Annotated in this window: 383 protein-coding genes, 1 tRNA gene, 9 pseudogenes and 1 riboswitch (2 of these 394 running past the window's edge); of the genes and pseudogenes, 179 read left to right on the plus strand and 214 right to left on the minus strand. The window is 73.1% G+C overall.

Features of this window, described 5'->3' with window-relative positions:
• From HDA43_RS36240 to HDA43_RS01610, 3 genes are all read right to left on the minus strand, one after another.
• Positions 1 to 152, minus strand: the start of a protein-coding gene (locus HDA43_RS36240; RefSeq protein WP_179817955.1) for a helix-turn-helix transcriptional regulator. It extends 835 nt beyond the left edge of the window; only the first 152 of its 987 coding nucleotides appear in the window; it begins with the start codon at positions 150 to 152; its stop codon lies off the left edge, out of view.
• A 113-nt stretch (positions 153 to 265) separates the two neighbouring features.
• A complete protein-coding gene (locus HDA43_RS01605; RefSeq protein ID WP_179817956.1) occupies positions 266 to 727 on the minus strand; it encodes a MarR family winged helix-turn-helix transcriptional regulator in 462 nt (153 codons plus the stop codon).
• Positions 728 to 868: 141 nt separating this feature from the next.
• Positions 869 to 1,897 (minus strand): hypothetical protein, encoded by a 1,029-nt coding sequence (locus HDA43_RS01610; RefSeq protein ID WP_179817957.1) that lies wholly within the window; start codon positions 1,895 to 1,897, stop codon positions 869 to 871.
• Between the two features lie 582 nt (positions 1,898 to 2,479).
• Between HDA43_RS01610 and HDA43_RS01615 the strand changes: the two genes are divergently transcribed.
• Genes HDA43_RS01615 through HDA43_RS01625 form a run of 3 tightly spaced genes read left to right on the plus strand, consistent with a single transcriptional unit; the run spans position 2,480 to position 6,272 of the window.
• Positions 2,480 to 4,168 (plus strand): benzoate-CoA ligase family protein, encoded by a 1,689-nt coding sequence (locus HDA43_RS01615; RefSeq protein WP_179817958.1) that lies wholly within the window; start codon positions 2,480 to 2,482, stop codon positions 4,166 to 4,168.
• 17 nt (positions 4,169 to 4,185) lie between these two features.
• Positions 4,186 to 4,977 carry a tryptophan 2,3-dioxygenase gene (locus HDA43_RS01620; protein ID WP_179817959.1) on the plus strand — a complete coding sequence of 264 codons (792 nt, stop codon included), beginning with the start codon at positions 4,186 to 4,188 and terminating at the stop codon, positions 4,975 to 4,977.
• Entirely contained in the window at positions 4,974 to 6,272 is a 1,299-nt protein-coding gene (locus HDA43_RS01625) for an aminotransferase class V-fold PLP-dependent enzyme (RefSeq protein ID WP_246423883.1), read from the plus strand. Before HDA43_RS01620 ends, HDA43_RS01625 begins: the two co-directional genes overlap by 4 nt.
• Before the next feature lie 143 nt (positions 6,273 to 6,415).
• On the opposite strand, the gene soxR is transcribed toward HDA43_RS01625, so the two are convergent.
• The 3 genes from soxR to HDA43_RS01640 form a co-directional block, all read right to left on the minus strand.
• Positions 6,416 to 6,913, minus strand: a complete 498-nt coding sequence (gene soxR, locus HDA43_RS01630) for a redox-sensitive transcriptional activator SoxR (RefSeq protein WP_179817960.1) — start codon at positions 6,911 to 6,913, stop codon at positions 6,416 to 6,418.
• Between the two features lie 35 nt (positions 6,914 to 6,948).
• Positions 6,949 to 8,379 carry an MFS transporter gene (locus HDA43_RS01635; protein WP_179817961.1) on the minus strand — a complete coding sequence of 477 codons (1,431 nt, stop codon included), beginning with the start codon at positions 8,377 to 8,379 and terminating at the stop codon, positions 6,949 to 6,951.
• 582 nt (positions 8,380 to 8,961) lie between these two features.
• Positions 8,962 to 10,152 carry an amidohydrolase gene (locus tag HDA43_RS01640; RefSeq protein WP_179817962.1) on the minus strand — a complete coding sequence of 397 codons (1,191 nt, stop codon included), beginning with the start codon at positions 10,150 to 10,152 and terminating at the stop codon, positions 8,962 to 8,964.
• A 103-nt stretch (positions 10,153 to 10,255) separates the two neighbouring features.
• Here HDA43_RS01640 and HDA43_RS01645 point away from each other — a divergent pair, with 103 nt between their 5' ends.
• The 3 genes from HDA43_RS01645 (at position 10,256) to HDA43_RS01655 (ending at position 12,879) form a co-directional block, all read left to right on the plus strand.
• Positions 10,256 to 10,996, plus strand: coding sequence for a GntR family transcriptional regulator (locus tag HDA43_RS01645; protein WP_179817963.1), 741 nt, complete (start codon positions 10,256 to 10,258; stop codon positions 10,994 to 10,996).
• Positions 10,997 to 11,038: 42 nt separating this feature from the next.
• On the plus strand, positions 11,039 to 12,148 hold the full coding sequence (locus HDA43_RS01650) for a DUF5925 domain-containing protein (protein WP_179817964.1): 1,110 nt from the start codon (positions 11,039 to 11,041) through the stop codon (positions 12,146 to 12,148).
• 272 nt (positions 12,149 to 12,420) lie between these two features.
• Complete coding sequence (locus HDA43_RS01655) at positions 12,421 to 12,879, plus strand: MarR family winged helix-turn-helix transcriptional regulator (protein ID WP_179817965.1); 459 nt, start codon at positions 12,421 to 12,423, stop codon at positions 12,877 to 12,879.
• A 176-nt stretch (positions 12,880 to 13,055) separates the two neighbouring features.
• Here the strand turns inward: HDA43_RS01655 and HDA43_RS01660 are convergent, their stop codons facing one another.
• The 5 genes from HDA43_RS01660 to HDA43_RS01680 all read right to left on the minus strand — a co-directional run bounded on the left by HDA43_RS01660 (position 13,056) and on the right by HDA43_RS01680 (position 18,060).
• Positions 13,056 to 13,859 (minus strand): TIGR03084 family metal-binding protein, encoded by an 804-nt coding sequence (locus HDA43_RS01660; protein ID WP_179817966.1) that lies wholly within the window; start codon positions 13,857 to 13,859, stop codon positions 13,056 to 13,058.
• Between the two features lie 67 nt (positions 13,860 to 13,926).
• Positions 13,927 to 15,156 carry a carboxymuconolactone decarboxylase family protein gene (locus HDA43_RS35700; RefSeq protein WP_179817967.1) on the minus strand — a complete coding sequence of 410 codons (1,230 nt, stop codon included), beginning with the start codon at positions 15,154 to 15,156 and terminating at the stop codon, positions 13,927 to 13,929.
• Positions 15,157 to 15,259: 103 nt separating this feature from the next.
• Positions 15,260 to 16,912, minus strand: a complete 1,653-nt coding sequence (locus HDA43_RS01670; RefSeq protein ID WP_179817968.1) for an FAD-dependent oxidoreductase — start codon at positions 16,910 to 16,912, stop codon at positions 15,260 to 15,262.
• Positions 16,909 to 17,481, minus strand: a complete 573-nt coding sequence (locus HDA43_RS01675) for a DUF5987 family protein (protein WP_179817969.1) — start codon at positions 17,479 to 17,481, stop codon at positions 16,909 to 16,911. Before HDA43_RS01675 ends, HDA43_RS01670 begins: the two co-directional genes overlap by 4 nt.
• Before the next feature lie 15 nt (positions 17,482 to 17,496).
• Positions 17,497 to 18,060 carry a SigE family RNA polymerase sigma factor gene (locus HDA43_RS01680; protein WP_179817970.1) on the minus strand — a complete coding sequence of 188 codons (564 nt, stop codon included), beginning with the start codon at positions 18,058 to 18,060 and terminating at the stop codon, positions 17,497 to 17,499.
• Positions 18,061 to 18,854: 794 nt separating this feature from the next.
• On the opposite strand from HDA43_RS01680, the gene HDA43_RS01685 reads away from it, so the two are divergent.
• Positions 18,855 to 19,709 (plus strand): helix-turn-helix domain-containing protein, encoded by an 855-nt coding sequence (locus HDA43_RS01685; RefSeq protein WP_179817971.1) that lies wholly within the window; start codon positions 18,855 to 18,857, stop codon positions 19,707 to 19,709.
• 289 nt (positions 19,710 to 19,998) lie between these two features.
• On the opposite strand, the gene HDA43_RS01690 is transcribed toward HDA43_RS01685, so the two are convergent.
• The 13 genes from HDA43_RS01690 to HDA43_RS01750 form a co-directional block, all read right to left on the minus strand.
• Complete coding sequence (locus HDA43_RS01690; protein ID WP_312872892.1) at positions 19,999 to 21,423, minus strand: cytochrome P450; 1,425 nt, start codon at positions 21,421 to 21,423, stop codon at positions 19,999 to 20,001.
• Positions 21,420 to 21,959 (minus strand): flavin reductase family protein, encoded by a 540-nt coding sequence (locus tag HDA43_RS01695; protein ID WP_179817972.1) that lies wholly within the window; start codon positions 21,957 to 21,959, stop codon positions 21,420 to 21,422. Before HDA43_RS01695 ends, HDA43_RS01690 begins: the two co-directional genes overlap by 4 nt.
• A gap of 21 nt (positions 21,960 to 21,980) precedes the next feature.
• Positions 21,981 to 22,415: an acyl-CoA thioesterase gene (locus tag HDA43_RS01700; protein ID WP_179817973.1), complete on the minus strand. Its 435-nt coding sequence runs from the start codon at positions 22,413 to 22,415 to the stop codon at positions 21,981 to 21,983.
• A gap of 3 nt (positions 22,416 to 22,418) precedes the next feature.
• Entirely contained in the window at positions 22,419 to 28,304 is a 5,886-nt protein-coding gene (locus HDA43_RS01705) for a type I polyketide synthase (protein WP_179817974.1), read from the minus strand.
• Positions 28,301 to 29,272: an enediyne biosynthesis protein gene (locus tag HDA43_RS01710; protein ID WP_179817975.1), complete on the minus strand. Its 972-nt coding sequence runs from the start codon at positions 29,270 to 29,272 to the stop codon at positions 28,301 to 28,303. Before HDA43_RS01710 ends, HDA43_RS01705 begins: the two co-directional genes overlap by 4 nt.
• A 4-nt stretch (positions 29,273 to 29,276) precedes the next feature.
• On the minus strand, positions 29,277 to 31,235 hold the full coding sequence (locus HDA43_RS01715) for a CRTAC1 family protein (protein WP_179817976.1): 1,959 nt from the start codon (positions 31,233 to 31,235) through the stop codon (positions 29,277 to 29,279).
• Entirely contained in the window at positions 31,232 to 32,203 is a 972-nt protein-coding gene (locus tag HDA43_RS01720; protein WP_179817977.1) for a DUF1702 family protein, read from the minus strand. Before HDA43_RS01720 ends, HDA43_RS01715 begins: the two co-directional genes overlap by 4 nt.
• Before the next feature lie 311 nt (positions 32,204 to 32,514).
• Positions 32,515 to 33,504, minus strand: a complete 990-nt coding sequence (locus HDA43_RS01725; RefSeq protein WP_179817978.1) for a DUF1702 family protein — start codon at positions 33,502 to 33,504, stop codon at positions 32,515 to 32,517.
• A 266-nt stretch (positions 33,505 to 33,770) separates the two neighbouring features.
• On the minus strand, positions 33,771 to 34,631 hold the full coding sequence (locus HDA43_RS01730; protein ID WP_179817979.1) for a hypothetical protein: 861 nt from the start codon (positions 34,629 to 34,631) through the stop codon (positions 33,771 to 33,773).
• Positions 34,632 to 34,749: 118 nt separating this feature from the next.
• Entirely contained in the window at positions 34,750 to 35,019 is a 270-nt protein-coding gene (locus tag HDA43_RS01735; protein ID WP_179817980.1) for an acyl-CoA carboxylase epsilon subunit, read from the minus strand.
• Between the two features lie 205 nt (positions 35,020 to 35,224).
• The gene (locus HDA43_RS01740; RefSeq protein WP_179817981.1) at positions 35,225 to 38,008 is read right to left on the minus strand and encodes a helix-turn-helix transcriptional regulator; all 2,784 of its coding nucleotides are present in this window, start codon (positions 38,006 to 38,008) and stop codon (positions 35,225 to 35,227) included.
• 84 nt (positions 38,009 to 38,092) lie between these two features.
• On the minus strand, positions 38,093 to 40,090 hold the full coding sequence (locus HDA43_RS01745; RefSeq protein ID WP_179817982.1) for a 2-isopropylmalate synthase: 1,998 nt from the start codon (positions 40,088 to 40,090) through the stop codon (positions 38,093 to 38,095).
• A gap of 53 nt (positions 40,091 to 40,143) precedes the next feature.
• The gene (locus tag HDA43_RS01750) at positions 40,144 to 40,482 is read right to left on the minus strand and encodes a hydroxyisourate hydrolase (RefSeq protein WP_179817983.1); all 339 of its coding nucleotides are present in this window, start codon (positions 40,480 to 40,482) and stop codon (positions 40,144 to 40,146) included.
• A gap of 415 nt (positions 40,483 to 40,897) precedes the next feature.
• On the opposite strand from HDA43_RS01750, the gene HDA43_RS01755 reads away from it, so the two are divergent.
• From HDA43_RS01755 to HDA43_RS01770, 4 genes are all read left to right on the plus strand, one after another.
• Positions 40,898 to 41,056 (plus strand): hypothetical protein, encoded by a 159-nt coding sequence (locus HDA43_RS01755; RefSeq protein WP_179817984.1) that lies wholly within the window; start codon positions 40,898 to 40,900, stop codon positions 41,054 to 41,056.
• Positions 41,057 to 41,422: 366 nt separating this feature from the next.
• Positions 41,423 to 44,506, plus strand: a complete 3,084-nt coding sequence (locus HDA43_RS01760; RefSeq protein ID WP_179817985.1) for an AfsR/SARP family transcriptional regulator — start codon at positions 41,423 to 41,425, stop codon at positions 44,504 to 44,506.
• 133 nt (positions 44,507 to 44,639) lie between these two features.
• Positions 44,640 to 44,795 (plus strand): hypothetical protein, encoded by a 156-nt coding sequence (locus tag HDA43_RS01765; protein ID WP_179817986.1) that lies wholly within the window; start codon positions 44,640 to 44,642, stop codon positions 44,793 to 44,795.
• Positions 44,796 to 44,823: 28 nt separating this feature from the next.
• The gene (locus HDA43_RS01770) at positions 44,824 to 45,096 is read left to right on the plus strand and encodes an acyl carrier protein (protein WP_179817987.1); all 273 of its coding nucleotides are present in this window, start codon (positions 44,824 to 44,826) and stop codon (positions 45,094 to 45,096) included.
• A 291-nt stretch (positions 45,097 to 45,387) separates the two neighbouring features.
• Here the strand turns inward: HDA43_RS01770 and HDA43_RS01775 are convergent, their stop codons facing one another.
• From HDA43_RS01775 to HDA43_RS01790, 4 genes are all read right to left on the minus strand, one after another.
• Positions 45,388 to 45,882, minus strand: coding sequence for a sigma factor (locus HDA43_RS01775; protein WP_179817988.1), 495 nt, complete (start codon positions 45,880 to 45,882; stop codon positions 45,388 to 45,390).
• Entirely contained in the window at positions 45,879 to 46,055 is a 177-nt protein-coding gene (locus HDA43_RS01780; protein WP_218911557.1) for a transposase, read from the minus strand. Before HDA43_RS01780 ends, HDA43_RS01775 begins: the two co-directional genes overlap by 4 nt.
• Before the next feature lie 62 nt (positions 46,056 to 46,117).
• Entirely contained in the window at positions 46,118 to 47,299 is a 1,182-nt protein-coding gene (locus HDA43_RS01785) for an acyl-CoA dehydrogenase family protein (protein WP_312872897.1), read from the minus strand.
• Between the two features lie 312 nt (positions 47,300 to 47,611).
• Complete coding sequence (locus HDA43_RS01790) at positions 47,612 to 48,559, minus strand: prephenate dehydrogenase (protein ID WP_179817990.1); 948 nt, start codon at positions 48,557 to 48,559, stop codon at positions 47,612 to 47,614.
• Between the two features lie 522 nt (positions 48,560 to 49,081).
• On the opposite strand from HDA43_RS01790, the gene HDA43_RS01795 reads away from it, so the two are divergent.
• A complete protein-coding gene (locus HDA43_RS01795) occupies positions 49,082 to 49,492 on the plus strand; it encodes an SgcJ/EcaC family oxidoreductase (RefSeq protein ID WP_179817991.1) in 411 nt (136 codons plus the stop codon).
• 164 nt (positions 49,493 to 49,656) lie between these two features.
• Here HDA43_RS01795 and HDA43_RS01800 read toward each other — a convergent pair whose 3' ends face one another.
• Positions 49,657 to 50,682, minus strand: coding sequence for a glucose-1-phosphate thymidylyltransferase (locus HDA43_RS01800; RefSeq protein ID WP_179817992.1), 1,026 nt, complete (start codon positions 50,680 to 50,682; stop codon positions 49,657 to 49,659).
• A gap of 194 nt (positions 50,683 to 50,876) precedes the next feature.
• Between HDA43_RS01800 and HDA43_RS01805 the strand changes: the two genes are divergently transcribed.
• From HDA43_RS01805 to HDA43_RS01820, 4 genes are all read left to right on the plus strand, one after another.
• On the plus strand, positions 50,877 to 52,127 hold the full coding sequence (locus tag HDA43_RS01805) for a GNAT family N-acetyltransferase (RefSeq protein WP_179817993.1): 1,251 nt from the start codon (positions 50,877 to 50,879) through the stop codon (positions 52,125 to 52,127).
• 480 nt (positions 52,128 to 52,607) lie between these two features.
• Positions 52,608 to 53,396 carry an alpha/beta fold hydrolase gene (locus HDA43_RS01810; protein ID WP_179817994.1) on the plus strand — a complete coding sequence of 263 codons (789 nt, stop codon included), beginning with the start codon at positions 52,608 to 52,610 and terminating at the stop codon, positions 53,394 to 53,396.
• Between the two features lie 192 nt (positions 53,397 to 53,588).
• On the plus strand, positions 53,589 to 54,188 hold the full coding sequence (locus tag HDA43_RS01815) for a TetR/AcrR family transcriptional regulator (RefSeq protein ID WP_312872898.1): 600 nt from the start codon (positions 53,589 to 53,591) through the stop codon (positions 54,186 to 54,188).
• The gene (locus HDA43_RS01820; RefSeq protein WP_179817996.1) at positions 54,188 to 55,126 is read left to right on the plus strand and encodes a glycoside hydrolase family 113 protein; all 939 of its coding nucleotides are present in this window, start codon (positions 54,188 to 54,190) and stop codon (positions 55,124 to 55,126) included. Before HDA43_RS01815 ends, HDA43_RS01820 begins: the two co-directional genes overlap by 1 nt.
• A gap of 36 nt (positions 55,127 to 55,162) precedes the next feature.
• Here HDA43_RS01820 and HDA43_RS01825 read toward each other — a convergent pair whose 3' ends face one another.
• Together HDA43_RS01825 and HDA43_RS01830 are read right to left on the minus strand one after the other, a co-directional pair.
• On the minus strand, positions 55,163 to 55,999 hold the full coding sequence (locus HDA43_RS01825) for an MBL fold metallo-hydrolase (protein ID WP_179817997.1): 837 nt from the start codon (positions 55,997 to 55,999) through the stop codon (positions 55,163 to 55,165).
• On the minus strand, positions 55,993 to 56,589 hold the full coding sequence (locus HDA43_RS01830) for a dihydrofolate reductase family protein (RefSeq protein WP_179817998.1): 597 nt from the start codon (positions 56,587 to 56,589) through the stop codon (positions 55,993 to 55,995). The genes HDA43_RS01825 and HDA43_RS01830 overlap by 7 nt, the downstream gene beginning before the upstream one ends.
• Positions 56,590 to 56,663: 74 nt before the next feature.
• On the opposite strand from HDA43_RS01830, the gene HDA43_RS01835 reads away from it, so the two are divergent.
• On the plus strand, positions 56,664 to 57,158 hold the full coding sequence (locus tag HDA43_RS01835; protein WP_179817999.1) for a winged helix-turn-helix transcriptional regulator: 495 nt from the start codon (positions 56,664 to 56,666) through the stop codon (positions 57,156 to 57,158).
• 112 nt (positions 57,159 to 57,270) lie between these two features.
• Here HDA43_RS01835 and HDA43_RS01840 read toward each other — a convergent pair whose 3' ends face one another.
• Together HDA43_RS01840 and HDA43_RS01845 are read right to left on the minus strand one after the other, a co-directional pair.
• Complete coding sequence (locus HDA43_RS01840; RefSeq protein ID WP_312872900.1) at positions 57,271 to 57,483, minus strand: DUF397 domain-containing protein; 213 nt, start codon at positions 57,481 to 57,483, stop codon at positions 57,271 to 57,273.
• Positions 57,474 to 58,325 carry a helix-turn-helix domain-containing protein gene (locus HDA43_RS01845; protein WP_312873375.1) on the minus strand — a complete coding sequence of 284 codons (852 nt, stop codon included), beginning with the start codon at positions 58,323 to 58,325 and terminating at the stop codon, positions 57,474 to 57,476. The genes HDA43_RS01840 and HDA43_RS01845 overlap by 10 nt, the downstream gene beginning before the upstream one ends.
• A gap of 798 nt (positions 58,326 to 59,123) precedes the next feature.
• Here HDA43_RS01845 and HDA43_RS01850 point away from each other — a divergent pair.
• Positions 59,124 to 59,549 (plus strand): ATP-binding protein, encoded by a 426-nt coding sequence (locus HDA43_RS01850; RefSeq protein ID WP_179818001.1) that lies wholly within the window; start codon positions 59,124 to 59,126, stop codon positions 59,547 to 59,549.
• 120 nt (positions 59,550 to 59,669) lie between these two features.
• Positions 59,670 to 60,482, plus strand: coding sequence for a class I SAM-dependent methyltransferase (locus tag HDA43_RS01855; protein WP_179818002.1), 813 nt, complete (start codon positions 59,670 to 59,672; stop codon positions 60,480 to 60,482).
• On the opposite strand, the gene HDA43_RS34245 is transcribed toward HDA43_RS01855, so the two are convergent.
• The gene (locus HDA43_RS34245; RefSeq protein ID WP_218911558.1) at positions 60,461 to 60,955 is read right to left on the minus strand and encodes an MFS transporter; all 495 of its coding nucleotides are present in this window, start codon (positions 60,953 to 60,955) and stop codon (positions 60,461 to 60,463) included. The genes HDA43_RS01855 and HDA43_RS34245 overlap by 22 nt on opposite strands.
• Entirely contained in the window at positions 60,952 to 61,404 is a 453-nt protein-coding gene (locus HDA43_RS34250; protein WP_218911559.1) for an MFS transporter, read from the minus strand. Before HDA43_RS34250 ends, HDA43_RS34245 begins: the two co-directional genes overlap by 4 nt.
• Before the next feature lie 77 nt (positions 61,405 to 61,481).
• Between HDA43_RS34250 and HDA43_RS01865 the strand changes: the two are divergent.
• Positions 61,482 to 61,676, plus strand: a pseudogene (locus HDA43_RS01865) (hypothetical protein); the annotation flags it as partial.
• Here HDA43_RS01865 and HDA43_RS36610 read toward each other — a convergent pair.
• Positions 61,622 to 61,891 (minus strand): annotated as a pseudogene (locus HDA43_RS36610) (Tn3 family transposase); the annotation flags it as partial. The pseudogenes HDA43_RS01865 and HDA43_RS36610 sit on opposite strands and share 55 nt — an antisense overlap.
• A 345-nt stretch (positions 61,892 to 62,236) precedes the next feature.
• Between HDA43_RS36610 and HDA43_RS01875 the strand changes: the two are divergent.
• Positions 62,237 to 62,926, plus strand: coding sequence for a DUF4097 family beta strand repeat-containing protein (locus HDA43_RS01875; protein WP_179818003.1), 690 nt, complete (start codon positions 62,237 to 62,239; stop codon positions 62,924 to 62,926).
• Here HDA43_RS01875 and HDA43_RS01880 read toward each other — a convergent pair.
• Complete coding sequence (locus HDA43_RS01880) at positions 62,867 to 63,694, minus strand: MFS transporter (protein WP_179818004.1); 828 nt, start codon at positions 63,692 to 63,694, stop codon at positions 62,867 to 62,869. The two genes, HDA43_RS01875 and HDA43_RS01880, sit on opposite strands and share 60 nt — an antisense overlap.
• 314 nt (positions 63,695 to 64,008) lie before the next feature.
• Here HDA43_RS01880 and HDA43_RS01885 point away from each other — a divergent pair, with 314 nt between their 5' ends.
• From HDA43_RS01885 to HDA43_RS01910, 6 genes are all read left to right on the plus strand, one after another.
• The gene (locus HDA43_RS01885; RefSeq protein ID WP_179818005.1) at positions 64,009 to 65,028 is read left to right on the plus strand and encodes a hemopexin repeat-containing protein; all 1,020 of its coding nucleotides are present in this window, start codon (positions 64,009 to 64,011) and stop codon (positions 65,026 to 65,028) included.
• A gap of 183 nt (positions 65,029 to 65,211) precedes the next feature.
• Entirely contained in the window at positions 65,212 to 66,351 is a 1,140-nt protein-coding gene (locus HDA43_RS01890) for a phage tail tip lysozyme (protein ID WP_179818006.1), read from the plus strand.
• Positions 66,352 to 66,518: 167 nt separating this feature from the next.
• Positions 66,519 to 71,639: a hypothetical protein gene (locus tag HDA43_RS01895; RefSeq protein WP_179818007.1), complete on the plus strand. Its 5,121-nt coding sequence runs from the start codon at positions 66,519 to 66,521 to the stop codon at positions 71,637 to 71,639.
• Positions 71,636 to 74,761, plus strand: a complete 3,126-nt coding sequence (locus tag HDA43_RS01900; RefSeq protein ID WP_179818008.1) for a hypothetical protein — start codon at positions 71,636 to 71,638, stop codon at positions 74,759 to 74,761. Before HDA43_RS01895 ends, HDA43_RS01900 begins: the two co-directional genes overlap by 4 nt.
• A 136-nt stretch (positions 74,762 to 74,897) precedes the next feature.
• Positions 74,898 to 75,299 (plus strand): YncE family protein, encoded by a 402-nt coding sequence (locus HDA43_RS01905; protein ID WP_179818009.1) that lies wholly within the window; start codon positions 74,898 to 74,900, stop codon positions 75,297 to 75,299.
• A gap of 2 nt (positions 75,300 to 75,301) precedes the next feature.
• A complete protein-coding gene (locus HDA43_RS01910) occupies positions 75,302 to 75,535 on the plus strand; it encodes a hypothetical protein (RefSeq protein WP_179818010.1) in 234 nt (77 codons plus the stop codon).
• Positions 75,536 to 75,574: 39 nt separating this feature from the next.
• Here the strand turns inward: HDA43_RS01910 and HDA43_RS01915 are convergent, their stop codons facing one another.
• Positions 75,575 to 76,489 (minus strand): YbhB/YbcL family Raf kinase inhibitor-like protein, encoded by a 915-nt coding sequence (locus HDA43_RS01915; RefSeq protein WP_218911561.1) that lies wholly within the window; start codon positions 76,487 to 76,489, stop codon positions 75,575 to 75,577.
• Between the two features lie 83 nt (positions 76,490 to 76,572).
• Positions 76,573 to 77,154, minus strand: a complete 582-nt coding sequence (locus HDA43_RS01920; protein ID WP_179818011.1) for a DUF6817 domain-containing protein — start codon at positions 77,152 to 77,154, stop codon at positions 76,573 to 76,575.
• 21 nt (positions 77,155 to 77,175) lie between these two features.
• Between HDA43_RS01920 and HDA43_RS01925 the strand changes: the two genes are divergently transcribed.
• Positions 77,176 to 77,799 (plus strand): CGNR zinc finger domain-containing protein, encoded by a 624-nt coding sequence (locus tag HDA43_RS01925; RefSeq protein ID WP_218911562.1) that lies wholly within the window; start codon positions 77,176 to 77,178, stop codon positions 77,797 to 77,799.
• A 3-nt stretch (positions 77,800 to 77,802) separates the two neighbouring features.
• On the opposite strand, the gene HDA43_RS01930 is transcribed toward HDA43_RS01925, so the two are convergent.
• Positions 77,803 to 78,762 (minus strand): LysR family transcriptional regulator, encoded by a 960-nt coding sequence (locus HDA43_RS01930; protein WP_179822614.1) that lies wholly within the window; start codon positions 78,760 to 78,762, stop codon positions 77,803 to 77,805.
• Between the two features lie 207 nt (positions 78,763 to 78,969).
• Here HDA43_RS01930 and HDA43_RS01935 point away from each other — a divergent pair, with 207 nt between their 5' ends.
• From HDA43_RS01935 to tsaA, 4 genes are all read left to right on the plus strand, one after another.
• Positions 78,970 to 79,890 (plus strand): ketopantoate reductase family protein, encoded by a 921-nt coding sequence (locus HDA43_RS01935; protein ID WP_179818013.1) that lies wholly within the window; start codon positions 78,970 to 78,972, stop codon positions 79,888 to 79,890.
• Between the two features lie 58 nt (positions 79,891 to 79,948).
• Positions 79,949 to 80,443 carry an ASCH domain-containing protein gene (locus HDA43_RS01940; protein ID WP_179818014.1) on the plus strand — a complete coding sequence of 165 codons (495 nt, stop codon included), beginning with the start codon at positions 79,949 to 79,951 and terminating at the stop codon, positions 80,441 to 80,443.
• A 184-nt stretch (positions 80,444 to 80,627) separates the two neighbouring features.
• Complete coding sequence (locus HDA43_RS01945; protein WP_179818015.1) at positions 80,628 to 81,167, plus strand: SRPBCC family protein; 540 nt, start codon at positions 80,628 to 80,630, stop codon at positions 81,165 to 81,167.
• 64 nt (positions 81,168 to 81,231) lie between these two features.
• Positions 81,232 to 81,636 (plus strand): tRNA (N6-threonylcarbamoyladenosine(37)-N6)-methyltransferase TrmO, encoded by a 405-nt coding sequence (gene tsaA / locus HDA43_RS01950; RefSeq protein WP_179818016.1) that lies wholly within the window; start codon positions 81,232 to 81,234, stop codon positions 81,634 to 81,636.
• On the opposite strand, the gene HDA43_RS01955 is transcribed toward tsaA, so the two are convergent.
• From HDA43_RS01955 to HDA43_RS01975, 5 genes are all read right to left on the minus strand, one after another.
• Positions 81,620 to 81,841: a VOC family protein gene (locus HDA43_RS01955; protein ID WP_218911563.1), complete on the minus strand. Its 222-nt coding sequence runs from the start codon at positions 81,839 to 81,841 to the stop codon at positions 81,620 to 81,622. The two genes, tsaA and HDA43_RS01955, sit on opposite strands and share 17 nt — an antisense overlap.
• Positions 81,842 to 81,877: 36 nt before the next feature.
• Positions 81,878 to 83,614, minus strand: coding sequence for a hypothetical protein (locus HDA43_RS01960; protein WP_179818017.1), 1,737 nt, complete (start codon positions 83,612 to 83,614; stop codon positions 81,878 to 81,880).
• Between the two features lie 299 nt (positions 83,615 to 83,913).
• Positions 83,914 to 85,290, minus strand: a complete 1,377-nt coding sequence (locus HDA43_RS01965) for a condensation domain-containing protein (RefSeq protein ID WP_179818018.1) — start codon at positions 85,288 to 85,290, stop codon at positions 83,914 to 83,916.
• On the minus strand, positions 85,287 to 86,984 hold the full coding sequence (locus tag HDA43_RS01970) for an amino acid adenylation domain-containing protein (RefSeq protein WP_218911564.1): 1,698 nt from the start codon (positions 86,982 to 86,984) through the stop codon (positions 85,287 to 85,289). The genes HDA43_RS01965 and HDA43_RS01970 overlap by 4 nt, the downstream gene beginning before the upstream one ends.
• On the minus strand, positions 86,981 to 88,387 hold the full coding sequence (locus HDA43_RS01975; RefSeq protein WP_179818020.1) for an FAD-dependent oxidoreductase: 1,407 nt from the start codon (positions 88,385 to 88,387) through the stop codon (positions 86,981 to 86,983). Before HDA43_RS01975 ends, HDA43_RS01970 begins: the two co-directional genes overlap by 4 nt.
• A 304-nt stretch (positions 88,388 to 88,691) precedes the next feature.
• On the opposite strand from HDA43_RS01975, the gene HDA43_RS01980 reads away from it, so the two are divergent.
• Positions 88,692 to 89,444 carry an SDR family NAD(P)-dependent oxidoreductase gene (locus HDA43_RS01980; RefSeq protein WP_179818021.1) on the plus strand — a complete coding sequence of 251 codons (753 nt, stop codon included), beginning with the start codon at positions 88,692 to 88,694 and terminating at the stop codon, positions 89,442 to 89,444.
• A gap of 284 nt (positions 89,445 to 89,728) precedes the next feature.
• Here HDA43_RS01980 and HDA43_RS01985 read toward each other — a convergent pair whose 3' ends face one another.
• From HDA43_RS01985 to asnB, 9 genes are read right to left on the minus strand one after another with little or no spacing between them, the layout of a single operon-like run.
• Positions 89,729 to 90,955, minus strand: a complete 1,227-nt coding sequence (locus tag HDA43_RS01985) for an FAD-dependent monooxygenase (RefSeq protein ID WP_179818022.1) — start codon at positions 90,953 to 90,955, stop codon at positions 89,729 to 89,731.
• Positions 90,952 to 92,253 (minus strand): ATP-grasp domain-containing protein, encoded by a 1,302-nt coding sequence (locus tag HDA43_RS35705; RefSeq protein WP_179818023.1) that lies wholly within the window; start codon positions 92,251 to 92,253, stop codon positions 90,952 to 90,954. Before HDA43_RS35705 ends, HDA43_RS01985 begins: the two co-directional genes overlap by 4 nt.
• 49 nt (positions 92,254 to 92,302) lie before the next feature.
• Positions 92,303 to 93,136 carry an ATP-grasp domain-containing protein gene (locus HDA43_RS01995; protein WP_179818024.1) on the minus strand — a complete coding sequence of 278 codons (834 nt, stop codon included), beginning with the start codon at positions 93,134 to 93,136 and terminating at the stop codon, positions 92,303 to 92,305.
• The gene (locus HDA43_RS02000; protein WP_179818025.1) at positions 93,133 to 94,374 is read right to left on the minus strand and encodes an ATP-grasp domain-containing protein; all 1,242 of its coding nucleotides are present in this window, start codon (positions 94,372 to 94,374) and stop codon (positions 93,133 to 93,135) included. Before HDA43_RS02000 ends, HDA43_RS01995 begins: the two co-directional genes overlap by 4 nt.
• Entirely contained in the window at positions 94,371 to 95,858 is a 1,488-nt protein-coding gene (locus HDA43_RS02005; RefSeq protein WP_218911565.1) for an MFS transporter, read from the minus strand. The genes HDA43_RS02000 and HDA43_RS02005 overlap by 4 nt, the downstream gene beginning before the upstream one ends.
• Positions 95,858 to 97,372: a dihydroorotase gene (locus HDA43_RS02010; RefSeq protein WP_179818027.1), complete on the minus strand. Its 1,515-nt coding sequence runs from the start codon at positions 97,370 to 97,372 to the stop codon at positions 95,858 to 95,860. Before HDA43_RS02010 ends, HDA43_RS02005 begins: the two co-directional genes overlap by 1 nt.
• On the minus strand, positions 97,360 to 98,526 hold the full coding sequence (locus HDA43_RS02015; protein WP_179818028.1) for an acyl-CoA dehydrogenase family protein: 1,167 nt from the start codon (positions 98,524 to 98,526) through the stop codon (positions 97,360 to 97,362). Before HDA43_RS02015 ends, HDA43_RS02010 begins: the two co-directional genes overlap by 13 nt.
• Positions 98,505 to 99,551: a PrpF domain-containing protein gene (locus HDA43_RS02020; RefSeq protein ID WP_179818029.1), complete on the minus strand. Its 1,047-nt coding sequence runs from the start codon at positions 99,549 to 99,551 to the stop codon at positions 98,505 to 98,507. The genes HDA43_RS02015 and HDA43_RS02020 overlap by 22 nt, the downstream gene beginning before the upstream one ends.
• Positions 99,548 to 101,374, minus strand: a complete 1,827-nt coding sequence (gene asnB / locus HDA43_RS02025; protein WP_179818030.1) for an asparagine synthase (glutamine-hydrolyzing) — start codon at positions 101,372 to 101,374, stop codon at positions 99,548 to 99,550. The genes HDA43_RS02020 and asnB overlap by 4 nt, the downstream gene beginning before the upstream one ends.
• A 763-nt stretch (positions 101,375 to 102,137) precedes the next feature.
• On the opposite strand from asnB, the gene HDA43_RS02030 reads away from it, so the two are divergent.
• Both HDA43_RS02030 and HDA43_RS02035 read left to right on the plus strand, forming a co-directional pair.
• On the plus strand, positions 102,138 to 103,166 hold the full coding sequence (locus tag HDA43_RS02030; protein ID WP_179818031.1) for a PLP-dependent cysteine synthase family protein: 1,029 nt from the start codon (positions 102,138 to 102,140) through the stop codon (positions 103,164 to 103,166).
• On the plus strand, positions 103,166 to 103,903 hold the full coding sequence (locus tag HDA43_RS02035) for a class I SAM-dependent methyltransferase (RefSeq protein WP_179818032.1): 738 nt from the start codon (positions 103,166 to 103,168) through the stop codon (positions 103,901 to 103,903). The genes HDA43_RS02030 and HDA43_RS02035 overlap by 1 nt, the downstream gene beginning before the upstream one ends.
• 158 nt (positions 103,904 to 104,061) lie before the next feature.
• Here HDA43_RS02035 and HDA43_RS02040 read toward each other — a convergent pair whose 3' ends face one another.
• From HDA43_RS02040 to HDA43_RS02055, 4 genes are all read right to left on the minus strand, one after another.
• The gene (locus HDA43_RS02040; RefSeq protein WP_312872905.1) at positions 104,062 to 105,510 is read right to left on the minus strand and encodes an FAD-binding protein; all 1,449 of its coding nucleotides are present in this window, start codon (positions 105,508 to 105,510) and stop codon (positions 104,062 to 104,064) included.
• Positions 105,511 to 105,530: 20 nt separating this feature from the next.
• The gene (locus HDA43_RS02045) at positions 105,531 to 107,108 is read right to left on the minus strand and encodes a class I SAM-dependent methyltransferase (RefSeq protein WP_179818033.1); all 1,578 of its coding nucleotides are present in this window, start codon (positions 107,106 to 107,108) and stop codon (positions 105,531 to 105,533) included.
• 246 nt (positions 107,109 to 107,354) lie between these two features.
• The gene (locus tag HDA43_RS02050; RefSeq protein ID WP_179818034.1) at positions 107,355 to 108,500 is read right to left on the minus strand and encodes an RNA polymerase sigma factor; all 1,146 of its coding nucleotides are present in this window, start codon (positions 108,498 to 108,500) and stop codon (positions 107,355 to 107,357) included.
• On the minus strand, positions 108,497 to 108,904 hold the full coding sequence (locus tag HDA43_RS02055; RefSeq protein ID WP_179822619.1) for a YciI family protein: 408 nt from the start codon (positions 108,902 to 108,904) through the stop codon (positions 108,497 to 108,499). Before HDA43_RS02055 ends, HDA43_RS02050 begins: the two co-directional genes overlap by 4 nt.
• A 481-nt stretch (positions 108,905 to 109,385) precedes the next feature.
• Here HDA43_RS02055 and HDA43_RS02060 point away from each other — a divergent pair, with 481 nt between their 5' ends.
• Positions 109,386 to 110,837: an extracellular solute-binding protein gene (locus HDA43_RS02060; RefSeq protein WP_179818035.1), complete on the plus strand. Its 1,452-nt coding sequence runs from the start codon at positions 109,386 to 109,388 to the stop codon at positions 110,835 to 110,837.
• 299 nt (positions 110,838 to 111,136) lie between these two features.
• Here the strand turns inward: HDA43_RS02060 and HDA43_RS02065 are convergent, their stop codons facing one another.
• Entirely contained in the window at positions 111,137 to 112,453 is a 1,317-nt protein-coding gene (locus tag HDA43_RS02065) for a nucleotide disphospho-sugar-binding domain-containing protein (RefSeq protein ID WP_179818036.1), read from the minus strand.
• 127 nt (positions 112,454 to 112,580) lie between these two features.
• Positions 112,581 to 113,885, minus strand: a complete 1,305-nt coding sequence (rfbH, locus tag HDA43_RS02070; protein WP_179818037.1) for a lipopolysaccharide biosynthesis protein RfbH — start codon at positions 113,883 to 113,885, stop codon at positions 112,581 to 112,583.
• Positions 113,886 to 114,265: 380 nt separating this feature from the next.
• Between rfbH and HDA43_RS02075 the strand changes: the two genes are divergently transcribed.
• Together HDA43_RS02075 and HDA43_RS02080 are read left to right on the plus strand one after the other, a co-directional pair.
• A complete protein-coding gene (locus HDA43_RS02075) occupies positions 114,266 to 115,612 on the plus strand; it encodes a nucleotide sugar dehydrogenase (protein WP_179818038.1) in 1,347 nt (448 codons plus the stop codon).
• The gene (locus HDA43_RS02080; protein ID WP_179818039.1) at positions 115,609 to 116,616 is read left to right on the plus strand and encodes an NAD-dependent epimerase/dehydratase family protein; all 1,008 of its coding nucleotides are present in this window, start codon (positions 115,609 to 115,611) and stop codon (positions 116,614 to 116,616) included. The genes HDA43_RS02075 and HDA43_RS02080 overlap by 4 nt, the downstream gene beginning before the upstream one ends.
• Positions 116,617 to 116,867: 251 nt before the next feature.
• On the opposite strand, the gene HDA43_RS02085 is transcribed toward HDA43_RS02080, so the two are convergent.
• From HDA43_RS02085 to HDA43_RS02115, 7 genes are all read right to left on the minus strand, one after another.
• Positions 116,868 to 118,115: a cytochrome P450 family protein gene (locus HDA43_RS02085; RefSeq protein ID WP_179818040.1), complete on the minus strand. Its 1,248-nt coding sequence runs from the start codon at positions 118,113 to 118,115 to the stop codon at positions 116,868 to 116,870.
• Positions 118,116 to 118,575: 460 nt separating this feature from the next.
• The gene (locus HDA43_RS02090; protein WP_179818041.1) at positions 118,576 to 120,231 is read right to left on the minus strand and encodes an MFS transporter; all 1,656 of its coding nucleotides are present in this window, start codon (positions 120,229 to 120,231) and stop codon (positions 118,576 to 118,578) included.
• 219 nt (positions 120,232 to 120,450) lie between these two features.
• A complete protein-coding gene (locus HDA43_RS02095; RefSeq protein WP_179818042.1) occupies positions 120,451 to 121,689 on the minus strand; it encodes an acyltransferase family protein in 1,239 nt (412 codons plus the stop codon).
• Between the two features lie 224 nt (positions 121,690 to 121,913).
• Positions 121,914 to 123,134, minus strand: a complete 1,221-nt coding sequence (locus HDA43_RS02100) for a class I SAM-dependent methyltransferase (RefSeq protein WP_179818043.1) — start codon at positions 123,132 to 123,134, stop codon at positions 121,914 to 121,916.
• Positions 123,135 to 123,295: 161 nt separating this feature from the next.
• Positions 123,296 to 124,426 (minus strand): DegT/DnrJ/EryC1/StrS family aminotransferase, encoded by a 1,131-nt coding sequence (locus HDA43_RS02105; protein ID WP_179818044.1) that lies wholly within the window; start codon positions 124,424 to 124,426, stop codon positions 123,296 to 123,298.
• Positions 124,423 to 125,205 carry a class I SAM-dependent DNA methyltransferase gene (locus HDA43_RS02110; RefSeq protein ID WP_312872907.1) on the minus strand — a complete coding sequence of 261 codons (783 nt, stop codon included), beginning with the start codon at positions 125,203 to 125,205 and terminating at the stop codon, positions 124,423 to 124,425. Before HDA43_RS02110 ends, HDA43_RS02105 begins: the two co-directional genes overlap by 4 nt.
• Positions 125,206 to 125,317: 112 nt before the next feature.
• Positions 125,318 to 125,776, minus strand: coding sequence for an SRPBCC family protein (locus tag HDA43_RS02115; protein WP_179818045.1), 459 nt, complete (start codon positions 125,774 to 125,776; stop codon positions 125,318 to 125,320).
• 404 nt (positions 125,777 to 126,180) lie between these two features.
• On the opposite strand from HDA43_RS02115, the gene HDA43_RS02120 reads away from it, so the two are divergent.
• Both HDA43_RS02120 and HDA43_RS02125 read left to right on the plus strand, forming a co-directional pair.
• Positions 126,181 to 127,425 (plus strand): acyl-CoA dehydrogenase family protein, encoded by a 1,245-nt coding sequence (locus HDA43_RS02120; protein ID WP_179818046.1) that lies wholly within the window; start codon positions 126,181 to 126,183, stop codon positions 127,423 to 127,425.
• A 117-nt stretch (positions 127,426 to 127,542) separates the two neighbouring features.
• Positions 127,543 to 129,144, plus strand: coding sequence for a 4-hydroxyphenylacetate 3-hydroxylase family protein (locus tag HDA43_RS02125; protein WP_246423884.1), 1,602 nt, complete (start codon positions 127,543 to 127,545; stop codon positions 129,142 to 129,144).
• A gap of 158 nt (positions 129,145 to 129,302) precedes the next feature.
• Here the strand turns inward: HDA43_RS02125 and HDA43_RS02130 are convergent, their stop codons facing one another.
• Entirely contained in the window at positions 129,303 to 130,676 is a 1,374-nt protein-coding gene (locus HDA43_RS02130; protein WP_179818047.1) for an MFS transporter, read from the minus strand.
• A 98-nt stretch (positions 130,677 to 130,774) separates the two neighbouring features.
• Between HDA43_RS02130 and HDA43_RS02135 the strand changes: the two genes are divergently transcribed.
• On the plus strand, positions 130,775 to 131,653 hold the full coding sequence (locus HDA43_RS02135) for a LysR family transcriptional regulator (protein ID WP_179818048.1): 879 nt from the start codon (positions 130,775 to 130,777) through the stop codon (positions 131,651 to 131,653).
• 74 nt (positions 131,654 to 131,727) lie between these two features.
• On the opposite strand, the gene HDA43_RS02140 is transcribed toward HDA43_RS02135, so the two are convergent.
• The 5 genes and pseudogenes from HDA43_RS02140 to HDA43_RS02160 form a co-directional block, all read right to left on the minus strand.
• Complete coding sequence (locus HDA43_RS02140) at positions 131,728 to 132,624, minus strand: phytanoyl-CoA dioxygenase family protein (RefSeq protein ID WP_179818049.1); 897 nt, start codon at positions 132,622 to 132,624, stop codon at positions 131,728 to 131,730.
• Positions 132,625 to 132,767: 143 nt separating this feature from the next.
• Positions 132,768 to 134,429 (minus strand): tyrosine 2,3-aminomutase, encoded by a 1,662-nt coding sequence (cmdF, locus tag HDA43_RS02145; RefSeq protein ID WP_179818050.1) that lies wholly within the window; start codon positions 134,427 to 134,429, stop codon positions 132,768 to 132,770.
• A gap of 722 nt (positions 134,430 to 135,151) precedes the next feature.
• A complete protein-coding gene (locus HDA43_RS02150; protein WP_179818051.1) occupies positions 135,152 to 135,733 on the minus strand; it encodes a sigma factor-like helix-turn-helix DNA-binding protein in 582 nt (193 codons plus the stop codon).
• A gap of 65 nt (positions 135,734 to 135,798) precedes the next feature.
• A pseudogene (locus tag HDA43_RS02155) lies at positions 135,799 to 136,688 on the minus strand (IS5 family transposase).
• A gap of 38 nt (positions 136,689 to 136,726) precedes the next feature.
• Positions 136,727 to 137,059 carry a sigma factor gene (locus HDA43_RS02160; RefSeq protein ID WP_246423885.1) on the minus strand — a complete coding sequence of 111 codons (333 nt, stop codon included), beginning with the start codon at positions 137,057 to 137,059 and terminating at the stop codon, positions 136,727 to 136,729.
• 174 nt (positions 137,060 to 137,233) lie between these two features.
• Between HDA43_RS02160 and HDA43_RS02165 the strand changes: the two genes are divergently transcribed.
• Positions 137,234 to 138,427 (plus strand): NAD(P)/FAD-dependent oxidoreductase, encoded by a 1,194-nt coding sequence (locus HDA43_RS02165; protein WP_179818052.1) that lies wholly within the window; start codon positions 137,234 to 137,236, stop codon positions 138,425 to 138,427.
• Between the two features lie 129 nt (positions 138,428 to 138,556).
• Here HDA43_RS02165 and HDA43_RS02170 read toward each other — a convergent pair whose 3' ends face one another.
• Together HDA43_RS02170 and HDA43_RS02175 are read right to left on the minus strand one after the other, a co-directional pair.
• Positions 138,557 to 139,381 (minus strand): alpha/beta fold hydrolase, encoded by an 825-nt coding sequence (locus HDA43_RS02170; RefSeq protein WP_179818053.1) that lies wholly within the window; start codon positions 139,379 to 139,381, stop codon positions 138,557 to 138,559.
• 136 nt (positions 139,382 to 139,517) lie between these two features.
• Entirely contained in the window at positions 139,518 to 140,891 is a 1,374-nt protein-coding gene (locus HDA43_RS02175; RefSeq protein ID WP_179818054.1) for an FAD-binding oxidoreductase, read from the minus strand.
• 187 nt (positions 140,892 to 141,078) lie between these two features.
• Between HDA43_RS02175 and HDA43_RS02180 the strand changes: the two genes are divergently transcribed.
• A complete protein-coding gene (locus tag HDA43_RS02180; RefSeq protein ID WP_179818055.1) occupies positions 141,079 to 143,835 on the plus strand; it encodes an ATP-binding protein in 2,757 nt (918 codons plus the stop codon).
• A gap of 136 nt (positions 143,836 to 143,971) precedes the next feature.
• Here HDA43_RS02180 and HDA43_RS02185 read toward each other — a convergent pair whose 3' ends face one another.
• The 6 genes from HDA43_RS02185 to HDA43_RS02210 all read right to left on the minus strand — a co-directional run bounded on the left by HDA43_RS02185 (position 143,972) and on the right by HDA43_RS02210 (position 152,440).
• Complete coding sequence (locus HDA43_RS02185) at positions 143,972 to 144,967, minus strand: alpha/beta fold hydrolase (protein WP_246423887.1); 996 nt, start codon at positions 144,965 to 144,967, stop codon at positions 143,972 to 143,974.
• Between the two features lie 181 nt (positions 144,968 to 145,148).
• On the minus strand, positions 145,149 to 146,414 hold the full coding sequence (locus tag HDA43_RS02190; protein ID WP_179818056.1) for an acyltransferase family protein: 1,266 nt from the start codon (positions 146,412 to 146,414) through the stop codon (positions 145,149 to 145,151).
• Positions 146,415 to 146,518: 104 nt separating this feature from the next.
• Positions 146,519 to 147,388, minus strand: a complete 870-nt coding sequence (locus HDA43_RS02195) for a thioesterase II family protein (protein ID WP_179818057.1) — start codon at positions 147,386 to 147,388, stop codon at positions 146,519 to 146,521.
• A 123-nt stretch (positions 147,389 to 147,511) separates the two neighbouring features.
• Positions 147,512 to 148,651 carry an acyl-CoA dehydrogenase family protein gene (locus HDA43_RS02200; RefSeq protein WP_179818058.1) on the minus strand — a complete coding sequence of 380 codons (1,140 nt, stop codon included), beginning with the start codon at positions 148,649 to 148,651 and terminating at the stop codon, positions 147,512 to 147,514.
• Positions 148,641 to 150,650 carry a B12-binding domain-containing radical SAM protein gene (locus tag HDA43_RS02205; RefSeq protein ID WP_179818059.1) on the minus strand — a complete coding sequence of 670 codons (2,010 nt, stop codon included), beginning with the start codon at positions 150,648 to 150,650 and terminating at the stop codon, positions 148,641 to 148,643. Before HDA43_RS02205 ends, HDA43_RS02200 begins: the two co-directional genes overlap by 11 nt.
• Complete coding sequence (locus tag HDA43_RS02210) at positions 150,647 to 152,440, minus strand: non-ribosomal peptide synthetase (RefSeq protein ID WP_179818060.1); 1,794 nt, start codon at positions 152,438 to 152,440, stop codon at positions 150,647 to 150,649. Before HDA43_RS02210 ends, HDA43_RS02205 begins: the two co-directional genes overlap by 4 nt.
• 437 nt (positions 152,441 to 152,877) lie before the next feature.
• On the opposite strand from HDA43_RS02210, the gene HDA43_RS02215 reads away from it, so the two are divergent.
• Positions 152,878 to 153,705, plus strand: a complete 828-nt coding sequence (locus tag HDA43_RS02215) for an arylamine N-acetyltransferase family protein (RefSeq protein WP_312872909.1) — start codon at positions 152,878 to 152,880, stop codon at positions 153,703 to 153,705.
• Positions 153,702 to 154,277, plus strand: coding sequence for an HIT family protein (locus HDA43_RS02220; RefSeq protein WP_312872911.1), 576 nt, complete (start codon positions 153,702 to 153,704; stop codon positions 154,275 to 154,277). Before HDA43_RS02215 ends, HDA43_RS02220 begins: the two co-directional genes overlap by 4 nt.
• Here the strand turns inward: HDA43_RS02220 and HDA43_RS02225 are convergent.
• Entirely contained in the window at positions 154,274 to 155,866 is a 1,593-nt protein-coding gene (locus tag HDA43_RS02225) for a benzoate-CoA ligase family protein (protein WP_179818061.1), read from the minus strand. The genes HDA43_RS02220 and HDA43_RS02225 overlap by 4 nt on opposite strands.
• Positions 155,867 to 156,241: 375 nt before the next feature.
• Between HDA43_RS02225 and HDA43_RS02230 the strand changes: the two genes are divergently transcribed.
• The 7 genes and pseudogenes from HDA43_RS02230 to HDA43_RS02255 all read left to right on the plus strand — a co-directional run bounded on the left by HDA43_RS02230 (position 156,242) and on the right by HDA43_RS02255 (position 163,949).
• On the plus strand, positions 156,242 to 157,042 hold the full coding sequence (locus tag HDA43_RS02230) for a tryptophan 2,3-dioxygenase (protein WP_312872912.1): 801 nt from the start codon (positions 156,242 to 156,244) through the stop codon (positions 157,040 to 157,042).
• Positions 157,043 to 157,560: 518 nt separating this feature from the next.
• Positions 157,561 to 158,460 (plus strand): annotated as a pseudogene (gene paaA / locus HDA43_RS02235) (1,2-phenylacetyl-CoA epoxidase subunit PaaA); the annotation flags it as partial.
• Positions 158,461 to 158,574: 114 nt separating this feature from the next.
• Positions 158,575 to 158,883, plus strand: coding sequence for a 1,2-phenylacetyl-CoA epoxidase subunit PaaB (gene paaB / locus HDA43_RS34255; RefSeq protein ID WP_218911822.1), 309 nt, complete (start codon positions 158,575 to 158,577; stop codon positions 158,881 to 158,883).
• Positions 158,880 to 159,746: a 1,2-phenylacetyl-CoA epoxidase subunit PaaC gene (gene paaC, locus HDA43_RS02240; RefSeq protein ID WP_179818063.1), complete on the plus strand. Its 867-nt coding sequence runs from the start codon at positions 158,880 to 158,882 to the stop codon at positions 159,744 to 159,746. Before paaB ends, paaC begins: the two co-directional genes overlap by 4 nt.
• A complete protein-coding gene (gene paaD, locus HDA43_RS02245; protein ID WP_312872914.1) occupies positions 159,743 to 160,375 on the plus strand; it encodes a 1,2-phenylacetyl-CoA epoxidase subunit PaaD in 633 nt (210 codons plus the stop codon). Before paaC ends, paaD begins: the two co-directional genes overlap by 4 nt.
• Positions 160,375 to 161,589 (plus strand): 2Fe-2S iron-sulfur cluster-binding protein, encoded by a 1,215-nt coding sequence (locus tag HDA43_RS02250; protein ID WP_179818064.1) that lies wholly within the window; start codon positions 160,375 to 160,377, stop codon positions 161,587 to 161,589. The genes paaD and HDA43_RS02250 overlap by 1 nt, the downstream gene beginning before the upstream one ends.
• A 74-nt stretch (positions 161,590 to 161,663) precedes the next feature.
• Positions 161,664 to 163,949, plus strand: coding sequence for a molybdopterin oxidoreductase family protein (locus HDA43_RS02255; RefSeq protein WP_179818065.1), 2,286 nt, complete (start codon positions 161,664 to 161,666; stop codon positions 163,947 to 163,949).
• A gap of 122 nt (positions 163,950 to 164,071) precedes the next feature.
• Here HDA43_RS02255 and HDA43_RS02260 read toward each other — a convergent pair whose 3' ends face one another.
• Genes HDA43_RS02260 through HDA43_RS02270 form a run of 3 tightly spaced genes read right to left on the minus strand, consistent with a single transcriptional unit; the run spans position 164,072 to position 167,293 of the window.
• Entirely contained in the window at positions 164,072 to 165,121 is a 1,050-nt protein-coding gene (locus tag HDA43_RS02260) for an ABC transporter permease (RefSeq protein WP_246423888.1), read from the minus strand.
• Positions 165,108 to 166,118: an ABC transporter ATP-binding protein gene (locus HDA43_RS02265; protein WP_179822640.1), complete on the minus strand. Its 1,011-nt coding sequence runs from the start codon at positions 166,116 to 166,118 to the stop codon at positions 165,108 to 165,110. The genes HDA43_RS02260 and HDA43_RS02265 overlap by 14 nt, the downstream gene beginning before the upstream one ends.
• A 5-nt stretch (positions 166,119 to 166,123) precedes the next feature.
• Positions 166,124 to 167,293 carry a LolA family protein gene (locus HDA43_RS02270; RefSeq protein ID WP_179818066.1) on the minus strand — a complete coding sequence of 390 codons (1,170 nt, stop codon included), beginning with the start codon at positions 167,291 to 167,293 and terminating at the stop codon, positions 166,124 to 166,126.
• 158 nt (positions 167,294 to 167,451) lie between these two features.
• On the opposite strand from HDA43_RS02270, the gene HDA43_RS02275 reads away from it, so the two are divergent.
• From HDA43_RS02275 to HDA43_RS02285, 3 genes are all read left to right on the plus strand, one after another.
• Positions 167,452 to 168,126: a response regulator transcription factor gene (locus tag HDA43_RS02275; RefSeq protein WP_179818067.1), complete on the plus strand. Its 675-nt coding sequence runs from the start codon at positions 167,452 to 167,454 to the stop codon at positions 168,124 to 168,126.
• Complete coding sequence (locus HDA43_RS02280; RefSeq protein WP_179818068.1) at positions 168,116 to 169,606, plus strand: sensor histidine kinase; 1,491 nt, start codon at positions 168,116 to 168,118, stop codon at positions 169,604 to 169,606. The genes HDA43_RS02275 and HDA43_RS02280 overlap by 11 nt, the downstream gene beginning before the upstream one ends.
• 258 nt (positions 169,607 to 169,864) lie before the next feature.
• On the plus strand, positions 169,865 to 171,319 hold the full coding sequence (locus tag HDA43_RS02285) for a pyridoxal phosphate-dependent decarboxylase family protein (protein WP_179818069.1): 1,455 nt from the start codon (positions 169,865 to 169,867) through the stop codon (positions 171,317 to 171,319).
• Positions 171,320 to 171,361: 42 nt separating this feature from the next.
• Here the strand turns inward: HDA43_RS02285 and HDA43_RS02290 are convergent, their stop codons facing one another.
• Positions 171,362 to 172,126: an RNA-guided endonuclease InsQ/TnpB family protein gene (locus HDA43_RS02290; RefSeq protein WP_179818070.1), complete on the minus strand. Its 765-nt coding sequence runs from the start codon at positions 172,124 to 172,126 to the stop codon at positions 171,362 to 171,364.
• Between the two features lie 121 nt (positions 172,127 to 172,247).
• Between HDA43_RS02290 and HDA43_RS36825 the strand changes: the two are divergent.
• A pseudogene (locus HDA43_RS36825) lies at positions 172,248 to 172,373 on the plus strand (IS30 family transposase); the annotation flags it as partial.
• Positions 172,374 to 172,415: 42 nt separating this feature from the next.
• Here HDA43_RS36825 and HDA43_RS02300 read toward each other — a convergent pair.
• The 3 genes from HDA43_RS02300 to HDA43_RS02310 all read right to left on the minus strand — a co-directional run bounded on the left by HDA43_RS02300 (position 172,416) and on the right by HDA43_RS02310 (position 174,947).
• Positions 172,416 to 172,895: an ATP-binding protein gene (locus HDA43_RS02300; RefSeq protein WP_179818072.1), complete on the minus strand. Its 480-nt coding sequence runs from the start codon at positions 172,893 to 172,895 to the stop codon at positions 172,416 to 172,418.
• 212 nt (positions 172,896 to 173,107) lie between these two features.
• Positions 173,108 to 173,953: a dihydropteroate synthase gene (gene folP / locus HDA43_RS02305; protein ID WP_179818073.1), complete on the minus strand. Its 846-nt coding sequence runs from the start codon at positions 173,951 to 173,953 to the stop codon at positions 173,108 to 173,110.
• A gap of 124 nt (positions 173,954 to 174,077) precedes the next feature.
• Positions 174,078 to 174,947: a LysR family transcriptional regulator gene (locus HDA43_RS02310; RefSeq protein ID WP_179818074.1), complete on the minus strand. Its 870-nt coding sequence runs from the start codon at positions 174,945 to 174,947 to the stop codon at positions 174,078 to 174,080.
• 686 nt (positions 174,948 to 175,633) lie between these two features.
• Between HDA43_RS02310 and HDA43_RS35710 the strand changes: the two genes are divergently transcribed.
• The gene (locus HDA43_RS35710) at positions 175,634 to 176,743 is read left to right on the plus strand and encodes a neutral zinc metallopeptidase (protein WP_179818075.1); all 1,110 of its coding nucleotides are present in this window, start codon (positions 175,634 to 175,636) and stop codon (positions 176,741 to 176,743) included.
• A gap of 762 nt (positions 176,744 to 177,505) precedes the next feature.
• Positions 177,506 to 179,020 carry an LCP family protein gene (locus tag HDA43_RS02320; RefSeq protein ID WP_179818076.1) on the plus strand — a complete coding sequence of 505 codons (1,515 nt, stop codon included), beginning with the start codon at positions 177,506 to 177,508 and terminating at the stop codon, positions 179,018 to 179,020.
• Positions 179,021 to 179,134: 114 nt separating this feature from the next.
• Here HDA43_RS02320 and HDA43_RS02325 read toward each other — a convergent pair whose 3' ends face one another.
• Positions 179,135 to 181,180, minus strand: coding sequence for a spermine/spermidine synthase domain-containing protein (locus HDA43_RS02325; protein WP_179818077.1), 2,046 nt, complete (start codon positions 181,178 to 181,180; stop codon positions 179,135 to 179,137).
• Positions 181,181 to 181,352: 172 nt separating this feature from the next.
• Between HDA43_RS02325 and HDA43_RS02330 the strand changes: the two genes are divergently transcribed.
• Both HDA43_RS02330 and HDA43_RS02335 read left to right on the plus strand, forming a co-directional pair.
• Positions 181,353 to 182,711 (plus strand): S8 family serine peptidase, encoded by a 1,359-nt coding sequence (locus HDA43_RS02330; protein ID WP_179818078.1) that lies wholly within the window; start codon positions 181,353 to 181,355, stop codon positions 182,709 to 182,711.
• 5 nt (positions 182,712 to 182,716) lie between these two features.
• Complete coding sequence (locus tag HDA43_RS02335) at positions 182,717 to 182,950, plus strand: hypothetical protein (RefSeq protein ID WP_179818079.1); 234 nt, start codon at positions 182,717 to 182,719, stop codon at positions 182,948 to 182,950.
• Here the strand turns inward: HDA43_RS02335 and HDA43_RS02340 are convergent.
• The 3 genes from HDA43_RS02340 to HDA43_RS02350 all read right to left on the minus strand — a co-directional run bounded on the left by HDA43_RS02340 (position 182,947) and on the right by HDA43_RS02350 (position 185,747).
• Positions 182,947 to 183,909 carry a phosphotransferase family protein gene (locus HDA43_RS02340; protein ID WP_179818080.1) on the minus strand — a complete coding sequence of 321 codons (963 nt, stop codon included), beginning with the start codon at positions 183,907 to 183,909 and terminating at the stop codon, positions 182,947 to 182,949. The genes HDA43_RS02335 and HDA43_RS02340 overlap by 4 nt on opposite strands.
• Before the next feature lie 195 nt (positions 183,910 to 184,104).
• Complete coding sequence (locus tag HDA43_RS02345; protein WP_179818081.1) at positions 184,105 to 184,836, minus strand: ABC transporter permease; 732 nt, start codon at positions 184,834 to 184,836, stop codon at positions 184,105 to 184,107.
• Positions 184,837 to 184,844: 8 nt separating this feature from the next.
• Positions 184,845 to 185,747: an ABC transporter ATP-binding protein gene (locus HDA43_RS02350; RefSeq protein ID WP_179818082.1), complete on the minus strand. Its 903-nt coding sequence runs from the start codon at positions 185,745 to 185,747 to the stop codon at positions 184,845 to 184,847.
• Between the two features lie 75 nt (positions 185,748 to 185,822).
• On the opposite strand from HDA43_RS02350, the gene HDA43_RS35715 reads away from it, so the two are divergent.
• Both HDA43_RS35715 and HDA43_RS02360 read left to right on the plus strand, forming a co-directional pair.
• Complete coding sequence (locus HDA43_RS35715) at positions 185,823 to 186,458, plus strand: TetR/AcrR family transcriptional regulator (protein WP_179818083.1); 636 nt, start codon at positions 185,823 to 185,825, stop codon at positions 186,456 to 186,458.
• A 243-nt stretch (positions 186,459 to 186,701) separates the two neighbouring features.
• A complete protein-coding gene (locus tag HDA43_RS02360; protein WP_312872916.1) occupies positions 186,702 to 187,697 on the plus strand; it encodes an ion transporter in 996 nt (331 codons plus the stop codon).
• A 4-nt stretch (positions 187,698 to 187,701) separates the two neighbouring features.
• Here HDA43_RS02360 and rpsD read toward each other — a convergent pair whose 3' ends face one another.
• Entirely contained in the window at positions 187,702 to 188,316 is a 615-nt protein-coding gene (gene rpsD / locus HDA43_RS02365; RefSeq protein WP_179818084.1) for a 30S ribosomal protein S4, read from the minus strand.
• Positions 188,317 to 188,417: 101 nt separating this feature from the next.
• Between rpsD and HDA43_RS02370 the strand changes: the two genes are divergently transcribed.
• Positions 188,418 to 189,182, plus strand: coding sequence for a DUF2470 domain-containing protein (locus HDA43_RS02370; RefSeq protein WP_179818085.1), 765 nt, complete (start codon positions 188,418 to 188,420; stop codon positions 189,180 to 189,182).
• A gap of 85 nt (positions 189,183 to 189,267) precedes the next feature.
• On the opposite strand, the gene HDA43_RS02375 is transcribed toward HDA43_RS02370, so the two are convergent.
• Positions 189,268 to 189,846: a ClpP family protease gene (locus HDA43_RS02375; protein WP_179818086.1), complete on the minus strand. Its 579-nt coding sequence runs from the start codon at positions 189,844 to 189,846 to the stop codon at positions 189,268 to 189,270.
• A 224-nt stretch (positions 189,847 to 190,070) separates the two neighbouring features.
• Here HDA43_RS02375 and HDA43_RS02380 point away from each other — a divergent pair, with 224 nt between their 5' ends.
• The 3 genes from HDA43_RS02380 to HDA43_RS02390 all read left to right on the plus strand — a co-directional run bounded on the left by HDA43_RS02380 (position 190,071) and on the right by HDA43_RS02390 (position 192,717).
• Positions 190,071 to 190,652 (plus strand): MFS transporter, encoded by a 582-nt coding sequence (locus HDA43_RS02380; RefSeq protein ID WP_179818087.1) that lies wholly within the window; start codon positions 190,071 to 190,073, stop codon positions 190,650 to 190,652.
• Positions 190,653 to 190,921: 269 nt separating this feature from the next.
• Positions 190,922 to 191,494, plus strand: a complete 573-nt coding sequence (locus tag HDA43_RS02385) for a copper chaperone PCu(A)C (RefSeq protein ID WP_179818088.1) — start codon at positions 190,922 to 190,924, stop codon at positions 191,492 to 191,494.
• Positions 191,494 to 192,717 (plus strand): Dyp-type peroxidase, encoded by a 1,224-nt coding sequence (locus HDA43_RS02390; RefSeq protein WP_218911570.1) that lies wholly within the window; start codon positions 191,494 to 191,496, stop codon positions 192,715 to 192,717. The genes HDA43_RS02385 and HDA43_RS02390 overlap by 1 nt, the downstream gene beginning before the upstream one ends.
• Before the next feature lie 116 nt (positions 192,718 to 192,833).
• Here HDA43_RS02390 and HDA43_RS02395 read toward each other — a convergent pair whose 3' ends face one another.
• Together HDA43_RS02395 and HDA43_RS02400 are read right to left on the minus strand one after the other, a co-directional pair.
• On the minus strand, positions 192,834 to 193,574 hold the full coding sequence (locus HDA43_RS02395) for an SH3 domain-containing protein (protein ID WP_179818089.1): 741 nt from the start codon (positions 193,572 to 193,574) through the stop codon (positions 192,834 to 192,836).
• A gap of 233 nt (positions 193,575 to 193,807) precedes the next feature.
• Entirely contained in the window at positions 193,808 to 194,269 is a 462-nt protein-coding gene (locus tag HDA43_RS02400; protein WP_179822645.1) for a VOC family protein, read from the minus strand.
• 56 nt (positions 194,270 to 194,325) lie between these two features.
• Here HDA43_RS02400 and HDA43_RS02405 point away from each other — a divergent pair, with 56 nt between their 5' ends.
• On the plus strand, positions 194,326 to 194,757 hold the full coding sequence (locus tag HDA43_RS02405; RefSeq protein WP_179818090.1) for a MarR family winged helix-turn-helix transcriptional regulator: 432 nt from the start codon (positions 194,326 to 194,328) through the stop codon (positions 194,755 to 194,757).
• Positions 194,758 to 194,796: 39 nt separating this feature from the next.
• On the opposite strand, the gene HDA43_RS02410 is transcribed toward HDA43_RS02405, so the two are convergent.
• A complete protein-coding gene (locus tag HDA43_RS02410; RefSeq protein ID WP_179818091.1) occupies positions 194,797 to 195,726 on the minus strand; it encodes a phosphotransferase family protein in 930 nt (309 codons plus the stop codon).
• 280 nt (positions 195,727 to 196,006) lie between these two features.
• On the opposite strand from HDA43_RS02410, the gene HDA43_RS02415 reads away from it, so the two are divergent.
• Together HDA43_RS02415 and HDA43_RS02420 are read left to right on the plus strand one after the other, a co-directional pair.
• Positions 196,007 to 196,591: a cysteine hydrolase family protein gene (locus tag HDA43_RS02415; protein ID WP_179818092.1), complete on the plus strand. Its 585-nt coding sequence runs from the start codon at positions 196,007 to 196,009 to the stop codon at positions 196,589 to 196,591.
• Positions 196,592 to 196,602: 11 nt separating this feature from the next.
• The gene (locus HDA43_RS02420) at positions 196,603 to 197,496 is read left to right on the plus strand and encodes a GlxA family transcriptional regulator (RefSeq protein ID WP_179818093.1); all 894 of its coding nucleotides are present in this window, start codon (positions 196,603 to 196,605) and stop codon (positions 197,494 to 197,496) included.
• A gap of 23 nt (positions 197,497 to 197,519) precedes the next feature.
• Here the strand turns inward: HDA43_RS02420 and HDA43_RS02425 are convergent, their stop codons facing one another.
• Positions 197,520 to 198,218 (minus strand): isopentenyl transferase family protein, encoded by a 699-nt coding sequence (locus HDA43_RS02425; RefSeq protein ID WP_218911571.1) that lies wholly within the window; start codon positions 198,216 to 198,218, stop codon positions 197,520 to 197,522.
• Between the two features lie 73 nt (positions 198,219 to 198,291).
• On the opposite strand from HDA43_RS02425, the gene HDA43_RS02430 reads away from it, so the two are divergent.
• Complete coding sequence (locus tag HDA43_RS02430) at positions 198,292 to 198,486, plus strand: CsbD family protein (protein WP_179818094.1); 195 nt, start codon at positions 198,292 to 198,294, stop codon at positions 198,484 to 198,486.
• Positions 198,487 to 198,835: 349 nt separating this feature from the next.
• On the opposite strand, the gene HDA43_RS02435 is transcribed toward HDA43_RS02430, so the two are convergent.
• The gene (locus HDA43_RS02435; RefSeq protein WP_179818095.1) at positions 198,836 to 199,159 is read right to left on the minus strand and encodes a hypothetical protein; all 324 of its coding nucleotides are present in this window, start codon (positions 199,157 to 199,159) and stop codon (positions 198,836 to 198,838) included.
• Positions 199,160 to 199,253: 94 nt separating this feature from the next.
• On the opposite strand from HDA43_RS02435, the gene HDA43_RS02440 reads away from it, so the two are divergent.
• The 3 genes from HDA43_RS02440 to HDA43_RS02450 are packed head-to-tail and all read left to right on the plus strand — an operon-like array spanning position 199,254 to position 200,323.
• Complete coding sequence (locus tag HDA43_RS02440) at positions 199,254 to 199,619, plus strand: hypothetical protein (RefSeq protein ID WP_179818096.1); 366 nt, start codon at positions 199,254 to 199,256, stop codon at positions 199,617 to 199,619.
• 3 nt (positions 199,620 to 199,622) lie between these two features.
• The gene (locus HDA43_RS02445; RefSeq protein WP_179818097.1) at positions 199,623 to 200,012 is read left to right on the plus strand and encodes a hypothetical protein; all 390 of its coding nucleotides are present in this window, start codon (positions 199,623 to 199,625) and stop codon (positions 200,010 to 200,012) included.
• Positions 200,009 to 200,323, plus strand: coding sequence for a hypothetical protein (locus tag HDA43_RS02450; protein ID WP_179818098.1), 315 nt, complete (start codon positions 200,009 to 200,011; stop codon positions 200,321 to 200,323). Before HDA43_RS02445 ends, HDA43_RS02450 begins: the two co-directional genes overlap by 4 nt.
• Positions 200,324 to 200,404: 81 nt before the next feature.
• Here the strand turns inward: HDA43_RS02450 and HDA43_RS02455 are convergent, their stop codons facing one another.
• On the minus strand, positions 200,405 to 201,574 hold the full coding sequence (locus HDA43_RS02455) for an ROK family transcriptional regulator (RefSeq protein ID WP_179818099.1): 1,170 nt from the start codon (positions 201,572 to 201,574) through the stop codon (positions 200,405 to 200,407).
• 146 nt (positions 201,575 to 201,720) lie between these two features.
• On the opposite strand from HDA43_RS02455, the gene zwf reads away from it, so the two are divergent.
• From zwf to eda, 4 genes are all read left to right on the plus strand, one after another.
• Entirely contained in the window at positions 201,721 to 203,196 is a 1,476-nt protein-coding gene (zwf, locus tag HDA43_RS02460; protein ID WP_179818100.1) for a glucose-6-phosphate dehydrogenase, read from the plus strand.
• Between the two features lie 106 nt (positions 203,197 to 203,302).
• Complete coding sequence (gene edd, locus HDA43_RS02465; protein ID WP_179822650.1) at positions 203,303 to 205,204, plus strand: phosphogluconate dehydratase; 1,902 nt, start codon at positions 203,303 to 203,305, stop codon at positions 205,202 to 205,204.
• Complete coding sequence (locus HDA43_RS02470) at positions 205,201 to 206,184, plus strand: glucokinase (protein WP_179818101.1); 984 nt, start codon at positions 205,201 to 205,203, stop codon at positions 206,182 to 206,184. Before edd ends, HDA43_RS02470 begins: the two co-directional genes overlap by 4 nt.
• The gene (gene eda, locus HDA43_RS02475) at positions 206,181 to 206,792 is read left to right on the plus strand and encodes a bifunctional 4-hydroxy-2-oxoglutarate aldolase/2-dehydro-3-deoxy-phosphogluconate aldolase (RefSeq protein WP_179818102.1); all 612 of its coding nucleotides are present in this window, start codon (positions 206,181 to 206,183) and stop codon (positions 206,790 to 206,792) included. Before HDA43_RS02470 ends, eda begins: the two co-directional genes overlap by 4 nt.
• Positions 206,793 to 206,874: 82 nt before the next feature.
• On the opposite strand, the gene HDA43_RS02480 is transcribed toward eda, so the two are convergent.
• The 3 genes from HDA43_RS02480 to HDA43_RS02490 form a co-directional block, all read right to left on the minus strand.
• Complete coding sequence (locus HDA43_RS02480) at positions 206,875 to 207,207, minus strand: hypothetical protein (protein ID WP_179818103.1); 333 nt, start codon at positions 207,205 to 207,207, stop codon at positions 206,875 to 206,877.
• Positions 207,208 to 207,334: 127 nt separating this feature from the next.
• On the minus strand, positions 207,335 to 207,919 hold the full coding sequence (locus HDA43_RS02485) for a hemerythrin domain-containing protein (RefSeq protein ID WP_246423890.1): 585 nt from the start codon (positions 207,917 to 207,919) through the stop codon (positions 207,335 to 207,337).
• 73 nt (positions 207,920 to 207,992) lie between these two features.
• The gene (locus tag HDA43_RS02490; protein ID WP_179818104.1) at positions 207,993 to 208,949 is read right to left on the minus strand and encodes an endonuclease/exonuclease/phosphatase family protein; all 957 of its coding nucleotides are present in this window, start codon (positions 208,947 to 208,949) and stop codon (positions 207,993 to 207,995) included.
• A gap of 257 nt (positions 208,950 to 209,206) precedes the next feature.
• On the opposite strand from HDA43_RS02490, the gene HDA43_RS02495 reads away from it, so the two are divergent.
• A complete protein-coding gene (locus HDA43_RS02495; RefSeq protein ID WP_179818105.1) occupies positions 209,207 to 211,279 on the plus strand; it encodes a SpoIIE family protein phosphatase in 2,073 nt (690 codons plus the stop codon).
• On the opposite strand, the gene HDA43_RS02500 is transcribed toward HDA43_RS02495, so the two are convergent.
• Positions 211,251 to 211,703: an Lrp/AsnC family transcriptional regulator gene (locus HDA43_RS02500; protein ID WP_179818106.1), complete on the minus strand. Its 453-nt coding sequence runs from the start codon at positions 211,701 to 211,703 to the stop codon at positions 211,251 to 211,253. The genes HDA43_RS02495 and HDA43_RS02500 overlap by 29 nt on opposite strands.
• A 109-nt stretch (positions 211,704 to 211,812) precedes the next feature.
• Between HDA43_RS02500 and HDA43_RS02505 the strand changes: the two genes are divergently transcribed.
• The gene (locus tag HDA43_RS02505) at positions 211,813 to 215,355 is read left to right on the plus strand and encodes an indolepyruvate ferredoxin oxidoreductase family protein (protein ID WP_179818107.1); all 3,543 of its coding nucleotides are present in this window, start codon (positions 211,813 to 211,815) and stop codon (positions 215,353 to 215,355) included.
• A gap of 148 nt (positions 215,356 to 215,503) precedes the next feature.
• Here HDA43_RS02505 and HDA43_RS36250 read toward each other — a convergent pair whose 3' ends face one another.
• Both HDA43_RS36250 and HDA43_RS02515 read right to left on the minus strand, forming a co-directional pair.
• Positions 215,504 to 216,385 carry a PfkB family carbohydrate kinase gene (locus HDA43_RS36250; RefSeq protein ID WP_179818108.1) on the minus strand — a complete coding sequence of 294 codons (882 nt, stop codon included), beginning with the start codon at positions 216,383 to 216,385 and terminating at the stop codon, positions 215,504 to 215,506.
• A 145-nt stretch (positions 216,386 to 216,530) separates the two neighbouring features.
• On the minus strand, positions 216,531 to 217,595 hold the full coding sequence (locus HDA43_RS02515) for a LacI family DNA-binding transcriptional regulator (RefSeq protein WP_179818109.1): 1,065 nt from the start codon (positions 217,593 to 217,595) through the stop codon (positions 216,531 to 216,533).
• A 275-nt stretch (positions 217,596 to 217,870) separates the two neighbouring features.
• Here HDA43_RS02515 and HDA43_RS02520 point away from each other — a divergent pair, with 275 nt between their 5' ends.
• Entirely contained in the window at positions 217,871 to 219,157 is a 1,287-nt protein-coding gene (locus tag HDA43_RS02520) for an ABC transporter ATP-binding protein (protein WP_179818110.1), read from the plus strand.
• 110 nt (positions 219,158 to 219,267) lie between these two features.
• On the opposite strand, the gene HDA43_RS02525 is transcribed toward HDA43_RS02520, so the two are convergent.
• The 6 genes from HDA43_RS02525 to HDA43_RS02550 form a co-directional block, all read right to left on the minus strand.
• Entirely contained in the window at positions 219,268 to 219,906 is a 639-nt protein-coding gene (locus HDA43_RS02525; protein ID WP_179818111.1) for an ACT domain-containing protein, read from the minus strand.
• 193 nt (positions 219,907 to 220,099) lie between these two features.
• Positions 220,100 to 221,152, minus strand: coding sequence for a LacI family DNA-binding transcriptional regulator (locus HDA43_RS02530; protein ID WP_179818112.1), 1,053 nt, complete (start codon positions 221,150 to 221,152; stop codon positions 220,100 to 220,102).
• Complete coding sequence (locus HDA43_RS02535) at positions 221,142 to 222,761, minus strand: glycoside hydrolase family 13 protein (RefSeq protein WP_179818113.1); 1,620 nt, start codon at positions 222,759 to 222,761, stop codon at positions 221,142 to 221,144. The genes HDA43_RS02530 and HDA43_RS02535 overlap by 11 nt, the downstream gene beginning before the upstream one ends.
• A gap of 107 nt (positions 222,762 to 222,868) precedes the next feature.
• On the minus strand, positions 222,869 to 223,747 hold the full coding sequence (locus tag HDA43_RS02540; protein WP_179818114.1) for a sugar ABC transporter permease: 879 nt from the start codon (positions 223,745 to 223,747) through the stop codon (positions 222,869 to 222,871).
• Positions 223,744 to 224,760, minus strand: coding sequence for a carbohydrate ABC transporter permease (locus tag HDA43_RS02545; RefSeq protein ID WP_179818115.1), 1,017 nt, complete (start codon positions 224,758 to 224,760; stop codon positions 223,744 to 223,746). Before HDA43_RS02545 ends, HDA43_RS02540 begins: the two co-directional genes overlap by 4 nt.
• Positions 224,761 to 224,764: 4 nt before the next feature.
• A complete protein-coding gene (locus tag HDA43_RS02550) occupies positions 224,765 to 226,060 on the minus strand; it encodes an extracellular solute-binding protein (protein ID WP_179818116.1) in 1,296 nt (431 codons plus the stop codon).
• Between the two features lie 372 nt (positions 226,061 to 226,432).
• On the opposite strand from HDA43_RS02550, the gene pulA reads away from it, so the two are divergent.
• The 10 genes from pulA to HDA43_RS02600 all read left to right on the plus strand — a co-directional run bounded on the left by pulA (position 226,433) and on the right by HDA43_RS02600 (position 244,023).
• Positions 226,433 to 232,351 carry a pullulanase-type alpha-1,6-glucosidase gene (pulA, locus tag HDA43_RS02555; protein WP_179818117.1) on the plus strand — a complete coding sequence of 1,973 codons (5,919 nt, stop codon included), beginning with the start codon at positions 226,433 to 226,435 and terminating at the stop codon, positions 232,349 to 232,351.
• A gap of 101 nt (positions 232,352 to 232,452) precedes the next feature.
• Positions 232,453 to 234,174 (plus strand): carbohydrate-binding module family 20 domain-containing protein, encoded by a 1,722-nt coding sequence (locus HDA43_RS02560; RefSeq protein WP_179818118.1) that lies wholly within the window; start codon positions 232,453 to 232,455, stop codon positions 234,172 to 234,174.
• 308 nt (positions 234,175 to 234,482) lie between these two features.
• Entirely contained in the window at positions 234,483 to 235,427 is a 945-nt protein-coding gene (locus tag HDA43_RS02565) for a DUF2382 domain-containing protein (protein WP_179818119.1), read from the plus strand.
• 325 nt (positions 235,428 to 235,752) lie between these two features.
• Positions 235,753 to 236,442, plus strand: coding sequence for a phosphoribosyltransferase (locus HDA43_RS02570; protein WP_312872923.1), 690 nt, complete (start codon positions 235,753 to 235,755; stop codon positions 236,440 to 236,442).
• Between the two features lie 57 nt (positions 236,443 to 236,499).
• Positions 236,500 to 237,189 carry a dienelactone hydrolase family protein gene (locus tag HDA43_RS02575; RefSeq protein WP_312872924.1) on the plus strand — a complete coding sequence of 230 codons (690 nt, stop codon included), beginning with the start codon at positions 236,500 to 236,502 and terminating at the stop codon, positions 237,187 to 237,189.
• 277 nt (positions 237,190 to 237,466) lie between these two features.
• A complete protein-coding gene (locus tag HDA43_RS02580) occupies positions 237,467 to 237,652 on the plus strand; it encodes a CsbD family protein (RefSeq protein WP_179818120.1) in 186 nt (61 codons plus the stop codon).
• A 293-nt stretch (positions 237,653 to 237,945) separates the two neighbouring features.
• Positions 237,946 to 240,015 (plus strand): N-acetylneuraminate synthase family protein, encoded by a 2,070-nt coding sequence (locus HDA43_RS02585; protein WP_179818121.1) that lies wholly within the window; start codon positions 237,946 to 237,948, stop codon positions 240,013 to 240,015.
• Positions 240,016 to 240,320: 305 nt separating this feature from the next.
• Entirely contained in the window at positions 240,321 to 241,265 is a 945-nt protein-coding gene (locus HDA43_RS02590; protein WP_179818122.1) for a glycosyltransferase family 2 protein, read from the plus strand.
• Complete coding sequence (locus tag HDA43_RS02595) at positions 241,262 to 242,569, plus strand: polysialyltransferase family glycosyltransferase (RefSeq protein WP_179818123.1); 1,308 nt, start codon at positions 241,262 to 241,264, stop codon at positions 242,567 to 242,569. Before HDA43_RS02590 ends, HDA43_RS02595 begins: the two co-directional genes overlap by 4 nt.
• Positions 242,570 to 242,676: 107 nt before the next feature.
• The gene (locus tag HDA43_RS02600) at positions 242,677 to 244,023 is read left to right on the plus strand and encodes a sensor histidine kinase (RefSeq protein ID WP_179818124.1); all 1,347 of its coding nucleotides are present in this window, start codon (positions 242,677 to 242,679) and stop codon (positions 244,021 to 244,023) included.
• 372 nt (positions 244,024 to 244,395) lie between these two features.
• On the opposite strand, the gene HDA43_RS02605 is transcribed toward HDA43_RS02600, so the two are convergent.
• Entirely contained in the window at positions 244,396 to 245,595 is a 1,200-nt protein-coding gene (locus tag HDA43_RS02605) for a DUF6716 putative glycosyltransferase (RefSeq protein WP_312872925.1), read from the minus strand.
• 11 nt (positions 245,596 to 245,606) lie between these two features.
• Positions 245,607 to 246,644, minus strand: coding sequence for a hypothetical protein (locus tag HDA43_RS02610; protein ID WP_179818126.1), 1,038 nt, complete (start codon positions 246,642 to 246,644; stop codon positions 245,607 to 245,609).
• Positions 246,645 to 247,147: 503 nt separating this feature from the next.
• A riboswitch (cyclic di-AMP (ydaO/yuaA leader) is annotated at positions 247,148 to 247,285 on the plus strand.
• A gap of 18 nt (positions 247,286 to 247,303) precedes the next feature.
• Here HDA43_RS02610 and HDA43_RS02615 point away from each other — a divergent pair.
• From HDA43_RS02615 to HDA43_RS02645, 7 genes are all read left to right on the plus strand, one after another.
• Positions 247,304 to 247,996: a CHAP domain-containing protein gene (locus HDA43_RS02615; RefSeq protein ID WP_179818127.1), complete on the plus strand. Its 693-nt coding sequence runs from the start codon at positions 247,304 to 247,306 to the stop codon at positions 247,994 to 247,996.
• Between the two features lie 678 nt (positions 247,997 to 248,674).
• Positions 248,675 to 250,021 (plus strand): ABC transporter substrate-binding protein, encoded by a 1,347-nt coding sequence (locus HDA43_RS02620; RefSeq protein ID WP_179818128.1) that lies wholly within the window; start codon positions 248,675 to 248,677, stop codon positions 250,019 to 250,021.
• A gap of 80 nt (positions 250,022 to 250,101) precedes the next feature.
• Complete coding sequence (locus tag HDA43_RS02625; RefSeq protein WP_179818129.1) at positions 250,102 to 251,079, plus strand: carbohydrate ABC transporter permease; 978 nt, start codon at positions 250,102 to 250,104, stop codon at positions 251,077 to 251,079.
• Positions 251,076 to 251,957 (plus strand): carbohydrate ABC transporter permease, encoded by an 882-nt coding sequence (locus HDA43_RS02630; protein ID WP_179818130.1) that lies wholly within the window; start codon positions 251,076 to 251,078, stop codon positions 251,955 to 251,957. Before HDA43_RS02625 ends, HDA43_RS02630 begins: the two co-directional genes overlap by 4 nt.
• A complete protein-coding gene (locus HDA43_RS02635; protein ID WP_179818131.1) occupies positions 251,954 to 253,378 on the plus strand; it encodes a GH1 family beta-glucosidase in 1,425 nt (474 codons plus the stop codon). Before HDA43_RS02630 ends, HDA43_RS02635 begins: the two co-directional genes overlap by 4 nt.
• A 32-nt stretch (positions 253,379 to 253,410) precedes the next feature.
• Positions 253,411 to 254,418, plus strand: coding sequence for a LacI family DNA-binding transcriptional regulator (locus HDA43_RS02640; RefSeq protein ID WP_179818132.1), 1,008 nt, complete (start codon positions 253,411 to 253,413; stop codon positions 254,416 to 254,418).
• 122 nt (positions 254,419 to 254,540) lie between these two features.
• The gene (locus HDA43_RS02645; protein ID WP_179818133.1) at positions 254,541 to 256,505 is read left to right on the plus strand and encodes an AfsR/SARP family transcriptional regulator; all 1,965 of its coding nucleotides are present in this window, start codon (positions 254,541 to 254,543) and stop codon (positions 256,503 to 256,505) included.
• 69 nt (positions 256,506 to 256,574) lie between these two features.
• Here HDA43_RS02645 and HDA43_RS02650 read toward each other — a convergent pair whose 3' ends face one another.
• From HDA43_RS02650 to HDA43_RS02660, 3 genes are all read right to left on the minus strand, one after another.
• The gene (locus HDA43_RS02650; RefSeq protein WP_179818134.1) at positions 256,575 to 257,135 is read right to left on the minus strand and encodes a TlpA disulfide reductase family protein; all 561 of its coding nucleotides are present in this window, start codon (positions 257,133 to 257,135) and stop codon (positions 256,575 to 256,577) included.
• A 250-nt stretch (positions 257,136 to 257,385) separates the two neighbouring features.
• Positions 257,386 to 259,530 (minus strand): ABC transporter ATP-binding protein, encoded by a 2,145-nt coding sequence (locus HDA43_RS02655; RefSeq protein WP_179818135.1) that lies wholly within the window; start codon positions 259,528 to 259,530, stop codon positions 257,386 to 257,388.
• Between the two features lie 19 nt (positions 259,531 to 259,549).
• A complete protein-coding gene (locus HDA43_RS02660) occupies positions 259,550 to 260,092 on the minus strand; it encodes a MauE/DoxX family redox-associated membrane protein (RefSeq protein WP_179818136.1) in 543 nt (180 codons plus the stop codon).
• 270 nt (positions 260,093 to 260,362) lie between these two features.
• Between HDA43_RS02660 and HDA43_RS02665 the strand changes: the two genes are divergently transcribed.
• The 3 genes from HDA43_RS02665 to HDA43_RS02675 all read left to right on the plus strand — a co-directional run bounded on the left by HDA43_RS02665 (position 260,363) and on the right by HDA43_RS02675 (position 264,059).
• Entirely contained in the window at positions 260,363 to 261,259 is an 897-nt protein-coding gene (locus HDA43_RS02665; RefSeq protein ID WP_179818137.1) for an aldose 1-epimerase family protein, read from the plus strand.
• 104 nt (positions 261,260 to 261,363) lie between these two features.
• Positions 261,364 to 263,037: an FUSC family protein gene (locus tag HDA43_RS36255; RefSeq protein ID WP_218911573.1), complete on the plus strand. Its 1,674-nt coding sequence runs from the start codon at positions 261,364 to 261,366 to the stop codon at positions 263,035 to 263,037.
• Between the two features lie 473 nt (positions 263,038 to 263,510).
• Positions 263,511 to 264,059: a MarR family winged helix-turn-helix transcriptional regulator gene (locus HDA43_RS02675; RefSeq protein ID WP_179818138.1), complete on the plus strand. Its 549-nt coding sequence runs from the start codon at positions 263,511 to 263,513 to the stop codon at positions 264,057 to 264,059.
• Positions 264,060 to 264,198: 139 nt separating this feature from the next.
• On the opposite strand, the gene HDA43_RS02680 is transcribed toward HDA43_RS02675, so the two are convergent.
• A complete protein-coding gene (locus HDA43_RS02680; protein ID WP_179818139.1) occupies positions 264,199 to 264,705 on the minus strand; it encodes a GNAT family N-acetyltransferase in 507 nt (168 codons plus the stop codon).
• A gap of 205 nt (positions 264,706 to 264,910) precedes the next feature.
• Here HDA43_RS02680 and HDA43_RS02685 point away from each other — a divergent pair, with 205 nt between their 5' ends.
• Positions 264,911 to 266,134 (plus strand): FAD-dependent oxidoreductase, encoded by a 1,224-nt coding sequence (locus tag HDA43_RS02685; protein ID WP_179818140.1) that lies wholly within the window; start codon positions 264,911 to 264,913, stop codon positions 266,132 to 266,134.
• A 121-nt stretch (positions 266,135 to 266,255) separates the two neighbouring features.
• Positions 266,256 to 267,587 (plus strand): class II 3-deoxy-7-phosphoheptulonate synthase, encoded by a 1,332-nt coding sequence (locus HDA43_RS02690; RefSeq protein WP_179818141.1) that lies wholly within the window; start codon positions 266,256 to 266,258, stop codon positions 267,585 to 267,587.
• 74 nt (positions 267,588 to 267,661) lie between these two features.
• Here HDA43_RS02690 and trxA read toward each other — a convergent pair whose 3' ends face one another.
• From trxA to HDA43_RS02710, 4 genes are all read right to left on the minus strand, one after another.
• Complete coding sequence (gene trxA / locus HDA43_RS02695) at positions 267,662 to 268,033, minus strand: thioredoxin (RefSeq protein WP_179818142.1); 372 nt, start codon at positions 268,031 to 268,033, stop codon at positions 267,662 to 267,664.
• Between the two features lie 107 nt (positions 268,034 to 268,140).
• Positions 268,141 to 270,006, minus strand: a complete 1,866-nt coding sequence (locus HDA43_RS02700; protein ID WP_179818143.1) for an outer membrane protein assembly factor BamB family protein — start codon at positions 270,004 to 270,006, stop codon at positions 268,141 to 268,143.
• A 13-nt stretch (positions 270,007 to 270,019) separates the two neighbouring features.
• The gene (locus HDA43_RS02705) at positions 270,020 to 271,288 is read right to left on the minus strand and encodes a hypothetical protein (RefSeq protein WP_179818144.1); all 1,269 of its coding nucleotides are present in this window, start codon (positions 271,286 to 271,288) and stop codon (positions 270,020 to 270,022) included.
• Between the two features lie 611 nt (positions 271,289 to 271,899).
• Complete coding sequence (locus HDA43_RS02710) at positions 271,900 to 274,284, minus strand: ExeM/NucH family extracellular endonuclease (RefSeq protein WP_179818145.1); 2,385 nt, start codon at positions 274,282 to 274,284, stop codon at positions 271,900 to 271,902.
• Positions 274,285 to 274,446: 162 nt separating this feature from the next.
• Here HDA43_RS02710 and HDA43_RS02715 point away from each other — a divergent pair, with 162 nt between their 5' ends.
• A complete protein-coding gene (locus HDA43_RS02715; RefSeq protein ID WP_179818146.1) occupies positions 274,447 to 275,907 on the plus strand; it encodes a pentapeptide repeat-containing protein in 1,461 nt (486 codons plus the stop codon).
• A 72-nt stretch (positions 275,908 to 275,979) separates the two neighbouring features.
• Positions 275,980 to 276,657, plus strand: coding sequence for a permease prefix domain 1-containing protein (locus tag HDA43_RS02720; RefSeq protein ID WP_179818147.1), 678 nt, complete (start codon positions 275,980 to 275,982; stop codon positions 276,655 to 276,657).
• Between the two features lie 96 nt (positions 276,658 to 276,753).
• Here HDA43_RS02720 and HDA43_RS02725 read toward each other — a convergent pair whose 3' ends face one another.
• Positions 276,754 to 278,280 carry an FAD-dependent monooxygenase gene (locus tag HDA43_RS02725; RefSeq protein ID WP_179818148.1) on the minus strand — a complete coding sequence of 509 codons (1,527 nt, stop codon included), beginning with the start codon at positions 278,278 to 278,280 and terminating at the stop codon, positions 276,754 to 276,756.
• 459 nt (positions 278,281 to 278,739) lie between these two features.
• Between HDA43_RS02725 and HDA43_RS02730 the strand changes: the two genes are divergently transcribed.
• From HDA43_RS02730 to HDA43_RS02740, 3 genes are all read left to right on the plus strand, one after another.
• Entirely contained in the window at positions 278,740 to 280,005 is a 1,266-nt protein-coding gene (locus HDA43_RS02730; protein WP_179818149.1) for an extracellular solute-binding protein, read from the plus strand.
• Positions 280,006 to 280,322: 317 nt separating this feature from the next.
• Complete coding sequence (locus tag HDA43_RS02735) at positions 280,323 to 281,228, plus strand: carbohydrate ABC transporter permease (protein WP_179818150.1); 906 nt, start codon at positions 280,323 to 280,325, stop codon at positions 281,226 to 281,228.
• 60 nt (positions 281,229 to 281,288) lie between these two features.
• On the plus strand, positions 281,289 to 282,179 hold the full coding sequence (locus tag HDA43_RS02740) for a carbohydrate ABC transporter permease (protein WP_179818151.1): 891 nt from the start codon (positions 281,289 to 281,291) through the stop codon (positions 282,177 to 282,179).
• A gap of 153 nt (positions 282,180 to 282,332) precedes the next feature.
• Here the strand turns inward: HDA43_RS02740 and HDA43_RS02745 are convergent, their stop codons facing one another.
• Positions 282,333 to 282,662, minus strand: a complete 330-nt coding sequence (locus HDA43_RS02745; RefSeq protein WP_179818152.1) for a PadR family transcriptional regulator — start codon at positions 282,660 to 282,662, stop codon at positions 282,333 to 282,335.
• Between the two features lie 215 nt (positions 282,663 to 282,877).
• Here HDA43_RS02745 and HDA43_RS02750 point away from each other — a divergent pair, with 215 nt between their 5' ends.
• The 8 genes from HDA43_RS02750 (at position 282,878) to HDA43_RS02785 (ending at position 291,405) form a co-directional block, all read left to right on the plus strand.
• Entirely contained in the window at positions 282,878 to 284,062 is a 1,185-nt protein-coding gene (locus HDA43_RS02750) for a cytochrome ubiquinol oxidase subunit I (protein WP_179818153.1), read from the plus strand.
• 15 nt (positions 284,063 to 284,077) lie between these two features.
• Complete coding sequence (locus tag HDA43_RS02755; protein WP_179818154.1) at positions 284,078 to 284,845, plus strand: cytochrome d ubiquinol oxidase subunit II; 768 nt, start codon at positions 284,078 to 284,080, stop codon at positions 284,843 to 284,845.
• 21 nt (positions 284,846 to 284,866) lie between these two features.
• Positions 284,867 to 286,705, plus strand: a complete 1,839-nt coding sequence (locus HDA43_RS02760) for an ABC transporter ATP-binding protein/permease (protein WP_179818155.1) — start codon at positions 284,867 to 284,869, stop codon at positions 286,703 to 286,705.
• On the plus strand, positions 286,702 to 288,585 hold the full coding sequence (gene cydC, locus HDA43_RS02765) for a thiol reductant ABC exporter subunit CydC (RefSeq protein ID WP_246423891.1): 1,884 nt from the start codon (positions 286,702 to 286,704) through the stop codon (positions 288,583 to 288,585). The genes HDA43_RS02760 and cydC overlap by 4 nt, the downstream gene beginning before the upstream one ends.
• A gap of 122 nt (positions 288,586 to 288,707) precedes the next feature.
• Entirely contained in the window at positions 288,708 to 289,334 is a 627-nt protein-coding gene (locus HDA43_RS36260) for a transporter (RefSeq protein WP_179818156.1), read from the plus strand.
• Positions 289,331 to 289,645, plus strand: coding sequence for a winged helix-turn-helix domain-containing protein (locus HDA43_RS36265; protein WP_179818157.1), 315 nt, complete (start codon positions 289,331 to 289,333; stop codon positions 289,643 to 289,645). The genes HDA43_RS36260 and HDA43_RS36265 overlap by 4 nt, the downstream gene beginning before the upstream one ends.
• A gap of 39 nt (positions 289,646 to 289,684) precedes the next feature.
• The gene (locus HDA43_RS02780) at positions 289,685 to 290,569 is read left to right on the plus strand and encodes an ABC transporter ATP-binding protein (protein ID WP_246423892.1); all 885 of its coding nucleotides are present in this window, start codon (positions 289,685 to 289,687) and stop codon (positions 290,567 to 290,569) included.
• Between the two features lie 98 nt (positions 290,570 to 290,667).
• Positions 290,668 to 291,405, plus strand: a complete 738-nt coding sequence (locus HDA43_RS02785) for an ABC transporter permease (protein ID WP_179818158.1) — start codon at positions 290,668 to 290,670, stop codon at positions 291,403 to 291,405.
• 219 nt (positions 291,406 to 291,624) lie between these two features.
• Here the strand turns inward: HDA43_RS02785 and HDA43_RS02790 are convergent, their stop codons facing one another.
• The 7 genes from HDA43_RS02790 to lon all read right to left on the minus strand — a co-directional run bounded on the left by HDA43_RS02790 (position 291,625) and on the right by lon (position 301,752).
• Positions 291,625 to 292,950: a S1C family serine protease gene (locus tag HDA43_RS02790; RefSeq protein ID WP_179818159.1), complete on the minus strand. Its 1,326-nt coding sequence runs from the start codon at positions 292,948 to 292,950 to the stop codon at positions 291,625 to 291,627.
• A gap of 288 nt (positions 292,951 to 293,238) precedes the next feature.
• Positions 293,239 to 294,783: an AMP-binding protein gene (locus HDA43_RS02795; protein ID WP_179818160.1), complete on the minus strand. Its 1,545-nt coding sequence runs from the start codon at positions 294,781 to 294,783 to the stop codon at positions 293,239 to 293,241.
• Positions 294,784 to 294,961: 178 nt separating this feature from the next.
• Positions 294,962 to 295,801 (minus strand): MetQ/NlpA family ABC transporter substrate-binding protein, encoded by an 840-nt coding sequence (locus HDA43_RS02800; RefSeq protein ID WP_179818161.1) that lies wholly within the window; start codon positions 295,799 to 295,801, stop codon positions 294,962 to 294,964.
• Between the two features lie 147 nt (positions 295,802 to 295,948).
• Positions 295,949 to 296,605 (minus strand): methionine ABC transporter permease, encoded by a 657-nt coding sequence (locus HDA43_RS02805; protein WP_179818162.1) that lies wholly within the window; start codon positions 296,603 to 296,605, stop codon positions 295,949 to 295,951.
• Positions 296,602 to 297,564 (minus strand): ATP-binding cassette domain-containing protein, encoded by a 963-nt coding sequence (locus HDA43_RS02810; RefSeq protein ID WP_179818163.1) that lies wholly within the window; start codon positions 297,562 to 297,564, stop codon positions 296,602 to 296,604. The genes HDA43_RS02805 and HDA43_RS02810 overlap by 4 nt, the downstream gene beginning before the upstream one ends.
• Positions 297,565 to 298,020: 456 nt before the next feature.
• Positions 298,021 to 299,154 (minus strand): Fic family protein, encoded by a 1,134-nt coding sequence (locus HDA43_RS02815; RefSeq protein WP_179818164.1) that lies wholly within the window; start codon positions 299,152 to 299,154, stop codon positions 298,021 to 298,023.
• Between the two features lie 228 nt (positions 299,155 to 299,382).
• On the minus strand, positions 299,383 to 301,752 hold the full coding sequence (lon, locus tag HDA43_RS02820) for an endopeptidase La (RefSeq protein ID WP_179818165.1): 2,370 nt from the start codon (positions 301,750 to 301,752) through the stop codon (positions 299,383 to 299,385).
• Between the two features lie 358 nt (positions 301,753 to 302,110).
• Between lon and HDA43_RS02825 the strand changes: the two genes are divergently transcribed.
• The 5 genes from HDA43_RS02825 (at position 302,111) to HDA43_RS02845 (ending at position 306,960) form a co-directional block, all read left to right on the plus strand.
• Positions 302,111 to 303,418, plus strand: a complete 1,308-nt coding sequence (locus HDA43_RS02825) for a sensor histidine kinase (protein ID WP_179818166.1) — start codon at positions 302,111 to 302,113, stop codon at positions 303,416 to 303,418.
• Positions 303,415 to 304,071 (plus strand): response regulator, encoded by a 657-nt coding sequence (locus tag HDA43_RS02830; protein WP_179818167.1) that lies wholly within the window; start codon positions 303,415 to 303,417, stop codon positions 304,069 to 304,071. The genes HDA43_RS02825 and HDA43_RS02830 overlap by 4 nt, the downstream gene beginning before the upstream one ends.
• A gap of 221 nt (positions 304,072 to 304,292) precedes the next feature.
• Positions 304,293 to 305,030 (plus strand): alpha/beta hydrolase, encoded by a 738-nt coding sequence (locus HDA43_RS02835; RefSeq protein ID WP_179818168.1) that lies wholly within the window; start codon positions 304,293 to 304,295, stop codon positions 305,028 to 305,030.
• A complete protein-coding gene (locus tag HDA43_RS02840) occupies positions 305,023 to 306,207 on the plus strand; it encodes an acyltransferase family protein (protein WP_312872930.1) in 1,185 nt (394 codons plus the stop codon). The genes HDA43_RS02835 and HDA43_RS02840 overlap by 8 nt, the downstream gene beginning before the upstream one ends.
• Before the next feature lie 99 nt (positions 306,208 to 306,306).
• Positions 306,307 to 306,960, plus strand: coding sequence for a biliverdin-producing heme oxygenase (locus HDA43_RS02845; RefSeq protein WP_179818169.1), 654 nt, complete (start codon positions 306,307 to 306,309; stop codon positions 306,958 to 306,960).
• On the opposite strand, the gene HDA43_RS02850 is transcribed toward HDA43_RS02845, so the two are convergent.
• Positions 306,902 to 308,119, minus strand: a complete 1,218-nt coding sequence (locus HDA43_RS02850) for a hypothetical protein (protein WP_179818170.1) — start codon at positions 308,117 to 308,119, stop codon at positions 306,902 to 306,904. The two genes, HDA43_RS02845 and HDA43_RS02850, sit on opposite strands and share 59 nt — an antisense overlap.
• Positions 308,120 to 308,172: 53 nt before the next feature.
• On the opposite strand from HDA43_RS02850, the gene HDA43_RS02855 reads away from it, so the two are divergent.
• A complete protein-coding gene (locus tag HDA43_RS02855; protein WP_179818171.1) occupies positions 308,173 to 308,346 on the plus strand; it encodes a hypothetical protein in 174 nt (57 codons plus the stop codon).
• Between the two features lie 343 nt (positions 308,347 to 308,689).
• On the opposite strand, the gene HDA43_RS36270 is transcribed toward HDA43_RS02855, so the two are convergent.
• Positions 308,690 to 308,953, minus strand: a complete 264-nt coding sequence (locus tag HDA43_RS36270) for an RNA polymerase sigma factor (RefSeq protein WP_312872931.1) — start codon at positions 308,951 to 308,953, stop codon at positions 308,690 to 308,692.
• Positions 308,954 to 309,085: 132 nt separating this feature from the next.
• Between HDA43_RS36270 and HDA43_RS02865 the strand changes: the two genes are divergently transcribed.
• Entirely contained in the window at positions 309,086 to 309,412 is a 327-nt protein-coding gene (locus tag HDA43_RS02865; RefSeq protein ID WP_179818172.1) for a DUF8820 family protein, read from the plus strand.
• Positions 309,413 to 309,425: 13 nt separating this feature from the next.
• Positions 309,426 to 310,457, plus strand: a complete 1,032-nt coding sequence (locus HDA43_RS02870; RefSeq protein WP_218911575.1) for a DUF6745 domain-containing protein — start codon at positions 309,426 to 309,428, stop codon at positions 310,455 to 310,457.
• 104 nt (positions 310,458 to 310,561) lie between these two features.
• Here the strand turns inward: HDA43_RS02870 and HDA43_RS02875 are convergent, their stop codons facing one another.
• The 5 genes from HDA43_RS02875 to HDA43_RS02895 all read right to left on the minus strand — a co-directional run bounded on the left by HDA43_RS02875 (position 310,562) and on the right by HDA43_RS02895 (position 316,223).
• Entirely contained in the window at positions 310,562 to 311,404 is an 843-nt protein-coding gene (locus tag HDA43_RS02875; RefSeq protein WP_179822671.1) for an STM4011 family radical SAM protein, read from the minus strand.
• A 152-nt stretch (positions 311,405 to 311,556) separates the two neighbouring features.
• Positions 311,557 to 312,933: an STM4012 family radical SAM protein gene (locus HDA43_RS02880; protein ID WP_179818173.1), complete on the minus strand. Its 1,377-nt coding sequence runs from the start codon at positions 312,931 to 312,933 to the stop codon at positions 311,557 to 311,559.
• On the minus strand, positions 312,927 to 313,730 hold the full coding sequence (locus tag HDA43_RS02885; protein ID WP_179822673.1) for an STM4013/SEN3800 family hydrolase: 804 nt from the start codon (positions 313,728 to 313,730) through the stop codon (positions 312,927 to 312,929). Before HDA43_RS02885 ends, HDA43_RS02880 begins: the two co-directional genes overlap by 7 nt.
• 80 nt (positions 313,731 to 313,810) lie before the next feature.
• A complete protein-coding gene (locus HDA43_RS02890) occupies positions 313,811 to 315,187 on the minus strand; it encodes an STM4014 family protein (RefSeq protein ID WP_179818174.1) in 1,377 nt (458 codons plus the stop codon).
• A gap of 82 nt (positions 315,188 to 315,269) precedes the next feature.
• The gene (locus HDA43_RS02895) at positions 315,270 to 316,223 is read right to left on the minus strand and encodes an STM4015 family protein (RefSeq protein ID WP_179818175.1); all 954 of its coding nucleotides are present in this window, start codon (positions 316,221 to 316,223) and stop codon (positions 315,270 to 315,272) included.
• Between the two features lie 290 nt (positions 316,224 to 316,513).
• On the opposite strand from HDA43_RS02895, the gene HDA43_RS02900 reads away from it, so the two are divergent.
• Positions 316,514 to 317,947, plus strand: coding sequence for an MFS transporter (locus tag HDA43_RS02900; protein ID WP_179818176.1), 1,434 nt, complete (start codon positions 316,514 to 316,516; stop codon positions 317,945 to 317,947).
• Here HDA43_RS02900 and HDA43_RS02905 read toward each other — a convergent pair.
• The 4 genes from HDA43_RS02905 to HDA43_RS02920 all read right to left on the minus strand — a co-directional run bounded on the left by HDA43_RS02905 (position 317,907) and on the right by HDA43_RS02920 (position 321,679).
• On the minus strand, positions 317,907 to 318,479 hold the full coding sequence (locus HDA43_RS02905) for a putative glycolipid-binding domain-containing protein (RefSeq protein WP_179818177.1): 573 nt from the start codon (positions 318,477 to 318,479) through the stop codon (positions 317,907 to 317,909). The two genes, HDA43_RS02900 and HDA43_RS02905, sit on opposite strands and share 41 nt — an antisense overlap.
• A 193-nt stretch (positions 318,480 to 318,672) precedes the next feature.
• Positions 318,673 to 319,902: a cytochrome P450 gene (locus HDA43_RS02910; protein WP_179818178.1), complete on the minus strand. Its 1,230-nt coding sequence runs from the start codon at positions 319,900 to 319,902 to the stop codon at positions 318,673 to 318,675.
• Between the two features lie 265 nt (positions 319,903 to 320,167).
• On the minus strand, positions 320,168 to 320,719 hold the full coding sequence (locus tag HDA43_RS02915; protein ID WP_179818179.1) for a hypothetical protein: 552 nt from the start codon (positions 320,717 to 320,719) through the stop codon (positions 320,168 to 320,170).
• A gap of 111 nt (positions 320,720 to 320,830) precedes the next feature.
• Positions 320,831 to 321,679, minus strand: coding sequence for a hypothetical protein (locus HDA43_RS02920; RefSeq protein WP_179818180.1), 849 nt, complete (start codon positions 321,677 to 321,679; stop codon positions 320,831 to 320,833).
• Positions 321,680 to 321,972: 293 nt separating this feature from the next.
• Here HDA43_RS02920 and arfB point away from each other — a divergent pair, with 293 nt between their 5' ends.
• The gene (gene arfB / locus HDA43_RS02925; RefSeq protein ID WP_179818181.1) at positions 321,973 to 322,395 is read left to right on the plus strand and encodes an alternative ribosome rescue aminoacyl-tRNA hydrolase ArfB; all 423 of its coding nucleotides are present in this window, start codon (positions 321,973 to 321,975) and stop codon (positions 322,393 to 322,395) included.
• Between the two features lie 98 nt (positions 322,396 to 322,493).
• Here arfB and HDA43_RS02930 read toward each other — a convergent pair whose 3' ends face one another.
• Together HDA43_RS02930 and HDA43_RS02935 are read right to left on the minus strand one after the other, a co-directional pair.
• Entirely contained in the window at positions 322,494 to 323,132 is a 639-nt protein-coding gene (locus HDA43_RS02930; RefSeq protein WP_179818182.1) for a hypothetical protein, read from the minus strand.
• A gap of 55 nt (positions 323,133 to 323,187) precedes the next feature.
• Positions 323,188 to 323,997: an HAD-IIA family hydrolase gene (locus HDA43_RS02935; protein ID WP_246423893.1), complete on the minus strand. Its 810-nt coding sequence runs from the start codon at positions 323,995 to 323,997 to the stop codon at positions 323,188 to 323,190.
• Positions 323,998 to 324,290: 293 nt separating this feature from the next.
• Here HDA43_RS02935 and HDA43_RS02940 point away from each other — a divergent pair, with 293 nt between their 5' ends.
• Both HDA43_RS02940 and HDA43_RS02945 read left to right on the plus strand, forming a co-directional pair.
• On the plus strand, positions 324,291 to 325,313 hold the full coding sequence (locus HDA43_RS02940; RefSeq protein ID WP_179818183.1) for a phosphotransferase: 1,023 nt from the start codon (positions 324,291 to 324,293) through the stop codon (positions 325,311 to 325,313).
• 46 nt (positions 325,314 to 325,359) lie between these two features.
• Entirely contained in the window at positions 325,360 to 325,632 is a 273-nt protein-coding gene (locus tag HDA43_RS02945) for a TFIIB-type zinc ribbon-containing protein (RefSeq protein ID WP_179818184.1), read from the plus strand.
• Positions 325,633 to 325,695: 63 nt separating this feature from the next.
• On the opposite strand, the gene HDA43_RS02950 is transcribed toward HDA43_RS02945, so the two are convergent.
• From HDA43_RS02950 to mtnA, 16 genes are all read right to left on the minus strand, one after another.
• Positions 325,696 to 326,649, minus strand: coding sequence for a hypothetical protein (locus tag HDA43_RS02950; RefSeq protein WP_179818185.1), 954 nt, complete (start codon positions 326,647 to 326,649; stop codon positions 325,696 to 325,698).
• Between the two features lie 126 nt (positions 326,650 to 326,775).
• The gene (locus HDA43_RS02955; RefSeq protein ID WP_179818186.1) at positions 326,776 to 327,318 is read right to left on the minus strand and encodes a phosphatase PAP2 family protein; all 543 of its coding nucleotides are present in this window, start codon (positions 327,316 to 327,318) and stop codon (positions 326,776 to 326,778) included.
• A gap of 104 nt (positions 327,319 to 327,422) precedes the next feature.
• Complete coding sequence (locus HDA43_RS02960) at positions 327,423 to 327,842, minus strand: hypothetical protein (RefSeq protein WP_246424089.1); 420 nt, start codon at positions 327,840 to 327,842, stop codon at positions 327,423 to 327,425.
• 184 nt (positions 327,843 to 328,026) lie between these two features.
• Positions 328,027 to 330,054 (minus strand): CehA/McbA family metallohydrolase, encoded by a 2,028-nt coding sequence (locus HDA43_RS02965; RefSeq protein ID WP_179818187.1) that lies wholly within the window; start codon positions 330,052 to 330,054, stop codon positions 328,027 to 328,029.
• Positions 330,055 to 330,249: 195 nt separating this feature from the next.
• A complete protein-coding gene (locus HDA43_RS02970) occupies positions 330,250 to 330,855 on the minus strand; it encodes a GTP-binding protein (protein WP_179818188.1) in 606 nt (201 codons plus the stop codon).
• Positions 330,836 to 331,222 carry a DUF742 domain-containing protein gene (locus HDA43_RS02975; protein WP_179818189.1) on the minus strand — a complete coding sequence of 129 codons (387 nt, stop codon included), beginning with the start codon at positions 331,220 to 331,222 and terminating at the stop codon, positions 330,836 to 330,838. Before HDA43_RS02975 ends, HDA43_RS02970 begins: the two co-directional genes overlap by 20 nt.
• The gene (locus HDA43_RS02980) at positions 331,222 to 331,644 is read right to left on the minus strand and encodes a roadblock/LC7 domain-containing protein (protein ID WP_179818190.1); all 423 of its coding nucleotides are present in this window, start codon (positions 331,642 to 331,644) and stop codon (positions 331,222 to 331,224) included. Before HDA43_RS02980 ends, HDA43_RS02975 begins: the two co-directional genes overlap by 1 nt.
• Positions 331,645 to 331,742: 98 nt before the next feature.
• The gene (locus tag HDA43_RS02985; RefSeq protein ID WP_179818191.1) at positions 331,743 to 334,214 is read right to left on the minus strand and encodes a sensor histidine kinase; all 2,472 of its coding nucleotides are present in this window, start codon (positions 334,212 to 334,214) and stop codon (positions 331,743 to 331,745) included.
• Positions 334,215 to 334,426: 212 nt separating this feature from the next.
• The gene (locus HDA43_RS02990) at positions 334,427 to 336,106 is read right to left on the minus strand and encodes a prenyltransferase/squalene oxidase repeat-containing protein (protein ID WP_312872933.1); all 1,680 of its coding nucleotides are present in this window, start codon (positions 336,104 to 336,106) and stop codon (positions 334,427 to 334,429) included.
• The gene (locus HDA43_RS02995) at positions 336,103 to 336,987 is read right to left on the minus strand and encodes a terpene synthase family protein (RefSeq protein ID WP_179818192.1); all 885 of its coding nucleotides are present in this window, start codon (positions 336,985 to 336,987) and stop codon (positions 336,103 to 336,105) included. Before HDA43_RS02995 ends, HDA43_RS02990 begins: the two co-directional genes overlap by 4 nt.
• A complete protein-coding gene (locus tag HDA43_RS03000; RefSeq protein WP_179818193.1) occupies positions 336,984 to 338,318 on the minus strand; it encodes a cytochrome P450 in 1,335 nt (444 codons plus the stop codon). The genes HDA43_RS02995 and HDA43_RS03000 overlap by 4 nt, the downstream gene beginning before the upstream one ends.
• Positions 338,319 to 338,865: 547 nt before the next feature.
• Complete coding sequence (meaB, locus tag HDA43_RS03005) at positions 338,866 to 339,834, minus strand: methylmalonyl Co-A mutase-associated GTPase MeaB (protein WP_179818194.1); 969 nt, start codon at positions 339,832 to 339,834, stop codon at positions 338,866 to 338,868.
• On the minus strand, positions 339,818 to 341,980 hold the full coding sequence (gene scpA / locus HDA43_RS03010) for a methylmalonyl-CoA mutase (RefSeq protein ID WP_179818195.1): 2,163 nt from the start codon (positions 341,978 to 341,980) through the stop codon (positions 339,818 to 339,820). Before scpA ends, meaB begins: the two co-directional genes overlap by 17 nt.
• The gene (locus HDA43_RS03015; protein ID WP_179818196.1) at positions 341,977 to 343,785 is read right to left on the minus strand and encodes a methylmalonyl-CoA mutase family protein; all 1,809 of its coding nucleotides are present in this window, start codon (positions 343,783 to 343,785) and stop codon (positions 341,977 to 341,979) included. The genes scpA and HDA43_RS03015 overlap by 4 nt, the downstream gene beginning before the upstream one ends.
• 130 nt (positions 343,786 to 343,915) lie before the next feature.
• Positions 343,916 to 344,680, minus strand: coding sequence for a peptidoglycan recognition protein family protein (locus tag HDA43_RS36275; RefSeq protein WP_312872935.1), 765 nt, complete (start codon positions 344,678 to 344,680; stop codon positions 343,916 to 343,918).
• A gap of 308 nt (positions 344,681 to 344,988) precedes the next feature.
• Positions 344,989 to 345,969 (minus strand): S-methyl-5-thioribose-1-phosphate isomerase, encoded by a 981-nt coding sequence (mtnA, locus tag HDA43_RS03025; RefSeq protein WP_179818198.1) that lies wholly within the window; start codon positions 345,967 to 345,969, stop codon positions 344,989 to 344,991.
• 287 nt (positions 345,970 to 346,256) lie between these two features.
• On the opposite strand from mtnA, the gene HDA43_RS03030 reads away from it, so the two are divergent.
• Positions 346,257 to 346,868, plus strand: coding sequence for a DUF4232 domain-containing protein (locus tag HDA43_RS03030; RefSeq protein ID WP_179818199.1), 612 nt, complete (start codon positions 346,257 to 346,259; stop codon positions 346,866 to 346,868).
• Here HDA43_RS03030 and HDA43_RS36620 read toward each other — a convergent pair.
• Positions 346,784 to 347,365, minus strand: a complete 582-nt coding sequence (locus HDA43_RS36620) for a nuclear transport factor 2 family protein (protein WP_376770450.1) — start codon at positions 347,363 to 347,365, stop codon at positions 346,784 to 346,786. The two genes, HDA43_RS03030 and HDA43_RS36620, sit on opposite strands and share 85 nt — an antisense overlap.
• A 116-nt stretch (positions 347,366 to 347,481) precedes the next feature.
• On the opposite strand from HDA43_RS36620, the gene HDA43_RS03040 reads away from it, so the two are divergent.
• The 3 genes from HDA43_RS03040 to HDA43_RS03050 all read left to right on the plus strand — a co-directional run bounded on the left by HDA43_RS03040 (position 347,482) and on the right by HDA43_RS03050 (position 349,720).
• Positions 347,482 to 348,384, plus strand: coding sequence for a hypothetical protein (locus tag HDA43_RS03040; RefSeq protein ID WP_312872936.1), 903 nt, complete (start codon positions 347,482 to 347,484; stop codon positions 348,382 to 348,384).
• A 215-nt stretch (positions 348,385 to 348,599) separates the two neighbouring features.
• Positions 348,600 to 349,160 (plus strand): P-loop nucleotide/nucleoside kinase family protein, encoded by a 561-nt coding sequence (locus tag HDA43_RS03045; RefSeq protein WP_179818201.1) that lies wholly within the window; start codon positions 348,600 to 348,602, stop codon positions 349,158 to 349,160.
• Between the two features lie 149 nt (positions 349,161 to 349,309).
• Positions 349,310 to 349,720 (plus strand): RidA family protein, encoded by a 411-nt coding sequence (locus HDA43_RS03050; protein WP_179818202.1) that lies wholly within the window; start codon positions 349,310 to 349,312, stop codon positions 349,718 to 349,720.
• A 113-nt stretch (positions 349,721 to 349,833) separates the two neighbouring features.
• Here the strand turns inward: HDA43_RS03050 and HDA43_RS03055 are convergent, their stop codons facing one another.
• A complete protein-coding gene (locus HDA43_RS03055) occupies positions 349,834 to 350,448 on the minus strand; it encodes a class I SAM-dependent methyltransferase (protein WP_179817685.1) in 615 nt (204 codons plus the stop codon).
• A gap of 238 nt (positions 350,449 to 350,686) precedes the next feature.
• On the opposite strand from HDA43_RS03055, the gene HDA43_RS03060 reads away from it, so the two are divergent.
• Entirely contained in the window at positions 350,687 to 351,886 is a 1,200-nt protein-coding gene (locus tag HDA43_RS03060; protein WP_312872937.1) for a M20 metallopeptidase family protein, read from the plus strand.
• Between the two features lie 228 nt (positions 351,887 to 352,114).
• Here the strand turns inward: HDA43_RS03060 and HDA43_RS03065 are convergent, their stop codons facing one another.
• Positions 352,115 to 353,077 (minus strand): sugar kinase, encoded by a 963-nt coding sequence (locus HDA43_RS03065; protein WP_312872938.1) that lies wholly within the window; start codon positions 353,075 to 353,077, stop codon positions 352,115 to 352,117.
• A gap of 195 nt (positions 353,078 to 353,272) precedes the next feature.
• On the opposite strand from HDA43_RS03065, the gene HDA43_RS03070 reads away from it, so the two are divergent.
• The 4 genes from HDA43_RS03070 (at position 353,273) to HDA43_RS03085 (ending at position 358,977) form a co-directional block, all read left to right on the plus strand.
• A complete protein-coding gene (locus HDA43_RS03070; RefSeq protein ID WP_312872940.1) occupies positions 353,273 to 354,466 on the plus strand; it encodes a C39 family peptidase in 1,194 nt (397 codons plus the stop codon).
• A gap of 2 nt (positions 354,467 to 354,468) precedes the next feature.
• Positions 354,469 to 356,541 carry a S9 family peptidase gene (locus tag HDA43_RS03075; RefSeq protein ID WP_179818205.1) on the plus strand — a complete coding sequence of 691 codons (2,073 nt, stop codon included), beginning with the start codon at positions 354,469 to 354,471 and terminating at the stop codon, positions 356,539 to 356,541.
• 23 nt (positions 356,542 to 356,564) lie between these two features.
• Positions 356,565 to 357,833: a M20/M25/M40 family metallo-hydrolase gene (locus HDA43_RS03080; RefSeq protein WP_179818206.1), complete on the plus strand. Its 1,269-nt coding sequence runs from the start codon at positions 356,565 to 356,567 to the stop codon at positions 357,831 to 357,833.
• A gap of 154 nt (positions 357,834 to 357,987) precedes the next feature.
• Entirely contained in the window at positions 357,988 to 358,977 is a 990-nt protein-coding gene (locus HDA43_RS03085; protein WP_179818207.1) for a helix-turn-helix transcriptional regulator, read from the plus strand.
• A 48-nt stretch (positions 358,978 to 359,025) separates the two neighbouring features.
• On the opposite strand, the gene HDA43_RS03090 is transcribed toward HDA43_RS03085, so the two are convergent.
• The 3 genes from HDA43_RS03090 to HDA43_RS03100 all read right to left on the minus strand — a co-directional run bounded on the left by HDA43_RS03090 (position 359,026) and on the right by HDA43_RS03100 (position 361,485).
• On the minus strand, positions 359,026 to 359,469 hold the full coding sequence (locus HDA43_RS03090) for an ATP-binding protein (protein WP_179818208.1): 444 nt from the start codon (positions 359,467 to 359,469) through the stop codon (positions 359,026 to 359,028).
• A gap of 221 nt (positions 359,470 to 359,690) precedes the next feature.
• Positions 359,691 to 360,449 carry a DUF1206 domain-containing protein gene (locus HDA43_RS03095; RefSeq protein WP_246423894.1) on the minus strand — a complete coding sequence of 253 codons (759 nt, stop codon included), beginning with the start codon at positions 360,447 to 360,449 and terminating at the stop codon, positions 359,691 to 359,693.
• A gap of 103 nt (positions 360,450 to 360,552) precedes the next feature.
• Positions 360,553 to 361,485, minus strand: a complete 933-nt coding sequence (locus HDA43_RS03100; protein WP_179818210.1) for a Ppx/GppA phosphatase family protein — start codon at positions 361,483 to 361,485, stop codon at positions 360,553 to 360,555.
• A 287-nt stretch (positions 361,486 to 361,772) separates the two neighbouring features.
• Between HDA43_RS03100 and HDA43_RS03105 the strand changes: the two genes are divergently transcribed.
• Together HDA43_RS03105 and HDA43_RS03110 are read left to right on the plus strand one after the other, a co-directional pair.
• Positions 361,773 to 362,918, plus strand: coding sequence for a polysaccharide pyruvyl transferase family protein (locus HDA43_RS03105; protein ID WP_179818211.1), 1,146 nt, complete (start codon positions 361,773 to 361,775; stop codon positions 362,916 to 362,918).
• Between the two features lie 15 nt (positions 362,919 to 362,933).
• On the plus strand, positions 362,934 to 364,634 hold the full coding sequence (locus HDA43_RS03110; protein ID WP_246423895.1) for an MFS transporter: 1,701 nt from the start codon (positions 362,934 to 362,936) through the stop codon (positions 364,632 to 364,634).
• Between the two features lie 10 nt (positions 364,635 to 364,644).
• Here HDA43_RS03110 and HDA43_RS03115 read toward each other — a convergent pair whose 3' ends face one another.
• Both HDA43_RS03115 and HDA43_RS03120 read right to left on the minus strand, forming a co-directional pair.
• Positions 364,645 to 365,808, minus strand: a complete 1,164-nt coding sequence (locus tag HDA43_RS03115; RefSeq protein ID WP_179818212.1) for an acyl-CoA dehydrogenase family protein — start codon at positions 365,806 to 365,808, stop codon at positions 364,645 to 364,647.
• A gap of 20 nt (positions 365,809 to 365,828) precedes the next feature.
• A complete protein-coding gene (locus HDA43_RS03120) occupies positions 365,829 to 366,344 on the minus strand; it encodes a MaoC family dehydratase (protein ID WP_179818213.1) in 516 nt (171 codons plus the stop codon).
• A gap of 250 nt (positions 366,345 to 366,594) precedes the next feature.
• Between HDA43_RS03120 and HDA43_RS03125 the strand changes: the two genes are divergently transcribed.
• On the plus strand, positions 366,595 to 367,671 hold the full coding sequence (locus HDA43_RS03125) for a ferritin family protein (RefSeq protein ID WP_218911576.1): 1,077 nt from the start codon (positions 366,595 to 366,597) through the stop codon (positions 367,669 to 367,671).
• 8 nt (positions 367,672 to 367,679) lie between these two features.
• Here the strand turns inward: HDA43_RS03125 and HDA43_RS03130 are convergent, their stop codons facing one another.
• The 3 genes from HDA43_RS03130 to HDA43_RS03140 all read right to left on the minus strand — a co-directional run bounded on the left by HDA43_RS03130 (position 367,680) and on the right by HDA43_RS03140 (position 370,571).
• The gene (locus HDA43_RS03130; protein ID WP_179818214.1) at positions 367,680 to 367,982 is read right to left on the minus strand and encodes a hypothetical protein; all 303 of its coding nucleotides are present in this window, start codon (positions 367,980 to 367,982) and stop codon (positions 367,680 to 367,682) included.
• Between the two features lie 7 nt (positions 367,983 to 367,989).
• Positions 367,990 to 368,463, minus strand: coding sequence for a hypothetical protein (locus HDA43_RS03135; protein ID WP_179818215.1), 474 nt, complete (start codon positions 368,461 to 368,463; stop codon positions 367,990 to 367,992).
• Positions 368,464 to 368,621: 158 nt separating this feature from the next.
• The gene (locus HDA43_RS03140) at positions 368,622 to 370,571 is read right to left on the minus strand and encodes a hypothetical protein (RefSeq protein WP_179818216.1); all 1,950 of its coding nucleotides are present in this window, start codon (positions 370,569 to 370,571) and stop codon (positions 368,622 to 368,624) included.
• Between the two features lie 16 nt (positions 370,572 to 370,587).
• Between HDA43_RS03140 and HDA43_RS03145 the strand changes: the two genes are divergently transcribed.
• Positions 370,588 to 370,770: a hypothetical protein gene (locus HDA43_RS03145; protein WP_179818217.1), complete on the plus strand. Its 183-nt coding sequence runs from the start codon at positions 370,588 to 370,590 to the stop codon at positions 370,768 to 370,770.
• 415 nt (positions 370,771 to 371,185) lie between these two features.
• Here HDA43_RS03145 and HDA43_RS03150 read toward each other — a convergent pair whose 3' ends face one another.
• From HDA43_RS03150 to HDA43_RS03160, 3 genes are all read right to left on the minus strand, one after another.
• Positions 371,186 to 372,103 (minus strand): NADP-dependent oxidoreductase, encoded by a 918-nt coding sequence (locus HDA43_RS03150; protein ID WP_179822689.1) that lies wholly within the window; start codon positions 372,101 to 372,103, stop codon positions 371,186 to 371,188.
• A gap of 299 nt (positions 372,104 to 372,402) precedes the next feature.
• Positions 372,403 to 373,467, minus strand: coding sequence for a zinc-binding dehydrogenase (locus HDA43_RS03155; RefSeq protein WP_218911577.1), 1,065 nt, complete (start codon positions 373,465 to 373,467; stop codon positions 372,403 to 372,405).
• Positions 373,464 to 374,249 (minus strand): NAD(P)/FAD-dependent oxidoreductase, encoded by a 786-nt coding sequence (locus HDA43_RS03160; RefSeq protein ID WP_179818218.1) that lies wholly within the window; start codon positions 374,247 to 374,249, stop codon positions 373,464 to 373,466. Before HDA43_RS03160 ends, HDA43_RS03155 begins: the two co-directional genes overlap by 4 nt.
• Before the next feature lie 231 nt (positions 374,250 to 374,480).
• On the opposite strand from HDA43_RS03160, the pseudogene HDA43_RS03165 reads away from it, so the two are divergent.
• A pseudogene (locus tag HDA43_RS03165) lies at positions 374,481 to 374,830 on the plus strand (transposase family protein); the annotation flags it as partial.
• A gap of 70 nt (positions 374,831 to 374,900) precedes the next feature.
• On the opposite strand, the gene HDA43_RS03170 reads toward HDA43_RS03165, so the two are convergent.
• The gene (locus tag HDA43_RS03170; protein WP_179818219.1) at positions 374,901 to 375,764 is read right to left on the minus strand and encodes a DUF1963 domain-containing protein; all 864 of its coding nucleotides are present in this window, start codon (positions 375,762 to 375,764) and stop codon (positions 374,901 to 374,903) included.
• A gap of 312 nt (positions 375,765 to 376,076) precedes the next feature.
• Between HDA43_RS03170 and HDA43_RS34675 the strand changes: the two are divergent.
• Positions 376,077 to 376,658 (plus strand): annotated as a pseudogene (locus tag HDA43_RS34675) (transposase family protein); the annotation flags it as partial.
• Positions 376,632 to 377,270 (plus strand): TetR/AcrR family transcriptional regulator, encoded by a 639-nt coding sequence (locus HDA43_RS34680; RefSeq protein ID WP_514133234.1) that lies wholly within the window; start codon positions 376,632 to 376,634, stop codon positions 377,268 to 377,270. The pseudogene HDA43_RS34675 and the gene HDA43_RS34680, both read left to right, overlap by 27 nt.
• A gap of 60 nt (positions 377,271 to 377,330) precedes the next feature.
• On the opposite strand, the gene HDA43_RS03185 is transcribed toward HDA43_RS34680, so the two are convergent.
• Positions 377,331 to 378,548 carry an MFS transporter gene (locus HDA43_RS03185; protein WP_179818220.1) on the minus strand — a complete coding sequence of 406 codons (1,218 nt, stop codon included), beginning with the start codon at positions 378,546 to 378,548 and terminating at the stop codon, positions 377,331 to 377,333.
• A gap of 180 nt (positions 378,549 to 378,728) precedes the next feature.
• On the opposite strand from HDA43_RS03185, the gene HDA43_RS03190 reads away from it, so the two are divergent.
• The 3 genes from HDA43_RS03190 (at position 378,729) to HDA43_RS03200 (ending at position 382,834) form a co-directional block, all read left to right on the plus strand.
• Positions 378,729 to 379,052, plus strand: a complete 324-nt coding sequence (locus HDA43_RS03190) for a hypothetical protein (protein ID WP_179818221.1) — start codon at positions 378,729 to 378,731, stop codon at positions 379,050 to 379,052.
• A 796-nt stretch (positions 379,053 to 379,848) separates the two neighbouring features.
• Positions 379,849 to 381,135, plus strand: coding sequence for a CE1 family esterase (locus HDA43_RS03195; RefSeq protein ID WP_179818222.1), 1,287 nt, complete (start codon positions 379,849 to 379,851; stop codon positions 381,133 to 381,135).
• A gap of 124 nt (positions 381,136 to 381,259) precedes the next feature.
• Positions 381,260 to 382,834: a cellulose binding domain-containing protein gene (locus HDA43_RS03200; protein ID WP_312873376.1), complete on the plus strand. Its 1,575-nt coding sequence runs from the start codon at positions 381,260 to 381,262 to the stop codon at positions 382,832 to 382,834.
• Between the two features lie 80 nt (positions 382,835 to 382,914).
• Here HDA43_RS03200 and HDA43_RS03205 read toward each other — a convergent pair whose 3' ends face one another.
• Positions 382,915 to 385,659 (minus strand): beta-L-arabinofuranosidase domain-containing protein, encoded by a 2,745-nt coding sequence (locus tag HDA43_RS03205; protein ID WP_179818223.1) that lies wholly within the window; start codon positions 385,657 to 385,659, stop codon positions 382,915 to 382,917.
• Between the two features lie 954 nt (positions 385,660 to 386,613).
• On the opposite strand from HDA43_RS03205, the gene HDA43_RS03210 reads away from it, so the two are divergent.
• The 4 genes from HDA43_RS03210 to HDA43_RS03225 all read left to right on the plus strand — a co-directional run bounded on the left by HDA43_RS03210 (position 386,614) and on the right by HDA43_RS03225 (position 392,619).
• On the plus strand, positions 386,614 to 388,374 hold the full coding sequence (locus HDA43_RS03210) for a family 43 glycosylhydrolase (protein ID WP_179818224.1): 1,761 nt from the start codon (positions 386,614 to 386,616) through the stop codon (positions 388,372 to 388,374).
• Positions 388,375 to 388,710: 336 nt separating this feature from the next.
• Positions 388,711 to 389,781 (plus strand): cellulose binding domain-containing protein, encoded by a 1,071-nt coding sequence (locus tag HDA43_RS03215; RefSeq protein ID WP_312872947.1) that lies wholly within the window; start codon positions 388,711 to 388,713, stop codon positions 389,779 to 389,781.
• A gap of 38 nt (positions 389,782 to 389,819) precedes the next feature.
• On the plus strand, positions 389,820 to 391,823 hold the full coding sequence (locus HDA43_RS03220; RefSeq protein ID WP_179818225.1) for a family 43 glycosylhydrolase: 2,004 nt from the start codon (positions 389,820 to 389,822) through the stop codon (positions 391,821 to 391,823).
• A 229-nt stretch (positions 391,824 to 392,052) separates the two neighbouring features.
• Positions 392,053 to 392,619, plus strand: coding sequence for a hypothetical protein (locus tag HDA43_RS03225; protein ID WP_179818226.1), 567 nt, complete (start codon positions 392,053 to 392,055; stop codon positions 392,617 to 392,619).
• A 310-nt stretch (positions 392,620 to 392,929) separates the two neighbouring features.
• Here HDA43_RS03225 and HDA43_RS03230 read toward each other — a convergent pair whose 3' ends face one another.
• Entirely contained in the window at positions 392,930 to 393,433 is a 504-nt protein-coding gene (locus tag HDA43_RS03230) for a DinB family protein (RefSeq protein WP_179818227.1), read from the minus strand.
• 41 nt (positions 393,434 to 393,474) lie between these two features.
• The gene (locus HDA43_RS03235; protein ID WP_179818228.1) at positions 393,475 to 394,101 is read right to left on the minus strand and encodes a class I SAM-dependent methyltransferase; all 627 of its coding nucleotides are present in this window, start codon (positions 394,099 to 394,101) and stop codon (positions 393,475 to 393,477) included.
• Between the two features lie 87 nt (positions 394,102 to 394,188).
• Here HDA43_RS03235 and HDA43_RS03240 point away from each other — a divergent pair, with 87 nt between their 5' ends.
• The gene (locus HDA43_RS03240; protein ID WP_179818229.1) at positions 394,189 to 394,797 is read left to right on the plus strand and encodes a helix-turn-helix domain-containing protein; all 609 of its coding nucleotides are present in this window, start codon (positions 394,189 to 394,191) and stop codon (positions 394,795 to 394,797) included.
• 107 nt (positions 394,798 to 394,904) lie between these two features.
• On the opposite strand, the gene HDA43_RS03245 is transcribed toward HDA43_RS03240, so the two are convergent.
• Positions 394,905 to 394,978: transfer RNA gene (locus tag HDA43_RS03245), tRNA-Pro, on the minus strand.
• A gap of 114 nt (positions 394,979 to 395,092) precedes the next feature.
• On the opposite strand from HDA43_RS03245, the gene HDA43_RS03250 reads away from it, so the two are divergent.
• From HDA43_RS03250 to HDA43_RS03265, 4 genes are all read left to right on the plus strand, one after another.
• Positions 395,093 to 395,518 carry a helix-turn-helix domain-containing protein gene (locus tag HDA43_RS03250; RefSeq protein ID WP_179818230.1) on the plus strand — a complete coding sequence of 142 codons (426 nt, stop codon included), beginning with the start codon at positions 395,093 to 395,095 and terminating at the stop codon, positions 395,516 to 395,518.
• A 260-nt stretch (positions 395,519 to 395,778) separates the two neighbouring features.
• Positions 395,779 to 396,447, plus strand: coding sequence for a hypothetical protein (locus HDA43_RS03255; RefSeq protein ID WP_246423897.1), 669 nt, complete (start codon positions 395,779 to 395,781; stop codon positions 396,445 to 396,447).
• Positions 396,448 to 396,452: 5 nt separating this feature from the next.
• A complete protein-coding gene (locus HDA43_RS03260; RefSeq protein WP_179818231.1) occupies positions 396,453 to 397,382 on the plus strand; it encodes a hypothetical protein in 930 nt (309 codons plus the stop codon).
• Between the two features lie 2 nt (positions 397,383 to 397,384).
• Positions 397,385 to 397,567, plus strand: coding sequence for a hypothetical protein (locus tag HDA43_RS03265; RefSeq protein WP_179822700.1), 183 nt, complete (start codon positions 397,385 to 397,387; stop codon positions 397,565 to 397,567).
• A gap of 258 nt (positions 397,568 to 397,825) precedes the next feature.
• On the opposite strand, the gene HDA43_RS03270 is transcribed toward HDA43_RS03265, so the two are convergent.
• The 3 genes from HDA43_RS03270 to HDA43_RS03280 form a co-directional block, all read right to left on the minus strand.
• Positions 397,826 to 399,136 (minus strand): NAD(P)/FAD-dependent oxidoreductase, encoded by a 1,311-nt coding sequence (locus HDA43_RS03270; RefSeq protein WP_179818232.1) that lies wholly within the window; start codon positions 399,134 to 399,136, stop codon positions 397,826 to 397,828.
• A gap of 27 nt (positions 399,137 to 399,163) precedes the next feature.
• The gene (locus tag HDA43_RS03275) at positions 399,164 to 399,541 is read right to left on the minus strand and encodes an ATP-binding protein (RefSeq protein ID WP_312872949.1); all 378 of its coding nucleotides are present in this window, start codon (positions 399,539 to 399,541) and stop codon (positions 399,164 to 399,166) included.
• A gap of 198 nt (positions 399,542 to 399,739) precedes the next feature.
• Positions 399,740 to 400,516 (minus strand): SigB/SigF/SigG family RNA polymerase sigma factor, encoded by a 777-nt coding sequence (locus HDA43_RS03280; RefSeq protein ID WP_179818234.1) that lies wholly within the window; start codon positions 400,514 to 400,516, stop codon positions 399,740 to 399,742.
• Positions 400,517 to 400,709: 193 nt separating this feature from the next.
• Here HDA43_RS03280 and HDA43_RS03285 point away from each other — a divergent pair, with 193 nt between their 5' ends.
• A complete protein-coding gene (locus tag HDA43_RS03285; RefSeq protein ID WP_179818235.1) occupies positions 400,710 to 401,081 on the plus strand; it encodes an STAS domain-containing protein in 372 nt (123 codons plus the stop codon).
• 131 nt (positions 401,082 to 401,212) lie between these two features.
• On the opposite strand, the gene HDA43_RS03290 is transcribed toward HDA43_RS03285, so the two are convergent.
• Positions 401,213 to 401,938, minus strand: a complete 726-nt coding sequence (locus tag HDA43_RS03290) for an ANTAR domain-containing response regulator (protein WP_179818236.1) — start codon at positions 401,936 to 401,938, stop codon at positions 401,213 to 401,215.
• A 123-nt stretch (positions 401,939 to 402,061) separates the two neighbouring features.
• On the opposite strand from HDA43_RS03290, the gene HDA43_RS03295 reads away from it, so the two are divergent.
• Both HDA43_RS03295 and HDA43_RS03300 read left to right on the plus strand, forming a co-directional pair.
• Positions 402,062 to 403,921 (plus strand): SpoIIE family protein phosphatase, encoded by a 1,860-nt coding sequence (locus tag HDA43_RS03295; protein ID WP_179818237.1) that lies wholly within the window; start codon positions 402,062 to 402,064, stop codon positions 403,919 to 403,921.
• Between the two features lie 188 nt (positions 403,922 to 404,109).
• On the plus strand, positions 404,110 to 405,273 hold the full coding sequence (locus HDA43_RS03300) for a glycosyltransferase (RefSeq protein WP_179818238.1): 1,164 nt from the start codon (positions 404,110 to 404,112) through the stop codon (positions 405,271 to 405,273).
• Between the two features lie 185 nt (positions 405,274 to 405,458).
• On the opposite strand, the gene HDA43_RS03305 is transcribed toward HDA43_RS03300, so the two are convergent.
• Positions 405,459 to 406,526, minus strand: coding sequence for a PucR family transcriptional regulator (locus HDA43_RS03305; protein WP_312872951.1), 1,068 nt, complete (start codon positions 406,524 to 406,526; stop codon positions 405,459 to 405,461).
• A 103-nt stretch (positions 406,527 to 406,629) separates the two neighbouring features.
• Here HDA43_RS03305 and HDA43_RS03310 point away from each other — a divergent pair, with 103 nt between their 5' ends.
• From HDA43_RS03310 to HDA43_RS03345, 8 genes are all read left to right on the plus strand, one after another.
• Positions 406,630 to 407,556, plus strand: a complete 927-nt coding sequence (locus tag HDA43_RS03310) for a proline dehydrogenase family protein (protein WP_179818240.1) — start codon at positions 406,630 to 406,632, stop codon at positions 407,554 to 407,556.
• Positions 407,556 to 409,181, plus strand: a complete 1,626-nt coding sequence (gene pruA / locus HDA43_RS03315; protein WP_179818241.1) for an L-glutamate gamma-semialdehyde dehydrogenase — start codon at positions 407,556 to 407,558, stop codon at positions 409,179 to 409,181. Before HDA43_RS03310 ends, pruA begins: the two co-directional genes overlap by 1 nt.
• A 170-nt stretch (positions 409,182 to 409,351) precedes the next feature.
• On the plus strand, positions 409,352 to 409,921 hold the full coding sequence (locus tag HDA43_RS03320) for an NAD(P)H-dependent oxidoreductase (RefSeq protein ID WP_179818242.1): 570 nt from the start codon (positions 409,352 to 409,354) through the stop codon (positions 409,919 to 409,921).
• Positions 409,918 to 410,358, plus strand: coding sequence for a MarR family winged helix-turn-helix transcriptional regulator (locus HDA43_RS03325; protein ID WP_179818243.1), 441 nt, complete (start codon positions 409,918 to 409,920; stop codon positions 410,356 to 410,358). Before HDA43_RS03320 ends, HDA43_RS03325 begins: the two co-directional genes overlap by 4 nt.
• A 17-nt stretch (positions 410,359 to 410,375) precedes the next feature.
• Positions 410,376 to 410,804: an SDR family NAD(P)-dependent oxidoreductase gene (locus HDA43_RS03330; RefSeq protein ID WP_179818244.1), complete on the plus strand. Its 429-nt coding sequence runs from the start codon at positions 410,376 to 410,378 to the stop codon at positions 410,802 to 410,804.
• On the plus strand, positions 410,782 to 410,976 hold the full coding sequence (locus HDA43_RS03335; protein ID WP_179817686.1) for an SDR family oxidoreductase: 195 nt from the start codon (positions 410,782 to 410,784) through the stop codon (positions 410,974 to 410,976). The genes HDA43_RS03330 and HDA43_RS03335 overlap by 23 nt, the downstream gene beginning before the upstream one ends.
• 303 nt (positions 410,977 to 411,279) lie before the next feature.
• On the plus strand, positions 411,280 to 411,501 hold the full coding sequence (locus HDA43_RS03340; protein WP_179818245.1) for a hypothetical protein: 222 nt from the start codon (positions 411,280 to 411,282) through the stop codon (positions 411,499 to 411,501).
• A complete protein-coding gene (locus HDA43_RS03345; RefSeq protein ID WP_179818246.1) occupies positions 411,498 to 412,079 on the plus strand; it encodes an HPP family protein in 582 nt (193 codons plus the stop codon). Before HDA43_RS03340 ends, HDA43_RS03345 begins: the two co-directional genes overlap by 4 nt.
• 31 nt (positions 412,080 to 412,110) lie before the next feature.
• On the opposite strand, the gene HDA43_RS03350 is transcribed toward HDA43_RS03345, so the two are convergent.
• Together HDA43_RS03350 and HDA43_RS03355 are read right to left on the minus strand one after the other, a co-directional pair.
• Positions 412,111 to 413,046 (minus strand): glycosyltransferase, encoded by a 936-nt coding sequence (locus HDA43_RS03350; protein ID WP_179818247.1) that lies wholly within the window; start codon positions 413,044 to 413,046, stop codon positions 412,111 to 412,113.
• On the minus strand, positions 413,043 to 413,726 hold the full coding sequence (locus HDA43_RS03355) for a D-glycero-alpha-D-manno-heptose-1,7-bisphosphate 7-phosphatase (RefSeq protein ID WP_179818248.1): 684 nt from the start codon (positions 413,724 to 413,726) through the stop codon (positions 413,043 to 413,045). The genes HDA43_RS03350 and HDA43_RS03355 overlap by 4 nt, the downstream gene beginning before the upstream one ends.
• Positions 413,727 to 414,389: 663 nt before the next feature.
• Here HDA43_RS03355 and HDA43_RS03360 point away from each other — a divergent pair.
• Complete coding sequence (locus HDA43_RS03360; RefSeq protein ID WP_179818249.1) at positions 414,390 to 415,457, plus strand: glycosyltransferase family 2 protein; 1,068 nt, start codon at positions 414,390 to 414,392, stop codon at positions 415,455 to 415,457.
• Positions 415,458 to 415,648: 191 nt separating this feature from the next.
• On the plus strand, positions 415,649 to 416,665 hold the full coding sequence (locus HDA43_RS03365; protein WP_179818250.1) for an SPASM domain-containing protein: 1,017 nt from the start codon (positions 415,649 to 415,651) through the stop codon (positions 416,663 to 416,665).
• A 248-nt stretch (positions 416,666 to 416,913) separates the two neighbouring features.
• Here HDA43_RS03365 and HDA43_RS03370 read toward each other — a convergent pair whose 3' ends face one another.
• A complete protein-coding gene (locus HDA43_RS03370; RefSeq protein WP_179818251.1) occupies positions 416,914 to 417,237 on the minus strand; it encodes an STAS domain-containing protein in 324 nt (107 codons plus the stop codon).
• Entirely contained in the window at positions 417,234 to 421,412 is a 4,179-nt protein-coding gene (locus HDA43_RS03375) for a SpoIIE family protein phosphatase (RefSeq protein ID WP_179818252.1), read from the minus strand. The genes HDA43_RS03370 and HDA43_RS03375 overlap by 4 nt, the downstream gene beginning before the upstream one ends.
• 139 nt (positions 421,413 to 421,551) lie before the next feature.
• Between HDA43_RS03375 and HDA43_RS03380 the strand changes: the two genes are divergently transcribed.
• Positions 421,552 to 421,908 (plus strand): STAS domain-containing protein, encoded by a 357-nt coding sequence (locus HDA43_RS03380; RefSeq protein WP_179818253.1) that lies wholly within the window; start codon positions 421,552 to 421,554, stop codon positions 421,906 to 421,908.
• Here HDA43_RS03380 and HDA43_RS03385 read toward each other — a convergent pair.
• Together HDA43_RS03385 and HDA43_RS03390 are read right to left on the minus strand one after the other, a co-directional pair.
• Complete coding sequence (locus HDA43_RS03385; protein ID WP_179818254.1) at positions 421,866 to 424,058, minus strand: SpoIIE family protein phosphatase; 2,193 nt, start codon at positions 424,056 to 424,058, stop codon at positions 421,866 to 421,868. The genes HDA43_RS03380 and HDA43_RS03385 overlap by 43 nt on opposite strands.
• A 179-nt stretch (positions 424,059 to 424,237) precedes the next feature.
• Positions 424,238 to 425,398, minus strand: a complete 1,161-nt coding sequence (locus tag HDA43_RS03390) for an acyl-CoA dehydrogenase family protein (protein WP_179818255.1) — start codon at positions 425,396 to 425,398, stop codon at positions 424,238 to 424,240.
• A gap of 169 nt (positions 425,399 to 425,567) precedes the next feature.
• Here HDA43_RS03390 and HDA43_RS03395 point away from each other — a divergent pair, with 169 nt between their 5' ends.
• A complete protein-coding gene (locus HDA43_RS03395; RefSeq protein WP_218911584.1) occupies positions 425,568 to 425,900 on the plus strand; it encodes a hypothetical protein in 333 nt (110 codons plus the stop codon).
• Between the two features lie 97 nt (positions 425,901 to 425,997).
• On the opposite strand, the gene HDA43_RS03400 is transcribed toward HDA43_RS03395, so the two are convergent.
• The 3 genes from HDA43_RS03400 to HDA43_RS03410 form a co-directional block, all read right to left on the minus strand.
• Entirely contained in the window at positions 425,998 to 426,834 is an 837-nt protein-coding gene (locus HDA43_RS03400; protein WP_179818256.1) for a hypothetical protein, read from the minus strand.
• A 277-nt stretch (positions 426,835 to 427,111) separates the two neighbouring features.
• Positions 427,112 to 427,855, minus strand: a complete 744-nt coding sequence (locus tag HDA43_RS03405) for a DUF899 domain-containing protein (protein WP_179818257.1) — start codon at positions 427,853 to 427,855, stop codon at positions 427,112 to 427,114.
• Positions 427,856 to 428,086: 231 nt separating this feature from the next.
• A complete protein-coding gene (locus HDA43_RS03410) occupies positions 428,087 to 428,419 on the minus strand; it encodes a putative quinol monooxygenase (protein WP_179818258.1) in 333 nt (110 codons plus the stop codon).
• Between the two features lie 278 nt (positions 428,420 to 428,697).
• Here HDA43_RS03410 and HDA43_RS03415 point away from each other — a divergent pair, with 278 nt between their 5' ends.
• Positions 428,698 to 429,552: an alpha/beta fold hydrolase gene (locus tag HDA43_RS03415; RefSeq protein WP_179818259.1), complete on the plus strand. Its 855-nt coding sequence runs from the start codon at positions 428,698 to 428,700 to the stop codon at positions 429,550 to 429,552.
• Between the two features lie 451 nt (positions 429,553 to 430,003).
• Here the strand turns inward: HDA43_RS03415 and HDA43_RS03420 are convergent, their stop codons facing one another.
• Positions 430,004 to 430,390, minus strand: a complete 387-nt coding sequence (locus tag HDA43_RS03420; RefSeq protein WP_218911585.1) for an SPW repeat protein — start codon at positions 430,388 to 430,390, stop codon at positions 430,004 to 430,006.
• A 351-nt stretch (positions 430,391 to 430,741) separates the two neighbouring features.
• On the opposite strand from HDA43_RS03420, the gene HDA43_RS03425 reads away from it, so the two are divergent.
• Positions 430,742 to 431,764 (plus strand): SDR family oxidoreductase, encoded by a 1,023-nt coding sequence (locus tag HDA43_RS03425; protein ID WP_179818261.1) that lies wholly within the window; start codon positions 430,742 to 430,744, stop codon positions 431,762 to 431,764.
• A gap of 77 nt (positions 431,765 to 431,841) precedes the next feature.
• Positions 431,842 to 432,204: a hypothetical protein gene (locus tag HDA43_RS03430; protein ID WP_179818262.1), complete on the plus strand. Its 363-nt coding sequence runs from the start codon at positions 431,842 to 431,844 to the stop codon at positions 432,202 to 432,204.
• Between the two features lie 15 nt (positions 432,205 to 432,219).
• Here the strand turns inward: HDA43_RS03430 and HDA43_RS03435 are convergent, their stop codons facing one another.
• The 5 genes and pseudogenes from HDA43_RS03435 to HDA43_RS03450 form a co-directional block, all read right to left on the minus strand.
• Complete coding sequence (locus HDA43_RS03435; RefSeq protein ID WP_179818263.1) at positions 432,220 to 433,209, minus strand: serine hydrolase domain-containing protein; 990 nt, start codon at positions 433,207 to 433,209, stop codon at positions 432,220 to 432,222.
• 330 nt (positions 433,210 to 433,539) lie between these two features.
• The gene (locus tag HDA43_RS03440; RefSeq protein WP_179818264.1) at positions 433,540 to 434,100 is read right to left on the minus strand and encodes a DUF1349 domain-containing protein; all 561 of its coding nucleotides are present in this window, start codon (positions 434,098 to 434,100) and stop codon (positions 433,540 to 433,542) included.
• A gap of 224 nt (positions 434,101 to 434,324) precedes the next feature.
• Positions 434,325 to 434,585: pseudogene (locus HDA43_RS36280) on the minus strand (Gfo/Idh/MocA family protein); the annotation flags it as partial.
• 254 nt (positions 434,586 to 434,839) lie between these two features.
• Positions 434,840 to 435,127, minus strand: a pseudogene (locus tag HDA43_RS34690) (Gfo/Idh/MocA family oxidoreductase); the annotation flags it as partial.
• Positions 435,109 to 435,909, minus strand: coding sequence for a zinc-binding dehydrogenase (locus tag HDA43_RS03450; protein ID WP_179818265.1), 801 nt, complete (start codon positions 435,907 to 435,909; stop codon positions 435,109 to 435,111). The gene HDA43_RS03450 and the pseudogene HDA43_RS34690, both read right to left, overlap by 19 nt.
• Before the next feature lie 443 nt (positions 435,910 to 436,352).
• Here HDA43_RS03450 and HDA43_RS03455 point away from each other — a divergent pair, with 443 nt between their 5' ends.
• A complete protein-coding gene (locus HDA43_RS03455) occupies positions 436,353 to 437,573 on the plus strand; it encodes a class I adenylate-forming enzyme family protein (RefSeq protein WP_179818266.1) in 1,221 nt (406 codons plus the stop codon).
• A gap of 117 nt (positions 437,574 to 437,690) precedes the next feature.
• On the opposite strand, the gene HDA43_RS03460 is transcribed toward HDA43_RS03455, so the two are convergent.
• Complete coding sequence (locus tag HDA43_RS03460) at positions 437,691 to 438,473, minus strand: dienelactone hydrolase family protein (protein ID WP_179818267.1); 783 nt, start codon at positions 438,471 to 438,473, stop codon at positions 437,691 to 437,693.
• A 67-nt stretch (positions 438,474 to 438,540) separates the two neighbouring features.
• On the opposite strand from HDA43_RS03460, the gene HDA43_RS03465 reads away from it, so the two are divergent.
• Positions 438,541 to 439,005, plus strand: coding sequence for a MarR family winged helix-turn-helix transcriptional regulator (locus HDA43_RS03465; RefSeq protein ID WP_179818268.1), 465 nt, complete (start codon positions 438,541 to 438,543; stop codon positions 439,003 to 439,005).
• 58 nt (positions 439,006 to 439,063) lie between these two features.
• Here HDA43_RS03465 and HDA43_RS03470 read toward each other — a convergent pair whose 3' ends face one another.
• The 5 genes from HDA43_RS03470 to HDA43_RS03490 form a co-directional block, all read right to left on the minus strand.
• On the minus strand, positions 439,064 to 439,615 hold the full coding sequence (locus HDA43_RS03470; protein ID WP_179818269.1) for a hypothetical protein: 552 nt from the start codon (positions 439,613 to 439,615) through the stop codon (positions 439,064 to 439,066).
• Between the two features lie 69 nt (positions 439,616 to 439,684).
• Entirely contained in the window at positions 439,685 to 440,437 is a 753-nt protein-coding gene (locus HDA43_RS03475) for a lysophospholipid acyltransferase family protein (protein ID WP_179818270.1), read from the minus strand.
• Between the two features lie 128 nt (positions 440,438 to 440,565).
• Complete coding sequence (locus tag HDA43_RS03480) at positions 440,566 to 442,371, minus strand: thiamine pyrophosphate-binding protein (RefSeq protein WP_179818271.1); 1,806 nt, start codon at positions 442,369 to 442,371, stop codon at positions 440,566 to 440,568.
• A complete protein-coding gene (locus HDA43_RS03485) occupies positions 442,368 to 443,141 on the minus strand; it encodes a cyclase family protein (RefSeq protein WP_179818272.1) in 774 nt (257 codons plus the stop codon). The genes HDA43_RS03480 and HDA43_RS03485 overlap by 4 nt, the downstream gene beginning before the upstream one ends.
• 139 nt (positions 443,142 to 443,280) lie before the next feature.
• Positions 443,281 to 444,438: a hypothetical protein gene (locus HDA43_RS03490; RefSeq protein ID WP_179818273.1), complete on the minus strand. Its 1,158-nt coding sequence runs from the start codon at positions 444,436 to 444,438 to the stop codon at positions 443,281 to 443,283.
• Between the two features lie 194 nt (positions 444,439 to 444,632).
• Here HDA43_RS03490 and dhaK point away from each other — a divergent pair, with 194 nt between their 5' ends.
• From dhaK to dhaM, 3 genes are read left to right on the plus strand one after another with little or no spacing between them, the layout of a single operon-like run.
• A complete protein-coding gene (gene dhaK / locus HDA43_RS03495; RefSeq protein ID WP_179818274.1) occupies positions 444,633 to 445,625 on the plus strand; it encodes a dihydroxyacetone kinase subunit DhaK in 993 nt (330 codons plus the stop codon).
• A 58-nt stretch (positions 445,626 to 445,683) separates the two neighbouring features.
• Positions 445,684 to 446,478, plus strand: coding sequence for a dihydroxyacetone kinase subunit DhaL (gene dhaL, locus HDA43_RS03500; RefSeq protein ID WP_179818275.1), 795 nt, complete (start codon positions 445,684 to 445,686; stop codon positions 446,476 to 446,478).
• Positions 446,478 to 446,849 (plus strand): dihydroxyacetone kinase phosphoryl donor subunit DhaM, encoded by a 372-nt coding sequence (gene dhaM, locus HDA43_RS03505; RefSeq protein WP_179818276.1) that lies wholly within the window; start codon positions 446,478 to 446,480, stop codon positions 446,847 to 446,849. Before dhaL ends, dhaM begins: the two co-directional genes overlap by 1 nt.
• Positions 446,850 to 446,879: 30 nt before the next feature.
• Here the strand turns inward: dhaM and HDA43_RS03510 are convergent, their stop codons facing one another.
• Positions 446,880 to 448,730 (minus strand): glycoside hydrolase family 15 protein, encoded by a 1,851-nt coding sequence (locus HDA43_RS03510; protein ID WP_179818277.1) that lies wholly within the window; start codon positions 448,728 to 448,730, stop codon positions 446,880 to 446,882.
• Positions 448,731 to 449,091: 361 nt separating this feature from the next.
• Here HDA43_RS03510 and HDA43_RS03515 point away from each other — a divergent pair, with 361 nt between their 5' ends.
• On the plus strand, positions 449,092 to 450,465 hold the full coding sequence (locus HDA43_RS03515) for a condensation domain-containing protein (RefSeq protein ID WP_179818278.1): 1,374 nt from the start codon (positions 449,092 to 449,094) through the stop codon (positions 450,463 to 450,465).
• A 107-nt stretch (positions 450,466 to 450,572) separates the two neighbouring features.
• On the opposite strand, the gene HDA43_RS03520 is transcribed toward HDA43_RS03515, so the two are convergent.
• The 6 genes in view from HDA43_RS03520 to HDA43_RS03545 are tightly spaced (at most 35 nt apart) and all read right to left on the minus strand, a layout consistent with a single transcriptional unit that may run on beyond the window.
• The gene (locus HDA43_RS03520; protein ID WP_179818279.1) at positions 450,573 to 452,165 is read right to left on the minus strand and encodes an amylo-alpha-1,6-glucosidase; all 1,593 of its coding nucleotides are present in this window, start codon (positions 452,163 to 452,165) and stop codon (positions 450,573 to 450,575) included.
• Positions 452,166 to 452,167: 2 nt separating this feature from the next.
• On the minus strand, positions 452,168 to 453,043 hold the full coding sequence (locus HDA43_RS03525; RefSeq protein WP_179818280.1) for a carbohydrate ABC transporter permease: 876 nt from the start codon (positions 453,041 to 453,043) through the stop codon (positions 452,168 to 452,170).
• An 11-nt stretch (positions 453,044 to 453,054) separates the two neighbouring features.
• Positions 453,055 to 453,993 carry a carbohydrate ABC transporter permease gene (locus HDA43_RS03530; protein ID WP_179818281.1) on the minus strand — a complete coding sequence of 313 codons (939 nt, stop codon included), beginning with the start codon at positions 453,991 to 453,993 and terminating at the stop codon, positions 453,055 to 453,057.
• Between the two features lie 5 nt (positions 453,994 to 453,998).
• Complete coding sequence (locus HDA43_RS03535) at positions 453,999 to 455,303, minus strand: ABC transporter substrate-binding protein (protein WP_179818282.1); 1,305 nt, start codon at positions 455,301 to 455,303, stop codon at positions 453,999 to 454,001.
• Positions 455,304 to 455,338: 35 nt separating this feature from the next.
• Positions 455,339 to 456,094, minus strand: a complete 756-nt coding sequence (locus HDA43_RS03540; protein ID WP_179818283.1) for an SDR family NAD(P)-dependent oxidoreductase — start codon at positions 456,092 to 456,094, stop codon at positions 455,339 to 455,341.
• A protein-coding gene (locus HDA43_RS03545) for an ATP-NAD kinase family protein (protein ID WP_179818284.1) crosses the window boundary here: on the minus strand, positions 456,091 to 456,424 show its final stretch. The gene runs 959 nt beyond the window's last position; only the last 334 of its 1,293 coding nucleotides appear in the window; its start codon lies beyond the right edge, outside the window; the stop codon is at positions 456,091 to 456,093. The genes HDA43_RS03540 and HDA43_RS03545 overlap by 4 nt, the downstream gene beginning before the upstream one ends.

A 456,424-nucleotide genomic window follows, 5' to 3' on the forward strand; every position in this document is an offset into this window, starting at 1 on the left:
AGCCGGCCGAGTGTCTCGGCGGTGGACTCCACGAGATCCGGATCGAGGCCCAACGCCTCGGGAACGGAGTCGACGCCCTCCCCCCGGTGCCGGAGGAAGTATCGATAGATCTCCACCGCCTCCGGCGAGATGCCGATGACGGACACGTCCACGGCTCACCTCCCGGCCATGCGCACCCGTCCCCAAAGGCGGGCGAACCGCCCCGCCATACAGGTGCGCCTGCCTACAATCTAACAACAAAGAGATAATCAGTAAATCGGCATATCTAGCCGATGACCCCCTGCACGGCCAGGTGAGCAAGAACGCGGTCGAGGTGCGCCCGGTCCTCGGCCGTCAGGCCGCCGAGCAGCCGGTCGTGGACCGTCTCGGTCACCGGGCGCAGCACGTCGGCGAGCAGGGCATGACCCGCGCCGGTCAGCCGTACGGCGTAGGCGCGGCGGTCGGCGGGATCACGCGCGCGATCGACCAGCCCTCTCTCCTCCAGGGCGTCGATGAGGTGGACCATGGTCGAGCGGTCCACCCCCAGGCGGCGGCCGATCTCCTGCTGGGACAGCGGGCCCGCGGCCTGCAGCAGGCCGAGCACGCCGTAGTCGCGCCAGCGCAGGCCCTCGCCCCGCAGCGCCTCCTCCGTCTCGGCGACGACCCGCCGGGCCGCCTCGTGCAGCAGCCAGCCGGTCGTCCCGGCGAGCATCTCCGTGGCGGGGGCCGAGCCTCTCACGCCGTCCATGGTCACCGCGTCCCCTCCCGGCTCACCGCGTCCGCTCCCGGCGGCGGTCGCGGACCGTCAGGTTCACCGACCGCCGGCCGCCCCGTCAATCGGCGGCGTCCTCCGCACGTCGAGGGCCACCGTACGCCCGGGGAGGAGGGGTCAGTTGACCGGGCACGGCAGTACGGTGCCCGGCGGGACCGGCCGGTGGCAGGCGGCGCCCGGGCAGACCACCTTGACGACCTGGCGGGACGGCCCGGCCATGACGGCGACCGGCTCGTGCCCGAACCGCCGGGACGCGACGTCCGCCCAGTTGGACGGCCGCAGCCCGCCGGGTTCGCCGAGGAGCCGCGAGCCGGCGTCGACGGCCGACCGCTCCAGGTAGGCGAGGTAGTCGGCCTCGCGGTGCCAGACCACGAGGCGGCGCAGCGAGTCGCCGGCCGGCAACTCGTCCCACGGCTGGGCGCGGGACGCCATCGCCCGCAGGAACGCCTCGCCGACCGCCTCCTTGACCGTCCGCGCCGCGGCGGCGGCCATGGTCGCCCCCTCGCCGCCCACGCCGACCAGGGCGATCCGGGCGCCGGGGGCGGGCAGCACGAACGCCGACACCCACAGGCCCAGGCCGGACGCGGCCTCGACGACCCCGGGGGGAAGCAGCCGGTCGAGATACCGGGACACCCGGAGGATCCGCTGCCGGGGGTCGGCCCACCAGCGCGTGACCACGTCGTGGGCGAGCAGCTCGGCGACCGCCGCGGAGACCCCGTTGTCGACCACGCCGACCTCGGTGGGCTCGACCGCGCCGTCGCTCTCCCCCAGCCGGCAGACCTCGGCCGGCAGGAGGTAGCGCTCCCCGGTCAGCAGGCCGGTGCCCACGACGACCGGCCCGTCCTCCGGCGGGCCGGACACGAAGTCGGTCAGCCTCAGCCGCCGCCCGCCGGGACCGGCCACGGGCACGGGCTCGGGTCCGGGCGGCAGGCGGTGCAGGAGGTCGAGGGCGGTGGCGCGGGCCCGCGCCCTGGTCCGGGCCGCGTAGGCGGAGAAGCCCGCGGCGATCACGGCGGGCGCGGCGGGCGACGCCTGCGCGTGCGCCAGGTGGACCGTGCCGCCCAGGCAGCCGGCCACCTCCCCCGCCGTTCCGGATGCCGCCTCCGGTGCCGTGGCCGGCCGGGATTCCGCAGATGTGGACGCCATCGGTCCCTCCTCCTCACAGATCCCGGCCCGTGGGGGCCCGGAGTGAAGGCCGTCGGCCCCGCGGCCGCCGCTCACCTCGCGGAAAGGGGCTGCGTCGGTCGGCCGCGGGCCGGGGTTTCTCCGCCGACCGGCTTCCCTTCCCGGTGTCGGAAACGGTACGGGGGCCGGTACGGGACCCAGTACAGCACGCCGGTCCCGTGGGAGGTCAACGCGGCGGAGCCCATGCAGCAATCCGCGAGAAGATATGGCGGGACGTCCCCCTTTGGGCAGGGGTGTCCGGAGCCGCGCAGGGGGTGCGCGGCGGGGCGCGGGGATGACGCTTCGGCTCCTTCGCCTCGGACGGGCTGCACCCCGCCCGCGGGTGCGCGGGGACGCCCGGAATGCCGGCACCTTCCCGGACCCCGCTGCGCCCGCGCGGGCGCGCGGGGGACGTCGAGCGGGCGCCCCGGGGCGGTCCGGCGACTGGCAGGAACCTGTCAGCCGCGGCCATTTTGCTGCCTCCGTTTCGCCTGTCCGGCGTTCCGCCCGGAATGCATCGTGGGTGGCACGAGGACGAATCACCAGCCACGAGGCAGGTTTCCCATGGACGTTTCCGTCACCGCGCCGCCCGGCTTCGATGTCCACGGTCGCCATGACGACGCTCCCCGCTTCAACGTCGCCGAGCGTTTCCTGGACCGCAACCCCGGCGAGCGGACCGCGCTCCTCACCGACGCCGGTCCCGTCACCTACGGCGAGCTGCGGGCGCTGGCCGGCCGGGTGGGCAACGCGCTGCGCGCGCTGGGCGTGCGGCGCGGCGACCGGGTGCTGCTCGCGCTCGGCGACGGGGTGGAGTTCGTCGCCGCCTGGTACGGCGCGCAGCGGATCGGCGCCGTCACCGCCGAGGTGTACACCTACCTGCAGCCCAAGGACTACCGCTACTTCGCCGACTACGCCGAGCCCGCCGTCGTGGTGGCCGACGCGGTGACCCTGGACCGGCTGCGGGAGGCGGGGGTGACGAACCTGCTGGTGGTCGGGGTGCCCGAGGAGGACCTGCGTCCCGGCGAGCGTCATTTCGCCACCCTCGTCGCCGCGCAGCCGGCCGAGCCGGTCCAGGCGGAGACGACGCGCGACGACGTGGCCATCTGGAAGTTCACCACCGGCAGCACCGGCGCGCCCAAGGCGTGCGTGCTGCCGGCGCGCAGCCCGCTGCTGAGCTTCGAGTGGTACGCCCGCGGCGTGCTGGACATCCGGCCCGACGACGTCGTGCTGCCGGTGCCCAAGCTGTTCTTCGGTTACGCCCGCGATCTGACCGCGCTGTTCCCGTTCGGGGTGGGCGCGGCCGGGATCGTCTTCCCCGAGCGCAGCACCGCCGACCGGATCTTCGAGCTGATCGCGAAGTACCGGCCGACCATCCTGGTCAACGTGCCGACCATGATGAGCGCGATGATCGCCCACCCCGAGGCCGCCCGGCAGGACCTCAGCTCGATCCGGCTGTGCACGTCGGCCGGCGAGTCGCTGCCGGAGGAGCTGCACCGCCGGTGGCTGGACACCTTCGGCGTCGAGATCGTCGACGGCATCGGCTCCTCCGAGGCGTACCACATCTACCTGTCCAACCGGCCGGGCCAGGCACGCCCCGGCAGCCTGGGCCGGGTGGTGCCCGGCTACCGCGCCCGGGTGGTGGACCGGCACGGCCGGACCCTGCCGGACGGCGAGACCGGGCTGCTGGAGGTGACCGGCGAGACGGTGGCCCTGGCCTACTGGCAGGAGCCGGAGAAGTCGGCCGAGACGTTCGTCGGCGAGCACACGGTGCGCTCGGGCGACCTGTTCACCCGCGACGCCGAGGGCTACTTCTACTACCGCGGCAGGGCCGACGACATGCTGAAGATCGGCGGTATCTGGGTGGCGCCCGCCGAGGTGGAGAACTGCCTGCTGGGCCACCCCGCCGTGACGGAGTGCGCGGTCGTCGGCCACCGGGTGGACGGCCTGACCCGGCTGCGGGCCTACGTCGTGGCCGACGGGGAGGTGTCCGCCGAGGGGCTGCGGGCGTTCGCGAAATCCAGGATCGCGCCGCAGAAGTGCCCGCGCGACATCCGGTTCGTCGCGGAGCTGCCGCACACCGGCTCCGGCAAGCTCGACCGCCGCGCCCTGAGCGACGGCGACGGCGGAGACCGCGGGGACCACGAGGACCGTGGCAACCCCGGTGACCGCGAGAACCGCAAGGACCGCGAGGACCGCGGGGCCGCTGTCCGGAGCGGCGCGGACCGCCCGGAACGCCTGGCCGAGGTGGCCTGAAAAGGGGGCACGGGAGGATGAACATGATCGTTGACCAGTCGCAGGAGACGGCGTACCCCTCCTACCTGGCGCTGGACGAGATCCTGACGCCGCCGCTCGGGGGGCGCCCCGGCGGGTCCGGCGAGACGCTGCTCACCGTCGCCCTCCGGGCGCAGGGCCTGTGGTTCGGGCAGCTCCTGCGGGAGCTCGACGCGCTGCAGCGCGGGCTCGACCGCGGCGACGGCCCCGGGGCGCTGCGCGCCGTGGACCGGTCGCTGCGGATCCTGCGGGCGCTGGTCGCCCAGCTGGAGGTCGTCGAGCCGCTGGCCGCGTGGGAGCTGGACGGCGGTGAGACGGCCGGGCCGGGGTCCTTCGACCCGGCGGGGTTCCGCGAGGCCGAGGCGGTGCTGGGACGGCGCGACCGCCGCCCGCCGTCCGCGGGGCCGTATCCGGCGGACGGCCCCGCGGACGGCGGCGGGCGGGTGGAGGCGGAGGCGGCGACGTACCGGCCGTCGGTCTTCGACTCCCTCCTGGGCTACCTGGCGGCACATGGCTATCCTGTCCCGTGCGACCTGCTGTACCGGGACGTGTCGGCGCCGGTCGCGCCGTCGCCCGGCCTCCAGGACGTCCTGGTACGGGTCCACCGCGACGACGGCGCGGCGGCCCAGATCTGCGAGCGGCTGGTGGACCTCGACGAGGGCTTCCAGGAGTGGCGTTACCGGCATGCCATGATCGTGGAACGGGCGGCCGGCGACGACGCCCCCGATCCCCGCGGAGACGTGTTCGCCCCGGTCTTCCCGGACCTGTGGGCGGTCAGGAGCCTGCTTTGAACCATCGTGAGAACCCGCAGGGCCGACCCGGACGCCCGGACGGCGCAGACCTTCCCGCCCCGGACGCCCCGGACGGCCCGTCCGTGCCGGACGGTGACCGGTCGGCGCTGCTCGCGCCGCACTACTCGATGTTCCGGGTGGCGGAGCGGATGCTGCTGACCGGCCACTCGCACCAGGCGTGGCCCGACGTGGCGATGGCCGGCCAGGTGGAGGCGTTCGAGGACGCCGCCCGCGACGTGGACGCCAAGTGGGGCCGGGCGATGGCCAAGGCCGACGAGGTGCGGGCGGGGTTCCGGCGGTTCCTCGGCGGCCCCTCGGCCGAGCTGGCCCTCGGCGGCAACACCCACGAGCTGGTGCTGCGCTTCCTGTCGGCGCTGGATCTGCGGGCCCGGCCCCGGCTGGTCACCTCCGACGGGGAGTTCCACACGCTGCGACGCCAGCTCGGCCGCCTGGCCGAGGAAGGGGTGGAGGTCGTCCGGGTCCCGGCCGAGCCCGCCGGCACGCTGGCGACCCGGATGGCCGAGGCCGTCGACGACCGCACGGCCGCCGTGCTGGTGTCGGCGGTGCTGTTCGAGACCGCCCGGATCGTCCCCGGCCTCGGCGAGCTGGCCGCCGCCTGCGAGCGGCGCGGCGCCGAGCTGCTGGTGGACGCCTACCACGCCCTGGGCGTCGTGCCGTTCTGCATGGACGGGATCGACACGGCGTGGGTCGTCGGCGGCGGCTACAAGTATCTCCAGCTCGGCGAGGGCAACTGCTTCCTGCGCATCCCGCCGCACGCCGCCGGGCTGCGACCGGTGATCACCGGCTGGTACGCCGAGTTCGCCGAGCTGGCGGCCGACCACCGGGAGGGCACCGTCGGCTACCCCGCCGGGGCCGCCCGGTTCGCGGGGTCCACCTACGACCCGACGAGCCACTACCGCGCCGCCCGCGTGTTCGGCTTCTTCGCCGACCAGGGGCTGACCCCGTCCGTGCTGCGCCGGATCTCGCTGCGACAGCGGGGCCTGCTGACCGCCCGGTTCGACGCTCTGGACGCCCCGGAGGACCTCGTCACCCGCGACCGCGACGGCTCCCCCGGCGACTTCGGCGGGTTCCTGTCGCTGCGGTCGCCGTACGCCGGGCGGCTGCAGGCCGGGCTGGCGGAGCGGGGCGTCCTGACCGACAGCCGCGGGGAGTACCTGCGGCTCGGGCCGGCGCCGTACCTGTCGGACGCCCAGCTCACCGCGGCCGTCGACGCCCTCGGCGAGGAGGTCGCCGCCCTGCGGCGGGAGGCGGGGTCGCCGGTCCCCGGGTCCTGACCGGGCCGGGTGAGACGCGATGACGGCACCTGCGAGATGACGGCACCTGCGAGATGGCGGCCGGCGATCTGGTCCCGGCGTCGGGAGGGGGTGAGCCGCGCCGGGTTCCGTGCAGGCTCCGGTATGCCCCGAGTCCCGTGGAGTCACGTTTCTGGATCGTCATGCCACGATGGTCGTGTTCTCGAACTCTGGCTGGGCCGCTGGAGGCGTACCGGGCCGGGGCCGCGGCCGCCGAGGGTGTCGTCGGGGTTGAGGAGCAGGCATGCCTTCATCGACAGGCAGCCGCAGCCGATGCAGCCGGTGAGCTCCTGTTCGAGGCTTTCGATGACGCGGCGGCGTTCCTCCAGCTGCTTCTTCCAGCGTCGGGAGACTCGCTGCCAGTCCTTGTGGGTGGGGGCGCGGTCGGTGGGGAGGCCCGCGAAGACCTCGGCGACGTCCGACAGCGGGATGTGGAGCCGCTTGGCCACGATGATCAAGGAGATCCGGCGGAGCATGTGCCGGGGGAAGATGCGCTGGTGGGCGCCATCACGTTCGCTGAAGATCAGGCCCTTGCGTTCGTAGAAGTGCAGGGCGGAGGCGGGCACGCCCGTCCGGCGGACGACCTCACCGATCGTGAGATGGTCGTCTGGACTGACGTGCATTACCTCGCTCCTTGCCATGTCCGGGGCGCCGGCGGTCAGGTGGTCCGGCGGGACGCCGCGGCGCGGCCGTAGATCAAGACGGTCATGATGATCGACAGGACGAGACAGAGCAAGCCGACACCAAGCTGGGTCAGCTGCCAGGACCAGGTGAAGGCGTCCAGTTCCACGGCCTCCGCTCCGTCGGTGAGGCGCCCGGCGCCGATCTCGGCGGCGCGGGTCGCATCGTCGAGCTTGGCCGACAGGAGACCGACGAGAGAGGCGCTGTACGCGGCGATCACGAGGGCCTCGGCCGCTCCCCGCAGGGCGTTGAGGAAACCGGCCGCCATACCGACGGCGTCGGGGTCGACCAGCGCCATGGCCTGGCCGTCGGTGATGCCGAAGGACGCTCCCATGCCGATGCCGATCAGCACGAGCGGCGCCGCCACGACCATGACCGCGTCCTCGGCGTTCAGGGTCACCAGCCACAGGTTCCCGGCCGTGACCAGCAGCAGCGCGATCGTGATCAGCGGACGGGCCGGAACGCCCTTGTTCACCAGCGCCACCGCGGCCATGGGCATGACCAGCACGGGAGCGGTCAGCAGCAGCATCGTGACCCCGGCGGCCGCGGGAGACATGCCTGCCGCCGCCTGCAGATAAGTGGGCAGGAAGACCAGGACGCCCAGGAACCCGATGGAGGTGGTCAGGGTCGCCAGGCTCCATCCCAGGAAACCGCGGTTGGCGATCAGGGCGGGTGCCAGCACCGGAGCGGCGCTGCGCCGCTGGACGACGCCGAACACGACCAGGACGGCCAGACCTGCGATGCCGGTCACCGGGATGACCGGATGCGCCCAGCCGAGCGCGGGCGCCTCCAGCAGCGCGAACATCAACAGCGTCAGCGCGGCGACGAACAGGACACTGCCCGCCCAGTCGGTCCGCTCAGAGCCGGTCGCGCGGGATTCGCAGGCACGGGTCCCACCCAGGGCGACCAGCAGGCCGATCACGGTGAAGATCGCGAAGCCTCCCCGCCATCCAGTGGCGCCGATCAGCAACCCCGACAAGGTGGGGCCGATCGCGATGCCGACCCCGGCCATGGTTCCCATCAGGGCGAAGGCGCGATTGCGGGCGGCGCCCTCATAAGTGGAGGCCAGGATGGCACCGCCCGCCGCCATGATCCCGGCACCTCCGACGCCGGAGACGATGCGAAAGATGTCAGTGGCCACGATCACCGGGCTCAGCGCCGTCCCGAGAAATCCAGCCGAGAAGACGGACGCCGAGACGACGAAGACCCGTCGCCGCCCGATCCGGTCGGCGGTCGAGCCCGCGATGAGCGTCATGGCCGCGAAGGCCAGGTTGTAACCGGCGACGACCCAGTTCAACGGCGACCCGGAGGTATCGAGATCACGGCCGATGCTGGGGAGCGCCACCGCCGTCCCCGAGATGGACATCGCCACCAGGACGACGGCGACCAGGACCACCGGAAGCGTCAATCGAGAATGCCGATCCGCCAGGCCGGAGTGCGGGGCGGCCTCTGTGGCCGTTCCGTCTGTGCCGTTCGCCATGTTCGTTCGCTTTCTCTGAGCCCGCAGCAGACAGCGAAGACCTCACCAGCTCAACCGCTGTTGAGGTCAAATCCCCTGGTGAGAACCCACTTGTGCGAAGCGGCCATCGCAGCCTCAGCACAAGGGCTACCGGGGTGACGAAGGGGACAGATCCCTCTGTCCGAGGCGCCCTGCGGCTTCCGGACCGCTGGCGCTGCCGGGCATCGGCCGATCCCATTCCCGGCCGCGCGCCTCCGACGACGACCCGTGTTCCGAAGCGCTGCCGGCGGGGGGTGCCGGCGCTGGGCGAGCGCGGCGGTCCGCCGTGGCGGCCGGCCGCCGGCCCGCTATCCGGCGTCGAGCGCCCTGCTCGTGAACAGCGCGATCTCACCCTCGCTCGCCGTGCTCCGGTAGAAGGCGGCGTCGAGGCCGCAAAGGGCGAACCCCGTCCGCCGGTACGCGCGAACGGCGGTGACGTTGACGTTCGAGGTCTCCAGCCAGGCCGTCCGCGCCCCGCGGCGCCGGGGGCCGTCAGGTGAGGCGGCCGTCGCGGGCGACGATCCGGCCGGCCTTGACGACGAGGGACCGGCGCGGGCGCACGCACACCGCCTCGGCCGCGTTGCGGGCGTCCACCACCACCAGGTCGGCGTGGTCGCCCACGGCCGGGCCGTGGGCTTCGAGGCCCAGGGCGCGGGCGGCGCCGCGGGTGGCGGCGTCCAGGGCCAGCTCGATGTCCTCGTCGCGCGCGCCGGTGCCCCTGGCCTGGAAGAAGGCGCGCTCCAGCATGTCCCCGTCACCGAACGGGCTCCACAGGTCGCGGACGCCGTCGTTGCCCAGCGCCACCGGGACGCCGGCCTCGGTCAGGGCCCGCAGCGGCAGCACCCCCCTGGCCGGGGCGATGGTGGCCAGGGCGATCCCGGCCTCGGACAGGCCCTCGATCAGCCGGTCGCGGGTGGCCGGGTCGGCGTCGCCGAGCGCGAAGCCGTGGCTGATGGTGACCTTGCCGCCCAGTCCCAGGGCGCGGGTCCGCTCGATGATGAGCTCGAACTGCCAGGTGCCGAGCGTGCCGCCGTCGTGCAGGTGGATGTCCACGCCCGCGCCGTACCGCCCGGCCAGGCCGAAGATCGCATCCAGGTGCCTGACGGGGTCGCGGTCCACTCCGGCGGGGTCGAGCCCGCCGATCATCTCGACCCCCGCCTTCAGCGCCTCCTCCAGCAGCGTCTCCGTGCCGGGACTGATCAGCATGCCCGCCTGCGGGAAGGCGACGAGCTCGGCGGAGATCCGGCCGTCGAGGCGCCCGACGGCCTCGCGGACCGCCTCGACGGAGTCCAGGCCCACCAGCGGGTCGACGTCGACGTGCGACCGGACGTGCGTGGTACCGCAGACGATCATGTTCTCGAGCAGGGCGGTGATGTGGTCGGCGTTGGGGATGCCGAGCTCGGGCCGCCGCTCCTGGCCGTTGCGGATCTTGCCCATCAGGCCGGGGCCCGAGTTGTGCGGCACCCAGGGGCCGCCCCACAGCGTCTTGTCCAGGTGCGCGTGACCGTCGACGAGGCCGGGCAGCACGAGCCGGCCGTTCAGGTCCTCGACCTCGCCCGCGAAGCCGTCCGGCCCGCCTGCGCCGGGCGTGAGCAGCGCGGCGATCCGGCCGTCGCGGATCAGCAGGTCGGCGGGGCCCTCATGGCCCTGGATCCGGGCGTCGCGCAGCAGCAGCTCGCTCATGCTCTTCTCTGTCCTTCTCTCCCACGGTGACATCGCGAGATTAACGGTATACCAATAGCGGGGGCAATAGGCTGGCTCCGACGCAGGCAGGAAGGAGCGGAAGTTGAGCGCGTTGCGCGACCGGGCCTACGAGACGCTCAAGCGGCGCATCGTCGAGGTGGAGCTGCGGCCGGGCGAGCGGCTGGTGGAGCGCGACCTCGCCGCCGAGCTCGACGTCTCCCGCATCCCGCTCCGCGAGGCGCTGCACCTGCTGGCCGCCGAGGGCCTGGTGGTCATCGTCCCCAACCGGGGCGCCCTGGTCAGCCCGCTCACCCCCGCCGACGTGCGCGACCTGTTCGACGTGCGCGAGAGCCTGGAGGTACTGGCCGCGCGCCTGGCAGCCGGGCGGGCCGGGGCGGACGACCTCGCGCGGCTGCGCGGCTGCCTCGACCGGGCCCGCGACGCCGTACGGCGGGGCGACCGCCGGGGCATCGTGACGGCCAACGCCGAGTTCCACGCGGAGATCGTCGAGGCCGCCGGGAACGCCCTGCTCGGCACATTGATGCGCCCCCTCGACGCCCAGTTGCGCCGGTTGTTCCTGCTGACCTCCGAGCGCGACCCCGCCAGGCAGTGCACCGAGCACGAGGAGCTCTACACCGCGATCGCCGGCGGCGACGCCGACCGGGCGGCCGCCTGCGCGCTGCGCCACGTCGCCGACGGCCGCGAGCCGACGCTGGCGCTCGCCGGGCGGTGGGCCGCCGACATCGATCCGGTCGAGGTGACCCGCACCCGCCGCCGCCGTACCGAGCCGAGCGCCGCCGGCCGGCGCCCCGAGGACCCGGCGGCGTCGCCGGGGCTCCGGTAAAACCCGTCGAACTCCGCGGCGGCAGAAGGGATCATTGCCGTCATGTCCGTACTCAAGGAGGTCCCCTTCCGGCCGGAGCCGCGCCCGGCCGAACTGCCGATGAACGTATGGCTGGACGACGGCGACTCGGCGATCGACGTGATCGACGCGCTCGCGCTGTCGCCCTTCGCCACCGGCGCCCAGCCCTGGTCGCGCACCGCCTCCCTGGAGCGTGTCCGTCCCGGGGCGCCGCTGATGCCGGCCACCGGGACCTTGGTCAGGGTGGCGTCGGAGGAGGACGGCCGCGACTCGCGACTGGTGTGCGGGGAGGGCTGGACGCTGCGCGTGGTCCGGTACCGCAACCGGGCCGCCACGATCAGCGTGACCGCGGTCGACGAGGAGCTGGCCCGCTCGGTGCTGGAGGAGGTCACAAAGGACGCGGCGGAGCCCGTCCCCGGGAGCGACCACGTCGAGATGGGCTTCTGGTGGCAGGGCTCCCACGGCGGCCGCCGCTCCAGCAAGCCGATCACCGCCTCCCCCTGGGAGCGGATCAGCGGCAACTACGCCCGGTCCCTGAGCGGCCCGCTGACGCGCCTGATGTCCGTCACCCCCGCCGACGTGCGCGGCCGCCTGGTCCTGCTGCACGGCCCGCCCGGCACCGGCAAGACCACCCTGCTGCGGACGCTCGCCCACGAGTGGCGGTCGTGGTGCCAGGTGGACTGCGTGCTCGACCCCGAGCGCCTGTTCAACTCCCCCGGATACCTGATGGAGGTGGCGGTCGGCTCGGACGAGGACGGTGAGAACGAGAAGTGGCGGCTGCTGGTGCTGGAGGACTGCGACGAGCTGATCAGGTCCGGCGCCAAGGAGGCGACCGGGCAGGGGCTGTCGCGGCTGCTCAACCTGACCGACGGCCTCCTCGGCCAGGGACGTGACGTGCTGGTGGCCATCACCACCAACGAGGATCTGGCCCGCCTCCACCCCGCCGTGGTCCGCCCCGGCCGCTGCCTCGCCCAGATCGAGGTGGGGGCCCTGCCCCACGACGAGGCGGCCGCCTGGCTCGGCACCGCCGAAGGCGTCCACGCCTCGGGCGCCACACTGGCCGAGCTGTTCGCCCTGCGCGACGGCGTGGCCGGCCCGCCGGAGGCGCCGGAGGCCGTCGGCCTCTACCTCTAGTACGGTCCGGCGCCTCGGCGGGGCGGCCCCGGCGTCAGATCGCGAGGGTCTTGCGCAGGGCGTCGAGGCCGCCGCGGTAGATCCCGGTGAACAGGCCGACGGCCTCGTCCTCGTCCGGTGCCGGTGTGAGGTTTTCGGTGGTGGTGGGTCAGGCCCCGCCCGGCCCCGGACCGGCCGGTTCTGCTTGCAGAAGCCTCATGAGGGCGTCGGCCGGTATTTTCAGGAAGGGCTTATCCTCGACTCCAGTCGCATCCGGAAGGAGACCCGGGCCCATGACCGCCACGGATCCCGCGCTGACCGCCCTCGCCAACGGATGGGCGGCCCTCTACCTCCTGTACGGCAGGATCGAGGCGCGCATCGAGCGCGCCCTGCAGTCCCAGCACGCCCTGAGCGTGCGGGAGTACTCGCTGCTCAGCGTGCTCAGCCGCCAGCACGACGGCGAGGGCGGGCACCTGCAGATGAAGCAGGTCGCCGACGCGGTGGCGCTCAGCCAGAGCGCCACCACCCGCCTGGTCACCCGTCTGGAGGACCGCGGCCTGCTCTCGCGCTACCTGTGCCCGACCGACCGCCGCGGCATCTACACCGACGTCAGCGACGCGGGCCTGAAGCTCCTGCGGGAGGCCCGGCCGACCAACGACACCGCGCTCAGAGAGGCGCTCGACGAAGCCGCCAAGAACCCCGAACTGGCTCCCCTGGTCACGGCGGTCGAGGCGATGAGCCCGACGCGGTGACGCCCCGATCCCCTTCCGGCGCGGTGAGAAGAGGCGTCTCCCTGGGGCGTCGACACCAGGGGGCGGGAAGTTCCGGGGCAGGAGCCCGGAGGACACGGTCCGCGCGCGGGCCGCGCGCGGACCGCAAGACCCATGCGCGGGCCGCGTTCAGCGTTCAATGATCCACAGAACGGAACCTAACGCAGGGCGGGGGCGAACTGGCCCGGGGTACGGCCGGCGCCGGCCGGGCCCCGGTAGCACTGGGCGATGTCCAGCCAGCGGTCGGCCTCGTCGCCGACGGCGGTGACCGCGAGGTCGTCGCGGTGCCGGCGCCGGGTGGCCAGCAGGCAGAAGTCGGTCGCCGGGCCGCTGACCCGCTGCTCGGCGTCCTCGGGGCCGTAGGCCCACAGCTCGCCGGAGGGGCCGGTGATCTCGAAGCGGAACTCGGCGGCCGGCGGCGTCAGGCCCCGGGCGAGGTAGCCGAAGTCGCGGGTGAGGACGGCGAACACCACCAGGTGGCGCAGGCTGTCGGTCCGCTCCAGCTCCACGCCGAGGGCGTCGGCGATGTCCTGGCCGTGGGCGAACTGCTCCATGATGCCGGCGCAGGCCAGCACGATGGGCGGCAGCGGGTTGACCAGCCAGGGCACGACCTGCCCGGCGGGGACGGCGGCCAGGGCGGGCACCACGGCCTCGCGCTCGGCCCGCCAGCGGGCCAGCAGCACCTCGGGGGTGTCGTTCTCGTAGTCCTTCAGCGCGGCGTTCACCGCGCCGTCGAAGTTCTCCTGGGCCTTGGCGGTCATGGCCTTGAACGCCTCCGCGTCGGAGGCGGCGGTGCCGGCCAGCCGGAAGATGAAGGCCAGGTGGGCGATCTGGTCGGCCACCGTCCAGCCGGGGGCGGGGGTGGGCAGCTTCCACTGGTCGGCGTCCAGACCCGCCACCAGGCGGTCGAGCTGCTCGCCGTCGGCTGTCAGGTCCGCGAGTACGATCTCCAGGTCGGTCACGCGTCCGTCCTCCTCGTTGTCGTTTCCGTCGGGTGGCGCATCGGATGTCGTGGGGTGGTGCGGCCGGTCACGCCGGAGCCTGCCGGACGGGGTCCTCGCCGGGGGCGGGGACCGGATGACCGGCGGGAGCGGGGGCCGCGGCGGAGGCGGGTGGCACGGGTATCCAGGAGGCCACCCGGCGCGCCGCGGCCAGGGCGGCCCACGAGGTCAGCTCGACCAGCTCCCGGTCGCCCGCCCCGGTGGCCCGGAACTCCTCGACGGCCGCCCGGTCCACCTGGTGGGAGGCGAGCGCGGTGAGCAGGGCCAGGCGGCCCGCGGGACGCTCGGCGGCCGGCAGCCGATCCGCCGCGACCGTCGCCCACGCCCGGCTGAGGCCCATCGGCCCGCCGTCCCAGGCGGCCAGCTCGGCGGCGACCAGTTCCCGCACCCGGTGGGGCACCGAACGCCGGCCGTAGGCGCCGGCGGCGGCGGACGCGCGGGCGAAGGCGTCGGCGAAGTGCGGCACGCCGGCCGCCCACGCCGCCGCCACGCCGTCCGGTCCGTCCTCCGCGGTCGCGCCGTCCCCCGGCCCGCCGTACGGCCGGCCGCCCGCCGGGTCCGTGCCGCCCGCCAGGTCCGTGCCGTACGGCGGGTCCGGGAGCGGCGCGGCGGGGAGCAGGCCGGGTGAGGCGCCGGGCGCGGCGGTCCGGCGCGCCGCCGGGAGCATGAGCAGGCCGAGCAGCCGGGAGAGGGGGCGGCGCGCGGCCCCGGGCACCTGCGGCGGCAGCGGGGAGTCGTCGAGGAACACGTTCACCATGCGGTTCAGGTAGTGGAAGGTGACCGCCACCGCGGCCAGCTCCGCCGTCCGCTCCGCCGGGAGCGGGGCCGCGTGCCGCCGGGCCGTCTCGCGGGTCGCGGTCGCCCGCGCCCACCCGGTGATCTCCGGCGGGACCGGGCCGCCGGCGGTCCCGGCCGCGCGGGCCGGCGGGACCAGGCCGCGCAGCGTCTCGGTGTGGACGCCCGTGCAGTACGGGCAGGCGTTGGCCGCCGACACCGCGGCGGCGACCGCCTCCCGCTCCGCCCGGCGGGTCCGCCCGGCGGCCAGGAGCGCCTCGCGCAGCATCGTCCAGCAGCCGGCCAGCGCCTCCGGTGAGGGCGAGTGCAGGATCACCGGCGGGGCGAGCAGGCCGAAGTCGCCTTCGAGCTGCCGGTAGACCCGGGCGACGAGGCCGCGGGCGGCGCGTGGCCGCACCGGGGAGACGTGCCGGACCTGGATCAGTGTTCCCGGCCGCATCAGCCGCGCGAGCGTCCCGCCCATCGTCGTCTCCTCTCCCCCGCCGCCGGCGTCCCCGCCGGTCCTGTCGTCGATCTCGTCACGGACGCCCCCACCGGCTTCGCCGCCTGTGCGGTCGCCGGCGCGGTCACCGCCGCATGAGTTCCGGGACCAGCGTGGTGACGCCGCGACGGCCGGAGGCGGACCCGTCCGGGGCGGGCGCGCCGTAGGTGACCTCGACGCCGCGCTCCCGCGCCGCCTGGACGATGCCGGGCACGGCGCGCTCGGCCAGGGCGGCGATGGTCATCGCGGGGTTGACGGTCAGCGCGCCGGGCACGGCCGAGCCGTCGGTGACGAAGATGCCGGGGTGGCCGCGCAGCTCGTGCCGGTCGTCCAGGGCCGAGGTGTGCGGGTCGTCGCCGATGCGGCAGGAGGCCAGCGGGTGGACGGTGTAGGCGCCGACGAGGTCGTTGGTCCACGGCGTCACCGTGGCGAGCCCGTCGCGCTCCAGGATGTCCTTGACGTCGGCGTCGGCCATCTCCCAGGCGCGCAGCGTGTTGGCGGTCGGCTTGTAGCTGAGCCGGCCGATGCCGAGCATCTGCTGCGACAGGCGGTCGGCGTTGCCGCGGGCCGGCGGCGGGCCGAACACGCCCTCGTTGTCGTCCTCGATCATCTGGAAGATGATCAGCCACGACTGCCAGCGCTTCAGCATCTCCTTCTTCCCGACGCCGAACCATCCGGGGTTCGCGCCGGGCGCCTGGGCGAGGATGGTGCCGAGGCCGGGCGGGAAGTAGAGCTGTTCGAGGGAGTAGCGGGTGTACTCGGGCAGCGAACCGTCCAGCCGGTCCCAGTTGGCCACGGTCGGCCCCTTGCCGATCTGGTTGGCGGCGTAGGCCAGGCCGTCGCCGCGGTCCAGGCCGAGCACCTCGCGCACCCGGTCCTCGTTGAGGACGGCCGTGTTGAGCCTCTCGCCGTTGCCGGAGAAGTAGCGGCCCACGGCGTGCGGCATCGGGCCGAGGCCGGCCTCGCTGCGCTGCAGGATGACCGGGGTGGCGCCGGCCCCGGCGGCCAGGATGACGATCTTGGCGTCGATCGCGCCGTCGCCGGCGGTGACCCGGTAGTCCTCGTCGTCGACGACGCTGTAGTGGACGCGGTAGCCGCCGTCGTCGGTCCGCTCGATCCGCTGCACCTCGTGCAGCGGGCGGATCTCGGCCCCGTGGGCGAGGGCCGCGGGCAGGTAGTTGAGCAGCAGCGACTGCTTGGCGTCGAAGCGGCAGCCGGCCATCATCCAGTTGCAGTTGACGCACTTCTCCCGGTCCACGGCGGCCGGGACGGGGTTGGCCGTACGGCCGGCGTGACGGCAGGCGGCGGCCCACAGCCCCCCGGCGTACGTGGCGTCCTCCCAGCCCTGGTGGGTGATCGGGATGGACTCGGCGACCCGGTCGTACCAGGGGTCGAGGGTGTCGCGGCTGACGGCGGCGGGCCACATGCGGCGGTTGATGCTGCCGCGGCGCTCGAAGACGAAGCGCGGCGCGCGGGGCATGGCGGCGAAGTAGACGACGCTGCCGCCGCCCACGCAGTTGCCGCCGAGCACGCTCATGCCGTCGCCCACGACGAAGTCGAAGGCGCGGGTGTAGGACGAGCCGAGCTTGAAGTCGTGTTCGAAGTCGTCGCTCTTCAGCCAGGGGCCGCGTTCGAGGATGACGACCTTCGCGCCGCCGGCCGCGAGGTGGTAGGCGGTGATCGAGCCGCCGAAGCCGCTTCCCACCACCAGGACGTCGGTGCGTTCCGGGCTGCTCATGCGGGGCTCCCTGAGGGGGTCGTGTCCGGGTGCAGGTCGGCCAGGGGGCGGCCGTAGGAGTAGGCGGGGAACCGCCACAGGCCGTCGGCGTCGGGCCGGGTGACGCCCATCGCGGTCAGCCCGGGGTGACCGGCGGCGAGGGCGTCGGCGGTGTTCAGGTGGGCGGCGGAGTCGTAGGCCATGTTGCTGAACAGGGCGAGGCTGACCCACAGGTCCTTCTCGGGGTGGCCGGGGGCGGTGAGCAGCGCCACCAGCGCGGTACGGCCGGCGTGGTCCAGGGCCACGAACGGCGGCACGTCCTCCTCCAGCACGATCCCGTGCTGGGCGGCGTAGGCCAGGGCGTGCTCGTTCAGCGCCCGGGCGAAGTCACCGAGGCCGCCGGATATGCCGGTCGCGTCCCATTCCAGCAGCTCGATGGCGCCGGCGGCCACCGCGCCGCCGCCCGGCGCCGCGCCCGCGACGGCCCGATCCCCGGGCCAGCGCTTCTCACCGGGGATGATCGTGTCCGCGAACGCCTCAAGCGTCATGGTCCTGTCGTCCTGGGGTTCGTTCTGAGCTGGCGGGCGCATACGCGTTCCTCGCATCTAGTTGAGCTCGGGTTCTCCACATGGTCCGGACAACGCCTCGTCCGGCGCATCTTCCACGTTGCCGTCGCCCTCCGCCTGGAGGACCGAGCGGAGCGCGGCCAGGCCGCGGACGGTCTGGCTGCGCACGGTCGAGCAGCCGCTGCCCATCGCGCGGGCGGTCTCCTCGACGCTGCGGTCCTCCCAGTAGCGCAGGACGATGGCGGCCCGCTGCCGCGGGCCGAGGGCGGCGAGGGCGTCCATGAGCATCAGGCGGTCGCCCAGGGTGGCGTAGGGGTCGGTGGCGGGGGCGGACTCGGGGAGCGAGTCGTCGAGCACCTCCCGGGACCACCGGTGCGACCTGCGGTCGCTGATGAGCAGCCGTGTCATGACCGTCCGCGCGTACGCGTTGATCTTCTCGTGGTGGTCCAGCCGTTCCCAGTGCCGGTGGAGGGCCATCAGGGTGCGCTGGACGAGATCGTCTGCCTCGTACCAGTCGTCGGAGAGCTGGAACGCGGCGCGCCGCAGGGCGGGCCTGGTCGCCTCGACGAAGTGCGCGAACTCGTCGTCGCGTGTCCCGGCCATTGTTCACACTCCAAGAACGTCCAGTGAATATAAGACGTTAAAAGGGTTTAAATCTGACAAAAGGTTGTTTCGGCGCTTCTTGTCCGACCTCCTCACAATTGGCGCACATTTCCTGGTCAACAACCCCTAGAGCCCTCTGACCTGCCCTTACCCAGGGCACCCCGACCCCAGAAAACCGGCGAACCCGTTCTTCGCCCCGCGAAGCAGGCATACGCTCGCCAGGTGACCAGCTCGCAGACCGGCGACGAAGGGTCGCCGGCGGGCCGCCCCCGGGCCGCCCGCACCACCGGGCGGCCACCGGACCGCACGGCCCGCCGCCCCTTCCCAGATCCGCCCGGCCCGCGGGGCCGGTCGCGATAGAAGCGCGATAGAAGCGCGAAGGAACGCGGGGGGACGCTAGGGGAAAGGCGCCCGGACGGGGCGCAGCCGCGGAAGAAGAAAGCCGCTCCGGCGGTCTTTTTCCGCCGCCCGCAGACGGCGGTGGAGATATCGGCAAGGCACCCGTGACCTGCCCGGGGGAACCCCGGACACGCTCCGCTCACACGTCGTCACGGATATATCGCCCGCGTATCGGGGCGAATTAATCGGCGTCGCGATGCAGCGCCGGACGACCCCCACCGCGTGTACAGGTCGACGAAGAAAAAGGACGCAGGAAATAGATCCCAGGCCACTCCGGAGAAAGCGCTCGACAGCGCCGTCCGGACGCCGCCGAGCCTGGATGGATTCCGGCCTATTTCGAAGGCCCGTTCGTCCGGGCCTGTCCACCAGAAAGCCTCCGGACCCCAGGAGGAGCAATGGATGACGTAATCGAGCGAGCCGTTCTACGGGTGATCGAGAGTATGCACGAGAACCTCGGCGATCAGATCACCGTCGACGACATGGCACGGACCGCGATGTTCAGCAAGTTCCACTTCTCCCGCGTCTTCCAGCGGGTGACCGGACTGTCCCCGGGACGCTTCCTGTCCGCCGTACGGCTGGGCGAGGCCAAGCGGCTGCTCGCCTCGACCTCCCTGAGCATCACCAACATCAGCCACCAGGTGGGCTACTCCAGCGTCGGCACCTTCAGCTCCCGGTTCACCAGCAGCGTGGGCCTGTCCCCGAGCCGGTACCGGCTGCTGAAGAGCGTGACCGCGCAGTCCCTCGACGACGGCCGCGCCCGGGTCGCGCCGGGCCCGGCCGTGACGGTCCGCGGGACGGTCACCTCCCCGCTGAAGGACCGGCCGATCTTCGCGGGCCTGTTCCCCGACCGGATCCTGGAGGGCCGCCCCGTCTGCTACACGCTGCTCGACGGCCCGGGACCGTACGTGCTGGAGAACGTTCCCGAGGGCCGCTGGCACCTGATCGCGCAGTCCGTCGCCCCCGGATACGAGGACGCCGTCCGGCACCGGCCCGGTGACGGCGACGCGCTCTGCCTGGCGCGCCGGCCGGTCACCGTGGGACCGGACGCCGGGCCCCAGCTCGCCGACGTCGAACTGCGGCCGATGCGGCCGCTCGACCCGCCGGTGCTGCTGGCGCTGCGCGACCTGCTGTCGGCGTCGGACCCGGCGAGGACGGGCCGCCCGGCCGAGGAGGAGGAGCCGGACCGGCCGGCGCTCGCGGTGTGCCCGGCACGCCCGGCGGACGCGCTGACCGGCGGCGGCAGGTACTGACCGGAGCGGAGCACGGCGGCCCCCGGGTGGTGGAGACACCGCCCGGGGACCGTCGCGTTCCGCGTCCGCCGCGTTCCGCGCCCGCACGGAACGGCACGGAGCACGCAAAAGCACACGGGACAGCGGGACACGCGGGAGCTCGCGAGGACGCAGGGGATCGCGCGTGAGCACGCGGGCGCGCGAAGGCACCCCGAGCACGCGGGTGCGCGAAGGCGCGGCGGAGCACGTGTGAGCACGCGGAAACGCCCGTGTGGCGGGCCCCCTCGCGGGGGCCCGCCGTACGGGCTCGTCACACCGCGCGGACGGTCATCGGCAGTCCGCCGCGGACCCGCAGGGAGAGCATGGCCTCCGGAAACGCCTCGCGGCCGGGCAGGCCGGCCAGGCGCAACTCGCGGGCGACCATGGCGATGACGAACGTCGCCTCCATCATCCCGAGGTGGTTGCCGACGCAGAAGCGCGGCCCCGCGCCGAACGGGATGTAGGCGTACCTGGGCCGGGCGGCCGGCCTCTCCGGGTCGAACCGCTCCGGGTCGAACCGGTCGGGGTCGTCCCAGAAGGCGGGGTTCCGGTGCAGGGTGTAGGTGCTGACCACGACGTCGGCGCCGGCTGGCACGTGGTAGCCGCCGACCTCGTCGGCCGCCAGGGCCTTGCGGGTCAGGGCCCACACCGGCGGGTAGAGGCGCATGACCTCCTCGACGACCATCGCCGTGTACCGCAGCCGGTGCAGGTCCTCGTAGCGGGGCAGCCGGTCGCCCAGCACGGCGACGGCCTCCTCGCGCAGCCGCTCCCCTACCTCCGGGTGCCGGTCGATGAGATGGAAGGCCCACGACAGCGTGCTCGCCGTCGTCTCGTGCCCGGCCAGCAGCAGCGTGACCAGCTCCTCACGGAGCCGCTGATGGGCGGCGCACAGGTCGCCCGACGGCGGCACTCCGGAGCGCAGCAGCCGCGCCACCAGGCCGTCGCCGTCGCCTCCGTCGCCGTCCCCGGCGCGCCGGAGGTGGGAGGCGAGGAGGTGGTCGGCCACCCGGTACAGCTCCCGGCGGGCCCGGCGGAACCGCAGGTGACCGGGGAGCGGCAGCCACAGCGGCACCATGCTCAGCGACACCATCTCGAACATGGCCTGGTCCTGGACCGCCTCGAAGGAGTGCCCGATCGAGCCGAAGGCGCCGAGGTCGGCGTCGAGCAGGGTACGGCCCAGCACGCCGAGGGTCAGTCCGGTCATCTCCTCGGCGATGTCCACCGGCGGTCCGCCCGCGTGGGCCCGCAGCCGCGCGACCAGGCGGGCCGCCTCCTGGGCGACGGCCTCGTCCTGGCGGGCGATCCGCTTGTTCTGGAACATCGGCTGGATGGTGCGGCGCTGCGCACGCCACAGCTCGCCCTCGCTGGTCAGCAGCCCGTCGCCGATGACCCGGCGGGCCTCGGCCAGGCCGATGCCCTTGTGGTAGTTGCCGCTGTTGTCGGCCAGGACGTGCTTGGCGTGGTCGGGATGGTTGAACAGGTAGATCGACTTCGGGCCGATGGACAGCCGTACCGCGTCGCCGTACCGGGCGGTGGCGTCGGTGAACAGCCCGATGCGGTCGGTCACGAGCTTGGCGAACAGGCCCGGTGTGGCGCTGAGCGGGGGGCCGGGCGGCACCGCGCCGGTGCCGCCCGTGCGCGTACCCCGCCGTGCCGCGGGGGCGGCGGGCCGGGTGCGCTCCCCGATCAGGCTCACGCCGGGACCTCCCGCCAGTAGGAGGCGACCTCCCGGAACTGGCCCCGGTAGACCAGCAGGCCGTCACCGTCGGCCTGCTGCTCCATGCCCAGGACCTTCCCGATGAAGATCGTGTGATCGCCGCCGTCGTAGGAGCGCCACAGCTCGCACTCGAAGCGGGCGACCGTGCCGGCGATGAGCGGCACGCCGGTCAGCTCGCCGGGCAGCCACTCGACGGGCTCGAACTGCGCCATGCCCATCGGCCGGTAACGGTTGGCGAAGTGCCGCGCCTCCTTCTCCTGGCGGGCCCCCAGCACCGAGACCCCGAAGAACCCCGTCATGCTGAGGCACTGGTGCATGACCGCCCCCCGGTCGATGCAGACCAGCACCAGCGGCGGGTCGAGCGAGACCGAGGTGAAGGAGTTGGCGGTCATGGCGTGCGGAACGGGCCCTCCCGTCGTCACCACGGTGACACCGGTGGCGAAGGCACCGAACGCCCGCCGCAGCGCCTTGGCGTCATCCACCGTGGAAGACGTCGTAGATTGGTCGACTTTCACGCTGACCTCCTGGATCCGCGCCTAGTTGGCATACGGTTCGAGCGCCCGGACGAGCGGCTCGGGGACCCTGGCTGGTGCCGTGCGGGTGTTGGGTCCGCGCATGCAGGCCACCCGCTGTCTGCCGCGGGCGATGAGGATCTCGCCCTCCCCGTCGCCCTTGCCGAGCCGTACGTAGTCGAAGCCGAACTCCACCTGGGTCTGTCCCAGCTCCAGCAGGCGCATCCTGATGGACAGCTCGTCGAACGCGGTGATCTCGGCGAAGAACTCGCAGTCGACCTTGAGGGTGAACAGCTTCAGGTCGTCCTGCAGGTCGGCCAGGACCTCCGGGGCGCGTTCCTTGAGGAACATCTCCCGGCAGCGTCCCTGCCAGCGCAGGTAGTTGACGTAGTAGACGTTGCCCACGAGGTTGGTCTCCTCGAAGCCGACCGTGTGCAGGTATTCGTAGTACTTGCTCATGGCCTATGACCGCCCTTCGGGGTGCTCGTTCGCGGCCGGCGTCCGTTCCCCGGCGCAGATCGCGAAGACGACGGGGTCGGGGGTGTCCCGCAGGGTCGTGACGAGCGTCGCGACGCGTACGCCCTCCGCGGCGAAGACGGCCCAGGCGCCGTTCCCCTCCCCCGTCAGGGTCAGGGACGACTCCAGGGGCAGGCCGGCCCGCGTCAGGGACGCGGCGGCCGCGGCGACGCGCGCGGCGGCGGTGTCGGGGCCGTCGCCGGTGGCGGCGGCGACCCGTTCGGCGAGCGGGGCGTGCGGGCCCAGCAGGGCCGTCCACTCCGCGGGCGTCCGCCCGGCGGCCGGCGTGACGTCGCAGCCGAGCGTGCCGGGGGCGGCGACGCAGAGCGTCACGCCGGGGCCGTGGGCGACGGAGACCGTCGCGCCGCCGGCCTCGCCGCCGATCTCACCGCCGGTCCCCGGTTCGCCGGGCGTGACCGGGCGGCCGAGCGCCCTGCCCAGCCCCACGGCCGCCCGCTCCCGGGCCGCCTCGTCGTCCGCCGCACCGGCACCGCCGGCTGTGTCGGCCGTGGCGGCCGCGAAGGGCTCGACGGCGACCGCCACCCGGGCGCCGACGAGGTCCTCGACGGTCCGCTCCAGGTAGGAGCCGAGCAGCGGCGCCACCCAGGGGCCGCGTCCGTCCTTCTTCCGTACGGCCTGCAGCCGCAGGCCGTCCCAGCGCTCCACGACGTCGCCGGCCGGGGTTCGCACCGCGATGTCGTAGACGTACGTGTCGCCCTCGCGGCTGCGCTCGGTGGCGCAGTAGCGCAGCTCCCCGGCCGCGGCGAGCGCCGCGCCGCCCGCGTGCACCCGCTCGATCGCGGTGGGCAGCAGCGTGGCGTCCGGCACGCAGACCTGGTTGCCGTGCATGAGCGCGTCACGCATGCCCGGGTCCCCGAGGAGCAGGTCTCCGGGGAGGTAGCGGGCGAACCAGTCGCCGGGCTCCAGCGCCGCGACGTCGGCGTCGACGTGGCGGGCCGCGGCCCGGTGGTAGCGGCGCAGCCGGTGGAAGCGCCGCCCCTGGAACAGCACGTCGCCGTACATCTCCGCCTCCGGGTCCAGCGGCACCGCGGGCAGGCCGTCGGCGACCTGTCCGGGCGGGCCCTGCGGCGCGGGTTCGGCGGTGTAGGCGAGCCGGGCACGGAAGTGGTCCACGTCGAAGCCGGTCTCGGCGCTGCGGATCGTCACCGCGACGGTGTCGTCGTCTGTGACGGTCGCGGCGATCCGGAGCGTGGTGCTGCCGTCCGGCGGCACGATGATCGGCCGCAGGAACTCGGCGTGCTCGATGACCGGCGCGCCCTGCCGCCCGGTGGCGGCGTGGGCGACCTGGGCCATGGCCTCCATGCCGATCACCGCCGGGAACAGCAGGTTGCCGTCGAGGAGGTGGTCGGCGAGGTAGAGGTCGGTGCCGGGGTTGACCTCGACGTCGGTGACGAGCTCGACGTCGTGGTAGTGGATCAGCGGCTTGCCGACGAAGCGCAGCAGCGGCAGCGGCGGCAGGTCGTAGCGGACGGTGTCGATGCCCTCGGTGCGGCCGCTGATCACCACGACGGGCGGGACGTCGGGGTCGGCGACCAGGCGGCGCATGATCTGCACGCCCTGCTGCGGGGTGATCGGGCTGATGCCCTGGCGGGCCAGCCCCTCCACCACCGACAGCCGCTCGCCCATGCCGACGTCGGACCAGACCGACCACTCCATGCAGACGGCGCGGCAGCGGGGGTGCTTGTCGGCCACCTCCCTGGTGAGCTCGGCCAGCCACTCGTTGGCGGTGGCGTAGTGGGCCTCGCCGTGCAGCCCGGCGCGGCCGATGATGCTGCCGAAGGTGACGAGCAGGCGCAGCCCGGCGGCGTCGACGGCGTCGAGCACGTTGCGCAGGCCGTCCACCTTGGGGGCGAAGGTGCGGGCGAAGGCCGCCATGTCGAGGCTGGTCAGCGCGGCGGGCTCGTTGCGGCCGGCGCCGTGCAGCACGGCGGTGACCGGCCCGAGCGCCGCCTGGACCTCGGCGACGGCGCGGCGGACCTGCTCGGCGTCGGTGACGTCGGCCCGGGCGTAGTGGACGGTCACCCCGGCCTCGGCCATCCGGCGGAGGTTGGCGGTCAGTTCGGCGTCCCCGGCCGGGTCGGACCGGCCGAGCACGGCCAGCCTGGCGCCGCTGTCGGCGGCGACCGCCAGGGCGCACTCGGCGGTGATGCCCTTGCCGCCGCCGGTGACCAGCAGGACGTCCCCGGAGCCGAGCGGCTGCTCGGTGCGGGCCGGCCGTACCGGAAGGGCGCGCATGGTGGGCACCCGCCGCACGCCCGCGGCGTCGTAGTACGCCTCGGCGTAGCCGGTGGTGGCCGCGACCTCGTCTACCACCCAGCCGACGGCCTCGGCGGCCGCCGGTACGTGCACGATGGTGACGCGGAGCTGGGGGGTCTCCAGCTGGAGCGTCTTGGCCAGGCCGGCCGCGCCCCGGCCGTGCTGCACCAGCACGAACCGGGTGCCCGCGGGGCCGGCGACGGCCGCCTTGGCGCCGAGCAGCGCCTGCTCCAGGTCTTCCCGCCGGCACTCCGGCGGTAGGCACACCAGGACACCGGATCCGACTCTCCCGTTCTCGAGGGCCTGGCGCAGCGGTTCGGCGATCGGGGAGCCGGCGCCGGCGAACAGCCGCCACCTGCCGCTCTCGCGCACCGCGGGCCGCTCCGGCAGCGGCATCTCGTCCAGGTCGAGTGCGAACGGCCGGGCCCACGCCGCGGCGCCGGCCACGATCTTCGCGGGCTGCGCCTGGGGGGCCTTGGCCAGGCCGTCGAGCGCCTCGCCCAACTCCCGGAGGCTGGCGGTGGCGAGGTTCGTCGGGGCCTGCGCGGCGGGCACGCCCATCCGCTGGGTGGCCTGGTCGATGATGTGCATCACCGTGACCGAGCTGAGGTGCAGCTCGTCCAGCGGACGACTGTCCTCGGTGACCATCTCCAGCGGCAGCTCGGCGCGCTCGGCGGCCAGGCGGCGCAGCAGGTCGATGGTCGACTCGCCGTTCTGCCCGGCCCCGTTCTGACCGTTCTGCCCGTGCTGCCCGTGCTGCCCGGATCCGGCGGTCCGCTCCGCGGATGCCGGCGCCGTCGCCGGGTCCGCGACGCGGTGGGCCGCGCCGATCCCGATCTGCGGCGCCTGCTCGGTGGGGCTGGCGAAGAAGGAGAACTCCGCGCCCACCTCCAGGGGCCGGACGAGGCGGCCGTGGAACAGCTCCTCGTGGGCGAGGGGCACACCGGTGACGTAGGCGGCGCCGGCCACGCGCAGCAGCGAGGTCAGCGACTCGTCGTCGGTGTCCAGCGCGACCACCGGCACGTCGGTGATGTTCGCGGCCAGGCCGCTGAGCACCCGTCCCGGGCCGACCTCGACGAACAGGTCGACGTCGGGGGCGGCCTGCCGTACGGCCTGGGTGAACCGCACGGGCTCGGTGATCTGCCGCCGCAGCAGCGCCGGGACGTCGGTGTCCGGCGCCAGGTCCTCCCCGGTGACGGTGGAGACGACGCGGCGGTCCATCGGGCCGAAGTCCTCGTCGGCCAGGCGGGCGCCGAGGACCTCGGCCGCCGGGGCGACCAGTGGCGAGTGGAAGGCGTGCGACACCCGCAGCCGGGTCCAGGTCAGACCGGCCTCGGCGGCCCGGCGCCCGACCGTCTCGACCGCGTCGACGGGCCCGGCGACGACGGTCTGGCCGGGCCCGTTGTAGCCGGCGATGACGACGGGCAGGTCACCGATCAGGCCGGTCACCGTTCCGGGGGTGGCGCGGACGCCGGCCATGGTGCCCGAGGCGCTGTGCTCGGTCATGGCCTGCCCCCGCACGGTCGCCACGCGCAGCAGGGTGTCCTCGTCCATCGCGCCGGCCCAGTGCAGGGCCGACAGCTCGCCCAGGCTGTGGCCGAGCGCGACGTCGGCCTCCACGCCCAGCAGGGCGAGGGTACGCAGGCCGGCCATCGAGCCGGTGACGATGCGCGGCTGGGCGACGGCGGTTGCCACCGTGTCGCCGCCCGTGGGCAGCGCGGCCCGCAGGTAGATCTCCTCGACCTCGGCGAAGCGACGGCGCAGCGCGCCGCCGCTGGTGCCGCGGCCCGACCCCTGGCCGGGGAAGAGGTAGCCGACCCGGGCCGGGCCGCCGGCCCGGCCGAGGAAGGCGCGGCCGTCCGGGGCGAGCATGGTGGTCTCGCCCGCCTCCAGCGCGTTGATCAGGCGCTGGAGCTGCCGCTCGGCGTCCTCCGGCGAGGTGACGACCACCGCGGCCCGGTACGGCAGGTCGCGCAGCTCCCGCTGGAGCGTCGCGGCCAGGTCGGCGAGCTGGGCGTAGGACACCTTCGGCGCGAAGTCCGCCAGCTCGGTGAGCCGCTCGCGCAGCGCCTGCGGCGAGGCCGCGTCGGCCAGCAGCAGCTCGGCGTCCTGCAGCGAGGCGGCCAGGGCGCGGGTGCGGCCCGGCAGCGGGGAGCGCCGCCGGGGGGCGGCGTTCTCCAGCACCACGTGGGTGTTGATGCCGCCGAAACCCATGGCGGTGACGCCGGCCCGCAGCGGGGCGCCGTCCGGCCAGGGCTCGGCCTTGCGCAGTACGCGCAGGGCCGCGCCCTCCTCGGCCAGCACCGGGTGCGGGTCGACGCAGCCGACGGTGGGGGGCAGCACCTGCCCGTGCACCGCCATCACGGCCTTGATCAGGCCGGCCACGCCGGCCGCGGCCTTGGCGTGGCCGATCATGCCCTTGATCGAGCCGACCGCGGCGGGCGGCGCCGAGGGGTCGGCGGCGGCCCGGGCGCCGGACAGCGCCTTCAGCTCCGTCGCGTCGCCGAGGGCGGTGCCGGTGCCGTGACCCTCGAACAGCGCGACGGTCTCGATGCCGAACCCGGCCCGCTCGTAGGCGCGGCGCAGGGCGAGCTGGTAGCCGCTGACCTCCGGCCGGGTCATGCCGCCCCGGCCGTCGGAGGAGATGCCCCAGCCGGCGACGGTGGCGTAGATCCGGTGCCCGGCGGCCAGAGCGTCGCTCTCGCGCATCAGGACGACCATGCCGCAGCCCTCGCCCGGCCAGAAGCCGTTGGAGTGGCGGTCGTAGAGGCGGAAGTCGTTCTTGGCCAGCGCCCCGGTCTTGGCGAACCCGACGATCTCGAACGGGTCGATGGACAGGTCCACCCCGCCGGCGACGGCGACGTCGATGTCGCCGTCGGCCAGCGCCTTGCCGGCGGTCACCACCGACAGCAGCGACGACGAGCAGGCGCCGTCCACGGTGTAGCCGCCGCCGTTGAGGTCGAAGTGGTTGCAGATCCGCCCGGCGATGGTGTTGGACAGGCCACCGGCGAGGGTGTCCTCGTCGATGGGCGGGAACGGGCTCTTGTAGGCGGCCTCGTAGTCGGCGAGGAACGCCTCCAGCCGCTCGTCGTCCCAGCCCTGCTCCTTCAGCGCCGCGGCGAGGGTCCGGCGCACGTACGGCCAGCGCAGCCGCAGCACGTTGGCCCGGGTGAACTCGCCGGTGAGGGTGTTGCCCACCACCACGCCGGTGCGTTCGCGGGGCAGGCCCTCGGCGTCGGGGAAGCCGGCGTCGGCCAGCGCCCGGCCGGCCGTGTCGAGGGCGAGCCAGTGGGTCAGGTCGGTGGAGCGGTAGGTGCTGCCGGCGACGCGGTAGGCGAGCCGGTCGAACTCGTAGCCCTCGATGACCGCGGCGGTGCGGGCGTAGAAGCGGTCGGGGGCCGAGGGGTCGGGATCCCAGTAGTCGTCGAGCCGCATCCGCACGTCGGGCAGCCGGCGGAAGGCCCGCCGGCCGGCGACGGCGTTCTCCCACAGCTCCCGCGGCGAGGTGGCATCCGGGTAGCGGCATGCCATGCCGACGATGGCGAGCCTGGTCATACCTTCGCGACCTCTTTCCGGGCCGGGGCGAGGGCCTGCTCGGCCGCCGCGCTGACCTGGGCGGCGTCCCGCTCGCGGGCCTTGGCGACGATGTGCAGGGACCACAGGAAGGCGCCGCGGATCAGGCAGACCGTGGCGGTGGCGAAGAAGATGCCGTAGGGGATGCTCATACCGGTCAGCAGGCCGTACACCAGGGCGACGCCGCCGCCGAAGGCGACCTGCGACAGCGGCTTGGACGGCGTGGTGCCCGGGTCGGTGATCATGTAGTTGGTGAACAGGACGAACGCCACGCCGGTCATCATGGCCAGGCCGCCGAGGAGGGCGACGTCGTCGAGGATGACGCTGCGCACGACGGCCTGCAGGGCGAAGCCGATCACCCAGGCGCCGATCAGCCACATGCGGTTGGTCAGCTTGGCGTTCAGCATGGTGCCGAAGAAGATGATCACGCAGGGGATGATCCAGTCGATCGGGTTGGTGACGTTCTCACTGAAGTGGTACGGCGGCGCGATGCTGGCCCAGGGGAACAGCAGCAGGATGACGGCGATGCCGAAGTTGGAGGGGTTCATCACGTGGCGCAGCCGGCCGCGGACGGGGGCCCGGATGACCCACTTGGTGCCGACGGCGACGACGACGCCGAACATCATCACCAGGATCTGGTCGTTGACGTAGATCAGCATGTTCATCGCGATGCCGCTGATGTGCGCCGGGTAGAGGAACTCCACCAGGCCGCGCGGGCCGTTGCCGCTGAAGCGCGGGGCGCGGCCCTCGACCTTGGCGCCGATCAGCTCCAGGACGATCTCTGTGGTGTAGGCGGTCGCCAGGGCGACGAGGGGCCAGGTCCAGGGCTGCTCGAAGCCGAGGACGGTGTAGCCGAGGATGTTGAAGACCGTGATCGAGAGGGCGAACCGGCGCAGGGCCGTGATGACCTTCGGGTCGTGCCGCGGGGGCGTCTTGGCTTTCTCGGCCATTTCGTCACTGCTCCTTCGCTTGCGAGCCGAGCTGCACGGTGTGCCGGCCCGGGGTCAGCTGAAGATCCTGCTCGTGGACCTGCCCGGTCCGGTCGCGCCAGGTCAGGCGCACCGGCAGCGGACCGGTGACGTCCCGGCCGAGGCCGATGTGCACCTCGTGGCTGCGCCGGCCGGAGTGGCCGCTGCCGCCGTCGACCTTGCCGATGGCGACGCGCCCGCCGGGGAGGGTCACCTTCACCTCGGCGCCGATCACGGGCGACGCGGCGGACGAGGCGGCGCCGGCGGCGTTCTCGTGGTTCAGCCGCAGCTCCAGGAACGCGCCGGGGGTCGGGCTCTGGTTGTGGTAGAAGACCGGGGCGTCCCACTGCCGGGCGACCGCGATGTCGAGCCGGCCGTCACCGTCGGCGTCGCCGGTGGCGATGCCGCGGGTGGGCACCGGCACGGCCATGCCGAGCTGCGGGGACAGGTCGGCGTAGCGGCCGGTCTTGGCGTCCTTGACGAAGAAGGCGAGCGTCTGGCTGCCGCCGATGTCGGCGCCCTCATGGACGGTCGGCCAGGAGTGCGGGTTGCGCAGCACGCCGTCGTTGGCGGTGGCGAGCTCCTGCAGCTGCGGCCAGCGGTTGACGTCGCCCTTGACGAAGCCGGTGGCCTGGACGATCGCCGGGACGCCGCCGTTGTCGAAGTCGTCGATCTTGACGTCCCAGCCCCAGCCGGACCACGCGGTGCGGCTCGGGGCGCTGTGGTCGGCGAACGGCGCGACGCCGCGCTTCAGCTCGGAGGCGACCTCGGCCCGGTCCTTGGCGGTGGACATGAACTGGAAGTTGCTCTCCTGGATACCGAAGGAGGTGGTGATGTTGCTGACGAAGACGTCGTAGAGGCCGTCGCCGTCCAGGTCACCGAAGTCGGAGCCCATGCCCTTGAACGAGTCGTGGCCCAGGGTCTTGGACTTGGGCACGATCGGCGAGGACTCGCCCTCGGCGAGGGAGAAGGCGATGTGGCCGGGGGTGGAGCGGTTGTACAGCAGCCGGTCGCGGCCGAAGTCGTTGTTCAGGAACAGCTCGGGCAGCTGGTCGCCGTCCAGGTCGGCGGTGCTGGCGCCGAGCTCCCAGCCCTTGGAGACGTTCGTCGGCAGGACGTCGTCGAGCTTGGCGAAGGTGACCGTCGGCCGCTCGCCGGCGGTGGCGCCGGTCCAGCGGAAGAAGTAGTCCTCGCCGCCGTTGACGGCCGCCGACATGGAGTCGTTCATCTCCACGCCGCCGTTGACCTTCGGGTCCAGGACGGGGCCGTGCGGGAAGTAGTTGCCGATGAAGACGTCCACGTGGCCGTCGCCGTCGAAGTCGGCGGCGGTGGCGGTGTTGCTGTTCCACTGCGGGCCGGTGTACTTGGTCGTGCCGACGCCCTGCACCAGCTCGGTGGGCACGTAGGCGTCCGCGGCGAGCTGCGTGGCGCCGCTCTTCGCGAGGTAGACGATCGGCGTGCGGCCCCAGAAGTAGACCAGCAGGTCGGTGCGGCCGTCCTCGTTGTAGTCACCGGGCAGGCAGCCCATGGGGGCCATCGTGTCGCTCATCGGCAGCGAACCGGGGTTCAGCGCGAACGGCCGGTAGCGGTCGGAGCGCGCGCCGGGGGTGGGGGTCACCACGACCTGGTCGATCCGGGTGTCGGTGACGCACAGGTCGTTGGACAGGCCGTCCATGTCGAGGTCGTTCATGGCGATGCCGGCCCCGACCGAGGAGATCCAGGCGTCGATGTTGCTGTAGCGCTGGTTCACCTGGCGGATCGTCTTCTGCGGGTACCCGGCGGGCAGCGCGATGCTCATCGGCTCGAACGCGTAGGTACTCGCCAGGCCGTCCTTCTCCTCGTCCGAGGCGAAGGACGGGCGGCCCGCCGCGAAAAGGGCCGCCATCATGACGAGGGCGACGATTCCCGGCAGTTGCCTGCGCAGCCAGCCAGCTGTCGTGGTCACGGAGTAACACCTCCAGCAAATGCGAACTCATTGGCGATGCGGCGCCGCCACACCTCGTAGGCGGGCAGGTCGCCCGTAACGGGCCCGTCGGGGCGGGTCCGGCGGCTGGTCAGGGCGGCGTCCTCGGGCGTGGTGCCGCACAGCACCCGGGTCGCGACCTCGTTGTGCGGCACCAGCAGGCCGGCGCGGACGCGGGCCTCGGCCGCGAACGAGCTGCCCTGGGCGAGCTGCGGCCGGTACGTCCCGGCCCGCTCGCGCAGCTCCAGCAGCTCGTCCTCGGGCGCGCCGCCCGCGTAGGTCGCGGCCAGGCCGACGCCGGCGTACAGGTCGGCCCGGCGTGAGCGGGGGAACCGCTCGACCAGCGAGACGACCTGCTCGACGTCGGTGCCGCCGACGAACCACAGCGCGCGGCCGATGCCCTGGTCGATGGCGCGGGCGGCGTACGCCTCGGGCCCGCCGGCCGGCCAGGGGAAGCGCGTCTCGCGGTACTGCTCGTGCACGTACCGCTGCGTGTGGAAGTAGGCCTGGTGGAAGCCGTAGCCGTCGTGGACGAGCCACAGCAGCAGCGGGTCCAGGCCGCGGCTGTCCGGCCACAGGAAGCGCGGCAGCCGCGCCATGGCCCAGCCGATGCCGACGTAGATCATGTAGTTGTGGGCGTCACCCCGTCCGGCGAGGGAGTCGGCGGTCCGGTGCCCGCCGCCCGGCGTCAGCCGGTCGAGGATGGCGAAGGCCATGCCGGCGCCCTCGTAGGCGAAGCCGCGGAAGCGCCGGGGGATCTCCTCCAGGCGTTCCTCGGCCTCGGCCGCGGAACGGGTCTCGGCCGCGAAGGCGTAACCGGTGAGAAAAGTCTCGCCGATCGTCTCCAACAATTCCCGGGACGCGTCGTCCTTCACGTGGAAACCCCGGGTGGCAAGTTTCGTCTCTGATATGCCCGGCGTCAGGACGCGACGCCTCAATGACCGGAACATGCTGGTCAACCCAACCCCTCCACCCCTCGTCAATAGGTGTCCTTCATAAATTCACGCATATGCCGAGCTGCGCTCTCCACTTCGGAAGTGCTGATCCGGCGCGCTTTTCCCGGGAGCACGTCTTTCTCCGAAAACCGGAAAACGGCCCGGGAAAACCATTCATGAATCACGCGTGAGTTCACCGGGCGTCACCGCCGGACGCCACGGCGGGCGGCAGCGCCCGGCGGTCCGGTGACCGGGGTCCGGCGGTCCGGTGCCGCGGGCCCGGTGACCGGGGCCCGGTGCGGTCGCCCGGGCGCGGCGGCCCGGCGTCAGCGCCCGACGCGGTCCGCCGCGAAGCGGGCGTGGATCCGCCGCCGCCACACCTCGTACTGCGGGACCGGGCCGGAGCCGTAGGGATCGACGGCCGTGTCGTCGGCGAGCGCGACCGCGTCGGCGACCGACAGACCGGTCAGCGCGGCGGTGGCGGCCGCGGTGTGCTCGGGGACGAACCCGGCGTGGTCGCGGGCCTTGACCGCGAAGACCGCGCCCAGTGCCAGTTCGGCCCGGTGCTCGCCGGCCTCCTCCCCCATCGCGGCCAGATCATCGGTCCCGCAGCCGCCGGCGAACGTCGCCGCCAGGCCGACGCCGCTCCACAGGTCGGCCTGGCGGCCGTCGGCGAAGCGGCGCACCGCGGCGGCGACGTCCGCCGTCCGCGCGCCGTGGATGAACCACAGGGCGCGGCCGATGCCCTGGTCGACGGCCCGGGGGAAGTAGCCGGGCGACCCCTCCCAGGCGTAGGGGGCGGGCACCCGCTGCTCGTCCACCCAGCGCCGGGTGTCGAAGTAGGCCCGGTCGAAGCCGTAGCCGTCCACCGCGAGCCAGCTCATCGTCGGGTGGTACGGCGTCTCGCCCAGGTCGGGGACGACCTTCTTCCACAGCGGCCGGGGCAGCCGCGCCATGGCGAAGCCGATGCCGATGTAGGTGAGGAAGATGTGCGGGCGGCCGGGGCCGAGCAGCAGGTCGCGGGTACGGTGGCCGCGGCCCCCGCCCATCGCGTCGAGGACGGTCAGCGCCATCGTGGCGCCCTCGTAGGCGAAGCCGCGCAGTTCCACGTCGATCATGCCCAGCCGCCGCTCGACCTCCCACTGGTTCCGCGCGTCGATGCCCCACTCGAAGCCGCACACGACGGACTGCGGGATCGCCTCCAGCCGTTCGGCCGCCGGTGACGACGCGCCGGGGAAGCCGCGCACCGCGAACGTCACGTCCGCCAGGGACGGTGCCAGCAGCAACCGGCGGAACGAGCCGAAGAATGTCGACATGGCGCTCTCCTCAACCGCCTGGGAGGCCCGAGGACCACCGCCGCGGGCGTCCCCGGCGTGCGGGGGACGCCCGCGCACACCACTCAGGATGCGACCGGCGGCCCGCTCGGGCTTTTCACAGAATGCGGGGCCGGCGGACGCGGTGGCGGTCCGCACGAACGGAGAAGGGCACGGGACGGGGGCGCCGCCCCGGCGGGGACGGAGAACGCGGGGCCCGGGACGGCGGGGGTGGCCGTAGGGCGAGCGGCCGGGGAGGCTCCCGGCGGTCAGGAGGCGAGCATGTCGAGGATGCTCCCGACGAAGAAGAGCGCGAAGGCCGCCTTCCGGAACCCGTGGAACGGCCGGGCGCTCCGCAGCGTGGCGGCGAGCCGCCGCAGCGCCCGCCCGAGGAGCCACCGCCAGGCGGCGGCCACCCTCAGGCGCGACGCGGTGGAGAGGGTGACCAGGAGCAGGACGATCTCGGCGATCATGACCATGAACGCCCACGGCACGGCCGCCGGGCTCGTCTTGAGGGCGACGACGACGAACACCAACGCGATGACCGCGCCGGCCAGGGCGACCAGGACACAGCCATCGTTCCTGCCGGCCCGCTCCGCCTCGGTGAACAGCGCGCGGTCGGGGCCGCTGAGGTGGCTCGACAGGAACTCGGCGGCGCGGCGCTTCGCGTGCGTGTACTCGTTCTCGTCTCCGGCGTAGGCGCGCAGCTCGTCGATGACCGCGCGGTGGAAGCTCCGGTAGACGTCGAGTGCGACGTCGAGTCCCTCGGGCACCCGGCCGGGAGGCGTGGTGTGGACGGAGAGTCCGCTGATCGGGCCGTTGATGTCGCCGGGCACCGACCACACGGTGACCATGTCCTCGGTGACGGTGTCGTGGAGTGCGGACAGCCGGGCCACGTCGCGTTTGTGGCGGCTGCGGGTGAGGGTGCGCTCGGCGCGTTCCTGGTTCGCCTCGCCGCGCCGCTTGACCCCGTCGGGGTCAAGCAGGTCCAGGCCGACGGAGAGGCCCGCGAGGAACAGGAGTCCCTTCCCGAACCGGCCGACCGCCAGCATCCTGATCCCGTACAGGTCCATGCCGGTGGTCGACTGCCCGTCCAGCCAGGTCGAAAGGACGGTCGCCAGATCGCTCATGGGGCGTATTCAACCGGAATGATCACCGATCGGACCGCGGATCGGGATTTTCCCGCCGAAACGACCGGGTCGCCGGCCGGGCGCGGCGGACGGGTGCGGCGAACGGCACCCGGGCGGGTCAGCGGACGGCCGCGGCGGGCCGGGCCGTCCCGGTGTTCCAGGCGCCCCAGACGCTCCAGGCGGAGCCGGCGTCCCAGATCGTCCCGGCGCTCCAGGCCGGTTGGGCGTGCCAGGCGGTCCGCGGGCGGCCGGCCTCGGCGATCTCGGCGGCCTCGGCGACCACAGCCGCGGCGGCCGCGGCCCGCGCGGTGAGGACCGCGACGACCGCCGCCAGCTCCTCGGCTGTCGGGTTGCCCCGCACGACGGTCAGGATCGGGTTCTCCTCCACGGCGCACCTCCGGCTACGAAGGTCCCACCCGGCGGCGGCGGCGCGCACCTCCGGGAATGCCCTCCCGGGCCCGGCGGGTTTCGGGGTCCGGACGGGCCCGGGAGGGGTTCGGGGGGCCGCACGGACCGGGGCGGGACGCGCGGGTCTCCGGCGGGCGCCGTACGGCGGTGCGTACGGCGGACGCCGTACGCACCGGAGCGGGGTCTCAGACGACGAGCTGGTCGCCGAACTCCAGGACGAGCGGCAGGTCGGCGCGGCGGCTGATGTTGAGCTTGCGGTAGGTGCGGGTGAGGTGCTGCTCGACCGTGCTGATCGTGATGTAGAGCTTGGCGGCGATCTCCCGGTTGGTGTAGCCGGCCGCGGCCAGGGCGGCGACCCGCCTCTCGGCGTCGCTCAGCATGTCGATCATGTCCCCGGCGGGCACGGCCGGCGGCGCGCCGGGGTCGTCGGCCCGCGACAGCGTCCCGGCCAGCGGCTGGGCGTGGCACTCCACGGCCACGGCCCGCGCCCGCCCGGCGATCGTCTTGGCGCGGCGGTGCTCGCCGAGCGCCTCATAGACCTCGACCAGGTCGAACAGCGCGCGGGCCAGCTCGTACCTGTCCCCCGCGGCCTGGAGGTACTCGGTCGCCTGGCGCAGCAGCGGGGGGCGGCGGCGCAGCTCGGAGACGGCGGCCAGCAGCCGGAGCGCGGCGCCCCGGCCCCGGGTGGCGCCGGGGCCGCACAGGTCGAGCTGGGCCTGGACGAGCTGCCGGGCCTCCTCGGCCTGGCCCATCCGCAGGCACGCCTCGGCGGCGTCGGCCCGCCAGGGGATCAGGCCGGGCGTGTCGAGGTTCCAGGCGGCCATCAGGTCGCCGCACTGCTGGAAGTCGCGCAGCGCCAGCGCGAAGTAGTCGGTGGCCAGGCTGTGGCGGCCCCGGGCGTGCAGGTAGTGCAGGCCGTAGCGGGTCTGGAACATCGCCTCGGGCACCGGCCGGTCCAGGTACTCGCGCACCGCGTCGTACTTGCCCATCGCGGTGAGCGCGAGGATCAGGCTGCTCAGCGGCCCGCCGATGGCGACGCCCCAGCTGCTCACCGGGATGATGTCCAGGGCCAGGCGCGCGTGGTGCTCGGCGGCGGGCATGTCGCCCTGGCGGACGGCGATCTCGGCGCGGATCGCGGCGAGCCGGGCCTGGCGGCTCGGCGCCTGCCGGGACGACGCCTCGACGCTGAACAGGTCGCACCAGGGGGCCACCCGCTCGCAGCGGCCCGCGTAGGTGAGGGCCAGCAGCGAGTTCTCGACGGTGTCGAGCGTCATCTCGTCCAGGCGGGAGTCCTCCAGGATCCGCTCGACGGCGTCCATGTCCTCCTCCCGCGGGCCCCGGGTGAGGACCTCGGCGAGCGCGAGCGCCGACTCCAGCCGCCGGCTGACCGACACCGAGACCATGGTCGCCAGGCCCTGGTCGCCGGCGAGGTGCCGCAGCCGGTCGAGGAAGGGCGGGTGGGTGGCGCGCAGCCACAGACGGCTCACCACGAGCTCGGCGGCCGTCTCGGGGTCCGCCGCGGCGCCCGGCCGGTTGAGCTGTTCGAGCACGTCGCGCGCGTCGTCGAAACGGCCGTACCACAGCAGCGCCCGGGCCAGCACGACGGCGTCGACGCCGCGCAGGCTGCCCCGGTTCATCGCCTCGGCCAGCTCGGCGAGGTGCCCGGTCGGCGCGGCCGGGTTGATCCGCCACTCGGCGCGCACCAGCATCGTCATGATCTTCGCGCGCTGGGTCTCGTCGGCGCACTCGCGCCAGGCCATGCGCAGGTAGTCGACCGCCGCCTCCACCCGCCCGGTGCGCAGGGCGCTCCTGGCGGCCTCCTCCAGGATCGGCACGACCCAGGGGGCCTCGACCCGGCCGGCCCGCAGCAGGTGCCCGGCGATCACCGCCGGGGAGGAGCCCAGGTCGTAGCCCAGCTCCGCGGCCCGGCGGTGCAGGTCCGCCCGCTCCTGGGCGTCCGTTCCGGCGAGGACGGCCTCGCGGACGGCGTCGTGCCGGAACCTGCCGAGGGTGAGCAGCCCGGCGGCGCTGAGGGAGTGCAGCTCCCTGCCGACGTCGGGACCGGGCAGGCCGAGCAGCCGGTCGAGCGACTCCGGCTCGCCGAGGATCGCCAGACCCCGGGCGACCCGCATGGTCTGCTCGTGGCCGCGCTGCAGGCACGACAGCACGGCCTGGCCGTAGTGGTCGCCGGCGGTGACCCCGTCCGGAGGCTCGTCCGCGGCGGACCGGGTGAGCTGCCGGTAGTCGTCGGCCAGGGCGTTGGCCAGCAGGGGGTTGCCGCCGCTGAGGGCGTACCACTCGTCGGCGAGCCGGTCGGCGGTCTCCCGGCCCGCCTCCTCCTCGACGAGGGCGGCCACCCCGGCCCGTGACAGCCGGGTGAGCTGGATGCGGCGGCAGTGCGGCTGGCGGACCAGCTCGGTCTGGAAGAACCCGTCGGGCCAGCGGCCGTGGTCGGCGTGGCCGAACACCATCACGATCCGGGCGAGCCGTACCCGCCGCGCCAGGTACGCCAGGCAGAGCAGGGAGGCGCGGTCGGCGTGGTGCACGTCGTCGACGATGATCATGAGCGGGTACCGCTCCGACAGCTCCAGCAGGACGGTGCACAGGACGTGAACGGTCTGGGCGTCGATCTGCCGGCCGCCGGTGTCCTCCGGCTCGGCCGCGAGCACGGCGCGCGCGCCCTCGTTCAGCAGCGCCAGCGCCCGGTCGCGCTCCTCGGGGACCAGCGGCGCGTCCTGGATGAGCTGGCCGAGCACACCCAGGGGCAGGTCCCGTTCCATGCGCGAGCCCGTCGCGGTGACGGCCAGCGCGCCCCGCTCGATGGCCTGCTCGGCGAACACGTGCAGCAGCGCGCTCTTGCCCGTCGCGACGGCGCCACCGACCAGCGCCACCTTGCCCCTGCCCAGCACCGCACTGTCGAGGAGGGCCTGCAGGCAGGCCAGCTCCTCCTCCCGCTCGACCAGTTTCATCGTCGTATCCCTCCTCGGCCCCGCCCTCGCCGGGGTTCTCCGTCTCGTCGCGCCGTCATCCGGCCGGTCATCACCCGCCGGTCGTCACCGTCCCGCCGTCGTCCGCGTGCTCCTCGCCCGCGTGCTTCTCGTCCGCGTGTTCCTCGTCCAGGTGAGCGCCCCCGGCTCCGCCGCGGCGCCCGTCGAGACACCCGCCGTGGGCACCGTTGTGGGGGCCGTCGTGGGAACCGTCTCCGCGGGGGCCGCCGGGGCCGCCGTGCGGCGCATCCGTTCCCGCCGCGATCTGGCGACGGCGGAGGCGGCGGCCGACAGCGCGGCGGCCCGCAGGTCCGGTCCGGTCCCGGCCCCCCAGAAGACCGTCCCGCCCACCTGGAGCTCGGCGTAGACCGCGACCTCGCGGAGCCCGTGAGGTCCGGGGAGCCCGTGGAGCCCGCTGCCGTCGGTGTCCTCGCGGGGTTCACCGGCCCGGCCGGCCCCGGGGAGCGGGTGCGCCTCCCGCCGGGCCGTACGGCCGTCGCCCGCCGGGCCCGTGTGCTGGACGGCGCGCACCCGCAGCCCCCGCCGGGCGAGCTCGGCGCGTACGGCCCGCACCGCGTCGGTCCGGTCCCGCCCGGCGTCGAAGCCGCCGCCGTCGACGTGCAGGACGACGGTCGCCGGGACACCTCCGGAAGCCGTGGCGGAGACGGCGGCGGTGGCGGCCTGGGTCGGGGCCATGGCGGTGACCTCGGTGAAGGGATCGGGCGCCGCGCCGATGACGTACTCGCGCTCGAAGCACTCCCGCAGCCGGTCGGGGCCGATCTCCCCGCCCTCGGCGTCGGCCAGCGCCTGCACCGTCCGGGCGAACTCCACCCGCAGCGCGCGGGGCAGGTTCAGCCCGTGCCGGGCGCTCATGACGTAGGCCAGGCCGCCCTTGCCGGACTGGCTGTTGATGCGCACGATGGCCTCGTAGGTCCGTCCCACGTCCTGCGGGTCCAGCGGCAGGTACGGCAGGCGCCACGGCAGCCCGGCCGGCTCGGCGCCCACCTCGGCGGCCTCCCGTTCCAGGGCGTCGAAGCCCTTGTTGATGGCGTCCTGGTGGGAACCGGAGAACGCGGTGTAGACGAGGTCGCCACCGTAGGGGTGGCGCGGGTGGACCGGGATCCCGGTGCACCCCTCGACCGTGCGCCGGACCCGGTCGAGGTCCCGGAAGTCGACACCGGGGTCGACGCCCTGGGTGAGCAGGTTCAGCCCGAGGGTGACCAGGCACACGTTGCCGGCCCGTTCCCCGTTGCCGAACAGGCAGCCCTCGATCCGCTGGGCCCCGGCCAGCACGGCCAGCTCGGCGGTGGCGACGCCGGTGCCGCGGTCGTTGTGCGGGTGGACCGACAGGCACAGGTGCTCGCGCCGCGACAGGTTGCGGTGCATCCACTCGATCTGGTCGGCGAAGACGTTGGGGGTGGACCGCTCGACCGTGGTGGGGAAGTTCAGGATGATCTCCCGTCCCGGGCCGGGCTGCCACACGTCCATGACGGCCTCGCAGACCTCCAGCGAGAAGTCCGGCTCGGTGTCGGCGAAGTGCTCGGGAGAGTACTGGAAGCCCAGGTCGCAGTCGTCCAGGAACCGCTCGGCGTACTTCGTCACCAGCCGGGTGCCCCGTACGGCGAGGTCCTTGCACTCGTCGCGGTCCATGCCGAACACCCGGCGGCGGAACCACGGCGACGTCGCGTGGTAGAGGTGTACGGTGGCCCGCCGCGCCCCCGCCAGGCTCTCCATGGTGCGTTCGATCAGCTCCTCGCGCGCCTGGACGAGCACCGAGACGCGGACGTCGTCGGGGATGAGGTCCTCCTCGACGAGCATCCGGACGAAGTCGTGGTCGTCGCGGCTGGCGGCGGGGAAGCCGACCTCGATCTCCTTGTAGCCCATGCGCACCAGCAGGTCGAACATCACCAGCTTGCGCGCCGGGGTCATGGGGGCGGCCAGCGCCTGGTTGCCGTCCCGGAGGTCGGTGGAGAGCCAGCGGGGCGCGGCGGTGACGGTGGCGTCCGGCCACGTGCGATCGTTCAGGGGGACCTTGGGGAATGCGGTGTACCGTCCGGTATTCACTGTCGGAGCCCTTACCTACGTGAACCTGGTGTGCCTGGGGATGCTGACACCCGTCAGCCGAATGAGCCGAAATACGTCGAGTACGAGTACGGCGAGAGCTGAACCTGGATCTGGTAGGAGTCGGTCTCGTCGTGCATGCGGAAGAGAACGACTATCTCCGAATAGGCGGCGGTGAGCCCGAGGCCGACGAAGTACCGGTCGCTTTCGAGGATGAGGCGGTAAACGCCGCGTTCGAAACGGCGGCCCTTCCAGTCCTGGACGCGGCCCTCGTGGTCGGTTTCGGCTTTGGCGTCCGGATTCCAGTGGCCGCCGTCGGCGCACTCCAGCCGGATCCTGACACTGGCGGCCGGTCGGCCGTAGACACCGTCCAGTGTCTGAATAGCAATACCCATCTCACCGTCACCTGTCCAACGGGCCCGTCCACGGCGGCCCGGTTCGGCGCTTTCGCCTTGGCCGCCCAGGCGGCGCCGCTGCGAGCGTCGGCTTCGCCTGGGCTTCGTCCAAGCTTCGCGGACCGCGCTATCGGTTCGCCTTCGCCCGCTTATCGGCTCGTCATGCTCTCGTCACGTGTCAGCCGGCCGCCCGCCCCGGCTTCCGCCGGCGGACGGCCGGGCCGCGGCCGGCCGGCCGCCCCGCGGCACCGGTTCGCGCTCCGTCCCGGACGGTTCAGGAACCCCCGAAATCTGCTTTCACCTGCGGAGATGTCCGGAGCGAAGGGAAGCGATAGAGACCCGATGGCGGGCCGTGTGAGCGTCATCGGTGTCAGGAACGGCGTCCGGCGACGCCGCCACGACCGCGGAGGTAAAGATGAGCGGCAAGATCAACAAGACCGTCGTGCGACTGGGTGTCTCGATCGTCATCGCCCTCGCGGGCGTCACCGTCAGCGGCGCGACCGCGAACGCATCCTCCCCGGTTCCGCCGCCGCCCACCACCCACCGCCCCATGTGCTGCAACCCCTGGGGATGACGGGAACACCACCGAACGCCGAAACGGCCGGGGACGCGAGTCCCCGGCCGTTTCGTGTTTTTCACCAGGTTGACAAGGGGAATCGCCCGCGAGCAAGCGGTGCGCCTGGCAACACCTCATTTCGCGTTGTACCATCCATTCACGAAACGGACAGAGCGTACGATCGCGAACAAGGTGGCGTTAGAGTGCCGATCTTGGAACACACCGCACAGAACCCCTGGTGTTCCCGGGCCCTGCTTTACGTAAACTTCCTGTGACCAGGAAAGCCGGCTTCGGGGAGGTCCGTCACTTCCCGTACCCCGCACGGCTGCAAAGCGTAGAGGTCTCGCTGCGCCGGGGGGCGGAAGTTTCTTCAAGGAGATGCGCGTGGAGTTTCGCGTTCTAGGAACGCTCGAAGTCACCGCGGACGGGCAACGCGTGGATCTCGGTGGCATCCGGCAGCAGACCGTTCTGGCGGTCCTCCTCCTGGATGCCAACCGGACGGTGGCCACAGGCCGGCTCATGGAGGCCATCTACGGGGACGACCCGCCCGCCACGTCGCGGGCCCAGGTGCAGATCTGCATCTCGGCGCTGAGACGGCTCTTCGCCGCTCACGGCGGCGAAGAGGTGATCGTGACGAGGTCGCAGGGGTACGCGCTGCGGGCCGACGACGAGCAGATAGACGCGCGCCGCTTCGAGAACCTCGTGCTGCGGGCCCGCCGCGCCCGTGACGGCGGCGATCCCGAGGAGGCCGTCCGGCACTACCGCGAGGCGCTCGCGCTGTGGCGGGGAACGGCCCTGGAGGGCATCGACAGCCGGCTGGCGCAGTCGGTCGCGGCCCGCCTCGCCGAGCAGCGGATCACCTCCAACGAGGACTGCCTCCAGCTGGAGCTCGACCTCGGCCGCCACCACGAGCTGGTCGGCGAGCTCACCCGGCTCGTGGAGGAGTACCCGCTGCGCGAGCGGCTCCTCGGCCAGCTCATGACGGCGCTGTACCGCTCGGGCCGGCAGGCCGAGGCGCTCCAGGTCTACCGCGACGCCCGGCGCACCATGATCGACGAGCTGGGCATCGAGCCCAACGAGCGGCTGCAGCAGCTCGAACACGCGATCCTCACCTCCGACGAGAGCCTCGACGCCCCCCAGGCGCCCGCGCCGGCCGGGGCCGCGCCGCAGGCCCCCGTCCCGGCGGTGCCGGGCATGCTCCCGGCCGGCATCGCCGACTTCATCGGCCGCGCCGAGCAGGTGGACGTCATCCGCAGGCGGCTGACCGTCGCCTCCGACGGCCCGGCGCGCTTCGCCGTACCGATCGTCGTGGTCACCGGCCGGGCGGGGATCGGCAAGACCAGCGTCGCGGTCCACGCCGCGCACAGCGTGATGGAGCACTTCCCCGACGGCCAGCTCTTCGCCAGCCTGCACAGCGGCGTGTCCCGCCCGGTCAGCCCGTTGCAGGTGCTCGAACGGTTCCTGCGCACCCTCGGCATACCCGGCACCGCCCTGCCCGACGGGCTGGACGAGCGGGCCGAGACGTACCGGACGCTGCTGGCCGACCGCAGGATGCTGATCGTGCTGGACGACGTGGGCAGCGAGAGCCAGGTCCTGCCGCTGCTGCCGGGCAACCCCGCCTCGGCCGTCATCATCACCAGCCGCAGCCGGCTCGCCGGGCTGGCCGGCGTCACCCACGTCGATGTGGACCTCTTCAATCCGGCCCACTCGGTGGACCTGCTCTCCCACGTGGCCGGGACCGACCGCGTGCGGTCCGAGTCGGGCTCCGCCGCGGCGCTCGCCGAGCTGTGCGGGCACCTGCCGCTGGCGCTGCGCATCGCCGGCGCCCGCCTCGCCGCGCGCCCGCACTGGAGCGTCGAGCAGCTGGTGGGCCGGCTGCGCGACGAGACCCGCAGGCTCGACGAGCTGATGCACGGAGAGATGGGCATCCGCGCCAGCCTCTCCCTGACCTACGACGGCATCAGCGAGGAGGCCCGCCGGCTGTTCCGGCGGCTGGCGATCCTCGACTCCCACGTCTTCTCCGGGTGGACCGGCGCGGCCCTGCTGAAGCAACCGCTCCTTGAGGCCCAGGACCTGCTGGACGACCTGGCCGACGCCCAGCTCGTCGAGGTCGTCGGCACCGGGCGGGGCGTGCACACCCAGTACCGCTTCCACGACCTCGTCCGGGTGTTCGCCCGGGAACGCCTCGCCGCCGAGGAGCCCGCCGCCGAGCGCGCCGCCGCGCTCAGCCGGGTGCTGAGCGGGCTGCTCATCCTCGTCGACGCGGCCCGATGCCGCGAGTTCGGGACCTGCCCGCAGGCCTTCGGGGAGACGGAGATCCCCCGGGTCCTGCCCGACGAACTGGTCCGTCAGCTCGTCACCGAGCCGATCGCGTGGTTCGAGCGCGAGCGCCCCCTCCTGGTGTACGGCATCCGCCAGGCGGCGCAGGCCGGTCTCGGGGAGCTGTGCTGGCGGCTCGCGACGACCGCCGCCACGTTCTTCGAGTCGAGGGTCTACCTCGACGACTGGCGCGAGACCCACGAGATCGCCCTGGAGGCCGCCCGCGGCACCGGGGACAAGCGCGGCCAGGCGGAGATCCTGTACACCGCCGGCTCGCTGTCGTTCAACGAGCAGCGCTTCGGCGACGCGCGGCGCGAGTTCGAGGCGGCCGTCGAGCTCTTCCAGGCCGTCGGCGACGAGCGGCGGACCGCCCTGGCCGTCCGCAGCATCGCGACCATGGAACGTATGAACGGCCACTTCGAGGCGGCCGCGGAGGACTACGAGAAGGCACTGGGCATCTTCCGTTCCGTCGGCGACGACGTCGCCGCGGCGCAGACGCTGCACAGCCTCGCCCAGCTCCGCCTCGACTGCGACGACCCCGAGGGCGCGAAGGTGATGCTCGCCGAGGCCCTGACGCTCAGCAGGTCCGGGGGCGACCGCAGGGTGACCGCCCAGGTGCTGCACCGCATGGGCCTGGCCCACCTCCAGGCGCGCGAGTTCGGCCTGGCGGCGGGCGCCTTCGAGGAGGCGCTGACGGTGGTGCGGGAGATCGGCGACTCCACGGGCGAGGCGTTCAGCCTGCACGGCCTGGGCATCGCCCGGCTGCGTCAGGGACGCATCGCCGAGGCCGACGCCATGCTGCACCAGGCGCTGGAACCGGCCGGCAGCTCCCGCCACCGGCTCGCCGAGGCGCAGGTGCTCGCCGGGCTGGGTGAGCTGGCCCTGGTGTCCGGCGACCCGGACCAGGCCACCGTCCACCTGCGCAGGTCCGTCTCGCTGTTCCGCGGGATGCAGATCCCGCTCCAGGAGGCCGAGACCCTCGCCCTGCTGAGCGAGGCGCTGCGCGCCTCCGAGGCCGACGCAGAGGCCGACGAGGCGCGGACCAGGGCCCTCGAACTGACCGAGCGGCTCGACGTGCCGGCCGGGCGGAAGATCCGCGAGCGCCTGGGGGTGAAACGGCCGGGGGGCACGACGCGGATCCTCGCCTGACGCTTCCGGGAACCGCCGGGACGGCGCGTGCGGGCGTGCCCGGCGTACGGCGCGCGACCGGCTCCCCCGCCCGGACGGATGCACGGCGCGCGACCGGGCGCCTTTTCCGTGCCGGTGCCTTTTCCGTGTTCTCGTGACGGCCGCCCGGATCGTTTTCGTGACGGCCGTCCGGGCCGCCGCGCTCGCATTCTCGGAGATGCATCCGGATCTCCGCGCCGTGATGATGGGGAAACAGGAATCGGCCTACGGACCTGCGCGGATCGCGGATCTGCTCACACGCCGCCATTGACGTTTGTCTGGCGATGGGAGGAACCCGGATGAATGGCAATCGTCCCGGCGAGCTCAGCCTCTCGGTCATCGAGGGCAAGGTCGCGGAGATCTGGAAGCACGTGCTCGACGTACCGGACGGGATGGAGGACGCCACGTTCTTCGACCTCGAAGGAGAGTCGATCTCAGCGGTCCGCCTGGTGTCCCGGATCGAGGATGAGCTCGGCGTCTCCATCGACGTGGGCGACATCTTCGAGGAGGACCCGAACCTGGAGGCGCTGGTCCGGAAGGTCGCCGGCCAGGCCGAGGTCTCCGCGGCCTAGCGGCCCCGGACACGGGAGAAGGCCATTCCTTTCCGAGAACCCTTCGGAAAGGAATGGCCTTCGTCGTTCACGCCCTCCCTCGGTCGCCGCTTTTTCGGTTTCCGGGTCCACGGGAAAGGGCCCGGACCCGGCACGGTGCCCCGGCACGGAGGCCGCCTCGATCCATCGATTCTTCGGCACCCGGCACGGGCATCGAACCCACCGGCATCGGAACGGCGGATGGCGGCGGCTCCGCCCGCGTCGGCCGGCTGACACCACCGACCGTCCTGGTGCGGGCCCGGGTGGGGCGTCTTACAAAGCCCGGGGAGGCACGCCTCGGCCCGTCGTCCAGTGACGGAGTTCGCCGGGGTTGCGTACCACCCGGATGTGCTCGATCCGGTCACCCGCGACCTCGAACGCGAACACCGTCACGATGACGCCGTCCCGCTGGGCCACCAGACCGGGCTGACCGTTGACCGTACGTTCCAGGAATGTCATGTCGTCGGGTAGTGGCTCGGGGGTCCATTCGCCCACGTAGGTCTCTCGCCGGGCTCGTGCCGAGCCGAGCAGATTGAGGCAGATGCGGCTGGCGACCGTCGTCAGCCAGGCGCCGGGGGGCTCGATGGCGTCCTGCTGTCGCCGGGACATGGCGTACCAGCGGGTGCAGGTCTCCTGCACGGCGTCCTCGGCCTCGGCCGGCGAGCCCGGCAACCGGTACGCGAGAATGATCAGGTGACGCCGCTCGCTCATGATCGCGTCCAGGCCCGGGTCGGGCCGGCCCTGTTCTGGCTCGGATCGGGTGGTCATGACGCCGTCGGCTCCCTCGGCACGAACAGGATGACCTGCAACGCCAGGCGGTCATCCAGCCGCTTTCGCCCTGGCCAGCGAGCTCGTCGCTGGTGTTCGGGCAGCAGCGGCTCGATGACCGCCCACAGCTCGTCGCCGACCTCCCACGGCTTCGGCCGCGCCAACCGGCTCACCCCTCCCACCGTCGTTACGGCGGGAGATCAAAGCACAGCAGAGACCATTCCGTCAGGCGCTCTCAGATGTAGAAGGTGTCGGGCTCCAGGCCGCAGAGGATGCGGCCGTACAGCTCGGCGTTGGTGTTCGGGTGCATCAGGGCGTGCAGGTTCATGGCGCTGATGTCGCGGGCGATCCGCTGGATCGGCACGTGGGTGTAGATCGACGACCCGCCGCTGGCCGTGGCGTAGATGTCCACGGCCTCCTTGGCGAGGCGGCACGCCGCCCCCATGTCCGCGCGCGCCTTGACCCGCTCCTCCAGCGTCCACTGCTCGCCGCTGACGCCCTTGCCGTCCACCAGGCCGGCCAGCCGTCCCGCGTGGAACTCGGCCTCGTCGACCTTCATGGCCGCCTCGGCGACCTGCAGGTGCGTCAGGGGCGCCTCGCGCTGGCTGGAGTACCCGGTGTAGGTGATCTTCCGCTCGGGGAGCCGCTGGAAGAACGCCTCCTGGGCGGCCTTCGCCAGGCCGACCGCGGTGCCGACCGAGGAGGCCGAGGCGACCGGCAGCAGCGGGACGCGGTAGATCGGCGAGGCCGCGTTCAGCTTCGAGGCGTACTGCCCGGCGAGCACCGCGGGCAGGGGCAGGACGCGCTCGGCGGGGATGAAGACGTCCTTGGCGACGGTGGTGACGCTGCCGGTGCCCTTCAGGCCCGAGGTGTTCCAGTCGTCCACGATCTCCAGGTCCGACATCGGGACCAGCGCCATGATCGGCATCGGCTCGACGCCCGGACCGGCCTGGATGGCGATGATCTCCTGCCAGTGGCTGTGCCAGGCGCCGCTGACGAAGCCCCAGCGGCCGTTGACGACCACGCCGCCGTCCACGGGGGTGGCCATGGCGCTCGGGCTCAGCGTCCCGCACACCCGGACGTCGGGCGTGGAGAACACCTCGTCCTGGACCTCGTCGGGGAACATGCAGGTCATCCAGGTGGGGATCCAGTAGACGGACGCCGTCCACGCGGTGGAGCCGTCGGCCTTGGCCAGCTCGGCGGCGACCTCGACGAGGGTGCGGGTGTCGGCCTCGTAGCCGCCGTAGCGGGCGGGCACCCTCAGCTTGAAGACGCCGGCGTCGGCCAGGGCCTGGATCGACTCGTCGTGAAGCCGACGGTTCTCCTCCGACCAGGCCGCGTTCTTCCGCAGCACCGGCAGCAGTTCGGACGCGCGGCGAACGAGCTCTTCCCGCGCCGGGACATCGGTCGTCAGCACCATTTCCTCCTAGTCGTCGTCGACGAGCCCCCGAAAACCGCTCCCCGGCCTCCGGCTCGCGACGCGTACAAGGCCGGCACGCTCGTCCTGACGTCCGGGAAACACGGACCGGGAGGCGCCCGCCGGTGATCTCCTCACGAATGTCGCATCCGTGTACGGCCGCGGCACCTTCGTGAGTGCGGTCGTCACCCCCGGCGAGGCGGGGAGGACCGGGTGGGGCGAGAAGTCCTCCGGGGGAACGGCGGGAGCAGGGGTCTTTCGGCGGAGGCGGGGGGAACGCCGGAAACGGCGGGGAGGGAACGGGGAAGCGGGTCAGGCCGCCGCCTTCGGCGCCGCGGAGCGTCCGCCCGCCACGCCGGCCGGGCGCGCGCCGGCGAGGAGGGCACGACCGTGGTTGCCCCGGACGAGCAGGCCGGCGAGCGCGCCCGGCGTCCCGGCGGTGCCGGCCATCCCTGGCACACCGGACGTCCCGGACGCGCCGGGCTCCGCCCCCCGCAGCGCGGACGCGACCTCGGTGAGGTCCCGCACCACCGCGTCGAGCACCTCGGCGATCGGGCCGGCGTTCTGCCGCAGGATGTCGCACCACAGGTCGGGGGAGCCGCCCGCGATCCGGGTGACGTCCCGCAGGCCCTGGCCCGCCAGCGCGAGCGTGGTCTCGTCGGCCCCCGCGAACCTCGCCGCCAGCGCCGCCGCCACCAGGTGCGGCACGTGGGAGACCGCGGCGGTGACCCGGTCGTGGGCGTCCGGGCGGACCAGCCGGTGCTCGGCCCCGCACAGCGCCACCAGCTCCGTCACCAGGCGCACCGCGTCCGGCCGCGTCGCCGGGTGCGGGCACAGCGCCCACCGGCGGCCGGCGAACAGGTCGGCGCGTGCCGCCCCCGGCCCCGACGACTCCCCACCCGCCATCGGATGCCCCGGCACGTAGACCGAGACGTCGCAGCCGGCCGCCTCGGCCTCGGCGAGGATCCCCGCCTTCGTGCTCGCGACGTCGGTGTACACCCGGCCCAGCCCGCGGGCCTGGGCCTCGCGCAGCACGCCGGGGACCGTGGACGGCGGGGTGGCGATGACCACCACGTCGGCCGGGCGGTCGCCGCGGGCCGACGCCGTTCCCGCGCCCATCCGCTCGGCCTTGCGCACCGCGTACGGGTCGCGGTCGGACAGGGTGACGTGGACCCCCGTACGGCGCAGCGCGAGCGCCACCGACGCTCCGATCAGACCGCAGCCGAGAACCGCGGCACGGCGGATCTCCGTCGAAATCATCAGTCCTCCATGGGGTGCGCTCCGGCGCGGGACGGCCGGTCATCGCCTCGGGGACGTCCGGGGACCGCCGCGGAGGCGTCCGGAAGCGGAGCGGAGACATCCGGAGGCGGCACGATCATCGGCCGCATCGTCAGTCTTCCGGCGCCGCGTCCGGCGTTCCAGGTGGAGGGCCATCAGCAAGGTGCCGGTCACCGGCAACTTCCTGCCAGCGCCCCGCGCGGGCCCCCTGCCGGCCGTCACCGGTCCGTCCGGGTCTCTCTCCCCCCGCGGCCCCGTCCCCACTCCCCCGGCCCGCGCGGGGAGGCCGTCTGCCCGGAAGGGCCGGGCGAACCGTACGGAGCCACTCCCCGGCCTGCGCGGGAACGCCCGCAAAACGGACACCGCACGCCGAGAGGTGCGGTGTCCCGCGCCGGGCGACCACGATGCGAATGTGCGGGCCCGCGAGGTCGCGGGGCGATCCCCTTCCCTCCGCCGGCCTGCCGGGCCTGCCCTGTCCCAGCCATCGAGTGAGGGAACGCCAGCATGAGCGCATCACCGACCATCACCGACGACATCACGGCCGTCAGCGAGGTGCCCCGGCGCATCATCGCCGCGTGGGCCGGCAACGACGCCGACGCCTTCGCCGAGGTCTTCACCGAGGACGCCACCATGGTCCTGCCCGGGGTCTTCGTCTCCGGCCGTGACGGGATCCGCGGCTTCATGGCCGGGGCCTACGCCGGCCCCTACCGGGGCACCCGGGTGGCCGGCGAGCCGATCTCGGTGCGGTTCACCGGCCCGGACAACGCCGTCCTGGTGACGCGGGGCGGCGTCCTGGTGGGCGACGAGACCCAGCCCGCGCCGGAGCGCGCGGTCCACGCCACGTGGGTGCTGGCCAAGCAGGACGGCCGGTGGCTGCTCACCGCCTACCAGAACTCCCCGGCGAACGCCGTCTGACGCCTCCCGGCCGCCGACGCCTGAGCGCGGACGGCGTGCGAAAGGGACGACGGACGCGAAGGGGGACCTCCCGCCGGAGGTCCCCCTTCTTCGTGTCCGTTCCCCGACCGCGCGCCCGCCGTACGACCGCCGCCTTCCGTACGGCCGGCCGGCGCCCCGGCCCGTCAGGCGACCAGCTCGACCCGCGTGTGGTCGCCGACCAGCAGCCGGTGCTGGACCTTCTCCCGGTCGGCCGGCATCACGACGGCCGACCGCCCGATCATCGACCCGTACAGGCCCGGGACCTCGGAGATCGTCGCGCCGTCCAGCACGATCGAGTCGGCCAGCCGCGTACGGCGCAGCACGCAGTCCTGGCCGATGGAGACGTCGGGCCCGAGGTGGCAGTCCTCGATCAGGGTGTTCGCCCCGATGATGGCCGGCCCCTCGATGACGGACCGCACCACCCGGGCCCCGGGGCCCAGCACGACCCGGTCGCCCAGCTCGGCGAGCAGCCGCCGGTTGCACTCCAGCACGTCCTCGGCCCGGCCGGTGTCCTTCCAGTAGCCCCGGTATTCGCTGGCCCTGACCGCCGAGCCCTGGTCGACCAGCCACTGGATGGCGTCGGTGATCTCCAGTTCGCCGCGGGCCCCGGGCCGGATCGCGGCGACCGCGTCGTGGATCCGGGCGGTGAAGAAGTAGACGCCGACCATGGCCAGGTCGCTGCGGGGCCGGGCGGGTTTCTCGACCAGCCGCCGGACCGCGCCGTCCCGGCCCAGCTCCACGACCCCGAAGGCGCGCGGGTCGGCGACCCGGTGCACCACGACCTGCGCCGCGGGCCGGCCGGTCCGGAACTCCTCCGCGATGGCCTCCACGCCGTCGGGCAGCATGTTGTCGCCGAGGTACATCACGAAGTCTTCGTCGCCGAGGAACGGGCGGGCCAGCTCCACGCAGTGCGCCAGGCCCAGCGGCCGGTCCTGCGGGATGTAGGTGACGCGCACCCCCAGCCGCGACCCGTCGCCGATCACTCCGGCGATCTCGGCCGCCCAGCCGCCGACGATGACGCCGACCTCGGTGACCCCGAGGTCGCGGATGTTCTCCAGCACGTGCTCAAGGACCGGTTTGTTCGCGATCGGGATGAGCTGCTTCGGCATGGAGTAGCTGAAAGGACGCAGGCGGGTGCCAGACCCGCCGGACAGCACCAGGGCCTTCATGCGGACAATTCTTACAGTCCCCCGGGAAACGCCCTTCTCTGCTTTTGCCGACTTCCCCCGCGGGCGCGGCCGGGCCGGTAGTCCCGCATTTCAGGAGATGTTCCGCCCATGAGGCGGTGTGAGGATACGAGGGCGAACGCCGTTCACCGTAATCCGGTCGAAAAACCCGAGTGTGGCAATCCGGAGGCTACCGAATGAAGAGCAACGACCTTGGGGAAGCCGTGGCCGACGACATCACGATCGAGGTCCCGACCCACGAGGACTGGGACGACATCTACTCGACGTTCTCCGCGGCCATCAACATCGACGGCGACCCGCAGAGCCGCGAGGCCGAGCGCGAGCTCTTCGAGCCCGCCCGCTCGCTGGTCGCGCGGAGCGGCGGCCGGGTCGTCGGCACGCTGGGGTGCAACACCCGGCAGATCGCCGTCCCCGGGGCGGTCATCCCCGCCGCCCACGGCTGCCGCGGCGCCGTCTCCCCCGCCGCCCGCCGCCAGGGCCTGCTGACCAAGCTGATGCGCCGGCACTTCGAGGACGCCCGCGCCCTCGGCGAGGCCATCACCCTGTGCTGGGCCAGCGAGGCGCGCATCTACCACCGCTTCGGCTACGGCCTGTCGATCCGCCGGATCGGGCTCAACGTGAACTCCCGCGAGGTCACCCTGCCGCCCGGCAAGGGCGCAGGGAAGATCATCGAGGGCAGCCCGGCCGACCTGCGCGACGCCCTCGTCAAGGTCTACGACCAGGTCTACGCCGAGCAGCCCGGCTGGTCGGAGCGGACCGAGGCCCACTGGGACTACCGCCTGGCCGACCTCATGTCGATGCGGGCCGGCGCCTCGGCGCTGCGGGTCGTCCTGCACGAGGGCGACGGCGGCGTCGACGGCTACGCCCTGTGGCGGGTGCGCGGCAACTGGACCGGCAACGGCCCGATCGGGCAGGTCGAGCTGGTGGAGCAGGTCTCCACGACCCCCGAGGCCTACGACGCGCTGTGGCGGTTCCTGCTCACGGTGGACCTCACCCGCTCGGTCACGACGTGGTCGTGCTCGATCGACGAGCCGCTGTTCTACTGGGTCGGCGAGCCGCGGCAGCTCGCGGCGCACCTGTGCGACGCGCTGTGGATCCGCGTCGTGGACGTCGCCAAGGCCCTGGAGTCGCGCCGGTACGCCGCGCCCGTGGACGTCGTGATCGACGTGACCGACGAGTTCATGCCGGTCAACACCGGCCGGTGGCGGCTGACCGGCTCCCCGGAGTCGGCCACCTGCGTCCCCACCTCCGACCCCGCCGACCTGGCGTGCGACATCCGGGCCCTGGGCGCCCTGTACATGGGCGGTACGTCGATCCGGACGCTGGCGGGCACCGGGCTGGTCCGGGAGCTGACCCCGGGCGCGCTGGCCGCCGCGGCCCCGGCCTTCGGCTGGCACCGCTCCCCCTCCGCCTTCGAGCTCTTCTGACCGCGCCTCAGCGGCTCGGCGGGTCCGCGTGGCGGACGTACGGCGGGCGGGCGCACGGCGCCGGCCCGCCGTACGGGCATGAGGGATCCGTGCCGGCCCGCCGTACGGACGCGGGAGGGCCCGGGTCACCTCGCTGTACGGACGCGGGAGGGGTCTCCCCGCGGAACCACACAAAAAGGCACGACGGGCATGAAAAACCATATAAAGCGATAAATGCCCTGAAAGATCGATCGGCGGTAGAAATACCTTGAGTCCGGGAATCGCGGTGGAGCGCCCGGAGCGGCCGTTCTCCGGACGGGCCGTGGAATTGTCGGTCCGCCGGAATAGCATCCTCGGAGATGCCAGCCGGACCACGGATGGTGCAGGTTGGTTCCCCCGGGTCTGCCTTTTCCCGCGGAGCCGGCGTTTGCCGCCGTCGCGCGAGGCCCGGTGGGGCACGACCGAGCAATTGTCCATATCCACCACACAGAGAGATTCACCATGGACGTAACGTCAGCAGACGGCACCACCATCGCTTTCGACCGGTCCGGTGAGGGGCCCGCGGTCATCCTGGTGCAGGGTGGGTTCAGCGACCGCTCCCACCCGATCTGGACGGGTATGGCCGCCGCTCTCTCTCCTCACTTCACCGTGTACAACTACGACCGCCGGGGACGCGGCGACAGCGGTGACACGCAGCCGTACGCGGTCGAGCGGGAGATCGAGGACCTCGAAGCGATCATCAAGCACGCCGGCGGCGAGGCGATGGTGTTCGGCGGCTCCTCCGGCGGGGCGCTCGCCCTGGAGGCCGCGGCCCACGGGCTTCCGATCACCAAGCTCGCCGTGTACGAGCCGCCCTACATCGTCGACGACAGCCGCGCGCCGGTCCCCCACGACTTCGAGGCCCAGCTCGCCGACCTCATCTCGGAGGGCCGCCGCGGCGACGTGGTCGCGCGCTTCATGACCGAGGCCGCCGAGGTCCCCGCCGAGATGGTGGACCAGATGCGCCAGTCCCCCTACTGGGAGGGCATGGAGGCCGTCGCGCACACCCTCGTCTACGAGGCCGCGGTCGTCGGCCCCGGCAACAAGCTGCCCGCCGAGCGGCTGACCCGCGTCAACACCCCCACGGTCGTCATGACCGGCGAGAACAGCGCCCCCTGGATGGGCAAGGGCGGCGCCGCGGTCGCGGAGAAGCTGCCCAACGGCGAGCACCGCATCCTGGAGGGCCAGGCGCACGACGCCTCCCCCGAGGTCCTCGGCCCCGCGGTCGCGGAGTTCTTCAAGGCCGGCTGAACACCCGCCCTCAGGCCCGGCCGCCCGCCGTACGACCCACTCGCGGGTACGGCCCGGCCGCGGCGATCCGGGAGCTCACCATGACGGCCGCCGGGAAGGCACCCCTTCCCGGCGGCCGTCGTCATGCCCGGCCCCCCGGATTTTTATTGGACCGGGTTCATTTCTGAACCCGGTCCATGTACGCTGTCCATCGTGATCGCAGAAGAGAAACGAGCCCAGCGCAGGGCCCACATCGCGGACGCGGCGATGCGGCTGTTCACCGAGCGGGGGTTCGACGCGGTAACCGTCAACGAGGTCGCCGAGGCGGCCGGGGTCGTCAAGGCGACCCTGTTCAACTACTTCCCGACCAAGGAGTCCCTGGTCCTGCACGTGCTCGACGACGACCTCGCGCGGGTCGTCGCCGAGCGCGCGCCGGGTCGCACGCCGCTGCGCGCGTTGCGCGAGCACTACCGCGGCGCCGTCGCCGAGCCCGCGGGCTCCTACGTCCCCGAGCTGCGCACCATGGTGCGGGTCATCCAGCAGAGCCCCGCACTGATCGCCGGCGTCAGCCGCTTCCGCGGCGAGCAGGCCGCAGCCCTGGTCAAGGCCCTCGTCGAGGCGGGCGAACCGGACGGCATGCGCGTCCGGCTGATGGCCGCGCACATCGTCACCGCGGTCAGCACCGTCCAGGAGACGTTCTTCCAGCGCCTGACGGACGGCATGTCCCCGCCGGCCGCGGGCAGGCTCGTCGGCGGCGATCTCGATCTCGCGTTCGACCTGCTGGAACGGGTCTTCGGCGGAGAGGAGAAGTGATGCGCGTACGAGGGGTCACCTACGAAACCGGCTTCCTGCCCGGCAACGCCAGCCGCCCGGAGTGGCATCCGGAGGCGGTCGAGCGCGACATCCGGGTCATCGCCGACGAGCTGCACTGCACCGCCGTGCGCATCACCGGCGGCACGCCCGGGCGGCTCTCGCTCGCCGCCGAGCTCGCCGCCGCGGCGGGTCTCGAGGTGTGGTTCTCGCCCTTCCCCGTCGACCTGGGTGCTTCTGAGATGCTCGCCCTGTACGCCGACTGCGCCCGGCGAGCCGAGGCCATGCGGCGGGCGGGTGCCGAAGTCGTCTTCGTTCCCGGCTGCGAGAGCAGTGCCTTCGGCCACGGGTTCCTGCCCGGGGCCACCTACGAGGACCGGCTCACCGCCATGGCCGGCGCGGATCCGGCCTGGTGGCAGGCGCTCGGCCCGGTGATGGAGCGCTTCAACGCCTTCCTGGGCGAGGTGGCCGCGGTGTCCAGGAAGCACTTCGGCGGCCGGGTGACATATGCCGCGGGTCCTTGGGAGTTCGTAGACTGGGCCCCGTTCGATCTGGTCGGCATCGACGCCTACCGGGCCGCGTACAACACCGCCCACTTCTCCGACGAGCTGCGCGACCTTTTCAGCCACGGCAAGCCGGTGGCCGTAACGGAGTTCGGCACCTGCCCCTACGCGGGAGCCGGAGACCGCGGCGGCATGGCCTGGGAGGTCCCCGCGGACGCCGTCCGCGACGAGACCGAGCAGGTCCGCTATTTCACCGAGCTGACGGACGCCTTCGAGGAGGCGGGCGTCGACGCCTCCTTCTGGTTCACCTTCGCCACCTACAACCGCACAGGGCATGCCGACCTGGGCTCCTACGGCGTCGTCGAAACGCTGGATCCGACCACCTGGAAGCCCCGAGAGGTCTTCCACACCATGGCCGCCCGCTACGCGAACCCCTAGCCGGGGGCCCGGCACCCCGCACGGCTCCGGGGCTCGTCAGCGGGGCGTCCCGTCGAGCTCGCTTCTTCGGGCGAGACGCTGGAGTTGATGTTCGTGCACGGCGGCCACCCACTCCCAGCCGGGCTTGGCCGACGGGCCGATCCGCGGGTCGGCGGGGACTCGGCCGTTCCGCAACGTGAGCACGTACGCCCGATCCTGTTCGATCCGTGCCTTCACCTGGTCGGACCCGCCGACGGAGCCGTGGCCCGGGACGACGACATCGACGCCGCCCGCCACACCCTCGATCAGGCCCAGCGCGGCGAGGTGGCCCTCGATCGGGTCAGCGGCGCCGTCCAGGTCGAGCATCGGAATCAGGACATCGGAAAGCATGTCACCGGCGACGAGAACCCCGCGTTCCTCGATCAACAGCGCCGCATGGCCCGGGGCATGCGCTTGATGCTCGACGATGCGGACCTGCGGGCCGTCCCAAGGAATCTGCGCCGTCCCGGCGGGCAGACCGGTGATGAGGCCGAGCAGGTCCAGCGGCACCTGCCCGGCGATCTCCGTCTCGAGCAGGTGGGCGGCGATGCGGTCCTTCGCTCCCGCGTCCGACAGCTGATCTCGGACGGTGGCCGCGCAGCGCGCCGTGCCGTAACGGGGCGCCTCGCCGAGGCTGGCGTGCCAGAGCAGGTGATCCCAGTCCGGATGCGTGGAAAACCCCGCCACAACGGGCTGACCCAACTCGCGAAGGTCGTTCGCGAGGCAGTCGATCTCGGAGCCGGTCACCCCGGGGTCGATGAGCAACACACCGGCCCGGCCCTGCACCGCAATGGCGTTGCTCTGCACGAACTCGCTCTCGTGGACCCACACGCCCTCCGCGACCTGCCTCAGCACGAGCTCGCCTCCTTCGCATCCAGGATGGCGTAGCGATGCATCGTGACGCCCTGCTCGAACGATCGCCGCTCCAGCGGGTCGAGATCGATCGGCAGGTCGTAGTCGTCGAACAGCGGCCTGCCGAAGCCGAGGATCGCGGGATGGGTGAAGAGCAGCAGCTCGTCGAGAAGCCCCGCTCGGAGCAGCTGCGTCGCAAGCGCCGCGCCGCCCACACTGATGCCGCCGTCGGTCTCGGCCCGCAGGGCGGCGAGCTGCTCGATCGCGTCGTCTCCCCCGATGATCCGGGTGTTGTGATCGGCGCTGCGGCGCGTGCGGGAGACGAGCACCTTGGGCTTGGCGGTCCAGATCTCGCCGTACTCACGCATGACATCCGGCAGCGACGCGTCCTCGCGCGCCCTTGGCCAGTACTCCTCCATGACCTCGTAGTAGACCCGGCCGTGGACCATGAGCGCGAGCGCCTGTGTCTGCGCGTTGGCCTCGCGGTGCAGTTCCTCGTCGATGCGCAGCCACTCGCCGGCGCCGTCGTCCCCCGGAACCTGCTCGATCCGCAGGTCGAGGGACACCTGCATCGAGTAGACGAAACGGCCCATCAGCTCCTCTTCCCAAAAGTGATTGCACTCTGCAACCACTATATTGGGAGCGAAATATCCGTCAAGGAGGAATCGTGGAACCACGGTCCGGGTGTCCGATCAACGCCGCCGTCGAGGTGCTCGGAGATCGCTGGTCGTTGCTCGTGCTGCGCGACGTCATCTTCGGTGACCGCCGTTACTTCCGCGCGCTGCTCACCGGGTCGATCGAGGGCATCGCCTCGAACATCCTCGCCGACCGCCTCAAGCGGCTCATCGATGCGGGGCTCCTCACCCGCGGCGCCGCGGCCCGCGGGCAGCGCGCGCGCTTCAGCCTCACCGAAGCCGGCATCCAGACTCTGCCGATCATCTACGCTCTCGGCAACTGGGGCCTCGACTGGCGCTCGGGCGACGCCGTGCTCCGAAGCCGGCAGCGGCTCATGCGCGACGAGGGCCCGGCGTTCATCGAGGAGCTCATGGACGAGCTCCGTGTCCGCCACCTCGACGCCCCGCCGAAGCCGCACGACGGCCCGGGCGCGTTCAAGCGGCTCAGCGCCGCCTACGCCGCCGCCGAGCAGGAACGAGGCGGTTGAGCGCGGGGCCACAGGCCCAGGCCGCCTTCCTCTCGGGGCCGACCCATCACGTCAGGTGCGCCCGTGCCCAGGGAGCCTCCCGGCGCCGGGGGCTCCCCTCACGCCTGAGGGATCAGAAGTCGAACTCGCCCTTCTTGGCACCGTCGACGAAGGCGTCCCACACGCTCGCACTCACCACGAACGGTGCCTTCTCCGGAGCCTCGGAGTCACGCAACCCGACCCGCCCACCGGACAACGGAGCCACCTCAAGACAGTTGCCCTGGTTGGACGCGCTCTTGGTGGCCTTGCGCCAAGCCGCCGTCTTCAGCTCGTCACTCAGCTCCACGACTTCTCCGCCTTCCTGATCAGCTCGATTGAGGCATGCCGCGGGTTCGCCTCAGCTCGAATGGTGTCATATCGCGCGCGGATCGCCTCGACATTTTCCGGCCGATCCGTCACGTTCCCGTTGATCGCGGACTCGATATATACCGTGTCCGGCCGCCCCTGGATCTGTGCAATGGCGAACGCTCCCGATGCCCCTTTGGTGGATCCGAGCTCAAGAGGAACGATCTGAATTCCGATTCGCGGAGATTCCGCAGAATCCAGAAGACGCTCAAGCTGACGGCGCATGACGTCCCTACCACCGACGGGGCGTTGAAGAACGACCTCATCGAGAACGACCCAGAGCATCGGCCGCTGGGGCCGGGAGAGAATTCCCTGCCGCTCCAACCGGGCTTCCACCGCCTTCTCCACCTGCTCATCCGTTATGCCCGGCTCACCGCGCAGAACCGCTCGGGCGTATTCCTCGGTTTGCAGAAGGCCCGGCACGACGAGCGGCTCCCAGGTGTGCAGGGTGTGGGCTTCCCGCTCGACGTCCAGCCAGCCGCGGAACCACGGCGGGCTTGCGGCCCGGGTGACGTGCTCCCACAGTCGTACCAGCTCACCGCCTGCCCGTAGGGCGTCGTCACAGAGTCGCGCGAAGTTGCGGCTGGGGGTGCGCTCTCCTCGCTCGATGAAGCCGATCAGGCTCTGGCTGAACATGGTGATCTCCGCCAGCCGATCCTGCGTCAGGCCGGCCCGCTTCCGATACCTGCGGACTTCGGCACCAAAGACATCCAGCGGCTTTGCATCGGGGCTGATCTCGGAGAACGCAGATATTTCAGCTCCGTCCGGCGAGGGGAACGACACGCCCAAGCACAGAAAAACACAGTTTCAGCACAAGCTGTCATGTGGATGTGCTCCAGCTTCCATACCCAACGTAGCCATTCAGGGGCACGCTGTGAAGGGAATCACCTCGCAGACAATCTCGCGTGGGAGCCCTTCCACCTATCTAGAAGATTCACCTTCTGTCTCCTCGTGAGAATAGCCGGAAATATCCGGACAAAGGAGGGATTAATGACCGTCGAAAGAGCGGACCCGGGTGGGTCGGCCGATTGGCCCGGCCTTTCCGCGAGCACGGGTTTGTCACCTTCCGGCAACCCCCACGAGGGCGGTCCGGACCACTCCGAGCCGCCCTCCGTACCCTTGCCGCGGGATGGCCGGCTCGGGCCGGATCACCACGAGCCGCCCTCCGCACCCTTTCCCCGGGGTGGATGGCTCGGATCGGAGCGCCCCGAGCCATCCGCCCCGTCCCCGACCCGGCGCGGACGGCACCGGCGCGGCGTAACCGTCACGGCGACCCGGCCCGGCCACTGGGACAGCGCCCACCGCGACTCGGCCCGGCGGCTGGACCAGGCCGAGCCCGCCTGGACCATCTGGTACGGCGTCGGCACCCGGCGCTTCCACGCCGTCGCAGCCTGGCCCGCCCCCGAACCACTGATCGTGCACGCCGCAGACACCGACGGGCTGCGCCGCCTGATGCGCGGCGCCGAGCGCGCCGCCGGGCCGTACCCCGCCCCCGCCGCTCCGGCCGGTCCGGGCTGCGGCCGGACCGGCCCTTTATCGGCGCCCGTCCCACCACGGTCCCGAGCATCCCGAGGAGACGCCATGCCCGCGACGCCGGACGGCCCGCGCACCGCTCGGTGGACCCTGCCGCACGACCCGTCGGTCGTCGGCAAGACGCGCGGGCTGGTGGAGGAGACGCTCACCGGGTGGGGCCTCGGCCTTCTCGCCGACGACGTGGTCCTGGCCGCCGGTGAACCGCTGGCCAACGCGATCTCCTGCGGCGAGCCGCTGGTCCGGCTCTCCCTGCGGACGGAGGACGGGGCGCTGTGGGTCGAGGTGACCGACCGCGGCCCCGAGCTGCCGCACCGCCTGAACCTCGGACTCGACGCCGTCCACGGCCGCGGCCTGACCATCGTCGAAGCCCTCTCCGACGCCTTCGGCGTCACCCTCCTCCCGGACGCCCCCGGCAAGACCGTCTGGGCCCGCTGGAACCTTTCCGGGAGTGAGAACCGCAGCGACGACCGTTAGATGAAACCCCCTGACGGTCATCGTCATGCCCGGTTCCGCCGACCTCGATTTCGACCGGCCGAGAGAGGACCGGAGGACAAACCGTTTGCCCGGGGCGAACGGTGCGCAGCATGATCGAGTATGGCTGTGACAAGGGAACTGCTGCTCGCCTACTACGGGCAGGACAGGGAGGACGGCCGGCTTCGCGCGGGGCACGGCCGGTTGGAGTTCTGGCGGACGCAGGACGTGCTGCGCCGTACGCTGCCCCCGGCTCCGGCCCGGGTGCTGGACGTGGGCGGCGGCACCGGGGTGCACGCCGAGTGGCTGGCCGCCGACGGCTACGACGTCGAGCTGCTGGACCCGGTCCCCCTGCACGTGGAGCGGGCCTCGAAGCTGGCCGGGGTGGCGGCGAGGCTGGGCGACGCGCGGGAGCTGCCGGTGCCGGACGCGAGCGTGGACGCGGTGCTGCTGCTGGGCCCGCTCTACCACCTGGCCGAGCGCGCCGACCGGGTGCGGGCGCTGGCCGAGGCCCGGCGCGCGGTACGGCCCGGCGGCGTGGTGGCCGCCGCGACCATCAACCGCCACGCGGCCGTGCACGACACGGTCCGCACCGGCTCCTACGTCGAGGAACGGCAGCGGGAGACGGCGCACGCGGCGATGCGGGACGGGCACATGCTCTCCCCCGGAGGCGGCTTCCCGGCCTACTTCCACGACCCCGACGAGGTCCCGGGCGAGTTCGCCGACGCGGGCCTTCCCAATGCCGAGCGGTACGGGCTGGAGGGCGCCTTCTGGCTGTACGGCGACGTCGAGGACTGGCTCGACGACCCGGAACGCCGTCGGCTCCTGCTCGACGCTCAGCGGTCGATGGAGTCGGCGCCCTCACTCCTGGGGGTCAGCGGCCACCTGCTCACCGTCGCCCGGCGACAGGTTCGTCACGAATACGGGCAGGGGTGAACAACGCCTGATAGCAGACGGCCGCCGAGCAGGACGGCGCGGGACCCGACGGTCAGCAGCCCGCCGGCGAGGAAGGTGCCCCGTACACCGGCGAGCGGCAGGATGAGTCCCCCGAGCGCGGCACCCGCCGCGATGCCGGCGTTGTAGGCGCCGGAGTTCGCCGCGAGGGCGATGTCCGTACGGCCCGGCGCGCAGTGCAGCATCGCGTTCTGCGTGGTCATGAACACCGGCCCGAGCGCACCGCCCACCAGCGTCAGGAACACCACCGCCGCCACCTGATGAGCGCCGAACGCGTACAGGCCGAGCATGCCCACCGCCTGCGTGGCCACGGCGGCGGTCAACGCGGACCGCGGAAAGCGGTCCAGGAACGCTCCGGTGACGCTCACCCCGGCCAGGCACGCGACACCGAAGACCACGAACAGGACGCTGACCGCGCTCGGAGAAAACCCGCTCACGTCGCCCAGGAACGTCACTCGGACGTGAACAGGCCCACCGCGACCGGCCCCATCACGGCCCAGAACAGCGCCTGGGCGAGCGCGGTCAGCAGCCGCGCCACGAGGAGCAGCCAGTAGGAGGCGGCCGATGCCGCGACGAGACCGGACACCACGAGCGCGGCCAGCAGCCCCGTGAGCACATAACGTCGGGGCACGGCCCGCACGACGTGGGCAAGCGGCACGGACGCGATGGCCACCGTCACGCCGTAACCGGTGACCAGCAGACCGACCGCTGACAGGGACACCCGGAGGTCTTCGGAGATGAGATCCAGGAGGCCGACCGGCAGGTTCTCCGCGGTGTTGAAGGTGAGGGCGGCCAGCATCAGGGCCCCGAGCACCGCCGGCCTGTGCCAGGGAGCCGGTCGCCGCGTGATCGCACCGTCTTCTCCGATCCTCGCGCGTTGCGCCTGCTCAGTAGCACTGTCCATGCGGATACCTCACCTGGCGCATCAGTCCCGTGGCAACCGGATTCACGGGGCTGCACCGACCAGCGGACCAGCCGCATCGCGCCTACAAGGGGCGCAACGTGGTGGAACGGTGTTTCGTCAAGCTCAAGCAGTGGCGAGCCGTCGCCACCCGCTACGACAAGCTCGCCGGCCGCTACCTCGCGGGTGTCACCATCGCTTCCCTGCTGCTCTGGCTCCGCCACACCGACTCCCACACCCCGCACGGGATGAACCGGGAGAAGAGCGCGACGTAGGTGTCGGAGATGTAGTGGTAGGCGATGCCGCCGACCCAGCCGTAGCGGATGCTGGTTTCGGCCAGCAGGTTGTCGATGTAGGTGTCGACCTGGGTACCGTCGGAGACGACCGCGCTGCCGTCTCCCCAGGCCTTGACCACGTCGAGTTCGGCGGAGGCCATCGAGACGGCGCACGCCGACTTCGCCGCCCTCCGGCAGCGCGACCGCAACACCGAGCAGTTACTCGGCGCTGCACGCCACCTGACGGTAGTCATACGAGAACAGGGCCGAGTAGAGCGTTGCCGCAGGCCACAGAGGGTGCCTGCCGCGATGCGCGCCTCTGGGTCCCGGTCCGGGCGTTCAAGGATGAGTCCGGCACCCGGCACCACTGATACGACGCACCTTCCGGAGTACCGGTGTCTCGCCCATTCCCTGAAGTGGCTCCCTTGATCGCGAATGGACAGGGTCGCCGGCGCCGAGGGCATGCCCCGCTGCCGGATCGCGGGATGGGGGTTCTCCCCGGGAACCGTCGGGGGCATCCCTGATGCGGGTCGGGGGGAATGTCGGACAGGATCGACGGCATGAAGATCACCGCGATCGCGGGCGGCCTGCTGGCCTCCGTGATGCTCCTGACCGGGTGCGGCCTGGACGCCATCGGCAAACCGAAGAACGAGGAAACCAACACGTACCAGGTCAAGGAGAAGGTACAGCAGCTTCACCTCAGAAGCGGCAGCGGGAACGTGACCGTCACCGAGTCGGACACGACGTACGTCAGCGTGGCCGAGAGGCTCTACTGGAGCAACGACAAGCCGCAGACCAGGCACAAGGTGGAGGGCGACATGCTGTCCGTCTACTACGACTGCCAGAAGTCGTGGGGCACCTGCGGGGTCGAGTACAAGGTGGAGATCCCCAAGGGGGTCCAGGTCGACCTGGATGCCGGCTCAGGTGATCTGACACTCAGGTCACTCACCGGCCCTCTGGACCTCAAGGTCGGCTCCGGCGACATCGAGGGCGACGGCCTGGGCGGAAAGAAGCTCCTCGCCGAAGCGGGGTCCGGCGACGTCACCCTGAAGTACACGGCCGCACCGGACGGCGTCGAGCTGTCGGTCGGCTCGGGCAACGTCGTGCTCACCGTCCCCGATGAGGCCTATGACGTGAACACCAGGACGACATCCGGTGACGCGAACATCTCGGTCAGGAAAGACAGTTCCTCACCGCACAAGATGTCGCTGACCGCGGGTTCCGGAGACGTCACCGTCTCGGCTGGATAACCGGCTCTGTGGCCTGCGGCAACGCTCTACTTCGGGGCTCATCGCACGGACCCGGGCGGAGGGCCTGCCCCGGCGTACCCTCGAAATTCGTGCGACCACCACGCTCATCACCACGTTCAGCGAGGGCGTCGACAAGGTGATGAACATCAACGGGATCATCGGCCACCACGCCCCCCAGGGCAGTGCCGTGGCCGCCAGCGCGGCACCGAAGACCGTCACGACGGCCAGCAGTAGTCTGCCGGGAGGCAGGAGCCTGCTGATGCGGCCCGACAGCAGCGCACCGGTCAGTCCGCCGATTCCGAGGCCGGCCAGGACCGTGCCGGTGACGCGCGCGTCACCGCCGCGTTCGCCGACGAGCACGATCAGCGGGATCAGGAACGCTCCGCCCAGCAGGTTGAGGACCATCACCGCCGCGGTGACCTCCCGCAGGCCGTACTGGTGCCACAGCCATGCGATGGCCTCGGCCGCTTCCCGGCGCATGCCACGCCGGATCGGCCGCTGCTCCTCGCCATCCTCTCGTCCAGAGATTTGCGGCTCATCCGCCGGGCGGCGCGGCACCTTCGCGAAAGCGTAGAAAAGCGTGGCGGCAAGGAAGGTGATGGTGCGGGCTCCGGCGACGATGCCCGCCGACCCGGGCGAGCCGGTGAGCGCCAGCACCAGCAGCGGCATGGCGAGCCGGGTGAGCTCCGACCCCGACTCGGAGACCGCACTGCCGATCCACAGCAGCTGAAAACGCACGTTCTTGCGCAGCGGGACGATGTCGGTCACGAAGCGTCTTCCTTGGATGCGGGGACGCGGTCACCTGGCCTGAGGCGCCACCGCGGGTGCCGTAAGCAGGTCGAGCAGGGTGGTCGCGTTGTCGACGAGGCCGCCGCGGTCACTTGATCATTAACTCTCGGACATTGCGATCCGCGGTTGCCGCGAAAGATCAGTTGAAAATCAGCGAGAAGACGTCACTGGACAGCCCTCTCATGATCGAGTATAAGAAGATAACAGATGCGGCAGCAGACGTCACAATCAGCCATGAGATCTCAATTGAGGCTGAATCCCTTTAGCTCCCAAAGCAGGCGGCGGAGTGATCTATGGGCACAGGAGTGCACTTCTTCCGGGCCGGCCAGTGCCTGCGTTACGACCGAGGCGAGGACGCCGCGGGTGTTTCATTAGCGGTCAGGGGGAACTGGCCGGGGATCGCGGAGGCCGGATTCGACCAGCCCGATGCGGCGGTCAACCTTGAGACGGGCAAGGTCTTTTTCTTCCGGGGCCCGGACTATGTGCGCTATGACATCGCCACCGACCGCGCCGATTCCGGCTACCCGCTCCCCATCGCCGGCAACTGGCCCGGATTACGGGAAGCCGGTTTCGACGCGGACATCGACGCCGCAGCCAATTGGGGAAACGGGAAGGTCTACCTCTTCAAAGGACCGAACTACCTCCGCTACGACATCGCCACCGACCGCGCCGACCCCGGCTACCCGCTCCCCATCGCCGGCAACTGGCCGGGCCTCGCCGATGCCGGCTTCGGGGCGTCGGTTCGAGCCGCTGTCGACCTGTTCGACGGACGTGACCTGTGGCTGCCGAACGCCGAGCGCATGCCGGCCGCGAAGAGCGGTCCGAAGTATCGGCCTCTTCCGTGGCGCGGCGTGTTGCACACGACGGAGGGCCCCACGATCGCGGGCGCCCTGCAGACCTTCCGCGACACCGACTTCTGGCCCACGCTCACCATCGAGCCGAACACGTTCCGAGTGGTCCAGCATTACTCACTCAATGCGGGGGCCCGGGCCCTGTCCGACCGCGCGACCCCGGCGAACGCCGCTCGTTGTGTGCAGATCGAGATCGTGGGATTCGCCGCCCAGACCCCGTCGTGGGCGCCCGAACAGCTGGCTTTCGTCAGAGACGTCATCCGCGACATCGAATCCCTCGTGCCGATTCCCCGGCAGTCGGGCCGGACGTTCCTGGACGCGGCCGGTGTGAATTCGCGGCCCGGCAACCGCATGTCAGTCGAGGAGTGGAACAGATTTTCCGGCTGGTGCGGCCACCAGCACGTACCCGGTGAATCGCACTGGGACCCCGGGGCCCTCGACATCGACATCCTGCTGAGCTGACGAACCCGTCCGGCCACCGGTGGAGAGAGGGGCCGACCCCACGTGATGCGGACATGCGCATCGCCGAACCGTGCTCAGGCGGGGCGAACCGTACCCGCGTGGGATCTCGACGTCTCAGAGCGACCAGACCCCTCCCATCCCGATCGCAATTTCGTCGGCGTTTTCTGATCCGTTTGAAGTGGGGTGGCAGGTCTGACAAGCCCGGCTCAGTTCGATGCCAAGGCAAGGGCGATGCTGGCCGCGGGTTTCGACCCGGGTCCGGCGATCGGCCCGGTCGAATCCGCTGGAATCGGCGAATTCCGAAGATACCAGCACGCCGTCATCATGTCGCATCCCGTCGCGGGCCTCCACGAGGTGCACGGCCTCATCATGGAGCGCTATTTCAATCGGATGGGCGGCCCGTCCTGCTTCCTCGGCTATCCGGCGACCGACGAGACCGTCGCCGGTGTCGGCAGATTCAATCGCTTCGAGTTTCAGGGTTCGGGTATCTTCTGGCACCCGGTTTTCGGTGTCCGCGAAGTGCACGGCCTCATCGGAGAGTATTACTGGTCGGTCCTCGGGGGTCCGACGGGGGCGTGGGGATTCCCCGTCAGCGACGAGTATCCCGATGGATCGGCCGACCGGGCCAGTGACTTCGAAGCCGGCACGCTCCATTGGTCTCCGGCGAGCGGGGTGATCGAAATTCTCGCGCCGTCGCCGGGCGCGGTCGTCCCCGCGGCCGGGGACTGGCCGCGAACAGGCGCCAACGATCGATTGCGGTATGCGGTCGGGCAGTTAGTCGAAAGATACGGATTTCCGCCGAACGGGGCGGCAGGCGTCGTGGGGAATCTCTGGGCGGAGTCCGCGGTGATTCCCAGCCGCATCGAGGGAAGCTCGGCGGCATCGCCGATGAGGGCGGCGAACTTCACCGGCACCGTGACGGATTTCACGGCCGACCAGATCATGTTGCGGACGAACCCCGGCGGTCCGCGTCTACCCGGCGTGGGTCTGGCTCAATGGACCTCCTCGGCTCGGCGAGCCGGCATGTTCGCGCACGTTTACAACGGCGTCGCATTCGGTTCGAACGCTCTGTTCAGCATGGACTCTCAGATCGACTATCTCGTGACAGAGCTTCGAATGCGCTTTCCCGGCGTGTTCTCCGTCGTGAACGACCCGAATGTGGCCGTCGACAGGGCCAGCGACGAGGTCGTGTACAACTTCGAAGTCCCCGGCGCGATCCTGGAAGCCGGGCAGAAGCTTCCCCGTGCGGATGCGCGTGTGCAGGCGGTCTTCAACCAACGGCGCACGCCTTCCCGCAACGCCAGGGCCGCGTACGCGCCATAGCGTCGGTCCACCGACCTGCTCAGCGACAGTGATCACCATCTTGCACGGATTCGCAGCGGCGATCAGCGACTCGAACCCGGGCGGCCCGGCCTGGGCGGGCCGCCCGGGATCCGGGGTCGCTCGGCGCGTCGATCCGCCGGAGATTCACAGACACCCCGGGAGCCCGAATGGCCACGCTCCTCGACCTGCTACAGCAGAGTCCCGCCGCGAGCGGCGTCGTCATACCCTCGCCTGTCGCCGGTCTCCTCCGGTCCGTCACGCTCCACGACCCCGTGCCTGCCGGTCTCCTCCCCCTGCAAGGATCGGCGATCGCGAGTACCACGCCCGTTCCCCGCGCGTTCGGCGCGGCGCTGAGCGGAGAGGTGTCGTGGAACCTCGCGCAGGAATCCCAGCCTGGCGGCGGATTCATACTGAGCCTGTCCGGCGGGGTGGGCGGTGCCGGGGTGCCGGTACCCGGGGTCGAGGCGGCCACCCGTTCCGATCTGGGGACCAGTCCCGCTCGGGCCGCGTTGACCTCCACCGGCGCCCCGGCGAGGGTCGCGTTCGTCGGCGGCATGGTGGTCAGGGGGTCGGTCACGGGCGGAGTGTCGGTCGCCCCCGGCGCGGACGCCCACGCCGTCGTCTCCGCGCGGCATCTCCTGCTCCCCGGTGGCACCGGGTTGAGCCTGGGCGGTACCCGGCTGCCGATCACGGATGGGGGACCCGGCCTCGGCGTGCTCGAACTCGTCCTGCCATCGACGTTGCCCGTCGTCGGCGGACTGGTGTTGCCCGCCACGCTCTCGCCGTCGGCGGCCGGTACCGATGTGACGGTGACGGTGCCACGCACCCCGCCGAACGGATCGGGAGCCAACGCGTCCGGAGCCCTGACCTTCCGCCTCGGCCCGGAGGCCACCCTCGCCGATCTCGTTCCGCTCGTTCTGTCGGTGGTGCTCGAGTTGCCGGGCGGCGGACGGCCGTTCGGCGCCACCGGTCCCCAGGTCGGGGAGACGGTGCGTGTTCGGGCGACGGCATCGCGGCCGCCGGATGACCCCGCGGCGCTGAGTGTCGCCGTATCCGCCCAGTCCGACGGCGTCGAAGGTCTCGTGCACGTCGAGGAAGGAGCCGATAGGGCCGATGTGGCCGCCGGTGTCACCACGGTTCTCGGCCCGGCCATGGCGGCGCGGGCAGGGACCGCCGGTTTGGCCGCGCTCGGCGCGATCTTCACCGCGGCCGGCGCCTTCGGCACCGCGTTCGCCTCGGTCGGCGGCATGGTGCTGCACGGGGTCACGCTCCAGGCCTCCGCCACCGACACGCAGGTGCCGGTTCTTCTCGATGTAGAAGGGTCGGTGCAGGCCAAGACCTGGGAGGCGGGGCCTTTGCGCATCGGGATGGATCGGCCGATGCGTGTGCGATGGCGGAACGTGCGGGCCGTCGTGGACGTGACGGCCGCGGCGCCGCAGGACGCGATCCGCCTCGATCTGCGGGGGGCGCGGCCCGACGTCGTCGACCCGGGCGGCTGGACGGTCCGCGGCCCGGGGAATCTCTTCGAGGTGGCCGGTACGCGCGGTGGCAGCGGATCCACCTGGTTCGAGGTGGACCTGCGGTTCACCGCCGACCTCGGCCCCGTGCACGTCAGCGGCGCGACGATCCGCGCCACCTGGGCCGACGACAGTCTGACGCCGGAGATCGGGTTGCGGGGCCTGGACGCGTCGGTCGAGTTGCCCGGCGTCCTGCGTGGGGGCGGCAAGGTTTCCATCGCGGACGAGCTCGATGTGGCGTTGTGGGCGCAGCTGGTGCCGCTGCGGGTCAACGGCTTCGTCTCGGTCACCATCGGCGCTGACCGCGTGGTCCTCACCGCCGGAGTGGACCTGCCGGCGCCGGTCCTGCTGGGGCCCACCGGGCTCGGCTTGTACTCGGTCGCCGCCACGATCGGCACGAATTCCGGGGTTCCGTTCCTCGATCCCTCCGATCCGTTGAGATCTCTGCGGCGATGGCGACCGTGGGACGGGCTCGATCCCCGTCCCGGAAACCTGACGCTCGGCGCTGCCGTGGTCGTCGCCACCGCCGCCGACAACGGATTCAGTGCGAACACGCTCGGCGTCGTCGGAGTGACCGTGCCGGACTTCGCCCTGCGTATCGGGCTCGACGCGGCGTTCCTGAAAGAGAGAAGGCCGCTCGCCGACAAGGAGATCGTCCAGGCGAACACCGAATCGCCGCCGCCCGGCGGGCTCGTCGTGGTGGGTGGGCTGTCCGCGGGCGGTGGTGGACTCGACGTCGCTCTGGAAGGCCGCCTGAGCATTCCGCGTCTCCTCGATGTCCGTGTGCCGGTCGCGGGGCGGTTCGGCCCCGGCGAATGGTGGTTGCACGTGGGGTCCGACGACGGTGTCGGCGGCAAGAGGACCGGTCGCCCGCCGGGCCCGATGAAGGCGGTCGTGTTCCCCGGTCTCGGCCCGCTCGAGGTGGAGGACGGCTGGGCGTTTCTCATGATCCGCGGCAGCGGGGTGGACGACCTGGCGGGAACCGATGTGGACCTTCAGGGGTTCGCGGTCGCGGCCGGGATCGGTTTCTCTCACGTGTTCGGTGTGAAACCGGTGCTGTGGGCGGAGGTGTCCGCGAGCCTGGTCGCCGCGATCGGCACGAGGCCGCTGACGCTGTGGGTGCAGGGCCGGCTGGAGGGGACCGTGGGGCTCGGCCCGTTCCGCGTCGGTGTCGCGGCCATGGCGACCATCGACGTCACCGAGGAGCGGGTCGACCTGCACTTCAAGGTCTGCGCCGTGGTCGACCTGCTCTTCACCGATCTCGAGGGGTGCGTCGAGATCGGCACCGTGACCAAGGCGTCGGACACCCCGCCTGCCCCGGATCCGTGGCCGTCGCCGCTGGTGACGATGGCCGACGGCATCGGGCGGCTGCTCACCGACCCTGGAGATCCGGCCGCCGGGCACCTCGTCGCCGAGGACGGCGACACCCCGTCGGGCGGGTGGTCGTCCACGCCGACCGTCTGGCCGGACACCATCCCGCTGCTCACATTCCCGGTCGCTCCCGTCGTCGGCCCCTCCGCGGGTGTGCGGCACGAGGTGCACGCGGGGCTGTCCGGGGCGGGCAGGTTCCAGCACGAGTGGCACCTGACGCAGGTGCTTTTGGAGAAGATCACCGATGCGGACCCTGAGGCGGTGCCCCTCGATACCGCTTCCGCCTGGCAGGTGCCCGCGGAGGTCTCGGGGGACGCGCCGGCGGCCACCACGTCGGACCTGCGGCAGTTGGCCCTCTTGACGGTGCAGCGTGGGCTGACCTTGGTGCATCAGGCGCCCCCACGGGACGACAGAATCCCGCCGGCCGTACGGCAGGCCGCGGACCTGTGCCACTGGCGCCCCGAGCCTGCCGCGGCGTGGAGCTTCGGTGAGGACGCGCGTCGCCTCCCCGAGCCGCGCTCCTGGCGCGTCCGCGAGCGTGACACGCTGCTCGGCTTCCCCACCGGCTTGGCGACGTTCACCCGCGGTGTCGGATTCGACGTCGTGAGCCCCGGCGGCCGCGCCTCCCGGCTCGCGAACGAGACGTCGACGGGATGGGTGGACGAGGGCGGCGTGGTCCGGTTCGCCGCGCCCCTCACCGTTGACGGGGCCAGGTTCGCCGGAGCACTGCGGCTGTGGGGACGGCTGTCAGCGGGCCTCAGGGAAAGGCCGTCCACCACCCATCACACCCTCGCGTTCCACGAGCCCGTCGCGGACGGCTACCTGCTCATCGACGCCCGCGCCGACCGCGGCGCAGACGCGCCGTTCGAGGCCGTCGTCGCGACCGTGGACGGCACCTCACGTTCCGCCCCGCTCGAGCAGGCGGACGGGCCACCGGGCATGTGGCGCCTACGCGTCGCGCGGATGGGTGAGCCGCGGGCGGCCGCGGTGGCGCTGGTCTCAGGGATGCCGCGGCCGCTCGCGATCCTCGGCCTGTATGCCGTCGCCGGGTCCATGGTCGACGGCGCGACCGATTCGGCAGCGGACGCGGCCGCCCTGGGCGACCTGTCCACAGGCACGCTCGTGGACGGGTCGGGGCGCCTGGTTCTCGACGCGGGGTCCCGGTACCGGGTCACCGTGACCCTCGGCTACAAGAACCGTGTCGACGGCAAGAGCAGCGCGGATTTCGCGGAACCGCAGCGGACGATCCGGTGGTTCTTCCGTACCGCCGGCAAGGACCCCAAGGCGAAGGCGGCGGAGACCGGCGGAACGGCGGCCGCCGACGCGACACCTTGGGGCAAGGACGTCGTCTACGCGCCCTGGAAAGGTGGCGCTCTCCCCGCCGCGAAGGCGCGCGTCGTCACGGTCGACCGGTTCGACCCCGGCTTCCTCTCCCGCTACCTCACCGGCTACGCCCCGGCCGACCACGAGCTTTTCCACTTCACCGGTGATCCGGTGTCCGCGACGTTCCGTGCCCCGTACATCGCGCAGCTCGCGGAACGGATGGGCCGCGGAATCGGGCTCGCCATCCGCCGCACCGACCTCAGGACCAGTCCGCACGCGTTCCAGCTCGTGGCCCCGTCGGGGATTCTGCTCGCGGACGGCGTGCACGGTCCGGGCATGTCGGCATCAGACTTGATCGGCCCGGCAGCCCTGCAACTGGGCTGCCCGACGCCCTCGGACGGCGCGCGGATCACAGCGGCGTTCCCGCTGCAGCCCCGCACTCCCTACGAGCTGTCGGTCGGGCTGCCGCTCGCCGGGGCGGTGTTCAGGTCGGGCGACCCCGAACTCGACGGGGTCACCTTCACCACCTCCGCCTACCGGGGACCGGAGGAGCTGATGGAGGCGTTCAATCTGCGCCCGGACGCAGGCGACCTGGCGACGGCTCTCACCTCTCATGGCGACCTCGCGCTCGGCCCCGGCGGCGACGGCGGCGCGGCTCTCTCCGGACTCGTCGACGGTTCGGTTTCCGACGACGCGGAGCTCGAACAGGTACTCGCCCGGCTCGGCCTGCCCCCGCTGCGCCCGGTGACCGAGCCGCGGAGCACGGTGCTGTGGGCGCTGACCGCGGCAGGGCGGTGGGGCGTGGCGGGCCTGCTGCTCGAGTCGCCGGAACCGCTGATCCGGCCCGGACGCATGAGGCTCTCCAACGCCGACCTGGGCGGTACGGCGTTCCCGGTGCTGCGGACGTCGCGCACCGGCACTCGCACCCTGTGGCTGCTCCGCGCCCCGGCGGTTCCCGCCGCGCCGACCGGACTGGTCGTCCGCGCGGTCAACGACACCATGAAGTTCGCGCGGCGCCTGCGGATCGACCCCCGGCCGCGTTTCACCAACGGAGCGATCAAGGCGGTAGGAGCGTGATCGAGCTCACACGGGCGGTGGTGGCGCTGGGTGAGGCGGCGTACATCGACGCCGAAGAGGAAGACAGCGTCCCCAAGGGCCTCTACTGGCGGGTCACACCCGGCGGCGCCGCCGACCTGCCCGCCGGCCCGGTGCTGCTGCGCGGCGCATGGTCCCAGGGTGTGCCGGTGGCCGCGGCCGACGCGGCCACCGGCCGGGACATGCGACCCCGCCGGCGGGTGACGCGTGACGCTCCCGTCCTGCTCCTGCCTCAGGCCGGCCCGGGCGAGATCGTCTGCTGGGCGCACGTGCAGGCAGACGGAGACGTCCGCGTCGCCGCGATCTCGTCCCGAGTCGCCGTCAGCGGTGCGTACGTCGAGTTGTCCGCTCGCACCCGGGCCCCCTACGACCTCGCCGGTCACGACATGGCGGGCCTCGTCGTCACCGGCGAGGGTGAGGTCACCGAAGCGGTCTTCTACGCGCTGCCGCAGTCGTTCGGGGGCGACATCGGTGGCATCGACGGCACGCAGGTGCACACCATGCCCGACGATCTGATTCCGGGGCACGGCTATGCGATCCCGGGCGCCGTCGCGTCGTGGGAAAAACGTGTCGCGTTCGCGGCGCCATACGCGAGTGTGCCGTATGGAGTGGACCGCCCGGGAGGGTCCTGGAGCCCCGATGACGAACTGCGGCGGGTCGATACGATCGCCCGCGCGGGCGACTCGGTGGCCGACTGGATCGGCGCCGCCTACGGCGCGCTCGGCTCAGGCACCCGCGGGACGGTGGGGGCCGCCGGCGCGGCCGACGACCCGCACCGGGTCCTCGTCCGCCAGGCGGCTTCCTCCGCCCTCATGGTCGCCTCCCTCGATCCGGGCATCGCCCGCTGGCTCGGCCGCTCCGGCATGCTCCGGCACGGCACGCTCCACAACGAGCGGCACGGCCTGCTGATCGCGACCGTACCCCTGCACGTGCACAGGGGCCGCCTGCCCGTTGGTGCCACGGTGATCCGCGATCACGGCGACGCCCTGTACGACGAGCTCATCGTTGCCGGTGGCGGCTTCCTCAGGCTCCTGGCCGAGGTGGGGGCGTGGCGGCCTCATCCCGGGTTCGGGCCTCACGACGTGCTGCTCGCCCACATCCCGCTCCCATATGTCACCGCCACCACCCCGGCACGCCCGGTCCGGCCCGTGGTGGGCCTCGCACCCGCGCCCGCCGGGGCGCCCGGCGGTGCCGGACCTCGCTGGGCCGCAGGATCGCCGCGACGGTGGGAGCAGGCCATCGCGATCGGAGAACGCCCGGCGTCCACGTACTCCCTGCACGGACCCATCCCGCGCGGACCGGTGGCGTTCGTCCGCACCGACCCCGCACCGCCCGCCACTTTGCACCCGAAGATCGACGGCACCGTGTTCGCGGCCCCCGTCGTGCCCGGGTGGGACGGCGAGACAGGCTCCGCCGTGGTTCTCGGCAGCCAGCTCGTGCCCGAGGGCGAGGCGGCGGGCGCGGTGACGTGGTCGCTGGCACTCAGCGACTGGATCGGCCGGTGGGGCGAACCCGCCGAGATCACGCTCGATCCGCCCGCCCCGCTGGTCCCGGCCCGGCCGACCATCGATGCCGGGCTCCGGCGTCCGGCCCTGCCGCCCGCCGGGGCGGAGGCCGCCCCGCCCGGTCAGGTGCACGTGCGATTCCGCGTCCCGCCCGCGGCGCTCCCCGGCGCGTTACCGCTGCGGCGACTCACCTGGACGGTCGACGGCTCCGCGCAGCGGCCTCTCGACCTCACCCGGACCGCCCCCGGCCCCGGCGCCCCCGCTCTCGTCGTGAGCGCCGATTTCCCCGCTCCGGCGACGGTGCCCGGCGAACGCCGGCGCGTCACGGTGACGGCGAAGGTCGAGGACATCGCAGGAACGACATCGGACCCCGCGACCGCGGAGGTGGACACGAGTGACGCGCGACCCGTACGGCCGCCCACCGTGGCACCTCGGCTGCTGGCCGCCTCCCGCCGGTCGGGTGACGCGAGCGTGTCGGTGACGCTCACCGTCCGCGCCGCCGGCAACGGCGCGTACCGGTTCTACCTCGCCTCCGAAACGGCCCTGAGCAGGGCGGCCCACCTGACCCCGCGCCCGGCGGCCACACGCGCCGAACGGGCGAAAGAGCTGAACGACAACACCGCGGCGAGCGCACGGCAGGCGTCCATGCTCGCGCTGCCGGATCCCGTACCCGTTGTCGGCGGGGTGGCGACCGCCCGCCTCGACATACCCGCGGGCGGTGTGGACGTCCTCGCCGTCCGAGCCGTACCGGTGACCGCCGAGCTGGATCCGAGCGGCCGCATCGTCCGCGACGGCGTCGAGGCGCCCTTCGCGTCGGTGAAGCCCGTGTTCATCGTGGTGCCCTTCGACGAGGTGCCGCCCACCCCGGAGCTGCGGCTGACACCGATGGAGGCACCCGGACCGACCTCGACCCCGGTCAAGGCCACCGTCACCGTGCGCGGCGTGCCCGCCGCGGTCCTCGGCCGTTACTCCGACGAACCCATGCAGGCCCGGTTCGTGGAGGCGTCCACCGACGGCGACCCGTGGTTCTGGCCCGAGATCGCAACGACGTCCCTCATCGGGTCCCCTGCGGACCCCGGCACGTTCATCGGCGAACTCACCGTGGACGTTCCGGCATGGTCGCGAGCCGGTATCGCCGTCGCGGTACGGTACCCGCCCGAGGACACGATCATCCCCGGTGCCGACGTGATCGACGAGCCGGAGTTCGACGCCTCAGGGCCGCAGGGACCTCGCATCGAGTCGCCGTGGGGCCCGGTGTCCGTACCGGCGTGGGTGCAGGTCGCGGGGGCGGAACCTCAGGTCTCGGTGCGGCCCGACGGCGGAGGCGGGTTCAGGGTCCAGGTGGCGGGTCTTCCCGCCCTCGCCCCGGACGCCCCGGCCTTCCGCGTGGACGTCTACGGGTCGGCCACCGGCGGCGGGCTCGTGCTGCTGTCCGAGAGCCCGGTGACGGACACGTCATCCGAGGTCCCGATCCCGTCCGATGTCGTCACGGCCCATTCTCAGCTGGCCGCGGCGCTCGTCACCCCGTTGGGCGCATCGCTGCCACCGGTGCGGGTCGGAACGGATGGTCCTCAGCACTCGGACGGGATCAGCGGCTAGAAGCCGCCTGTCACTCCAGCCGAAGATCGCGATCTCCCCGGCGGGGCTGTTCTTGATCGCGGTTCGGTGTCATGCGATCAGGCGATCTTGACGTGGGAACACCCGTAAGACGTTATTAGAACGTATGTTCCCATCCGTGCAGGGGGTCTTCGTGCGTCACCCGCTGGTTCGCCGATTAGCCGCTCACTGCGGCGCCGCCGGTCTGATCACCGGCATGCTCACCGGCATGCTCACCGTCGCGGCCCCCGCCGCCTCGGCGGCCGACACCACGACCGACCTCGGGGTGACCTTCGACTCCTACACCGCCGACCTGGCCGTCGGCGGCGGCCGGGTGTTCGTCTCCGCCGACGACCGGATCATCGTGGCCGACACCGGCGGAAACCTCACCGGCCTGTCCGGCGTCCGCGAGCTGGCCATGAACACGGACGACACCCGCCTGTACGCGGCGCTCACCGGCTCGAACGAGGTGGCCGAGATCGACACCGCGAGCCTCCCCGTCACCCGGCGGATCGACCTGTCGGCCCACCCGTGGTGCTGACGGTGGGTGGCAACCCGCCCCCGCCGAGGGTCACGCTCACCGTGCAGCGCAGCGTGTACAACGACGACGGCAGCGGTGGAAGCGTCACGCTGCCGCCGGTGGGCGTGAACGACGACGGCACGTACACGTTCACCGACACGCCCACCGTCGCCGGCAGGTACGGCTACCTCGCGATGTGGTCGGGGGATGCCGCGGCCGGGCCGGCCAAGGCCGTCCACCAGATCATGGTCGAGTGACCTGAAAGCCGTGCCCGGCCAGCGGGCCGGGCACGGCCGTCAGCCGCGCCGGAACGTGGGTCGCAGGACGCCGCGGGCGACGGTGTGCGCGGTGAGGACGAGGCCCGCGTGTCCGGCGGGGGTGTCCGGGGCCAGCCCGAGGTCGTCGGTGTCGAGGGCGTGTACGGCGAACAGGTAGCGGTGGTCCGGATCGGCGGGCGGCGGGCAGGCGCCCGTGTATGCGGCCTCCCCGAAGTCGTTGCGCAGATGAAACGCTCCCACCGGCAGCTGTGGGCCGTCGCCGTGTCCGGCGCCGGCGGCCAGGCCGGCGCAGCCGGCGGGAAGACCGAGCAGTAGCCAGTGCCACAGGCCGCTGCCGGTCGGGGCGTCCGGGTCGTGGCATGTGACGGCGAACCCGCGGGTCGACGCCGGGGCACCGGTCCAGGACAGCGCCGGGCTCTGGTTGCCCCCGCCGAGGCCGTCGTGAACGTGACGCGGGTCCAGCGGTGCGTCGTCGGCGATGTCGCCGCCGGCCAGGTCGAGTGCCGGAACCGGCGGCAGCAGGTCGTAGGGGTCGGGGGCCTGCGGGCGGCCGGCGTCGTAGGTGCTGATCTCGACGAGGTTCCGGTCCGGGTCGCGCAGGTAGACGCTGGTGATCGGGCCGGTGGCCCCGGTGCGTGTGACCGGGCCGGTCTCGATCGGCACGGCCAGCGCGCGCAGATGTGCCCGGACCTCGTCGAGGGGGACGGCGCTGATCAGGCACAGGTCGGCGGAACCCGGTGTCGGGGCGGCGGCCTTGGGCTCCAGCTCCTTTCCGGCCTGGTGCAGGTTGAGTTTCTGGCCGCCGAAGGCGAGGGCGACTCGGCCGCCGCCGAAAACGACGGGCCGCATCCCCAGGACGGTGCGGTACCAGTCGACGCTGGCCGGGATGGAGCGGACGGTCAGGACGAGGTGATCGGCGCGGACGATGCGCATACGGCTGCCTCCTGTCGTGGCCTCGGGTGCGAGGGGGAACGGGTGCGGTCCGGCCGTCCGGGCCGCAGGGGTCTGCCCCACGGCTACGCGGCCGGGCCGCGACCGCCGGGCCACCGCCGTACCGCCTCCCACGCACCTGCGGACAGCAGGTGGCGGACGGGCTCCAGCACCAGGCGCAGTCCGGCACCGTGGCGGTTCGCCAGTTCCCTGTCGTGCTCGAACACGTCGAGTTCGTTGGCCGCGGTGATCTCCAGGAAGGCCCGCAGGTCCTCGGTGGCGGGATCGTGGTCGGCGCCGGTGAACCGGTCCCTGAAGACGGGCCGCCGGTCGCCGCCGAGGCGCGGATAGGTGGCCGTCCGGTCGCAGCTCGCGTACAGGTACACCAACGCCTCGGCCCGCTCGCCGATCAGCGCGGCCAGGACCGGGCGGTCCCCCAGGCCCATGAGGGACCTGGCGAAGCCGTCGGTCCCGTAGGCCGCGTGGCAGAGGCCGGCGACCTGGATCTCGTGTGAGGCGCCCCAGTCCGCGAGCCGCCGCCTGACCCGGGTCAGATGTTCCAGCAGCGTCCCGCCGGGGTGCGGCAGGTCTGCGGCGTCCCGGGAGCGCAGGAAGTCCTCGATGCCGCACCGGTCGGCGGGCGCGGGGACGCTCTGGTTCTCAGTCACGTCACGAGTTATAGTCGTGACGTGAAGCCGGACGCAACACCGACCGATGACCCGCCCGCCGGGGAGCTGGCGTTCAACTTCCGCTCCGGGCGGCTCAGCCTGGCGTTCGTCGCCACGGTCGGCGAGCGCTGGCGCCGGAACGTCGAGCGGCTGCGCGATCCCGCCGATCTGGCCCGCTGGTACCGCGAGGTGGGCCTGCTCGACGAGGCTGTCACCGTCACACCGGCCGGGCTCGGCACGGCCCGTACCGTGCGCGAGGCGGTCTACCGCTGTGCCAAGGCCCTGATCGCCGGACGTCCCGCGGCCGAGGCCGACGAAGCCCTGATCAACGCCGCCGCCGCGGCCGCGCCGCTGGTCCCGGTGCTCCGAGGCGGAGCAGGGTTTCTCATCGCCCCCGCCGTCGACGCCGAGTCGGCCGTTCTGAGCACGGTCGCTCGCGACGCCATCGACCTGTTCACCGGCGTCCTCGCCGATCGCGTCCGGGAGTGCGACAGCCCCGAATGCGCGCTGCTGTTCGTGGACACCAGCCGCCCCGGCCGCCGCCGCTGGTGCTCGAGCGACGCCTGCGGCAGCAAGGACCGCTCCGCGGCCTACCGCCGACGCCGCCAGGCCCGGACCACCCGCGTGGCCGGCCCCGACCGATGACGGTCAGCTCCGCCCCTGCGGCGCCGGGTCGGCCGTCGGCTCTCGACCAGGCTCGTCCGCCGCCTGGCGGGTGGCCTGGCAGTGCCGCCGGACCATGTCGGCGAAGGTGCGGGCGAGCGGGGTCAGCGCGTCCCAGCGGCGGACCGCCCAGCCGACCGGGAGCGGCGGCAGGTCCGGCAGCGGCAGGAACCGCAATGGGCCGTCCGGCGCGCCCGCGGAGAGCTGTCCGGGCAGAGCGGGGACGACGGCGTGCCCGACACCGAGCGAGGCCAGCAGGATGGCCGTATCCCAGTCGGTGACGCCGGTGTCGGACGTCGGATGGATGCCCAGGCGGGCCAGGGCGGTGTCCAGGTGGGCCCGCGAGGAGGAGTTCGCCGGGAGCCGGATGTGCCTGATGCCGACGAGATCGGCGGCTGTCACCGGTGCCCGCAGGGCGAGCGGATCGTCCGCCCGAACCGCCAGGACCCACGGCAGTTCCACGACCGTGCTCTGCTCGATGCCCGGTGCCGGACGGCCGATGGTCACCCAGGCCAGATCGACGGTGCCCGCCGCGAGCGCGTCGAAGCAGCTGCGTGTGGCGGTCTCCGTCCGGAACTCCAGGCTCGCCCCGGGGTGCCGCGCCCGGAAGTCGACGACCGCCTCGGACATGAAGTGCCGCACCGTCGTCGCGCCCGTCGTCACGCGGACCGATCCGGCTTCACCGCGCGCGAGTTCGCCGAGCCGGCGCAGGGCCAGGTCCAGCCCGACGATCCCCTCTCTCGCCGCGGCCTGGAGCACCAGGCCCTCCGGAGTGGGCACCACACCGCGCGCCCTGCGTTCCAGCAGCCGCACCCCGGTCGTCCGTTCCAGCCGCTTGACATGCTGGCTCACCGCGGACTGGGTGCAGGCCAGGTCGCGGGCGACGGCACTCAGGCTTCCCGCCTGGCAGACCGCCACGAACACACGCAGGTCGTCGAAGGTCATCGGCACGCAGGACACGGTAGCCCCCTCCCCTACCCAAGCTCCGACTGGGGGATTCATAAGTAACCCCGAGGATTGACTTGCCTGTCGTTCTCACCCAGGATCACTGCGGGCCCAGGGCGGCAACCCTGTCCCGCCTTCCCCGCCGCGTCCGGACGCGGCGGGGAAGGCGGGACGGGTGCCGACCCACCGAGCTGAGAGGAACCCACCGTGCCCCATCCCGCATCCGTCGGCAGCGCCGGCGTCTCCCCACCGTCCCCCGCGACGGTGGCCGTGCTCGGCCCCGGAGGAGTCGGCGGCCTGCTCGCAGCGCTGCTCTCCCGTGCCGGCCACCGCGTGATCTGCATCGCGGGCGAGGAGACCGCGAGTTTCCTGCGCCGCAACGGGATCAGCGTGCGCAGCGGCCAGTTCGGGGACTTCACCGCCCGGGTGGAGGCGGACACCGCCCTGCGCGAGCCGGTCGGCCTGTGTCTGGTGACGGTCAAGCACACCGCGCTTGATGCGGCACTTCACCGCATCCCCGCCCACCACCTGGACGGCGGTCTGCTGCTGCCGCTCCTCAACGGCGTCGAGCACGTGGCCGCCCTCCGGGACCGCTATGGCGCACAGCGCGTGGTCCCGGCCGTGATCCGCGTCGAGTCCACCCGCTCCGCCCCCGGAGTGATCGAGCACGGCAGCCCTTTCACCGAGATCGACCTGGCCGGCCCGCAGGACCGTCTCGCCGAACTCGCCGCACTGCTCACCTCCGCCGGCGCCGAGACACGCGTCCTGGCCGACGAGAGCACCGTACTGTGGGCCAAGCTGGCCTTCCTGGCCCCCTTCGCACTGCTCACCACCCGCTACCAGCTCCCCATCGGCGTCATCCGCACCGAACGACGAGAGGAACTGGCCGCCCTGGTCGAGGAGACCGCCGCGGTCGGCCGTGCCTGCGGAGCGCAGACGGACGCCACCCGGATCCTCGCACGATACGACGCCTTCCCGGCCGGGAGCAGGTCGTCCATGCAGCGGGACGCGAAGGCGGGGCGCCCGCTCGAACTCGACGCGATCGGCGGCGCCCTGCTCCGGGCGGCCGAGCGGCACGGCATCCGAGTGCCGCATGCCGAACTCCTCGTGCGGGAGCTGACATGCTGACCTGTCGTCACGGTTCCCGGCTCGCCGAGGGTTCCGCGAGCAGGGAGGGCGGTGACTCTTGAGCGACGCGAGCCCGGCTTCCCACCCTCGTCCGACGGGACATGACGACCTTCCGGCTCTCGAACTCGCCTTCCCGGGCCCGGAACGCGACCGTGGTGTGGCGGCGATCCTGAGCGGTCAGAAGACCGCGCTCACCGGCCTCCTGGAGATCTACGAACACGCCGGAGAGGCGGTGCCGATGACCGGTCAGCGATTCTCGGTGCTTGATTCCGAAGGTCTTCCAGCCGTCACGATCGAGCTCGTCGACGTGCGCGTCGTTCCCATGAAGGAGATCGACGACGACTTCGCACGTGCCGAAGGACGCGGCTACTCAGACGTGGCACAGTGGCGGACAGCCCACGAGGAATTCTTCCGGAGCGATGGCGTGAGCGAGTTCCTGGGTCGCACCCCGGTCATCGATGGCGACACTCTCGTCGTCGCCGAACGCTTCCGAGTGGTCGAGCCCGATGACCCCTTCCGAGTGGTCGAGCCCGATGACCCGGACGGTGCGTGACCCGCGTCCGGTCCGATGAGAGCCGGGGAGGATCAACCGGACGGGGCCGTGTGGGTGCTGGGAGGACCGCCGGTCACAGCCGGTCGTTGATGACCGCGACCGGCACGCTCGCCTCGCGGCTGACGCTGCCGTATGAGCAGTGGGACGCGCGGGCGGGCCCGAACCGAATGATCGAGGAGACGAGATGCGATACGCGGACATGCCCGGCACCCAATGTGAGATCTTCGTCACCGCGGCGACATCGCTGGTATGGGAGATCGTGATCGACATCGGAGCCCCGGCCCGCTGGAGCCCTGAACTACGTCGTGCCGAATGGCTCGATGGCGTGGCGGCCCCCGCGGTGGGGGCGCGCTTCGCCGGTTACAACGAGCATCCGGTGATCGGTGCCTGGCGCACCGTTTCGCAGATCACCGAACTCGACCCGGAGCGGGCGTTCGCGTGGTGCGTCCTCGATGCGGACGGCCGCTTCGGGAAGGCGATGCTGAACCCGGCGGAACCCATGGCGACATGGCGCTTCACGCTCACCCCCCAGGCAGGAGGCACCCTGCTCCGGCAAACCGTGCGCATCGGCCCCGGCCGCTCAGGGCTGAGCGCCGCCATCGACCGGATGCCGGACAAAGAAGGCCGTCTCGTGGCCCACCGCCTCGATGAGCTACGCGGGGGCATGCACGCCACGCTGAACGGAATCAAGGCGGCCACGGAGCAGCGGCAACAGGCCGGCTGAGCCGATTCCATCTCCGGCGAGACCAGCGGTCTCTCAACCGGCACTCAGGAAAGGATCCAAGCCCTTGACCGAATACCCGCTACGCGTGATCGGGCATGTCGAGTCGTTACTGACCGATCGGGCGGCGGCACCACGGCAGGCCGACGAGGGAGCTCCCGACGCCTGGCTGGTCTTCGACGACCGGTACGCGTCCGCCCTGCAGGGGCTGTCCCCGGGCACCGACGTACTCCTGCTCACCTGGCTCGACCGCGCCGACCGCGACACGCTCGCCGTCCATCCACGCGGCGACACCACCCGGCCGCTCGCCGGCGTCTTCGCCACCCGCAGCCCCGACCGGCCCAACCCGATCGGCCTGCACGAGGTGCACATCCTCACCATCGACGGAACGCGCGTCCACGTCCGCCACCTCGAAGCCCTCGACGCGACCCCGATCCTGGACGTCAAACCTCTCCTCACACGGGACCGATGACGCCCTCTGCCCACCCCCCGGGTTCGGCGCGGCGCCGCGCCGAACCCTGCCCCTCAGGCGGCAGCGCGCGGTTGAAATCGTCCCAGGTGGCGAACCCCTTCGGGGGCGGCGGTACGACGTACCCCAGCACCTCGCACCAGAAACGAGCGAGGCGCTCGGGTTCCGCGCAGTCGAAGGTGACTTGGAACTGCTTAACCGATGGCATCGGTCCACCGTAGAGGAGAGCGCGCCCCGCCGGCGCTCACGGCTTCAGCTTGAGCCTCTTCCTCGACGCACCCGGGAACACGGCGACCAGGTGCTCCTCCCCCGCGTCGCCGATCCGCACGTAGACACGGAGCCGGTAGCGGCCCTTCCCCGCGATCGCCAGGTTCGGCATCGGGGCGCCCGCGCCCACCTCCCCGTCCTCGCCCATCTCCGGCACGGTGAGCCGGCCGCTGCGGCTGGTGATCGGCACCTCGTTGACCTGATCCCACCCGGCCGTCCGCCGCGGCGGCGCGGTGCGGAATGCCTTCACCGTGAGGCACAGATCAGCGACGTCCTCGACGTGCCCGATGAGCGCCGCGCTGTCGGCCACCCCGATGAGAGCGCTGTCGTCGTAGACCCTGTCCATCGCCTGCTCCGCCGCCTCGGCGACCGCTTCGTCGCCGGGGTCGTGGACCAGATAGCCGTGATCGCCGTCGGCGAACAGGAAGTATTTGGCCGTGGCCTGGACGACACCCTTCGTCCGAGGCCATGGGTCGTGGCACTTCGCGTTCTCCTCGGCGATGTAGTCGGTGTTCGCCGCCTCCGCCTCGGTGGTGGACCGCAGCAGCTCGGGATGGGTCGCGCCGACGATCTCCGGGCAGACGTAGACGAGGTCCCACGGGTCCGCGCCCCAGGCGGGCCGCGCGCTCCCGGCCCGCGTCAGGATCGCCTTCTGCTCGTCGCGGTCCTTCGCGCGGCACAGCGCCCGCCCGGACGCGAGGATCCCCTGGTCCGACAGGCTGTCCGGGAACATGGGCGGGACTCCGCCGTCTGTGCTCCGCGCCAGGCACAGGAACACGGCGTCGCGTTCCGCGGGTTTCAGGTCTCCGAAGCCGGGCCGGTCATGGCAGTCCGCCGACCAGCCGGTGTAGGTGAGGCGCGGGGTCTGCTCCGGGTGGATCAGCGCGATGATCGGCAGTACGGCCACGGCCGCCACCGAGACGCGGATCACGCGCCGCCGCGCGGGCGGAAGGTCCGCCGGACGGCCCTCAGCGGGCAGTTCACGGGCGGTCGCCGCGATCCACACGGTGTTGACGAGTCCCACCGCGTCCATGATGACCAGCATCGGCAGACTGCCGATGGAGATCCCTCCGGGAAGAAAGTTGAGCGGGATCACCAGCGCGTAGACGCCCACCGACAACCATCCGGCGGCCTGCGTGCCGCGGCTCCACCGGCCGTCGCGCCGCTGCCCGACGACCGTGATGACGGTCGCCGCCACTCCGCCCAGTATCAGGACCGGTTCGACAACGCCGCCCGGTCCGAGCTCTGGGAGATCGAGCTCGTCGAGCAGCTCGTCGGCCATCCCGGCCAGCTCGACCGCGAACATCACTCCGGCCGCCGCACGCAGCATGCGGGACCGCCAGCGGATGACGAGCAGGTAGAGGACGTCGATCGCGGTCCACAGCGCGAGCTGGAACGCCGTGTCGACCGCGTCGGGGAGCAGCGCGATCGGACCCCACAGCACGAGGGTGTACGCCACCGCCAGGTACAGCAGCCGGCGCAGCGCCTTCGCCCGGCGGTCCAGCGGTCCCGGCGCGGGGGCACGCAGGATCAGCCACAGGAGCGCGGCCTTCACCGGGGCGGCCACCAGCAGCGCCACGACCGTCGGGGGGTCGAACCCGCCGCGCGCGTAGAACTTCGCATAGGCCGGCGAAGACCATTCGACGGCCGCCCAGAGCCAGGCGTCGCCGAGCACCAGGCCCACGACCGCCGCCGCAAGAACCAGACCTACCAATCCGATCCTGGTGATCCGCCATAAGCCACCGGAAAGCACGGGACGCGATCTCAGTGCGGCACCATCGTGCGGACGGCAAAGTTGATCATTTCCGTTGCCGAATCAGGATCCGGTGGGGCGGGCCCGGGATTCCGGCGGCCGTGGGCGCACGGAGAGGCCGTACGCACGACCGCGCCGGGGCCGTCGGATGGACGGTCCCGGCGCGGTGGTGCCGGGGTGCGGAGGGCGGGATCAGCCCTCTTCGGCGGGGCGCGGAGGGCGGGGTCGGTCCTCCTCACCGAAGGCGGGGCGGGCGGGGATCAGCCCTCGTCGCCGGAGGGGAGGACCAGGCGGCGCAGCGCCGCGCCGAACTCCGTCACCATGTCGTCGATGGTGGCGGCGTCGAAGAGGTTGCTGTTGTAGGCCATGGAGCCGATGATCTCGCCGCCGGGGTCGAGCTCCAGGTGCCACATCGCGCCGTCCGGGATGTCGCCGCCCACCGGCTGCGACAGCAGCCGCCTGCGGATCACCGAGTACTCCAGCTCCCCGGCGGTGCCGCGCTCGGAGGGGAACGGCGACCGGAAGACCTGGAAGGCGACCAGGGCCATGTCGTCCTGCATCACGGGCAGCATGAGCTCCGGCGCCTGCTGGAGGACCTGGCCGAACGGGATGTCGTGGGAGTACGCCTGGACGCAGCTCGTCCGGACCCGGGTGACGACGTCGCGGAAGTCGTCGCAGCCGGTCAGGTCCGCCCGCAGCGGCATAAAGTTGAAGAACGACCCCACGGTCTCGTGGAACCGCGCCGGGCCGCGACCGGAGGAGAAGGTCGGGATGACGACGTCGTCGGTCCCGGTCTTCTCCTGCAGGAACCGCACGTAGGCGGCGAGCAGCACCATGAACGGCGAGCAGCGGGTCTCCTTGCCGATCCGCTGGACCGCCGAGGTGACGTCGGCGGGGAAGGTGAAGCGCCGCCAGCCGGTCAGCTTGGGCAGGCCGGCCGAGTGCGGATGGTCGGTCCTGGAGCCCAGCATGCGGGCGCCGTCCAGCTTCTCCCGCCAGTACGCCTGCGCCCTGCCCAGCCACTGCGGGTCCACGCCGGAACGCTCCCAGGCGACGTACTCCCGGTACTGCGGCACCTCCGGCAGCTCGGCGTCGTGCCCGCTCCGGACCGCGTACCGGGCGGCCAGGTCGCGCATGACGACCCGCATCGACCACTCGTCGACGGCGGTGTGGTGGGCCATCAGCGCGAGCACCGCGTCGCGGTCGTCGAACCGGCCCACCACGGCGCGCAGCAGCGGCAGGTCGCTCATCGGGTACGGCCCGGCCTCGACCTCGTTGAGCAGCTCCTCGGCGGCCAGGTCGCGGTCACCGGGGGCGGTGCCGGACAGGTCGCGGACGTCGAGCCGCGCCGGACCGGGCCGGGCGATCCGCTGGTGGGCGTCCTCGCCGCGCCGGATCTCGGTGCGCAGGGCCTCGTGCCGGGCGACCACGTCGTCCAGGGCCTGCTGCAGGGCGGCCGGGTCGAGGGGCCCGGTGAGCCGCCAGCCGCAGACGATGGTGTAGCGGGGGCCGAACGGCCCCTCCGCGTCCCCCTTGTCGAACGCGCGGAGGAATTCCTGGTTGAACGACAGCGGGACGCGGTCCGGCCCGTCGCTCGGGATGTCGTCGATCAGGCTTGGCGCCTCGGAAACGCTCATGACTCCTGGCTCCTCATGCCGGCGTACTGCTTGCTTCGTGGGGTGGGGGTCGTTCTGTCGGGGGTGTCGGGGGCCGCCGCCAGGCGGCGCAGCGTGTCGCGGTCCACCTTGCCGCCGGCGGTGCGCGGCAGGCGGGCGACGACGGTGAAGGTCACGGGCGGTGTGGCCCTGCCGAACCACCGGCGCAGGGCGGCCCGCCAGGTGGCCGGTACGGCGTCGCCGGCCGCGGGGTCGCGCGGCACGACGTAGGCGGCCAGGCCGGCGACCTGCCGGTGCCGGCCGGGAACGGCCACCACCGCGCACTCGGCCACCGAGCCGTGCGCGGCCAGCGCCGACTCGACGTCGCCGAGTTCGAGGCGGACGCCGTTGACCTTCACCTGGTGGTCACGGCGGCCGTGGAACTCCAGCAGCCCGTCCTCGGCGCGGCGGCCCCGGTCGCCGGTGCGGTAGAAGCGGTCCGGACCGTGCGCGCCCGGCGGCGGCCGGAAGGCCGAGAGGTCCCCGGCCGCCGCGCCGACGTATCCCGGCGTGACGTACGGGCTGCGGACGACCAGGTCGCCGACGGCTCCCTCGGGGCAGGGCCGGTCCTGCCCGTCCAGCACCAGGATGTCCCGCCCGGGGATGGGCCGACCGATCGGGACGCGGCCCCCCTCCGTCCCGGTCACCTCGTGCCAGGCCGCCAGGATCGACTCGGTCGGGCCGTACAGGTTGACCAGCCGTACGGCGGGCAGCGCCGCGCGGACGCCGTCCGCCAGCTCGCCGGTCAGCGCCTCCCCGGCCAGCAGGAGGCAGCCGAGTTCGGCGGGCGGTCGCGCGCCGGGGGCGGTGACGGCCTCCAGCAGGCGGCGGGCGAAGCTCGGGACGGTCTGCAGGTGCGTGACCCGTTCGGCGGCGAGCCAGGCGGCGAGCCTCTCCGGATTGGCCCGGAGCTTCGCCGGGACCGGGCACAGGGTCGCGCCCGACACGAGCGGGGCGAACATCTCCACCAGGCTCGCGTCGTAGCCGGGCGCCGCCCACTGGGCCACCCGGGCCCCCGGGCCGATCCGGAACTCCGCGGTGAACCAGTCCATGAACTGCGCGAACCCGCGGTGGGTCTGGGGGATGCCCTTGGGGCGGCCGGTGGAGCCGGAGGTGTAGGCGACGTACATCCACTCGTCCAGGAGGTCGCCCGCCGTCTCCGGGGTCTCCCCCACCGCGAGGTCCGCGTCCGCGGCGGTCCGGGCGTCCCGGTCCGGTTCCGGTGGCGTCGCGGCACCGGAAGCCGGGCCGGCGTCCAGGACCGTTCCGCCCAGGGCGTCGCGGTACCAGGCCAGGAGGTCGTCCCCGGCCGGGGCGGCCCCGTCGAGCAGCAGGAACGCCGGCCGCAGGTCCGCAAGCACCGCCCTGCTGCGCCCGCCCGCCTCTGAGGTGTCGAGGCAGAGCAGGTGGCCGCCGGCGGCGAGGACGCCGAGCGCCGCCGCAGCCAGGCAGGGTCCAGGGTCCATCCGCACCGCCACCGGCAGGCCGCGCACCCCGCCGGCGGCCCGCAGGACGCCGGCGACCGCGTCGGCCCGCCGCAGCAGGTCACGGTAGGAGACGCTTCGTCCCTCCCCGGTGACGGCGACCGCGTCCGGGGTCGCCCGGGCGTGCCGCCGTACCAGCTCGTGGACCGGCCGCCCGGTGAAGACGGCGGCCGTCACCGGGGAGGCGGTCACGACACCGTCGCCTTGGGCTTCTCCACCGGCGCGGGCGGGCGGCGGCGCGGCTGCGCGGCCGGCTTGCCCCAGGGCAGGGCGTTCCACAGGATGCGGGCGAGCATCTTCGGCCGCATCAGCGCCTCGGGGCCGTCGATCAGGCCGGCGCCGCGCATGTAGGCGGCGGCGACCACGCCGTCGCGGGTGGCGGCGGTCTGCACCAGGTTCAGGAACGCCTGGGCCACGCGGAGCTGCGGAGTGCGCTGACCCTCGACGCCGGGGAAGCTGAGGTCCACGGTGTGGGTCATCTCCCACGGCTGGTCGATGACGTTGCGGGACAGGTCGGAGAAGTACTGGAAGGGGTCGGGGGCCGCACCGGTGTGCAGGTGCTGGCGGATGACCAGCGCGCTGAGCGCGGCGACGGTCATGCCCTGGGCGTACACCGGGTTGAAGCAGCACACCGCGTCACCGGTGACCAGCAGGCCGTCGGGGAAGCGGGTCATCTTCTCGTAGTGGCGGCGCAGGGTCGTCGGGAAGCGGAACGCCACCGGCTCGTCCAGCGGCTCGGCGTGCTGCAGGGCGTCGTAGATGTCGGGCACCGCGAGCGACTTGATCCACTCGTACAGGCCCTCCTGGGTGGTCGGCGGGTGGTCGCCCAGGATGCCGTAGGTGGTCAGCTCGACCCGGTCGCCGTCGGTCTTGGTGAAGATGGCGCCGCGGGGCAGCTCGGGCGAGGCGACCGGGTTGATGGACAGGTCGCCGTGGTAGGGGTCGGCGGTCAGGCGGTAGTGCTGGGTGACGTAGCCCAGGCCGATCTTCGTCCGCTCCTCCTCGACCCGGGCGTAGCCCAGGGCCTCCAGCCAGATGGGGGTGCGCGAGCCGCGGCCGGTCGCGTCGACCACGAGGTCGGCGTCGATGACCTTCTCGCCGGCGCCCTCCTCCTCCAGCGGCTGCACCCGCACGCCGGTGACCCGGCTGCGGTCGGCCGTGGTCTCCAGTCCGAGGATGTCGTGCCGCTCGGCGAAGGCGATGTTGGGCAGCGCCCGGGTCCGCTCGCGGATGTGGTGCTCCAGCTTGGGACGGCTGGCGGCCACGCACACCAGGCCGGCGTGCTGCTGCTTGATGGGCTTGCCGTGGAAGTACCAGCGGACGTTCCCGGCGAGGTCGCCGGTGGGCACGCCGTCGGCGAAGAGCTGCTCGGTGATGCCCGGGTACAGCTCCTCCATGACCTGCTGGCCGCGGGCCAGCAGACCGTTGATGTGGCGGCTCTGCGGGCAACCCCGGCGCGGCCCCTCCACTCCGATCAGGACGTCGCGGTCGACGATGAGCACCTCGTCATAGGCGTCGGCGAGCACCCGGGCCGCGAACAGCCCAGCGAGGCTTCCACCGAGCACCACCGCACGGGTCTTTGCCACATCACCCATTGGAGCGCCTCCTCGGCTCAAGTTTTCTTCAGCGATCCGTCGTCGCCCGCCGGTCCCGTACGGCCGGCCGGGGCGCCCGCCCGCCCTTCTCCGCAAGGCGTGCGGTCCGCTGCTCTATCCGCTACAGCGTCACATCCGGAATTACCCGGGGCATCTTCTGGAATGCTGCCTGGCGGACCGGAAAGGGCGGGGATCCGGCGGACCGGAAAGGAGGCGCGGCGCGCCGCCGTAAAGGCGAGCCGAAAAGGCGGAGAAGCGCAATTCCGAGGATGTGGCGGAAAGACCCGCGTGTGATTCTGACCGCATGACGGAGTTTGCGAACAGAACAGTTCTCATCACCGGCGGCGGCAGCGGCATGGGCCTCGCCACGGCGCAGAAGCTCCTGGCGGCGGGCGCGCAGGTCGTGATCGCCGGTCGCAGCCAGGAGCGCCTGGACAAGGCGGTCGAGGAGCTCGGCGCGGGCGACCGCGTCCTGGCCGTGGCGGCCGACGTCTCCCGCGCCGAGGACCTCGACCGGCTTTTCTCCCGCATCGAGGAGCGTTTCGGCCGGCTGGACGGCGTCTTCGCCAACGCGGGGATCGCCGACTTCGCCCCCAGCGCCGGTGTCACCGAGGAGAGCTTCGACGCCCTGGTGGGCGTCAACTTCAAGGGCGTGTACTTCACCATCGCCAAGGCGGCGGCGCTGATGGGCGACGGCGGCGCGATCGTGATCAACGGCTCCTGGCTGGCCCACCGCGGCCTGGCCTTCACCTCGGTGTACGCGGCGACCAAGGCCGCGATCATCAACCTGGTCCGCACCCTCGCCCCCGACCTGGCCACCAAGGGGATCCGGGTCAACGCGGTCAGCCCCGGCTACATCGTGACCGAGATGTTCGAGGGGATCTCCAGCACCCCCGAGGCGCAGGAGGCGTGCCGCGCCCAGGTGGCGCTGGGCCGGCTGGGCTCGGCCGAGGACGTCGCGGACGCCGCGCTGTTCCTGCTGTCGCCCCGCTCCTCCTACATCACGGGCCAGGAGATCGCGGTGGACGGCGGCCTCACCACCTCCGTCCCGATGTGATCCGTCTTCGGCGATAATCGCGCCGATCCATTCCATGAGGGCCGTCGGGCATTTCCGGTGAGGCGGCTGCTTCCGCCGCCTCACCGTGCTCTCCGCGAAATCCGTGAAGCGGCCGGACATGATGTCCGGCCGCTTTTCCTGTTCTCATGTCCGCCGTTTCCGGCACCACGCGTGCGCCATGCGCGCCATATGTGCCACGCACGCCGGATGCGCCGCGCACGCCGGATGCGCCGCGCACGCCGTGTGCGCCACGCGCGTCACGCGTGGCGCACACGTCACGCGCGTCACGCCGGAACGGGCTCCACGCGGCCGGGCTCCACGCGGCCGGGCTCCGCATGGCCCGGGGGCCGCCACCCGAACAGCGTCATGGGTCCCTCGTCCTGGGTGCTGAAGTCCCGGGGCGCGCCCGACGCCTCACCGGCGCCCGACTCCTTGTCCACGCGTCCCGTGCGCCGCGACCGCAGCACCACGTCCGCCGCGCGGGCCGCGCGCGCCGCCGAGTACGCCTCCAGCGCGGCCGGCGCGTCGGAACACGACCGCAGGTGGTGGGCGAGGACCGCCGCGTCCTCCAGCGCCATGCCGGCCCCCTGCCCGACCCCGGGGGTCATCGGGTGGGCGGCGTCGCCGAGCAGGGTCACCCGGCCCGAGGTCCAGCGCGGGATGGGGTCGCGGTCCACGATGTCGGTCACCACGATCCCGTCGGCGTCGACGTCGCGGATGATCTCCACGATGGAGTCGTGCCACCCGGTGATCAGGTCGAGGAGGGCCGGCATCGCCGCAGCCGGGCCCATCGTGGGCCACACCCCGGGCGGTGCGACGATCTTGGCCGCCCAGTACAGGTGCCCGCCGCCGATCGGACCGGCGAACAGGTCGACGCCGTCGCCGCTGGCGATGAACCCGTTGGGGTGGGCGCCCGACCTTCTCGTCCTGCCCCGCACCGAGGTGTAGCCGCGGTAGAGGAGCGGGCTGTCGCCGAACAGGCGCCGGCGGACGCCGGAGCGGACGCCGTCCGCGCCGACGAGGACGTCCGCGGTCAGGACGGAGCCGTCGGACAGGACCACGTCGACGCGCTCGCCGCGGTCGGCGTGGTCGTCGACGCGGACGCCCGTACGGAGGTCGACGCCGGCGGCCAGGGCCTCGCCGAGCAGCGCGTGCTGCAGCGCCGAGCGCAGCAGGGTCACCTGCGGGGCGCCGAAGCGGCGGGTGAGCTCCCCGATCGCGTCGACCGCCAGCGTCGTGCCGTCGGAGGCCAGCGTCGGCCTGGTGTCGCCGGGAACGGCCTCGTGCCCGGCCGCGCGCACGGCCCGGCCCAGGCGGGGGCTGATGGCGTCCAGGGCGGTGATCGCGTTGGGGTAGAGGACCATGCCGGAGCCGGCCTCGGCGATGCGCGCCGTACGCTCGACGACCGTCACCCCGATCCCGGCGCCGCGCAGGGCGACGGCCAGGGCGAGCCCGCCGATGCCGCCGCCGGCCACCACCACGCTCGGGCCCGTCACGCTCGGGCCCGTCACGACCGGCTCCGGCTCGCCTCGGGGACGGCGGGGGCCTCGTCCTCGGGCAGTTCCTCCAGGACGAGCCCGTCCAGGAACCAGTCCTCCAGCTCCTGGAGCCGGCTCTGGCAGGTCGCCCGGTCCGGCCCGGAGACGAGGAAGCAGCACATGACGTCGGCGGAGTAGCGGGAGACCCGCATGACCTCCCCGCGCTCGACGGAGATCTTGTACTCCTCGACCCAGGGGAACGGCGGTTCTCCCGGGAGTTCGACGACCTTGCCCGGCCGGCGCGACAGGAGCAGCTGCCCGGTCATCTTGACCGGCTCGGGTCGTTCGGGACCGATGTCGATCGGCAGCGGCAGACCGGCCTCCGCGCGCACCCAGCACTCGTTCAGCTCGGCGCCGAAGATGGTCTTGATGACGCCGCGCGTCTGGGCTCCCCCGGTCCGGCAGGCGATCTCGCACAGGACGAGCCGGTCGTCGGGGGTGTGGAACACCTCCGCGTGGAAGGTGAAGTTGGGCGGGCAGGGCAGGGCGTCCAGCACCCGGTCGGTGAAGTCGAGCAGCCGCCGCGCCAGCGGGTCGTCGCGGTCCAGCGTGACGTCGTGCCTGCCGCCGCGCAGCTCCTTGAAGGACGCCAGGGTGAACAGGTACTGCGACGGCCAGGCGAGGGCGACCTTGCCGTCCACGACGAGCCCGTCGACGTGGCACATCGCGCCGGGCACGAACGCCTCCACCATCAGGTTCGACTGGAGCGGCCCGTAGACGTCGAGCCTCTCGGCGACGAACGCGTCGAGCTCCTCGCGCGACCGGAGCACCGTGACGCCGATGGAGCCCGCCCCGTCGCGGGGTTTGACGACCACGGGGAAGCCGTGTTCCCGCGCGAAGGAGACGAGGTCGCCGGCGCACTCGACGCCGCGGTGCGCCGCGACCTCGATGCCCGCGGCCTCGACGGTCTCCTTCATCAGGAGCTTGTTGCGGAACGGCAGCGCGCTGGAGAACGTCTGGCCGGGCAGGCCGAGGATCTCGCGGAGCTGGGCGGCCCGCTCCAGGTCGTGCTCCTGGCAGGTGAAGAGGCGGCTCACGCCGTACCGCCGGGCGAGGTCGAGGACGCGGGCCTCCAGCACGCCGCCGACCTCGTAGTCGTCCAGCGCCTCCATGTGGCTGTAGCCGGTCTCCCCGGTGGGCAGCTCCTCGCCGACCCAGCCGAGGTGCTCCTTGGACGCCAGGAGCAGGACGTCCCCCTCGTAGTCGGCGAGCCACCTGTCGTAGGCGTGGGCGGCGAGGGTGCCGCGGTGGTGCAGGATCAGGACGCTCATCGAAACTCCTTAAGCGTGGAGACCCCGGGCTTCAGCCGTGGGGAGGATGTCAACGGATCATCTCCAGGTTGTCGGGGACGAGCCCTGCCTGGACCCGGACCGCCGCGCGGCGGTCGTCGCCGTCGACGTCCGGGGTGACGGTGTCGACCAGCCACCGCCCGTCGTCGGCGCGGACCGCCTCGACGAGGTACGGGCAGCCGTCCGTCACCGGCAGCGCCGCCAGCGCGGCGTCCACGGCGGACGACAGGCCGGGGGGTTCGGGGCGGTTCGCCGCCGTTCCGCCGACGACGACGCGACGGCGTTCGCCTGCCGTCCACGGCTCGGCCATCAGGGCGGGCACGGACACCAGGTCGGGGGCCAGGCCGCCGCGGGTGTAGGCACGCACGTCCGCCTCGTCGCGCAGGACCGCGGTCGTGGGCCATCCGGCCTTCTTGCGCTCCCGGACCCGCACCGGGTATCCCCAGCGGTGGGCGTGCCAGTAGAGGTCGGAGATCCGCTGTACGGCTCCGCGCTCGACGGCGGGGACGCCCGCTCCGGCCAGGAGCCGCCGGGTCGTCACGGGGTCGGCGAACGCCAGTGCGGCGTCTCTGCCCTGCCCGGCGACGCCCAGGCACTCCCTCAGGGCGCCGGCCCTGACCAGGTCCTCGGTGGCGGTCGCCACGAGCGCCGACACGGCGGTGCGTTCGGCGAGGTCGAGCACGTACCTGTCCACCTCGGTGGACGTCGCGTAGCCGGGGAGGCATTCCACCCGGTCGTAGTCGCCGCCGGGGACCTCCTCCGGGGGGCGCCCGGTCAGCAGGACGAGTTGACGGCCGCTGTCGCGCAGCCAGTCCGCGTACGGCGGGAGCGGGCCGACGGCCCGGTCCAGGATGACAATGGTCACGGGTTCACCACCTGCACGTTCAGGGTGTTCTCCAGCAGTTCCTCGCACAGCTTGACCGCGGCGTCGCCGTCGGGGCCGGTCGCGGCGACCAGGCCGAGGCGGTCGTTGTTGTCGAGCACCGGCCCGACGACGTCCCCGACCTTCGCGAACACGTCGGCGGCGATGACGTCGGGGCGGGAGCGCAGCTCCGCCAGGCCGTCGATGGCCGCCACCCGGCCCGGCCCGGCGTCCAGGAACCGCACCGCCGCGCCGCCTCGGGGCCGGGGCCGCTCGGTCAGCTCCTCCACCAGCCCGAACGGCCGGCCGATCGCGTAGGCGACCAGGTCGATCCCGTACACCGCCTCCACCAGGTCGGTGATCCGGTCGCCGCCGATCCGGTTGTGCGACTCGATGACGACCGGGCCGCGCGGCCCGATCCGGATCTCGGTGTGGCTGGGCCCGTCGGCGAGCCCCATGGCGTCGAGGAAGCCGGTCGCGGCCGTCGCGACCAGCTCCTCCTGGGCGGAGGTGACCCGGGCCGGGACCGTGTGCCCCAGTTCCGCGAAGTGGGTGTCGGAGGTGAGCTTCTCGGTGACGGCGACCACGACGTGGCGGCCGGAGAAGCTGAACGCCTCGACGCTGAACTCGGGGCCGTCGACGTACTCCTCCATGAGGAAGCCGGTGAGCGGGAACAGGTACCCGCAGCCGCGGTTCACCCCGGTCTCCCGCAGGCCGAGCACCCGCCGCCACGCCGCGTCGGCGTCGGCCGGGCCGTCGACGCGGAAGACGCCGATGCCGGCCGCCGCGTCGGTGGGCTTGACGATGAACGGGTAGCCGTACCGGTCGCCGAAGGAGGTCAGGTCGTCCCGGCTCTCCAGCGGCTCGGCGCCGATCACCGGCGCGCCGCGGGCCGCCAGGTGCCGGCGCATCTCGTACTTGTCCCGGAACCGCCGGCAGACCTCGTGGCCGGTGCCGCCGAGGCCGAACAGGTCGTTGACCCGGCCCAGGGCGTCCAGCGCCGGGTCGGTCAGGGCCAGCGCGGCCGTGATCCCCCAGCGTTCGCGCGCGGCCTGCGCCAGGGGCCGCACCGCGGACCAGTCGGTGTAGTCGGCGACGAACGTCACGTCGGCGAGCGCGGCCTGCTCGGCCTCGAACTTGCTCCGGTGCTGGAGGAGGACGACGTCCAGGCCGAACTCCTTGGCCGTCCGGAGTGCGCGTGTGGTGGCGCCGATGAACAGCAGCGTCCTGTCCTGGGTCATCGCCTGCTCCCTGATGTCGCGTGTCGGGTGTGCGGTCCCCCCGCGTCACCGGCCGCGTGCGGCGCGGCCGCCGTCCGGTCGCCGTCCGCCCGCGGTACGGCCTCGGCCCGGTCGCCGGTCCCGTCCGGCGCCGTCTCCACCGGGTCGCCCTCTGGCCGCGGTGCGGCCTCCGCCCGCGCGCCCGCGGCCCGTGCCCGCAGCACCGACAGGATCAGCAGGCACGACGCGGCGCCGAAGACCCCGTACAGGACGCTCATCGCGGCCGGGGGGACGAAGGTGCCGAGCGTCACGCACAGCGAGCCGGCCACCGCGGCGAGCCGGAACTGCAGCTGGTAGACGGCCATGTACATGCTCCGCGCGTCGGGGTGGACCACGTCGGCCAGCAGCGCCTGACGCGTCGGGGAGGTCATGATCTCCCCCAGCGCGAACACCACCGTCGCGGTGATCAGCACCCCGGGGTCGTTGCTCACCGCCAGCACCATGTATCCGGCGGTGACGACGATGGTGCCCCCGCCGATCCGCTGCCCGTCGGTGAGCCGCCTGAAGATCGTCGTCGCGGACAGCGCGAGGCAGACGACGACGAAGGTGCTGATGGCCCGCAGGATGCCGAACATGTTGACCCCGTCGACGTCCAGCGCCCACGGGCCGACGTCGAAGAGCCGCTGCGGCGGGAACTCCTGGCTGAGCCGTACCCCGATGTAGTTGGCGAGCTGCACCTGGATGCAGGTGAACAGGAGGATCGAGAGGAAGAACCGGGCGAAGACGCGGTCGCGCAGGACGGCGGCGTAGCCCCGCAGCAGCGGCAGCAGCCACCCGGTCCGCCCGGTCCCCGGCCCGTCCGCGGTCCCGGCGGCGCTCCCGCCCGCGGTCCCGGCGGCCGTCTCGGCGGTGGTCCCGGCAGTGGTCCCGGTGGCCGGCCTGGTCTCGGAGATCCACCGCCAGGTGACCACGGCGACCCCGCCGGAGAGCACGGCCGCCGCGGCCAGGATGAGGAAGAAGTGCCCGCCGTAGAGGAAGCCGGCGAGCAGGGAGCCCACGACGAACGCCACGTTCGTCGCCCAGTAGTTGACCGCGTAGATCCTGGGCCGCGTCTCCGGGGTGGACACGTCGATGATCATGGCGTCGCTGGCCGGCCGGACCACGCTGATCAGGGCCGTGTTGACCAGGTAGAAGATGTAGGTGGCGATGCCGGACTCCCACCACGGGGAGTTGGCGAGCGCCAGGCACACGGCCGCGACGAAGCAGCCCACCTCGCTGACGAGCATCGTACGGCGGCGCCCGCGCACGTCGGACAGGTAGCCGCCGAGGAAGGTGCACGCGATCGCGACGCCGGCGGCCACCACGGTCATCAGGCCGGCCGTGGCCGCGCCGTACAGGCCGGAGAAGTGGATGATCATCAGTGGGATGAGCATCATGTCCAGCAGGCGCTGGACGAACCCGATGCCGATGCGGAGCTTGATGTTCGGGTGTATCCCCTTCAGCATCACGCGGAGGTCACCTCCCGCTCCCCCGCCCCTCGGGACGGGCCCTGCGCCTCGGTCTCCGCGTGTCGCGGGTCCCGCGCGGTGATCTCCGTACGCGGCCGGTCCTGCGCGGCGGCGCCGGACAGCCAGCGTCCCTCGGGGCGGCCGAAGACGCCCCGTTCGGCGTCCCAGGCCACCTGCCCGCCCCTGATCGTGGTGAGCACCCGGCCGGTCATCGTCCACCCCTCGTACGCCGACCAGCCGCACTTCGACCGCACGTCGTGCGCGGAGAGCATCCAGGGCGCGGCGGGGTCGAAGACCACCAGGTCCGCGTCGGCGCCCGGCTCCAGCCGGCCCTTGCCCGGCAGCCTGAACATCTCGGCCGGCCTGGCGGAGAGGTGCTCGGCCAGGCGCGTGGCGGCCAGGTCGGGGTCCTCCTCCGGCCAGCGCCGCCGCATGCCGGTCCACACGGCCACGGCGAGCTCCTGCACGCCGGGCAGCCCGGGTGGGGCGTCCGGGACCGGCCGGGTCTTCTCCTCGACGGTGTGCGGGGCGTGGTCGCTGCCGAGGCAGGCGACCTCGCCGGCCCGCAGCGCCTCCCACAGCCTGTCCTGGTCCGCCTGGGTGCGGATGGCCGGCGACAGCCGGATCCTGGCGCCCAGCCGGCGCGTGTCGGCGTCGGTGAACGACAGGTGGTGGCCGGTCACCTCGAACGTGACCGGCAGCCCGGCGGCCCGCGCCGCGGTGACCAGGTCGGCCTCCTCGGCGCTGGACAGGTGCAGGATGTGGGCCTCGGTGCCGTACCGGCGGACCAGCTCCAGGACGCGCGCCACCGCGGAGATGCCGCCGCTGCGCGGCCGCCGCCGCTCGTAGTCGAGGTAGGAGCGCGGTTCCCCCTGCCACTGGTCGAGCAGGGTGAAGATGGACTCGTCCTCGGCGTGCAGGAGCAGCCGCACGCCGCCGATCGCGGCGGCCGCGAAGATCTTCTCCAGCGCGATCGGGTCCCTGACCACGGTCGGCGCGGTGTGGTGGCCCGCCATGAAGACCTTGGCGGTCGTGGCGATCCCGGGGTCGAGGCGGGCGAGCAGCGCGGGCCGCCGGGGGTCGGCCCCCAGGTGGAACCGGTAGTCGACCAGCGACGTCCCGGCGACCAGCTCGGCCTTGGAGACGAGCGCCTCCGGGTCGAGGGTCGGCGGCACCGTGTTCGGCATGTCGATGACGGTGGTCACGCCGCCCGCGACGGCGGCGCGGCTCCCGTGGGCCCAGTCCTCCTTGTGTTCGAGTCCGGGCGTGCGGAAGTGCACGTGCGAGTCGATCAGTCCCGGCAGGACGTAGCAGCCGTCCGCCCGCACCCGGGGGACGTCCGGCGGCAGGCCGCCGTCGCCGCCTCCCGCACCGTCACCGCCTCCGTCGTCGTCGAGCACGGCGGTGATCCGGCCGCCGGTCACGGTGACGGTCGCCGGGCGCACCCCGGCGGGGGTGACGACGCGGCCGCCGGTCACCACCAGGTCGGGGCGGGTCCTCAGTTCGTCCATGACGCCGCCATCAGCTCCCGGCACAGGTCGTTGGTCGGCCCCATCAGCGCCACCGCGCGGGCGTCCGCGATCAGGCGGTTGAGCTGGTGGCCCGCCACGTACGCGGTGGACCCGAGCATGCGGGCGACCTCCAGGCAGACCTGCTCGGCCGTGGCCGAGGCGAAGATCTTGCTCTGCAGCGTGACCGTGCCGGGCGTGGCCGACAGCCTCCGCCCGGCGCTGTCGACGATCGCGCGCGCGGCCTCCACCTGGGCGCTGAGCTCGGCGAGCCGCTGCCTGGCCGCCTGCGTGCCGAGCGGGCCGGGCCGGCGGGCGTGGTCGATCGCGACGTCCAGCGCCGCCTGCGCGATCCCCACCGACACCGCGCCGAGGGTCGCGCCGGTCTCGCGGACGGCGGCGATGATGGCCGGGGCCTGCCCCAGCGGGCCCAGCCGGTCCTCGTCGGGGACCTCGCAGTCGTGCAGGGTGACGAACCCGGTCGCCGACCCCCGCATGCCGGCCAGGTCGAGCGACCGGTCGACGCCCAGGCCGGGGTTGTCGCCCCGCACCAGGAAGAAGGACTGGCCCGCGGAGCCGTACAGGCTGTCGCCGTTCCCGCCGTTCTGGCTGTTTCCGCCGTTCTGGCCGTTCCGGGTCTCGCGGTCGTCGTGCGCGGCGGAGGTCGTCGCGAGCACGAGGTAGATGTCCGCCACCCCGGCGCCGGTGGTGAACGACTTGGCGCCGTTGAGCCGCCAGCGGCCGTCGGAGGTCCGGGAGCCCGTCGTGGCGATGTTCTTCTTGGCGGCGCCGGCGCCCCGCTCGCTCCACGCCGAGGCGGCCAGGCACTCGCCGGACGCGAACGCGGGCAGCAGCGCGGCCTTCTGCTCGGCGGTGCCCCACTCGACGATGCGCATGGTGACGGCGAAGTGCTGGAACAGGATGATCGCCACCGACGGGTTCACCCGGGCGACCCGCTCGACCACCGAGTTGACCGTGGCGGCGTCGCCGCCGGCGCCCCCGTACTCCGCCGGCACCGCGGTGGCGAGCAGCCCGGAGCGGCGGAGTTCGGCCAGCGCCTGCTCGTCCGGCCATCCGCTGACGGCGGTCCGGGCCGCGGAGTGGAGAAGCGTCTCCAGCACCGGGCCCGGTTCGATCACGCTGACACCGACAGACATTCGACAGTCTCCTTGAACTGGAAATGGGCAAGCGACTCGATGAGGAACGAGCCGTGGAGGACGACCCGCCGGTTGCCGACGGTGATCCAGGCGATCTCGCGTTCCCGGTCGCGCACGTGCACGGCCGCCAGGACCTTGACGCTCCCGCCGGGCGTGTCGACGTGGATCGCGCCGCCGTCGTACCGGGCCTCCCTCGCGGCCAGCCACGGGACGGTGCCGGGGATCCCGATCGCCGCCCCCAGACAGGCCGCGCCGGTCAGCGCCAGCGTGGGATGCCAGGTCGGCACCGACACCGCGCGGGCCGCGATCCGCCCGCCCCCGGCCGGGACGGTGACCGCCACCTTCGGGAACACGCTCTCGGCCGGCCAGCCCAGGTGGGCCGCGGCCGCGCCGCGGATCCGCACCAGGCGGTCGAACAGGTCCGGGTCGTCGCCGAACAGCTCCTCGGCGCCGGAGATCCGCGCGCCCGAGGCGGACACGAAGACGTACGGGTTGCCCGCGGACACCAGGGAGACCTCGACCCGCTCACCGTCCACGTCCAGGGCCGTCGTGGGCCGGCCGGTCAGCAGCAACCGGGAGACGGGTTTGGGCGGCGCGTGCAGGAAGTGCATGGTGAACCCGGTCGTCCCCCGGCTCACCTCCTCGACCTCGCAGGCCAGGCAGTCGCCGTTGTTGAGGACGTTCACCCGCACCCGCATGCCCGGCCCGAGCCTGGGCAGCACGCCGGTCTCCGCCGCCGCGGTGATCGCGCACAGCACCGAGTGCCCGCACGAGCCCCGCAGGTCGAACCCGGCCGGGTCGCCCGGCAGCGCCTGGACGAACCGGTAGTCGAGGTCGAACAGCGGATGCGCGGAGGGCTCGATCAGCGCGATCTTGAGCACGTGCTCCCCGCCCGCGGCGGCCAGCCAGCGGCGGGCCTCGGTGAGCGCGGCGAGCAGCGGCTCCCGCTGCCTGGGCAGGTGCCTCGCGTCGAGCACCAGCGTGGGACACGGGCTTCCCACCGCGTAGGCGAGGTGGCCGATCATGCCGCCATCTCCGTCTCCTCCACCGGCCGGCGCGTTCCCAGCCGGAACTGGTCGAGCCACACCTCGTAGACGAGCAGCGCCCAGATCGTCAGCGCCGTGGTGTCGTCGGGCCGCGTCGCCTGCCGGGTGAACAGGTCCCGCACCGCGGCGGGGTCGAGCCGCCCGGCGGGGCGCAGCCGGTCGTCGGCCAGCATGTCCCTGGCGTACTCCCACAGCGGCCACCCCGGTGCGAGCATCGCGGTGACCGGCAGGGTGAAGGGCTGCTTCGCGCGGTTCGTCACGCTCTCCGGCAGCAGGCCGCGGGCGGCGGCGTACAGCGCGCGCTTGACCTGCCCGCCGCCGATCCGCAGTCCGTCCGGCAGCGCCCGGCCCAGCTCGACGACGCCGCGCTGGCAGTACGGCAGGCGTACCTCGACCGACCGCGCCATGCTCATGTGGTCCACCCGGCGCAGGTGGTAGGCGGGCAGGCGGTGACGCAGCTCGAACTCGGTGATCCGCCGCAGCACGGTGCCGCCGCGGTCCAGCAGTTCCGTCGCCTCCGCGGGAACGGCGGGCGGCCCCTCGCGGAGCAGCGCCGCGTAGTCGCGGGTGTACAGGCCGGCGCGCCGGTCGGCGGGCAGGACCCCGAGGCTGTCGAGGTAGGCCCGGCGCCAGGGCGCGCCCGCCTCGGCGGCGGCCGCGGCGGCCCGCATCCGCTCGTAGCCGCCGAACACCTCGTCGGCGGCGTCCCCGCTGAGCGCGACCTTGAACCCGGCGTCCCGCACCGCGCCGAACAGGGCGTAGGTGCTGAGCGTGATCGGGTCGGCGTTCGGCTGGCCCAGGTGCCACACGACGTCGGCCAGCATGTCGGGGAACGTCGCGGGGTCGATCTCCACCTGGTGGTAGTGGGCTCCGGCCCGCTCGGCCACCTGGCGCGCGTAGTGCCGCTCGTCGGCGGGCCAGCGTCCCCGGTAGGCGATGTTGAAGGTGTGCAGGGTCCCCGGCCGCCGCGCGGCGAAGGCGGTGACCAGGCTGGAGTCGAGCCCGCCGGAGGTGATGGTGGCGACCGGCACGTCGGCGGTCAGCAGCCGGTCCACCTCCCGGCGGAGCCTCTCCCGCAGCTCGGCGCCCACCACCGCGAGGTCGGCGGAACCGGTCTCCGGCCGCGTCGCCGCCGCCCGCTCCCGGGTGCGCAGGCGCAGCCCCGCGGTCCCGTCGCAGATCGCGGTGACGCCCGGGGGGAAGACCCTGATGTCGGCGAACATGGTCTGCTCGCCGAACGGGGTCTTGGTCGCGAGATAGGCGTCGAGGCCCGGCTCCCAGGCCGCGGTGGAGACCCCCTCGAACGCGAGGAGGGACGGGATCTCCGACGAGAAGTGCAGCGTTCGCCCGGCCGGGTCCCACCGGTAGTACAGCGGCTTCATGCCCGCGTCGTCGGTGGCGAGCACCAGGCGGGGGGCGCCGCGCAGGTCGAGGACCGCGATCGCGTACATCCCGTCGAGGCGCTCGGCGAAGGCGTCGCCGTACACTCGGTAGAGGGCCGGGAGGATGGACCCGTCGCAGTGGTCGGGGAAGGTGAAGCCCCGCCCGCGCAGGTCCTCGCGCAGCGCGTCGTGGTTGTAGATCTCGCCGTTGAAGACGACCTTGACCGCGCCGTCGGGCGAGACGTACGGCTGCCGCCCGGCGCCGGGGTCCATGATGGCGAGCCGGGTGCTTCCCAGCGCGTAACCGGGACCCCGTGCGAGTCCGGCGCCGTCGGGTCCGCCGTGGCGTTGCAGCGCTTCGGCGGTCCTCAGCTCATGCGGCGAGGCCGTTGTGTTGAAATATCCGTATATGCGGCACATCCGCGTTATCACTCCTCCCCGTCCACTCCGTCGTGGCGCCGGCCGCCCGATTCCGCGGCACGGGGCTCTCACCCGGCGCCGCGACGTCGGTGGCGGCGACGTCCGTCGACACCGGCGGCCTTCTCGCCCGAGCAGCCGGATCCGTGTTACGGGTGGTCGAGGAGTCCGGTAGGGGTCCCGCCCGCGGCCGCCGGAACCGAGGTTCCGCGCCGCCGACGCGACGGTCATGTCGGCGGATCCGGCTCTGCGTCAAGCCTGGCAGCAGCCCGGACGGCGGGGCACCTTTGGGATTGCGGTGATCGCCCTTCACCCCGGACGGCCGGGGCCGGCGCCCGGACGACGAGCCGGCGTCCCGCCCCGCCCGCGCGGCCGACCCCTATCGCGCCGCCCGGGAGGCGACGGCCCCCGCCACGCCGGCCGGGGAGGCGCCGGCTGGGAAGGCGACGGCTGGGAAGGCGACGGCCCCGTCCGTGCGCGGCCGGACCGGTACGGCGCCCGCCCACGGAAAGCACCGCAACCCGGAAGATGTGCCGCGGCCGGGCGGGCGACAAGCTGATCGTGCAGGTCCCCCGCGAGGCAGGAGGGGTCCGCTGTGCCGAGGACCGGCCCCGGCCGTCCCCCTTCGCCACCTCCGCCCGCGGCGGGCCAGCCATGGACGCGTCATGGACCTGTCACGGACGCGGGCCGGGCCGCCGGGTTCCGCCCCGCCCGTCGCCCGCGCCCATGACCGGCCGGCCATCCTTCCGACGCGCAAGGAGAAACCATGACCGTCAGCTTGCAGCCACCCGTGGCGACGGGTCAGGCAGTGGTGTCGTCCCTGGAGGAACTGGTGGGCGACACCCCGCTGCTGCGGCTCGCCCTTCCCGACTGCCCACCGGACGTCCGGCTGCTGGCGAAGCTGGAGATGCTCAACCCCCTGTCGAGCGTCAAGGACCGGGCCGCGCTGCGGATGATCCTGGAGGCCGAGCGCTCCGGCGCCCTTCCCCCCAGCGGGGGGACGGTGATCGAGGCGTCGTCCGGCAACACCGGGATCTCGCTCGCCGCGCTCTGCGCCTCGCGCGGCCACCGGTGCGTCATCGTCCTGCCGGACAACGCCACCGAGGAGCGGCGCGCCATCCTGCGGGCGTTCGGCGCGGAGATCGTGCTGTCCCCGTACCAGGAGGGCCTGCTCGCCGCGATCGAGCGGGGCGTGCAGCTCCACCGGTCCATCCCCGGTTCGTTCCTGGTCGGTCAGGAGAGGAACCCGGCGAACGTGGCGGCCCACTACGAGACGACCGGGCCGGAGATCTGGAACGCCTGCGGCGGCTCGGTGGACGTGTTCGTCTGCGCGGTGGGGACCGGCGGCACGCTGACCGGCGTCGCCCGCTACCTCAAGGAGCGGGGCGACGTCCACGTCGTCGCCGTCGAGCCGGCGGGCTCGCCGGTCCTGTCCGGCGGCGAGCGGGGCCCGCACCGCATCCCCGGCATCGGCGGCGGGTTCATCAACCCGGTCACCGACGTCACCTGCATCGACGAGGTGGTCACCGTGACCGACGGGGACGCGATCGGCACGGCCCGCGACCTCGCCCGCCACTCCGGCCTGTTCGCGGGGATCTCCTCGGGCGCCGCCGTCCACGCCGCCCGGGTCCTGGCGGGCCGGGAGCGGTGGGCCGGCGCCACGATCGTCACGATCCTGCCCGACAGCGGCGAGCGGTACCTGTCCATCTGGGACGCCCCCGTGGACCCCGCGCCGCAGGCCACCGCGTCTCCGCAGACCACTCCCGTCCCCCTCAAAGGAAAGTGTGGAGCCTGATGACCATCACGTCCGAGACCTCGAAGACGCACTGGAACGACGTCGCGATCGACTACGACAAGGTGCTGAACACCGACGCCTCCAACGTGGCGCTGCTGGCCACCGCGGTCGAGCTGCTGCCCCCCGGCGCCACGGACCTGCTGGACGTGGGGTCGGGCACGGGCCGGCTGACCTCGCTGTGCCGTGAGGCGCTGCCCGGGGCCCGGATCGTCGGCCTCGACCCCGCCCCGACGATGGTGGCGGCCGCGCTGGAGAAGTTCGCCGCCGACCCGGACGTGACGTTCACCGACGGCGTGGTGCAGGACCTCTCCCAGTTCCCCGACAACAGCTTCGACGTCGTGATCAGCAGCTTCGCACTGCACCACCTGGAGCTGGACACCTACGCGGCCTCCGCCGCCGAGATCTTCCGCGTCCTGCGTCCCGGCGGGCGCTTCATCAACGCCGACCAGTTCTGCCGGGTCATGGGAGAGCCCGGCGACCGGGAGCGCGCGCTCGACATCCTGGACCTGCTGACCGCCAAGGCGCGGCACTACCTCCTCAACGCCTGCTTCGAGCGGATGCTGCTGCAGGTGGACCTGCTCCCCCGCTTCATGCGCGAGGACGGGGAGATCCTCACCACGCCGGAGTTCTGGCGGGACCACCTGGTCGAGGCCGGCTTCGAGCAGGTCACGATCGTTCCCACCCCGCCGGTGGAGCTGTACAACCGGGTCATCTGGGCGGTCAAGCCCGCCGCCTGACCCCCTTCACCGCTGCCCAGGGCGGACCGGGACACCCCGGTCCGCCCTTCGCCTGTTCCGGCCCGGAACGGCCGGACCGGGAAACCGGAAGGCCGCCCCGCCCGGATCGGATGACCCGGGTGGGGCGGCCTGTGCTTTCTCCTCCGGCGCGGCGGCGCTCAGCCCGGCTTCGTGGCTCCGGGCATGATGTCGTCGCGGAAGCGGCCCGCCGGGTCCACCCGGTGGCGGATGAGGTCGGCGGCGGCGATCCGGCCGTCGGTGAGGTGCCGCTGCGGCTGCGCGTGCGACTCCACGAACGTCGGCGTCGTCCACCCGGTGTCCCAGGGGGCGAGCGCCTCCCGGACGGTCGCGATGTGCCGGGTGATGGCCTCGGCGGTGCCGGTGAGGCCCGGCACCCCGCCTCCCGAGTAGGCGTAGGGGGCGTCGAGGTGGTCGAGCGCGCCGCCCTGGGGGTGCGGCTTCGCGTACGCGCCGCCGAGCTGGCGCAGGCCGGCGGAGATCAGCGGTGAGCCGGAGCCCTCGCCGACCACCCGCAGCAGCGCGTCGATCCCCTCGTCGCCCAGGTCGCCCAGCAGCATGTGGTCGCCGATGACGGCGACCGGGTCGGAGGGGTCCATGTGCGTGTCGAGCAGGTCCACCGGCTCGGTGAGCTGCCAGGTGTCGAGCACCGGCTCGGCGACGGCGCGCAGCGGGCCGAGCAGCTCCTCGGCGTACCGCCGCGCGGCGGCCACGTCGTCGCCGGTCTCGGCGAGCACCGCGCCGTCCACGCACAGGATGGGACCCGCCGACAGCATGGGCGGCACGTCGGGGATCTTCGGCAGGTTCAGCACCCGTACGGAGGTCGTCGCCTCGGGGGGCGCGTCCAGGGTCCAGCGGCGCCAGGTCCGCAGCAGCTCGGGGGCGTGGGCCGCGGGCCAGCAGGTCGTTCCCGTGACCACCTGGACGGCGGGGAACAGCTTCACCTCGATCGCGGTGACGACGCCGAAGCCGCCGCCCCCGCCGCGCAGGGCCCAGAACAGGTCCGGGTCGGACCCCAGGCTCACCCGGCGCAGCTCGCCGTCGGCGGTGACCAGCTCGACGGCGCGGACGCTGTTGGCGGCCAGGCCGACCTTGCGGCCGTAGAAGCTCAGACCGCCGCCCAGCAGGTAGCCGACGACGCCGACGGTCGGGGACGAGCCGTGCGCGACGGCCAGGCCGTACGGCGCCGCGGCCTTGGCGACGACGCCCCAGCGCGTCCCGGCGGGGATGCGGGCGACCCGGCGGATCGGGTCCACCTCCACCCCGCCGTCCATCTCGGTGCGGATCAGCAGGGCGTCGCGCATGGGCCGGGCGGCGGGGGCGGAGTGGCCGGTGGTGTGCACCCGCAGCGACAGCCCCTCGGCGTCGGCGAGGCGGATGGCCGCGCGGACGTCCTCGACGGTCCGCGCGACGACCGCCGCCGCCGGGCGGGGCGGGGCGGCCAGGTTGAACACGGCGGTCGCGGCGTCGTAGCCGGGCTCGCCGGGGCGGGCGACGGCGGCGACGGCGTCTCCGGTGGCCTCGGCGGTGGCGGTGAGGTCGGCGGCGGTGGTGACGTCGGCGGGGCCGGTGGTGACGTCGGCGCTCACGTGCGGCTCTCCTTCCCGGCTCAGGCGGCGCGCTCGGCCGTGATGAAGACGAACGTCCCGCTGCCCGACTCCTCGCGGATCACCATCCCCGCCTCGGCCAGCCAGGTCCGCAGCTGCTCGGCCTCGAACAGCAGCATGCCCGCGGGGCGGCCGGGGAAGGAGTGGGCGGCCTGGAAGTGCCGGTAGACGGGGTCGGTGTCCCACACGAACGTCATCAGCGTGAAGGTGCCGCCGGGGCGCAGGCAGCGGCCCACCTCGGCGATGGCCGTACCGGCGTCGTCGGGGAACGCCTGCAGGGCGTTCCAGCAGACCACCGCGCCCAGGCTCGCGTCCCCGAACGGCAGCTCCAGCGCGCTGGCCCGTACGGCCGGCACCTCGGGCAGCTTGCCGCGCAGCGTGTTCAGCATCGGCAGGCCCATGTCGAGGGCGACCAGCCGCTCGGCGCCGACCGCCTGGGCGATGACGCCGGTCCAGCGGCCCGCGCCGGCGGCCAGGTCCAGCACCGGGCCGTCGACCGGCCGCACGTGCGCGGCGATGTAGGCGTCCTCGGCGGCGGGCGTCACGGCCGCGTCCCAGTTGGACCCGGCGACCCGCAGGAACTCCGGCCGCATGAGGGCCTCGTAGTAGAGGCCCATGGTGGGCATCTCGGCGAGCTTGCGCAGCAGGTTGGCCGACGCCTCGTCGCCGGTGCCGGCGGCGGCGTCGCTGATGCCCTCGGTCAGGTCGAGGATGCCGCGGGTGACGGGGTAGGTCACCGCGCAGCGTTCGCAGCGGACGCTGCCGGCGCCGAAGTCCAGGCCGTCGTGGCAGGCGGGGCAGCGGAACGCGGCGGCGTGCGGGCGGAGCAGCTCCGGCCCGGCCTCGGCGGCGGGCGGCACGGTGGCGCCGGTGTCGGCGGGGTGCGGCACGCGGGGGATCGCCGCGGGCACGCCGTCGCGCACCGTCCAGTACGCCTTGGCGCCCATGTAGGCCCAGACGTTGCGGGTGTCGTTGCGCCAGTTCACCGTGATCTGCTCGGGGCTCAGGGAGGCGATCCACGCCCTGTCGAAGGCCCGCTCCTCGTCGGTGAGCCGCCACACCGACGGCGCCGGCCACACCCGGCCCAGGTCGGGGTCGGCCGGGTCCAGCTCGCGCAGGCACCGGTCCAGCCGCGACAGGTCGTCCACCGGCAGCTCCAGCCGGGAGACCTGGGCGAGGATCCGGTCGCGGTCCTCGGGGAAGTGCGCGAGGAGGTAGATCAGCCCCTGGGCCAGCGGCTCGTCGGGCTCGCAGCGGTCCAGCAGGTCCAGGTAGCGGTCCATGCCCTGCCGTACGGCGGCGCGCACCGGGCTGTCCGGGACGTACGCCTCGGCCTCGGCGAGCAGCCCGAGCAGGACGGCCAGCAGGCCGGCCCGGTCCTCGCCGGCCCGGTCCAGGCCGTCCACGATCTCGGAGGCGGCGGGCAGCGCGAGGCCGGTCAGCGTGCCGCCGTCCCACACCGCCTCGACCAGCCGCCGGTACGCCTCCCGCACCCCGGCGTCCGGCGCGGCGGCGAACTCCTCCACCAGGGCACCGGCGGTCGCACGGGTGCCGGTCGCGTACGTGCTGTCAACGCTCATTGCGGTCCTTTCGCGAGGTCCATCCCGCGGGTCCGGCGCGGGACGCCGCCGCGGGCGCGGAGGTCCGCACCGCGGGTCCGGCGTGGAACGCCGCCGCGGGCGCGGTGGCGGACGACGCCCTTCAGCATCACACCGGGTCCGCGGACCGGGCATCTCCCGGCGTGCGGCGCCGCGTTCCGGCCGCGTGAGCCGAGCGACCGTGCCGCGCCGCCGCGTAGCCGCTCAGTCGCTCAGCCGCGCAGTCGCTCAGTCGCGCAGCCGCGCGTTGAGCCGGGCGGCCTGTCGCGTGAGGTGGTCGCGTTCGGGGAGGCTGGGCGCCGTTCGGGCGGCTTCGGCGTAGAGCCGTGCCGCGGTCGCCAGGTCGCCGTCCCGCTCGTGCAGGTACGCCGTGACGGCGGTGTGGCGGGGCAGGGCGGGGTCGAGCCCCGCCAGGGCGGCCAGTCCGGCCCGCGGGCCGTCGGCCTCGCCGACCGCGACGGCCCGGTTGAGGCGGGCCACCGGGCTGCCGGTGAGGCGCACCAGCTCGTCGTACCACTCGACGATCTGCACCCAGTCGGTCTCCTCCGCCGTCGGGGCGTCGGCGTGGAGCGCGGCGACGGCGGCCTGGGCCTGGAACTCGCCCAGGCGGTCGCGGCCGAGGGCCGCCTGGAGCACCTCGACGCCCTCGGCGATCAGCCGGGTGTCCCACAGGCCGCGGTCCTGCTCGGCGAGAGGCACGAGCCTGCCGTCGGGGCCGGTCCGCGCCGGACGCCGCGCGTGGTGGAGCAGCATGAGCGCGAGCAGGCCCGCGACCTCCTCATGGTCGATCCTGGCCGCCAGCCGGCGGGTGAGCCGGATCGCCTCGGCGGCGAGGTCGACGTCGCCGGAGTAGCCCTCGTTGAAGACGAGGTAGAGCACGCGCAGCACCGTGGCGACGTCACCGGGCCGGTCGAGCCGGACGCCGGATACGGTCCGCTTGGCCCTGCTGATCCGCTGGGCCATGGTCGCCTCCGGCACGAGGTACGCCTGCGCGATCTGGCGCGTGGTCAGGCCGCCGACCGCGCGCAGCGTGAGCGCGACGGCCGAGGCCGGTGTCAGGGACGGGTGCGCGCACAGGAAGTACAGCTGGAGCGTGTCGTCCACCGCCCCGGCCGGGCCGGGCGCGGGCTCGTCCTCGACGCGCGCCTCGCGGTGCCGCCGGGAGACGTCGGCGCGGGCGGCGTCGAGGAACTTGCGCCAGGCCACGGTGACCAGCCAGCCCTTGGGGTCCCGCGGCGGGTCCTCCGGCCACACGCGCACGGCCTCGACCAGGGCGTCCTGCACGGCGTCCTCGGCCGCCGCGAAGTCCGCTCCGCGGCGGACGAGGACACCGATCACCGCGGGCACCAGCTCCCGCAGCAGCGACTCGTTCACTCGGTCACCGTGGGCGGCTCGACCATGAAGGGGCGCACCTCGAGCCACTCGTGGATCGGCTTCCCGCCCGCGCCCGGAGCCGCGGACAGCTCGCCGGCCAGCTCCAGCGCCCGCTCGTAGGTCTCGACGTCGATCACCATCCAGCCGGCGATCAGGTCCTTGGTCTCCGCGAACGGGCCGTCGGTGACCGGCGGCCGCCCCTCGCCGTCGTAACGGACGAACGTGCCCTCCGGGGAGAGCGCCTTGCCGTCGACGAACTCGCCGGTGCCCTCGAGCCGCGTGGCGAAGTCCTGCATGTACTGCAGGTGGGCCGAGACCTCCTCCGGCGTCCACTGGTCCATCGGCACGTCGTTGACCGCCGCCGGAGCGCCCCGGTAGTGCTTGAGAAGCAGGTACTTGGCCATCGTGTTCTCCTCGGTACGGTACGGCCCCATTGTGGCCGTGCTCACCCCGGGGACGGAGCCGCGCGCGGGTTCTCGACATCCCGCCGGCACTTTTCTCCGATGGATTTCAGCGCGTCGGATTCCGGGACCCGCCTCCGGCCGTCACCACCCCGGGGCGTCCACCCCGCCGGACGGGAGCCCGCCCGCCCGCGGACGGCTCGACGCGGAGCTCCCTTCCTGTGGTTCTCCGGCCTCATCCCGGGCCGGCGCGTGCCTCGCGGCCGTCCCGGAGACGGCGGCGCCTTCTCCGCAACCACGGAGATGCGGGCGTTCCCGGGGCGACAAATCATGGACGCTGGGCGGGCCCTTTCCCCGGTCCGTTTCCGCGACCTTCCTGTGCGCATCCCCGTTCGCCGGTGCGCGGACCGGCCACCGGCCGGTCGCGAGCCGACCGCGCCCACGGCCACGCGCCGTGAAAGCCCCGAAAGCAGAAAGAGGTCACATGAAACGCAGGATTCCCATCGAGGTGTGGGTGCCGGACCTGACCTTTCCCGGCTGGATGGACCGCTGGTACAAGCAGGGCGAGGACTTCGAGCGGGCCCACCCCGAGTACGAGGTGCGGGTGCACGGCAAGGACTTCTGGCGCTTCCCCCGCCAGGTCGCGGAGGCGGCGGCCGAGGGCCGCACCCCGGCGATCTCGGAGTACTACTTCTACATGACCCAGGTGGCCCGCGACTCCCTGGCGCAGGACGGCAGCCCGCTGTTCACCTCGGTGCAGAAGGCCATCGGCGGCCGTACGGAGATCCTCGGCGAGCCCGTCGTGATCGACGACATCATCCCGCCGATCCGCGACTACTACACCTACCAGGGCGACCTCGACTCCATGCCGACGGTGGCCACCACGAGCCTGCTGTACGCCAACAAGGGTCTGCTGCGCCGGGCCGGGGTGACGAAGCTGCCGGAGACCTGGGAGGAGGTCGAGGAGGTCTGCCGGGCGGTCGCCGCGACGGCGGGCGGCCCCTCGCACGCCATCACCTGGTCCAACCACGGCACGTTCATCCAGCAGGCGGTGGCGTCGCAGGGCGGCCTGCTCGTCGACAACCACAACGGCCGCGCCGGCCGGGCCACGACCTCCACCATGGCCTCGCCGGAGATGGTGGCCTGGGCGACGTGGTGGAAGAAGCTGCACCGCGACGGCCACTACCTCTACACCGGCAAGATCCCCGACTGGGCCGGGACGCTGCGGGCCTTCGCCGAGCAGGACGTGGCGATCCGGATCTCCTCCTCCAACGACGTGAACTACATGCACCGGGCCGCGGAGGACAACGACTTCGAGATGGAGGTCGGGATCTTCCCCTACAACGACCGGGTGCCCTACGTCGGCAACGCGATCGCCGGCACGTCCCTGTGGCTGGCCAACGGCCTGGACGAGGCGACCCAGGAGGGGGCGCTGGCGTTCCTGCAGTACCTGCACAACCCGGAGTACGCCGCCGAGCGGCACCGGGCCAACAGCTTCCTGCCGCTGACCTACTCCTCGGCCGCGCTGCTGGAGGAGGAGGGCTGGTTCGACAGGCACCCCCGCCACCGGGTGGCCTACGACCACGTCATGCGGTTCCCGGCCGGCGCCGTACGGCAGCGGCCGGAGCTGGCCGGGCGGGTGCCCGCGTCGGAGGGCGCCATCTTCGGCGACTTCGCCGGCAACCAGGACGTCATGACCCGCGCCATGGGCGACATCCTGGCCCGCGACGCCGACCCGCAGGAGCGCTTCGCCTTCGCCGACGTCGAGGCGCAGCGCCTGCTGGACGTCTACAACGAGTACGCGCTGACCTCCGGGTTCCGCGACCCGGAGAACAGCCCCACCCACAGCCTCAGCGTGGAGGCGTTCAGCGAGGCCGCGGCCGGCCGCGACTACTCGGCGGCCGACATGGAGGCGGTCGTGCGGCTCAACGGCTGACGTTCCGCCGGCCGGCGTCCCGTCGGCCGGGGGACATGGAGGACCTGAGGGGTCCCGGGCGCGGAAGGCGCCCGGGACCCCTCGCGTGTGCCCGGCTTCCCGCGCGGCCTCGCGTACGGCGACCCCCGCGTACGGCCGGGCACCCGCGCGCCCGCACCACCGTGGCCGCACGACTCACGGCGTCCGGAGGCGCGCGGGACCCCGCGCACGACTCACGGCGTCCGGGGGCGGCGCGCGGGACCCCGCGCACGGCGAAGGGCCGGGGCGGACCGTGCCCGCCCCGGCCCTCACGCGGGTCGTCAGCGCCGCCGGTGCTCGGCGGTGAGCTTCTCCAGGTCAGCGACGATCTCGCCCGGTCCGGGCTTGGCCAGCCACTCGGCGTGGACGGCGTCGGCGCCGGCGCGGTAGGCCGGGTCCTCCAGCACCGCGACGACCTGCTCCCTGACCTCCTCGACGGTCTGCGTCTGGTGGTTCAGCCGCAGGCCCGCCCGGCGGGCCTCGACGTAGCGGGCCGCCACCTTGGAGAGGATGTGCCGCTCGGCCATCTTGCTGTTCTCACCGTCGGCGACGACGACCCGCTGCGGCTCGTCGGTGTCGGTGATGATCTGCGGCAGGCCGGCGGCCACCGAGGCCCAGAACGTGCCGCTGGAGCCGTGGTTGATGCTCGCCGAGCAGGTGGGCAGGAGCTGGACGAGCGGGACGTAGTCGACGGTGCGCACGTTGGCGGGGATGGCGCCGACGCCTTCGAGCTGGTCGGCGTTGAGGGTGGCGACCACCTCGACGTCCAGGTCCGCGACCGCCTCCAGGATCTTCGGGGTGCGCCACTCCCCCTTGTGGTACGCGCGGGTCGACAGGCCGACCGACAGCGCCAGGCGGGGCCGCTCGGGCCTGCCGTACAGCCACGCCGGCTTGACGCCGCCGCCGTTGTAGGGGCTCCAGCGGACCGGCAGCGAGGCGATGCCGGTGGACAGCCGCATCTCCGCGGGCATGGGGTCGACGGTCCACTGGCCGACCAGCAGTTCCTCGTCCACCTCGATGCCGTAGTGCGCGGCGAGCGGGCGCACCGCCTCGGCCAGCGGGTTCGCCGCCTGCCCGGCGCCGGTACGGCCGGCGTGCGCGGCGAACCTCTCGACGGCCCAGCCGCTGTAGTCGGGGCCCATCAGCACCCGCGCGTGCGCGGCGCCGCTGGCGCGGGCCGCCACGGCCCCGGCGGGGAACCAGGGGTCCCACAGGACGAGGTCGGGCTTCCAGGAGCGGGCGAACTCGACCAGCGCCTCGTTCTGCTTGCTGGGCCGCGAGGGCAGGTGGAAGCGGACGGCCATCATGTAGTACTGGAAGAAGACGTCCCAGTTGTCGCGCTCAGCGTCGGGGATCTCCAGGAGCGTGGCCAGGCGCTCCATCTCGTCGGCCCTGGGGTGGATGTCGTCCCGGAGCCAGCCGTCGGTCTCGGGCTCGCCGCAGACGACCGCGGTCAGGCCGGCGGCGACGATGTCGTCGGCGGCGCCCGGGGGGCAGGCGACGCAGACCTCGTGCCCGGCGAGCTGCAGCGCCTGGGCGTAGGGGATGGCGGGGTAGAGGTGGCACGTCTGCGGCCAGACGCTGAGCATTACGCGCATTGGCTGTCTCCCTTGGAACATCGCTTACCTGGTGGCCTGGGGCGTCCGGACCCCGTGGGGGCGGTGGAGGCCGCCGGGCCCGGCGCGGCCGGTCATCGGCGCGGGCCGCCGGGCCCGGTCCGGCCGGTCATCCGCGCGCCCGCACGAACTCCTTGATGGAGGAGACGACGTAGTCGATCATCTCGTCGGTGAGGCCGGGGTAGACGCCGATGTGGAACGTCTGGGTGGTGATGACGTCGGTGTTGGTGAGCTCCCCGACGATCCGGTACTCCCGGTCGGTGTAGGCCGGGTGCCGGATGATGTTGCCCGCGAACAGCCGGCGGGTGCCGATCCGGCGGTCCTCCAGGAAGTCCACCAGCTCCTTGGCGCCGAACGGCGCCTGCGGGTCCACGGTGAGGACGAAGCCGTACCAGCTCGGGTCGCTGCGCGGGGTCGCCTCGGGGAGCACCAGGTGCGGGACGCCGTCGAGTCCCTCGCGCAGCCGGCGCCAGTTGCGTCGCCGCGCGGCGCAGAACTCGTCGATCTTGTCGAGTTGGCTCAGGCCGAGCGCGGCCTGCAGCTCGGTGATCTTTAGGTTGTAGCCGACGTGCGAGTAGATGTACTTGTGGTCGTAGCCCTCCGGCAGCGTGCCCATCTGGTAGCTGAAGCGCTTGAGGCAGGTGTTGCTCTCGCCGGGCTCGCACCAGCAGTCGCGCCCCCAGTCGCGCAGCGACTCCACGATGCGGGCGAAGGCCAGGTTGGAGGTGACGACGCAGCCGCCCTCCCCCATCGTCATGTGGTGCGCCGGGTAAAAGCTGATGGAGGCCATGTCGCCGAAGGTGCCGGTCGGCTCGCCGTCGTACTTCGACCCCAGGGCGTCGCAGTTGTCCTCGATCAGGAAGAGGTCGTGTTCCGCGGCGAGCTGCGCCATCTCCGCCACCGGGAAGGGGTTGCCGACGGTGTGCGCGATCATGATCGCCCGCGTCTTCGGCCCGATCGCCCGCTCCACGGCCTCCACCGTGGGGTTGTACGTGCCGAGCTCCACGTCCACGAAGACCGGGACCAGGCCGTTCTGCAGGATCGGGTTCACCGTGGTGGGGAAGGCCGCCGCGACCGTGATCACCTCGTCGCCCGGCCGCAGGCGCATGTCCCCCAGCTTCTGGGAGGTCAGGGCGGAGACGATGAGGAGGTTGGCCGAGGAGCCGGAGTTGGTCAGCAGGGCCTTGCGCCGCTTGATCTTCCGGGCGAAGACCGACTCGAACTTCCGTGCCCGGCTCCCGGCCGCCACGCGCAGGTCCAGGGCCGCCTCGACCAGCGCCACCCGGTCCTCGACGTCGTGCACCGCGCCGGTCGGCCAGATCTCGGTGACCCCGGGCACGAACTCCCCGCTGGTCTGGACGTCCTGGTGATACTTGCGGACCTCGTCCAGGATCAGAGCCTTGTGATCGTTCATGTACGGTCCTTGTCTCGATCGGCGGGTGCCGGGGCCTTCCGGCGTGGCGGCCGCGGCGCGGGAGAACGGCGCCGCCGGCGCCCCGGCCGCCGTGACCGGCGCCTCGCGGAGCCGCGGGTGCCGGGCGCGGAGGGGCGCCTTTCCGGCCGCACCGCCCCAGCATTCGCCACGGCGGCCGGGCCGCGCATCTTGTGGATTGCCGGGTTTCCGGGCGGCCCGCACCCCCTCCCATCTCGCAATCCAGGAGATGCGGTGCGGGACGGCCAAGAATGACGATGCGCTAGAAGACGCATGCCAGGGCGATCGACGGACGGAAACGAAAATGGACGCGCCCTGACCACGGAAATCAATTCTCATTATTTCTTCCGATAGGAGCGTCGATGCGTTTCCTACCCGACCGGCAAGACCCGAAAGTCGCGATCGTGGGGCTCGGCTATGTCGGCTCGTGCATCGCGGCGCTCCTGGCCGACCGCGGCTGGGACGTCACGGGCGTGGACATCAACGCCGACCTGGTCGACGAGCTGGCCGGCGGCCACTGCCGCTACCAGGAGAAGGGCCTGGCCGAGCTGATCGCGGGCGCCGTGGCCGGCGGGCGGCTGACGGCCACCACCGACTACTCCGCCGTCCGCGCGGCGGACGTCGTGCTCATCGCGGTCAGCACCCCGGTCCATCCCGACGGCTCGCTGTTCGACGACCACCTGCGCGCGGCCTGCGCCCGGCTGGGCTCCCACCTGCGGGAGGGGCAGCTGGTGGTGGTCAAGAGCACCGTCCCGCCGGGCACCACCAGGGAACTGGTGCGGCCGCTGCTGGAGCGGAGCGGGCTGCGCGCCGGCGAGCACTTCGGGCTCGCCTTCTCCCCCGAGCGCTTCGCCGAGGGCACCGCGCTGCGCGAGCTGCGCGCGCTCCCCATCACCGTGGGCGGGGTGAACGAGGACAGCACGCTGGCCGCGTCGGCGTTCTGGCGGGGCGGCCTGGGCGTGGACGTCATCCCGGTCGCCTCCCCGGAGACCGCCGAGATCGTGAAGCTCGCGGACAACTGGTGGATCGACCTGAACATCGCGCTCGCCAACGAGCTCGCCAAGTTCTGCGCGCCGTTCGACGTGGACGTGCTGGACGTGATCGCGGCGGCCAACACGGTCCCCAAGGGCACGGGCAACGTCAACATCCTGCTGCCCAGCATCGGGGTCGGCGGCTCCTGCCTGGTGAAGGACCCGTGGATGGTCTGGCACACCGCCCGCACGCGCGGGGTGGAGATCCGTACCGCGCCGCTCGGCCGCGAGGTCAACGCCGCGATGCCGGAGTACACGACGCAGCTCGTCGTGGACGAGCTGCTGCGGCTCGGCAAGGACCCCGCGGACTGCACGGTCGCCATCCTGGGGCTGGCGTTCAAGAACGACACCGGCGACCTGCGGGCGACGCCGGTGGAGGGCGTCGTCACGGCCCTGCGCAAGGCCGGCGTCCAGGTCCGCGCCTTCGACCCGCTGGTCGACCCGGTCCAGGCCGAGGAGCAGCTGGAGCTGCGGCCGGCCGGGACCCTGGAGGAGGCGGTGCGCGGCGCCGACTGCGTCGCGGTCCTGGCCATGCACCGGGCGTTCCGCGACATCGACTTCGCCGCGCTGCCCGTGGCGCCCTCGTGCCTGCTCCTGGACGGCCGCGCCTACTACCCCAAGGAGAAGATCGCCGAGCTGCGGCGGCTGGGATACGTCTACCGCGGGATCGGGCGGTGAGCCCGGTACGCGCCGTCGTCACCGGCGGCTCGGGGTTCGTGGGAAGCCACCTGGTGGAGCGCCTCATCGGCCGGGGCGACGAGGTGACGGTCTTCGACAGCGGGCCGCTCCCGGACGACCAGCGGCTCGCCCGCGAGCACGCCCGGCAGGTCCGGGGAGACGTCCGCGACCCCGATGGCCTCGCCGAGGCGATCACCAGGGGCGTGGACGTGGTCTACCACCTCGCGGCCGTGGTCGGGGTGGACCAGTACCTCGCCCGCCCGCTCGACGTCATCGACATCAACTTCCAGGGCACCAGGAACGTCCTGGAGCGGGCCGCCGCCGTCGGGGCCCGGGTCGTGGTGGCGAGCACCAGCGAGGTGTTCGGCAAGAACCCCGACGTGCCGTGGTCGGAGGAGGCCGACCGGGTGCTCGGCCCGACCTCCGCCGACCGCTGGACCTACTCCTCGGCCAAGGCGCTGGCCGAGCACCTGACCCTTGCGTTCGGCCGCCAGCACGGGCTGGAGGCGACGATCGTGCGGTACTTCAACGCCTACGGACCCCGGCAGCGGCCGGCGTTCGTGGTGAGCCGGAACATCCACCGCGCGCTCAACGGGCGCCCGGTCGTGGTCTACGACCGGGGCAAGCAGACCCGCTGCTTCACGTTCGTCGGGGACGCCGTCGAAGGGACCCTGCTGGCCGCCTCCCACCCGGCCGCGGCCGGGGAGACGTTCAACCTGGGGAGCATGGAGGAGACCACCGTCGGCGACGCGGCCGGGCTGGTCGCCGCGCTCACCGGCGCCGGCACGACGAGCGTCGCGGTGGACACCCGGGCGGAGCTGGGGTCCGGCTACGAGGACGTGCCCCGGCGCATCCCTGACAGCGGCAAGGCGCGCCGGGTCCTGGGCTGGGAGGCCGGGACGCCCCTGCGCGAGGGCCTGGCCAGGACCATCGCCTGGGCCCGCGCCAACCCCTGGTGGCTGGCCCTGCCCGACAGCGGGGCCACCGGCGGGGACGGCCGGTAGGGGCGGACGGGACCACCCGTCCGCGTCCTCCGGCGGACGGGACCGCCGTCCGCGTCCTCCGGCGGACGGCACATGGGAGATCCGGCCGGCGCGGCACGCGCCGGCCGGATCTTTCGCGTGCCCGGAGTCCCGGCGGGAGTACGGAGTCCCCCGGGGACCTCCGCGGCCCGGAAGAGGCCGGCACGGGTCCGGCCGGGCCCCCGGACAGGGGACCCGGCCGGTGGCCGCGCGGGGTCTTCGTCAGAAGGCGCTCAGCGGGCGCCCGCCTCGGCGGGCACCTGGGCGGTCAGCCGCACCGGCAGGGCGCGGTGGCCGTTCATGATGAACGTCGGCAGCGGCTGCAGGTCCCGGCGGTCCGCGGCCAGGCTCAGCCCGGGGAACCGCTCGAACAGCGAGGACAGGCCGATGGTCGCGACGGCGCGGGCGATGCCGGCGCCGAGGCAGAAGTGCGGGCCGTGGCCGAACGACAGGTGCTCCTTGTCCTGCCGGGTGATGTCGAAGCGGCCGGCCTCGTCGCCGTGCAGGGCGGGGTCGCGCCCCACCGCGCTGTAGTTGACGAGGATCGGCTGGCCCTTGGGGATGGTGACGCCGTCGAGCTCGATGTCGGTGACCGCGTAGCGCAGCGGCAGGTGCGCCAGCGGCGACTCCACCCGCAGGGTCTCGTCGATCACGTCGTCCCAGCTCGCCCGGCCCGACCTGACCAGCTCCAGCTGGTCGGGGTGGGTGAGCAGGGCGGTGATGGCGTTGTCGAAGAAGTTGATCGTGGTCTCGGAGCCCGCGCCGAGGATCGCGAAGATCGTGTCGGTCAGCTCGACCTCCGACAGGCGAGAACCGTCCTCGTCGCGGGCGGCGACCAGGTCGCTGGTGATGTCCTCACCCGGGTTGCGGCGCTTCTCGGCGATGAGCTCCTCCATCGCGCCGCGCCAGCCCATCAGGATGGCCTGGGCCTGCTCGGGGGTGACGGTGGTGTCCACCATCATGTCGATGACCTTCGCGGTCTCGACCCGGGCCTCCTCGGACATGCCGATCAGGTCGGCCACCAGGCGGGCCGGCAGCGGGTAGGCGAAGCGCTGGCGCAGGTCCACGACCTCACCGGGCGGGACGGCGGCCAGGGCGTCGATGAGCTCGCCGGTCAGCTCGGCGATGCGCGGCTTGATCGCCTCGGTACGGCGCGGCGTGAACGCCTTGCCGACCAGCCTGCGCAGCCGGACGTGGTCCTTGCCGTAGGCCGTCACCATGTTGTCCATGGCGATCCAGCTGATCATCTCCCAGTCGGGCGGGATCTCACCGTTGATGAACGCGGGCCAGTGGTTGCGGGCGCTCTTGGTGACGTTGGGGTCGGTCAGCAGCTTCCTGATGACGTCGTGGCGGTTGACCGACCACGCGATGACGCCTCCGGGGAGCTCAACGGGTACGGCGGGGCCGAGCGCGCGCAGGCGGTCCGTCTCCCCGTGGAGGTCTCGGCCGGTGGTGTCGAGGACAGGGCAGCGTCTTTCCACGGATGTCTCCCGGGTTTCGTGGTGGAGCTGGTCGTGGTGTCGGAACACCATGAGAAGATATGCGGGAAATACGACGCCGCCGGCGGATGGGAATTCCGCCCCGGCATGGCGCCACATTCCAAGGCTATTTCCATCCGGGCCGCCCGGAAAGTGTCCGGGAATGCGATGCGGTAAGTCAGCAATTCCGAATACGAAATGACCGGGAGCCCCGTGGGCCGGGTCCCGCGGAGCCCCCGTGGACCCCGTAACCCGGTGCGGCCGCTCCGGGGGACCGCACGAAAAAGCCGCCACGCCGGGGGTGCGGCGTGGCGGCTTCCGGCCGCGGTGGCTCCACGGCCCTCACGCGCCGGTGGCGGCCACGGGACGCGTGGCCGCCGGGCGGTTCCGGCCTTCGGCCGGAGGCGTTCCCCCCGACGCGGCCGGAGGTGTTCCTCAGGCTCGGCCGGGGACGGTTCCGGCGTCAGCCGGAGGCGTTCGCGGTCTCGGCGGCGGCGCCCGCGGGCGCGGAGTGCTCGCCGGCCCGCCCGTCCTGGGCGGTCGCGGCGGCCTCCCCCGCCTGCTCCGGCCCGCCCTCGGCGCCCGCGGCGGCCTCGGCCTGGCCGGTGGGCGGAACGTGCCCGAGCGCGATCGCCGCCACGACGGCCAGCGCCAGGGCCAGCGCGGCGCTGGCACCGGTGGCGGAGTTCATCGCGGTGGTGAACGCCTCTCGGGCGGCGGTGAGCAGCTCGGCCCCGAGGGTGCCGCCCACCTGCTCGGCCGCGCCGACGGCGCCGGCGATGCCCTCCCGGGCTGCGGCGGCCGCCGCGGCCGGGACCTGGTCGGGAACGGTGATCTGGCTGCCGTACACGGCGGCGCCGACGCTGCCCAGCACGGCGACGCCGAACGCGATCCCGAACTCGCCGCCGGTCTCGGAGATCGCCGAGGCCGCGCCGGTCTTCTCCGGCGGGACGGACGTGAAGATCAGCCCGGTGCCGAGCGCCCCCATGGGGCCGGCGCCGACGGCGCCGACGATGAGGCCGGTCAAGACGAAGGCCATCCCGGTGGAGCCGTCCACCTGGCTCAGCATCAGGTAGCCCACCGCGGTGACGGTCAGGCCGGCGGCGATGACGTGGCCGGGGCGGAACCGCCGCGCGATGACCGGGGCCAGCATGACGCTGGCGATGGTCGCGCCCGTCGACGGCACCAGCCAGAGCCCCGCCTCCAGCGGCGACATGCCCTTCACGGTCTGGAGGAACATGCTGACGAGGAAGAAGCTGCCGCTGGCGGCCCCGCCCAGCACCATGACCACCAGGGCGGCCCGGAACGTGCGGTGCGCGAACAGGCGCAGGTCCAGGAGCGGCGTCTCCAGGGTCCGCTGCCTGCGCACGAAGAAGACGCCGACGATGATCCCCACCGCGATGGACAGGAGGTACTGCGGCTCCCAGCCGTGCTTGGCGAGCTCCTTGAGGCCGTAGACGAACGGCAGGATGGTGGCCAGGGACAGCGCCACGCTGGCCAGGTCGATACGCCCGCCCGCGGGGTCGCGGTACTCGGGGAGCAGCAGCGGCCCGGCGATGAGCAGCAGCGCCATGACGGGGATGGCCAGCAGGAACACCGAGCCCCACCAGAACCGCTGCAGCATCAGCCCGCCGACCAGCGGCCCGAGCGCCATGCCGCCCATGAAGCAGCTCATCCAGACGGCGATGGCGGTGCCCATCTGCCGGGGGTCGGGGAACATGTTGCCGAGCAGCGCCATGGTGGAGGGCATCAGCGTGGCCCCGGCGACGCCGAGCAGCGCGCGGGAGACGATCAGCATCTCGGCGCTGGAGGAGTAGGCGGCCGCCACCGAGGCGACGGTGAAGCAGGCCGCGCCGATCAGCAGCAGCTTCCGCCTGCCGACCAGGTCGCCCAGGCCGCCCATGGTGACCAGGAACCCGGCGATGAGGAAGCCGTAGATGTCGGTGATCCACAGCTGCTGGGTGGCGGTGGCGTCCAGCTCTGCGCTCAGATGCGGCAGGGCCAGGTACAGGACGCTCATGTCGAGCGACAGCAGCAGGGTGGGCAGGGCCAGCACGGCCAGTCCGGCCCACTGGCGCGGGCCGGCGCGCACGGCTCCGGCCTCGGGGGTGGTGTCCATCGGAGATCCCTCCTTCGGCATTGCCCCCGGCCGGCGGATCCGACGGCGCGGCCGGAGGGTCGTTGTCAGGTCGGCGTTCCGGTGCGCACGCCCCCGCGGTGCTCCCGCGGTGACATGCGCACCGGCCAGTCTCCCGGCGGCGCCCCCCTCCGCGCTTCCGCCAGACTGCGCTCTTTTCCGATCTCCGCCGTGGCAGCCCCCGCCGTACGGCGAACCCGGCTAGTCGATCGAGCCCGCGGAGCTCGCGGTGCCGGCCGGCACCGGCGCCGGCGCGGGCGGGGCCTCCTGGACCTCACCGCGGGGGGCGCGGGTCCTGCGGGAGCCGCTCCACCAGCGCATCGCGGGCCTCTCCACCAGCGTGTGCAGCGCCCACCCGGCGACGATGTTGGCGACGATCATCCCGAGGATGAGCGCGGTGCCGCCCACGACGCCGTAGCCGGCCTGCCCGAAGAGCTTGGGGAGCAGGTAGAACAGGATGAAGGACTGGGTCAGGTAGAAGGCGAAGGAGATGTTGCCCAGCCAGACCATCGGCCTGCTGCCGAACACGGTGCGGGTGCCGCCGATGTTGGTCACGGCCAGGGAGCCGATCGCCACGGCGAACGGAACCGCCGAGACGAGCGTCTGGTTGAACGGGGCGGGGGCCACCAGCGCGGCGGCGTAGCCGACCATCATGAACAGCACGACGGGCACGACGCCGATCCGCGGCCACCGGCCGCTGATGACGAGGCGGGCGACGATCATGCCGAGCACGAACTCGACCAGGCGGGCCGGCGGGAACATGTAGCTGAACCAGAACTGCGGCAGCGACTGCGGCTCACCGGGGTAGGTCGGGGAGTCCGGGATGAGGTAGACGGTGATGAGGCAGAGCGCGGCCATCGCGGCGACCGCGGCGACCGCCCACAGCCACAGCCGGTTCTCGGCGATCTTCCTGATCGGGATGATCAGCAGGGGGAACAGCAGGTAGAAGAACATCTCCGGGCCCAGCGACCAGGCCGGCATGTTGGCCCCGCCCCACAGCGCCGGGTCGGGCGAGAAGGAGTTGACCAGGAAGAGGTTCGGCAGACCCCAGTACGGCGTGTAGGCCCCCGCGAACAGGATCATGGCCAGCGCCCAGGTGACCGCGTGGTTGGGGAAGATCTTCACGACGCGGCGGCGCCAGTACGCCAGGACCCGGTCACCCGGGCGGGTGGACCAGGTGATGATGAACCCGCTCAGGAGGAAGAAGAACGACAGGGAGATCTGCCCGCCCGCGGAGAAGAACCACAGCAGGTTCATCGTGAGCCCCTGGTCGCCGTACGGCATCGGGGGGTTGTGGTTTCCGGAGGTCACCGGAAGCACGGCGTGGCAGAGGAAGACCAGCAGTGCGGCGATGATGCGCATCCCCGTCAGCGCTGGCAGATCGGGGCGGCGCTCGGTTGGAGCGCCGGCCTGGCCGGATGACGTTGCCACGGACACCATGGCTCTTCCTTTCTTCTGGGCCGCCCTGGCCGGCGAGTCTGCGGGGCTGCCCTGGCCGGCGAGGTGGGGAACCGGGGGCGGTCGCGGAACGGGGCGACCGGACGGTCACCATGATTCGCGCTCCCCTTCCGGGGACGCATCTCCGCACGTGCTGACAAACGGGCGCCCCCGCTTCACCGGGCGTCGCCGGACGCCCTCGGCCGTCCCGGCGTCGCCGGGCGGCCTCACACGATGTGGACGTCGGGCACGTAGAGGATCCACCGGCCGCCGCGCTCGGCGAACTCCCGCTCCTTGGCCATGATCTCCTCGGCGTGGTTCCAGGCGAACAGCAGCGCGTAGTCGGGGTGGTCCGCCGAGAACGCCTCCGGCGCCCTGACCGGGATGTGCGTCCCGGCGACCAGGCGACCCTGCTTCGACGGCGTGGAGTCGCACACGAAGGGGATGAGGTCCGGGCCGATGCCGCAGTAGTTCGTCACCGTGGTGATCTTCGCGGGCGCGCCGTAGCCGACGATCCGCTTGCCCTGGGCGTGCAGGTCCCGCACCAGCGCGGTGAGGTCGTCGCGGACGGTCCGCGCCCGGCGGGCGAACTCCTCCAGGGTCGCGTGCTCGCCGAGCCCCTGGGCGGCCTCCTTCTCCAGCAGCTCGCCCACCCGGGGTGAGACCGGCCGCGCCCCCGCCGGAGCCAGGGTGTAGCGCATCGAGCCGCCGTGGATCTCCATGGGCCGGGCGTCGACGAGTTCGAGGCCGAAGCGCTCGGCCGCCGCCTGGATCGCCCGGACGGAGAAGACGAACGAGTGCTCGTCGTAGAGGATGTCGAAGGCGGTCTTCTCGACGACGCTGCCGAGGTAGGGCTCCTCGAAGACGAACACCCCGGTGCGGGCCAGCAGCAGGGCGGCGCCGCGGAGCACCGAGGCCAGGTGCGAGATGTGCGCGATCACGTTGGCCCCGAACATGACGTCCGCGGGGCCGTGCTCGGCGCGGATCCGCTCCGCGGTCCCCTCGTCGAAGAACTCCGGGAGCACCCGGACGCCCTTGGCCCTCGACATCTCGGCCACCTGCCGGGACGGCTCGACGCCCAGGTGGCGCACGCCGGCCCGCGCGATCCTGGCGAGCATGACCCCGTCGTTGCTGCCGATCTCGACGGCGAACGGGTCGGGGCCGGTCAGCTCGGTGTCGAGGAACCCCTGGGCGATCTCCTCGAAGTGCCGCCGGTGAATGGCCGACCCGGAGGCGTGGTAGGGGTATTCATCGTGATACCGGACTTCCTGCGGGATGTCCTCCAGCAGCTGGACCATCGTGCACACGTCGCACATTCCGACGACCAGCCGGTAGAAGAACTCGTCCGCCGTCTCCCCCGGCCGAGGGAAGGCGTTTCCACGGGGGTGGCGCCCGAGGTCGATCGACCCCTTGACGGTTCCGCCACAGATTCGACAGGGATTATGCATGACCCGACGTTAACACCGGGCGACACGGGCCCTTTATCGGTGATTGCGCTGGCCAACCCCTCTTTTCCGGGGAATTCCGGTGATTCTTCCGGGGTTTTCCAGAGGGGTCTCCGGGGATTTTCAGGGGTTTTCAGCGGCGCCCGGGAAACGCCACCCGGGTCTCACCAGCCGGACTTGATCGTCTCGGCGATGTGCGACCGCTCCTCCGGCGTCAGCCACCAGCCGACCGGGATGTTGACCACCCGGTCGTGGACCGCGTCCACGCCCGGCAGCGGCGTCCTGGCGTCCGCCACGCAGCCGTGCTCGTCGTTGCGGCGGCAGACCACGCTCACGGTGACGCCCGCGCCGGCCATCTTGCGCATGAAGGACGCGCGGTCGTCGACCTTCACCGGGTACAGCCAGAACGACGACTCAAGCCCCTCGGGCCGCGCGGTGAGCTCCAGGCCCGCCACGCCGGCCAGCTCCGCGTCGTAGAACGCCGCGTTCAGCCGGTGCAGCCGGACCCGCTCGTCCACCGTCTCCAGGTTCGCCAGCCCGATCGCCGCGTTGATCTCGTTCATGTAGAAGTTGTAGCCCCACTCGGCCACGTCGTAGTCGGCGTTCACCCGGTCGGCGTCCCGGTCGATGCCGAAGAAGCGCAGCCGGCGGGCGCGCAGCAGGGACTCCTCGTCGGGCAGGGTCAGCAGGCCGCCGCCTCCGCAGCTCAGGTGCTTGGTGGCGTGGAAGCTGAAGACGCAGAGGTTGCCGTGGCCGCCCAGCGGCCGTCCGGCGCAGGTGGCCCCCCACGCCTGGGCGCAGTCCTCCACGACCACCGGCCGGAAGCCGTGCTCGGCCTCGGCGTCGTCGAGGATGCGGGCGAGCCGGACAAGGTCCACCGGGAAGCCGGCCCAGTGGACCACCATGATCGCGCGGGTCGCCGGCGTGATCTTCTTCGCCAGGTCGTCCAGGTCGATGTTCAGCGTCGCCGGATCGACGTCCACCCAGGTGAGGCGCATGCCGTTGGCGAGGATGCTCCAGTTGGTGGCCTCGAAGGTGAACGGCGTGCTCAGCACCTCCCCCGGCCCGCCGGGGACGCCCGGGGCGCCGGCGTAGGCGCCCGCCAGCCGCAGGGCGAGGTGCAGGCCGGAGGTGCCGTTGTTCACCGCGGCGACCCTGGGGTTGCCCACCCGGTCGCCCACGGCGCGTTCGAACTCCTCGACGGCCGGTCCGTGGCCGAACCGGCCGCTGTCGACCACCGCGGTGACGCGCTCGGCCGTGCCGGGCGCGACCGCGGTGCGGAACAGAGGGATCATCGCCGTACGCCGACGAACAGCGACCGTCCCGCCAGCAGGTCGCCCGGCTCCACGCGGACGGGCTCGAAGCCGGCGTGCACGAAGGCCGCCGCGTACTCGTCGCGGCCGAACAGGTTCATCACCTGGGCGTGCTCGAAGTGCCGCACCCCGGCGGCGTCGGCCACGAGGTAGTGGGCCTCCACGCGGACGACGTTCCCGGTGCGCACCGAGGTCGCCAGCCGGGTCACCGTACGGCCCGGCTCGCGGACGATGTCGTCGCCGATGTGGCCGTCGGCGAACCCCTCTCGGAAGTACCACGGCTCGGCGATCAGCACGCCGCCGGGCGCCACGTGCCGGCCCATGGCGGCGATCGCGGCGTCCAGCTCAGCCTGGGAGGACATGTAGCCGATCGTGCCGTAGAGGCTGCAGACCGCGTCGAAGGTGCGGCCCAGGTCGAAGTCGCGGATGTCCCCCGAGTGGACGGCCACGCCGGGGAGCTTCCCCTGGGCCCGCTCCCGCATCGAGTCGGAGAGCTCGACCCCTTCGACGTGGTCGAACATGGTCCGCAGCGTGACGAGGTGCTCCCCCGTGCCGCAGGCCACGTCGAGCAGCGACGCGGCGTGCGGCGCGCGCTCGCGGATCAGGCCGGCGATGACGGCGGCCTCGGCGGCGTAGTCCTTGCCGCGCCTCTTGTAGAGGAGGTCGTAGATCTCGCTGACCTCCTCACCGTAGACGTTGGCGCCCCGGTGCCCCGGCGCGCTGTCGCCGGAGGTGTTCCTCGCGATGGTGTCAGTGGTCACTGCTCCTCCAACCGGCCCGGACGGTGAACGCCCTGTGTCGTACGGCGCGGCGGCCGGGGCGGGCGGGTCGCTCCGCCCGCCCCGGCCGCGTCACACGGGAACGCGCCCCGCGTTACTTGACGCTCTTGAGGTACTCGTCGAGAGCGGTGAAGAAGTAGCCCCAGCCCTCGGTGGCCCGCGGCACCTCGTCCTCGGGCAGGTTGCCCTCCTGCACGAAGGTCAGCTCGGTGCCGCCGGGAGCGTCGGCGAAGGTGACGGTCACCAGCTCCTCGGTGTCGCCGTCCCGCTGCTGGCGGGCCGCCTCCTTCTCGGCGTCGTCGCTCAGGTCGAGAAGGCTGTAGGTCAGCTTCTCGTTCGGCACGACCTCGCGGTAGACGCCGGCGAAGGGAACCTGGGTCTGCTCGTCGACGACGATCGTGGCGCGCCACTCACCGCCGGGGCGGACGTCCATGGAGATCGTGTCCAGCGGGGCGCCCCACCAGTGGGTGAAGTGCTTGGGCTCGGTCCAGGCGGCGTACACCAGTTCCCGCGGCGCATCGAAGGTTCGAGTGATCTCGATCCTGCTCGTCATGTGTCGTCCTTTCTCGGACCTGAGGGAAGAAATGGCTTCTGCACGGATCGAAGCCGGCCCGCCCGGCTCCGCCGTCCGCCGGCGTGTCGAAAGACCCGGATGGGCCGGCTCGCCGTCGTCCCGCGGCCCGTGACAACGGTCACGGCCGGGGATCATGAAGAGCCTATAGGCCCAGCAAGGTACCGGTGGTGCGATTCTCGCCCCGGACCGGCGCTTTTTCTTATTCAGGAATGCTCTCTTGCGTCTCCCATCCGGAGAATCCGCTTCCGCCGCCCGGAAACGCCCCCCGGTGGGCGGGCGCGCCCGCCCACCGGACCGCAACCCGAAAGATGCGCCGCCCCGAAGACGGGTGTGACGCTGGCGCATGTCGCATCCGCCCACGAGACCGTGAGGACACGCGAAGAATGGGAGTCGTCACCAGCATTCCCGAGCGCCGCCTTTCCCCTCCCTCCCCGCCCGAGCCCGGCCTGACGCCGGAGGAGATGGTGGCGAGGGCCGAGGCCATCGCGCCGTCCCTGGTCGAGCGCCAGGCCGAGACCGAGCGGCGCACCTTCTACGGCGAGGACGTCCACGAGGAGTTCACCCGGGCCGGGTTCTACCGGATCCTGGTCCCCCGCCGGTACGGCGGCTACGAGTTCGGGATCGACACCTTCATGCGGGTGACGATGGCGCTCACCCGGGGCTGCCCCTCGACCGGGTGGATGTACTGCCTCGGCGCGGCGCACGCGCTCGCGGTGGCCACGCTGTTCGAGGAGCGGGTGCAGGAGGAGGTCTTCGGCGACGGGCACTTCATCTGCCCCGCGACCGTCATGCCCGGCGGCACGGCCGAGCCCGCGGACGACGGCGGCTGGGTGCTCAACGGCACCTGGGGCTACTGCTCCGGCTCGCCGTACGCCACGCACTTCATCGGTCACGCGATGGTCGCCCCCGACGGCGGCGGCGAGCCCGAGCCGGCGATGTTCATCGCCCCCCGCAGCGAGTGGACCCGCCTGGACGACTGGGGCAGGGCACTCGGGCTGAAGGGCAGCGGTTCGCACAGCATCCGGATCGAGAACGGGCGCATCCCCGCCCACTTCCTCATGCGGACCCACATGAGCCAGGTCAGCGTCACCGAGGGCACGCCCGGCCGCGCGCTGCACGGCAACCCCGAGTACGGCGGCGGCCAGCTCAGCTTCATGGTCATGGAGGACGCCGCCCTGGCCGTCGGCATCGCCCGGGGCGCGCTCGACGCCTACGAGGACCTGATGCGCAGCCGGACCACCCCCTTCCCGCCGATCGTGCCGCGCTCCGAGGACCCCGACTACCAGCTCCGGTACGGCAAGGCCGCCGGCATGATCGCCACGGCCGAGGCCGCGACGCTGGACGCGGTCCGGCAGTGGCGCGAGACCTGCGCCCGGGGCCCGGCCGCCGTCACCCGGGAGCAGGAGCTGCGGATCGCCGGGATCTGCAGCGAGGTGGTGGACCTGTGCTGGCGCGCGGTCGAGCGGCACCTGTACCCGACCGCGGGCTCCAGCGCGGTGCGGAACGGCGAGCGCATGGAGCGCATCTGGCGTGACATGTCGATGTTCGTCACCCATGCCGGAGTTTCGACCTTCCTCGCCACCATCGCCCCGCGCGATCTGGCGCGGGTCCGGTTCGGCGTCGAGTGACCCGGCGGAGGCCCGGCCTCCGGCGTTGAGACCGTCCCCGCCGGCCGCATCCGGCGACGCGGGTTGAGACCGCTCCGCGGGCCGCATCCGGCGACGCGGAATGAAGGGAGAAGTCCGTTGACTGAGCTTCAGGACCGCGCGTCCGGCACCGGGAACGCGGAGCCCGCCGGTCCGGCGCGCCGGCAGACGCGCCCGATGACCGGCGCCGAGTACATCGAGAGCCTGCGCGACGACCGCGAGATCTACCTGTACGGCGACCGCGTCAGGGACGTCACCTCGCACCCCGCGTTCCACAACCCGGTCCGGATGACGGCGCGGCTGTACGACGCGCTGCACGACCCGGAGCGGCGCGGCTCCCTCGTGGTGCCGACCGACACCGGCAGCGACGGCTACACGCACAGCTTCTTCACCACGCCGCGCAGCGCCGAGGACCTGGTCGCCAACCAGCGGGCCATCGCCGAGTGGGCGCGGATGAGCTACGGGTGGATGGGGCGCAGCCCCGACTACAAGGCCGCCTTCCTCGGCACGCTCGGCGCCAACGCCGAGTTCTACGAGCCGTTCTCCGACAACGCCCGGCGCTGGTACCGGGAGTCGCAGGAGAAGGTGCTGTTCTGGAACCACGCGATCGTGCACCCGCCGGTCGACCGCAACCGGCCGCCGGACGAGGTCGCCGACGTGTTCGTCCACGTGGAGAAGGAGACCGACGCCGGCCTGGTGGTGAGCGGCGCCAAGGTCGTCGCGACCGGCTCGGCGCTGACCCACTACAACTTCATCGCCCACTACGGCCTGCCGATCAAGGACCGGAAGTTCGCGCTGGTCGCGACGGTGCCGATGGGCGCGCCCGGCCTGAAGCTGATCTGCCGCCCCTCCTACACCGCCACGGCCACCGCCATGGGCAGCCCGTTCGACTACCCGCTGTCGTCGCGGCTGGACGAGAACGACACGATCCTCGTCCTGGACAAGGTGCTCATCCCCTGGGAGAACGTCTTCATCTACGGGCACCTGGGGAAGGTCCAGCTCTTCACCGGCCGCTCCGGCTTCCCCGAGCGCTTCACCTTCCACGGGTGCACCCGCCTGGCGGTCAAGCTGGAGTTCATCGCGGGCCTGCTGATCAAGGCGGTGGAGGCGACCGGCACCAAGGACTTCCGCGGCGTGCAGAGCCGGATCGGCGAGGTGCTGGCCTGGCGCAACCTGTTCTGGGCGTTCTCCGACGCCGCCGCGCGCAACCCGGTCGCGTGGGCGAACGGCGCGGTGCTGCCCAACCCGCAGTACGGCCTGGCCTACCGGTGGTTCATGCAGATCGGCTACCCCCGGGTCAAGGAGATCGTGCAGCAGGACATCGCCAGCGGCCTGATCTACATCAACTCCAGCGCCGACGACTTCAAGAACCCCGACGTCCGCCCCTACCTCGACAAGTACCTGCGCGGCTCGGGCGGCATGGAGGCGGTCGAGCGGATCAAGGTCATGAAGCTGCTGTGGGACGCGGTCGGCACCGAGTTCGGCGGCCGGCACGAGCTGTACGAGCGCAACTACGCCGGCAACCACGAGAACACCCGGGTCGAGCTGCTGGCCGCGCAGACGGCGAACGGGCAGGTGGACGGCTACAAGGCGTTCGTCGAGGAGTGCATGTCCGAGTACGACCTGGACGGCTGGACCGTCCCGGACCTGTCGTCCTTCGACGACCTGCGCCAGGTCCGCGGCGCCATGTTCGACCTCTGACGGCGGCGACGCGGACCGGCGCCTCCCGGTGAGGCCCGGCCGCCGGCTCCGTCCCCCCTTCCGGCCCGGCCCCCCTCCGGGGCCGGGCCGGACGCGCTCCGGGGCCGGGCCGGACGCGCTCGGAGAGGGCTCGTGGACGAGCCGCACGCCGGCCGCGCTCAGCGGGAGGACACGCGGGCGAACCACCCGCCGGCCGCGGCGCACAGCACGGCCGGCAGCAGGAGCGCGGCCGCCGGGCCCGCCGGGGCGCCGAGGCCGGTGAGGGCTCCCATGGCTGCGACGCCGAGGGTCGCCCCGGTCTGGCGGGCGGCGTTGAGCACGCCTCCCGCGGACCCGGCCGTGCCCTCCGGGGCCGCGCCGATGACCGCGGCGGCCAGGGCCGGCAGGACGAACGACACCCCGAACCCGGTGAGCAGCAGCCCGAGGGCGAGCACGCCGTACCCGGCGCCGGCCCAGGCGGCCCAGCCGAGCACCACGCCGCCGGCGGTCAGCAGCGCCGCACCGGCCGTGATGGGCGCCCGCGGACCGCGGCGGGCCACGATCCGGCCGGTCAGCGGGGGGTTGAGTGCGAACGGCAGGGTCAGCGGCAGGAACGCCAGGCCGCTGGCGATCGGGCCGAGATGGTGGTCGTGCCGCAGCAGCAGCGGCAGCACGAACAGGTCGCCGGTGAGTGCGAAGTTCACCGCCGCCCCCACCGCGAGGCCGGTCCTCACCCCCCGGCCGCGCAGCAGCGCCGGGTCGAGGACCGGCGCGGCACTGCGCCGCTCCCGCAGCGCGAACGCGGCCCCGGCGAGCACGGCGGCCACCGCGGAGACGGCGACGTGGACCCAGGACTCCGAGCCCGCGGCGATCAGCGCGTCGGTCAGCAGCGCCAGGGCGGCGCAGACCGCGAGCTGCGCCGTCCAGTCGACGCGCCGTTCGCCGCGCGGGCAGGCCACCGCCCGCCCGGCGGTCGTGGCCAGCACCAGCAGCGCGAGCGGCACGTTGACCAGGAAGATCGCCCGCCAGCCGGCCAGCTCGACCAGCGCGCCGCCGGCGATCGGGCCCGCGGCGACCGCGGCCCCGCTGACGGCCGCCCAGGTCGCCACGGCGCGGGTGCGGCGGGCCGGGTCCGGGTACAGCCGCGCGATCATCGCCATCGAGGCGGGCACGCAGGCCGCCGCCGCGGCGCCGAGCACCGCGCGCACCCCGACCAGCGCCCACAGCGCCGGCGCGAGGGCGCACAGCAGCGAGCCGAGGCCGAAGACCGCGACCCCGGCGCGGAAGACGCGGTGCGCGCCGTGGCGGTCGGCGACCGCGCCGGCCGTCAGCAGCAGGGCGCCGAAGACGACGGTGTAGCCGGTGGTCGCCCACTGCAGGCCGGCGACCGAGGTGTGCAGCGAGGCGGCCAGGTCCGGCTCGGCGACCGACAGCACGGTCATGTCGAGCAGCACCATGAAGTATCCGAGCGAGATTCCCAGGAGCGCGACCGGGTGCCCGGATCGTCCGGACCGGGCGGTTTGCCCGCCGGAAGGGGATTCGACAGTGGTCATGGGGACCAACTGTCCGGTTCCCGGCTTCCCGGTTCCACCGGGCCGTCCGTACACTCCGTTCGGGAATTCCGAACGGAGCGGGCGATCGGGGGGACGGCGTGGAGCTACGCCAGTTGCGGACCTTCGAGGCGGTGGTACGCGGCGGCACGGTGACCGACGCGGCCAACGAGCTGGGGCTGGCGCCCTCCACCGTCTCCGAGCAGATCCGCGCGCTGGAGAGGTCGCTGGGCGTGCCGCTGTTCGAGCGGACCGCGCGGGGGATGCGGCCGACCGGCGCGGGCGAGCGGATGCTGCTCTGGGCCCGGCGGCTGCTGGACGCCGCCGAGCAGGCGCGCTGCGAGGTGACCGGGCGGCCGAGGGTGCTGCGGCTGGGCGCGCTGGAGACCATCGCCGCCACGCTCGTCCCCCGGGTGCTGGCCCGGCTCGCCGAGCGCCGTCCCGGCCTGGCCGTGGAGGTAGCCCCCGCGGTGAGCCGGGACGAGTTGCTCTCCGGGGTCGCCGGCGGGCGGCTGGAGGCGGCGCTGCTGCTGGACACCGGGGAGGCGCTGGGCGACCTCGGCTTCCCGCCGCCGGCCGAACCCCTGACGTTCCTCGACCTCGACCCCGTCCCGCTCGCCCTGGTCGCCGCGCCCGGCCACCGGCTGGCCGGCCGCTCCCCCGTGCCGCCCGGCGACCTGGCCGGTGAGCGGCTGCTGGTCAACGTGCCGGCCTGCTCCTTCTGGATGGCCGCCGACCGGATCCTCGGGCCGGGCCCGGAGCGGGTCCGGGCCGGCGGGGTCGCGGTGATGCGGGCCTGGGCCGAGCGGGGCCTGGGGATCGCGCTGCTGCCGGAGTTCGCCGTGGCGGAGGCGCTGCGGTCCGGTGCGCTGACCCGGCTCGGCCTGGCCGTCCCGGATCTGCGGCTGCGGCTGGTCTGGCGCGGCGACCGGGAGGACCTGCCCGGCCTGCGCGACGTGCTGTACGCCGCCGCGGCCTGACCGCCGCGCCGTACCGTGCGCCGTCTCCCTGACGGCCGGGCGCCGCGGCGCCCGGAGGTACGGCGGGCGGCGGGTCAGCCGGTGACGGTGGCGGGGGCGGTGCCGGAGGCGACGTCCACGCCGGCCGCGCGGCGGGTCTCCTCGTCCTCCAGCATGATGTACGGGTCGTTCATCTCCACCCAGCCCAGGCCGGGCGGGCAGCGGTCGTAGCCGAGGAGCCGCCTGACCTCCTCGGGGTAGGCCAGCACCTTCTCCCTGGGCACCGCGAGATACTGGTTCTCCTCCTGGCGGAGGTTGCCCAGGTCCAGCGAGATGGTCATGCCGGTGCGCGGCACGGTGGTGACGTTGCGGCCGCCGCCGTGGTAGACGCCGCCCAGCCAGATGAGGCACGACCCGGCCGGCATCTCGGTGGGGATGGCCTCCTCGGCCTTCGGCGCGCGCTCGTCGTCCCAGTGGTGGCTGCCCGGGATGACCAGGGTGCCGCCGTTGTCGGCGGTGAACTCGCTCATCGCGAGCATCATCTGCACCCGGCTGGTCGAGCCCGGGTGCGAGCGCAGGTGCAGCGCGTCGTCGCGGTGCAGGGGCTGCTTGCCCTGGCCCTGGTGGATCTGGATCAGCTGCGTGGCGCTGATCTGGATGGTGGGGATCATCTCCTGCCGGGACCGGCCGATCCACATGGGGATCGGCCGCTGCATGATGGCGCGGGCCGCCCCCAGGTAGAGGCGCTGGGTGACCACCGGCGTCAGGCGCGTGGTACGGGCGAACAGCGAGGACACCCGCCTGGTCCGCAGCCCGTCGTACCAGTTGTCGCTGTAGGAGTGGGACTCCAGGCACGGCCCGAGGTCGTCCCACAGCCCGGCGAGGGTCTCCTGGTCGACGAAGTCCTCGACGACGACGGCCCCGTCCCGTTCCAGGATCTCGACGACATCGTCGAGATCGGCGTCCGGCCTCACCCTGATCAGGCCAGCCATGGTGAACCGCCTTTCTCCGCGATCCGTTTCCGTGCTCGTTTCCGTGCTCGGTACGGCCGGCGGGCGGGCGGCCCGCCGGCCCGTGCCCGCCGTACGGCCGTCCCCCGGCCTCGCGGCGGGCGGTCGTACGGCGGGCCGGCCCCTCAGCGCAGCTCGACGTCGCTTCGGGTGACGGCGCCGACGAACTCGCCGCGGGACAGCGCCGCGGCCACCAGTTCGATGTCGTCGGCCATGTAGCGGTCGTGGCTCAGCGTCGGCACCAGCGACCGCACCGCGTCGTAGGTCGCCCGGCCCGCCGGGCTGAGCCGGTCGTAGCGGCCGGACACGTCCACCGCCTGCGCCGCGGCGAGGAACTCCACCGCGAGGATCCTGGTGTTGTTCTGCATGACCCGCCGCGCGTTGCGGGTGGCGATCAGGCCCATGCTGACGACGTCCTGGTTGTCGCCGTTGGACGGCACGCTCTGGGTGCTGGCCGGGCCGATGGTGCGGTTCTCGGCGACCAGCGCGGTCGCCGGGTACTGGGCTCCGGCGAACCCGCTGTTGAGGCCCGGGTCGCCCGCGACGAGGAACTCCGGCAGGCCGTTGCTGAGGTGCCGGTTGAGCAGCCGGTTGGTGCGGCGCTCGGAGAAGACGCCGAGCTGGGTGAGGGCGATGGTGAGGAAGTCCATCGCGAAGGCGACCGGCTGGCCGTGGAAGTTGGCCCCGTGGAAGACCTCCTGGCCCTCGAAGACCAGCGGGTTGTCGTTGGAGGAGTTCAGCTCGGTCTCCAGCACGCCCGTCACGTGGTACAGCGTGTCGCGGACGGCGCCGACGACCTGCGGGATGGCGCGCAGCGTGTAGGCCTTCTGCAGGTAGACCTCGGTACGGTGCACACCGCCGTCCGCGTCCTCGTGCGAGCCGCGCCGGGAGGCCTCGCGCGACTTCAGGGCGCGCAGGCGGTCGGGGTCGGCGCTGAGCGCGCGGCGCAGGTCGCTGTGCTCGACGGCCAGCTCGCTGCCGCGCAGCAGGGCCCGCATGTTCGCCGCGCTGTCGATCTGGCCCCGGTGCGGGCGGGCGATGTCGTGCCCCTCGGCCCCGAACGGGCTGGTCGAGCTCTGCAGGACCTCGCAGATCAGGGCGGTGACGATCTCGGCCTGGCGGATCTGGTCCATGGCGCGCCCGGCCAGCAGGCAGCCCACGCCGGTCATCGCGGAGGTCCCGTTGATCAGCGCGAGCCCCTCCTTGAACCGCAGTTGCAGCGGCTCGATGCCGAACTCCCGCAGGACCCGCGCGGTCTCGACGCGGCGGCCCTCGCGCAGGACGTATCCCTCACCGATGAGGGTGGAGGCGACGTGCGCGAGCGGGGCCAGGTCGCCGCTCGCGCCGAGGGAGCCGATCTCGGGGATGGCGGGGGTGATGCCCAGGTTGAGGTAGAGCGCGAGGCGCTCCAGCAGTTCGGGACGCACCGCCGAGTAACCCTTGGACAGGGCGTTCAGCCGGGCCGCGACGACCGCCCTCGCCTCGTCCTGGGCGAAGGTCGGGCCGACGCCCGCGCTGTGGCTGCGGACCAGGTTGGTCTGCAGCTCCACCTCCTTGTCGGTGTCGACCAGCATGTAGATCATCTCGCCGTAACCGGTGGTCACGCCGTACACGGGGATGCCCTGCCGGATGATGTCCTCGAACATGCCGCGGTTGGCCGCGGCCTTGGACAGCGTCTCGGAGGAGACGACGCAGGCGGCGCCGTCCTCGGCGACCTGCCGCACGGCGGCGATGTCCAGGGTCTCGCCATCGAAGTCGACCGACGTTTGGGTCTCGACCAGAGTCAAGTTTCTCACCTCGCCAGAGAGGGGCTAACGGCTTCAGCGGGTACGGTTTGTGCGTCGACCGGGGCGGCCGTGCGGTGCGCGGGACGTCGGATCGCGACGTGAATTCCCCCACGGCAGCGAATTACGGCCGAAAATGGCGGTCGATGTTCCGTGTGGAACGGCGTCGGCCGAATTCCGGCGTGAATACCGGGGAGTCTCGGCGGTGTCGTCGCCGGCGACTCCCGCGGCATACGGGATATGCGCGGTCCTCACCACGACATCGTCACTTCCGGGCGTCGCCCGGTGCATCTTCTGGCGTGCTGGCCCCCGGGCGCGCCGCCCGCCACGCGGCGCCGCGCCCGGGACTCGCCCTGTTCTCCCTGGTCATTCGATGATGAGCGATCCCGGAGCCGCCGGCATGCGGAACGGGTGACAGGAAGTGGCCGACGGAGGGCAACATGTTGCCTCCGCCGCGCCTTGCCGTAAAGCCCCGCCGATCGCAGAGTTTTCGTATGAGAGAAAACCAGCGCATTATGGAATCGCTTCGGAAGTCCTGCGACGGGACCACCTGGGACTAGCCACGGCCCCGGCGTCGATGAGATTTCGTGGTTCGGCCGGTCGCGGTGGCCGGGTCGCGAAAGCGCGGGGCTATTGCCGATCATTCAGGTGTCCACGCCGAAGGATCGTCACGGGAGCCGCGCCCGTGCCCTCGCCCTCCCCGGTCGCCCCGTGTCCTGACCGGCTCACCGCCGATGGCCGTCCCACTGTTCCTCAGCCCCGTGCACCGTCCACGGCCGGAGCTTGTCGGGGTTGCGTACCGCCCAAATGCGCTTGATCCGGTCACCTACAACGTCGCACGCCGCCACCGTCACGGTGACGCCGTCCTGCTGGGCCACCAGGCCGGGCTGACCGTTCACCGTGCGCTCCAGGAGCGTCAGGCCGGGCGCCCCGCGGGTGATGGCGATGATGTAGCGGGCTATCTGCTCGCCGCCTTCGATCGGGCGGAGCCCGGCGCTGACGAGGCCGCCGCCGTCGACGATCGCCGTGGCGCCGGGGTCGAGGAGGCCGATGAGGGCGTCGATGTCCTTGGCCTCCCATGCCTGCTTGAAGTCCCTGACCATGCCGGCCTGCCGGGCCGTCGGAGCCGCGGGAGACCGCGAGGTGCGGATGCGGCGGCGGGCCGAGAAGGCCAGCTGGCGACATGCCGCCGGGGTACGGCCGACGGTCTCGGCCACGTCGGCGAAGGAGTAGCCGAAGACATCATGCAGGATGAGCGCGACGCGCTCGGCCGGGGTCATCGATTCGAGCACGACCAGGAAGGCCATGCTGATCGACTCATCGAGGGTGACCCGGTCGGCCGGGTCGATCGTGGCGTCGCCCGGCCGCCCGCCTAAGGCGTGTCTGATAATTCGGCGTGGCGGAGCCAGAGCAGCAGGGAAGCGATGGTGACGCCCGCGAGGTAGCGGCCGGCGAGCTTGTCGTAGCGGGTGGCGACGGCTCGCCACTGCTTGAGCTTGGCAAAGCACCGCTCCACCACGTTACGCCCCTTGTAGGCCGCGGCATCGAAGGCGGGCGGGCGGCCTCCGCGGCTGCCCTTGCGCTTGCGGGCGGCGATCTGATCGGACCGCTCAGGGATGACCGCGCCGATGCCGCGCCGCCGCAGATGCAGGCGGATCTTCCGAAAGGAGTAGCCCTTATCCGCCACCAGCCGGTCCGGCCGGGTACGGGGACGGCCGATGCGACGGCGCAGCCGGAAGGTGCCCATCACCGCTTCGAAGGCGGTGCAGTCGTTGATGTTGCCGCCGGTCAGGTGCAGGGCAAGCGGCAGGCCACGGGCTTCGGTGATCAGATGGAGCTTGGTGGTCAGCCCGCCCCGGGATCGGCCGAGGGCTTGTCGTCTTTGGGAGGCTTTCGCGTCGATCGTCCCTCCGCCGTCCCCCTTTTTCGGGCGCCGGCAGCGTGCTGGTGGGCTCGGGCGATGGTGGAGTCGACGCTGACGACCAGCTCCACCGCACCGAGGGAGTCGTCTTTGACCTGCATCTCCTCCAGCAGGCGGGTCCAGGTGCCGTCTTCCTCCCAGCGTTTGAACCGCTCGTAGCAGGTCTGCCAGGGACCGTAGCGCTCCGGTACGTCGCGCCAGGGCGCTCCGGTCCGCAACCTCCACAAGATCCCGTTGATGACCGCGCGGTGATCCCGCCAGGGCCGTCCCCTGCCATCCTTGGCGGGCAGCAGGGGCTCGATCCGCTGCCAGGCCTTGTCAGTCAGCTCACCTCGTCGCACCACGAGGAATCATCTAACCGCACCACCGAGATCATTTATCAGACACGCCTTAGCCACTCCATACGATCGGGCAGCGGCTCCGGGATCCATTCGCCCACGTAGCTCTCGCGGCGGGCCCGTGCCGAGCCGAGCAGGTCCAGGCAGATGCGACCGGCGACCTTCGTCAACCAGCCGCCGGGGGATTCGATGGCCTCCTGCCGCCGTCGGGACATGGCGTACCAGCGGGCGTAGGTCTCCTGGACGACGTCCTCGGCCTCGGCCAGGGAGCCGAGGAGCCGGTACGCGAGATTGATCAGTTGACGCCGCTCGCTCATGATCGCGCTCAGGCCCGGATCGAGCCGGCCGTCTCCTGGTCCGGATGGGGTGGTCATGGTGCCGACGGCTCCCTTGCTCGTAGCTGCCCTTCACCGGTCCGACGAGACAGCGCACCGGATTGTGAGGTCGGCGCCTCGCCTGACATTTCCAGCGGTTGCTTCGTCGGACCACTGGGACACCGGGTCCCAGGGCTCGAACACCTTCCGAGATCAAGAAGAGAAGGCCTCGCCATGTCCACACCCGCACACCGCACACCCAGCAAGGTCGTCGTCATCGGTGGCGGTTACGCCGGAACACTCGCGGCCAACCGTCTGCGGATGCGCACCGACGTCGATATCACCGTGGTCAACTCCCGCCCGGAGTTCGTCGAACGAGTCCGGCTGCACCAGTTCGTGGCCGGCACCGGCGAGGCCACGGTGGACTACGGCACGCTGCTCGGCGAAGGCATCCGGTTGGTCGTCGACAGCGCCGCGCGTATCGACGTCGCCGCCCGCGCGGTACGGCTGGCGTCGGGCCGCGCACTGGACTACGACCACGTCATCTACGCGGTCAGCAGCACCGGGGCGATACCGTCGTCGGTGCCCGGCGCGGCCGAGTTCGCGCTCGGCGTCGCTGAACTCGAGTCCGCGCGGCGCCTGCGCGCCAGGCTGGAGGAGTTGCCCCTGGACGCTCCGGTCACCGTGGTCGGCGGCGGATTGACCGGCATCGAGACGGCCGCCGAGCTGGCCGAGCAAGGACGCGCGATCACGCTGGTGTGCGGCCGGACCCTGGCGCCGTCATTCGGCGCACCGGGTCGCCGAGCCGTGGCCAAATGGCTGTCCCGGCACGGTGTCGTGGTGCTCGAGCCCGCCGTGGTGAGCGAGGTCCGGCCGGATGCGGTCGTCTTCGCCGACGGTGCGGTGCGTGCGAGCGCGCTGACCATCTGGGCGGGCGGGTTCGGTGTGCCGGGGCTGGCGGCCGCGAGTGGGTTGCAGACCGATGCGCTCGGCCGGCTGCTCACCGACGAGACGCTGACCAGCGTCGACGACGACCGCATCGTCGCGGCCGGGGACGCCGCTTCACCGTCGGGCCGGCCTCTGCGGATGAGCTGCTACGCCGCCGGGCCGCTCGGGGCGCAGGCCGCCGACACCGTGCTGAGCCGCATAGCGGGAACCGAACCGGCGATGATCAGCCTGGCCTTCTCAGGGGCGTGTGTCAGCCTCGGCCGGCGCACTGCCGTACGACAGCTCGCCCGCAAGGAAGACCGCCCGGTGAACGCCTACGTCGGCGGCCGCATGGGCGCGGCGATCAAAGAGGCGACCTGCAAGTTCGCGGTGTCGAGGATCCGCCGCGAGGCCCGCAGGCCGAATTCCGTCATTTGGCTGAAGGGCGGCTCGCGTCCCGGGCAGTCGGCCCCCGCTCCGCGCGGGGCCGCCTCCCCATGACCACCGGCGGGCATGCCGAGCCCGCGGTCGACACCAGGATGACCGCTAGATGACGCTGCACCTCATGCGGGTCACGCCGATCGGGAACCTCCGACGATCTTCGCACCGGTGGGACCGGCGAGAAGTCTTTCAAAGGCTCGGGGGGCACTGCTGGGGCACGGTGAAGAAGGTTTCCAGGACGGGGGCGAGGACGGCCGGGTCCACGGCGTGGCTCTGGCCCTCCAGGGTGAGGTGCCGTGCCCCGGGCAGGACGGCGGCGAGCGCCCTCGCGCCGGTGCGTAGATAGTCCCTGCTCCGGCCGCCGTCCGCGACGAGGACGGGGGCGGTGACGCAGCTCCACCTGTCGGCCGGCAGCGGCCTGCCCGCCATGGTGGTCCGCATGACCGCGCCGTCGTAGGCGAGGGTGTGGGCCACGGCCTCGAACGCCCGCCAGCCGGCCGTGCTCCGGCTGCGGGCGACGGCCTCGGCGGGAACGCCCGCGGCCCGGGTCATGAAGAACTCCACGGCCTCGCCCCGCCGTCCCCGGGCCACCAGCCCGTCGAGCCTGGTCACGTAGTCCTCGGGCAGCGGCGGGCGGGTGGCGTCCACGACGAACGGCGGCTCGTACAGCGCCAGCCTCGCGATGCCGGGCAGCCGGCGGGCCGCGTCGAGGGCGATGACCGCGCCGGAGGAGAACCCGCACACGAACACCGATCCGCCCGCCTCGGCGATGACGGCCTCCAGGTCCTCGACCTCCCGGGCGACCGCGTAGGGGGCGGTGTCGCCGCTGTCACCCCGGCCCCGGCGGTCGTAGCGGTAGACGGTGAAGCGCGGCGCCAGCAGCTCGGCCAGCCGCTCCCCGACCGGGTCGAGCGACCGGTGGCGCAGCGCCCCGCTCACCAGGACGACCGGCGGCCCCTCGCCGCGGCGGTCGAACGCGATGCCGGTGCCGTCACTTGAGATCACACGCTGCATGGGATCGCCTTTCTCGCCTTCGCCGGCCTTCTCACCGGGTGCGCCCCGCGCCCCGCCGTACGGCCGGCGGGGTGCGGGGCGGGGCCGTCGCACGGAGGGGCGGGCGGCGCGGGCGGGACGCCGTGGCCGCGGCGGGTCAGTGGGAGCCCGGCTCGGCCGGGGGGATGTTGTGGTTGAGACGGAAGAAGTTGTCGGGGTCGTAGATCCGCTTCACGTCCCGCAGCCGCCGGTGGTCGCCGGGCGTGTAGGCCGTCTCGGCCCTGGTGGTGTCGCCCAGGAAGTTCAGGAACGTCCGGTCGCCGGAGTGCGGGCGCAGCACCCGCGAGACCTGCGGGTCGCAGGCGTCCAGGACGACCGACAGCTGCGCCGTACGGTGGCCCACCGGGCCCGCGTCGGGCCCGGCGTCGGTCATCGCGCCGCCCCAGTGGCGGACCTCCACCATGGTGACGGGCGAGTCGGGCCGCCCGACGACGGCCGCCACCGCCTCGATCACCTCGTCGGGCAGGGTCTCCAGGAGGTTGAAGTCGCGGGGCGCGATGCCGCCCATCTCCGCCTGGGCGAACGTCGTGGTCCGCAGGTCGTCCAGCAGCACCGGCCCGGCCGTCTCGGTCAGGGGGCGCAGCGCGGCGCGGGCCTCCTCGGCCTCGCCCGCGTACATGACGCGCAGCCCGAGGACCCACCTGTCCCGCAGCGGCGCGGGGGTCTCCGGGGCGTCGGGGAACCGGGCCAGCAGGATCGAGGTGCTCAGCTCGCGGGGGGCGTCGGCCATCCACTCGCGGTAGCGGGTCAGCGTCTCGGCGGCCCGGTCGGCCGTGAAGTAGAGGGCGCCGGCGTGGACGCGGGCGACGGGGTGGAGCCGGAACTCCAGGGAGGTCACCACGCCGAAGTTGCCGCCGCCGCCGCGCAGCGCCCAGAACAGGTCGGGGTTCCGGTCGGGGCTCGCCGTCACCAGCCGGCCGTCGGCCGTGACCATCTCGGCGCGCAGCACGCTGTCGGAGGCGAAGCCGTACCCGCGGGCCAGCCAGCCGATGCCGCCGCCGAGGGTGTAGCCGGTCACGCCGACCGTCTGGTGCGAGCCGGCCAGCGGCGCGAGACCGAACGGCTCGGCGGCGGCGATCACCTCCGCCCACGTGGTGCCGGGGCCGACGCGGGCGATCCGGCGGTCCGGGTCGACCAGGACGGAGTCCATCCTCCCGGTTCTGAGGAGGACGCCGCCGTCGGAGGCGACGTAGGTGCCGTGCCCGGTGGCCTGGACGGCGAAGGGCAGGCCGTGCTCGCGCGCGGTGAGGATCGCGGCCCGCACGTCGGCGGGGTCGTCCGCCTCGGCGATCAGCGCCGGCCGCGGGTCGATGTCGGCGTTGGGGGCCTCGCGCTGCTCGTCGTATCCGGGGTCTCCCGGCAGGAGGACCGCCCCGCCGAACTCCTCACGCAGGCGGCGCGCGGCTTCGGGGCCGCCGCCGGGCGCGGCGTCGCGAACCCGGTACGGCCGGCTCTGGACCTGCTGGCTCATCTCGAACCCTTTCGTCTCTCGTGTGTGGAGCGGACGTCTCGCGTGTGCCAGCCGCCCGGCGTCTTCGGTGAGCCGCGTCCGGCTTCGACCAGCATCCTGCGCGCGGACCCCCTCGGTCATCCGTGAAGACCACGGATTCGGCACGCAAAGACCACTGATCGCGGCACCGATGGGTGATGATGTCGAGGTGACGACAACGGGGCCAGGTGAGGTGTCGGCGCGCGAGGCGGAGGTTCTGGAGGCGCTCGGCGCGCGGCTGTCCAACTCGGAGATCGCGAGCAGGCTGCACATCTCGGTGCGGACCGTCGAGAGCCATGTTTCCTCGCTGCTGCGCAAGTACGGCGTCGCCGACCGGCGGGCGCTGGCCGCGCTCGCCGGCGGGGCGGCGCCTCCCGAGGCCGCCCCACCGGGGAGGACGGCGGCCCCGCCGGGGCGGATGGCGGGCCTGCCCGCGGCGCTGACGTCGTTCGTGGGCCGCGAGCGGGAGCGCGCGGCGGTCCTGGCGGCGTTCGGCGAGTCCCGGCTGGTGACGCTGCTGGGGCCGGGCGGGGTCGGCAAGACCCGCCTGGCGGCGGTGGTCGCCGGGGACGCGGCGCCGTCGTTCCCGGCGGGCGGCGCGTTCGTGGACCTGGTCCCGGTGGGCGGGGGCTTCGTCGCGCAGGCGGTGGCGGCGGCGCTCGGCGTCACCGAGCGTCCCCGGCAGCCGCTGGAGGACGCCGTCGCCGAACGGCTCGGCCGGGGCCGGTCGCTGCTGGTCCTCGACAACTGCGAGCACCTGCTCGACGCGGTGGCCGGGTTCGTGGAGCGGACCCTGTCTGTCTGCCCCGGCGCGAGGGTGCTGGTGACCAGCCGCGAGCGGCTGGGCGTGCCGGGAGAGAGGATCGTGCCGGTCGCGCCGCTGCCGGTGGCGTCCGACGCCGAGCGGCTCTTCCTCGACCGCGCCGCCGCGGCCGATCCGGGGTTCACCGCCGATCCCGCCGTGGTCGCCGAGCTGTGCGCCCGGCTGGACGGCATGCCGCTGGCCATCGAGCTGGCCGCGGCGCGCAGCGCCTCCCTGGGCGCCGACGGCCTGCTGGCCACCCTCGACGACGTCCTGCGGCTGCTCGCCGGCGGGCGCGGGGCGGTCGAGCGGCACCGCTCGCTGCGCGCGGTGATCGGCTGGAGCCACGACCTGCTCGGCGAGGAGGAGCGGACGCTGTTCCGGCGGCTGGCCGTCTTCACGGGCGGGTTCGATCTCGACGCCGCCGTCGCCGTGACGCGTGGCGGGGGCCGGGGCCCGGTCGCCGACGTGCTGGGCCGCCTGGTGGACAAGAGCCTGGTCGTCCGGCGGGGCGGGGAGAGCAGGTGGCGGCTGCTGGAGACGGTCCGCGCCTTCGCCGCGGACCGGCTCGCGGCGGCGGGCGAGACGGACGAGACACGGCGGCGGCACCTGGAGTGGGCCGCGGCGACCGCGGCGGCGCTGGAGGACCGGCCGGCGGACGGATGGCGCGACGACTTCGACGCCGTCGCCGACGACCTGCGCGCCGCGCTGGCGGGGTCGCCGCCCGGTCCCGGCGCGGTGCCGCACCGGCTGGCGCGCGCGCTGGGCCGCCTGTGCTACGCGCGGCGGTTCCTGACCGAGTCCCTGGACCACTACCGGGAGGCGGCCGAGCGGGCCCCCGATCCGGGTGAGGCCGCCCGCGACCTGCGCAGCGCGGCCGACGGCGCGCACGCCGTGGCCCCGGCTGGCCACCACGCCTTCGAGTCGCTGCTCGCGTCGGCCGATCGGGCGCGCGCCGCGGGCGACGGCGACGCCGTGGCCGTGGCGCTGGCCGCCGCGGTGGTCACCGCGAATCGGTTCTCCGCGGGTTTTCCCGCCGAGGTCCCGCACGAGCGGCTGTCCGCCCTGCTGGAGGAGGCGGCCGCGGCCGGCGACCGGGGGGATCCCGTCGTGGCGGCGCTGCTGGCGGCGGCGGCCGCGTGGAACGCGGGCCGGGAGAAGATGGCTCCGGACCCGGTCCTGGCCGCGGCCGCCGCCGAGGCCGCGCGCGCCGCCGGCGACCCGGTGCTCGTCAGCGCGGCCCTCGACGCGGTGAGCACCGCCGCCGCCACGGCGGGCCGGCTCCGGGAGGCGTACCGGGTCACCCGCGAACGGCTCTCCCTGCTCGCCGCGATGTCCCGCGACGACCCGCGCTCCGCCCCGGAGATCACCGACACCTACAACATGGCCGCCACCTACGCCGTGGCGACCGGCGACCTGCGGACCGCGCTGGAGACCGCCAGGTCGGCGCTGGAGGACGACCTGCTGGGCGGTCACTCCTACCTGTCGGAGAGCAGCCTGGTCCTCCCCCTGGCGCTCACCGGCGAGTTCGACGAGGCCCTGCGCCGGGCGGCCGGGATGTGGGACGGCTGGGAACGCGCCGGCGGTCCCGTGGCGGGCTGGATGTCGCCCGCCGTCGCCGCCGTGGCGCTGGTCCACGGCCTGCGCGGCGACGACCACCGGTACCGGTTCTGGCGTGCCCGCGCCACGCAGGTGTCCGGCGGCCCGCGCAACCACGCGACGTTCGCGGCGTTCGCCGACGCCCGCGTCGCCGTGCACGGCGGGCGGTTCGGCGGCGCGGCCGACCTGGTGGGGCTGGTCTTCACCGACTTTCCCCAGGGGCGGTACCAGACCTACGCCCGCGCCGCCGGGGCCGAGCTCGCCGTCGCGGCCGGGCTGCCGGACGCCGCCGAACGGCTGGCCTCGGCGGCGGCCGTCGCGGGTGAGAACGACTGGGCCGCCGCCTGCCTGGCTCGCGCCGAGGGGCGGCGGAGCGGTGACGTCGCGGCCCTGACGGCCTCGGTGGCGGGCTGGGAGCGGGTCGGCGCCCGCTTCGAACGGGCCTGCACCCTGCTGCTGCTGCCGGACCGCGCCGCCGAGGGCCGCGCCGAGCTGGCCGCGCTGGGCTGCCCCGCGCCCGCCTGAGCCCGGCGGGAGACGGCGGTGCGCCGCTCCGTGACCCGGTCACGCGGGGCGCGGGCCGCCCGCCTGGAGCCGGCGGACATGACCGGACCGCGGGCGGCGGGCGCCCGCGGTCCGGATGGTTCGGCCCTGCGGCCCGTTAGGCGGCGCAGCCCTCCAGGCCGGCCGGCGGCACGGTGCCCTTCGCGCCGAAGAAGAGGTTCGCGCACTTGGCGAGGAACTCGGAGTTCTCCTCGGGGACGAAGTGCGCGGCGTCGGGCGCGACCACCGTGCGGACGTCGTCGGCGACCTGGCCGAACGAGCCGCCCACGCCCTCACCGAAGGAGTACTGCCCGCCGACGGCCAGCACCGGCGCGGTCAGCTTCCTCCCGGCGCCGGCCTTGTTGTTCTCGGCGTCGGCGGCGAAGGCCCGGTAGTACTCGTAGCCGGCGGTCCGCCTGGCCGGGTCGGCGTAGGCCTGGAAGTACGGCTCGGCGTTTATCGCGCCGGGCTGGTGGCTGAAGCCGAACATCATGCCGAGGTAGGTGCGGACGTCGTCGTTGTCCATGATCGTCTCCGGGATCGGCGCCGGAGACATGTTGAACCGGAAGTGCCAGCTGATCCCGTACAGGTCCTCCAGGCCGAAGCCGGCCAGCGGCGTCTCGATCACGGCGATCCGGCTGACCTCGCCGGGGTAGTCACGCGCGTAGGGGTAGGCGATCAGGGCGCCGAGGTCGTGCCCGATGATCCCGACCTGCTTGAGGCCCAGCTTGACGACGGCCTCGTGGATCCGCCGCGCGGTGGCGGCCTTGTCGTAGCCGCCGGACGGGATGGAGGATTCTCCAAGTCCCGGCAGGTCGAAGGCGATGACGGTGTGCTCGCGGGCGAGCGTCGGCATCACCTTCTCCCACATCTGCCAGGTCTGCGGCCAGCCGTGCAGCAGTACGAGCGCCGGGCCCGAGCCGCCGCGGACGTAGTGGAGGGTCCCGCCTGTCACGGAGACCTTCCCGTGGGAGAAACCGGGCGCGAGACGCGCCGTCCCCTCTTCCGACGGCGTGGGGGCCGTCCGGCTCACGTCGGCGCCGGCGGCGCCCGTGGTGAGCAGGGCCGCGGCGACGGCGGTGAACGCGGCCACGGCGAGGCGCATCCGCCTCATGCCGGGCCGCCCCGTCCGCCGGGTCCGCGCGGTTTCCTGAGCTGGCTGCATATTCGATTGCCCTTTCCTTGTACTTACCGAGTGCACGGGAGAAGGGGCCCGGCGGACGGGGGGTACCGCCGGACCCGGAGAAGACCGGGGACCTCCGCGCTCCCGCACGCGGCGACCCCGGGGTCTCGGATCAGCGCGCCAGCACGGGGATGCTCGGCTCGACCGGCTTCTTGCCGAACCGGTTGCGCAGCCGCATGGCGGGCTTCTCCACGGCGTAGTAGCTCACCAGGGCGGCCAGGAAGCTGCCGACCTGGACGATGAGCCACGTCAGGGGGAAGTTGTCGGACGACATGGTGCCGTCGGTGTAGAAGAGGATCATCGGGATGTGCCAGAGGAACATCCCGTAGGAGACCTTGCCGATGTACTGCAGCGGCCGTACGGTCAGCACGGACTCGATGAACCTGGACCGCACCCCCGGAACGGTCAGCGGCGCCAGGAGCAGGAAGACGATCAGCAGGTCGATCGGCTGGTCGAACATGACGACCGCCATGGTCGGGTAGTCCGCCGTGCCCTGGCCTCCGACGGGCGAGAAGCAGAACAGGACGATGACGATCAGCGCCGCGAGCCAGCACAGGCCCGGATACTTCGCCACCAGCCGGTAGGGGGCGAGCATCGTCGTGGGCGACGCCTCGGCGGCTGCCGACATCGCCGCCAGGGCCATGCCGACGGCCAGGTAGCCGAACCAGCCGGGCGGCCAGTTGCCCTGGACGGGGTACGGCCCCAGGGCCGCCGAGTGGCTGTAGGCGCTGAACGCGTAGCCGATCACGATGATCGCGGCGATCGGCACCAGGATGCGGCGTGCCTTGGCGGCCGGGTCGGCGGCCCTGCTCGCGAGGCGGCCGGCGAACCACGCGAAGAACGGCAGCAGCACGTAGAAGGCGCTCTCGGTGGCCATGCTCCAGGTCGACTCCAGGCCGGCCGGGATGGCGCCCGCGTTGTAGACGTGCTGCATGGACAGCACCCGCAGGGCGTACCAGAGGCTGGTGACCTGCTCGCGGCCGAGCGTGAGCATCACGACGATCGACACCAGCCAGAAGGCCGGGAAGATGCGCAGTGCGCGCCGCCAGGCGTACGCCTTCAGGTCGGGCCGTGCCGTGCCGGCCATGGTCGCCAGGGCGAAGGGCCGGTAGATCAGGAAGCCGGACAGCGCGAAGAGGATCGGCAGGGACTCCCTGGTGAACCTCTCCAGCACGACGGCGAAGGCGCCGTTGCCCGGGTAGTCCCCGAAACCGATCTGCCCGGCGGTGAACGCCGAATGGATGGTGATGACTGCCAGCACGGCGATGGCCCGGATCCCCTGTAGTTCGGGGAAGTACTGGCGCTTGGTGTCACGGGCCTGCGGGGGCTGAGCGTCCGGTCCACCCCTGCTCGTCCCGCTGGCGATGTCTGTTGCCATGGCCGCTCCTTGAGGAGTTAAACGACCCCTTAAGGGTGGGTGCGCGGCGATCGGCGGCGCATCTCCTGGATTGCGGCATCGGTGGCGTCAGCGGGGTGGGAGACCTACGGGACGGACGTGGCGAACGCGGCTGGAGTGACGTCCCCGGAGGCGCCGGCGGAGGCGGTCCCGACGGGGTCCCGACGGGACGCCGGGCCGGGGCGGCCGAGGACCCGCGCGAGGTCGGCGGTCAGGGCCGCCGTCAGCTCCGGCAGGTGCTCGCGCGGGAAGAAGTGGCCGCCCTCGAACAGCCGCAGCCCCAGGAAGTCGCGGGTGTGCGCCCGCCACTCGGCCAGCTCCCCGGGGGGCGCCACCGCGTCGGCGGTGCCGCCGAAGACGGTCACCGGGACCGGCAGCGGCGGCTCGGCGCGGTAGGCGTAGGAGCGGCACAGTGTGAAGTCGGCCCGCGCGACGGGCAGGGTCAGCGCGAGCGCGTCCGGGTCGTCGGCCATCTCCGGCGGCAGCCCGCCCAGCGACCGCAGCGTCGCGGCGAAGCGGTCGTCGGGGTCGGCCGGGTCGGGCGTCAGGGCCGCCGCGGCGCCGCGCACCGGCCACGCCGCCAGGGCGAGCAGCGCCGGCGGCGGCGCGCCGTCGCGCAGCAGCGCCCGGGTCAGGCGGTAGCCGAGCAGCGCCCCCATGCTGTGCCCGAACACGGCGTACGGCACCGCCCCGGCGGCCGGGTCACCGGCACGGGACTCGGTCAGCGCGTCGGCCAGCCAGCGGGCCGCCTCCTCGCAGTCGGTGAACGGCGCCTGGCGGTGGCGGCCGGGACGGCCCGGCAGGCGGACCGCGCGCAGCTCGACCCACGGCGGCAGGTGGCGCGCCCACGGGCGGAACATCGAGACGCCGCCGCCGGCGAACGGCAGGCCGTACAGGTGCAGCCGCGCCGCGGGGCGGGGCTCGAACGCCAGGTACCACGAGGGCTGGGTGGCCATTTCGCTCCGGATCTCCTCGGACCGGCCGCTCGGATCAGCGAGTGACCGATCATCCCCTTCACCTCCGATCGGCCGCTCAGATCAGCGAGCGGCCGATCGCCTCCATCGCCTCCGACCGGCCGCTCAGATCAGCGAGTGGCCGATCATCTCCTTCATGACCTCGGTGGTGCCGCCGTAGATGGTCTGCACGCGGGTGTCGACGAACGCGCGGGCCACCGGGAAGTCGCGCACGACGCCGTAGCCGCCGTGCAGCTGCAGGCAGCGGTCCACCACCTTCTGGCACAGCTCGGTGTTCCACCACTTGGCCATGGCCGCCTCCTCGGCGGCCAGCCGCCCGGCCGCGTGCTCGGCGACGCAGCGGTCGGTGAACGCGCGGGCCACCGCCAGCGCCGTGGCCAGCTCGGCGAGCACGAAGCGGTTGTACTGGTGGTGGCCGACGGGCCGGCCGAAGACCTCGCGCTCCCGGCAGTAGGCGAGGGTGTCCTCCATGACCTTCTCGGCCGCGGCGAGCGCCGCCACCGCGATCATCATCCGCTCCTGGCGCAGGGTGCGCATCATGTAGGCGAAGGCCCGGCCCTCCTTGCCCAGGAGGTTGGCGGCCGGGACCTCGACGTCGTCGAAGAACAGCTCGACGGTGTCCATCGCCCGCATGCCGATCTTGTCGAGCTTGCGGCCCCGGGTGAAGCCGGGCCGGTCGGCCTCCACGACCAGCACGCTGGCGCCGGAGGCCGCCGGGCCGCCGCCGGTGCGGGCGACCACCAGGAACAGGTCGGCGGCCGAGCCGTTGGTGATGAACGTCTTCTGGCCGTTGAGCACGTACCGGTCGCCGTCGCGCACCGCCCGGGTGCGCAGCCGCTGCACGTCGCTGCCGGCGTCCGGCTCGGTGATCGCGATCGCCGTCACCAGGTCCCCGGAGCAGAACCCGGGCAGCCAGCGCCGCTTCTGCTCCTCGGTGGCCAGGGTGCGCAGGTACATGCCGGCGATCTCGTTGTGCAGGGACAGCGCCGGGGCGTACACCCCGGCGCGGGCCAGCTCCTCGGCCACGATCACGTGGTGGCGGTAGTCGGGGTCGCCGCCCCCGCCGTACTCGGTGCCGACGTCCATCCCGAGCAGGCCGCACCTGCCCGCCCTGCGCCACACCTCGCGGTCGGCGCCGCCCTCCTCCTCCCAGCGGGAGTAGGAGGGCAGGATCTCCTTGGTCACGAAGGTCCGCACCAGGTCGCGGAACGCCTCGTGCTCGTCGGTGAACACGTCACGGCGCATCGATCGCTCCGGCGACCGCGTCCGGCACCACGGGCGTCCAGGACGGCAGGATGTCGCGCAGCCGGTTCATCATCACCTGGCAGTACGCGGCGTTGTGGTCCAGGCTGCGGCGGCGCGGGTAGGGCATCTTGTGCCGGCCCGCGTGGTTCACGCGCAGCCGTACCGCGTCCGCGCCGTACGTTCCGAGCCCGGACAGGTCCGCCGTGAGGTCCATGGCGAGGTCCCGGGGCTCCTCCGTGACGACCAGGCCCGGCACCGTCTCGAACGACGACAGCATCTCCACCGCCTCGGCCGGCAGCTCCGCCACCAGGTCGTGGCGGCCCCGCGAGACCACCCGCACATGCTCCAGCGCGACGGTCGGCTCGGCCACCGCCTCCCGGTAGACGTACGGCCGGGCCAGCAGGTCCAGCTCGAAGGCGATCCGCACCCGGCGGTCGGCCAGCCAGCCCCGCTCCCGCAGGAACCCCTCCAGCAGCGTGTCCATCTCGGCCCGGTGGGAGTGCAGCACGTAGTGCAGCACCTTGCCGATGTTGTTGATGTCGTAGTTGCCGAGGGTCTCCACCGAGTCGGAGAAGAAGCGGCAGATCTCGGTGTCGGTGCGGCGCCGGAAGTAGTCGGCGGCCATCGTCAGGAAGTCGGTGTGCGAGCACGTCCCCGCCCGGTCCAGCTCGCGGGCGACGTAGAAGGCGGCGCGGGCGTTGTACAGGCTGATCACCGCGTAGTAGAACCACACGCCGGCCTTGAAGTCGTCGCGGGTCACCCAGTTCGTCGCGACCACCACGTCGGCCTCGGCCACCGGGTCGTCCACCCGGACGGTGACGACGCCCAGGGCCTCGCGCCGCTCGTACATCGGGGTGTTGCGCAGCAGCAGCTGCGGGTAGGCCACCACCGCGTCGGCGCCGGTACGGCACAGCTTGCCGATGCCCTCCCGGAAGGAGTCCAGGGTCTCCCCCGGCAGCGGCCAGATCAGCTCGGTGTAGGAGCTGATCTGCTTCTCGCGCAGCTTGGACTGCAACTCGACGTAGGTGGACTCCTTGATGTTGGACCGCTCGACCAGGTCGAGGGTCTGCGGGCTGAGGGTCTGCAGCGACACCGGCTGGCTGGTCAGCATGCCGCCCTCGACGAGGATCTCGGTGATCTCGGTGACCCGGTCCGGCCGGTTCTTGGCCGCCTGCATGGTGACCATCAGCGGGTAGCCGTTGCGTTCCTTGCACTCGACCATGTGCCGGGTCAGCTCGACGTCGCGGGGCAGCGCCCCCCAGTTGGCGTCGGCGAGGAAGATGCTCTCGATGCCGTGCTCGCTGATCCACGTCAGGTCCGACTTGACGCGGTCCAGCTCCCAGCGGTGCACCTTGTCGTTGGTGGCCGCGCCCCAGTAGCAGTACGAGCAGCGGAAGGGGCAGCCCCGGTTGGTCTCCACCACGGCGAAGACGTACTCGCCGCCGTCGAAGACCCCGGCGGCGAACGGCGAGGGGATCTCGTCGAGCTCCTTGATGCGGGCGGGCTTGTCGGTGGTGACCAGCGCGCCGTCGGACCAGAAACTGATCCCGGGCACCCGGCCCAGGTCGGGGACGCTCCCGGGGGCGGTGGCGGCCACCTCGCGCAGGAAGGCGGTGAACGGCTTCTCGCCCTCGCCGTTGCAGACCGCGACGTTCTCCCAGTCCGCGGGGACGTACTCGGCGGCGTGGTTCATCACCTGCGGGCCGCCCAGGATGAAGCAGGCGTCGGGGCGGAGCCGTACCAGCTCGTCCAGCAGCGCCTTCATCCGCCGCATGTTCCACAGGTAGCAGCTCATCGCGTAGACGTCGGCGTCGGCCTCCAGCATCAGCGCCACCAGGTCCTCGACCGAGGTCTTCACCTCGGGCGCGTGGATGGTGAAGCTGCAGGCCGCGGCGACGTCCTCGTCCTGCTGCGCGTAGGCCTGCAGGTAGCCCGCGGCCAGCGGCAGGGTGTTGGCGTAGACCGACAGCTCGACGAGGCTGACCTTCAGCGGCCTCATGCCCCCGCCTCCCCCGTCTCGGTGATCCACGCGGCCAGCTCGTGGAGCACGTCGTACTCGAAGAGGTCGTCGGCGCCCAGCCGGATGCCGCGTTCCCTGGCGCGCGTCGCCAGGCGCATCGCCTGCAGGGAGTCGCCGCCCAGGTCGAAGAAGCTGTCGTCCCTGCTCACCGAGGTGATCTGCAGCACGTCGCACCACAGCGCGGCCATCAGGCGCTCGGCGTCGGTACGGAAGTCCGGCGCGGCCTGCGCGGCCGGGGCCTGCGCGGGCAGCGGGCGGGCGGCCAGCGCCCGGCGGTCGGCCTTGCCGTGCGGGGTCAGCGGCAGCGACTCCAGGGACACGACGGCCTGCGGCACCATGTAGTCGGGCAGCCACTCGGCCAGGTCGCGGCGGACGTCCGCCGTGTCGAGCTGGTCGCCGGGGCCGGCGGGCACCACGTAGGCGACGAGCCGGTCTCCGGTGTCGTGCTTGACGGCGACGGCCTCGCGCACCCCGGGCAGCCGGTGCAGCGCCGCCTCGACCTCGCCGAGCTCGATGCGGAAGCCGCGCAGCTTCACCTGGTCGTCGGCACGGCCGATGAAGTCCAGCGAGCCGTCGGGCAGCTCGCGCACCAGGTCCCCGGTGGCGTACATGCGGGCGTCGCCGTCGGGGACGAACGGGTCGGCGAGGAACCGCTCGGCGGTGAGCTCCGGCCGGTCGAGGTAACCGCGGGCCACCCCGGTCCCGCCGACGTACAGCTCGCCCGCGGTGCCGGGCGGCACCGGACGGCGCCGCGAGTCCAGGACGTAGGCCCGCATGCCGGGCAGCGGCCGGCCGATCGGCGGGACCTCGTCACGCTTCGCCCGCGGCTGCACCTCGGCGAAGGTGGCGACGACCGTCGTCTCGGTCGGCCCGTACAGGTTGAACAGCCGGAACGGCAGGCCCAGCGGCGGGTGGCGGTGCAGCTTCTCCCCGCCGGTCAGCATCACCCGCAGCGCGCCGCCGTACCCCCGCCAGTCCTGTTCGAGCATCTCGGCGGCCAGCGCGGTGGTGAGGAAGCAGACGGTGATCCGCTCGTCGGCGAGCCAGCGCACGAAATCGGCCGGGGAGTCGGGCAGCCGGCCCTCGACGACGCACAGGGTGGCGCCGGCGGCCAGGCAGGGCCACACCTCCAGCGCCCAGGCGTCGAAGGACGGCCGGGCGAGCTGGGTCATCCGGTCCCCCGGCCGCACCTCGAAGGTCCGCCGGTGCCAGGTGACCAGGTTCGTCAGGCCCTCGTGCGGCAGCAGGACGCCCTTGGGGACGCCGGTCGAGCCGGAGGTGTAGACGACGTAGCACAGGTCGCCCGGCTCCGGCTCGGAGATCTCGGCGGCGTCGCCCCCGTCGGGATCGCCGCGGAGGGCCTCCTCGACCGTCAGCACCCGCACCGGGCCGCCGGCGAACCGGGCGGCGGTGGCCGCGCGCGTGACGACCAGCGGGACGCCCGCGTCGTCGAGGATCGAGGCCAGCCGGGCGTCCGGCTCGTCGACGTCGGTGCCGACGTACGCGCCGCCGGCGAGCAGCACCCCCAGGGCGGCGACGACCAGGTCGGGCGAGCGCTCCAGGGCCAGGGCCACGAGCGTGCCCCGGGTGACGCCGCGGGCACGCAGCGCCGCGGCCAGCCGGCAGGAACGTTCGTACAGTTCAGCGTAGGTCAGCACGGTTCCGGCGTGCGTGACGGCAGGCTGGTGCGGTTGCACCTGCGCCCACCACGCGACGCGCGCGGTCACGGCCTCGTGCGCGCCACGGACCGCAGTGCTCGCCTCGGTCAATTTTGCCTCCAAGTTCCGATTTCCCGCGTGAAAGGTCGGCCGCCTCGCCCGGCGCGGCGGAGACGGGCGGCAGAGGCGATCAATTCACTGGAACACGGGCCCTTTTCACGCCGCAGGTGACGGTAACGGTCGTATCGTCACCTGCGGTCTCGGCGGGACGCATCTCTTGAATTGCGATGGGACGAAGGCCTGGTACGGAGGGCGGACAATGCGGGTGGAAAATCACCGTTCCGCAATTCCGGAGATGCGCGCGGCGTTTTCCCGCGCCAGGGTTGTTCAGCGACGGACCGGCGGACGATGGGGACGCGGAAATGACTTTCACGCTTCGGACCGGGGAAACGGGGGCCGGGACGGGGCCGGCGCCGGACGGCGCGTCCCCGGCGGACGGGCACGCGCCGGCCGGACACCCGGCCGACGGACACCCTGCGGGCGGGCCCGTGGCGGCCGGATCCGGAGACGCGGGCGGCCGGGCGCCGCTGGACGGGCGGACCGTGACGGCCTACCTCGCGCGCATCGGCGCCCGCCGTCCCGCGCGGCCCACCGCCGAGGCGCTCGCCGAGTTGCATGAGCGGCACGTCATGGCGGTGCCGTTCGAGAACGTCGACTTCCACCTGCGCAAGCCGATGGACATCGGCGCCGGCGCCATCGAGAAGATCGTCACGAGGCGGCGCGGCGGCACCTGCTACGAGCTCAACGGGGCCTTCTCCGAGCTGCTGCGCGCCCTCGGCTACGACGTCACCGTGCTCGCCGGGCGGGTGATCGAACACGGCGTGCCCGGCCCGGTGCTCGGGCACATGCTGCTGCGCGTCGTCGCCGGGGACTCGCCGTACCCGTGGCTGGTGGACGTCGGCTACGGCCGGGGCGCCCGGCGGCCGCTGCGCTTCGACTCCTCCGAGCCGCAGGCCGACCCGCACGGGGTGTTCCGGCTCGCCGGCGGCGCCCCGTACGGCGACCTCGACCTGCTGCGCGACGAGGTCCCGCAGTACCGGATCGAGGCGCGTCCCCGGACGGTCGAGGACTTCACCCACATGTGGTGGTGGTACTGCAACTTCCCCGGCTCCCCGCACCTGACCCACCTGTACTGCACGCTGCCCACCCCCACCGGCCGGGTCACGCTGAGCGGCGACACGCTGTCGGTGCGGGAGGCGGGCCGGCGGGAGAAGCGGGTCCTCGCGGGCGACGAGGAGGTGCGGGCCGCCTACCGCACCTGGTTCGGCCTGGACCTGGACGAACTACCCCCGCCGCCCGCACCCTTGGAACCGTGACGTCGACACCGGCCGAACGGCCCCACAGCCAGGAAGCGATCGTGACCGACCCGGTCCGGCGCGTGCCCTTCGATGTGGAGGGCTACAGCCGCCGTTCCCGGACGGGACCGTGCTTCATCTGCGCGATCGTCAGTGGAGATCCTGGTCAGCCGGAGGAGATCGTCTACGACGACGGCACGCACATCGGTTTCCTCGCCCGCTTCGCGGCTCTGCCCGGCTACGTCCTCGTGGCGCCCATGGCCCACGTCGAGCACGTCGTCCGGGACCTCGACGAGGAGGGGTTCACCGCGATGATGCGGGTGGTGCGCCGAGTGGCCCGCGCCCTGGAGGCGAGTGTGCCCTGTGAGCGGACGTATCTGCTGTCCCTGGGCAGTCAGGAGGGGAACTCCCACCTGCACTGGCACATCGCCGCCCTGCCCCCGGGGGTCCCGTACGAGCGGCAGCAGTACCACGCGCTCATGTCGGAGAACGGGGTCGTCGAGCACACGCCCCAGGAGGCCGCCGCCCTGGCCGCGAAGATCAGGCGTGCTCTGGGCACCTGCACGCAGGACGGTCTACAGGGTGGAACCTAGTCCTCGCGCAGCGCCAGGCGGTTCAGCTTGCCGGAGGCGGTCTCGGGCAGCTCGTCGACGAACCGCACGTCCCGCGGGTACTTGTGCGGCGCGAGCCGGGCCCGGACGAAGTCCTGCAGCTCCCGCGCGGTGACCTCGCCCGCGGCCACCACGAACGCGCGCGGCAGGGTCAGCCCGTCCACCTGGTAGCCGACCACCGCGCACTCGGTGACCGCCGGGTGGCCCAGCAGGCAGTTCTCCACCTCGGCCGGGGCGACCCACTTGCCGCCGACCCGCAGCAGGTCGTCCACCCGGCCCTTGTAGTGGAAGTAGCCCTCGGCGTCGCGGGTGAACAGGTCGCCCGAGCGCACGGTGTGCGGGGCGACGAACGTCCGGGCCGACTTCTCCGGTGAGCGCCAGTACTCCAGCGCCACGGTCTCGCCGGTCACCTCCAGCAGCCCGGTCTCGCCGTCCGGCAGCGGCTCGCCGTCCCGGTCCACCACCCGCACCCGGTAGCCGGGCACGACCTGGCCGAGGCTGCCCATGCGGACGCCGCCGGGCCGGTTGCACACGTAGCCGTGGAACGACTCCGACGAGCCGATGCCGTCGATGACCTCGACGCCGAAGGTGTCCAGCCACCGGCGGTGCAGTTCCACGGGCAGGGCCTCCCCCGCCGAGATGCACACCCGGATCGAGCTGAGGTCCTGCCGGGCGGCCTCGGGGTGGGAGACCATCGCGCTCATCATGGTCGGCACGTTGACCAGGATGGTGGGACGGTGCTCGGCGATCAGCTCGAAGATCCGGTCGGCGGTGCTGCGCTCGGGGAAGACGATCCCGGCCGCGCCCACCCCCAGCGGGAACAGCGCGGTCATGTTGTTGGCGTAGCCGAAGAACAGCTTGGGCACCGGCAGCACGACGTCGTCGGGCCGGATGTCCAGCACGCCGCGGGCGAACCACTCGAAGCTGAGCGCGGCGCTGCGGGCGGCCAGCACGCACGCCTTGGGGGTGCCGGTGCTGCCGCTGGTGAACCGCCACATCGCGACGTCGTCGCGGGTCGTCGGGGCGGCGGCCAGCTCGGCCGGCTGGGCGGCCAGCAGCGTCTCGAAGCAGTGCTCGCCCGCGCGCAGCGCGTCCGGCGCCACCCCGGTCACCAGCAGGTTCGTCACCCCTGCCTCCCGCAGCCGGTCCAGGGTCACCGCGTCGGCCACCACGACGGCGGGCTCGGCGTAGTCGGCGTAGTAGCGGTAGTCCTTGGGCTGCAGGTAGGTGTAGACCTCGGCGGTGACGGCGCCGATCTTCTGTGCGCCGTACCAGGCGGCGACGAACTCCACCCCGTCGCCGAGCGCGAGCAGCACCCGGTCGCCGCGCCGCACGCCCAGCGCGCGCAGCGCGTGACCCGCCCGGTTGGCCAGCGCCCGCAGCTCGCCGTAGGTGACGGGACCGCCGGCGGTGATCAGGGCGGTCCGCCGCCCGTCACCGCGGTCCAGGAAGTGTGAGGCGATGTTGAACTCGCGGGGGATGTCCTCGTAGCGCGTCAGGAGGCCGTCCGGCCGCGCGGCCGGGCCGTCCTGGAGCAGCGTCGAACCGGTCTCGGCTCCGGAGCCCCTCATGCGTCCTCCTCGGGTCACGCGCTGGGCCGGGCACGGACCGGTGGGGGGCGGCCCGGCCGCCGACGGCGGACGGCGTCGCCCGCACCACTGCGACATCGTCCGGCCGGTCCGGGTGGCGGCGCATCTTCCAGCGTGCGGTGCCCACCGCCGCGCGCCGGTGGCTTTTCTTCGCGATTGCCGGGACTGCGACACCGCAACGGCGTCCCTTGCCGGGGTGTGGAACGCCTTATAGCTTGACCGGGTGGGACGGCCGGCGGAGTTCCCCCCGGCGCATCCCCGCCGGGGTGCGCGCCCCTTTCGTTCCTTGCGATGAGTCCTCGATGAGGCTCCTTCGGCGAGTCCTCCGACGAGGCGTGATTTCCGACGAGGGGACCCGTGCCCGTGACCGCCGACCAGTCCACCGCGCTGACGTACTCCTCCTACCTCGCCCTGGACGAGATTCTCGCGGCGCAACGGCCGCTGACCGACAAGCACGACGAGGTCCTGTTCATCATCGTGCACCAGGTCCACGAGCTGTGGTTCAAGGAGCTGCTGCACGAGCTCGCCAGGTTGCAGGAGGAGTTGTCGGCCGGTGACTCGGTCCACGCGCTGCAGACGCTGCGCCGGGCGCTGGCCGTCCTCAGGGCCGTGATCGCCCAGATCGACGTGATCGAGACGATGACCCCGACCCAGTTCGCGGCCTTCCGCCCCGAGCTGGGGGGCAGCAGCGGGTTCCAGTCCGCGCAGTTCCGCGAGATCGAGGCGGTGCTGGGGCGGCGCGACCCCCGGACGGCGCAGACCTTCGCGGAGGGCTCCCCGGAGCGGGCCCGGATCGAGGCCGCGATGAGCCGCCCCTCCCTGCTCGACTCGTTCCTGAGCTACCTCGTCACGCAGGGCTACCCGGTGCCGCCGGACCTGCTCGGCCGGGACGTGACCCGGCCGGCGGAGCCTTCGGAGCGGCTGCGGGCGGTGCTGCTCGCGGCCTGCCGGGACGGAGGGTTCGCGGCGCGGATCTTCGAGCAGCTGCTGTCCCTGGACGAGGACGTGCAGGAGTGGCGCTACCGCCACGTGAAGATGGTCGAGCGGATCATCGGCCACCGGCCCGGCACCGGCGGCTCGTCGGGCGCGCCGTACCTCTACCGGACCGTCTCCGCCCCCGCCTTCCCCGACCTGTGGGCCGTACGGGACGGCCTCTGAACACCGGCGGGACCTCCTCCGGGCGCGGCGGCGCGCCCCCGCGGCCCCGTCCGACACGGTCGCGCGGCCGTACGGCGCGGCACACCGCAATCCCAAAGATGCGGGACGAACCGGGCGGGATGAAGCTGAGATGGCCGAGCAGCCGTACCGGCCGGAAGGGAGCCCGCTTCGGCGGCGGTAGCACCGTGACCTGGTGCCCCGGCGACCCGGGGAGCTTTCGGAGAGGGGCAGGGGTGAAGATCGTCGGAAGTCCGGCCGGGAGGCCGTCGCCGTTCGGCGCCGAAGAGCCCGGACCGGCGGGGGCGGCGTCCGGGGGCGGGGACCGGGCGTTCGGGACCGAGGAGCTGCTCGCGGAGGTGGACGCGGCCGAGCGGGAGCTCACCGAGGCCGCGGCCGTACGGGGTCCCGCCGGGACGGGCACGGCCGGCGCGGGACCGCGGACGGACCGCCCCGGGGCCGGAGACGGCGGTGCGACCCGGGACGGCGGAGCGACCGGCGCCGGGACGGCGGAGGCGGAGCTGGAGCGGTTCGAGGCGCTGATCGCGGCGGACGGGAAGGTCGAGCCGCGGGACTGGATGCCCGACGGCTACCGGCGGGCCCTGCTGCGGCAGATCGCGCAGCACGCGCACTCCGAGATCATGGGCATGCAGCCGGAGACCAACTGGATCGGCCGCGCGCCCACCCTCATGCGCAAGGCGATCCTGATCGCGAAGGTGCAGGACGAGGCCGGTCACGGGCTCTACCTCTACTCCACGGCCGAGACCCTGGGCGTCACCCGCGAGTGGCTGCTGGACGAGCTGCACGCCGGGCGGCAGAAGTACCTGTCGTTCATCAACTACCCGACGCTCACCTGGGCCGACGTCGGGGCGCTCGCCTGGCTGACGGACGGCGCGGCCGTCGTCAACCAGGTGTCGCTGTGCCGCACCTCCTACGGCCCGTACGCGCGGGCGCTGGTGCGCGTCTGCCGGGAGGAGTCGTTCCACCACCGGCAGGGCTTCGACATCCTGTACGCGCTGTCACGCGGCACCCCCGCGCAGCGGGAGATGCTGCGGGACGCGGTCGCCCGCTGGTGGTACCCGGCGCTGGCGATGTTCGGGCTGCCGAGGGACAGGTCCACCCGCTCGGACCTGTCGCTGGCGTGGCGCATCAAGCGCGCCCCCAACGACGAGCTGCGGCAGCGGTTCGTCGACATCTGCGTGCCGCAGGCCGAGATCCTCGGCGTCGAACTGCCGGACCCGGAGCTGCGCTGGAACCCCGAGCGCGGGCACTACGACTTCACCCCGCCCGACTACGACGAGCTCATGCGGGTCGTCGCGGGCGACGGACCGTGCAACCGCCAGCGCATGGCCCACCGGCGGCGCGCCCACGAGGAGGGCGCCTGGGTGCGCGAGGCTGCGGCGGCCTACGCCGCCAAACACCCCGCGGAGCCGTACGGCGAGCCGCCCGCCTCCCCGGAGGCCCCGGAGGCCGCGGAGGCCGCGTCCCCGAACGTCCCGGAGGCCGTGGAGACCGCGCGGGGCGCCGGGATCCCAATGGCCGCCGAGACCGCCGGCGCCCCGCAGGGCGACTGGCCGCTGTGGGAGGTGTTCGTGCGGGCGCGCCGCGGGTTCGCCCACGCGCACGCCGGAAGCCTGCACGCCGCCGACGCCGCGACGGCGCTGCGCAACGCCCGTGACCTGTACACACGCCGGGGCGAGGGCGTGTCCGTCTGGGTCGCGCCGGCGGGCGCCGTCACCGCGTCGAGCCCGGACGAGCGGGACGCCTTCTTCGACCCGGCGGCCGACAAGACGTACCGGCACCCCTCCTTCTTCGACCTGCCCGAAGGGGTGAAGCATCTGTGAACGAGCCGACCGCCCCACCGGCCGGGCCGGACGCCGCGGGAGACCCGGGCGCGCGAGGGTTCGCCGTACGGGGATCCGTCGAGCCCGGTTCCGTCGCGCGGGGTTCCGGCGCGGGGAGCCTCCTCGCCGGGGAGCCCGGCCTGCCCGGTTACGTGCTCGGGCTAGGGGACGACGCGCTGGTCGCCGCCCAGCGGGTGGCGGAGTGGTGCGCGCGGGCCCCGCAGCTCGAGGAGGACGTCGCCCTGGCCAACATCGCGCTGGACCTGCTCGGCCAGGCGCGGGCGCTGCTGTCGTACGCGGGCGAGCTGGAAGGGCTGGGCCGCGACGAGGACGCGCTGGCCTACACGCGCGACGAGCGCGACTTCCGCAACGTCCAGCTCGTCGAGCTGCCCGACCGCGACTTCGCCGTGACCGTCGCCAAGATGCTGTTCTTCGGCGTCTACCAGCACCTCCTCTACACGGCGCTGTCGTCCTCGGCCGACGCGCGGCTGGCCGGCATCGCCGCCAAGGCGGCCAAGGAGACGGCCTACCACACCGACCACGCCGTGACCTGGACGCTGCGGCTGGGCGACGGAACCGCCGAGTCCCACCGGCGGATGCAGGCCGCCGTCGACGAGGTGTGGCCCTTCACCCACGAGCTGTTCGAGCCGTTCCCGCCGGTGCCCGGGACTGTCGATCCGGCCGGGCTGCGCGGCGCGTGGCTGGAGCCGGTCGAACGGGTGCTGCGTGAGGCGACGCTGCGCCGTCCCGAGGACGGCTGGGCGCCGACGGGCGGCCGCCGCGGCACGCACACCGAGGCGTTCGGCCACCTGCTCGCCGAGCTGCAGTACGTGCACCGCGCCCACCCGGGAGCCCGCTGGTGACCGGCCACACCCTGACCGCCGGGCCCGAGGCCCGGGTGCGGGCCGCGGTGGCGGCCGTGCCCGACCCGGAGCTGCGGGTGCTGTCCATCGGGGAGCTGGGCGTGCTGCGGGACGTGACGATCGGGCCCGGCGGCCGAGTGGTCGTCACGATCACGCCCACCTATCTCGGCTGCCCCGCGCTGGAGGTCATCCGGTCCGGCATCGCGGCGGCGGCGCGGGACGCGGGCTTCCCCGACGTCGAGATCGTCACCTCCCTCTCCCCGCCGTGGACGACCGACTGGCTGGACGAGACCGCCCGCGCGAAGCTCGCCGCCACCGGCATCGCCCCGCCGCCCCCGGCGGGCGCGGCGGGTTCGGCGGGCGCGGCGGGTTCGGCGGGCGCGGCGGGTACGGCCTCCCGGACGGGTGCGGCTTTCCCCGAGGGTGCGGCGGAGGCGACCGGCGTCCCGCCCCGGGCCCGCGCGCTGCCGCTGCTCACCATCTCGCCGCGCCCGCCGTACCTCCCCGGCTGCCCGCGCTGCGGCGGGGCCGCGACCGAGGAGATCACCCGAGCCGGCGCCACGGCGTGCCGGTCGCTGTGGCGCTGCCGCGCCTGCGGCGAGCCGTTCGAGCACATGAAGGGCCACTGATGACGGCCACGACGACTCCGGCGGCCCCCGCGACCGCGGGATCCGGGACCTCCGCGGCGCCCGGGGCTCCCACGGCGCCGGGGACGGCGACGTCGGCCGCGACGGCCGGTGTCCCGGCCCGCGCCCGGCTGCGCTTCCACCGCCTGACCGTCACCGCCGTGGAGCCGGTCGCGGCCGACGGCAGCGCGGTGGCGGTGACGTTCGGCGTCCCCGCCGGGCTGCGCGGGACGTTCGCCTTCGTCCCCGGCCAGCACGTCACGGTGCGGGCGGTGATCTCCGGCGTGGAGACCCGCCGCAGCTACTCCCTCTGCTCCACCCCCGCCGAGCTGGAACGGCACGGCACGATGCGGATCGGCGTCCGCGTCGTGCCGGGCGGGCGGTTCTCCTCCCACGCCGCCGGCGCGCTCGCCGCCGGGGACGCGCTGGACGTGCTGCCGCCCGTGGGCGCCTTCGGCACCGCGTTCGACCCGGCGCGGCGGCGGCGCTACGGGGCCGTCGTGGCCGGCTCCGGCATCACGCCCGTGCTGTCGCTGGCCGCCGCCGCGCTGGCCACGGAACCGCGCAGCACGTTCACGGTGGTGTACGGCAACCGCACCACGGACTCGATGATGTTCGCCGAGGAGCTGGCCGACCTCAAGGACCGCCACCCGGGGCGGCTGCACCTGGTGCACTCCTTCTCCCGCGAGGAGCCGCGCCTCGGCCTGGCCGGGGGGCGGCTGGACGCCGGCCGGCTGGCGGACGTCCTCACCCGCCTCGTCGCGCCGGAGCGGGTGCGGGAGTGGTTCCTGTGCGGGCCCGAGGGCATGGTGCGCGACGCGCGGCGGGTGCTGGCGGAGGTGGCCGGGGACGGCGCCGCCGTACACACCGAGCTGTTCCACACCGGCGGGCCGCGGCCGTCCCCGGCGACGCCCGCCGCGCCGCCGCCCGCCGGGCAGGGCCGCCAGGTCCGGGTCCTGCTGGACGGCCGGGCCACGACGCTGCGTGTCCGGGGGGACCGGCCGATCCTCGACGACGCCCTGCCGCACCGCCCGGAGCTGCCGTACTCGTGCCGTAACGGCGTGTGCGCCACCTGCCGAGCCCGCGTCGTGGACGGCGAGGTGCGGATGACCGGCAACTGGGCGCTGACCGAGGAGGAACTGGCCGCGGGCTACGTGCTCACGTGCCGGTCGGTGCCCGTGAGCGACCGGGTGACCGTCGACTTCGACGTCGTATGAGGACGCCGTACGAGGACGTCCCACGAGCGCGACCCGACCACACGATGACGATCTCCGACGAGCCAGGAGGGCCCATGAGAACCGCGCACCGGACCTGCCCCATCTGCGACGCCGTCTGCGGCCTGCGGCTGACACTCGACGACGCCGGACGCGTCACCTCGGTCAAGGGCGATCCCGACGACCCGTTCTCCAAGGGGTTCGTCTGCCCCAAGGGGGCGAGCCTCGGCCACATCGACGAGGACCCCGACCGGCTGCGCGCGCCGATGGTCCGCGAGGGCGACGACTGGCGCGAGGTCACCTGGGAGGAGGCGTTCCGCGCGGTCCACGAGGGCCTGAACGGGGTGATCGACGCCCACGGCCGCGACGCCCTCGCCGTCTACTTCGGCAACCCGACCTTCCACACGATGGCCGGTTTCATGTACCGGATGCCGCTCACCCAGTCGCTCGGCACCCGCAACGTCTTCTCGGCCAGCACCATCGACCAGATCCCCAAGCAGGTCGCCGGCGGCCTGATGTACGGCGACGCGATGGCCATCGCCGTACCCGACCTGGACCGCACCGACCACCTGCTGGTGATCGGCGCCAACCCGGCGGTGTCCAACGGCTCGCTGTGCGCGGCGCCGGACTTCCCCGGCCGGCTCAAGGCGCTGCGGGCGCGGGGCGGCAAACTCGTCGTGGTCGACCCGCGCCGTACCCGGACCGCGGCCATGGCCGACGAGCACGTCTTCGTCCGGCCCGGCACCGACGCCTTCCTGCTGATGGGCATCGTCCACACCCTGCTCGCCGAGGACCTGACGTCGCTCGACCGGGTCGGCGTCGAGGTCGGCGGTCTGGACGAGCTGCGGCGGCTGGCGGACGACTTCACCCCCGAGACGGTCTCCCGGGTCTGCGGGGTGCCCGCCGAGCAGATCACCCGGATGGCCCGCGAGCTGGCCGCCGCCCCCTCGGCCGCGGTCTACTCGCGCATCGGCACCTGCACCGCCGAGTTCGGCACCGTCACCCAGTGGCTGGTGGACGTGGTCAACACGCTGACCGGCAACCTCGACCGGCCCGGCGGGGTCATGTTCACCAGGACCGCCGCGCTGGAGTTCTTCCGCACCGGCCAGCCGTACAGCGGGGGCAACTGGCGCAGCCGCGCCCGCGGCGTGCCGGAGGCGATGGGCGAGCTGCCGGTGGCGACGCTGGCCGACGAGATCGAGACGCCGGGCGAGGGCCAGGTCAGGGCGCTGATCACGATCGCGGGCAACCCGGTGCTGTCGGCGCCGAACGGGCCCCGGCTGGACCGGGCGTTCGCCGACCTGGACTTCATGGTCTGCGTGGACCCGTACCTGAACGAGACGACCCGGCACGCGAACGTCATCCTGCCGCCGCCGCGCATGCTGCAGATGCCGCACTACGACTTCCTGCTGCTGACCGTGACGGTGCGCAACTACACCCGGTTCTCCCCGCCGATCCTGCCGCTGGAGCCGGGGCAGCTGTCGGAGGCGGAGATCCTGGCGAAGCTGACGCTGATCGCCGCCGGGCAGGGGGCGGACGCCGACCCGGCCGGGCTCGACGAGATGATCGTCGGGCAGATCCTGGGCGGGGCCGTCCAGGCGCCCGGTTCGCCGTTCGAGGGCCGCGACCCGGCCGAGCTGCGCGCCGGCCTCACCGGCGACAGCGGCCCGGAGCTGATGCTGGACGCGATACTCCAGCTCGGCCCGTACGGCCTGTCGCTGGCGAAGCTGCGGGAGAACCCGCACGGCCTCGACCTGGGCCCGCTGCAGCCCCGGCTGGCGGAGCTGGTGTGCACGCCGTCGGGCCGGGTGGAGCTGGCTCCGGAGCCGCTGTTCCCGGAGGTGGAACGGCTGCGCGGGCGGCTGGCCGCGGCCCCGCCGGAGATGGTGCTGATCGGGCGGCGCCAGCTTCGGTCCAACAACAGCTGGCTGCACAACGTCGGCACGCTGGTCGGCGGCAGCAACCGCTGCACCCTGCACGTCCACCCGAGCGACGCGGCCCGGCTCGGCCTGGCCGGGGAGGCGCTGGTGCGCTCGGCCGCCGGTGAGCTGACCGTGCCGGTGGAGACCACCGAGTCGATCATGCCCGGGGTGGTCAGCCTGCCCCACGGGTGGGGGCACGCCGGGAGCTCCCTGCGGGTCGCGGCCGAGCACGCCGGGGTCAACGCCAACGCGCTGACCGACGAGACGGTGATCGACCCGCTGTCGGGGAACGCGGTGTTCAACGGCGTCCCCGTCACGGTCGCCCCTGTCGTCCAGGGCACCCAGGCCGCCCAGGACTCCGGCGGCGACGCCTGCTCCGGCGGCTCGGGCACGCGGGCGGCGGGCCCGGTCACGGTCACGCTCACGACCCGGGGCGCCTGACCCGGGAGGCGGCCGCGACCGTGACCCGGTCGCGGCCGCGGTCGCGCCTCCGGCCGTGGTCGCGACCTCGTAACCGATCGCGGTCGCGGTCCCGGCCGCGGTCCCGGCCGTCTCCGGGGGGGTCAGCAGGTAACGTCCCTGCCGGTGAACCGGGCCCAGGCGACCGACCCCGCGACCACGATGTAGGCGGCGAAGACCAGCAGGCCCCGGCCCATGTCGCCGAAGGCCACCGGGTCGCGCAGCACCCCGTCGAACCCCGTCCACCAGTGCGTCAGCAGGTAGGGCTGGAGGGCGGCGAGCTGCGGGATGGCGCGGAGGACCTGGGCGGCGACGACCAGCACCACGGTGGCGGCGATGGCGCCGATGGCCACCTCGGTCAGCGTGGAGATGGCCAGCGAGACGGCGGCCAGCGCCGCCATGCCCGCCGCGACGTACAGCACGACCAGGCCCATCCGCAGCAGGCCGTCGGTGAAGGACACGGTCGCGCCGGACAGCAGCGTGACCGGGCCGACCGGGAACAGCGCCAGCCCGGTCAGCAGCGCCGACAACACGGCCGTCGAGACGGCGGCCAGGCAGAAGAGGACGGCGCCCGCGTACTTGACGGTCAGCAGCCGGGCCCTGCCCGCCGGGGCGACCAGCAGGTAGCGCAGCGTTCCCGCGCCCGCCTCCCCGGCGACGGAGTCCCCGGCCACCACGGAGACCGCGACGGGCAGCATGAACTGCACCAGCACGCTCAGCGCGGCGAAGGCGAGGAAGAGGGCGTTCCCGGTGACCCGCCCCAGGATCGCCAGCTCGCCCCCGCCCGCCCCGCCGCCGCCGTCCACGCCGGTGAACAGCCGCAGCGCCAGGCCGAGCAGTACCGGGACCGCGGCGAGCACGGCCAGCACGGCGAGGTTCCGCGGCCTGCGGAAGATCATCCCCAGCTCGGAGCCGAGCAGCCGCAGCCACGCCCGCACCGCGCCGGCCGCCCGCCCGGCGTCGGCCGCCGTCCGCCTCGCATCGGCCGCCCGCGCCATCGAAACCGCCCGCGCCGCCGGAGCCGCGCCGCCGGCCGTTCCCGCCGTGGCTTCTCCGCCCGCGCCACCGGGACCGCCGGACGCCGGGGCGTCCGCCGTCCCGGTCGCGTCCCCGGCGGCTCCGGTCACCGGGACCGGACCGCTAACCGTCGACATCGAACCCCTCCCCCGTCAGGCCCACGAACACGTCCTCCAGGCTGGGCCGCCGCACGCCCAGCCCCCGTACGGCGACGCCCGCCGCCACCAGGGCCGCGCAGATCCGCTCGGGCTCCTCGGCGCCCAGTTCGGCGTCGGCCTCGCCGTCCCCGGCGCGGATCCCGGTCAGCCCGGCGGCGGCCAGCACCGCGGCCGCCCCGGCGACGTCGGGGGTCTCCACCCGGATCCGGACCGTCTCCCGCGCCAGGAGACCGGCGATGGTGCCCTGCGCGACCAGCCGCCCGGTCCGCATGACGGCCACGTGGGAGCACATCTGCTCCACCTCCGCCAGCAGGTGGGAGGAGACGAACACGGTCGTCCCCTCGGCGGCGATCTCCCTGACCAGCGCCCGCACCTCGCGGGTGCCCTGCGGGTCCAGGCCGTTGGTCGGCTCGTCCAGGACCAGCAGCTCCCGGGGCCCCAGCAGCGCGGCGGCGATGGCCAGCCGCTGGCGCATGCCCAGCGAGTAGGCCCGGTAGCGCTTGCCGGCCGCGGCGGTCAGGCCCACCCGTTCCAGGGCGTGCCCGATCCGGGCCGTGGCCGTGCGCGGGTCGGCCGCCGGGTCGGCGGCGTCGTAGCGGCGCAGGTTGGCCTCACCCGTCAGGTACGGGTAGAACGCGGGCCCCTCGACCACCGCCCCCACCCGCGGCAGCACCGCGGTCATCCCGTCCGGCATCGGCCGGCCGAGCAGCTCCCACGTGCCGGCCGTCGGCGTGACCAGGCCGAGCAGCATGCGGATGGTGGTGGTCTTGCCCGAGCCGTTCGGCCCGAGGAAACCGAAGACCGAGCCCCCGGGCACGGCCAGGTCGAGGGCGTCCACGGCGACCTGGCCGCCGCGGAACCGCTTGGTCAGCCCGCGGGTGACGATCGAGCACTCCTCCGGCGCGGGCCCCGCGTCGCGGGGAGCGCCGGAGCGCTCCCCGCGACGGCCCGCCAGGAGGCCGGTGTCTCCTGGCATGTCGCTCACTTCCGCCCGGCCACCTCGGTCAGCTTCTCCGGGGTGACGGCGCCGACCAGCAGCCGGCCGTCGTCGGTCAGCAGGGCGGAGACCAGCTTGGTCCGGACGACCCTGCCGCTGCCCCACGAGCCGCTGACGGGCTGGGCGGACTTCAGCACGGCGTCGACGACGGCGCCGGCGCCCTGACCGCCGTCCTGCCGGGGAGCCCGGCCGCCCGGCGACTCCTGGTCCGCCGGCAGGAGCCGCCGCTTGAGGTCCTGCTCGGAGAAGGGCAGCACCGCCACCGCTGTCCAGCCCTCACCGACGATCTTGGCCTCCTCCTTGATGCCCTCGGCCCGCTCGGTCCGCTTGTCGGCCACGGCGGTGAGGTCGTCGATCCGCTTCTCCTCGACCTTGGCGCCCGGGGGCGGGGTGAAGGTGAAGTTGCCGGGTGCGGGCGGGGTGAAGGCGACGGAGGTGAAGCCCACCTCGAAGGCGGGCTCGGCGGCGCTCTTGGCGTAGACCTGGACCCGCAGCGGGATGAGGGTCTCCCCGTCGAGCGCCAGCCTGACCTCACGCACCAGGGACGAGGCGTCCTTCGGCGCGAAGGTGAGCTGGTAGGCCGCGCGGTCGGCGACCCGCTCGGTGTTGGTCACGCCGACCACGGTGCCGGGCTGGGACAGCAGCTCGCCGGCGAGCTGCTGCGGGGTGACGGCCGTGGGCACGGCCGTCTCGGGACGCGCGGGCGCCTCGGTGTCGCCGGTGATCCGGGTGGCCTTCTCGGCGTCGCTCTCCCACAGCCACACCTGGCCGCCGTTGACGATCAGGTCGGTCTCGCTCATCCGCCCCGGCAGGGCGAACCGCATCCGGTCGGCTCCGCCGTACCAGACCTTCAGCTCGTGGGAGCCGGTCAGCAGGGCGGCGGGCGAGGTGCCGCCGAGGCCGGCCACGTCCGGCAGTCCCGGCAGGCCGAAGGAGGCGGTCTGCACGAGTGTGCCCGACATGGGCTTCGGGCCGGACCTGGCGACCTGGACGGCGTCGGCCAGCAACTGGTTCGCGGTGCGGTCGGGCAGCGCCGGGTCGCCCTGGACCGCGGCGATGACCGGACCGGCGCCGACGGCCGCGGCGACCACCGCCATCGCGGCGACCGGCACACCCCACCTCACGACCCGGCCCCGCGTCGTTCGCTGTGACATATCACTCCTTAACGGTATTGCTTCAGTGCCTGCACCGTCAGCCTGCGCGAACGACCCTGTGCCGAAGCTGAGACAGACTGAGAGGGCTCACAGGGTTCTCAGCCGCCTCTCAGGGCGGTCGGCGGAAAATGGGGCGACCGAACATCTGAGGAGGCGGAATGCGGGTTCTCGTCGTGGAGGACGAGCGGCGGATGGCGGCCGCCCTCCAGCGCGGCCTGCAGGCCGAGGGGTTCGCGGTGGACCTCGCGCACGACGGCCATGACGGCCTGCACCTGGCCAGGCACGGCGACTACGACGTGGTCGTGCTGGACATCATGCTGCCCGGCCTGTCCGGCTACAACGTCTGCAAGGCGCTGCGGGCCGAGGAGAACTGGGTGCCGATCCTGATGCTGTCGGCAAAGGACGGCGAGTACGACATGGCCGACGGGCTCGACCTGGGCGCCGACGACTACCTGACCAAGCCGTTCTCCTACGTCGTGCTGGTGGCCAGGCTGCGGGCGCTGCTGCGGCGCGGCGCGGGCCGCCGTCCCGCAGTACTGCAGGCGGGCGACCTGTCGCTCGACCCGGCCCGGCGGCGGGTCGCCCGGGGCGAGACACCGGTCGAGCTGACGCCCCGGGAGTTCGCGCTGCTGGAGTACCTCATGCGCCGCCGTGACGAGGTGGTCTCCAAGTCGGAGATCCTGGAGCACGTCTGGGACACCTTCGACACCGACCCCAACGTCGTCGAGGTGTACGTGGGCTACCTGCGTCGCAAGATCGACGTGCCATTCTCCCGGAACGCGCTGCGGACCGTGCGCGGCGCCGGCTACCGGCTGTCCGGCGATGGCGGCTGACCCGCCCGCGCGCGGCCCCGCGCGACCGCCCGGCGCCGCGACCGGCCCGGCGCGACCGGCCGGCGCCGTTGCCGGCCCCGCGGCCACCGCTCCCGCCACCGGCCGCGCCGCACGGCGCGGGCGGCGCACGGGCTGGTGGCGGCGCAAGAGCCTGCGATTCCGGCTGACCGCGGTGGCCTCCGCCGTGCTCGCGGTGGCGCTGGCCGCCTCCGCCTACGTACTGGTGGGCGTGCTCGGCCGGGCCCTGATCGCCGGCACCGACGACGCGATCCACCAGCGGGCCAGGCAGGTCGTCTCGCTGGCCGACGCCGGACGGCTGCCGGTCGAGATGACCTCGCCGGACGGCGTCCTGGTGCAGGTGATCGACGCGGCGGGCCGGATCACCCACGCCACCCCCGGCACCGACCGGCTCCTGCCGCTGCTGGACGCCGGGGAACGTGCCACGGCGATCGCGCGGGGCGGCGCCGGGTTCGTGGACGGCGGGCCGTACGGGATCCCGCACGTGCTGCGGGTCCGGGTGCTCAGCGCCGACCAGGGCCGGACGGTGATCGCCGCCCGTCCGTTCAGCGAGGTGCAGACCAGCGTCAACACCGCCGCGCACGTGCTGCTCGTCGGAACCCCGCTGCTGCTGGTGCTGCTCGCCGGGGTGAGCTGGGTGATCGTCGGCGGGACGCTGCGGCCCATCGCGGCGCTGCGCCGGGGCGCGGAGGAGATCACCGACACCGCCCGCTCCCGGCGGCTGCCGGTGCCGGAGTCCCGCGACGAGGTGCACAGCCTGGCCGTCACCCTCAACGACATGCTGGCCCGGCTGGAGAAGGCCGACGCCCGCCAGCGGGCCCTGGTCTCCGACGCCGCGCACGAGCTGCGCAGCCCCCTGGCCAGCATCCGCCTCCAGCTGGAGGTGGCGCTCGGCCACCCCGAGGGGCAGGACTGGCGGGAGACCGCCGAGGGCGTGCTGGAGGACACCATGCGCCTGGCCCGGCTGGCCGAGGACCTCCTCGCGCTGGCCCGGCTGGACGAACGCGGCGGCGCCCTGGCCCGCCGGGAGCCGGTGGAGCTGGACCGGCTGGTCCCCCAGACCGTCGAGCGGTACGGCGAGGCCGTCACGGTGCGGGTCGCCCCCACCCCGGGCGACGCGATCATGGTGACCGGGGACGCGCTCGACCTGGGACGGGTGCTGGTCAACCTGGTGGACAACGCGCTGCGGCACACCGTCTCGCCGGTCGTGGTCGAGCTGCGCACCGAGGGGACCGGCGCCGTGCTGACCGTCACCGACGACGGCTCCGGCATCCCCGAGGCCGACCGGGAGCGGGTCTTCGACCGCTTCACCCGCCTGGACAGCGCCCGCAGCCGCGACCACGGCGGCGCCGGGCTGGGCCTGGCGATCGTCCGGGAGACCGTCCACGCCCACGGCGGCGCGGTCACCCTGGAGGACGCCGCCCCGGGCCTGCGAGCGGTCGTCCGCCTCCCGCTGTCCTGAGTCCCCTTCCCGGCCCCCGCCGGAAACAGGCCGCGTGGGGAAGGCCGGTGTTCCCCGGCGGGAGGACGCGGTGACCGTCCCGCTCACACGTCCGTCTTCTCCCTGGGCCCCTCCCCGGGCACCCGGGGCTTCCCGGGCCGTCCCGGGCCGTCCCGGGGCTCCTCCCCGAGGTGTCCCGGGTCGTAGAGTCGGGGTGCGCGCCGTACCCGGCCTTCGGGCCGTTCCCATCCCCCCCGCGCCACCCTGAAGGAGACCCGCGTGAGCCTGCCGGAAAAAGGCCGTGACATCGAGGACGTGCTCGCCGAGATCGGCAGGCTCAGAGAGGACGACCTGCCGGTGCGCGGGGGCCAGGTGACGGCCTACGTCTACGACACCGGCCGGCCGGAGGTGCACGAGGCCGCGGCCCGCGCCTACTTCGAGATGCTGGAGGTCAACACCCTCGACCCGACGGCGTTCCCGAGCGTGGTGGAGATGGAGCGGCAGGTGGTCGGCGCGGTCGCCGGTCTGCTCGGCGGCGGGCACGGTGTCTTCACCAGCGGCGGCACCGAGTCGATCATGCTGGCGGTGAAGGCGGCGCGCGACTCCCGGCCGGTCCCGGGCCGGCCGCGGCTGGTGCTGCCGGTCACCGCGCACCCGGCGTTCCACAAGGCCGCGCACTACCTCGGGGTGGCGGTGGACGCCGTGCCGGTGGACCCGGTGACGTTCCGGACGTCCCCGGCGGCGGTGGAGGCGGCGATCACCCCCGACACGGTGCTGGTGGTCGCCTCGGCGCCGTCCTACCCGCAGGGCGTGGTGGACCCGATCACCGAGATCGCGGCGACGGCCGCCGCCCGCGGCGTGCTCTGCCACGTGGACGCCTGCGTCGGCGGGTGGCTGCTGCCGTGGCTGCGCGAGGCCGGGGCCCAGGTCCCGCCGTTCGACATGTCGGTGCCAGGGGTCACCTCGCTCTCGTGCGACCTGCACAAGTTCGGTTACGCCCCCAAGGGCGCCTCGGTGGTGCTGTTCGCCGACCCGGCGCTGCGGCGCGCGGCGTACTTCGCTTCGGCGTCCTGGCCCGGTTACACGATCATCAACGCGACCGTGCAGAGCTCGAAGTCCGCCGGCCCGCTGGGCGGGGCCTGGGCCACCATGCAGGCCCTCGGCCGCGACGGCTACCTGGAGCTGGGCCGGACGACGCTGGCGGCGGCCCGCCGGCTGCGGGAGGGCGTCGCGGCGATCGATGGCCTGCGGGTGTTCGGCGACCCGGACTCGGCCCTGGTCGCCTTCGGCCCGGACGACCCGGGCGGCCAGGACGCCCCGGACGTGTTCGTGATGGCCGACGAGGCGAGGAGGCGGGGCTGGTTCCTGCAGCCGCAGCTGTCCTACGCGGGCATCCCGGCCAACCTGCACGTCACGGTGACCGGGGTGACCCTGCGCGGGGTGGAGGCGATGCTGGAGGTGATCGCCGAGTCCGCGGCGGCGGCGCGGCGGCGCGGGCCCGTCGAGCTGCCGGAGGGCCTGGTGGAGCTGGTCGCCGGACTCGACCTGGACACGCTGGACGACGCCGCCTTCGCCGAGCTGGCCGCCGCCGTCGGGGCGGACCTCCGCGGCGGGTCGGGACAGCCGGAGATGGCGGTGGTCAACGCCGTGCTGGACGCCCTGCCCGCCGACCGGCGCGAGGCGGTGCTCGTCCGCTTCCTGTCGGTGCTCTACTCGTCAACCGCCCCGGCCTAAAGGCCAGGGCTTGCAGTTCATCGTCCTGGTGGAGGTCAGGCTTCAGGCCGCGTTCGGCTGGTTGACGGCAGCCCGGCCCGCTTCGCCGCGTGCGGCGATGTTGCGGGCCGCGTTGACATCGGCGTGCTCAGCGAAGCCGCACGACGTACAGGAGAAGGTTTCCTGGTCCGGCCGGTTGCGTCGATCGGTGTGACCACAGGCCGAACACCCTTGGGAGGTGTAGGCGGGGTCGACATGCGTCACGACGACGCCGCTCCGGCGGGCCTTGTAGGCGATGAACGCGCCCAGCTGGTGAAATGCCCACGAGTGCAGTGTGATCCGCTGGGGCTTGCGGAGCCGTACCCGGTCGCGGATGCCCTGGAGGTCTTCCAGGGCGATGCCGCGCCCGGTGCGTGCAGCCTCGGTCACGATGCTCTTGGAGATGACGTGGTTGACGTCGCGGGCGAACCGGGATTCCTTGCGACGGCGCTTTTTCAGCAGCCGCTTGGCGGACGTGGTCCGTTTGGCCTGCAGGCGGCGACGGAGCCGGCGGTTGCGGCGGCGGACGGCGTTGAGGTGCACGCCGGTGTGGCGTTCGCCGTCGCTGGTGGTGGCGATGTTGGCGATACCGAGGTCCACGCCGAGGAAAGCGTCCGGTTCGGTGACGTCGACGTCGGGGACGTCGCAGGTGGCGATGAGCAGCCACAGGCCGTCGCGGTGGATGAGGTCGGATTCGCCCCTGCGGTAGGCGGCCAGCGCGCGGGCCTGGTCGTCGGAGCAGCCGAACCGGACGCCTTTCATCCGGCCGCCGGTGGTCCAGATGCTCACGGTGCGCTCTTCAACTTGCCAGGACAGGCAGCGGTCGTCGAACGGCTGCGCCGCGTCGGTGCGGAAGGCGACTGGTTCGGTCAGGGGCGCAAGAAGCTCCGGTCAGAGCGGGAAGAACACCAAGGGCAGCGACCTGTCCGTCCACACCCGTGACCGGCTCGACGCCTTTGCCGTCGAGCTGAACGCCAGACCTCGCAAGACGATCGACTGGGACACCCCGGCTCAACGCCTGGCGATCCTCGTCTGACCGACAAGCGAGGGCCGGAGTGCCCGTTCCTGCGACCCCTGGTCAGGGCGTCGTCCGCGCCAGCTCCTCAAGTTGCCGGACGACCCGGTCGATCGGCGCGGAAGCGTCGATCTCGGCGGTGCAGGTCGCTCTGAGCAACGGCTCCACCTCGGCCAGGTCGCGCAGGATGGCCTCACGTTCCTCAGGGCGCTTGCCGAAGGGGTTGTTGGTTCGCGTCGCGATGCGGGCGAGCATGACCTCAGCGGGAGCGCTGAGCAGGACGATGTGGTCGAACCGCGAGTAGAACCGACCCTGGTTGGTCTTACAGCCGGCCACGAAGAGGGCGCCCTCGCGGTGGCCGGCGAGCAGGTCGCCGATGGCCGGCTCCCGCCACGCCCAGTCAACGGATCCGTCCGGCAGGGTCACCCAGTGGCTCCACCGGTCACTGTCGGTGTCGACGGCGCGATGACCCCGGGCCGCCAGCATCTCCAACGCGGTGGACTTGCCGGTGCCGGACATGCCCGTGACCAAGATCTTCGCCATCGGCCGAGAGTACCGCGCCGCCCTGGTCGCGGTCGGCCGACGATCCGCCGGCTTCCGGTCCCGGGCTTCCGTGGCCCCCACGACTCGGGGTACGGAAGCCCAGCCGGCTCACTACGCCGGCCGCCACCGGTAAGTGAACACGGTGTCGCGACGCCCCCTCGAATGCGCCCTCTCAAGCAAGAACTGAAACGCCCGGCCGTACGGCGTGGGCCTCAGGCGCCGGCCCGCTCCCGCAGGGCGGTGACGGCGGACAGGGCGGCGCGGGCGGAGGCGGCGTCGTGGACCCGGAAGACCCGCGCGCCCTGCCAGGCGGAGACGGCGAGGGTGGCCAGGGTGCCGGCGTGGCGCTGTTCGACCGGCAGGCCGCCGAGGGTCTCGCCGACGAAGTCCTTGTTGGAGACGGCGACCAGCACCGGCCAGCCGGTGCCGACCATCTCGTGCAGGCGGCGGCCGACCTCCAGGGAGTGCCAGGTGTTCTTGCCGAAGTCGTGGGCCGGGTCGATGAGGATCGACTCCCGGGCCACCCCGGCGGCGGCCGCCCGTTCGGCGAGGTCGACGGTGTAGCCGATGACGTCGGCGACCACGTCGTCGTAGGCGACGCGGTGCGGGCGGGTACGGGGGACGGCGCGCCCGGCGTGGGCGCAGACCAGCCCGATGCCGTGCTCGGCGGCGACCCCGGCCAGGCCGGGGTCCACCCCGCCCCAGGTGTCGTTGAGCAGGTCGGCGCCCGCCCGCGCGACGACCTCGCCGACCTCGGCGCGCCAGGTGTCGACGCTGATGATCAGATCGGGGTGACGCTCGCGGACCGCGGCGACCAGGCCGGCCACCCGGCGGATCTCCTCGGCCGGGTCCACCTCGTCCCCGGGACCCGCCTTGACCCCGCCGATGTCGACGATGTCGGCGCCGCCGGCGACGGCGGCGTCCACCGCGTCCAGGGCCGCCGCGAAGCCGTACGTTCTGCCCCTGTCGAAGAACGAGTCGGGGGTGCGGTTGACCACCGCCATGATCGCGAATTCGCCGGGCCGGAACTCACGGCCCCGCAGGCGCAGGATGCTCATCGGGACCGAGCCTATCGCCCGGTGCCGGAGAGGCCGGCGCTCCCACCTGCGCCGCCTCTGGGAATGTCGTACGGAAGACCGCTTCGTCAGGCGACCGGCCCACATCCGGTCACCGGGGTCTTCGTCAGGCGGCCGACCCACCTTCGGCCACCGAGAGGAACTCCTGGGCGAGGGCGGGCAGCCGCCGTCGCGCGTGGATGAGGGCGATCACCCGGCGGACCGAGGGATCGAGGGAGCGGACCCGCAGCCCGGCGCGGAGGGCCTGCTCGGCCATCCCGCGGTACCACAGCAGCGAGGCCGCGCCGGAGCGGACCGTGTTCAGCCAGTTGCCGCGCTCGTCGAGCTGTACGGCGGGCACCGGGGCGATGCCGTACCTGGCGAAGAGCGCGTCGAACTCCCTGCGCCGGGCGCTGCCGGGCACCGGCAGTACCAGCCGCATGCCGTTGAGCCGGCTCATCGGCACCGGGTCGGGCAGCTCGACGCCGGGCGGGGAGATCAGCACGATCTCCTGGCGCTCCAGCGGGTGGCTGACCAGGTCGGCGGGGACGGGCAGGTCGGTCAGGCCGAGGTCGGCCCGCTGGTCCCGTACGGCGTTGACCACGCCGTCGCGCCCGTCGCAGCGGACGATGTGGACCCGTACTCCGGGACGCTCGGCGGTGTAGGCGGGCAGGAGGCGGCCGGCCAGGCCCGGCTCCAGGCTGGGGGTGGAGGCGATGCGCAGTTCGGTGTCGGACGTTTGGCCATGGGCGGACAGCTCCTCGATCTCGCGGACGGCGTCGAGTGCCTCCCGGGCGAGCTTGACCACCCGGCGGCCCTGCGCCGTGACGACCACGCCCCGCCCCGAGCGGGCGAACAACGTCATTCCGAGTTCTCGTTCCAGATCCCTGATCGCCCGCGACAGGGCGGGCTGCGCGATGTACAGCGACTTGGCCGCGTCGGTCATGGTGCGATGCTCCGCTGTCGCGACCACGTAGCGGAGCTGCTGCAGATTCATGCATTGAAGCTAGGACACGGGAACCCGCGTAGTCCGGCACATCGCAGAGATCACCTCGGATGATTCCGGAATGTAATTGATTGCGGCTACATCCGTGACGGATGATAAATCAGTATGCTTACGCCCCAAATTCCAGAATGATCCCGACCTGCGGGTCACAAGGGACAGATGGTTTACGGGGAGACAGCGTGACAGGCAACGGGCAGTTCCCTCCGCCGCCGCCTCAGCCGCAGGGACATCCGCACCCCGCGCCGCCGCCCGCCTGGGCCTCCGCTCCTCCCCAGGGGCCGCCTCGGACCCCTCCGCCGGGTCATCCGCCTCAGGGCCCGCACCCGCAGGGACCGCCGCCGGGACAGGGCGGGCCCGGGGGTTACGGCCATCCGCACGGGGGTCCGGCGATGCCCGTTTCCCCTCCGTCGCAGGGCGTCCCGCCCCGGCCGCTCCCCCCGCGGCCGCCCGCCCCGCACCCCTTCCCGCCGCCGGGGCATCCCGGTCCGGGACACTCGGGGCCGGGGCATCCCGGACCGGGTCACCCTCCCCAGGGGTATCCGACGCAGCCGCCGCCGGGATACCCGCCCCGGCCGGTCCAGGGGCCCCCGCCGCAGCCGTTCCCCCAGCCGCTCCCCCAGCCGGCCCCGCAGCCGTTCCCCCAGCCGGTTCCGCCGCAGGGGCAGGCGCCGTACGGCATGCCGCCCGCGCCGCCGGCACCGCCGCCCGTCCCCCTCCAGGGCCCCTCCTCCTACCCCCAGTGGCAGCCGCCGCGCCGCCGTTCCGGCGCCGGCGCGGTCATCGGCGGGATCTTCGGGGCGATCGCGGTCGCGTTCGTCGGGATCATCGTGGTCGCCGCGGTCCTCCGCGGCGGCGACGACTCCCACATGGTCTCGTCGGTCGCCCTCCCCACCTCCACCCCGTACGAGGCGCGGACGAGCGAGCCCGCCGATCCGACGCCCACCGCGAGCACCACGAGCGCCGCCGACGCCTCGGGCGACTCCCAGGACTCCGACACCACGACGGACACGACGAACACGACGGACACGGCCGACACCCGGCCCAGGAAGGTGCTGAACACCAGCCTCACGAACAACACCCTCTACCGCGCCGGGAGCCTGCCCCGGGTCTCCTGCCCCGCCGGCTCGGCCGACATCTACAGCAACGCCCAGCTCAAGGCGCTGATCCTCAAGACGTCCCGGTGCCTGGACAAGGGCTGGGCGCAGATCATGCGGCAGCAGGGCATCGACTGGCGGCGGCCGGGCTACGCCATCACCTCCACCAAGGGGCGCGGCGCGTGCGGGGACTTCCCCTCGGCCGGCGGCATCGTGCCGTACTACTGCCCCCGCAACGAGACGATCTACGCCTCGACCTCCGCCATGGTGCGGGGCTCGGGCCGTTCCCTGGGGTACGGCCAGCTCACGAACTGGCACGGCGGGATCGTCAGCATGATGGCCCACGAGTACGGTCACCACGTCCAGCAGCTCTCGGGCCTGTCGAACACCTGGTGGGAGAAGAGCCTGCGCTCCACCAGCAGGAACGGCAAGCTGGCGCTGAGCCGCAGGTTCGAGCTGCAGGCCACCTGCTTCGGTGCGATGTTCATGCGCTCGGTCTCGGCGACCTACCCGGTCACCCCGGCGCGGCGCGACACCCTCTACTACTTCTACTCGCGCGTGGGCGACTGGGCGGGCGCTCCCCGCGACCACGGCTCCCCCGCCAACAACAACCGCTGGTTCCGCCAGGGCTACGAGAAGAACAAGACCTTCCAGTGCAACACCTGGCTGGCCCCGGCGTCCACGACGTCGTAACCATCGCCATGTTTTAAGCGTCCGTTAACCGTTACTTGATCATGTGTCTGTCATGTACCGGTATGGGAGCTAGAATCCTGGCAAATTTCGTGTAAGCAGGGAATCTTGGCTGTTTTGCCAGGTGGACCGGGATGAACCATAGGAAGCGGTGTGACGATGCACCTTGGGCAAGACTCGGGGGACGCCGCCGAGGGCGGGCAACGACGCACCCGGCAGCGTGACACGAACCCCGGAACACCCCCCGGGACCCCCGGAACACCCCCAGGCCCGCACGATCCTTCCGGCGCCCCGACCTCGCACGGAGCACAGGCCGCGCATGGAGCACCGGGCGCCGGAACACCGGGCGCGCACGGAGCACAGGGCGCCGGAGCACCGGGCGCATCGCCGGACGACCCCGCCGACCCGGAGAAGACCCGGGCCTTCCGGAAGGCCCCCAACAGGACGGCCCCGCAGGGCGGAGCGGTCCCGCCGGGCACGCCGGGAGGACCGGCGGCGCCCGGCGGCCCGCCGGGATCGTCCGCGCCGGCCGGGCAGCCCGCTCCGGGCCTCCCCGCCCCGCAGCAGCCGCCCGGCGCCCAGGACAAGCTCGTCGCCGGATCGCCCACGCCGCAGGCCCCGTCCACCGGGCCTGACACCGGACCGGCCGCGGCGGTCCCTGTGCCCGCGGGAGGCTCCTCCCCCGCCGCCTCCCCGGCGCCCGGAGCGGGTCCTCCCTCCCCGGCGTCCGGCGGGACCCCCGGGAAGGGGGCCGCCGGGAAGGGGATGCGGTTCGCCCGGCCGCTGACGACCGCCTCGATCGTCGGCTGGACCGCGCTGTCCGCGATCCTCCCGGGTGCGGCGCACCTGCGCTCCGGGCGGCGCCGCATCGGGTACGCCCTGCTCGGCGTCTTCGCCGCGCTGCTGGTGGCGGCACTGGTCGCCGGGCTCACCCTCCGGGGCAACTTCGGCTTCCTCGCCCGGGACAGCACGCTGACGGGCCTGGTGGCCCTGACCGGGGTGGGCGCCCTCGCCTGGTTCCTGCTGGTGCTCTTCTCCTACGTCACCCTCGGCCCGAACCGGCTGAAGGGCCGGGACCAGATCATCTCGGGCATCGCGGCCGGGGTGCTGTGCGTGTCGGTGATGGCGCCGTTCGGATACGCCGCGAGCAGCGTGCTGGCGATCAAGGACACGGCCAACGTCATCTTCCAGGAGCAGGAGAAGGCGAACCCGACGGCCGCGCCGATCAAGGCCGAGGACCCCTGGGACGGCGACTCCAGGGTGAACTTCCTGCTCGTCGGCGGTGACGCGGCAGGCAACCGCACCGGAGTGCGGACCGACAGCATGACCGTGGCCAGCATCGACATCGAGAGCGGCAACACGGTGCTGTTCAGCCTCCCGCGCAACCTGCAGCACGTCCGCTTCCGGCCCGGCACCCCGCTGGCCAAGCGGTTCCCCAACGGCTACATGGCCGACCTGCCCAACGGCGGCCTGCTCAACGAGATCTGGCAGTACGCCGAGGAGAACCCCGACCTCGTGCACGGCAAGGACGGGCAGCGCGGCCCCAAGGCCCTGATGGACACCATCGGCTACACGCTCAACCTGAAGATCGACTACTACGCCCTGATCAACATGTACGGCTTCGCCCACCTCGTGGACGCCATCGGCGGCCTGAAGATCCGGGTGGACAACGACATCCGCTGGGGCGGCCACTTCGGCACGGCCGGCACGATCAAGGCGGGCTACCGGACGCTCTCCGGCGAGGAGGCGCTCTGGTACGGCCGCTCCCGGGTGGACAGCGACGACTTCTCCCGGATGGGCCGGCAGCGGTGCGTCATCGGCGCCTTCGCCCAGCAGGCCACGCCGCAGGTGGTGCTGACCAACTTCATCAAGATCGCGCAGGCCGCCAAGAAGCTCGCCACCACGAACATCCCCCGCGAGCTGCTGGACCCGCTGATCGAGCTGGCCATGAAGGTGAAGGGCGCGAAGATCACCAGCCTCCAGTTCGTGCCGCCGGAGTTCTACAGCGGCGCACCCGACTGGGTGAAGATCCGCACCGCGACCGCGCGGGCGCTGCGCCAGTCGGTCCAGCCCGCCCGTCGCCCCCAGGCCGCGGGCGCCACCGCCTCGCCGGCCGACGGGACGCCCTCGGCCGGACCGAGCGGGGCCACCCCGGAGCCCGGGGTGAGCGGCGCCACGCCCAGGCCCACCAGGTCGGCGGTGGCCGCCAGGCCGAGCCAGACCCCCACCCGGAACGGCAACGCCTCGGCGCAGTCCCTGTCGGAGACCTGCGGGCTCTGACACCCGGCGGATCCCGCCGCCCCGGCCCGTGGCCCGGTCCCCTCGCGGGGGCCGGGCCACGGCCTTTCCCGCCACGGCCTTTCCCGCCACGGCCTTTTGACGGCCGGCGGCCGGTCAGGCCGCCGCCGCGCGCCGGGGCAGCAGCGCGAAGGCGCCGAGGTAGAGCAGCCCCGCCACGATCAGCAGGCCCCGGTAGCCGACGACCAGCGCCAGGTACTCCAGGCAGCCGCCGGCCATCGCGCCCAGCAGGTTCGCGCCGAAGGCGGTCGTGCCGTCGTGCGAGTCGGCGAACCGCTTGGCGAACACCACGTTGGCCGCGAAGATCGGCAGGAACGCCACGACCACGGCGGTCACCGCTCGCAGCGGCAGCGGCAGGCCCAGCAGCCAGGAGCTGGGCACCAGCCAGGCCAGCACCAGTCCGGCGAGGAGCACGCCGTACATGACGGGCAGCGGCGGGGTCGGGAAGCGGCGCGTCACCTCCACGGCGGCGAGCACCGCGACCAGCACCCCGGCGAACACCACCGCGTTCACCACCCAGGTCGTGCCGAACAGCAGCGCGAACCCGGTGACGCTCTTGGTCTCCAGCAGCATGAACGCCACGCCCAGCAGGAACAGGTCGGCGTACGGGCGCATCCTGCGGTACGGCCCCGCGACCGCCCGGACGGCGAGCAGGCTCACGATCAGGATCAGGATCAGGGTGACGACGTAGATCTGCGGGATCGCGCGGTCCTTGAGGTACAGGAAGGGCCGGTCGTCGTCGCTCGGCGGCGGGGTCCCGGCGGCGGCGCCCGCCCACTCGGCGCCGCAGGACTGGTCGGCGGCGGTGAGGCCGGCGGTGATCACGGCCTGCTGCCCGGCCTGGCTGACCACGTCCACGCAGGGCCGGTGGCCGAAGGCGGCCTGCGCGGTGGCGGCGAGCCGGTCGACCAGCCAGCCCTCGCGGTAGTAGTTGTACATCGAGAAGGTGCCGCCGGGCTTGAGATGGCCCCTGGCCGCCTCCATGGCCTGCCGGGTGAACAGGTAGCTCTCCAGCCGCAGCGAGCTGGCGCCGGAGACCAGGGTCAGCGAGTCGGGCAGCGCGAACAGGATCAGGTCGTACTTCCTGGCCGTGCGTTCCAGGTAGGCGCGGCCGTCGGTGACGACGGTGGTGACCCGGGGGTCGGCGTAGGGCCGGTCGGGGTGGTAGATCCCGCCGAGCTCGCGGAGCCTGGGGTCGATCTCCACGGCGTCCACGTGTTTCGCGCCCTTGGCCAGCGCGATCGCCACGTCGGTGCCGCTGCCCGCGCCGACGATCAGCACGTCGTCGAGCCGGTGGGCGGCCGACCTCTCGTACGGCAGCGCGTACTGCCGCTCCCACGACAGCCGCTTCCGCGCCGGGATGGCCTGCTGGTGCGGGATGCCGTTGACCTGGATGTCCATCACCGGGACGCCCTGCCACCGGAAACGGTCGTAGGTCACCTTGTAGTACGGCGACCACAGCGCCCCGGCGGTCAGCGTCTCGACGGCGAGCGCGCCGACGACGACCAGCGACGGCACGAGCACCGCGACCCGGCCGCCGAGCCCGCGCGGCCACAGCAGCGCGACGTAGGCGGCCGCGGCGATCACCCCCCACGCCACCGGTGGGGCGCCGAGGAACGACAGGGCGGTGAACAGCGCGATGCCGGAGAGGCTGCCGACCAGGTCGTAGCGGTAGGCCTCCAGCCGGTCCAGCTCGGGGAAGCAGCGGCCGACCAGCTCGGCCGGGCCCATCAGCACGACCGCGGCGGCGGCGAAGATCAGCGGCAGGATCAGCCACGGCGGCGGTCCGCTGGTGCTGAGGCTGGTCCAGTACAGGACGCCCTCGGTGTCGCGGTCCACCGTGACCGGGAATCGCAGGATCACCAGTATCAGGGCGGCCAGCGCGATCGCCGAATAGTACGGCGGGCGCGTCGTGCGCCCCACCCGCAGGAAACCCAGCCCGATTCCGAGGAACGACCCCAGAAGGACAAAATTCGTGAAATAACTCAAATGCACGATATTCGAGCCGGTCCACCGGATCAGCGCCAGCTCCAGGAAAAGCATGAACGCGCTGGCCACGACCAGTCTGGGCCGGGTGCCGAGCCAGTGCCGGGGGAAGGCGTCGGAATGCGGTGATGGCGTGGTCTCCGCCGCTGTCGTCATGCCGGACAACCTAGTGACCGCCGCGTCCCCGCGAAAGGAAAACGGCCCCGGCGATTTGCCGGTGTAAACGGGAGAAGATACCGGTCAGAGTTGTTATGAACGGCTGGACGCGCCCGGCGGAAATGGAGGAACGTGGGATGGCCCGTTCCCTTCGGCTTCCCGGTGGTGCGTCATGCGCGTCCTCATCCAGCTCCGCCCCTCCCCCGACGTCGTCGCGGCCGTGGCCGACCCCGGCGCGACCGCGACCACGGCCGACGTCGCCGACGGCCTGCCCGGCGTCGCGCTGGACCCCTCCTTCACCCCGGTCGCCGTCCCGCGCCCCATGCCGGTGACCGGCGGCGACCCGCTGTCGCTGAACCAGGCGCTGACCTTCTCGCTCGCCGCCGAGGACGCCACCGTGATGGTCCGCGGCGAGATCTCCGACGACGAGCTGTCCACCCGCCTGACGCTGCTGCCCGCGCTGCACCGCGACGTCGTGGGGGTCTTCGCCGACCCGGTCATCGAGCCCAACCCCACCTGCGGCGGCGACGGCCCGGTGGGCGACTGGCACGACGTGGAGCGGCTGCTGGACGTCGCCGGGCTGGGCGCCGAGGGCATGGACGGCTCCGGCGTCGCCCTCGCGGTGCTGGACACCGGCATCAACACCGCCCACGTCACCCACCGTCTCGGCCGCGACCTCACCCTGGACGCCGCGCGGAGCTGGAACCCCGACGGGGTGCACGGCACCCCGGGCGGGTTCCCCGTCGACCACGGCTCGATGTGCGCGTTCGACGCGCTGATCGCCGCGCCGCGGGCCACGCTGCTCGACCTGCCCGTGCTGCTGTCGCGCAGGCCGGGCGGCTCGGCCCTGGACGGCATGCTGTCGGACGCGGTGGCCGCCTTCGCCCACCTGCGCACCGTCCTTGAGGACCAGCCCGCCGAGTCGCGGGCCCTGGTGATCACCAACAGCTGGGGGTCGTTCTCCCCACGCTGGGACTTCCCCGTCGGCCACCCCGGCAACTACTCCGACAACCCCGCCCACCCCTTCAACCTCATCGTCTCCAGCCTGGAGCAGGCCGGCGCCGACGTGCTGTTCGCCGCGGGCAACTGCGGGCGCGAGTGCCGCGACAGCCGGTGCGCCTACCCGGACCGGCCGATCACCGGCGCCAACTCCCACCCGGGCGTGCTGTCCATCGGCGGGGTGGACACCGCCGGGGAGCGGGTCGGCTACTCCTCCCAGGGCCCCGGCCGGCTCACCTCCCGCAAGCCCGACATCTGCTCCTACACCCACTTCTCCGGCTCCGGGGCCTTCGGCGACCGCGAGCCCGACTCCGGCACCTCGGCCGCCTGCCCGGTCGCCGCCGGGGTGGTCGCGGCCGTGCGCACGGTGTGGCCGGCCTCCCGGCTCGCCCCCGCGCAGCTGCGCACCCTGCTGCGCCGTACCGCCGACGACCGCAGCGACGTCGGGTTCGACTTCGACTACGGCTACGGCGTCATCGACGCCTCCGGGGTCATCTCCTCATTGCGCCGCCGGGCGGCGCGCGTAGCGTGAGGGGCATGGTTCTCGTCACCGTACGGCTCGCGCCCAGGGCGACCCTCGAACAGGCCATGCGCCGCCTGAAGCTGTCGGAGAAGGACGTCGACACCGGCTACGGCCTGGTGCTCATCGACCCCGGCGAGGACCTGTACGGCCTGCGCGTGAGCGAGGCCGCCGCCCGGCGGATCGACCCGTCCGCCGGCGGCGGCCCGTACGCCGACCCCCCCATCGAACCGTACGGCCCGCCGGACTAGGTCCTGTCGTGATCACCCGACGGGCTCTGATCATGGCTCCGCCCGACCCCGAACCAGCGGTCGGCCAGCTCGTCGAAGGTGGTGGCGCCCGGAGCGGGGACCTCCCGGAAGTACCACGGCAGGTGTGAGTACACGTGCAGCAGGGCGTAGGCCATCACCTTGCGGGGAAGCGCCGCCCGGCGCTCCTCGGGATAGCCGTAGCCGTCCAGGAAGGCGCGCATCAGCACCCGGTCGCCGCGAGTGAGGAAGATCCCCACCGCGACCAGGTCGTACTCGCGGGCACCGCGCATCGCGGGCTCGAAGTCGAACAATCCGGACGGCCGCCAGGCGCCCGCCTCCTCACGGAGGAGCAGGTGCGCGTCCATGAACTCGGTGTGCAGCAGAACGGGCTCGCCCGGGTCGAGGTCGACCGACTCCAGGAACTCCGGGATCCGCTCCAGCCACATCCGATCCAGACCGCCGGCCCGGTTCTCCTCGACGGTGGCCTCGGCGCGCTCGGCGCAGAAGGCGGTCCAGTCGGGTGGACCGAGCACCTCCGGCGGGGCGACGGCGTGCATCTCCGCGAGCGCCCTCCCGAACCGCACGGCGAGGCGCTCCCGCTCACGCCGCGGGATCCCCGGCCAGGCCCGCTTGAGGTCCGTGCCGTGCAGCCTGTCCATCAGGACGTAGTCCCAGCCGTGGAACTCGCCGGCGTCCCTGACCCCCGGCGTGGGGATCGGCAGGCGACCGGCCAGCGCGCGCAGCACATCCCGCTCGACCGCCGACGCCCTCCGGCGGAACGGCGGGTAGAGCTTGACGACCAGATCGCCGCCGACGGCGTAGACCGGGAGGGAGCCCCCGTCGAAGGCCGTGACCTCGCCCGTCAGACCGAGGTGTTCGACCAGCGCCAGCACCCCCACCAGCAGTTCCGCGTCATCGATCGTGTCGTACCGCTCTTCGGTGTCAGCCTTGGGAAGCACATCGGCAACCGTACCGGCGCGATCAACCGGTTTTCCGCGCACGCCCGCCGAGGACCACCACGGCCCCGGTGAGCCGCGCGGGACGCCGGGGAGGCCGTGGTGCGTCCCGGCCCCGTGGACGGGGAAGGCGAACCGTCACACCGGTTTCGCGGGATCGGTCATGGGTGGACCGCGCCCGGACCGTACGGCGGAGGGTCAGGCGTTCGCGCGGTTGAAGACGCGGGTGCCCACCGCCACGCACACCGCGGACAGGGCGAGCGCGACGGCGACCCCAACGCCCACGGCCACCGTGGCGTAGTGCCCGGCGAACAGGTCGCGGACGGCCTCGACGACGTGCCGGAACGGCGTGGCCCGCGACACGGCGTCCAGCCAGGCCGGCGCCATCGACATCGGCAGGAACGCCCCCGACAGCAGGATCAGCGGGACGACCACGGTGCTGACCACGGGCGCGAACAGGTCGGGGTCGAGAGTGAGCGCGATCGCGTTGGACAGCGCGGCCAGGCTGACCCCGAGCAGCGCCATGATCGCCAGACCGGCCAGCACGCCGGGCAGCGGGGCCCGCAGGCCGAAGGCGTAGCCCAGCGCGATCAGCATGACCGACTGGATGAGCAGGATCAGCGAGCTGCCCAGCACCCGGCCCAGCAGCAGGGCGACCCGGTGGGCCGGGGTGACGCGGAGCCGCTCCAGCACGCCGGCGCGCAGGTCGAAGACGATGCCGAATCCGGCCATGCCCGCACTGAGCAGGCTCACCTGGACCAGCAGTCCAGGTACCAGGGTCTCCCAGGTACCGATCGTGGCGAACAGCGGCCCGAACAGCACCAGGTACAGCAGCGGTTGCATGACCCCGAACAGGATGCCGACCTTCTGCCGCAGCAGGATGCGCACGTTGTGCCGGAAGACCAGCCAGGTCTCGCGCATGACGTCCATCGGACCTCTCACCTCTCCCCGTCCGCCACGCGGCGGGCGCCGGCCGCTGTCGCCTTAGCCATGTCGGCCATGTCAGCCCGATCCGCCGGGCCGTCCGGGGCCTCGGCCCCCGGTCCGCCCGGTGCGCCGCCCGTCCCGCTCGCACCGCCCGGAGCGCTCGGGGCGCTCGGGGCGCCTGGGGCGTCGTCCCGTAGCGAGCGGCCGGTGATGGAGAGGAAGACGTCGTCGAGGGTGCCGGTGCCGCCCTTGAGCTCGGCCGGGGTGCCCTCGGCGACGATCACGCCGTGGTCGATGATGAAGAGCCGGTCGGCCAGCGTGTCGGCCTCCTCCAGGTAGTGCGTGGTCAGGAAGACCGTCAGGCCCTCCTCCTCGCGCAGGCGCCGGACGTGGTCCCACAGGTGGGCCCGGCTCTGCGGATCGAGGCCGGTGGTGGGTTCGTCGAGGAAGAGCAGTGCCGGGGCATGGACCAGGCCGAACACCAGGTCGAACCGGCGGCGCTGGCCTCCGGAGAGCGCCGCCCCGGGTCTGGCCTCCAGGCCGGTCAGCTCGAACCGGTCGAGCAGTTCCCGGATCCGCCCGCGCGCCTCGGCGGGGCGCGTGCCGTACAGCGCGGCGTGCAGTTCGAGCTCCTCCCCCACCGGGACGCCCGGGGAGACCCCGCCGCCCTGGGACACGTAGCCGATGCGCCGCCGCACCGACCGCGGGTCGGCGAGCAGGTCGTGCCCGGCGACGACGGCGGTACCGCCGGAGGGGCGCAGCAGCGTGGTCAGCATGCGCATGGTGGTGGTCTTGCCGGCGCCGTTGGGGCCGAGGAAGCCCACGATCTCCCCGGCCTCCACGGCCAGGTCCACTCCCCGGACGGCCTCGACGCCGCCCGGGAAGGTCTTGCGCAGGCCCGATGTCCTGATCACTCGATCGCCTCCATCTTGAAGTCGCCCCAAAAATAGAGTGACTTAAAAATTTCTGCAACATCTAAAATGACCGGCATGAGCGAGGGACTGCGCGCGCGCAAGAAGCGGGAGACCCGCCTGCGCATCTCCGACATCGCGACGGGGCTGTTCATGGCCCGGGGGTTCGACAACGTGACGGTGGCCGACGTCGCCCGGGCCGCCGACGTCTCGGTCAACACGGTCTTCAACTACTTCGCCACCAAGGAGGACCTGCTCCTCGACCGGGCGCCCGAGGTCGAGGAGCTGCTCGCCCGGGTGGTGCGGGAGCGCGAACCCGGGGAGACCCCGGTGGCCGCGGTGCGCCGCGACTTCCTGGAGGCGCTGGAGACCGGCCACTACCGCTACGGGTTCCACGAGGCCGGCGACGACTTCCTCCGGATGGTCGAGACCGCCCCCAGCCTGGTCGCCCGGGTGCGGGAGATGGGCGAGACGCGGGAGCGGAGGCTCGCCGAGGCGATCGCCGAGGAGGCCGGCGCCGACCCCGACGACCTGACCCCCGCCCTGGTCGCCGCGCAGATCAACGCGGTGCTGCGCACCATGGTGAGCTACGCCGTACGGCGCATGATCGCCGGGGAGCGGACCGACGACATCCTCCCGGACCTGCGCGAGCAGGCCGAGCGGGCGTTCGGCCTGCTGGAGTCGGGGATCGGCGGGCGCTACATCCGGCGGTGACCGGCCCGGAGGCGGATTCGCGGCCGCGACGGACCCGGCGGCCCGCCCGGCCGCGACGAGCCCGGCGGCCCCCTCCGCCACGATCCGCCCGGCAGCGGTTCCCCGGCCGTGACCGGCCCGGTGACGGCCCCCTGGCCGCCCGAGGGGCCGGGCGTCGCCGTACGGCGACCGCCGCCGGGGAGTGGATCATCCGGCGATATGATCATCCGGCACCTCGTCCCCTCACGACCCACGGAGCCGTCAGTGCCGGTGCGCGAGCGCGTCCGCACCTTCCTGGAGACCTCCTACCTCCAGCGGATCATCATCGCGGTCATCGTGATCAACGCGGCCACCCTGGGGCTGGAGACCTCGCCCACCGTCACCGACCGGTACGGCACGGCACTGGCGGTCGTGGACCACGCCGCGCTGTACATCTTCGTGGCCGAGCTGGCGGCCAAGGTCTACGCCCAGCGCCTGCGCTTCCTCCGCGACCCGTGGAACCTGTTCGACACCGCGATCGTGGCGCTGTCCCTGCTGCCCGTGGCCAACGGGCTGTCGGTGCTGCGGGCACTGCGCATCCTGCGCGCGCTGCGGCTCATCTCGGTGGTGCCGAGCCTGCGCCGGGTGGTGACGGCCCTGCTGACCGCCGTGCCCGGCATGACGTCGATCGTGCTGCTGCTCGGCCTGGTGCTCTACGTCGCGGCGGTGATGGGCACGAAGCTCTACCACCTCACCGCGCCCGACTACTTCGGCGACCTGCCCACCTCGCTGTTCACGCTGTTCCAGATGATGACGGGGGACGGCTGGTCCGACATCACCCGCGACGTGATGGACGAACACCCGTCGGCGTGGCTCTTCTTCGTGATGTTCATGCTGGTCTGCACGTTCGTGGTGCTGAACCTCTTCATCGCGGTGGTCGTCAACGCGATGGAGGAGGAGGCCTCCGGGGAGACGGCCCGGGCGACCCGCGACCTCGAGACGGCCGTGCTGGCGGAGCTGTCGGCGCTACGGGCGGAGGTGCGGGAGCTGCGCGAGCGGACTCCGGTGGGAGCAGGGGCGAGGGCTCGGCCCGAGGGGCGGGCCGCCGCGGAACCGGTCGCCACGGGGCCCGTCGCCGCCGGACCGGTCGCCGCGGAGGTCGCCGGCACGGAGCCGGCCGCCGCCGGGCCCGTCGCCGCGGGGCCGGGCCCGCGGAGCCGATCACCCCGGGACCGCTCGTCACGGGGCCGCTCGTCGCGGGGCGCGCGGGGCCGGAGATGACCGGTCAGCGGGAGTAGTACTCCACCACGAGCTGCTCGTCCACCGGGACGGCGATCTGCTCGCGCCGCGGGCGGTCGAGCAGGGTGAACGTCAGGTCGGCGTGGTCGACCGACAGGTAGGGGGCGATCCGCTCGTCGGCGTGGATCCCCTCGGCCGCGGCGACGAACGGCTGCATCGCACGTGACCTGGGCCGCACCGAGACGACCTGTCCGGGCTTGACCAGGTAGCTGGGGATGTCCACCTTACGGCCGTCCACGGTGATGTGCCCGTGCGCGACGTACTGGCGGGCGGCGTAGATCGACGGCGCGAGGCCGGCGCGCAGGACCAGCGAGGCCAGGCGGCTCTCCAGGAGGGCCACCAGCTCGGCGCCGGAACGGCCGGTGCCGCGGTGCGCCAGGTCCCAGTAGCGGCGCATCTGCCGCTCGGAGACGTCGTAGTACCAGCGCAGCTTCTGCTTCTCCATCAGCTGCAGGCTGTAGTTGCTCGCCTGGCGCCGCCGGGTCTGCCGGCCGTGCTCGCCCGGCGGGTAGGGGCGCTCCTCGAAGTAGCGGACCGCCTTGCGGGTCAGCGGGACGCCCGCCCGGCGGGACAGGCGCACCTTGGGTCCGGTGTAGCGCATGACAACTCCCTCTTGCTGCGGTAAGAATTGATTAGGCAAGCCTTAGTTAGGTAAGCCTAAGCTACCTGACGTCGTTCGCCGATCTCAAGGAGGGCCGGGTCATGCAGCACCCCGTCACCGCTCCGCCGATCCCTGAGCGGATCCGCACCCTGGCCGCCGCGGCGGCCCCGACCCACGTCTCCTTCGCCGGCGCGGCCCGGCCCGCCGCCCCCGTCCGGGGAGGCGTGGACGGCACGGGCCGCCCGGTGCTGCTGGTCCGGCCCGGCGACCCCCTGTACGGCGCGCGCGACGAACCCGCGGTCACCGTGGACCTGGTGGCGAGCCGCCGCCTGGGCGGGCACGAGGCGGCTCGGGGCCTGCTCAAGGTGCAGGGCTGGGCGCAGGCCGTACCCGCCGCCGAGGCGAGGGAGGCCGCGGTGGCGATCGCCGGGCACTGCCCGGATGAGGCGCTGTTCGACGTCCTGGAGGATCTCGCCGCCCCGGCCGGCGGGGGACGCCCGGAGGGCACGGGCGCGCCGCGGCTGCTCCGCGTGGACGTCGGGCAGGTGGTGTACCTGGCCGGCGGCGAGTCAGGGGTGATCGACGCCGAGGACTATCTGCGCGCCGTGCCCGACCCGCTGTCCGACCCGGCCGAGCGCATGCTCGCCCACGTCAACGACGCCCACCGTGAACAACTCACGGACGCCCTGTGTTCCCTGCTCGGCGCCCCGGTGCGCGAGGTGTGGCTGTGGGAGCTCGACCGGTACGGGGCGACCGTCCGCCATGGCGCCGACCGGCCGGCGCTGGTCCGCCTCCCCTGGTCCGCCCCCGTCGCCTGCGCCCGCTCCCTGGAGCACGCCGTGCACGGCCTCCTCTGCCACCGCTGACCGCCCCGCGCGACCCCGGGAAAACGGTGTCATTCTCACCGTCACCCGGGAATCGGGCGGAGGACATCATTCCAAAAACGGACCGTCAATTACCGGCCGTCACCTCGTTGGTGCTCCGGATCACCTGGTCGACGAATCCGTACTCCTTCGCCTCGGCGGCGGTGAACCAGCGGTCGCGGTCGGAGTCGGCCTCGATCCGCTCCAGGGGCTGGCCGGTGTGGTAGGCGATCCGCTCGCGCAGCATCTGCTTGGTGTAGAGCATCTGCTCGGCCTGGATGGCGATGTCGCTGGCGGTGCCGCCCACGCCGCCGGACGGCTGGTGCATCATGACGCGGGCGTGCGGCAGCGCGTACCGCTTGCCGGACGCGCCGGCGCACAGCAGGAACTGCCCCATCGACGCCGCCAGGCCCATGCCGACGGTGGCGACGTCGTTGGGGACGTACTGCATGACGTCGTAGATCGCCATCCCCGCCGAGACGGAACCGCCCGGCGAGTTGATGTAGAGCCAGATGTCACGCTCGCCGTCGTTGGCGGCCAGCAGCAGCAGCTCGCCGCAGATCCGGTTGGCCACCTCGTCGTTCACCTCGGTTCCGAGCACGACGATCCGCTGGCGCAGCAGCCGCTGGTACAGCGGGTCCTCGAACACGGGCTGTGGGTTGGTCAACTCTTTTCACCTGCCTCGCATATCGGAAGTTCACCGACGTACGTCTGATGAATCGCTGCCGACGATAACGCCGCCCGGAACGGAGTTCCGGGCCCGTTCGCTGTGGGCGCTTTCCGCTCACAGCGCAGCGTCACCGGAGAAACGCGACGGCGCCGGACGCGACACGGGGAAAGGCGGGTCCCCGGCGGGAGGGCGGCACCTTCCTGTGTGATGATGGCCGCATCATGCCCGCCACCGAGCCCGTTCCCGCGACCGCGCTCTTCCGTCTCGCCCGCTCCGCGGCCTTCGCCGCCGTGGCGCTGGGGCTGAGCGTGGGGGCGCACGCGTTCGCCGGGGGCACGGTCACGGTCCGGGGCGCGGCGGCCGGGCTGGCGCTGGCGTTCGCGGCCGCCCTTCCGGCGACCGGCCGCGAGCGCGGCCTGGGGATGATCCTGCCGCTCCTGACCGGCGTGCAGGCCACGCTCCACCTGATGTTCGCGGCGACGGCCCCGGTCGCCGCCGTGGACTCGATGGCGGGCATGGCCGGGCACTCGGGGCTGGTCCCGGGCCTGGCGATGCTGGTCACGCACGGCTGGGCCATCGGGCTGACCGCGTTGTGGCTGGCCCACGGGGAGGCACTGCTCTGGGCGGTGCTCCGGCGGCTCGGCGCCCGGTTCACGCCGGTCCTCGCCGGTGAGCCGTCCCCGGTTCCGGGGAAGCCCTCGGGCACGCCCCGCCGCGACGGCCCCGCCGCCCCGCGCCGCTCCCCGCTGCGGCACGTGGTCAGCAGGCGCGGCCCTCCGGTGCCCGCGACGTTCCTTCTCTGACATCTCCGGCGGCGCCTTCCAGCGGACCGCCCCACCGGCCGTCCGCCGACGTTCGCGACGACCCCGGCACGGCCCGCTCCGTGTGACCCCCGTACGGCCGGCGCACGACCCGGCCCACCGGCCCGTCCGCGTACGGCACCGGCGTCCCGCCGTGATCGTTTCATTCCATCTCTCCGGCATCGAGGCGCCCCGGGCACCTCCCGGCTCCTCCCGCGGCGTGCAGAGCACCGCTCCGCCGCGGCGCCGTACCGTCTTCGAAAGGCATTTCCATGAACATCCGTCGTGTCGTCCCGGCCGGGCTCCTGGCCCTCCTCACCGCCGCCGCGGTGGGGGCCTGCGGCGCGCAGCAGGACGCGCCGGCCCCGGACCGGGCGGCCGCACCGGCCGCCACCCCGGCCGCCGCGCCGTCCGGCTCGGGCACCCCCGGCGCGTCCTCCCCCCTGACGGTCACCGACCCCTGGGTGAAGACCGCGAAGAAGGGCATGACCGCCGCCTTCGGCACCCTGGTCAACCACACCGCCGCCGACGTGACCGTCGTCTCCGCCTCCTCCCCGCTGTCGTCGATGATCGAGCTGCACGAGGTGGCCGACGTCGGCGGCAAGGCGGTCATGCGGCCCAAGGAGGGCGGGTTCACCATCCCCGCGCACGGCACGCACCCGCTCCAGCCCGGCGGCGACCACATCATGCTGATGGGCGTCACCAAGGAGGTGAAGCCCGGCGCGCGGATCCCCTTCACCCTGACCCTCAAGGACGGCCGGACCGTGGAGTTCACCGCGATCGGCAAGGACTTCGCCGGCGGCAACGAGAACTACGACTCCGGCACGGGCAAGGGGCACAGCTGATGGACCAGCCCCGGCTGACCCGGCGCGGGCTGCTCGCGGGGGGCGCCGCCACCGCGGCCGGCGCCCTCGCGGCGTGCGCCTCCGCGCAGACCGGCGCCAAGGCGGCCTACGCCGGGCCGCCGGCGTCCGGCGGGTCCGCGCCCCCCACCGGCTGGGCGGCCGAGCCCTTCCACGGGCCGCACCAGGCCGGCATCGCCACGACGCCGCAGTCCCACGCCGTCTTCGTCGGCCTGGACCTGCTGCCGGACGCCGACCGCGACGCCGTCGTACGGCTGATGCAGCTGCTCACCGACGACGCGCGCCGCCTGACCGAGGGCCGGGCGGCCCTGGCCGACACCGAACCGGAGCTGGCCACGCTCCCCGCCCGGCTGACCGTCACCTTCGGCTTCGGGCCCGACCTGTTCCGGGCCGCGGAGGTGGCGGACCGCTGCCCGAAGTCGGTGGCGCCCCTGCCGAGGTTCGGAATCGACAGGCTGGACAAGCGGTGGACGGGCACGGACCTGCTGCTGCAGATCTGCGCCGACGACGCCGTCACCCTCGCCCACGCCCTGCGCATGCTGGTCAAGGACGCCCGGTCCTTCGCCCGGGTGCGCTGGATCCAGCGGGGGTTCCGGCGCGGCCCGCAGACCCAGGCGCCGGGCACGACCCAGCGCAACCTCATGGGCCAGCTCGACGGCACCGTCAACCCCCGCCCCGGCACGCCCGACTTCGACCGGGCCGTGTGGGTGGACGACGGCCCGAAGTGGCTGCGCGGCGGCACCACGCTGGTGCTGCGGCGCATCCGGATGGACCTGGAGACGTGGGACGCCGCCGACCGGACCGCCAAGGAGTTCTCGGTGGGCCGCCGGCTGGACACCGGCGCCCCGCTGACCGGCCGGAACGAGCGTGACGCGCCGGACTTCGGCATGGTCACGGCGGCGGGGTTCCCGGTCATCGCCGAGCAGGCCCACATCCGGCGGGCGCACGTCGCCGACCCGGGTATGCGGATCTTCCGCCGGGTCTACAACTACGACGAGGGCGTCACCTACGAGGGGCGGCCCGACACGGGGCTGCTGTTCGCCTCCTACCAGGCCGACATCGCCCGGCAGTTCCTCCCCGTCCAGCGGAGGCTGGCCGAGGCGGACCTGCTGAACGAGTGGACGACGCCGATCGGCTCGGCGGTGTACGCCGTCCCACCGGGCTGCGGGCCCGACGGCTGGATCGGCGAGACCCTCCTGTCCTGACGGCCCGGCCGGGCGGCGCCGTCGACGCCGTCCTGATCTCGCGGCCGTCGATGCCGCCCGCCGTTCCGGTTCCGGCGAACCCCGCCGGAACCGGAACGGCCGCCCGGGGATCGCCGTCAGGTGACCTTGCGGAGGTATCCCGCCGAGGCCCAGCCCAGCTTGCCGTTCGAGGCGCGGACGGCCACCCACCCCTTGACGGGTGAGCATCCCCCGGCGAACCGGCCGTCGGCCGGGGTCAGCCTGCCGACCCGGCGGGCGTCCGCCGCCGGCTGGGAGCGGACGTTGAGGTAGCCGCCCGGCTGGAGCTTGACGACGCGATAGTCGCACGTGAGGCCGGGCGGGGTCTTGTCATCGGAGGGACCCTTACCCTCGTCGACCTTCCTGAGGTATCTCGCCGAGGCCCAGCCCAGCCTGCCGTTGGACGCCTTGACCTCCACCCAGCCGTCGACGGCCGAGCACGAACCCGCGAACGCCCCGTCGGCCGCCGTCAGCCTGCCGATCGGCCTGCCCTTCAGCGACGCCCGCGACCGGACGTTGAGGTAGCCGCCCGCCCGCACGCCCGTGACCCGGTAGGTGCACGCGAGGACGGTGTGGCCGCTTCCGTCGGTGGAGTGGCCGTGCCCGCCGTAGGGGTCGGGGGTGGACGCGGGGCGCGGGGTGGCCGAGGAGTGTCCGGGGGTCGCCGCGACCGACGGCCCGGAGGTCGTGACGGGGGTGGCGGAGGTCATGGGGCTGGGACTCGGGCTGGGAGTGGGGGTCGCCGAGGAGGCGAGGGCGGCGGCCGGCGGGGCGAGGATCGTGGACAGGCCCACGGTGGCGCCTACGGTGAACGAGGCCGCGACCCGTTTTCCGAGCATGACATCTCCCTTCGATTCGCATCGCATCCGCGGCTGCCGGACCGCCTGAGGTCATGAAACGGCATGCCACCTGCGATGCTAACGCAAAGTAGATATCCAATTACCCTATGTGCAAACCCGCAACCGGTTTCCCGGAAACCGTCCGCCACCCTCCCGACCGGCGACCGCCCGCCGTCCACGGTCCGGCGCCGGCCCCCTTCATCCGCCCGGCGACGGAGGCCGAAGGCCGCCGGTCAGTAGGCCTGGAGCTCGACGAGGTTGCCCTCGGGGTCGCACACGTGGGCCGTACGCAGACCGGGCCCCCAGCCGGGGCGGTCCGCCGGAGGGGCGACCAGCCGCGCGCCGTACCGCACATAGAGATCGGCGGCGGCTCCGACGTCCTCCACCCGGCTGACGAGCATGACCCGGCCCCCGCCGTACGGCGGGACCCCGGAGCCCCGGCCGTCGGACAGGAGCCCTGCGCCGGCAGGGGACGTGTCGTCCGGAGAGGACCCGCCGGCGTCCACGACCCCGGCCATCATGGCCCGGTCGAAGAGGGCGAGCACTCCCTCGCCCTCGACGTCCCAGCCGGCGTACGGCCCGGCCGCCGACCCCCTCGCCAACGTGGCGCCGCACAGCGCCGGGAGGACGGCGTCGTAGAGCCGGAAGCACTCGGCGAAGCGGCCGACGAGCAGCCGGGGGTGGAAGACGTCCATCACGCGTCCAATCCGTGGGTTAACACCAATGATTGGTGACAACCTACAATATTTCCATGACGGACATCCCGCCCACCCTGACCGCGCTCACCGCCTACCTGCTGTCGAAGGTCGGCAAGACCGCCAGGGGCCGGGTCGCGGCCCGCCTCGGCGAGCGCGACCTGAGGTTCTGGCACATGTCGATGCTGGCGGCCCTGGCCGACTTCGGCCCTCACTCGCAGCGGGAGCTGGGCGCCCGGCTCGGCATCGACCCCAGCGACGTCGTCAAGGCGCTCGACGAGCTCACCGCCGCCGGATGGGCCGAGCGGACCAGGGACCCCGCCGACCGCCGGAAGGTGCGGGTCGTCGTCACGCCCGAGGGCCGGGCCGCGCTGGCCGGGATGGTACGGGACACCGAGGCCCTCCAGGACGAGCTGCTGGCCCCGCTGAACCCGCGGGAACGCGCCCGGCTGCACGACCTGCTGCTGAAGGTCTTCGACCGGCCTTGAAAGGCGGGGACCGGCCGCGGTTCCCGCCGGCCCGTCGATCTACCGGTCCGCCGCGGCGGCGAGCCGGGCGCGGAGCGTGCGCAGCGCGTCGTCCGCCAGCTCGGGCGTACGCTGCTCCAGGCCGAACAGCACGTCCAGCGCCGGGTCCGCCAGGGCCCAGAAGTCCAGCTTGCGGGCCAGCCGTACGGTGAACGGCAGGCCGCGGTGCGCCTGCACCCGCCGTACGAAGTCGGGGCCCGCCTCCGCCCAGAGGTAGGACAGGTCGTAGTCGGGGTCGCCGACCTCGGCGTCGCCGAAGTCGATGAGCCCGGTGATCTCGTCACCGGTGACGAGCAGGTGGTCCAGGCTCACGTCGCCGTGCGTGAACGTGGGCCGGTAGGCGAAGTTGGCGTCGTCGCCGAGGTAGCCCTCCCAGACGGCCAGCAGCGTCCGCCCCTCCCCCGGCGTCAGCCTCGGCAGCACCTCCGCCCGGACGGCGGCCAGATCGCCGGCGAAGTCCTCCCGCAGGTCCCAGGACGGCGCCCCCAGCTTCCCGGCCGCCTCCGCGGGGAAGGCGTGCAGGGCGTCGAGGATCCCGGCCACCTGCCGGGCCGTCTCCGGCAGGCCGGGCAGCCCCCGGGCGTGCCAGTGCTCCGGGGCCAGCACCTCGCCCGGGACGAGCGGGTAGCCACAGAACGAGCCCGGTCCGATGGGGTTGGGCGCGGTGAACAGGAACCGTGGGATCGCCACGCCGAGGTCCCAGTGGAGGGCGAGCTCGGGCAGCAGCCGGGCCTCCTTGGCGACGCTCTCGGCCCCGTCGGAGTTCTTCGGCAGCCGCACCACGATCGCGCCGTCCAGCAGCAGCGTCACGTTGTCCAGCCCGGCCCCCAGCGGCCGCAGCGGAGCGTTCCGCCGCTCCGGCAGCACGTCGGCGAGCGCCTCCCGGACCTTCGGCTCCCAGTCGTCCGGCAACGAGACATCCCTGATCACGGACATACCGTACTAGCCGGGGCCGGCGAGCGCTCCCCGTCCGCCCCAGGCCCCGGACCCCGGGCCCCGGGCTCCGGGAGGCCGGGACGCCGGGACACCTGGAGACCGGGACACCTGGAGACCGGGACGCCTGGAGACCGGGACGCCGGAGAACACCGGCCGTCGAGGACGCCGGAGCCCGTCCGAGGCGTCCCGGGGGACGAAGCGCTGACCGGATCGTTCCGCAGGCTGACCGGTTCACGCCTTCAGCTCCCGCCCCTCACCCCGCCACCCTTGAGGGGTGAACAGCGCACTCGTCGTCATCGACGTCCAGGAGTCCTTCCGGCAGCTGCCGGACTGGGAGTTCGTATCGCAGCCCGACATCGTCGGCCAGGTCAACCGTCTGGTCACCGCGGCCCGCGCCGAGGACCAGCTGGTGGTCTGGGTGCTCGGCTCCCGGCCGGGGGCCGGCACCGTGTTCGATCCGGCGCGGGGGCACGTCCGCCTGATGGAGGGGCTCGAACCTCACGCGGGCGAGCCGCTCATCACCAAGACCGCGCACAACGCCTTCACCACCACGAACCTGCACCAGATCCTCACCGGTCACGGCATCCGGCGGCTGACCGTGTGCGGCATCCGCACCGAGCAGTGCTGCGAGACCACCACCCGGATCGCCTCCGACCTCGGTTTCGACGTCGACTTCGTCACCGACGCCACCGCGACCACCCCCATCCCGCACCGGGACGCGCCGCAGGATCTGCCGTTCGCGCAACTGGTGGACGACCCGCGGACGCTGGGCGTCGCCGATGTCATCGCGCGCACCGAGTACGCGCTCGCGGGCCGGTTCGCCGCCATCCGCACCGTCGACGAACTGACCGGGGCGTAGGCTCGGCGACTGTGTCCCGGGTCGTCTTCCTGCTCATCCCACGAGTGCACCTGCTCGACGTGGCCGGGCCGGCCCAGGTCTTCTCCACCGCGGCCGACCTCGGCTACGAGCACGTCCTGTCGTACGTGTCCGAGGAGACGCCCGTCGCCACCGTACAGGGACTGCCCCTGCACGCCGAGCTTGCGTGGCCCCACCTGGAACCGGACGACCTCGTCATCGTGCCGGGCTGGCGCGGCCCGGCACGCATGGCCCGGGCCGACACCCTCTATCGGCTACGCGAGCACCACGCGGCCGGCGGCACCGTGGCGGGCGTCTGCGCGGGCGCCGACGCGCTCGGCCGGGCCGGCCTGCTCGACGGCCGCCGCTGCACCACCCACCACGCGTCCCAGGACGAGCTCGCCCGCCTCTACCCGAGGGCCAGGGTCGTACGCGACGTGCTCTACGTCGAGGACGAGCGGGTGGTGACCTCGGCGGGCGTGGCCAGCGGCATCGACGTGGCGCTCCACCTGCTGAGCACCAGGCACGGGCCGTACGCCGCCGGCCGGGTGGCCCGCGCCATGGTGGTTTACGCCCGCCGCCAGGGAGCATCGCCGCAGATCAGCGCGATGCTCCGGCACCGCGGTCACGACGACGAGACCGTGCACCGCATCCAGAACCTGATCGACACGCGTTTCACCGAGCGGCTCCCGCTCTCGATGCTGGCCGACGCGGCGGGATGCAGCGAACGGACCGTCACCCGGCTCTTCCGGCACGCGACCGGCCTCACCCCGTTGGCCTACCAGACCGCGCTCCGCCTGGAACGGGCCGAACACCTCCTGGGGCAGGGCGCGACGACCGAGACGGCCGCCCGCGAGGCCGGCTTCGGCGACGCACGGATGCTGCGCCGCCTGCGCGCCCGGATGTAGGCCCGGCGGAGGTTTCCGCCGGGTCAGACCGCGTTCGCCCTGGAAGACCTCTCCACCGCGGCGATGACGCGGGGCAGGACGTCGGGCCAGGGGCGGGCGGGGACCACGGGGACGCCCGCCTCGGCGGCCAGGGCGGCGAGGCGGGCGCCGTAGCGGGCGCTGGCGCGGGCGCGGGCGCGCTGGTCGCCGTGGCCGGGCTCGCGGCTCAGGTAGTTCGCCGCGATCTGCGCCTCGTCGGGCTCGTGCAGGACCACCGCCGCCACCCGCCCGTCCGCCGGGATCCCGGCGAAGGACTCCTGTACGGCGAGGCCGGGCAGAAGGTAGTCGCCCTCGACGACCACCGGGGTGCCGGTCTCCAGGTGGTTGGCCACCACCGCCTCGACGGCCGGGACGAGCGCCTCGGCGATGGCGACCTGCAGGTCGGCGATGTCGTCGGCGGGCAGGCGGCCGTCCTCGGGGTGGGTGCGCCAGTGGTGCAGGAGCGGTTGCTGCTCGGGGGTGGTCATGGCGAGGAGCGCCTCGACGAGGTCGTCGACCTCCACGATCGGGACGCCGTGGAGCCGCGCCAGGGGGTAGCTGACCCGGGTCTTGCCGGTTCCGGAGGCGCCGCAGATCAGCAGCACGTCCCAGTGGCGCCGCGCGTCCGGTGGGAATCCGTCGCCTACGGGTCCGTACGGCGGGCGGATGGCCTCGGTCGAGGCCGTCGGTGCGCTGTCGTGCATGTTTACCCCTCTGATCTGCGGACACTAAGTATCCCTGTGTAGAGAGAACTTCATGCAAGGGGAGGAACCACCCATGGGTGCTGACGACAAGATCTCCAACAAGGCCGAAGAGCTCGGGGGCAAGGTCAAGGAGGGCGTCGGCCGCGCCACCGACGACGAGCGGCTTGAGGCCGAGGGCCGGGCCGACCAGGGGGAGAGCAAGTTCAAGCAGGCTGGGGAGAAGCTGAAGGACAGCGCCAAGGACGTGAAGGACGCCTTCAAGCGCTGATCTCCCGACCCGGCGGGCCGGAGCCCCCTGCTTCAGGGAGCTCGGAGGTCCCCGCCGGAGGAGCCCATGAGAAAGGGGGCCCGGATTCCGGGCCCCCTTTCTCATGGGCTCTCATGATCTCTCGCGGGCTTCATGGGCCGTCATGGGCTTTCGCAGGCATCGCCTCACCGGTCCTTTCACGGGCATCGCTTCACCGGTCGGCGCGGGAGTCCTCTCCCCGCGGCCCGGACCGCTCCCGTGGGCCGCGGTTCCGCCGCGAGACCGCCCCCGTGGGCCACGACTCCGCCACGAGGCCGCTCCCGTGAGCCGCGGTTCCGCTACGAGGCCGCTCCCGTGAGCCGCGGTTCCGCTACGAGGCCGGTCCCATCTCCGGCTCGGGCGCCCGCTTGCCCGATCCCTCTCCCCCGTCCGCTCGTTCTCCCGTAGCGGGAGCGGGGCCGCCGACGAGGTCCCCCAGGTCGTCCGGGGGCAGGTCCGCCGGGAGCGGGCGGTCGGGGAACGTCGCGTCCGCGCCCGATCTCTCGGCCACCACCCGGCTCTCGCCGTCGATGCCGCGCGGCGCCGGCGGCGGGTCGTCCGGTGCGCCGCCGTGGCGTTTCCCGGCGGGATCGCGGCTCTCCTCCACGGGGCCGCCGTCCTCTGCTGCTTCCTCGGGTGCTGCGTGATCATTCATACGAACACCACTCCCCGGCAAAGCACTAAATATGTCCGTTTTAGGCATGTCAGCGAGCGATCGGGTAGGGAACCGGCTGAAGGAGGGAGAGACGATGACCGTGACGCGATTTCATGATCTGCCGCTCGCCGACCGGGACAGGGACTGGGACGCGGACGCGGCCGAGAAGCGGGTCCGTGAGTGGGCGGGCGCCGAGGAGAAGCCGAACGCGAAGTACCGGGAGGCGCACGTCTGGTACGACGGCGAGGAGCCGGAGAACTTCGAGAGCTACAAGCTGCCGGTCGCCGACGTGATCGGCGGCGACCTGAAGGTCGTGCCGCGCGCCGTGATGGCGGCCGGGGCGGTCATGCAGGGGGCGCGGGGCGGGGTGAAGATCCCCCGGGACGAGGTGGACCGGGTCAAGTCCCACCTGGCCAGGTACTACGCGAAGATGGGCGACACGCCGCCCTGGGAGCGCTGACCGGTGCCGCGGTTCGACTTCGCCTTCGAGTCGACGTGGCTGACGCCGCTGAGGCTGATGGGCGTCACCCCCGAGCGGGCGTTCGTCGTCGTCTACGCCGGCGATCTGTGGGTGCGCTTCGGCCCCTGGCGGCTGCGCACACCCCTCTCCAACATCTCGGGCACCCTCGTCACCGGCCCGTACACGCCGTGGAAGGTCATCGGGCCGCACCTGTCGCTGGCCGATCGGGGTGTGACCTTCGGGACGAGCACTCAAAAGGGCGTGTGCGTCCTGTTCCACCGGCCGGTGCCCGCGCTCGTGCCGGGGCGTCTGCTGGCCCACCCCGGTGCGACCCTCACCGTGTCCGATCCCGAAGGACTGGTGGAGGCACTTCGACGACCAGAGAGCACATGACCAGCGGACACCCGGGTAGCAGGGTGGGACTGATCAAGAGGAGGGGAGAAATGACCGAGGAGAACCAGGAGGGACGGGACCCCCGGGGGCGGCCGACGGTTCCGACGACACCGCGGGACGTGGTCTACATCCGGCTGGCGTCGTTCGCGCTCATACCGATCGTGTTCCTCGGTATGTTCGGGCTCGCGACCGGCACCACGGGGATGATCATCGCCGCCGTGATCCTCGCGGTGATAGCGATCGCGTTCATCGTGGTCGGTGTCCGCCGCCAGTCACGGAGGCCCGGCTCGACCACGGAGGAGGCGGGCTGAGGCGGCGTACGCCTGGCGGCGGCTTCGGGAGGCGGATGGCCTTCCCGGGGCCGCCGACGCCTTTCCGCGGGGGGAACGGGTCTAAAGGGCGGCGTCGACCGCCTCGGGCGACAGGATGTGGTCGAGGACCATGTGGGCGCAGCCGACGATCCCCGCGCCCGGGCCGAGGCGGCTGCGCTCGATCCGCAGGTTGCGGGTGGACAGGGCGGTGGAGCGGCGGTGGACGACCTCCCGCACGCCCGACACCAGGGGCTGGAACGCCTCGGCGACGTCGCCGCCCAGGACGACCACGGCGGGGTTGAGCAGGTTGACCGCGGTGGCGACGACCTCGCCGAGCATCCGGGCGGCGTTGCGGACGACGGCCATGGTCTCGGCGTCCCCGGCGCGGACCAGTCCGACCACGTCCGTCAGTGACGCCACCTGGTAGCCGCGGTCGCGCAGGTCGCGCAGGATGGCGGTGCCGCTGGCCACCGAGTCGACGCAGTCGACGTTGCCGCACCGGCACAGCACTCCCCCGCCGTCGCGGACCGGGATGTGCCCGATCTCCCCGGCCGCGCCCAGCGCCCCGCGCAGGATCTCCCCGCCCGCGATGACGCCGGCGCCGATCCGGGTGGAGACCTTGATGAACAGCAGGTCGTCGGCGTCCCCGGCGTAGGCCGCGCGGTGCTCGCCGATCGCGATGACGTTCACGTCGTTGTCGAGGAAGACCGGCACGGGGAAGCGCTCGGCGATGATCGGCGGGATGGCGACGCCGGTCCAGTTCGCCATGATCCGGGCGCTCTCGGTACGGCCGGCCGCGAACTCGACCGTCGCGGGGACGCCCAGGCCGACGCCGCGCACCTGGGACAGGGGCCGGTCGCCGAGCAGCTCGGCCCAGGTGTCCATGACCAGGGGCAGGACGGTGTCCGGGCCCTCCTCCACGTCCACGGCGAGGCTCACGCCGTCCAGCCGCTTCCCGGCGAGGTCGCAGACGGCGATCTGCGCGCGGCTGGCGCCCAGGGAGGCGACGAGGACGACGCCGCCCGCGGCGTTGAAGACGAGCCGGGTGGGCGGGCGGCCGCCGGTGGAGGGCCCCTCGCTGTCCTCCACGACGAGCCCGTGGTCCAGCAGCTCGGTGACGCGCAGTGAGACCGCCGGTCGCGACAGGCCGGTGACCCGGCCGATGTCGGCGCGCGTGACGGCTTCACCAGCGCGGATGAGGCGAAGCACCTCACCGCTGGTGGCGAGGGCGGCAGCGGGACGACGAGGCATCGGTCAAGTGAACCACACGGAGTTATGAAACGGAAACTCCAAGCTTTCTCATCTCAAATTACAAAACTCCGCTTGTGTGAAGCGCAAGATGTGGCTACTGTCCGATCCATCCCCCTAATCCGGTAGATCACTACGGAGCAGTCCTCATGTCCGAGACCCCGCGGCCCGCCGACCTGATCGTCTTCGGCGGCACAGGCGACCTCTCCATGCGGAAGCTCCTGCCCGCGCTGTATCACTGCGACCGCGACGACCGTCTGGCCCCCGAGACCCGCATCATCGCGATGTCCCGGGGCGGGCTCGACGACGCCGACTTCCGCGGCAAGGTGGACGCGGAGGTGCGCGGCTCCGTCCCGGCGGACGACCACGGCACCTGGCAGCGCTTCCTGGGCCGCCTGCATCACGTCTCCATCGACGTCGGCGGCCAGGACACCGAGGGCTGGTCGCGCACCGCCCACCTGCTCGCCGGGCACGAGGAGCGCGACCGGATCTTCTACCTCGCCAGCCCGCCCATGACGTTCGGCCCGTTCTGCCGCGAGCTGCACCGGGCCGGCCTGGTCACCCCCGTCTCGCGGGTGGTGCTGGAGAAGCCGCTGGGCCGCGACCTGGCCAGCGCCCAGCGGATCAACGACGAGGTCGGCGCGATCTTCGACGAGCGGCAGATCTACCGGATCGACCACTACCTGGGCAAGGAGACGGTCCAGAACCTCCTGGTGCTGCGGTTCGCCAACGCGTTCCTGGAGCCGATCTGGAACTCCCTGTGGATCGACCACGTCCAGATCACCGCCGCCGAGACCGTGGGCACCCCGGGCCGCCGCGGCTACTACGACCACGCGGGCGCGCTGCGCGACATGGTGCAGAACCACCTGCTGCAGCTGCTGTGCCTGGTGGCGATGGAGCCCCCGTCGCGCAACGACCGGGAGTCGATCCGCGACGAGAAGGTCAAGGTCCTGCAGTCGCTGCGGCCCATCGTCGGCGGCGAGGTCGAACGGTTCACCGTCCGCGGCCAGTACACGGCGGGCGAGTGCGACGGCGTCCGGGTGCCCGGCTACCTCGACGAGCCCGACAGCACCGCGCCCACCGAGGCATCCCGCCGGGTGGAGACCTTCGCCGCGATCCGCGCCGAGGTGAAGAACTGGCGCTGGGCGGGCGTGCCGTTCTACCTGCGCACCGGCAAGCGCATGCCGTACCGGTCCACGGAGATCGTGGTGCAGTTCAAGGACGTGCCCCACTCGATCTTCCCGGGCAGCGCGCCCAACCGGCTGGTGCTGCGGCTGCAGCCGAGTGAGGGCATCCGGCTGCACCTGATGGCCAAGGAGCCGGGCGCGGGCGAGGTGGCGCTCAAGCCGGTCCCGCTCAGCCTCAGCTTCGCCGAGACCTTCACCTCCCGGGTGCCCGAGGCCTACGAGCGGCTGCTCATGGACGTCCTCGCCGGCAACCCGACGCTGTTCATGCGGCGTGACGAGGTGGAGGCCGCCTGGCGGTGGATAGACCCGATCCTGCACGAGTGGGAGGCGCAGGGCACCGCGCCCGAGCCGTACCCGGCGGGCAGCCCCGGTCCGGCCGGGGCGCACGAGCTGGTGCTGCGCAGCGGTCGCTACTGGTACGAGGACGACCTCGCGTGACCGGCCGCCGCACCCGCCGCGAGGCGCCCCAGGTGAGGAGCCTTCCGTGACCGGCCGCACCGACCACCGCACCGACCACCGACCCGACGACGACGAAGGAGGCCGGGTGAACCCCGTCATCCAGGAGATCACCGACCGCCTGATCGAGCGCAGCCGCGCCAGCCGTACCGCCTACCTGGCGCGGATCGACGCCGAGGCCGAGGAGGCCCGCCGGCGCGGACCGGCCCGCTCCACACTGGGCTGCGCCAACCTGGCCCACGGCTTCGCCGCCGCCCCGGGAGCCGACAAGCTCGACCTGCGGGCCTCGGTCAAGCCGGGCGTGGCGATCGTGTCGAGCTACAACGACATGCTGTCGGCGCACCAGCCGTACGAGACCTACCCGGCGATCCTCAAGGCGGCCGTCCGTACGGCGGGCGGCGTGGCGCAGTTCGCCGGCGGCGTGCCCGCCATGTGCGACGGCATCACCCAGGGCCGCCCGGGCATGGAGCTGTCGCTCTACAGCCGCGAGGTCATCGCGATGGCCACGGCGATCGCGCTCTCCCACGACATGTTCGACGCCTCCCTCATGCTGGGCGTCTGCGACAAGATCGTGCCGGGCCTGCTGATCGGCGCCCTGCACTTCGGCCACCTGCCGGCCGTGTTCGTCCCGGCGGGGCCGATGGGCTCCGGCCTGCCCAACAAGGTCAAGGCGCGCACCCGGCAGCTGTTCGCCGAGGGCAAGGTCGGCAAGGACGAGCTGCTGGACGCCGAGGCGCGGTCGTACCACTCCCCCGGCACCTGCACCTTCTACGGCACCGCCAACTCCAACCAGGTCATGATCGAGGTCATGGGCCTGCACCTGCCGGGCTCGACCTTCGTCAACCCCCGCACCGAGCTGCGCCAGGCGCTGACCGAGGCGGCCGGGCGGCGGGCGGTGGCGCTGACCGCGCACGGCGCCGAGTACACCCCCGTGGGCCGGGTCGTCGACGAGAAGGCGATCGTCAACGCCTGCGTGGCGCTGCTGGCCACCGGCGGCTCGACCAACCACACCATGCACCTCGTCGCGATCGCCGCGGCGGCCGGCATCGAGCTGCTCTGGGACGATCTGGCCGCCCTGTCTAAGGCGGTGCCGCTGCTGACCCGCATGTACCCCAACGGGCAGGCCGACGTGAACCACTTCCAGGCCGCCGGCGGCATGCAGGTGCTCATCGGCGAGCTGCTGGACGCCGGGCTGCTGCACCGCGACGTGCTGACGGTCGCCGGGCACGGGCTGGACCACTACCGCTCGGCCCCGGCGCTCAAGGACGGCGAGCTGGTCTGGGAGGAGCGCACCGAGGGCAGCACCGACCCCGACGTGCTGCGGCCGGTCGGCGAGGCGTTCTCCCCCGACGGCGGCATCCACATGCTCGACGGCAACCTGGGCCGCGCGGTCAGCAAGGTCTCGGCGGTCAGGCCCGAGCACCTGGTCGTCGAGGCCCCGGCGAAGGTCTTCGACGACCAGCTCGACCTGCTGCGCGCCTTCGAGGCGGGCGAGCTGGACGGGCAGGACTTCGTCGCGGTCATCCGCTACCAGGGTCCCAGCGCGAACGGCATGCCGGAGCTGCACAAGCTCACCCCGCCGCTGGCGGTGCTGCTGGACCGCGGGCAGCGGGTGGCGATCGTCACCGACGGCCGCATGTCCGGCGCGTCGGGCAAGGTCCCGGCCGCCATCCACCTGTCGCCCGAGGCCGCCCACGGCGGGCCGATCGCGCTGGTCCGCGACGGCGACCCGATCCGCCTGGACTCCGCCGCGGGCACCCTGGAGCTGCTGGTGCCCGCCGAGGAGCTGGCCGCCCGCACGCCGCAGGGCGCCCCGCTCAGCGACGCCCAGTGGGTCGGCACCGGCCGCGAGCTGTTCGCCGCGTTCCGCCGTACGGCCGGCCCCGCCGAGCGCGGCGCCGGGATCTTCGCGCTGAACGGCCGCGCCGAGAGCCTCGCCGACGGCGCCGACGTGGCCGGGAGCACGGCCGCCGCGGGGGACGCCCGGTGAACCTCCCCTGGCTCGTCGCCGACGTCGGCGGCACCAACGCCCGGTTCGGCCTGGTCACCGAGCCGGGGCGGGGGCCCGGCTCGGTGGCCGTGCTCGCCGTCGCCGACCACGCCGGGCTCCCCGAGGCCGTGGCCGCCTACCTCGCCGAGCACGCGGACGGGGCCCGGCCTGAGGCGGCGTGCGTCGCGATCGCCGGGCCGGTCGAGGGCGACCGCTACCGGCTCACCAACGCCGGGTGGGCGGGGTCGGTCCGCGACCTCGGCATCCCGCACGTCGAGCTGGTCAACGACTTCGAGGCGCTGGCCGCGTCCCTGCCGCATCTGCCGGCCGCGGAGCTGGTCGGCCTGGGCGGTCCCGCGCCCGGACACGGCGTCAAGGTCGTGCTGGGCCCGGGGACGGGCCTCGGCGTGGCGGGCCTGGTGCCCGCGGCCGAGGGCTGGATACCGGTGCCCGGCGAGGGCGGCCACGTCACCGTGCCGGTCCTGGACGAGCGCGACCACGAGATCGTCCGGGCGCTGCGCGCCGAGGGGATGGGCCACGTGGTGGCCGAGCACCTGCTGTCGGGGCCGGGGCTGGCCCGGTTGCACCACGCCCTCGCGCTGGTGCGCGGCGTCGAGGCGCCGCGGCTGGCCGCCTCGGACATCGTGGCCCGGATGGACGACTCGCTGTGCGCGGAGACCGTCGAGGTCTTCTGCGGAATGCTCGGCACCTTCGCCGGGAACGTCGCGCTGACCCTGGGCGCCCGCGGCGGCGTCTACCTGGGCGGCGGGGTGCTGCCGCGTATCGTGGAGCGGGTCCGCGCCAGCGACTTCCGCCGCCGGTTCGAGGCCGCCCCCACCATGAGCGGCTATCTCGCGGGCATCGCCACCTCGCTGATCGTCTCCCCGCAGCCCGCGCTGCTCGGGGCCGCGGCCTGGCTGGGCCAGCGCCTGTCCGCCGCGCCGAAGTCGTCGAAGCCATCGAAGTTGGAGTACGCATGAGCCTGCTGGACATCGCCCCGGTGATCCCGGTCGTCGTGATCGACGACCCGGAGACCGCCGTTCCCCTGGCGCGGGCCCTGGTGGCGGGCGGCCTGCCCGTCATCGAGGTGACCCTCCGTACGGCCTGCGCGCTGGACGCCGTCGCGCGGATCGCCGCCGAGGTGCCCGAGGCGGTCGTCGGGGCGGGCACCGTCCGCACGCCCGCCGACGTGACCGCCTCGGTGGCGGCCGGCGCCAGGTTCCTGGTCAGCCCGGGGAGCACTCCGAGGCTCCTGGACGCCATGGAGGAGGGCGGCATCCCGTTCCTTCCCGGCGCGGCGACCTCCTCCGAGGTCATGGCGCTGGCCGAGCGCGGGCTGACGGAGATGAAGTTCTTCCCGGCCGAGGCCGCCGGCGGCATGCCGTACCTGAAGTCGCTGGGCGGGCCGCTGCCCGAGGTGCGGTTCTGCCCGACGGGCGGGATCAGGCTCCAGACCGCGCCGGAGTATCTGGCGCTGGCGAACGTCGGGTGCGTGGGCGGGACCTGGCTCACCCCGACCGACGCGCTGGCGGCCGGCGACTACGCCCGGATCGAGAAGCTCGCCGCCGAGGCGGCCGCGCTCCGCTAGCCGTACGGCCGCCCGCCCGGCGGAGCCCCGGAACCCGGAGAGCACTGGACCGGCCGGCCCAGTGCTCTCCGGACCCCCGGGATCAGCCGGGCGGGCGGCCCGTCCCCTCGCCGGGGAGGTAGCCGCCGTCGTCGGCGTCGGTCCCGCCCAGGCCGCCGTTCGGGTCCTCGTGGTCGGAGGACTTCCACTCCAGGTCGGCGTTCACGCTCCCGGTCTCCCGCGGGGCTTCGGGGCCGCGCCGGGGCTCCTCGTCCTCGTCGCGCCCGGCGGGCCGGGCGCTGGTCCCCCCCATCGAGGCCGGGCCGATGTCGCCGCCCATGTCGTGCAGTTCGGGGTCGAAGGGCGTCCCCCGGTACTTGCGCAGCTCCTCCTCGCGCCGCCGGGCGCGCTCTTCCTCGTTCGTCTCCTCGCTCACGGCGCTCTCCTCCCGTGTCGCTTCTTCCCCCTCACCGTTCTGCGGTGCCCAGCCGGCGATGTCCGTAACGGGTGTTTCGCGCTCTGCCGGAAACGGCGGCCGGCTCGGAACCCGAGGAGCCGCCGGATCAGTTCTTCCCGCCCATGGCGTCGCGGATCACGTCGCGGACCCGGTCCATGATCGCCAAAGGGGTGCCCACCAGCAGGTTCTTCGTCGCCGACTCCACCCCCGCGTGCGGGTGGGTGGGCGCCATCGCCTCGGCGGCCTTCACCCCGGCCGCCATCGCCCGCCGCTCGGCCTCGCTGGTGCGGGCGCGCAGCGCGGTGAACTCGTGGCGCTCCTCGTTCTCGGCGTGGGCGAGCACGGCCCCGCGCAGCAGCGTGAGGTCGGCGAGGAACCGCGGGTCCTCCACGCCCGCCTCCTCCATCCGCGTGAGGAGCTGCTTGGCCTCGTTCTCCTCCTTCAGGCGGTCGTCCACCACGGCGTCGCCGTCGTCGAGCTTGTGGCGGGCGTAGGGGTGGACGATCTCCTCCTCCGCCGTCTCGTGCACGGCCAGCAGCCGCACCAGCGAGCGGAACGCCTCGGCCCGCTTGTCGGCCGGCGCCTTCTCCACCTCGTCGAACATGTCCCTGATCATGGAGTGCTGCCGCAGCAGCAGGTCCACGACGTCGTTCTCGCCCATCAGCTCGGGAACCGGCCGGTCGTCACCCATGTTCTCTCCCTCTGTCCACATGCCGCCTACCCCGGTTACCCGGGATCACCGCACCGAACGTGGAAAGACGCGGTCAGGGGGAGGGCGGCGCGGACCGGGTGAAGCGCAGGTCGGCCAGGATCGCGCGGTGGTCGCCGCCCGTCGGCGGCAGCACCCGGCTGCCGACGGCCGTGAAGCCCCGGGTGAGCACGTGGTCCAGGCGGACCAGCGGCAGCGCCGCGGGCCAGGTGAGCTGCAGGCCGGTGCCCGCCTTCTCGGCCACGGACGTGACGGTCGCGGCGAGCGGGCTCAGCGCGCGGTCGGTCGAGGCCGTGTTGAGGTCCCCGGCGACGATGACCCGGGGGCCGGGGTCGGCCGCGACCGCGCGGGCCAGCGCCGCCATCTCCGCGTTGCGGCGGGCGATGACGGACGGCTCCGGGCGGAAGGAGGTGATGTGGACGGCGTAGAGGCTCACGTCGCCCCACGGCGTGCGCAGAACGGCGTGCCGGGAGCGCACCACGCCGGGTACGGGCTGCGGCCGGCCGTAGAAGGGGTATCTGCTCCACACGGCCACGCCGGGGTTGTCGGGGAAGCGGTGGGGCAGGACGGGGTCGATCAGCCGGGCGAAGCCGGGGTCGACCGTCCCGTCGCGCTGCACGGGGTCGTCGCGCAGCTCGGCGACCACGAGGACGTCCGCGCCGGTGTCCCGCAGGGCGGCGGCGGTGCGGGGCAGGGCGGGGTTGAAGTAGTCGACGTTCTGGTGGACCACCCGCAGGTCGCGCGGCCCGGCGGCGGGGTCGCGGAGGAAGGCGGACCCGAAGGCCGCCGCCCAGGTCACGGTCACGGCCAGGGCCCCGGCCAGCGCGGCCCACGACCGGCGGGCGAGCGCGGTCAGGACGAGGAGCGGCGCCGCCAGGCCGAACCAGGGCAGGGCGCTGTCGACGACGTTGCCCAGTCCCCGCCAGTTGGGCAGCAGCCCGTGCCCCGCGATGAGCAGCGACACCAGGACGCCCGCGCCCGCGACCGGCCCGCCCCGCGTCCACGGCGACATGGTGGTGACGGCCCCCTCCCGCTGCCTGTGCGTGCCCTCGCGGCCCGGTCCCGCGACGCCGGCCCCGCGGAGGACAGTTCATCACGGGCGGGCCCGGCCATGGGGGATGTTCCGGACAGGCAAGGCGCACCATACCCGCCCTTTCCCCCGCCCTGACCTGCGTGGATAGATGATTGGTCTATGCGCGTACGCGACAAAAAGGGAAATTGCGGGCATGCGACGGGGGTACTCGGGCGCCCCCGCCGGGAGAGCGCGGAATGAAGGACGCCCGGATCGACCTCTGCAGCGGTCTGGCCCTGGAACTCTTCGACCCGGCCCCGGTCGGGGTGGCGGTCAGCAGGGGCCCGGACCATCGCCTGGTGTACACCAACGCCGCCTTCCGGGCGGCCTTCGGCGACCGCCCGCTGAACGTGCCCGCACATGAGGCCTTCGCCGACCTGGCCGAGCGTGACTCCTACATCGCGATGCTGGACCGGGTCATACTGAACGGGCAGCAGGTGAACATCACCGAGGGCCGGGCCACCATGTCCTTCGCCGGCACCGGTCCGCAGGAGCGTTTCTTCAACTTCAGCATGTCGGAGATCGACCTCGCCGACGGCGAGCGCGGGGTGCTGCAGGTGTCCGTGGAGGTGACCGAGCAGATCGTCGCCTCGCGGTGGATCGACGCCCTGTCGGAGGAGCGGCGCCGCCTGCTGCGGCGCTACCGCAACCTGGGGCGGGTCGGCACCCAGATGCTCTGGGTGACCGGGGCCGACGGCCGCGTCATCGAACCGAGCCCGGGGTGGCAGAAGGTGACCGGGCAGTCGTGGGAGGAGTTCCACGGCGACGGGTGGCTCGACGTCGTCCACCCCGACGACCGGGACGAGACCGCCGAGTCGTGGGCCAAGGCGATCGGGGAGGTGCTCCCGCTGTGGGAGCACGTCCACCGGATCCGGCTGGCCGACGGGAGCTACCGGCACTTCAGCGCGCGGGCCGTGCCGGTGCACGAGGACGACCGCGTGGTCGAGTGGGTCGGCACCTGCGCCGACATCGAGCAGCAGTGGCAGCAGGAGCGGTACCGCGAGCTGCTGGGCCGCGCCTCGGCCGCCACCGCGGACATCACGCGCCTGGAGGAGATGCTCTCGGCGCTGGCGCACGTGATCGTGCCGGAACTGGCCGACGCGTGCGGCATCTACCTGCTGCCGGAGTCACCGGACCGGCCGGTGGGCCCACCGCTCGTCTTCCGGCACGTCGCCGGCTCCGTACGGCCGGGCCTGCCCGGTCTGCCGACCGGGTACGAGGTGACGCTGGGCCCGGAGAGCGCGCTGGTGCGGGCGGTGCGCCGCCGCCACGTCGTGCGCCGCGAGTTCCCCCGCGGGGCGCCCCCGCCGGACCTGCGGCTGGCGCCGGGCACCAGCAGATGGCTGGTCACCGCCGGGGCCACCAGCGTGGCGCTCGTCCCGGTCATCGTCGACGGGTTCGTGGCGGCGCTGGTGACCACCGCCACCTGCGGGGACCGCCCGGCGATCAGCGAGGCCGACGTCACCCTGATCAGCCAGATGCTCGACCACGCGCACGACGCGCTCAGCGGCGCCATGGAGTTCCAGCGCACCCAGCGGGTGGCGCTGGCTCTGCAGCGCAGCCTGCTGGCCGAGCCGCCGTTCGTCCCCGGCCTGCGGATCGTGGCCCGCTACCGGCCGAGCCCGGCGGCCGCGGCGGTCGGCGGCGACTGGTACGACTGCTTCCTGCTGCACGACGGCACCCCCGTGCTGACGATCGGGGACGTCGCCGGCCACGACCTGCCCGCGGCCGTGACCATGGGCCAGATCCGCACCATGCTCAGGGGGCTGGCCGTGGACCGCGAGGAGCCGCCGGAGGAGATCCTGCGGCGGCTGGACAAGGCGATGGAGCTGTTGTGCGAGGACCAGACGGCCACCTGCGTGCTGGCCCGCGCCGAGCGGACGGAGACCGGCCGGTGGCGGCTGAACTACTCGATCGCCGGTCATCCGCCGCCGCTGCTGGTCGCCCCCGACGGCCGCGGGCGGTTCCTCGACGAGCCGCGCAGCCCGCTGCTGGGCATCACGAAGGACCTGCCGCGCCGCGGCGCCACCGAGCCGCTGCCCCCGGGCTCCACGCTCCTGCTCTACACGGACGGCCTGGTCGAACGCCGCGGCGAGGATCTCGGGATCGGGCTGAACCGGCTGCGGGACCACGCCAGGTCGCTCGCCGGCGAGCCTCTGGACGTCTTCTGCGACGAGCTGCTGGCCCGGCTGGTGGCCGACGGGGACGACGACATCGCCATGATCGCGCTGCGGACCCCCCTCACAGCGGGAGAACGCCACCCGGTTTGAGGGCCTTCATCGCGATCTGCGAGGTGAGCTTGTCCAGGCCGGGCAGACGGCCCAGCCGCTCCAGGCAGAGCTGGCTGTAGGCGTCCATGTCCGGCACGGCGACGCGCAGCACGTAGTCCGGGCGGCCGAACATGCGCAGGCACTCCACCACGTCCTCGATCTCCATGACGGCGGCCTCGAACGCCGTGACGGTCTCGGCGTCCTGGCCCTCCAGCTCCACATAGGCCAGGACCTGGAATCCCCGCCCGACGGCCGCCGGGTCGAGGACGGCGCGGTAGCCGCTGATCACTCCCGACTCCTCCAGGTTGCGGACCCGGCGCAGGCACGGCGAGGGGGTCAGCCGGACCCGCTCGGCCAGCTCCTGGTTGCTGAGCCGCCCCTCCCGCTGGAGGAGGCTGAGAATTGCGCGATCGGTGACATCCATGGCAATAAATGTTAACCGACTAGCAATCCGGCATAAATCTTGACATCGCGTGCGCCGTAGCCTGGCATAGCCTTGCCGCACCCTCAGCCACCGAAGATGGGACGGAAGCATGACGATCTTCGCCGACCCCCGAGAGGCGACTCCCGGCGACGGGCACCCCCGCGGCGAGGTTCGGGAGTTCATGACCGGCACGCAGGCCCTGGTTCGGGTGATCCTCGACCAGATGCGCGCCGACCGCGCCGCCGGCCTCGACACCGGCGCGATGGTGTCGGGATACCCCGGCTCTCCGCTCGGCGGCTTCGACCAGGAGCTCATCCGCTCCCGCCGGCTCGCCGAGGAGCTCGGCGTCGTGCACCGGCCCGGCCAGAACGAGGAGCTCGGCGCCACCGCCGCCTGGGGCAGCCAGCTCGTGCCCTCCCTCCCCCGGCCGCGCAGGACCGGCGTCCTCGGCGTCTGGTACGGCAAGGCCCCCGGCGTCGACCGCGCGGCCGACTCCCTGCGGCACGGCAACTTCGTCGGCGCCCACCCCGACGGCGGCCTGATCGCCTTCTGCGGCGACGACCCGGGCTGCAAGTCCTCCACGCTGCCGTCGGCCACCGAGACCGCGCTCGCCGCGATGGGCATGCCCGTCGTCCACCCCGGCACCGTGCAGGAGCTGCTCGACCTGGGCCGGCACGCCGTCGCCGCCTCCCGCGCCAGTGGCCTGTGGGTGGCCGTCAAGGCCGTCTCCAACGTGGTGGACGCCACCGGAACGGTCGAGACCGGCCTGGACCGCATCGTCCCGGTCATGCCGGTCGTGGAGCACGAGGGCAGGCCGTACCGGCACGTCCCCGACGCGACGCTGCTCACCCCGTGGTCGCTGGAGATGGAGAAGACCCTGGTCGGGCCGCGCCTGGCGCTGGCCCGCGCCTACGCCAGGGAGAACGGCCTCAACCGGATCACCGCCGACCCCGACGGCGCCTGGCTCGGCATCGCCGCCTCCGGCACCGCCTACCACGACGTGCGCCAGGCGTTCCGCAGACTCGGCGTGGACCCGGCCGACCTCGGCGTGCGCCTGCTGAAGGTCGGCATGATCTGGCCGCTGGAGCCGGAGATCGTGCGGACCTTCGCCCGGGGCCTGACCGAGATCCTCGTCGTGGAGGAGAAGGCCCCGCTGCTGGAGGGCCAGATCAAGGAGATCCTGTACGGCACCGCCGACGCCCCGCGCGTCCTCGGCAAGCTCGACGACAACGGCGCCGTGCTCATCCCGCAGGCCGGGGCGGTGGACGCCGAGCTGGCCGCCAAGGCGGTCGCCTTCCGGCTGCGCCGCGGCGCCGAGGCCGGCGCGGCGGCCGGGCGGCTCGGCCCCGAGGTGCGCGAGCGGATCGACCAGGGTCTGGCGGTGATCTCCCGGCTGGCGCCGCTGAAGCTGCTCGGCCCGCAGCGCACGCCGTTCTTCTGCTCCGGCTGCCCGCACAACCGCTCCACCGCCGTCCCCGACGGCGCGCCGGTCGGCGCGGGCATCGGCTGCCACACGATGGTGGTGATCAACCGCGAGGGCAAGGGCACGCTCACCGGCCTGACCCAGATGGGCGGCGAGGGCACCCAGTGGATCGGCCAGGCGCCGTTCACCGACACCCCGCACATCTTCCAGAACCTCGGCGACGGCACCTTCCACCACTCCGGTTCGCTCGCCATCCGCGCGGCCGTCGGCGCGGGCGTCAACATCACCTACAAGCTGCTCTACAACAGCGCGATCGCGATGACCGGCGGCCAGGTGATCACCCCGTCCCTGGCCGTGGCCGACCTGACCCGCTGGCTGGAGATCGAGGGCGTGCGCCGGGTGATCGTCACCACCGACGAGCCCGGACGCTACCGGGGCGTCAGGCTCGCCCGGATCGCCGAGGTGCGCGACCGCGCCGCGCTGGAGGACGCCCAGCGGGAGCTGGCCGCGGTCCCCGGCGTGACCGTGCTGATCCACGACCAGCAGTGCGCCGCCGAGAAGCGGCGGCTGCGCAAGAAGGGCGACCTGCCCGATCCGGTCCGCCGGGTGGCGATCAACCAGCGGGTGTGCGAGGGCTGCGGCGACTGCGGCAAGAAGTCCGAGTGCCTGTCGGTGCTGCCGGTGGAGACCGAGTTCGGCCGCAAGACCGAGATCCACCAGTCGTCCTGCAACAAGGACTACTCCTGCGTCGAGGGCGACTGCCCGTCCTTCGTGACCGTCGTGCCCGGCGGGTCCGGCGGGAGGCGCGTGACCGCGCCCGTCCCGCCGGCGATGCCGGCGCCGGAGTTCCGCACCGGGGAGACCACCGTCCGGCTGGTCGGCATCGGCGGCACCGGCGTGCTGTCGGTGGCGCAGATCATCGGCCGGGCCGCGATGTTCGACGGCAAGCGCTCGCGCGGGCTCGACCAGACCGGCCTGGCCCAGAAGGGCGGCACCGTCGTCTCCGACATCCTGATCTACGAGGGCGACGACGACCGGACCGGCCAGGCGGGCACGGCCGGGGTGGACGCCTACCTCGCGCTCGACCTGCTCGGCGCCACCGACCCGAAGAACCTCAAGGCCGCCGGCCGCGAGCGGACCGTGGCCGTGGTCTCCACCAGCCTGGCGCCCACCGGCTCGATGGTCGTGGACCCGTCGCGGCACGTCACCGACGTCGCCTCGCCGATCGGCGCGCTGGAGGCGCGGACCCTGCGCGAGCTGAACGTCTACCTCGACGCCGAGGAGGTCGCGCAGGCGCTGTTCGGCGACCACATGCCGGCCAACACGATCGTGGTCGGCGCGGCCTGGCAGCGCGGGCTCATCCCGCTGAGCCTGGAGGCGATCGAGCGGGCCATCCGGCTCGGCGGCGGCAAGAGCGCCGACAGGACGGTCGCCGCCTTCCACTGGGGCCGCGCCGTCGTCGCCGACCCCGAGGCGGTGGCGCGGGCCGCCCGCCCGGACGTCCCGGCCGAGCAGCCGCCGAGCCCGGAGATCTCCCGGCTCGTGGACTCGGTCGCCGCCCCCGGCACCGAGCTGCACCGCCTGCTGTCGGTACGGGTGCCCGACCTGGCCGCCTACCAGAACCCCCGCTACGCCACCCGCTACGCCGAGTCGGTCCGCGCGGTCCTGAACAGGGAGCGGGCCGCCATGGGCCGGGCGGCGGGCGAGGTTGCGGGCGTGGAGGCCGGCGAGGTGACGGGGTCCTTCCCCGTCACCGAGGCCTACGCCCGCCACCTGCACCGCCTGATGTCCTACAAGGACGAGTACGAGGTGGCCCGGCTCCACCTCGACCCGGCGGAGCGGGCCAGGATCGCCGCGGAGTTCGGCCCCGGCGCGAAGATCTCCTACAACCTGCACCCGCCGTTCCTGCGGGCCCTGGGCATGAAGCGCAAGATCCGCCTCGGCTCCTGGTTCGACCCGGCCTTCCGCGCGCTGTACGGCATGCGCGGGCTGCGCGGCACCACGTTCGACCCGTTCGGCCTGGCCGGGGTGCGCAGGGTCGAGCGGGAGCTGGTGGACGAGTACACCCGCGACGTGCACCGCGCCCTGGCCCGGCTGCGCCCGGACAACCTCGGCCTGGTCCGCGAGCTGGCCGAGCTGCCGGACGTGATCCGCGGCTACGAGGACGTCAAGCTGGGCAACGTCGCCACGTACCGGAAGCGGGCGGCGGAGCTGCTGGGCAGGATCTGACCGGCCCGCCCGCCTCGCGCGGGCGGGTGCGCGGGCCCCGGATCGGTGATCCGGGGCCCGCCGCCGTTCTCCGGGAGCCGCCGTCCCCGGTGCGCCGGCGGCTTCGGGCGGCACGGTCCGGCGGCTTCGGGCGGCACGGTCCGGCGGGTCAGGCGGCGCGGGACAGGAGGGCCGCCTCGTCGATGGGGCTCTCGTGGGTGCCGGCCACCGTACAGGCGTGCGCGCCGGCCAGGGTGCCCAGCCGGACCGCCTCGTCCAGGGGACGGCCGGACAGCAGGCCGTACAGCACGCCGGAGACGAACGCGTCGCCGGCGCCGTTGCTGTCGGCCACCGGGCCGGGCAGCGGGGCGGCGGGGACGTGCCGGAGGCCCCGCTCGTCGAGGACGTGGCAGCCCTCGGCGCCGGCCGTGCAGATCACCGTGGTGGCGCGGCCCCGGGCGAGGATGTCGCGCATGACCTCGTCCCGGCGGGAGCCCAGCGCCGCCTCCGACAGGAACACCAGGTCCGAGGAGTAGGCGAAGTCGCGGTGGTGGTCGTTCTCGCCGTCCCAGTCGTGCAGGTCGGTGGAGATCCGCGCGCCCTCCAGGTCGGGGTAGACGTGCCGGGCGAAGTCCACGATCGAGACGTGGACGTGCCGGGCCGCGCGCACCGCGGGCAGGTACAGCTCGCGGGGCAGCCGTTCGCCGGGCACCTGGCGCGGGTCGAACAGCGAGAGCCGCCGCCCGTCGGGGCCGACCAGCAGGACGCTGCGCCGGGTGCCCTGGGGGGCGAGCTCCCAGCCGAACTCCACCCCCGCGCCGGCCAGGTGGTCGCGGATGAGTCTCCCCTGCGGGTCGTCGCCGATCAGGTCGAACAGCTTGACCCTCAGGCCGAGGGCGTGACAGCCGAGCGCGACACCGCTGCCGGTGTTGCCGATCCGGTCGATCACCGGGGGGACGGCGTAGGTGTCGGCGTAGGGCAGGGGGAGCTGAGGGACGTAGGCGGTGGTGTCGACACCGGTACCGCCGATCACGACGACGTCATAGTTCACCGTCCGATGATCCCATCCGCCGCCCGGCTCCCCGCCGGGGGTCTCCGCGCGGCACGGCCCGCCGGACTCGGGGCACGGCCGTCCGCCGGGAGACGTCCCCGCGGGAAGGCCCGCGCCGTACGGCCAGGCCCGCCGTACGCCGCGGTCAGCGGTTGACCAGGGGGCCCGAGCCGGTCGAGCCGCGCACGACCAGCTCGGCCTGGAACATCAGCTCGATGTGCCGGCCGCGGGCGCCGTTGATCTCCTCCAGCAGGGTCGCCACGGCGGCCGAGGCCATGGCGCCGATGGGTTTGCGCACGGTGGTCAGCGGCGGGTCGGTGAACGCGATCAACGGCGAGTCGTCGTACCCCACCACCGACACCTCCCCCGGCACCGACAACCCCCGATCCCGGCACGCCCGGATCGCCCCCAACGCCATCAGATCCGACGCGCACACGATCCCCGTACACCCCCGCTTCAGCAACTGCGCCGCCGCCGCCTGACCCCCCTCCACCGAGAACAACGAATGCGAGATCAACTCATCGGCATCCGACACCCCCAGCAACTGCGCCATCGCCTGCCGGAACCCCTCGATCTTCCGGATCACCGGCACGAACCGACCCGGCCCCACCGCCAACCCGATCCGCTCATGCCCCAGATCCACCAGATGCTGCACCGCCAACCGCGCCGCCGCACGATCATCCGGCGAGATGAACGGCGCGTCGATCCGGTCGCTGTAGCCGTCCAGGAGGACGATCGGCAGGCCGCGCTCGCGCAGGCGGCTGTAGCGGTCCATTCGGGCGGTGGTGTCGGCGTGCAGGCCGGAGACGAAGATGATGCCGTCCACCCCCCTGTCGACGAGCAGTTCGGTGAACTCGTCCTCGGGCACGCCGCCGGGGAGCTGGGTGCACAGCACCGGGGTGTAGCCGTGCTGGGTCAGGGCCTTCTCGATCGCCTGGGCGAACACCGGGAAGATCGGGTTGTCCAGCTCCGGGGTGACCAGGCCGACCAGGCCGTTGCTGCGCTGGCGCAGCCGCTGCGGCCGCTCGTAGCCCATCAGGTCGAGCGCGGTCAGCACGGCCTGCCGGGTGGTCTGCGACACGCCGGGCTTGCCGTTGAGCACCCTGCTGACCGTCGCCTCGCTGACCCCCGCCTGCGCGGCGACGTCGGCCAGCCGGACGCCCGCGCCGTCAGGGCGGGACCGGGAGGTCCGGTTGAGTTCACCCTCCATTGGAGGTACCCCACCATGCCTCCGGAGTGGGCGCAACCCGGGTGCCCGACCGCCCGTCTCCTCACCGTCCACCGGATGCGCCGGGGGTCCCAACGATCTCCCCTTTCTCCGAAACCCACTTGTAACACAACTTTCCGTCAGGGAAATTTGAAGTAACTAACAGATGTGCCTCTTCTCACCTTGTCTATGGACACATAGGTAAGCCGCACGATGTACTACCTCATCGATCACAATGGCTGGATCCGGGCTACGCCGTCCGGGAGGAACGAGCGCGCATGAGTACCGTCGTCCTCGACAATGTGAGCAAGATCTACCCTGGCGGGTATCTCGCGGTCGACCGAATGAACCTGCGGGCGGAGAACGGGGAGTTCCTCGTCCTGCTCGGCCCCTCCGGGTGCGGCAAGTCCACCCTGCTGCGGATGGTCGCGGGCCTGGAGGAGATCACCTCCGGTGACCTGTGGCTGGGCGGGGAGCACGCCAACGAGCTGGCGCCGCGCGACCGCGACGTCGCCATGGTGTTCCAGAACGGCGCTCTCTACCCGCACCGCACGGTGCGCGGCAACATGGCCTTCCCCCTGGAGATCGCCAAGGCCGATCCCGGGATGGTCAGGGATCGGGTGACCGAGCTGTCCAAGGCGCTGCACATCTCCGAGACGCTCGAACGCCGCCCCGGGACGCTCTCCGGCGGCCAGCGCCAGCGCGTCGCCATGGGCCGCGCGATCGTGCGCCAGCCGTCGCTGTTCCTCATGGACGAGCCCCTGTCCAACCTCGACGCGGGCATGCGGACCGAGCTGCGGATGGAGATCTCCTCGCTGGTCCGCTCGCTGGGCGTGACCACGATCTACGTGACGCACGACCAGGTGGAGGCGCTGACCCTCGCCGACCGGATCGCCATCATGAACCGCGGCGTGCTGCAGGACGTCGGCACCCCCGCCCAGGTCTACAACGACCCGGCGACCGCCTTCACCGCGGCCTTCCTCAGCTCCCAGCAGCTCAACCTCCTCTCGGCGACCGTGCGCGCCCCGCAGAACCAGTACATCCTGCTGGACTTCGGGGTGCACCAGATCATGATCCCGTGGAACGATCCCCGTTCCTACGCCATCTCGCAGCATGTCGGTCACCAGATCATCGTCGGGCTGCGCCCCGACTGCCTGGCGCCGGTCTCCGAGAGCTTCGAGGGCCCCACGTTCCTCGGCCGGGTCCGGGCCCTGGAGTACCACGGTCACGAGTGGCTGGCCTACGTCGAGAGCGGCATCCCCTCCGTGGCGGTCCCCGAGCCGCCGGACCCCCGGCACAAGGCCCGCGACCTCGCGGCGGCCACGCCGGGCGGCCGGGCCCGCGCGGTCATCCGGCGGCTGCTGCCCGGCCTGGCCGACGAGCCGGAGCCCGACGAGGTGGAGCAGGAGGCCGGCGGCGGCAGCCACCGCCGGGCCGACCTGATCGTCCGGCTGGGCGCGCGTCCCGTCTGGCGCGCCGGTGACCCTGCCCGGGTGGGCGTGGACACCACGCGGCTGATGCTCTTCGCGACGGACGGTTCCCGCATCGACCCGCCGCAGCGCTGATCGGCGGCGGGGACCGTACGCGGGCGGCCGTCCGCGCGGCCACCGGGCATCGTGCCCACCGGGCGCCGCGGCCACCGGGCATCGCGTCCGCCCGGCCCGGCGGCCTCCCGTCAGCGGCCGACGATGGCGACGATCTCGACGACGCGGACGACGCGGTCCAGTTCGGCCCGGTGGAAGGCGGCGTCGCGGGCGAGGACCAGGTGCAGGTCGGCGCCGGGGATCGGCAGGCTCATCAGGTGGTGGCCGCCGGAGCAGAGGACGGCGGGGCGCGGCGGGGCGGTCCAGGCCGTCCCCTCGGGCCCTCCCCATGTCGCGGCGTCCACCGGACCCTCCAGCGTCTCCGGGGCCTGCCAGCTGCGGTGCACGACCTCCCCGGTGCCGGAGCGCACGGTGACGGCCCACCCCGCGCCGACCAGGCCGGGGGCGGCGTCCACCAGCGTGACGAAGGCGCGTCCCGGATCCGCGGCCACGTGCCGCAGCAGGTCGTAGTCGGGCGTGCAGCCGGGGATCTCGCGGGTGGGCCAGGCTGCCTCCACGTTCAGGCCGGGGACGGCGGAGAGGCGGTCCCCGATGCTCCCGGTGTCGGTGACGCCGGGCCAGGAGACGGTGAAGTCGTCCACCGCCCGGCCGCCCTCACGCTCCAGGACCGTCACCTGCAGGATGTCCGCCCCCAACGTGCCGAGCACCCGGGCGACCTGGCCCAGGGCTCCGGGCCGGTCGGGAAGGGACACCCGTAGCCGGAACATCATTTCCGATCACCTCTCTCTGGGCATCAGGGTGTCCTAGACAGGTTTCGCGAATGTTCCGGGGAGATGTCCAGCATAAAACCCTAGATACGGAAATATCCGACCCGGTCGGCTTTTTGCCTCATATCAGTGCAGAGCGGCTATCGACGATCTCCGGCGCGGCGCCGCCGGCCGTACCGGCGGAGAGCCGCGGCCCCTAACGGATGATCTTCGGTCCGGAGCCGGTCGAGCCGCGGACGATGAACTCCGGCTGGAAGACGAGCTCGGAGTTGTGCATGGGAGCGCCCGCGACCGCCTCCAGCAGGGTGTGCACGGCGGCGGTGACCATCGAGTGGACGGGCTGGCGCACGGTGGTCAGCGGCGGGTCGGTGAACGCGATCAACGGCGAGTCGTCGTACCCCACCACCGACACCTCCCCCGGCACCGACAACCCCCGATCCCGGCACGCCCGGATCGCCCCCAACGCCATCAGATCCGACGCGCACACGATCCCCGTACACCCCCGCTCCAGCAACTGCGCCGCCGCCGCCTGACCCCCCTCCACCGAGAACAACGAATGCGAGATCAACTCATCGGCATCCGACACCCCCAGCAACTGCGCCATCGCCTGCCGGAACCCCTCGATCTTCCGGATCACCGGCACGAACCGACCCGGCCCCACCGCCAACCCGATCCGCTCATGCCCCAGATCCACCAGATGCTGCACCGCCAACCGCGCCGCCGCACGATCATCCGGCGAGATGAACGGCGCCGGCACGTCGTCGGCGTGGCCGTTGAGCAGGACGATCGGCACGCCCTGCCCGATGAGCTGGGTGTAGCGGTCGGAGCGGGCCGTGGTGTCGGCGTGCAGGCCGGAGACGAAGATGATGCCGCTGACGCCGCGCTCGACGAGCAGCTCGGTGAAGTCGTCCTCCACCACCCCGCCCGGCACCTGCGTGCACAGCACCGGGGTGTAGCCGTGCTGGGACAGCGCCTTCTCGAAGGCCTGGGCGAACGTCGGGAAGATCGGGTTGTCCAGCTCCGGGATCACCAGGCCGACCAGGCCGTTGCTGCGCTGGCGCAGCCGCTGCGGCCGCTCGTAGCCCATCAGGTCCAGGGCGACGAGCACGGCCTGCCGGGTGGCGGCGGAGACACCCGGCTTGCCGTTGAGCACCCTGCTGACCGTCGCCTCGCTGACCCCCGCCTGCGCGGCGATGTCGGTCAGCCTCGCCGTGCCGCTCGTCAGGGGGGTGGCGCCGTTAGGCGGCATCGCGTTCCCACCAGACGGCGGAGTCGGGCGCCAGGCGGGCCACGCCGTCCGCGACGGCGGGCTCGACGCTGGCCAGCAGGACCCGTCCGGGGACGGGGATCTCCACCGGCTCGCCGGTCAGGTTGACCGTGCAGGCGAACCCGTCGCCCCGGGAGTAGGCGATCGTGCCCTCCGGGGAGTCGAGCCAGGTCAGCGGGGCGTCGCCGAAGGCCCGCCGTTCCCGGCGGACGCGCAGCGCCTCCCGGTACAGCCGGAGGATGGAGCCGGGGTCGCGCAGCTGGGACTGGACGCTGAGCGGGCCCCAGGAGGCGGGCATCGGCAGCCAGGACTCCTCGATGCCCGGCAGGCTGAAGCCGAAGTGCGGCTCGACGTCGGCCCACGGGATCGGCACCCGGCAGCCGTCGCGGCCGTCGTCGGGGTTGCGCAGCCGCTGCGGGTCGCGCAGGAACTCCTCGGGCAGGTCGAGGACCTCCGGCAGCCCCAGTTCCTCGCCCTGGTAGAGGTAGGTCGAGCCGGGCAGGGAGAGCGTCAGCAGGGCCGCGGCGCGGGACCTGCGCAGGCCGGTCTCGCCGTCGCCGTAACGGGTGAGGTGGCGCTTGACGTCGTGGTTGGACAGCACCCAGGTCGTGGGCGCGCCGACCATGCCGGCCGTGGCCAGCGACTCGGTGATCACCGTACGGAAGACCGAGGCGTCCCACGGCGCGTTGAGGAAGTGGAAGTTGAACGCCTGGTGCAGCTCGTCCGGGCGGACGTAGTTGGCCAGCCGCTCGGGGTTCGGCGCCCACGCCTCGGCGACGCCGATCCGCTCGCCGGGGTAGGAGTCGAGGAGACGGCGCCAGGCGCGGTGGATCTCGTGGACGCCGTCCTGGTCGAAGAACGGCACGACGTCGGCGCCGATCATCCGCACCTGGTCGGAGTGACCGACGTCGGGCAGCCCCTCGGCCTTGACCATGCCGTGGGCGACATCGATGCGGAAGCCGTCCACCCCCATGTCGAGCCAGAACCGCAGGATCGACTCGAACTCGGTGTGGACCTCGGGGTGCTCCCAGTTGAGGTCGGGCTGCTCGGGGGCGAACAGCCGCAGGTACCACTCCCCGTCGGGGAGCCTGGTCCAGGCGGGGCCGCCGAAGACCGACTCCCAGTCGTTGGGGGGCAGCTCCCCGTTCTCGCCACGGCCCCGGCGGAAGACGTAGCGCTCCCGCTCGGGGCTGCCGGGCCCGGCGGCCAGGGCCTGCTGGAACCAGACGTGCTGGTCGGAGGTGTGGTTGGGCACCACGTCGACGATCACCCGCAGGCCGTGCCGGTGGGCGTCCTCGATCAGGGCGCGGGCGTCGGCCAGCGACCCGAAGATGGGGTCCACGTCCCGGTAGTCGGCCACGTCGTAGCCGAAGTCGGCCATCGGGGAGGTGTAGAACGGGGTCAGCCAGAGGGCGTCCACGCCGAGGTCGGCGAGATACCGCAGCCGGCTCCGCACGCCCAGCAGGTCGCCGACGCCGTCGCCGTTGCCGTCGGCGAAGCTCCGCACGTAGACCTGGTAGATCACGGCATCGCGCCACCAGCGGGTGGCGGTGGTCTCGCCGGTGTGGCCGACCTGGATGAGCTCGGTCATATAAATCCCCCGATCAAATGACATATCAGGACGTGTTGTGCTTGGTGCGCGGTGGTGCCGGCTGCCGCCCGGTGCGCGGTGGCGCCGCCCTCACGGGCGGCGCCGGCTCACGACTTGGTCGCCCCCGCGGTGAGCCCGGCGACCAGGTGGCGCTGGACGAGCAGGAAGACGACCGCCGCGGGCAGCGCGATCAGCACCGCCGAGGCCGTCAGCAGGCCCCAGTCCGACCAGTGCTGGCCGACGAACTGCTGCAGGCCGACGGCGAGGGTGCGGGTGTCCTCCCCCGTCATGAAGACCGAGGCGTAGGCGACCTCGCCCCAGGCCGTCATGAAGGAGTAGAAGGCGGTGACCGCGATGCTGGGCCGGGCCAGCGGCAGGATGACCCGCCAGAAGGTGCCGAACGGCGTCAGCCCGTCGATCATTCCGGCCTGGTCGATCTCGCGCGGGATGGAGTCGAAGTAGCCCTTCATCATCCAGGCGCAGAACGGCACCGCGACCGTCATGTACGCGATCACCAGGCCCGGGATCTGGTTGAGCAGCCCGAGACCGGCCATGAGGTTGTACAGCGGCACGATCAGGATGGCCACCGGGAACATCTGGGTGACCAGCAGCATCCACATGACGCCGCGGTAGCCGGGGAAGCGGAAGCGGCTGATCGCGTAGCCGGTCGTCGAGGCCAGGAAGACGCCGATGACCGTGGTCAGGCCCGCGACGATCACCGAGTTGAGCAGCCAGCTCGGGAAGCCCGTCTCGGTCAGGACGCGGACGTAGTTGTCCAGCGACGGCTGGTCGAAGATCTTCAGCTCGGTGGACAGCCAGCCGTCGCGCGGCTTGAGCGAGGTCAGCACGAGCCAGACGATGGGGAAGATCGAGATGACCGAGGCGACGATGAGCGTCGCGTGCAGCAGGATCGAGCCGCCGACGCTCCGGTCGTCACGGCCGCGGGCGCGGCGGGGCCGCGCGGGCTCTGCGGTGGCGGTGCTCACCAGACCTCCCCCTGCCGGCGCAGCGCGCGGCGGTAGACCAGGGCCATCACGACGAGGAGCAGCAGGATGATCACGCCCCAGGCCGCCGAGCCCGAGTAGTTGCGGATGCCGGTGAACGCCTCACGGTAGGCGTAGGTCACCAGGATCTCCGTGGCGCTGCCGGGTCCTCCCCCGGTGATCAGGAAGATCAGCGGGAACATGTTGAACGTCCAGATCGTGCCGAGCAGCACGACGGTGCTGGAGACCGTGCGGAGCCCGGGAATCGTGATGTGCCGGAACCGCTGCATCGGCGTGGCGCCGTCCACCTCGGCCGCCTCGTAGAGCTCCGCGGGGATCGACTGGAGCCCGCCGAGCAGGGCCACCATCATGAACGGCACGCCCACCCAGACGTTGACCGCGATGACCGCGATCTTCGCGGTGGTCGGGTCGTCGAGCCAGCCGACGCCGCCCAGCCCGGCCGCGCGCAGCATCGCGTTGATGACGCCGAAGTCGCTGTTGTAGAGGTAGCGCCAGATGAAGGCGGCGACGAATCCGGGGATCGCCCACGGCAGGATCAGCAGCAGCCGGTAGAACGAGCGGAACCGCAGCCTGCGGTTGAGCATCATGGCCAGGCCGAGGCCGATGCCGTAGTGCAGGGCGACGCAGGCGACGGTCCAGATGACCGTCCAGGCCAGCTTCTCCCAGAAGACCCCGCTGGTGAGGATGTCGACGTAGTTGCCGAACCCGACGAACTCGTAGGTCGAGGGGATCACGTTGACGCCGATGGTCCGGCCCATCGTGGCCTCGGTGGCGTCGGTCAGGGACAGGTAGACCCCCCGGACCAGCGGCCAGCCGATCAGCACGGCGGTGACCACGATGACCGGGGCCACCATGGCCCAGGCGTACCAGTACTGCGACGTGGCACGCCGGAACGGGCCGGCCTTCCGGGGCCCGCCCCGGCCGCGGGCGCCGTCGTCGGCGCCCGCGGCCCGGTCCCTGGCCGTGCCGGTCACACGTCCAGTGGAGGTCGCCACGGTGTCAGCTCCAGTCCTTGAAGATGCCGCGGTACTTCTGGTCGACCGTCTTGAGCATCTCCTCGGGCGTGGTCTTGCCGCCGACCAGGGCCTGGTAGCCCTCCAGCAGCGGCTGGAAGAGCTGGCCGCCCTCGGGGATCCACGGCCGCGGGACCGCGGTGTCGAGGATCGGCTTGAAGGTGGCGACGTCCTTGTTGCCCGTGACGTCGGGGTTGTCGTAGGCGGAGGCGCGGGTCGGCAGGAGGCTGATCTCCTTGGCGATCTTCGCCTGGGCCTCGGGGGTGCTCATGAAGCGGACGAACTCGTAGGAGGCGTCCAGGTTCTTGGAACCGGCGTAGATGGCGTAGTTCCAGCCGCCGGTGGGGGCGCCGGCCTTGACCGAGCCCGCGGGGACCGGGGCGATGCCCAGGTTCTCCTTGTCCTTGAACTCCTTGCCCTGGTAGACCTCGGCCAGCGACCACGGGCCGTTGTAGATCATCGCGGTCTTGCCCTCCTTGAGGGCGGTCATCGCGTTGGCGTAGCTGTCCTGGATGGCCGGCTTGGGCGCGGCGCCCGACTTGATCAGGTCGTCGACCGTGGCCATCGCCTTGGTGTTGGCCGGGGAGTTGACGGTGATCTTCTTGTTCGGGGCGTCGAGCATGTCGCCGCCCTCGCCGTACATGAACGGCAGCAGGAAATAGGCGTCGACGTTGAGCGCGAGGCCGTCGGCGCCGGTCTTCTTCTTGACGTCGAGGGCGGTCTGCTTGAGCTCCTCGACCGTCTTCGGGGCCTCCTCGTGCCCGGCCTCCTTCAGCAGCCTCTTGTTGTACAGCAGGGCCAGGGTGTCGGTGACCTGCGGCACGGCGTAGGCCTTGCCGTTGTACTTGGCGCTGCTCAGCGGGCTGGGCAGGAAGTCGGACTCGTTCTCCAGGGCGCGGGTGCCGTCCAGCGGCTGGAGGTAGCCGAGCGAGGCGAACTGGGAGGTCCAGGCCACCTCGGAACGGATCACGTCGGGCGCGCCGGAACCGGCCTGCGCGGCGGTCTGGAACTTGTTCTGCGCCTGGTCCGAGGGGACGTTGACGTAGTTGACCTTGATGTTCGGATACTTCGCCTGGAACTCCTTGATGAGCGCCTGGAACGTCGGGCCCTCGCTGTCCGGCCGGACCGTGTCCCACCAGGTGATCTCACCGCTGATCTTCGTGGGGTCCGAGGGGGCCGAGCCGGCCGGCGCCGCCGCCGAGCCACCGTCGCCGCCGCCGCAGGCCGAAACCGCCAGGGCGAGAGCCGCGACGATCGTCGCGGCCGAGAAGGCTCGCCGCATCATTTCTCCTCATCGTTCAGGGGACCGGACCGGGATGGGGAGACTCCGGGCCGGGTTTGGAGTACGCCGGACGTTACGCCGACGTGAACTCCTTTGGAAGAACTTGCTGCAAGAGTCTGCAAACTTGTTACAAACCCGGCGTAGGCAACCATTTCGTTACCTTCTCCCGCCTCTGACCTGGCCCGGAGCGAGCCGGAGGCGGGCCGCCGACCCGTCCCCGGGAGCCCGGGAGACCTGGCGGGGACGGGCGTTCCGCGTCCCGGACGGGATGCCGGACGGAACCGTGCAGAAAGTTTCCGCAAGGGATTGCATAGATCATGTCCAATGAGTAACTTCCGGGCAACACCCCCAAAACAACCGTGGAGGCCACCGGTGGTCCGGCCGCTCCCCCCACGGCGCGCGAGGACGGGACCGCTCACCGCGGCAGTCATCGCGGCGGCGCTGCTCGTGCCGCCCCTCGCCGCCCCCGCCCACGCGTCGTCCCCCACCTCTCTCCCGGCGGCGAGCCCCGTCTCCGCACCGCCCGCCACCGCCGCCTCCACCGCATCACCCGCTCCCGCCGCCTCCACCGCCTCCGCCGCGTCCGGTGCCGCGCCCGCCGCCTCCGTGCCGCCCGTGGTCTCCGCGCTGAGCCGTACGGCCGAGCCCGCCGACAGGAACCTCGCCCGGGACGCCGCGCGCACCAAGCTCACCCGCGAGCGGTTCTACTTCGCGATGACCGACCGGTTCGCCGACGGCGACCCCGGCAACAACCGCGGCGGCCTGTCCGGCGACCGGCTCGCCACCGGCTTCGACCCCACCGACAAGGGGTTCTACCAGGGCGGGGACCTCAAGGGCCTGATCGACCGGCTCGACTACGTCAAGAACCTCGGCAGCACCGCGATCTGGATCACCCCGGCGTTCCGCAACCGGCCCGTCCAGGGCGCCGGCGCGAACGCCTCGGCCGGCTACCACGGCTACTGGATCACCGACTTCACTCGGATCGACCCCCACCTGGGGACGAACGCCGAGATGAAGCAGCTCGTGCGCGAGGCGCACCGGCGGGGGATGAAGGTCTTCTTCGACATCATCACCAACCACACCGCCGACGTGATCGACTATAAGGAGAAGACCTACTCCTACCGCTCCAAGGGCGCCTACCCCTACGTCGACGCCCGCGGCGTGCCGTTCGACGACCGCGCCTACGCCGGCAAGGACACCTTCCCCGAGGTGACCGCCGACTCCTTCCCCTACACGCCGGTCGCGCCGAAGAACGCCAAGACCCCCGCCTGGCTGAACGACCCGACGATGTACCACAACCGGGGCGACTCCACCTTCAGCGGCGAGAGCTCCGAGTACGGCGACTTCTCCGGCCTCGACGACCTGTGGACCGAACGGCCCGAGGTCGTCAGGGGCATGGCCGACATCTACAAGACGTGGGTCCGCGAGACCGGCATCGACGGGTTCCGCATCGACACCGCCAAGCACGTCGACATGGAGTTCTGGGAGCGCTTCTCCCCCGCCCTGCACGACTACGCGGCGAAGCGGGGCGACAAGCGGTTCTTCATGTTCGGCGAGGTCTACTCCGGCGACCCCGCCTTCACCAGCCGCTACTCCACCCGCGGCGGGCTGGACGCCACCCTGGACTTCCCGTTCCAGGAGGCCGCCCGGTCCTTCAGCGGCGGCACCGCGGACGCCGCCCGGCTGGCGAGGCTGTACGCCGACGACGACCACCACACCGACGCCGACGGCGACGCCTCCTCGCTGCCGACCTTCCTCGGCAACCACGACATGGGCCGCATCGGCCGTTTCCTCGCCCAGGACAACCCCGGCGCGGACGACGCCGAGCTGCTCCGCCGCGACCTGCTGGCCCACGAGCTGATGTACCTCACCCGCGGCCAGCCGGTCGTCTACTACGGCGACGAACAGGGTTTCGGCGGGAGCGGCGGTGACAAGGACGCCCGCCAGACGATGTTCGCCTCCAAGGTCGGCGACTACCTCGACGACGACCTGATCGGCACCGCGGCCACCCACGCCCAGGACAACTTCGTCCCCGGCCACCCGCTGTACCGGGGCATCTCCGCCCTGGCGAAGCTGCGCCAGGACAACCCGGCCCTGGCCGACGGCGCCCAGATCGAGCGCCTGGCCGCCGGAGGCGTCTACGCCTTCTCCCGGATCGGCGCCCGCGACCGGGTCGAGTACGTCGTGGCGGTCAACAACGCCGAGCGGGCCGGCGCCGCCGCCGTGCCGACGTTCTCCCCCGGCATGGCCTTCACCAAGGTGTACGGCGAGGGCCCCGCCGACCTGACCTCGGGCGCCGACGCGAAGCTGCCGCTGACCGTGCCGGCGCTGTCGGCCGTCGTGTACAGGGCGCGCGGGGCGCTCGCCGCCCCCGCCACCGCCCCGGCCGTCTCGATCGCCCTGCCCGGCGCCGAGATCAGGGGCACCGCCGAGGACGGCCGGATCCCGGTCACCGCCACCGTGCCCGGAAACGGCTTCGACCAGGTGACGTTCGCCGCCAGGGTCGGCGACGGCGGCTGGAGGGTGCTCGGCACCGACGACGCGCCCAACGCCACGGCCGCCGGCCGTACCTTCCGGGTCTTCCACGACCTGCGCGGGATCCCGGCCGGCACGAAGATCACCTACCGGGCGATCGTGAAGGACTCCGCGGGCCGCCTCGCCTCGGCCACCGCGTCCGCCGCGGTCGGCGCCGAGCCCGCCCCGCAGGACCCGGGCGCGGTCACCCGTGACTGGCTGGTCGTGCACTACCAGCGCCCGGACGCGAAAGACGCCGGCGACTACGACGGCTGGGGCCTGCACGTCTGGGGCGACGTGGAGCGGCCCACCGAGTGGGCATCCCCGCTCCCGCTGACCGGTGAGGACTCCTACGGCAGGTTCGCCTGGGTCAAACTCAGACCCGGCGCGACCGACGTCGGGATCATCGTCCACAAGGGCGACGAGAAGGACGGCGGCGACCGCGTCGTCAACCCCGCCAGGACCGGCGAGGTCTGGGTGGCGTCCGGCAGGGCCGAGACCTACACCTCCCGCGCGCAGGCCCAGGGCTACGCCACCGTCCACTACGCGCGGCCCGACAAGGACTACGACGGCTGGGGACTGCACCTGTGGGGCGACGGCCTGGCCGACGGCGCCGGCACCGACTGGGCCTCCCCTCGCCCGCCGGACGGCGTCGACTCCTACGGCGCGTTCTGGAAGGTCCCGCTGAAGGACGCCGCCGCCCCGCTGAACCACATCGTCCACAAGGGCGACGTCAAGGACCCCGGGCCCGACCAGACGTTCACCCCGGCCGCGCAGCCCGAGGCGTACGTCGTCTCGGGGAGGACGGAGGTCCACCCGACCCGGGCCGCGGCCGAGAACGTCGCGATCGTGCATTACCACCGGCCGGACGGGAAATACGACGGCTGGGGACTGCACCTGTGGGGTGACGTGGCGACACCCACCGAGTGGGCCGCCCCGCTCCAGCCCGAGGGCCGGGACGCGTTCGGGCTCCATTACCGGATCCCCCTGAAAGAGGGGGCGAAGAACGTGAGCTACATCATCCACAACGGCGACGACAAGGACCTGCCCGCCGACCAGTCGCTCGACCTGGCCGCCACCGGGGGCGAGGTCTGGCGGGTCGCCGGCGTCGAGGGGAACCTGCTGCCGCAACCCGCCGCCCACGGCGCCGACGCCGACCTGACCAAGGCCGCCGCCCAGTGGATCGACCGCGGCACGGTCGCCTGGAAGGTGCGGCCGTCCGACGCCTCGCACCACTCGCTGGTCTTCTCCGCCAAGGGCGACATCGCCTACGCCGACGGCGACCTCACCGGCGACCTCCGGATCATCCGGCTGGTCCCCGGCGTCCTCACCGACGCGCAGAAGGCCAGGTGGCCGCACCTTTCCGAGTACGCCGCCCTCACCGTGGACCCGCGCGACGCCGGTCTGGTCGCCGAGGCGCTGCGCGGGCAGGTCGTGGCCGTCGAGCGGGACGCCTCCGGCGCGCTGCTGGCCGCCACCGGCGTGCAGCTGCCCGGCGTGCTCGACGACGTCTACGCCAAGGCGGCCGGCGCCGAGCTGGGCCCGGTCTGGGACGGCGCGCCCCGGCTGTCGGTCTGGGCGCCGACCGCGCGCAAGGTCGAGCTCGCGCTCTACCGCGACCCGTCCGGCGGTGAGCGCGCCGTACATCCGATGCGCCGCGACGACGCCACCGGCGTCTGGTCGGTGCGGGGCGCGGCCGCCTGGAAGGGCCGCTACTACACCTTCCTGGTCACGGTCTACTCCCCCGCCGCGGGGAAGGTCGTCACCAACGAGGTGACCGACCCCTACAGCCTGTCGCTGGCCGCCGACTCCGTCCGCAGCCAGCTCGTCGACCTCGGCGACCGGTCGCTGCGGCCCGACGGCTGGGCGTCCCTGGTCAAGCCGGAGGCCGTCCCGCAGGCCAGGGCGTCGATCTACGAACTGCACGTGCGCGACTTCTCCGCCTCCGACACCACCGTCCCCGCCGACCGGCGCGGCACCTACGCGGCGTTCACCGGCGACTACGCCGGGATGCGGGAGCTGCGCAAGCTGGCCGGGGACGGCCTGACCCACGTCCACCTGCTGCCGGTCTTCGACATCGCGACCGTCCCGGAGAGGAAGGCCGACCGCGCCGAGCCGGACTGCGACCTGGCCGCGCTGCCCGCCGACTCCGACCGGCAGCAGGAGTGCGTCGGAAAGACCGCCGCCAAGGACGCCTTCAACTGGGGCTACGACCCGCGGCACTACACCGTGCCCGAGGGCTCCTACGCCTCCGACCCGGACGGCACCGCCCGGATCAAGGAGTTCCGCGGCATGGTGCAGGGCCTCAACAGGGCCGGCCTGCGGGTGGTCATGGACGTCGTCTACAACCACACCCACGCCGCCGGCCAGGACCCGACCTCGGTGCTCGACCGCGTCGTGCCCGGCTACTACCACCGGCTGCTCGACGACGGCGCGGTGGCCACGTCCACCTGCTGCGCCAACACCGCCCCCGAGCACGCGATGATGGGCAGGCTCGTCGTCGACTCCATCGTCACCTGGGCGAAGCAGTACAAGGTGGACGGCTTCCGCTTCGACCTGATGGGCCACCACCCGAAGGCGAACATCGTCGCGGTCCGCAAGGCCCTCGACGCGCTCACCCCGGAGAAGGACGGGGTGGACGGCAAGTCGATCATCCTGTACGGCGAGGGCTGGAACTTCGGCGAGGTCGCCGACGACGCCCGCTTCGAGCAGGCCACCCAGGCCAACATGGCCGGCACCGGGATCGGCACCTTCAACGACCGGCTGCGCGACGCGGTGCGCGGCGGCACGCCGTTCGACGCCGACCCCCGGATCCAGGGCTTCGGCTCCGGCCTGGCCGGCGCGCCCAACGGCTCGCCCGCCAACGGCACCGCCGAGCAGCAGCGGGCCCGCCTGCTGGGCTACCAGGACCTGATCAAGGTTGGCCTGACCGGCAACCTGCGCGACTACGCCTTCACCGACTCGCACGGCAGGCGGGTCAAGGGATCGGAGGTGGACTACAACGGATCGGCGGCCGGCTACACCGCCGCGCCGGGCGAGGCCGTCACCTACGTCGACGCCCACGACAACGAGACGCTGTTCGACGCGCTGGCCTACAAGCTGCCGCAGGCCACCCCGATGACCGACCGGGTGCGCATGCAGTCGCTGTCGCTGGCCACCGCCGTCCTCGGGCAGGGCACCTCGTTCGTCCACGCCGGAACCGAGCGGCTGCGCTCGAAGTCGCTGGACCGCAACTCCTTCGACTCCGGCGACTGGTTCAACCGGCTGCTGTGGGACTGCTCGGCGGGCAACGGCTTCGGCGCGGGCCTGCCGCCCAGGGCGGACAACGAGGACAAGTGGCCCTACGCCCGGCCGCTGCTGGCCGACCCGGCGCTGAAGCCGGACTGCGCGGCGATCACCTCGGCGCGGAACCTGTACGGCGAGCTGCTGAGGATCCGCTCCTCCTCCCCCGCCTTCACCCTCGGCTCGGCCGCCGAGGTGCAGAAGCGGCTGACCTTCCCGCTGAGCGGCGCCGCCGAGACGCCGGGTGTGGTGACCATGCACCTGGACGCCTCGGGGATCGACCCGAGGTGGGACTCGCTCACCGTCGTGTTCAACGCCACGCCCGAGAAGCGGTCGCAGACCGTGGCCGCGCTCAAGGGCGCCGCGGTGACCCTCCACCCCGTCCAGGCGGACGGGACCGACGCCGTCGTGAAGACGTCGGCCTTCGACTCCGCCACCGGCACGCTGACGGTACCGGCCCGCACGGTCGCCGTCTTCGTCCGGCCGCGCGGCTGAGAGCCTCCCGGGGCCCCGCGGCCCCGGAGGGAAAGACCCGGGCCGGGTGCTGCAACACCCGGCCCGGCCAAGGGAATCCGTCCATCCACCTGGAGGCCCCCGTGAGATCCTACAAAGCCGTCCTGACCGTGGCGGCGACCGTCCTGGCGAGCGCCGCCGTCGCGCTCCCCGTCACGACCGCCGCGCCCGCCCAGGCGTCGCCGCCCACCCCCGGCCCGATCGTCAACCTGTGGAACTGGAACTGGAACTCGGTCGCCCGGGAGTGCACCGACGTGCTCGGCCCCGCCGGGTACGCCGCCGTCCAGGTCTCCCCGCCCGGCGACTCGATGAGCAAGGGCGGCTCCGTCTGGTGGGACGTCTACCAGCCCGCCCGCTACACGCTCAACAGCAAGTTCGGCGACGAGAACGCGTTCAGGAACATGGTGAACGCCTGCCACTCCGCGGGCGTCAAGGTCCACGCCGACGTGGTCATCAACCATATGACCGGCCAGGGCAGCAGAAGCTACGGCGGCTACGGCTTCGGCAAGTACGACTACCCCGGGCTGTACTCCCCCGCCGACTTCCACTCCCCCGCCTGCACGATCAACGACTCCGACTACGTGAACGACGCCTGGCGGGTGCGGAACTGCGAGCTGGTCGGCCTGTCCGACCTCGACACCGGCTCCGACCACGTCCGCGACCAGATCGCCGGCTACCTCAACAGGCTGACCGACCTCGGCGTGGACGGCTTCCGCGTCGACGCCGCCAAGCACATCGACCCCGGCGACCTGTCGGCGATCAGGTCGAGGCTGAAGGGCTCGCCCTACCTCCACCACGAGGTCATCGAGGGCCCGAACGAGGCGGTCAAGCCGAGCCACTACACCGGGGTCGGCGACGTGCACGAGTTCGTGTACGGCCGCAAGCTGAAGGAGCAGTTCACCGGCCAGATCAAGTGGCTTTCGACCTTCGGGCAGAGCTGGGGCCTGTCGGTGCCGAGCGACAAGGCCGTGGTCTTCGTCGACAACCACGACACCGAGCGCAACGGCTCCACTCTCAACTACAAGTACGGCGACGCCTACAAGCTGGCCAACGTCTTCATGCTGGCCTGGCCGTACGGCACGCCGAGCGTCTACTCCGGCTTCACCTGGGGTGACAAGGAGGCCGGTCCCCCGTCGGCGAACGGCGGGTTCGTCACCGACGCCGACTGCGGGAACGGCCGGTGGACCTGCTTCCACCGGCGGATGAGCGGCATGGTCGGCTTCAACCGGGCCGTCGCGGGCACCTCCGTCGGCAACTGGTACGACAACGGCGACAACGTGATCGCCTTCAGCCGCGGCGGCAAGGGCTGGGTCGCGATCAACAACGAGGGCGGCTCCGTCACCCGGACCTTCACCACCGGCCTGCCCGCCGGCACCTACGCCGACGACGCCGGGAGCGGCACGGTGACGGTCGCGGCGAACGGCACCGCCACGGTGACCGTCCCGGCGAGGGGCGCGGTCGCCGTCCACGCCGGCGGCCCCCGGCCCACCCCCACGGACTCCCCCTCGCCGGACACGGTCGCCACCACCTTCGCGGTGAACGCCACGACGTACTGGGGGCAGAACGTGTTCGTCGTGGGCGACGTGCCCGAGCTCGGCGGCTGGAACCCGGCGAACGCGGTGGCGCTGTCGTCGGCGGCCTACCCCGTCTGGCGGGGCACGGTCGGCCTGCCCGCCGGGCGGACGATCTCCTACAAGTACATCAAGAAGAACCCCGACGGGTCGGTGACCTGGGAGAGCGACCCCAACCGCTCCTTCACCACGCCCTCCGGCGGCGCCGTGACCCGTAACGAGACGTGGCGCTGACCGCAGGCGTCCGCCGCGCCCGCCGCCGGCCGTACGGCGGGCGCACCCGGCTCGCCCGCCGTACCCGCCGGGCCCGGCGCCGGCCGCGTGGCGGGGTCGATGCGCCCGTACGCGACCGCCGGCCCGGAAAATTTTTCCAGGCCGGCGGTTCCGTTTCCCGTCCGCCTCGACCTGCCCCTGAGCGACCTTCACCGGAGACGCGTGGCACGGTACGAACGGATCAATTCCGGCGATCCTGTTTCTCTTACGGATCAGGTGGTACGTCAATGCTGCAACACGCCAAAGAGGGACAAAGGAGGGGAAAAAGCATGATTACCCATGACCAGCTTCAGACCGTCCTTAACCAGCCTGTTTACGACAGCAATGGCGAAAAGGTCGGCAAGGTGGAGCACGTCTACGTCGACGACGCCACCGGCCGACCCGCCTGGCTCTGCGTGCGGACCGGGCTGTTCGGCATGAACGAGACCTTCGTCCCGGTTCAGACGGCCAACGTGGTGGGCGACCACATCGAGGTGGCCCTTGACAAGGACCGCATCAAGGACGCCCCCAACATCGACGTCGAGTCCGGCGGCCACATGTCCGCCGAGGAGGAGCGCGAGCTCTACCGCTACTACGACATCGACTGGGAAGGCTCCTGGCAGGAGGCCAACCGGACCGGCGAGACCGGTGAGGCGGGCTGGGCGCACACCGGCGGCCTGCGGGAGCGCGAGCGCATGGGCCGCACCGCCGGCCTGGACGGCGAGCACGGGATCCACACCGGCGGCACGGACCACGACGGCCTCGGCCGCACCGGCGGCCTGCGGGAGCACGGGCGGACGGACCACCACGGCGTGGGCCACACCGGCCACACCGGCCACACCGGTGACGACGCGATGACCCGCTCGGAGGAGCGGCTGGACGTCGGCACCGAGAGCCACGAGGCGGGCCGGGCCCGGCTGCACAAGTACGTGGTCACCGACCAGGAGCAGATCACCGTACCGGTCACCCGCGAGGAGGTCCGCGTCGAGCGCGAGCCGATCACCGACTCCAACATCGACGACGCCCTCGGCGGCCCGGAGATCACCGAGTCCGAGCACGAGGTCATCCTGCGCGAGGAGCGGCCGACGGTCGAGAAGCGGACCGTCCCGGTCGAGCGGGTCCGCATGTCCAAGGACCGCGTCACCGACGAGGAGACCATCTCCGAAGACGTCCGCAAGGAGCGCATCGAGGCCGAGGGCGACGCCCGCGGCATCGGCCGCGGCCGGACCCTCTGATCGGTCCACCGGCCGGATCCGGGCCCGTACGGCACCGCCGTACGGGCCCGCGCCGTTCCCGGCCCCGGTATCCGCCTACCGGCGTCCCCCGGCCGGGAGCCACCGTCAGGCCGGGCGCCGGACGCGGAAGGCCGGGCCGTCGGCCGGACGGGGTCGGCGGGGAGCGCAAAGGCGGGGATCGGGGTGGGCCGGCGGGGAGCGCAAAGGCGAGGATCGGGGTGGGTAAAACCCGGGCCACGTCCGCCGCATTCCGAACTCATTTGTCATGGTTTGGGCATATTCGTTACGGAGCAGGGCGGACTACGCCGATCAGGGGGTGGCGGCCGTGTCAGATGACCTGTTCACCGAACCGGACGACATGTTCCAGGACCGGCGGGAGGCCGGCCGGGTCCTCGCGCGCCTCCTGGAGCACTACCGCGGCAGACCCGACGTCGTCGTGCTGGGGCTGCCGCGCGGCGGCGTCCCGGTGGCGTACGAGATCGCCACGGCTCTCAGCGCCCCGCTGGACGTCTTCCTGGTGCGCAAGCTGGGCGTCCCGGGCCGCGAGGAGCTCGCCATGGGCGCCATCGCCAGCGGCGGCGCCATCGTGCTCAACGAGGACATCATCGGGCGGCTGGGGATCTCGCAGTGGGCCATCCGGGCGGCGACCGACCGGGAGTGCCAGGAGCTGATCCGGCGGGAGGAGACGTACCGGCAGGGGCGGCCCGCGCTGGACCTCGACGGCAAGACCGTCATCGTCGTGGACGACGGCCTGGCCACGGGGGCGAGCATGCGCGCCGCCCTCCAGGCGCTCCGCCGCCACCGGCCGGCCCGGACCGTCGTCGCCGTCCCGACCGCGCCCGAGTCGGCCTACCACGACTTCGCCCGCCTGACCGACGAGCTGGTGTGCGCCGTCACGCCCCCGTACTTCACCGCCGTCGGGCAGTCCTACCGGGACTTCGCCCAGACGACGGACGAGGAGGTGCGGAGCCTCCTGCGCTCGGCGATCCGGTCCCGGCCGGCGACGGCCAGCTAGTCCGCGCCGAGCGGAAGTCCGCGGGCACGGCGCCCCGCGGGGTGGAGGAGGTGCATCGTGAACGCCGTCCGGATGAACCTTGAACGCCTGGAGATCCCGACCGCCGACGTCGTGCTGGAGGCCGACGTCGCGGTGCCGCACCCGGCGTACGGCATGGTGCTGTTCGCGCACGGCAGCGGCAGCAGCCGTCACAGCCCACGCAACCGCTACGTGGCGAGCGAGCTGCAGAGAGCCGGTCTGGCGACGGTCCTCGCCGACCTCCTCACACCGCAGGAGGAGCGGATCGACCTGGGAACCGGCGAGTTCCGCTTCGACATCGGGCGGCTCGCCGTACGGCTGGCCGGTCTGACCGGCTGGCTGGCCCGGCACAAGCCCACCGCCGGCCTCGACGTCGGTCTCTTCGGCGCCAGCACGGGCGCGGCCGCCGCGCTCGTCGCCGCCGCCGCACGGCCCGCGGTGAAGGCGGTCGTCTCCCGCGGCGGGCGGCCGGACCTGGCCGGCGACTCGCTGCGGTCGGTCCACCAGCCCACCCTGCTCATCGTCGGGGAACGCGACCCGATCGTCGCCAGGCTCAACCAGGAGGCGATGGAACTGCTGCCGGGCGAGACGCGGCTGGAGATCGTGCCGGGGGCCACTCACCTGTTCGAGGAGCCCGGCGCGCTGGAGCAGGTGGCCTCCCTGGCCCGGGGGTGGTTCATGGGCCACCTGCCGCGGGGGCGGAACCCGGAGGACGACGCGCCGGAGTGACCGTGCGCAGTCCGGGGCCCGCGCCGGAGTGACCGTGCGATCCGGGATCCGTGCCGGAAGCACCGAGCCGAACAGGGGCCGCGTCCCACGTTCGTGCCGGGGTGGCGGTTGAGGGACCCGGAACCCGTGTGGATGCCAAGATCTGACAGTCCGCCGTAATTCATCACTCCCTGTCAGTGATTAGTAACTTAAAGTGATCGAAATAGCGGTTGGTTCTGCACTCGCGCGGCTATGAGAGCTGGTGACGAATTGGTCGTTGACTACGGGGGGACCCACGATGACGAACTTCGACCAGATCAAGGGCAAGGCCAGGGAGAACGCCGGTGAGGCGGTGAACGACGACGAGATGGCCGACCGGGGCCGCGCGGAGCACGCCAAGGGCAAGGCCAAGGAGGCCGCCGGCAAGGCCAAGGACAAGGCCAAGAAGGCCGCGGACGACGCGCGCGGCAGGTTCGCCGAATAGTCCGGGCCTTCCTGCGACCGCGGTTTCCGGTCACCGGCGCCGCGGGCGGCGATGGACGCCGCCCGCGGCGCCCGCGCGTCACGGCGACCGCGGGCCGGGCGTCCGGCGCCTCCGCGACTCTCCGCCCCCACGGCTCCGGGAGCTCCGCGGTCACCCGCGGGCCGGGCGTCCGGAAAGTTAAGGCGGGTGACCCTGGGCGTTCAGCTCGGGCACCCCTGAGCGGCCACCCTCGTGGCTAGGTTCGGCGAGCACCCCGATTCAAGGGCGTTCGTCCCGTGTCACGAGGAGTCACCTTGCGAGTCCTGGCCGTTGTGCCCGCCCGTGGCGGTTCCGTGGGCGTGCCGCTGAAGAACCTGGCCGCGGTGGGCGGCACCCCGCTGGTCACCCGCGCGGTGCGGGCCTGCGCGCGGGCCGAGCTGATCGACGAGGTCGTGGTCAGCACCGACCACGCGGAGATCGCCCGGGTGGCCCGCGAGTCCGGGGCGGAGGTGGTCGAGCGGCCGGAGGAGCTGAGCGGGGCCACCGCCTCCAGCGAGTCGGCGGTTCTGCACGTGCTCGACCGGCTTCCCGAAAGCCCGGAGGTGGTCGTGCTGGTCCAGTGCACCAGCGCGTTCATCGACCCGGCCGACCTCGACGCCGCCGTCACCAGGATCCTGGACGGCAGCGCGGACGTGGTGTTCTCCGGCGTGGAGACGCACGAGTTCCTGTGGGACGCCGCCGGCGCGGGCGTCAACCACGACCCGTCCTTCCGCCCGCGCCGGCAGGACCGCGAGCCGCACTTCCGCGAGACCGGCGCGTTCTACGCGATGCGCGCCGACGGCCTGCGCGAGCACGGGCACCGCTTCTTCGGCCGGGTCGCCGTGCAGCCCGTGCCGTCGCGGCACGCCGTCGAGGTCGACTCCCCCGAGGACCTGGAGATCGTCCGGGCGCTGGCGCCGTTCGTGGACCGGCCCGAACCCCTCGACGTGGACGCCGTGGTCACCGACTTCGACGGCGTGCACACCGACGACCGCGCCTACGTCGACCAGGACGGCCGCGAGATGGTCGCGGTCAGCCGCTCCGACGGCATGGGGGTGGCGCTGCTGCGCGGGTCCGGCGTCAAGTTGCTGATCATGTCCACCGAGCGGAACCCGGTGGTCGCCGCCCGCGCCCGCAAGCTCGACGTGCCGGTCCTGCAGGGGCTGACCGACAAGCGGACCGTGCTGCGCGACTGGCTGGCCATCGAGGGACTGGACCCGGCCCGCGTCGCCTACGTCGGCAACGACGTCAACGACCTGGGCCCGATGAGCGAGGTCGGCTGGCCCGTCACCGTGCCCGACGCCCACCCCCGGGTCCGCGCCGCCGCCCGGGTGGTGCTCACCAGGCCCGGCGGGGCGGGGGCCGTACGGGAACTGTGCGACCGGATCCTCGCCGCGCGCCCCGAACCCGGGGCGGCGCCCGCGCCCGCGTCCGTGCCCGTCCCCCGCGCCGAACCGAGGGTGACCCCGGCCGCCAGACCGGTACGGATCGGCGACACGCCGGTCGGCGCGGGCCTGCCGGTCTACGTGATCGGCGAGATCGGGATCAACCACAACGGCGACCTCGACATCGCGCGCAGGCTCATCGACGTGGCGGCCGAGGCGGGCTGCCAGGCCGTCAAGTTCCAGAAGCGCACCCCGGAGATCTGCGTGCCGCCGGAGCAGCGCGACCAGATCCGGCAGACGCCGTGGGGCGAGATGACCTACCTGGAGTACAAGCTCAGGACCGAGTTCGGCCGGAACGAGTACACCGCGATCGCCGAGCACTGCCGCGAGCGGGGCGTCCACTGGTTCGCCTCACCGTGGGACGTGCCGTCGGTGGAGTTCCTGGAGTCCATGGACGTGGTCACGCACAAGGTCGCCTCGGCGAGCGTGACGGATCTGGAGCTGCTGCGCGCCCTCGCCGCCACCGGCAAGCCGGTCATCCTGTCCACCGGCATGTCCACGCTGGAGGAGATCGACCGGGCGGTGGAGATCCTCGGCACCTCCAGGCTCGTGCTGATGCACGCCACATCCACCTACCCCCTCCCCCCGGAGGAGGCCAACCTCCGCACGATCCACACCCTCCAGGAGCGGTACGGCGTGCCGGTCGGCTACTCCGGCCACGAGCGCGGCCTGCAGATCTCACTCGCCGCGGTGACCCTGGGGGCGGTGGCCGTGGAACGGCACATCACACTCGACCGCACGATGTGGGGCTCCGACCACGCCGCCTCGCTGGAGCCGGCCGGGCTGGAGCACCTGGTCCGCGACATCCGCGTCATCGAGAGCGCACTGGGCGACGGCGTGAAGCGGATCTTCCCCGGCGAGGAGGGGCCGAAGGCCCGCCTGCGGCGCGTCACCGTGTAGATGGCGACGCTGCGCGTCGCGGCTCGGGGGCTCAAACCCGGTGTCTTCTGTGTTCATGGCGACGCTGCGCGTCGCGGCTCGGGGGCTCAAGCCCGGTGTCTTCCCTCGTCACTACGTCGCTACGCTCCTTCGTTCCTCAGTCCAGACACCGGCGCCCCCTCGCTGTGTTCATGGCGACACTTCGTGTCGCGGCTCCGGGGCTTGAGTCCGGTGTCTTCCCTCGTCACTACGTCGCTACGCTCCTTCGTTCCTCAGTCCAGACACCGGCGCCCCTTCGCGGGTGGGTGTGACCTTGAAAGGGAACCTTGATCAGGTTGTCGGTCGTCCTGCCGGTGCGGGACGTTGAGACGTACGTGGCCGACGCGCTGGCGTCCCTCGCCCGGAACGCGCGGCGGGACTTCGAGTTCATCGTGGTGGACGACGGTTCGGTGGACCGGACCGGGCAGATCATCGAGGACTTCCGCGACGAGCTGCCCGGTCTGGTCGTGCTGCGCAACGAGACGCCCGTGGGGCTGGCCGACGCCCGCAACCAGGGAGTGTCGCTGGCCTCCGGCCGTTACCTGACCTTCATGGACGGCGACGACTGGCTCGCCCCGGGCTACCTGGCCGACCTGGTGGCGGCGATCGAGCGGCTCGGCTGCGACTTCGTCCGGGTGGACCACGTTCAGGCCGAGGGTCGTCGGAGGGTGATCCACCGGGCTCCGCCGGCCGTTCGCGGGGTGGTGCTGAAGCCGCGCGAGCACATCCTGCCCCTGTCGTCTCGGACCATGGTGGACTACCCCTACGCCTGGGCCGGGATCTACCGCCGTGACCTGGGCGGGCTGCTGACCTTCCCCGGTCGTCTGCACACCGCCGAGGACCGGCCGTGGATCTGGCGGCTGCACCGGCGGGCCGCGTCCTTCGCGGTGGTGCCGCTGGCCGGGATCTTCTACCGCCGGATGGTGGCGGGCTCACTGACCCAGGTCGGGGACGCCCGGCAACTGCACTTCTTCGACGCGTTCGACCTGGTCTTCGCCGACCTGGAGAGGGACGCGGAGGAGGAGTTCGCCGCCAAGGCCGCCCGTACCTTCTGCGCGCTGCTGGTCCACCATCTGGAGCTGGGCGACCGCTTCTCCCCGGAGCTGCGCGCCCGCTTCGAGGCTCGAGGCGCCCAGGCCCTGCGGCGGCTGCCCGCCGGCCTGCTGGCCGAGGCCGGAAGCCTGGGGCCGGAGCGCGACGCGGTCCTGCGGAAGCTGCTGGAGGAGCGATGACACGGCTGTTCTACGCCTCGACGCTGTTCGGGGCGATGACGCTGGCGGCCGCGATCGACGACGGCCGTTTCGGGCCGCGCGATGACCGGCGGATCCTGCTGGTCTCCAACAACGCCGCCGTCCCGGAGGTCACGCCGTCGCTGGACGAGGCTCCGGGGTTCGCCCCGCTGCGCCCGCGCTTCGACGAGGTCCACTCGTGGAACGAGATCGTGGCACCGATGCACCCGTCGGACTGGAAGGCGCGCGCCATCGAGGTCCCGATGCTGAGCCGCCTGCTGGCCACGCGGCTCTCCCTCGGTGACGACCTGTGCGAGCTGGTCCTGGAGTCCGTCGCGGTGCCGCCCGCCCGGACCGTCGCCACGCTGGTCAGGGACTGCCCGATCACCGTCTACTCCGACGGCCTGATGAGCTACGGCCCCACCCGTGACGCCCTGCCGCTGGAGATCTCCGGGCGGATCACCCGGCTGCTCCACCTCGACCTGGTGCCGGGCCTGGCCCCACTGCTGCTGTCGGAGTACGGCGTGCCCGCCGACGCCCTCCCGGACCGGGCGTTCCTGGACGTGGTGGAGTCGGTGACCTCGGCGGTGGACCCGGCCGCGGCAGCTCCGGACGTGCCCGGGGCTCCGGAGAGCCGGGCGATGATCCTGGGCCAGTACCTGTCGGCGCTCGGCATCGTCACCGCCGACGAGGAGGCGGGGCTGCACGCGGACATGCTGCGCGGCGTGGCCGCCCGGGGGTTCGGCACCGTCCTGTTCAAGCCCCACCCGGCGGCCGGGCGCCGGCATGCCCTCCGGCTGCGGGAGACGGCCGCGGAACTGGGCGTCAGACTGGAGGTCGCCACGGAGAGCGTCCCCGCCGAGTCGTACTTCGCGGCCCTGCGGCCCGGGCTGGTCGTCGGCTGCTTCTCCACCGCGCTGATCACCGCGAGGAACCACTACGGCCTGCCGGTGGCGGCGATGGGGGGCGAGCTGGTTCTGGAGCGGCTCTCGCCGTACGAGAACAGCAACCGGATCCCGGTGACGATCACCGACGCCCTGCTGCCCCGGCTGGCGGCCGACGGGTCGGTGAGCGATCCGCCACCGGTGGACCTGCCCGCCCTGGTCCGCGCGGTCGGCTACTGCATGCGCGCCGGGGCCCATCCCGGCCTGCGCGAGGCCGCGTCCGCCCACCTGGACGCGCACGGTCCCGATCGTTACTTCAAGCGCCAGAGACTGTCCGCCCTGGAGCTGCTTCCCGCCCGGGACCGTACGGCGCCGGGGACGCTCGGCCGTCTCCGGCGGCGTCTGTCGCAGACGCTCCTGTAAAACCCAAAATTCAGACATATGTGCCCCTTGACCTGGGAATATCGTCCTTCAGTCGTTTTGAATGCGGTTCGGGAACCGCGCTGAGAGGGCGATCGAGAGGCAGGGGGATGACGCTGCGGACGCGCAGCACCGTGATCGCCGCGCTACTGACCACGGTGGTCGTCGTGCTGGGCTGGCTGGGGCTGCTCGCCGTTCTCCAACGGCTGGAGGACGGCGAGGTGCGCGATCAGGTCACGTCGCTGGCGCGGCAGAACGCGGCGATCGTCCGGGAGGACAGCACGCCCACCCTGGTGGCCGCCGAGGAGAGCGGGGTCGCCCAGCTGGTGATCGGCGGGAGGGTGGCCGGCACCGCGCCCGAGTCGGCCGACCGGCGGCCTCTCACGACGGCCCGCCCGGCCATGGGAGAACCGAACTGGAAAGGGACCGTCACCTGGAACGGACAGCGGATGATCACCGTGGGCTACGCCGTCCCCGGTGGAATGGTCTACGCCGCGCAGCCGGAGCCCGGACTGTTCTTCGACCCGCCGCGGGCGGCGCTGATCGGCGCGGCCGGGCTGGTTTGCGTGGGCCTGGTCTCCCTGGCCACCTGGCTGACCATGTCCAGGGCGCTCGCCTCGATCGAGGGCATCCGCGCGGAGCTGCATGAGATCACCGCCACCGACCTGGGCCGGCGGGTGCCGGAGCCACAGCATCCGGAGGAGTTCAGGAGGCTGGCGGAGACCGTCAACGCCACGCTGGGGCGGCTGGAGGAGGCCGTCGGCCGGCAGCGGCGGTTCGCCGCCGACGCCTCCCACGAACTGCGCAGCCCGGTCACGGCCCTGCGGACCCAGCTCGACCTGGCGATGTCCGATCCCGAACCGGACACCGACGCGACGCTCGAGGGGCTGGACCGCGCGATCGACCGGCTCCAACTGCTGGTGGACGACCTGCTGGCGGTGATCCGGCTGGACGCCACCGCACCGGCCGGCCACGAGCGGATCGACCTGGGCGAGCTGGTCCGCACCGAGCTGGACCGCCGCCCCGACGAGATCACCCGCGACCTGGCGGCGGGCGCGCTGGTCGAGGGCGATCGGCTGCAGCTGGCCCGGGTGCTGACCAACCTGGTGGACAACGCGCTGCGGCACGCCGAGCACGAGGTGCAGGTGAAGGTCCGCCCCGATGCCGATTCGGAGCACGCGGTGCTGGAGGTCATCGACGACGGCGGCGGCATCCCGGAGGCCGACCGGGAGCGGGTGTTCCAGCGGTTCGTCCGGCTGAAGGAGGGCCGAGAGCGCGACGCGAGCGGCAGCGGGCTGGGCCTGCCGATCGCCCGGGAGATCGCCGAGGGCCACGGCGGCAGCCTGGACATCGCCGACTGCGAACACGGCGCCCGTTTCGTCCTACGACTCCCCCTGCTGCCAGGAGACACCGGTCCGACAGAGGAGCCCACGAGGGAACGCCAGTGTCTGGACTGAGGAGCCGCGAGGGGGGCGCCGGTGTCTGGACTGAGGAACGCAGCCGCGCAGCGACGAAGTGACGAGGGAAGACACCGGACACCAGCCCCCGAGCCGCGACGCGCAGCGTCGCCATGAACACAGCGAGGGGGGCGCCGGTGTCTGGACTGAGGAACGCAGCCGCGCAGCGACGAAGTGACGAGGGAAGACACCGGACACCAGCCCCCGAGCCGCGACGCGCAGCGTCGCCATGAACACAGCGAGGGGGGCGCCGGTGTCTGGACTGAGGAACGCAGCCGCGCAGCGACGAAGTGACGAGGGAAGACACCGGACACCAGCCCCCGAGCCGCGACGCGCAGCGTCGCCATAAATACAGCCCCGAGCCGCGACGCGTTAGCGTCGCCATGAGTACGAGATCTTGAGGTAGCGGTTCATCCTGCGCCGGGCGCGGCGGCCGGCGCGCAGCACTCTGGGCGGGACCTCCACGCGCAGCCGGGCGCGGCGGCGGGCGGCGGCGTACGCCGGCCCGTCGAGCAGGGAGCGGGCCGGCACCAGGCGTCCCGATCGGGCCTTGCCGACCAGGGTGACCAGGTGGGAGGTCCAGTCGTCCAAGCCGCCGGGGTGGAAGTAGTTGGCCCGGCACCACTCCTCGTCCGGGGTGAGGAAGCGCCCATCGGCCAGGTCGCCGAGGGTGCCGAGCAGCCCGCTCCCCTCGAAGACGAGGTTGATCGTCTCGGCGCCCACCCCGAAGTCCGACAGCACCAGCAGCGGCACGGAGCAGGCGATCGCCTCCAGTGCGGCGGTCGAGCTGACCGTGACGAATCCCGCCGCGCGGGCGAGGTGGTCGCGCATCGGGCCGGCCTCGAACCGCACGGCGTCGGCGGGGACCGTGGCCCGTTCGGCCAGCTCCCGCCACAGCCGCCGGTAGGGGTGCCGCTCGGCGTGGGTCTGGCGCTCGTCGTCCAGGGCGCGGAGCTTGACCACGACGTCCAGGTCCGGCCGCCGCCCGGCCAGTCCGGCCAGGGACAGCAGGATCCGCTCCCGGTCCTCCCTGCGCCTGGGCACCTTGGCCTGGGCGGCGAACACCACGCGGTCGCGCGGACCGGAGGCGGGCGGTGCCTGGCCCGCGGGCAGGAACGGCAGCCGGGCCAGTCCGACCGCGCCACCGCCGCCCAGCCTCCGGCCGAGTTCGGTGAACTCCGCCACCTCCCGCCCGCTGTGCAGGACGAACAGGTCGCAGCCGCTGCGGAACAGCCACGCCTTCTCGGTTGCCGGGACGGAGATGCCCGGCAGCCCTGAGACGAACACCGGTCTCGGCGAGAGGCCGGCGAGCACCTCGGCGACCAGCACGTCCACCACCGGGCCGGTGCAGGCGGCCAGCACCGCGTCGGGTCGCAGCCGTTCGGCCGCCCGGCGCAGCGCCCGCGCCGACAGCACCGGCGGGTCGGCGGCCACGCCGGTGACGGCCGCGCGGATCTGCGCCGGTGAGGGCGCGATGGGGGTACGGATCACCGCCAGCTCCGCCGTACAGCCGCCGGGAAGGTCCGCGAGCAGGTGGGCGGCCCACTTCAGGTAGGAATCCGAGTCGGCCACGGCCAGGACCTTCACCTTGTGACTCCGGTGTCGTGATGGGCGAACATCGACAGGTGTGAGCGGAGGGAGGGCGCGGCCTGAGCGGTCCACCACTCGTCGGGGACGTCCACCGCCTCCACTGTGACGCCCCGGGACGCCAGCAGGACCCGCAGCGAGGTGACGGCGGTGGACGGCAGGCTGAGCACCCGCTGCCCCGGGTCCAGTCCCCGCAGGGTCATCTCGGCGGGGATCCCGGCGTCGTAGACGGTGACGCCGGGCTGTGCGGCGACCCGTTCGAGGTCGCCCTGGTCCTCCCGGCGGTGCGGGAAGTAGGCCACCGGACCGGCCGCTCCCACCCCGGCGAGCCAGGCGAGATAGCGGTCGCGGTGGATCAGGCCGTTGCGCACCAGCGAGGTGCCGAGGACGACCGTGGGCTCCTGTGGCCGGAGTCGGCGCGGAGGCTGGGCGCGCAGCCAGGCGAAGTCGTGGACGACCAGCTCGGTCCCCCTGCCGCGTACGGCGCGCCCCAGGTCGTCCGGGACGGGCAGCGCGGTGAAGACCGTCAGCCGGCCCGACCGGGCGGCCGCGCGCAGCCGCAGGCCGGCCGCCGCGCCGAGGACGGAGCGCAGCGGGCCCGCGGCGGCCCGGGCCCGCAGCAGCGGTTTGCCGGGCGGCCCGGCGAGCAGCTCCAGGAGCCTGATCGTGGCCAGCCCGTCGTCGACGACCACGATCCGGCCGGGGAGGGCGGTGAGCCAGCGGGCCTGGACCCGGCCGGAGAAGGCGTCGCCGATCACCCAGGTCACGCCCCGCCGGGGCTTGGGCGGTCCGGGCGCCGGGCGGGCCTGCTCCAGGCCCGCGGGGAGGGCGAGGCGGGCCAGCTCCCGGCGGGTGGCGGCCAGCGGGCGCGACCCGGCGCGGGACATCACCCTGACGTGGGCGCCGAGCAGCCCGGCGTGGCATGCCTCGACCACGCAGAGCAGTTGCAGGGGGGATTCCGCCCAGGCGACGGCCGAAGGCTGTTCCCGCGCGTGGTCCCGCCCCTCCTCCACGCCGGGCGATGACCCGTTCACGATCGCCTCACCGTAACCGGGGCGCCTTACGCGGCCGGGAACCGCGGGTGAACATCGGAACACGCGGGGATGCGCGGGGACCGGCACGGGTCTTGGAGGGCTCCGGCGCGGGGTCCGCGCACCGCCCATATGACGCCTGGCGAGGGCGCTGAACAGGTAAAACAAACCCCCTTTAAAAAGATCTACCTTGAGGAAGGTTACAGCCGGGAGAAATCGTCCGGCATGCCCGCGTCCCACCGGCTCCGCAATGCGGAAACCCCTGCGCAGCAAGGGTTTCCGGCTCTTGCGAAAGCCTCGGCCCCGAAGTCCCCGATCTTCGGACCGGGAAGTCGACGATCATCGAAAACCGGTGTTTTCCCAAGTCAGGGCAATGCAAGAGCTTGCAATCGGCGTGGAGCAGCACGTACGTTCTACTCGTTCGCGGTGAGTACCGAGGTCCACAGACCCGTATCTCACCGGCACATTGCCCGACCGCGCATCATCGCAATCGATCCATTGGTCGATGAGCGCGGCCGCCGAATCCGCGGCTCTCGCGGAACCGGGGAACCAATTTCTGGGGTGAATCAGCGCCTTCGCGCGCCGTAGGGCACTTCCCAGCCCGAACCCGTCAGCTAACCCGGTAGGCGGTATGGAAGCGAAGCAAGGAGTCGAACCCCCGCATGGCCAAGAACCGCCTCACTCCCAAGAAGCACAACCTGGCCCGCGTCCTCGTGGGTGCGTCCATCGTCCTCGCCGGCGGAGCCGCCACCACCGTTCCCGCCCTCGCCGACAGCCACGTCTCCGGCCCGCAGGCCGAATCCGTCAGCAAGAACACCAAGGCCGAGGCCCAGGCCCAGGCCCAGGCCCAGAGCCTGCCCAAGACCAGCGCCCAGCGGGTTCTCGACATCGCCGCCAAGCAGATCGGCATCTCGGAGAACGCCGCCGGCGGCGGCACCAAGTTCCAGGACTGGTACGTCTCCAGCGAGCGCGCCAAGGAGACCGTCGCCCGTGACGGCGGCAGGATCCAGGACTACGCCAACGCCCCATGGTGCGCGATGTTCGTCTCCTGGGTCGGCGAGCAGGCCGGTGCCCGGCACACCGTGGGCTGGGACGCCTACACCGTCTCCTACGCCAAGTGGTTCGCCGACAACGGGCGCTGGGGCCAGACCCCGAAGCCCGGCGCCGTGGTCTTCTTCGACTGGGGCGGCAGCAACGACATCGACGCCATCGACCACGTCGGCCTCGTCAAGAAGGACAACGGCGACGGCACGATCACCACGATCGAGGGCAACACGGGCAACGGCAAGGTCGAGGAGCGCGTCCGGCCGGTCTCCCAGGTCGACGGTTACGGTTACCCGGACTACAACGACTGACGGGCGCCTCACGGCTTCTCAGCCCCCTCCCCCTTCCCTCATCCCCTCCCCGCCACCCCACTCCTCCAGGGGCGGCGGGGGCCACCAGACGGCGACCCGGCACGACCGGGTCGCCGTCTCGGCTTTTCCCGACGCTTTTACCGGCCCTTCACCCGGCCGGGGCGCACCGCCGTGAACACCCGTCCACGCGCCGCCGTATGCGCCCGCCACAAGCACCCGTTCGTGTGCCCGCCGTATACGTCCGCCCTGGGCGCCCGTCCACGCGTCCTCCGGGGGCGCCCGGTCATGGGCCCGCCGCGAGCACCCGTCCACGCACCGCCGTAAATCGCTTTCCGCCCAGGTCGCCCGCGCCGCGGGACCGGGCCGGGCAGTCCCTGACGTGCCGGATGGTCCCGGGTTGGCGGGCGTTCGCCGCGCCGTACCGAGTTGGGGTGGGAGCGCTCCCAAACACCTGATCGCGTAGTTTGTCACCTTAATGACCGTTCACCGCCCTGGAAACCCCGCGATGTAACGGTTACGTTTCGGCATATTGACGCGCCGGTTGCCCATCGTCCAGTCTTCGTGGGAGCGCTCCCAAAAGTGGCCTGCGCGCCACCCATCGCCGATCGCGTTCGTCGGGGGCCGGTTCGCGATGTCACCTCCCAATCGATTCGGGCGACCACCTGAGAGGGGTCCGGAATGTTGAACACCAAGCGGCACGGCACGCTCGCCGCCGTCGTGGTGATGACCGCCGCAGCACTGGCGGTCACGTCCTGCAGTTCGAGTGAGCCCGCCAAGAACACGGCCGCCTCGGGCGGCTCGGCCTCCGAGCCGGTGACCATCACCGTGCAGACCTTCGGCGGCGGCGCGAACTTCGGCTACAAGAAGGCCGTCGAGACCTGGAACGCGTCGCACCCGAACATCCAGATCAAGCACGAGAACCCGACCGACCGCTTCGAGGACGTCTTCCTGCCCCAGCTCCTGCAGCGCCTGCAGGCCGGCAGCGGCGCGGCCGACGTCGTCGGCATCGACGAGGGCGCGATGGGCCTGATGAAGGCCCGCCCGCAGTTCTTCGCCGACCTCGCCGAGTACGGCCTGGACAAGCGCAAGAGCGACTTCCCCGCCGCCAAGTGGGAGAACGGCATCAACAAGGACGGCAAGCTCTTCGCCCTCGGCACCGACATCGGTGGCATGGCGATGTGCTACCGCAAGGACCTGTTCGAGAAGGCCGGCCTCCCCGGTGAGCGCGACGAGGTCACCAAGCTCTGGCCGGACTGGACCACCTTCATGGAGGTCGGCAAGAAGTTCCAGGCCGCCAACCCCGGCAAGGGCGACCCGAAGTTCCTCGACGGCCCCAACACCCTGTACAACGTGCTGCTGTCGCAGGAGGCGCCGAAGAACGGCAACGTCAACTACTTCGACAAGAACAACCAGCTCATCCTTGAGAGCAACCCGGCCGTCAAGACCTCGTTCGAGACGGTGAAGACCTTCAGCCAGGCGGGCATGACCGCCAAGCTCGCCTCCTTCACCCCTCCGTGGAACGCCGCGCTGAAGAAGGGCGGCTTCGCCGTCATGGGCTGCCCGGCCTGGATGGTCGGCGTGATCAAGGACAACTCCGGTCCCGGCAACTCGGGTAAGTGGGACGTGGCCGGGGTTCCCGGCGGCGCCGGCAACTGGGGCGGCTCCTACCTGGCGATCACCAAGCAGAGCAAGCACCCCAAGGAGGCCGCGGAGGTCCTGAACTACCTCACCGGCAAGGAGGGCCACGTCATGGCCTTCCAGGAGGCCAACGCCTTCCCCAGCTCCATCCCCGCCCAGGAGGACCCGGCGGTCAAGGACCTGAAGAGCGACTACTTCAACAACGCCCCGACCGGCCAGATCTTCGGCGAGTCGGTCAAGGGCCTGCTGCCGGTCTTCCTGGGTGAGAAGCACGCCCAGGTGAAGACCTCGGTGGAGAAGGTCCTGGAGGGCATGGACCAGGGCTCGATCCCCTACGACCAGGCGTGGCAGAAGTTCGTCGAAGCCGGCGTCAAGGCCGCGGGCTGACCCCCGTCCCGATCGGCACGGCCCGGCGTCGGTGACCCCGCCGCCGGGCCGGTCGCCTGCCCATCGCTGAAAGGCTATCGATGACCCTGCACGTCGACACTCCGGCCCCGGCCCGGTCACGGGTCCCGCGCCGATCCCCCGGACACCGCGGCTCGGGACGGGGCGGCGGACTCGCCAGGTTCGACCTCCGGGCGACCCCCTACTTCCTCGTCTCCCCCTACTTCCTGCTCTTCGCCGTCTTCGGCGTCTTCCCGCTCGGCTACACCCTCTGGGTCTCCCTCTACGACTGGGAGCTCGCCGGCGACAAGTCGTTCATCGGGATCGACAACTACATCTCCCTGATCACCGACGCGACCTTCTGGAACGCGGTGGTCAACACGCTCGCGATGTTCGTCATCTCGACGGTTCCGCAGCTCGTCCTCGCGCTCATCCTCGCCAACGCGCTCAACAAGCGCATCCGGGGCCGTCTCTTCTTCCGCCTCGGCGTGCTGCTGCCGATGATCACCTCCGTCGTCGCCGTCGCCGTCGTGTTCACCCAGCTCTACGGGCGCGACTACGGAATGATCAACTGGTTCCTCGGCCTGTTCGGGGTCGATGCGATCAACTGGCAGAACGAGAGCTGGACCGCCTGGATCGCGATCTCCACGATGGTCGACTGGCGCTGGACCGGCTACAACGCGATCATCCTGCTCGCCGCGATGCAGACCATCCCCAAGGACCTCTACGAGGCCGCCGCCCTCGACGGCGCGTCGGCCCGCCGGCAGTTCTGGCAGATCACCATCCCCATGCTGCGCCCGACGATCATCTTCATCGTCTTCATCTCCACCATCGGCGGACTGACGCTGTTCACCGAGCCCGTCCTGTTCGACGGCAACCCCACCATGGCGGGCGGCGCCACCGGCCAGTACCAGACGGTGGCGATGTTCATCGTCAAGGAGGCGTTCCGCGACTTCGACTTCGGTTACGCGGCCGCCGCGGCGTGGCTGCTGTTCGCGCTGATCCTCATCGGCACCCTCATCAACTACTCCTTCACCCGCCGCATCGGGGGTAACAAATGACGGCGATCCACGCCCGGAGCCGCCCGGCGAGGACCGGATCCGCGCCGAGCCACATCTGGGACGCGACCCCGCTGACGAAGGTCGTCCTGGCCCTCGCGCTCGTGGTGTCGGCCTTCCCGATCTACTACATGTTCATCATGGCGACGCGGACGAACGACGACGCCAGCGAGGTGCCCCCGCCGCTGCTGCCCGGCGGCCGCCTCGGGGAGAACATCGAGCGGCTGCTGAACACCGAGGACGCCCACTTCCTCCTCGGCCTGACCAACTCGGCGATCATCTCGATCACCGTGACCGTATCGGTCGTGCTCATCTCCACCCTGGCCGGTTTCGCCTTCGCCAAGCTCCGCTTCAAGGGCGGCAAGATCCTGCTCGGCCTGATCCTGCTGACGATGATGGTGCCGCTCCAGCAGATGGGCGTGGTGCCGCTGTACCAGCTCATGGTCGACCTGGGCTGGACCGGCCAGATCAAGGCGGTGATCCTGCCGTTCCTGGTCAACGGCTTCGGGGTCTTCATGATGACCCAGTACGCCCAGCAGGCGGTGCCGGACGAGCTCGTCGAGGCGGCCCGGGTCGACGGGGCCTCCACCATGCGGATCTACGCCAACGTCATCCTGCCCGCGCTGCGGCCCGGCATGGCGGTGCTCGCCCTCCTGGTCTTCATGCAGACCTGGAACGAGTTCATGTGGCCGCTGATCGTGCTGACTCCGGACAACCCGGTGGTGCAGACCTCGATCGCCGCGCTCAACCAAGCCCACGGCACCGACTACGTCATGCTCTTCACCGGCACGGCGGCCTCGGTCCTCCCCCTGTTCATCGTCTTCGTCGCGTTCGGTCGTCAGATCGTCGGCGGCCTCATGGAAGGTGCGGTCAAGGCGTGACCACGCAAGAAACCCGGCTACAGGCCGCGGAACTGCTGTTCCCGGCGGACTTCGTCTGGGGGGCGGCGACCTCCGCCTACCAGATCGAGGGCGCCGTCGAGGAGGACGGGCGCGGGCGGTCCATCTGGGACACCTTCGTCCGCCAGCCCGGCCGGATCGTCAACGGCGAGAACGCCGACGTGGCGATCGACCACTACCACCGCTACCGCGACGATGTGCGGCTGATGGCCGAGCTGGGCCTGGGCGCCTACCGGTTCTCCGTCTCCTGGCCGCGGATCCAGCCCGACGGCTCCGGCCCGGTCAACCCCGGGGGCCTCGACTTCTACAGCCGCCTGGTCGACGAGCTGCTGGAGCGGGGCGTGGACCCGTGGGTGACGCTCTACCACTGGGACCTCCCCCAGGCGCTGGAGGACGCGGGCGGCTGGCCGTCACGGGAGACGTCGAAGCGCTTCGCCGACTACGCGGCGGCCGTACACGACGCCCTCGGCGACCGGGTGCGCAACTGGAGCACGGTGAACGAGCCGTGGTGCGCGGCCTTCCTGGGCTACGCCTCCGGCGAGCACGCCCCCGGACGGCGCGAGCCGACCCAGGCGGTACGGGCCGCCCACCACCTGCTGCTCGCGCACGGCCTGGCCACCCAGGCCATGCGGGCCCAGCGGTCCGACAGCATGATCGGCGGCTGCGTCAACCTCTACGCGATCTCCCCGCAGACCGAGTCCGAGGCCGACCGGGACGCCGCCCGCCGCATCGACGGCCTGCAGAACCGTTTCTTCCTGGACGCGCTGCTCAGGGGCGCCTACCCCGAGGACGTGCTGATCGACCTCGACGGGATGGCGGACTTCGCCGAGGACGGGGACATGGAGATCATCTCCACCCCGATCGACATGCTGCTGATCAACTACTACAGCCGCTTCACCGTCTCCGGCATCCCCGGCGGCGCGGCGTCGGCGGCGGCGGCGCCGACCGACGCGGGCTCGCCCTGGGTCGGCAGCGAGGCCGTGTCGTTCGTCCAGGCAGGCCGGCCGGTCACCGCCATGGGCTGGGAGATCGACGACACCGGCCTGCGGGAGATCCTGCTGCGGCTGGCCCGGGAGTACCCGAGCGTGCCGCTGGTCATCTCCGAGAACGGCGCCGCCTTCGAGGACGTCGTGGGCGACGACGGCGTGGTCCACGACCGTGAGAGAGTGGACTACATCGAGACCCACCTGCGCACCTGCCATGCGGCGATCGAGGCGGGGGTGCCCCTGAGGGGTTACTTCGCCTGGTCCCTGATGGACAACTTCGAGTGGGCGTGGGGATACGACAAGCGCTTCGGCCTGGTCCGCGTCGACTATGCGACCCAAGAGCGTATTCCCAAGGAAAGTGCTCTCTGGTATGCCGGGACCATCAGGCGCGGAGGCCTGAACGGTCCGGCAGAATAAGGGGCCGGCGAATCTTCATGGGGGCAGGCGACATGAACGGCGACCGTCGTCCGACACTTGAGGCGGTCGCGGCACTGGCCGGTGTCGGCCGCGGCACCGTGTCACGGGTCATCAACGGATCACCCAAGGTGAGCGAGAAGGCCCGTGAGGCGGTGCAGCAGGCCATCGAGGAGCTGGGGTACGTCCCGAACCGGGCGGCCCGCGCACTGGTCACCCGGCGGACCGACACGGTCGCGCTGGTGGTCTCGGAGTCGGAGCTACGCGTCTTCGACGAACCCTACTTCGCCGGGACCATTCGCGGCATCGGCTCGGCGTTATCCGAGACCGGTCTGCAACTGATCCTCGCGATGGCGCAGTCGAAGCAGGAGCACGAGCGGCTTGAGCACTACCTCACCGGCCAGCACGTCGACGGGGTGCTGCTGATCTCGCTGCACGGCGCCGACCCGCTGCCCGAGCGCCTGGAGGCGATGGGCGTGCCGACCGTCATCGGCGGCCGCCCCGTCGGCCTCACCCCCTACAGCTACGTCGACGTCGACAACCGGGCCGGAGCCCGGCAGGCGGTCAAGTACCTGCTGGGCAAGGGCCGCACCAGGATCGCCACCATCGCCGGTCCGCAGGACATGGGCGTGGGCGTCGACCGGCTCGCCGGCTACCGCGACGCCCTGCTGGCCACCGGTCTGCCGGAGATCGTGGACTACGGCGACTTCAGCGAGGAGAGCGGCATGGAGGCGATGATCCGCCTGCTGGCCGACCACCCCGACCTGGACGCCGTGTTCACCGCCTCCGACCCGATGGCCCTCGGAGCGATGCGGGTGCTGCGCGAGGAGGGCAGGGCGGTCCCGTCGGACGTGGCGGTGATCGGGTTCGACGACTCCCCCGCCGGCGCCCACTCCTCCCCCACGCTCACCAGCGTCCACCAGCCGACCGAGGCGATGGGCCGGCAGATGGCCCATCTCCTCGTCGCCCGCATCAACGGCGAGCGCCTGGAACAGCCCGTCGTGATACTGGACACCCACCTGGTCGAGCGCGACTCGGCCTGAGCGTCCCGGCGGGTCCTCTCTTTCCGACAGAACGTCATCGTGGGCGGCGTCCCACGCGCAGAAGGTTTTCCACCGGGCACGTCCGCCGGGCCCCGGGCCCGGCGTCAACGCGTGGAGGTCTGATGACTCTGCGGTTCAACCTGCTGGGCCCGCTCCAGATACGCCACTCCGGCCGCCTCGTCCCGCTCGGTCCGCCGAAGCAGCGCGTCGTGCTCGCCGTACTCCTGCTGGAGGCGGGGCGGGTCGTCTCCCTGGACCGCCTGACCGCGGCCGTGTGGGAGGGCGAGCCGCCTCGCTCGGCCGTGGCCAACCTGCGGACGTACGTCAACCGCCTGCGCGACGTCCTGGGCGGCCACCACGACCGTCTCGTCGCCCACGCTCCCGGCTACACGCTGGAGGTCCGCGACGGCGAGTCGGACATCGCGGACTTCACGGAGAACGCCCGGCAGGGGCGCGCCGTGCTGGCCGGGGGTGACCCGCGGGCCGCCCTGCGCCACCTGTCGGCGGCCCTGGCGCTGTGGCGCGGCGCGGAGGCCGAGGACGTGCCGCGCACCCCCGAGCTCTCGTCGCGGCTGGCGGTCCTGGCCGAGCAGCGCTGCCTCGCCATGGAGGACCTCGCGCAGGCCCGGCTGTCCCTGGGTGAGCACGCCGAGATGCTCCACGAGCTCCGCGAGACCGTCGCGGAGCACCCCACCAGGGAACGGCTGTGGGGCCACCTCATGCTCGCGCTGTACCGCACGGGCGACGTCGCGGCGGCGCTGGCCGCCTACGAGAGGGCGCGGACCGTCCTGCGCGAGGGCCTCGGTCTGGAGCCGGGCCCGGACCTCGTCGCCCTCCAGCGCCGGATGCTCAACCGCGACCCCGGACTCGTCCCCGCGCCCGCCCGGCGGCCCGGCCCGTCCGGCGCCCGCCGGGTGGTCCCGCGGATGATCCCGTCCCCGGGCGACCTCGTGGGCCGTGACCGGGAGGTGAAGGAGCTGACGCGCCTGGCCGGAGAGACGCGGAGTCCGGCCAGGATCGTCCTGCACGGCCCGGGCGGCGTCGGCAAGTCGGCGCTCGCCAGGCACGTCCTCCGGCTGCTCTCCGCCGGGCGTCCCGGCGGGCACCTCTACGCCGACCTCCAGGACGTCCGGCCCGGGGCGCCGCCCCCGGACCCTTCGCGGGTCATGACCTGTTTCCTGACCGCCCTCGGCGTGCCGGCCGAGCGGATCCCGTGGGACCCGGTCCAGGCGGCCGAGGTGCTCCGGTTGCGCATCGGTGACGACGCCCCGCTGGTCCTGCTGGACAACGCCCTCGACGACGGCCAGGTACGGCCGCTGCTGACGGCCTGCGACGGCTGCCCGGTCGTCGTCACCAGCCGGGCCATGCTGTCCACGCTGGAGGGTACGGAGCACGTCGAGATCCTGCCCCTGCCGGGTGACGCCGCCCGCGAGTTGCTGGCCGGGCTGTGCGGCACGGACCGCACGGACGCCGACCCCGCCGCGGCGAACCGGATCGCCGAGCTCTGCGAGTGCCTGCCGCGTCCGCTGCGGGCGGCCGGCACCCGGCTCGCCGCCCGGCGCGAGTGGTCGCTGGCGGCCTTCGCCGGCCTGCTCGCGGACGAGCGCCACCGGATGGACCTGCTCGGCAACGGCGACCTGCCCATCCGGGAGAGCATCGACGCCGACTACCGGGTGCTGCTGTCCGGCACGGGCCCGGTGGACAGCGCGGCCGTCGAGCTCTTCCACCACCTCGGTACGGCGCAGGCCGTCGAACTGACCCCCGCTGACGTGGCGCGGTCCCTCGCGTGCGACACGGTGACCGCGTCCGCCGCCCTGGGCCGCCTCGCCGACCTGCGCCTCATCGAGCCCGTGGAGCAGGCCCGTTACCGGGTGGGCGGCCTGGTGCGGTGCTTCGCCTCGGAGGTCGTCCGGAACGGGCGGGTCCCCGGACGACCCGCCGCGCGTCACCCCGCGCCGGGCTTTCCGGGGTGGGCCGTCCTCGAACGGCCCGGCGGGCGGCTCATCACCCAGGGGCACGCGGGACGGCCGGACCCCGAACGGCCCGGCGCGGCGTCCGGGCCCCGTTCCGGATCGCCGCCGCGGTAGGGCGGGAACGGCTCAAAAGACCGGTGGACACCGGGCGGCGGGGCCGGTGGGGCCGATCCGGCGCTCCTGTCAGAGGACCGGTTCGACGTGGGCCATGATCGTCCCCGCCGCGAGGACCCCGCCCCGCTCGTCGAGGACGGCGAGGGCGGGGTAGCCCCGCACCCCCAGCGCCCTGGTCGCGGCCTCACCCTTCCTCTCGACGATGACGTGCGCCACCGGCTGGAGCGTGTCCCGGTAGTCCGAGACGTCCTCGCCGTCGGTGACCAGCACCGCCAGGACGGCGTCCCGCCCGTGCGGATGGTTCTTCGCCGCCTCCAGGAACTGCGGGACCCGCTCGGCGCACGGCGGGCAGTTCTTGGTGAAGACCCCGACCAGGGTGCGGCCGGGGGTCAGGGTCGGGCCCCGGCGCACCTCGCCGTCGGCCGTCACGGCCTCGAAGGGGCCGACGACCTCGCCGACCGGCAGCATCAGATCCGGCAGCCTCCCGGGGAGTGCGGAAGGCCCGGAGGACCCGGAGGGCCCGGCCGGCCCGGGCAGGGCCCTCACGAGACGGGTGAGCCTGACGGTGAAGAGGAGATCGAGCGTGCACACGACGCCCACCAGCACCACGAGCGCGGCGACGAAATACATTCCTGGCCCTTTTCCTTTCCGGCGGAACGGGAAAGGGGGCGCGCCCGGAACGGACGCGCCCCCGGATCTCATCTCGGCTCAGCAGCCGTGGTCGTAGCAGGCGTAGTAGGTGGTGGTGGCGCAGCACCAACGGCCGGAGTTGCAGAAGCAGTACATTCTTCTCTCCCATCGATCGGTGGACATCTCGAAAGGTAAGAGGACCGCCGATGGGATCCCTACAGCGCCGATACTCGCCGCCGTGTATCCCGCGTCACGTCCCGGGGAGATCGGCTCGCGCGCCGTTTCCCGCACCCGGGGGAAACGCCGGGGCGAGATCGCCGTCGCCCGGCTCCGCGGCCCGGTAGCCCTGGGCCTGCAGCCCGAACAGGTGGGCGTAGAGCCCGCCGCGGGCCAGCAGCTCGGCGTGGGTGCCCTGCTCGGCGACCCGGCCCCCGTCCAGGACGACGAGGAGGCCGGCCTCCCGGAGGGTGCCCAGGCGGTGGGAGACGAGCACGCTGGTCCGTCCCCGCCGGTGCTCGCGCAGCCCGACGTGGATCTCGTGCTCGGCCTCGGCGTCCAGTCCGGAGCCGGGCTCGTCCAGGATCAGCAGGTCGCGGTCCCCCCGGAGGTAGGCGCGGGCCAGCGCGAGGCGCTGCCACTGCCCGCCCGACAGGAGGACGCCGGTCCCCTGGCCGCCGCCCGGCCCGTTCCCGGCGCCGCCGCCCCGGCCACCGTCCAGGTCGCCGTCCGGATCGCCGTCCGGATCGCCGTCCAGGTCGTCGCCCTGGAAGAAGAGCCGGGACAGGAGGGTGTCGTAACCGCGGGGCAGCGCGGCGACGAACCCGTGCGCGCCCGCCCCGCGGGCCGCGGCCTCGATCCGTGCCCGGTCCCCGATCCGGCCGACATCACCCAGGCCGATGTTCTCGGCCGCCGTCATGTCGTACTGCATGTAGTCCTGGAACACCGCGCCGATCCGCGCCCTCAGCCCGGCGGGGTCCAGCTCGCGGATGTCCGTCCCGTCCCACAGGATCTCCCCGCGCTCCGGGTCGTACATCCGGCACAGCAGCTTGACCAGCGTGCTCTTGCCCGCCCCGTTCCTGCCGACCAGGCCGACCGCCTCGCCGTACGGGATCGTGAGGTTCAGGCCGCGCAGGGTCCACGGGTGCTCCGGCGAGTAGCGGAACCACACGTCGCGCAGCTCCACGCCGCGGCGCAGCGGCGGCGCCGGCCGGGGCAGGGGCGGTACGGGAAGGTCCGGCTCGCCGCCGAGGACGGCGAGGTAGTGGCCGAACAGGAGCAGCTGCCGATGGGCCGCCGCCACCTCCACGGCCAGCCCGGTGAGAGCGCCCTGCACCCCGGCGACGGCCGCCGCGAAGAGGGACACGTCACCGACGGTGAGACCGCCTCCGGCCGCGGCGTGCAGCGCCCAGACCAGCCCGCCGCCGGCGGCGAGCGCGCCGAACGTGCCGGCCGCGCCCTGGACGCGCAGCTCGCGCCGGTCCGTCCGGCCGCGTTCGGCGTTCGCGGCCCGCCGCCTGCCGTTCATCAGCTCCCGCAGGTGCGCCCCGGTGCCGAACAGGCGCATCTCCTTGGCGGCCTGCACGTTCACCAGCAACTCCCGGAAGAAGAACTCCCTGCGCTCGGCCGGGCCGATCCGCCAGAGCATGGCCGCGCGGCGCCGGGCCAGCCACAGCTCCGCGGCCAGCGAGGGGACGGCCGCGCAGACGACCACCGGCGCCATCCAGGGGCCGACCACCAGCAGGGAGCCGAGGAACCCCGCCCCGGTGACCGTGGTCCTGGCGATGCCGAGGACGGCGGAGACGACCTGTCCCGGCGTGGTGGCGCCGTGCTGCTGGGCCATCCTGAGCCGGTCGAGGAAGACCGGGTCCTCGAACCTCGCCAGCCCCACGAAGCGCTCGGCCGCCCGGAAGAGCCGGTCCTGAGCGGCCAGCCCGACCCGGCGGCCGGTCTCCTCCCTGGCGTACCGCGCCGCCTGGGGGACCACGGCCGCCAGCACGCCGCAGGCCGCCAGCGCCGCGCCCAGGCCGGTGAGGGCCGGGGCGGTGGCCGCGCCCCGGGCGATGAGGTCGATCGCCGACTTGGTCAGCCACGCCGTCACCACCGGCAGCGCCGCCCCGGCCAGGGTGAGCAGAGCGAAGGCGGTGGCGAGCCACGGGCCCGCCCGCCACGCCAGGGCGAGCGCCGCCGCGGCGCCCCGTACGCTCGCCCGCGCCCGGGACCGGGGAGCGGCGTCACCGGCCCCGGCGGACGGCCCGACGGGCGGAGAGCCGGGCGGAAAGCCCGGCGGGAGACCCGGCGGAAGGCCGGGTGGGAGATCCGGCGGGAGACCCGGTGGGAGACCGGACGGCCCGGCCGCCGGAGCGGGCGGCGGGCCGGACGCGACTGGTTCGGGCATCGGGAGGATCCTCCAGGCTTCACAGGGACCGGAACAGGTCTCCGATGTCCTCGGCGTGGACGACGAGCACGGCGAGGAGGGCTCCGGCGAGCACCGCGACGAGGGTTCCTTCGAGGCCGGCCGTACCGCCTCGCGCCGCGATGCCGGCGGCGGCGAGGGCCGCGGACCCGAGCACGAGGTTCCTGATCACCTGCCCCCGGCCGACCGGCCGGGCCGATTCACCGAAGCAGTGGCAGGCGCCGTCGTGACCGGCGCGTACGGCACGGGCCAGCATCCCCGCGAACACCAGCAGCAGGGCGGCGCCCAGGAGCAGCCCCGCCGGAGCCGTGGCGGGCACCGCGACGAGGACCGGCACGCCCGCCTCGGCGACCAGGACCAGGGCGGCGATCCGCCGGCTCCCCAGCATCCGCGTCGGCGGCCAGGACGGCAGCAGGCGCTCCACGGCCTCCTCGAAACGGCGGTAGGCCGTCCCACGGCGCGCCTTGCCATGGACGGACACGATGAAGAGCACCGCCAGAAACGCCCGGCAGGCGAGGACGGCGTGGACGGCGGCGTGCTGCATGTCGGCGCTCCCGGCGGCGTGTCCCCTCGCGGCCGTTCCGCGGGTGCCCGTCACGTTACGGAGGCCCGCGGTCAAGGGAGATACGGACCGGATACACACGGGCGTGTATCGGTTCGGGGATCGGCGGCCGTTGACCGCCGATGCGGTGATCCCTAACGTTGGACCGTTATGGGAGCGCTCCCATATATGTTCCGGCGGTCCCGGCGGTGATCGGGCTGCGAAAATGGGGTAGGGCGCCCGCACCGCCCGCCCGATCGAAAGGATCTCCCCTTGGCCCGGCAGTTCACCCTCCGCAGCGGCACCATGCACGCCGAGATCACCGAGCGGTCCGCCGCCCTGCGCGTCCTTCGCGACGGCGAGCGCGACCTCGTGGTCTCCTGGCCGGAGGACGGGCCGATCCCCTACTACAGCGGCACCCTCCTCGCCCCCTGGCCCAACCGCGTCGGAGGCGCCCGCTACACCTTCGAAGGGCGGGAGCACCGGCTGCCCGTGAACGAGGAGGACCGCGGCAACGCCCTGCACGGGCTGGTCGCCGAGACCGACTGGACGGCGGTGGAGTGGCTGTCGGTGGAGGACGAGCACGGCTTCGTCCGGCTCGCCCACACGATCACCCCCACCCCGGGCTACCCGTTCACCGTCGCCCTGGAGGTGCGTTACTCCCTGACCCCCGGCGGACTGACCACCACGCTGACCGCCGAGAACACCGGTGACACCGACGCCCCCTACGGCTGCGGCCCGCACCCGTGGCTGCTGGCAGGCGACGACGTCGAGCGGTACGAGCTGCACGTGCCGGCCGGCAGGGTGCTGCTGGTGGACGACCGGCTGCTGCCGCGCGCGCTGGAGGACGTCTCCGGCACGCCGTACGACTTCACGGTCCCGCGCGTGGTGGGGGACACCGCCGTGGACCACGCCTTCACCGGCCTCGCCGCCGACGCCTCCGGGCAGGCCGCGGTACGGCTGCGCGGCCCCGAGGGCGGGGTCGAGGTGCGCTGGGACGCCTCCGTGCTGCCCTGGGTGCAGGTGTGCACCGGGACCGGCCTCGGCCACCGCGGGCTGGCGGTGGAGCCGATGACCTGCCCGCCCGACGCCTTCAACTCCGGCACCGACCTGATCGTGCTGCGGCCCGGCGAGAAGACCGAGGCGTCCTGGACGATCTCGCCCTGCTGAGCCCGCGCCGCCCCGCACCATTCGGCGACGTCCCCCAGGTCACAGCCTTCGGAGTGTACGGTTCGCAGATGTTTTACATATAAAATACCCGGTAAGCTTCATGGGTGAGCGTGTTCCCCGTCGAGAAGCCGATCCTCCACGTCCGCATGCCCGTCCGCGCGTCGCTGCGCCTGGGACCGCTCGGCGACATCTGGCACAAGCCGGCGTTCAGTGCCGTGGCCTCGGTCGCCGTCCCCCAGTTCGCGCTGCTGCTCGCCGGCCGGCCCGACCTCGCCGCCTACGCCGCCGGCGGCTCGCTGTGCGCCCTGTACGGCCACGGCCTGCCGTACACCGCACGGGCCAGGACCCTGGCGTGGGTCGTGGCGGGGATGCTGGCGAGCATCGCCGTCGGGCTCATCACCGCCTCGCTCACCGATTCCACCGTCCTGCGGGTCGCGGTGGCCGCGCTCCTGGCCGGGGCGCACAAGGCCACCTGCGACGCGGCCCGGATCGGCCCGCCCGGGCACGTCGTGCTCACCTTCGTCGCGGTGAGCGCCGCCTTCCTGCCGCAGCGCCTGGCCGACGTTCCCGCGCACCTGGCGCTGGCGCTGGCCGCCGGGGTCGTGGCGTGGCTGGTCGGGATGGCTCCGGCGCTGGTCAGGCCGGACGGACCGGAACGCATCGCGGTCGCCCGCGCCCTGGAGGCCGCCGCCCGCCTGCTGCGGGCCTCGTCCGGCGGCCAGGAGCCGCCGCAGGCCCGGCACGCGGCCGCGGCCACCGTCAACGCCGCCTGGCAGACGCTGCTGCGCGCCGGGACCGCCGGAAGCCGGGCGGAGCTGCGGCGGCTCCTGGTGCGCGCCGAGTCGGCGGCGGCGCTGCCGGCGCGGCACGCGGCCGAGGCCGACTCGTTCACCGCGTGGGCGCGCGATCTGCGCAAGGGCCGCCCGCTGCCGGTCCCCGGGCGGTCCGAGGCGCCCGGGGAGGACGCGGGCGAGGAGGCCGAGCTGTCCGGGGTGGCCGCCGAGCGGCCCCGCCGCCACCGCCTCCTGCCGGAGGTCGCCGGGAGGTGGCGCGTGGTCATGATGGTGGCGGCGGGCTCCGCGCTGGCCGGCTGGGCGTCGATGGCGCTGGGGGTCGGCCGGCCGTACTGGGCGGTGGTGACCGCGGCGGCGGTGTTCGCCGCCAACACCACGCTCTCGTGGAACCGGGCGCTGCAGCGCGTCGTGGGCAACCTGCTGGGGGTCGCGCTGTTCACGCTGGTGGTGCCGCTGACCCGGCTGGGGTCGCTCGCCCTCGTGGCCACCGTGCTGGTCATGCAGTTCCTCACCGAGGCGACGATCACCCGCAACTACTGGCTGGGCAGCGTGTTCGTCGCGCCCATGTCCATCCTGATGACCCAGTTCGCCGGGGTCCAGCCGGTGGGCGAGCTGGTCGCCGACCGCTGGCTCGACACCTGCGTGGGCGCCGTGGCCGGACTGGCGGCGTGCGTGCTGCTGCCCGACCGGCGGGCGGCCCGGCGGGTCCACGAGGGGCTGGAGCGCCTGGAGCGGGCCGTGGCCGAACCGTCACCCACCGACCCAGGCCAGGCCAGGGCCGCCCGCGACCGCCTCAACGCCTCGCTGGTCGAGCTGCGCGAGGCCGCCGACACCGCGGCGGGCGAATGGTGGAGCACGGCCCTGCCCCAGGAACGGATCACCACCGCCGAACGCGCCGGCCACCGCAAACTCACCGAACTGACGGGACCCGCGAGGGGCGCCGGTGTCTGGACTGAGGAACGCAGTCGCGAAGCGACGGAGTGACGAGGGAAGACACCGGATAAGAGCCCCCGAGCCGCGACGCGCAGCGTCGCAATGAGCCCGCGAGGGGGCGCCGGTGTCTGGACTGAGGAACGCAGTCGCGAAGCGACGGAGTGACGAGGGAAGACACCGGATAAGAGCCCCCGAGCCGCGACGCGCAGCGTCGCAATGAGCCCGCGAGGGGGCGCCGGTGTCTGGACTGAGGAACGCAGTCGCGAAGCGACGGAGTGACGAGGGAAGACACCGGATAAGAGCCCCCGAGCCGCGACGCGCAGCGTCGCAATGAGCCCGCGAGGGGGCGCCGGTGTCTGGACTGAGGAACGCAGTCGCGAAGCGACGGAGTGACGAGGGAAGACACCGGATAAGAGCCCCCGAGCCGCGACGCGCAGCGTCGCAATGAGCAGAGAGCGAAGCGAGTGAACGACGAGGGAAGACACCGGCCTCCAGCCCCCGCGCCGCGACGCGCCGGCGTCGCCATGAACACAGCCCCGAGCCGCGACGCGCAGCGTCGCCATGAGCAAGAGCAGGACGCCGTGGCGATCGCGCTGCGCCAGTGGCGGCGTGTCCTGCCCGACGCCGATCTCGACACGATAGCGGTCATCGGCCGGCTCACCCGGTGCGTCGCGCTCCTGCAGCACGCCGGGGACGCGCCGCTGGGCCGTGCCGGGGTCAGCCGCCCGGAGTTCGACATCCTGTGCGCGCTGCTGCGCGTCGGCGGCGAGCTGACCCCCGGCCGGCTGGCCCGCGAGACCTTCGCCTCGGGCGCCGCCGTCACCAAACGGCTCAGGCGGCTGGAGGACGGCGGGCTGGTGGCGCGACGGGTGGACGAGCGCGATCGCAGGGTGGCGCACCTGTCGCTCACCGACGCCGGCCGGGAGCTCATCATGCGGCTGCTGCCGGAGCAGTTGGAGTATGAGACCGCGCTGCTGGCCGGGCTGCCCGCCGAGCGCGAGCGGGAGCTGGCCGACCTGCTGGGCGAGCTGTTGCTGCTGCTTGAGGGCCGTCTGGGCGGCCTCATCGGCTGACGGGGGCCACCGGGCCGGCCGATCGGCGGACCGGGTACCCGGTGGCGCGGGCGTGTGAACACCTGCGTCGGCCGGACCGGTCGTGGGTCCCGTGCTCGGGCCGCGTCCTCACCGGTGGCCGGGGCGCCCGGCGCGGCCGTCAGCTCGGGCGCGGGAGGTGGAACATCTCCGACTCCAGGCCGAAGAAGCGCGTGGTACGGCCGCGCGGGGTCATCCCGAGCCGCCGGCAGACGGCCATGGAGGCGTCGTTGCCCGGCTTGACCAGGGCGTACACCTCTTCCAGCCCGGAGGCGAACCCGCGTTCGACCGCGCCCCGGGCCGCCTCGGTGGCGTAGCCGTTGCCCCAGGAGTCGGGGTGGAAGTGCCAGCCGACCTCGACCTCCCCGTCGCCGCCGGGGATCGGCCGGAACAGCACGGTCCCGGCGGGCACCCCGGTGTCGCGGACCTCGACCGCCCAGGAGCCGAACCTGCGGTCGCGCTCGTGGAAGGCGTGCCAGCCGTCCACCGCGGGCGCCGCCTCGAAGTCGAAGGGCGGCAGCCAGCGGAGGACCTCCGGCCGGGTGTAGATGTCGGTCATCCGGTCGAGGTCGGCCGGGTCGTGGGTCCATTCGCGGACGATGAGCCGCTCGGTCTCGTAGACAGTCATTCCGGATTTCTATCGCGGCCGGGGCGCCGGGTACGTCCCCCGGAAGAGTGATCGCACGGCCGCACAGGAACCGGACGGGCCATGCAGGAACCGGACGGGCCGTGCAGGAATCGGCGGGTCGTGCAGGAATCGGCGGGTCGGCGGGTCTGCGGAAGAAGGTTTACCTTCGGCCCCACCCGTGAAATAATTCAATGGGTGATGAATTATGACGGAGAACACATGCGTGATCGCCGGGGCCGGCCCGGCGGGAGCGATGCTCGCGCTGCTGCTGGCCCGCGCGGGCGTCAAGGTCACACTGCTGGAGAAACACGGCGACTTCCTGCGGGACTTCCGGGGTGACACCATCCACCCCTCCACCCTGCAGATCCTCGACGAGCTGGGGCTCGCCGAGGAGTTCCACCGGCTGCCGCACCGCAAGGAGCATCGGCTGGTCATGATGACCGACGACGGTCTGGCACCCGTCGCCGACCTGACCCGGCTGCCGGGCAGATACCGCTACATCGCCTTCGTCCCGCAGTGGGACTTCCTCAACCTGGTCACCGAGGCCGCCGGGCGGTACCCGTCCTTCCGGCTGGTGATGAACGCCGAGGTGACCGGCGTGATCCGCGAGGGTGGCGCGGTGCGCGGGATCCGCTACCGCGACGCCGAAGGCGAGCACGAGCTGCGCGCGACGCTCACCGTCGCCGCCGACGGCCGCACCTCCGCCGTGCGCCGGGCCGCCGGGCTCGTGCCGAAGGAGTTCGGCGCGCCGATGGACGTGGTGTGGTTCCGGCTGCCGCGCGAGGCGTCCGACCCCGACCAGACCTTCCTGCGGCTGTCCAGCGGCCGCATCATGGTGGCGATCGACCGCGGCTCCTACTGGCAGCTCGCCTACGTGATCCGCAAGGGCGGCTTCGACGCCCTGCGTGCCGGGGGGATCAAGGCGCTGCGCGAGCAGGTCGCCGGCCTGCTGCCGTTCCTCGGCGACCGCGTCGGGCTGCTGGACGGCTTCGACGACGTGAGCGTGCTGTCGGTCCGGGTGAACCGGCTGTCGCGCTGGCACCGTCCCGGCCTGCTGGCCATCGGCGACGCCGCGCACGCCATGTCACCGATCTTCGGGGTCGGCATCAACCTGGCCGTGCAGGACGCCGTGGCGGCGGCCAACCTGCTGGCCGGACCTCTCGCCGCCGGGGCCGACATCCCCGAGTCACTGCTCGCCCGCGTCCAGCGGCGCCGCATGCCGCCCACGGCGGTCACCCAGCTCGCCCAGCGGGCGGTGCAGGCCGCGCTGATCGGTCCCACCCTCTCCGGCCGGGTCCGGCCGGTGGGGCTGCCGCGTGACGTCTCCCGTCTCCCGGTGGTCGGCGCCCTCGGCCGCCGCTTCATCGGTTTCGGCGTCCTCCCCGAGCACGTGAGGAGCCCGGAGGCGCCCCCTCACCGGCGGAAGTGAGCTGAGAGCCGGCGGGCCGGCACGAGAATCCCCCGCCGGCGTCTCATTTATGGCGAAAGGTGTCTCACTCCTTGAGCAAAGGGGTCCGGCCGGTGACGCCGTTGCAATAGCCTGGTGTGTCGTGAGCATCAACTTCGATTCCTGGCGGCAGCTGCCCGCGGCGCAGCAGCCCGAGTGGCCCGACCGCGACGAACTGGAGAAGGTCGTCGCCGAGCTCAAGGGGCTGCCGCCCCTGGTGTTCGCCGGCGAGTGCGACAAGCTCAAGGCCGAGCTGGCGGCGGTGGCGCGAGGCGAGGCGTTCGTGCTGCAGGGCGGCGACTGCGCCGAGACCTTCTCCGGTGCGACCGCGAACGACGTGCGCAACAAGCTCAAGACGCTGCTGCAGATGGCGATCGTGCTCACCTACGCGGCCAAGGTGCCTGTCGTGAAGATCGGCCGGATGGCCGGCCAGTTCGCCAAGCCGCGGTCCAAGCCGACCGAGGCCCGCGACGGCATCGAGCTGCCCACCTACCGGGGCGACATGGTCAACGGCTTCGACTTCACCCCCGAGGCCCGCGTCCCCGACCCGTGGCGGCTGCTGCGCGCCTACCACTCCTCGGCCGTGACGCTGAACCTCGCCCGCGCCTTCACCCGCGGCGGCTACGCGGACCTGCGGCAGGTGCACGCCTGGAACCAGGACTTCGTGATCGAGTCGCCCGCCGGGAAGCGCTACGAGCAGCTCGCCCGCGGGATCGACCAGGCCCTGGCGTTCATGCGCGCCTGCGGGGCCGACCCGAACGAGTTCCACACCGTGGAGTTCTACTCCTCGCACGAGGCGCTGATCCTCGACTACGACCACGCCCTCACCCGGATCGACTCCCGGACCGGCCTGCCGTACGACGTGTCGGCGCACATGGTCTGGATCGGCGAGCGCACCCGCCAGCTCGACGGCGCGCACGTGGAGTTCTTCTCCCGGATCCGCAACCCGATCGGCGTGAAGCTCGGCCCGACGACCACCCCCGAGGACGCCCTCGCGCTCATCGAGCGGCTGAACCCGGACAACGAGCCGGGCCGCCTGACGTTCATCACCCGGATGGGCGCCGGGAAGATCCGCGACCACCTTCCGAACCTGGTGGAGAAGGTGACGGCGAGCGGCGCCACGGTGGCGTGGGTCTGCGACCCGATGCACGGTAACACCTTCGAGGCGCCCAGCGGCCACAAGACCCGCCGCCTGGACGACGTGCTGAACGAGGTGGCGGGCTTCTTCGAGGTGCACGGCGCGCTGGGCACCCACCCCGGCGGCATCCACATCGAGTTCACCGGCGACGACGTCACCGAGTGCGTGGGCGGCGGGCTGGAGATCGTCGAGGACGACCTGGCACGGCGCTACGAGACGGCGTGCGACCCGCGCCTCAACCGGAGCCAGTCGCTGGACCTGGCCTTCCGGGTGGCGGAGCTGTACCGCTCGGCCTGAGCTCCGCCCCTGGAGGCGGACATGATGAGAGCCCCGCGGCCGTTCACGGCGCGGGGTTCTCGTGGTTCGGGGCCTCAGCCCTCCTGGGCGCCCATCTCCTTGGCCAGCTCGGCCCGGATCGCGTCCATGTCGAGGGCGCGGACCTGGCCGATCAGGTCTTCGAGGGCCGGCTCCGGCAGCGCCCCGGGCTGGGCGAAAACGACGATGCCGTCGCGGATGGCCATGATCGTCGGGATCGAGGTGATCTCGAAGCCCTGGGCCAGCCCCTGCTGCGCCTCGGTGTCGATCTTGCCGAACTTGATGTCGGTGTGCTTCTCCGACGACTTCTCGAAGATCGGACCGAACGTGCGGCACGGCCCGCACCAGGCCGCCCAGAAGTCCAGCAGGACGATCCCGTCGTCGGCGATCTCGTTGAAGTTCTGCTCGGTTACCTCGATGGTCGCCACCGGTGGCTCCTCTTGTCGTTCACGTCTGTACGGCTCGCATAACCACTTACCCCCGTTGGGCATTCCATCCTCACCGCCCCGGCGGCCCCTCCCGCCGCCCGGCGCGCCTATCCGGCGTCGGCGCGCACCGCGGTGACGGCGTACCGGCTGGCGATCTGCTGATAGGGCATGATCACCAGGGTGCCGGCGCGGTAGTGGACGTGGGCCTTTCCGCTCTCCCCACCGGCCTTCTGCGGCAGGTCGGCGAGCGGCGCAGCCTTGCCGGTGACCGTGTCGATCCTGGTCAGCCGGGGAACCGGCTCGTTGCGGCCGCCCTCCTCGATGACCAGCAGGCCGTTGCCTCCCGCGGCCCCGGCGGCCCCGGCGTCTCCGGAGTCGACGAAGGTGATCAAGTTGGCGCCGGTGCCCGAGGACTTCCACAGCTTCCTCCCGGTCCCCAGGTCGAAGGCCATGACGTCGTCGCGGGAGATCCCGCCGCCCTTGGTGTTCACCGGGAAGGTGGCGAGGTAGAGGGTGTTCCCGCGCACCATGGCGCGGATGTCCTCGTGGCCGCCGTTGATGTAGATCGTGTTGTTGAGCGAGAGGAAGTCGGTCTTCTCCCCGGTCTCGAACTCGCGGAGCTTCTTGCCGCTGCCGTCCAGCACGAGGATGGCGGACGATTCGCCGCCGGACCACGCCGCCACCACCGGGTCGGCCGAGAGCAGATGGTCGGGAATCCCCCCGTCGTCCTCGCCGATCCGGTGCTCCCCCCTCAAGGCGCCGGTCCGCGCGTCGAGCACGACGACGCTGTCACCGGCGGCGCCATAGCAGCTCAGGCTGACCACGACCTGCTTGGGCGCGGCGGCGACGTCACGGGTCTCACAGGTCTGCGAGGCGTTCGACGTCCACGCCTTCTTCCCGTCGGCCAGCCGGTAGGCCGACACCTGCTTGGCGGTGCGCACGACCGCCAGGTCGCCGGCGAGCACGAGGCCGGGGGCGTGGAGGCTCTTTTCGCCGGCCCGCGACGCGTTCGCCGGGATCTTGGTGTTCCAGAGCAGCTTGCCGGTCTTGACGTTGATGCCCGCGACGTGGTCGCAGATCTTCGCGGTGCCGTAGGCCAGGGCGCCCTTGCCTCCGACGATGCCGGCGGTCGCCCCGCAGAGCTGCTCCCCCGGGGCGGGCGTGCCCCAGACCCGCTTGCCGGTCTTCAGGTCGTAGGCCAGCACGCCGTCCTTCTGTGCCCGGACGGCCGCAGTGTCGGTCACCCAGGCGCCGAAGGCGATCGAAGCGTCGGTGCCGATCACCTCGGTGCCGGCGGTGGTGAAGGGCACCTGCCACTCCCCCGCGCCCATCTCGTCGCCGGACCCACCGAAGCCGAACCCGCCGGAGACGAACCAGGCGGTGCCGGTGCCGATGCCGAGCAGCACGACGAGGCCCAGCGCCACGAGGAGCACGGTCCTGCCGGTCCGCCGTCCGGCGGGTCGCGGCGCGGGCTGCGCCTGGGGCGGGTACGGCTGTCCCGGCGGCTGCTGCCCGTACGGCGGCGCCCCCGCGCCCTGCCCGTACGCCTGGGCACTGGGGCCCTGCGGCTGGTACTGCTGCCCGTACGGCAGCGCCCCCGCACCCTGCCCGTACGGCGACCCTCCAGCGCCCTGCGGCTGGTACTGCTGCCCGTACGGCGGCGCCCCCGCACCCTGCCCGTACGCCGGGGCACTGGGGCCCTGCGGCTGGTACTGCTGCCCGTACGGCAGCGCCCCCGCACCCTGCCCGTACGGCGACCCTCCAGCGCCCTGCGGCTGGTACTGCTGCCCGTACGCCGGCGCCCCCGCACCCTGCCCGTACGCCGGGGCACTGGGGCCCTGCGGCTGGTACGGCGCCCCCTGCGGATGGGCTCCCCCCTGCGGCGGATACACCTGGTGCGCCTGCCCCGGCGGTCCCTGATGGGGTCGCGGGTACGGCTCCCCCTGGGAGGGGGCGTTGTTCTGGTCGGTCATGCCATCTCCCCGATCAGCCGAGCTGGTTGCGGACGTAGGCCGCCCACTGGCTCTGGAACTGCGCCTCGTCGGTGCCCAGCACCTTCTGCAGCGCCTCGCCGCCCTTGCCGCCCTGGTAGGTCTCCACCACGAAGTCGACGAGCTTCCGCGTGCCGTACTTCTCGTCGATGAACCGCATCGCCAGGTGGCCCATCAGGTAGTGGACGCTGGTCATGCCCTTCATGTCCCAGATGAGGTTGTCCGGAAGCTTGCCCTCGAACGGCTGGGAGAGCTGCCCGGCCAGGTACGCCTGACCCTCCGGGTAGCGGAGGTTGGCGGTGATGGGGGCGCCGCGGTTGGCGACGTACTCGGCGAAGCCCTCGACGACCCAGTTCTCCATCCCGAAGAGGTCGAATTTCGCGCTGTCGAGGCTGCTCAGCGTCGAGTGCGCGAACTCGTGCCGGAAGATCTCCGCCGTGCCGCCGGCCGTCCCGAAGAACGACGAGGTGGTGTCCATCACCACGCGGCTGGCCCCGATCGGCATGTCGCCGCTCCTGCGCCAGGCGGGCATCGGGATGGAGACGCCCGCCTCGGTGGCCTTCTGCTGCCGGTACATGCTGCCGAGCTGGCCGGGTCCCTTGACCAGGGTCACCACATACCCCTTGGGCACCGCCGACCCCCGCACGCCCTGCCCGCCGAGGAACGTCAGGTCGGTCACGGCCGCCCGCTCGGCGATCGGCGCGATCCGCCTGGCCTGGGCGGCCATCGACGGGTGGGCCAGCACGACGGTCCGGGCCGTCTTGACGACCGCGACGTCGGGCCAGATGTCCCAGGGACCCGGGTAGTAGACGGTCTTCGAGTCGCCCATCGGCGCGGGGGCGCCGCCCACCTTGGTGACGACCAGCGGGGCGGTGGCGTTTCGCTTGGTGATGGTCCAGCGGTACCACTCCGAGACGGGCCGCAGGTCGATCCCGTCGAACTGGTGGACGAAGGCGACGTCGAGGTTGAACGTCACCCCCCGGCCGAAACTGTCCTGGGTGCGCCCCTCCTGCTGCAGGGTCTGGTAGGACATCTGGGAGATCGGCAGCTTGCGCAGGTTCTCGAAGAGCCGGGTCTGCTGCCGGACCAGCGCCGTGTTCTTCTGATCGAAGATCCCGGTGTACGCCTTGAGGTCGCCGCTGCCCAGCGCCTCGGTGTGCTCGCGCAGGAGGTTCTCCAGATCCTTCGTGGTCACCGCCACGGAGTTCGGGTCGGCCGCGGCCGTCTCCTCCGTGAGCGGGCCGAGGCGCTTCTCGGAGTTCATCACCATGCCCACCACGACCCCGGCGCCGACGGTCAGCAGCGCGGCGAGGACGGCGAGCGTGACCCAGAGCCCGGTCCTGCGGCGCGGGGGCGTGGGCGGAGGCGGCTGGGGAGACGGCGGCTGCTGGGGCCACTGCGACTGTTGCTGGGGCCACTGGGGCGGCGGCGGGCCAAGCGGCGGCGGTGGCCCCTGGGGCTGCGGCGGGTATGGTTGCCCCCACTGCGGCGGAGAAGCCTGCTGCGGCGCCTGCCCTCCCTGCGGGTATGGCAGATGTCGTTGGTTCCCCGGCCCCGAAGTCACGCGCGCCCCATAAGTACCAAAAGTTATAGAACGCCCAAACCTTATCGCCTATCGGGGACGATCACCTCCGGAGCGGTGTGAGCAGCGGTTCCTTGACCTCGGTGGCGTCGTAGGCCGCCCGGCCGAAAGGACCGAGCAGCACGGGCCCGTCGGCGGGGCCGCCGGGGAGCCGTCGCCGGGGGCCGTGGCCGAGCCTGATCTCGGCGTTGGCGTCGGCGAGGTCACCGGCCGCCCCCTCCCGAAAAGCGACGATCCCGCTCCGCCGGGTCCGGCGGAGCGGGATCGTCCGGGAAAACGCTCGGCGCCCGTCCCTACCCCTTGCCTCCGGGGAGGTGGAGCCCGATGACGACCGGGTCGTGGTCGGAGGAGCGGAACGCGTCCGGCCGGTAGAGGCTCGGCGGGTTGTACTCCGTGTTGTAGTCGAGCATGCGGCTCTCGTCGGAGTTGATGTGCCAGATCGTCGCGCCGGTGACGCGCTTGAGCAGGCTCTTTCCGGCCAGGGCGTGGTCCAGCTCACCGAGCATGCCGTTGTAGAGGTAGCTGTAGCGGTCGGTCTCGGGGATGAACTTCTTGGTCACGCTGGTCAGCTTGCCGGCCTCCAGCGTGTGGATCGGGTCCTCCTCGCCGTAGGCGTTGAGGTCGCCGAGCACCAGCGGGTTGGGCAGGTCGAGGCTGTCGATCAGGGCCAGCGTCGCCTTCGCCTGGCGGATCCGCTCGCCGTTGTAGCAGCCCTGGCCGTCGCCGGTGTCGGCATCGGGCCCGGTGGCGTCCTCGTCGCAGCCCTTGGACTTGAAGTGGTTGACGATGAGCGTGAACGGCTGGCCGCCCTGGACCCGGCGGAACGTCTGGATCAGCGGGGGCCGCCGGTAGACCGGGTCGGTGGAGGAGAGGGCGGGGCCGACGGGCTTGAGCCTGGCCGGCTTGTAGATCGCCGTCACGTGGATCAGGTCGGTGCCGGGGTTGGGGTGGGCGAGCGCCGCGTAGGTGCCCGCGCCGACCTCGGCGTTGAGGGCGTCGACCAGCGCCTGGACGGCGGTCTGGCCGTTGTTCTGGACCTCCATCAGGCCCACCACGTCGGCGTCCATCCCCTTGAGGGCGGCGACCAGCTTGGCGAGCTGGCGCCGCTGCTCCACGGCGGTGGTGGCGCCGCGCGACTTCAGGGTGGTGAACCAGTTGAGGGTGTTGAAGCTGGCCACCTTGACGTTCCCGTCTACCGGGGACGGCTCGGCCTGGCGCGGGTTGGTCCGGGCGAACTCGATCGGCGCGGTCGGCTGGAGGCGGTAGACGCCGAAGCCGTAGCCCAGCACGCCGGTGACGCCGGTGGCGGTGTCACCGAGGCGGACGACCTGCGGGTCGGTGTAGGGGATGACGGCCGGGTTCTCCTTGGTGGAGCCGTCGTCCACGAGCAGGCTGCGGCGGGCGTCGCGGGCGGTGTCCGCGCCCGGCCGGTCGGTCGGCTGGAACACCCGGCCCTCGGCGGAGACGGTGACCTCGCCGTAGCGGCCCAGGTCGTAGTGGTCGGTGAGGGTCAGCTTCTCCGGGAAGGTGACGAGCATGCTCTCAAGCGGCTCGAAGGTCTTCCCCTCGGGCAGCGGCAGGTCCTGCGGGGCCGGCTGCACACTGCCGGTGCCGCAGACGTCCACGGCGGTGACCGGTGACAGTTCGGTCCAGCCGTTGTACTCCACGACCTTGCCGGTGACCAGCACCCGGTCACCGGGCTTGACGTCCTTGAGGGAGGCGCGGGCGTAGGCGTAGAGGCCGTCGGAGGTGGCGGGGTCGTCGTCGGGGGTCGGGTCCTGGAGGAAGAACCCGCCGAGCTGGTCGGCCCCCTGGAAGTCGCCGGTCACGACGCCCTCGACGCGGACGGTCTTGCCGGCCAGCGGGCTGACGTCGCCGCTGCCCTGCACCTCGGCGATCTGGTGGGTGGCCGGGAGGTCACACGGCTCCGCCGTCGGGGTAGCCGTCGGAGTCACGGTCGGGGTCGCCGTGGGAGTCGCCGTGGGAGTCGCCGTCGGGGTGGGGCCGGGGTCGCCGCAGGGCGCCGGGGTGGTCGCCCGGTTGCGCGGCGCGGGGGCGCCGGTGGCCACGTCGGTGGCGTTGGCGTCGGTGTCGGCGCAGCCGTGGTCGCCGCGCAGCCCGGCGAGCGTGGCGGAGAGGGCCGGGGCCGGGGCGGCGCCCTCGAAGTAGTTTGCGGTGCCGTACCCGACGAGGTCGGCGATCAGCGCCGTCTGCTCGGCGGTGCAGGGGACGGAGCCGCCGTTGCAGGCCAGGCCCTCGGCCGAGCGGACCAGGACGACCTTGCCGGAGCCGGCGCTCAGGTTGATCGTGCCGGTGCCGTCGGGGTCGGGCAGCGCGGCGCCGGTGGAGCCGCCGGCGAGCCGGACGAGGTGGTACTGACCGGGTGCCAGCGTGCCGGCCAGCGGGACGGGCGAGTTGGCGCCGAAGGTGCCGGTTCCGGTGGCGCTGCCGTACTGCACGGACCAGCCGTCCAGCGAGACGGCCGCGGAGCCGCGGTTGAACAGCTCGACGAAGTCGTTGGCGTACGGCGCGCCGCTGCCGCCGCCACCGCCGTAGACCTGGCTGATGACGACGGTGCCCGGCGCGGCCAGGGCCGGGGCGGAGGTCAGGACCGCCAGGCCGGACACGGCGAGGCCGCCGGCCGCGAGGGCGGCGGCCACTCTGGTTGAAGGACGCATGACCGGGAGCGTAAAGCCCTATGTATCGCTCCACACTTACTTATAAGTAGATAGAGGGTGAAATTACATAATCCCGATACTTTGTGGAGATTATCCGGCAGGGATCGTGGCGCACTTTGCCGTAGATCTCGCTTTGACCGCCTTCATGGGTATGAGTCGGTCATGAGAAGCCTGGACCTGGGCTGGACCACCTGCACCGCCCTCCCCGGATGCACCGGATCGGCGCGGCAGCCCTACGGACGCTGCCTGGCCCACCTGGACGACGCCGAGCTGACCGAGGTCCTCGGCGGCCTCTCCCCCGGCTCCCCCGTCGACCTCCGGGGCACCCGGGTGGAGCCGCACCTGCTGGAGCGGATCCTGGACGCCACGCGCGGGCGTCCGGGCCGGACCAGGTTCGACCGGGCGGTCCTCACCGGGGACGCGAGGTTCGGCGGCGTCGTCTTCGGCGGGGACGCCACCTTCGACCACGCGCGCTTCCACCATCTCGCCTCGTTCGTGGACGCTCGCTTCACCGGGAACGTCTCCTTCCGCGGGGCCGGGTTCACCAGGGAACTGTCCCTGCACGGCGTCTCCGTCGCCGGGCACGCGGCGTTCGACCGGGTCTCGGCGGGCCGGGACGCGCTGTTCGGCGCCGCCGCGTTCGGCCGCACCGTCTCCTTCGAGGGCGCCGAGCTGCACGGCTTCACCAGCTTCGACGGCGCCCGGTTCGCCGGGGACGCCGTCTTCCGCGGGTGCCGGTTCGGCCGGCCGGTGTCGTTCCGCAGGGCGGAGTTCGGCGGGCTGGCCGGGTTCGAGGGGGCACGGTTCCGGGAGGGCGGCTCTCTGACCCCCGCCTCGGCGGGCCGCGGCCTGTCCCTCGCCGGGGCGTGGGCGGGCGGCGGCCTGGACGTCGCGGCCGCCGGCTGCCGGGTGGACCTGCGGCGCCTGCGGACGGCCGGGCGGCTGGCCGTACGGCTCGACGGCGCCGAGGCCGATCTCACCGGCGCGACGCTGCTCGGCCCGGCCAGGATCGAGGGGCGCGTCCGGTCCGGCGGGAACCCGGGACGCGACGGGGACGGCGGGCGGGGCGCGACCGCGCGGCGGACGGTCGCGGGGTACGGCGCGGCCCGGGTGGCCTCGCCGCGCGGGCCGGACCGGACGAGGCCGCCGCGTACTCCCCTGACCAGCCGGGTGACCTCGCTGCGCGGGCTGGACGCCGAGGCGCTGGAGCTGGTCCGGGTGGACCTCGGCGCCGGTGGCCTCACCGGGGTCCACCGCCCCGAACGGCTCCGGCTGACCGGCTGCGCCCCCGCCGCCGCCCCGCGCGGCGTGCGCCTCGCGACGCGCCGGTGGCCACGCCGTCGCGCCCTGGCCTCCGGTCTGGCCCTCGGGGCGCTGGGGATACGCCGCGTCACCGTCGCGGCGCCCGCCCGCTGGCTGCTCGGGCCGCACTGGGCTCCGGGCGGGAACGGCCCGCGGATGAACCGGATCATGGGATGGCTCGCGCTGGTCACCGCCGTCACGGCCGCGAGCCTGCTGGCGGGCTCGGCGTCGCACGCCGCGCACCGGCCCGTCCCCGCGCCGCCCCAGAAGGACGTTCCGGGACATTCCAGGGTCACCCCTGATGCGCATCCCCGGATCTAGGGCCAGGATGGACCATGTACAGCCCTGCCGTTCCCCGGACGGGAACGCACCGAAGACCACGATGGAGCAAGGATGGCGAACGCCGGAGTCATCGACGACTACGTGACCCGGCTCGGCCGCGCCCTCAAGGGCCCGTCCGGCCCCAAGCGGGACATGGTCACCGAGGCGCGCGACAGCCTGACCGACACCGCCGAGGCGCTGGAGGACGGCGGTCTGGACCGGGCCGAGGCCGAGCGGGTCGCCGTCGAGGAGTTCGGCGAGATCGGCGAGATCGCCCCGGCCTACCAGGAGCAGCTTGCGGTCTCGGCGGGCCGCAGGCTGGCCGCCCTGCTCTTCGTCAGCGTGCCGCTCACCTGCCTCATGTGGAGCATGATCTGGAAGTTCTTCCCCGGTGACCTGGCCGGCTACGCCTCCAGGCCGGGGTGGTTCGGGCCGGTCGCCCGTGCCGTGGACCTCATCCAGGTGGCCGTCGGCGTGGCCGGCGGGCTCGCGCTGTTCGCGCTCGGCCGGGGGCTGCGCAGGATCCGCCGGCCGCGGCTCGTCGTCCGGTCACTCGCCACTCTGGTCTGGGTCATGCTGCCGACGATCGGCGTGCTGTCGCTGGCGCTGACGTACGGCTCGTACAACTCGGCCGGCCTCACCGGCTACGGGACGGCCGCCACGCTGGTGAGCGACGCGCTGGCGCTCGTGCAGCTGTACGGCGCGGTGCGGTGCATGAGCGTCACCCGGCGCCGCCTCACCGCCGCCTGATCACACACCCGGCCACGTCCGCCGGTCACGCCCGCGCGCCCGCACCGCGGCGGATGGCGTCGCCGCCACCCGCCGGACGGCCGCGGGGCGACCGTTTCAGGGCGTGCCGAACCAGCCGGAGAGCGCTTCGCGCAGCGCGGGCGCGGCGGTTTCGGCGGGTTCGTCGACGGCCGCGGCCCAGGCGATGTGGGCGTCCGGGCGGATCAGCAGGACGTCGGCCGGGCGGTCATCGGTCTTGGCGGTGTGGACATCGACGCGCCGCTCCCACTCGCGGGCGGTCTCGCGCAGGTCCGGGCGGCCGGCGAGGTCGAGGAGGACGGGCCGGGCGGGGTGCAGGAGTTCGGCGACGCCGGTGACGCCCCGGTCGGTGTGCAGGGTGAGGTCGGGGGCGAAGGTTCCGGCCAGCGGGTGGAGGCCCGAGCCGGGCATGGGGTAGCGGATGTCGGTTCCGGCGACGAGCGCTCCCATGCGGCGCAGCGGCTGCTCGTCGAGCAGCAGTTCGGAGAACACCTCCCGCAGCGCCTCGGCGGCCGCGTCGTGCCCGCGCCGCAGCGCCACCTGGGCCCGGGTGTGCAGCATGGTGCGGGCACCGGCGAGATGGCGTTCGGCGTGGTAGGTGTCCAGCAGGCCGGGCGGCGCCCAGCCGTGAACGTCGGCGGCCAGCTTCCAGGCCAGGTTGACCGCGTCCAGCAGGCCGGCGTTGAGCGCCACCCCGGTGGCGGGAAACAGGTGCGCCGCGTCACCGGCCACCATGATGCGCCCGGCCCGGTAGCGCTCGGCCTGGCGGGCCTTGAAGGTGAAGCGCGACAGCCGTGTCGATCCGGCCAGGGGCAGGTGCGCGCCGAGCACGCGGTGGACGCTGTCCTGCAGTTCGTTCAGCGTCATCGGAACGTCGTCGTCGTACTCGACGCTCTCGTCCTCGATGGTGTAGAGGGAGACGCTCCGGGCGCCGGGCGAGGAGCCGAGCCCGAAGAGGCCCCGGTCGGTGCGGGTGAACCCCGCGTGGACGGTGCCGAAGCCGGGGACGTCGAGATCGCCGTTGTCCAGTACGGTCACCGTGTCGGGCAGGGTGACCTGGGCCAGCCGGTTGACCTCCGGATAGGTGACGCCGGGGAACGGAATGCCGGCCCGGTCCCGGACCCTGCTGCGCGCGCCGTCGCACCCCACCAGGTGGCGGGCGCTCACCCGGTACGGACCGTCCGGGCCGCGCACGTCCACGGTCACCGCGGCGTCGTCCTGGCTCACCCCGGTCACCTCGTTCCCGCGGCGGATTTCGACGCCGAGTTCGGCGGCGCGTTCGTCGAGCAGCCGCTCCAGCAGCTGCTGCGGCAGCGGCAGCGCGTGCATCGGGGGATCCGCCAGATGGGTGAAGTCCAGGTGCACCCCGCCGAACGGGAACCGGGGCGCCGGGACGGGGCCGGGGCAGGCCACCTGGAACCGTTCCAGCAGGCCCCGGTAGCGCAGCAGCTCCAGGATCTGCCCGCCGAGGCCACCGGCCTTGGGGGTGTCGCGGCGGTGCGGGTGCCGTTCCAGCACCAGCGGCCGCACCCCGGCCAAGCGCAGTTCGATCGCCAGCATGAGGCCGGTCGGCCCGGCCCCCACAACGACCACATCGGCGTCCATCACCGGTCACTCTCCTCGCAGACTTCCGCCGCGTCCCCGCGCGGCCCGATCATCGGCGCCAGAAAACGGGACGGTGCGTCCCGTATGGCTTTTTCAGTGTGCGGGAAGCACCTCTTCGCGTCAAACGAGGCGCCCCGTCCCGGCAAGATGCCGTCATGGCCGGCCGCCATGGGGACCGCCGGATGGGATCTCGGCCGCACTCCTGAGACACGAGCGCTCGTCCGGGCCCGCCGAGTGGCCCGCCCGGTCGCGCTCCGCCTCACGCCGACCCCTCGCCCGGCGAGCCTCTCCGGTATAGACCAGTCGGCGTGGCCGTACCGCCTCGTTGTGAATTCGATACTTGCTGGTATAGACCGGCCCCCCGGTTCCGGTTTACCTTGGCGGAGCCGTACGCGAGGGGCGCCTGCTCGCACCTCCCAGCCGGTACGGACCAGCCCCCCATTTCCAAGGTGGTATGACATGAACAAGAGGATCATCGGCGTGGCCGGCGCCGGCCTGGCGGCCGCGCTGGCCCTGTCCGCCTGCGGCTCGGGCGGCGGCGAGGGCGGCGGCGGCGAGAAGGCGGCCGACGGTTCGGTGACGCTGAAGCTCGTCGCCGCCGACTACGGCGGCGGTCCCAGCTCGCCGGACGGCGGCGACAAGTTCTGGAAGGGCGTCGTCGACGAGTTCCAGGCCGCCAACCCCAAGATCAAGGTCGATGTCCAGGTCATCAACTGGAACGACATCGACAAGCAGGTCGCGACCATGGTGCAGAACGGGCAGGTGCCCGACATCCTGCAGACCGGCGACTACTCCGGCTTCGTCAAGGACGGCCTGCTGTACAAGACCGACGAGGTCCTCTCCCCCCAGACGCAGTCCGACCTGCTGACGAAGTTCGCCGACTACGGCAAGGTGGACGGCACCGCCTACGGCATCCCGTTCGTCTCCTCCGCCCGCGCCCTGTTCTACAACAAGGACCTCTTCGCCAAGGCCGGGATCTCCGACCCGCCCAAGACCTGGGACGAGCTCAAGGCCGACGCCGAGAAGCTGAAGAAGGCCGGGGTGTCCCAGCCGTTCGGCCTGCCGCTCGGCCAGGAGGAGGCGCAGGCCGAGTCGTTCCTGTGGTTCATGGGCAACGGCGGCGGCTACAAGGACGCCTCCGGCAAGTGGACGGTGAACTCCCCGCAGAACATCGAGGCGTTCACCTTCCTCAAGGGCATGGTCGACGCCGGCCTCACCACGCCCAACCCCGGCACCAAGGACCGCAAGAAGGTCTGGGAGGACTTCGCCGCGGGCAAGGTCGGCATGGTCAACGGCGGCCCCATGTCCATCCCGATCTTCGAGAAGGGCGGCCTGACGAACTTCGGTGTGACCCCGATCGCCGGCAAGACCGGCCCGCTGGACACCACCCTCGGCGTCATGGACTGGATCATGGCCTTCAACAAGAACGGCCACAAGGAGGAGATCAAGAAGTTCTTCGACTTCTTCTACTCCTCCTCGGCCGTGCAGAAGATCAGCGACACCTACAAGCTGCTGCCGGTGACCACGTCGGGCATCGAGAAGCTCTCCTCCGACGAGAAGCTCAAGCCGTTCCTCACCGCGCTGCCCAACGCCACCTTCTACCCGTTCACCGACCCCAAGTGGTCCGAGGTGAACACGCAGATGAAGCAGACGGTCGGCAACGCCGTCACCGGTGACCCCGCCCAGGTGCTCGGCGCGATCCAGAAGGTCGCCGACGCCGGCTAGTTGTGCTGTGTTGATGGCGGCGCTGCGCGCCGCGGCTCGGGGCGCCAGGAGCCGGCTCCTTCCCTCCTCACTCTGGTCGCCACGCTCCCGGCACTCGTCAGTCCAGTCGCCGACGCGCCCCTCGCGAGGTTGATGGCGGCGCTGCGCGCCGCGGCTCGGGGCGCCAGGAGCCGGCTCCTTCCCTCCTCACTCTGGTCGCCACGCTCCCGGCACTCGTCAGTCCAGTCGCCGACGCGCCCCTCGCGAGCTCGTCTTTCGCGAGGGGCGTGAGCGCCATCGACACGGCGAGCCCGCACCCCTGTTAGAAAGCGAAAGCTATGCAGCAGACATCCACCCTGAAACGGGTGATCCGCGCGCTCAGCCCGCTGCCCTGGATCGGCCCGGCGGTGGTGCTGATCGGCGTGGTGGTCGTGTGGCCGGTCGTCACGATGATCCAGTCGTCGTTCCTGAAGATCAGCCGGTTCGGCGTGACCCAGGGCTCCAACGGGCTGGACAACTACACCAAGCTGTTCGACGAACCCGACTTCGGCGGGGTGATGTTCCGGAGCCTGGTGTGGGTGGTGGCGGTGGTCACCCTCACCGTCCTCATCTCGCTCGCCCTGGCCCAGTTGTTCAACCAGCGCTTCCCCGGCCGCCGGATCGCCCGCTGGGCGATGATCGCGCCCTGGGCCGCGTCGGTGCTGATGACCGCGATCATCTTCAAGTGGATGCTCGACCCCGAGGTCGGCCTGATCAACATGATCCTGCACGACCTCGGCCTGCTCGACGCGCTGGGCGGCGTGGACGCCGACCCGCTCGGCCGGGCCTCGACGGCGATGCCGTGGCTGGTGGCCGTGGCGGTGTTCGTGTCGTTGCCGTTCACCACCTACGCGCTCCTGGCCGGGCTGGCCACGATCCCGGTCGACGTCTATGAGGCGGCGCGGATGGACGGCGCGTCGCGGCCGCGGATCTACTGGTCGATCACGCTGCCGCTGCTGCGGCCGGCGCTGACCGTGGCGACGCTCATCAACGTGATGAACGTCTTCAACAGCTTCCCGATCATCTGGGCGATGACCCACGGCCAGCCGGGTTACTCGACGGCCACGTCCACGATCTTCATGTACATCCTCAAGGGAACCGACATCGGCGAGTCGGCCGCCATGTCCGTGGTGAACTTCGGCATGGTGATCGTCCTGGTGGCGATCTTCCTCAGGGTCAGCAAGTGGAAGACCGAGGTGTCCTGACATGTCCGCCATCGAGGCCGCACGTCCGGCGGCGAGGGCTCCGCGTTCCAGGGAGATTCGATGACCACCACCGAAGCCGCGCGCCCGGCGGCGGGCGCGACCGCCGGCCGTACCGCGTCCCGGGCCCCCGCGCGACGGCTCCCGAGGATCAGGACGGTGCTCGTCGCGGCGACGGCGTACCTGATCGCGTTCATCTTCCTCTTCCCCTACCTGGAGATGGTGCTCACCGCGCTGCGCCCGCAGGGGGAGCTGCTCAAGGCGTCCTACCTGCCGAGCGTCTTCGCCTGGGAGAACTTCACCGCCTTCTGGTCCGGCGGACTGGCGGGCAACCTGCTGGTCACGCTGCAGGTCGCCGCGGGCTCGACGGTCCTGGTGCTGCTGGTGGCGCTGCCCGCGGCCTACTACACCGCCCGGCACGCCTTCCGGGGCCGCATGGCGTTCCTGATGCTGGTGCTGATCACCCAGATGTTCCAGCCGACCGCGATGCTGGTCGGCATCTACCGGGAGTTCTTCCAGTTCGGCATGGTCGACTCGATCTGGTCGCTGATCCTGGTCAACGGGGGCTTCAACCTCGCCTTCGCGGTGTGGATCCTCCACGCCTACTTCTCCTCGATCCCGCGCGAGCTGGAGGAGGCGGCGTTCATCGACGGCAACGGCCGGTTCGGCGCGCTGTTCCGGATCACGCTGCCGCTCGCGGCGCCCGGGGTGGTCACCGCGCTGATCTTCACGTTCATCGCCGCGTGGAACGAGTTCGTGGTCGCCCTGACGCTGACCACCACGCCGGAGCGGCAGCCGCTGACCGTGGCGCTCAACTCGTTCATCGGCCAGTACGAGGTGGACTGGCAGAACCTGTTCGCCGGATCGGTGATCGCGACGATCCCGGTCATCATCCTGTTCGCGCTGATCGAACGGAAGGTGGTGGGCGGCCTCACGGCCGGGTCCATCAAGTGACGCCCCGACGCCGGAACACCGCGCGGCCCGCGCCCCCTCGGGAAGGGGGGTGCGGGCCGCGTCGCGTTCCGGCCGGCGGCACGCCCGCGCGCACCGCGGAACCGTACGGCCCGCCGTTCCACGGGACCGTCACGCCGTACGGCGGGTCGCGGGTCAGCGGGTGCCGCGGGGTTCCAGGACGCTGCCGATCGCGCCGGTGAACGCGCGCCAGGCGGAGCGCTCCCCGGCCAGGGCGGTGCGGCCGGAGGAGGTCAGCCGGTAGGTGCGCCGTTTGCGCCCGCCCACGACGGCCCATTCGCTGGCGAGGTATCCGGCCTGCTCCAGGCGGCGCAGCGCCGGGTAGACGGTGCCGGTCGGCACGTTCAGCGCGCCCCCGCTGCGCTCCTGGAGCGCCTCGATGATCGCGTAACCGTGCAGGGGCTCGTCCTCCAGCACCGACAGCAGCAGAGCGTCCATGTGTCCGCGGAGGGCGTCGGTGTTCACATGGCCTCCCCGGTCTTCTCCCCGGCGGGACGCGCGGGACAGACGGAAGGCGTGGGACGCGAGGGAGGCACGGCCCTCGCGCCGTCGCTCTTGTCGGCTCGCTCGCTCACTCTCGTCACCCTACCTCTCGAATAGGCATCCTACATGTAGGCGTGCTACATGTAGAGTGTCTATAGGTAGACAGACACAACAAGAGATGTGACGGAGGTGAGATCGTGGACGTGCTCGACCTGGCCCGGACCCAGTTCGCCGTGACGGGAAGCCTGCACTTCCTGTTCGTCGTGCTGACCCTCGGCCTGGCCCCCCTGGTCGCGATCATGCACACGCGGTACGCACTGACCGGCAGGCCGCTCCACGAGCGCCGGACCCGGTTCTGGGGCCAGATCTACGTGATCAACTACGCCCTGGGGATCTTCACGGGGCTGGTGATGGAGTTCCAGTTCGGCCTGAGCTGGAGCGGCCTGTCGCACTACGCGGGCGACGTCTTCGGCGCGCCGCTGGCCATCGAGACGCTCGGCGCGTTCTTCCTGGAGTCCACGTTCCTGGGCCTGTGGATCTTCGGCTGGCACCGGCTGCCGAAGTGGCTCCACGTGGCCTGCATCTGGCTGGTGACGCTGACCGCCTACGCCTCCGCACTGTGGATCATGGCGGCCAACTCGTTCCTGCAGAACCCGGTCGGCGCCGTGGAGCGGGGCGGCCGGCTGGTGCTGACCGACTTCGGGGCGCTGCTGACCAACCCGGCGCTGGCCATGTCCCTGCCCCACGTCATCGGCGCGGCCCTGTGGGCCGGCGGTTTCGTGATGATGGGCGCCAGCGCCTACCACCTGTTCCGGCGCACCGCCGACCGGGAGTTCTTCACCGGCTCGCTCCGGTTCGGCGTGATCGTCGCGTCCGTCGGCTCGCTCGTCACGGTCGGCTTCGGCTACGCCCAGTTCGGCATGCTCGGCCAGTACCAGCCGGGCAAGTTCAGCGCCGAGCCGCTGGCCGGGATGGGACTCGGCCTGATGATCCTCATCGGCCAGACGCTCCAGCTCCTGCTCGCCTTCGTGCTGCTGCCCGCCGTGTACTGGCTGCCGCGCTGGCGGTGGGCGCAGCCCCTGCTGATGGCGATGACCCCGCTGCCGTTCCTCGCCGCGATCTTCGGCTGGCTGGCCCGCGAGGTCGGCCGCCAGCCGTGGCTGATCAACAAGAGGCTGACCGTCGCCGACGCCATGTCCCCCGGCCTCACCCCCGGCATGGTCACGGCCTCGCTCATCGGGTTCGCCGGCGTGCTGGGCCTGCTGGCCGTCGTCGACTACCTCCTGATCGCCCGCGCCGTACGGCGCGGCCCCTCCTCCGTCGCCCTCGGCGCCCCCGGCCCGGCCGATCCGGCCGAGCGCGCGCCCGCGCTGAGCCTCTGACCCCCGGGAAGGCACATGGACATCCTCTGGCTGGGCGTGCTCGCCCTGCTGCTGATCGGCTACTTCGCCCTGGAAGGCTTCGACATCGGCCTCGGCCTGCTGCTGCCCGTGCTGGGCCGTACCTCCCGGGACCGCGACCGGATCGTCGCCGCCATGGCGCCGTTCGTGCTGGCCAATGAGGTGTGGCTGGTGGCGGTGGCGGGCGTGCTGTTCGGCGCCTTCCCCGCGGCCGAGGGCGAGGCCCTGTTCGGCCTCTACCCGCTGGTGGTCACCCTGCTCCTGTCGTGGATCGTGCGCGACGCCGGCCTGTGGTTCCGCCGCCGCCTCGACGGCTCCGCCTGGCGGGCGGCCTGGGACTGGGCGATCTTCGCCGGTTCGGCGGGCCTGGCGCTGAGCTGGGGCATGGCGCTGGCGGCGATCGCCGGCGGCCTGTCCGGGCCCGCGGTCGGGCTGCCCGGCCTCGGCGCCGGGCTGCTGGTGGCCGCGGCGTTCGCCTTCCACGGCTGGACGTTCGCCTCCTGGCGGCTGCCGGACGGCCCGACCGGCTCGCGCCGTACCGGAAGGGCGCTGCTGGTGTCGGCGTGCGTGGCCGCCGCGCCGGCCGCGGCGGTGGCCGCGGCGACCGCCCCGTGGCTGCTGGAGCGCGCCGCGCCGGCCGGGACGCTGGGTGTGCTCAGTGTCATAATCCTGCCGTTCACACCCCTGATGGTCGGTGCGCAAGTATGGGTGTGGCGCGCCTTCGGTCCCCGGAGCGCCGCCGACCGGATGCCGTCGTTCTTCTAGCGTCGCTCTTCTAAGGTTTCCATGCACAAGGATCTCCTACGGCTGGCGCGCGGCGAGCGGGCCGTCCGCGGGCACCTGGCCCTCTGCCTGGCCGCGGCGGTCCTCGCCGGGCTGCTCGTCCTCGCCCAGGCGGAACTGCTCGCCGGGGTGCTGTCCGGGCGGTTCGCCACCTCCGCGCTGGGGCTGCTGGCGCTGGTCGTCGCGGCCCGCGCGGCGCTCGGCCTGTTGCAGGGCGTGGCCGCCGGGCGCACCGTCGCGGGGGTGAAGACCGCGCTGCGCCACCGGCTGCTGGGCAGGCTGCGCGACATGGGCCCGGCCCGGCTGGCCGCCCACCGCTCCGGCGAGCTGGTCACGCTCACCGGCCGCGGCCTGGACGCCCTCGACCCCTACCTGTCGGGATACCTCCCCGCGGTCGCGGTGGCCGGCGTGGTGCCGGTCGCCGTACTGGTCCGGCTGTTCGCCGCCGACCTGACCAGCGCGCTGATCGTGCTGGTCACGGTGCCGCTCATCCCGATCTTCGGCGCGCTGGTCGGCATGCACACCAAGGCCGTCACCGAGCGGCAGTGGCGGGCCCTCGCCCGGCTCGGCGGCCACTTCCTGGACGTGGTCCGGGGCCTGCCCACGCTGCGGGCCTTCGGCCGGGCCCGCTACCAGGCCGAGGTGATCGCGAGGGTGGCCGACGCCCACCGCGCCGCGACGATGCGCACCCTGCGGGTGGCGTTCCTGTCGTCGCTGGTGCTGGAGCTGGCGGCGTCGCTGTCGCTGGCGCTGGTCGCCGTGCCGGTGGGCCTGCGGCTGCTGTCGGGGTCGCTGGACCTCTCGGCCGCGCTGCTGGTGCTGCTGCTGGCGCCGGAGGCTTATCTTCCGCTGCGCGTCATGGGCAACAAGTTCCACGCGGCCATGGAGGGGGTCGCCGCGGCCGACGAGGCGTTCGCCGTACTGGACGAGCGGGCCGATCCCCCGGCGGAGGGGCGGGCGGAGCAGCGCCCGGCGGCCGGCGCGGGCTCCGGGGACGGCGCGGCCATCGGTACGGTGACCGGCGCGGGCGCGATGGACCGTGCGAGAGCGGGGAACGGCGTGTACGGCGGCGCGGCGCCGGAGATCCGGCTGGAGAACGTCACCGTGCGCTACCCGGGCCGCGAGGACGCGGCGTTGGAGGACGTCTCGCTGGTGATCGCGCCCGGCGAGCGGGTCGCGCTGGTCGGTGAGAGCGGTGCGGGCAAGAGCACGCTGCTGCACCTGCTGCTCGGGTTCGTCGAGCCCGTCTCGGGCCGGGTCCTCGTGGACGGCGTCGAACTCCACGGGCTCCGCGAGCCCCGGGCCGGTGAGCCTGCGGAGCTCGCGGAAGACGGGAGCCGCGCGGAACCGGCGGGGCTTCCAGGGCTCATGGGGCTCGACGCCTGGCGGGCCCGGCTGGCGTTCGTGCCGCAGCGGCCGCACCTGTTCGCCGCGTCCGTGGCCGACAACATCCGGCTCGGCGCCCCCGGCGCGACGGACGCCGAGGTCCGGGCCGCGGCCCGCGCCGCGCACGCCGACGAGTTCGTCTCCGCGCTGCCCGAGGGCTACGGCACGGTGCTGGGCGAGCGCGGGGCGAACCTGTCGGCCGGGCAGCGCCAGCGGGTCGCGCTCGCCCGGGCGTTCTGCCGCCCGTCGGCCGGCCTGCTGCTGCTCGACGAGCCGACGGCCCGGCTCGACGGCCGCAGCGAGGCCGCCGTGGTGGCCGCGACCCGGGAGCTGGCCGAGGGCCGCACCGCGGTGATCGTGGCCCACCGGCCCGCGATGATCGACGTCGCCGACCGGGTGATCAGGATCGCCGACGGGCGCGTGGTGGCCGCCGCCCCGGCCGGGGAGGCGCGATGAGCCGGCGGGACGAGGAGCGGGAGGACGCGGCGGTGGACCGGGACGACACGGACCGGGGAGGCACGGGCCGGGGAGGCACGGGCCGGGGAGGCACGGGCCGGGGAGGCACGGTCGCCACGGCGCGGACCGGAGGGACCGCGTCTCTGGAGGACACCGCGACGGTGCGGGCCGGCGGGGGGACCGCCGTCCGGGCGAAGGCGCCGGTACGGCCCGGCAGGCGGCTGGCCCTGGCCGCGGCGGCCGGCGCGGCGGCGGAGCTCGCCGGGCTCGGGCTGATCGGCTCGGCGGCGTGGCTGATCACCCGGGCGGCCGAGCAGCCGCCGCTGGCCGCGTTGAGCGTGGCGATCGTGGGGGTGCGGGCGTTCGCGACCACCCGGGGCGTCCTGCGCTACGGCGAGCGTCTGGCCGGGCACGACGTGGCGCTGCGCGCCCAGGCCACGACCCGGGAGCGGCTCTACGAGGCGCTCATCCCCGCCGGGCTGCCCGGACGGCGCGGCGCGGACCTGCTCAGCCGGATGGTGGACGACACCGACGCCGCCCAGGACCTGCTGGTGCGCGTCCTGCTCCCGGCGGCGGCGGCGCTGGTGACCACGCTCGCCGCCGTGGTGCTCGCCGCGTTCCTGCTCCCGGCGGCGGCCCTGGCGCTGCTGGCCGGGCTGGCGGTGGCCGGGGCGCTGATCCCGGCCGGCACCGCCGCCGCGGCGCGCCGCTGGGCGGAGCGGATCGCCCCGGCCCGCGCCGACCTGGCCGCCCGGGTCGCCGACCTGGTGCACGGCTCGGCCGACCTCGCGGCCTACGGCGCCGGGGACCGGGCGCTCTCGGCCTGCGCCGAGGCGGACGCCCGTCTGGCCCGGCTGGAGCGCCGCCAGGCGCGGGGGAACGCGCTGGCCACCGGTGCGGGCGTGCTCACCCAGGGCCTCACCGTGCTGGCCGTCGTGCTGGTCGCCCGGGGCGCCGGGACGGGCCCGGTCGCCACGGCGGTGCTCGCGCTGACCGCGCTGGTGGCGTTCGAGCCGGTGCTGCCGATGGCCGCGGCCGGGGAGCGGCTGACCGGGGTGCTGGCCGCCCTGCGCCGTCTGCGGGAGATCCGCGCGACCCCGCCGGCCGTCGCCGAGCCGGCCCGGCCCCGCCCCGTCCCGGCGGGCCCGCCGGCCGTCGAGGTCTCCGGCCTGGTGGTCCGGCACGGCGACGGCCGCGCCCCCGCGCTCGACGGCGTCAGCCTGACCCTCACCCCCGGCAGGCGCGTCGCCCTGGTCGGCCCCAGCGGGGCCGGCAAGAGCACGCTGCTCTCGGCCCTGATGCGCCTGGTGGAGCCGGAGTCCGGCGTGGTCCGGCTGAACGGGACCGACATCCGCGAGCTGGCCTCCGACGACGTCCGCGCGGTGATGACGGGCCTCACCCAGGACCCGTACGTGTTCCGGGCGTCGCTGCGCGACAACCTGCTGCTGGCCGGCCCCGAGGCCGGCCCGGACGAGCTGGCGGAGGCGGTACGGCGGGCCCGCCTGGACCGGTGGGTGGAGCGGACCGGCTGGGACACCGTCCTCGGCGAGGACGCCCGGACGGTGTCCGGCGGGCAGCTCCAGCGACTGGCGCTGGCGCGGGCCCTGCTGCACGACCCGCCGGTGCTGCTGCTGGACGAGCCCGCCGAGGCGCTGGACACCGAGACGGCCGAGGCGCTCATGGCCGACCTGCTGGACGCCACGCGGGGCCGTACGACGCTGCTGGTCACGCACCGCCTGCACGGGCTGGAGCAGGTCGACGAGATCGTCGTCCTGGAGAACGGCCGGGTGACGCAGCGCGGCACCCACGACGAGCTGGTGGGCGTCCCCGGCTACTACGGCGACCTGTGGCGGTCGGAGGAGATGGTCTCCCGCCGCTGAGGCACCCGGCCGGATCTTCCCGGCGAATCCGGCCACGGGAGTTGAGTTTGCGACGCAATCCGGTTTACAGTTCAAACCACAAGGTTTGCGTCACAAACTTGTTTATCCCTTGAAGGGGCACCGTGGACGACGACGAGCGGGCGCTGAGCCCGCAGGAGATGCTCCGGCTCATCGAGCAGCAGGAGACGGCCGCCGCCGAGCGGTTCGTCCCCGACCCGGTGCCGCACTTCCTGGCCTGGGGAGTGGCCTGGCTGGCCGGATACGGCGCGCTGTTCCTGCACTACGGCCTGTTCGGCAGGCCGTACGCGCCGGTGCCGGCCTGGGCGGCCCTGACGGTGCTGTGGGTGCTGATGGTGGCCGCGCTGGTGATCAGCGCGGCCACCATGTGGCAGCTGCGCAGCCCGGTGCGCGGGCCGTCCCAGGAACGCGGCACGATGTACGGCCTGTCCTGGGCCCTGGGCTTCCTCGGGGTGTGGACGGTGGGCATCCGGTTCGGCCAGCAGCTTCCCGAGGCCGAGACCGGCCTGCTGTGGGCCGGCCTGTCCATGATGACGGTCGCCATGCTCTACGTGGCGGGCGGCGCCGTCTGGCACGAGCGGACGATGTTCCTCTTCGGGGTCGGCATGGCCGTGCTCAACGCGGCCGGCGTGATGGCCGGCCCCGGCTGGCACGCGCTGCTGATGGCTGCGGGCGGCGGGGGTGGATCGATCGTGGCCGGCCTGCTGCTGCGCAGGGCGAGGCGCCGGTGACCTCCGGCCTCGACCCGGTGATCCACGCGCCGGCCCGGCTGCGGGTGGTCGCCACGCTCAACGCCCTGCGCGAGGGCGACACCGTCACCTTCCCCGGCCTGCGCGACCTCCTCGGCATGACGGCCGGCAACCTCTCGGTGCACCTCGGCAAGCTGGAGGACGCCGGATACGTGGAGATCACCAAGACCCACCGGGGCCGCACCCCCGTCACCTACGTCGCCCTCACCCGGCGGGGCCGCCTGGCCTTCGAGGACTACACCGCCGAGATCCGCTCGCTTCTCGACGCCGCGTCGCCCCCCGCCGACGGCTGACGCACCTCCCCGACTCCCCCCTACGACATGAAAGGCCCCATGATGGAGACGCTGGCGCGCGCCATCGAGGTCACCCGCCGCTACGGCAGCGTGACGGCCCTGGACGGGGTGTCGCTCGACATCCGCCGGGGCGAACTGGTCGGACTGCTCGGCCCCAACGGCGCCGGCAAGTCCACCCTGATCAACCTGTTCGCCGGGCTGCGCAGGCCCCACTCGGGCCGGGTCGAGCTGTTCGGCGGCTCCCCCGCCGACCCCGTACGGCGCCGCGACATCGGCGTCACCCCGCAGGAGACCGGGCTGCCGTCGACCCTGCGGGTCCGCGAGGTGGTCGACTTCGTCACCGCCCACTACCCGCGCGGCGCCGCCCGCGGGGAGCTGCTGGAGCGGTTCGGGCTGACCGGGATGGAGCGCCGGCAGATCGGCGGGCTGTCGGGCGGCCAGAAGCGGCGGCTCGCGGTGGCGCTGGCCTTCGCCGGGAACCCGCGGCTGGTCTTCCTCGACGAGCCGACCACCGGCCTGGACGTCGAGGCGCGCCGGGCGCTGTGGGACGCCGTCCGGGACTTCCACGCCGGCGGGGGCACCGTGGTGCTCACCAGCCACTACCTGGAGGAGGTCGAGGCGCTGGCCGAGCGGGTCGTGGTGGTCGACCGGGGCAGGGTCCTGGCCGACGACACCGTGGCGGCGGTCCGGGACATCGCCGGGATGCGCCACGTCACGCTGACCGCCGGGGAGCTGCCCGACCTGCCCGGCGTCGTACGCGCCGAGCGGGACGGCTCCCGCGTCCTGCTGCTCACCGCCGACGCCGACGCGCTGGTCCGGGCACTGGTCCGGGCCGACGTCCCCTTCACCGGGCTGGAGATCCGTCCCACCTCCCTGGAGGAGGCGTTCCTGACCATCACCGCCCACGAGCCCCAGGCGGCCTGACCCCCTCCGCGGGCCCGGCCACGGTTCCCTCGCTCCCCCGCCGCGCCACCCCGCCGGCCCCTCCCCGGCTCGCACGCTCCCGAGAAAGGGACGCCCCCATGTCGCTCCTCCTGACCCACACCAAGTACCGGTTCCTGGAGACCATCCGGGTCCCGATCGCGGTGGTCGGCAACACCTTCTTCCCGTCGGCCTCGATGCTGTTCTTCGTCGTCCCGTTCGCCGGGGACGACCCGCTCGTGGCCACCCTCGCCACCGGGTCGATGATGACGTTCTCGGTGATGTCCACCGCCCTGTTCACGCACGGCCTCGGGGTCGCCGACGACCGCGCCCAGCCGTGGGACCCGTACACGCGCACCCTCCCGGCGGGCCCGTGGCCGAGGTTCGGGTCCAACATCCTCAACGGGCTGATCATGACGCTGCTCGGCATCCTGCCGGTGCTCGTCATCGCCGCCACGCTCACCGAGGCGACCGTGACCCCGGCGCAGCTGCTGCTCGGCCTGGGCGCGCTGCTCGTCGCGTCGATCCCGTTCACCCTGATCGGCCTGTTCGTCGGCTACCTGCTGCCGGCCAAGGCCGCGATCGCGGTCGTCCAGCTCGTGCTGCTGCCGATGGCGGTGGGCGGCGGCCTGCTGATGAGCCCGACGGACCCGCCCGCCTTCATCGCGGCCGTCGCCCCCTTCCTGCCCACCCGGGGCGGGGCCGAGCTGGTCTGGGCCGCGGTCGGCGGGCCCGCGCCCCGGGCGCTTCCCCTGGCCATGCTCGCGGTGTGGACCGTGGTGGCCGGGGCGCTGGCCGTCTGGGCCTACCGCCGCGACGAGGGCCGCCGCTTCTCCTGAGGCGGCCGCGTCGCCCCGGCCCTCCGCGGGCTCCCGCACCGTGAGGAAAAGGACGTGCCGCCGGATCCCCTCCGTCCGGCGGCACGTCCTTTTCCAGGGAGCGAGCAGCATCCGTCCCCGGGCTTTCGGCGCGGCCCCGCCGGTCCGCCGGGCCGTACGGCGGCGCGTGCCGCCGCACGGTTCGGGCCGGGCCGTACGGCGGGCCGGCGCGGCGGGAGATCAGGAGGTGGTGGTCTTCTCCTCCAGGGTCACCCGGACGTTCTGCTCACGGCCGTCGCGGAGGTAGGTGAGCGACACCTCCTGGCCCGGCTTGAGGCCGCGCACCGCGCCGACCACCGTGTCGGGGCCGTCGACCGCGGTGCCGCCGATCTTGGTGATGACGTCGCCCTGCTTGATCCCGGCCTTCTGCGCGGGGCTGTCCGCGGTGACCTGGGCGACGAGGGCGCCGGTCGTGTCGCCGGTGGCCTGGGCGAGGTTCACGCCGAGGAAGGCGTGGGAGACCTTGCCGCTCTTGATGAGCTGGTCGGCCACCTGCTTGGCGGTGTTGATCGGGATGGCGAAGCCGACGCCGATGTTCCCGTCGCCGCCGTTGGTGGCGATGGCCGAGTTGATGCCGACGAGCTGGCCGCGCGTGTCGACCAGCGCGCCGCCGGAGTTGCCGGGGTTGATCGCCGCGTCGGTCTGGATCGCGTGGCCGATCGTGGTGGGTCCGCTCTCGGCCCGCTGCTGCTGTCCGCCGCCCCAGCCGCCGCCCCAGCCGGGCGGGAGCTGCGGCTGCTGCTGCTGTCCGCCGACGGTCACCGTACGGTCCAGGGCGCTGACGATGCCGGCGGTGACCGAGCCGGACAGGCCCAGCGGGCTGCCGACGGCGAGCACGGAGTCGCCCACCTTGAGTTTGTCGCTGTCGCCGAGCGACGCGGCGGTGAGGCCGGAGACGTCGTTCGCCTTGATGACCGCCAGGTCGGTGGCCGGGTCGGTGCCGACGATCCGCGCGGTGGCGGTCTTGCCGTCGCTGAACTTGACGGTCACCTCGCCGCCCTGCCCGCCGGCCTCGACCACGTGGTTGTTGGTCAGGATCATGCCGTCCGCCGTCAGCACCACGCCCGATCCCTCGCCGCTCCCGCCGGCGGCCTTGACCTGGATGGACACCACCGACGGCTGGACCGCCGCGGCGACGTCGGCGACCGTGGTCACGTTGCCCGCCGGAGCGGCCAGCGGCGCCGACACCGCGGCCGGCGCGGTCGCGGGGCCGTCGCCGAAGGAGGCCGTGGCGACGGAGCCGACCACGCCGCCCCCGACGGCCGCCACGGCCAGCGCCAGTCCCGCGCCGATCTTCTGCGCGGCGGTGAGCCGCGTCCGCTGGGCGGGGACGGCCCCGGGCGCCGGGGCGGTGAGCGCCTCCGGCACCGGGTGGATCAGCGTCGGCTGCGGGTCGGCGGGCCTGGAGGCGGCGAAGCCTCCCGCGCGCGGCGGCACCTTGCCGAACTGGCTCCACCCGGTCGCATCGGCCGGGGTGGTGTCCTGCCCGTCCTTGTTCGGTTCCATGTCTTGATCCCCCAACTCCTCGCGTCGCCCATGCCGAGCCGGGGCGGCGACCGCTGACTCCAGTGCCTCCAAAGATGCCGGAGAGGGTGTAAGACCAGGTTAAGAGGATGATCGGGAAAGAAGCGCTCTTCTCACGCGGCCTTTATGCGCCGTGGTCAGCGGGCTCGGCGCACCCCGGATTTCCGTGATGGATCTCACGCCGGACCGGGCCGGGCCGTGCCGGAGCGGGCGCGAGGGCGGCCGTACGGGGGCGGACCGGGTGACGGCCGGACCGGGTGACGGCGCGCGTCAGGGCCGGGCGGGCCAGTACTCGTCGCGCAGCAGGCGCTTGTAGAGCTTGCCGGTGGGGTGGCGGGGCAGTTCCTCGCGGAAGTCCACCGACTTCGGGCACTTGTACGACGCGAGCCGCTCCCGGCAGTAGGCGATCAGCTCCGCCTCCAGCGCGGGACCGGCCAGGTCCATCGAGACCGGCGAGACGACGGCCTTGACCTGCTCGCCCATCTCCTCGTCGGGGACGCCGAAGACCGCGACGTCCGCGACCTTCGGATGGACCGACAGGACGTTCTCCGCCTCCTGCGGGTAGATGTTCACCCCGCCGGAGATGATCATGTAGGAGCGGCGGTCGGTCAGGTAGAGGAAACCGTCCTCGTCGAGGTGGCCGATGTCGCCGAGGGTGGTCCAGCCCCTGCCCCGGGGGTCGCGTGACGCCCGCGTCTTGGCATCGTCGCCGTGGTAGACGAACTGCGGCCCGTCGGAGAAGTAGACGGTGCCGTGCTCGCCCGGCGGCAGCTCCTCCCCCTCCTCGTCGAGGATGCGCACGGTGCCGAGCAGGGCGCGGCCGACCGTGCCCGGGTGCTTGAGCCAGTCCTCGGAGCCGACGTGCAGGAAGCCGTTGCCCTCGGTGCCCGCGTAGTACTCGTGGATGATCGGCCCCCACCATTCGATCATCTGCTCCTTGACCGGGATCGGGCAGGGGGCGGCGGCGTGGATGGCGCACCTCATCGACGACAGGTCGTAGCGGGCCCGGGTCCCGGCGGGCAGCTTGAGCATCTTGATGAACATGGCCGGCACCCACTGCGAGTGGGTCACGCCGTACTGCTCGATGAGCGCGAGGGCCCGCTCGGGGTCGAACCTCTCCATGACCACGACCGTCGCGCCGAGCCGCTGGAAGGTCATGCAGTACCGCAGCGGGGCGGCGTGGTACAGCGGGGCCGGGGAGAGGTAGACGCTGTCGGCCGACGGCGCGAACAGCAGCCGCACGAGCTGCAGCAGGCCCCCGGGCGCGTCCAGCGGCGCCTTGGACAGGACGGGTTCGACGCCCTTGGGACGGCCGGTGGTGCCCGAGGAGTAGAGCATGTCCGCGCCCTGGCACTCGTCGGCGATGGGAGTGGGCGGGTGCGCCGCCACCGCCTCCTCGTAGGAGACGAATCCCTCCGCCCCCTCCGGGACGCCGTCGAGCATGAGCCGCAGCTCGACCTTCGGGGTCAGGGCGGTGACGGAGGCGGCCACGTCGGCCAGGGAGGCCGAGGAGATGAAGACCCGCGCCCCGCAGTTGTCGACGATGTAGGCCAGCTCGTCGGTCCGCAGCCGGGAGCTGATCGCCGTGTAGTAGAGACCCGACCGGTGGGCGGCCCAGGCGATCGTCAGGAACAGCGGGTGGTTCTCCAGGATGAAGGCGATGTGGTCGCCCGGCCGCAGCCCCGCGGCCCGGAGGAGGTGGGCCAGCCGGTTGGACTCCTCGTCCAGCTCACGGTAGGTGACGACCCGCCCCGAGTCGGCCATGATCACGGCGGGCTTGTCCGGCGAGGTGGCGGCGATCGCTCCCGGGTGCATGCAACCGAACATTACTCTGCCGGTTGCCGGGTGAGAAGAAACGGCCGGGCCGCGGTCCCGGAGGTTCGGGACCGCGGCCCGGCCGCGCGGCACGCGGGGTGCGCGGCCGTACGGGGAGCGCCGTCAGGCGGGGTGCGCGGGCCCCGTACGGATCGCACGATCGCGCACGGGCGCGGGGTCAGGAGGCGGGGATGACCGCGCCCTTGTACTGCTGCTCGATGAACTGCTTCACCTCGGGACCGGCGAGCAGCTTGGCGAGCTTGACCACGCGCGGGTCCTTCTCCTTGCCCGCCGCCACGACCAGGCCGTTGGCGTAGGGGTTGTTCTCGGCCTTCTCCAGCACCAGCGCGTTCTCGGCCGGCGTCAGACCGGCCTCCAGGGCGTAGTTGCCGTTGATGACGGCGGCGTCCACGTCGTCCAGCGAGCGGGGCAGCTGCGCGGCCTCCAGCGGCTGGAACTTCAGGTTCTTGGGGTTGCCGGTCACGTCCCGCTCGGTGGCCGCGGTGCCGGCGCCCTCCTTCAGGGTGATCACGCCGTTGTCGGCGAGCAGCTTCAGCGCCCGGCCGAGGTTGGTGGCGTCGTTGGGCACGGCGACGGTCGCGTTCGAGCCCAGCGCGTCCAGGCTGGTGATCTTCTTGGAGTACAGGCCCAGGGGCTCCAGGTGGACCGGCTGCAGGAAGGTCAGCTTGGTGCCCTTGGAAGCGTTGAAGTCGTCCATGTAGGGCTTGTGCTGGAAGAAGTTGGCGTCGAGCTGGCCGTCGTCGAGCTGGACGTTCGGCTGGACGTAGTCGGTGAACTCGACGATCTGGAGGTTCAGGCCCTCCTTGGCGGCGAGCTTGTCCTTGACGAACTTCAGGATCTCGGCGTGCGGGACCGGGCTGGCGCCGACCTTGAGGACGTCGGAGGCCGAGGACGTGCCTCCGTCGCCGGACCCGGACCCGGACGAGCCCGAGCCGCAGGCGGCCAGGGCCAGGGTCAGCGCGATGATCGCGGAGACGATGCCGAAGAGCTTGCGCATGGTGTGCTTCCTTGTTGATACGGCGTCCGGCGGCCCGCTCGCGGCGGGGCCTCCGGGAGACGGAGAAAGAGGTCCTCCGGGAGCGGCCCCGCCCGCGGCGGGACCCCCCGGGGGGCGGAAAAGGGCGTGGAGAGGCGCTGGGACAGGTCAGCGACGGGCCAGGCGGCGGGCGACGAAGTCGCCCAGCATCTGGCCGAGCTGCACGATGACGATCAGGACGACGACGGTGACGATCATCAGCGGGGTCTCGAAACGCTGGTAGCCGTAGCGGATGGCCAGGTCGCCCAGCCCTCCGCCGCCGATGGCGCCGGCCATCGCCGAGTAGGAGATCAGCGCGACGACGGTCACCGTGAGACCCGCGACCAGGCCGGGCATCGCCTCCGGCAGCAGGACCTTCCCGACGATCGTCGTACGGCTCGCACCCATCGCCTGGGCGGCCTGCACCTTGTCGTCGCCGACCTCGCGCAGGGCGGTCTCCACCAGCCGGGCGAAGAACGGCGCGGCGCCGAGGGTCAGCGGGACCACCGAGGCTGTGGTCCCGATGGTGGTGCCGACGATCATCCGGGTCAGCGGGATCACCGCGATCATCAGGATGATGAACGGCAGCGACCGGCCGATGTTGACCACCAGCCCGAGCACCCGGTTCAGCGGCGTGGAGGGCAGCAGCCCGCCGCGGTCGGTGACGACCAGCGCGACGCCGAGCGGCAGCCCGATCAGCACGGTGAACAGCGTGGACCAGGCGACCATCTCGGCGGTCTGCCCGGTCGCCTCCCACAGCAGGGGAGCCATCTCGTCCCAGGTCATCGGGCTTCCTCCACCAGCAGGCCGCGCTCGGTCAGGTGGGCGAGGGCGGCTTCCCGCCCGCCGCCGGTGAGGTGCACGCGCAGCCGTCCGGCCGCGACCCCGGCGACCTCCTCCAGCGCCCCGCCGAGGATGTTGACGTCCACGTCGAACTTGCGGACCACCTGCGAGATCACCGGCTCGCCGGCCTGTCCGGCGAAGGTGATCGTGACGGCGCCGGGTTCGGCCGGGGGAAGCGGGAACAGCTCCTCGGTCAGCCGGGATCCCGGCCGGGCGAGCAGGTCGGGGATGGCCCCGGACTCCTGGATCCGGCCGTCCTTCATGATGGCGGCCGAGTCGCAGATCGACTTGACGACGTTCATCTCGTGGGTGATCAGCAGGATGGTCAGGCCGAGCTCGCGGTTGAGGCTCTTCAGCAGGGCGAGGATCGACTGGGTGGTGGCCGGGTCGAGAGCCGAGGTGGCCTCGTCCGACAGCAGCACCGCGGGCCTGCCCGCCAGCGCGCGGGCGATGCCGACGCGCTGCTTCTGGCCGCCGGACAGCTGCCCGGGGTGCGCCTTCGCCTTGTCGGCCAGGCCCACCAGCTCCAGCAGCTCGGCGACGCGCCGGGCGCGCTCGGCCCGGCCGACCTTCATGACCTCAAGGGGGAACGCGACGTTCCCGGCGACCGTGCGGGAGGACATCAGCGCGAAGTGCTGGTGCACCATCCCGATCCCGCGGCGGGCCAGGCGCAGCTCGCCCTCCCCCAGCGCGGTCAGCTCCCGGCCGGCCACGGTCACCGTGCCCTCGGTGGGCCGTTCCAGCAGGTTCACGCAGCGCAGCAGGGTGCTCTTGCCCGCACCGCTGCGGCCCAGCACACCGAAGATCTCACCGTCGCGGACCCGGAGGTCGACGCCGTCGACGGCGACCACCTCGCGTCCACGATCCCGGTAGACCTTGCGCAGGCCTGACACGTCGATCACAGCTGTGAATCCCCCAAACGGATGTCGAAAAAAGGACGTCGAGCGGGGGAAGGGCTAGCGGGTGCCCGGGTGGAAGGGCAGGTGGCTCAGGCGGCGCAGAACGTAACGGTCCGCGGGGCAGGTCATGGTGGGAGCCTTCGTGAAGTCGCGAAGAGGACGGGGCGGGGCGGGGTCAGCGCGCGGAGCGGGTCCGGCGCATCTCACACATGCACATGCCGCGACACGACCCTCGGTTCGTCGAGGTCGGCGCGGCACGGCGGGTCGTCTTCACGTCCGCGTCAACACATGCCCTCGAAACCCTATTCCTGATATTTCATGTGATTCAGGTCACTTTACCGAAATAGGGCTGACCAGGGAGAACGGGCGAAGCGGCCTCCCGGGACTCTCCGGGGGCCGCGCGGCGTGCCGTTCGCGCATCACCCGGCCTTCCCGAAGACCGCGCGGCGCGCCGCCTGCTCAGACGTGGCGGTAGGGGTCGCGCAGCGGGACCGCCCGCGCGGCGAAGGCGTCCTTGATCTCCTGCATCCGCGGGCCGGGCGCGTAGAAGCGCCCCTTGGTCTCACCGTACGGCCGCAGCCACCCTCCGGCCGCCAGGTCGCGCAGGTCCCTGGCCGCCTGGCCCTGGCTGAGCGCCTCGTCGGCCTGGTACCGGCTGCGGCGCAGCCGCCGGTTGACGAACACCTCGTAGAGCGCGGAGACGGTCCGCGGGTTCAGCCCGTCGGCGTCGACCCGCTCCTCCAGCATCGTCCACACCTCCCCCGCCTCGGCCAGCCGCCGCCCGACCTGCTGGGCCTGGAGGTGGTGGGCCCGCAGGCAGAACCGCACCCAGGGCAGTGTGTCGTCATGCGGGTTCCACTGGCCGCCCTGCCCTTGGGCCAAGGCGTCGTAGTAGTCGTACGTGGCCCTCCCCTGGCCCAGCCACTCCTCGATGGAGGAGAACTCCGGGGTGGTGATCTGGTCGCGGCCGAGCACCAGCGTCTGCAGCGCCCGGGACATCCGGCCGTTGCCGTCGCGCCAGGGGTGGATGCTCACCAGGTTGAAGTGGGCCATGGCCGCCCGCACGTAGCTCGGCGCGTCGAGGTCGCCCGAGTTGAGCCAGCCGGCCAGCTCCTCCAGCAGCTCCGGCACCTCCTCGGCGTCCGGGCCCTCGTAGACGACCTCGCCGGTGGCCGTGTTGCGGACGTAGATGCCGCCGGGCCGTACGGCGCCCGGGGTCTTGTCCACGTGGTGGCCGATCATCATGAAGTTGAGCGCGTGGAGCAGGCCGGTGTCGAACCGGAACGCCCGGGTGTGGGAGAGGATCCGGATGTAGGTGAGCGCCTGCTGGTAGCCGGCGATCTCCCTGGCCACCGTGGCGGGGGTCTCCAGCGGGTCCTCACCGGCCATGATCGACTCGATGTCCTCGACGCTGGCGCGGTAGCCCTCGATGGAGTTGGACCCCTGGATGGCCAGGGCCTGGAGGTGGCGCCGGAGTCTTCCGTCCCAGCGGTGGGTCTCGGCGAGACGATACTTCAGGTCGCGCCGCATCTCCTCGATCTCGCCGAGGACCTTGTCGTCGATGGCCTCCAGGTGAGGCGTGCCGTACAGCATGCGTTCATGACAGCATGGACGGAACATCCGTTCAAGTGAATGAATGATTCGTCCATTTATATCCTTCGGTGAGCCGGCCGGGACGGTGAGCGGCCTCCGCTCGGCTCACCGCCCGGAACGGCGAACGGCCCGCCCTCCGGAGGGCGGGCCGTTCGTCACGGGGGCGGCCGGTCAGGCCGCGCGCGGCCGGTCGGATCACGTGCGATCGGCCGGACCGCGTGAGCCGGGTCAGGCCGCGGCGCGGTCGGCGACCTTGGCCGGGGTGAGCGCGATCTCCAGGACCTCCCGTACGTCGCTGACCGTGTGGATGGTCAGCTCGTCGCGCACCGCCTGGGGGACGTCGTCCAGGTCGGGCTCGTTGCGGGCCGGGATCAGCACGGTGGTGATGCCCGCCCGGTGGGCGGCCAGCAGCTTCTGCTTGACCCCGCCGATCGGCAGCACCCGGCCGGTGAGGGAGACCTCGCCGGTCATCGCCACGTCGCTCCTGACCTGGCGGCCCGACAGCAGCGAGGCCAGGGCCGTGATCAGGGTGACGCCGGCCGACGGACCGTCCTTGGGCACGGCGCCGGCGGGGAAGTGGATGTGCACCGAGCGGTCCTTGAGGGAGGACACCGGCAGCTCCAGCTCCGCGCCGCGCGAGCGCAGGTAGGACAGGGCGATCCTGGCCGACTCCTTCATGACGTCGCCGAGCTGGCCGGTCAGGGTCAGGCCGGTGTCGCCGGTCTCCGGGTCGGCCAGCGACGCCTCCACGTACAGGACGTCGCCGCCGGCTCCGGTGACCGCCAGGCCGGTGGCCACGCCGGGCACCGCCGTACGCTGGCGGGACTCCGGGAGCGAGGACTCCGGCACGTGCCGCGGGCGGCCGAGGTAGGGCACGAGGTCCGTGACCGTCACCGGCAGCTCCCCGGCGCCGAGCGCGACGTTGGCGGTCACCTTGCGCAGGACCCGGGCGATCGAGCGCTCCAGGGACCGCACGCCGGCCTCCCGGGTGTACTCGCCGGCCAGCCGGCGCAGCGCGTCCTCGCCGAGGACGACGTCCTCGGCGGTCAGGCCGGCCTTGTCGAGCTGGCGGGGCAGCAGGTGGTCCCGGGCGATGGCGACCTTCTCGTCCTCGGTGTAGCCGTCGAGGGTGACGATCTCCATGCGGTCCAGCAGCGGGCCGGGGATGGCCTCCAGCACGTTGGCGGTCGCCAGGAACAGCACGTCGGACAGGTCGAGCTCGACCTCCAGGTAGTGGTCGCGGAAGGTGTGGTTCTGCGCCGGGTCGAGCACCTCCAGCAGCGCGGCGGTGGGGTCGCCGCGGTAGTCGGAGCCGACCTTGTCCACCTCGTCGAGCAGCACGACCGGGTTCATCGAGCCGGCCTCGCGGACGGCGCGGACGATCCGGCCGGGCAGCGCGCCGACGTAGGTGCGGCGGTGGCCGCGGATCTCGGCCTCGTCGCGGACGCCGCCGAGGGCCACGCGGACGAACTTGCGGCCCATCGCGCGGGCCACCGACTCGCCGAGGGAGGTCTTGCCCACCCCGGGAGGTCCGGCCAGCGCCAGTACGGCGCCGCTGCGGCGCCCGCCGACGACCCCGAGGCCCTGGGCGGCGCGGCGGCCGCGGACGGCGAGGTACTCGATGATGCGGTCCTTGACGTCGTCGAGGCCGGTGTGGTCGGCGTCGAGGACGGCGCGGGCCGCGGCGATGTCGTACGAGTCCTCGGTCCGGGTGTTCCACGGGATGTCGAGGACGGTGTCGAGCCAGGTGCGGATCCAGCCGGTCTCCGGGGACTGGTCGGAGGTCCGCTCCAGCTTGTCGACCTCCTTCAGCGCGGCCTCGCGCACCTTCTCGGGCAGGTCGGCGGCCTCGACGCGGGCGCGGTAGTCCTCCTCCTCGGTCTCCGGGGAGGAGCCGTTGAGCTCCGACAGCTCCTTACGGACGGCGGCGAGCTGCTGGCGCAGCAGGAACTCGCGCTGCTGCTTCTCCATGCCCTCCTGGACGTCCTTGCGGATCGTCTCGGCGACGTCGAGCTCGGCGAGGTGCTCGCGCGCCCACTCGACCAGCTTGGCCAGCCGGTCCGCCGGGTCGGCGGTCTCGAGGATCTCGGCCTTGCGCGGGGTGGCCAGCCAGGGGGCGTAGCCGGAGCTGTCGGCCAGGACCGACGGGTCGTCCATCTGGTTGACGGCGTCGACGACCTGCCAGGCGCCCCGCTTCTGCAGGATGGTGGTGGTCAGCGCCTTGTACTCCTTGGCCAGCTCGGCTGCGCGCTCGCCCGCCGGGACGGCCTCGACGACGGTGGCCTGCACCCACAGCGCGGCGCCGGGGCCGGTCGTGCCCGCGCCGACGCGCACGCGGTCGACGCCGCGCACCACGGCGGCGGGCTCGCCTCCGGGCAGCCTGCCGACCTGTTCGACGACGGCCTTGACGCCGACGGAGCCGTAGCGGCCGTCGATGCGGGGGACGAGCAGGACCTGTCCCTTGTTGTCGGTCAGTGCCTGAGCCGCGTCGATCGCGGCCCGGACCTCGGCCTCGGACAGATCCAGCGGGACCACCATTCCCGGCAGCACGACCTGGTCGTCGAGCGGGAGAACCGGGAGGATCAAGCTCTCACTCATGCGCACTCCAAGGGTTGAGTTATACCGACTCAATTAATGAGAGCGGCTATATGTTCCCGGGATTGAGCGTGTTCGCCGTGAGCGATCGTAATTCTGTAATCGACGCCTCCGGGCAAGCTTCCGGACGGACACTCGGGCGGGCTCCCGGACGGACGCTCGGGCGGGCTCCCGGACGAATCACTCCCGAGTGGGCTCCCGGACGAATCACTCCCGAGTGGGCTCCCGGAGGGATCACTCCCGGCCGGACTTCCGGAGGGATCACTCCCGGGTGGGACGGTAGGCATCACCCCGGGGTGGGACGGAACGCATCACTCCGGAGGGGGACGCCGGCCGCCCGCGCTCCCCCTAGGCTGGGCCGATGCCCCCGCGTGACGCTCTCTCCCGGCTTTCCCGGCCGCTGGTCCGCGCCCTGGCGAAGGGGGAGCCCGGCCCGCCGTTCCCCCGGTCGCGGCGCCTCCGGCCCCGGGTGCCGGCCTTCCTCGGGCTGCTGCCGTTCCGGACCGTCGACCTGGCCCTGGTGGCCGACCTGGTGCTCGCCTGGATCCTGTTCGCCTCCGGCTACTCGGTCCTGCTGACCGTCAACGACGAGCCGCCCATGCCGGGTGTCCCGGCTCCGGGCATCAACGTGAACGTCCTCCTCCTCTGCGCGGTCGCCTCCTCACTGCCCCTGGCGCTGCGCGACCGGTGGCCGCTGGCGGCCTGGCGGCTGGCCACCGGCGGCATGCTCCTGGCCGCCTACTTCGTGGGCCGGCTGTCCTCGCACTCCTACTCCACCGCGGGCATCATCACCTACCTGCTGGTCGTCTACTCGGTGGCGGTGCGCTGCGACCGCGAGACCACCCTCGGGACGTGGCTCGTCTCGGTGCTCGCCCTGGTCGTGGTCAGCACCAACGGCGGCGAGATCGTGCTGGGCGCCGGCCTGCTGACGGTGACCGCGCTCCTGGGCTACAACGTGCGGAGCAGGCGCCTGGCCGCCGGCCGGCTGGCGGAGGAGGAACGGCGCAGCGAGCGGGCCCTGGCGGCGCAGGCCGTACTGGAGGAACGGACCAGGATCGCCCGGGAGCTGCACGACGTCGTCGCCCACCACATGTCGGTGATCGCCATCCAGGCCGAAGCCGTGCCGCTGAAGGCCGCCGGGGACCCCCGCGTGCTGGAGGAGGGGCTCGCGGAGATCCGCGCGCTGTCACTGGCGACCATGACCGAGATGCGCCGCGTGCTGGGGGTGCTGCGCGACGGCGGCGAACGCGCCGACACCGCGCCGCAGCCGGGCCTCGGCCGGCTGGAGGAGCTGGTCGCCACCGCGAGGTCGGCCGGGCTCACCGTGACGCTCCGGCTGGGCGGCGACCTGCTGGGACTGCCCGAGGCGGTGAGCCTCTCGGCCTACCGGATCGTCCAGGAGGCGCTGAGCAACGCCATGCGCCACGCGCCCGGCTCGGCCGTCTCGGTGCGGATCACCCGCTCCGCCGACGAGCTGCGCGTCCACGTGGCGAACGGCCCCGGCGTCGACGGCCGCGATCGCACGCCGGGCAACGCCGGGCACGGCCTGCTCGGCATGCGGGAACGGGTCTCCATGCTCGGCGGGAAGCTGTGGGCGGGGCCGGTCGGGAAGGGCTTCGCGGTCACCGCCATACTTCCGATCATGGAAGACACGGAGGGCGGCGCATGACGATCCGGGTGCTCATCGCCGACGACCAGGGCATGGTGCGGACCGGCTTCACCGTGTTCCTCAGCTCCCAGCCGGACATCGAGGTCGTCGGCGAGGCCGCCGACGGACGCGAGGCCATGGCCCGGACGGCCGAGCTGCGGCCGGACGTCGTGCTGATGGACGTGCGGATGCCGGTCATGGACGGCCTGGCCGCCACCCGGGCCATCCTGGACGCGGACGGCCCGAAGCCGAAGGTGCTGATCCTGACCACCTTCGACCTCGACGACTACGTGTACGAGGCGCTGCGGGCCGGGGCGAGCGGGTTCCTGCTCAAGGACGCCTCCGCCCAGCAGCTCGCCGAGGCGGTCCGGGTCGTCGCCTCCGGTGACGCGCTGCTCGCGCCGTCGGTGACCCGGCGGCTGATCTCGGAGTTCGCCCGCGTCGGGCCGCGCCGCCCGCGCGCCCGGCCGGCCGACATCACCGAGCGCGAGACCGAGGTCCTCACCCTGATCGCCCAGGGCCGCTCCAACCAGGAGATCGCCGAACAGCTCGTGGTGTCGGAGCAGACCGTCAAGACCCACGTGGGCCGCATCCTGGCCAAACTGGACCTGCGCGACCGCGCCCAGGCGATCGTCTACGCCTACGAGACGGGCCTGGTCCGCCCCGGCGGCTGATCCGGGGCTCCACCGCGCGGCCGGACGCGACCCACCCGGCCAGGGCCTCGTACGGCGAGCGGCGCCCGGGGCGCCGCCGCGCGTCCGGGCCCGGAGTGACGTCCGGGGTGACCCCCTCCCCCCACGGGGTGACCCGGAGGGTGAGCACGCCGGGGTGACGCGGGTGACAGACCCCGGTTCATAGCGTCCTGTCCGATCCCCCCGATCGGACCGGAGGTCCCATGCTCTACCGCGCGTTCACCGCCGTCATCGTCGCCGCCCTGGCCTACACGGCCGTTCCAGCCGCCCACGGCGACCGGATCATCCGCGTCTACGGCGATCTGCGCGCGGCCGAGCGCGTCGTGGTCGTCGTCCCCGGCTCCGACACCACGGCCGCCAACTTCGACGGCGGCCGGGCCGACCCGTACAGCACGCCGGCGTTCGGGGCCCGGAGCGTGCTGGCCGAGGCGCGGGCGCTTGACCCCGGGGCACGGCTGGCGGCGGTCGCCTGGCTCGGGTACGACAGCCCGGCCACCACCAGTGTCGGAACGCTGACCGACCGGGCCGCCCGGCGTGGGGCGGTGGAGCTGCGGCGCTACCTCGGTGAGACGCTCCGCGGCAAGCGGGTCAGCCTGCTGTGCCACAGCTACGGCTCGGTGGTGTGCGCCGGAGCCGCCCCGGGGTCGGGGGTGGAGAGCCTCGCCGTCTTCGGCAGCCCGGGGCTCGGCGTCTCGTCCGCGGCGGAGCTGGGCGTCCCGCTGTGGGCGGGCAGCGGGCGGAGCGACTGGGTACGGAAGGTGCCGAAGGTACGGCTGGGCCCGCTGGGCTTCGGGCCGGACCCGGCGGCGCCGGGCTTCGGGGGCAACGTGTTCGCCACCGGCGACGTGGGACACAGCGGCTACCTGCACCCGGGCACCGAGTCGCTGCGCAACCTCACCCTGATCGCCCTCGGCCGGACCGGCGAGGTGTCCCGTGGCTGACCGCACCGTACCGGCACGGCGGCCCGCGCCCGCCCCCGGCGCCCCCGGCGCCCCCGGCGCCCTCGCCGCCCTCGCCGCCCGGATGGAGGCCGCCACCCCGGCCGGCCGGGACCGCGGGGTGGACGCGCTGCGGGCGCTGGCCGTCGCCGGGGTGGTCACCGGCCACTGGCTGGTCACGGCGTGGACGCCCCACCCCGGCGGGACCGTGCGCGTCTCCAGCCCGCTCGCCCACATGCCCTGGCTGACGCCCGCTTCGTGGGTGCTGCAGACGCTGGCGGTGTTCTTCTTCGTGGGCGGGTACGCGGCGGCGCGGAGCCTGCGGTCGGCCGCCGGATACCGGCTGTGGGTGCGGGCCAGGATGCGGCGGCTGCTGCGTCCGGTGGGCCTGCCCGCCCTGGTGTGGGCGGGCGTCGCCGCCGGACTGGCGGTGGGCGGCATGCCGATCGGGCCGATCCGGTCGCTGGTGCAGCCTGCGGTCGGGCCGGTGTGGTTCCTGGCGGTCTTCGCCGCGCTCACCGCGGCCACCCCCCTGCTGCGGGCCGCGCCGCTCGCCGTGGCGGGCTCGGCCGCCACGGTCGTGCTCGCGGCGGACGCGGTCCGGTTCGGGCTCGGCGGGCCGTCCTGGCCGGGGTGGGTGAACGTGGTGGCCGGATGGCTGGTGCCGTACGCGCTGGGCGTCGCCTGGGCGGGCGGGGCGTTCACCTCGCGCCGGGTGGCGGCGGGCATGCTGGCGGCGGGCGCGGCCGGGACCGCGGCGCTGGTCGCCTGGTTCGGGTATCCGGTGAGCATGGTCGGCGTCACCGGGGCGAAGGTGTCCAACCTCAGTCCGCCCACGCTCGCCGCGGTCTGCTTCGGGATCGCCCAGGTGGGACTGGCGCTGCTGGTACGCGGGCCGCTGGCCCGGCTGATGCGGCGGCCCCGGCTGTGGGCGGCGGTCGCGCTGGTGAACCTGTCGGCGATGACCGTCTTCCTGTGGCACCAGACCGTTCTCACCGCGGCGGCGCTGGCGGTGCTGCGACTCGGCGGGCTTCCCGGTCTGGTGGAGGCGCCCACCGGCCCGGCCTGGCTGGCGCACCGGCTGGCCTGGCTGCCGGTGTTCGCCGCGCTGCTGGCCCTCGTCGTGCCGGCCGTCCGCGCGGCCGGACGGCTCCGCGGCGGACGTCCCGGGCCCGGGTGAACCGGCGGACGGAAGGTCGCTGCGAGTTTGACGGTTTTGGGGGGCTTTGTGAGGCTGGGGAGCCACGCCAGCGCAAATCCCCTTCCACACGGAGCGATATTGAGTCAGGCACCGTTCTCCGAAGTGCTCAGGAACGCCACCCGGGACGACCACGCCGCGGCCGAGAACCAGGACTACCTCGTCGCGCTGCTGGCCGGCCGGCTCAGCCCGGAGGGCTACGGAGCGATGGTCGCCCAGAACCACTTCGTCTACACCGCGCTCGACCGCGTCTCCCGGACCCTGGCGGACGACCCGGTGGCCGCGCCGTTCGTCCTGCCCGAGCTGTACCGGGGGGAGGCGCTGGCGCGCGATCTGGAGACGGTCTACGGCCCCGGCTGGCGGTCAGTGATCGAGCCGTCGGCGCCGACCCTCGCCCTGGTGGCCCGCATCGAACACGTCGCCGCCTGGCCGGGCGGCTACGTCGCCCACCACTACACCCGCTACCTGGGCGACCTCTCGGGCGGGCAGTTCATCCGGCGGGAGCTGCGGCGGATCTACGGCTACGGGCCGGACGGCGGCGCCGACTCCTACCGCTTCGACGCGATCGGCAGCATCCCTCACTTCAGGCGGGAGTACCGCGCCCGGCTGGACGCCCTGCCCGCCGGCGAGGACGAGCGGCTGCGGATCGTCCAGGAGGCCAGGCTCGCCTTCCGGCTCACCACCGAGGTGCTGGCCGACCTCGGCCGCACCGTCCGCGCCGAACCGGCCGCCTGATCCGCGAACGCAGGTCACCACAGGCCGGCCCGAGCAGCGCCACGACGACCACCAGCGCCGCGAGCCAGCCGTGGCGCACCTCCTCCCAGCCGTCCTCCTGGGGGTACGGCCACGGCCAGTACGGGCCCCGGGCGACCAGGCTCACCGAGACGGCCGCGAGCAGACCGCCCGTCCCGGCGAGACCGGCAACCCTCCCCGGGTGCAGCCGAGCGGCCACCGACGCCGACAGCAGACCGACCGCGACGCACACCGCCGCCTCCACCGCCATCCCCGGCGCTCTCAGCTCGTCACCCGCGCGCAGCCTGGCCACGGCGATCGTGCAGGCGGCCGCCCAGGTCAGCCCGGCGCCCAGGGCGCCCAGGGCGCGGCGCAGCCCCTGACGCGCCCGGCGGGGCACCGGGGTGGCGCCGGTGTCGGCGTCCATCGCGTCGGACACGGTGAACGCGGCCGCCGCGCCCAGCAGCACCGCCGTCATCCGCAGCAGGGTGAGCGCCGTCCCCCACCCCAGGGCCGCGCCGGCGGCGACCGCGGAGATCATCAGCAGGGCCAGTGCGGCGGCGACCGCGAGGGGGTCGTCCCCCGTGGCGCGCAGCCGGACGAGCCGGCCGACCAGCGCGGAGGCCAGCGCCCCGCGGTGGGCGTCGGCCGCGCCGGCCCGGCCCCACACCATGAACGTCCCGATGGACCGATCGTCGTGGTCGTCGGCCATCCACCAGCTGTCGGAGTACTGCCGGACGACCGGCAGCCGGCCGCGCGCCGCCGGGGGCAGCGCCTCGACGACGGGCTCCACGGCCGAGGCCCACAGCGGGATCCAGGAGACGTACCGCGGGAACGCGCAGTACGTGACGGCACCCCGCTTCTCGCACCTGCGGGAGTCCGGTCCGAGGTAGCGGTCGCGGACCCGCGCCGGGACGAGCCGCGCGGTGAACTTCATGCCCCTCGCCAGGGGCGGGTTCATCTCCTCCCCTCCCGGGGCGGCGGCGGTCGCGGCGGCCCCCGCGGGCACCGCCACCGCCGCCGCGGTCACCGCGGCCGCCAGGCGCGCCGGCCGGATCCCGTGCCGCAGCAGGGCCACGGCGGCGAAGAGGGCGACGGCCGCGACCAGGTACAGCACGTGCAGGCCCGACGGCCGGGCCGGCCAGTCGGGGCCGTGGAACAAGCACCACCGGCAGGAACCAGCCGCCGTAGCCGCCCTGGTTGCCGTTCAGCCAGGTGAACACTCCCAGCAGGAAGGCCGCCGCAGGCACCGCGACCGGCCAGGGCGCCCACCTGCCGAGCACCGCGCCCAGCCCCGCGGCGAACGGCACCGCCAGCACCCCCGCCAGCGCCTCGTACGGGTCGAACGTACCGGCCACCGGCCCCATGGCCAGCCGCGCCGCCAGGTAGAGGACCATCGTCAGCGCGGCGATCCCGGTGCCCGCCGCCACTGCCGCGACCACCGCCGCCACGGTCCGCTCCGGCGCCCGGCCCGGCAGCGGGCCGAGCGTCTCCGGCATGCCCTCGCGGGTGTCCCGGGAGGCGGCGAGGTGGGCGGCCAGCATGGCGGCGGCGGCGAGCAGCGGCATGGCGCCCGACATGCTCACCGGGTCGACGGTCAGGTCCGGCAGCCGCTCCCGGACCGCGTACAGCCGCAGGACCAGGCACAGGGCCGCCGCGCCCCACAGCAGCGGGCCGCGCAGCAGCCGGCGCGTCTCGAAGGCCACCAGCGCCCGCAGACCGGCGGAGGGCGTCACGCCGCCGCCTCGCCTCCCGACGCGTCGTAGCGGCGCGCGTCCCGCCAGACGGCCACGAACGTGTCCTGGAGCGCGTCGTCCACCAGGTCCGCGTCGGCGCAGCGGCGGGCCAGCCGGGCCCGCAGCCAGGGCGCGTGCCGCTGGTGCAGCAGCCGCAGCGCCTCCATCCGCCCGGCGGCGACGGCCGCCATGAGTTCGGCGTCGTCGCTGTCCGGGCCGACCGGGGGCGGTTCGCGGCGCCCGATCCTGAAGAGATCCACATTCCGGTCTATCGCGGGATCCGCCGGCTCCGGTTCCGTCTCGGGGGAAATGCCGGGCCGACTTCTGTGACGGCGGGAAATGTCGGTGACGGCGGCTAGTTTCCGATCATCCCGATCCCGAGGAGACCGCCGATGTACCGCCAGGGTGACATCCTGATCGTTCCCGTCGCCGAGGAGGCCGTGCCGCCTTCGGTCAGGACCGCGCCGTCCGCGCCGCGCGACGCCCGGGGCCGCCTAGTCCTGGCCCTGGGCGAGGCCACCGGCCACGCCCACGCGGTGGTGGGCCCGGGCACGCTCGTCCGCGGCCTGCACCCGATGGACCCCGACCACCTGCATCTGCCCGGCGGCGGGCGCGTCGTCCACGAGGAGCACGCCGCGATCCCCCTGCCCAGGGGGTGGTACCGCGTGCAGCGCCAGCGCGAGTACATCCCCGGCGCCTTCCGCGTCGTCGCCGACTGAGGAGTCCCCGAGCATGACCGTCACCACCGAATTCGCCGACGTCCTGGCCGCCGCCGCGCAGCGCTGGGAGGAGGTCGCCTTCCGGGCCGGGCCCGCCGATCGTCCCGAGGCGGAGGCCGGCGTACGGCTGGCCTACCGGGCCGCCGGGCTGGCCGAGCCCGGGGAGATCGTCTGGGCCGACTCCCCCCTCGCCGGCGCCCGGGCCGCCGCCCTGCTCGACACCGGCCGGTCCGTGCGTGACGCGGTGCGGACCGGCCCGTGGCAACGCGCCAGGGCGGAGGCGTACGCCGCCCTGGGCCCGACGGGCTGGGCGCTGGCCTGGGCCCTCACCGGAGGTCGGCTCTGGGACCCGGTGAACGGGATCGTGACCCGGATCCGCCAGGGCGTCGCCGCCGCGGAGGAGTCGCAGACCGCCGCCGCGGCGCTGCGCGCCTCGACCCTGGACGCCGTGCTGGGCCAGCACGACGCGCCGTGGCTGGCGCTGTTCGACGCCCTGGACCGGCCGGAGACGGAGGGGCTCGCCCGGGTCGCGCGGTCGGCGGGCTGGTGGTGGCCGTTCGAGCGGGTGGCCGTCGTGTGCGAGCGCCCCGCCGAACTGCACCGCGACGGGATGTCGCGCCTGCACCGCGCCGGCGGTCCGGCGCTGTCGTTCCCCGACGGTTTCGCCGTGCACGCCTGGGGCGGCATGCCGGTCCCCGCCGGCTTCGCCGCCACCATGGCGGCGCTGACCGTGCAGCGGATCGACGCCGAGGAGAACGCCGAGCTGCGCCGGGTCATGCTGGAGCACTTCGGCTACGACCGCTACCTCGCCGAGTCCGGCGCCGTCCCCGTGCACCGCGACGAGGCGGGCGTGCTGTGGCGGATCGTCCTGCCGGACGACGAGCCGGTGACGATGGTCGAGGTGGTCAACTCCACCGCCGAACCCGACGGAACCTTCCGCAGATACTGGCTGCGGGTCCCGCCGTCCACCCGCACCGCCCGCGAGGGCGTGGCCTGGACCTTCGGCATGACCGAGACCGACTACCGGCCGGTCAGGGAGACTTGAGCCCGGCGGCGCCGACCCCGCCGGGCGGGCGCGCGACGCGGGGTCCGGTCACGCGCGCCCGTCCGGCCGGTGCGCCGGCGAGGGCCCCGATCCGGCCTTCGGTCTCAGCGGGCCCGGCCGTGGAAGGCGGGGACACGCTCCAGGATCCCCCCGGCGAAGACGTCGTAGAGGCCGGTGGGCTCCAGGTGCACGTAGCCGATGTGGCAGTCGCACAGGGCGGCCGGGCACGGCCGGGCGCGCGGCCGGAACGTCCCGTCGTAGAGGTTGCCGAGGACTTCCGGGACGAAGTGGCAGCGCCGTACGGTGCCCTCGCCGTCCACCGAGATCACGGTGTCCCCCGTACGGCACGGCCGTCCGGCGCTGCGGTGCGGCGTGCGGCTGTAGGAGAAGAGCGGGTCGAGCCGCGTCCACTCGGCCGCCTCGGCGTCGGTGTAGGAGTGCCCCTCGGCGGCGTTGACCCACAGGTAGACCTCGGCGGGCAGGTCGTCACGGAGCCGGCGGGCGTGGTCCAGGTGCTCGGGCAGCCCCACGACGCCCACGCTGAAGCGGACGCCCATCCCGGTCAGGTCGCGGCACCGGCCGAGGAACCGCTCGTAGCCGACCTGCCCGGGGTGGTAGGTGACCCACAGGGCGAGGGTGCCGAGATCGGCCTCGCCCAGCCAGCCGGTGCGGCAGCTGAGGTTGGTCTGGATGGCGACCCGCCGGACGTGCGGCAGGTGGCTGAGCCCGACCATCGCCCGCCGGTACCACGATCGGACGAGCCCCTCGCCCCAGGGGGTGAACAGCACCGAGACGGGGTGGTCGCGCTCCGCCGCCCACCGGGTGAACCGCTCCAGCGCCGCCCGGTCGCGGCGCAGCCGGGCGGGGTCGTCGCGGCGCTTGGCGAACGGGCAGTAGGGGCAGTCGTAGTCGCAGCTGGACAGGGGCCCCCGGTAGAGGACGGTCAGGTGGCCGGCGTCGCGGCCGGCCGCGGCACGGTCCGGCGCCGTGTCGCCGCGGTCACACGCGCCGGGCGCGGCACGGTCGTGTGCGGCGCGATCGTGTGCGGCACGGTCGTGCACCGTGAGGACGGGCAGCTCGCGGGGTCGTTCTCGCTCGTTCACCGCGCCTCGTATCCCGCCATCAGCTCCCGGACCGCGCCGGAGAACAGCGCCGGGCCGATCGCGTCGGAGTGCGCCAACCCTTCCGCGGTGAGCCGCGGCCACCCGGCGTCCGTCTCCAGCCACCCCCGGGCGGCGAGGCGGTCGAACTCGGAGCCGAAGTCGGCCGTCGCCTCGGTGCCGAAACGCGCCCGGTAGGCGGCCGGGTCGAGCCCCTCGGCCTGGAGCAGCGACTGGATGAGATGGCGGCGGCGGCGCTCGTCGTCCCCCAGGCGGAACCCCACGTTGGCGGCGGTGAAGTCACCGGGCGCCAGCCGTACGTAGTCGTCGATGATGGCGCGCACCTGGCGGGTGCCGACCGCGTACTCGTGCGAGTAGTGCAGGGCGGAGGTGTAGGAGCGGGCGCCGCAGCCGAGCCCGACCATGCCGTCGCTCTGGCAGCAGTAGCCGGTCGTGTGTGCGGGGGCCGCCGTGCGGGCGGGGTCCGGCAGCCGGAACATCCGCATCGACACCTGCTCGTACCCCGCGGCGAGCAGGTGGTCGCGTCCCCGCCGGTAAAGGCCCAGCCGGTGGTCGTCCCAGTCGCGCGCGCGGCGGCCGAGACCGGTGAGCGGCCGGACGTACAGCGGGTAGAGGTAGATCTCCTCGGGTTTCCAGGCGAGCGCCGCGTCCAGCGAGTGACGCCACGACCGGGCGTCCTGCCCGTCGATGCCGTAGATGAGGTCGAGGTTGAGCGTCTCGAACCCGGCCTCCCTGATCCGGCCGAGCGCCGCCTCGACCTCCGCGCGCCGCTGCGGCCGGACCGCCGCGCGGGCCTCGGCGTCGATGAAGCTCTGCACGCCGATCGAGATCCGGGTGGTGCCCCGCTCGGCCAGGACCGCCAGGCGGTCGGCGGTCGCGGTCGCCGGTGAGGTCTCCACCGACAGCGGCACGGTCCGCAGGTCGACGCCCATGGTCCGCTCGGCCAGGTCGAACAGCCGGGTGAGTTCGGCCGCGCTCAGGTAGGTGGGGGTGCCGCCGCCGACGGCCGCGACCGCGAACACCGGTCCGCCCGGGGCTCCGCCGGGGGCGCCGGGGGCAGCGCCGGAAGCACTGTCCAGGGCGGCGTCCAGGGCCTCCCGTACGGCGCCGGCCTGGCGCTCCAGGGCGTCCAGGTAGGCGGCGACGAGCTCGTCCGGCGCGCCGGTCCGGGTGAACAGGTTGCAGAACCCGCAGCGCATCTCGCAGAACGGGATGTGCAGGTAGAGGGAGAGGCTGTCCATCGGCTCGCCCTCCCACACCCGCCGCAGCGGCGGGCGCGGATCCAGCGGCCGGTAGGCCGTCTTGTGCGGGTAGGCGTAGACGTATCCCTGGTAGGGGCTCGTGGCCGTCACCATGCTCCCTGTCTCATCGTGAACTCCCCGTAGGGGACGGTCCAGACGGCCTCGTGGCCGATCCGGTGCCCGACGTATCCGTCGTCGCCGTAGGCGGTGCCGTGGTCGGAACAGACGATCGCGAAGCCGGGCCGCCTGGCGCTCATCAGGGTGAACAGCCTGCCGATGTGCCGATCGACGTACTCCAGCGCGGCGGCGTGGCTGCGCAGGTCGTCGCCGTGCTCACGGGCCGCACCCGGTAGGTGGAACCAGTTCGGCTGGTGCAGCGCCGAGACGTTGACGAACAGGAACACCGGTCCCCGGGCGCCCCGCACCACCCGCTCGGCGCACTCGATCTGCGCCTCGAACGAGGTCGGCGAGGTCACCCCGAACGCCGGCTCCCAGTGGCTCTCGGCGAACAGTCCGGGAAGCGCGGATCCGAGCGGGGTGAGCTTGTTGAAGAAGCCCACCCCTCCCACGCAGACCGTGTGGTATCCGGCCCGGGCCAGCCCGCCGGGCAGGTCCGCCGCGTCGAACACCCAGGTGCCCTCGGCCGTCGTCTCGCTGCCGGGGAACGCCGCCGCGAACAGCCGGGGGTGCGGCCCCGGCGCGGCCGGGGTGGGCAGGAAACCGGCCAGGATCGCGGCGTGCGCTGCATAGGTGAAGCTGCCGGGGCTGTGCCGGCGTTCCCATCGCCCGCCGGGCAGCGCCCGGGCCAGGGTGGGCAGCCTCCCCGCCCTGATCAGCTCGTCGGCCACGTCGTAGCGGAGCGTGTCGAGCGTCACCAGCAGCAGGTCGTGGCTGCCCACGATCGCGTTCATGTCCCGGGTCGCGCCCGGCGCGCCGCCCCGGCCGCCCCTCGTCCCGCCGCTCACCGCGTCACCGCTCACCGTGTCACCGCTCACCGTGTCACCGCCGCGTGGGAGACGGCCGCGTGGCCTGCGGACGGGTGATCCGCGGGCGAGCGACCCGCGGGCGGATGGCCCGCGGAAGGATGACCGGCGGACGGGCGGCCCGCGGGCGCGCCGGCGGGCGGGTGGGCGGGCACGTGGCGGGCGAGGACCGCCCGGACCTGGGCCGCGTAGGTGTCGAGCCCCTCGGCCGCGCCTCCCGGCAGGCCCGTCAGGCCGGGCAGCAGGTCGCCGAAGGCGTTGACCTCCGCCACGGCGACGCCGCGCCAGTCGGCGCCCACCATCACGTCCACCCCGGCGCACAGGCTGCCGGGAAAGCACGCCGCGGCCCGCGCGCAGGCGTCCAGGACCCGATCCCAGCCCCGCGGGCCGAGCCGCGCCCGGACCGCGCCGAGGTCGCCGCGCACGCCGCCGAGGTGCAGGTTCGTCATGGGGGCGCGGGCGGCGCGGACGACCGCGTGGGTGGGTGTGCCGCCGACGGTGACCACCCGCAGGTCGATCACCCGGCCGCCGAAGCCCGCCTTGGGGAACCACCGCTCCACGTGGAGACCGTCGGCGGCCAGCAGGTCGATGATCGCCGCCACCTCGTCCTCGTCCCCGTAGGAACGCACCCGGAGCGAGTTGTGCAGTTCCACCGCGGCCCGCCCGTCTCCGCGCGGCCCTCCCCCGGTCCGACCGTCCCCGCGAGGCCCGCCTCCAGCCCGCCCGTCTCCACGTGGCCCGCTTCCGGCCCGCTCGCCCTCGTACGGCCCGGCCCCGGCCGCTCCGCCCCGGATCAGCTCCGCCGAGGTCACGGCCTTGATCCTGGACCCGGCGACCTGAAGGGCGACGACCCCGGAGGCCGAGGAGCCGTGGGCGGACTTGACGAACACCCTCCGCCAGCCGGCCCGGTCCATCCGCTCGCGCAGTTCGGCGTAGCCGCCGACCGGCCCGGGCAGGGCGGGCGGCACCGGCACCCCGGCCGCCGCCAGCCTCGCGTGGCACCGCCGTTTGTCGAACATCACCGCGATCTCGTCGACGTCGGCGAGCAGTACCGCGCCCGGGGTGCGGGCGACGGCCCGGCGGATCCGCTCCAGCCCGGCTGTCAGGGCCGCGTGCCAGGCGGCTCCCCCGCCGGCCCGGGTCGGCCGTCCGGGGCCGCGCAGCAGCGCGTCGGCCTCGGCGTCCTGGCCGGGCGACTCGATCCGCACGAGCGTCCCCGGCTCGATCCGGATCTCCTCGTCCCGCAGCACGCGGGTCCAGGGGACGACCGCGGGCGCGGGCAGGCCGTACCGGGCGCAGGCGGCGGCGAACAGGGTCACCCTGCGGTCGCCGGGCGTCCCGACGACGGCCGTCCGGACCGGCGTGCGATCACCGTGTTCGGTCACCTGGCGTCCTTACGAGGTCGGGGTCGGGGTCGGGATCGGAGCCCGGATCCGAGTCGGAGCCGGGAGGGAGCGGCGGGAGCGGTCACTCGGCCACCGCGACGTAACGCCAGTCGTCGTCGGGATCCTCCTGCTCCGACAGGTCGACCTCGACGCCGGTGCCGGCGAAGGCCGCCCGGACCCGCTCGGTCATCTCGTCGCTCAGGTAGTGGTGGTGCAGGTCGAGGCGCGCGAGGTGGGTCAGCGGCTGGCCGGACAGCAAGGCCTCGGCACCGGCGTCGGTCAGCGTGCCCATCGACAGCGCCAGCGACGTGAGCCGGGCCACCACCGGCGCCGACGCCACCGCCGCGGCGATCTCGTCCTGGATCTCGCTGTCCTGCAGGCCCAGGTGGCGCAGGGCGGGCAGTCGCTCGCCGGACAGGATCGGCGCCAGGTCCGCCACGGTGGCGTCTCCGCCGTACTCCGAGACGCCCAGCCACAGCTCCAGGTACTCCAGGGCGGGCAGGTCGGATGCCGCGACGCCGCGCACGACCTGGGCGGGCAGCCCGCCCGTCTCGAACCGGAGCACCCTGAGGTTGCCGTGGCGGACCGGGCTCAGCGTGAGCCCGGTGCCCCCGCGCACCTCCAGCCGCTCCAGCAGCGGGAACGCCTCCAGCAGCGGGGTGACGTCGCTCTGCTGGATCCAGGAGATCTCGCACTCCTCCGACGGCATCGCGCCGAGGAACAGGGAACGCAGGGCCGGGAGGCGGTCGGCGTTGCGGGCGAGCAGCTCGACGACCCGCGAGCTGCCCGTGTCGTAGGCCTCCTCCCAGCCGCCGATGATGAGCGCCTTCACCGCGGCGGTGTCCGTCTTCTCCAGGAAGGTGGTGAACCGCTGCTCGTAGCCCTCACCCGAGTCGTAAACGCTCTCCGCGATCCGCCACGCCGCCTGGTCGGCGGCGGGCGTCCGGTCGCCGGAGTCCGGGATCGCGATCGGCAGGCCGGCGTAGGTGCCGTCGTAGAGACCGTCGACGCGGTCGGTGAACTCGGTGTGGTCCATCGGGGGCTCCCGTCAGCTGGAATGCGGCAGAAGACGTCCTACCAGAGATCGCCGACACTCCAGGAATCGCGGCCCCCGCCGGCGTCGGGAGGGGAGCGGCGGCGGGGGTCCCGAACGCCCTCCCCCGCCCGGAAGCGGGATCTCCCCGGAGGCGTCCGGTGACCGGCGGCACCCCTCCGGGGACATCGGGTGACCGGCGGCGGGTCTCCGTTTCCGGCCGCGCGGGCGGCGAGCCGCAAACACCGGCGGCGAGCCGGAACAACCGCGGAACCCCGGTGATTGTGACAATCATGGACAACGGTCATCTCCGGCTCCGTTCGGCCGCCGGCCGGTGGGTGCTCACCGCCACCGTGCTCGGCTCCGGCATCGCGCTGCTGGACGGCACGGTCGTGAACGTGGCACTCCCCGCGCTCGGCCGCGACCTGGACGCCGACATGGCGGGCCTGCAGTGGACCGTCAACGCCTACACCCTCACCCTGGCCGGCCTGATCCTGCTGGGCGGCTCACTGGGCGACCGGTACGGCAGGCGCCGGGTCTTCCTGGTCGGCGTGGTGTGGTTCGCGCTCGCCTCGGCCGCGTGCGGCCTGGCGCCCGGGGTGGAGGCGCTGGCCGCGGCCCGCGCGCTGCAGGGTGTCGGCGGCGCCCTGCTGACCCCCGGGTCGCTGGCGATCATCCAGTCGTCCTTCGCCCCCGAGGACCGGCCCCGCGCGATCGGCGCCTGGTCGGGGCTGGGCGGGGTAGCGGCGGCCGTCGGGCCGCTGCTGGGCGGCTGGCTGGTGGAGACGGCCGGTTGGCGCTGGGTGTTCCTGATCAACCTGCCGCTGGCCGCGCTCGTGGTGGCGGTGACCGTACGGCACGTGCCCGAGAGCCGGGACGCCGGAGCCACCGGGCGGTTCGACGTGCTCGGCGCGGCGCTGGCCGCGCTGGCGCTGGCCGGGATCACCTACGGTCTGATCGGCCTGTCGGCGCCCTGGATCGTGGCGGGCGCGGCGCTGGGCGCGGTGTTCGCCTGGCTGGAGGTCAGGCGCTCACCGGACGCGCTCGTGCCGATCGGGGTGTTCGCCTCGCCGGTCTTCGTCGCGGTCAACGCCGTCACGCTGGTCATGTACGCCGCGATGGGCGTGGTGTTCTTCCTGCTCGTCGTCCAGCTCCAGGTCTCGGCCGGATTCTCGCCGATGGTCGCCGGATCGGCGATGATCCCGATCACCGTGCTGATGCTGCTGCTGTCGCCGGCGGCGGGCGAGCTGGCCAGGCGGATCGGCCCGCGCGTCCCGATGGCGGGCGGCATCCTGCTGTGCGCCGCCGCGCTGGTGCCGATGTCGTGGATCGGCCCCGGCTCCTCCTATGTGACGGGCGTGCTGCTGCCGGTGTCGCTGTTCGGCCTGGGCCTGTCGGCGGCGGTGGCTCCGCTCACCGCCACCGTGCTGGCCAGCGCCGCCGACCGCTACGCGGGCGTGGCCAGCGGCGTCAACAACGCCCTGGCCAGGACCGGCGGGCTGCTGGCGGTCGCCGCGATCCCGCCCCTGGTGGGCCTGACCGGCGACGCCCTGCGGGACCCCACGGCCTTCACCGCCGGGTTCCGCGTGACGATGCTGGTCGGCGCGGTGATGATGGCCGCCGCCGCGGTGGCCGCCTTCTGGACCATCCGCCGCAACGTCCTGGCCGGCGAGGACGGCGCGCCGCTCAACGGTGCACCAGCCGGGCCAGGCCCGGATAGTCGGTGACGATCCCGTCGGTGTCCAGGGACAGGTCCGCGGTGAAGCCCTCGCTCTCGTAGCGCACCAGACCGGGTTCCAGGTGGGTGTAGCGCTGGGCGTGGCGCAGCACCCGCAGGTGGGGCACCTCGACCAGGGCCATGACGAGGTCCATCCGCCCCTCGCACTCGTTGAGGCCGTGACGCAGCACCGGCATCGTGTTGGTCAGCGGCGACAGGCCCAGGTCGCAGTCGAGCGCGCCGTTGAGGGCCTGGACGTTCCCGCCCGGCGACGGCCCGGCCAGGTGCCCCATCTCCTTGGTCTCGCACGACCAGGTGCCGTGCTCGGAGCGGCGCAGGTCGAGCGCCCGGTGCCAGCCCGCGCCGTGGGCCCGCACCGACAGCGTCTCGGTCAGGTAACCGGGGAAGGTCCGCAGGGTGTACTCCAGCCGGTAGGGCAGCGGATCCGCGCCGATCGCCACCCCGACCGCCACCAGTTCGGATGCGAGATCCACCTCCGCGTACTCGGCGCCCTCGTCCTTCAACCACACGAGTGCCCGCATCGTTCGCTCCCCCCTCCGTCCGGCGTCCCACCCCCGGGGAAACCGGCCGACGGCACCGACGTACCCCCGTGGCCTCCCCCGGAACCACGGGGCCGTGGGGCCGTGGGGCCGTGGGGCTGTGGAGGTGACCGCCCCGCGTCCCGTGGCCCACGCCCGGGCCGGTCCGGGCCCGCCGGGTCGCCGGGTCGCCGGGTCAGAAGGTGAACGCCTGCCGGCGGACGCTGTTGTCGAAGTTGGACACCAGCAGTTCCGGCTCGCCGACCGTGCGGATCATCGGCAGCCGGGTGAACAGCTCGCGGAACATCGTCCGGATCTCCATGCGGGCGAGGTTGGCCCCCAGGCAGAAGTGCGGGCCCGGCCCGCCGAACCCGACGTGCGGCTTGGTGTCGCGGGTGATGTCGAACCGGTCGGGGTCGGGGAAGACCGCCTCGTCGCGGTTGGCCGAGCCGTAGAAGAGCACGACCTTGTCCCCGCGCCTCAGGCGCAGGCCGCGCAGGTCGTAGTCCTGGGTGACGGTGCGGCGGAACTGCATGATGGGCGAGACGTAGCGGACCATCTCCTCGATCGTCCCGCCGATGCGCCCCTCGAAGTCCTCCAGCAGCGCGCTGCGCTGGCCGGGATGGTCGGTGAGCAGCTTCATGCCGTGCGCCATGGTGTTGCGGGCCGTCTCGTTGCCCGCGACGAGCAGCAGCGCGAAGAACGACCCCAGCTCGCGGTCGGTGAGCCTCTCCCCGTCCACGTTGGCGGTGACCAGCGCCGAGATCAGGTCGCCGCGCGGCTTCCTGGCGCGTTCCCGGCCGAGCCGGATCACCAGGCGCTGCAGGGCGAGGAGCGCGACGGTGTTCTGCGCGGCCATCCGCACGGTGTGCGGCAGGCTGGGCCGTATCCCGCTGTAGGCGGTGGAGATGTCCACCTGCCGGTGCACCGCGGCCCGCATGTCGTCGGGAATGCCCATCATGTCGCAGATGACGTGGATGGGCAGCCGGGCGGCGACCTGGCTGACGAAGTCGCGCGGCCCCTCGGCCAGCACGTCGTCGACGATCCGGGCGCACGCGGCCTCGATGTCGCCCTGCAGCCCGGCGAGCATCTTGGGGCTGAACGCGCGTGAGACGATGCGGCGCAGCCGGGCGTGCCGGGGGTCGTCCATGTTGACCATGGACTCGCCGAACACGTGCTTGACCCAGCCGGGTGGTTCGGGGCTGGTCACGCCCGGCTCGCTGGAGAACACCCTGGCGTTGCGGCTGGCCTCCACCACGTCGGCGTGCCGGACCAGCGCGTAGAAGCCCTTGCCGGAGCGGAGCAGCGGCACGCGCTTCTCCGCGAAGAACACCGGCCGGTCCAGGGCGCGCAACCGGGCGAACGCCTCGTGACGTTCCTTGGGCGAGCGACGCCAGAAGTCGAGATCAGCCAGGTCGATGCGCATGACCTCAATCCTGACATGGCCTTTATCTAAGGCGATCGCCCCTGACCAGGTCTTTACCTTACCGGACTGTGATATAGCGCAACCCGTACCCGCGTCGGCCGCAGGGATTTCATCTCCTTGTGAACCGGATGCCCGGATCCTCACGGACCATTCATCTCCGCGTCCCCGGCGGGCTCGGCGGGCCGTCCCGGCACCGGGGCGGGCGTCCGTCCGGTGGCGGCGACCCTGGCCGCCGCCGCCGGGGACGCGCTCCTCGGCTACGCCCTCACCGGACCTTCGACTTCGCGGTGACGCGGCTGCGGACCGTCTTGGCGAGCGCGCCGAGCGAGACGTGCCGGTCGGAGGTGACGGCCGCGCCGAACTTCGCCACGGCGGTGCCGCGGCGGCGGACCACCCAGCCCCGGATCTTGACGGTCGTCGAGTCCCCCTTGTCGAGCGAGGTGACCAGGCACCGTACGGAGCGCCCCCTGGTGGAGCACTTGACGCTGCGCGGCTTGTCGATCACCTTGACCGCGCGGAAGGCGCGGGAGAAGTCGCCGGTGAGCGCCATGTAGTGCTGTCCCTTGGCGCTCTTGTTGCGGACCTTGACGGTGTAGGTGAGGTAACCGCCCCGGTGGGTGTACTTGGGGAAGTACACGTCGTAACGGAAGTTCCTCGGGGGAGCGGCGGCGGTCCGGGCGGCCGCGGCGGTGGCGGCTCGGGCCGCCGCGGGGGGCGCCGCCGCCGCCGCGGCGGCCGGCGAGGCGGGGACGAGAAGGGTGCCGCCCGCCGCCGCGGCGAGAGCCGCGGCGGCGAGCCTCTTGGGGAGGTAGCTCATAAGCCGCATCATCCATCAAAACCATCGGGATTCCCCGGGTTGTCCGGAACGAATTCGACGCGGCCGTCCACCCGGGGCCGTCCGCCCGCGGCCGTACGGCGGGGCGCGGTGTCAGGCGGGCGCCGGGACGCCGAGGTACGGCGCGAGGTGGGCGTTGAGCGCGCCGCAGCCGAGATACTTCTCCACGGTGTGGAAGTCGAACCGGTCCAGGTTCACCAGGGCCTCCTGGTCCACCCCGGTGAAGCAGGCGCGCAGGCTCGGGGGGATCGCCGCGATGTCGTCCTTGTCGGCGATGTTGACCCAGCGACGGACCCCCGGCGGCCGGGCGCCCCAGCCGTTGACCGGCGCGGGCAGCAGCCGCTCGAAGATCACGTCGCGCATGCCGAGCGGGCTGCCGAGGGTGATCAGCAGATCCACCTCCAGACCTGGGTCGGACCACAGCGTCTCATAGGCCACCACGCTGCCGAGCGAGTGCGCGATCACCGCCTTCGGCCGGTTGCGCCTGATCACCTCGGCCACCGCCGACCGCACCTTCGCCCGCACCCCGCCGCCCGCGGCGAGGTAGGCGGCGACCTCCGGGCAGAAGAACCCGGCGAAACCGGCCGCGTCGGCCCGCATGCGATCCAGCAGCCAGCGGGTCATCCGGTTCAGCGCCCCGGTCAGCCCCTCCCCCACCGCGTCGAGCTGCCTGGCCCAGGCGACGAAGACCTCCTGCGCCCCGGCGTCCATGCGCTCCACCGCCCGCGGCGCCTCGTTCCCGTGCCCGCCCAGCAGGTGGGCGTAGTAGGCGATCTCGGTGAGGTAGCGCTCCCCGCCGTACGGCCGGCCGCCGGTCAGCCCGGCGTGCAGGTAACGGTCCCACTTGCCGCGCATCACGGTGGCGGCCCCCGCGACGGAGCCCCCGGCGTCGCGGTAGTAGTGGTACTTGCCTATCCCGTGCACACCGACGATCTTCTCCACGTACCCCGTCCCTCGCTCGGCCGATCCGCGCCCGCCCCCGGTCGCCCGGGCACCGGCGCCGGCGGCCGTCCGCGTCCCGCCCGGGGAGCCCCGCACCGCCGGCGCCCGGCGATCAACCGGGCCGCATGTCACTGTGGCGGAAGCCGGGGCGCGCCACAAGAGCGTCTCCCGCCGGCCGGGGCCGTACATGCCATAAATCGCTTGATCGACGGGTTTGACCGCTGGTTATCCTGGAACCCTTCCCCGGGGAGACCCCCGCCGCAATCCGCACCGATGACGAGGAGCCAGTCGCCATGCCCGGTCCGCTTCAGATCAGCGGCTCGGTCATCGTGCCCGAGACCGAGCTCCGCTGGCGCTTCTCCCGCTCCTCGGGTCCGGGCGGCCAGGGGGTCAACACCACCGACAGCCGGGTCGAGCTCGGCTTCGACCTCGCCGCCACCGACGCCTTCCCCCCGGCCCTCAAGGACCGGGCCCTCTCCCGCCTCGGCCCCCGCCTGGTGCACGGCGTCATCACCGTCACCGCCTCGGAGTTCCGCTCCCAGCTGCGCAACCGGGAGGCCGCCGGGATGCGCCTGGCCCAGCTCCTGCGCGAGGCGATCGCCCCGCCGGCCAGGAAGCGCCGCCCCACCAAGCCCAGCCGGGGCGCCGTCGAACGCCGCATCGCCGACAAGAAGCGGCGCTCGGAGCTCAAGCGCCTGCGCCGCGACGGCCTCTGAGCCGGTACAGGGTCCACCGCCCGGCCGGGGGACGGTCCCGGAGCCCGGTGAGCACCCGGAAAGACACGCCCCCGCCCGGCCGCCGGCGCACGACCCGCTCACGGGGCGGGCCGGCGGTCCTCCATCTCCCACAGGTGGTCCAGGACGTGCCAGGCGATCCGGCGGGCGGCGTAGCGGGCCGGCCAGCCGCCCGGCACCACGGGCCCGCCTTGGGACGGCTCGGCCAGCACCGCGGCGATGTCCGCCCGCAGCGCCGCCAGGCCCGCCGCGTCGCGGAACGGCCGGTGCCGTACCCCGATCTTCCGCGCGTAGGAGCGCTCGGCCTCGATCACGTGGGCCACCATCTTGTCGCGGTCCCGGCCACCGCCCCGCGGGCCCTTGCGCAGCTCCTCCGGGGAGACCGCGGCCGCCTCGTCGAACAGCTCCCACGCCGCCCGGACCAGCGCGGCGGCCCGCGCCGCCTCGTCCGCCTCCACCGGCTTGCCGTCCAGCTCCGGAATCGCCTCGATCGCCCCGAAGTCGGTCGTCGTGCCGCCCCGGGCCCGCTCCACGACCACCGGGTCACCCGGCTCGAACACCAGCCCGGCGCGCTCGGCGACCGGCCGGTAGCGCGGCGCGTAGTCCGCCAGCGCCTCCAGTGCCGACTCCTCCGACCGGCCGATGCGGCACCAGCCGGGCCACCCGATCGCGCAGGCGAAGACCTTCTTCGGGCCGATCTCCAGATAAACGTCCGTCATACCGCCCCAGCGTGCCACCGGAACGTGACAGCACCCGTCAGGTACGGCCGGCCCGTCAGACCCCCGAATCGATCATGTCGACCAGGTCCGCCACCGAGTTGACCACCTGGGACGGGCGGAACGGGTAGCGGTCCACTTGGTCACCGCCCATGACGCCGGTGAGCACCAGGATCGTGTGCAGCCCCGCCTCCATGCCCGAGACGATGTCGGTGTCCATCCGGTCGCCGATCATCGCGGTGCTCTCGCTGTGCCCGTCGATGGCCCGCAGCGCGCTGCGCATCATCATCGGGTTGGGCTTGCCGATGAAGTACGGCGAGACGCCCGTCGCCTTGGTGATCATCGCCGCGACCGCGCCGGTGGCCGGCAGCGACCCCTCGTTGGACGGGCCCACCGGGTCGGGGTTGGTGGCGATGAACCGGGCGCCGCCCTCGATCAGCCGGATGGCCCGGGTGATCTGCGTGAAGCTGTAGGTGCGGGTCTCGCCGAGCACCACGTAGTCGGGGTCGATGTCGGTCAGCACGTACCCCGCCTCGTGCAGCGCGGTGGTCAGCCCGGCCTCCCCTATCACGTAGGCGGAGCCGCCGGGGCGCTGCAGGGTGAGGAACTGGGCGGTGGCGAGCGCCGACGTCCAGATCGCCTCCGGCGGGATGTCCAGCCCCGCCGCGCGCAGCCGCACGGCCAGGTCCCGCTGCGTGTAGATGGAATTGTTGGTCAGGACCATGAACCGCTTGCCGGACTCGCGCAGGCGCCGGATGAACTCGTCGGCGCCGGGCACGGGGTGCCCCTCGTGGACGAGCACCCCGTCCATGTCCGACAGCCAGCACTCGATCGGCTTGCGCATCTCCACCGTTCCCCCATCTTCCATGGCATCGGGATCAAACAGTCCAACGGGACAAGGATGGCAGGAGGGGTGCGGGCGGCGCGCGCGAGGTCAGGACACGGGGGACCAGGACATGAAAGGCGGGAAGGCCCGGAGGTCAGGGCGCGAGGGCCTCCGGCGCCGCCTCGGCGCGGCTCGTCGATTCCACCGGGTCGGCGTCCGGCTTCCCGGGCCACCTCCTTTACGTTGTAGATTTTTTGATCGATGCCGTCGAGGTCCCCCCGCCCGCACCGATCCAGCGGTACGGCGGGACCGGTGACGGGTGGTTCACTTGGCGGGTGAGCGACAGCGACGATCTCATCGACGACCTCCGGCGGCTGGCCGAGCGGCACGGCGACGGCCCCGCCGAGGTCATCCCGACCCGGCCGGACGTGGTGATCGTCCGGGCCGGGTCCATCGTGGTCAAGGCGCACGGCCCCGGCGCCCGGAGGGAGCCGCTGGAGCTGCGGGTGCGGGCCGCGGCGCATCCGGCGCTGCGCGGGATCGTGCTCGGGCCGGTGACCGAGGAGGTCGCCGTCGTGCGCGGCAGGCTCGTCACCGTGTGGCCCGCGGGCACCCCGGTGGACCCGGGCGACCCGGACGCGGCCCCGTGGACGGCGGCGGCGCGGCTGCTGGCCCGGCTGCACGCCGTACCGGCGCGGGCGCTGCCCCCGCTGCCCCCGGCGGGCGGCCCGGCCCGGGTCGCGGCGACGGTCGCCCGGCTGGAGGGCCGCTCCCCCGCCGCGGACCTGGTGCGCCGCACCCTGGCCTGCCTGCCCCTGCCCGGCTCCCCCGCCTCCCCCGGCGACCTTCCCGGCGGGTTCCCCGCTCCCGGCGCGCGGCTGCCCGGCCCTCGCGTCCCTCTCGACTCCACCGGCGCCCCCGGTCACCCGGGCGAGCCCGGCGCGTCCGCCGCCGCGGGCTCGCTCGCCCACGGCGACTGGCACATGGGCCAGCTCGTCAGCGCCGGGGGCGAGTGGACCCTCATCGACATCGACGACCTGGGCACCGGCGACCCGGCCTGGGACCTGGCGCGACCCGCGGCGTGGTTCGCGGCCGGGCTGCTGGAGCCGTCCGTCTGGCACGGCTTCCTCGCCGCCTACCGGGCGGCCGGCGGGCGCGCCGCCGGAGCCGAGGGCGACGACCCGTGGCCGCGGCTCGACCTGCCCGCCCAGGCGATGACCGTGCAGCTCGCGGCGGCCTCGATCGACAAGGCCGAGCGGGCCGGCCGGCCGCTGGACGAGGTCGAGCACGCCCTCCTCGACACGTGCGAGAAGATTGCCCGGGCCAGAAACGCCTGCCACGGCGCACCCGCGCAGTAGGTTATGGGTACTTCAAGGAAACGCGAACAACAAGGAGATCGGCCACATGCAGTGCCCGAAGTGCCGGGGCCTGATGCGCACCTACGAGCGCAACGGCGTCCACATCGACCAGTGCGAGAGCTGTCGAGGGATCTTCCTTGACTACGGCGAGCTGGAGACCCTCACCCGCATCGAGAGCCAGTGGTCCCAGCAGCACCACTCCGCGCCGCCGCCGCCTCCCCCGCCGGTGCACGGCGCCCCGGGCTGGGGCGCGCCGCACCACGGTCACTACGGCCACCACCGCCAGCGCAGCTGGGTGGGCATGCTCTTCTCGACCTGACCGGTCGCCGCGCCCGCCCCGGCGAAGGCGGGCGCGGCTCGCCCGCCCGGGGCGGGCGAGCCGTCAGGTCGGGAAGTCGCCCGGCTTGACCCGCCGGGAGCGGGCGTTGCCCCCGACGACGGGGTTCAGGGTGAGGGTCCAGTTCTTCCAGCTGATCTGGGTGGCGGTGTAGGTCGTCCGGAACCGCAGCGCCTTCTCGAACCGCTCGAAGGCGCACGACCGGGTGAAGGTCCGGGCCTTGGAGTCCCAGTCGTCGCCGAGGGTGTAGTAGACCTTGTAGCTGCCGTCCCGCACGCCGCGGACCTTGAACTTCGACTTCTTGCGCACGTAGACGGTGACGACCTTCTTCTTCCCCCGCACCAGGACGACGACGGCGTCCTGGCGGTTGCCGTTGCGCAGCTCCAGGTAGCCGCGCCCGGTGCGGCTCTCGGAGCGGACGTAGCGGCCGTTGGGCAGGCGGCGGGTGCGCTGCGCGGCCGCCTTGACCGGCACGACGTCGGCCGGGTATCCGGTCAGCGAGCGCGCGGCCTCGCGCACCGCGGTCAGCTCGTCCTCGCGCTCCATCCTGGTCAGCACGGCCGGGCCGGTGCAGACCTCCTGGTTCTGCGCCTCCTGGCGCGCGGTGTCGAAGGCGGCGGCGAACCGGCGCAGCGCCGTCAGATAGGCGTCGTGCGCGGTCCTGACCTCGGTGGGCGGCGCCAGCTCCGCCAGCCGGGTCACCGCGTCGTTCACCGTGGTCGAGGTCCGCTCCAGCCGTCCGTCGAGGCTCTTCGGCCCGTCGGTCGCGGCGAGTTTCCGCAGCGCGTCGCGCACCGGGCCGCGCGCCTTCTCCAGTTCGCTCCGGTACTCCTCGGCGGTCAGGGCGGCGGGGGCCGGCGTGCCGGAGGAGGAGGTCGTCCCGTCGGCCCCCGCGCCGGTCGCGGGCCGGTCTGCGGCGGGCTCGCGGTCGCCTGCCGTGCAGGCGCACAGGGTCAGGGCGGTGATCACGACACAGGAAAGCAGCCGGGGGGTGGTCACCTGTCCCACTATCGCCTGATAGATCATCGCACGTCAATGGCGAATCCCCAGCCCACCACCGCTATATCTACCAATACAGATAAATAGCGCTCAGCAAGATGAATTTTCCATCAAAGCGAAAAAGCGCTATTCACGGGCGCCCGGCAGCAGCCGCCGAATGGCCAGCCCCGCCGCCATGCCGGTGGCCGCCCCGGCGAGCACGTCGCCCGGGTAGTGGACGCCGGTGTAGACGCGGGAGAAGCAGACCCCCGCGGCCAGCGCGCCGATCGGGACCGCGACCGCCGGGGGCGCCTCCAGCGCCACGGCCGTGGCGAACGCGGCGGCGGAGGCGGAGTGGCCGGACGGGAACGAGGCCGACACCGGCCTGCGGATCAGCCGCTCCAGCGGCAGCCCCTCGGCCGAGGGGCGGGTGCGGCCGAAGATCTGCTTGCCCACCAGGTTCACCAGCGGGCTGGCCAGGCTGATGGCGAGCAGGCCGCGCGTCGCGGCGCGGCGCAGCGGCCGGCGGCCGGTGGCCACCAGCGCCCCGGCCAGCCCGGCCCACAGCAGCGAGTTGTCGGCGGCGCGGGACAGCGCGGGCACGAAACGCTCCAGGCCGGGCAGGTGCGCCCCCGCCACCGCGGCGAAGAGCCTCCGGTCCAGCCTGCTCAGCCATGACCTCACCCGCATGCGCACCACCTTCCCGTACGGCCTCTCGCCTTCCCGCGCGGCCGGCCGTCTCACCGTCTTCCCGCACGGCCGCCTTTTCCACGCGTCCGTCTCCCGGCCGGCCGTCAGCCGACGGTGATCCGGAAGACGGCGTCGCCCGAGGCGCGTCTGCTCGCGTCGTCCGGGGGCGTCCGGCCGTTCTGGCAGCGGCGGCAGTTGGAGATCGTGACGGTGGTCGTGCCCGGGTGCTTGGCGTTGAAGATGAAGTAACGGGCCGGGCCCGCGGCGCCGGAGGCGGGGCTGGGTTCCTCGCTGATGAAGGAGGCCACCGCGACGTCGGGCAGGTCGCCCATCTCCCAGTGGTCGCCGGCCCGCTCGTCGTCGTCCACCGCCAGCGCGAACCGCGCGCCCGGGGTGAGCCGGACGTCCACGGTCCTGCCGACGCTCCCGTGGAAGACCGTGCCGACGTCCTTGACGGCGCTTCCGGAGCCGCAGCCCCCGGCCAGTGCCACCAGCAGCAGGGCGACCAGCCCCGTTCGGTACATCACCCGGCTCAGCGTAGCGAGCCCGCACGGGCGCCGCCCCGTAGGGCACCGCCGTACGGCCCGGCGGCGTCCGGGGCCCCGCTCCGGCGGACAGGGCCGGAGCGGGGCCGGGGCGGGGCCGGGGCGGCCGAGGCGGGGCCGGGGTGCGACCGGGAGGCCGGGCCCGGAACCGCCGGCGGGGCGGTCAGGCGCCGGCGAGGCGGGAGCGGTAGACGCGCCGGGCGCGCTCGTAGAGGGCCAGGTGGTCGTCGAGCTGCCCGGGACGGTCGAAGACCCCGAGGTCGCGGACCATCGCCTCCAGTCCGTCCAGCCAGTCCAGGCACCAGCGGACGTCCTCGGGCCTGGCCACGTGACGGCCGGCCACGTCGAGGTAGACCGGGCTGGTGTGGGCGTGGACGCCCTCACCGGTCAGTGACCGCTCGTGCGGGCCGCCGACGGCCACCGCGACGACGTAGGTGGGGTCGCCGGCGACCAGCTCCGCGGTCAGCTCGCCGGGCGGCCCCTCCGCCAGGACGCCGTCGGCGGTGCGGATCTCCAGCCGCTCCACCTCGGGGCCGATCGAGCGCACGACGATCGGGACCCGGTCGCCGGGCGAGAGGTCCAGGGTCTCGCCAGGTCCCCGGCCGCCGGCCGACAGCTCCAGCCAGGGGCCGGTGGTGCCGAAGGTGCGGCCCCGCCGTACGGCCTCGGCGAACGAGGCGGCGGTGAGCGGCCCGTCCACCCGGGCGTAGACGCGGGCCCAGCCCGGCGGGTTGGACTGGTTGCCCCGCCGGGCGAAGGAGATCATCGCGTCGGTGCCCGCGGTGACCGCGAGCCGGTTGCCCGCGCCGACCAGCCGCCGGTAGATCGCGGCGGGCCCGGTGATCGTGGTCTGGCTGAGCACGTCGAGGCTGTCGACCAGGCCGAGCGCGGCGTCGGCGACGATCTCCCGGGCCGTGCAGTTGCGGCCCGAGGCCAGGCCCACCTCGGGGCCGTCGGCGTCGGTGGCCGCGGCGTGGAAGGGGTGGCTGTAACCGAGGAGCGCGCCGAGACCGCGGAGCTCCTCGCAGCCGGCGGCGTTGGGCGGCCAGTCGGCGGCGCCGGCGAAGCCGGTGTGGAACCGCGAGGGCGGGGCCGAGACTCCGAAGGCGTACAGGTGGCCGAGCAGGTCGTTGCGGTACTCGACGCCGAGCCTGGCCAGGTGGGTGGCGTCCGACCACGGCAGGTCCCGCCCCGCCCAGTGCTCCAGCGCCTCGGCGTCGTAGACGCGCTGGGAGGAGACGTTCCCGGCGACCAGGTTGAGCACGTGCAGGTCCTCGCCGTGCTGGATGGCGGCGGCGTGCTCGGGCAGGCCGACGGTGTCGCCGGCCCAGTTGAGGTGGACGTGCATGTCGCCGCCGTACCAGCCGCGCGCCGCGGCGTCGTAGAGGCGCTCCGGGGTCAGCTCGACCAGGGTCTCCTCGCCGGCCACCGGGGTGACCTCCACCTGGGCGGCGCCGTACTCCATGCCCCGGGTCACCCGCACGGTCAGCGGTTCGGCGGGGACGTCCAGCACGACGTCGTCGCCGTGGAAGTAGGGCAGCACGTGGTAGTCGCGGCGGGCGGGGACGCCCTCGGGGTACCAGCCCTGCTCGTGCTCGCCGTGGACGCCCCACCGGCAGGGGAAACCGGCGCGCAGCCGCAGGCGGGCGGCGGCGGCCGGGCGGGTCAGCGCCGAGAGGTCCACGCGGCGGCCGTCGGCGACGACCTCGCTCGCGCTGGTGATCCCGACCAGCCGGGCGCCGCGCGGGGCGATCTCGTGGGTCTCGCCGTCCACCGTGACGGTGGTCTTCTCGTCGCGGGCGGAGTCGAGCAGCAGGGTCGTGCGCAGCGGCCGGTCGTCCAGTACGGCCTGCGGGAGCGCCTCCAGGGTGTGGCCGCCGGGGGTGAGGCGGAGCGCGGCGAGGTTGTCACGGACCCGTCCGTCCAGGACGTTGCGCACGATCTCGTCCATGTCGAGCCCGACCAGGTGGGCGCGCCGCTCCTGGGGGGACAGGTCCGGGCGGCGGGCGGCGACCATGGCGTGGCAGACGTCCCAGAAGGTGTCGGTGCCCATGAGGTAGGCGTCGGTCGCCATGGACTTGACGTAGAAGATGGGGTTCTCACCCCAGGTGACGCCGTGCTCGGCCAGCAGCCGGCGGTACTCCTCGGCGGCCCGGGCTACGGCGGGCGGCAGGAGCGGGTCGTGACACATGGTTCCTCCCCGTGACGAGGCGCCTGACGATCGCCGTCATCGTGGCACCCGGACACGGACCGCTATGGACCTGTCACGCTCATCGGGATGATTTATCACTACTTAGTGGTAGAAAACCCAACCCATCATGGCCGATCTTTCCCCGGTTCCGGCGGCACTCCCGGAGCGGACGCCGGAGGCCGCCGGGAACCCGGCTCAGCGGCTGCTCGGCGCCGGGCCCAGGCGCATCCGCATCGCGTGCTCCACCAGCGTGATCAGGACCTCCTTGCCGGACTCGCGGCGGCGGGCGTCGCACATCACGATCGGGATGTCCTCGTGGAGGGTCAGGCCGAGCCGTACCTCGTCGAGGTCGTAGCGGCGGGCGCCGTCGAAGCAGTTGACCGCGACGATGAAGGGCGTCTCGCGCCGCTCGAAGTAGTCGAGGGAGGGGAAGCAGTCGGCCAGCCTGCGGGTGTCGGCGAGCACGACCGCGCCCAGCGCGCCGAGGGCCAGCTCGTCCCACAGGAACCAGAACCGCTCCTGACCGGGTGTGCCGAACAGGTACAGCCGGTAGTCGTCGCCGATGGTGATGCGGCCGAAGTCCATCGCGACCGTGGTGGTCTTCTTGCCCTCCACGCCCGACAGGTCGTCGATCCCGATGCCCTGGTGGGTCAGGGTCTCCTCGGTGCGCAGCGGCTCGATCTCCGACACCGACCCGACCAGGGTCGTCTTGCCGGCTCCGAAGCCGCCGGCGACCAGGATCTTGATCGCCTTGGGCAGCGTGACGCGCCCCGCGTCGCGATCAGAGCGCACGGAGTCCATCCAGCACCGCCTTGTAGAGCTTCTCGTCGTGCATGTCCGTCTCCGAGTGAGGTTCTTGCGTGGCGATGAGTCCCTGGTCGAGCAGGTCGCTGAGCAGGACGCGGACCGTGCCCGCCGGGAGGTTGATGTGCGCGGCGATCTCCGCCACCGACTGCGGCCGGCGGCAGAAGCGCACGATGGCCTGGCACTCCGGATCGAGACCGCCCGTCCCCGCGTGGGCGGGGCCCACGGCCACCGCCAGGGTGATCAGGTCGAACCGGCCTCGGGTGGGCTCGGTTCTGCCGCGGGTGAGGACGTAGGGCCGGACGATCGCTCCGGCCGCCTCCCCCACCCACTGCGTGTCGGGATGCTCGTCGGAGGCGGGCATCACGGGCCGTCGTTCCCGGCGAGGTCCGATCGCGCCGGTGAGGTGAGGTACTGGCCGACCCGGGTCACGAGCATGGCCATCTCGTAGGCCACCAGGCCGACGTCGGCCTGGTGGGCGCAGAGCACCGCCAGGCAGGCTCCCTGCCCGGCCGCGGTCACGATCAGGTACGCCGACCGCATCTCGATGATGGTCTGGCGCACCGCGCCGCCCTCGACGCGGTCGCTGACCCCCCTGCCCAGGCTCTGGATCGCCGACCCCACCGCGGCCAGGTGCTCGGCGTCGGCCCGGTCGAACCCCTGTGAGGCGGCCAGCAACAGGCCGTCGGTGGAGAAGACGATGCCGTGCTCGGCCTCCTCCACCCTCGCGACCAGGTCGTCCAGCAACCAGGCCAGGTCGGTGAAAGATCCTGTTCCCTGCACCACTCGTTGTCCTCTTTCTGCTTAATTCTGCTGAAAGGGCCTTAGATCGCCCGCCGCGGCGGCCCCCGACGCCGGCGCGGATCGGAGTCGTCACGGAATCGTCATCGGTCTTGTTCCCGGAACGGGCCGTCCGCCGGGTCGCCCTCGTCGGAGATCAGTTGCGCGGCCTCGGACCGGCCCCGGCGCGTACCGGCCTGGAAGGAGGCCATGGCCGCGCGGATCGCGTCCGGCGAGGGCTCGCCGTCGCCGGGCTCGGCCGCTTCCTGGGGCTCGGCGGGCCAGGGGCGCTCCTCCTGGAGGGGGGCCGCGAGGTTGGTCTGCGGGACGCGGCGCGGCAGGCCGCCGGGCGTGTGGCTGGTGTCGGGCGGCGGCAGGACCGGCGGCGCCGCGGGCGTGTCGGCGGCCGCACGGCGTGCCGCCACCGGTTCGCCGTCCCCGCCGTCCCCGTCGCGTTCGCCGGTGACCGGGGCGGTACGGACGACCTCGGCGGCCCGGCGCGCGGACTCCCGGGTCCGGCTCTCCCGGAAGGCGGAGCCCGGCGCGGAGGAGACGGCCGCCGGGGACGGCTCCGCGGGGAGTCCCGCCCGCGGGGCGGCGGAGAAGACCGCCTCGGGGACCCGTACGGAGTTCTCCACCGTGACGCCGGCGGGGATCCCGGCGTCCCCGGACCTGTCCCGCCCGCCGTCCTCGCCGTCGCTCACCAGTTCCTGGGGGATGAGGACGACGACCGTCGTGCCGCCGTACGGCGAGATCTTGAACGCCACCCGGATCTCGTGCCGCTCGGCCAGCCTGCTGACCACGTACAGTCCCAGGCGGGCGTTGCCGGCGAGCTTCAGCTCGGGGGGGTTGGCGATCCGCTCGTTGGCGGCGGCGATGTCCTCCGGGCTCATGCCCAGGCCCCGGTCCTCGATCTCCAGGGCGTAGCCGTGGGCCACGACGCCCCCGCTGACCTGCACGGTCGTGTAGGGCGGGGAGAAGGACGCGGCGTTCTCGACGAGCTCGGCCACCAGGTGGATGACGTCGCCGACCGCCCGCCCCTCCAGGTTGGCGTCTCCCAGGGGCAGCACGTCCACCCGGGTGTAGTCCTCGATCTCGGCCAGCGCGCCGCGGACCACGTCGATCATCGGGACCGAGTCGCGCCAGGCGCGGCCGGGCGAGGCGCCGGCCAGCACCAGGAGGTTCTCGGCGTAGCGCCGCATGCGGGTCGCCAGGTGGTCGAGCCGGAACAGGTCCCGCAGCTCCTGCGGGTCGTTCTCCCGCCGTTCCATGACGTCCAGCACGCTGAGCTGGCGGTGGACGAGCGACTGGGTGCGGCGGGCGAGGTTGCGCAGGATGTCGGCGATGTCGCGGCGGAGCTGGGCCTGCTCGGCGGCGACCTTGATGGCGGTGCGCTGCACGGCGTTGAACGCCTGGCCGACCTGGCCGATCTGGTCGCTGCCGAACTCCAGCTCGGGGGCCTCGGCCGCGACGTCGACGTCCTGGCCGTGGCCGATCCGCTCGACCACCGACGGCAGCCGCTCGTCGGCGAGTTCCCGGGCCGCGTCGCGCAGCTTCTCCAGCTGCCGGATCAGGGCGCGGGCGGTGGTGATGGCCAGCACGATCGAGGCGATGACGGCGATCAGGCCGAGTCCGCCGGCCAGCGCCAGCCGGACGATGACTCCGGTGGCGACCGGCCCGGACCGCTCGACCACGCCGGCGCCGGAGGCGAGGACGGCCTCGGCCAGCCGGGAGTGCGCCGGCTGGGCGACCGCGCTCCACTGCTGGGCGTCGACCAGCCCGGCGGGCACCGCCTGGTCGTTGCCGATCAGCAGGGTCTCCAGGGAACGCAGCCGGGTGAACTGCTGTCCTTCCGACAGCCGCCGGTGGGCGTCCCGGTCGGAGTCGGGCAGCTCGTCCATCGACTGGGTGATCAGAAGCTGCCGGTTGCCGACGAGCTGGGTGAGCTGGACGCGCTCGGCGCCGGTGAGCCGCCCCGCCGTCAGGGCGCCCGCCACCAGGGCGTCCTCCTGGGCCAGGAGGTCACGGGCCCGGTTCATCCTGATCAGCGCCCGGGTGTCCCCGGCGATCTCCTCGTCGTCCAGCGTCGCCATGGAGTCGTAGACGCGGAAGACGGCGTCGACGATGCCGGTGAACATGGCGGCCGCGCGGGCGCGGTCCATCTGCCCGTTGTCGATCGCCGCGCGCGCGGCGGCCAGGTCGTCGAGCAGCCGGCGGGTCTCGTCGAGGTGCCTGCCGAGCGCGTCGCCGCCCAGCAGTTCCACGGCGCGGCCGGCGGTGAGCGTGCGGAAGTTCGCGGTGGCCTTGTCGGTGCGCCCGCGCTGGGTGGCCAGCGCCTGCTGCCGCTGGCGCGGCCCGCCGGGCCTGCCGAGCGTGACGGCGGTGAGGCGGCGCTCGGCCTGCAGGGCGACGATGAGCTGCTCGCCGGGGTCGGCGACCTCCGTGCTGAGCGTGGCCACGCCCAGCATGTTGAGGCCGTCACGGACGGTCACCCACGCGGTGAACGCCCAGAGCGCGACAAGTGACACCAGCAGCGCCGTCACCTTGGTCCGCAGGCGTGGGTCACGCACGCGCATAGCATCAACCCCGGAAAAAGCAGAGAAATGGCCATTTCATCGCGGACCGGCCAGCACATATGAGTCGCCGTCGCCGCCTTGCGGGGATAAGTGGTACATCCCCAATGCACCCGGCAAACCCTAGCAATATCCCCAAATACCCTCAAGGCGAGGCGTGAGCAATAATGCCCCTCTGTCCTTTTCGCGGGGTTCACTAGTGGTTTTTCCGATGCTCACTCCGGCATGGCGCCCATCTCCCTCCCGGAGAGGTGGAGGGCTCCCAGGACGGCCGCCTGGACGATGGCCGCCGGCAGGTAGAGATCCTTGTCGACCCACAGCGGCGGCGGCCGGTGGTCCCGGGCGGCCAGCAGCGCCTCGCGGCCGCGCCGTACCGCGTCCCGCTCCCGGCCGCGGGCGGCGCCGGTCAGCAGCAGGGTCTGCAGCGCGTAGGCGGTCTCCTCGGCGGTGCCCTCCCAGCGGCCCCAGGAGCCGTCCGGGCGCTGGGTGGCGAGCACCCACTCCGCGGCCCGGCCGACCGCCTCCCGCGACTCCGGGCCGCCGAACTCGGTCAGGGCGATCGCGCAGCAGGCCGTGGCGTAGTACGGCGAGACGTGCCAGCGGTCCGTCCACTTCCCCTCGCCGTCCTGCCGCCCGCGCAGCCAGGAGGCGAGCTTGGCGACGACGGCCGCGTGCCGGGGCTCGCCGCCGCGGCGGCGCACGTACTCGCCGAAGGCGTCGAGCACGTGCGCGTTGGTCGTCGGGGACATCCCCTCCTCGCCGCGCCAGGTGCAGAAGTGAGTCTCCAGCTCGAACGGCCACAGCCCCTCCGGCTCGCGCGGCTCGCCGAGCAGCGCCAGGGCGTACAGCGCCACGGAGGTGGTGTCGGCGTCGGCCGGCAGCCCCGGCCCGGTGGCGACCCCGTCCGGTCCCAGCCCCTCGCGCAGACTCGCCGCCAGCTCCGGCGGCGCCTCCACGGGGAGGCCGGCGCGCAGCAGCCAGCTCAGCGTCCAGCCGCGCTCGAACACGGTGATGGGGAGGGCGCACGGCACCGGCCCGCCGGAGACCGACACCACCTCCTCCAGGTACCGCCGCACCGGGGCCGCCGCGCCGGGCGGGCGCGCGCCGTTCCCGGAGCCGCCCGCGGAGGCGTCCCCCTCCGGCCCGGCGTGCCGCGGGGCCGCGGCCAGCCAGGCGGCGCTCGCCGCGGGCGACGCGCCGACGGCCGCCATGCCGTCGGTCATCGGCGTGGGGACGACGCCCGGCGAGGCCGCCCCCTCCGGACCCGCCGACTCCAGCGCGTGGACCAGCTTCTGCGGGACGGCCGCGCCGGAGGCCATCCACCGCCTGACCGCCGCCAGCTTGGCGCCGTCCGCGCCGGGGAACGGCCCCGGCACCGGTCCGAGACGGCCGGCGGTGTCCGGGTCCTCCGCGTCGAGGTGGCCGCCGATCAGGGAGAGCAGGTGGGGCACGATGAGCTCGATCGCCGGCATGTCCGGCAGCGGCTCCTCCCGGCCCGCGACCGCCCCGGCCCGCACCAGCTCCATCCCCCGGGCGGCGGCCTTGGCCAGCAGCTCGCGGTCGGCCGGGGAGGACTCCCGTCGCCGCTCGGCCAGCAGCGCCTCGACCACGCTGAGGGTGGGGACGAGGCCGTGGTGGCCCGGAGGGCCCCAGCCGCCGTCCCCCCGCTGGGTGGCGATCAGGAAGTCGATCCGCCCGGCGTGCCCGGACAGCCACGGCGCCAGGCTCACCACCCGGCCGGTCTCGTACGGCGAGGCCGACACCTGTCCCCAGGGCGCGGCCAGCAGCCCGGCCACCAGCTCCCGTGCCGCGGCGGGCAGGTCGCCCGGGGCCGGAAGCCGGCCGGGCGCCGGGACGGGCCGGGCGGCGGCGCTCACGGCGCCCACGGCGTTCACAGCGTCCCCCAGTAGTCACCGACCTGGTAGAACCCGGCGCAGAAGTCCATCTGGCGCTCCATGTAGCGGGTCAGCTCCGGGTGGGCGTCCAGCGTGGCCAGCAGTTCCCTGGCGTGGGCGGCGAGTTCGGTGGCCCGCCGCTCGATCCCGGCGTGGCCGCCGGGATCGAGCGGGATCGCGTTGAGGTCGCCCCAGGCGACGTCCCGCTCGTAGGTGCCGAGGTCGTTGAGGAGGCGGATGACCCGCTGCACGGCCCGGCTCGCCTCGCGCAGCGGCTCGACGCCGGAGATCGCCGCGCCGTCGGCGACGTGGATCCAGTGGGCGGCGAGGACGAAGGAGAACCCGAGGTTGTCGGCGTTGGCGAGGTACTCCTCCAGCGTGGGCCGGGCCTTCTCACTCTTCCAGCGCCACTCGGTGAGCATGCCGTCCAGCATCCGCCGCAGCTCGTCTCGCCAGACCGGTCCGAGCACGCCGTACGCGGGCGAGGCGGACAGCTCGTCGCGGATGCCGGCCAGCATGCGGGTCAGGTCGTCGCCGGAAGAGGGCGGGGCGCCCGCGGCCACGTCGGCGCAGCGCCGGGCGATGTCCTCGACCTCCTCCCGGGAGGTGGCGACGTAGTCGACGAGCCAGTCCAGGCCGAAGGCCCACAGGGTGACCTTGTTGGCCATCCGCAGCCGGTCGGCGCCGAGCCACGGCCCGCTGAAGGCCATCGCCAGGGAGAGCGTGCTGTACAGGGCGGCGTCGAACGGCTTGGCGGAGAACAGCCCCGGATAGGCCGCCGCCCACTCGCGCATGTCCCGCTGGGCGCGTCCGGCTCCGGCGCAGATCGCCCCGCACTCCGCGGCCGGCGGCCAGGCGTCCCGGGCGGGCACGGCCGTCATCGCGCGGCCCCGACCCGGTCGCGTCCGGCGAAGGCCACCTTCAGCATGATCTTCTGCTTCGGGCGCAGCGAGGCCGCCCAGCCCATGGGGTACGGCCCCGGGGTGGGCACCGACACGCGGTACCGGCTGAGGATGGAGGCGACCACGAGCGGCGCCTCGACGTAGAACAGGTGCTCGCCCAGGCACTTGTGCGGCCCGCCGCCGAAGGGGAAGTAGGAGTACCTGTGCCTGCGCTCCCCCTCGGCCGGCGCGAACCGCTCGGGGTCGAACTCGTCCGGGCGCTCCCAGAACCCGTCCAGCCGCTGCGTGGCGTAGGGGCAGATGAACACCGTCGAGCCGCGCCGGATCCGCACGCCCCCGACCTCCGCGTCCTCCATGACCTGGCGCGGCAGCAGCCAGCCCGCCGGGTACATCCGCAGGGTCTCCAGCAGCACCATCCGGGTGTAGGCGAGCCGCGGGAGGTGCTCGGGCCGGGCCGGGCCGTCGCCGACCACCTCGTCGATCTCGGCCTGGAGCCGGGCCTCGACCTGCGGGTGCTCCTTCAGCAGCAGCCACAGCCAGGTGATGACCATCGCGGTGGTCTCCGAGGAGGCGGCGTAGACGCTGACCAGGGCGTCGCGGATCTGCTTGGCGGTGAGCGGGTCGCCGTTGTCGTCGGTGGAGCGGCAGAGCATCGAGATGACGTCGGTGCTGTCGTCGGGGTGGTCCATGGCCCGGCGCACGATCGGGTACACGACGTCGTCGATCCGCTGGACGGCCTTCTCCAGGGCCCGGTCGCGGGGCACCCGGACCGTGTAGGGCATGAACGGCATGAGGAACCGGTAGACGAGGGAGTTGGCGACCGTGTCGAAGGCGGGGATGATGTCCTCCCCGTCCTTGCGGTCCAGCTTGTCGCCGAACAGCACCCGGTTGACGATGTAGGTGAGGATGGTGGACATCTCGGTGGCGGCGTCGAAGCTCTGCCCGGTCCGGGCGTGGCCGTCCCACTCCTCGATGCGCCCGGCGACGCGGCGGGAGACCTCCTCGGCGATCGTGGCGATGTACCGGGTGGTGAACATCGGCTGCAGGATCTTCCGGCTGATGCTCCACTGCTCGCCGTCGCCCATGATGCTGTGCCCGAAGAGCCGCTCCAGGGGCCGCCAGAACATCCCCATCCGCTGGTAGTTCGTCCACTCCAGGCGCATCACCTGCTGGACGTGGTCGGGGTGGGAGACCAGGTAGGGGCGGAACGGCCCCAGTCCCAGCCGGACGACCTCCCCGCCGGACTCCCGGGCGATGCCCGCCAGGGCGACCGCGGGACCGCGGAGCAGGGCCGGGAGTGCCCGATACATCGGAACTGACCTCGCCCGCCGGGCGGATAGGACGGCCACATCTGTCGGCATCGCCAAGGTCTCCCCACCGGCGCCCCGAATCCGCGCAGCACGAGATCGCCCACGACGGTGCGGGCCGTACGGGATCCGAAGGCGGGGTCCGGCCACCTCGCCACGGCCGGTTCCCGCGCGGGGAAAACAGGTCAGGACCTGCCGGAGGACAGCCCTCGCGCGACCTTCCCGCGCACCGTCATGCGCTTTCCGTCCTTGCGGTATTCACTGAGCGCACTATTACGACATTTGCAACTCTTGGCGCGAAACATTACATGATCCACCACTCGTGATCAAGTGATGATAAAATCATAAAGTGCATCAGTGCCGCCAACACCGGTCATTGGTCCCGAATTAACAAGATAGGAACCCCTGGATGTCAACTTTCTCCTTGACATCCGGCCACGGCGGATGGTCACCTGGGGCCCGGCCGATCCGGCGCCGCCGGGCATGACGGGCCGGCCGTCACGGCGGGTCCCCCGCTCGCGAACCCCCGGCCCACCGGCCCGGGACCCGCTCACTCGCGGAAGGCCGCCAGGATCCGGTCGGCGGCCAGGGACGGCGTCAGCGTCCCGGCCCGCACGTCCCGCTCGACCTCGGCGGTCATCTCGGCGACCCGCGGGTGCTCGCGCAGCGCCGCCAGCAGCCGGTCCGTCACCAGCGACCAGGTCCAGCGGACCTGCTGGCGGCGGCGGCGCTCCTCCAGCTCGCCCGAGGCGGCCAGCGCGTCCTGGTGGGCGACGACGCGCGCCCACAGCTCGTCCAGGCCGGCGCCCGACATCCCGCTGCAGGTCAGCACCGGCACCGTACGCTCCGAGCGCAGCAGCCGCAGCGCCCCGGCCAGCTCCCGGGCCGCCTTGCGGGCGTCGGCCTCCCCCGGGCCGTCGGCCTTGTTGACCGCGATCACGTCGGCGAGCTCCAGCACGCCCTTCTTGATGCCCTGGAGCTGGTCGCCCGTCCGGGCCAGGGCCAGCAGCAGGAAGGTGTCGGCCATGTCGGCGACGGCGGTCTCGGACTGGCCCACGCCGACGGTCTCCACCAGCACGACGTCGTAGCCGGCCGCCTCCACCACGACCATCGCCTCCCGGGTCGCCCGGGCGACGCCGCCCAGGGTGCCGGAGGTGGGCGAGGGCCGGATGAAGGCGTCCGGGTCGGCGGCCAGACGCGCCATCCTCGTCTTGTCACCGAGGATGCTGCCGCCGGTCCTGGTCGACGACGGATCGACGGCGAGCACCGCCACCCGGTGCCCCTGACCGGTCAGCCGCACGCCGAGGGCGTCGATGAACGTCGACTTGCCCACCCCCGGCACGCCGGTTATGCCGACCCGGCGCGCCCGGCCGGCCAGCGGGGCCAGCTCGACCAGCAGCCGCTGCGCCAGCTCCCGGTGGTCGGGCCGGGAGGACTCCACCAGGGTGATCGCCCGCGCGATCCACGCCCGGGAGCCCTCCTTCACCCCCGTGACGTAGTCGTCAAGCGTCCGCGCCATGACCCAGCCGGGTGAGCAGGTCGGCGAGCAGCCCGCGGGCGGCGTCGGCGATCACGGTGCCGGGCGGGAAGATCGCCGAGGCCCCGGCGGCGCGCAGCGCGTCGAAGTCGCCCGGCGGGATCACCCCGCCGACCACGATCATGACGTCCTCGGCGCCGAGTCCGGCCAGCGCGTCGCGCAGCGCGGGCACCAGCGTCAGGTGCCCGGCCGCCAGCGAGGAGACCCCGACCACGTGCACGTCGGCCTCGACCGCCTGGCGGGCGACCTCCTCGGGCGTCTGGAACAGCGGGCCGACGTCCACGTCGAACCCGAGGTCGGCGAAGGCCGTGGCGATCACCTTCTGGCCCCGGTCGTGACCGTCCTGGCCCATCTTGGCCACCAGGATCCGGGGGCGGCGCCCCTCCAGCCGCTCGAACTCGGCGCACATGCCGCGGACCTCGTCCACGCCGGAACCCACCTCCTCGCGGTACACCCCGGAGATCGTGCGGATCTGGCCCGCGTGCCGGCCGAAGACCTTCTCCAGCGCCTCGGAGATCTCCCCGACGGTCGCCTTGGCGCGGGCCGCCTCCACCGACAGCGCGAGCAGGTTCGCGTCGCCCGCCGCGCCCTTCGTCAGCGCGGCCAGCGCCTCCTCCACCGCCCGCGGGTCGCGCTCGGCGCGCAGCCGGCGGAGCTTGTCGAGCTGCCGGGCCCGCACCGCGGTGTTGTCCACCTTGAGCACCTCGATGGGCTCGTCGGCGTCGGGCCGGTACTTGTTGACGCCGATGACCGGCTGCGCCCCGGTGTCGATGCGCGCCTGGGTGCGGGCGGCGGCCTCCTCGATGCGGAGCTTGGGCAGCCCGGCGTCGATCGCCCTGGCCATGCCCCCGGCCGCCTCCACCTCCTCGATGTGCCCCCACGCCTTCCGCGCCAGCTCGTGGGTGAGCCGCTCCACGTAATAGGAACCGCCCCACGGGTCGATCACCCGGCAGGTGCCCGACTCCTGCTGCAGCAGCAGCTGGGTGTTGCGGGCGATCCGCGCCGAGAAGTCGCTCGGCAGCGCCAGCGCCTCGTCCAGCGCGTTGGTGTGCAGCGATTGGGTGTGCCCCTGGGTGGCGGCCATCGCCTCCACGCAGGTGCGCACCACGTTGTTGAAGACGTCCTGGGCGGTCAGCGACCAGCCGGAGGTCTGCGAGTGCGTCCGCAGCGACAGCGACTTGGGGTTCCCCGCCCCGAACCCCGACACCAGCCTCGCCCACAGCAGCCGGGCGGCCCGCAGCTTGGCGACCTCCATGAAGAAGTTCATGCCGATGCACCAGAAGAACGACAGGCGCGGCGCGAACGCGTCGACGTCCAGGCCCGCCCCGACCCCGGCCCGCAGGTACTCCAGGCCGTCGGCGAGGGTGTACGCCAGCTCCAGGTCGCAGGTGGCCCCGGCCTCCTGGATGTGGTACCCGGAGATCGAGATCGAGTTGAACTTCGGCATCCGCTCGCTGGTGTAGGCGAAGATGTCGGAGATGATCCGCATCGACGGCCCCGGCGGGTAGATGTAGGTGTTGCGGACCATGAACTCCTTGAGGATGTCGTTCTGGATGGTCCCGGCGAGCTGCTCGGGCGCCACCCCCTGCTCCTCGGCGGCCACGATGTACAGCGCGAGCACCGGCAGCACCGCGCCGTTCATGGTCATCGACACGCTCATCTTCTCCAGCGGGATGCCGTCGAAGAGCTGCCGCATGTCGTAGATGGAGTCGATCGCCACCCCGGCCATGCCGACGTCGCCGGCCACCCGGGGGTGGTCGGAGTCGTAGCCCCGGTGGGTCGCCAGGTCGAAGGCGACCGACAGGCCCTTCTGCCCCGCGGCGAGGTTGCGCCGGTAGAAGGCGTTGGACTCCTCGGCGGTGGAGAAGCCGGCGTACTGCCGGATCGTCCACGGCTGGGTGGCGTACATCGTCGGGTACGGCCCGCGCAGGTACGGCGCCACGCCCGGGTAGGTCGCCGGGAAGTCCAGCCCATCGAGGTCGGCGGCGGTGTAGAGGGGCTTCACGGCGACCCCCTCGGGGGTCTCCCACACCGGCCCGCCCGTGCCGTCCCCGGCGGCCCGCCGTACGGCAGGCCCGGCGGCGCTCGCCCCGCCGTCCAGCGGGACCGCGGAGAAGTCGGGAATCATCGGGTCACCCCCAGGTCGTCGAAGGTCGTGCGGAGCACGCCGAGCGCGTCGCACCCGGCGTACAGAAGGGCGTCCACGCCCGGGTACTCCCCCCGCCCCGCCAGCCATATCCGCCTGGCCCCGGCCGCGCGCAACGCGGCGGCCACCGGGCCGGCGTGCTCGCCGTACAGGCGGTCGGCGGAGCAAAGGCAGGCGACCCGCGCGCCGGAGGCGGTGAACGCGGCGGCGATCTCCTCCGGGTCGGTCAGCGGGCCGCCCGACACGGTGGCGATCCCGCCGGCCTGGAACAGGTTGGCCGCGAACGACGTCCTGGCGTTGTGCGCCGCGACCGGCCCGATGGTCGCCAGGAACACGTGGGGGCGGACCGGCTGGGCGTCGGCCAGGTCGCGCAGCCGCTCGAACTCCCCGGCGTAGTGGACGCCGGTGACCGGACGCGGGTGCGGGGGGCGCCGCAGCGGGCGCTCGGCCAGGTCGGGGAACTCGCTCACCCCGGTGATCGGGTCGCGGCGGTGCGCGACGGCCTCCGAACGCCGCTCCCGGGTGGCGGCCAGCCGCCGGGCGACCAGGTCGTCCCCGGCCCGCGACCCCGCGCCGCCGGCGCGCTCGATCTCCTGGAACCACTCCCAGGCCCGCTCGGCCAGGTCGCGGGTGAGGCGCTCGACGTAGTAGGAGCCGCCGGCCGGGTCGGTCACCCGGGCCACGTGGGCCTCCTCCAGCAGCAGGGAGTGGGTGTTGCGCGCGATGCGGCGGGCGAAGGCGTCCGGCAGGCCCAGCCGGGCGTCGAACGGCTGCACGGTCACCGCGTCGGCCCCGCCGGTGCCGGCCGCGAAGCAGGCGAGCGTGGTGCGCAGCATGTTCACCCACGGGTCGCGGGCGGTCATCATGGCCGAGGAGGTCACCGCGTGCTGCCGCTGCCCGGCGTTCCGCGTCACCCCGCACACCTCGGCGACGCGGGCCCACAGCAGGCGCGCGGCGCGGAGCTTGGCGATGGTGAGGAACTGGTCGGCGGTGGCGGCGTAGCGGAACTCCAGCTGCCCGAACGCCTCCTCCTCGCTCAGCCCGGCGCCGGTCAGCACCCGCAGCGCCGCGACGCCCGCGGCAACGGAGCAGCCCAGCTCCTCGGCGTCGCCGCCGCCGGCGTCGTGGTACGGCGTGGCGTCCACGACGGCCGCGCGCAGCCCGGGGAAGCCCGCGGCGCAGCGCCGGGCCAGGTCCGCGGCGGTCTCCGGGTCGCGCAGCGGATCCGCGCCCAGGGTGCCGGTCAGGAAACCCGCCGCGGGCCCGCCGTCACCGCTCCCGGGAGGCGCCTCCGGCCGGGTCGGCCGCTCGCGGGCGGCCTGCCCGGCGGCCAGCGCGAACAGGGTCTCGGCCGCCTCGCGGGTGCGCTCCCCCGCGTCCAGCGCGACCGAGATCAGCTCCAGGTGGACCCGCTCCAGGACGCGGGGCAGGTCCTCGGGCTCGACGGCGAGCCACAGCGAGGTGACGCCGTTCTCCAGGTCGGCGAGCACCGCCTCGGGGTCGGCCGCCTCGTGGCGCTGCCGTATCTCCCAGCTCCCGCCCCCGGGCCGGGAGCCGCGGACGTAGGGGGCCTCGCCCGGCAGGCCCGGATCGCCCGGCAGGTCGGAGGCGTCGTAGATCGGGGCGATGGTGACGCCGTCGTGGGTCGTGAAGGCCAGCGCCTCCTCGGGCGAGGCCGCCTCGACGCCCGACCTGCGCAGGACCCCGAGCGCCAGCTCCCGCCACCGCTCCCGCGTGGCCGGGGGGAAGCCGGCGGTCCATCGAAGTTCCTCAGGCGGCACCGTCATGCCTGGGATGGTAAGCCCCACGGCCCGGTGACGGCCTCCCGGGGTCCCCGCCCGGGTGTGTCCCGGCCGCCGCGCGGCGGATCTCCCGCGGTCTCTCCCGGGGTGGCCGGGGCACAGGGGTCCGGGCGCGTCAGGTGACGGGCTCCTCCCAGGCGGCGTTCCAGGTGGCGCGGTCGACGGCGCCGGTGGCGGGCAGGCCCTTCTCGTCCTGGAACTTGCGGCAGACCCGCTGGGACTCCTCGCCGTACAGGCCGTCGGCGTCGAGGTCCCAGCCGCGCTCGCGCATCTGCCGCTGCCAGGTGCGGACGTCCTCACCCTCCATGACCGGCGGATACTTGAGGACGCGGCCGGGGAAGACCGGGTGCGGCTCCGGCGGGGCGGGGGTGGCGCCGGGACGCGGCGCGCCCCGCCTCACCCACGCGTACAGCGGCTCGCCGGGGCAGTCGGTGGCGTACCCGTCGCGGTGGCCCTTGATCTCCCGGCCCGCGCCGCCCTCGGCCCGCAGGTACTCGACCGCGTCGAGGACGGCGTGCAGGATGCCGTCGGTGGGCTTGGTGAGCCCGGTCGAGCCGACCAGGCCCAGCACCGCGTAGTGGCCGCTGTTGAGACCGGGGCCGTTGGCCGCGGGCAGGTGGTGCGGCCCCCTGCCCTCGAACACCTTCCGGTGCGGACACGCCACCATGCTGTAGCCGATGTCCAGCCAGCCGTTGCCGTCCATGTGCTGGTTCTGGATGGACCGGACCAGGGCGACGCACTTGGCGTGGTCGTCGACGATGCCGGGGTCGACGCGCCCGCCGGTGTAGTGGACCTTCACACCCCTGGTGGAGGAGATCCTCGAGTATGAGCCGCGCGGGGCGCGGGCGCCCCATTCGCGGCGTTTCACGATGTCGGCCACAGGTGTCTCCAGGGGGAACGCGAACTGCTCGATGTACCGCGCGACCGACGTTATCCGTAGTGTCCCGCGAGGCGGGGCGCGTTTCGCAAATACCACCAGTCGCATCTCTGTCACATGCGGGGCCGATGACGGTTTTCGCCCCGAACATGGACGTACCACTTCCACCGCCGGAGCGGTCGAAACCACCGGCGTCCCGCGGCGCGAGGCCGGTCCGCTCCCGCGCGGGCCCGCCGCCGGCGGGGGATCGCAGGTCGGGGGCGAGGGGCACGGGCCACGACGTCCCGCCGAGGCCGGGGCGAACCGCCCCGCTACGGCGTCTCGCCCCGGTCGGGGCGGATGACCCGGCGTTCGGTGACGATGGCGGTGATCAGGTCGCGCGGCGTCACGTCGAAGGCCGGGTTCAGCACCGCCGCGCCCTCCGGCGCCAGCCGTACCCCGCGCACGCCGAGCACCTCCTCCGGGTCGCGGTCCTCGATCTCGACGAGGTCCCCGGAGGGGGTCGCGAGATCCACCGTGGACTCCGGGGCGACGACGACGAACGGCACCCCGGCGCGGCGGGCGCCCAAGGCCAGCGCGTAGGAGCCGATCTTGTTGGCGGTGTCGCCGTTGGCGGCGATCCGGTCGGCGCCGATCAGCACGGCGTCGGCCTCGCCCCTGGCCAGCAGGAACGGCCCCGCCGAGTCGACGATCAGCCGGTACGGCGCGCCCATCCGGCCCAGTTCCCAGGCGGTGAGCCGGGCGCCCTGCAGCAACGGCCGGGTCTCCAGGGCTATCGCCCCGGCCAGCCGTCCCCGTTCGTGCAGGGTCTGCACGACGCCGAGCGCGGTGCCGCGCTCCACCGCGGCCAGGCCGCCGGTGTTGCAGACGGTCATGATCCGTGGCCGGTCGCGGCCGGTCAGCTCGCACACCAGGTCCGCGCCCCGCTCCCCCATGGCGTGGCAGGCCGCGATGTCGGCGTCGCGGATCTCCAGCGCGCGACCGAGCACCGCCTCGAACCCCTCGTCGAGGTGCTTCAGCGCCTCGTCCACGCCCCAGGCGAGGTTGACCGCGGTCGGCCGGGCGGCCCGCAGCCGGGCCGCGGCGGCCGCCGGATCCGGTTCGGTGGCCGCCGCGAGCGCGACGCCGAGCGCCCCGGCCACGCCGAGCGCGGGCGCCCCCCGCACGGCCAGCCGCCGGATGGCGTCGATGAGGCCGTCCACCGTCCCGACCCGGATGACGGCGCACTCGCCGGGCAGCAGGGTCTGGTCCACGAGCTCGACGGCGTCGCCGGCCCAGTCGATCGTCCGCATGTCCGGCAATCTACGCCCGCTCCCCGGGTGGTCCGCCACCCCTGTTCCGGCCCGGCGGGCCACGGCCGTACGGGGACGCGGAGGACTGACCTGTGCGCCACCGGCGTCAGGGGAGCCTGTCCTTCCGGACAGGCCGGACCGGCACGCACCGAGCTTCCGTGACGACCGTCCGCCCAGGTCGGACGGGCGGACCCGGTACGGCGCGCGCGAAGGCGCCCGCTCCGAGTACCCCCGACGTCCCCGCAGCCCGGCGAACAAGGCGAGGCCGCAGGACGTCATAGGGAGACATGAGACGATCCAACGGCGCCGGGAGCCTCCCGGCTTTCTCGATGATGGTGGCGGGCGCGCTGATGGCCTCGGCCGCGTGCGGTTCGGCGACGCCCGTCCAGCGGAGCATCTCCCCGGCGGGGAACGCGGCCGGGGACACGCGGCCCGCGAGCGCCGTCCCGGCGGCCGGCGCCGCCGCCGCCCTCTCCGACGCGGCGGCACCCGGGCGCTGCCGGACCGGCGCGCTCTCGGCCCGGGTCGGCCGGGTGGACGCGGGCGCGGGCCAGCGGCACGCGCCGCTGGTGCTCACCAACGGGTCCACCCGGACCTGCTGGGTGTACGGCTTCCCGGGCCTGGTCACGATCGACCGCAACGGCGACGCGCTGCGCACCAGGCCGCGGCGGGAGAACGTCCGGCCGCAACGGGTGACCCTGCGACCCGGCGCCTCGGCCCACTTCAGGATGCACTGGACCGAGGTGCCGAGCGGGCGGGAGACCACCTGCCCGGCCTCCGCGCGGCTGATGGTCATCCCGCCGGACGAGACCTCCTACCTGACGGTCCCCTTCTCGGCGCGGGTCTGCGACGACGGGCGCATCGACCTCACCCCGGCTGCCCCGGGGGCGCGCCTCTGAGCCTCACCCCAGCGGCCGGGGCGTCGCCGTAGGCGGCCAGGAGCGCGGGGAGCGTTCCGGTGGCCGCGGCGATGGCGGCGGTGTTCTGGTACTCGCGCCATCGCACGACCTTCCCGCCGCGCACAGTGAGCACCGCGACGAAGGACGCGGCGCCGCGAAGGCCGGTGGTGAGTCACCGTCCCGGCCAGCTCGTACTCCACGACGACGGTCTCCGGGGCGTCCGTACGGTGGGTCACGACGTCGCGGACCTCCTCGAACCGAACGGGCAGGGCGGCCCGGCCCCGCTCGGCGAGGGCGGTGAACTCCCGGCGTCCCTCGACGCGGCGCGGGTGGCCGGGCGGGGCGAACGGGGTCTCGACGACGGCGTCCTCGGCGAGTAACTCCCCGAAGCCGGCGCCGTACGCGAGGACGCGTGCGCCGACGAGGTGATCGCCCTGCTCACCGGCCTGTGCCAGGGCGCGCTGCACGCCGGGTGGAGCCCCGGACTGCGCCGCCACACCACCGGGGACGCCTCCCGGCCATGCAACGACCGGGATCGGGCCGGGGCTTCATCCGCCATGGTGTTCCGCGAAATGCCGTCACATAAAGTGTTGTTCACATTACATTAAGTGACGTGCCGTCTCCCACCCATGACTCTCTCATCGAACTTTTCCGCGACCGCCCCCAGTTGGCCGTGGAGGTCCTACGCGACCTTCTCGGGCAGGACCTGCCCGTCACACCGCTGGCCCGCGCGGAGAACTTCACCTTCAACACCCGCCCCTCCGACGACATCGAGCCCGACCTCGTCGTCGTCCTGGGACCACCGCCCAGCCCCGCGCACGTCATCATCGTCGAGATCCAGAAGGACAAGTCCAAAGACCCCCGCCAGCTGGACCGCTATGCCGCCCAGGCCTGGCTGATGCTCAAGTGCGACGCCACGGTCCTGGTCGTCTGCCCCGACGCCCGCACCGCCGAGCACTACGCCCGGCCGATCGACTCGGGCCTGACCGGCTACCGGCCGCATCCCCGGGTGCTCGGACCCGGCGGCATCCCGGCCATCACCGACCCCCAGCAGGCCGCCGCCCACCCGGAACTGTCGGCCCTGGCGGTCATGGCCCACGGCCGCGACCGCAAGGTCGTCGAGGCCTTCGCCTCGGCGCTCGCCGAGCTACCTCACGACTACGCTGCGAAGTATTATGAACACGCTTACGACATGTCCGTGCCCGAGGTGCGGCACCTCCTGGAGGAGATCATGACGTCCACCGACTGGCCCGTCCACAGCCCCTTCGCCCGCGAGCACTACGGCCGCGGCATGGCGGAAGGCAAGGCGAAAGGCAAGACGGAAGGCAGGGCGGAAGAGGCCGCCAAGCTGGTCCTGCTGGTGATGGACGCCCGCGGTCTCGACATGCCGGACGACGTCCGCGCCCGGATCACCTCCTGCACCGACCTCACCCTCCTGGAGACCTGGGCGGCCCGTGCGGCGACCGCCCAGACCGTGCACGACATGTTCGACGGAGCGAGCGAACAGGACCGCTGACGAATATCCGCCCGCGAGCAGCGCAGGATTCCGGTAGACGGCGCTTCGGTTCCGGCCCCATTTCCAGCTCCGGCTCCGGCGGCATCGAAACCTCTCTCCGGCGGGGATGGCAGGAGGTTCGCGGGCTGAGCCGCCGTGTGCCGCCGGTGCGGTCGCCGTACCGGTGGCGCTTCCACGCTCGGCGGGCCGTCCGGTGCGGCGTGCCAGAATGCACCATGGCACTGCCGACGCTGACCGTGGTGAGCGGGCCTCCGGGGTCCGGCAAGACGACCCTGGCCCACCGGCTCGCCCAGGAGCTCGGCCATCCGGCGATCATCCGTGACGAGATCAAGCAGGGCATGGCGGACGCCGCCGGTGACCGTGGCCCCGATGCGGGCGCCGCACTCAACCTGCCGGTCCTGAAGGTGTTCTTCGACGCCCTCGGCCTGCTCACCCGGGCCGGGGTCAGCGTGGTCGCCGAGGCCGCGTTCCAGGACCGGGTGTGGCGGCCGAACCTTCAGCCGCTCATCGGCCTCGCGCGGATCCGTGTCATCCGCTGCGTCGTCGACGCCGCGCTCGCGGGCGAGCGCATCGCCCGGCGCGCCGTCCGTGACGCCCACCGGGCCGCCCACGCCGACCACGACCTGCTGAAGGCGATCGCGGCGGGCGAGCGCGACCTGGCCGCCTTCGGCTGGATCAGCATGGACCTGCCGGCGCTGACCGTGGACACCACCGGCGGCTATGATCCGCCCCTGCCCGACATCGTCGCCTTCGCCGCGGCACGCGCCGCCTCGTGAGCCAGGGGTCCCCCGTGACCCTCCCGACCCCCGGACGCGCCCCGGGCGCGTCGGCCCCGGGCGGAAACCCCGCGCATTCCGCACCCCGCTCCGGAGCGGCACGGTTCCCGTGATCGCCCCGTCCCGTTCCACGGCGGTACGGTTTCCCCGTGACGGAACGACGCGCGATCCTCAGTGGCTCCACCTTCGAGAAGGAGATCGGTTACGCCCGGGCCGTGGTGGACGGGGACCGGGTCCATGTGTCGGGCACCACCGGGTTCGACTACGCGACCATGACGATCTCCGACGACGTGGTCGGGCAGGCCGAGCAGTGCCTGCGCAACATCGGCTCGGCGCTGGCCGAGGCGGGCTGCTCGTTCGCCGACGTCGTGCGTGTGCGGTACCTGCTACCCGACCGCGAGGACTTCGAGCCCTGCTGGCCGGTGCTGCGCCGGTACTTCGGAGAGGTCCGCCCGGCCGCGACGATGCTGGTGTGCGGCCTCTCCGACCCGCGCATGAGGATCGAGATCGAGGTCGACGCGCGCCGCCCCCGGCCGCGGGACACCGCCTCCCCGGCCTGACCACCGGACACGACCTGACCACTGGACCGCGGCCCGGCCGCGCCCGAATCGGGGTGTCGTCCACGGACCGGTCGGCCGGGTCGTGACCGAGACGGGCGGGTGACCGGCGGGCGCTACCGGCCGATCGAGGCGGCCGGCTCCGGGGGCTTGCGCCAGACGATCGAGTATCTCCACAGGAGGTGGCGGCGGTAGCGCGCGCCCGGAAGCGTCTCCCGCGCGATGCGGCGCATCCCGGCGTAGGTCTCCGGCGGCGGCCAGACCATGGGGGCCGAGTGCTCCCAGTAGGTCCGCCTCAGCTTGTACAGCCGGGTGCCGACGGCCGCGGCGAGTTCCCAGGGGAGATCCGCGGGGAGCCGGGAGCGGGCGAGGCCGACGACGACGAGCGTCCCGCCGGGGCGGAGGAGGTCGCTCATCCGCCGGAGCGCCGGGACGGCGTCCATGTGGTGGAGCGTGGCGACCGAGACGACCGCGTCGAAGGAGGCGGGTTCGAAGGGGTGGGTGCGGAAGTCACCGAGGACGTACTCGACGCCCGAGCCGTCGTCCCGCCGCCGGGCGAGGTCGATGCTGGGCTCGTCGAGGTCGATGGCGGTGACGTGCGCGGCGACCCGGCGCAGCTCGCGTGACAGGACGCCCTCGCCGCAGCCCACGTCGAGGACCCGGCCGCACCCGCCCGGCAGGGCCGTCAGGATCACCGGGTGGTAGTGGATGTTGTGGTTCCACCGCGACACCTGACGCCCGCCTCCCCCGATGGCTTCCGGACTCCGGGCGGGTCCTCCGGCCGGGGCCTCCACCGTAGCGATCGTCACGCGGGCCGTACAGGGAACGGGGGCCGTACGGACGCGGCACCGTTCTCGGAACGGGGACCGTACGGACGCGGCACCGCTCTTGGAACGGGGCCGTGGCCGGTGCATCATCGAGGCCCCGCCCCGTGACGGCCCCCGACGGGCCATTCGAAGGAGAACGCCCGTGTCCCAGCGCGCCGACCTGCACGATCTGCACGAGGAGCTCGTACGGCTCCGCCACGACCTGCACCGCGAGCCGGAGATCGGCCTCGACCTGCCGCGCACCCAGGAGAAGGTGCTGGGCTTCCTCGACGGCCTGCCGCTGGAGATCGGCACGGGCCGGGCGCTGAGCTCGGTGACCGCCGTGCTGCGCGGGGCGCTGCCGGGTCCGACGGTGCTGCTGCGGGGCGACATGGACGCGCTGCCGGTGACCGAGCGCACCGGCCTGCCGTACGGCTCGGCCGTCGAGGGGGCGATGCACGCCTGCGGGCACGACCTGCACACCGCGATGCTGGCCGGGGCGGCGCACCTGCTGTCGGCGCGCCGGGACCGGCTGGCCGGCTCGGTGGTGTTCATGTTCCAGCCGGGCGAGGAGGGGGACGGCGGGGCGAGGATCATGCTCGACGAGGGGGTGCTGGAGCTGTCGGGCGAGCTGCCCGTCGCCGCGTACGGGATGCACGTGATCAGCGCGGAGATCCCGCACGGGCTGTTCGCCTCCAGGCCGGGGACGGCCATGGCGGCGGCGGACAAGCTGAAGGTCACGGTGCGCGGCCGGGGCGGGCACAGCTCGGCGCCGCACCGGGCCAAGGACCCGATCCCGGCGGCGTGCGAGATGGTGACCGCGCTGCAGACGATGGTGACGCGGGGCTTCGACGTCTTCGACCCGGTGGTGGTGACGGTGGGCAGCTTCCACGCGGGCACCGCCGACAACGTCATCCCCGACGAGGCCCGGTTCGAGGTGACCCTGCGGTCGTTCTCGGCCGAGGCGCACGCGCGGGTGCGGGAGGCGGCGCCGGCGCTGGTGCGCGGCGTCGCGGCGGCCCACGGCCTGGAGGTGGACGCCGACTACGTGGTGAACTACCCGGTCACCGTGAACGACCCGGCCGAGGCCCGGCACGTGGAGGCGACGGTCCGCGAGCTCCTCGGCGAGCACCGCCACCGTCCCATGCCCCGGCCGCTGACCGGGTCGGAGGACTTCTCCTTCGTCGGGCAGCGGGTGCCGTCGGCGTTCGTCTTCCTGGGCGCCTGCCCCCGGGACGCCGATCCGGGCCGGATGCCCTACAACCACTCGCCCGAGGCGGTCTACGACGACGGCGTGCTGGCGGACGGGGCCGCGGTCTACGCCGAGCTGGCCGAGCGGCGGCTCTCCGCCGCGCCCGCCTGACGGTCCCGTCGCCGGTGTGCCCTCCCGGCCGGGTTCGGGTGTCCGGCCCGCCACCGGTTTCGTCCGGCGGCCGGGCCGGCCCGCCCTCCGTGCCCGTCCGGCGGCCGTCACCTCCCGGGGGACGGCCGCCTCCGGAGCGCGGCGGCCATCACCTTCCGAGGGACGGCCGCCTCCGGAGCGCGGTGGCCGTCACCTCCCGGGGGACGGCCGCCTCCGTAACGCGGCGGATCAGCGGTGCACGGTCTCGCCGCCGTCGATGAACGCGGCCAGCGCGCGGTCGCGCTGGGACGCCGACGGCAGTCCCTCGGCGTCGGTGACCGACTGGATCGTCAGGGCGGCGACCGTGGCGCCCTCCGCCAGGGCCCGCTCCGGGCCGAGCCCGCGCAGCGTGGCGGACAGGAACCCGGCCGCGAACGCGTCCCCCGCCCCCACCGGGTCCACGACGGGCACGTCGAAGGCGGGACGGTTCCAGGAGCCCTCGGCGGTCACGGCCGTCGCGGACCGGTCGGGGTTCTTGACGACCACGGTGCCGACGCCGTCCGCCCGGAGGTCGGCGACGGCCTCGGCGGCGCGCCGGCCGGTCAGGAGCTCCAGCTCCTCCGCGCCGGCCAGCAGGATGTCCGCGCGGCGCAGCAGCGGCCCCACGACCTCCCGCCACCGGCCGGCGTCGCCGAGCTTGCGGCGGACGTTGGGGTCGAAGGACACCGTGACACCCCGTTCGCGGGCCAGCTCCAGCAGCCGCCCGGTCGCCCGGCGGGTGTCCTCCGACAGCATCGGCGTGATGCCCGTCAGGTGGAGCAGCCGGGCGCCGTCCAGCGTCCCGGGGCCGGGCCAGTCGCCGGGGGCGTGGCAGGCCGCCGACCCGGCCCGGTGGTACTGCACGTCGATCGCCCGGGCGGGATGGCTGTCACGGATGAGCACCCCGGTCGGGTACCGCTCGTCGATCTGCGCGTGCGACAGGTCGACGCCCTCCGCGCGCAGGTCGGTGAGCACCGCCTCGCCCGCCGGGTCCGCGCCGACCCGGCCCAGCCACCGTACGGCGTGGCCGAGCCTGGACAGCCCGATCGCCACGTTGCCCTCGGCTCCGGCCACCGAGCGGCGGAAGCTGCGGGCGCGGGCCAGCGGCACCCCGGGCTCGGCCACCATCAGGAGCATGCACTCCCCGTACGTCACGACCTCGGCCACGGCCACGGCCTCTCTCTGCTGGGTGTTCGTCCATCGGTCTGCTGCCGCCGTACCGGATCGGCACGGCGACCAGTGTGCCATCCGGCCGGCCTTCAGGAACCCCTGGAAGCCGGCTCGAAACGCACGCGGGCCGGGCACGGGCCCGGCGATACGTAAACCATCCGATGCGCCGCACCCGCCCCAGCGGCAACACTGGACGGCGTGACCACGTCCTCATCCGTCGGCGCGCGCCGCGTCGCCCTGCACCGGTGGGCGGACGTGGAGCCCCAGGAGATCGGGCTGGCCGACTACCGCGACCCGTTCGGCGACGCCGTCACGACCTGGAAGTACGCCCGCTGGACCGGTGAGGAGACGCCGCTCGGCTTCCCCGCGGCCGAGCTGGTGCCGTCGTGGACGGCGAGCGCCCCGCCGGGGTCGTGGATCGAGGTCGGGCTGCGGGCCCGCACCGCGTCGGGTGACCTGACCCGCTGGTACGTGATGGGCCGCTGGGCCGAGGAGGACGGCGACGTCCACCGCACCTCCCTGCCCGGGCAGGGCGACGAGCACGGCGACGTCGCCGTGGACACCTACGTGGCGGCCCGCCCGGTGACGGCCTTCAGGCTCAGGTTCACCCTGTACGGCTCGGGCGCGCGGGTCCACGGGGCCGCGGTGATGGCCTCGGCGCCGACGGCCGGGACGGCGTCGGCGGACGCCGCTCCCCCGGACGCCGTCCGCACGGACCCCCGCGTCGGCGCCGCCCATCCGGACGCCGGCCGCCAAGACCCCGCCGGGTGCGGGCCCGCCGGGCACGTGGAGCTGGACGTGCCGTGCCGGTCGCAGAAGGTCCACGCCGGGCACTTCCCGCAGTGGGACGGCGGCGGCGCCAACTGGTGCGCCCCCGCCTCGACGAGCATGGTGGTCGCCTACTGGGGTCGCGGCCCCTCCGCCGCCGAGCTGGGCTGGGTCCCGCCGGACGACCCGTGCCCGGCCGTGGACCACGCCGCCCGCGGCATGTACGACCACGGCTACCAGGGCACCGGCAACTGGCCGTTCGGCGTCGCCTACGCCGGCCGCTACGGCCTCGCCGGGTTCGTCACCCGGCTGCGCTCGCTCACCGAGCTGGAGCGCCTGGTCCGCGCGGGGGTCCCGGTCATCACCTCGCAGTCGTTCCGGGAGCACGAGCTGCCCGGCTCCGGCTACTCCACCGGCGGTCACATCATGGTCGTCGTCGGCTTCACCGCGGACGGTGACGTGATCGTCAACGATCCCGCCGCGCCCGGTGACCACGAGGTGCGCCGGGTCTACCCGCGGGCCGCGTTCGGCGACGTCTGGCTCCGCTCGTCCGGCAGCGGGGGGGTCGCGCACGTGATCCACCCGCCCGGCTTCTCCCTGCCCCCTTCCGACGGCAACTGGTGATCATGCTGAACGACTCTCCCATCCGCCCCGTCGACGTGGCCCGGGTGGACGACCGTCCCCTCTGGGTCGAGATCTGCGGGGAGGAGGTGTGGTGGGACGAGCCGCGCCCGCACGAGGGCGGGCGCAGGTGCGTGGTCCGGCGCGGCCCGGACGGCGTGCCGCGTGACGCGATCCCCCAGGGCTGGAACTCCCGCAACCGCCTCATCGAGTACGGCGGGCGCTCCTGGCGTCCGCTGCCGGACGGCGGCGTGGTGTTCACCAACTGGTCCGACCAGCGGATCTACCGGTACGGCGGGAGGCCCGCCGCGGCCGGCGCCGCCTCCCCCGCCCTGGACGCCACCGGCGACGCCGTCGTCTCGTCCGCTCCGGCCGGTGTCCCGGGCGCCGCGCCCGACACCGTCCGGGACACCGCGCCGGACGCGGTCCCCGTGCCGCTGACCCCCGACGACGGTGCCCGATACGGCGACCTGTACCTGCCGCCGGGCCGCGCCGAGGTGTGGGCGGTGCGCGAGACGCACCCCGCCGGGTCCGGCGCGGACCCCGCGTCCGGGTCCGCGCCCGCCGCCGGAGCCGCAGACGGTTCCGGGTCCGCGCCCGGATTCGCCGCCGGGCCCCGCCGCGACCTGGTGGCGGTCCCGCTGGACGGCGGCCCGGTGCGGGTGATCGCCGCCGCCCAGCACTTCCTGGCCGGCCCGCGCCTGTCCCCCGGCGGGACGCACGTCGCCTGGATCGGCTGGGACCACCCGAACATGCCGTGGGACGGCACCGAGCTGTGCGTGGCCCCGCTGGACGCCGCCGGCGCGGCCGGACCGTACCGGGTCGTGGCGGGCGGGCCCGAGGAGTCGGTGATCCAGGCCGAGTGGCGTGACGACGGCGCGCTGTACGCGCTGACCGACCGCGACGGCTGGTGGAACCTGCACCTGGTGCCGCTGGACGGCGGGGAGCCCCGTAACCTCGCCCCGCTCGCCGAGGAGTGCGGCGACGCGCCGTGGCGGCTGGGCAACACCTGCTTCGCGCTCGCGGGCGACCGGATCGTCCTGCTGCACGGCACCCCGGCCCGCCGCCGCCTGGGCGTGCTGGACCCGGAGACCGGGCGGATCGAGGACGTCGAGGCGCCGCCGACCTACTGGAACCCCACCGTCTCGGCCGCGGGCGACGTGGTGGCGGGCGTGGCGGCCTCGCCGTACACGCCGTTCGAGGTCTTCCGGGTGGACCTGCGGACCGGCGGGCACGAGGTGCTGTCGGCCCGCAAGGAGCTGCCGCCGCGCGAGGTGCTGCCGGAGCCGGAGGCGGTGACGTTCGACGGCGTGCACGCGCACGTCTACCCGCCGCGCGGCGTCGCCGGCCCCGCCCCCTACGTGATCTTCGTGCACGGCGGCCCGACCGGCGCGAGCACCATGGTCCTGGACCTGGAGATCGCCTACTTCACCAGCCGGGGCATCGGCGTGGCCGACGTGAACTACGGCGGCTCCACCGGGTACGGCCGCGCCTACCGCGAGCGGCTGCGCGGCGAGTGGGGCGTGGTGGACGTGCGCGACTGCGAGACGGTGGCGCGCGGCCTGGTCGCCGCCGGGCGGGCGGACGCCGGGCGGATCGCGATCCGGGGCGGCAGCGCGGGCGGCTGGACGTCGGTGGCCGCGCTGGTGCACAGCACGGTGTTCCGGGGCGCGGTGGCCCACTACGCGATCACCGATCCGGAGGGCTGGGCGGCCGAGACCCACGACTTCGAGTCGCGCTACCTCGACGGGCTGATCGGCCCGCTGCCCGAGACCCGGCAGCGCTACCTGGACCGCTCCCCCACGCTGCACGCCGATCGCGCCTCCGGCCCGGCGCTGCTCATGCACGGCCTGGAGGACGCGATCGTCGACCCGGTCCAGGCCGAGCGGTTCGTCGCGGCGCTGGACCGCGCGGGCACGCCGTGGGCGTACATCACCTTCCCCGGCGAGCAGCACGGCTGGCGCCGGGAGGAGACGATCGTCGCCGCCCTGGAGGCGGAGCTGGCCTTCTACGGCCTGATCTTCGGCTTCCCGACGCCCGAGGTGCCGCCCCTGGCACTTAAGGGTATGCACCAATAATCCACTTTCGGGGGAGTTTTTCGATGAACGAGGTCGCCCAGATCTGCTCGGACCTGATCAGGTTCGACACCACCAACCCCGGTTCCGGTGAGCGACCGGCGGCCGAGCACGTCGCCGAGCTGCTGACCGACGCCGGCATCGAGCCGGTGGTGTTCGAGTCGGCCGAGCGCCGCACCAGCGTGGTCGCCCGCATCCCGGGCGACTCGCCCGAGGCCCTGCTGATCCACGGCCACCTGGACGTCGTCCCGGCCGAGCCGGCCGACTGGCGGGTCCACCCGTTCTCCGGCGAGGTCGCCGACGGCTGCGTCTGGGGCCGGGGCGCGGTGGACATGAAGGGCACGGTCTCCATGACGCTCGCCCTGGTCCGCGACTGGGCCCGGCGCGGCGTGCGGCCGAAGCGGGACCTCGTGCTCGCCTTCCTCGCCGACGAGGAGGCCACCGGCGAGTACGGCGCGCGGTACGCGGCCACCAGGCACCGGGACCTGTTCGAGGGCTGCACCGAGGCGATCAGCGAGTCCGGCGGCTACAGCGTCCAGGCCCCCTCCGGAGCGCGGATCTACCCGGTCGCGGTGGGCGAGCGCGGCACCGCGTGGATGAGGCTCACCGCGACCGGCGTCGCGGGCCACGGTTCCAAGCCGCCCAAGGACAACGCCGTGGCCGAGCTGTGCCACGCGCTGTCCAGGATCGCCGCCTACCGCTGGCCGGTACGGCTCACCCCGGGAGTGGCGGCGCTGCTGAACGAGCTGGGCGACGTCCTGGGCGAGCCGATCGACCTCGACCGGCTGGAGGAGGAGGCCGAGCGGCTGGGCTCGGTCGGCGCGCTGTTCTCGGCGCAGATCCGCAACTCGGCGAACCCGACCATGCTGGAGGCCGGCTACAAGGTCAACGTGATCCCCGGCACCGCGACCGCGCACGTGGACGGCCGGTTCCTGCCCGGATACCGGGAGGAGTTCCTGGAGACGATCGACCGGCTGCTCGGCCCGAAGGTCACCCGCGAGTTCGTCAGCTTCGAGGACGCCCCCTCCGCGCCGCTGGACGCGCCGTTCTTCGACCGGCTGTGCGACGCGCTCGTCGCCGAGGACCCGGCGGCGCGGCCGGTGCCGTACGTGATGTCCGGCGGCACGGACGCCAAGTCCTTCGCCGACATCGGCATCAGGGGGTACGGCTTCGCGCCCCTGATGCTCTCCCCCGAGCTCGACTACTACGGCATGTTCCACGGCGTGGACGAGCGCGTCCCCGTCGAGGGCCTGGAGTTCGGCGTCCGGGTCCTGGACCGCCTCCTGGCCGCCTGACCGCCCGGCCGCGCGCCGGTGGCACCGCCTGCCGCGCGCCGGGGAACACCCCGGCGCGCGACAGGAACGGCTCAAAGGGTCACAGAAGACGCATCAGATAACTTACGTACTTCCTATTCGGGTTGGTTTGCGGCAGTCTGTGCGTGGAGGAGACATGGACCAGATCACCCTGAGCCCGCGCCACCTCCACGCGTTCACCGAGGTGGGCTTCCAGATCGCCGGGCGCGGTGGCGCGGCCGGCGCGATGCGCGCCCTGCGCGAGGTCGTCCCCCTGGACGCCTACGAGTTCGTCGCCTACGATCCCGCGACCGACCGGCACCGCAGCCTGTTCTCCGACGGCTACACCCGGGTGGACGACGACGCCGCCGAGGAGTACGCCCGGCTCGCCCCCTACCGGCGGGCCAGGGACCTGCGGGTGCCGCTGCCCATGGGCGCCCCCGGCACCGAGCGCTACTTCCGCCGCCACCTGGAACCGTACGGCTGGCGTTCCGGGCTGACCGCCCCCCTGTTCCTGACGGAGGGGGACGGAGACGGCCGCTACACCGGCCTGCTCCACCTGAACGCCCGCGCCCCCGGCGCCTTCCCCTCCGGGACCGGCACGCTGATCGGCGCCGTCTCCCCCGTCCTGGCCCACGTCACCGACCTGAGCCGCTGCGTGGTCAACCCGGTCGGCGTGCCGCCGGGCTTCCACGCGGCGGCGTTCGACCGCAACGGCGACCGCCGGGACGTCGCCGGCGCCCCGCACTCGGCGGCCGTCGCCGCCGAGCCCGCCATGGCCGGGCTCGCCCGGGAGTTCATCGACTCGCGCGAGCTCAACCGGCGGGGTCTCTGGCTCGACGCCACCGGATGCTGGCGCGAGGTGCGGCTGCTGCGCGCCGGGGTCGGGCCGCACGGCGCCCTCCAGGGGGCGGTGATCGCCGAGCGGCCGTGCGCGCTGCCGTACGAGCTGACCGCGCGGGAGATCGAGGTGATCACCCGGGTCGCGCTCGGCGACTCCAACCCGCAGATCGCGGCGGCGCTGGTGCTGAGCGTCCGCACCGTCACCACCCACCTGGAGCACATCTTCGCCAAGCTGGGCTGCGAGAGCCGGACCCGGCTGACCACCAGGGCCCTGGCCGAGGGGCTGTGCCGGCTGCTCGTCTGAGGACCGGGCGGGCCGGCCGCCCGCGTCTCCCGCCGGGCGGCCCGGCGGTCAGCGGACGCCGGCCAGCCGGGGCCCGGGCACCGCGGCCGGCTCCAGCACGAGCTCGAACCAGACCCGGTTGGAGCCGGGCTCCCGTACCAGGCCCCAGCGGTGCGCCAGCGCCTCCACCAGCGGCAGGCCGCGGCCGCCGGTGGCGTCGGCCGGGGCGCGGCACACGCAGGGCGCCGTGGAGGAGCCCTCGTCCTGGACGGTGACCCGCACGCCCGAGGCGGAGCAGGCGACGGTGACGGTGAACGCCCCGCCGTTCCCCGACCGGGAGTGGACGATCGCGTTGGTGGCGATCTCGCTGGTCAGCAGCACGCAGTCGTCGTGGAGCGGGTGGTCGCGCCCGAGCGTGACCGACACCAGCCGGCGTGCCTGCACCACCTGGTCGGGAGAACCCGCCAGGCGGAGAACCCATTCGCCGCCGTCGTACTCCGATGAGACGTCCATCTGGCCCCCTCCGAGGTGGTCCGCGCACTGAGAGGACGCGACGCCCGAAGAGGGAGATGTCTCACAAAAGTAGGAATCCGATCGCTCGCCGGATAGCCAGGTCGGGCTTGCCAGGAGGGCCGCCGCCTGCATGACCGCCTCCCGGACATCAGAAGGCCGCACCCGTCCCAGGGAGAACGGATGCGGCCTCGCGGGAAAACGCCGTTCGCGCGCCCGGTGCCCTACACCCGGTGCCAGCGCGCCTCGAAGAAGCAGTAGACCGCGAAGAGGATCAGGCCGATCGCGATGAGGGCGAGCAGCCACGGGCCCGCGGGGGCGTCGGCCAGCGCGCGCAGCGTCGCGTCGATGCCCTTGGCCTTGTCCGGGTCGTAGGTGACCGCGGCCTGGATGACGAAGACCCCGGCGATCGCCGCGATCACGCCTCGGGCGATGTAGCCGGCCATGCCGAGCTTGTCGGCCAGGTTCCGCACCTTCGGCGGCATCTCGCCGGTGCGCATGTCCTTGAGGAACTTCTTCTTCCATCCCCGGTGGATCCAGTACGCGCCGAGCGCGATCACCCCGAGCCCCGCCAGGCCGACCAGGAACTGCCCGCCGGGCAGGCCCATCGCCTTGGCGGTGAGGTCATGGGAGCTCTCGTCGGTGGAGCTCCCCGGGTCTCCCCGCAGCAGCGTGTTGAGCAGCGCCGCCACGATGAGCCCGTAGACGACCGTGCGCGCCACCGACTCGACGCGGTCCTTGGTCCGGCCGCGGCCGATGACGGCCTCCGACAGCTGCCAGATGGTCAGCGCGGCGAAGCCGGCCACCATCAGCCAGAGCAGCACCGTGCCGAAGGGCTGCTCGGCCACCATCTCGATCGCGCCGGTCTTGTCGGCCTCCTTGCCCTTGCTGCCGCCGTCGAAGGCGATCTGCAGGGCCAGGAATCCGATCAGTCCGTAGAGGACGCCACGGCAGGCAAGTCCGAGCCGGGTCAGCCTCTCCAACGTCCGACTGTTCGCCGCCCTGTGCGCGGCGCCTTCCACCTCTGCCTGAGCGCTGTTCATACTCATGCGCTCTTACCGGTTCAAAGGATGGTAAACTTCGCCCTCAACTTTCCGGCATGGCGTCCAGCCGCCGGAGGATGACGCCCTCGCGCAGCGCCCACGGGCAGACCTCCAGCTCATCGACCTCCAGGAGGTCCATCGCGGCGTCGGCGACGATCGCCCCCGCCGGAAGCTGCGGCGCCCGCCCCTCGGAGACCCCGGGCAGCGCCGCCCGCTCGCGCGCGCTCATCGTGACCAGCCGGCCGGCCCACTCCACCAGGTCGGCGTGCCTGAGCACCCGGCGGACGCCGAACCCCTCGGTGGAGGCCGCCGCCCCGGCGATCCTCGCGAGCTGGCGGAAGGTCTTGGAGGTGGCCACCGCGTGGTCGGGCCGGCCGTACCGGGTGACGGCGGCCACGGTCCGGGCGATCTCCGCCCGCACGTGCCGGCGCAGCTCCCGCGCCTCGGCGGGCGGGGGCGGGTCGGCGGTGAACCGGCCGCGGGTGAGCCGCCCGGCGCCCAGCGGCAGCGACACCGCGACGTCCGGCTGCTCGTCGAGCCCCGAGGCGATCTCCAGCGACCCGCCGCCGATGTCCAGCACCAGCAGCCGCCCGGAGGACCAGCCGAACCAGCGCCGCACCGCCAGGAACGTCAGCCTCGCCTCGTCCTGGCCGGACAACACCTCGATGCCCACCCCGGTGGCGGCCCTGACCCGTTCGAGGACCTTCTCGCCGTTGGCGGCCTCCCGGACCGCGGAGGTCGCGAAGGCCATGAGGTCCTCGACGCCCTTGTCCTCGGCGATCCGTACGGCGTGCTCGACGCACTTGAGCAGCCGCTCGGCCCCGGCCTCCGAAAGCCGCTCGCCGTCCTCCATGTGCTCGGCGAGCCGCAGCTCCTCCTTGTGGGAGTAGGCGGGCAGCGGCCTGGCGCCCCGGTGGGCGTCCATCACCAGCAGGTGCACCGTGTTGGAACCGATGTCGAGAACGCCCAGTCGCATGGGATGAAATTACTACTCTTCGTCCCCCGGCCGGGCCACGCGGCGGTGGACGCCGGCGGCGTGACCGCCCCTGCCCCAGGGGCCTCCGTCCCCCGTCGCCGGGCGCCGTTCCGGCGTCGGCCCGGCTCCCCGTCACGTCCGCTGCCCGGGGACGCCACCCTCCGGTCCGGAAACGCCCTCCCCGGATCGGTCAAGGATCTCCTCCCGCAGGGCGTAGCGGTTCTTCCGCAGGGGTACTGACTTTCAAGGCGGACAAATGCCCATAAATGACGAAAGGAGGGATAAATATGAATAAAACTCTGGGGCCGACCGTGGGCATACTCGGTTCGTACGGCGGCCGCAACCTCGGGGACGAGGCCATCCTGACCAGCATCCTCGACGGCATCCGGCGGGAGCGCCCCGACGCGAACGCCCTGGTCTTCTCCCGCTGCCCCGACCACACTCGCGCCCACTACCCGGACGTCGAGGTGACGGGATGGGAGGGGATGAGCCGCGAACCCGTCTCGCAGGTCGTCGCCCGCCTGGACATGCTGCTCCTCGGCGGCGGCGGAATCCTCTACGACACCGAGGCCCGCCGCTACCTGCGGGTGGCCCAGCTCGCCCTGGAGCGGGCCGTCCCCGTCTTCACCTACGCCCTGGGAGCCGGGCCGCTCACCACCCGCACCGACTGCACGATGGCGCGGGACATCCTGGCGTCCGCCGTCACCGTCACCGTCCGCGACGAGGAGTCCCGGCTGGCGCTGGAGGAGGCCGGCGTGATGTCCCCGATCATCGTCACCGCGGACCCCGCCCTGCTGCTCGAACCCGAGCCGTTCGGCCGGGACATGCTGCGCGCCGAGGGCATCCGGGAGGGCACGCGGCTCGTCGGAATGAACGTGCGCGAGCCCGGCTGCGCCGCCGAGCACCTCGACGTGCAGGGATACCACGAGCTGCTCGCGCACCTCGGGGACTTCCTGGTCAACCGGCTCGACGCCGACGTCGTCTTCGTGCCGATGGAACGCGACGACATCCGGCACTCCCACGCCGTGGTGTCCCACATGAACGCCGCCGCCCGCTGCCGGGTGCTGCACGGCGACTACCGGCCGCGGCAGATCCTCGGTCTGACCCGGCACCTGGACCTCGCGGTCGGCATGCGGCTGCACTTCCTGATCTTCGCCGCGATGCGGGGCGTCCCGCTGTTGCCGCTGCCGTACGCCGGGAAGGTCTTCGACTTCGCCCAGCGGATCGGCTCGCCGGCCCTGCGGGGCGTGGTCAGGGAGGCCGCCGGCCCGCTGCTGGCCGAGGTCGACCGGGTGTGGGACGAGCGGCCGGCGCACACCGAGCGGATCAAAGCCCGTATCCCGGCCCTGCGCGCCATGGCCGCCACGACGGCGGAGTACTTCCTCGACCAGCTCGACCGCCGCACGTCGCGCGTCCCGGTCCGGGCCGTCTGAGATCGGAAACGACGTTTGGGAACCGGGGAGGCGGAGAACGGAGCGGGCCCCGGGCCGCCGGGGACGCCGGACCAGGGCCGGCCCGGCTCGCTGTGGGCCCCGCTGCGCCGCCGTCTGTTCCGCGCGCTGTGGATCGCCCAGCTCGTGGCGAACACCGGCACGTGGATGCAGATCGTGGGCGCGCAGTGGCTCATGGGCGACCTCGGCGGCGGCGCCTTCTCCATCGCCCTCGTGCAGACCGCCACCACACTGCCGGTCTTCCTGCTGGTCGTCCCGGCGGGGGCGCTGGGCGACATCCTCGACCGGCGCCACCTGCTGCTGGTCAGCCAGGTGATCACCTTCACCGGTGCCGCCGCGCTCGCGGCGCTGACCGCCACCGGTGTCACCACGCAGGCGCTCCTGCTCGGCCTCAGCGCGCTGATGGCCGTCGGCCAGGCGTTCTCCACCCCGGCCTTCCAGGCCATCCAGCCCGAGCTGGTCGGCCGGGAGGAGATCCCCCAGGCGGCACTGCTCAACGGGGCCAACGGCAACCTGGCCCGGGCCGTGGGGCCCGCGCTCGGCGGCGTGCTCATCGCCCTCTCCGGCCCGGCCGCGACGTTCGCCCTCAACGCCGCGTCCTTCCTGGGCGTCATCGCGGTCCTCTTCGCCTGGCGCCGCCCGCCCGACCACCGCCCGCTGGGCGCGGAGTACATCCACGACGCGATCCGTGCCGGCGCCCGCTACGTCCGCAGCGCCCCGTCGTTCGGAGCCGTGCTGGCGTGCACGGTGACCTTCGCCTTCTTCGCCAGCGGCATGTGGGCCCTGCTGCCCGCCCTGGCCCGCGGCCCGCTCGGCCTGGGCGCCGGCGGGTACGGCACGCTGCTGGGCGCCGTCGGCCTCGGCGCCATCGCGGGCGCGTTCACGCTGCCCAGGTTCGGCGGGCGGCTGGGGCGGAACACGATCGTCGCCTCCGCCACGGTGAGCTACGCCGTGATGATGGCGGTGATCGGCACCGCGGGGAACCTCGCCGTCGTCATCGCCGCCCTGTTCCTGTCGGGCATGACGTGGATCGCCGTCCTGTCGACGCTGGGTGCCTCGTCCCTGCTGCTGCTGCCGGAGTGGACGCGGGCCCGGGCGCTGGCCTACTACCAGCTGGCGTTCATGGGCGGCCAGGCGATCGGCGCGCTGGTGTGGGGCGCGCTGGCCGGCCGCGCCGGCCTGGCCGTGGCGTTCCTCCTGCCGGCCGCCGTGCTGGTGCTCAGCACGCCCATCGGACTGCGGCGGGTGCCGCTGCCGACGGCCCACCTCGACATGCGTCAGGCACGCCACTTCCCCGAGCCGCCCAGCGACCTGGCCAGCCACGAGGGGCCGGTGCTGATCGTCATCGAATGGTGCGTCCCGCCGGAGAACGCCGCGGCGTTCGCGGCGGCGATGCGGCCGGTCGGCCAGGCCCGGCGCCGCACCGGGGCGACCATGTGGGGCCTGTTCCGCGACATGGAGGATCCGAACGTCTTCGTCGAGACGTTCACCGTCGCGACCGCCTACGAGCACCTGCGCCAGCATTTCGAGCGGGGCACCATCCGGGACCGGGAGCTACAGGACCGGGCGCTCGCCCTGGTCTCCCCGGGCACCCGGCCGCACGTGCGCCACCTGATCTGGTCCTACGCGGCCCTGCCCGGCCCGGGGGCGGAGGGGCCCGAGCTGAGGAGCATCGCCAGTCTGCTCCGCCCCCGCTGAGGGCCCGCCCTCACCAGCCCAGCCTGCCCTTGCCGGAGATCAGGGCGCGGGCGATGACCATACGCTGGACGTCGTTGGTGCCCTCGCCGATCGCCATCATCGGCGCGTCGCGGTAGAGCCGCTCGACCACGAACTCCGGGGAGTAGCCGTACCCGCCGTGGACGCGCATCGACTCCAGCGACGCCCTGATCGCGACCTCGGAGGCGAAGTACTTGGCCATGCCCGCCTCCATGTCGATCCGCTCCCCCGCGTCGGCGCGGGTGGCGGCCCAGTAGGTGAGCAGCCGGGCGGCCTGGATCTCGGTGGCCATGTCGGCCAGCTTGAGCTGGATCGCCTGGAAGTCGGCGATCGGCCGCCCGAAGGCGGCGCGCTGCCGGGAGTAGTCCAGTGCGGCGTCGTAGGCGGCCTGGGCGACACCGACCGCGCGGGCCGCGATGTTGATCCGGCCGAGCTCCAGCCCCGACAGCACCTGCTGCATGCCGCGCCCCTCGACGCCGCCCAGGAGGTTCGCGGCCGGCACCCGCACGTCGTCCAGCACGACCTCGCACGACTCGGTCCCCTTGTAGCCGAGCTTGGGCAGGTCCCGGCCGACGGTGAAGCCCTCCGCGGAGGCGTCCACCAGCAGCACCGACATGCCCCGGTGCGCCGGCTCGGTCCGGGACGTCTTCACCAGCACCGGCAGCGGGTCGGCGTGGCGGGCGTTGGTGATCCAGGTCTTGGCGCCGCGCACCACGTAGTGGTCGCCCTCGCGGCGGGCGGTCGTGGTGATGCCCTGCAGGTCGGTCCCGGCGCCCGGCTCGGTCAGCGCGATCCCGGTACGGCGGGCCCCGGTGGCCAGGTCCGGCAGGTAGGCGTCCTTCTGCTCCGCGGTGCCGTACCGGGCGATCATCGAGCAGGCCAGGGAGTGCGAGCCGATCGTGCCCGCCACCCCCATCCAGCCGCGGGCGATCTCCTCGAACACCAGGGCGAAGGAGACCATGTCCGCCGCCAGCCCGCCGTACTCCTCGGGGACCGAGAGCCCGAACAGGCCCATCCGCTTCATCGTCTCGACGATCTCGGTGGGATAGCGGCCGGAGCGCTCCCACTCCGCGGCGACCGGCACGATCTCCCTGTCCACGAACGCGCGCAGCGTCTCGCGGAACGCCCGCTGCTCCTCGGTCAGCTCGAAGTCCATGTCGCTCCTCGGGAGGGGATCTAAGCCAGCGGCCCGTTCCTGGCCTGCGGGAAGTAGCCCTTGTCGTGCGGCGCGTCGCGCCTGTAGACCATGACGGTCCGCCGCCACGACATGATCTCGTCACCGTCCTGGTTGAGCCCGCGGGTGCGGCAGGTGACGATGCCGGCGTAGGGGCGGGAGGCCGACTCGCGCTTGCCCAGGACGACCGACTCGGCGTAGACCGTGTCGCCGACGAAGACGGGGTGGCTGAGCTTGATCTCCTCCCATCCGAGGTTCATGATCGCCGTCTGGCTCACGTCGATGACCGACAGACCGAGCACGACGGCCACGGTGAACCCGGAGTTGGCGATGATCCTGCCGTAGGGGGCGCGCTCGGCGAAGTGGGCGTTGAAGTGGTTCTGGTTGGTGTTCATCGTCAGGAGGCTGAACCACGTGTTGTCGGCCTCGGTGATCGTGCGGCCGAGCGGGTGCTGGTAGACGTCCCCGACCACGAAGTCCTCGTAGTAGCGGCCGATGCGGGCCTCGTGCACGGTCACGGGCGGCTCCCCGAGGCTCGGCGGGCGTCAGGCCATCACACTAATGATCGCCCGTTCCGGCGGTCAACGCTCCCGCGCCGTCCTCCCGGGAGGACTGTGCACGCCCCAAAAACCCCTTTCTTCACTTTCGGTGACTTATTAAGCACATAGGGTAAATAAACCTGGTGGCGGCGCGGAACCGGACCGCCCGGCCGCCCGGCGGAAATCGACCCGTCCGCCCTCGCGCCGAAGACTCGACGAAGGGTGTCACATGAGAGAACGGGTTCGGGCATGGCGGACGGCCGGGATCGCCGTTCTCGGTGCGGCGGCGCTGCTGACCGGGGCGGCCACCGGGGCCGCGGCGCTGCCGGCCGGGCCGGTCACCGGCGCGGCGGCGGGCGATGACCCCGGGGACGGCGGCCCCGACGGCGGCGGTCCCGAGGACGGCGGTGACCTCGGGGACGGCGGCGGCCCCGGAGCGGGCGGCGTCTCGTCCCCGACCCGGGCCGACCTGATGAAGGCGATACAGGGCACGGCGTTCGCCTACGCGAAGTACCGCGCCTACGCCGCGCAGGCCTGCCGGGAGAACCTGCCGGACGTCCAGGCCCTGTACGAGCGCGTCGCCCGCGTCGAGCTACGCGAGCACCTCGCCGAGCAGGCGAGGCTCGCCGGGCTCGCCGGCGATGACGCCGCCAACCTGCGCGCCGCCATCTCGGGAGCGTCCTACGAGGCCAAGGCGATGTACCCGGGATTCGCCGCCCAGGCCCGGGCCGCCGGCGACCGGAACGCGGCCAGGCTCTTCTCCGAGATCGCCGAGGACGAGGCCGGCCACCGCGCCCGGTCCGCCCGGGCGCTGCGGGCCCTGGAGTACCCGTCGTCCGGGGCGTCCGTCCCCGTAGGCCCGGTGGCCCGGTCGGTGAGTGTTCCGGAGGGATCGCCCCAGGTGTCGTCGCGGACGCTGGAGGACCTGCGGGCCGCGATGCGCGGCGAGGCGCTCGCCCACGCCAGGTACGGCCTGTACGCCGAGCACGCCCGGGCGAACGGCCGCCCCAGGCTGGCCATGCTGTTCGAGCACGCCGCGCAGGTCGAGCTCACCGAGCACTTCGCCGAGGAGGCGCGGCTCGCCGGGCTGGTCCGCTCCACCGCGGCCAACCTGTGCGAGTCGGCCGCCGGGGAGACCGCCGAGGGAACCGACACGTACCCCGGCTACGCCCGCCAGGCCGCGGCGGCCGGAGACCGGGCGGCGGCGGAGCGGTTCTCCGAGATCGCCCGCGACAAGCTGAGGCACGCCCGGGAGTTCAAGGACGCCCTGTCCGGACTCCGCGCGAACTGCCCGGACGGCGGGTGACGCAGTTCTCAGGGCAGGCCGTATCTGCTCCTGATCGCCCGCGCCTCCTCCTCGGTCACCTGGCGCGGCGTGCGGGCCATGGCCTGGCGGAGGTCGGCCAGGATCCTGTCCCCCGAGTCGCGGACACGGGCGTGGCGGGAGGCGAGCTCGGCGTCGAACCGCTTGGCGACCGGTCCGGTCCACACCTTGCCGGAGTGGAACTCCCGGCAGGGTACGTCGAGACCGCTCTCGATCTCCCGGACCAGCGGCTCGACCGTCCGCAGGGTCTCCCCCAGCGCCTCGTGGAGCGGGTTGGGCACCATCTCGGCCATGGCCCGGTCAGTCTCCCTTCGGGGAGGCGGAGTCCTTGCTCTTCGGAGAGGGGGACGCCGTGGACGCGGTCTTCGCGGAGGGGGCGCTGGCGTCGGTGATGAGCTTCGGCGCGATGAGCTTCATGAGGGCGAGCACATCCGCGGCGTTGTCCCGCCCTTCGACGCCTATGTCCAACTGGATGCTGATCTCGGCTTTTCCCCGGACAAGCATGGCATAAGCAGCGTTGCTCGTACTGTGCACGGATTTGAAATAGTAGCCGATGGAACCAGGAACGATCTCCGGCAAGGGCGAGGCACCGTCCTCAAGCTGTTCTTCGACCTCCTCCGGGTACCCTCCCGGCGTAAGATCTATCAACAGCACCTTCAGGCGCTCACCACTCCGCTGGTAAACTGCGCAACTGCCGATACCGAGGCCCTCCGCCGCCGCCAGGTCGAAATAACCACGGACCAACGGGTTTCGCACACCGGTCATCAACTCCACCGCCTTGAGAGGAATATGCTCACAGATGTACGGCGGGGATGCCACTCCAGGCAAAGGAGTACGGCCCACCGCACCAGACTCACCCGGCCCGGCCTGACATGCCGTGGACATAACCAGGGTACATGACAGCACCGCCACAGCGGCGAACGACTTTCGCATCATGCTCCATGCCGGGCGAAGCCATTGGTGAATCCCTGGTCCAGGGGATCTTCAACATCCTGCCACGGTTTACCTGACAACCCGCCATAAAGCCATCGTTCATAGGCTTCAAGACGTCGATCATCAGGTCCTCCGGCGGCTTTTTCGTCGACCAACTTGTCCATGGGCATGAGCGTCCGACCGTCGTCTTCAAGGAAATTGTTAGGGTTCTTCCGGGGGTCTTCGCCGCGCCGCATCCCTTCCAGGGAAGCCCAGGGATGGGTCTTGTCCGGAGGTTCAGCCGAGCCGAAAAGGCCGTGTTTGAGCATCGCCTGAGCAGTGAGGTCGTGCAGGAGAACCCGGGTTCGGTCGACAGCGGCATTGGCGTCACCACGGGCCCTGTCCTCTGCGTCGCCCTTGAGGCTGTCTTCAAGCAGTCCCGTCCACGCCCCGATGACCCCGGCTCCGATCGGCCACGCGGCCTTCTGCGGGATGGCCAACCCGGTGTTGACCACCGCTGTGAGCACCTTCATGTTGCGAGTCTGTGCCTCGTCCAGTTCCTTGCCTTCTTCGATTTTGGCCAGGCCCGCCGCGTCGGTGATCATCCCGAATCCGCTTCCGATCCGTTTGGCGTCTGCCAGAAGCGCCGAGTTGCCGCGCCCTTTGGACATCTCCGCGGCACCATGATTGAGAAGCAGGCCGGTGAACGCGGTTTGGGCTGCCAGAACGGGAGCGAAGGCGCCGGGATCTACAAATGCCTCTTTCATCACCCGGTGTAACTCCTCCTTTTCGAACTGAGCGCTCCAAGGGTCCTGTCCCGGCAAGTAGGGATAGTCAGCTCCCCGGACTCCCGGCACAACGGCGTCGCCCCCTTTCCTGGCCGAATGATCGATGTCACCGACGTACCCCGCCAGGATCCGCCCCGTGCTCACCGGTTTCACGAACGAGTCGCCGCCGTTCGCGATCCGTTCGGCTTCCAGGTGGACGAACTCCGAGGCCAGCTTGGCCGACAGGTAGCCGCGTGAGGGCCTGTCCGGCGAGCCGTCGTGGTCGCGGAAGGTGAGGGTGGCGGCTTCCAGCGCCTTGCCCAGCGCCTCGCCGCCGTCGCCCAGGGAACGCTCGGTCAGGTAGTGCTTCAGCGCGGAGGGGTCGCTCGCGAAGAAGTCCTGGGCCGCCGCCGGGTCACGGCCGAGCGCGCCCATGAGGTCCGCCATGACGTTCGGGTGCAGGGGCGCCTGCCGGTCGCATGCGTCGATCCTCTTCGCGATCGTCAGCAGGAAGGCGCTGCCGAAGGTGCCGTGCTTGAGCGCCAGCACGGTCGCGTAGCCCCTCTTCCAGTCGGTGTAGCCGGCCTTCTCCGCGGGGTCGAGGTCGGAGGTGAGCTCGTCGTACCACGCCTCGCCGAGCTTCGAACCGGCCGTGCCGAGTGTCCTGCCGAGAGCCGTCTGTAGCCGTTTCGCCCGCTTGTCATCCTCCCGCCCCGGTCCCACGGTGTCCGTCATCAGCCTGCGGAAGCGGGTCGCGCCCAACGCGTTCATCAACGCCGCGGCGAACGTCGCGTCCCCGGTACGTTTCTCCAGCTCAGCCAGGGCCTTCCCGTCGATCTCACCGCTCCTCGCGGCCTCGGCCAGCCTGGTGGTCGCGGCGTAGACGTCCGGGTCGCGGGCGGCTTTGCCGTACAGGGCCTCGTCGAAGGCGACGGGCCCGGCCGGGACGTCGCCGGGTGATGCCCCCCAACCGGTCTGCTCCTTGCGGATCGTCTCGCTCCGGCGCCGCAGGTCGGGCCGGCCGGTTTCGATCCAGCTCCGTGTCTCACGCAGGGCGCTCAGCCCCGAGGTGTCCAGGTCGAGCCGTTCCAGGGCGCGGCGGATGAGCGGTTCGTTCCGGCCGAGCGTGTCCTCGGCACGGCCGAGGCCCCGCTCGAAGTCGTCCATCGCCGCGGGGTCGATCCCGGAGTACTCGCCGTTCACCCCGGGCGGAGGCTGGGTGGGCTGCGGGTGGGGCGACGTCCGGACGTCGCCCGGCCGGGAGGCGGCCGGGGACGCCTGCGGCCCGCCCGACGGGCTGGGCAGCGGGGAAGGGCTGGGCGTGGAGGCGGTCCCGGGCACCGCGGGGGAACCGGACGCCGGAGCGGGAGCGGCCAGCGGGGACGGGCTGGGCGATGGGTGAGTCATGGGGGCCTGGGCTCCGGCTCGGTCCGTGGAATGCGGCAACTCCGGCGACAAGATTAATTCCAACCTACCGACTCGTAAAGATCACCGACGGATTTCGCCGATCTCCCGAATCGGCGGAACCGTTCAGGCGGGCATTATGATCCGGGTTTTCTCCCGCGACGTGAGGCTCTTCGGTTTCCACCGGGAGCGGCGCGCATCACTTACCACCGCGGCAATCTCCGGATATATGACCATTCCGAAAACAGGCCGTACGGCGTCCGCCGTCCCGTCCGCGTCCCGGCGGAACCCATCCGCGTCCCGGCGGAAAGGGAACGGCCGATGGACGGCCGGGGAGGCGGCGGGCCGCCCCCGTCACGCCCGCGCTCCCCCGCCCTCTCCCGTCAAGACCCCCGCTCTCCCCTGCTCTCCCGTCAGACCCTCACGACGAGCTTGCCGTGGACGTGGCCGGACCGGCTCAGCTCGAACGCCTCGCCCAGCTCCTCCAGGGCGAACGTGCGCGCCACCGGCACGGTGAGCCTCCCCGCGTCGGCGAGCTCCCCGAGGGTGGCCAGGTCGGGGCCGCTGGGGCGCACCCACATCCACTGTCCGCCGGCGGCGACGACGGAGTCGTCCGCGATCGAGGCGTGTCGGCCGCCCTCGGCGAGCACCGCCAGGGTGTCGTCCAGGACTCCGCCCACGAAGTCCGCGACCACGTCGACGCCCTCCGGGGCGAGGGAGCGGACCCGCTCGGCCAGGCCCTCGCCGTACGCCACCGGCTCGGCCCCCAGGGCGCGCAGCCGGTCATGGTTCGCCGGGGAGGTCGTGCCGATCACGCGGGCGCCCAGGGCGACCGCGATCTGCACGCCCAGCGAGCCGACGCCTCCCGCGGCGTTGTGGATCAGCACGGTGTCGCCCCCGCCGGTGCCGAGCCGGGTCAGCAGCTGGTAGGCGGTGAGACCGGCGAGCGGCAGCCCGGCGGCCTCCTCCCAGGTCAGCGAGGCGGGCTTGCGGGCGAGCGCGCGCACGGGCACGGTGACCAGCTCGGCGAAGGTGCCGCCGTGGACGTAGTCCTTGCGGGCGTAGGCGAAGACCTCGTCGCCCACCGCGAACTCGGGGGTGTCGATGCCCACCTGCTCGACGACGCCGGCGACGTCCCATCCGGGGACGACGGGGAAGACGGTGTCCATCAGGGCGTCGAGTCCGCCGGACATGAGCTTCCAGTCGACCGGGTTGACCGCGGCGCAGCGCACGCGCACCAGGACCTCGCCGGGCCCGACCTTGGGACGCGGCAGGCGTGCCGGGGCGAGGACCTCGGTGCCGCCGTAGGCGTCGTACGCCATCGCCCGCATGGTGTTCCCGGCACCCGCGTCTCCACCGCCGGACATCGCTCACCTCCCATGAGGAGGCCACCGCCGACGCGGCTCGTCCCGCGGCGCCTCACCGATGAGCGCAGGATACCCAGGCTGTCGATCTCCAAATGTGAGGCTCCGCACATGGCGGCGCCGCACGGCACCGCCCGGCCTGCGGCGCAGGACCGTACGGCCTGCGGCGCGGCACCGCCCGGCACCGTTCGCCCTGCCGCACGACACCGTACGGCAGGCCGCACGACACCGTACGGCCGGCCGCCGCGTCCTCCGGCACGCCGCGGCTACGGCACGAGGATGAGGCGGATCGGGTCGCCCGTCTTGTTCTCCAGCCGGGCGACGGCGTCGGCCGCGTCGGCCAGCGGGACGTGGTCGGTGATGGAGGGGGCCAGGTCGAGGCGGCCGGTGGCGGCCAGCCGTACGAGCTGCTCGACGTGCTCGGGCGAGGAGCCGTAGTGGCCGCGGATCTGGTTCTGGCGGTAGCTGAACCGCGTGCCGTCGGTGACGGTGAGCGGTTGCGGGGTGAGCCCGGCCAGGACGAGGACCCCGCCGGGGGCCAGAACGGCGGCGGCCTGCTCACGGACCGCCGGGACGCCGGCGAAGTCGAACGCGGCCTCCAGGCCGCGCCCGCCGGTGGCCTCCTTCACCGCGGCGGCGAAGCCGGGGTCGGCGGGGTCGAGGGCGACGTCGGCGCCGAAGGCGAGCGCTCGTTCGCGGGCGCCCGGCAGCGGGTCGACGGCGATGACGGGCGCCGCCCCGGCCATCCGGGCGATCCGGACCCCGTGCGCGCCCAGGCCGCCCGCGCCCCAGACGCCGACGGCCTGGGCCGGGCGGACCTGCCCGGTCTGCACGACGGCGGCGTAGGGGGTGGAGACCGCGTCGGGGATGATGGCGGCCTGGTCGAACGGCAGCGTGTCGGGGATCGGGACGAGCGTGTCGTCGCGGGCGAGCGCGTACTGGGCCCAGCCCCCGTCGTAGTCCACGCCCCGGGTGAGCGGCAGGCGGCACGGGCGGCGGCGCAGGCATTCGGCGCACCGGCCGCAGGACTGCCCGGCCTGCAGGGTGACGCGCGCACCGGGGGCCCAGTCCCCGGCGACGTCCGGGCCGAGACTGTGGACGACCCCGGCGACCTCGTGGCCGAGGGTGACCGCGTCGGAGAGGCGCAGGGGCCTGAGGCTGCCGTCGATCAGGTGGACGTCGGACAGGCAGACCCCCGCCGCCCTGACCTCGACCAGCACCTCCCCCGGTCCGGGGACGGGAACGGGGACCTCCTCCACCGCGAACGTCCGGGGGCCGGTGGACAGGTGGAGCCGTCCGGCGAGCATGGTGCGCACAGTGGTGAACCTCATTTCTCGGTGGTGGGAAGGCGATGGGCGGGACGGGTGGCCCCGGTGAAGCGGACGCCGTCGGTCACCGGCCCGCCCCGCCCCGCATCAGGCGCACGTCGCGGAGGTAGTTCTGGTACAGCCGCCACGGCGCCGCGGGGCCCTGTCTGGGCAGCAGCCCGGCGCTTCGCAGCACGTACCCGGACTTCAGTTCGATCAGCGGTGCGAGGCCGTCCCGCTCCCTCAGGTCGGGGGCGACGGGGGGTGACGGCCCGGTGTTCGTGCGCGTCCATGTGCCTGAGCAGCCGGCACACGTAGTGTGCGACCAGGTCGGCCTTGAGCGTCCAGGAGGCGTTGGTGTAGCCGACGGTGAGGGAGAAGTTCGGCACGCCCGACAGCATCATGCCCTTGTAGGCGAGGGTCTCCGGCAGTTCGACGTCCCGGCCGTCGACGCTCAGGCGCATGCCTCCGATCGCCAGGAGGTTGAGCCCGGTCGCGGTCACGACGACGACGGCGGGAAGGTGCCGGCCGGAGCGGAGCGCGACACCGTCGGGGGTGAGGCGCTCGATGTGGTCGGTGACGACGTCGGCCCGGCCCTCCCGGACGGCGCGGAACAGGTCGCCGTCGGGTACGGCGCACAGCCGCTGGTCCCACGGGTCGTAGGACGGCGCGAAGTGGGTGTCGACGTCGAAGCCGGCGGGCAGCGCGGCCGCCGCGCCCCGGCGCAGGACGGCCTTCATCAGCTTCGGCCGGCGGCGGCTGAGCCGGTAGACGGCCATCGAGAACAGCACGTTCTTCCAGCGCACGATCCGGTAGGCCGTACGGGCCGGCAGGTGGCGGCGGATCCGGTCGGCCAGCCGGTCGCGGGACGGCGTGAAGCGTCTCCGGCACGCCTGATCCCGCCCTTTTCAAGATGATCGATCACATCGAGCCTTTTCCAACTTGCGGCGGGAGATCGGCTGTTGGGCCGACAACGAGGCGAAGCCCCTGGTAGATGGGTTTTCGACCAAGAGAACCGTCTCCACCGGAGGCTTCGCATGCTTGTCTACCCGTCCGGCGTCGACGTGTCCAGCTCCGCCTTGCGCTTCCTGCCCGCCCGCCTGCGGCAGCACCGCCGTGTGATCGGCTCTTGCCGGCGACGGCTGAGCGCCGGTCGCCAGGCCCTGCCGGCCCTCGCCCACCTACGCATGGACAAACATATGCCCAGCTCATAGCCGGATTCGGAGTCGGCGCCACGACCGCCTACCGATATGCGACCGAGGCCGTCGAGCTCTTGGCCGGCCTCGCACCCACGCTGGCCGACGCGACACGGACTGCCGCGGCGAAGGCACTCGTGATCCTCGACGGCACCCTCCTGCCCATCGACCGCATCGCCGCGGACCGGCCCGGTCGTGACCATTGGCGCGGACGCCTGTGAACAGCCTTCGCCCCTCGGGGCAGAGGTGCGTCGAACCTGGTCACGGGGCCTCGAAATTGGTCACGGTGAGCGCCTTGTCCCACCGAGCGGCGGCCAGGTCGTCGTGGCGGATCATAAATTTCGTGTAGTACTCCGTGTAGACCCGTCCTTCATTGGCGAGCGGTATCCATTCGCTCGCCGGTTGGAGCGCGTCCTCGTCCAGCCAGGAAAACCATTCTCCCTTCGCGAGGGTCTTCGCCGTGATGCTGCCGACCGTCGCCTCGTCATCGGCGTACCCGCCGATGACGAGGTGGGCGCCGGACGACCAGAGGCCGTAGGCCAGAGACCGAAGTTCGTCCAGGTGCGGCAGTTCACGCTCCATGTACCGGGCCAACTGCTGCTGGAAGGGTGACATGTCGTCCCACTCGAGATCCTCCCAGAACTCGTGCCAGTCCTCGTCGCCCTCCTCGAGCCAAAGGGGTAGATCGGCTCTGAGCTCGGCGCAGACGTCGATCCGCTCGCCGACACACGTGGAGCTGGGGGGTTCCGCGACCGCGGTTTCGGTGCCGTCCGGTACATACACGACTCGCGCGTACTGCCCCGGACCGGCCCGCGATTCGCCGAAGTCCATCTCTCGGTGAACGAAGAAGAGCAGCGTCCCGTCCGCCGGCAGGTCGAAGCCGTCGACCCTCGGCAGCGCCCCGCAATCGACGGAAAGGAGCAACGGCAACGGAATGTCCCCGGCGGACGGCCACTTCATGCCCACCGGCAGCCGGGGCAACCCACCGATGTGCCCAACCGGAGAACCGTCGCCGCCCCCGGACAATCCGATCGCCAAACGAAGGTGCCGGCTGAACCTGCTGATCTCGTCGTCCGGGATGCCCAGCTCAAGCGCTGCCCGACGAAACTCTCCCCGATGATCCATGCCCGAGAAGATAAACCCTTTCCAACTCGGCCATAGAGCTGCTCCTTGCCGTCTCGAAGACGCTGATGGTCGCCCTGCCCCTGGCTTCCTTCCGGGAGACGCGCTTCATCACGCCCTCGCCGAGCTGCGGTTGAAGCTTGACCAGCGTGCGGCCAACCTCTTTCTGCTTGCCGAGGCCGACCATCTTGAGGCTTTTCCAAACTGGTCTTGCAGCTCAGGATGGGTGTGGCGAGCCTGGAGACCGATGAGGGCGAGGCTCCAGGCAAGACAGCGGTCGACCAGGATTCGACGCCCCGGCCGGGAGTCTCGCCCGTGCCGTCTCACCCCTCCGCGATCCCGCTGTCCAGCCGCACCCTGAACCACCTCGCCGACCTCATCCGGGCGCACCGCAACCAGCATCGATCTCGGTGGCGGCGTCTCGGCCCGGGCCGGCAGGCGCTGCTCGCCCTGGCCCGCCTGCGCAACGGTGGCACCTCCACCCGGCTCGCCGCCGGATTCGACGCCGGTGCTGCTACCGCCCGGCGGTATGTACAAGAATCGATCGTGCTGCTCGCAGCGGTCACCGAGGATCCGACCATCGCAATGCCGCGCATCCAACGCCTGGGGTACGCGATCCTGGACGGCACGCTGATCCCGATCGACCGCGTGGCAGACCGGCGGCCGTACTGCTCCGGCAAGCACAAGCGGCATGGCGTGGACGCGCAGGTCATCGCCGACGCCGCCGGTCGGCTCGTGTGGGCCTCACCGGCGCTGCCGGGCTCAGCGCACGACCTCACCGCCACCCGAATCCACGGCATCATCGATGGGCTGACCAGCGCAGACGTGATGACCTTCGCCGGCAAGGGCCGCCAAGGCGCCCGTGGCAGCGTGCGCACGCCGTTCAAGCGGCGCCGCCGAACCCTTGACACGCTTAAGACGAACGGTCACATTGAAGCCATGCCGCGACCAAGCGTGAAGAACAAGCTGATCGAGAGCGCCGAGGACGTCTTCCGCCGCCAGGGGTTCAACGGCGCGAGCGTGCAGGACATCACCGGCGCCGCGGGCGTGCCCAAGGGGTCGTTCTACAACCACTTCGAGAGCAAGCAGGCGCTCGCCGCGGAGATCGTGCGGCGTTACGCCCACGGCACCGACCACTCGATGCTCCGGGGCGGCGGGTCCTCCCTGGAGCGGCTGCGCGAGCACTTCCTCACCCAGGCCGGGCGGACCCGCGCCACCGGGGTGGAGTTCGGCTGCCTCCTCGGCACCTTCGCCGGCGAGTGCGCCAGCGCGGGAGACCAGGTCCACGTGGCCGTCCGCGAGGTCCTCGACGCCTGGACCGACGCCGTGGCCGACGTGATCGAGGCGGGCCAGGCGGCCGGCGAGATCACCGCGACCCGACCGGCCAGGACGCTCGCGGCCTTCCTCATCGACTCCTTCGAGGGCGCCGCACTGCGCGCCAAGACGTACGGTGACCAGTCGAACCTGATCGAGCAGCTCGACATCGCCCTCGCCGCGCTGCGCGCCTGAACCCCGCGCCTCCCCCGGCGGGGTGTCCTCTCCGGCCGGTCGTACGGGTCGGGGCCGGGCTCAACCGGCGGGTCGCCGGACCGCTCGCGCGCCGACCAGCGCCAGCGCTCCGACGGCGGCCAGCGTCCCGGCGGCGATGACCGGCACGAGGGACGGGAAGCCGAACCCGCCGGCCACCAGGCCGAACATCGGGGGACCGAGCAGCGATCCGAGGCTTCCGGCCTGGGCGACCACGCCGTTGCCGACGTCGGCGTGGTCGAGGCGCTCCAGCACGAGCGGCAGGGCGGCGAAGACGAGCGCCCCGAGGAGCCCGTTCTCCAGCGCGATGACCCCCGCGCCGGTCGCCGCGGCGGCCAGGGGCGTGCCGTCGGAGTAGACGAACCAGGCCGCCGGCACGACCAGCAGCCCGGACGCCGCCAGCGCCCCGAGCGGCGCGCCCCGCCGGAGCAGGATCCCCGCGGCCAGCCCGCCGGGTACGCCGAGAAGCGAGATCGCCGAGGTCAGGGCGCCCGCGGCGGCGGCCGAGCGTCCGTACTGCTCGACGAGGAGCGTGGGCAGGAGCACGACCACCGGAACGGTCACCAGCGCGGTCAGGCAGAAGGACGCGGCGAGCACCACCGGCCATGTCAGGGCTCTCGCCCCGGGGACGGCCCCGGCCGCCGCCCGCCCCCCGGACCCGCGCGGCAGCCGCGCCCGGGCGGCCAGCGCCATCACGAACGTCAGGCCGGCGATCAGTCCGGTCCAGCCGCGCCAGCCCAGGGCGGAGCCGGCCGCGCCACCGGCCAGCGTGCTCAGCCCGAGACCCACCGGGACGAACGTGGCCCAGATCGACAGGGCCGTGCCGCGGTCCCGTTCGCGGGCGAGGCGGAGGACCAGCGCCGGGCAGGCGATGGTGACCAGGAGGTATCCGACGCCTTCGACGCCCCGGAGGGCCAGCAGCCAGGCGAACCCGCCCGCCGCCACGCTCGCCGCGCCCGCCGCCGCGATCAGGACCAGACCCGCGACCAGTGACCGCTCCGCGCCGAAGCGGCGGACCAGGTACCCGGCGGGCAGGCCGGCCACGGCTCCCACCCCGACGACGGCCGAGATCACCCAGCCCAGTTCCGGCAGCGACAGCCCGAGCCCGGCCGCCACCATCGGCCCGACCGAGGCGAACTTGCCGAAGCCCATCGCCGCGACGACCCCGCAGAGGTAGACGACGGCGATCGCCGCCCACCGCGTGCGCGGCCGCAGTTCCTCACCCGGCTCCGATGTGCCTGACGCCGGCAGGGGGTTCATGGGCGCTCCTTCATACGAGGTCGCGACGGCGGGGTCCGGGCACGGCCACCGGCCGCGGGGGCCGCCGCCCGGCGCCGGACGTCCACGGCCGCCCCGGCCGGGCGCCGCCCGCCCTCTCCGGCGCCGTCCCGGATTCGATCATCGCCGTACGGCCGACGCCGTTCAACCTTCCTGCGGCGCGTGCTGACGCCCGGCGGCCGGCTGATCGTGTCCGTCAACCACCCCTTCGCCGACTACCTGTCAGGCGGTCCCGGCACCGACTACTTCGCGACCCGCCAGACCTTCGACGAATGGACCCTCGGCGGGCACACCGCCCTGCTGGGCTTCTGGAGCCGGCCACTGCACGCGATGACCGACGCCTTCACCGCGGCCGGCTTCCGGATCTCCGTCATCAGCGAGCCGTTCCCCGCGCAGGGCGCCCACGAACTGTTCCCCGACGTCTTCGCGGACAGGCCCTCGGGGGCCTTCCTGTGCTTCCTGTTCTTCGTGCTCCAGGCCGACTGACGCCGTAGCAGACCACGTTCACCCGCCGGCGGGTGCTCCCGCCTCACTCCGATACGATGCTCCAATCACTGTTAGCGCTAACAAGTCACCCGCGAGCCCGGTCCTCCTTCGTTCGGAGCGTGTGGTGGTGATGCCGGGGAGCAAACACGACGCGGGACGGCCCCGTCAAGGGCCGCCGCCCCTCTCCCCCACCGCCCTCCCGGCCCACCGGGCGGGTCCCGCCCACTCCCACCAGGCGGAACCCGATCACACACGAGGCGCGGCGGATGAAACTTTCACGGAATCACCCCGCGACGACCGGATGACCGCCCGCCGGAGGGCGCCCTCCGATGAGGGGGCGGAAGCCCTCGTCATCCGAACGGCCCGTCACCGCGGGCCGGGGTGACAGGCCCATCCGTTCCGTCGAAGCGCTTCCATCGCGGCCTTGACAGGTTTCGTCGAGGTTTCCACACTCAGTCCGAAATGGCCCTCTTGCCGGAGTCGGTGGTGACCGGCAGGGGGCGCCGGTCGCGACGCCGTCCGCGCCGCACCGGTATGGACCGGGCCGCGAGTCCGCCGGGCCGGGCTTCCTCGCATTCTCATGAACGCCGATGACGGTGCCGGCCGATCCAGGCCTTCCGCGGTCGGCGTCACCACCGCGCGGCCGTGGCCGCCGCGTCCCCCTGAGGTGTGGACGAACACGTCCGCACCACTCCGCACCGCGTCGTCCACCGCCTCACCGGGCGGCCGGCGCCTCCCCCTGTGACCGACCCCCATCGACGCACGCCGGCGTCCGGCCGGCAGAGAGAGCCACACGATGTCGAAACGCAGATCCCCCTTCGTCGCCCTGGCGGTCGCGGCACTCGCCGTCCTGGTCGCGAGCGGCCCGGCGCTGAGCTCCGCCATCGCCGGGACCCCCATGCGCGCGGCCGGCACCCTCGCGGCGACCGCCGGATGCGGCAAGGCCCCCGGGCTGGCGAGCGGCACGCACACGATCCAGAGCGGCGGCAAGAACCGCAGCTACATCCTGCGGGTCCCCGACGGCTACGACAGCGGCCACCCCTACCGGCTGATCTTCGGCTTCCACTGGCTGGGCGGCACCGCCACCGACGTCGCCACCGGCCAGACCGTGCAGCGGGACGTCTGGTCCTACTACGGGCTCCAGCGTCTGGCGAACAACAGCGCGATCTTCGTCGCGCCCCAGGGACTCAACAACGGCTGGGCCAACTCGGGCGGCGAGGACCTGACCCTCGTCGACGACCTGGTCCGGCAGATCGAGGGCGCCCTCTGCGTCGACACCTCGCAGCTGTTCGCCACCGGCTTCAGCTATGGCGGCGCCATGTCGTACGCGATCGCCTGCGCCAGGGCGAGCGTCTTCCGCGCGGTCGCGGTGCAGTCCGGCGGAGTCCTCAGCGGCTGCGACGGCGGCTCCCAGCCCATCGCGTACATGGGAATCCACGGCCTGCGGGACGGCGTGCTCAACATCTCCGGCGGACGGTCGATGCGCGACAGGTTCGTCAGGAACAACGGCTGCGCCGCCCAGAACCCGCCCGAGCCGGCGCAGGGCGGCCTGACGCACCGGGTCACCGCCTACTCGGGGTGCCGGGCCGGGTACCCGGTCGTGTGGGCCGCGTTCGACGAGGGCCACATCGCCGCCCCGCAGGACGGGGCCCCCGGCGACAGCGGTTCCCGGACCTGGGTCCCCGCGGAGGTCTGGAAGTTCTTCACCCAGTTCCAGAGCACCACCACGCCGCCGCCCTCGACGCCTTCGCCGAGCGTCACGCCGACCACCTCGCCGTCTCCGATCGGGGGCGCGTGCTCGGCGACCATCGAGACGACCAACAGCTGGCCGGGCGGGTTCCAGTCGACGGTCACGGTCCGCGCGGGCAGCGCGCCGGTCAACGGCTGGACCGTGAAGTGGACCTGGCCGGGCGGGCAGACGATCAGCAGCCTGTGGAGCGGCACGCACACCGTGTCCGGCCCCGCCGTGACCGTCCGCAACGCCCCCTACAACGGCTCCATCGAGGCCGGATCCTCCACCACCTTCGGCTTCACCGCCGACGGCGCCGCGGCCACCCCGACCGCCACCTGCACCAGCCCCTGACCCATCGCCCACGCGCGGCGGCCGGCGCCACCTCACCGGCGCCGGCCGCCCTCGGCCCGAAGCGGTGATCCGGCCGCTTTCATCGGATGTCCGTCGCTCACCTCAGGGAGGATCCTTGCGCAAGGTGGGAGCTCTACTCGCCGCCGGCGTTCTCGCGGGCGGCCTGGTCGCCCTGCAGGACCAGGCCGACGCCCTGGAGAACGGCGTGGCACGCACGCCGCCCATGGGCTGGAACAGCTGGAACGCGTTCGGCTGCAACATCAACGAGACGCTGATCAAGCAGATGGCCGACGCGATCGTCGGCTCCGGCCTGCGGGACCTGGGCTACAGGTACGTCGTGGTCGACGACTGCTGGTTCGACCCGGCCCGCGACTCGGCGGGGAACCTGCGGGGCGACCCGTCGCGGTTCCCCGGCGGGATGAAGGCCCTCGGCGACTACCTGCACGCCAGGGGGCTGAAGTTCGGCATCTACCAGGTGCCGGTGGACAAGACCTGCGCGCAGTACTTCGGCGGCTACCCGGGCGCGACCGGCAGCCAGGGACACGAGGTCCAGGACGCCAGGCAGTTCGCCGCCTGGGGCGTGGACTACCTGAAGTACGACTGGTGCTCCCCCGGCGGCACCATCGACGACCAGGTCCGGACGTTCGCGAAGATGCGCGACGCGCTGGCGGCGACCGGGCGGCAGATCGTCTACAGCATCAACCCCAACAGCATCCACGCCAAGACGGGACCGCAGCGCGACTGGGGCGACGTCGCCAACATGTGGCGGACCACCGAGGACATCACCAACAGGTGGGACACCGGCCAGACCAACGGGTATCCGATGGGCATCCAGAACATCGTCGATGTCACCGTCCCGCTCGCGTCGTACGCCAGGCCGGGGGCGTTCAACGACCCGGACATGATGGAGGTCGGCCGGGGCGGCATGACCGACATCGAGATGCGCAGCCACTTCGCCCTCTGGGCGGTCATGGCCTCGCCCCTGATCGCCGGGAACGACCTGCGCTCCATGGACCCGGCGACGGCGGCCATCCTGAGGAACCAGAACCTGATCGCCGTCAATCAGGACCCGCTCGCCCTGCAGGCCCGCCAGATCAGCAACGACGGGACCCGGCGGGTGCTGGCCAAGCGGCTCGCCAACGGCGACGTCGCGGTCGCCCTGTTCAACCAGGGCGGCGGCACCGCCACGGTCGGCACCACCGCGTCCGCGATCGGCCTGCAGGGCGGGTCGTTCACCCTGCGCGACGCGTGGACGAACGCCGTCAGCGGCAGCACCGGCGTCATCTCGGCCAGTGTGCCGCCGCACGGCACCGTCGTGTACCGGGTCAGCGGCGGCGCGAGCCCGTCGGCGACCCCCACGGTGACTCCGACGGCGACCCCGACGCCGGGCGGGCAGGACGGGTGCACGGCGGCGTACCGGCTGGCCGGCGACTGGGGCTCCGGCTTCCAGGGTGAGGTGACCGTCCGCAACACCGGGTCGGCCCCGCTCAACGGCTGGACCGTGAAGATGACGCTGCCCGGCGGACAGACGATCACGAACCTGTGGAACGGCGTGAACACCGGCACCGGCGGCACGGTCACCGTCAGGAACGCCCCCTACAACGGCACCGTCGCCGGCAACGGGTCGGCGACGTTCGGCTTCACCGCCGACGGCAGCGGGTCGGCCGCGCCCACCGGCATGACCTGCACGAGCCCGTAGCGGAACGCGAGGCGAGCGTACGGCCGCCGGGACCGCGAGAGCCCGCGGCCGTACGCGGGCTCTCGCGGCCGTACCGTGGGCTAGAGGAACCGCCACAGGTGGTCGTTCGCCCCGTCGTCGTCGGCGAGCACGACCTGGGCGCCCTGGGCGGTGGAGCCGCCGCTGACGCCGAGGACCCGGCCGCCGTTGGCGCACTGGATGCGGAAACACCCGTTGGATCCGTACCGCAGCCGCCACCGGTGGTCGGCGCTGCCGTTGTCGGCCCACTGGAGCACCCGGGCGCCGGAGGCCGTGCTCGCGTTCTCCACGCCGAGCACCCTGCCGCTGTTGGAGTTGCGCAGGCGCAGGTAGCCGCCGGAGTCCACGACGGCGGTCCACAGGTGGTCGGCGGTGCCCGTGTCGCCCCACTGGATCACCGAGCCGCCGTCGGCGGTGGACATGTCCTGTACGCCCAGCACCAGGCCGCTCGCCAGGTTCTGGATGCGCCGGGCCCCGTTCGGCACGAACCGCCACTGGTTGTCGGGGCCGCCGTTGTCGGAGTCCTGTACGGCCTGGGCCCCGTTGGCGGTCGAGCCGCCCTGGATGCCGAGCAGCTTGCCGCTGTTGACGTTGCGGATCCTGTGGGAGCCGTCGCCGGCGTCGATGAGGGTCCAGCGGTGGTCGGCGGTGCCGTTGTCGGCCCACTGCAGGACGCGGGCGTTGTCGGCGGTGGACATGTTCTCCACGCCGAGCACCTTGCCGCTGTTGACGTTGCGGAGCCGTACGGCGCCGCCGTCCACGATGATCTCCCAGTCGTGGTCGGCGGTGCCGTTGTCGGTCCACTGCAGCGCCAGGCCGCCGTCGGCGGTGGACATGTTCTGGACGCCCAGCGCGAGGCCGCTGGCCGCGTTGAGCAGGCGGTAGCTCGCGCCTCCGCCCGTGTCGCCGCCTGCCCTGACGTTCCAGTAGACGGTGTAGTTGTGCCCGTGGGCGTCGTAGAACGGGCCGAGGTCGACCGGCGCTCCGTTCGCGCCGGCCGTGAACGCCAGGGCCGTGGCGCTGGTCCGGTTGATCGACGCGGTGTTCAGGGTGGGCGGCGCCGACAGAGAGGTGTCGCCGTAGTTCCCGGAGAGGACCACCGGGCCGTACGTGATCGCCGCCACGCCGACGTTGTCGTTGGCGGGCTTCGTGACCACCCGCATGGGCAGGCGCACGGTGACGGTGTCGCCGGAGCTCCAGGAGCGGGTGAGGACGGCGTACGTCCCGGGGGTGGTGTCCACGTTCTGCTGGGCGCCGTTGACGCTGATCGTGGCGCCGGTGGTCCAGGCGGGGATGCGGACGCGCATCGTCCACGACCCGCCGGCGTTGCCGGTGATCTGCAGGGTGGTGGTGTCGCTCACCGGGAAGGACGTCGTCTGGGTGACCGTGATGCCGCGCTGGGTCCAGTTCAGCGTCGACGGGGCGAACAGGTTCACCGTCAGCGTGGTGCCGTTGTGGAAGTAGATGGAGTCCATCAGCGCGGTGTTGACCTCCACCCCCGTGCCCTGGCAGCACCAGAAGGAGGTGTAGTCGGTGCTGTAGGTGCCGCCGCCCCACGCCGGGCCCACGCCGCGGCGGCCACCCGGTTTGAGCGGGGTGAAGTAGGTGACGTGCCCGTGGCCGTCGGCCGGGTTCTGCGCGCCGAGGATGTGGTTGAACAGCGCCTGCTCGTAGAAGTCGAAGTACGCCGCCCGGTTCGGGTCCAGCAGCCACAGCTCGCGGGTCAGCTTGAGCATGTTGTAGCTGTTGCAGTGCTCGCAGGTGTCGTTGGTGAGATACCCGGCGATGGCGTTGGGGGCCCGGAAGTGCTCGGCCTGGCTGTTGCCGCCGATCACGTAGGTGTGCGCGCCGACCGTGATGTTCCAGGCGTTGGCGGCGATGTCCCGGTAGCGGGCGGCGCCGGTCGCCTTGTACGCGCGGGCCGCGCCGATCCACTTGGGCACCTGGGTGTTGGCGTGCAGGCCGTTGAGCCGGTCCTGGCCGGCCGCCAGCGGGTCGAAGACGGCCGCGTGGTCGAACCGCTGGGCGGCGATCAGCCAGCGGGTGTCGCCGGTCTGCTGGTACAGGTCGGCCAGCACCGCGTTCATGCCGCCGAACTCGGTGCCCAGCATGGCCTGCATCTGGGCGGCGGTCAGCCTGCCCGTCCGCTGGTCGACCCAGCCGGCGAGCGCCAGCAGCACGTCGCGGGCCTGGGTGCCGCCGATGAGGCGCCACACGTCGAGCAGGCCGGCCATGGTCTTGTGGACGCAGTAGTACGGCACGTTGCCGTTGCTCAGCGTGCGGGCCTCGAGCGCGGTGAAGTCGGACTCGGGGAACCCGGACAGGTAGCCGGTGCCGAAGCCGGCGGCGGCGTTGTTGGCCTGGCACCTGGCCAGCTCGGCGACCATGCGGGTGGCCTTGTCCCGGCAGACGGTGTCGCCGAGCACCGCGTAGGCCTGGGCCCACGCGGTGAGGAAGTGCCCCTGCACGTGGGTGCGGAACGGGAACGAGGGGGCGTCCCAGCCACCGTTGGCGGCGGCGCCGCCGGTGGACAGCCGGTGGTTGGCGCGGAAGTTGTACAGCAGCCGTTCGACGTCGACGAACCGCAGGTAGGACAGTGTCCGGTTCTGGTTGTCCATCCAGCGGCCGGCCGTCAGCCGTACCTGTCCGAGGTCGAACGGGTAGGCCGACACGCCGATGTCGGGTCGCGCCGGGGCGACCGCGGCGCGGGCCGCGGCGGTGCCGACGGCCTGGCCGGCGGTGGAGGCGACGACGGCGACGCCGGCGGCCTGGAGCAGCCGGCGGCGGCTGAGGGGCGTGGATGACACGTGGGTCTCCTGGGAAGTGGGGGGTCGGACGGACGCGGGCAGGAAGCGGCCATGCGGAACGGACCTGGCGGCATGCCGGATTCGCGGTTCGTCCCGCGTCCACGGGCGTGAGGCGCGACGGGTGGGCGATGAGCCGGCCCGGGCCGGCGAGCGGGCGTTTCCCGTCGCCGGGGGGCGGGCGCGAGGTGGGCGCCGTCCGCGGTCCCGGCGGCATGCGCGGCGTGGCTCCGGCGGTCCACGGTGTGCGGGATCGACACCGGCGGACCGCGGCGCGGGGTCGTCACATGTCGGGAAACGGCCGGATCACATCGATCCAGCCGGAAAGACGCCGCGCGCCGAAGCGCTCCTGCCGTTCCACCGCCGACCCGGCAGGAGGCCGGCTGGGAGTCAGTTTCGAAACCATTCCGGAGCTTGTCAAGACTTCCTTCCAGGCTCCCGGGTACGGCTTCGCCGGGAGAGGCGCGCCCGAGCCGGCCCGGTGGGCGCGCCTCCTCGGCGACCCGCGCTCGCCGCGCGAGCCGCCCGTCCGTGAAAGTTTCATTCCCCGCGTGAGCGCCCCGGCGTGACCGCGCCCAGCAAGAAGACCCGGACCGCGATCGGCGGGGATGGGGAACGGGCACCGGGGCTTGACAGGTTCAACGGCCTCGTATTTGCTCCGCGACACCACCGCCACCAACCGACGACACCCCAGGAAGGGCTGGCTCCGATAATTATGTTAACGCTAACATTCACCGGTCCGCCCCTGTAGGACGGACCGGTCCCCCGGTGGCTCCGGCCCGGAAGGGCCTCACCACGGCGGCCCTCGCCTCGGCCGCCGACCGGCGGGACGTCACCTCCCGCGCCGCCCCCGGCCCGTCACCCCTCAGGTCCGTCACCGATCGAGAGCCGTTCCCGGGAGGACGGCGCACCGGGGTGACGGCTCCCGTGAGCGACCACCCCCCGAAGAGGAGACCCATGCGAATCGCACGTCCGGGTCCGAGCGGGATCCCGTCCAGGCGCGGACTCGCCTGGATCATGAGCCTGCTCTCCGTCATGATGCTGCTTCCGGCCGCCGCCGCCAGGGCGGACAACCCGATCGTCCAGACCGTCTACACCGCCGACCCGGCGCCGCTGGTGCACAACGGCCGGGTCTACCTCTACACCGGCCACGACGAGGACGGTTCGACGTACTTCACCATGAAGGAGTGGCGGGTCTGGTCGTCGGCGGACATGGTCAACTGGACCGACCACGGCTCCCCGCTGAGCGTGTCGAGCTTCAGCTGGGCCAGCGCGGACGCGTGGGCGGGCCAGGCGATCCACCGGAACGGCAGGTTCTACTGGTACGTGCCCACGAAGAACCGGGCGACCGGCAGGATGGCCATCGGCGTGGCGGTGTCCGACAGCCCCACCGGGCCCTTCAAGGACGCCATCGGACGCCCGCTGGTGGAGAACGGCGAGATCGACCCCACCGTCTTCGTCGACGACAACGGTCAGGCCTACCTGTACTGGGGCAACCCCAACCTGTGGTACGTGAAGCTGAACGCCGACATGACCTCGTACTCCGGCAGCCCGACGAAGATCCCCCTGACCACCGCGGGGTTCGGCACCCGCACCGGTGACGCGAACCGTCCGACCCTGTTCGAAGAGGCGCCCTGGGTCTACAAGCGGGGCGGCCTGTACTACAACGTGTTCGCCGCGAAGTGCTGCTCCGAGTTCATCGCCTACTCGACGGCCCCCGGCCCCACCGGGCCGTGGACCTACCGGGGCACGATCATGCCCACCCAGGGCGGCAGCTTCACCAACCACGCCGGCGTCATCGACTTCGCCGGAAACTCGTACTTCTTCTACCACAACGGCGCGTTGCCGGGCGGCGGCGGCTTCACCCGCTCGGTCGCCGTGGAGAGGTTCGCCTACAACGCCGACGGCACGATCCCGACGATCAACATGACCGCGACCGGGGCGCCGCAGGTGGGCACGCTGAACCCGTACGTCCGGCAGGAGGCGGAGACGATCGCCTGGGAGTCCGGCGTGGAGACGGAGCCCTCCAGCGGGGGCGGGATGAACGTCGGATACATCGAGAACGGCGACCACATCAAGGTCAAGGGCGTCGCCTTCGGCGCCGGAGCGAAGACCTTCACCGCGCGGGTCGCCTCGGGGTCCGGCGGCGGGAGGATCGAGCTTCGCCTGGACGGCGTCAACGGCACCCTGGCCGGTACGTGCACCGTCCCGGGCACCGGCGGCTGGCAGTCCTGGACGACCGTGTCCTGCGGGGTGAACGGCGCGACGGGCACCCACGACCTGTACTTCAGGTACACCGGCGGGAGCGGCTACCTGTTCAACGTGGACTGGTGGCAGTTCGGCTCCGACGGGCCGACGGCCGCGCCCACCCCCGCACCGACGATCACGCCCACGGTCACCCCGACGGCCACGCCCACCCCCGGCGGCGCCTGCGACGCCACCTACCGCACCACCGGCTCGTGGTCCGGCGGCTACCAGGGCGAGGTCACGGTGACGGCCGGCGCCTCGGCGATCGACGGCTGGACCGTCAGGTGGAACCTGGGCGGCGGCCAGACCGTCAGCCAGGTCTGGGGCGGCACGCTGAGCACCACCGGTTCGGCCGTGTCGGTGAGCAACGCCTCGTACAACGGCTCGCTCCAGCCGTCCGCCTCCACGACGTTCGGCTTCCTCGCCGGCGGCGCGCCGTCGGCGCCGTCCCTCACCTGCGCCGCCTCCTGAGGGCGGCGGGGCGGTGATCCGCGCGCGTCCGGGCCACCGGACGGTACGGATGACCGCGCACGCCCCGCCGTACCACCCCCGCGACCCGTACCCGCCGGACGAGCCGGCCCCGCGTACGTGAGCGATGACACCCCATGGCCCGTCCCGCACCCCCCGGGAGCACTCATGAAGATCACACGCCTCCGGCGCCCGGCCGGCGCCGGAACCACCGCCGCGGCCGGCGCGCCGGCCCCAGGCCGGGACGCCGCCGGCCGGACCGACCGGCCTCACCGGAACGCGGAAGGAGGACCGGCCGCGCGTGCGCGGAGACGCCCGTGGGCCGCGACGCTGTCGGCCGTGGCCCTGGCGGCGACGGCCGCGGCGCTGAGCCCGGTGGCGGGTACGGGCACCGCCGCCGCGGAGTCGAACGGCGGGGTGCGGGTCATGCCGCTGGGCGATTCGATCACCGAAGGCACCCAGGTGCCGGGCGGCTACCGGATCGGCCTGTGGCAGCGCCTGGCCGCCGGCCGCTACACGATCGACTTCGTCGGATCGCAGTACAACGGGCCGGCCGGTCTGGGCGACCACGACCACGAGGGACATCCCGGTTGGCGGATCGACCAGATCGACGCCAACGTCACCGGCTGGCTGCGCACCCACACCCCCCGCACGGTGCTGCTGCACATCGGCACCAACGACGTCCTGCAGAACTACAACGTCTCCTCGGCGCCGTCCCGGCTGTCGGCGCTGATCGACCACATCACCGCGGCCGCGCCGAACGCGGAGGTGTTCGTCGCGACGATCATCCCGCTGTCGAACTCCGGCCAGGAGGCCGCCGCCCGCACCTTCAACGCCGCGATCCCCGGGATCGTGCGGTCCAAGGTGAACAGCGGCAGGCGCGTCCACCTGGTCGACATGCACGGCAGGCTGACCACGGCCGACCTGATCGACGGCGTCCACCCCACCGCGACCGGCTACGACAAGATGGCCGCCGCCTGGTACCAGGCCCTCCAGTCGGTCCCCGGCAGCATCGGCCAGGACCCCGGCCCGTCGCCCTCTCCGTCGGTGACCCCCTCGCCCAGCGCCACCCCGACGCCCTCCGGTGAACCGGGCGCCTGCCGGGTCGGCGTCACCGTCAACGCCTGGAACACCGGGCTGACCGACAACCTCGTCATCACCAACACCGGATCATCGCCGATCAACGGCTGGTCCCTGGCCTTCACCCTCCCCGGCGGCCAGACCGTCACCGGCGGATGGAATGCCACCTACACCCCTGCCGGCGGCCGGATCACGGCCAGGAACGTCACCTACAACGCCTCCCTGGCACCCGGAGCCTCCACCGAGATCGGCTTCCAGGCCACCCACACCGGCGACACCGGCAAACCCACCGCGTTCACCCTCAACGGAGCCGCCTGCACCCTCTCCTGACGCATCGCCCGACGACCCCCACCTCCCAGGAGACATCAATGCGCTTCAGCCGACATCGGCGCCGGCTCGCGGCCGCGATCGCGGTGGCGCTCGGCGCCCTCGGAATCGCGACGGCCGGCTCCTCCCACGCCGCCGCGGGCTGCCGGGTCACCTACACCGTGACCAACGAATGGTCCGGCGGTTTCGGAGCCAACGTGACGATCGACAACCTCGGTGACCCGGTCAACGACTGGAAGCTGACCTGGTCGTTCCCCGCCGGGCAGACCGTCGCCCAGCTGTGGAACGGCACCCACGTCCAGTCCGGCGCCCAGGTCACCGTGACCAACGCCGAGTACAACGGCACGATCGCGACCGGCGGCAGCGCGTCGTTCGGCTTCAACGGCACCTGGACCTCGTCCAACCCGGCGCCGGCGAGCTTCGCGCTGAACGGCACCGTCTGCGGCGGCACCGTCAGCCCCTCGCCCAGCACCAGCCCCAGCACCGGCCCCTCGCCGAGCACCAGCCCGTCGACCGGTCCCACGAGCGGGCCGTGGCCGCCGTCGCCGACGTTCTCCAACCCGGTGCTGTGGCAGGACCTGGCCGACATCGACGTCTTCCGGGTCGACGACACCTACTACTACTCGGCCTCCACGATGCACTACTCGCCCGGCGCGCCGATCCTGCGCTCCTACGACCTGGTCGACTGGGAGTACGCCGGCCACTCGGTGCCCAGGCTGGACTTCGGGTCGAAGTACGACCTGAACGGCGGGCGCGCGTACGTCAACGGGATCTGGGCGTCGTTCCTGAACTACCGGAAGAGCAACAGGACCTTCTACTGGGGCGGCTGCGTCGACTTCAGCAAGACCTACATCTACACCGCCACCTCCGCCGAGGGCCCGTGGAACCGGCACACCACGATCGACAAGTGCTACTACGACGCCGGGCTGCTGGTCGACGACAACGACACGATGTACGTCGCCTACGGCAACACCCAGATCAGCGTGGCCCAGCTGTCGGCCGACGGGAAGACCGAGGTCCGCAGCCAGCAGGTGTTCTCCACGCCGTCCAGCGTGGGCACGCTGGAGGGGTCGCGGATGTACAGGCGCAACGGCGCCTACTACATCTTCCTGACCCGCCCGGCCAACGGCCAGTACGTGCTGAAGTCCACCAACGGCCCGTTCGGCCCGTACGAGATGCGCCAGGTGCTGCTCAACATGCCCGGCCCGGTCTCCGGCGGCGGCGTGCCGCACCAGGGCGGGCTGGTGCAGACCCAGAACGGCGCCTGGTACTACCTGGCCTTCCAGGACGCCTACCCCGGCGGGCGGATCCCCGTACTGGCGCCGATCACCTGGACCTCCGACGGCTGGCCGACCGTGCAGACCGTGAACGGCGCCTGGGGCGGCTCCTACCCCTACCCCAACGTGCCGCGCCCGCCGCGGCAGGTGAAGTCCCCCACCGGGACCGACACCTTCGCCGGCACCCGGCTCGGCCCGGAGTGGGAGTGGAACCACAACCCCGACACCACCAGGTACAGCGTCGGCGACGGGCTGCGGCTGCAGACCGCCACGGTGACCAACGACCTGTACTCGGCCCGCAACACCCTCACCCACCGCATCCTGGGCCCGTCCTCGACGGCGACGATCCAGCTGGACCACTCGGCGATGCGCGACGGTGACCGGGCCGGGCTGGCGATGTTCCGCGACTCCTCGGCCTGGATCGGCGTCAGACGCGACAACGGCCAGACCCGCCTGGTCGTGACCAACAACCTGACCATGAACGGCAGCTGGCAGACCACCTCCACCGGCACCGAGGTCGCCTCCACCGCTGTCTCCGGCGGGCGGATCTGGCTGCGGGTCAACGCCGACATCCGGCCCGGCAGCGGCCGGCAGGCGAGGTTCTCCTACAGCACCGACGGGGTGAACTTCACCTCCTTCGGGCCGGCCTTCACGATGGGCAACGCCTGGCAGTTCTTCATGGGCTACCGCTACGCCGTCTTCAACTACGCCACCCAGTCGCTCGGCGGCGCGGTCACCGTCAACCGGTTCGACCTGACCACGCCCTGACACCATCGCCCACGGCGGCCCCCGGAGGGCGCGCACCGCGCCCTCCGGGGGCCGCCGGCCCTTGCCGGTGTGAACCCGGTGGCGTACCGCCGCCGGGCCTGCCGGCGCCGCCGTCCTCACGCGGCGGGGAGGGGCGGCACGATGACCGTTCGCCTCCTTCTGTACCGCTGAGACGACCGGTTGGCGATCTGCGGCGAACTTTCCCGGCCGGGCGGCACTCCAATACGGCATGAACAACGGTCACAGAGGAAACCGCAAGCACAAGCTGGTCCGGCTGGGACGCCCGGTCATCGCGGCGGCGCTCGCCGCGGGCATGGCACTGACCGGCGTCACGGCGGCGAGCGCCGCCGCGACGTCCGCCGGCGCGGCCACCGACGCCACCACCGGTGCGAGCGGCAGGTTCGGCCCGTACGGCTACGGAGGCGTGCGGCTCGGGATGACCCTCAAGCAGGCCGAGGGGACCCGCAAGATCGTAAAGAAGCTCAGCGCGGGTCAGTGCTCGGGCTGGGATCTCAAGGCGCACCCGACCGGCCGCGACGGGGTGGGCCTCCACATCTCCAAGAAGCTGGGGGTCGCCCTCATCCAAGCGCCCAAGGGCGTCGAGACACCCGAGGGCATCAAGGTCGGCTCCACCATGAAGCAGGTCAAGAAGGCCTACCCCCGGCTCGACACCACGGGCAACTACCCCGTCGCCGGCGTTCCCGGCAACCCGAAGGCCCTGTACTACTTCCTGTCGAACCGAGGCAAGGTCTACGAGTTGGCTCTGGCCCTGAAGAACCAGGACTGCACCAACTAGGCCCGGCCGGTCTCGCGGAACCCCTCACACGGCCGGCGGGTTCCGCGAGGGGTTCCGCGAACGGCGACCTGCACGAGCACGGCCGTCCGGCGCGGGCCCGCCGGTCCCGCGGAACCGACCGTTCATGAGAACAGGAACGGTCACCGGCGTCACGCACGGCTGCTTCGCGGTCGGTCGCACCGGCCCGAGCGGAGGACCTGCCGGAGGGCCGGGTGCGGGAGGAGGCGCACCATCGTCGCCGAGACCGGCCGCATCCATGACCCGCGGATCATCGAATCGAAGATCTGTGACCGGTCGAGCGCCCTCGGGGTCAGCGCCCGGTCGCGCCGTCGATCAGTTCGCGGAGGATGTCCGCGTGGCCCGCGTGACGGCCGGTCTCCTCGATCATGTGGGTGAGGGCCCAGCGGATGCTGGGAGCGGGGCGTTCCGGCCGCGGTCGACGAGGGATCGGCGCACCGAGATCGGTGCACCCGTCGAGCACCTGGTTCGCCAGTTCGACCGTCTCCCGGTAACGGGCGAGGACATCGGCCACGCTGTCGGTCGGTGCGGCCTGGAACGTCGCCGGCCAGTCGGTGACGTCGTCCCCGAGGAACATCGAGCGTTCGACGAAGGTCAGGTGGTTGAGCAGGCCGAGCAGGTTCGTGCCCGACGGCACCGCGGCTGTTCGCACCTGTGGTTCGGGGGCGCCGTCGACCTTCGCGGCGACCGAGTTCCGGAGGTAGTCGAGGAATCCGCGCAGGGTCTCGGTCTCGCCGCCTCCGGTCCGGGGCGGCGGGGTGTCACCGCGGCGGTTGCGGCGTGTGGAGCCGGGCACAGTGGTCTCCCTTCTTCATCGGGGTGGCGCCGGTCGCCGTGTCAGGCGGTGCGGCGGATGAGCAGGACATGGTCGGTGACCTCGGCGGTGCGCCCGCCCGGTCCGGTCGCGATCCGGCGGGGTGCGTCGGCCCGCTCGACCGTCCACGTCGCCGGGTCCAGGTCGATGCCCGCGGCGACCTCCCGCGGGCTCGGGTACCGGACGTCGGGACCCTGGTTCCACGACCACGGCGCGGCCGAGCCGTGGTCGACGACCAGCAGCCGCCCACCCCGGCGCAGCGCGTGCGCGGCGGAGCGCAGGACGGTCGCCCTGTCCAGGTCGAAGGGGGTGTGCAGGTAGTGGGCGCAGATCAGGTCGAATCCGCCCCGTGGGAAGGACTCGTGCAGGTCATGCCGCTGGGCGATGACCCGGTCGCCCAGGCCGCGTGAGCGGGCGAGGTCTGTGAGCCGCTCGACCGCCACGGCCGAGATGTCGGCGGCGGTGACGCGCCACCCCTGGCCGGCGAGCCACAGCGCGTCGCCGCCGTCGCCGCATCCGAGGTCCAACGCGTCGCCGGGCGGCAGGCCCTCGACCGTCTCGGTGAGACGCGCGTTCGGCTGCGGGTCGCCGGCCGCCGGCCGGGCCGCGTAGAGGTCGTCCCAGAACGTGACCGCATCGGTGGTGCTCATCAAGACTCCTTCTGTCGGGATGCGCTCAGTCTCACCAGGCGTACCGCGTTCTGGCACGGAAACTTGCGGTTCTGGCAAGATGGCCTCGTGGATCGCAGGACGGACGACGACGTGCTCGACGCGGTGGGGCCGCGGCTTCGTGCGCTGCGTCGTGACCGCGGCATCACCCTCGCCGCCCTCGCGGCGACGACCGGCGTCTCGGAGAGCACCCTTTCCCGGCTGGAGAGCGGGCGGCGCCGGGCGACCCTGGAGTTGCTGCTGCCGCTGGCCCGTACCTACGACGTTCCGCTGGACGACCTGGTCGGCGCCCCGCACACCGGCGACCCCCGGATACACCTCAAGCCGATGAGACGGTTCGGGATGACCTTCGTGCCCCTGTCCCGGCGGCCGGGCGGGATACACGCGTTCAAGATGATCATCCCCGCCCGGCCGGAACCCCTCGAACCGACTCCGCAGACCCACGAAGGCTTCGAATGGCTGTACGTGCTCAGCGGTCACCTGCGACTCGTGCTCGGCGAGCGCGACCTGACGTTGCCGCCCGGTGAGGCGGCCGAGTTCGACACGTCCCTGCCGCACTGGCTGGGCAGCGCCGACGGCGGCGTGGTCGAGCTTCTCATCCTGTTCGGCCCGCAAGGGGTGCGTTCGCACGTACGCGCCGGCCCTCATCGGTCATCTCACGGCGGGAGCCGGCGGTGAGTTCGGCCGGAGACTCCGCATCCGCTCTTGGTGACGTCCAGGTGAAACAACAGAAGAGCCACAATTCCCAATCTTGGGAATTGTGGCTCTGACCTGCCCTAATACCGTCGGGACGACAGGATTTGAACCTGCGACCCCTTGACCCCCAGTCAAGTGCGCTACCAAGCTGCGCTACGTCCCGGTATGTCCGGCGCCCTCTCGGGCGGGACGTCATAACCTTAGCGCAGATCTGGCGGACATGCGCACACGACGGTGCCCGCCGTACGCGTGCGGACGGATGAGAAGTGAGGGACGGGTGGGACGCAAGGCGGTGATCGACCAGCGGGAGCTGCGGAGGCTGGTCGCGGAGGGGCTGTCCAACGCGGAGCTGGCCTCCCGGTTCGGGGTGAGCGAGTCCGGGATCCTGCAGGCCAAGCGGGCGGCGGGGCTGTCCAAGCCGATGCTCGACCACTCCCGCGCGATCCCGTGGAAGCTCGACCGCGCCCACAGCCAGTCGGGCCCGGCGACGAACCTGCGGAACCTGTCGTCGGCGGCGCAGGGCCGGGCGATCCCGGCGGAGAAGCTCAACACCGCGCTGCGCTGGGCGGACCGGCTGGTGTCCGGCGGGCTGGACATCGCCTACGAGCCGGGGCGGGGGTTCGCGGAGGTGCCCGCCGTTCCGGGGCGATCGCTCGTCGAGGGCCTGCTGGCCGAGGTCCGCGCGGCGCTGGAGAAGCCGTAGGACCGGTGACGACGACGCGCGGCACCGGAGAAGGCCGAGGGACCGGTGGCGGCGCGCGGCGCCGGAGAGGCCGGAGGACCGGTTGCGGCGAAACGGGGGAAAAGCCGCAGGAGGACGGCGGAATCCTCGTGCCGGACAAAGCTTCCCGGAACTTCGTACAAAGCTGTCATCGACGGTGAGTCACGGACATCTCCGAGCGGTTTCGAGGTCTGCCCCGGGGGCAGCGCACGAGAACAACCGCTATACAACCGGAGGCAGGTATGTCCACCGTGATCTGGGTGGTCGTCATCGCGGTCGCGGTGGTGGCGATCATCGCAGTCGGCTACTTCATGACGGGGCAGCAGCGCAGGCGCCGGCTCCGCGACCGGTTCGGCCCGGAGTACGACCGCGCCGTCCGCGAGCGTGAAAGCCGCCAGGAGGCCGAGCAGGAGCTCCTCGCCCGCGAGCAGCGCTTCAGCTCCCTCGACATCCGGCCGCTCGACCCGGACACGCGGGACGCCTACGCCAGGAAGTGGACGGAGGTCCAGGAGCGGTTCGTGGACGCCCCCGGGTTCGCGGTCACCGAGGCCGACCATCTGGTGACCTCCGTGATGGCGGAACGGGGCTACCCGACCGACGACTTCCAGCAGCGGCTCTCGGACCTGTCGGTCGAGCACGGCCGCACCCTCGACCACTACCGGCAGGCCCACGAGATCAGCAACCGCGCGGCCCGCACCGAGGCGTCCACCGAGGAGCTGCGCCAGGCGATGGTGCACTACCGCGTCCTGTTCGAGGAGCTCCTCTCGACCGGGAGCCCCGACGGCGGCCGTCCCGCACCGCACGCCGGGCCGGACCGGACGGACACCGCCCATGACGGTCGTTCCGTACCGGACCAGGCGGACACGACCGCCGAGGACAGGATCGACCGCCACGAGACCCGGGGACGGTGACCGCGATGAACGAGAAGCTCGAACGGATCAAGGATCGGCTGGTCCACGGGACCGGCGAGACCCGGGAGGAGACGGCCCGGGAGGAGACCGCGCGGCAGGGGGCGGTCCGGCCCGTCGACGGCGCGCCCGCCGGGTCGCCGGAGCAGGCGGAAGCCTCTCCGGTCGGCGTGTTCCCGGGCGACCGGCTCGTCGCCGGCCGCCGTGACGAACCGGCCCGCGACGGCCTGGCCGATGACGACACCGCCCCGACCACGGTGATCATCGACCGGCCCGGTGACGCGCCCGGCGACCGGGAGACCCCCGATCGGCACGACGGCATGACCGGCCACCGGGAGGCCGCCCCGCGTGAGTATCCGCCCGGCCCCCCGGAGGCCGCCGACCGGCCCGGCGTCCCCGCCGGTGAGGCCGTACGGCCCGGCCGGCCCGATCCCGCGCACGACGGCTCCGGTGCGCCCTCCCCGGTGACCGCCGCGTACGGCGCGCCCGGTGTGCCCGGCGCGTCCGATGCACACGGCGCGTCCGGTGCGCACGGCGCGTCCGGTGCGCATGGTGCGCCCCTTCCCGGGCGCGGTGTCCCCTCCCCCGCTCCCGGTGGCGTCTCTCCCGCGCCCGGCGACCCCTCCCCCGCGCGCGGCAACGGCCACTCCCCCACCGGCGGCGGCCCGCTGTTCGAGCACGACGCCGACGGGATCCGGCGGCGCTGGCAGGAGGTCCAGGTCGGTTTCGTCGACGACCCGCGTGACTCGGTCACCCGCGCCGACGCCCTCCTGGAAGAGCTGGTCGGCTCACTGCGGACCGCCCTGGAGCGCAGGACGGCCTCGCTCAGGCAGCGGTGGGACGGCGACGAGCACGACACCGAGCGGCTCCGCACCGCGCTGCGCGACTACCGGGCGACGCTGGAGCAGCTGCTGAACCTGTCGTCCGGGACGAGGTGACCATGTTCGCGATCGCCGCGGCAATCGTGTTCGTCCTCGGCCTGCTGCTCGGTCTGGCCGACGGCCGGATCGCCGGCGTCGGCGGCCCTGCCTTCCTGGTGCTGGCGCTGCTCCTCCTCACGCTGCACCAGGCGGGGATGGGGACGCCGGGGGCATGGAGCCAGGCCTGGCGCCGCCGGCACTGAGCGGGCTCCACGCGTCTCGCGCAGCCGGGCAGGGCCAGGCGGGGCCGTACGGGGCCGAACGGAGAGGGGGTGCCGCCCGGCCGGGCGGCACCCCCTCTTTTTCTCGTCAGCCGGTTCGGGGCGACCGTCGCCCCCCTTTCCCCGGCTCGGACGGCCCCTCGGCACAGGCACGGGCGGCCCCTCTGCACAGGCACAGGCGGTCCCTCGGCGCAGGGCGCAGCGGACGGAGCGGACGCATCCGACGCGACGGACGGCGCCTCAGCGCGCGCCCGACCGGGCGGCGCGCTCGAACTCCTCGCGGGGGCGGCTCAGCGCGCCGAGCGAGACGACCTCCCTGCGGAACGGGAACGAGAGGGTCCAGTCGGTGAGGACGCGGATCTTCTTGTCGAAGGTCGGCACCCGGGTGAGGTGGTAGGCGCGGTGCATGACCCAGGCGGGCAGCCCGTGCAGCTTACGGCCGTAGATCTGCGCGACCCCCTTGCCGAACCCCAGACCGGCCACCGAGCCGACGTAGGCGTGCCGGTGGGCCTTCAGCGGCCTGCCCCTGAGCGTGGCCACCACGTTGTCGGCCAGCGTGCGCGCCTGCCGTACGGCGTTCTGGGCGTTGGGCGCGCACATCTCCCCCGGCTTGGTGAGGTCGGGTACGGCGGCGCAGTCCCCGGCGGTGAAGACGCCGCCGTGGTCCTCGACGACCAGCTCGGCGGTCGCCCTGATCCTGCCCCGCTCGTCGAGCGGCAGGCCGCTGGACTGGTTGAGGGGGTTCGGCTTGACCCCGGCGGTCCACACCAGGGTGTCGGAGTCGAGCTCGGTGCCGTCGCTGAGCACGATGTGGCCGCCCTCGGCGGACTTCATCAGGGTCTCCAGCCGCGCGTCGATGCCGCGGGCGCGGAGCTCCTGGAGCGTCCAGCGTCCCATCTCGGGGCCCACCTCGGGCAGGATGCGACCGGTGGCCTCCACCAGGACCCAGTGCATGTCGCCGCGATCGATCGTCCGGTAGTAGCGGCAGGCGTACCGGGCCATGTCCTCCAGTTCGGCGAGCGCCTCGACGCCGGCGTAGCCCCCGCCGACGAAGACGAAGGTCAGGGCCCTGTCGCGGATCTCGGGGTCGCTGGTCGACTCGGCCAGGTCGAGCTGGCCGAGGACATGGTTGCGCAGGTGGATGGCCTCTTCCAGGCTCTTGAAGCCGATCCCGCATTCGGCGAGGCCGGGGATGGGCAGCAGCCGCGAGATCGACCCCGGCGCGTAGACGAGGATGTCGTACTCCATGACGCGGGCCGGCCCGAGCTGCGGGCGGAGGGCGACGGTACGGCTCACGGGATCGACGCCGGTCACCATGCCGTTGACGATCGCGCACCTGTCCAGGGCCCGGCGCAGGGAGACGACGACGTGGCGCGGCTCGATGTTGCCGGCCGCCGCCTCCGGCAGGAATGGCTGGTAGGTCATATAGGAGTCGATGTCCAGGACCGCGATGCGGGCCTCGCCACGACGAAGCTTGCGCTGCAGACGCAGGGCGGTGTTCAGGCCGACATATCCGCCGCCGACGATCAGAATGCGGGGAGCTTCAGTCATAAATCGGCTTGTACCCGGAAAAACCTCTCAAATCGGGAAGGTCATGGTAATGAACGTTCCCGCCATCCCTGTTCTGAAATGCATGTCCAGGCTGACCATTCGGGCCACCCACAGCCCCATGCCGCTGGTGGCGTGCGGGCCGGGGGGCGTCTGGCCGGGAGGCTCGGTGGGGAACCACCGGCCCTCGTCGTGAATCTCCACGACGAGGGCGCGGCCGGTGGTCCATATTCTCAGCACGGCCTTGGCCGTGGTGTGCCCATGGGTCACGGCGTTGGTGGCGACCTCGTTCACCGCCACCAGGAAGTCGGGCAGGTTCTCCTCGCGCATCCCGCCGCGCAGCGCGTGGGCGGCGGCGAAGTCGCGCACGTCGGGCAGGTCGGGCAGGCAGAAGGCGAGCTCGGCCACGGGGACTCCGTCGGGGCGCGGCCGGGAACGGTCGTCACCCGCCATGAAGCGAGCCGGACGAGCACCGTCCTCGTTCACGCGAGATCCGCCTCCCCTGTCCCAGCGCGCGATCGTCCTCAGCATCCGGGGATCATTCAGAAGCACCCTATGCCACACCACGCCGTCGCCGACTTGGGTGCCCGATGCGGACCGGTGTATTCAGCATTCCGCCACCAGTTCGGCGCGGAGCTGGTCGAGCACCTTCCGCAGGATACGGGAAACGTGCATCTGGGAGATACCGAACTCCGCCGCGATCTCAGCCTGGGTCATGTTACCGAAGAAGCGCAGGAGCAGGATGTTCTTCTCCCGGGCCGGCAACTTGTCGATCAGCGGCTTGACGGCCTCGCGGTCCACGAGCGCGCCCATGGCGTCGTCCTCGTCGGGGATGACGTCGCCCAGCGCGGCCGCGTCGTCGTCGGAGCCGAGGGGGGCGTCGAGCGACAGGGCGCTGTAGGCGGCGGAGGCGTCCAGGGTCAGCAGGACGTCCTCCTCGGAGATCTTCATCTTGGCGGCCAGCTCGGCGACCGTCGGGGCGCGGCCGAGGTCCTGGCTGAGGTCGGCGACGAGCCGGTTCAGCTCGGCCCGGCGCTCCTGGTAGACGCGGGGGACGCGGATCGCCCAGGTGCGGTCGCGGAAGTGGCGCTTGACCTCACCGGTCATGGTGACCACGGCGTAGCCGCGGAAGGGGTGGCCGAGGGTGGCGTCGAAGCCGTTGATGGCCTTCATCAGCCCGACGTAGGCGGCCTGGAGGAGGTCCTCCAGCGGCTCTCCGCGGTAGCGGTAGCGGCGGGCGATCTCCATGGCGAGCGGCCGGTGCATCTCGACGAGGCGCTCGCGCAGACGCTCGGCGCGGTACTCGGAGATCTCGGGGGCGGACATCTCGGCGAGGAGATCCTCGGCGGTCATGTCGGTGATTTCGAGGGCCTGAACAGACATCGCTGCTCCTTGGTATAACTGCCGGGCGAAGCCATCGGCGCGGAGCAGTATCCGGGCAGACGGCATCGCCTCGACCTGTCTTCGAGGCGAGGCCCTCTGCTGGACCTCGGTTCTAGTATTACCCCGATTCCGGGAGTATTGCTCGCTCGCAGGTAACAGTAAGGTTGCTAATCGAATGTCGAGGAGGACCTGAGTGACGGTGTCGGAGAACGGCGAGAGAGCGTCAGCCCTGACTCTGACGTCGGCGCTGGCCGACGGGGTCAACGTGATCCGGGTGACGGGCCTGCTGGACGCGACGACCAGGGACCAGTTCGCCGACTACCTGTCGGCCGAGTTCGACGAGCACGGCCCTGACATGGCGCTGGATCTGGCGGGGGTGACCTTCATGGACTCCCGGGCGCTGGGCCTGATCGTCCACCACTGGCAGCTCAGCACCGGCGCGGGCGGGAAGTTCGCGCTCATCGGGGTGGAGTACGCCAAGACCAAGGTGATGTGGATCACCGGCCTGGCCCAGCGGCTGCCGCTCTACGACACGATCGACGACGCGCTCGCCGCCTTCGGCTGAGGCGGGCGCGGGCCGGAGACGCCCATGCCCGGGGAAGCGGCTCCGGGACGCCCGGAGGGCCCCGGGACGCCCGCGGCCGTACGGCGGGCCGCCGGCGGATCCTCACGCGCCCCCGGCCGGTTCCCGTGCCGTCAGCCGGCCTCCTCGTGCCGGTTGCGCTGGTTGCGCTGGTGCTCGTCGACCAGCAGCCGGGCCAGGTCCACCACCTTCACCTGGTGGTGCTGGGAGATGCGGCGCAGCTCGTCGAAGGCGGCCTCGGCCGAGCACCCGCTGGACTTCATGATGATGCCCTTGGCCTGGTCGATGATCGCCCGGCCGGCCAGTGCCTCCTGCATCTGGGCGGCGTCGGTGCGGACCTCGTCGTAGTCCCACATGTTGGCCAGGGCCACGTTCACCTGCTCGGCGAGCATGTCGGCCAGCGGCGGGACGCTGCGGGCCGCGAACACGCCGGGCCGCACGCCGTACAGGCCGAGGACGAGGACGGCGCGCTCGATGGTGATCGGCAGGGCCAGGATCGAGCGGACACCGAAGCGGACCGCCATGCCGGTGTAGGCGGGCCACCGGGAGTCGCGCAGGACGTCCTGGACGATCACGTGGCGGCCGGTCCCGCGGGCCTCGGTGGAGGGCCCCTCCCCCAGGTCGCCCTCGCTGTCGACGAGCACGACCAGCTCGCTGTGCGAAGCCGACACCACGAGGCGTTCCTGGCGCCACAGCTCGGCGGACCCGCCCGCGCAGCCGGGCACCCCGCCCGCCAGGGTCGCGGTCAGGCCGCGCAGCACGCTCTCGCTCGACGTCTCCTCGCTCACCCGCCCCAGGGCCGCGAGGTCTCGGGCGAGAACAGGTGTGACCATGTCCATGGGGCGATTTCCCTTCCCGATGTCGCTAACTTAACCACTATCCGACCGCGCATCGATTCGGCCCACCGGGTGGCGTACCGTCTACGACGAAACCCGCCTCACGGCCGCTGACGAGGACGAGCATTGACCGACGCCATTGGCCTTCAGGCCCTGGAGCACGCGCTGAACGCGCTCACGACCAGGGTCTCCTCCCTGCGTGAGGCCAGGTCCGCCTACCCCGCCGACCCCCGGTCCACACTCGATGCGGCGCTCGCCGAGCTCGACACCGCCGGGGAACTGCTGGAGGCGTCCCTGCGCGAGCTGCGCAGGGCGCCCCGCCGCTCCGGGGAGCGGGAGAGCGGCTCGCAGCGCGAGCTGAAGTTGCTGCGGCAGGTGTTCCGCACCTTCCCGGTCCCCGTGGTGGTGCTGGACGGCTCCGGGGTGGTCCGGCGGATCAGCGCGGAGACCTCCCGGATGCTGGGCAGTCCCGCGGGGTACCTGATCGGCCGCTCCTTCCCGCTGTTCGTGGACGTCTCGCGGCGGGCGGCGTTCCGCTCGCACCTGACGGCGGTGCAGCGCGGCGGCGAGACCGCGACGTTCCAGACCCGGCTGAGCCACCAGGGCCGGGCGCACACGGTGCAGCTCGCGGTGATCCGGCTGACGATGCCGGGTGAGCCGCAGGCGATGACCGCGGTCGTGATCCTGCCGCTGGAGACGCAGGTCTCCACCGCGCCCGCCGGGCCGGTGACCCGGTCGGACGCCTCGCTGATGCTGGCCTCCGCCCGCCGCCAGGAGCTGCTGGCCAGGATGACCCGCCTGCTGCTCGACGAGGAGAGCCTGCGCCAGCCGGTGACCGTCACCCGGGCCGCCCGGCTGCTGGCGGCCGAGACCGCCGACTGGGTGATCGCCGACGTGGTCCGGGACGGCATGCCCCGGCGGGCCACCGTGCTCGGCCCGAGCGACAAGCCGGTGACCGAGCTGGTCCGCGTGGTCGAGGGGCTGAACCCGCTGACCGCGCCGGCCGTCGCCCACGTGCTCACCGGCGGGTCGGGCGTGGTCCACGAGATGCTGGAGGACGACACGCTGCTCGGGTCGGTCCCGGGCGGCCCGCCGCTGCTGCGGGTCATGGGCGCCGCGTCGGTGCTGATCGTGCCGATCCAGGGCGAGGCGGGCGCGCTGGGCGCGCTGACCCTGGTACGGCTGCGCGACCGCGAGCCGTTCACGCTGGCCGACCTCGGCCTGATGGAGGAGATCGGCGTCCACCTCGGGCTGGCGCTGCGTGCCCGCCGCAACTTCCAGACGCGTTTCCAGGCCGCCGAGGCGCTGCGCACCAGCGTGGTCCCCCGCGCCCTGCCGGACATCCCGGGCTTCGAGGCCGCGGCGGTCTACCACGCGGGCTCCTCCTCGGTCGGCGCCGAGTTCTACGACGCCTTCCCGGTGCGCGACGGGTGGGGCTTCGCCCTGGGCGGCGCGGTGGGCAAGAGCGAGGAGGCCGCGGCGGTCACCGCCATGGTCCGCAACGGCCTGCGCGTGCTGAGCGTCTGGGAGTCCGAGCCGGCCGAGGCCCTGCGCAAGATGAACCAGGCACTGACCGCGCAGAACAGCGGCATGTTCGTGATGGCGGCGGCCGGGTTCGTCCGGGGCCGCAAGATCAGGCTGGCCAGCGCCGGGCACCACCCGGCCGCGCTGCTGCAGCCCGACGGCGGGGTGCGCTTCACCGCCGGCGGCGGGGTGCCGCTCGGCATCGACCCCGAGGCGGAGATGTTCGGCGAGGAGATCACCCTCACCAGGGGACAGACCCTGGTGTTCTACTCCGACGGGCTGGTCGCCTCCCAGAACGAGCAGGGCGAGCCGTACGGCGAGGACCGCCTGGCCGACGTGCTGGCCCGGTCGGTGGCGCAGGCGCCGGCCACGGTGGTCAAGGCGATCGAGGACGACCGGAACGCCTTCTCCGGCGGGCGGGTCTGGGATGAGGTCGTCATCCTGGCCCTGCGCGCGGTGTGATCCCGGCCGTCGGAACACCTGGTCAGGCGGCCGGCCCGGCCGCGTGCCGGTCCGGCCCCGGCAGGGCGGGTTTGCCTTCGGTAGATAAAGGGGTATGGTTTTCCTCATACAGATGAGTGCCTAAGACGCAGGCACCCCTGAAGGAATCACAGGCTCCCCACGCCTATACGTCCTCCCAGAGGTGTGCCATGAACATTGCATTCGTCTCCTTCGACACCGTGTCTCCCTCTCAGAGCCGGTCGGACATCGCCGCGCAGCGTGAGCACCTTCTGTCCGTCGCCCGTGAGCTCGGCCGTGACCACAAGGTAACCGTCTACTCCCGGAAGACCTCCGAGGACGACCGGGACCGCGTCCGCGTCTCCCCCGGCGTCACCGTGGAGAACCTCTCCGCCGGACCTGCCGGGGACCTCCCCGAGGACGGCCTGCTGCCCCACCTGTCCCGTCTCGGCGACCAGCTGATGCGCCGCTGGCGCCAGGAGCGCCCGGACGTCGTCCACGCCCGTTCCTGGATCGGCGGGCTGGCCGCCATCGCCGGAGCGGACGGCCTCGACGTGCCGCTCGTGCAGAGCTTCGGTGCCTGCCGTACCCGTGACGCCAAGAAGGTCCGCGTGCAGCGCGCGATCGCCCGCCGGGCCGGCGCGGTGGTCGCCGGGTGCGGCGACGAGGAGTCCACGCTGATCCGGCTGGGCGTGCCGCGCAACGCGATCTCGGTGATCCCCTGCGGCGTCGACGTCGAGCGCTTCCGCCGCCAGGGCCCGGCCGCGGCCCGCGGCAACCGTCCGCGCCTGCTGCACGTCGGCTCGCTCGCCCCCGGCCAGGGCGTCCACACCGCGCTGCGCGCCCTGGAGGGCATCCCGGACGCCGAGCTGCTCATCGCCGGCGGCCCCGCCGCCGCCGAGCTGGAGCACGACGCCGAGGCGCACCGGCTGACGCTGCTGGCCAAGGAGATGCGGCTGGAGGACCGCGTCACGCTCCTCGGGCACGTGCCGCACACCACGGTGGCCAAGCTGATGCGCAGCGCCGACGTGGTGCTGTCGCTGCCGCGCGAGGCGGGCAGCGGCGCGGTGGCGCTGGAGTCCATGGCGTGCGGCGTGCCGGTGATCGCCTCCGCGGTGGGCGCCCACCTCGACTCCGTCGTCGACGGCGTGACCGGCCTGCTGGTGTCGGCCGACCGCCCGGCGCAGACCGCCCGGCTCACCCGGGAGCTGCTCGCCGACCCCACCCGCCGCACCGCGCTCGGCTTCGCCGGCGCCGACCGCGCCCGCTCGCGCTACTCGTGGGAGCGGATCGCCCAGGAGTTCACCCAGGTGTACGAGGGCGTGCTCGCCACGCGGCACGCGATGGCCGCCTAGCCCGCCGCCGACGTCGCCGGCGGACACCCGCCGAGTCCCCTTCGGGGGACTCGAAAGCCAGGGCCCTTCGGGGCCCTGTTTTTTTGCCCTCGCCCGGCCGCCGGTCCGCTCCCGGCCCGCCCCGGCGGCCCGTACGGCGCAGGCCCGTACGGCACGGCGCCGACGGTCTCGCGGCAGGGACGGGCTCAGAGCAGGCGGGCCGCCTTGAGGGAGAGGTGGACCAGCAGCCGGTCCGCGCCGTCGTCGAGGTCGCGACCGGTGATCCTCCCGGCCTTGGCCAGCCGGTAGTAGAGCGTCTGGCGGTGCACGCCGAGCGCCGCCGCGGTCTGCTGGGCGTGTCCCGCCCGGTCGAGGTACTCCTCCACCGTCCTGGCCACCTCCGGGTCGCGGGCCAGCGCCGCGGTCTCCTCGGCCAGCTCCCGCAGGGCGTCCCGGGGCAGGCGGGCGAGCGTCCGGTAGACGCCGAGGTCGGGCCAGGACGCGACGGGCGCGAGGGCGGGCACCCGGTCGGCCACCTTCAGCGCGCTGACGGCCTCCCGCCAGCTCCGCCACGCCTGGGCGGGCTCGCCGCGGGCGCCGCCGACCCCGGCGGCCGTGCCGTACATGGCCTGGACCCGGCAGGCGGTCTCCCGGGCCTGGCCGGCCGGGGCGAGCAGCGCGACCAGGGGCTCGCCCTCGCCGACCACGCCGGGGTCGGCGAGCACGGCACGCGGCAGGGCCCACAGCGCGGCCACCCGGTCCAGCGAGCCGCGGACGGCGATCGCCGCCACCGGGCCGGGCAGGTCGAGCCTGGACAGCGCCCAGGAGCGCTCCTCGGCGTCGGAGGAGAACAGCCCCCGCAGGTTCCCGCCGAGGTCCTGGCGGCGGCGGGCCTCCTGGGCGAGCATCGCGGCGGCCCGGGCCACCAGCGGCGCCACCGACGCGAGCGCGTCGTCGCCGAGGGTCCCGTCGTCGAGCAGCCACAGGTACCCGTAGGTGACGTCGTTGTGGCGCAGCGGCATGCACACCCGGGCGAGCACGCCCAGCGCGGCGTCGGCGGGGATGCGGACCGGGCCGCGCGCCGCGGCGATGCCGTACCCCTCGAAGTAGGCCCGCACCTCGGGGGTCGCGCGGCGGCGCAGGATCGACTCCTGGCGCACCTCGTCGATGTCGCCGCTCTGCGCGCCGTAGGCGAGGAGCTGGAAGGAGCGGTCCTCCAGCGTGGCCGAAGCCCCCAGCCGGGCGGCGATCTCGTCGATGGTCTCCTGCAGCACCGTTCCATTGTCCGGCACTTTGGACAAATGTCGGAAAGCGCCACCGGTTGATCGTTGCACATGCACATGCGCCTTTGTTGACCTGCGGTTTTAGCATGGAAACATGCTCGGTTCCCTACTTCTCGCCGGTTCGCGGATGCCGCTCGTGCGGCGCGCGGTCTCCGGCGTCCCCTTGACACGCAAGGTCGTCGACCGCTTCGTCGCGGGTGAGAGCACCCGCGAGGCGGTGGAGGCCGTCCACCGGCTGGCCGACGCCGGTCTGGCCGTCACCGTCGACCACCTCGGTGAGGAGACCCGGGACGCCGATGCGGCCACCAAGACGGCCGAGGCGTACGTCACGCTGCTCGGCGCGCTGCGCGAGCTGGAGCTCGGCGACCGCGCCGAGGTGTCGGTGAAGCTGTCGGCCGTCGGCCAGGCGCTCGGCGCGGACGGCGACAAGATCTCTCTGGACAACGCCCGCCGGGTCGCCGAGGCCGCCCGTGCCGCCGGGGCGACCATGACCCTCGACATGGAGGACCACACCACGGTCGACTCCACGCTGGAGACCCTGCGCGCGCTGCGCGAGGACTTCCCGTCCACCGGCGTCGCCCTGCAGGCGTACCTGTTCCGCACCGAGGGCGACTGCCGCGACCTGTCGCACGCCGGCTCGCGGGTCCGCCTGGTCAAGGGCGCCTACGCCGAGCCCGCCTCCGTGGCCCACCAGGGCAAGAGCGACGTCGACCGGGCCTACGTCCGCTGCCTGCGCATCCTGATGGCCGGCGAGGGCTACCCGATGGTGGCCACGCACGACGACCGGCTGATCGCGATCACCGAGACCCTCGCCGACCGGTTCGAACGTCCCCGGGGCGGCTACGAGTACCAGATGCTCTACGGCATCCGGACCGACAAGCAGCAGGCCCTGGCCGGGGCGGGTCACACCATGCGCGTCTACGTCCCCTACGGCGACGACTGGTACGGCTACTTCATGCGCCGGCTGGCCGAGCGCCCCGCCAACATCGCCTTCTTTCTCCGCGCCCTTGGAGGCAAGTGATGGATGCCATCTCCAACGTCCCGGCTCCGTTCAACGAGCCGGTGCTGGGCTACGCGCCCGGCAGCGCCGAGCGCGCCGCGCTCGAGAACCGCGTCAAGGAGCTCTCCGGAGCCCAGCTCGACCTGACCATGACGATCGGCGGCGAGCAGCGCATGGGCGGCGGCGCCTCCATCGACGTGGTGCAGCCGCACAACCACGCCTCGGTGCTGGGCCGTACGGCCGACGCCACGGCCGGTGACGTGCGGGCCGCGATCGACGCCGCGCTGGCGGCGGCCCCGGCCTGGCAGGCGCTGTCGTTCGACGAGCGCGCCGCGATCTTCCTGCGCGCCGCCGACCTGCTGGCCGGCCCGTGGCGGCAGACGCTGAACGCCGCGACGGTGCTGGGCCAGTCGAAGTCGGCGCAGCAGGCCGAGATCGACTCCGCCTGCGAGCTGATCGACTTCCTGCGGTTCAACGTCTCCTACGCCCGGCAGCTCTACAGCGACCAGCCGGTGTCGTCGCCGGGGGTGTGGAACCGGATGGAGTACCGCCCGCTGGAGGGCTTCGTCCTGGCGATCACGCCGTTCAACTTCACCGCCATCGCCGGCAACCTGCCGACCTCGGCGGCCCTGATGGGCAACGTCGTCGTCTGGAAGCCCTCCCCCACCCAGCAGTTCGCCGCGCACTTCACCATGCGGCTGCTGGAGGAGGCCGGGCTGCCGCCGGGCGTCATCAACATGGTCACCGGCAACGGGCAGGCCGTCTCCGAGGTCGCTCTCACCCACCCGCAGCTCGCCGGGATCCACTTCACCGGCTCCACCGCGACCTTCCAGCACCTGTGGTCCACGGTGGGCGCGAACATCGCCTCCTACCGGAGCTACCCGCGCCTCGTCGGCGAGACCGGCGGCAAGGACTTCGTGCTGGCCCACCCCTCGGCCGACCCGGCGGTGCTGACCACCGCGCTGGTCCGGGGCGCCTTCGAGTACCAGGGCCAGAAGTGCTCGGCGGCCTCGCGCGCCTACGTCCCGCGGTCGCTGTGGTCGCTGATCCGCGACGAGCTCGTCGGCACCGCCGAGGCGCTGACCGTCGGTGACGTGTCCGCCGACCTGTCGACCTTCATGGGCGCGGTCATCAACGACCAGGCGTTCGCCAAGCACAGGGCGGCGATCGACCGGGCCCGCTCGCTCGACTCGATCGACGTGCTGACCGGCTCCTACGACGACTCCACCGGCTACTTCGTGCGGCCCACCGTCCTTGAGTGCTCCGACCCGGCCGACGAGATCTTCGCCAAGGAGTACTTCGGGCCCATCCTCGGCGTCCACGTCTACGACGACGCGGACTTCGACGCGGTGATGGACCAGATGGAGAACGTCTCGCAGTACGCGCTGACCGGCTCGATCATCGCCCGCGACCGGTACGCGATCGCGGCGGCGTCGGAGCGGCTGCGCTTCGCGGCGGGCAACTTCTACGTCAACGACAAGCCCACCGGCGCGGTCGTCGGCCAGCAGCCCTTCGGCGGCGCCCGCTCCTCGGGCACCAACGACAAGGCCGGCTCGATCTACAACCTGATCCGCTGGGTGAACTCCCGCACGATCAAGGAGACGTTCGTCCCGCCGACCGACTACCGCTACCCGCACATGGGCTGACCTTCCACGGACCGGCCGGTCCGGACGCCCCCTGGGAAGCGGTGACGCCCGGGTCTCAACGACGAGACCCGGGCGTCACCCTTTTCCGCTTTCCGCGCCGGTGCCGTCGGCGCCACGCGGCGGCGTCGAACGTTGCCGCACTTCCATAGCCGGCTATAACATAGCCGACTATGGAAATGATCGACGTTCTGGCGATCTGTGGGAGCACCCGTGAGGGTTCGCTCAACCGGTCGCTGCTACGGACCGCGCTCCGGCTGGCCGAGGCCCCGTTGCGGGTGGAGATGTGGGACGACCACGCCTCCGTCCCCCGCCTGGACGCCACCCGCGAGCGCCCCTTCCCCTCGGCCGTGGCCGCCCTGCGCGACCGGGTGGCGGCGGCCGACGTCCTGCTGCTGGTCACCCCCGAGCTCAACCGTTCCGTCCCCGGCGAGATGAAGGACCTCGTCGACTGGCTGTCGATCCTCGCCCCTCCGCGCCCGCTGACCGGCAAGCCGGTGGCGCTGATGAGCGCGTCGCCGCACCGGTTCGGCGGCGCCTTCGCCCAACTGCAGCTCGGCGACCTGCTGCGGCGGGCCGGCGCGGAAGTGCTCTCGGACCTTGAGGTCGCCGTCGGCTCCGCCCACCTGTACCGGGATTCCGATGGGGGCCTGACGTCGGAGGAGATCCGGCGCGACATCGCCCGCCTGTGGGAGCGCGTCCTCACCCGCGTGGCGACCTCCCGTCCGGTGGTGCCGGCGTGACGGCCGGGCGGGAGGTCGCCTCCGCGAGCGGGCCGCTCGGCTACGCCCTGGCGCAGGTCACCCGGGCCCACCGTGCCGAGCTGCAGCACCGGATGGCCGAGCTGGGCCTGCACCTGGGTCAGGAACTGCTCATCGTGGACCTGCACCACAACCCCGGCACCACCCAGGCCGAACTCGTCCAGCGGATCGGCATGGAGCAGCCCACCATCGCCAAGGCGGTCACCCGCATGGAGCGGGCCGGGTTCGTCGAGCGGATCCCCGACCCCGGCGACCGCCGGGTGACCCGGATCCGGCTGACCGAACGCGGTGAGGCCGTGGTCGGCGCGATCGTGGACGCCTGGGAGCAGGCCGACCGCAAGGCCGTGGCCGGGCTCTCCGGCGACGAGATCGCCCACCTCATCCGGCTGCTGAACTCCGTCCGCGACAACCTCGCCTGAACCCACAGGAGAAAACCATGCAACTCGGACTCGCCGGAAAAGTCGTCCTGGTGACCGGCGCCAGCACGACCATCGGCAGGGCCACCGCCCTCGCCTTCGCCGACGAGGGGGCACACGTCGCCGTCGGCTACCACACCAATCTGAAGGCCGCCGAGGAGACCGTCGCCGAGGCCGAGCGGCGCGGCGCCACGGCGATCACCTGGCGGCTCGACCTCGGCGACCCCGGCTCCCTGCACGCGGCGGTCGGCCAGGTCCGCGACCGGCTCGGACCGATCAGCGTCCTGGTCAACAACGCCGTCCGCTGGCCGGACTGGCCCGAACCCGGTGAGCTGTTCGAGACCGCGCCCCCCGAGCGGTTCACCACCTCGGTCACCGCCAACCTCGAGGGAACTGGCCGCCGCGGGCATCCTCACCAACGTCGTCATGCCGGGCTTCACCCCCGGTGACCGGCCCATGCCGCAGGAGCTTCTCGACAAGGCCGCCGCCGCCGCGGCGACCGGGCGCGTCACCCACCCCGGGGACGTCGCCCGGATGATCGTCTTCCTGTGTTCGGCCGCCAACACCAACACCACCGGCGAGGCGGTCAGGACCGACGGCCACTTCCTCTCCCCGGGCTGACCCTCCGTCCCGCAGGCCGCTCGCCCCGCCCGCCCCGGTACAGGCCGACACGCCACCGACCGGCCCGGCCACCACGACCGGGCCCCCGCCCCCTACGCCGGCGGGGGTGGGTGGCCTGCGGGACGGCCGCTGCCTGAGGCCATCGCCTTCGATGTCCGCTCCGTCGCGCCGGGGACATCCCGAATCCGCGTGGTCCCCGGATAGGTGGTCCGGCAGGCGAGCCGCGTGCGGACCCGGATCCGTTACCGACAGTTTGTGAACCGGGCCGGGTGGCCGGCCATGCTCCCTGGTAGGTACACGGGCATGGCCGACGATCACCCGGACGCGTCCCCGGGCGTCTCCGGGGGCGCCGCCGCGGTGCTTCTGCGGGCGGGGCGCCTCCTCAGCCGGGGCGCCCACTCCCGCGACCTCGGGGACGTCTCCTACCGGGGCGGGCGCGACGCGGAGCTCTTCCACCGCGCCCGCGATCCGAAGGCCCTCGGCACCGCGGCGGTACGGCGCGGCTGGACCGGAAACGGCGTATGACCCGGCGAAGGGTCCGCCGGCTCGCCGTGTTCCGGCTGGAGCGGCTGGAGCGGCGCCGCCCGCGGCGGATCGTGCGCGCCGTGTACTGCGGGGTCAACAGCTTCGTCTCGCTGGTCATCCTCGCGGTCGTCGCCGAGTACAGCCATGCCCCGTTCCTGTTCCCCTCGCTGGGGCCCACCGCGTTCCTGCTCTTCCACGCGCCCCTGGCGGCGTCGGCCTCACCGCACAACACCCTGCTCGGTCACCTGATCGGCGTTCTCGCCGGCTGGTTCGCGCTGGCCGTCACGGGCCTGCTGGCCGTACGTCCCGATCTGGAGGACGTGGACGCCCGGCGCGCCCTGGCCTGCGGCCTGGCACTCGGCCTGACGTGCGGGCTGATGCCGCTGCTCGACGCGGCGCACCCACCGGCCGGCACCACGACCCTGATCGTCGCCCTCGGCCTGCTGCGCACGCCCGATCACCTGGTCGTCCTGATGGCCGCCGTGGTGCTCATCACGGCGCAGGGGTTCGTCATCAACCGGCTCGCCGGTCTGCCGTACCCCCTCTGGCGGCTCCCCTCGGCGGCCGCCGAACCCTGACCGGCGCGACGGCGCCGGTGTGACCGCCGGGTCAGGCCGTCTCCCCCAGCAGGTGGTCCCAGTCGGACAGGAAGCGGTCCAGGCCGTAGCGGGCGAGGGCTGCGGCACGGGCGGCCTCGCCCGTCCGCGCGGCCAGGGCGGGGTCGGCGGCGAACACCTCCAGGGCGGCGACCAGGGTGGCGACGCGGGTGGAGATCACCCCGGCCCCGGCGGGCACGGCCTCGACGACCTCGGTGCAGGCCGGCGCCACCACGGGCATGCCGAGCAGCATGGCCTCGATCAGCGACAACCCCAGCGAGGTCCACCGGTAGGGGTGCAGGTAGACACGACGCCGCGCGAGCTCGGCGTGCATCCGCCGCTGCGGCAGATCCTCGAATGTCCCGTACGGCAGGCCGGTGACCTTCATCCCGAAGAGGTCCAGCGGCACGGCGGCGGCGAAGCGCGGAAGCAGGTCGGTGCCGGCGACGCGGGTACGGCGGACCGGCTCGTTGACCACGACCCCGGCGCGGGGCAGCTCCCCGGTGTAGCGGTGCCCGGGATCCACGACGCCGTGCTCGATGACCCGGGCAGGAGCCAGACCGGAGTCCCAGAACAGCTCGTTGAAGTGCGTCACGTGCACCAGCGGGATGTCGGAGCGGCCGGCGAGCGGGTGGCGGGTGCGCGGGACGTCCCCGGCGGGGGTGTTGTGCTCGACGTAGACGGCAGCCAGGTCGCGCCCCGGGCGGCGGCCGAGCCAGTGCTCGGCGAGTTCGATCTCTTGGGGCCGCTGCAGGACGGCGACGTCGATCTCCTCGTCGCGGAGCCGGTCCCACGGCACCTCGCGGGCGTTCGGCGGCCAGGGGAAGGTGCGGGCCCGGCCGCGGCCGTCGGGGCCGCGGTCCGGGACGAGCGGAACCAGGTAGTCGTGACCGCCCTGGACGAACGCGGTGGCCCACGATCCGTGCACGTGCCACAGCAGGATCTTCACGCCGGCTCCTCGGTGTCGGCCCGCGCGGTCGCGGCGGGAACGATGGACGCGGGGGAGGCGGGGGTGGTGGACTCGGAAGCGGCGGACGCGGGGGCGGTGGAGACGGGGGCGGTGGACTCGGCCGGGCTGGTGGGAACGGCCGGGGCGCCGGGGGACGCGGGGAGGTCCGGGAACACCGGGGCGGGGCGCAGCGCCAGGTCCACGGCGGCGGCGAGGTCGGCGGCGACCTCGGGAGCCGCCGCCACCTCCTCGGGCAGGGTGACCGGCGTCGGGACGAGGATGCCGCGCGCCCCGGCCGCGCGGGCGGCCTCCACATCGCGTCCGATGTCGCCGACGACCACGCAGTCGCGGGCGTCGACGCCGAGGACGGCCGCCGCGTGCAGCACCAGCCCGGGGGCGGGTTTACGGCAGGCGCACCGGTCGTCCTCGCCGTGGGGGCACACCGCCCAGACCGCGAACGGGCCGAGCAGCTCCTCCACGCGCCGGTTGACGTCCTCCAGCGCGTCCGGGCTGACGAGGCCCCTGGCCACCCCCGACTGGTTGGTCACCACCCCGACCGGGACCCCGGCCCGGCGCAGCCGGTCGAGCGCGCGGCGGGCGCCCGGCACCGGCCGCACCCGGCCGGGGTCGGCGTTGTAGGGGACGTCCTCGACGAGGGTCCCGTCCCGGTCGAAGAGCACCGCGGCCGGACGGCGGGCGGGCGTGGGTTCACCTGGGCGGACGGATGCCGCCTCCGGACGGGCGGGCGGCAGCGCTTCCGGACCGAGGGACGGCGCTTCCGGGGCGGGAGGCGGTGCTCCCGGACGGGCGGGCGGCGGCGCTCCCGGGACGGGGGGCGGCGGTTCCGGGCGGGTGGGCAAGGGCACCTCCGAGCGGACGGACGGCGGCGGATCTCCGCCCGGGATCCGCCTGTCGGTGAACGGCGCCTCCGAGCGGACGGGCGGTACCTCCGGACGGGGTGGGCGACGTCGTCTCGGCGCGGGCGGGCTGCGCGTTCCCGGCGCCGCGGGCTCCCCGGAGGGCCGCCCGGGATGGTCTGCGACTTCCCTGCCCCGGGGCTCGCCAAACGGCTGCTTACCAGGACGAGACGCGGCTTGCGCTTCGTCTACCTTCTCTTCCCGGAAATCCGAGGTTTGGGAGGCGCTTCTCTCGGTAGTCGTGCGCGTACCTCAAAAAGGGGGCGGAATGCGATTTCTCATGATGAATCAGATCTCTCATGATCCTGCCGCCGCACCGGCCACCGGCGGACGCGCGGCCCCGACGGCTGCGAAGGCCCCGAAGGCTGCGAGGACCACGACGGCCGGGAAGCCGTGTCCGGCCCGCCAGGCGGAGGTGCTCACCGCATGATCACCGTAGTGGTCCCGACCGTGGGCCGGCCCAGCCTGGCCGCGACGCTGGCCGCGCTCGACCCGGGCCCGGACGTCATCGTCGTCGACGACCGGCCCGAGCACGTGCCCGACCCCCGTACCGACCTGGCCGACGCCGTGATGTGCGAGCTGCCGGGCCTGGCCGAGGCGCGCTCACCCGGCCGCGACGGCGAGGCGGGGCAGCCGATCCGGGTGGTGCGCTCGGGCGGACGAGGGCGGGCCGCCGCCCGCAACGCCGGCTGGCGGGCCGCGGACACCCCGTGGGTGGTGTTCCTCGACGAGGGCGTGATCCCCGCCCCCGACTGGGTGCGGGCGCTCCGCGCCGACCTGGCGGACCTCCCCGCCGACGTGGCCGGCAGCCAGGGCCGCGCCGAGGCACCGCCCGAGGCCGGACGGCCGGGCGACGTGAGGCGCGGCACCGCCGGGCGGCCGGCCGGTGAGGGGCGCGACGCCGGGCGGGCGGTCGCCGGGTGGACCACCGCCGACATGGCCTACCGGCGGGAGGTGCTGGAGCGGACCGGCGGGTTCGACGAGCGCTTCTCCGGCGCCTTCCGGCAGGACGCCGATCTCGCGCTGCGGGTGACGGCGGCCGGTCACCGCCTGGTCAGGGGTGAGCGCGTCGCCCGGCACCCGTCCCGCCACGACGGGCCGTGGGCGGGTGTGCGCAGCCAGCGCGGCAACGCCGACGACGCGCTGATGCGCCGCCTGCACGGCCCGGCCTGGCGGACGGCCGTCGGAGGCGGGCCGGGAGGGCTGCGCCGCCACGCGCTGACGACGGGGCTGGGAGCGCTGGGCCTGCTGGCCGGCGGCCTGGCGGGCGGTGTCGCCGCACGCGGCGGGCCGCGCGCCGCCGGGGCGCTGCGCGGCGCCGCGGCGCTGGCCGGAGCGGGCTGGCTGGCGCTGACCGCGGAGTCCGCCTGGGCCCACATCGCCCCGGGGCCGCGTACCCGGCAGGACATACGGCAGACGCTGCTCACCAGCATGCTCATCCCGCCCGCCGCCTGCGTGCACCGGCTGCTGGGCGAGTGGCGGGCCCGCCGGTGACGGCCGCCGCGGCGGGGCCGGGCCCGGTGCCCGGCCCCGCCGCCTGACCGGCTTCCGTCACCGGCCGGGTCACCGGCATCGGCGGTCGGGGTGGGGTCCGGCCCGCGCCGCCCGGCTTCCACCTGCCAGACCGGCTTACATCGCCTGACCTGCGCGTTTGCTCGCCGTACTGGCGGGTAACCATCTTCATGATGGTCCTCAGCAGGGGCGCGGCCGAGGTGCCGCCCATGCCGCCTCACCTCCAGCTGGAGGTGACCTCGGCGTGCAACCTCCGCTGCCGGATGTGCCTGGTCCGCTACCGCCCCCCGGTCAACAAGATCGAGGGGGCGATGTCCCCGGAGCTGTTCCGCCGGATCCTCGACGCGCTGCCGGGACTGCGCCGGCTCACCCTGCAGGGTCTCGGCGAGCCGCTGCTCCACCCTCACCTGATCCCGATGCTGACGGAGGCGAAGCGGCACGGCATCGAGGCCGGCTTCAACACCAACGCCACGCTGCTCACCGCCCGCCGCTCGGCGGAGCTGGTCGGGCTCGGGGTGGACTGGGTGCACGTCTCACTGGACGGGGCCACCGCGGGCACCTACGAGGCGATCCGGGAGGGCGGCCGGTTCGACGCGGTGGCGGACAACCTCCGGGGCCTGTGGCAGGCCAAGCGGGCGGCGGGCACGCGGCTGCCGTGGACGCGCGTCGTGTTCGTCGCGATGCGCCGCAACCTCGGCGAGCTGCCCGACGTGGTGCGGCTGCTCGCCGGGTGGGGCGTGGACGAGCTGCGCGTGCAGAACCTGGCGCACACGTTCGAGGACGCCGACGGCGGCTACGCGGAGATCCGCGCGTTCACCGAGGCCGAGTCGCTGTGGAACGGCGAGGACCGGTCTCGCGCGGCCGAGGTGTTCGCCGAGACGGAGACGGTGGCCGCGGAGCACGGCGTCCACCTCCGGCTGCCCGGGCTGGAGGAGCGCCCGGCGCGGCGGCGGCCGGGCGAGCCGGGCTGCTCATGGCCGTGGGAGGCGGCGTACGTCACCAGCGAGGGGGTGGTCCAGCCGTGCTGCATGGTCATGGGCGACGACCGGATCACCCTGGGGGACCTGCGCAGCCAGTCCCTGGAGGAGATCTGGGCGGGCGAGCCCTACCGGGAGTTCCGCCGCCGGCTGACGGGCGACGACCCGCCCGAGGTCTGCCGCGGCTGCGCGCTCTACCGCGGCACCTTCTGAAGACGCGCTCCCCTCGCCCGAGTCACGCTCCCCTCGTGAGCGCGGATCTTCCAGGCCCCGAACCCGGGCGCGGACCCGGCCCCGAACCCGGGCGCGGACCCGGGCGCCGCCGACCGGCCCGGCCTCGCGTACGGTTCCGCCCACGCCGTCAGGCCCGCCCGCCGCCGGCCGCCCCGGTGTACGGTTCCGCCCACGCCGTCAGAGCCGGCCGTCGCCGTCCGGGCCTGCGTACGGTTCCGTCGGCGCCGTCAGGGCCGGCCGTCGCCGTCCGGACCGGAGTCGAGGCCGTGCACGGTGGTGACGTCGACGAGCCCGGAAATGGACAGGACCGGGGCGATCAGGGGGTTGGCGACCAGCTCGATGTGCGGGGCGTGGTCGAACAGGACGGTCAGTCCGGCACTGTCGAGGTAGTCCACCGCGGCGAGGTCGACGACGAGGCGGCCGTCGTCGGCGGCCCGGGTCAGGGCCGCGTCGAAGGTGCCGGCGTTGCTCATGTCGATCTCACCGGTGACGGTGAGGACCTGGGTGCCGTCGGGCCGCCGCGAGGCGGCCATCGTCAAGGGGGTGGTCATCGGGTGATCCTCGTGTGCATGTCGACGGTGGTGCCTGCGGCGCCGGGTTCGATGGTGACGTGATGCATCAGGGCGCGCATGAGGGCGACGCCCCGGCCGCGGTGGGGGTTGGCCTCCGGCCGCGGGGTCTTCCACCGCCCGCTGTCGACCACGGTCAGGTGCAGATCGCGGCCGGTGGCGACCGCCCGCAGCCGGATCATGTCGCCCGGACTGTTGCGGTGGCCGTGCTCGATGGCGTTGGCGCAGGCCTCACCGGCCGCGACCAGGACGTTCTGGATCATCGAGGAGCTGAGCTCGCAGCGGTTCAGCCAGTCGCGCAGCGCCGTGCGCACCGGGGCGAGCTGGCCGGACTCGGCGGGGAAGGCCACCTCCAGCGGCGCGGGCTGGCGGTACAGCAGGAGCGCGACGTCGTCGCTGTACCCGCTGTCCGGCTTCATGCGGGCCATGACCTCGGTGGCGAGGTCCTCTATGGGGGTGGAACGGCCGTCCTGGACGGTGGCGCCGGCCTGGTCGATGCCGTCCGTGAGCGGGCGGCTGCGGCGCTCGACCAGGCCGTCGGTGTACAGCAGCAGGGTGGAGCGGGCCGGCATCGTGCAGGCCGCCTCGGGGCGCGCCCGGCCGGGACGGGCGGCCAGCGGGGTGGAGCGGCCGTCCCGCAGCAGCCGGGTGGCGCCGTCGGGAAGGACCAGGATGCCCGGCGGATGCCCGGCGCTGGAGTAGGCGAGGTCGCCGGTGGCGGTGTCCAGGACGCCGCAGAAGACGGTGGTGTACCGGGCGCCGGGGACCTGCGCGGCGAACCGGTCGAGGGCGGTGAGCACCTGGGACGGGCCCGCCTCCTGCAGCAGCAGGGCGCGGCAGGCGCTGCGCAGCTGCCCCATGACGGCCGCGGCCTCAAGGCCCCGGCCCACGCAGTCCCCGACCACGATGCCGATGCGCTCGTCGGGCAGCGGCACGATGTCGTACCAGTCGCCGCCGACCTCCAGGGGCCGGCCGGCCGGTTCGTAGCGTACGGCGAAGCCGTCGGGCAGCCGGGACGGGCCGAGGATGGCCCGCTGCAGCGCCACCGCGGTCTCGCGCTGCCGGTCGAGCTGGTGGGCCCGGTGCAGGCCCTGACCGAGGTGGCCGGCCAGCAGCGCCAGCAGGGTCTGGTCCTCGGCGCTGAAGGGCCGTTTCTGGTCGAGGTCGATCCAGACGGCGAGCAGCCCGGCGGGATGCTCCAGGGTGACGCCCGCGCCGCCGGCCTCGCTCGCGGACGGGCGCAGCGGCGGCTGCTCGCGCAGGGCGCCGAGCGAGGCGCGCAGCTCCGGCGGCAGGGTCCGCCAGTCGGCTCCGGCGGCGGTGGAGGTCAGGGCGGGCCGGTCGTCACCGTCCCAGAGGGCGGCCAGCACCTGGCGGGCGTGCCAGACCTCCCGCAGTTCCTCCATCGCCCCGCTCAGGGCGTCGGTCATGCTGCCGGCCTGCGACAGGCGGACGCTGAGGGCGGCCAGCGCGCTCTCGCGCTGCACGGCGTAGTGCTCGGCGGTGACGTCGCGGAGGGTGCCGACGACCCGGCGGCGGCCGGTGTCGGGATCGAGGACGTCGTTGAAGGTGACCGCCACCCACACCCGGTGCCCGTCGCGGTGGGCGAGGGGTATCACGCCCCTGCCCTTCCCGACGTCCAGGAGCCGGGAGAAGACGTCGCCGACCAGCCGGTGCCCTTCGGGGTCGTCGATCTCCTCGGGCCACCACGGGTGGATCGGCCGGTACGGCAGGCCGTCGGCGTCGTAGCCGAGGATGTCGGTGAACGCCGAGTTGATCTCGATGACGGCGCCGTCCTCGTCGCAGACGAAGAACGCCTCCTGCAGGGAGTCGATCAGCGCGTTGCGCCACCGGGCGTGGTGGCCGCGCAGCCGCGCCGGCTCCACGTTGGCCCGCACCCGGGCCAGCAGCTCGGCCGCGGAGAAGGGCTTGACGAGGTAGTCGTCGGCGCCGGCCTCCAGGCCCTCGATGGACGCCTCCTGCCCGGCGCGGGCCGACAGCAGCAGCACCGGCACGCCGGCGGTGCGCGGGTCGGCGCGCAGCGCGGCGACCAGCTGCAGGCCGTCCAGGCGCGGCATCATCACGTCGCTGACCACCAGGTCGGGCGGGTCGGCGCGGACGGCCTCCAGGGCGTCCTGGCCGTCGGTGACGACCGTGACGCGGTAGGCCGGGCGCAGCAGCCGGGTGAGGTACTCGCGCATGTCGGCGTTGTCGTCGGCGATCAGCACCCGGGCTCGCCCGGCCTCGCCGTCCTCCGGCGCGGGAAGGCCCTCCGGGGTCTGCCCGGCGGCGCCGGTGATCTCCCCGGTCTCCCCCGGCTCCCCGGCGCTCCCGGTGTCCCGGGCGGGCGCGTCATCGGGCAGCCAGCGCAGGGCCTCCTCGACGAACGGGTCGGCGGTGGCGGAGACCGCCTCCGCCGCGCCGGCCGGGACGATGTCCCCGGGGGGCAGGTGCGCGGCGCCGAAGGGCAGGCGGACGGTGAACGTGGTGCCCTCGCCCTCGGTGCTCTCGGCGGTGATGGCGCCGCCGTGCAGCCCGACGAGCTCCCGCACCAGGGCCAGGCCGATGCCGCTGCCCTCGTTGGAGCGCGACCGGGCGCTCTCGACGCGATGGAAGCGCTCGAACAGCCGCGGCAGCTCTTCCTCGGAGATCCCGACGCCGGTGTCGGCGACCGTGAGGACGGCGTGCTCGCCGTCGCCGCGCAGCGCGACCCGGATCGAGCCGTCGAAGGTGAACTTCAGCGCGTTGCTGAGGAGGTTCAGCACCACCTTCTCCCACATGCCCCGGTCGATGTGGACCGGCTCGGGGAGGGGCGGGCAGTCCACGTCGAAGGCCAGCCCGGCCTTGTCGATCGCGGAGCGGAAGACGCTGGCCAGCTCGGCGGTGACGGCGGAGAGGTCCACCGGCTCGTAGCGGGCCTGCGTCCGCCCCGCCTCGATGCGGGAGAAGTCGAGCAGGGTGTTGACCAGTTTGCCGAGGCGCAGGCCGTTGCGGTGGACGACCTCGAGGTCCTCGCGCACCCGCGCGTCCGCGCCGGCCAGCGCGCCCCGCAGCTCCTGCACCGGCCCCATGATCAGGGTCAGCGGGGTGCGGAACTCGTGGCTGACGTTGGAGAAGAAGGCGGTCTTGGCCCGGTCGAGCTCGGCCAGCTCCTCGGCCCGGCGCTGCTGGAGCTGGTAGGCGACCGCCGCGTTGACCAGGGCGGCGGTCTGCCGCGCCACCAGGCCGAGGAACGACTCGTAGGCCTCGTCCAGAGCCCGGCCGGCGCCGGCCGCCAGCACGATCACCCCGATGTTCCGGCCGCCGGTCTCGCCGGCCAGCGGCAGCACCATGGCCTGCGTCGGCGGGGTCTGCCAGCCTCCGGCGGGCAGGGCGCCGAACCGCTCCGCCACGTCCGTCATCGTGACGGGCCGCCCGGTGTCCAGCACCTCCCGCAACGGCCAGTCCCCGGGCCCGTCCGCCAGGGGGTGGGGCTCGGCGCCCTCGGGGCCGGTGGCGGTCAGCACCGGCTCGTCGCTCCCGGGACGGCGCAGGTAGATCGCGGCGAACGGCACGTCGAGACCGGCCCGCTCCAGCACCCGGGCCACGAGCCGGCACGCCTCGGTGACGCTGCGGGCGTGGCCCGCCTGGGCGCCCAGGTCCTGCAGCACGGCCAGGCGGCGTTCGCCGATCACCCGCTCGGTGGTGTCGCTGACCGCGGTGAACACCCCGCGTACGGTACCGTCGTCGTCGTGCAGCGGGCTGTAGGAGTAGGTCCAGTAGGTCTCCTCCCAGTAGCCGTGCCGGTTCATCGGCAGCAGGAGGTCCTCCGACCAGGTGGCCTCCCCCGAGGCCATCACCGACCGCAGCATCGGCCCGATGGTGTGCCAGATCTCCTCCCACACCTCCTCGCCCGTCTTGGCCAGGGCGGGATGCTTCGATCCCAGCAGCGGGAGGTAGGCGTCGTTGTAGAGGAAGCGCAGCTCCTCCCCCCACCAGACGATCATGGGGAAGCGCGAGGTCAGGCAGATCCGGCAGGCGGTGCGCAGGCTCGTGGGCCAGGTGTCCGGCTCGCCCATGGAGATCGAGGACCACGGGTAGGCGCGCATCCGCCGGGCCATCTCACTGGTTCCGGGGAACCTCAGGTCCGCCGCTCCGGAGCGCTCCAACCCGCTCATCGCCCGCCTTCCTCAACGCGCCGGCCGGTAAGTCTCCAGTTCAACGATTACGTAGGATAGGGCAAACCACTATGGGGGCATTAACGTTGCCCCTGGCCCCGCCAGCGCCCGCCCGACCGCAGTCCCCTCTTCAGGAGTCATGGTGCACAACGGTCTGACCGTCACCCTCCGGTCTCATCCCGCCGGCCCTCGCCTGCTGGTCGTGACGGGTGACCTGGACCATCACACCAGCCCTGGCCTGCGGGACACCGTGGAGGAGCTTCCCATGGAGGCCGGGTCCGGCGTGGTGGTCGACCTGTCGGCCCTGACGTTCTGCGACTCCACCGGCATCGCCGTGCTCATCGCGGCCCACCAGCGCGCCCAGGCGGCCGGGGCCTCCCTGGCGCTGGCCGGCATCGACCCCGACATCGCCCGCGTCTTCCGCATCATGGGCCTGGACCGGCTGCTGTCCTTCTACGACACCGCCGAGGACGCGGTGCGGGCCCTGTCGGCCTGACCTCCGCCGGCCCGGGGCACGGCGGCGAGCGCCAGGACCGCCAGGTCGTCGCGCAGCCCCTCGCCCCACCGGTTCAGGGCGTCGGCCATCAGGACCTCGACGATCCGGTCGGCCGGCCGGTCACCCGGTCCGGGCGGAAGGTGGGCGGCCAGCGTGGCGGCGAGGTCGTCGGGCTGGCGCTGGCGGTGGGAGGCGCCGCCCTCGACGAAGCCGTCGGTGTAGAGCACGAGGCTGTCGCCGGGACGCAGGTCCAGTGATCGCGCGGGGTAGTGCGCCCCGTCGAACAGGCCCAGCGCCGGGCCGTAGCCGTCCAGTGCCTCCATGACCATGGCGACGGCGCCGTCGGCGCGCCGCAGGATCGGGGAGGGGTGCCCGGCGCAGGCCAGCCGTACCCGGACGGGTTCGGCGGAGCAGTCCACGACGGCGTAGGCGAGCGTGCAGAACGGGCTGTTCTCGCGCCGCAGGGCGCGGTGGACCAGCGGCAGCACGTGGCCGGGGTCGGCGTCCTGCTGGGCGGCGGCCCACAGGGTGTGGCGGACCAGGCCGGTGACGGCGGCCGCGGCCGGTCCCTTGCCGCACACGTCTCCCAGCGCGACGGCCCAGCGGTCGCCGGGCAGCGGGAAGGCGTCGTAGAAGTCGCCGCCGATCTGCAGGCCGTCGCCGTACGGGCGGTAGCGGGCGGCCAGCTCGACGCCGGGCGGCTCGGGCAGCCGCGGCGGCAGCAGGGGGCGCTGCAGCGCGTCGGCGGTGGTGCTCAGCCGTTCCAGCAGCCGGTCGCGGTGCACGGCGACGGCGATCTGGTCGGCGATCCCGGCGAGCGCCCGCACGCCGGTGTCCGGCAGGCGGTGGCGGGCCAGGACGGCGAGGACGCCCATCACCTGCCCCTGGGTGACCAGCGGGTAGCCGGCGAACGCGGTCAGCGACTCGCGCCGCACCCAGTCCTGCTCCTCCACGCGCGGGTCGCCGATCGCCTCGGAGGTCACGTACGGCCGGCGCGCGGCGGCGATCCGGCCGATCGTCGACTCCCCCAGCGGGACGCGGGCGCACCGGTCGTCCAGGACGGTGCCGCGGACGGCGTCGGCCGACAGGAGCAGCGTGCCTGTCTGCGGGTCGAGGATCCACACGGCGGCCACGGCGCCGTCCAGGTGACCGGCGAGGGCCTGGACGCACCGCCGCAGCCGCTGTTCCAGCGGCTCGTCGGCGGTGACGGCCGCGGCGACCTCCCCGCTGAGCAGGGCCTGGCCGGTGCGTTCGGCCAGGGCCCGCCGTGCCTGGACGGCCTCGGTGACGTCCTCTGCCAGGACGAGGATCTGCTCGGCGCCGCCGGGGTCGGTCACCGGCTGGGGGCTGAGCCGCAGCACCTGCTCGGTGCCGTCGCCGGTGACACGGGTGAAGACCGGGTCGGCTCCGGACGGGTCGGTCCCGGGCGGGTGGGTTCCAGACACGTGGGTTCCGGCAGGGTCGGTCCCGGGCGCGTGGGTTCCGGCGGGGCCGGTCCCGGACGCGTCGGCGGGCGGGCCGCCGAGGTAGACCCGCAGGCGCTCCCGGGCCTCGGCGGGGAACCACCCGTCCAGGGGGCGGCCGATGGAGCCGGGCTCCTCCAGCCCGAGCAGGCCGGCGGCCCGGCGGTTCCACGCCACCAGCCGCAGGCCGGGATCGAGCAGGAGGGCGCCGGTCAGCGCCTGGCCGAGTATCGCGCCGAGCAGGTGCCGTCCCGGCTGCCGGGGAGCGGGACCGCCGGAGGCCAGGGACTCCTGCATGGCGGCCTGGGTGGCGGCGTAGGCGCGCTCGCGGTCGACCTGCTCCATCAGCCGGCGGGCGAGACCCGGCAGGTCACCCAGCCTGTCGTGCGGCAGCGCGCAGACGAGCCGGGCCGGGGCCAGCAGCGGCAGCGCCGCGGCCCGCTCCTGGTTGCGGGGCGTCGTCAGCACGACGACGGCCAGGTCGCGGGGGTCGGGCCGCAGGGCGTGCACCAGGCCGACCGGGGCGGGCAGCTCCGCGCCGAGCACCACCAGGGTCGGGCGGCGCCCGCCGGGCGGGCCGTCCGCGCCCAGCAGGTCGAGGGCCTGCCCGGCGGAGACGCTCACCACCTCGACGCCGGCCTCGGCCAGGCCGGACAGGCGCGCCTCGGCCTCGGCTCCGGCCCGCACCAGCAGGACGCGCCGCCGCCCGGACGGATCAGACAGACCGAACGGACCGGACGGACCGGACGGCTCAGACGATCCAGGCGCCCCAGGCGCCCTGGACGGACCGGGCGATTCGGGGGTCGGCGATTCGGAAGGCATCGGTTCGGGGGACGGCGGTCCGGGGGGAGTCGCGGGCGGCACCGTCACCCCTCCAGCAGGGGCTCGTCCAGCAGCGCCCGGCCGACCCAGACGCGCAGCACGTCGGTGATCGGGGACATCACGTGCGCGGCTCGGGCGTCGCGCAGGTGCCGGTGCAGGGCGGAGCCGTCGGAGTATCCCGCCCCGCCGACGAGCGTCAGGGCGTCGTTGACGACGGCCTCGGCGGCCTCGGCGACCTCCGCCTTGGCCGAACACAGCGCCGGCAGGGCGTCGGGTCCGCCGGTCTCGCCCTCGGCCGCGGCGTGGTAGATCAGCCGCCGGGTCCGTTCGACGACGGCCCACATCTTCCCCAGCCGGTGCTGGACCAGCGGCTGGGCGGCCAGGCTCCGGCCGCTGTGGGCGTGCCTGCGGCGCAGCAGGTGGGTGCGGGCCTCCCGCAGCGCGGCCTCGGCGACGCCCAGGTAGGTGCCGGCCATGGCCGTCAGGAAGTAGGGGGCGACGACGTTGAAGACGTACCAGATCTCGTCGCCCTCCTCCCCCAGCAGGTCGGCCCGGGGGATCTCGGCGTCCTCCAGCAGCGCGCCCCGCGAGGCGTTGCCGCGCATGCCGAGCCCGTGCCAGGGCGGCCCCCAGCTCAGCCCCGGGGTTCCGGCGTCGACGACCACGCAGGAGAACCGGCCGGGGACGGCCCCCGGTCCGGCCGCCGCCGCCGACATCACATAGGAGTCGGCGTGGCCGCCGTTGGTGACGAAGCTCTTGGTGCCGCTCAGCCGCAGCCGGTCGCCGTCCGCCCGCTCCATCCGGGTCTGCGGGAGCCAGAACTCCGCGCCCGTACCGGGCTCCGACAGCGCCAGCGTGGTCAGGTGCCGTCCGGCGGCGATCGCGGCCAGGCGGTCGTACTGCCCGGACCGGTCGGCCTTGGCGGCGATCACGGCCGAACCCACCAGGTGCATGCCGAAGCAGATCGACGTCGAGGCGCAGACCTGGCCGGTGATCTCGCCGATCTGGGCGACGGCGAGCAGGCCGTGGCCCATCCCGCCGAACCGCTCGGGCACCACCAGCCCGCCGAGCCGGGACCGCAGCGCGGCCATGCCCTCTTCGGGCCAGCGTCCCTCGGCGTCCGCCGTGGCGGCCTGCTTCGCCAGGACATCGCGGGCCACCTCGCGGGCGGCCGTGAGCGCGGCACCCAGTTCGATCCGCGTCATTGCCGCTCCTGTGATGACCCCACCGGCCCCGGTGCCGATGTTCTCCGCCGCTTACGGATGTCAAGATAGTTGACGTCGGGCGCGGGCGCACAACGGTGTGTCTCCCGCCCGGTCGACCGCCCGTCCTCCTCTTGTGCGGCCCTCGATGCCGCTGCTCCAGGTGAAAGCCATGAACCCCGCTTTGAAACCGGAGAAGTCGATGCTCCCCCACCGTTCCCGCTCACGGCGGCCGGGCGACCGGCAACCGTCCGCCGATCCTCTGCTGCTCGCCCTCACCGAGCAGGTCGACGCCGCGTGCGCCGGGCTCGCCGTCCAGGCCCCGGCCTCCCGGCTGCGCTCCCTGGCCGACCTGCGCGCCGCCCTCCACGAGGTGGCCGACGAGGCGCTGCGCCAGGCGATGCGCCAGGCCCGGGGCGAGGGCTGGTCGCTGCGCCGCATCGCCGCGCACGCCGGGTGCTCCCACGAGCAGGTCCGCCAGATGCTCCAGGACGGGCCGCGCTGAGCGCCGCCCGGCTCTCCGGCACGCGGAACGGCCCCGGGCGCGGGGATGCCGCGCCCGGGGCCGTCACGCGATGGCCGCCGGGGACCGGAGCCGGGGCTCAGGAACCGGCGGTCGGGGTGGGGGTCGGCGTCTCGCTGGGCAGCGGGGCCGGCGTGTCCGAGGACGTCGGGCTCGGGGTGGTCGGCGCGGTGGGCGTGCCGCCGTTCGTGGGGGTCGGGGACGGGGTCTGCGGCTGGGTGGGGCAGGGCTTGGGAGCCCGCCACTTGCCCGTGCCGGGCCAGCCCTGCCGCGGGGACCACCAGGCGCCGCGCTTGCCCTTGCCCGGCTGTGACAGGTCGTAGACGTAGGCGGCCGTGGCCTCCTGCGCCTGCCGCAGCGCGGTCAGGGTCACCCAGTCGCCCTGCCTGACCTCTCCGTTCCCGCGCCTGCCCGCCACGACGCGGGTGTCGTCGACGAGCGTGTACGCCTGCTCGAAGCCGTCGCGGCTGCGCACGGTGATCGAGCCCTCGTCCACGGCGGTCACCTTGCCCGTCTGGGCGAACACCGTGACGAACGCGCAGGGGTCCTTCGTCCCCAGTACGAACTCGCCGTGCGCCGTGTCGGCGAACTGCAGGGGGTGCACGGCGGGCAGCTCGGTCGCGGTGGGGGTCGGCGTGGGGGTCACGGTCTCGGTGGGCGTCTCGGTGGGCGTCTCGGTCACGGTCTCCGTGGGGACCGGGGTCGTCGCGGGCGTCCCGTCGGCCGTGCCCGTCGGGGTGGGGGTCGGCGGCGGCACGGGCGTCGCCGCCGACGCCGCCGTCACCCCGATGCCGCCCGACGCCAGCAGCACCGCGGTCGCCGCGACGGCCAGCGGCCGCGAGACGCCCCGGCGCGGCCCGCCCGCCCCGGCCGGGCCCCGCTCGTTCAACGTGTCACGGTTGGTCGATGTCACCATGTCCTCCCGTCTACGGTGTCCGGTTGAGCGCCCGCGGAGCCGGCGAGGCGCACCTCGCCCACCCCGGGATGACGATCACGGCAACCAGCCGCAATGATCTCCTAACGGGCATTCCGCCCACTTCCCGCTTCCGCCCGCCCCATGCGGCCGCCCCGCCGGGCGGCCTTCACGGGCCGCCGCTCCCCGCCAGCTCAACCCGCGGATCCGCGGGACCGAAAAAATCCGCCGCGGGCCGTACGGCGAGCCGCGCGCCCGCCGTACGGCCCGCTGGTGGCCTTCAGTGATGGCAGCCGGCCGCCTCCGCGGCGCCGTACCGGTCGTGGTGGCTGAACTCGTTGACGTACTTCTGCCGGCCGAGCGGCGTCAGGTCCAGGTAGTTGTAGGTGCCGAGCAGCAGGTCGAGGCCGCGGCCGTAGGAGGAGTAGGTGTGCAGCACCGCGCCGTCCCCGGCCTCGTCCCCTTCGGCGCGGACGAAGACGCTCACGCCGTGGGCCTCGCCCTTCATGAAGGGGGTCAGACCGCGCCGCTCCAGGGCCTCGCGGTCGTAGTAGTTGTACTCGACCGGGGCGACGGCCTCGTCGTTGGTCACGTGGAAGTCGTAGTTGAAGTCGCCGCCGTGGGAGGAGTACCACGGCACCTCCCAGCCCATCCGCTCGCGGAACGGCTCGATCTTCGGGTACGGCGCGCGGGAGACCAGGACCAGCGTGGTGTCCGCCCCGTGCAGGTGCGCCAGGTGGCCGATGTTGTCGGTCAGGAACGAGCAGCTCGTGCAGCCCTCGTCCCAGGCGGGGTCGAACATGAAGTGGTAGACGATGAGCTGGCGGCGGCCCTCGAACAGATCGGCCAGGCCCACCTCGCCGGACGGCCCCTGGAAGCGGTAGTCCTTGTCCACCGTGACCGCCGGCAGCTCCCGCCGCCGGGCTCGGACGGCGTCCAGCACCCGGAACGCCTCCTTCTCCTGCTCCAGCAGCCGCCTGCGGGCGACCAGCCACTCTTCTCGCGACACGACCGGGTTGCTCATCACGCTGCCCCTTCGATATGGGTTTTCCGGAATCAGGGCGAGTTTCCCGGAAGCCGGTGCGCGTTTCCAGGGAACACGAAGATCCGTCACCCCTATCCGGTGGCGGGGTCCGTGGGCCGCGACGCGCGGGCGGATCACGGAGGGGCGCCGGCCCTTTTCGGTCCCGGCGGAACCGCCTGCGACCGGCCCCGGCCCGTCCCGGAGCGGCCGGGGCGGGCCGGGAGGCGCGGCTCAGCCGCGCTCGGGCACGGCCATCTCCCCCAGGAGGGACCAGTCGTCCTGCGGGACCGTGGTGTTGACGATCCGGGGCGTCTCGGCGAGGTGCGGCGGCAGCGTCTCCTGGGCCTTCCTGAAGTGCTCCGACCCCACGTGGGCCGCCCCGGCGTCGTCGTCGCGGAACGCCTCGACCAGGACGTACTCGGTCGGGTCCTCGACGCTGCGGGACCAGTCGAACCACAGGCAGCCCGGCTCGGACCGGGTGGCCCGGGTGAACTCGGCGGTTATCTCGGGCCACCGGTCGGCGTGCTCGGGCAGCACCCGGAACTTCGCGGTAATGAAGATCATTGTTCTCCTCCAACGACGGGCGGGTACGGACCGCCCTGGTCCGCCCCGCTCCAGACCCCAAGTCTGGCCGATCGCCCGCGGACCGGGCCAACGCGGCGGGCCGGGCGCGGGGCTTGGCCGTACCGGCCGCCGAGGCCCATCAATCCGGCCTCTCCCCGTCCGGCGGCCCGGACGAGGTCGCCGGTGACGCCCGGCCCGCGGAGGGCACGCCCGCTCCCCGCCTCTCCGCGGCCCGGTTCGGCCTGGCGGGCGGGCGCGGCGGCCGGGATACTGCCGGAATGTTCACCGAGAGCCTCGTGGCGGTGTCCGCGGAACCGGCGGTCGAGTTGTTCACCGCGCGGACCCCGGGCCCCGCCGACCGCACCCTGCTGGTGATCCATGGAGGGCCCGACTGGGACCACACCTACCTGCGCGAGCCCCTCAGCGCGCTCGCCGGGCGGCACCGGGTCGTCCTGCCCGACCTGCGGGGCTGCGGGCGCTCCACGCGCGGTCTGGCCGACGGCCACTACACCCCCGACGCGGTCGTCGGTGACCTGGTCGCCCTGCTGGACGCGCTCGACTGTCCCCGGGCCGACGTGCTGGGGTTCTCCTACGGCGGGCTGCTCGCGCAGCGCCTGGCGCTGGCCGTACCCGGGCGGGTGCGGAAGCTGGTCGTCGCCTCCAGCAGTGTCCCGCCGGTCCCCCCGGACGCCTTCGCGGGCTGGCGTGAACGGGAGGAACGGCTCGCCGCGGAGGCCGACGTGTGGTCCGACCCCGCGCTGTCCGGACCGGACCTCACCCGCGCGGCGGCGGTCGCCTCAGCGGCGACGGACGTCTGGCGCCCGGAGGCGCTGCCGGGCTATCTCCGCCGCCTGGCGAAGGTCCGTTTCTCGGCGGAGTGGATGCGCCCCTGGCGGGCCGGCGTCCTGCCGTCCGCCCGTCCCGAGGACGCCGCGCGGCGACTGCGCGACCTCGGCGTCCCGACGCTCCTGCTGCACGGCCGGCAGGACATGACGTTCCCCGCGGCCCTGGCGGAGGAGGCGGCGACGGTGATGCCGGACGCCCACGCCGTGGTGATCGAGGAGGCGGGGCACATGGCCCATGTCGACCAGCCGGACCGCTGGCTCGACGCCCTCAGCGGCTTCCTGTCTTGACTGCTCCCCTCCCTGAAGGAAGGGGATTCCCGGCTCAGGCCGCCTGACGGACCGGCGGCCCGTCAGGTCTTACGCCCTCGACGCCGGCCGGGTCCAGACCAGCCCGGAGAAGCATCGCGCGGGCGGAGTCCTTGTCCCTCGGGGAGACGGCTCCGCACGCGGTACAGGTGCAGGTGCGTTCCGACAGCGGCAGGGCGTGCTTGGTTCCCGCTCCGCAGCCTGCGCGGTCCGTGGAAGGCCGGATTCCTCCCGGCCTGAAGACCGGGGCATCCTCCGGTTCCTCGGTGACCGCTCCCCCGCCTGGGCACGGGGCCGTCCTCCGGTCTCCTCGCCGGCCGGCCCCGCCCCCGGAGCGGGGGCAGGGCCGGTCAGGAGATCCTGCTCAGCAGCGCCCGGCGCCCCTCGGCGCGGCGGCGCGCGGCCGGGCCGGCGACGGTCCGGCGGCCCGGCGTCACGTCTTCCGTCGTGACGACCGCATGCCGATCGCGATCTCCGCCAACCCGCAGAGCAGCAGCACGACTCCGACGATGACGTTGCTGACGATGACGGACGCGGGCGCCGTGTGCGGGGAGACCACCCATGGAGCGATGATCGTCCAGAGGCCGATGATGGGCGTCACCCAGGCGACCCCGCGCGTGCGGCCGTAGGCCGAGGCGAACCCGACCGCCAGCGCCGCCACGGCGAGCCCCGTGACGAGGTTGTTGACGGTGATCGTGGGGCGGCCGCTGAAGCCGACGACCCACGGCGAGATGGCCAGGTAAAGACCGGCCAGGAAGGTCAGTCCACCGACGACCTGGGCGACCGGTGTCTGGGTCGCGCGGTCGTAGCGAGCACGCATCTCCGCTATGTCAGGATGTTGTTCCATCCCCAGTGGCGAATGTGTCATGGTTCCCGCCACCCCTTCTTCAGGCTGGTATCCCACCACTTATTCCGTATCCACTCCGGAGGCGACGACTCGCGCAGGACGCAATGGTTGGACAAAGCCCGGTCCTAGTTGTGCGAATGTCCCGGCGTGGCGCGTTCCGGCGGGTGCGGGTACGGCGCGCCGCAAGGCTCTCGGCCGTGGTCCCGCGGCGTGTCGGCCGTGGTCCCGCGGCGGGTCCCGCCCGGACGCCCGGATCCCGTGGACGCCTCGGTCCCGTATGAGCCCGCCCTCTCCGGGTATCGAGATCCGGCGAGGTGATGAGACATGACGAAAGAGAGCCCCAGGACCGTGGTCGTCACCGGGGCGAGCGCCGGTGTCGGCCGCGCCGCGGCCCGTGCCTTCGGCGCCCGGGGAGATTCCGTGGCGCTGCTCGCCCGCGGTGAGAGAGGCCTGGAGGCCGCCGCCGAGGAGGTCCGGGCGGCCGGCGGGCAGGCTCTGCCGATATCCGTGGACGTCGCCGACCACCGCCAGGTGGAGGAGGCGGCCCGGCGCGTCGAGGAGGAGCTCGGCCCGATCGACGTGTGGGTGAACGTGGCGTTCAGCACGGTCTTCGCCCCGGTCACCGAGATCGAGCCGGAGGAGTACCGGCGGATGACCGAGGTCACCTACCTCGGCTACGTGTACGGCACGAAGGCCGCGTTGAACCGGATGCTGCCCCGCGGTGAGGGCGCCATCGTCCAGGTGGGCTCCGCGCTGGCCTACCGGGCCATCCCGCTGCAGTCGGGGTACTGCGCGGCCAAGCACGCCATCAAGGGGTTCACCGAGTCCCTGCGCTGCGAGCTGATGCATGAGAAAAGCGGCGTGCGGGTCACGATGGTGCAGCTGCCCGCGGTCAACACCCCGCAGTTCGACTGGGTGCTGTCCCGCCTGCCGAACCGCCCGCAGCCGGTGCCGCCCATCTACCAGCCGGAGGTCGCGGCGCGGGCGATCGTGTTCGCCGCCGACCACCCCGAGCGCAAGGAGTTCTGGGTGGGGGCGATGACGGCCGCCACGCTGCTGGCCGACCGGGTGGCGCCCGCCCTGCTCGACAGGTACCTGGCCAGAACGGGCTACTCCTCCCAGCAGACATCGGAGCACCGGAGAGCCGGACGGCCGGCCAACCTGTGGGAGCCCGCCGACGACGAGGGCGGCGAGGACTACGGGGCGCACGGGCGCTTCGACTCCCGCTCGCATTCCCGCAGCCCCCAGGTCTGGGTCTCCGAGCACCGCAGCCTGGTGACCGCCGCCGGAGCCGCGGCGGGGCTGGCCGGTCTGACCTGGCTCGCCCGGCGCGCCGGGACCGCATGAGCCGGAACCGCACGGGCCGTGGCCCTCGGGAGAGGCGCCACGGCCGGCAACCGTTTCCAGCAGTTCAGGAGCAACCCGTGAACGACGAAACGCCGCGTGCCCTCGACGGCACGCCGGACGATCCCCGGGACACGCCGGACGCCCCCGGGGAAACACCACGGGCCCTCAGGCCGGTGCCGCGCAGCGAGCCGAAGCCCGTCTCCGACCGGGGACGCCCGCACGGCCGTCCGGTCTCCTGGGCGTTCGTCGCCGCCTTCCTGGTCTTCTTCGCGGCCGGCGGTCTCGCCCTGGTCATCGGGAACATGGCGCTGTTCTGGAGCTGTCTCGCCGCGGTGATCCTCATGATCCCGGTGGGCAGGGCCATCAGGATCATGGACGACACGATGGGCTGGACCCACGCCAGGGCCGACCGCCACCAGAAGCCGGCCCGGGAACGGTAGGGGCCGGTCCGGGCGTCAGGCGCCCAGGGCCGGCAGGACGACGTCCTCCATGACGGCCAGGGGCAGCGCGCCCTGCTCCGCGCCGTCGTAGTCGCCCGCCGTGACGGCCACGACGAGGTCGAGCCGGGGGACGACGAAGATCCGCTGCCCGCCGTTGCCCATGGCCGTGGCCGCCCCGTCCGGAGCGACGTACCAGAGGTAGCCGTAGGAGACCTCGTCCCAGGCCGGCACCCGGGGGCGCAGCATCTCCCCGATCCACCCGGGGGCCACCTCGCGGCCGAGCACGGCCTGGCCGATCCTGGCCATGCCGCGCGGGGTCAGCCGCAGGCCGGAGGCCGCCGAGGCCACCCCGTCCGCACCCGCCGCCCACTCGAAGGGGCCGACGCCGAGCGGCTCGAAGAGCTCGGTGCGGGCGAAGTCCGCGAGCGGGCGCCCGGTCCCCCGGGCGATGAGCGCGCCGACCAGGGCGGCGGCGCCGCCGCTGTAGTGCCACCGCCGGCCCGGCTCCTCGACGACCGGCCTCTCCAGCACGAAGCGGACCCGGTCGGGCGCCAGTTCCATGCCGATCTCGTCGTTCTCCGGCGAGGTGTACGGCGCGCTCTCGTCCCACCGCAGGCCGAGCGTCATCGTCAGCGCGTGCCCGACGGTCAGCCGGGCGAGTCCGGGGTCGGCGGCCAGGTCGGGATACTCGGGGAACTGCGCCAGGAGCGGCTCGGCGGGGTCGGGCACAAGGCCGTCGGCCAGGGCGAGGCCGTACAGCAGCCCGACGACGCTCTTGGTGACCGAGCGGACGTCGTGCAGGGTGTCCGGCCCGAAGTCGACCGTGCCGAGCGGGGTGTCCCAGGCGAAGTCGGGGCCGCTGCCGTAGCGCTCCAGCACCGGGACGCCGTGGCGGACCACCACCACGCCGTGCGGGCCCGGCGGGTGCTTCCGGACCAGGGCGTCGAACCGGTCGGCCAGCTCGGGCGCGAAGCCCGCCTCCTCGGGGTCGGCCTGCCGCCACATGCGAATCTCCTCCGTCTCACTCGGCCACGCCGGACACACCGGACATGCCGGCCACGCAGCCTCCCACAGGGGACGGCCGGATTTCCAACCGGTTTCCGCCGGGAAGGGGTCGCGGACTCCCGGAGACCGAGGCGAAGGTCGGCCCATGCTCCGCGTCCGGGACGAGCCGTCCGCCGGGCGGATCGTCCCGGCGGGTGAACCGTGTCCCGAAGTCCCCCGGAACCAGTGAGAAGCGGCGCGTTCCCCGCGCGGCTCAACCGTTGCTCCGGAGCCGGCGCGGGGATGCCCCCATGGACGCGGACGCCTGGACGCGGACGCCGCCGCCCGATGTCAGACGCCGCTACGCAGGTCCGCCAGGCGCTCGGCGGAGTGGCGGATGTCCTCGAACCGCACGGTGCAGCCCTCCCCCGTCGGGGACTGGGCGTGGAAGCCGGCCTCGGGGTCGCCGTCCAGCGCGAAGTAGCGGATCAGCTGCCAGAAGTCCGAGTCCGCGGCGACGTGGAAGGCGTAGGCGGAGCCGATCCGGGAGATCCGCAGCCGGACGTCGTCGCCCTCGACGGTGAACGCGTTACAGTCGTCGGACACCCCCCGGTTCACCACGGTGACGACCGTGGGCCTGCCCTGCGGAGAGAGCTCCAGGTAGAACTTCGCCCAGTGGTCCGGGCTCGCGTACAGCAGCATCACACCCGCGTCGTAGGTGGACAGCAGGTCGAGCCGGACGCGGGCGCTGAGGGTGAAGTCGCCGTCGAGGCGGCCGACCAGCGCGGGGGCGTTGTCGAAGCGGTCGGGACCGCCGGGGTCGCAGAACGGGTCCGTCTTCGGCCCCGCGGTGATGGAGAGGGCGTCCTCTCCCGCCACCTCGTAGGCGACCGGCTCGTGCAGCCAGCGCATGGGGGCGGGGAAGGCGGGCAGGCGGGGGCGGTGCCGTGCCGGACACTGCGGGCGAAGTCGGCCAGCAGCGGCGCGTGCGGGTTGGCCGCCGGCGGCAGGTGCTCGTCGATCGGCGCGCCGTCGACGACGCCGCGGATCCGGCCGGCGTCGAGCGGATCCAGCTCCACCCGCCCGCCGTCGAAGGTCACGGCCATCCGGTCGTACGGCGGGGCGGGGGCCCATTCGGCGTCGAGAGAGGCACGCGTGCCCGACGGCCAGGAGAGCTCCACCCGAGCGGCGCGCTCCGCGCCGCGGGGGAAACGCGCGCCGAGCACGGCGTCCACCGTCACCGGCTCGCCCAGCAGCCGGACCAGCAGGTCGAGGCGGTGGCTGCCGATGTCGGCCAGCACTCCCCCGCCGCTCTCGGCCGGGTCGGTGCGCCAGGCCCGCGGATCGCCGGGGACCGGGGCGAAGGGGGCGCGGAAGGACAGGGTGACCCGGTGCACGGCCCGGCCCGCGAGCAGCCCGGCCAGCCTGACGACCGCCGGGGCGAGCCGCCGATAGTAGGCGACGCCGACGTGCGCGCCGGGCGCCGCCAGCTCGGCGCGGAGACCGCCCGGCGGCCGGGTGCGGAAGGCGGCCGGCCGCTCCCCCGGGCGGACACGCCGCCGTACGGTCCCGTCCCGAGCGCACCGCCGTACGGTCCCGTCCCCGGCGCGCCGCCGTACGGTGCCGGCGTGAGCGGGAGCAGGCCGAGCGGTTTCTCCACCAGGACCGGCGGTCCCGCGCGTACGGCCGCCGCGGCCAGCGGCACGTGCGCGGCCACCGGCGTGGCGACGTACACGACGTCCACCGCGCGCAGCAGCTCCGCGTAGTCAGAGGTGCCGAGGGGCACGCCGTGCTCGCCGGCGAGCGCACGGGCGCGGGCGGCGTCGCGGCCCCAGACGACGGCCACCCGCTGGGAGAGCGACAGCAGGCCGGGCAGCGCGCGCCTGCGCACGATGTCGCCGTAGCCAGCGATCCCCCAGGTCAGCTCGGTTCCGGGCATATCGCGATCTTCAGGGTCTCTGCGGGCGGGGTGCGGTGCGGGCCCGGTTCGGCGGCGGGGTACAGGGTGGGGCTCGCCGACAGCCGGTCCACGGCGAGCTGGATGTCCTCCAGCGGGTAGACGCCGGTGAGCAGGTCGCCCAGGTGCAGACGGTCACCGAGGGAGGCGACCAGGCGTTCGGCGACCCGCATCGCGGCGGCCCGGTCGGCGTCGGTCGGCTCGGCCGAGGCGTGCGCGCGCAGGCCCTTCTTCTCCCACTTCACCATGTCGATCGTCACGTGCGTGTCGATGTGGTGGGTGCCGAGGAACACCACCAGCCCGTTCTGCCGGACCAGGTCCACGCAGGCCGCGAGGGTGTGCGGGGTGCCGACCGCCTCGACGGCCACGTCGAAGTCGCCGCCCGGTCCGGCGAGGAGGGCGTCCGGCCCGGCGGAGGCGTCCACCGCGACCGTGCGGTCCGCGCCCAGCAGCGCCGACCGCTCCAGCCGCCAGGGGTCGAGGTCGGCGACCGCGATCTCCGCGGCGCCGCGCAGCCGGGCGACCTGCAGGGCCATCAGGCCGATCGGGCCCTGCCCGACGATCGCCACCCGGTCGCCGAGCCGTACGCCCCTGGTCGCGTGCACGGCCGGCGGGAGGGTCTGCAGGATCGCCCCCCGCTCGAAGGGGATGTCGTCCGGCAGCGCCCCCACCGCGATCTCCCTGGCCGCGGCGAACTCGGCGTACCCCGAGGTGAGCGGGGTGCGGACGAAGACGCGGCGGCCGGCGAGCCGGGCCTGGCGCATCCGTTCCTCCCTCCGTCGGGGCGGTGGTCCGCCCGCGCGTCCGCGGCGGTCAGGTCCCGCCACATCAGGCGTCCGTCCAGGGCGCCGCCCACCGGCCTTCCGGCCGCGGCGGTCAGCGTCCGCAGCCCGGGGGCCGTGCCCAGGGGCGTCCAGGCGTCGAGGCCGGGCGGCCGGGTGACCAGCTCGCCGTCCGCCGTCACCGCGGCCAGGCGACCGCTCACGTTCGCCAGCGCCACCGCGCCCGCCGGTCCCGCGGCGTCCTCGGTCCACGGTCCGGGCCGGGCAGCGGCCAGGGGGCGCGACAGCAGGCGGCCGTCCGCGGTGACGACGTACATCACGTCGTCGACCGGGGCGAGGGCGACCGCGCCGGGGGGAGCCGGGTAGAGGTCCGTCCACGCCGCCGGCTCGGGCACCGGTTCGCGTCCGCGGACCATGCCGTCGGTGTGCAGGCCGTACAGCAGGACGGGGCTGCCGGGGGTGGCCTCGCGCGGGGCGGTCAGCACCGCGAGGCCCGGCGCGCCCTCCAGGGTCGTCCAGCCCAGGTTCTGGGTCCGCAGCGGCCGCACCGCGACGGAACCGTCGTCGCGGACGGCGAAGAGCAGCCCTTCCAGCGCCGCCAGCGATCTCACCCCGGCGCAGCCGCCCATCGGCTCCCAGCCGGCGCCGGTACGGCTCAGCCGGTCGAGGACGTTACGGGTGAGGAAACCGGTTCACCGTTCTGGCTCGGCCGCCGCGACCGGCTGGGCTTCGACCCGCTCACCGACGTCACCGACTTCGCGTCCCTGCGCATGTTCGGCCGATTCGACAAGGCGGAGCTGCGCGGCGTGCGCGCCCGCGACCTGCTGCCCCGGGGTTTCGCCGGCCGGCCGTTCCGGGTCGTGGAGACGGGCGGCACCTCCGGCGCGCCGATCCGCGTCGTCGATGTCACGCGCGCCGTGCACGACGCCGGGATGTACGGCGTCATGCTGGAGGCCCGCGGGCTGGCCATGACGCCGAGCGGCCCGCACGCCTACGGCCACTTCGTCAAGCTGCTCGGCGACAGCCGGGGCGGGGCCGTGTTCTCCGTCGACTTCGACCCCCGCTGGGTGAAGGCGCTGCTGCGCGACGAGCGCAGCGCCGACGGCTACGTCGGCCACCTGATCGACCAGACGCGGGCCGTGCTCGACGACGAGCGGCCGGCCCTGCTGTTCACCACCTCCCGGCTCCTGCTGTCGCCGGCCCCGGCCCTGCCCAAGCCCCTGGCCGCGTACGGCGTCCGCGCCGTCTGCACCGGCGGCACCTCCTGCAGGGAGGAGGAGGCCCGCTACCTGCGGGAGGAGTACCTGCAGGGGGTGCAGTGGATCGACACCTACGGCAACACCCTCATGGGGCACGCCCTCCAGGGCGACGCCGCCGCACCGGACCGGCCGCACACCTACCACCTGCCGCCGCCACTGGCCGCCGTGCACGTCGTCGAGCCCGGCGACATGTGGCGTGAGGTACCGCTCGGCGCGCGTGGCCGGGTCAGGGTCACCACCCTCCTGGAGGACCTGTTCCTGCCCAACCTGCTGGAGCGGGACAACGCCGTCCGGACCGGGCCGCACCCCTGGTTCCCCTGGGAGGGGCTGGCCGGCATCGGCGCGTACGCCGAGGAGGGCGACACGCTGACCGAGGGGGTGTACTGATGGAGCGGGCCGCCAGGGTCCTGTCGTCGAACGCCGTGCCCGTCCCGTTCACCGGCGAGCTGTTCCGCCCGCTGCCCGACAGCACCGCCCTGCTCGGCGACCCCGAGCGGGCCGCGCTCAGCCCACCTGGCCGGGCCCCGGCCGGCCGGGGCCCGGCCGGTCGAGGAACGCCAGGACGCGCCGCCAGGCGTCGGCGCACGCGTCGGCGTGCTCGTCGTTCCTGACGTCGAAGAACCCGTGCGGGGCACCGGGGTAGACGACGAACTCGTGCTCCACCCCGGCGGTGGTGAGGGCGTCGCCGAACTCCTTCACCGCGCTCTCCGGGATGCCCTCGTCGGCCCCGCCGAACAGGCCGAGGACGGGGGCCGACAGGTCGGCGGCGTGCTGGGCGGGCCCGGGGCCGTACGGGCCGGCGATGCCGGGGTGGCCGTAGAAGCCGACCACCCCGGCCAGGCCGAAGCGCGGCTCGGAGGCGAAGAAGGCCAGCCGTCCGCCCATGCAGAAGCCCAGGGCCACCTGGGTGCCGCCGAACTCCCGCAGCCTGCCGAGGGCGGCGGTCATGTCGTCCTGCTGCCGGGACCGGGTGAGCGCGGCGTAGTCCTCCATGCGCGGGAAGTCGCCGCCCCGGCCCTCGGTGGACGGGCCCGCCGTGCGGCCGAAGTGGTCGTAGGCGATCGCGGGGTGGCCGTGCTCGGCGAGCCGTACGGTCAGGCGCTCGTAGAAGGGCGCCAGCCCCCGGTTGTCGGGGATCACCACCACCCCGGCGCCCGCGGGCCGTTCGGGAACGGCCAGGTAGGCGGCGAGGCGGGTGCCGTCGGCGGAGGTCAGGGTCAGCGGGCCGGAGGTGACGGGCGTGCCGGTGGAGGCGACCGGCGGGGTGGCGTCATCGTCGTAGCACACGGGCGTGTCCTTTCGGTGGATGCCGAGAAAGTAGCAAAGCCGGATTGATAAAGCTAACCTTGGCATCATGACGCACGACACCCCGCCCGGTTCTGCCCGGCCGGATCACACGGCGCGCGACCTCAGGATCGCCGTCGGCCGTCTCGCCCGGCAGATCAGACGGCTCTACGGCGTCGCCGACAGCGCGAGCGACCTCACCTTCACCGAGCTGGCCGTGCTGTCCCGGCTGCATCGCCGGGGCCCCTCCACCTCCGCCGAGCTCGCCGACTCCGAGCAGATCACCCCCCAGGCGATCGGCACGACGCTCGGCGCCCTGGCCAGGCGGGACCTGATCGCCCGCGAACCCGACCCGCGGGACGGCCGGAAGATCGTCAGCCGGCTCACCGAGGCCGGGCTGCGCGCCCACGACGACCGGACCCAGGCCGTCACCGAACGGCTGGAACGCGCGCTCGGCGACGCCCTGGACGACCGGGAACGGCGCCTGCTCGCCGAGGCGCTGCCCCTGCTGGAACGCGTCGCCGACCGCCTGTGACAGCCGGCTCCGGCCCCGGCGGACATCGGCCTTTCGGAACAGAGGAGACCAGAGGAGGTCAGGAGTACGACGCCACCATGCCGGTCACCATCCCGGCCACCGCGACGGACGTCAGGAGCGAACCGAAGATCACCGCGCCCCGGCGGCCCCGCCGGATCCGCAGGGCGTACAGCGCCACGTAGGGGAGGAAGGCGAGCACGCCCGCGCCGAGGAAGGGCATGGTCAGCGCGGCCAGCAGGCCCGCCGTCCCGGTCGGGACCGCGCGGTCGCGCCCGGGGGCGAGCCGGGCGCGCCTGACGTCCCCGGCGGTGGAGTCGGGCGAGGCCGCCACCGCGACCGCGGTGCCGCCGCCGTCGGGCGTGAACCTCCCCCGGCAGTCGTAGCGCCCCTCCCCCAGCGACGCGCAGGAGACGACGGTGAGCGTGCCCGGTGTGCCGGTCCGGCCGGCCGCCAGTTCCAGGTCGTCCACGGCGAAGACGAAGGGCATCAGGCCCAGGGCCAGCCAGCAGACCAGGAGGACGGTCATGCCGATGGGGCCGGGGGTGCGGCCGGGGCCCGGGGTCGGCCCGGGCTCCATGCCGTCGAGGAGGCTTTCCAGCGCGTCGTTCATGAGACGGAAAGATGCACCCGGCCGCTTGCGGATCACCTGCCTCCGGCTTGCGGCGGGCCGCCCTCCGGCTCACGCCTGGCGGCGGGCCTCCCTCTCCTTGGCCCCGGCCTCATCCATCTGGGCGGCCTCCTCCGGGGTGGGGGCGGTCCCGCCGAGGTGACGGGGCTGCCACCAGACGCCCTGGGGCTGCTCCGGGTAGGTCCGCTGGGCCCGGTCGAGCAGCTCGGCCATGCGCGTGCGCAGGTCGACGGTGGCGGCGTCGTAGTCGTCGCCGCGCTTGGGATGCATCGACTCGCCGACCAGGATGGTGACCGGGACGTGCCGCTGGAGGAGCTTCTTGGGGCGGCCCTTGGTCCACAGCCGCTGCGTGCCCCACAGGGCGACCGGGATCACCGGGACCCCGGCGGCCACGGCCATCCGGATCGCGCCGTTCTTGATGTCCTTGACGGTGAACGACCGGCTGATCGTGGCCTCGGCGAACACGCCGACGACCTCGCCCGCCTTGAGCGCCTTCATGGCCGCGCCGAACGCCGAGGCGCCCGCCGCGCGGTCCACCGGGATGTGGTGCATGCCGCGCATCAGCGGGCCGGAGATCCGGTGGTCGAAGACCTCCTTCTTGGCCATGAACCGGACCAGCCGCCTGGCGGGCAGGGCGGCGAAGCCGGCGAAGATGAAGTCCAGATAGCTGATGTGGTTGCTGACCAGCACCGCGCCCCCGGTCCTCGGTATCCGCTCGGCGCCCTCGACGCGGATCTTCAAATCCAGCGCGCGGAACAACGTCCGCGCGGCCCCGATGACCGGGGGATACACGATCTCAGCCATGGCTGAACCGTACCTCAGCTCCCCCGCGCCCCGGCCTGCCACGGTCCCGCCACGGGCCGGGACGGTCACCGTGTCCGCGGCCGCCTCGGTGACCGTTCAGCGACCGCCCGGCGACCTTCCGGACCGCCTCAGTGGCCGCGGAACGCCTCCTCCAGCCACCACGCGCCGCGCGCCCGGGTGACCTTGGCGTGGACCAGCAGCGGACGCTCCCGCGGGCCGTCCAGCCACCGGGCCACCGCCGCGAGGTCCCCGGGGGCCCGTACGGTGACCGCCTCGAAGCCGAACCCCCGGGCGATGCCGGCGATGTCGGCGGGCGGGAAGACCACGGTGTCCAGGGGGTGGCCGTCCGGGCCGAAATGGTGCACCTCGGCGCCGTACGCCTCGTCGTCGTAGACCACGACCACCATGCGCAGGCCGAGCCGTACGACGGTCTCCAGCTCGGAGACGCCCATCAGCGCGCCGCCGTCGCCGAGCGCGGCCACCGTCAGCCGGTCCGGCCGGGCGAGGGCCGCGCCGATCGCGGTCGCCAGGCCGAGGCCGATCGACTGGAACGCCTGGGTGAAGCAGAACCCCCCTTCGTCCGGGACATCCATGAACATCGCCGGATATCCCATGAAATTTCCGGAATCGGGGCAGACGACGCGCTCGGCGGGCAGCAGGTCGTCGAGCGCGATCGTCAGGGTCCGGGGGTCGATGCGGCCGTCACCGCTCTCGTCGGCGTACGGGACGTCCCGCCAGCGGACCTCCCGGGCGATCCGCAGCGCCAGCGCCTCCGACCGGTACCCGGCCCGGCGCGGCCCGGCGCGCGTCCCGGCCTCCTCCGGTACGGCGCGTGTCCCGCCGCGTTCCCCGGCCGGCGCGCCGGGCACCGGACGGGCCACGGTCCCGTCGCCGAGCAGGTCCGCGACGGCCCGCGCGGTGCGGGCGACGTCGCCGGTCACACCGAGGTCGACCGGGCGGTGCGCGCCCAGGGCCTCCGGATCCAGGTCCACCTGGACGACCACGGCGTCCGGGCCGACGAGCGTGCCGTGCCGGGTGGTCCACATGTTCAGGGCGCAGCCCCAGCCGACGACCACGTCGGCGTCGCGGATGAGCTCGGCGGCCAGGGGCGAGGCGAACCCGCCGCTGACGTCCAGATCCCACAGGCTGCCCCGGAAGAGCCCCTTGGCGACGGCGGAGGTGGCGAGCAGCGCGCCGGTCAGGCCGGCGAGGTCCTCCAGCTCACGCCGGGCCGTACGGGCGCCCCGGCCGGCCACGAACACCGGCCGCCGCGCGCCCGCGAGGATCTCCGCCAGCCGGGCGGCCTCGACGGGGTCCGGCCCGGCGGGAAGCGGACGCGCCTCGCCGGTGCGGCCCGCGAGACCGGCGGACCCACCGGCCTCGGCGAGCCCGGCGGCCCCGGCCGGGCCGGTCTCCCGGCCCCCGGCCCCGGACGGGCCGGAGACCGCCAGCGCCTGCACCTCCAGCGGCAGGTTGAGCAGGACGGTGCGGCGCCCGTCGCGGGCGGCGCGGAACGCCTCGGCCGTCAGGGCCGCGGCGTCCGGGGCGGAGCCGACCCGCATCGGGACGGCGCCGACCGCCGCGGCCAGCGCGGCCTGGTCCACGAAGAAGTTGGACCGCGGGGCGGTCACCTCACCGGCCAGCACGACGAGCGGCGTGCGGCTCTTGGCGGCCTCCGTGACGCCGGTCAGCGCGTTGGTCAGCCCCGGCCCCTGGTGGACGCTGAGCACGCCGACCCGGCCCGTCATCCGCGCGTGGGCGTCGGCCATGGTCGCCGCCCCGCCCTCGTGGCGGGCGGCGACGAACCGCACGCCGTGCGCGACCAGCGCGTTGGTCACGTGGAAGTTGCCGCTGCCGACCACCCCGAACGCGGTGTCCACGCCCAGCGAGGCGAGGACGGCGCCGACGGTCTCCGCGACGGTCCCGGCGCTCACCGCTCGACCAGGGCCAGCACCCGCACCGGGCTGCCCGAGCCGCCGACGATGGGCAGCGGCGGGGCGACGACCACCGCGCCGGTGACCGGGAGCCGGTCGAGGTTGCGGAGCTGGGTCAGGCCGTACTTGCCCGCGCCGAGCAGGAACGAGTGGCAGGGGAAGGGCGGGTCGAAGCCGTGCGCCGCGCCCGCGTCGGTGCCCACGGTCTCCACGCCGATCCCGGCGATCGGGGTCTCCTCCGCCAGCCACCTGGCGCACTCCACCGAGATCCCGGGGCTGTGGGGGCCGGTCTCGTCGGCGTTGAGGAAACTCTCCTGGTCGTGGGAGCGGGCGTCCCACCCGGTGCGGTAGAGCAGCCAGCCGCCGTCGGGCAGCGGCCCGTTCGCCTTCTGCCACGCCTCGACGTGACCGATCTCCAGCAGGAAGTCGGGGTCTCCGGCCGCCTCGCCCACGAGGTCCAGCACGACGGCCGGGGCGACCAGCCGCTCCGGCGGCACCTGCGAGACGTCCTCGCCGTCCTTGCCGGTCACCCAGTGGACGGGGGCGTCGAAGTGCGTTCCCACGTGCTCGCCCGTCGTGAAGTCGTTCCAGTACCAGGCGGGGCCGCGGTCGTCGTAGCGGCTGATCTCCCTCAGCGTGAACGGGACCGTGTCGGCGAACGGCTCCGGCAGCCGCAGGATCGGCGTCTCGGACGACAGCGGCGCGGTCAGGTCGATCACCTCGATCCCGCCGTTCCGGATGCTCTCCACCAGGTTCCGCAGCACCGACATGACGCCTCCGAGGTCGGGAGATGGCCTGGTCGGATCCTCCTACACGCCGGAAGCGTCCGCCATCCCTCCGTGCCGTGTCGGCCACGGCTCGCCCCGCCCTTCCGGGTGCCCGGGTGCGTCCCGGCGGGATGGCGCCCCGCTACTCCCGGCGGAAGGTGACGATCGACTCGGAATCGCCGTTCTCCACGTTGACCGTCAGCCACAGCCGGGAGGTGCCGGGGATCCGCTCGATCACCGCGTGGTGCGCCGCCCTGACCCGCGGCCTCTCTCTCGTCCAGCTCCGGCCGTCCCAGTGCAGGATCGAGATCCCACCGGACTCGTCGTAGTCATCGTCCCCGCCGGACGTGTCGCCCTCGATCCAGGCGGGCGCGTCTCGGTCCTCGCCCGCGAACCAGACGTCGTCGGGCCCGAACGCGGTCACGCTCTTCAGGTCGCCCTTCCACGGCGGGATGGCGGGCCGCCGCCAGGATCGGCCGTCCCAGTGCAGCGCCAGGGGCCGCTCATCGGCCCCGCCCACCACCCAGACGTCGTCGGGGCCTATCTGCAGGATCGCGTTGAGGGAGCCCTTGGGCAGCACGGTCTTCTCGTACCCGCCTCCGTACCCGTGCCAGATCACCGGCCGGTCCCCCCGGATCCCGGTGACCCAGGTGTGACCGGCGCCGGTGTCCACCGCGAGCAGCCTCGTCTCGTTGTCACCGAGCGTTCTCTCGGTGACGAAGGCGGCGCCGTTCCAGGTCAGAACCGCGGTGTCCGAGATCACCACCGTCCGGCGGCCGTCGACGGCCACGTCCCGCACATACCCCCGGACCCGGTGCCGCCGCCAGGCGTGCCCGTCCCAGTGCTGGACGACCGAGCTCCCGTAAAAGCCTCCACCCGCCATCCACGCGTTGCGCGGTCCGTCGGAGTCGATGCTCGCCAGGCCGCCCAGCCCTCCCCGGACGGGCACCGCGCGCCATCGCGACCCGTCCCAGACGCGCAGCGAGGTCGCCACGCCGTCCTCCCAGCCGGTGTACCCCACCGCCCACGCCGGCTCCGGTCCGGCGGCGCTCACGTCACGCAGGCCACGCTCCCACTCGTCGTCGTCGGGCAGGCCGGGGACCCGGACCCACCTGTCGGAGAACTTCACGGTGGGTGTGGCCGACGGCGAGGGGGCCGGCACCGCAGACGTGCCCGATGCGGAAGGCGCCGGCACCGCAGGCGTGCCCGACGGCGAGGGGGTCGAGGCGGCGGGCCGGGGCTCCGCGGCGCAACCCAGCATGACCAAGCAGACGGCCAGGACCGCCACCCGGGACCTCATGGCAGCGAATTGTACGGCTATGCCCGCGCGGGCACCGGCGCTGCGCGCCCGGCGAAACCCCGCAGGACGGCCGTTCAGAGATAGGCGCGGAGGGCGAGCCCGACCGCGACGAGCAGGCCGCGCACGGCGGCGGGTGCCGAGGTTTTTCGGTCGCGGCGCTTGCCCTCCCCGCCGAACGGGCAGATCTTCGGGATGTGAAGAAGCTCATCAACAGTGCTGACTCGGTGGTCACCGACGCGCTGCGCGGGCTCGCGGCCGCGCACCCGGACCTGCGGGTCGACGTGAAGAACCAGTTCGTGGCACGCGCCTCCGGGCCGCGCCGGGGCAAGGTCGGCCTGGTCTCCGGCGGCGGCTCCGGGCACGAGCCGCTGCACGCCGGTTTCGTCGGGTACGGCATGCTCGACGCCGCCTGCCCCGGTGAGATCTTCACCTCGCCCGTGCCCGACCAGGTGATCGCGGCCAGCAGCGCCGTGGACGGCGGGGCCGGGGTGCTGCACGTCGTGAAGAACTACACCGGCGACGTCCTGAACTTCGGCATGGCCGCCGAGCTGTGCGCCGACGAGGGCGTGGAGGTCGCGACCGTGGTGGTCGACGACGACGTGGCCGTCCGCGACTCCCTCTACACGGCGGGCCGCCGGGGAACCGGCGCCACGGTCTTCGTCGAGAAGATCGCCGGAGCCGCCGCCGAGGCCGGGGCGCCGCTGGCGGAGGTACGGCGGGTGGCCGAGGAGGTCAACTCCCGCAGCCGGTCGTTCGGCGTCGCGCTGAGCGCCTGCACCACCCCCGCCGCGGGGGTGCCCACCTTCGAACTGGGCGACGACGAGGTCGAGCTGGGCATCGGCATCCACGGGGAGCCCGGCCGCACCCGGTCGGCCATGCGCGGGGCGCGCGAGCTGGTGCGCGTCGCGATGGACGCCCTCCACGAGGACATGCCGCTCGACGGGGACGTCCTGGTCATGGTGAACGGCATGGGCGGCACCCCGCTGATCGAGCTGTACGTCGCCTTCGCCGAGGTGGCCGCCTACCTGGAGGAGAAGGGCGCGACGCTGTCGCGCAACCTGGTGGGCGACTACATCACGAGCCTCGACATGCAGGGTTTCTCGGTCACGGCCTGCCTGCTGACGCCGGAGCTGACCCGGCTGTGGGACGCGCCGGTGCAGACGCCCGCGCTGCGGTGGGGCCGCTGACATGGCCGGACCGGACGACCGCGCGCGTGACACGGGCGGCACGGGGAACGCCGACGGGATGAGCGACACGAACGGCGCGGGCGGCGCGCACGAGGCGAACGCCGCGAACGGCACGACCCGGGCGGGCACCACGCGCGGCCTGAACGGCGCCGGCGGCACGACCGGCACGGGCGGCCTGGACGCCGCCCTCTTCGCCGCGTGGGCAGAGGAGATCGCCGCGGCGGTCCGGGCCGACCGGGACCGGCTGACGGCACTGGACTCCGCGATCGGCGACGCCGACCACGGGGCCAACCTCGACCGGGGCTTCACCGCGGTCGCCGAGGCGCTGGCCGGCGGCCGGCCGGACACTCCGGGGGCGCTGCTGTCCCTGGTGGGCAACACGCTGATCCGCAAGGTCGGCGGGGCGTCCGGGCCGCTGTACGGCATGGCGTTCCGGGAGGCGGGCAAGGCGCTGGGCGACGCCCCCGCGGTCTCCCTCGCCGACCTCGACGAGGCCCTGGCCGCCGGGCTGGCCGGGATACGGAAGCTGGGATCCGCCACCGAGGGCGACAAGACCATGGTGGACGCGCTCGCCCCGGCGCTCCGGGCGCTGACGCAGGCCGTACAGGAGGGGCAGGACCCGGCGGAGGCGGTCGGCGCGGCGGCGGAGGCGGCGCTGGCCGGGGCGCAGGCCACGATCCCGATGCAGGCCCGCAAGGGCCGGGCCAGCTACCTCGGCCCGCGCAGCGTGGGGCACGAGGACCCCGGCGCCGCGTCCACCGCCCTCATCGTCCGGGCGCTGCACGCGGCGGTGTCCCGTACGGCGGGCGCCCCGGGCGAGACGTCCCGGCGGGCCCCGGAAGGACCGGCGTGATGGTGGGCGTAGTCCTCGTCTCCCACAGCGGCCCGCTGGCCGACGAGCTCGTGCGACTGGCCCGGCAGATCGGCGGCGCGGACGTGCCGCTGGCCGGGGCGGGCGGCACCGACGACGGCGGCCTAGGCACCAGCCCCGACCTGGTGTCCAGGGCGATCGAGGAGGTGGACCGGGGCGACGGGGTGGTCCTGATCCCGGACCTGGGCAGCTCGGTGCTGACCGCCCGGCTCATGGAGGGTCCCGGCGTGGTCATCGCGGACGTGCCGTTCGTGGAGGGCACGATCGCGGCGGTCGTCTCGGCGGGCTCCGGCGCCTCGCTGGAGGACGTGGTCGCCGCGGCCGAGGAGGCCAGGACCTTCCGCAAGCTCTGAGGGACGCCCGCGGAGCTTCGCGCCATGAGGTCAGCCGAGGGCGCGGTCCAGGTTGACGGCGGCGCTGATCAGGGAGAGGTGGGTGAACGCCTGCGGGAAGTTGCCGAGCTGCTCGCCGGTCCGGCCGATCTCCTCGGCGTACAGGCCGAGGTGGTTGGCGTAGGTGAGCATCTTCTCGAAGGCGAGCCGGGCCTCGTCGAGCCGTCCGGCGCGGGTGAGCGCCTCGACGTACCAGAACGAGCAGATCGAGAACGTGCCCTCCTCGCCGCTCAGCCCGTCGGGGCTCTCGCCGGGGTCGTAGCGGTACACCAGCGAGTCGGCGACGAGGGTACGGCGGAGCGCGTCGAGGGTGGACAGGAACTTCGGGTCGGTGGGGGCGATGAACTTGGTCAGCGGCATCATCAGCACGGCGGCGTCGAGGACGTCGCCGTCGAAGTGCTGGACGAACGCGCCCAGCCGGTCCGACCAGCCGCGCCGCATGACCTGCCGGTAGATCTCGTCGCGGGAGCGCTGCCAGCGCTGCGTGTCGGCGGGCAGTCCACGGCGGCGGGCCATCCGCATGGCCCGTTCGATCGCCACCCAGCACATCAGCCGCGAGTAGACGAAGTCGCGGCGCCCGCCGCGGGTCTCCCAGACGCCCTCGTCGGGCTGGTCCCAGTTGGCGCACACCCAGTCGACCAGCGTGCAGGTCTGTTCCCACTGGTCGCTGGAGATCGGCTGGTACAGCTTGTCGTAGAGGTAGACGGAGTCGATGAGGGCGCCGTAGATGTCGAGCTGGAGCTGGCCCGCGGCGGCGTTCCCGGCCCGCACCGGAGCGGAGCCGCGGTAGCCCGCGAGGTGGGACAGTTCGATCTCGGGCAGGTCGGTGCGGCCGTCGATGCCGTACATGATCTGCAGGGGGCCCGCCGCGCCCTCGCAGCCGCAGCTGACATGCTCGGACAGGAAGCCCATGAACGCCGCGGCCTCCTCGTCGAAGCCCAGCCTGATCAGCGCGTACATGCAGAAGGCCGAGTCGCGGATCCAGACGTAGCGGTAGTCCCAGTTGCGTTCGCCGCCGACCCGCTCGGGCAGGCTGGTGGTCACCGCGGCGACGGTCCCGCCGGTCGGCGCGTAGGTGAGCAGTTTCAGCGTCAGCGCCGAGCGGTGCACCATCTCCCGCCAGCGGCCCCGGTAGCGTGACCGGGACACCCAGCGCCGCCAGTAGGCGACCGTGGCGACGAACTCCTCCTCGGCCTCGGCGAGGGGGCACGCCCGCATCTCGACGCCGTCGCCGTACCGGTCGAGGGCGAACACCGCGCACTCGCCCTCGGTCAGCTTGAACACCGACAGCACGTCGCGGCCGTCGGTCTCCAGTGGCGCGCTGGAGGTAAGGGTGAGCGAGAGCGACGGCGAGGTGAAGACGGCCCGGCCCTCGCGCAGGTCCACGGTGTGGGTCTGGCGGCCGTAGTCGAACCGGGGGGCCACCCGCGCCCGGAACGGCAGCGTCCCGCGCACGCATCTCACCCGGCGGATCAGCCGGTGCCGGTCGATCTCGCACGTGCCCCCCGTGACCGGCATGAAGTCGTGGATCTCACCGACCCCGTCGGGGGCCATGAACCGGGTGATCAGCACGTTGGTGTCGGGGAAGTAGAACTGCCTGGTCCTCGCGGGCACGTCGGCGGCCAGCTCGAACGCCCCGCCCCGGTCGGCGTCCAGGATGGCGGCGAACACGCTCGGCGCGTCGAAGCGCGGGAAGCAGTACCAGTCGATCGTGCCGCGCGTGTCCACGAGCGCGGCGGTGCGCAGGTCGCCGATCAGCCCGTGGTCGGCGATGGGCGGGTACCGGCCGGCGTGCGACGCGTCCGGCGCGTCCGGGCGGTCCGCGAACTCGGTTGCCGTCATCTGCGGCCTTCCGTCGTCGGGCCCTATGACCTCACGGTAGTGCCGCCGCCCGCGGCCACGGCCCGGCCGGCGCCAAGGGACGGGAAGGTTTCGGGAAAACGAGGGAGGTGGGGGCGGCCGTGGCGTCCTGCGCGGGGGTCCACGGCCGTCCACGCCGCCTCCGGCCTGCGGACGAACGGATTCCCCGGCCCGGCGTGTCAAGGGCCGCCGGAATCCGGCGGTGGATGCCGGTGAACCTTGACGGGGCGTCGGCGCTGTCTCTAGCCTTCCCAGGACTGGGAGCGTTCCCACCGGAACCTCCGCCGGGCCCCGGCCATGATCGGCTTACCGGCGGGACCCGCGATCCTCTGGGAGGACGAGCATGGAGGCCCGCTTCGCCACGGAACGGGCCGGGACGGTTCCCCTGGCCTGGGGACAGCGGGCCATCTGGGGCGCGATACGCGACGTCGGCCCGGGAAGCGACCACTACTACAACGTGCCCAGGATCGTGCGTCTCCCGCGTGGCTGGAGGATCAGCCCCGACGCGGCGGTGGCGGCGATCGGGCGGTTGCTGGCCCGGCACGACGCGCTGCGCAGCCGCCTGTGCCAGGAGGGGCAGGCCGATCCCCTGCAGACGGTGGAGTCCCGCGGCGCCGTCGCCGTCGAGGTGGCCGAGGCTCCACCGGACGGCGCCGGCGCCGCGGCGGAGACACTCCGCGAACGGCTGGCCGGCCGCCGGTTCTCCTACTCCGAGGACCTGCCGTTGCGCGCCGGCCTCGTGACCGGCGGCGGCGTCGTCAGCCACGTGGTCCTCGTCCTGTGCCATCTGGCCGCCGACGCCTTCGCCGCCGACGTCGTCGTCCGTGATCTGCGGCTCCTGCTCAGGGGCGGCGCGCCGCCCGCGCCGTACCAGTTGATGGACCTGGTCGCCGCCCAGGGCGGGCGCGCGGCGCGCGGGAGCACCGCCGCGCTCGGGTACTGGGCCGGCCACTACCGGGCGATCCCGCACACGATGTTCCCGGAGGCGCGGGGAGCCCCCGGGAGCCCGCGCTTCCAGCAGGCGGTGATCGTGTCCCGGGCGATCGACCTGGCGACCAGGACGCTCGCCCGGCGGCACGGCGTCAGCACCGCGACCGTCCTGCTCACCGCGGTGGCGGCACTGGTCCCGGCCGTCTCGGGTCACCGGACGGTCGCGGTCACCCCGCTGGTGAACAACCGGTTCGCGCCGGAGAGCAGGACGCTCGTCACCTCACTGTGCCAGCTCGGCCTGTTCGTGCTCGACATCGAGGCGACCGGGGCGGCGACGTTCGACGAGTTGCTCGCCCGGACCAGGCACCTCGCCCTCCAGGCCTACCGGTACGCCCGGTACGACCAGGCCGAGTGGTACCGCATGGTGGACGCGGTGAGCGGGGAGCGCGGACTCCCGGTCTTTCCCGGCTGCTGCTTCAACGACCAGCGGGCCGCCGACCCGCTGGGGCGGGACGCGCCCGCGGATCCCCGGCAGGTGGTCGCGGCCCGGGCGGAGACCCGCATCCGGCGACCTCCCGGCGTGGAGCGGCTCAACTGCGGGTTCTGCGTTCACCTGGTCGACGACGAGGACGGTGTCCCGGGGGTCGCTCTGACCGCGGACACGGTCACCATGCCGCCCGGCCTGGTGGACCGGTTCCTGCACGCGGTCGAGGCGCTCGTCGTCGGCGCGGCGACGGCGGGCACGCCGCTGTCGGCGCTTCCGGCCCTGATCGACGGCGCGCCCTGACCCCGCCTCACCGCACGGAACGCCCCACCGCATAGAACGCCCCGCCGCACGGAACATCTCGCCACATAGAACCCCGCTGTACGGAACGCCTCACCGCAGGGATCGCCTCACGGGCGGTGCCCGGCCCGGCGGTGGGCCAGGTCCAGGAAGAGCGCGGCGGACCAGCCGAACCCGGTGGTGGCCCCGCGGGCGCGGGCGCCGGTGAGCGGGTTCCAGTACTCGTACAGGCCGCCGCCGGCGTTCACCATGTCCAGGGTCCGGCCGGTCAGCTCCTCGGCCCCGGCGGCGAAGCCGGACCGGCGCAGGCCCTCGATCAGCAGGTAGTTGACGTTGAGCCAGACCGGGCCGCGCCACATGGCGTCCGGGTCGAAGGCCGGGTCGTCGAAGGCGACCGTGGGCACCGGGCGCTCGCCCCAGAAGGCCGGCGACAGCAGGTCGGCCACCAGCCGTTCGGCGATCTCCCGGGGCAGGCGGCCGGTGAGCAGGGGCATCAGCTCCAGCGGGGTGCGGGTGGCGACCTCGGCCGCGGTGCCGGACGCGAACTTGGTCAGTGTGACGAACCGGCTGCCGTTCCAGCGGCGGGCGACCAGCAGTTCGACGTGCCGGGCCGCCTGCCGCCGCCACTCCTCGGCCTCCGCCGTACGGCCCAGCGCCTCGGCGATGTCGCCCAGCCGGTCGGCCTGCAGGGCCAGGTAGGAGTTGAGGTCCGGCGGTTCGGCCCGGGGGCCGTGGTCCCAGATGGGGCTGTCGTCCAGGCCGGAGGAGTAGGGGTGGAGGTACTCGGCGAGGCCGTCCCCGTCCGGGTCGGAGACGGTCAGCCACCACCGCTGGGAGCGGGCGATCGGCCGGTAGACCTCGTCGAGGAAGCCGAGGTCGGGGGCGGCCTCGTGGATCTTCCAGGCGGCCCAGGCGGTCAGCGGCGGCTTGGTCACCGGGACGACGCCGCCGATCGGCTCGCCCGGCGCGGCGGGGCCGCCGACGTGCTGGGCGAGCCGGTCGTGGTCGGAGCGGGGCAGGTCGGTGGTCTCGGCGAGCACTCCCCGGTCGTGGACCACGTCGGGGATGAGCCCGTCCGGGCGCTGGTGGTCGAGGAGGATGCGGAGCTGGTCACGGGCCAGTTCCGGGTCGGCGTGGCGCAGGGCGACGGCGTGGAAGTAGGAGTCCCAGTTCCAGATGCCGACGTATCCCAGCTTGGAGGGGACCACGCCTTCGCGGCCCCCGGCGAACGCGACGGACAGCAGGTTCACCCCGAGCGTCCACCACGCCTGCTCGGCCCGTTCCCGCAGCTCCGCGGGTACGGCCGGCATCCGCGCGAACCACTCCCGGCGGCGCTCCGCGGCCCGCGCCAGCAGCTCCCCGGCGTCGTACGGGCCCGCCTGGCCGACGAGCACGAGGGTTCCGTCGATCTCGCCCGCGCCGCCGTCCCAGACGGCCCGCGCCCCCGAGCCGGTCAGCACCAGCGTCCCGGGGTCGGCGAAGAGCAGATCCACCCCGTCCCCGAAGGAGACCCGGTCGGGGAGGGCCCGCCGTACCGGCAGCTCGCGGTCGCCGGAGAACAGCCGCAGCCCGGTGAGCACGGTCGTCTCCGACAGCCGGGTCTCGTACTCGGCGCGGGCGACGCGGAGCGAGCCGTCGGGCTCGGCCAGCACCAGCAGCCGGGAGCCCCGCTCGGTGAAGGGGGTGACTCTCAGGTCGAGCATCGTCAGCGTCCTCCCAGGCCGGACATGGCCATGCTGTTGAGAATGCGCCGCTGGCCGATCAGGAAGGCGATCATCATCGGGATGACCGAGATGGCCGAGGCGGCGAGGGTGAGGCCGTAGTCGGTGGCGCCGTGCTGCCCGGCGAACTGGCTGACCAGCAGCGGTACGGTGGCCAGCTCCGGCGAGTTCAGGAAGATCAGCGGGAAGAAGAAGCTGTTCCAGCTCGCCAGGAAGACGATGATGCCGAGCGCGCCCAGGCCGGGGCGGACGTTGGGCAGCACGATGCGCCAGAAGATCGTCCACCGGCCGGCGCCGTCGAGGCGGGCGGCCTCCTCCAGCTCGATGGGAACGGCCCGGATGAACTGCCGCAGCAGGAACACCGCGAACGGGTTGACGAAGCCCGGCACGATCAGCGCCAGGTGGGAGTCGACCCAGCCCAGCTCCGCCAGCATCAGGTAGAGCGGGACGACGGTCACCTGCTGCGGCACCATCTGGGTCGCCAGGAACAGGCCGAACAGCAGTCCGGAGCCGCGGAAGCGGATCCGGGCGAAGGCATAGGCGGCCATCGCGGAGGTGAACAGGGTGAGCACCACGTTGAGGACCGCGATGTAGAAGCTGTTCCAGTAGGCCTGGGCGAAGGGCAGCGCGCCGAACGCGTCGGGGTAGTTCTGCGCCCGCCACGGGTTCGGCAGCCAGTCGAGCGGCGTGTTGAGCATCTGGTGCGCGCCCTTGAACGAGGTCAGCAGCATCCAGACGAACGGGAACAGCATCAGCAGTCCGCCGGCGGCGAGCGCGGCGTGCAGGCCGATCCGTCCCAGACGGCGAGGCCCGGGAGAGGCCAGGCGGCGGGAACCAGGAGAGGCAGGGATCACAGCCATCGACGGTCCCCTCAGGAGTCGTAGTGGACGAGGCGCTTCTGCGCCGCGAACTGGACGAAGGTGACGATCAGCGTCAGCGCGAGCAGGATCAGCGCGGCGGCGCTGCTCATCCCGAACTCGAATTTCTGGAAGCCCAGGTCGTAGACCTGGTAGACGATCGTCCGGGCCCCCTCGTTGTGGTCGGGGTTGACCAGCACGTAGATCTGGTCGAACGCCTGGAAGGAGCTGATCACCGCGACGACGGTGGAGAAGAAGATCGTCGGGGAGATCATCGGCAGCGTCACCGAGCGGAGGACGCGGACCGGACCGGCGCCGTCGATGCGGGCGGCCTCGGTCAGCGACGGCGGGATGGTCTGCAGCCCGGCCAGGAAGATGACCACGTTGAGGCCGAGCGAGGACCAGATCGTCACGACCGCGATGGCCACGATGACCCAGCCAGGGTCGTCCAGCCAGTCGGGCGGTGTGACGCCGAACCACCTGTGGAGGGTGCTGTTGAGCACGCCGTAGTCGCCGCTGGCCAGGATGACCTGCCACATCACGGCCACCGCGACGGAGCTGGTCACCACGGGCAGGAAGTAGACGACCCGGTAGAAGGTCTTCCCCCGCACGTTGTTCAGCGCGAGGGCGACGAGCAGCGCGAGCGTCAGGCCGACCGGGACCGTCAGCAGGGCGAGCTTGACGGTGTTCCAGACGGCCGTGCCGAACTCGGGGTCGGTGAGCTGGGCGGCGAAGTTGTCGAAGCCGACCCAGGACTTCTCGCCGAGCCCGTCCCATCTCATGAACGCGAGCACGATCGCGAAGCCGAGGGGGAAGACGAGGAACGCCAGCAGGCCCAGCACCTGCGGCGCGAGGAAGAGCGCGGCCCACCAGCCGTCCCGGTTCCGCACGCGCTCCGCCGCGCGCGCGGGCCGGGTCCCGGTGGTGGGGCGCGCCGGGGTGACGACGCCCACGGCCGTTATCCGATCCTGCCGTCGACGAGGGCCTGCAGCTTGGTCATGCCCTCGTCGAAGCCGACCTTGCCGGTCCAGACCTTCATCAGCTCGTCGTTGATGTCCTTGGTCAGGCCGGGCACCGCGACCTCCTCGGGGTAGTTCGCGAAGCCGGTGTCCCGGACGTCGAGGAGGGTCTGGGCGTGCGCCGGGTAACCGCCCTCCAGCACGACCTGCTCGGCGCCCTTGATGGAGGGGACCGCGCCGCCGCTCTTGAGCCGCAGGAGCTGGCCTTCCTTGCTGACGAACTCGGTGAGGAAGGTGAACGCCTCGTCGGGGGTGCGGGAGTCCTTGTTCAGCGCGAGGTAGGAGGCCGCGACCGCGCCGGGCATCGGGGCGCCGGTCTCCGAGGGGAACGGCACGATGTCGTAGTTCGCCTGGTCGCCGCCCTTCTTGACCACCTCGATCATCCACCGGCCGCCGGCGTAGAAGCCGGCCTTGCCGCGCAGGAACTGGGTGTTGGCTCCGTTGCTGGCGGGCAGCACGTCGGCCGACAGGAAGGTCTTGTCGGCGTACCCCTTGGCCAGGGTCGAAAGGGCCTCGCGGGACTTGGGGTCGGTGGTGGCGACGAACCTGCCGCCGTCCCAGACCTTGCCGCCGAAGCCGCCGATGACGCTGTAGGTGGAGCCGTACCAGTTCCAGAAGATCGAACCGGCTTTGCCCGCGGCCTTGAGCTTGGCGTTCATCTCCAGGTACTTGGCCATGGTCCACTTGCCGGCGGCGTTCAGCTCGGCGGGGTCCTCGGTGATCCCGGCCTCCTGGAGCGCCTTCTTGCCGTACCAGAGCACCTCGGGGTTGGTGTCGTTCGGGACGCCGTAGATCTTGCCGTCCTTCTTGGCGCCGCCGTAGACGCCCTCGAAGAAGTCCTCGGGCCTGCTCTTGCTGGTGGGGCCGGCGAGCCGGTCGTTGAGCGGGGTGAGCACCCCGGAGGCGACGAACTTGCCGATGTTGTCGTCGCCGACGAAGAAGACGTCGGGCGCGGTCTTCGAGGTGAGCTGGGTCAGGAGCTTGGGGTGGTAGTCCTCGTACTTGGGGACCGTCTCCATCTTCAGCACGATGTTCGGGTGGCGCTTCATGAAGTCGTCGTTGAAGGCCTTGTACAACGCGACGTCCTCGGCCGACCCCCAGGTCGACCAGCGGATTGTGACCTTCCCGGCGGCGGCCGGGCCGCCGGCGCCGCCGCCGCCGCTGCCGCTGCACGCGGTCGCGAGGGCGGCGGTCAGGGCCAGTGCCGCCGCGGCGAGGGTCTTCTTGGACGGGGGGAAAGACACGGGGTGCCTCCTGGGGGGGTTTCGCGGGGGGTGGGTTATGCGAGGCCGCCGCCGTCGACGACCAGGGCCGCGCCGGTGACGTAGCTGGCGGCGTCGCTCGCCAGGAAGAGGACGGCCTGGGCGATCTCGTCGGGGGAGCCGGCGCGGCCCATCGGCCGGTCGGCGGCGTCGGCGGCGAAGACCGCCCAGTCCTCCGAGAGCTGGCGGGCCTCGTCGCGGAGCATCGGGGTGTCGGTGTCGCCGGGGTTGACGGAGTTGACGCGGATTCCGGCTTTGGCGTGGTCGATGGCCAGGGCCCGGGTCATGTTGACCACGGCGGCCTTGGAGGCGCAGTAGGAGATGGCGTTGCCGCCGCCCTTCAGGCCCCAGCCGGAGCCGGTGTTCACGATCGAGCCGCCGTCCTTCATGGCGGGGATCGCGTGCTTGCACATCAGGAAGACCGATCTGACGTTGACCGCCATGACGCGGTCCCACTCGTCGGCCGACAGGTCCAGCGCGGTGGTGCGGCGGATGATCCCGGCGTTGTTGAACAGCACGTGCAGCCCGCCGAAGGTCTCCACCGCGGTCCGTACGGCCCGCGCGCAGTCGGCCTCGGCGGCCACGTCCGTCTCGACGGCCACGGCCCTGCCGCCCTCGTTCCCGATCTCCTCGGCGACCGCCGCGGCGCCGGCGCCGTCGATGTCGGCGACCACCACGGCCGCGCCCTGGCGGGCGAAGAGCAGCGCGGTGGCCCGGCCGATGCCGGAGGCGCCGCCGGTGACGATGGCGACCTTGTCAGTCAGGGCGGTCATGCTGGGAACTCCTCGGTAGCGGGTCGGATCCGGTACACCGCGCTCTCGCGGTGTCCGGTGATGACGGAGACGTGGCCCGCGACGAGGGCGTCCGCCTCCGGGTCTCCGGTGTCGGCCAGCAGCGGCCGGCCGCCGAGACCGGCGAGCTTCTGCTGGGTGGCCAGGACGAGCAGCCCCCCGGAAGCCATGATCTTTTTGAGTACGGCGGGACCGATCTGCTGGTTGCCCCGGCCGAGCACGAAGCCCTGCCCGCCGATGACCGAGAGGACCGCGCAGGTCTCGTGCCCGTCGACGAGGCCGAGCAGCCGTCGTTCGGTCACGTCCGCGGCG

Origin of the sequence: Streptosporangium sandarakinum (assembly GCF_013409935.1) — a bacterium.
Classification (GTDB): Bacteria; Actinomycetota; Actinomycetes; order Streptosporangiales; family Streptosporangiaceae; genus Streptosporangium; species Streptosporangium nondiastaticum.

What these genes read in the sequence shown, in the direction of transcription:
- HDA43_RS01605 (WP_179817956.1), bottom strand. Translation starts at nt 727, where the DNA reads ATGGACGGCGTGAGAGGCTCGGCCCCCGCCACGGAGATGCTCGCCGGG.
- HDA43_RS01610 (WP_179817957.1), bottom strand. Translation starts at nt 1,897, where the DNA reads ATGGCGTCCACATCTGCGGAATCCCGGCCGGCCACGGCACCGGAGGCG.
- HDA43_RS01615 (WP_179817958.1), top strand. Translation starts at nt 2,480, where the DNA reads ATGGACGTTTCCGTCACCGCGCCGCCCGGCTTCGATGTCCACGGTCGC.
- HDA43_RS01620 (WP_179817959.1), top strand. Translation starts at nt 4,186, where the DNA reads ATGAACATGATCGTTGACCAGTCGCAGGAGACGGCGTACCCCTCCTAC.
- soxR (WP_179817960.1), bottom strand. Translation starts at nt 6,913, where the DNA reads ATGCACGTCAGTCCAGACGACCATCTCACGATCGGTGAGGTCGTCCGC.
- HDA43_RS01640 (WP_179817962.1), bottom strand. Translation starts at nt 10,152, where the DNA reads ATGAGCGAGCTGCTGCTGCGCGACGCCCGGATCCAGGGCCATGAGGGC.
- HDA43_RS01650 (WP_179817964.1), top strand. Translation starts at nt 11,039, where the DNA reads ATGTCCGTACTCAAGGAGGTCCCCTTCCGGCCGGAGCCGCGCCCGGCC.
- HDA43_RS01655 (WP_179817965.1), top strand. Translation starts at nt 12,421, where the DNA reads ATGACCGCCACGGATCCCGCGCTGACCGCCCTCGCCAACGGATGGGCG.
- HDA43_RS35700 (WP_179817967.1), bottom strand. Translation starts at nt 15,156, where the DNA reads ATGGGCGGGACGCTCGCGCGGCTGATGCGGCCGGGAACACTGATCCAG.
- HDA43_RS01670 (WP_179817968.1), bottom strand. Translation starts at nt 16,912, where the DNA reads ATGAGCAGCCCGGAACGCACCGACGTCCTGGTGGTGGGAAGCGGCTTC.
- HDA43_RS01675 (WP_179817969.1), bottom strand. Translation starts at nt 17,481, where the DNA reads ATGCGCCCGCCAGCTCAGAACGAACCCCAGGACGACAGGACCATGACG.
- HDA43_RS01680 (WP_179817970.1), bottom strand. Translation starts at nt 18,060, where the DNA reads ATGGCCGGGACACGCGACGACGAGTTCGCGCACTTCGTCGAGGCGACC.
- HDA43_RS01685 (WP_179817971.1), top strand. Translation starts at nt 18,855, where the DNA reads ATGGATGACGTAATCGAGCGAGCCGTTCTACGGGTGATCGAGAGTATG.
- HDA43_RS01700 (WP_179817973.1), bottom strand. Translation starts at nt 22,415, where the DNA reads ATGAGCAAGTACTACGAATACCTGCACACGGTCGGCTTCGAGGAGACC.
- HDA43_RS01705 (WP_179817974.1), bottom strand. Translation starts at nt 28,304, where the DNA reads ATGACCAGGCTCGCCATCGTCGGCATGGCATGCCGCTACCCGGATGCC.
- HDA43_RS01710 (WP_179817975.1), bottom strand. Translation starts at nt 29,272, where the DNA reads ATGGCCGAGAAAGCCAAGACGCCCCCGCGGCACGACCCGAAGGTCATC.
- HDA43_RS01720 (WP_179817977.1), bottom strand. Translation starts at nt 32,203, where the DNA reads ATGTTCCGGTCATTGAGGCGTCGCGTCCTGACGCCGGGCATATCAGAG.
- HDA43_RS01725 (WP_179817978.1), bottom strand. Translation starts at nt 33,504, where the DNA reads ATGTCGACATTCTTCGGCTCGTTCCGCCGGTTGCTGCTGGCACCGTCC.
- HDA43_RS01730 (WP_179817979.1), bottom strand. Translation starts at nt 34,631, where the DNA reads ATGAGCGATCTGGCGACCGTCCTTTCGACCTGGCTGGACGGGCAGTCG.
- HDA43_RS01740 (WP_179817981.1), bottom strand. Translation starts at nt 38,008, where the DNA reads ATGAAACTGGTCGAGCGGGAGGAGGAGCTGGCCTGCCTGCAGGCCCTC.
- HDA43_RS01750 (WP_179817983.1), bottom strand. Translation starts at nt 40,482, where the DNA reads ATGGGTATTGCTATTCAGACACTGGACGGTGTCTACGGCCGACCGGCC.
- HDA43_RS01755 (WP_179817984.1), top strand. Translation starts at nt 40,898, where the DNA reads ATGAGCGGCAAGATCAACAAGACCGTCGTGCGACTGGGTGTCTCGATC.
- HDA43_RS01770 (WP_179817987.1), top strand. Translation starts at nt 44,824, where the DNA reads ATGAATGGCAATCGTCCCGGCGAGCTCAGCCTCTCGGTCATCGAGGGC.
- HDA43_RS01775 (WP_179817988.1), bottom strand. Translation starts at nt 45,882, where the DNA reads ATGACCACCCGATCCGAGCCAGAACAGGGCCGGCCCGACCCGGGCCTG.
- HDA43_RS01790 (WP_179817990.1), bottom strand. Translation starts at nt 48,559, where the DNA reads ATGATTTCGACGGAGATCCGCCGTGCCGCGGTTCTCGGCTGCGGTCTG.
- HDA43_RS01795 (WP_179817991.1), top strand. Translation starts at nt 49,082, where the DNA reads ATGAGCGCATCACCGACCATCACCGACGACATCACGGCCGTCAGCGAG.
- HDA43_RS01800 (WP_179817992.1), bottom strand. Translation starts at nt 50,682, where the DNA reads ATGAAGGCCCTGGTGCTGTCCGGCGGGTCTGGCACCCGCCTGCGTCCT.
- HDA43_RS01805 (WP_179817993.1), top strand. Translation starts at nt 50,877, where the DNA reads ATGAAGAGCAACGACCTTGGGGAAGCCGTGGCCGACGACATCACGATC.
- HDA43_RS01810 (WP_179817994.1), top strand. Translation starts at nt 52,608, where the DNA reads ATGGACGTAACGTCAGCAGACGGCACCACCATCGCTTTCGACCGGTCC.
- HDA43_RS01820 (WP_179817996.1), top strand. Translation starts at nt 54,188, where the DNA reads ATGCGCGTACGAGGGGTCACCTACGAAACCGGCTTCCTGCCCGGCAAC.
- HDA43_RS01830 (WP_179817998.1), bottom strand. Translation starts at nt 56,589, where the DNA reads ATGGGCCGTTTCGTCTACTCGATGCAGGTGTCCCTCGACCTGCGGATC.
- HDA43_RS01850 (WP_179818001.1), top strand. Translation starts at nt 59,124, where the DNA reads ATGCCCGCGACGCCGGACGGCCCGCGCACCGCTCGGTGGACCCTGCCG.
- HDA43_RS01855 (WP_179818002.1), top strand. Translation starts at nt 59,670, where the DNA reads ATGGCTGTGACAAGGGAACTGCTGCTCGCCTACTACGGGCAGGACAGG.
- HDA43_RS34250 (WP_218911559.1), bottom strand. Translation starts at nt 61,404, where the DNA reads ATGGACAGTGCTACTGAGCAGGCGCAACGCGCGAGGATCGGAGAAGAC.
- HDA43_RS01875 (WP_179818003.1), top strand. Translation starts at nt 62,237, where the DNA reads ATGAAGATCACCGCGATCGCGGGCGGCCTGCTGGCCTCCGTGATGCTC.
- HDA43_RS01885 (WP_179818005.1), top strand. Translation starts at nt 64,009, where the DNA reads ATGGGCACAGGAGTGCACTTCTTCCGGGCCGGCCAGTGCCTGCGTTAC.
- HDA43_RS01895 (WP_179818007.1), top strand. Translation starts at nt 66,519, where the DNA reads ATGGCCACGCTCCTCGACCTGCTACAGCAGAGTCCCGCCGCGAGCGGC.
- HDA43_RS01915 (WP_218911561.1), bottom strand. Translation starts at nt 76,489, where the DNA reads ATGCGCATCGTCCGCGCCGATCACCTCGTCCTGACCGTCCGCTCCATC.
- HDA43_RS01930 (WP_179822614.1), bottom strand. Translation starts at nt 78,762, where the DNA reads ATGACCTTCGACGACCTGCGTGTGTTCGTGGCGGTCTGCCAGGCGGGA.
- HDA43_RS01945 (WP_179818015.1), top strand. Translation starts at nt 80,628, where the DNA reads ATGCGATACGCGGACATGCCCGGCACCCAATGTGAGATCTTCGTCACC.
- HDA43_RS01955 (WP_218911563.1), bottom strand. Translation starts at nt 81,841, where the DNA reads ATGCCATCGGTTAAGCAGTTCCAAGTCACCTTCGACTGCGCGGAACCC.
- HDA43_RS01965 (WP_179818018.1), bottom strand. Translation starts at nt 85,290, where the DNA reads ATGAGCGTTTCCGAGGCGCCAAGCCTGATCGACGACATCCCGAGCGAC.
- HDA43_RS01975 (WP_179818020.1), bottom strand. Translation starts at nt 88,387, where the DNA reads ATGGGTGATGTGGCAAAGACCCGTGCGGTGGTGCTCGGTGGAAGCCTC.
- HDA43_RS01980 (WP_179818021.1), top strand. Translation starts at nt 88,692, where the DNA reads ATGACGGAGTTTGCGAACAGAACAGTTCTCATCACCGGCGGCGGCAGC.
- HDA43_RS35705 (WP_179818023.1), bottom strand. Translation starts at nt 92,253, where the DNA reads ATGAGCGTCCTGATCCTGCACCACCGCGGCACCCTCGCCGCCCACGCC.
- HDA43_RS02000 (WP_179818025.1), bottom strand. Translation starts at nt 94,374, where the DNA reads ATGACCCAGGACAGGACGCTGCTGTTCATCGGCGCCACCACACGCGCA.
- HDA43_RS02005 (WP_218911565.1), bottom strand. Translation starts at nt 95,858, where the DNA reads ATGCTGAAGGGGATACACCCGAACATCAAGCTCCGCATCGGCATCGGG.
- HDA43_RS02010 (WP_179818027.1), bottom strand. Translation starts at nt 97,372, where the DNA reads ATGGACGAACTGAGGACCCGCCCCGACCTGGTGGTGACCGGCGGCCGC.
- HDA43_RS02015 (WP_179818028.1), bottom strand. Translation starts at nt 98,526, where the DNA reads ATGTCTGTCGGTGTCAGCGTGATCGAACCGGGCCCGGTGCTGGAGACG.
- HDA43_RS02020 (WP_179818029.1), bottom strand. Translation starts at nt 99,551, where the DNA reads ATGATCGGCCACCTCGCCTACGCGGTGGGAAGCCCGTGTCCCACGCTG.
- asnB (WP_179818030.1), bottom strand. Translation starts at nt 101,374, where the DNA reads ATGTGCCGCATATACGGATATTTCAACACAACGGCCTCGCCGCATGAG.
- HDA43_RS02030 (WP_179818031.1), top strand. Translation starts at nt 102,138, where the DNA reads ATGACCGTCAGCTTGCAGCCACCCGTGGCGACGGGTCAGGCAGTGGTG.
- HDA43_RS02035 (WP_179818032.1), top strand. Translation starts at nt 103,166, where the DNA reads ATGACCATCACGTCCGAGACCTCGAAGACGCACTGGAACGACGTCGCG.
- HDA43_RS02045 (WP_179818033.1), bottom strand. Translation starts at nt 107,108, where the DNA reads ATGAGCGTTGACAGCACGTACGCGACCGGCACCCGTGCGACCGCCGGT.
- HDA43_RS02055 (WP_179822619.1), bottom strand. Translation starts at nt 108,904, where the DNA reads ATGGCCAAGTACCTGCTTCTCAAGCACTACCGGGGCGCTCCGGCGGCG.
- HDA43_RS02060 (WP_179818035.1), top strand. Translation starts at nt 109,386, where the DNA reads ATGAAACGCAGGATTCCCATCGAGGTGTGGGTGCCGGACCTGACCTTT.
- HDA43_RS02065 (WP_179818036.1), bottom strand. Translation starts at nt 112,453, where the DNA reads ATGCGCGTAATGCTCAGCGTCTGGCCGCAGACGTGCCACCTCTACCCC.
- rfbH (WP_179818037.1), bottom strand. Translation starts at nt 113,885, where the DNA reads ATGAACGATCACAAGGCTCTGATCCTGGACGAGGTCCGCAAGTATCAC.
- HDA43_RS02075 (WP_179818038.1), top strand. Translation starts at nt 114,266, where the DNA reads ATGCGTTTCCTACCCGACCGGCAAGACCCGAAAGTCGCGATCGTGGGG.
- HDA43_RS02090 (WP_179818041.1), bottom strand. Translation starts at nt 120,231, where the DNA reads ATGGACACCACCCCCGAGGCCGGAGCCGTGCGCGCCGGCCCGCGCCAG.
- HDA43_RS02095 (WP_179818042.1), bottom strand. Translation starts at nt 121,689, where the DNA reads ATGGTGTCCGTGGCAACGTCATCCGGCCAGGCCGGCGCTCCAACCGAG.
- HDA43_RS02100 (WP_179818043.1), bottom strand. Translation starts at nt 123,134, where the DNA reads ATGCATAATCCCTGTCGAATCTGTGGCGGAACCGTCAAGGGGTCGATC.
- HDA43_RS02105 (WP_179818044.1), bottom strand. Translation starts at nt 124,426, where the DNA reads ATGATCCCTCTGTTCCGCACCGCGGTCGCGCCCGGCACGGCCGAGCGC.
- HDA43_RS02115 (WP_179818045.1), bottom strand. Translation starts at nt 125,776, where the DNA reads ATGACGAGCAGGATCGAGATCACTCGAACCTTCGATGCGCCGCGGGAA.
- HDA43_RS02120 (WP_179818046.1), top strand. Translation starts at nt 126,181, where the DNA reads ATGGGAGTCGTCACCAGCATTCCCGAGCGCCGCCTTTCCCCTCCCTCC.
- HDA43_RS02130 (WP_179818047.1), bottom strand. Translation starts at nt 130,676, where the DNA reads ATGACCACTGTCGAATCCCCTTCCGGCGGGCAAACCGCCCGGTCCGGA.
- HDA43_RS02140 (WP_179818049.1), bottom strand. Translation starts at nt 132,624, where the DNA reads ATGGCTGGCCTGATCAGGGTGAGGCCGGACGCCGATCTCGACGATGTC.
- HDA43_RS02150 (WP_179818051.1), bottom strand. Translation starts at nt 135,733, where the DNA reads ATGGCCTTCCTGGTCGTGCTCGAATCGATGACCCCGGCCGAGCGCGTC.
- HDA43_RS02160 (WP_246423885.1), bottom strand. Translation starts at nt 137,059, where the DNA reads ATGACCACCCCATCCGGACCAGGAGACGGCCGGCTCGATCCGGGCCTG.
- HDA43_RS02165 (WP_179818052.1), top strand. Translation starts at nt 137,234, where the DNA reads ATGTCCACACCCGCACACCGCACACCCAGCAAGGTCGTCGTCATCGGT.
- HDA43_RS02170 (WP_179818053.1), bottom strand. Translation starts at nt 139,381, where the DNA reads ATGCAGCGTGTGATCTCAAGTGACGGCACCGGCATCGCGTTCGACCGC.
- HDA43_RS02175 (WP_179818054.1), bottom strand. Translation starts at nt 140,891, where the DNA reads ATGAGCCAGCAGGTCCAGAGCCGGCCGTACCGGGTTCGCGACGCCGCG.
- HDA43_RS02185 (WP_246423887.1), bottom strand. Translation starts at nt 144,967, where the DNA reads ATGAGGCGGATGCGCCTCGCCGTGGCCGCGTTCACCGCCGTCGCCGCG.
- HDA43_RS02190 (WP_179818056.1), bottom strand. Translation starts at nt 146,414, where the DNA reads ATGGCAACAGACATCGCCAGCGGGACGAGCAGGGGTGGACCGGACGCT.
- HDA43_RS02195 (WP_179818057.1), bottom strand. Translation starts at nt 147,388, where the DNA reads ATGGCCACCCAGCCCTCGTGGTACCTGGCGTTCGAGCCCCGCCCCGCG.
- HDA43_RS02200 (WP_179818058.1), bottom strand. Translation starts at nt 148,651, where the DNA reads ATGCGCCGTGACGTGTTCACCGACGAGCACGAGGCGTTCCGCGACCTG.
- HDA43_RS02205 (WP_179818059.1), bottom strand. Translation starts at nt 150,650, where the DNA reads ATGAGGCCGCTGAAGGTCAGCCTCGTCGAGCTGTCGGTCTACGCCAAC.
- HDA43_RS02225 (WP_179818061.1), bottom strand. Translation starts at nt 155,866, where the DNA reads ATGAGGGGCTCCGGAGCCGAGACCGGTTCGACGCTGCTCCAGGACGGC.
- paaB (WP_218911822.1), top strand. Translation starts at nt 158,575, where the DNA reads ATGGCCGCCGAGACCGCCGGCGCCCCGCAGGGCGACTGGCCGCTGTGG.
- HDA43_RS02250 (WP_179818064.1), top strand. Translation starts at nt 160,375, where the DNA reads ATGACGGCCACGACGACTCCGGCGGCCCCCGCGACCGCGGGATCCGGG.
- HDA43_RS02255 (WP_179818065.1), top strand. Translation starts at nt 161,664, where the DNA reads ATGAGAACCGCGCACCGGACCTGCCCCATCTGCGACGCCGTCTGCGGC.
- HDA43_RS02260 (WP_246423888.1), bottom strand. Translation starts at nt 165,121, where the DNA reads ATGTCGACGGTTAGCGGTCCGGTCCCGGTGACCGGAGCCGCCGGGGAC.
- HDA43_RS02265 (WP_179822640.1), bottom strand. Translation starts at nt 166,118, where the DNA reads ATGCCAGGAGACACCGGCCTCCTGGCGGGCCGTCGCGGGGAGCGCTCC.
- HDA43_RS02270 (WP_179818066.1), bottom strand. Translation starts at nt 167,293, where the DNA reads ATGTCACAGCGAACGACGCGGGGCCGGGTCGTGAGGTGGGGTGTGCCG.
- HDA43_RS02275 (WP_179818067.1), top strand. Translation starts at nt 167,452, where the DNA reads ATGCGGGTTCTCGTCGTGGAGGACGAGCGGCGGATGGCGGCCGCCCTC.
- HDA43_RS02280 (WP_179818068.1), top strand. Translation starts at nt 168,116, where the DNA reads ATGGCGGCTGACCCGCCCGCGCGCGGCCCCGCGCGACCGCCCGGCGCC.
- HDA43_RS02300 (WP_179818072.1), bottom strand. Translation starts at nt 172,895, where the DNA reads ATGGCGAAGATCTTGGTCACGGGCATGTCCGGCACCGGCAAGTCCACC.
- folP (WP_179818073.1), bottom strand. Translation starts at nt 173,953, where the DNA reads ATGAGCATCCTGCGCCTGCGGGGCCGTGAGTTCCGGCCCGGCGAATTC.
- HDA43_RS02310 (WP_179818074.1), bottom strand. Translation starts at nt 174,947, where the DNA reads ATGAATCTGCAGCAGCTCCGCTACGTGGTCGCGACAGCGGAGCATCGC.
- HDA43_RS35710 (WP_179818075.1), top strand. Translation starts at nt 175,634, where the DNA reads ATGCCGCCCGCGCCGCCGGCACCGCCGCCCGTCCCCCTCCAGGGCCCC.
- HDA43_RS02320 (WP_179818076.1), top strand. Translation starts at nt 177,506, where the DNA reads ATGCGGTTCGCCCGGCCGCTGACGACCGCCTCGATCGTCGGCTGGACC.
- HDA43_RS02325 (WP_179818077.1), bottom strand. Translation starts at nt 181,180, where the DNA reads ATGACGACAGCGGCGGAGACCACGCCATCACCGCATTCCGACGCCTTC.
- HDA43_RS02330 (WP_179818078.1), top strand. Translation starts at nt 181,353, where the DNA reads ATGCGCGTCCTCATCCAGCTCCGCCCCTCCCCCGACGTCGTCGCGGCC.
- HDA43_RS02335 (WP_179818079.1), top strand. Translation starts at nt 182,717, where the DNA reads ATGGTTCTCGTCACCGTACGGCTCGCGCCCAGGGCGACCCTCGAACAG.
- HDA43_RS02345 (WP_179818081.1), bottom strand. Translation starts at nt 184,836, where the DNA reads ATGGACGTCATGCGCGAGACCTGGCTGGTCTTCCGGCACAACGTGCGC.
- HDA43_RS35715 (WP_179818083.1), top strand. Translation starts at nt 185,823, where the DNA reads ATGAGCGAGGGACTGCGCGCGCGCAAGAAGCGGGAGACCCGCCTGCGC.
- rpsD (WP_179818084.1), bottom strand. Translation starts at nt 188,316, where the DNA reads ATGCGCTACACCGGACCCAAGGTGCGCCTGTCCCGCCGGGCGGGCGTC.
- HDA43_RS02370 (WP_179818085.1), top strand. Translation starts at nt 188,418, where the DNA reads ATGCAGCACCCCGTCACCGCTCCGCCGATCCCTGAGCGGATCCGCACC.
- HDA43_RS02380 (WP_179818087.1), top strand. Translation starts at nt 190,071, where the DNA reads ATGCCCGCCACCGAGCCCGTTCCCGCGACCGCGCTCTTCCGTCTCGCC.
- HDA43_RS02385 (WP_179818088.1), top strand. Translation starts at nt 190,922, where the DNA reads ATGAACATCCGTCGTGTCGTCCCGGCCGGGCTCCTGGCCCTCCTCACC.
- HDA43_RS02390 (WP_218911570.1), top strand. Translation starts at nt 191,494, where the DNA reads ATGGACCAGCCCCGGCTGACCCGGCGCGGGCTGCTCGCGGGGGGCGCC.
- HDA43_RS02395 (WP_179818089.1), bottom strand. Translation starts at nt 193,574, where the DNA reads ATGCTCGGAAAACGGGTCGCGGCCTCGTTCACCGTAGGCGCCACCGTG.
- HDA43_RS02400 (WP_179822645.1), bottom strand. Translation starts at nt 194,269, where the DNA reads ATGGACGTCTTCCACCCCCGGCTGCTCGTCGGCCGCTTCGCCGAGTGC.
- HDA43_RS02405 (WP_179818090.1), top strand. Translation starts at nt 194,326, where the DNA reads ATGACGGACATCCCGCCCACCCTGACCGCGCTCACCGCCTACCTGCTG.
- HDA43_RS02425 (WP_218911571.1), bottom strand. Translation starts at nt 198,218, where the DNA reads ATGCACGACAGCGCACCGACGGCCTCGACCGAGGCCATCCGCCCGCCG.
- HDA43_RS02430 (WP_179818094.1), top strand. Translation starts at nt 198,292, where the DNA reads ATGGGTGCTGACGACAAGATCTCCAACAAGGCCGAAGAGCTCGGGGGC.
- HDA43_RS02435 (WP_179818095.1), bottom strand. Translation starts at nt 199,159, where the DNA reads ATGAATGATCACGCAGCACCCGAGGAAGCAGCAGAGGACGGCGGCCCC.
- HDA43_RS02440 (WP_179818096.1), top strand. Translation starts at nt 199,254, where the DNA reads ATGACCGTGACGCGATTTCATGATCTGCCGCTCGCCGACCGGGACAGG.
- HDA43_RS02450 (WP_179818098.1), top strand. Translation starts at nt 200,009, where the DNA reads ATGACCAGCGGACACCCGGGTAGCAGGGTGGGACTGATCAAGAGGAGG.
- HDA43_RS02455 (WP_179818099.1), bottom strand. Translation starts at nt 201,574, where the DNA reads ATGCCTCGTCGTCCCGCTGCCGCCCTCGCCACCAGCGGTGAGGTGCTT.
- zwf (WP_179818100.1), top strand. Translation starts at nt 201,721, where the DNA reads ATGTCCGAGACCCCGCGGCCCGCCGACCTGATCGTCTTCGGCGGCACA.
- eda (WP_179818102.1), top strand. Translation starts at nt 206,181, where the DNA reads ATGAGCCTGCTGGACATCGCCCCGGTGATCCCGGTCGTCGTGATCGAC.
- HDA43_RS02485 (WP_246423890.1), bottom strand. Translation starts at nt 207,919, where the DNA reads ATGGGTGACGACCGGCCGGTTCCCGAGCTGATGGGCGAGAACGACGTC.
- HDA43_RS02490 (WP_179818104.1), bottom strand. Translation starts at nt 208,949, where the DNA reads ATGTCGCCGTGGACGCGGGGCGGGCCGGTCGCGGGCGCGGGCGTCCTG.
- HDA43_RS02495 (WP_179818105.1), top strand. Translation starts at nt 209,207, where the DNA reads ATGAAGGACGCCCGGATCGACCTCTGCAGCGGTCTGGCCCTGGAACTC.
- HDA43_RS02500 (WP_179818106.1), bottom strand. Translation starts at nt 211,703, where the DNA reads ATGGATGTCACCGATCGCGCAATTCTCAGCCTCCTCCAGCGGGAGGGG.
- HDA43_RS02505 (WP_179818107.1), top strand. Translation starts at nt 211,813, where the DNA reads ATGACGATCTTCGCCGACCCCCGAGAGGCGACTCCCGGCGACGGGCAC.
- HDA43_RS02515 (WP_179818109.1), bottom strand. Translation starts at nt 217,595, where the DNA reads ATGGAGGGTGAACTCAACCGGACCTCCCGGTCCCGCCCTGACGGCGCG.
- HDA43_RS02520 (WP_179818110.1), top strand. Translation starts at nt 217,871, where the DNA reads ATGAGTACCGTCGTCCTCGACAATGTGAGCAAGATCTACCCTGGCGGG.
- HDA43_RS02525 (WP_179818111.1), bottom strand. Translation starts at nt 219,906, where the DNA reads ATGATGTTCCGGCTACGGGTGTCCCTTCCCGACCGGCCCGGAGCCCTG.
- HDA43_RS02530 (WP_179818112.1), bottom strand. Translation starts at nt 221,152, where the DNA reads ATGCCGCCTAACGGCGCCACCCCCCTGACGAGCGGCACGGCGAGGCTG.
- HDA43_RS02535 (WP_179818113.1), bottom strand. Translation starts at nt 222,761, where the DNA reads ATGACCGAGCTCATCCAGGTCGGCCACACCGGCGAGACCACCGCCACC.
- HDA43_RS02550 (WP_179818116.1), bottom strand. Translation starts at nt 226,060, where the DNA reads ATGCGGCGAGCCTTCTCGGCCGCGACGATCGTCGCGGCTCTCGCCCTG.
- HDA43_RS02565 (WP_179818119.1), top strand. Translation starts at nt 234,483, where the DNA reads ATGATTACCCATGACCAGCTTCAGACCGTCCTTAACCAGCCTGTTTAC.
- HDA43_RS02580 (WP_179818120.1), top strand. Translation starts at nt 237,467, where the DNA reads ATGACGAACTTCGACCAGATCAAGGGCAAGGCCAGGGAGAACGCCGGT.
- HDA43_RS02595 (WP_179818123.1), top strand. Translation starts at nt 241,262, where the DNA reads ATGACACGGCTGTTCTACGCCTCGACGCTGTTCGGGGCGATGACGCTG.
- HDA43_RS02600 (WP_179818124.1), top strand. Translation starts at nt 242,677, where the DNA reads ATGACGCTGCGGACGCGCAGCACCGTGATCGCCGCGCTACTGACCACG.
- HDA43_RS02615 (WP_179818127.1), top strand. Translation starts at nt 247,304, where the DNA reads ATGGCCAAGAACCGCCTCACTCCCAAGAAGCACAACCTGGCCCGCGTC.
- HDA43_RS02620 (WP_179818128.1), top strand. Translation starts at nt 248,675, where the DNA reads ATGTTGAACACCAAGCGGCACGGCACGCTCGCCGCCGTCGTGGTGATG.
- HDA43_RS02625 (WP_179818129.1), top strand. Translation starts at nt 250,102, where the DNA reads ATGACCCTGCACGTCGACACTCCGGCCCCGGCCCGGTCACGGGTCCCG.
- HDA43_RS02630 (WP_179818130.1), top strand. Translation starts at nt 251,076, where the DNA reads ATGACGGCGATCCACGCCCGGAGCCGCCCGGCGAGGACCGGATCCGCG.
- HDA43_RS02640 (WP_179818132.1), top strand. Translation starts at nt 253,411, where the DNA reads ATGAACGGCGACCGTCGTCCGACACTTGAGGCGGTCGCGGCACTGGCC.
- HDA43_RS02645 (WP_179818133.1), top strand. Translation starts at nt 254,541, where the DNA reads ATGACTCTGCGGTTCAACCTGCTGGGCCCGCTCCAGATACGCCACTCC.
- HDA43_RS02650 (WP_179818134.1), bottom strand. Translation starts at nt 257,135, where the DNA reads ATGTATTTCGTCGCCGCGCTCGTGGTGCTGGTGGGCGTCGTGTGCACG.
- HDA43_RS02655 (WP_179818135.1), bottom strand. Translation starts at nt 259,530, where the DNA reads ATGCCCGAACCAGTCGCGTCCGGCCCGCCGCCCGCTCCGGCGGCCGGG.
- HDA43_RS02660 (WP_179818136.1), bottom strand. Translation starts at nt 260,092, where the DNA reads ATGCAGCACGCCGCCGTCCACGCCGTCCTCGCCTGCCGGGCGTTTCTG.
- HDA43_RS02675 (WP_179818138.1), top strand. Translation starts at nt 263,511, where the DNA reads ATGAACACAGCCCCGAGCCGCGACGCGCAGCGTCGCCATGAGCAAGAG.
- HDA43_RS02680 (WP_179818139.1), bottom strand. Translation starts at nt 264,705, where the DNA reads ATGACTGTCTACGAGACCGAGCGGCTCATCGTCCGCGAATGGACCCAC.
- HDA43_RS02685 (WP_179818140.1), top strand. Translation starts at nt 264,911, where the DNA reads ATGACGGAGAACACATGCGTGATCGCCGGGGCCGGCCCGGCGGGAGCG.
- HDA43_RS02700 (WP_179818143.1), bottom strand. Translation starts at nt 270,006, where the DNA reads ATGACCGACCAGAACAACGCCCCCTCCCAGGGGGAGCCGTACCCGCGA.
- HDA43_RS02705 (WP_179818144.1), bottom strand. Translation starts at nt 271,288, where the DNA reads ATGAACTCCGAGAAGCGCCTCGGCCCGCTCACGGAGGAGACGGCCGCG.
- HDA43_RS02710 (WP_179818145.1), bottom strand. Translation starts at nt 274,284, where the DNA reads ATGCGTCCTTCAACCAGAGTGGCCGCCGCCCTCGCGGCCGGCGGCCTC.
- HDA43_RS02715 (WP_179818146.1), top strand. Translation starts at nt 274,447, where the DNA reads ATGAGAAGCCTGGACCTGGGCTGGACCACCTGCACCGCCCTCCCCGGA.
- HDA43_RS02720 (WP_179818147.1), top strand. Translation starts at nt 275,980, where the DNA reads ATGGCGAACGCCGGAGTCATCGACGACTACGTGACCCGGCTCGGCCGC.
- HDA43_RS02725 (WP_179818148.1), bottom strand. Translation starts at nt 278,280, where the DNA reads ATGGACGCCGATGTGGTCGTTGTGGGGGCCGGGCCGACCGGCCTCATG.
- HDA43_RS02730 (WP_179818149.1), top strand. Translation starts at nt 278,740, where the DNA reads ATGAACAAGAGGATCATCGGCGTGGCCGGCGCCGGCCTGGCGGCCGCG.
- HDA43_RS02735 (WP_179818150.1), top strand. Translation starts at nt 280,323, where the DNA reads ATGCAGCAGACATCCACCCTGAAACGGGTGATCCGCGCGCTCAGCCCG.
- HDA43_RS02740 (WP_179818151.1), top strand. Translation starts at nt 281,289, where the DNA reads ATGACCACCACCGAAGCCGCGCGCCCGGCGGCGGGCGCGACCGCCGGC.
- HDA43_RS02755 (WP_179818154.1), top strand. Translation starts at nt 284,078, where the DNA reads ATGGACATCCTCTGGCTGGGCGTGCTCGCCCTGCTGCTGATCGGCTAC.
- HDA43_RS02760 (WP_179818155.1), top strand. Translation starts at nt 284,867, where the DNA reads ATGCACAAGGATCTCCTACGGCTGGCGCGCGGCGAGCGGGCCGTCCGC.
- cydC (WP_246423891.1), top strand. Translation starts at nt 286,702, where the DNA reads ATGAGCCGGCGGGACGAGGAGCGGGAGGACGCGGCGGTGGACCGGGAC.
- HDA43_RS02780 (WP_246423892.1), top strand. Translation starts at nt 289,685, where the DNA reads ATGATGGAGACGCTGGCGCGCGCCATCGAGGTCACCCGCCGCTACGGC.
- HDA43_RS02785 (WP_179818158.1), top strand. Translation starts at nt 290,668, where the DNA reads ATGTCGCTCCTCCTGACCCACACCAAGTACCGGTTCCTGGAGACCATC.
- HDA43_RS02790 (WP_179818159.1), bottom strand. Translation starts at nt 292,950, where the DNA reads ATGGAACCGAACAAGGACGGGCAGGACACCACCCCGGCCGATGCGACC.
- HDA43_RS02795 (WP_179818160.1), bottom strand. Translation starts at nt 294,783, where the DNA reads ATGCACCCGGGAGCGATCGCCGCCACCTCGCCGGACAAGCCCGCCGTG.
- HDA43_RS02800 (WP_179818161.1), bottom strand. Translation starts at nt 295,801, where the DNA reads ATGCGCAAGCTCTTCGGCATCGTCTCCGCGATCATCGCGCTGACCCTG.
- HDA43_RS02805 (WP_179818162.1), bottom strand. Translation starts at nt 296,605, where the DNA reads ATGACCTGGGACGAGATGGCTCCCCTGCTGTGGGAGGCGACCGGGCAG.
- HDA43_RS02815 (WP_179818164.1), bottom strand. Translation starts at nt 299,154, where the DNA reads ATGCTGTACGGCACGCCTCACCTGGAGGCCATCGACGACAAGGTCCTC.
- lon (WP_179818165.1), bottom strand. Translation starts at nt 301,752, where the DNA reads ATGAGTGAGAGCTTGATCCTCCCGGTTCTCCCGCTCGACGACCAGGTC.
- HDA43_RS02825 (WP_179818166.1), top strand. Translation starts at nt 302,111, where the DNA reads ATGCCCCCGCGTGACGCTCTCTCCCGGCTTTCCCGGCCGCTGGTCCGC.
- HDA43_RS02830 (WP_179818167.1), top strand. Translation starts at nt 303,415, where the DNA reads ATGACGATCCGGGTGCTCATCGCCGACGACCAGGGCATGGTGCGGACC.
- HDA43_RS02835 (WP_179818168.1), top strand. Translation starts at nt 304,293, where the DNA reads ATGCTCTACCGCGCGTTCACCGCCGTCATCGTCGCCGCCCTGGCCTAC.
- HDA43_RS02865 (WP_179818172.1), top strand. Translation starts at nt 309,086, where the DNA reads ATGTACCGCCAGGGTGACATCCTGATCGTTCCCGTCGCCGAGGAGGCC.
- HDA43_RS02870 (WP_218911575.1), top strand. Translation starts at nt 309,426, where the DNA reads ATGACCGTCACCACCGAATTCGCCGACGTCCTGGCCGCCGCCGCGCAG.
- HDA43_RS02880 (WP_179818173.1), bottom strand. Translation starts at nt 312,933, where the DNA reads ATGGTGACGGCCACGAGCCCCTACCAGGGATACGTCTACGCCTACCCG.
- HDA43_RS02885 (WP_179822673.1), bottom strand. Translation starts at nt 313,730, where the DNA reads ATGAACGCGATCGTGGGCAGCCACGACCTGCTGCTGGTGACGCTCGAC.
- HDA43_RS02895 (WP_179818175.1), bottom strand. Translation starts at nt 316,223, where the DNA reads ATGGACCACACCGAGTTCACCGACCGCGTCGACGGTCTCTACGACGGC.
- HDA43_RS02900 (WP_179818176.1), top strand. Translation starts at nt 316,514, where the DNA reads ATGGACAACGGTCATCTCCGGCTCCGTTCGGCCGCCGGCCGGTGGGTG.
- HDA43_RS02905 (WP_179818177.1), bottom strand. Translation starts at nt 318,479, where the DNA reads ATGCGGGCACTCGTGTGGTTGAAGGACGAGGGCGCCGAGTACGCGGAG.
- HDA43_RS02910 (WP_179818178.1), bottom strand. Translation starts at nt 319,902, where the DNA reads ATGCGCATCGACCTGGCTGATCTCGACTTCTGGCGTCGCTCGCCCAAG.
- HDA43_RS02915 (WP_179818179.1), bottom strand. Translation starts at nt 320,719, where the DNA reads ATGAGCTACCTCCCCAAGAGGCTCGCCGCCGCGGCTCTCGCCGCGGCG.
- arfB (WP_179818181.1), top strand. Translation starts at nt 321,973, where the DNA reads ATGCCCGGTCCGCTTCAGATCAGCGGCTCGGTCATCGTGCCCGAGACC.
- HDA43_RS02930 (WP_179818182.1), bottom strand. Translation starts at nt 323,132, where the DNA reads ATGACGGACGTTTATCTGGAGATCGGCCCGAAGAAGGTCTTCGCCTGC.
- HDA43_RS02935 (WP_246423893.1), bottom strand. Translation starts at nt 323,997, where the DNA reads ATGGAAGATGGGGGAACGGTGGAGATGCGCAAGCCGATCGAGTGCTGG.
- HDA43_RS02945 (WP_179818184.1), top strand. Translation starts at nt 325,360, where the DNA reads ATGCAGTGCCCGAAGTGCCGGGGCCTGATGCGCACCTACGAGCGCAAC.
- HDA43_RS02955 (WP_179818186.1), bottom strand. Translation starts at nt 327,318, where the DNA reads ATGCGGGTGAGGTCATGGCTGAGCAGGCTGGACCGGAGGCTCTTCGCC.
- HDA43_RS02960 (WP_246424089.1), bottom strand. Translation starts at nt 327,842, where the DNA reads ATGTACCGAACGGGGCTGGTCGCCCTGCTGCTGGTGGCACTGGCCGGG.
- HDA43_RS02965 (WP_179818187.1), bottom strand. Translation starts at nt 330,054, where the DNA reads ATGTGTCACGACCCGCTCCTGCCGCCCGCCGTAGCCCGGGCCGCCGAG.
- HDA43_RS02970 (WP_179818188.1), bottom strand. Translation starts at nt 330,855, where the DNA reads ATGGACTCCGTGCGCTCTGATCGCGACGCGGGGCGCGTCACGCTGCCC.
- HDA43_RS02975 (WP_179818189.1), bottom strand. Translation starts at nt 331,222, where the DNA reads ATGCCCGCCTCCGACGAGCATCCCGACACGCAGTGGGTGGGGGAGGCG.
- HDA43_RS02985 (WP_179818191.1), bottom strand. Translation starts at nt 334,214, where the DNA reads ATGCGCGTGCGTGACCCACGCCTGCGGACCAAGGTGACGGCGCTGCTG.
- HDA43_RS02995 (WP_179818192.1), bottom strand. Translation starts at nt 336,987, where the DNA reads ATGACGGCCGTGCCCGCCCGGGACGCCTGGCCGCCGGCCGCGGAGTGC.
- HDA43_RS03000 (WP_179818193.1), bottom strand. Translation starts at nt 338,318, where the DNA reads ATGTATCGGGCACTCCCGGCCCTGCTCCGCGGTCCCGCGGTCGCCCTG.
- meaB (WP_179818194.1), bottom strand. Translation starts at nt 339,834, where the DNA reads ATGGCGCGGACGCTTGACGACTACGTCACGGGGGTGAAGGAGGGCTCC.
- scpA (WP_179818195.1), bottom strand. Translation starts at nt 341,980, where the DNA reads ATGATTCCCGACTTCTCCGCGGTCCCGCTGGACGGCGGGGCGAGCGCC.
- HDA43_RS03015 (WP_179818196.1), bottom strand. Translation starts at nt 343,785, where the DNA reads ATGACGGTGCCGCCTGAGGAACTTCGATGGACCGCCGGCTTCCCCCCG.
- mtnA (WP_179818198.1), bottom strand. Translation starts at nt 345,969, where the DNA reads ATGCGGACGATCGACTGGGCCGGCGACGCCGTCGAGCTCGTGGACCAG.
- HDA43_RS03030 (WP_179818199.1), top strand. Translation starts at nt 346,257, where the DNA reads ATGAGACGATCCAACGGCGCCGGGAGCCTCCCGGCTTTCTCGATGATG.
- HDA43_RS03045 (WP_179818201.1), top strand. Translation starts at nt 348,600, where the DNA reads ATGGCACTGCCGACGCTGACCGTGGTGAGCGGGCCTCCGGGGTCCGGC.
- HDA43_RS03075 (WP_179818205.1), top strand. Translation starts at nt 354,469, where the DNA reads ATGCTGAACGACTCTCCCATCCGCCCCGTCGACGTGGCCCGGGTGGAC.
- HDA43_RS03080 (WP_179818206.1), top strand. Translation starts at nt 356,565, where the DNA reads ATGAACGAGGTCGCCCAGATCTGCTCGGACCTGATCAGGTTCGACACC.
- HDA43_RS03085 (WP_179818207.1), top strand. Translation starts at nt 357,988, where the DNA reads ATGGACCAGATCACCCTGAGCCCGCGCCACCTCCACGCGTTCACCGAG.
- HDA43_RS03090 (WP_179818208.1), bottom strand. Translation starts at nt 359,469, where the DNA reads ATGGACGTCTCATCGGAGTACGACGGCGGCGAATGGGTTCTCCGCCTG.
- HDA43_RS03100 (WP_179818210.1), bottom strand. Translation starts at nt 361,485, where the DNA reads ATGCGACTGGGCGTTCTCGACATCGGTTCCAACACGGTGCACCTGCTG.
- HDA43_RS03105 (WP_179818211.1), top strand. Translation starts at nt 361,773, where the DNA reads ATGAATAAAACTCTGGGGCCGACCGTGGGCATACTCGGTTCGTACGGC.
- HDA43_RS03115 (WP_179818212.1), bottom strand. Translation starts at nt 365,808, where the DNA reads ATGGACTTCGAGCTGACCGAGGAGCAGCGGGCGTTCCGCGAGACGCTG.
- HDA43_RS03125 (WP_218911576.1), top strand. Translation starts at nt 366,595, where the DNA reads ATGAGAGAACGGGTTCGGGCATGGCGGACGGCCGGGATCGCCGTTCTC.
- HDA43_RS03130 (WP_179818214.1), bottom strand. Translation starts at nt 367,982, where the DNA reads ATGGCCGAGATGGTGCCCAACCCGCTCCACGAGGCGCTGGGGGAGACC.
- HDA43_RS03150 (WP_179822689.1), bottom strand. Translation starts at nt 372,103, where the DNA reads ATGCGGGCGATGGCGTACGACGCCTACGGCGGCACCGAGGTCCTCGCC.
- HDA43_RS03155 (WP_218911577.1), bottom strand. Translation starts at nt 373,467, where the DNA reads ATGAGGTTCACCACTGTGCGCACCATGCTCGCCGGACGGCTCCACCTG.
- HDA43_RS03170 (WP_179818219.1), bottom strand. Translation starts at nt 375,764, where the DNA reads ATGGATCATCGGGGAGAGTTTCGTCGGGCAGCGCTTGAGCTGGGCATC.
- HDA43_RS03185 (WP_179818220.1), bottom strand. Translation starts at nt 378,548, where the DNA reads ATGAACCCCCTGCCGGCGTCAGGCACATCGGAGCCGGGTGAGGAACTG.
- HDA43_RS03195 (WP_179818222.1), top strand. Translation starts at nt 379,849, where the DNA reads ATGTCGAAACGCAGATCCCCCTTCGTCGCCCTGGCGGTCGCGGCACTC.
- HDA43_RS03210 (WP_179818224.1), top strand. Translation starts at nt 386,614, where the DNA reads ATGCGAATCGCACGTCCGGGTCCGAGCGGGATCCCGTCCAGGCGCGGA.
- HDA43_RS03220 (WP_179818225.1), top strand. Translation starts at nt 389,820, where the DNA reads ATGCGCTTCAGCCGACATCGGCGCCGGCTCGCGGCCGCGATCGCGGTG.
- HDA43_RS03225 (WP_179818226.1), top strand. Translation starts at nt 392,053, where the DNA reads ATGAACAACGGTCACAGAGGAAACCGCAAGCACAAGCTGGTCCGGCTG.
- HDA43_RS03235 (WP_179818228.1), bottom strand. Translation starts at nt 394,101, where the DNA reads ATGAGCACCACCGATGCGGTCACGTTCTGGGACGACCTCTACGCGGCC.
- HDA43_RS03255 (WP_246423897.1), top strand. Translation starts at nt 395,779, where the DNA reads ATGTCCACCGTGATCTGGGTGGTCGTCATCGCGGTCGCGGTGGTGGCG.
- HDA43_RS03260 (WP_179818231.1), top strand. Translation starts at nt 396,453, where the DNA reads ATGAACGAGAAGCTCGAACGGATCAAGGATCGGCTGGTCCACGGGACC.
- HDA43_RS03265 (WP_179822700.1), top strand. Translation starts at nt 397,385, where the DNA reads ATGTTCGCGATCGCCGCGGCAATCGTGTTCGTCCTCGGCCTGCTGCTC.
- HDA43_RS03270 (WP_179818232.1), bottom strand. Translation starts at nt 399,136, where the DNA reads ATGACTGAAGCTCCCCGCATTCTGATCGTCGGCGGCGGATATGTCGGC.
- HDA43_RS03280 (WP_179818234.1), bottom strand. Translation starts at nt 400,516, where the DNA reads ATGTCTGTTCAGGCCCTCGAAATCACCGACATGACCGCCGAGGATCTC.
- HDA43_RS03290 (WP_179818236.1), bottom strand. Translation starts at nt 401,938, where the DNA reads ATGGACATGGTCACACCTGTTCTCGCCCGAGACCTCGCGGCCCTGGGG.
- HDA43_RS03300 (WP_179818238.1), top strand. Translation starts at nt 404,110, where the DNA reads ATGAACATTGCATTCGTCTCCTTCGACACCGTGTCTCCCTCTCAGAGC.
- HDA43_RS03310 (WP_179818240.1), top strand. Translation starts at nt 406,630, where the DNA reads ATGCTCGGTTCCCTACTTCTCGCCGGTTCGCGGATGCCGCTCGTGCGG.
- pruA (WP_179818241.1), top strand. Translation starts at nt 407,556, where the DNA reads ATGGATGCCATCTCCAACGTCCCGGCTCCGTTCAACGAGCCGGTGCTG.
- HDA43_RS03320 (WP_179818242.1), top strand. Translation starts at nt 409,352, where the DNA reads ATGGAAATGATCGACGTTCTGGCGATCTGTGGGAGCACCCGTGAGGGT.
- HDA43_RS03330 (WP_179818244.1), top strand. Translation starts at nt 410,376, where the DNA reads ATGCAACTCGGACTCGCCGGAAAAGTCGTCCTGGTGACCGGCGCCAGC.
- HDA43_RS03335 (WP_179817686.1), top strand. Translation starts at nt 410,782, where the DNA reads ATGCCGGGCTTCACCCCCGGTGACCGGCCCATGCCGCAGGAGCTTCTC.
- HDA43_RS03340 (WP_179818245.1), top strand. Translation starts at nt 411,280, where the DNA reads ATGGCCGACGATCACCCGGACGCGTCCCCGGGCGTCTCCGGGGGCGCC.
- HDA43_RS03345 (WP_179818246.1), top strand. Translation starts at nt 411,498, where the DNA reads ATGACCCGGCGAAGGGTCCGCCGGCTCGCCGTGTTCCGGCTGGAGCGG.
- HDA43_RS03360 (WP_179818249.1), top strand. Translation starts at nt 414,390, where the DNA reads ATGATCACCGTAGTGGTCCCGACCGTGGGCCGGCCCAGCCTGGCCGCG.
- HDA43_RS03365 (WP_179818250.1), top strand. Translation starts at nt 415,649, where the DNA reads ATGGTCCTCAGCAGGGGCGCGGCCGAGGTGCCGCCCATGCCGCCTCAC.
- HDA43_RS03370 (WP_179818251.1), bottom strand. Translation starts at nt 417,237, where the DNA reads ATGACCACCCCCTTGACGATGGCCGCCTCGCGGCGGCCCGACGGCACC.
- HDA43_RS03375 (WP_179818252.1), bottom strand. Translation starts at nt 421,412, where the DNA reads ATGAGCGGGTTGGAGCGCTCCGGAGCGGCGGACCTGAGGTTCCCCGGA.
- HDA43_RS03380 (WP_179818253.1), top strand. Translation starts at nt 421,552, where the DNA reads ATGGTGCACAACGGTCTGACCGTCACCCTCCGGTCTCATCCCGCCGGC.
- HDA43_RS03390 (WP_179818255.1), bottom strand. Translation starts at nt 425,398, where the DNA reads ATGACGCGGATCGAACTGGGTGCCGCGCTCACGGCCGCCCGCGAGGTG.
- HDA43_RS03395 (WP_218911584.1), top strand. Translation starts at nt 425,568, where the DNA reads ATGAACCCCGCTTTGAAACCGGAGAAGTCGATGCTCCCCCACCGTTCC.
- HDA43_RS03400 (WP_179818256.1), bottom strand. Translation starts at nt 426,834, where the DNA reads ATGGTGACATCGACCAACCGTGACACGTTGAACGAGCGGGGCCCGGCC.
- HDA43_RS03405 (WP_179818257.1), bottom strand. Translation starts at nt 427,855, where the DNA reads ATGAGCAACCCGGTCGTGTCGCGAGAAGAGTGGCTGGTCGCCCGCAGG.
- HDA43_RS03410 (WP_179818258.1), bottom strand. Translation starts at nt 428,419, where the DNA reads ATGATCTTCATTACCGCGAAGTTCCGGGTGCTGCCCGAGCACGCCGAC.
- HDA43_RS03415 (WP_179818259.1), top strand. Translation starts at nt 428,698, where the DNA reads ATGTTCACCGAGAGCCTCGTGGCGGTGTCCGCGGAACCGGCGGTCGAG.
- HDA43_RS03420 (WP_218911585.1), bottom strand. Translation starts at nt 430,390, where the DNA reads ATGCGTGCTCGCTACGACCGCGCGACCCAGACACCGGTCGCCCAGGTC.
- HDA43_RS03425 (WP_179818261.1), top strand. Translation starts at nt 430,742, where the DNA reads ATGACGAAAGAGAGCCCCAGGACCGTGGTCGTCACCGGGGCGAGCGCC.
- HDA43_RS03435 (WP_179818263.1), bottom strand. Translation starts at nt 433,209, where the DNA reads ATGTGGCGGCAGGCCGACCCCGAGGAGGCGGGCTTCGCGCCCGAGCTG.
- HDA43_RS03440 (WP_179818264.1), bottom strand. Translation starts at nt 434,100, where the DNA reads ATGCGCTGGCTGCACGAGCCGGTCGCCTACGAGGTGGCGGGAGAGGAC.
- HDA43_RS03450 (WP_179818265.1), bottom strand. Translation starts at nt 435,909, where the DNA reads ATGCGCCAGGCCCGGCTCGCCGGCCGCCGCGTCTTCGTCCGCACCCCG.
- HDA43_RS03465 (WP_179818268.1), top strand. Translation starts at nt 438,541, where the DNA reads ATGACGCACGACACCCCGCCCGGTTCTGCCCGGCCGGATCACACGGCG.
- HDA43_RS03470 (WP_179818269.1), bottom strand. Translation starts at nt 439,615, where the DNA reads ATGAACGACGCGCTGGAAAGCCTCCTCGACGGCATGGAGCCCGGGCCG.
- HDA43_RS03475 (WP_179818270.1), bottom strand. Translation starts at nt 440,437, where the DNA reads ATGGCTGAGATCGTGTATCCCCCGGTCATCGGGGCCGCGCGGACGTTG.
- HDA43_RS03485 (WP_179818272.1), bottom strand. Translation starts at nt 443,141, where the DNA reads ATGTCGGTGCTGCGGAACCTGGTGGAGAGCATCCGGAACGGCGGGATC.
- HDA43_RS03490 (WP_179818273.1), bottom strand. Translation starts at nt 444,438, where the DNA reads ATGAGGTCCCGGGTGGCGGTCCTGGCCGTCTGCTTGGTCATGCTGGGT.
- dhaL (WP_179818275.1), top strand. Translation starts at nt 445,684, where the DNA reads ATGAGCGACACGAACGGCGCGGGCGGCGCGCACGAGGCGAACGCCGCG.
- dhaM (WP_179818276.1), top strand. Translation starts at nt 446,478, where the DNA reads ATGGTGGGCGTAGTCCTCGTCTCCCACAGCGGCCCGCTGGCCGACGAG.
- HDA43_RS03510 (WP_179818277.1), bottom strand. Translation starts at nt 448,730, where the DNA reads ATGACGGCAACCGAGTTCGCGGACCGCCCGGACGCGCCGGACGCGTCG.
- HDA43_RS03515 (WP_179818278.1), top strand. Translation starts at nt 449,092, where the DNA reads ATGGAGGCCCGCTTCGCCACGGAACGGGCCGGGACGGTTCCCCTGGCC.
- HDA43_RS03520 (WP_179818279.1), bottom strand. Translation starts at nt 452,165, where the DNA reads ATGCTCGACCTGAGAGTCACCCCCTTCACCGAGCGGGGCTCCCGGCTG.
- HDA43_RS03525 (WP_179818280.1), bottom strand. Translation starts at nt 453,043, where the DNA reads ATGGCTGTGATCCCTGCCTCTCCTGGTTCCCGCCGCCTGGCCTCTCCC.
- HDA43_RS03540 (WP_179818283.1), bottom strand. Translation starts at nt 456,094, where the DNA reads ATGACCGCCCTGACTGACAAGGTCGCCATCGTCACCGGCGGCGCCTCC.